Raw genomic sequence first — 461,373 nt, forward strand, 5'->3', positions numbered from 1 at the left:
AAGCAGGGAGTGGAGCGATGTTCACCGCTTTTTCTTCCAGAAATGGCATGGAAATCTGTCAAGATCACAATTTGCGCCACTGGTTATCACAGCATCGGAAGCGCAGCAACTGGCTGTTCAAACCCCCGGCATGCCTATGCCGCCTTCTCTTAGCGTATTGTTTTCAAAAATACCCGGGAAAATTGTACTGGATAATAACGGCGGGGCAACGGCGACCGCATTGATCGGCAGATTCAATGTCTTTACCGATCAGATACGCGATTGGTGTAATGAGATTTCATCGGCTGAAACAAGCACCAATCCGGATGTGATCTTTGCCGAACTGCACCAGTTGTCAGATGTGCATACAGACAATATCAATATGCGGCGTCCGGTTTACGATTATCAGATACCGATCAACGTTTACCCGGAACATCATGATCAGCATGTGTTGATGCCGGGCGACCTGGCGCTTTCACTGGTGAACGGGGAGCTCATCCTGGAATCACTCAGCGAAAAAAAGCGTGTTGTTCCAAGGTTACCAACCGCTTTCAACTACCATCAAAATCAACTGGCGCTGTTCAGGTTCCTGGGTGACCTGCAATTTGAGGGCATCCGGGCAAACCTGAGCTTTGACCTGATGCGTTTATTTCCTGATCTGCCGTTTTATCCCAGAGTAGAATTTAACAGGACGATCATCAGTGTCGCGAGATGGGTCGTGAGCGAGGCTGAGGTCGCTGTACTGACCAATGAACCGCTTTCACTGGGCCGGCTACATCAGTTCAGACAGCATAGGGGCATGCCCCTGGTGGTCACGATAGGCATCAGCGATCAGCAACTGGTTTTCGATTTGGCCAACGATGAGGAAGCGTATTTTTTTCTGCGATCGCTTAAAAGAAAACAAGTGGTCATCGTGCGCGAACATTTGGACTGCGATCGTTCGGTATTGGTGGGAAAACAGCGGAGTGCGGCGCAGTTTGTTGCGGTCATGACGAACAATAACGCGACTTATCAGCGGTATGACACTGAATCCAGATCCCTTCAGCCAAACCTTCAGCGACAGTTCATTCCGGGATCGGAATGGATCTATTTCAAGATTTATGGAACGATGGAATCGGCTAACGGGGTGTTATCGCAGGTGATTTATCCTTTCATCAAAACACATGCTGCGTTACTTAATCAATGGTTTTTTATCCGTTACCATGATCATTCCGGCACACATCTTCGATTGCGGTTTCACACAGACATCGCTCAGGTTGCAGCATTGACCGTCGCTTTTACGAACTGTTTAGCCGACAACGAAGCGAAACACCTGATCAAAAAGGTTGTACAGGATACCTACGAGCGGGAGATCGAACGCTACAGCGAATCGCTGATGGAACTTTCCGAATCTTGTTTCCATGCTCAAAGTGATCTTTATTTGAACTGGCTGATTTCCGGCAAGCTGCAGCTCCATGAATCCAGCGAACTGATCATTTTCGGCTGGGTTTTCCGGATGGCGGGCGCTTTCTATGGGGGTAGTCAACTTGATCTTTTCTTACGGCTTCAAGCACAGCGCTTGTTCCGGGCTTTGGCCGGAAGTAAGCAGCTCAAAATTGAGTTGGATCAAAAACACCGCTTGTTAAACAAAGCGCTAAAAATACAGCTAGCGGAAATCAATGAACGACACAGAGACTCAGCGTCCGACTTTTTGAAAGATCGTGTTGATCGAATGGCGGGTGCTTCGAGCGAATGGCCCATAGAAAGAAGAATGATATTTCTGGCGGATCATATCCATATGCTCGTCAACCGCGCATACGCTACCCGTCAGCTTGAACATGAATTGATGATCTATCACTGCCTGGCAAAACATGTTCGTTCAGAAGCCGCCAGGAAAGTGGTCAGTCAGCGTGGGACCGCCTGCTGATGACCGCTTGTTCGCTCATCAGCTTAACAATTAACGGCCTGAACGTTACGCCGATCGGGATGTTCTGACCGGTCGTCATCTTGACGTGATCGGGTTCAACGGTGCGGAGATAATCACTGTTGATCACATACGAACGATGAACTTTGACAAAGGTAGTGGGCGGCAGGCTGTCCATCAGTTCACCAATGGTCAGGTAGGTCATGATGGTCTCCGTTTTGCAATGGATCTGAACGTAGTTGACAGCCGCGTTAATATAGATGATGTCACTCAAAAGAATCTTGTGAAATTTATGCTTTGCATCACCCTTAACAATGATCGATGAGTCTGCCGGCGTCGGTCCCGTAAAATGGCTCCGCTTAACTTTTTCTATCGCCTGAAGGAAGCGCGCATAGGAGATGGGTTTTAACAAGTAATCCACGGCGGAAAGCTCGAAAGCATCGAAGCTAAACTCTTTGAACGCCGTAATGAAGATGATGGCAATCTCTTTTTTTAACGAACACGCGATCTCGAGCCCCGAAATTTGCGGCATGTCGACATCGATCAGCAAAATATCCGGCGGGGCTTGTTCGAGCTTAGCGATGGCCTGCATCGGATTGGTATCGCTTCCAGCCAGCCGCAGGCCGCTGGTTTGTTTCACATAGGATTGCAGGGCCTTGACGGCGAATGGTTCATCATCGAGTATGAAAACGCTACGGGTCATAGTTGTATGGTTAATCTGGTTTCAAAGTGATCGCCATTGGAATCGGTGATCAGTAAAAAGCGGTCTTGATAAAAGTGTTCCAACCGGTGTCGCAGGTTGATCAGCCCCGTCGATTTTAAACGGGCAAAAGGGGAGGACCGCTTACACGCGTTCTTTGAAAAAAAGCTCAATTCACCGCTCGCTGAGAGCTTAATATCAATACAAGCTTTGCTGATGGATTGGTCGCCATGCTTATAGATATTCTCGACTAAGGTGATCAGCACCAAAGGTATCATTTGAAACTCGCCTATGGGTCCGGAAACGCTCAGCACCACCTGGTTTGGTATTCCCGACCGGATATCGTGGATTTTAATCAGGTTCCGTAGCTGTTCGATCTCATCAGATACCGCGACTTTCCGCTCAGGCGAACCGCTCTCCAATGAGAACCTGAGCGTATCTGTCAAAAGGATGATCATCTCAGCGCTCTTTCTGGAACGCCGGTGGATTGTCGTATGGATAAAATTCAAAACGTTGAAAAGAAGATGCGGATTAACCTGCTGACGAAGCAAGGCGTTTTCAGCGATAGCCAGTTTCGATTCAAGGAGCAAGGCCTTTTTTTCCGCCTCAAGACCTGCGATTTCCGATGCAGTCATTTTTCGTTCGTAATCCGACAGGCTGGAAGCGGCCCAGAACAAGGTTGCCAGCCCCATAAAAAACACGATGCGGTAAATGTTCAGTGCCATCAATTCGATGAAATCTTGGCCGGCCCAATGCGGGTCGCTCGTCAGTAACTGATCTACCAAACTTTTGAGCATCAAGAAAAAGACGATTTCAACCAGGACATATACCGTCAAGCGCAGGGGCTGCTGCAGATCGCCGTGAAAAGCGTTCAGCAAACTGACATGGGTATAGAACAAACCGATATTAATTAGGTAATAAAGGACTGTTTTGCCAATATCCAGCTGCTGATGAGCAGCAAAAACAATGCTTTGTTCGTACAACAATAAAGCTGCCCACCACCACAAATGCCTAAGCCGAAAGGTGCTTAAGCCTGTTAATGATGATCGTCTTCGTACAGACATTTTCATTGCTGTAATAATTACCGGTATTGGCGTAAAACTTTTCTGATAGAATAGATTATACAGTAAAATAGTAAAAAAAAGTCATGCAAAATTCAAAGATCAAACTTCCCGAAAAAAAAGCCAACATCAGGTTCACTTTTAAAGCCGGTATGCCACTCATCGCAACATCAACCCGATCACAAGGCGATCCGACAAACACCTGTACCACTATTTTGACCACAACGCACTTTATGTAAGTTAGTCAAAATTTGTCATGAGCGCCAAACTTTTGGACAATGCGGAATTTTTTGAAATGATCATCGATGAGCTATCGATGAATACCTCATCCGAAAGTTCCCTCGCAAAAATCAGCGCTTCAGCGGCAAGGATCCAACATAACTGGATCCTTGCTTTTGCTTCAAATGTTTCCGATCAATTACTTACACGATATTTTACTTCGCAGCTAAGATCATTAAGTAAGTTAGGGTCCTGCATGACCTCCTTGTTGGATTATCCCTCCCTTGATCGTTTATCAGATACATTTATACGGGGCTATTTCTCTTGCGTAGAACCGGGTGCTTTACTCGACGATTGGCTGCTCGCCAAGTTGACAGCACCCTTAACAGATCAGACGCAGCAAGTAAGGGAAATGGTGGCTAACGAATTAGCATCCGGACCGGTCAGTGAATTTTTAAGCCGATATGTTGACGAATGCAGCGGAAAAACTAAGCTTCCTATTACTGTCGGCCAGTTTCGTTATTTTCAAATTGTCATCTTTCGACTCTATCATGAGTTTAACAGCGGCTCCGTTATTGCTGATCGCCTGACCGACCTCTTCATTGCCCTCGAATTTAATCAATTTGAGATTTTTATTGATGCACAAGAGCTCATCCAACGAAGGCTGTCTGCCTTATCCGGTGATGATTGGTCTTCAGAGATCGGTAAACTGGAAAGTTTTTACCGGTTTCAATCGAAAGGAGATGTACCCAGGTATGATCCCCGCTGGCCTCCTTTATCGGCAATGATCGCCGAATGGCTGGCAGAAGAAATTGCAAAAGCCAAAGCTTGTGCTGAAAGTGCAAGAAAAGTATTAAAAGGGAACGTCTTAAAACTGCAATTGAAACTGTCGCTGGCACAATTGGCATTACTCGTCAGGTTACTGCACAAATCCGACGTTTTCGGCGGCATACAGATCAATAGTATTTTTCGATTTTTCTGCCGGCATTTTTCGACAAAGCGACAAGCGGAAATCTCCGAAAGGGGGTTCAGCAAGGAATATTACGCGAAGGATATGGTTACCGCGGTCGAAATCCGGGCATTGCTGACCAAAATGATCAAGCAGATCAATACGGATTATTTCCCGGCAATGGCTGTAATTTGTGCAGCAATTTTTCCTTGCTGAGCAAGTTGATCAATTCCGTAAACCAGGTATAATCGAAACCCGGCTTCTCCTGCAAGACTGCCGGAGCGGTGTCAATGATCTCCTGCAGACTTCGAAAATTCATCTGCAAGCATTTTCCTTTGAAAGCGCTTGAAGCGTCAAGTTGCTCAATCGCGCAATGCAGTATATGTACTTCGATATTGGTCATCACCGATAGGGTAAATATAATTTAAATCGATCATATATGAGCGATTTTTTTGCAATATAATGCGGCCAGTCAAACGCTCCCGACTTATTCCCGGCCGATCTTTTTAGCGTCCAAGCACAGCGAACCGGCTTTTGAAAGATCATGGGGAATCTTACGAGAAGATCAACCTAAAATAGCTCATATATGAGCGGAATAATTTTTTTGGTTTACTTGATTTTCGGTTTGATGAACGACCGGGCCAAGGAGATCAATAAAATATTTGGTATTCAGTTGCGGGACGCCCGTAGGGAAAAGGGTTTAACGCAGCATGAATTGTGGTTGCTGTCGGACATTGCCACCTCTCAGATCGGCAAGATTGAAAGAGGAGTTGCAAACCCAACTTTAGCTACCATGGTCGCATTGGCCGATGCGCTTAAGGTACCCGTCGGCGAACTCATGTCTCCAAAGGCTTAATCCAGTTGATCATCGTCGCTTAATTCCAAGAGGCTAAACCGCGTTGCCAGAATAGCTTGCTGACGCTCACGCAAATTTCCCGCCTGCTTACCTGTCGACTCGGGATTTTACACCATGGAGTAACATTCGATTATTATGGATACAGCATAAACAAATTTCAATGACCAGTGAGTTGTCGACATCCAGGCAAATTAATGATGCCCGGGTCGCGCTTTGCAGCATAGGAGGGTCTTCATTGCGTTCTATCTTAGAATGCCCTCAAACGAAATATCGATGTTCTCCGGCGTTAGAACGGAAAAGCGCCTGGAGTCTTACCTCATAGCGATACTGCTGCTTTATTGCGTCATGACCAGTCCCCCGATCAGCTCAAAAGTCAATCACGCCAAACGCCCGTTTAAAAAGTCCAGGTGCAAGCGTGGAAGGGTTGATAGTGCATCATGACTGATCTACATGGGTTACTTCGACAAGATTCTAAAGACCATCCATACCGGCTTTACTTTTAAAGACAGCTAAGGAATTCTGATCGTTTTGAGCAAGCTTACGGTTTTTTTGGTAAATTGTTTCCGGAATCAGGTATGCAGCAACTTGTTGATTTGATACGGTCGAAGGTCTTTGTGACCGATGATGAACTCGCTGAAATTCTGGCCGGTTTTGAGCTTAAACCCTTGCGAAAAGGGCAATTGTTGCTGAAACGCGGTCAGACAGCTTCCTATTATTACTTCTTGAGCATAGGAGCACTGCGCTTTTATTATCATGATCAACTAGAGCTTACTGCCTGGATCGTGCAGCCCGGTGAGTTTTTTGCTGAAATTTCCAGTCTTAACCCAGGATTGCCCACCCGGTTCAATATCGAAGCGGTAACAGACACTGAACTATATTGTATCCATCAGGACCGTATGGATCTGCTGTATAAGCAATTCCCTGCCTGGCAGGAATTTGGCCGTAAGACCTGGGAAGGAATGGCCGTCCGGATGATCGATGAAATTATCAGCTTTCAGACCATGACCGTCGAGGAACGATACCGGTCCTTTCTGCAAAAGCCAGGTTTCATGCAGCTGATCTCCGTTAGGCAATTGGCTTCTTATCTGGGGATCACCCCGAATGCGCTAAGCCGTATCCGTAAAAATCTCCGTTAATCATTTATCTACCAAATGGTAGTTTCACCGGTGCTGCTGCTCCATAGTTTTGTAGGACAAATCTTATGAAACGATGAGCAATATTATTTTAATAGCCGGTGCTACAGGGGATCTGGGCGGCCGGCTGTCCAAACACCTGATTGGCAAAGGCGCTCAGGTACGGGCCCTGGTCAGAGAGGAAAGCGATCCCGTCAAAGTCGGGAATCTTCGGCAGTCCGGTGTGGAGGTCATCCCGCTCTGCTTCGCGGATGAATCCGGATTGATAGCAGCCTGTCAGGGCGTTTCCTGCGTGGTATCTGTACTTGCGGGCCTTCGTGAGGCGATCGTCACAGCGCAACAGCAATTGCTGGACGCAGCCGTGAAGGCGGGTGTTCCCCGGTTTATTCCCTCTGATTTTTGTACCGATTTCACACAGCTCATGCCGGGTGATAACAGGAATTTCGACCTGCGCATGGAGTTCAAGTCTATACTTGACAGCCGTCCGATCCGGGCTACTTCGGTATTCAATGGCGCTTTCACTTACGTTTTAAACCATGATATCCCGCTGCTGGACACCAGGACGAAAACCATCGCTGATTATGAGGGTAAAGCGGATTGGCGGATCGACTTTACCTCCATAGCAGACACAGCGGCTTTCACCGCATCGGCCGCACTGGACGATGATGCGCCGAGATTGCTGCGGATTGCAGGTTTTCAAGTCAGTCCCAATGAATTGGTCGCGCTCAGCGGGCGTGTTTTTGACCAACCATTTGCATTAAAAAGCCAGGGTTCTTTACCGGAATTCGCTGCCTATATCAAAAAAGTGCGCGCTGATCAACCACAAGGAGAAAGTCAGTTGTACCCGCAATGGCAACAGATGCAATATCTGTACAGCATGTTTGCAGCACATCATCATGCCGTCGACAACGACCGGTACCCTGATATCGACTGGCAAACAGCAGCAGGAACACTAGAAAAAATCAAAAACAAAAAAATAGCCTAATATGGAACAATCATTCAGTGATGCAGAACTCATCCGGTCATGGCCAGGCTTTTCCAGCCATCAGGTCGAGGTCAACGGGACAAAGCTGCACTATGTGCAAGGCGGCACAGGACCGGTATTGCTTTGCCTGCCAGGCTGGCCGCAAACCTGGTATTCCTATCGCTCCGTGGCGCTGCCACTGGCAGGTCAATACACAGTGATCGTTGTCGATATTCGTGGCATGGGGAGTTCAGCCACGCCACCTGCAGGTTACGATAAGAAAACCATGGCCACCGATATTTACCGGCTGATGGGCTTACTGGGTATCGGCCGGGCTAACGTATTGGGGCATGATATCGGCGGTATGGTGGCCGCCAGTCTGGCGCATAATTATCCAGATGTTGTAGAACGCCTGATCCTGGCGGACGGCCTGCATCCCAATGAAGGGACCATGCAAATGAAACTGATCCCGGACCCCGGAACCTTTGGTGATAAGATAGACCAGCAACAACCTTACACCTGGTGGATGAGCTTTAACCAGGTAAAGGACCTGCCTGAAAAACTACTGGAAGGTCGTTACCGCTTTCTACTTGACTGGCTTTTCGGCTATGTGATGGTAGACGATTCAAAAATGCCGGATTTTGAAAGGAATATTTATGCTTCCGTATACGATCAGCCGGAGCGCATCCGGGCGTCTAACGCCTGGTATCAGGCTTTTAATCAGGATATAGCGGATGCCCAGCATTATTCCAGGTTGCAGATGCCAGTTCTCGGTATCGCCAGCAACGTATCATATGGCTATTACCAATATGCATTGCCGGCCATAGCAGATGATCATCAGCTCGTTCACCTGGAAAGTACAGGTCACTACATGTTTGAAGAGAATCCTCTAGCAGTTTATGAAGCGATCATCGCCTTTTTAGCTCATGAGCATCACTAGCATCTTACAGCCTCCTTTTAAACACGACAGACTTTGCGGGCGGAAAGCTAAATCCTCCTGGAGGATTCCGGGGGGATTTGATGATTCGCGCAATGATATATCAATCACGGGCAATCAACTTTACCTCCCGGTGCTTTCCGTTACCAGACAATTTGAACCGCTCATCCGCGGGTATCACCAACGGGTTAAATAGCGATAGCCATCCGGCTTTGATGACGCAACAATGCGTACGATATGGCGAGGCGAAGCGCAAAAATTGGCTGCTATCCAAAATCAGCCGCTTGCATGAAGCGGTCAATGCGATTAATTAATAGTCAATATTGCTCAAATTTCATGCGACATCAACGGTCTGAAATTTTGACTTCAATCAACTACGCCTTTTTGCGCGTATCCTGCTCAAGGTCTCCGGCGTCATGCAAAGGTAAGAAGCAATGTGTCCCAGGTTCGCATATTGGAGGATAAGCGGATGTGTAGCCAGCAATAGGCGATAGCGTTCATACGGGTTTTTAGTCCTAAGCAAGATCAAGCGCTCTTCTGCCAGCATCAGGTACTTTTCAGCAACTAACCGTCCATGGTAATTAGATTCCGGGAACTCGGCATAAAGGGTCTGAACCTGCGTCCAGGTCATCAGGATGAGGTCTGAAGTTTGCAGCAATTCGATACTTTCCCTGGCAGGACATTGCTTGTAAAAGCTGGTGATGGATAACATCACATTTTTCTCATGCATGAACCAGGTGTTGTGTTCCCGGCCCTGCTCATCGGTATAGTAGCCCCGCGCTGCACCTTTGCAAATAAAATAAATGTTTTTTGCGGTCTCACCCTCTCTTAATAAAACCGTCTTTCTGGGCAGCGTGGTACTAATGGAGAACTCTCCGATTCGTCTCCACATCGCACCTGTTATCGGCGCAATGAACGTGAGCATTTGATAAAGATCGTCAAGCGCATCTGGATTGTTTAAATCGATCATTGTTTTTTGATTTAGGTCAACTAATAAATAACATTCACTGTGATAACTTAGCATAGTGAATGGTTTATTAGTTAACCCTTTGATCATGAATTTATTGTGTTAGAATTAGCAAGCTCCTGTAATCATGGTTTCCGATGCTTTATACTCTGTTGTCAATCAAGCCGCTTCTGTAGACCTATTGTCCGGTACAGACATCAATGAGCTTGAGGCCGAACGAATCAAGCGGATCGTATCGGCAGAAATTCAAAAATGCAAATTGAATACCCTTAACCAGTCCGCTGCCTGCATGGACATGCTTCCGACCGTCACGATCCTCACGGATCTGAGCAACACCGTTTTTCATTTTCTGATCGGGTTAGGACGCTTGAAAAGTTACAGCCGATTTCCGGTTTCACGCAGCCTATGTCTTTGGTTGATCGCTGAACTGGAGCAATGTATCGTTTTTTTTAGCGATACTATAGATGGGCGTGGAGAATACCGGCTGTCAGAATACACGTTTACTGCAAAAAAAATGGACCTGAAGCTGGCTTTTAAACGCCTGGAACCCGAGCTGCAGGCAAGCGGCACTGCCAACGCCTTAAGCGCCTTGATCTTTAAGGTATTGAAAGACGCTATATTTAGCAACAATCGGCTCACGGATGGCGCGGTCAAACAGCTCCAGAGCGCGATCTCTCAATTCCGTCCGTTTTTTCTGGAAGGGGAGGAGGCCCTGTTGGATTTTGTTGTATTGTTCAATTTTTCCGACCGGCTGATTTACACCTATTGGACACGTTATCTGGAACGGGAACTTGATACTTTCGAGGACTTGAATGACCGGCAAACCTATCTGCTCTCGCAGCGCAGGCGCCTGGAAAATCTGTTATTGAAAACGGGAAGAAAAGATCCCGTCAATACGCGTTCCCTCGGCGGTAGCCTCTTGAAGTACGTGGAAGAGCAATACCGGTTCCTGAATGATAACCTGAAGCTACGTATGAAATATCATACCCTGCTGAATGCGCAATCCAGCCATAAACGGTTCCTGATAGGTTTGCCTGTTGCTCAATATGCGCTGTTTATCAGGTTGCAGATGGAATCCGGGATCCTGAATAAAGACCATGTCGGCGCGATATTCTCTTTTTTCTCGGATCATTTTTATACGGTGAACGCCAAATTCATTTCAGCCGAAAGTTTACAAAAAAAATCCACAGACGTTGAATTTTCTACCGCACAAAAGATCAAAGGTCAGCTGATCGGCATGATCAACTGGTTGAATAAACATTATAACCTGTCCAATTTCAATTGATGTCCGGAGAACGTTTTTCAATGCTGTAGCTGTTGTCATGCCATGCAGCTGCTATAAAATCGCTTTTGCAAAGCAAGAGACTTGTTGTATGAACTGCGGTAGGTTTTGCCAATGGCAATAAATCATCAGCGTGCGCAGTGACGCAGGCGCTTGGTTCGTGGTGTAACAGATGTAGCCTCCAACTCCGCTCTTTGACGATTGATGATCAAAGTTTTTTACCACGGCAGTGATTACGGTCTTATCCGCCATTTCACTCACAATGTACTTATACAACCGCAAAGTATTGGAGTTACGGCTGCTTGATGAATGAGCACTCCGGTTTTATCCGTAATTTCGCCAGGATGGAAAATGCTTTGCTGGAACTGGCGCGCGCGTATATCGATTCGACGAATACCCTGGTGTTTTTGACCGGCAAAGCGGGGACGGGAAAGACGACATTTCTCAGGGAGGTCAGGCGATCTTCAACGAAAAAGCTTGCGGTCATCGCACCAACCGGCGTGGCAGCGATCAATGCAGGGGGAATGACGATACATTCCCTGTTCCAGTTGCCTTTTGGACCGTTACTTCCAAACCAGGCCGACGGCCCCGAAGCTAAGTACAATCCGGAAAAGCGGGAATTATTGCAAAGCCTGGAACTACTGATCATCGACGAGATCAGTATGGTGCGGCCCGATGTCCTCGACCAGATCGACCGGATACTCCGGAATATCAAAGGAAACCGGTTTGCTTTCGGCGGCGTGCAACTGCTAATGATCGGTGACCTGGCACAGCTAAGTCCGATCATCCGGGAGGATGAATGGCTTGTACTCCGCCCTTTTTACACAACGCCCTATTTTTTTAGCAGCCGGGTACTTCAAAACAATGCCTATGTCCGAATTGAATTGGATAAGGTTTATCGGCAAAGCGATCCGGTATTCGTGGGTATCCTGAATGCCATGCGGGATCAGGAAGTCGGTACCGCGGAACTCGAAGCGTTAAACGCACGCTACATTCCGGATTTTGTTTCAAAGTCAGACGAGCCGTATATCACGCTTAGTACCCATAACCGGATCGTACAGCAATTGAATGCTGAGCGACTTGAAGCGCTGCAAGGAGAGGAGTCGACCTATAAGGCTGCGATTAAAGGCGAATTTCCTGCAGATGCGTTTCCAACCGACACTATCCTCAGACTAAAGGTCGGCGCACAGGTCATGTTCGTTAAGAATGATAGTTCGCCCGAAAAAAGATATTACAATGGCAAGATCGGCAGGGTGACCCGGTTAGAGAACGACACGGTATATGTGCTTACACCAGACGGGCAGGAACTGGCGGTGCAGGCACTCGAATGGACCAACGTTAAGTACCAAATGAGCGGTGATGAGGTTAGCGAAGACAATGCGGGCAGTTTCGCACAGATCCCGCTTAAACACGCCTGGGCGATCACCATTCATAAAAGCCAGGGCCTCACCTTCGACAGGGCGATCATAGATGTCAGCGAAGCGTTCACGCATGGTCAGGCTTATGTGGCATTAAGCCGTTGCCGCTCACTCGAAGGACTGGTGCTGCGCAACCCGGTATCCTCACGAAACGTGATCTCAGATCCGGCCGTTAGGCGGTTTAATGAACAAGCGAAGCGTTATCAGCCGGATCAACAGACGCTCGAGCGGCATCGCGAGGCCTATCGGGTGTTCCTTCTGAGCGAGCTCTTTAACTTCAGCGCTTTCAGGGAACATTTACAAAAGTTTGAACATTTACTTCCTAATGCTGATGCAGAGTTATTAGTGGTCGCTGAAAAGATGGTAAAAGCATTGGCTAACTATTCTGACGAACGCATTCGCAAGGCGGCAAGCTACTTTAGGGAAAAACTGGAAGGTGCCACCAATTCTTTGTATCCGGCACTTAGTGACTTCGTCGGCACTTCAAAGGAACTGGCCGCGCGTGCTGACCAGCTTTTACAATGGATCGTCGATCGAAGCAGTCTGCTGGAAAACTTCCAAACAAATGTTTTTAGTGTAGAGGCCTTCCAGGAAAGCCAGCGCAAAAAGGTTAGACTGAGTAATTCCTTACTGAAAAAGCTGAATGCCAAACCGAACGAAGAATTGTTTGAACAGCTCTTGGAATGGCGGGATCGGACCGCACAAAGCGAAAATATACTTTCAAGCATGTTGTTCACGGAACAGACACTGGCTGCGGTGGCTGCAAAGCTGCCGCAAACATTGAAAAACCTAAGCGGCATAAAAGGGATAGGTCCGGAGAAAACAAACCGCTATGGTCGTGAAATCTTAACCTTGGTCAGGGCGTACGCGCATCAGAAAGGTGGTGGCGAAGAGCAGGTCACATTGTTTTAAATGTCATTGATATTACATGAGCTGCACATTGTTTACTTTTTAATCGCGAAAACTATTCCCATGACATTTCGATATGATCTTTATGTTAACTTTAGATCGAGCAGCTAAAGAATATGTGCTGAGCAAGACGTAAAAATAACATCGACAGGGTCAGGCCGGCTGTAGTAGCCGAGGACTGTAATTTAAAAGTGATGTCTCGCAAACGGAAAATATTTACAGGTTGCATTGGCAGATATCAGTAGTACTTCGATAAATAAAGGGGAGAATCATGAAAAAGTGATCGGACAGGCAAATCGACCTTAACGGGGGCACCATATACGCAAAAGTCGTCGGCTACGCTTAGTTCATTTCTAGAAATTATTAATGGATTTCATCATACATTCTAACAGGCCGAACGAATTGTCGTCTGAAGGGTTTATGATAAAGATTTACCACATGGCTTTAGAGCAAATCAACACTAAAGACTTTCAGTATGTTCCTAAATGTTAGATACCAGTGGAAAATATGTTGCCGGTAACTTATCGATCATCAACTAAATTCATCAGCCAAACGTCAATGGAAAATACAATTGAGAAACAACAAGCAACCACTAATTCTGAGGAGCAGCTCCGATCTTCGCTAAACTTTACCAATTCACCAATTGATAAATTAGCCGTACTGATCATTGAGGTGCTGGGGAGTATGACCTTTTTGATCAGTTGTATGGTCATGCTCACTGGGTGGATCTGCTGGAATGTTAAGCTGATACCCGGTTTAAAACCCTTTGACCCTTTTCCTTTTCCGACTTTGGAAATGGCCGTATCTATCTTCGCGATCATCCTGAGCATATCTGTTTTGATCAATCAAAACCGGCAGGGGCGCATCGAAAAGATCAGGCAGCAAGTTGAATTCGAGATTAATGTAAGAGCCGAACATGAAATTACCCGCCTGTTAGAGCTTGTTCACGAAATACATCAAAAAATGGGCTTAAGCACGGTCTCAGATCAGGAACTTGAAAGCATGAAGCAAAGAACCGATCTGGAAGAAATCAAGCGAACTGTCGATCAGTTGCAGTCAGATGCAGCGGCTGATCATGCTGAATGACGATATGCTGCTGGTCATGCGTGGTAAGACGGGACATCGATCAGGCAGGCCTATCCTTTTGTCTGCTCATTGCAGCGTATAATTAAGCCTTCTTTTGGGATCGGATCATGTCAATCATCAGCTTATTACGGTAATGAAATCCGGTTTAGCTTGTTTTTTTCCAAACTGGTCTCAGCTTGGAATTAAAAAAATTGGATGCAAATGACTCAAAACGAATGATGCTTATTTGACCGAGGAACTAAGGGGTTTAACAAAGTCGGGAGATCCCCCTCTCCCGACTGTAACACAATAAGGCCTTGCGCCTCTAAAATGAAAAGATACCGCTGTTCATTTTTATATGTGATATTTCAAGTAAGTATTTCAATGCTCAGCGGTCAAGCGTCCAACAATAACGCAGACATTTCAAACACCTGTACCGCTTGACCGGCAACCAAAAGAAAAATATTTTCATCACCTGATTGCGTTTGACCCTGCTCAAGTCTGTCTGCTTAGCGCCGCAATGACAGGCTCTTTTAACTGGTTTCAAAGTGTTCATCAGCGTTATCAACATAGATTTTTGCTTGGCTAAGCAAATTTAAGCAGAGAAGGGGAACTGAAAATGCTTAGTTTCCACTTGGATTATTTGGATACACAGTTGGTATAAGTAAGTTTCTAAGGCTTCACAAACAGCCAGCGGTTTTTTGAGAGGTTTAGGAGTCAGGATGTCCGCTGATCAGCTATTAAAGCGTTTTAAAAAATGCTCTTTTCTCGATCTGGCAAGGTTGAGGGCCTCGCCGTTTTCCATGATGATCACATTGTCACCGTGAACTACCCTGGATATTTTGGAAAGGTTGATCAGAAATGAATGATGCACGCGCTCAAAGCCGTAAGGGCACAATTTATTCTGCACGATCCTTAATGGTTTAGAAAACAATAGCCGCTTGCCATTGGTCAGCAAAATGTTGGTATACGAGCCTTCAGCAACGCAGTAGATGATCTCGTCAGGTGATAGGTAATCAATCCCGGTCCTGTTTGGAAAAGGAATCTTGCAAACGGATTTAGCTTGGTCAGCGGTCAACGTATTTCCATCTCTTCGGATTTTACCTGAATGATCATTCAAAGCTAACCTGCGTTTGACTCTGCCGATCGCCTCACGGAGATCTTCACTGTCAACCGGTTTTAGCAGATAATCGATCGCCTGTACCCTGAACGCCTGCGTAGCGAAATTTTCATAGGCTGTAGTGAAAATTACCTCAAAATCCAATGGCTTTGACAGCTGTTCCAACATCTCAAACCCATTCATATTTGGCATTTGGATATCCAGAAAAACGACTTCCGGCCGAATTTCAGCGATCATTTTCAATCCATGTTCGCCTGAATTGCAACTCCCTGTTAGAGCAACGTCCGGACAAAACATGGTCAGGTCGTGCTTCAAAGCGCTGACGCATTGCGGTTCATCATCAATGATTATGGCGCGGATCATAATAAGGGTGTAAATGTTAATATAACAGCGGTACCCAGACTTTTATCGTGCAAATCTTTTTTGTCCTGTACGGACATCTGCAAATGCCAGCTTCTGTTCGTTTGGTTAAAATAATAGATCCTGTCTTCGACCAGTTGCATACCCCGCGACTGATGTTCAGCGAAACGCTTTGAGCGGATCTGACCGGAGGCTGCTCTGCCTACGCCGTTATCATCGATAACGCACTTGACCACGCCATTTTCAACCCTCTCGAATGACAGCTTTACAGCGCCTCCTTTTTCAAGGGGCAGTACGCCATGCCATATGGCATTCTCAACCAGTGGCTGCAGCAGTAACGGCGGAATAGTGATCTTTAAATCGTCCAAAGCGAAATCTGTATGAATTTCATAATGTAATCTTTCGCCAAAGCGCAGACCTTCCATTTTTAAGTATAACCTGCAAGTCTGTAATTCATCATTCAGGCTGAGCTCCTGCGGTGAATTATTCAATTGGGCTCTGATCAGTTTAGAAAAAGCCGTAAGGTAAACGACGGCATCCTGGTTTTTCGATTCCTGTATGAGGGCTTTGATCGAATTTAAACAATTGAAAATGAAATGCGGGTTCATCTGTGCCCGAAGTGCTTGTTCTTCCAATGCTGCAAGTTTACTTGCGAAACGGTGCTTTTGTGCTTCCTGACGTCTCACATTTGCTACGCGGTAAGATAAAAGGGCGTAAATGACAGCCACAAGGGAAAACGCGCACAGTGTTTTGAACCACCAGGTCATCCAGAAAGGCGGCGTAATGCTTACGGGCAGATATTTGATATTGGTGCTCCAAGTTCCGCCGGAATTTGCTGCCTGTACTTTAAAAACATAATCGCCGGGGGCTAAACCGGTATAGGTAGCCATATTTTTTGCTCCGGCGTTAATCCATGTCCTGTCAAGTCCTATTAGCTGATAACGGTAGGTGATTTTTTCCGGTATGTTGTACTCAAGAGCGGAAAATTCGAAGGTTAGAAAATTTTGGCGATAATCAAGTGTCAGTTTGCTCACTGCATTGATGTCCGTTTGAAGCAGTCCGGTCTTACTGCCGTAATTTGCATCAAGGTTACTGACAGTCAGCCCGGTGAGTACCACCGGCGTGTTGAAGTTGTCCGACGCGAGATCGGATGGCTTGAAAATGGTATAACCGTCCGTACCGCCAAAAGCGAGTTCTTGTCCAGGTAGTTTAAAAAAATGAAAGCGATTGAATTCATCAACAGGAAGGCCGTCCACCGTAGAATAGCTCTTGATAGCGCCGTTTGAAGTGTTGTAAGAGAAAATCCCTTTATTGGTACTGCACCACAAAAGGCCTGATTGTTCCAGTATGGCGTAGATGGTGTTATTAGGTAAACCATCAACCGTTGTAAACCATCGGTAGCTAAAGTTGCGTTTGTTTAATCTTAGTAAACCACTACCTTGCGTACCTGCCCAAAGAAAATCGCTGTTATTTGGGTCATTGATCAGCACCGTCAGGCCGGAAACCGGAATATCCTGGAACCAATGCAGGATATTTTTTTGGAGATCGTACCGGAGCAATCCTTCGGAGGTCGCAGCAAAAAAGACCGATTCGCCGTCCATGACCATATTGTTGATCTCGGTTACCTCGTTACGCTTTGCCCAACCTAGCGTCGTGACAACGTTAGCTGTATGATTTAAGGTGTCTAAACGCAACAAATTACACCTGTGGTCTAATGCCCACAAGCTGCCCCTCGGGCTGACGGCTAATGCATTGATACGGTAATGAATGGTGTTATGATGATCAGCATAGCTCCATTGCGGAACAGTCATTTTACCGTTGCTGAAATGGAGTAAGTGAGGTCTTTGGGTTGTGTCAGCGCCGCCTTTTGCGATCCACATATCACTCTTGCCGTTCTCCGCCCACCGAAAAAAATAAGGATTGAGATTTTTTAGAAAAAATGAATCGATAGCGATATTATCCCGGTTAAGTTTTTTGATCAGGTCTGTCGCAAAATTTTCTCGGTAGGCAAGACCGGTAAACCTGGGTATGCGCAGATCTATTTGCCGTAGATTATAGCCATTCGTCCCAATCCATAGCACACCCGAACGATCAACCAGCATGCTGGTTGCGACCTCCCTTTTTGTTCTCGGCTCGTTCCAATCATGAAGTTCGTCGTTGACATCAAGATCGAATAAATGAACGTCGTATCCCAAAACGATAGAACCGTCCAGTCTTTGGGCAAGGATGGGTACCGTATATATCCGCAGCGGAGGAAGGGTTTTTGTCACAAATTTCCCCGTAGCTGATTTGTAGATGATTAATCGCTCCTGATCGATAATAACGATATCACCGTTTGGCCTGATCACTGGGGAATTGTCTTTCCAGCGGCGCAACGGGTCGAAAAGGTGCGGATGAACAAAACGATAAGGTATTAATTTCGTGAAATGGTCAGGCCCGTTCATGCTAACAATAGCCTGATCCGTAATCAGCAAGGCCTTGCCATTCTGAACAGCAATACCGGTAACCGGTCCGGTTGTTGTCCCGGTGATTTTGGCTAATCGGTCCTGGTCGATTAAATCGATCTCTTTATGTTGCCCATCGATACAAAAAACGCCGCCCGTCAGGTTAAGCATCCAGTATCTTCCCTTTGCATCCTGGACGGAACGGTCAATATTCCTGATTTTTCCGATGATTGATCCCAGGTAGCTTTCATGATCAGTATGGCTGATCTTTTGGGTGATCGTGTTTAGCAGATCTATATCACCGCTTTCATATCTGATCCAAAGCAGTTGAGAACGATCAAGCCAGATACCTGTGATCACATTTGATGCAAGGCTTGCCTTCTGGTTCGCCAGATGCCTGAAGACCTTAAATTGCCTACCGTCAAAGCGGGAGAGACCGTCACGTGTCGCAATCCAAATAAAACCTGCCTTGTCTTGGGTCAGGCCACTGATAAAAGACTGCGGAAGACCGTTAGAGACAGTCAGCCTCGATTTTTCAAACCCCATTTTTTGTGCAACGGCGCTTCCCGTAAATAAACCGCAGATAAGGCCTAATAGAAGAATCGAACGGTGCATAAGCAAAGATAGGTATTGCGCTTATGCTTATCGCCATCTTCATATGCAATATATGAACTGAAACCGACCAATCATGTATTAAACGGTGTCAGGCTTTCCAATCAAAGATTAACAATGATCGCAGCAATCAATTCGGAGTACAAATAAAACCAATTTTTAAACTGAACTATACCAAATGCAATAGCCTGATTGAAGATATATGCCTACTTTAAGTCATTGGTAACGTTGCTATGGCAATAAATTGGTAATGATCGCTGTGTAACGACAGCTTTCCATGATGTAGATGAATGATGGCCCGCGAAAGCCACAAGCCCAGGCCTGTACTTTTTGGCAGGCCGGAATTTGTATAGAATGCAGTACCGAGCTTGGCCACATCTACAGCGGTTTCTACAGTGTCGTTTGTAAAGATGATTTCGACCTTTTCGTCATCTATCTTGAGGTCCACGCGGATGCTTCCCCCTATAGGCGTATAGTACAGCGCATTTTGTAAGAGATTTTGCCATACCATATCCAGTTTTTCTGCATCGCCGCGGATAAAATAGGTAGCGGCATGCTTATCAAAATGCAAAGTCGGTCTAAGCTGTTTTTGAAGGAGCAACCCTTTGTTGCGTTCGAAAATACGCAACAGTTGCTCGCTGAGATCTACTTGCGTCAAATGTGATTTGAATTGGCCATACTGAATCTGGCTGGTTGCCAGAAATTGACTTACGATATCCTGAAGCCTTTTGATCTCCTGCAACTGGCTCAAAAGCAGCTGATGATGATCGGCAGCCGTCGGCTGTGTAAGATGGTACTCGGTCTGTGCCTGAAGTACCGCCAGGGGAGTTTTCAATTCATGTGAGGCTGCCGCAAAAAAAGCGGTTTGTTGCTGCTGTTCCTGTTTGATCCGAGCCAGCATCGCATTGAAAGTCTCACCGAGTTCCTGTAGTTCGTCCTCAGTCTGACTGACGGGTACGCGCTGGGTCAAATTGCTGAGGTCAATGCGTTTTGCTCCGTTGATAAGGGCTCTGATGGGTCCAAGCAACCATCCTGCAACCCAATAGCTGATAGCAGCGCTTAAAAATACACTCAATAAGGTGCTAGCGATCATCAGCCAGCGCAGGTAATTCAGCTTTTGATGCAGGTACTGGTTGGACACACCGAAAAGCAATTCAATCGTATTGTCTGCGTAATCTGTACGTTTGACATACACCACACGCAGGCCTAAGGTATCTGATACACCTGATCGATACGGCGGGACCACCTGTTGAATCAAACCTGGCGTATGGAACAAGGTCACCCTTTCTTTTCGGTGATCATGATAAAACGTTTGTATCGCTTCTCCACTATCCGGTAGCGCGATCAGCGTAGGATTGAATTCGGTTCTGCTTAAAATGGCGTTTGCCCTGCTGAACAGGTACCTGTTATAATTGCTCTTTAACAGGTCACTGAAAAAGTGGTAGGTGTATTGGCTGAACAGAACGCTCACTAGCGCGAACAGCACGCTAAAAGCTAGCGCAATCCTGAATCGTAATCCTTTATAGAAACGTAAACTCATCCTTGTAAAGATCAGGTCGATTTTAAGGTATACCCCCGGTTCACCACGGTTTGAATGTGTTGATGCGCAAAACCTTCGTTCAACTTTTTTCTTAGCTGATACAGGTGTACCTCAATCACGTTACTTCCCGGATCAAAGGTCATGTTCCAGATTTTTTCCAGCAGATAGCTTTTACTTAATACCTGATCCGCCTGGGTTGCCAATAATTCTAACAGTAAAAATTCCCGGTTGCTCAGTTCAATATTTTTGCCAGCTCTTTTCACCGTTCGTTTATGCACATCAATTTCGAGGTCCAGTAAGGTAAGCCGGCTATTTCCTGCAGCCAGCTTCTGCCGCTGCCACACCCGGACACGGGCCAGCAGCTCCGACATCTCAAAAGGTTTTTTCAGATAATCGTTAGCACCCAAGTCCAGCCCTGTGACAACATGTTCTGTATTGCTTAACGCGCTGATGATGGTTACCGGGACCTGATTATTGAAATTTCGGAGGTTTTTTAACACCTCAAAGCCGTTTTGTGAGGGCAGCATCAGATCAAGGATGACCAGATCATAAGCATTGATCATCGCACATGCTAAACCTGAGGTTCCGTCTGCTTGGTGATCTACCACAAACCCTGCTTCCGTGAGGGCCTTTTTGATAAACTCGGCTAGTTTCAATTCATCTTCAATCAACAGTATCTTCATTGTAGCAATTTGTGAATTTAAAGAAGTCCTCCGGCCTTAAGCGACATCGGGTGTTGTCGACCAAGACCGGAGTACCTGCACGTTGTTATCTTACTAAATAGGCCTGGCCGCCTAAGGCGATGGTTTGCGCTTTGAAGAAGTTCAGGTTCTCGCTGTACACCACTCCAGGGCGTTTGGGTTCGGCAAAACCGCTTACCGTCACTTTTTCACCGGTTTTGAGCTGGGCAGCGAGCTGCTGACCGACATGCGGTGGGAAATTGATGACCTCACCGGACGACAATACGAAACCATTGATGTCTTTATTCGGGTTGTATCGTAACGACTGTATTGTTGCATTTAAAACCCGTTGCTGCGGCGTTGACAATTCCCTGGGCGCTTGAGGAGGGTTGTCTGTGATCAAACGACCATTTACCTCCGCATTCACCAGTTGGAACTCCTGTTTGTTTTCAGGAGTGGTGCGGTAAAATCCGGTCACCTTTAACGGCTCGCCTGTTTGTTTACCCTTGATGAGCTGCTCACCCAAGTGGGGTGGAAATTTAACCAGCACTTCGCCGTTAGAAGTTTTGAGAAAAAATGCACTGTACTCGGCCCGGTCGTTTGCCACGGGCTTTACGAAACTGCCACTCAAAGCTGACAATTTCTGCAGCTCCATCGCTGGCGTCGGAACATCTTCTTTACCCGGACGGCGGGGAGGACGTGGCGGTTTGGGACGGTCTTTTAATTCGGCTGCGGCTTTTCCGGTTGATGGACCATCAGGCAACGCAGCAGTCTGGGCGTGCAGTACACCAGGTGCGGCTGCAAGAGCAGCGGCAACCCACATTTTAAATAATGGACAATTTTTCATTTGCTTTTTCTTTTATACTCCAAAATTGCGCTGCCAGGCTGAAAGGAAGCTGAAAATGAAATTAATTTTTCTTCATAATGTTGCCCATTATGCTGTTGTTTTCGGTCATCAATCCTATTTTCTGCACCTTTTCCAGTAGTTGTCGATCCTTTTTAAGAAGACCGCGTCCATGGGTATATTTTAAGGTCAAACCATTTTGTAACAAAAAAGTTATCAAATAAACACAGCGACGTTTTAAACGTGTCAACTAGGCAGTATGCAAAACACAAACCAGTTTTGGCTTTATCCCATTATCATTGCAGCAGGTCTTCTACAGGCCTGGGGCCCGCCCATGAATGGTGCACTACAGAAGTCGTTAAGCAATCCCTGGCTGGCCAGCGTTGTATCCTTTCTTCCCGTGATTTCGGTACTGGGCTGCGTGTTTTTATGCATGCCGAGGCCTATGCCTACAGGAGCGGGCTTGACGTCAATGCCCTGGTGGGCGCCATTAGGCGGATTGATTGGTGCAGTCGCTGTCGTGGTTGGTTTGATGTTTGTCAACAAGGTAGGAGCAGGGACACTGGCGGGGTTGACGATTTCAGCCAATTTGATCATGTCGTTATTTATTGACAAGTATGGCTGGTTTGGCGTGGAAGTTCATGCACTTAGTTGGGGTCGGATAGGCGGATGCCTCCTGATGATTACAGGTGTCTATTTGATATCCAAGTTCTAACACTTTCAGGGTTGAAGAAAATCGTGCAATTAAAGAGGTCAGCGTTGCAATCCCATCCAGTGGCTAAAGAACCCCATCACCACAAGCTTAACACTCCTTTACTCTTGATTTTTTGACATCAGGCCATGCAGTAGTCGGATTTGCAGTCGGACCAGGGAGACAGCGTCCCGAATCATATTGAAACTGTAGCGTTTTAACTAAATGAATCGTATTGCGTAGGATAACCTAATGTAATCATGATTAAAACAAAGCTATTTTTGAGAACGTCCATTATCGTAGCATTCTCAACGGCAGTAATCATAGGCTTTTTTCTGGTCAAACACTGCGAAGCAGTATCGATGAGCGCGCTTTTATGGATATTGGGCCTCTGTGTTTTCTTTCTGGCACTTCTATCAGGTTTTTTGTTCGCGTGTGATTTTTGGCGTTTGGACAGGAAGAAAAAGCACCATAGATGGGGATGAGGCTGTGGTCCGTTAAACTTGTATATCCGCGCGTCATTATTTGCTATTTCATCAAGCACCACAATAGAGACCGCCCAAAAGGGAAAATGTGCTCGGCAGCACGATATTTACTGAACAAATGCTGGCTGCGGTGGCAGCAAAATTGCCGCAAACACTCAAAAAACCTCAGCGGCATCAAAGGGATAGGTCCGGAGAAAACGAACCGCTACGGCGCAGCGATACTGACCATGATAAGATCTTACGAACATCAAAAGGGCGGTAATGATGAGCAAGTCACCTTGATTTGAGCCCCTGTGGACTATTTGAAGATAACCTTTTAAAAAAATGATCGGGGAATAGTTGTTTGGATAAGTTTCAGGGTTCTATCAAATAATACGGCGATAGGTTAAATATTACCATCAATCCCGAACAGGCAGGGCGTTTGAGCTGAATTGTTCCAATGATCTTAGCCCTTAAATTGCGCTCATCCCTTGGCTGCCGCGTTCCTGTACTTTATCTTTCAGGTCTTAAAGATATTGTGTTGCTTTGATCAATATAAGTTTAATGCGGAGGAATGCTCAAATATCGCTATACTGGAAATGCCAGCTGTTCGGCTGGTCAGCGGCGTCTTTGTACTGGGCTACTCAGGGAATACTGAATGGGCATTACATTCTATGGATAGGATTATTACAATTCTTGTCTGATGTTGCATTGTACATCCTGATGACACACCTTTACCACCGGTTTTCACTGCGGCATAAATGGCAAACGCTGAAGCTAAAACCGTTGATCATCAGGCTGGTTCCTGCGCTGCTTATATTGAGTCTCCTGTATGTAGTGGTCACCATATCCAAGATATACTGTTTTCGTTTGTTGCTTCCAGTTTACCATCCGGTAACCATCCATGATCTTTTAAGTGCCAACTGGTTGCCGATGTGGATGGCGGGCATAAGGCTAATGGCTATCTGGTTATTGGCTCACCATTTATATTATTACGGAAAGCGGGATTTAAACTTAGTTCAGGAGAACGCGCGGCTGGCCCTCGCGGCAAAAGAAGCGGAAATAAAGCTTGCGCTCATTACTAAAGACAGCCAAATGGATGCGTTACAGGCCCAACTCAACCCTCATTTCTTGTTTAACGCACTCAATACGATCAAAGCACTGGTTGTCGATGATCCTACTTCGGCCAGACGTGCTATCGACCTAATGTCTGATCTGTTACGATCCTCGCTTTATAACGGCGGAATGTCCTTGCATACCTTAGACGACGAGATCAGTTTGATAACAGATTACCTGGAGTTGGAGACGCTACGGTTAGAGGAACGCCTTCAGGTAGAAATCAACTGCCCAAATGAACTTTCAGGCACAACCATATTGCGTTATAGTATACAGGTTTTGGTCGAGAACGCAGTGAAGCATGGTATCAGCAATCAGCGTTCGGGTGGTTTACTTCGGGTTGGGATCAGCAAAGTTGATGACCAGATACGAATGATGGTTGAGAATCCAGGCACGCTGTCATCAACGAACGCTCAGGGGCTGGGTTTAAAAAACCTCAATGAGCGGTTATACTTACACTACCAGGGTAAAGCGAGGTTCCATATTAATGAAATCACCGGAACGGTAATCGCATCTATTTTTATTCCGACGGTATGAAGCAAATAAGGGTGGTAATCATAGATGACGAACGTAGCGGGAGGAGCGAACTCCGGCGGCTGGCTACTCGGTATCCTGACCTCGAGATCGTGGGCGAAGCCCGGGACGCGGAGGAAGCGCGGGAAACCCTGGCCAGGTTAATGCCGGACCTGATCTTTTTGGATATTCAGATGCCCGGAAAGTCCGGTTTTGAACTGCTGGAATCGCTGCAAAGCGTTCCACGGGTGATCTTCGTAACGGCATTCGATCAATATGCATTAAAAGCTTTTGAGGTGAGCGCGCTTGACTACCTGCTAAAGCCGGTACGCGAAGAACGTTTCGCGAAAGCCATTGAACAAGTACGGAAGCGATTGAGCGAGAACCAGGAACCAGCTGTTTTTGTTAAAGACAAGAGCCGGTATTATTTCCTTCCCTGGAAAATTGTCCACCTGGTTGAATCGCTTGACAATTATGCAAGACTGTATTTCGGCGACAGGAATGTGCTGATCAAAAGTTCGCTAAACCGGCTGGAAAAGCAGTTAGCGGGATACGGCTTTTTCCGTGCCAACCGTGCCCAACTCATTAACAAAAATTTTATTAAAGAGATCATTGCCATATCAGGCGGTCAGGCACAGATACTACTAAGGAATAACGAACCGATAGAATTTTCTGAAAGGCAATGGATCAACTTTAAAAAGACAAACACAGATAAATAACTAGATAGTCACCTTTTCGGAAAAGTAAAAAATGAACAGAATAATCTGCCTGGCATTGCTATGCCTTTTTTTTAGCCATATGGGCAACGCACAATCTTTTAAATGGACTGCTGTAGACAGCCACGACAGATTGCAAACGGACCAAGAGATCAGGCAATTGGCCGCCAAACTGTTGAAAGCTTACACCGATGACAACCGTAAAATTTATCTCGAAAACCTTTATCGCTTACAGTTGCTGGCGGGTCAATACGCAACTGCCATCAAGACGGCAAAGCAATGGCTTCCGCATTGGCAAGCCCAAAGCCCATACAAACCAGCGGTAAGCCTTGCATTTCAACTCTACGCGCGGGCTAAACACACACAAACGGCTAATACCGGCAGTTTTGCGGCGATCTATCAGAAGGAATTTGTGGATGCAATTTGTAAGCTGGATGACCGGACTGCTTTCCGCGAGTATGGCAGTTTTTCGAGTCCCGGAGTCCTGAATAATTTAAGATCAGCATTCGAAGATCGTTTAAGTGCCGCCAATAAGACCACTATGTTAATTCCGGCTGAGGCCCTTGCACTTTGTGTTGCCTATGCTGATCTGCGCTTGGCTGAGGAAACAGGACAGATCGCACAGGAGATGATCCTTGCCGATTGCCATAGACGATATGCAGTTACCCAACAACTGGTACCCATCCCTAGCGGCATACATCTTCATGTAGTGACCATCATAAAAAAAGGACAACACCAACCAAAGCCGGTGGCGATGCAGTATACCATCTATGCCGACAGTGTGCCCGGTGTGCGACTATTCGCACCGGCGGCTTATGGTTATGCAGGCGTAGTGGTTTATAGCCGTGGGAAAGGCTTGAGCCGGGACGAGATCGTTCCTTTTGAGCATGATGGTGAGGATGCCAACCAAATCATTACCTGGATAGCCAGGCAGGGCTGGTGTAACGGCAAAGTTGGTATGTTTGGCGGCAGTTATAACGGTTTCACACAATGGGCAGCAGCCAAATACCATAACCCTGCATTAAAAACCATTGTACCCTATGTGGCAGCGATCCCCGGCCTCGGCCTGCCCATGGAAAACAATGTGTTCATCAACGCCAACTACGGCTGGGCTTTTTACACCACCAACAACCGCTACCTGGATAAACGCACCTATAATGACCCAAGCCGCTGGCAGTCATTAAACCGCAACTGGTTCAACAGCGGCGCTGCCTACGACAAGATCGATAGCATAGACGGCACCCACAATCCGTGGCTGCACCGCTGGCTGCAGCACCCGGATTACGATAGCTACTGGCAGCAGCAAGTGCCTTATCAGCAGGATTTTGCTCAGATAAACATCCCGGTGCTGACCGTGGAGGGGTATTATGATGATGGTCAGATCTCCGGCCTTCATTATTACCAGGAACACTTAAAATACAACCGCAGCGCTAACCACTATCTGGTAATTGGCCCTTATGATCATTTCGGTACGCAAAACGGTGGTGTTCCGGTACTGCGTGATTATACGGTCGATCCGATCGCGTTGATCAGTACCCCTGAGATCACTTATCAGTGGCTGGATCACGTATTGAAGGGTAAAAAGCGACCGGCTATCCTTAAGAACAAAGTGAACTACGAAGTGATGGGTGCTAATAACTGGGCGCATTCCGGTTCGATCGCCATGATGGCTGGTAAAAAGCTACGGCTATATTTGACCGATAAGGTAATTGGGAAAGATTATCAACTTTCTGCGGCGCTGCCAGCCCATCCCTTCCAACTTATCGATACCATAGACCTCTTTAACCGCAACACCTGGTACGGCGATTATTACCCATCGCCCATCATTAAAAGCGAATTAAGCCGCAGCAATGGTTTATTCTTTATATCGGTGCCATTTAACAAACCAACACAAATTAATGGCCTGTTTACCGGTGAACTGAAAGCAATTATCAATAAAGCCGATATGGACCTAACCATTGTATTTTATGAAGTAACTCCCGAGGGTAAATATTTCCAGCTGTCTTACTTTCTGGGCCGTGCAAGTTATGCCCACGATATGGCGCACCGGCAATTATTGGTGGCCGGACAAGCCACCACAATACCCTTTGAACGTACCCGCCTAATCAGCCGGCAACTTCAAAAGGGAAGCCGTTTATTGGTGGTGGTCAACACCGATAAAAATCCCTTCGCACAGGTGAACTATGGAACAGGTGGTGATGTGACTAAAGAAACCAGTAGCGATGGCAAGGCGCCGCTAGTGATCAAGTGGCTAAACGGAAGCTATGTCGATGTACCTATCAAATTTTGATTGGACATTTTATGGATGATCAATACGAATGCAACCTGTTTTTAGCGTTATGGAAAACTACCTGTCCTTTGTGTTCCTGCTTTCGCACTCACTCTTGGCAAAAAACCTGTAAAAGCTTCAACCCTAAGCAAAGCATTACAGCAGAATTGAACCGCGATAATATGACTGAACTCCTGGACGAGATGGCCATAAAGCATCCCCACTTTTATCGTTATTTGCAGAAAACCGAAATCGATCAAGAATTTGCTCCAAAATGTCTTGTTCCTGGTTGAGTAGGGTAGATGAACAGCCATACTAGAACAAGTTTACTTGTTCTATTATAAAAAGGAATTCCAAACAATATGATCAGTAAATATAGCTTTATCGTTTACTACAGATCTTTGTACTGCAGCAATTCAAACCGGTTATTAAACGGATCGAAAAAAGAAAATCTGTCCATGCCCGGAATGGCAATATCCTCTTTGATCCTGACACCCTGCTCGATCAGGTATTTTCTGCAATCAGCAAGGTTTTTTACCCGGAACGCAGGATGGTGCTTGGAATTGTTGATCTCATTCTCCACACCTATATGAAACTGAATGTCCGCTACCTCATACCATAAACCACCATTTGGGATCAATGCCTCTGGTTTAATGATCTCTTTAAATCCAAGTATTTCTGTATAAAACCGGCGTGCCTAATCTTCCGCGCCAACGGGTATACATATTTGAATATGGTCCAATCGTTCAATCACTATCATAGTTAAAGTATTTACCATCTATCGATCATACGTAAATGACAGGCGAATAATTATCGCATATCATGAGAAAGTTGTCAAGCCAAAAGCAACTCAACCGGATGTTGCACGACCCATACGTTCAATACCTGCGTGAACACCTTTTTTTATCATGTCGCTGTAACCGGACGCCGGTAAAGCGTTCAGGTGATCAGCCGCCTTATGATAATTTTCCAATGCAACCATAAATTGGCCAAGATCCTCATGGCATTTGGCGATGTTTAGAAATAATGAGGGTAAAACTTCAGTCACTGAATCATCATTGATCTCTAATGCATAGCTTAAAGCCAATTGATCCCATCCTAGTTTTTCCTCAACAGCATCTTGATGACGTGCCAGGTAATGTGCAGCAGTAAATTTTTCGACGTTATTTGCGGCCATATTCCAAGCTTTTTGAAATATAGCTTTTGCTTCGGCCGGTTTAGCTTTTCCTTCCAGTTCCATACCTTGAGCACATAATTTTACAACTGGATTATCGGGGTCAAATTTCATGGGATAAAGTATTTAATTTTATTGTGCGTTAATGATATGCATCCACTATAACTGTTAAACACATACAGTGCATATTTTCGTATAAATAAAAAACCGATCCCGGCGACATGACAAAAACAACTGCATCATTTTCCATGAATTTAGTTCAAAAGATCAGGTCAATCTATTTATTATCCGAGCATGGTGAGCGAAAGCTGCTCGATTGTTTAAGGGAACGGCATATTGAAAAAAATTCTTTCTTGTTAAGCCCTGGTCAGGTTTGTAAGCATATATGGTTTATAGAACAGGGTTTTGCCCGGTCGGTGTGTTTCAACGATACAAAAGAAGTAAGCACAGGCTTTTATATTAAAGGTGATTTTGTAACCAATTTAAACAGTTTACGAAATGGAACACCATCCGAGTATGAAATTCAGGTAACCGAACCATCCATTGTGCTGAGTTTCGAAAAGCAAACGCTCATGGGCCTTTACGAGGCATCGCATGAAATCGCACGCTTTGGAAGAGGGGTGCTGGAACAATTATTGAATGATCAGGAAGAACATGCTAACCTGTTCAAGCTAAAAACGCCGGCAGAGCGGTATTCATTCCTGTTAAAAAACCGGCCATTTTTATTTCAAAAAGCTACGCTCACCCAGATAGCCTCCTACATCGGTGTTTCCAGGGAAACCTTGAGCCGTATAAGAGGCCATGTGTAATTAATTATGTGACAAATGCCGCATGATTTTGGTGTTGCATGATAGATCTTTGCTTTCTAGAAGTTATTGATAATATGAAAAGCAACAGCATATTGATACAGCATTTTATAAAAGATATATGGAATGAAAACCGTTTTGACTTATTAGCAGACTATATTCATGATGCTTTTATTGATCATTCACTGCCTGGTCATTTGCTGCCCAATGCAGAAGGTTTGACAACCTGGGTTTTAGCTACCGGTAAAGCCTTTAGACACCGGTCTGTAACCGAGGAACAGGTTACCGAAGGAGATAGGTCGATGATCAAATTCAGAATGGATCTTGAGCATATCGGTGTATGGCGAGATATTAAACCCCAAGGTGCACAATATCCGTAGTCGGTTATCGATATTTCCGAATTAAAGAAGGTAAGATCATTGAACACTGGGCGTTACTTGATGGGAATTCTATTGAAAATCAGCTCAAAGATTCTGAAACCGGCTGTAAGACCCAGGAATGAAAAATCGATCCAAATCTTCCGTTTCGAGTAATTATACATTATTTAGGCTGAAGAAAAGCCTGCAACTGTTGAATGTCCATATTCCTGATCTCCGCATATTCGCTTCTATGGAAGATGTCCAGTTTTTGTAAGATGGCCAAAAGCATATCTCTTTCGTCGGTAGCCAAGTTATGTACCAACAATTCAGACACCAATCCCAATTTTTTGAACATTGATTCTAAAAGCCTCTTTCCGTTCTCCGTTATCTTCAGTCGCTTGCTTCTTTTATCTAATCCATCATTGAATTGTACTGCCAGCTCATTAGCCAGTAACCTCCGGATAACCTCAGTCCCTGAAGTTTTCTCTTGGAAATTCTGATTGATGAGTTCGCTTTTGGTAATGCTGGTAATGTTGTAGAGCATAGCCAGGTAAGAAAGCTCTTCGAGGGTCTGTAAAGGTGTATTTTCAAAAGCTTTTTTTGAATAATTGCGGGCATGCCTGTTGAGCAACAATAATAACCTGCTGATGTTGTTCTCGACATTCTTTTTTTTGTCCAGGTTGATCACATCAGACTCCCTTTGTTCAGGCTTGATGCTGGGGTTGTCTTGCTGTGAAACGAGAGCGACCTCCTTTGCTTTGCTGCGATTTAGGTAATCCTGGAAATCCTGCATCGTCAGGTCTTTTTCAAACCCATGCTCGTTTTCCAGTTCCTCCACGAGATGAATTAATTGAACCAACAAATTATAGTGTTTCCTGTGCATGTATCAAAGCAAAGATCAAAGGTGTAATTATTTAGACCATATCGAAAATCTAAACTAAAAAATTACACTCAAATCCCGCAATATATACATTGCATCTTACGTTCACTGCTTGGATCCGATCATACAGCGACAAATGGATACTTCCTCTAAATACAGGGCTTGGATCGCCCCAAGCCCGCTATACCAGTTCCCTACAGCATACTGATGAGTTCTGAGATCCGGTTGGATATACCCACTTCATTATCATACCACGCCACAACCTTTACCAGTTTGCCTATTGCTTTTGTCATAGAGCCATCAACAATAGACGAATGCGAATTACCTAAAATATCGGATGATACAAAAGGTTCTTCGGTATATTGCATAATGCCTTTCAGTGACGAATCTGCATAACGTTTTAACACATCGTTGATCTCTGCTGGGGTCACTTCTTTTGTAAGGTTAATGGAAAGGTCTACAATAGAACCATCTATCACCGGCACCCGATAAGAATAGCCATCCAGTTTACCTTTCAAATTAGGCAGTACATCGCCAATGGCTTTTGCGGCACCTGTGGTGGTCGGGATGATGTTATAAGCTGCAGCGCGTGCACGGCGCAAATCCCTGTGCGGCGCATCCTGTAAGTTCTGATCGGCAGTAAAGGCGTGCACGGTGACCATATATCCCGATTCAATACCATATTCTTTATCCAGCACGTGCAAAACAGGCGCAATACTTCCCGTTGTACAGGATGCGGTAGAATAGATCTGGTCTTCACCTATCAATTCATTATTTACTCCATGGACAATGGTCTTAACACCACCGGTTGCCGGTGCGGTGATCAACACTTTTTTGGCTCCTGCACGGAGATGCGCTTCGGCTGATGTTTTATCGGTAAACCTTCCGGTGGATTCTATGACCGCATCAATTTCCAGTTGCCCCCATGGTAATTTCTCGGGATCCTTTTCACTCAGCAATTTGATGCGTTTACCATCTACCACGATATGATCCTGATCAATTGTTACCTCACCCGGAAAGCGGCTATGTGCGGTATCGTATTTCAAAAGGTGCACAAGTGTTTGTATGTCGGTCAGGTCATTGATGGCGATAACTTCTATGTCTGTTTTATCCTGTAAAGCGCGCAGGGTCATCCTTCCGATCCTGCCAAATCCATTAATGGCGATTTTCATATTATTGACGTTTGTATTAAAAAATAAGGGCATAGCTATTCCATGACGCCGAATTTTACTTGGCGTTCCGTTCAGTGCCCCATTAAATTAAATTGTATCAGCGGCCTCTTCGACCGCGTTCGAGAGCAATTCCTCTACATCCATATCCCGTAGAGAGGATCGGAATGCACGACGGTAATCTGAGGGCGTTGTATTCAGGTGCCTCAAAAATATCCTTCGCATAGAAACCAGGCCGCCTAAACCGCATAGTTCAGCTATCCTTTCCAGGGCCAGATCTGAATCCTCCAGGTATTTCCTTGCAGCTTCTACCCGCAGCTTCTCTATGAATTTGGCAGGTGGCATACCAGTCTCCCGGTGAAACACCCGTGTGAAGTTGCGTGTACTCATATTCAAATGATCAGCAACCTTGTTAATATCGAGTTTTTCTGAAAGATGGTCACCGATCCAGTCCTGTGTTTTCTGCCCGATATGTTCGCGCTCAAAGAGCGGTAACAGGCTGCCGAACTGGGATTGGAAACCCGGCCTGCTCAGATAAAACACTAATTTGCGAGCTACACTTATCGCAATATCCCGGTTGTGGTCCTCTTCTACCAGGGCTAAAGAAAGGTCAATTCCTGATGAAACACCTGCTGAAGTATAAATATGACCGTCTTTGGTAAAAAATGGGTTAGCATTAACTTTTACATCCGGATAGGCCCTCATCAACCGCTCGCTGGCCTGCCAGTGCGTAGTGGCCTTTCTGCCGCTTAACATGCCTGCCTTCGCCAGCACAAATGCTCCACCGCAAATGGAGGCAATCCGGCGTGTATTATGTTCATTCCTGGTTGTTAGCCATTGATACAAAGGTTCCAGACCCGGCTGACTGGCTTCTCTCGAATCGTTTCCAGCAATGATGAGCGTGTCGATGTATCCTTCAATCTCCCCCACAAAAAGCTCAAAGCTGATGGTCATTCCGGCTGTACTTTTCAATTGTTTGCTTGCCAGGGGGGATACTACCTTTACATCATAACCTCCGGAGTTCCCGCTATTGGCAACGTATTGATCAGCATTGGTGAACACGTCTGTTGGCCCGGTGACATTGAGCAACATACCGCTGGACATAGCAACAATGACGATCGACCTTTTATCCTCATGTGCAGCATCTTTATCCATAACTCAAATTTACGCTATGTTAAGTTTGGCTCAAAGGACATGTTTTATACAATTTAAGCCATGCAGATCTTTAGCTCATTGTTGATCGGGCGTCAGTGCTTTAACCAAGGCATAGCTGTCCTCTAAAAATCGATAGTAGACGATCAGTCCATCTTCGATCCGGAAATGTGCTGAGAATGGTGAGCTATAGTCTTTGCCGGTCGCAAGCATTGTGGATACGAACTTTCCTGTAACAACACCAAAATCCCCGTCCGTAATTAGGTGTTCAATTTCAAAGGCTTTCGATTCGATGTTGTCAAGTAACATATCAAAAAAATCTTTTACCTCTTCTGGAGTTGATCGATATCCCAGCCAGGGTGCTAAGGCTTGGTCGCCCGGTATGAGCCAGTCAATGTTTGTTGCGAATATACCGGCGATCATTTTGGTATTGCGAGAAGCTAAAGCGTTGTAAAAATCTTTAATGACCTCTTTTGTACTTGTTGTTCCTGTGTTGTATTCCATTATTACGCCGATTTATTCGTTAATAAATTCTATAAGATCTGAACACACTTTCTGCCAGGCACTGATCTGTATGCCGTGTGCTTCGTTCGGGTATGTTTTCAATCTCGAATTAGGTAACAGATCTCTGGAAGGTATTGCGGTAAGTTCCAACGGAGATGAGCGATCATCCTCGCCATGCTGCAATAATACAGGTATCGTTATCCTGGAAAGTGTCGTTCTCAGATCTGCGAAGAAAAGCAGTTGTTGTAATTCGATCGCGGTCTTAAGGGATGACGACGTGGTCAGGTTGACTGCCCAGTCGATCATCTCGGCAGAGATATCCGTGTGTTTACTTGTAAGATTAAAGAATTGTTCAGCCAGGCTCTTGACAAATGCCGGTTTGTCCTTTTTCATGGCGTCAATAGCAGCGTGAAGTAGATCCTCATCCATTCCTTCTTGATTGGTTCCATCCTTTCGCAGATAAGGTGTCGTTGTAGCGATCAGGCTGGCTTTCACAACGTCCTTGGGTTTATGCGTAGCCAGATAATGAGCAATGACCGCACAACCCATCGAATGACCTACGAGTACTACATCCTCCAGTCCTAAATTAGAAATTACTGAGCCAAGGTCATTTCCAAGCGTATCGAGATCATATCCGCTCCAGGGTTGGTCAGATTTTCCGCACCCGCGTATATCATAAGCAACACACCGGAAACCATTGTCGCATAATTCATTCATGAGGTATTCCCATGAATCCGAAGCCAGACACCAGCCGTGTACCAGTAAGATCGGTTTTCCTTTTCCCCAATCCTTGAAGTGTAAGCAGACATCGTCAGAAATTTTGATAAATGCCATATCGATTGTTTTTCGTGTCTGACAAAGGTGATTTGAAAAGCCTATCGGTAAATTGCTTATAAACGACAATTGCTTACCATTTTGCGACAAGCCTAATGTTTAGCAGATGGAGCCTTTATCTTTGTCAGAGAGATAGACATGAATAAAAACTTAAACGTGATCGCGGCAAGTATGATAGCTTACTTCGCTTACCGCGAATTATCTGACGATAGGCTTTGCCGATCGGCAGGGATCGACAAAGCCGGTATGCTCGAAGACGCTACGATGATCAGTGAAGAGCAGATAAGAAATCTTTGGGTGAATGCAGTAAAGCTGAGCAACGATCTGCTTTTTGGTCTTCATTTTGGTGAATCCTTGCAACTCTCCGCGCTCGGTATCGTTGGTGAATTGATCAAGACGTCTCGTGATGTAGGGGCAGCAATTACAGTCGCAGCAAACTTGATATCCACCATTACACCGCTATTCAGGATGGAGATGTGTTCAGATGAAATCCATTTCATTATCAAACTTCTTCCCACCGAAAGTTATGATCATAATGACCCGGTTTGCGGGCAGATCCGCGATTTCCTGACCGCATTTACGATCCATGAGCTCGATGGGTTGACCTTAAAAAAGATACGGCCAGTAAGTGTCATTTATCCAGCGGACAAATCTAATGTGCCGGAATACGAACGGGTCCTGCGGTGCAAACCGTCTATCGGTGATCATGTCGGGCTAACATTTGAGATCCAAGATTGGGATATGCCGATCATCACTTCGAATTACGAATTGCAACAGCTGCTATTGCAAAGCAATGCTACAGTTAAAGATCGCATGAGTAGTGAGGTTTCCTTTAAAAATAAGGTAACGAACTATATGCTCTCCAATGCATATTTAGGATTACCTTCTATCGAACAACTTTCTTCCAACTTTAATATCAGTAGTAGGACCCTGCAACGCAAACTCAGGGTTGAAAACAGCAATTTTCAGCAGATCACCGACAATGTGCTAAAACGTCTTGCCATTTCCTATCTAAAGGAAGGATCACATACATTAAAAGAAATTGCTTACATGCTAGGCTATAATGACCCAAGCGCCTTCTCAAGGGCTTTTAAAAAATGGACAGGCTTTCCGCCAGCGACCTATCAGTTAAATCAAGAGCATTGATCGACGACCAAACTCATTTTTGGCGTCCCTTTTATTTTCTTATTTTGCTACTAATCCTACATATCTAACACCGCAGTTAAGAGGGATTTCGAGAAAAACATTAGCAAAAACTATTGCGTAGTTAAATGGCTTCATTTATATTTGTAGCCAAATAGCTACATAAATGAATTTAAGACGGGATGTATTCCAGGCCATTGCTGACCCTACGAGAAGGGCGATACTGCTGATGCTGGCTTCACAGTCAATGACAGCGGGCGCTATTGCCTCCCAATTTGATTCGGCAAGGCCTACGGTATCAAAGCATTTGCAGATCCTTACGGAATGTGAGTTGTTACAGCAAAAGCAGAGTGGCCGGGAGATCAATTATCATATCAACGCCGAAAAAATGAAAGAGGTCGCGGCCTTCATTGAGCCGTTCCGGCAAATGTGGGATGCTCGGTTCAACAAATTGGAAACAGTGATGAAAAATTTTAAAACGAATAGCAATGGAAAAGAAAACGATAGTAAAAGCCGAAGCTGACAAACAGGAGATCGTTATCACGAGGGAATTCGATCTGCCGGTAGCATTATTATTTAAAGCATACAGTGATCCGGAACTCTTGGAGCAATGGATGGAAACGAAGGTGCTGAAGATGGAGAATAAGCGACATGGCTCTTATGCATTTGAGACATCACGCAACGGGCAAGTGGTCTTTCGTGCCAATGGAACCATCCACGAGTTTGTCCCTGATCAAAAGATAACACGGACATTCGAAATGGAAAATACGCCTTTTCCTGTGCAACTGGAATTTTTGAATTTTGAAAAATTAACGGAGCATACCAGTAAGTTGACCATGCACATGGTATTCAAGTCTGTTGCTTTCAGAGATCAGCTGATGCAAATGCCATTTGCACAGGGCATCAATTGGGCACATAACAGGTTACAGGAAATTATTAAAGGAGCAAAATGATAGAGGCAAAGAGAAATCCTGAAGTTGAATGGTTTTTTGATAAGCCGGGGAAGTGGCAGGAATGCTACCAGGCTTTGAGGGATATGGTGCTGCATTGTGGCCTGACGGAAGAACTTAAATGGGGTTGCCCGTGCTATACCCATCAAGGGGGTAACGTTGTTTTGATACACGGGTTTAAGGAATATTGCGCGCTGTTGTTCATGAAGGGGGCTTTGATGAGCGACCCGGAAGGGATTTTGGTACAGCAAACCGCAAATGTTCAGTCGGCCAGGCAACTGCGCTTTTGGGACCTTGAAGCTGTTACTAAAATCGAGACAGTGATCATAGATTACCTAAAAGAAGCCCTTAAAATTGAAAAAGCCGGTTTGAAAGTACCTAAGAAAACCACGTCACAATTTGAAATGCCCGAGGAATTTGAAACCGTTTTAACGGATAGCCCTGAGCTGAAACAAGCATTCTATAGTTTAACGCCGGGCAGACAGCGAGGTTATCTGTTGTATTTTTCGGGAGCCAAACAAGAAAAAACAAGGATAGATCGGATCAACAAATCTATCCCAAGGATCCTTGCCCATAAGGGCCTGGACGATTAGCCATTACCGGTTCTTATGAAAAATGATCTCCACGATCTCTTTAACATAAGAACGAAGTGAGGCCTCGTTGTTTAATTGCAGCCCGTTAAATGCGTTAAGATCTGCTGATGAGGCTGAAATAGATGCCAGGGATGCGTACAATAAAGACACTTTGAGTTTCAGTCGATCCGTGTCTTTCTCCAGGTTTAACTTTTCAGCTGTTTCAAGCATGGTCAGAAAGACCTTCTGATTAGTATCATTGGCCTGGTCGCTTCCCAGAGTATTCCAGACCCTGGTCCTGGCAAATTCCGGATACCTGATACATCCCTCATGTAAGAACACCACCAGATCGATCAGGGGGTTAATTCCTGAAAGTTTATCCATCGGGTGCGCCATTAACCAGTAATCAATATTCCTGGTCATGATCTTTTCAATGGCAGCATTATAAAGTATTTCCTTGGTGCTGAAATAATAATGAATGGCGGCAATGTTCACGCCGGCTGCTTTAGCGATCTCGCGTACCGTAACGTCTGCCATCGGTAAACGCATCAGCATATCCTTGGTCACTTGGATTATTTTTTCTTTGGAAGCTTTAGCCATTAGTTCAATGTTTTACGTCAATCATTGTAACAAATCTAACAAAATTAAGTCATTGTTTTAAACGGTGTTTAATTTTTGATTTTGTCATATGAAGAGTAAGAAAATATTGATCTCCGGTGCAAGTATTGCCGGGCCAACACTGGCCTGGTGGCTAAGCTATTATGGTTTTGATGTCACGATTGTTGAGCGTGCGCCAGAATTGCGGACGGGTGGTTATAAGATCGATCTACGCGGAGCGGCGGTCAAGGTCATTAAACGGATGGGACTTTATGAAAACATCAAGGATGAACAAGCCGGGATGACCGGAGCAGCCTTTGTTAACGACAAAGGAAAAATTTTAGCCCGTTTACCGGCAAACCTGATAGGCTTACGGCAAAATGATGATGTGGAACTGATGCGCGGGGATCTGTCCAGAATCATCTATGACGATACGGTCACCAAGTGTCGTTATCTGTTCAACGATTCAATAGCTACGATCAACGAGCAAGATGACCAGCTAACAGTAACGTTTAAAAATAGCCAATCCCAACTGTTTGACCTGGTGATCGGCGCTGATGGGATACATTCGCATGTGCGGTCATTGGCGTTCGGACCTGAATCAGCCTTTATGCGAAACCTTGGTGATTACTTCTTTGCCATTTACAGCGTGCCAAATTTCCTGAAACTTGATCGCAGCGAATTGTTTTACGCCAAGGCTGACCGTGTATGTAACCTTTACAGCACCCGGAATAGTGCCGATGCCAAAGCACTGTTTATCTTTCGTTCGCCTGGATTTGATTATGACTACAGGAATCAGACCTTGCAAAAAGATCGGCTCAAACAAACTTTCGCAGATATGGGTTGGGAAGTCCCCAAGGTGCTTGCTCAACTCGAGGGAGCACCCGACTTTTATTTAGATACCGTGCAACAAGTACACATGAAGGCTTGGTCATCCGGCAGGGTTGCGTTATTGGGTGATGCTGCCTGGGCGCCTTCCCTGGCTTCGGGGCAGGGAAGCAGTATGGCTATCGTGGGTGCTTACGTGTTGGCCGGTGAACTTTTTAAAGCGCAGGGAGATCATCAAACAGCTTATCCATGCTATGAAACGGCCATGCGTCCGTTCATTGAAAAGAACCAGTTATTAGGCAGGCATGTTAAGCAGATGGTACCCTCATCCAACTGGCGTTTGCGATTACAATTGATGATGCTCAAATTGATGCCTTACCTGCCGATGAGCAACCTGATCATTAAGAAGATGCTGGAAGAAGTGAGTGCTGCGGCTAACGGGATCATTGTTCCTGACTATAAGCTATCAGCATTGCCAAAACTAGATGACTCGAAGATTTGACACTTCCTACCGTCCTGAAAAATAGTTGTCTAAAGCGGACATGATGAAGTTGGATTTAGCTGCTGTATACAACTCCCTGTCGTTTTGATATTTTTCTGCTAACTGAGCTTTCAGATCAGCATATTCTTCAACCAATGCCGGATAGGCACGTAGAATATCCCTGAATCTTTTGAGTAAGTCGTATTTTCCCGATCCAGATAATAGCAAGTGAAGGTGTGCGTACCGATGCTCATCGACAACCTTAACGAAGGTTCTTCGATGATATCGTTCCGCATCTAATTCCGGCGGGATCAAATGCCAATCTTTTTTTTCCAATACCGACAAGATATCCTCAATAGCTGAAAAATCAGGTATAGGATAGGCCAGATCAATTATCGGCTTTGCAGCTAACCCCGGAACGGCAGTACTACCAACGTGGATCAAATGATGCGGGGCGAATGGGTGCAACCCGTTAAGTTCAGTTACTATCCGTTCATATCTGACTGGCCATTCGTTGCTATAAGGCTCGATGTTGACCGGTTCTGTTGCCCACTTAGGCCAATTTGCTGATTCGTTGTTCATGACCGCAATAGTTGAGCTGGTTAAATTATCCTCTCTAAACACCGGACCTTCGTTAGGTCTTTAGGAATTATGGCCTCCAATTTTTAAAACGCCTACCTTTCCACATTCGAGCGCTACAAAGATATCTTCATCACCGATGGCAAGTCCATGGGGTTCGGAATTTTCGGTCGGCAGGTCAAATTCAACGATATTTCCGTTTAGGTCAATGTTTGCGATCTTATTTGCACCCCATTGTGTAAACCAAAGTTTATTCCCTGTTCTATAGGCAATGGCATGAGGTTTGGCATTGGGTATAGCCAGTTCATATTCCGTAATGGTGTCGTCTGCGTTTACTCTTCCGACCTTATTTGCCAATAGTTCTACGAACCAAATTGAATTTGCCGGGCCCACGCAAATGCCAACGGGCCCTGATTTTTCTGTAGGTATGGGAAGGTGTTTGAATTTTCCCTGCTTGTCTAATTTTCCGATCGAATTGGCTTGGTTCAGCGTAAACCATAAATTCTCATTATCATCGATCGCTATAAAGCTGGGAAAAGAATTGTCAATTGGGATTGTATATTCCGAGTATTTAAGCTCGGAATCAAGTCTTCCGATTTTGTTGGCATTCATTTGTGTGAACCAAATGGCACCATCTTTCGGGTTATGCGCAATACCAAATATGCCACAATTCTCTTGCTTCAGGCTATATTCTTCAATGTTCCCATTGTAATCGATTTTGCCGAGCTTATTGCCTATGGTTTCCGTAAACCACAACGCATTAGCACCTTTCACAATGATCGAAAGCCCTGCGTTTTCGGTCAGCACAGGAAACTCAGAAATAGCTCCTAGAGTTGTTATTCTTCCGATCTTATTCCCTTTGTTTTGCGTGAACCAAAAGGCACCATCACCTCCAAAAGCAATACCGTATGGCGAACTATCTTTGGTTACATTAAATTCTTTTATCATGGTTGAGTAGTTGAGCTGTCAGATATCAGTAGGATCTTATTTTTTCGGGGACCTTACTTTTTCATTAAATTCCCATTTTCATCCAGTGCTTGAAAAACCGGTTCATTTTTTTCATTGATAAATAAGCGCAGTCTTGGGCGACCTTTTGTGTCGGTCAGGAATAGGCCTACCTCACCATTTTTATTCTTCCCGAGGAACATCCTTTGTGCGAGGTGACCCTCTGCTTTGTAACGTCTCAGTCCCTGAACGTAAGCATTGGTGTCTTTTAATTTTTTCAACGAATCAAAATAGCTGATCTGCCCGGACAGCGGAAGTTCATCACGGTCGTTCAACGTAAATCCGTAGCTTCTCGACGGCTTGCCGAGATGGTTCTCCTGATCATAACTTATGGTCAGGATCTGGTCGTTCTTATATTGATCCATCGTCATGAACATGGCCGCTTCTTTCTTATCGCCATTATAACCCAGTCCGCCACATTCATCTCCCTCATCATTAAAGAAAAGAAGCCCGGCAGGCCGGTCACGTTTCGGCAGGTCTTTATTATCCATACGCCCGGGATGCTGACGGGCACGGTTACTGAGTACCATACGCAGCGTGCCATCGGCTTCGACAATATTGATCCTTTCAGCGGTAAGCTCTTTACTTGGTTTGTTTCCTTTAAAGAAGCATACGCCAATCAGCGCGATCAGCAAAATGGTCACACTGCTACCATACCTTTTTAGCAGCTTAGCCTGCCGGGCCAATTCGTCAACAGCTATATTTTGCATACATCATTTTGTTTAATTTATGAGATAGATAATTTATTGACAGTAAATAAAAGAGTAAAGCGATATCAAGCGTTATCTTCCCAGATCACCTGTATGATCTGCCACTTCCCTTGTTGTTTCATAAACTGTAGCATTTTATTTCCGCTGCCCCTGTACTCGCTGCCTTGAAGCCTCCCGCTTTTTTCATATCTTGAAAAGCGCTGCGCGATGTTGCCGGTTATCCTGGTTTCTGCTTTTACCTCGCATTCGCTGAATCCGGTGAGTGTGCCGTCGGTTAAGATTTTTTTCCTGGGCTCGATGAATGACTTCAGATCATAGATCTCTGCGCCGTCGACCGTTTTCTTAACGATCTGCGCTTGCTGATGGCAAAGTTCGTTTATACGGTCAAATTGAGGGGCTTCTGCAATGTTGGTGAATAATGCAAAAAATGCTTGCGTCATTTTATCGATCTGGATTTGGTCAGCGTTTAACGCATATTGTCGCAGAATTTTATTATCTACCTCAATTGTCTTTTCAAAGATAAAATTCAGCTCCTCCAGTAATTTGATCGACCGGAGATTTGCTTCAGTGGTAATTGCTAGGATCTTTTCTGACAGCAAACGGTGAGGAAGTTCATGTACCACGGCCAGAGTAGCTTCTGCAGCGTAACCTTTGCCCGTGTAAGCTTCCAGGAAAGCAAAGCCGATATCATAATGATCCAGGTATTGCCGCTTGATCAAGGTGATGATACCGATCGGAGTTCCATCACCCTTTAATCTAACCGTCCAGTATTGCACATCAGGGTTAGCGATGATCTTCTCAATGTACGCAAGGGCATCAGTTGCTGACTTGACATTACGGTCACCGATAAAATTTAACCAGCCGGGCGAATCAACTAGTTCAAAGATGAAATTATAGTCGTTTACCTGTAATTCTGTTAAGTGAAGCCTTTCGCTGCTTACTTGAGAAATGCCATTGATCATAACTTTTGTATTAAATTCGACAACCGCCTCTTATTGCTTTAAAGATCGCGGTTTATAAATTAAAAATAACAGGTGATCAAACCTGATGACTCAGAATGTTGATCAATTTTCCAAACGGGTCACGGACATAGAACCGTCTTACACCCCAGGGTTCATCGGCCGGTCCGTATTCAATTTTGAAACCGGCGTCATGCATCAGGCGATAAGCGGTATCAACGTCACCTACTTCGATGGACAGATCAGGAACTTCCGTATTGGAACCACCCTGAGAGGCAAAGCTAACCTGAATATCCATTTTTTCATCACTGCCATAGGTGGCGATCCATCCATGGTCCATTAATAGATCCAACCCTAAAATTTCGCGGTAAAATACCTCTGCGGCAGCCGGATAAGGCGCTTTGATATTAGCAACAATGCGTTTGAACATCATTTTCTTCATCATATCTCGTTTTTAAAATACCTGCAATCTTTTTCGGCGGTTTAGTACATTAATTAATTCCCTTGACATTACTCCCTCCTAATTAGTGAAGTTATTTATATGAAAACCGCCTAAAAATAAGTACAATTTTGTAATAAAAATAAAATAGTACATATTTGTATAAATATAGGTTTGGTACAAATTATATCAACGACATGAATCCTAAAGATGGTATCAACAAGATAGTGATCACATAGATGGAAAATGAAAGAAAGATTTGACGTGTTATCTGCCATTTGCAGCCAGGCTACCACAAGGTTATACAGCACAAGTTTTTCGCTTGGCATCTATTTCCTCAAAAAAGAACTTAGGGGGCATATTTACGCAGTGTACGGTTTTGTTAGACTTGCTGATGAGATCGTCGACACTTTCCATGATTACCCTAAAGCTGAATTATTCAACGATTTTAAAATAGATTGTTTTTTGGCAATAGAAAGAGGGATAAGCCTTAATCCTGTTTTGAATTCGTTTCAACACGTAGTTAATCACTACCACATCGACCATGATCTGATCGTACAATTCCTGAAAAGTATGGAGATGGACCTCTCTGAACAGGTCTACAACATTGAAAAATACGAAAAGTATATCATGGGCTCGGCGCAGGCGGTTGGATTGATGTGTCTTCATATCTTTACCAACGGCGACCGGCAAGATTTTGAACGCTTGCGTTCTCCTGCTATGAAACTTGGGTCAGCCTTTCAAAAGGTGAATTTTCTGCGTGATGCCAAAGCAGACCATCAGGACCTAAGCCGTAATTACTTCCCGGGTGTGGATCTTAACGAGTTTTCCAATGAAAGCAAGGCCGTGATCGAGAAGGAGATCGAACAAGAATTTATTGAAGCACTCGAGGGGATCAAAAGCCTCCCGGATTCTTCGCGAAAAGGGGTTTACCTCGCCTATGTTTATTATCGTCAGCTGTTCCAAAAAATCTCAAAAGTCCCTGCGAAACAGGTCATGGCCGAGAGGATCCGGGTATCTGACCTGGAGAAAATCTGGTTGATGCTGGACGCACTCGTAAAATATCGACTTAATGTATTATGAAGCTATTGCTCGGTCTTCTTGTCATGATCCATGGTTATTATTTGCCGTTTCAGGTAAATGATCTGCCTGCGATCAGAAAGCTTGCTTTTGCATCTACGGCTGACAAAGAACAGGCGGCTCGGTTCGCTGCTTTAATGTCATCTGTAAATTCCGGAGATGCTCCCGTACTATATTGCTATAAAGGGGCGAGCGTGATAATTCAGGCTAAATATGCCTTCAATCCATTCGTTAAATATGAGCGGTTTAAGTCTGGAAAGGCGCTGATCGAACACGCGTTCGAACGCGACTCTACCGACCTGGAAATACGTTTGATCCGTTATTTGATACAGCGTAATCTTCCGGGGTTCCTGGGTTATCACTCAGATCTCAACAAAGATAAGTTGTTTATTCAAAAACACCTCGGCGATTGTCCTGACAATGAACTTAAAAGATTGATCCTAAGTTATCCATCACTCTCAGGAGCAAAGACCGGGGAGCAAAAGCAAAGTATACGTTGAAAGAAAGTGTGATTCTGGTCGATAACACCGGTCGTATGACAGGAACGATGGAGAAACTGGCGGCACATCGCGAAGGAGTCCTGCATCGTGCTTTTTCCATATTTATATTTAATAGCAAAGGGCAGCTGCTCTTACAGCAAAGGGCATTTGAAAAATATCACTCCGGCGGACTGTGGACAAATACGTGTTGCAGCCACCCCCGGCCCTACGAAGGAACAGCAGATGCAGCACATCGCCGCCTGATGGAGGAAATGGGGATGCGATGCGATTTGAAGGAACATTTCCAATTCACTTACCGCCATGAATTTTTGAACGGCCTCATAGAGTATGAATACGATCATGTTTTTATTGGACACAGTGATCAGATGCCTGTTCCGGATCCTATGGAAGTTGCCGATTATAAATATGTAGATCCTGGTGAACTTGCTTTGGCGCTTAACAATCATCCTGCAACTTATACACCCTGGCTAATTATCTGTTTCGTGCATGTTAACGAAATCGTAACGAAAGGATTCTGGAAAGATATCACCTAAGCATGTGGAATTGCACTGTTACCCATCACTTGCTTTCAGGCAACAAGGGTGTTAATCCGCGTAAGATGATCTTTTCGTTGCTATGCCTTCAATGTTTTCCTGTTCTGCTTTAATTAAAAATAATCTTATCACATGCTTCAATTTCCCTTTTATAAGATCTGCTTTTGCGCTCATCAGTAGATGGGCCGAATAGTTACACATAGCATGCAGAGAAGATACCCGGAAATAAGGTGTTCATGTGTGCGGTTGCTGTGGCTTCGCCGTCTTTCAATAAAAAGATATCTGATGAAAAAATTGATGATCATCGGATCGATAAATTAGGTATGATTTTCAAACATGTACGTTGTAAAACCGTTAAATCTTGATGGAAGCGTTCGCAGCTAAGGTAATAGCCATTTTGAAAGAACAGTGGGGTCATGCAGATCAGCTGTGCTCTTTGATGGGACAACCGGTCATAACCGTCGAATCCAAAAATGTAAGTGAAATTGTAAGCTTTGAAAACAGAGATCAAGGAATTGATCGAAGGTCGATTTCCTGATTGTGAAGGAAACATGATGATCATCATCAGAAGGGACGGAATGGACGATACAGGCTTTAGGGGTTGGAAACAAAAATGAACCTGAAGATAAGGGTACTTAAGTTTGTTAAGATATTCAGTTTCATACGTCTCTTTTTTGAGCAATAACGCGACCTTTCTTGCTACGAAAATGAATATATCATTACGCCTAATCATCAGCTCACAAAATAGCGCTGAAATAGCAAGGAGGGTGTATGACGAGTGATCAATTACCATTAGTGATGATGGGTAATGAACCATAATAATACCCGGGATCGCGACCACCATGATCAAGACGTTAACGAACGTTTCGGACGAGTATAGTAAAATAATAAAAAAGATTCAAAAAGCATAAAGTGCATGATTAGCATGGAAAAACACGGACTAATGATCGATATGGACGGCGTGATTTACGCCGGTGAGGAACTGATTAAGGGCGGTGACATCTTCGTACAGCGTCTGCTTCAAGAGAAGATCAATTTTACCTTTCTATCTAATAATAGTTCGCGCAGCCGCAGGGACGCAGTTGAAAAACTGCAGAAATTAGGGATCACCGGTGTGACCGAAGATCATATTTATACCAGCGCGATGGCGACGGCCACTTTCCTAAAAGAAGAGTTTCCAAACTGCAAAGCCTATGTTTTGGGAGAAGGCGGATTGTTGAAAAGCCTGGAGAATCACGGTATTCAACTGGTAGATCAGGATCCGGATTTTGTGATCCTCGGCGAAGGCGTTGAATTCGATCTGAAGATGGTGCGAACAGCTGTTGACATGATCCTGAACGGCGCTCGCTTCATTGCGACCAACAGGGACCCTTCTCCGAGAAAGGCCGGCTGGAATAACCTCGGTATTGCCGCTACTGCTGCCATGATCGAGGAAGGCTGCGGTCGCGAGGCCTTTGTCATCGGTAAACCCAGCCCTGTCATGATGCGATCTGCTGCTGCCTACATGGGCCTGCGTCCGGAACAAACGACCGTGATCGGTGATACCATGGAAACAGATATCATCGGCGGACTCTACATGGGATTTAAAACCATTCTTGTCCTGTCGGGCATTGCGGACCGGGAACAGGTCGATCGCTATGCCTATAAGCCAAATCTGGTGGTAGAAAGTGCTGATCAGATCGAGTTTCCTTTGAAATGGTGGACAATATGATAAGCCGGTTACCTGAATTTGCTGATATGCTGTCACCGCTGGATGACATGGCCAGGGAGGCGTTTAGCGCAAATATCCGGACGGTACATTATGATAAAGGCGACCATTTGTTAGCTTCGGGCCGGGTGTGTAGATATGTTTACTTCATTGAGGACGGATTGACCAAAACGTGTTTCGATAACGGGGACAAAGCATTCATTATGCGGTTCTTTACCGAGCATGCTATATTTACTGTGCTGGATAGCTACCTCCAGCAAACGCCGTCAACTTATGATATAATCGCACTGGAGCCAACGACCATCAGTTATATTAGCAAGGCAGCTATGGACGAGTTGTGTGGCAGGCATCATAGCATGGAGAGATTTTTTCGTTCCCTTGTATCAGCCGCATCGATCAACATGATGAAACGGATCAGTGAAATGCTGGAAGACGATGCTAAGCAACGTTACGATCGTTTCCTTAACGAGCAGGGGCGACTTTTAAAGCGGATCAGCCTGGCAGACCTGGCGGCATACCTCGGGATCACGCAGGTGTCGCTAAGTCGGATCAGGGCCATCCGGTAGTTTTTATCATATGATAAATAATACCCGGAGGGTTATTTACAGATTTGCCTATGCAAATATCAAAAGTTCAACCTTTCAGTCTGGTCATCGCAGCACTCTGTTGCGTAGTATTATCGATTATCGGCTATATCAAAATCGGCTTGCCACCGGTGATCGTTGTCGGCGGTTCTGCGATCCTCGCATTGTTCCTATGGTATTTTACCTATTTAAAACGTCCGGTAGAACCAGCGGTCATTCTGCCGCTATTCGTTTTCACGGTCGCCGGTTTGCAAATTCATATCATTGAAGAATACCTGAGCGGCTTCGGACCAGCCATGAGCCGGTTGTTCAATATTCCGTGGAGTGAAAGAAGCTTTTTGATGGTCTTTGCTTTGGTTGGACCTACCATCTATACGCTGACCACCTTGGGCTTGTATAAAAAGCTCCCACTCTCGGGATTCGTTGCCTGTTTCATCTTTATCGGCCCAGGTGTCGCAGAGTTTACGCACTTTATTTTTCCGCTCATTAGTCCTCATTTCGAGCCGGACAATATCCACTCGATCACGCGCACGATCGCGGGTATCCAGATCAATGCAATGCCAAACTATTACTATAAGACGACAGGTAAGTATTATTTTGCCGGGATGTATACCGCCATCCTGCCGATGATACCTGGTATTTATGCGATCTGCTGTTTGATCAGGGAAGCGCTGAAAAAAAGTAAAAGTGATAATGGGATTGTTGTATGACATAACGCCGGATTATTTGAGGATGCTCAGCTTTAAATAGCGCACCGGCAGTTTAGTTGACTGTTGTATATACTTGGTAATAAGCATGCACAAGAGCGGGATACCGCTTGACATGAATTATGGATACCAGACGAATTAGAAAAATTAAGCTGGTTATCTCAATTGCGTGAAACCTACGATCTGCCTGATCTTAGCATCGAGTACATCGATATTCTTCTTCATGTCGGTTAAGGGAGCAAAATAACTTTCCGTACTATCCATGTCGATCAGGTTCAACAAACCCTGAATGCTAGCCACAGGCCTCCGCAACTCATGGGACTGCACAAATGCGATTTCCTGTAACGTCTTCTGTTGAATTGCTGCGTCTTGCTGCTGTTTCATACGTGCTGAAATGTCATGACCATTGTAGGAAACACCAATGATTTTTCCTTCCCTATCAAACGCAGGTTGTATGTATACTTCCCACCAGTAAGACCTGTCAGCAAATTCCAGATGGCGGTCCATATGCGTATGATGTCCAAGCAAAGCCTCAGCGCAGGCCTTGGTTACCGCTTTACGATCAGCCGGATCGATCAGTTTCATGATATCGTAGCCTTCACTGATTTCTTCCCGGTGGTGTAAGGAGATGAAATCCTTCATTGTTTTACTAAAGGCAATCACGTTCAGTTCACGGTCAAGCAGTAAATGTGCGCAGGAACAACTATCGAAAAATGAGCTCATGATGCGCTCCTCTTGTTTGGCAATCAGAAATTGCTCCTGAAGCAGCTCAAGACTGGCATCAAACTCCAGTAATTGAATGACTTGTTCCGCCAACATTTGCAGCATCCGCTGTTGTTGAGCATCCAGTTGTGCTGGTACCTGACCGATTACGCAAAGGCTGCCCAGATTCAGCCCATCACTGGTCGTCAATGGCGTGCCGGCGTAAAAGCGTATATGCGGATTGCCGGTGACCAAAGGATTATCGGTAAATCGAGCATCGATAACGGCATCCGGCACCACCATCACGCCGTCCTGTTCAATCACGTGATTACAGAACGCCTGGCTGCGTGGTGTACTCCGGAAGTTGAACGACTGCTTAACAGGGATGTGCTGTGTGTCTTGACCGATCAGAGAGATCAATGCACTGGGTGTACCACAAATATCAGCTGCCATGGAAACAATCTCCTGAAGCTCATCCTCTTTAGTAATCTTCAATTTAAGAAAGCGGTTGACGGCGTGTAAACGCGCCAGTTCTGTTTGTGGCATATCGATTTGATCAAGAAACCAATATTTTTTCTTTGAGTTCTTTTACAGCAGCGATGAGCATTTCTGCTTCTTCCAATGTTGAAAATATGGGATCCGCCTTCGCTACATCCAATAAATGGACTACCGCTGCTCCGGGAATCGTTAACTCACTAAGCTCTATCTTCCTTATGTTGTGAAGGGCAGCTTGCTGCTTACGGACGAGTTCTTCCTGTTCCACACGACCCGTGATGTTTACGGCATTGAATGATACGCCAGTGATTGTACCTTCAAAGTCGTAGGCCGGTTCAAAGGTCATATACCAACAAATGCGCCCCAGACTGTAAGTCAGTGCTTTTTCAAGGTGAATCGTCTCGCCTGTTAAAGCACGATGAAAGGAGCGTTTGTATGCCTCTCTGAAGTCCACGTGGACCAGGTCCAAGATCAGATCACCCTCTTTTAAATGCTTACCCTGCGCGGCAAAGGTGATCTCATTTAGTGCCTTGTTGAAGGCAACGATACGCATCTCCCGATCAAGCAACAAATGGCAAGAACTGGAAGCGTCAAAAAATGATCGCAGGGTGATTCCCATATTTTTTGAACGGACAACTTCCTTCTTCAGCAATTGCACACTCGCATCAAACTCCAGTAAATGAATGATCTGTTTTGCTAGACCCTTCAACATCCTTTTCTGTATCGAATGAAGTTCTTTTGCTTGCCGGTCGTATACACAAAGGGTTCCAATTTTTTCTCCGTCACTGGTGGTGAGCGCGACGCCTGCATAAAACTTAATCTTCGGCGCTTGAGTCACAATAGGATTCGATAAAAAGTAAGGATGAATGCTGGCGTCTCCAACCATATATAGATCGTCCTGCCGCATAGCTTCTTTGCAGAATGAGCAATCATCATACAGGAAAGTAAGATCTGTACCAAAACGGTATCTCACATCCTGCAGTTCATTCGTCATGATGGTAATCATTGCGATCTGGCTATCGCATATCTCGGCAGCGTTTTTAACGATATGATTGAGCTCCGAATCCTTACTGATCTCCAGTTTTAGAAAACGGTTATCAGATTTTAAGCGCTCCAATTCTTTTAGTGGCATATGATTGTTTTGGATGTGTCTTATCAAAAGAGGGCAGAGCCAATTTAATGCCTTAAGAAAAACTTATTGCTTCGATCGATACACTCGCAGAGTTAATATACTGAATTTTCCGCAAATCAGATTTAGTTTGCGAAATTATTTCTGCTAACATGGAGCGTTGAATTGGCAAGCGACTTATTGCGCTGTGATCATTGTTGCATTGACTTCAGCTCTACGGGTGACGTACGCAAGTCTCCTTAAGAGGTAATACGAGCAGATCAAGCACAAGCGAACACTGCCAATGATCCGATTGATGTAGGCCAAAAGGATGGTGCCATCAGATTACCCTGTAGCAGAACCCGGTGATCAATGCATGGTATGGAAGCGAGCGACATGAGCGACAAAACGGTCGGCAGTCGGCACCACAAAAGAGACCGATCAACACGTCATGGCTTTTTTGTGCGAGATGGTGGAAAGGCACCTAGTTTCGGGATCTTTGATCGCCGAGTATTCTAAGGGTTTTGCAAATTTTTTTAATAATTTGATAATTAGTTATGTGTCCACTGCCCAATGAATTTGCTAAAAATTATCAATTACGCTTAGGTCTGATACCATGCAAGCTACAAATCCAGCGCCTTCTTGGTAAGTGGGTCAAAATGTATCAAGTAATTGGTTCCAAGTGTATTGCCATCAAAAGCGTCTCTACGGGTAATTTCCTCCATTGTGTAGGGTACATTAAACTCGAACCTGTCATGCATCAGATCGGCTAAGCCGGTAGCTTGGGTGGCATCTACTACAGGTTCAATGCGGTAGGGTATGGCGGAGTGCGGCAATTTAAGGACGACAGGAGAATAGCCCACGCCCAAAAACCTTCCGGTTGGGCGTCCTACGGAGTAGAACCGATCCCCGGTAGTCACATGCGAAATCGCTAAAGCGCTGGCACCAGCCGAATAGATGTTCTCGTTACCGATCATGACGATTTTCCCTTTAAACCGGATAGAAGAATCGGTGGGAACCAAAATCGAACTGTGCTGGGTATATTGATAGAAGTCAAACTTACTGAGGAAGGCTCTTCGTTCGCTAACCATACTGTCTTTTTGAATCTCCCGGTCTTTTAAATAATCAGCTGGCAAGTTACTTGGATTTGGGCCGTCCAAAGTAAGAGGATAGCCAATAGGCTTTTCCAATAGTGCTTGAAAGACTGTTTGCCAGACGACGTCATTGCCGCCACCGTTATCCCTTAAGTCTATAATTACCTTATCTATAGGTCTTTTCCCATCCCGGTAAGCTGCGATCTTACTTTGAAATTTGGGGATTAAAGCGTTATCCATACGGAATAGCTTAATGTATAACACTTTAACTTCTGACCAGTAATCTACCTGGTTACGGATTGTATCCCGGTTGGGGCGGGCAAATGTCAGCCTCTTTTCAGTGTCAAAGTGTACCGGGACGATTTCTTTGGCCGAATCTTCGAAGGTGATATCAATATAGCCATCCTGCACAGTCCGCTGGTTCTCCCAAAAGTTCTCTGCATAGAATTTTTTGCGTTTCAGGTCATAGCGCATCACCAGCTCACCGGTTAAGCTAGCGACAAAAGCATCCGGCTTTTGGCTGTTGACCTCTTTCACCCATGCCCCGGCGGGGATGGTCCGCCTGTTAGCCGTGATGCTTCTGGTGAGTAGATACTTACCATTTACATAAGCCAGAGGCAGGTAAAAGTGAAACTTAGCATATGGCCCCTGGAGAGCTGCCGGACGGTCCATCAGGCTCGTATGGTAATCCTGACAAGCGTTGAGCGCCTCGCTCACAATAAGCTCAAACGATGCTGTGCTTTGAGCTGTATCGATCTTGGTACGAATAATGCCCATTTCCTTTATAGCGTCATATTTCCAAAGGGCTTTTTTGATTGCAATATGTGGCGAAATAGCCTTAACCCTACTGGTCAGCGTATCAAAATCTTCGTACATCTGTTGACGGGTCAGTACACTTTGGCTTTTGGCAGAAAGCACGGAGAAACATAGGAGCAAAAAGACATGATATAATCGCCTCATGGTTAAATATGTGAAGTTCGCGCGATAAAAAAGGTAGCGTTTTTTACAGGACGCAATAAATCATCAAAAGTGACATGAAAGCGCCACGAAATTGTAATATTGAGCCATTGACTGCTTTTACGTTTTCACCAATACTCCACCCCGAAGCAAAAATACTAGTTTGCCATCGCTCAGTTTGCTGACAACTTGTTTAAAGCGTTCGCTTTTATCGGAGATAAGCCACATAAAGACCGGTGCAAAAGCAATGTCATAAATAAACAGATAGGCGATAAACCAAAGGTGATGCCAGCTGATATTGCCTTTGGGGTACATACCACTTGTAAAAACTGTGGGGTAGAATTGCCAAAAACTAGCGGTAAATCCTTGACTCAATCTTTCCATGTAAATCTGCGGCGGCACGATGAAGAGCATGCCTATCACTAGCGGAATGAATAACCGGGTAAAACGCAAGCCAATAAAGTTCCAGGCGCTGCGACGCTGCATCATATAAAAGCTCACCGTCCCGCTGATGAAAAACAGCAGCGGCATGCGCACCAGATGCATGCCCACGTTCAGTAAAAAGAGAAGTGTACTGCTTTGATGATCCTTGATATGCCATGAAAGGTGTGAGGCGTAGGGCATGCCCGAATGAAGTATAAGCACTCCGGCAATTGACAATATTCTTAACCAGTCCAGATAGCTTTGACGTTGTGTGGTTTTCATAATTTCTTTATTTTGTCTAAAGCAACCACAAATACACTGACCTAGGAACTTATTTTGACCAACGGTAATAAACTTTTGAGCAATGGTTGAAGTAGATATTAATATTTGAAGGAGTTATGGACCAACGGATTATGAATTTACGGATTGTACGTTTAAGATTTCAAAGTCCGGGAATCCAGCTTTCGTGTAGTTGGCAAAATACGCACTTAAAAAAAGGTGTTGAGGAAGATATAGCCCCGCTTTCAAATAGGGACGATTACGACGCCGTACGCTACGCGCTTTATCGGTGAAGACTATAAAGGCCAGACAGGTTTCAACTGTAAGACAAATCACTTGGAGATTTCTGTGTGACAACGTGTCTTGTCGCAAGCAAAATCAAATTGTCATTCACATACAGGCTAAGATTTCCTGATGTAATAACAAGCCACTCCTGCCAAGGCAGATAGAGCCACCAATGCATAGTTGTCAAGTGGACAGGCGACCATTGTGTAGTTAACCAAGAAACCATTAAGTCTATAATTTCCTGCATTGTTTGGATTTGTCCCGGTACCGTTTTGCCCACCATTGAATTCAGCCCAGCAAACAGTGCCAGGTGAAGTAGTGTTCGAAATATTACCCGGGTGCTGATTGGAAGCATTGGCACCCACGGGACAAGCTACGTTGTAATAAGTGCTGGTAAAGAATCTAACTGGATTACTTTGCGAACCGGGATATTGCTGGAAGTATATTCGATTTTCCGGCACACTTAAAGTGACCAAACAACCTGTGTCAGCGTATATCTTTGAAGCTGTTATTAGAAACAAAAAAACGGATATAGAGAACGATTTGGGGGAAAACCTCATGGTGTCAAAGGTACACTTATACTATTGCGCAATGTGTGTTAATCCATAGCTTCTAAGAATAAAAGTGAATTAATACTAAAGATTATCTAAAGCGTATAAGTCATTACCTTAGCGTTTGTCCGGATGTATAATTTCTTTTCCGCTTATCAATATCCATTTTAAATATAGGCTGATCTTTCAACGTTGGATTCTTTTGGCCTGTGCACCTGAAGTAAGTCGCGCTCCGTTTCAGTGTACATAATATTGGCGTCTTCATGTCCGTCCGTTAATCATTTATATTTAATTTATCTTAATTTAAATAAGTTACCTAAGTTGTTGTCGGAGGCAACATGCAATTCAATCCGCTGATATGATGGTCAGTTCCGAATGTAACGCATCAATCACGTTGTCATTTTGAACCTCTTGGTACGGAAATATTTGCTGTCGGCTGTGGACATTCAGCTTTAAAGATCGGAAGATCATTGGACACTTGGCATTGTTTGATAGTAATTCGTCAATAATCAACTGGAAAACTGATGGATCGGATGCAAGTCGTGGGATGCATTAGGGGTGAAATAATATGGAAAATCCGATGGCAGAATCAATGGTACGCGAGATTGCTAAAGCTGCGGGCGTTAACATTGCGGCCATTCACTATTATTTCAGTACCAAGGAGTACTTTACAATGCTGCCATTGAAAATATCGTGGCCAGGAATATAGCAGAATGGATAACAGCGCACCCAGTGGATGAACATTCAAATTTGAACTACCTGATCCATCTGTTGTTGTTCTTACATGAGGGATGTATCAATTACCCGGAATTTGCTTAAACCAGGATCTGGAATACCTTAGGAAATGGCCAAAGAAAATGATACTAATCAAAAGGTCTTCCTGACCATTCTTGAGGCAGCCTAAAAATCAAAGCTGGAGAACGATACAGCACAACTTAGACTTAAAGTGTCTTTATTGTATGCATCCCTCAAATCCATTTCCGGATCCGCCGCCGATCTCAATGCGTTCAAAGGAATGAAATTAGAGGAAACACGTTCACTCCATGGGTATGTAGAAGAGATCGCGAAGATCATATTTCACGAGAGCCGGTAGAGGTAAATATATATCTTTCAAGCCCTTATTGGCAAGTATCCTGGGAGTAGATTTGTTGATCCTATCGATTCGCGTTTTTTCTTGTTTGGCCCCTAAAAAAACGCAAATCAGGACTTGTTTTTTCACTATCGCGCATGACTTCGTTATCATTGGCGGGCTTAGATTGCATAGCTGAACCCACGGAGCTTGGACGCATGCAATTGTACAACTCAATAATTGTGGTCACCATTACACAAGACCTATTAAAACCAGAACAGTAGATCAGGTATTTTTACTTTTTTGATCTGCGTAAGGTTTATTGTATAATGAATTAGGCTTCAAGTAGATCACATTACGCTGAAAGTCAAGTACTGTATTGAATTTTTTTAAGATGTCACTTCCTAAATAATGCACGTTAGCTCCAGGAAGTGGTTTGCCTTGCGTCATGATCTGCGCGGGAACGTTTCTTAAAATGAATTTGCCGATCTTCAAGCATTCGAGATCAGCGGTGACAACAGGCAGTTCATTGCCTCGTGTTCCATGCATGATGACTTTTTTGATCACCGGCATCTTACTGACTGGGAATTTTGAAGTAGAAAGCGCATCATTATCCAGCATTACCGCCCTTTGATAACCTAAATCAAAAAAGAATAAGCTTTTGGTTTTTACACCACTTTGGGTGATCTCGCTTTCTATAAAAGGTTTATTTTTAATATAGGTAAGCTTAAATTTTTCATATTCCAAATCCTTGAGGATATGCTTCGGCATTCGGGAGTGAACGATCATTCTGTGGCTGTCGTAATCCAATTCTACGATCATGCCGTCAAATAGATTCCAGCCTAGCAGGCCATCTACTTCATTGCCCGCTAACGAGATGTCATACAGTTTACTATTATATGTATGATGCCCTAAGCGTATAGGGTATTCTTTGCTATACAACTGAGGTTGTGTTTTGACCTTGCGTTTAAGACTTTCTGCGATGATACACACTTCAGTAGCTCCACTATCGAAATTAAGCCGTAAAGAATCGGTTTCGTTAAGTACCACGGGGACATAATTTGTATTATACGTGTTGATAAAAAAAGGAATAGTATCATGAATGACCACTGAAGATTTGCTTAGATCCTTATATGTGGGACTTTCTATTCGGGTAATGCATGAGTCTTTTTCGTTCAGTACTACGATGAAGTCTATGTGTTGGCCAGGTGCCAGTTTAAAACTGATGGAATCTACATCTGTAACGAATTTAATCTGTACAGGTCGTGCCAACTTGCCCGTAGAATGTACATCCAGGTTTATTTTGGGGTTGATCCCCCAATTAGAAACGGCACCATTTTGCTCATAGATCCTGGCCTGCTTAGATGTCGCTTTGATCACAGGCAACTGATGCTGTGCTATAGAAACACACGAATACATGGTCATTGCCAAGGTAAATAGATATCTCATGAAATAAGTCTTAAAATGATAGGTTAGTCGAACGCGGATTCGACAACAACTCGCATTTTCAACTAAAGTATATATTCTATGGTGAAAGATGACATCTTACCATTATAAATTGTTTAGTTGTCATGGCAGTAACCTCATTCTAAAGCTGTAGTTCAAAAAAACGTTATCAAATAAACAGTAAGTACACAACCGAGATTGTGAACCGCTTGAAGTATCAGTTAGCTTAATTATAAAAAATCATTTGATCTGTGGTCCCTAAGAACCGTTTAAAAAAGTGGATAGATATAGCACGAGGGTAATTAACTCGGCTTAAGCAGTTCGGTGTCAAAAGCGTAAGCGGTCATTTAGGTTGGACGGCAAACCCTTAACACTTAAGTCAAGTGATTTTTAAATTCGTTAGGGGTCGTTGCTTTTATCTTACTGAACGTTTGGTAAAATGTGGTAAGGTTGTTAAACCCTGTTTGATAGGCAATTTGCTTTATTGGGTATCGACCTTGTTGAAGGAGATCGCACGCTAATTCTATCCGGATATTTTGGATATAATTAATTAACCCGATCCCGGTCTTAGATCGAAAATATCGTGAAAGGGACGATCTGTTCATGCCTACATAATTCGCTAATTGATCCAAAGTAATTATTGTATGGACATTAGCCCTAACATATTCCTGAATTCTTTTAATCCGAAAGGTAGCAGCAGACAGCGGAATAAGGGATGAACATAAATATGTGCGCTGTTCATCGCGAGCAAAGATATTGAGAATGTTAACCATATCCGTCACTTGAGCGTACCAGGGATTATTCTCCATCTCGCAAATCCTATCTTTGATTTGATTTGAAGAAGCAGCCGCTATTACGCCGTATTTTGCCTCGCCAAATAATTGACCAACTCTACGAAATTCAGGAATACTAGTAAAGCAATCTCCGCAAAAATGCTCTTTAAAAATGACTGCGTACAAGTTCATGTCCTGGTTTAGCACCTGCTGGAATTGGATTTTTTTCAGGCCATTAAGTAGGATGATCTGGCCTTGACTAAGTATTTTACTTTGCCCATGAACCTGAATAATAAGTTGACCCCTATGGACATAAAATAACTGAAATAGTCCTTCATGCAAAAGATTGTGATAAGGTTTAAGGGTATTTGTAATATGAAGTGATAGCAATGTACCGTTAAACAATGTATTTTACCTTTTTAAAATTGCTACTTGATTAATCAACTATTCCATTAACTGACACCAGAAAAATACCATTAAGTTGATAGTCGTTTGCATGATTCGGTATACAAGTAATTTCTTACGGCATAACCAGATATTTATTCGACAAGCTCCGACGTCCGTAGGAGAGGGGGAGGGTTGGGTCACGCCAATTCAACTAATGAATTTTCTACTGGTCAATAGGAAGCTCAACAAAAAAAGTCGTTCCACCCCCAGGAGTTGGTTCAAACCTTATGCTACCTTTCAGATCTTTAACAATTTGTTGGCAGATTGATAAACCTATGCCATAAGACTGTTCGCCGTTTGTCCCTGGCCTAACCAATTTTTCATGTAGGTCAAAGACCTCCCTGTAGTTTTTAAGTGGCATCCCGATGCCATGATCTTTTATAGCTACAAGCACCGATTGCGTTTTCCTGCTCGCTGTTAGAACGATCTCACTTCCCTCAGGACTGAATTTGGTTGCGTTGGAGATCAGATTGTTGAAAAGACGCCATAACTTATGCGTGTTGAAAGGGGCGGGAAAGCGAGTTGCTTCCAGCGTAATCTGCTGGTTTTTTTTAGCGGCTGTAACCTGCGCAAATTCCACCACTTGGTGGAGCAAATCAAATAATTCTCCTTCTTCACCTTCGTTGTGATCGCTTGCGATACGGCCGTTTAAAATCTCACTAATTAATTTGAGGCACCGTTCAGCAGACTGTTTCATCAGGTGTAAAGCATGCGGCTTGGTCGCCGGTGAAGCCTTTTTCAATAGCATGTCGACAGACATGTAAATTTCACTTATAGGATTCCTTAAATCGTGAGCGACAACACTCATCATCCGAAAATTCTCCGCTTGACTTAACTCAAGTTTATCTAAGGCTGACTGTAAAAACTGGTTTTGTAGTTCGATTTTTTCGTTGAACAATTTTAGTGAACGTGCATTTGACCTATAACGCTGAAGGTTTCTCCAAACCAATGTCAAAATCACAGACAACAAGAAAAGTATGGTGACGGTCAGAACGAGATAGGACGTTTTTAACTCATTCTCTTTTTCATTCAGTGCTAAGGCAGCCTTTTGAGCCTTTAGATTAAGCGAGCTTTCCAGATCAATGTTCTTAATAGTTTTATTTTCCCCGGAAATACTGTTGCGATAACTGTCATATTTTTTTAGCGCTATATAAGCTTGGCGGGTCAGACCTATTTTATCAAAATACAACCACCTCAGCTTAAAATAATTCAACCTGATGGTTTTTACTGTCCCGTCCTGCTGGGTCGATGAATTTAAAAATTGCCGAACGCTGTCCAGTTGCTTATGCGCCATTTTCGGTTCATCCAAAGCTAAATAAAGCTCACTCAATTTAAATCGCGCTGTTTGCGCATCCGCCAGTTCATAACCTGTCCGGTCATTAAGATAGATGCTTTTCTTTAAAAAATTTATCGCATCCCGGTGATTACCCTTTAAAGCCAGTAAACCACCCAAATTGCCATAAATTACGCCGATAGATCGTTGGATAGTCACTGTATCGTTAAATCCACTTTGCTTTTGTCCTTTAATGAAAAGAATTCCTTCTCTATAATATTTTTCCGCACTATCGAGCATACCGACCGATTGAAAGGCCAGCGCTGCAGCGTTGAGTGCAGCCTGATTAAATGAAAATGCTTCCGCCATGTCAATCCTTGATTTACAACTATTCTTTTCTTTAAGCGCTTCCAAAAAGTATCGTGCAGCTAAACGCCCTTTTTCCTGTTTATAAGCAACCAGTCCCATCCTGTAGGTAAGTCCACAGATATTGCAAACGTCCAGATATCTTTCAGCGAAAAGTTTTCCCCGGTAGTAAAAATCAGCAGATTCATTGTATTTCTCTGCTTGTAATAGAGCGTCGCCTTTCGAGTATAGAGCATTAGCAAATTCGACAGGATGGCTATAGCGTTGATTTTGCATCAGGTACAGCATGCTGTCTGCGTAATTACTGCTTATAGATGGGTGGCTGTCATAATATAAATAGTAATGCGCTTTAAAATTATATTTGTAGTACAGCAGTTCTGGCGTGTTCAGCTTCTTATTTCGATAGATGGAATCAAGATATTTGATTGACAAACCTGGATTTTGTGTGTTTAACCGCTTACCCGCGGAATCTACCCATGGTGGATTTTTAAGTGCATAGCTCACAGGTCGTGATGGTGCGTTGCAACTTAAAGACGTTACGATTACTATCAATATATATGTTGCACTACATAGTGCTGACTTTACCCTATTCATTCGCCCACTGATCGAAAAAATGCTGGAAAGCCCCTCTGAACTGTTCACCGACCGGAATTAGGGTATTGCTGATCCTGACAGATTTACGCGTGATAGCCTCAATTCTGCTATGGGCGACAATGTAAGAACGATGTATCCTTTTAAACAGGTGTTCAGGTAATTTTTCCTCGAGTTTTCTAAGTGTTGACAGGCATTTGACCGGTGTTTCGCTATTTACAAGATGGATTTTGACATAGTCGCCCGCGCTTTCCAAATAAGCTATTTCGCGGAGATTGATTCTGACTATCTCGAATTCGACCCGGACATATATCGCTTCTGCCTCTTTAGTTAGATTCTTAAGATTATTTTCGTAAGCGTTACTTAGTTCGATAAGTCGCTTTGCTTTTAAACAAACGTTTAGTAACTCGTCAAATTTGACCGGTTTCAACAAGTATCCGATTGCATCAACACGATGAGCTTGCAGGGCGAAGGTTTCGAAGCTTGTTGTATAAATCATTAGAGGCCGGTTTTTAACGTTAGCGTTGCCCGTGATAAGTTTGGCAAAATCAATACCGGACAACTCCGGCATATCAACATCAGAAAATATAAGATCGGGACTTAGAGTGTCACAAGCTTCCAGCGCTTTTATTGGGTTTTGATAACATCCTATGATTTCTAGAAAAGATATCTCCTTTAATAATAGTGTCAAATAATCGAGTGCTATATCACTATCGTCGATGATGATGCATTTTATTGTCATTGGAAAGGGGCATTAAGGTTGTGTACATGTTCCAATGTACTAAATATTGAAAAATATTTTCTCAGAAGTGTAATTTATTATCCTTGTCGTGATGTTGACTTTATTCGCATGACCAAAGATGGCAAGGGCGTTCTGTCGCTTGTTATTTTGGAAAAAAGCGATTCACGGTTTGTACTAAGACATCGATATCAAAGGGTTTCAAGAGGTAGTCCTTTAGTTGGAGATCTTTCACAACTTCCTGAACCCGGATATCTGCAGATATCATCAATATTGGAATCGATGCATATTTATCATGGCTAGTGAGCAAATAAGCTATTCTATCGCCGGAAAGATATGGCATCCTCAAATTCAAAATCAACAGATCCGGAATTGTTTTTTTAAGGAGTTCAAATAGCAGCAAGCTGTTGGATTCCGTAATCACATGGTAATCATGATCCATTAATATTACTTCGTAAATTTGTAAAATTTCCTCATCGTCTTCGCAAATCATTATGAGCGGCTTTTCCATACGTGATAATTCTAATCGTTCACCACTAAAATTATTGCAGAAGTGGGTGTCATCAAATGTAATCGACAGAAACCTCTGTTAAGCAGATTAAAAACGGCTATCAATCGTTAAATACCGATGACGGTATCGGCCGTTGCCTCGAGTATGACTTCCAGATGTTATCCATGTTGATTGAAATGCGATAAGTAGTCAAAAAATCTAAAAAAGCTGCCAAAAATCCTGTATGGTTATTATAGGAGTAAACCTAATTTTCCTTAAAACAATAATTATGAAAAAGAAAATTCAATGGAAATGTCGCTTACTTATTTTGGCGGCTATGGTGAGTGTTACCGCTTGCAAAAAGGGAGAAAAGACTGCAATCAAATCGGAGTCGCAACAAAACTTAGAAAACTCAAGCAAACGGCTGTTAACGTCGATGGCTACAAGTAACGGGGAACTTATCGCTTATAAGGCCTCGAAGCATGAAATCAGCGCGGGTTTCTACAGAGTTCAAGGACCGTGCTACGGTCCAGGCTTAAACGGCTCTGATTTCTCCGCGGTTCCCGATAGTTTAGACGTTTTAATCTTGTTTTGTTTTTCTGATTCTTCTCCCATAGCGTCTAAAACAGCCCAGTGGATCACGAATCTGCACGCCAAAGGCACGAAGGTTCTGGTAACAGGTAACCTAGATCTTATAAACGGAGCATCACATAACCAAGCTGGTTACCAGGCTACCGCTAAAAGCATCATGGATAACCTGATCAATAAATATGGCTTTGATGGCTACGACATTGATGTCGAAAGCAACCCTACGGGTACTCAGCTACAGGATATGGTCGGCGTATACACAGCGCTCTCAGCCTACCTTGGCCCAAAATCCGGGACAGGTAAGTTGTTAACATTCGATACCAATCAAGATGGCAATAATAATATGTTCCGTCAGGTATACGCTTTGGTCAGCTACGTGTGGCTACAAGCATATGGTAGAAGTGTTACGACATTACAATCGACCTGGAACACATTTTCGCCATATATTTCAGCCGATAAGTTCATTCCCGGTTTCTCATACTACGAAGAAAATGGTTATCCAAGTAATGTTTGGTATGATGTCAATTATCCTGTTAATGGAACAGGGAGAGCGTTTGATTTTGCGAAGTGGGAGCCAACCGGTAATAAAAAAGGAGGGGTCTTCGGGTACGCGATTGACAGGGATGCTTCCCTGACATCAGCTACAGATAACAAATTGTATGTCCCCAGTTATGTGGTAACTAATAAACTTATCCAGACGATGAATCCGCCTGTTTCGGGCACTACAGATATCATTTCCGGAAGCAGCTATGAAATGATAACTGCAGCGAATAACACCAGTGTTCTGGACGTTCCAGGCAGTGCTACGGCAGATGGTACCAAAGTGAATCTTTGGATAGCCAATAATCCGCTCAGTAACAATCAAAAATGGAGATTTACTTCAGTTGGAAGTGGTTATTACAAAATTCAACCTTTAAACGCAATCACCAAAGCACTAGACGTCGAAAGCTCAGGAACTGCGGATGGTACGAAAGTTCAGATCTATACCGATAATGGTACTAATGCTCAAAAGTGGTTAGTGAAAAATGTAGGGAATGGTTATTACACCCTTTCGCCGGCAAACGCACCATCATCATGTTTAGATGTTCCGGGCGGGAAAACAACAAATGGCACGGTACTGCAAATCTACACGGCAAATAGTACTGCATCGCAAAAATTCAAGCTCCTCAAGTTGTAATAGCTTTACTATTGTCCGGATACTTATCGCACTTCGTACCTTGGCCGCCGTCTGAAAATGGGTTTCCATCGAAGAATTTGAGCGAATATTTACTCAGCAGTAACTTTAGTAAGTAAATTAACTTTTGAGATTCTCCGCACTGAGCTTTTAGCGGGGTGAAGTTGGTTAAGCTCCCGCAAGGGAGCTTTTTTATTAACCCGTAATTTTACGCGTATCAGCGATGTATGAAATCAATGGGCCTGCTTCTATGTCCAAGATTTCACAAATCAAAAAGAATACTGATAACTGTAAATTGGTACGCCCGTTCTCAATTTTCGAATAAGCGTTTTGCGATACATTCAATTTGGCGGCAATGTCCTTCTGCGTCAAGCCTTGGTGACATCTAACCTCTTTTAACCTGCATAGCACTTGTGATAACTGCACAGAAGTTTTATCTTTCTCTTTCATCGGATTGCTTTGAATAAACTGATTTAAAAGTTGGTTACACCGACAAACGTATTGGCACTGCCAACCCAATTCTATTCATTCTGCGAACCATCGAACTTAGAGCAGACAAGCCGTCAGCCGGTATTACGAATCTGTCTATGATAAGTATGGGCAGGCTGGCAACCTGCTGATTCGTTTCTTTTAATCAGCGATCAACAACAGATTTTTTGAACAAAAAAGGGAAGAGATTGCACCTCTTCCCGTAATCGCGCCTTACAACGAAAGTTGCATTGCACTTCCCTTAAAAAAAATGTTATTTATATAGGTAGTTTAAGGCTATTTTATCATTCGCATTGAAAGACCTGTCAGCTCCATTGGAGCATGCCAGCATAAACGAGGCTGCGTCAGCGGTTGAGGGCGTTCCTGGAATTAAGATCGCGCCATAGGACGAGGTACCTTCATTACCACCTCCGTTGATTCCGCAACTATAGTTGCGGTTAAAATAATCTGTGTGACGAAATCCGATGCAATGCCCCATTTCGTGTTGTAGGACTGAGGTTATATATCCCTGATCAGGATTGCTGCCGTAAGCTTGTGCATTCGTATTCATAGCGATTTGGTTATAGGGGTTACCTGACGACGTTGGAAAACCCGAAGAACCCAAAGTGATGAAGCCTTGACTGTCAGGTCCTTGATTAAATCCAATAATCTGAACCTGCCCGCCCGTACTGACCCGCTGAAACTTCATCCTTAAATTTAGCGCATTGTAACGGCTTATCATTGCGTCTGTTGCTGCGACATAAACGGTTGGTAAATTGGATATAGAAACGGTTATTGTTCTTGGTAAATTACGAACGATGTTGGTTGTTCGGTATTGTTCTGATTCCGCGATTCTTAATGTTGGCGTAGCAGTCGTATCGTTAAAGTTCTGTTCCGTGAGAACAATGTCACCTTCAACCAGATAGCCGTTGGATACTTTTTTTACCTGATCCGTGCTGAAGCCTAGTTGACCTATCTTATTTAATACAGATGCTTCAATTTGAGGACTGCTTTCAGTAGTAGATTTCGCATCTTTTTTACAGCTGCTGAAGGTAATTAACCCCACAACTGTTCCAATCGCATAAAGCGTAAATAGTTTCGTTTTCATATGTGTTAGTTAAGTGTTAAATTTTGTTCGCACCGGCCGATATCACTAAAGTAATTTCCCGAGTGAATAAAATCGTAATCAGCGATAGAAAGTCGCTTTTAGCCGATTGAGAATTAATATGAATCGTTGAGCAGTATATCGAAACCGTACCCTGTTACGATTATCGTCACTGAACACACTCGAAGTCAATTATCTTTGAAGTGCCGATTGTTCTTATGGCGGGCCCATGTAAATGCTTCCTAGCACAATTTCAGGGAAAGTTAAACCGGTAATGCTGAAGAATTCACCCTTGCCAAAAGGAAAGATCAGATTTGAACCCATTAACTGGGCGGATATAACAAATAAAAATCGCCTCTTAAATGTTTAACGGCATTTCCACCGGTAGCATCAAATCTTTGTCAATGCGATCGTCCGCCGAAATCTACCGTCAGCTTTATCTTATTGCTGCTCCGAACCTTTTGAGGGCCTATAAAGCTGTTGAAATTTTGGATTCCGATCTATGCTTACCCTGTTTTACCACTCGTAGAGCTGGTAACGCAGCAGTTCAAACATCTGTGCTATATTCATTTAGTCTCGGAAACGCCTTCATCCCTGGAAACACACAGTACTGGCGCATCGAAAAAATGAGGATGATACTGTGCTTTGAAAAAATTAAAGTTCAACTTTTAGCTTGTCATTAGTCAGGCGCCCTAACATTGGTAATATATGGCCGTACAACAATGCTGGCAGACCGGCACAATTACGGTCTGTTCACATTTAATTGAATCAATGAAATTTTAATGCAACATTTCACTTAAAATAACGACCTGTAAATACCATACATCCAGATCATATGAAGTTAAGCTTTACTATTCTTACCATCCTGTTATTCAAGAATGCTACATTTAGCCAGAGCAGCCGGCAGCAGAAACAATTGGACAGCGTTTTCTCCATGATGAATCGCCAGAACCAGTTCAACGGAACTGTGCTGATTGCAGAGAAAGGAAAGGTGATCTATCATAAAGGCTTCGGTTATCGTGACACGAGTTCGGGATCAGTAAATAACAAGACGACCTCTTATGAATTGGCATCTTGCTCCAAGCAATTTACGGCCGCGGCAATCGTATTACTACACCGGGACGGCTTATTGAATTATGAGGACCGGTTGTCGAAACACATTCCTGAGCTGAGCTTCTGGCAAGAGGTCACGATTTATGATCTGCTACGTCATACCAGCGGGTTGCCGGAATACCTGATCGATATGCCCAAAAGCTGGGATCACCATAAGATCGCGACCAACGACGACCTGATCAAATTCTATGCGCAGCGTAAGGACACGCTGGAATTTAAACCAGGCAACAGACATCGCTATAATAATACTAATTATGCTTTGCTTGCCAGTATCATTGAACGGCTATCCGGTAAAAGCTATGCGGGTTATCTTCAAGAAAGAATATTTAAGCCATTACATTTAAACCAAACGTTCGTGTTCAACAGGCGGCTGCAACCCCGCAAGCTACCGAATCACGCGATCGGTTACGTCTGGGCAAAAAATTCTTTTGACCTAGTTTCCTCTGAAAATGCGCGGTATGGCGACAGCATGGTCTATTACTTGGATGGGATCGTCGGTAATGCAAAGGTAAATTCTACTGCAAGCGAAATGAACAAATGGTTGATCGCCCTGAATCGGAACACTCTTTTCACCAAAGACGAATTTGAACTGATGACGACGGTTAGCAAAACGACAGCAGGTAAGCAAATCCCTTATGGCTTCGGTCTTGATCTATCCAAGGGCACAGGAACATTCTCTTATGGACATACGGGCAGCTGGGACGGATACGCGACATTCATTTACCATAATGTGATCAAGGACCGCTCGATCATCACCTTGCAAAATTTTAAGATGGGCGCTTACCCATTTGATAATATCAACCAGATTCTGGACGGTAAACCATTGACGATAGAATACCGGCCAAAAATTCAGCTTTCGGATGACCAGATCAAAAGATTTGCAGGTGAATATGTAGATGAACAAAACAAGAACGAGGTGCAGGTCCTCACTTTCTTGGATGGCCATCTGGTCCACAATTCCAGCCGGGTGAGATGGGATATGCGTTTCTTTCCCGTCTCTGCCAGCGAGTTCCAGGCGATCAGACAAGGAGGCGCCGATGGGGTACTGAAGTTTACTGAACTGTCAAACGGTGATACCAGGTTGGAGATGCTGCAATACGGCGAAGTGATCGGCAGCGGGATAAAGAAAAAAACGGTTGAGTGATCAATTCCGTCATCGAGTATTAATGTTCCAGCGACCAATGTGTTGGACTCAGCAATTACAACGACCTTAAATTATTAGTGAAGTTGTAACACAAGCGATCGACAGGAGTCTATCACCCGATGCTCGGGCAAGTATGTTCCAGCCCAAAGTAAAATACAAACCCTAATGAAACAAATCACTACAACGCTTCTACTTTGGTAAAGCATAGATCCATTTATTCTATGGGATTTGAATAATTATTTCGGCCTGGGTTGGTCAAAAGGGGAACAGTTATAAAAGATATAAAGTAGGGCGCATCAAATGTTCTAAGTGCTGCGATGCCGTCAGCACAATCACATAAAGCCGTTTATCAGAGTTAGCAAATGTTTTAAAAGTCAAGTCGACGAGCTAATATTGATCTGAAAAGGAATAGCAAAGTTGTAGTAGAACGAACGTAAACTACGAGATGGCAAGCGCGGATCAACATTTTTGACAGGAAAGCCCTTTCAAAATGTCCTTAAAACGGCTGCAGTTATTGCAAAACTTCAGGGAGTCACTAAGCGATATTATTGCATTTTTGGTTGTTCATTACATCGTTCCATTATAATTTCGGATGTTTGGCTAGGGATCTTGCGGTTGTTAATTTGCAGACAAGGATGATCTGATAAAGGTTAAAGCAATGACACTATGTACAAACGGGGCGGGTGGTAAAGTAATGTGCTGCCGAAAGTCACCTTGGAATGATGAAAGATAAGCAATACAATTCCAGGATAAATACACAGCAAAGCTGTAGTGTGCGATCTATATTGACGCGAAATTAAATACTCTAATGAGTTTCTCTATGGGCACCTTAAAACTTTGCGACTTTATCCGAAATACTATATCAATCAATTTATGTAACTATTTAAATACTTGCCTACCAGATGATCATGAAAAAAAGCCATTATACTATCCGCATTTTTAAGCTACGTCTGCATGCATGCCATCTCCCAAATCATTTTACCCTTTGATCTCTACGCAGAAAAAAATATCCTGATTCGGGTACCGGCTTTTAACACAAAGGACTCCCTTACCTTATTTTTTGATACCGGCGCAGCAACGATGGTGCTGGATAACGCTGCAGCCGAGCGCTATCAGATCAAGGCAGATATGAAACAGGGCATATCGGGTGCAAGCGGTACCAAAATTTACCAGTATGCAACAGGAAGGACCTTGCAACTTACCTCGTCGGTTGCCATATTCCGTGTGAACTTTGTTCTGGATGATCTGTCCAGATTGAACGCGACCGTAGGTCGGAAATTTGATGGAATTATCGGCAACGACATTCTGAAGAACTACCTGACCGTGATCGATTTTACCAACCGGCGATTATTGTTATACTCATTCAACCAAAAGCTGGATACCAAGGGCTACACGGAGATTGGCTTCAATTTTTCCGACGGTCGACCTATACCCGAATTACCGGTCAGCATTAAGTTATTGAACGGAGACGATTTGTCCGGCAATGTGCTTTACGATAGCGGCGCAGGGCTGACACTCATGGTGAATATGCCTTTTCAGCAGAAAAATGATCTGATGCGCAAAGTGGGAAAGAGAGTTGAAAGCACACAGGATAATCTGAGCAATAAAAGCGTCACAACGTTGGCCGCTATCGGTGGTCTGAAGTTAGGGCCTTTTAATTTTAACCAAAAGCTACGGATAAACATTTCCACTGATCAGGCAGGTGTCAGTGCCTACGAAGGCTACTTGGGAATTTTAGGAGCTGAGATCATCAACCGTTTTGATCAGATCATTGATTATAATGCTAAACGGATCTACCTCAAACCAAATTATCTGAACAAAAAGAATTTCGTTACTACCGTGCCCCCGGTAAAGTTAAGTCTCAAAGATAACAAGGTCATTATCTCCAGTATCATCAAGGATTCGCCAGCTTACCGTAGCGGATTGCGCGAAGGGCAGACCATCGTTTCTATTAACGGCAGGTCAAACACCGATCTTCAATTTTATAAGGAAATGATGCTTAAAGAAAATGAAGAGCTTGAAGTGGCCTACCTTGATGCGAATGACCATATAAACAAATGTCGTTTTAAGATCGAAAAACTACTTTAATATGAACGTTTCATAGGCAGGATGCCAGATATCAGATAGCGATAGGCGCTCCATGTAATTTATAAGTAAACAAATTTAAAGCTCTTGTCTTATTCAATGAGCATGTTCTGCCTTTAATGAACCAATGAGAAACAAATTTAAACTCGCTGTCATCTCGATCATTTTACAAGCCACCTTGCAGGTTATCCGTGACCTTTATCCTGGGTTGAGGTATACCGGTGACGGTATTTACAGGTCACTAAGATATCTATTACCGATCTTAAATGTGTTAAGTGTTCTTGGCGTATTGCCGGTGTTGATCGCTTTATATAGAAACAGTGCGTTTGCCTTGCATGCCGACGGGTCGAACCCAAGCTCGATCAGCGATAGTAGGGATGAAGGCTTTATTCGTCATCTCGGTATCAGGGTACTGACGATCGTTAGCATCTGTGTCCTGTTCTTCCTTTTCGCAAATTTTGAGAGGGGTTTAAGCGGCGCCTATCTGGTCATCTATGGGATCATGCTGCTGTTAGGTATAGGCACGGTATTCCTGGTGATCGAAGCGGTGATCCTGTATAGAAAAAGGCGTAACTATAGCGCGTCAGGCAATATGATACTGGTGCTTATCATGCTATGCCTGCTGCTGGGGTTCGTTTAAACACATCAATACTTATGAGAAAAGCTACCTATATTTTCACGCTGGCACTACTGAGCCTTCATATGGTCAGTGCTTATGCACAGACCTGTCACCTCAGATCAGTGAACCAAACGAAACCTTTCGGCCTTCAACTGTATTATGGGACCGATGGAAAAGCCGCTTTTGTCCAGTACGATGGTCAAACGGGTATTATCCCATTGAAGTTGATTCGAGTAACTAAAGGTCCAACTGAATACTACCAGTGGGCCGAAATAGTGAAAGCTCAAAAAAATGGTACCTACCAGCTCACTGTGCAGCAAGGTAAGGTGAGCAATGCATTTTATGAGCGCGCGCGCGATAAGAGGCGATTTGATCTTGCGGAGGTCACGCCGAACACCGATGAAACGGTTGGAAAATTGCTGCTGCACGATATTTTGATCACTTATCCTGTTAATGCAGCGGAGAGTCGGTTCTGGTTGAATGACGCGGCGGGTAAAGGCAGCGTACACATTACCGGTTCGGTAGACGCGATTAATGCAATAAGGAAAAGCTATGTCATGGATGTGAATTTTGACGGTTATGATGATCTTGCATTCTCTATTCCCGATGCCGGGATGGGCGTTTATCAAACCTTCAACATCTGGCTATATGACCCGCGATCAAAAAGATTCAAGGCATTACAACCACCCAATGATAAGCGCAGCAAATGCGATTGCCTGTGTGACGTCACGCTTGATCAGCAAAAAAAATTGATCATCACCTCCTGCCGTGGTGGTGCGAGATGGTGGAAAGACAGCTACCGGATCACTGATGTTAACAGACTGATACGGGTAGACTCCAAAGAAATCAAGGGCAACGAGAAATTCTGATCTCCTCTGATTTTGAGAACGACGGCCGAAAGGGTCTGTAGACATTTTCCATCTATTTGGATGTTCAGCAGGATATTGCCCTGACGCAATGCTGCTATCCGTTCAAGAAAGTTTTCTTCACGTTAGTAATTTAACGGGCTAGCGCTACGATTACCAGCAATAATATGCTTGCCCATCCGAAACCATTGCCGATTGTCACCAAGATCGATTCAATAAATGTGGTGATCATAGCCATGCGGTAGTTGCTGAGTCGCTGTGAACGGCAGTTGCCCCGCAGCAGAACCTGCGCCTGCCGACGTAAGATCGGATCAGCAGGCGAGGGAAGATCAGGCCCATATCGCAGGAAGATGGATTTCCACACTGCGCAGCCATGTTAGGTGAATCAAGGATCTATAGCCTGCCTGAAATTAGGGTCGCTGTGCTTGCCTGTGGGAGTGTGCTGCAACAAGAGGTGGCACGTAAAGACGGAACTGTTGCCATCAAATACCTGTTCCTGGAATACTACATCACTTTGTACCAGTTTGTGACCGTACGCTCGATCTTCGAATCGGCACCTTTGGGCAGTTCCATCTAAGACTCCGCGGAGAAAAACTGATGTTCCGATTTTCGGAGATGATGTCTGCGTTATCTTCAGGCCGAAGAAGCAAATTTTACGGATGTTTAGATCCTTTGACCGTTCTCATTGTTTGTTAAATAGTATCGGCGGATTATTTTTGTATCATTCTGTAAAACCGATTGCTGATCATCGGTTAAAATTTCAAGGCTATATTGCAGAACCCAAGTGAAAACCTGATATGCCAGCGGATCAAATCATTCGGATCTCGGCAGAGGGAATGATAAAATAAAAGTAGTTCCCAAACCTGGTTCTGACGTGGCCGATAACAAAATATTATTTTGTATTGCAAAATCCTTAACCAGTTGTAACCCTAAACCTATTCCTCTTTCATTAGAAGTCCCACGACTGGAAATATGTTCTTCATTGCCTTTTATGATCTTGTTAAGGAAAGCTTGTTGCATACCAACGCCCTTGTCCGCTATTAAGAGATCGATAGATTGTTCACTGACCACAAAACTGATTGATATCGATCCTCCGGATGGCGTAAATTTTAGTGCATTCGAGACCAGGTTTTGAATGATTACCCTGAGCTGGTCAGCGTCGGCGTAGATCAGCGGAAGCTTCGGGCGTTCCATGTCTATTCTAATTTGCTTACTATGAGCAGCCGCCCTAAAGAAGCTGATCACTTTTTCGACCTTTAATGTTAAATCAATAGCAACCGGCTGTGTCACGACGCCTCTCAGCTGATTGGCTGCCCAGATCAAAAGGCTATCGAGCATCAAAGAAGCTTTACTGACCTGGTCTGACAGATCTTCAACGATATCAGGAAGTTCATCCGGAGTTAGGTCATTTTCTTTGAAAAGCATCAATGTCGTTTGCAGCGCCGAAAAGGGACTTCTCAGGTCATGACTTACAATCGATAATAGCCGGTCTTTATCACGATTCAATTGCTCAAGTCTGAAGTTATCCTCCTCAAAGGCTTTGTTTTTTCCGGCTTGAAGTGCCAGATCTTTGAGAAGTAATTGGTTCCTATATTTCGTTCTTTTATAAAAGAGAAACGCTAACAAAATACCTATTATGAGCATAAATACAACACCTATAGCCAGTAAGCGATCTATTGCTTTTTGCTGGTCAAGCATAAGAATCTTACTTCTTAGCGCAGCATTATCAGCAGCCTTCGATTTCAACTCAAGTGTACTGATCTGTTTTTCTTTTCCGGCATTGAATAAGCTATCGGTTATTTTCTTATAAAGCGATAATCGCTCATATGCGATCTTGTATTCGCCAATGGCAGAATATGCATGATGTGATAGATCAAGTGCCTGTGCGGCATCCCATTTAGCTTCCGTGCCAATTGCCAACCGGTAAGCCAGGTCAGCATAAGTTGCTGCAAATTTGAATTTTCGATTACTAAGGGCGATCTTCGCCAATCCGGTGTAAGCGAAACTGTTTTCCCAGTTATTTTGATAATCAGTATCGTGGATCACGCTTCGAAATATAGTAGCTGCACTGTCGCGTCTGCCTTGTCTGAAATAGAAGTCGGCAAGATGGTTATTACCCATCGCGACCAGGTTAGCAATTTTATTATCACGACTGATGTGTAGCGACGCTTTCATGATGGCTATTGCGCTGTCAAGTTTATTCAGGTCAGCGTAAACCATTCCAATATTGAGCAGATTAGCAGCTATCCGATTATTGTTTTTCAGTCTTTGATTAATTGATCTCGCATGACTGAATCGAATGAGGGCTTCAGTAGTCCGGTTTTGTGATAATTCAACCAACCCTATCAGGTTTTCTGCATCTGCAATAACACTTGAATCTCTGACCAAGACAGCTTTGTGTAATACTTTAAAAGCGGTGTTTAATGCAGGGGAGTAATTTCCTTTATTATAATCTAGTTTTGCTGATTGTAGCTGCTCTACAATATTCGGGGGAACAGATGTAGTTTGGCCATACATCCAGCTGGTACAGCCTGCCCAAATTGTTATTGATAGTATACATGTTCTAAAGAATAGTATGCACATATTCAAATTGTTCATTTCCAATAAATAAGCATACGATTAGAACTGATCGCTTAACCGCTGATAAAAACAAAGGTTGTGATAGAATGCAGATGCCAATTTAAATTAAATTATTTATTAAATAAGCGTTATATGCCCAAGTCTACAGTTTAAATGCGGTTAAAAACCGTCGAAATATACCGTTTGTTTTTTTCTACTAGTTTTATCTAAAAAAGATTTTATGAGTTAAAATTCATTTTTTAATTGCCACTAAATAATTAGAAATACATCCTAATCATTGAGAAGACTTCTGAAGTTTTTCCGGAAGAGTCCGTGACAGATTCTTTCCAAAACCGGGGGACAGATTTCGAGATATGGAATCAGCTTTCAAAAGTTAAGCCCGGGGATTTCATCACTACTGGCATTAAAGAACAGCCCATATTCACGGAAATATAACAAATAAAGCAGGTCTGTTGACTTGCTTTATTTGTTATATGGGCTGACCTACTTATTCTTTTATAAAATACATTCCCATTTCCGCACGGACAAAAATTGGGATACCGCCGCTATCAAGGGTTCCTTTGAACTTGCCGGGTATCGTTGCAGGTTCTTTTTCGCGCCGTAAGTTCACATGCTGTGGGGCTCACCTTGCGTGCAGGTGACATCGGCGCTGAGTTTAACATCTTCCTTGATATTAAGGCGTACATTACGAGAGGAAGAAAGGGACATATAATGCACGAACCTGCATACCTGACCCATTGATATTTTCCAGTCGATATTTAAAATTCGAATATCGCCGGCATTTAAAGAAAATTTCGTCAGCGCTAATGATCAAAGGGATATCGAAATGATCTTACACGAACTGGCGTTACTCTCAGCTCTTGCTCATTTCGTATCCCCGTTATATTATCTGTGCTTCGCGGGACTGGCGGTAATCGATCAGAATAAAACCACCTTTTTTCGTTACCCCACCACAAGGGCGACTTTGCGGGGTAAGCTATTATAGGTACGACGAGATCAAACAGATCCAAAACCAAATCAATCAAGAAAATGCACATTTTAGTTAAGCAGCTATTGATAATCTTTTGGTTTACGGCTACGCAAGAAAATTCCAAAGTCTTTCACGAACTTAGCTTGTGCTTTGTCACGTGTGTAACGCATGCATAACTTTACCGTCTTATAAGTATGATCCCGCAATTCCAACTGGTGTACCCGGTTTCACCTTTGCTTAAAGAACATATATATTGTTTTTATTCCCTTAAAAGCGATGCTGGCGATTTTCAAAGCAGACATTATTCATTCCCCCACACTTTCAACGCCGTGACAGTTTACCTTGGCGCAAGCATTTATTATGCTGGAGGGCAATTAAAGATAACAGGTGATGGATCGAAAGATATGGTTTGCGTGTTGCAAGGTAAACGTCAACGTCCCTTAATCGTGGATATGACAGGCATCCTATCAAGGGTTACCATTCTATTTAAACCTTTAGGGTTGAATCATTTTATAGATGAGGCGCTTGGAAACATCATCACCGCCGACCCTTGCCTGTTCAATGCCTGGACTATACCGACAGACTTATTCGACGAGAACCGTTCGGTACAAATGCAGCTCCTGGAAAATCTCCTTATTCGCTCTTATAGGCCATTTGCTCAAAGGGGCTTACAACAAGCACTTGAACTATTGGCGGATATCAGTGCCGATCGATCGATAGAAGAGGTTGCGGCCATAGCAGGGCTGTCACTCAGAACGTTCAACCGGTTATTTAAAAGACACCTTGGTGTTTCACCTGTTACCCATCAGCGCATCTCCCGCTTTCGATACTCGTTAGAAAATAAGCTTTTTGGTGAGCGATCTAAAAGCCTCAGTGATATTACGCATGAAAGCAATTTTTATGATCAGTCATATCTGATCAAATTCTACAAGCAGTTCACTGGTTCAAATCCAAGTGATCTGTTAACCAAATTGGCACAACTGGGAGACAGTAGGCTGGTCCTTGAATTTAAAACTTACGATCAGGCAAAATTTGGCTGAAAAATACTATCACGCCATTTGAATAAGCAGTTACTTAGTGTCATGATCAGATCACTACACTTCTGCTTTTTCTTCCTTGCGATCCTCGCTTCGAACGGGGTGATCGCACAAACTAAGCCGGCGAACCTATACGACTCTGCCAGGGTCTATTACGAAAAAAGGGACTTTAAAAAGGCCTACTATTTTTATGACACCTTTTATGCAGATCCACATCATGGTCAAAGTAATTATGATACTTTCTACGCCGCAGTAGCGGCCTGTCAATCAGGGCAGACTGAAAAAATCGCTTATTATTTACGGCGTTCGGCAGAGATCGGTTACGACCTTTCCTCATACGATACCTTTGCCAACGACCCGCTCGCAGCCTGTTTGCACAACCGCCCGGAATGGAAAGCTTTTATAGAACCGTTCAAGTTTAAGGCCGATTCGGCGATGAGGTCACTTAAAGAAATCACGGATATGTTAAATGACACGACCGTCCGGATAAACAGATCCCTACTTACAGACGAAGCTTATCTTGAGAAGCTGGCAGCTAAAAGCACACCGCAGCAGTTGCTCAAGCGCCTAAAAGACTTTAATGCTTTTCCGTCACCAAAACGTACCGGGTTTTGGACGCTCTATCATCTAAAAGCGGGCGACTCGTTGATTGTTCCGTTTTTGGTATATATTCCTAAAATCTACGACGCAAAAAAAGCCAGTTCCCTGTACGTTTTTATGCATGGAGGTGTTGGCGGACCTAAAAATTTCAGCAACCCGGCGTATGAGCCTCGCAGTCAAGCCGAATTTTTCAAACGTGCATTTGAGCAGAACGCGTTCATCATTTTTCCATTTGGTCGAAAAGGTTTTAACTGGCTTTACAACCAGGATGCGTTCGAGACCATCTTGAAAGAAATAAAACATGTGAAGATGCTTTATGATATTGATGATAATCGGGTTTATATTGGCGGGCATTCTGATGGTGGCCGGGGTGCCGTTTGGTTTGCTATGAATCAGGCAACGCCATTCGCTGCTTTTTATGGCATCTGTTATTTCCCATCAGTTTACACTGGTAATACCACGTTACGTAATCTGCATAACCGGCCACCATTCTACAGTATCAGCGCTACAAACGATCAGCTTTTTCCGCTCAGCATGGTCAACAATGTACTTGATCAGGATGTTCAGGCCGGTGGCAATTGGCACCGCCGTATAATCAAGGGCACGCATGGCCTGCCGTATGCTACGCCTGACAGTGTTTATTTTCTTTTCGATTCGCTGGCTAATAATCGCCGCGAACCCGCACCCAAAAAATTGGTTTGGGAAACTGATGACGTCAGGAATGGTAAGTACTATTGGGTAAGTATTGATGAGCTCGATACCGCTGCTTCACCTGCTGGTTGGCACACGCCCATCCAACCCATGATCACCAATAAAGAAGGCAAGACAGGTAGGGCCAATTTTATCAAGCACAAGAGCGGCGCCGTTCGGGCCATGGTAAGTGCGAACGTGATCGATCTGCAAACCTCATGCGTTGGGGAGCTTACCGTAGATATTTTTCCGGAACTGGTCGACCTTAGAAAACCGGTTACGATCCGAATTAACCAACAACAACGGTTTTATGGTCTTATCATGCCGGATAAAGCAAAGATGCTCGAAGGTTTCTTAAAGACAGGCGACCGCTCTCAACTCATTTTGAATTCATTCACTTTTAAACTTATTCCATGAAGCGCCTTGTTTTGATCCTCATCATGGTCTGCAGTCGGATTGTCTTTGCACAAACCCCGACGTATTTTAATTCGTCTGAGTTTGCAAAAGAAGTGCTGAAATATAAACCAATGATGCGGGCGGGCGTAACCGAAAAACGCTTTGCTTATGCACAACGGATACTTGAGGAGACGCGTTCATCGGTAAAAAATGATCCTACGCGGCTAAACGCTGCAGATCTGTGGAATATAACCACAGCATTTGTTGTTCTAAAAGAGCCAAGACAAAACATTGAACTGGCCTTTACTAGAGCCATACAAGCGGACCCCCGCGCTATTTGTGAGTATATTAAGTCTATAGGCAACAATGGGCTGGATACCCTGATCCCGGAAAAATATCTTGAATTTTATCGGTCCTGTCCGCAATTCACGGGATCAATTTCGGATGCAAATACAAAGGATGCCGAGGTATCAAGGCCGGGAGATGAAAGCTTAGTCAGCCTGTTAGAAGCCATTCGCTCGGATGATCAGCGTTATCGCCGTAGTAAAAATGTAGACTGGTCAAAGCAGCGCCCGCTGGATTTGAAGAATCAAAAACGCATTGATTCCCTTTATCAAGACAAGGGCACTTACATAGGGCGCAAGCTTGCCGGCAAAGATCATGAAACCATTATGTGGCTGGTCATTCAGCATTCAAACATTGAGATGATGCAAAGGTACCTTCCGGTTGTATGGTTAGCCGTCAAAGAAGCTCAATTAGATGAAGCACCGTTCACTATGCTTCTTGACCGGATCTGTACGATTAAATACGGCTACCAAATATTTGGAAGTCAGGCAGACGTCCCCGTGGCAAAAAAGGAGATCAGGGACAAAATAGTGGAGCAATATAAGGTGATCAAATAGTGAAGCCGCATGCTACCACGATCAATCCTTTTACCGATGACTTGGAACAGGAATATGCGGATGCCAAAGGCCTGCTAAGCGTAGCATGGATGAAGCGTATGGGTTGGGCAGAATGGTTATAATTTTCATCAACCGTTTTCGCCGCTAATTATTCAATCTTTATGCGTGCTAAGCACACCTTGTCAGACAAATGGCGATCTTGAATAAGATCGCCATTGCTGTTAAGCGGATCGTGGCTTCTTACAATTGCTGCCAGCCACCGTCCATAACTATTTCAGCGCCAACCATGAATGTGGAGTCATTACTTGCCAGAAACAAATAGCCGCCAGCCATTTCTTCGAGTGTGCCGCCACGCTTGATGGGCACGGTAGTGGCCAGGTTCGCCCGCAATGCTATTACTTGCTCGTCAGATAAACCTAAACGCTCGTGGATCGGCGTGTCAACATGCCCGGGCGACAATACATTCACCCTAATGCCTCTTGCTAATAGATCTGCAGAAAAGTTTCGCGCCAATGATCGAACCGCGGCTTTAGTGGCCGAATACGCAGAAGCACCCTCAAGGCCGGCTTCAGATGCGGCAGAACCGGTGATCACGATAGATGCACCGTCATTGAGGTAGGGCAACGCCTTTTGGATAGTAAAGAATGTCCCTTTGAAGTTGATATCCGAGATCTCGTCAAATAACTCTTCTGTATAGCCTGCTAAAGGCGAGCCCTTAAATACGCCGGCATTAACGATCAAAATATCTACTTTTCCTAATTGAGCACCAACCCGCTGGTAAGCTGTTTCCAAGGTAGACAGGTCACGAATATCCGCCCGGATAGCTACTGCATCATCACCGATTTCCTGAGCAGCTTGCTGTAGAGTTTTTTCATCACGACCGGTAATGGCCACCTTTGCGCCTTCTTTGGCAAATAATATTGCGGTCGCCAAACCGATACCACTGTTTCCCCCAGTAATAACAGCCACTTTGTTGTTTAATTTTCCCATTTGTTGTTTAATTATTTACCGGCTAAGTTGACCATTATCCTAAAAGCGAACAAAAAGTTAGGTACATACAATTTAGTTCGTGCTGTCTGTTTTCGTTATATTTGCATCATGAGAAAGGAAAACTCCACTAACCATATCAATGAGCAGGCGCTGGCTGCCCATTGCGGCGTAACGTTCGCAATGACGCTATTAACCGGAAGATGGAAGATCAATATCTTGTGGATGCTGAAGAACGGCGTAAACCGTTATGGCATGTTAAAGAGCAAGATAGCCGGGATCTCTGAAAAAATGCTAACCGAGCGTTTGAAGGAATTGGAGAAAGAAGGGTTGATCATTCGAAAAGATTTTCAGACCATTCCGCCTCATGTAGAATATCAGTTAAGTGCGGCCGGCCAGCTGTTAGCGCCTATCCTCGATGAACTATCTAATTGGGGGGACGAAGTTAGGTTACTTGTATCGCAAAGTTAGCACACGAAATACAATACAACCATTCGCCTGATAGCTAAAACGAATGGTTATATACGCTTAATCGCTGTTTGCTCAGTGATCTCTTATTTCCTACAAACCCGATTACTTCAGGAGCATTAACATGGAAGCGAGTTGTTTAGGCGCTGTTATCATCGCATCATGACCGGTTTTAAGCTCCATGTATTTCCAATCCTTACTGGCGCTAGTTTTGCCGGCAAAGGGTTTTATCGCACGTAGCTCAGGGTCCGTGCAGGCGATATAAATAAGCTGCTTATGGTTACCGAATGGATGGAGTAGCTTAAGCGGTTGTGCAAACGTTTTGAATGGTTGAGGCGTTAACCGCTCGTTCACCCACTTGATGTCCTGTTTATTTTTCACGCCGAAAAAGTCACTGGTAAAAAATGGGATGCTTAAACCCTGATCATGATCTTGGGCAGCTTTAATGAAGTAAGCTTTAATATCGTCGGGGCTAACGTCCAGCGCACTCTGCCCGTTCTCCACCAACATAGCATCCAGAAAAACCAGTTTCGATAGCCGTTCAGGAACTTTGTCTGCCACACCGGCGATCACTGCACCTGCGTAACTGTGACCAACTAAGATGACATTATGCAGGTCTTCGGCTGCCAGATAATTTACAATATCAGTAATATGGGTATCCAGATCGATATCTCGGTTCAAGGTATGCCGTCGTTCGGCTAACCCACTTAAGGTTGGTGTGTAAACGGTCTGGCCATGTGATCTTAATTGATCACTTACCCGCTGCCAGCACCACCCGCCGTGGAAAGCGCCGTGCACCAGTACATAAACTGGTGGCTGCTGGATAACTTGCCCGCTGACCCTTGTAAACGAAACCGTAAGGATTAACAGGATATAAAATGCTTTTGCTTTGACTATACTCAATTTCATACGTTTTAATTTTGAGCAAAATTCGTATCAAAGCAACCCATCAGCAATAACTCACCCGAAAGTGAGTGAACAGTAATAATTATGGCAAGCCCTTTAAAACCCGGAACATCCAATGCCTGCAATATCACTGCGCTTAGCTTAGCCGGCGAAGTGAATGACGTATTAAGGGATATCAGCCCAAGGTGGAAGATGCAGGTGTTGCATAAGATAGCGGCGGGTAATAAGCAATTCAGTTCACTCAAAACAGCATTTCCCTCACTTTCCGACCAGGTGTTGGGCAAAAGACTTCACGAACTGACTACCGAAGGCCTGATAGAAAAAATTGTTATTTGTGATAAGGCTCCAAAAAAAATCTACTACCATGTGAAAGATAAATGGATGGAGTTGCTAAAGATCATAGATGACCTACATAAGTGGGGAGTGAAATGGAGTTGATCATGCCACAATCTTTGAGCCGCCTAAAGAAGGGCATATCTTTATCTAAATAAAAATTCACCGCACCCATGGTAAACCTCATGATAGGTCACACGCAGGCGGAATGATTCGTACATATTAATACCGGATAATATTTTCTCGGTGATAATGATTTGGCTTTTCGTTGTAAATGATTACCTGACCTGTGACTGTCAACGTTTTGCCACCTGACTGCGTTCCCAAGGATTTCTGGACTGTTTTTTGAACGGAGTCGTAAACTTCTTATCTTCGTCACTGGAAAGTAACGGGCGTAGGTTCGAGACACCTATTCGAGACTTCCGGGAATATAACACTTCTCCATTTCATGCCATCATGCTTTGCACGGCATCGGATGTATTTTTTACGCTATGGAAAAACAACCAGCGCCTGACGACCGCATCAAACTTGGCACAAAAAATCTGCAGGCCTTTTTCGTGGATCACCTTAACCTGATCTATGCAGCCAAGCGGCATTTGGTCAGCAATCTGCCGGAAATCGCGGATGTGGTCCGGTATAACGATTTGCGCGATGGTATATTGGAAACCATCCTTGACGTTCAAAAGCAAATGGTCCGTTTGGAAACGATATTTGGATTACTGCATACAGATATGTCGTCAGAGCGCTGTACGGCAATGATGGGTATGGTCGAAGAAGCTTTCCAGTCAATGCGAAAATATAAGGGGCGTGACCATAGCCTCCGGGACCTGTCTGTCGCTAATTACATGCAGCAAATCGGAAGCGTGGAAATGGCTTCCTTCCAAATACTCGAAATGGCTTCTGTCAAAATCAAAAACAGCCAGATCAGGGATTTACTTAAAGAGAGCTATGCTGAAGCAAGGGCAGACCGTACGCTCATGTTGCTGATCGCTACCAAGTACATCGTTGCAAGTTAGAGATTGAACGTCCTTAGAAATGGTTGGAAGTCCTGCAAGGCATGCAGCATCCTCAAGGTGACTTACCTGTATTGCTCACAAAAGCGGAGTGATAGTGAATTATAAATGCATACTTTAACAGGCTATCAACCTTAAAACCGGGCACCCCGGTGTCGTTTCGTTCAACAAAGCCCGCTACTCATTTACAACTTCAGGTCATACACCTGAGCTGAATTTATGCACTTGTTCGATCAATTCGTCGATATCAAACGGCTTGGAAATGTAGTGGTCAGCGCTGCAATGTTTTTCATGACGGGTATGCCAGCCATGTGTAGCTGAAATGATGATGATCGGTGTCTTAAACGTCTCAGCGGAGCTTTTTAATGCTTTACAAATATCACGGCCATCCATATTGCCGATCATGACATCGAGCAGAATAATGTCCGGCACAAAGGAACTAACCAGTTCGCCAACATTACTGCCGTTGTCAGCTGTCAGTACATCAAAACCTGACGAATCAAGCACCATGCTGATGATCTCCAAAATATCAGGATCGTCATCGATGACCAGTACTTTTTTTCGCTTATGATGCATTTCCGCAAGCTACGGTTTATTGACCAAATTGTATGGGTTTACTTTGCAATTAATTTGTGTGTTCCCGTATGGTATGCTGTTCAGCAAGGAGGAGGCGTAACGATATTATCCGCCAATGATCTACCATGTAACCGGTTTTCTCGATGTAACCAGCGGTGGCTTCATTTTTTTTTACCTTATCCCGCTGTTCTAAAAGTGTTTGGAAATATTTTTGCTTGATCACAGGGCTAATCCAATAACAGATGAAACGGATCCTTGTAATTGACGATGATGAAGATTTGCTGGATATATTCAGCATTATATTCAGAGACGCGGGGTACAACGTTGTGGCTTCCAACCATGTTGACACCGCGGAGCACATCTGGGAGATCGGACCGGATCTGGTCGTACTGGATATCCGGATGAAAAATTCACCTGAAAGCGGCATCGTCATCTGTAAACGGATCAAAGAGAGATTTAGAAATGCTAACATACCCGTCGTACTCGTTTCCGCGGAACCCGATATCAGTCGGATAGCGTTTAACTGCGGCGCAGATGGCTACCTGAAAAAGCCTTTTGATATCCAGGCCCTGATGTCAGCGATCAGCAAGCTTATTTAAGCATGCAAAAGCCGATTTCTGGGCTTTATACATCGTCTGCCAGATGAGCCTTTTCATGAGGACCTTTTTGCCGGCGTAAGGATTGTAGCGAAGCAATAACAAGCAATTGCTATCGTACAGAAACACAGCTTACTTTTAAGAACCAGAAGAGATCTGTTGTAACCGTGATTTTGCTGCTGTGCTATCTATGATTGTTAATTAATGAATCAGCTTAAATTAAGTTCTTATTTGTAATTAGTCTAAATAAAATTATATTTGCAGCGTCGTTAAAAAAAGAGGCCGCACAGCGGGAACTGTGCGGCTCTTCCAGCGGGAACTGGATGTGCTCTTAAACTGTCATTTAAAAAGCAATGCAATTTATCAAAAAAATGCTACTGGCAATCTTTTGCGCCTGTAGTTTTTCAACCTACGCTCAAAATCTTACACAGCTTAAAGGCTACGTAAAAAATCATGCAGGCGAACCACTGCCGGGAGCAACCGTTAAAATTCTAAATGCTGATTTGGGCCGCCTCGCCGATGAATCCGGTTACTTTGTATTTGAGCGGATGAACCCCGGGCATTATGATGTCATCGTCACACTGATCGGTTATAAAAAAAGCGTTCAGTCGGTCAATTTAAAGGCAGGGCAGGCGCTTTCGCTAAAGGTTGAATTAGATAATCAGCCGACTGATATGCAAACGGTAACGGTGACCGGTAGAAGCGCGGTGAAGGAAAGCAATCGCCAGGCCTTTAATGTAACGGCTATTGATGCCAAAAAGCTTTATAACACCACCCTTAACCTTGCGGATGCGCTTGACCGGGTAGCTGGCGTGCGTGTTCGTGAGTCAGGCGGCGTAGGATCTAATTTTAATCTTTCACTGAATGGCTTTTCCGGTAATCATGTGCGTTACTTTATCGACGGCATACCGATGGAAAATTTCGGGACATCATTCCAGATCAACAATATTCCGATCAACATTGCTGAAAGGGTTGAAGTTTATAAGGGCGTTGTGCCGGTCTGGCTGGGTTCTGATGCCTTGGGCGGTGCCATCAATATCATTACCGGTGACCGTTATCGCAACTATATCGACCTTTCGTATTCTTACGGCTCATTCAATACACATCGCAGTGTGCTCAACGCAGCGGCCACCAGTAGGAGCGGACTGATCTTCCAACTCAATGCTTTTCGAAATTATTCCGATAATGATTATAAAGTAAGGGTAGATGCTGCTGACATCAATACCGGCGCCTATACCCCCAATGCCATTGTACGCCGGTTCCATGACCAGTATCATAACGAGACGGTCATCGCGAATGTCGGCGTCGTCGATAAAAGTTATGCGGATAAATTATTGTTCGGCATCACGCTGGGCAAGAATTACAAAGAGATACAGACCGGCGCGCGCATGGTGTCGGTATTCGGGGGCTGGCACCGCAAAGGAAGTATCATTATGCCAAGCCTCAAATATAAAAAGGTTAACCTCATCCGGGGACTCGATCTTACTGTCAATGCCAATTATAATCTGGGTACTGAACAGAATATCGACACGATGAACGTGCGATACGATTGGTTTGGCAACAGCAAGCCGAACGGAAATAACGGAGAGCGCTCAAGAAGTTTGTACAAATACAAGAACAATAACGGTATTGCAACCGCAGTGGCCAATTACCGTCTTACCGAAAACCAAAGCATCGCCCTGAGTGACGTATTCAACACATTTGACAGGAAAGGGTCCGACCCGCTCAACCCGGATATCGCCGCCACTGAACAGCCTAAGAAAACGCAGAAAAACGTTATCGGACTTGGTTATACCTATGACAATAAAGACAGGTACAGTATATCCGTATTTGGCAAGCATGTTTATCAGCACAACGTGACAGGTAGCACGGCAGCGGCATCAAACAATAAATTAGGTTATGGAATTGCTGCGACTTATTTCATTTCACCTGCGCTTCAACTTAAGACATCGTATGAACTGACTAACCGTATGCCTGAGGCGCAGGAAATCTTCGGCGATGTGGAAAACCAGGAAGGCAACCCAAATCTAAAACCGGAACAAAGCAATAATGTCAATCTAGGTGTGGCGTACAACTTTCAATTTAATTCAAAAAACAGGGTATTGATCAACGCCAACGCCATCTACAGGCATTCGGATAATTTTATTTATAACCGGCTGAACAATAACCAATCGAAATTGGTAGCCGATAACCGCGATGGCGTACGAACAATAGGGGGGGATGGAGAGATCAGGTATGCCTATGATAACTGGCTTACAGTGGGAACGACGGTGACCTATCAGTACCTCCAGAATCTGCAGAAGGTTGAGCCCGGCTATACCGGCATCAGCCCGCTTTACAAAGACCAGATGCCCAACATTCCTTACCTGTTTGGTAACAGCGATATCGCTGTCACTTTAAAAAATCTTGGTGGTGATGGCAATAACCTTAACCTGGGTTATAACCTTCTCTACGTCCATGCATTTTACCTGTACTGGCCAAGTTTGGGGAACGATAAGCTAAATATCCCGAAACAGCTCAGCCATGATATCAGCGCGGTTTACAGCCTGAAGAACGGCCGCTACAATGTTGGCCTGGAGGTTCGTAACCTGACCAATGCCTACTTGTACGACAACTTTAGCTTGCAAAAACCGGGAAGGGCTTTCTACCTCAACCTCAGGTACTTTATCAACAGAACAACCCGATAGCATACAATAAATCAACATCATATGAATTTCAGAACTACCTTTGCTGCACTTTCTATAGCGGCAACACTTGCCTCATGTTCAAAAAGTAAAGACAATCCTGCAACACCTTCGGATCCCGGAAATTTTATCGTGACCGTGACACCCGCTGCATCGACCGGCGTAGCGGATTATCTATTGACCTCAAGCTCGCTTGACCAGGGAACCATTTCCATAGCCGGTAACGGTATAGAGCAGGATGGCACTTACCGCTACTACGTGACGACCAACGGAAAATTTTTCAGTATGCTGTACGGTCAGGGTAATCCCGGCGCCGTGACAGCATACAACATCCAAAACGGCAAACTGAATAAACTGACCAATTTCCAGACGGAGACTGTACAGACGTTTGCACCTGTCAACGATGACTTATTGCTGTATAAAATGTCCCGAAACCTAGCGACACCAACAGCGAACTGGTATAAAGTGAATACCAACAATTTGTTAATCACCGCTGAGGGTACAACTAATACTTTGAATTTGGCTGGCAATGGAGAACTTGCCCACTTCAGCTGGCTCAAACAGGTAGGGAATAAAGTATATGCGCCGTATTTTACAATTAAGGACAGACTGTTCGCAACAGCATATCCTGACAGTGCCTGGGTAGCTATCATCAACTATGCAGACATGAAGGTCGAAAAAGTAATTAAAGACAGTCGCACAAGTTTCATCGGCAGGTACTTTACGCCTGGTCTGGAGGTGACAGAGAACAATGATATTTATACGTTCTCCTCCTCTGTTGCATCAAACGGGTCGGGTATCAGTTCTACAAAACCCTCAGCCATCACCCGTATCAAAGCAGGAACCACGGAATTTGATCAGTCTTATCTATTTAATTTTGAAACTGCCAGTGGCGGAATGAATATCACTAACTGGTTATACCTGGGGAATAACACCTTTTTATTAGGGGCCACAACCAAATCTGAGAAAGGTGCATATAATGATGGCAAACACCTGAGCATCGTGAACGTGTTGAACAAAACATTTACACCTGTTACGGGATTGCCTGAAACCAACCAAATTAAAAGCGTAACAGTCAATAATTATACGCCGAAGGACGGTAAAACTGGCTACATCGGCGTCAATCTTGCCGACGGAACCAGCTATGTATATAAGGTGGACGCTTCAACGCACACTGCTTCACGCGGGCTGAAGGTCGAAGGAGGTGCAATCACTGCTGTTCAACATTTACAATAGATAGTCGCTTTAGCTTGAAGGATTAGTGGTTATAATTCGCGTCATCCGGCAAAGCCCAGTCTGGATGGCGCGAATATCAATTTCACCATTCCGATATTTTTAATGTTTACAACATGGTTACCTTATCATTCCTGCTGCTTTTCACCGCTTTTGAAATGCTTTACTTATCTGCAAAGCAGAACCGTAAATGCATCAAACGCAGGTGGCAGCAAACAATAGCCGAAAGTCCTTTAGTTTCCAGGATAGCTGCATCAGCATTGATCATGCTCTCCATGGTCTCATTCGTGGTGGTATTCGGTACAGCAAGCGGTTGCATTGCTTGCGTCATCGGACTGATGTGTGCAGGGTGTCTGGTGGTGCTTTTACAGCCGTTCAATTACCTGCGCATGGTGCACATCGGCAGTCTCTTTTTTTTATTTTTTTTACTGGAAACGTTTGTTTAAAAATGCCTGCTAACCCAAAATACCTGACGAAATCCCCCTGGACAAGATTGTCAAGAATCCTGGCCGGCACGCTCGGCGGTTATACCGCGATGATCAGCTTCCACTTGCTATTAGCCAAGCTATTTCCGGCCGCAAAGGTGGTGGCCACGGCTTTTTTTACCGGTTATCTGATGTGGGCAGTACTCTTACTGATTGCTTTCATCACACCAAAGCCTTGGCAGGTATGGCTGGCCTACGCTGGCTTAACCCTTTTATGTTCGCTTCCGTACCTGATATCCTAACCGATCATGAACAACAGAAGATACAATATCTATTTCCATACCCACACGGTCAGTGGGATCATCATCTGCGCTTTGCTATACGTCATGTTCTTTGCCGGTTCATTCGCATTTTTTAAAGATGACCTATCCGCCTGGCAAAAGAACCGTTCCCATTTGGTAATGCCTGATGCATCAAGACTTGACTTTCAAAGTGCTATCGATACGCTCGCCTTAAAACACCAGATGAAAGGTCGCGATCTTGAGTTTTTCCTGCAGAAAGACGGTGAAAATGCCTACATATCCATGTTTGCATCACATGATACCACGATCAAGAAAAAGCTGGGCAAGACGAAATCAAACGTAAAGCGCAAGCGTGGTCGGAGGGGGCGTGGCGGTGATGATGATACAGATTACCTTGCTTATAATCTTGCCCGGAAACGCAGCGTTGATTATGAAGCAGGTTACGATATCGGTGAATTTCTTTACCGCCTGCATTTTTTTGCGCAGCTCAATGTTATTCCCCTGCGGCTGGGTACACCCTTCGGATATCTGCTGGCCGGAATCGTTTCTTTTATATTTCTGTTTGCGCTGATCACCGGTTTGATGCTGCATTGGGATAAGGTCGTCAGCAACTTTTTTACCTTTCGCCCATGGACAAAGTGGAAAACGGTCTGGACCGATATGCATACCGCGCTCGGGGTAATCGGTTTTCCCTTTCAGTTACTATATGCAATTACCGGGATCGTACTGATTGCCAATTTTTTCTTGCTGGCACCCTTCACAAAATATCGCTATCACGGTGATACACCAAAGATCTATCATGAGCTGGGTTATACTGACAGCACTCAATATCAATATGCTTATCAGCCGCTGGAAGCACCTTTAGATCTGAATCAATTGATTGAACGTGCAAGCCAAAAGTGGCCCGGATGCACGATCAACAAAATACAGATCAAAAATTACGGCGATGCCAATATGCACGTAATCATCGAAGCCAAACCTGCTGTAAGCGCGAGCTTTACCGGTGGCGGGAAGATCATCTACCGCGTCCGCGACCATCGCGTACGTTCTGAGGTTGCGCCTACTGGTCAGGTGGGTTATGTAAATCAGGTTAAAAATGCCATCTATCACTTGCATTTTGGCGACTTTGGTGGCAGGCCTGTGCGGGTCAGTTATTTCGCAATGGGGGCCATAGGATGCCTGGTGGTCATTTCTGGAGTTTTGATCTGGTTAGTGGCGCGTGACAAGAATAACGTTATGCCTCGAAAACGTGCCTTTAATTTATGGACAGCAAACATTTTCATGGCCATCTGCCTGAGCATGCTGCCGGTAACCGCTTTTACCATGACCTGCCTGATTTTTATGGATAAACCTACGCAACAGGATGTTTACCGACTGTACTTTTATGCCTGGCTTGTGCTTTCAGTTTACTTCATCGGGAGAAGGCAGCTCCGGATCACGAACCATCAAACGCTGATCTTATCGGCCGTTTTCTGTATGGCGGTGCCTGCAGCAGACGCTCTTAAACGCGGCAATTGGTTTTGGAGTACTTTCAGTGCCGGCGCGTCTGATATATTATTTGTCGATGTTTTGTTCTTTTGCTTGGCACTGGTCAATATCACCGTGTTGCTTAAAATGAGCGAACAGAAGGCCAAAAATGATCACATGCAAAAAACATTTAATTGATGTCGCCAAACCCTTCGCTTGCCAGCGGTAAAGTGAACCAAAAGGTACATCCATTTCCTGTCTGGCAATCTACCCCAATAGTACCCTGATGGCGTTCAATGATTTCTTTGCAAATGTATAGGCCTAATCCTAAACCGGATACCGATTGGTTGTCCTCATTAACCCGATAGTAACGCTCGAACAAATGTTTCAACTTTTCGGGCGGCAAACCAGCTCCATAGTCGGTAACCGCAACTTTGGCATGTAGGTTAGTAGCGGAAATGGTGACATCCACAAATGCTGCATCCGGGGCGTATTTCACGGCATTGGTCAGGAAGTTGGTGACGACCTGGTCGATCCGATGTTCATCTGCCGAAATGACAAGTTCTAGATCCCCGTTGATTCTGATCCGCTGCCTGTTCGCTATATTAATTGGATTGGCACAGGCGTTTACCAACTGTGAAATGATAAATGTTGTTTTATTGAGCTTGATCTCTTTTTGTTGCAGCCTGCCCACATCAAGCAGGTCATCGATCAACATGCTCACGCGCTCCGTACTTTTCCTGGACTGTAAGATCAGTTTAGGCAACATGGGATGGTCTGGTTTATCTTTGAACCGATCCATCAATTGCAGCGAAGCTTTCAGCGTAGTGATGGGTGTCTTCAATTCATGGCTGGCGATACTGATAAAATCGTCTTTGTGTTGCTGCATCAGTTTTTGCTCAGTAATATCAATGAAAGCGCCGACAAACCCTTTGAAGTTGTTCTGACTATCCAACTTGGGTTGCCCGCTTGCCAGATACCAGTTAAGCGTGCCCAGAGTATTTTTAAAACGAAAGGCCACTTCGAACCGCCGTTTTTGCTCTAGTGCTGAATAATAGGTATTCACGACAAGTGTTCTGTCTTGATCATCCACCACGCCAAGCCACCCGATGCCCAAACTGTCTTCTGCTGAAAGCCCGGTTGAGTCAATCCAGGTTTGATTGACGTAAGTGATATTGCCCTCCTGATCGGACATCCAAAGCGCTGTGGGTGCCGCAGAGGTGACGTCTCGCAGAAGCTGCTCACTGTCGGCGAGCGCACGTTTTGCCGACAGTTCGGGACGCAAGTCACGCATAATGGCGCCGATGGCCAATGGCTGGCCACTTGCCGGATCGTCGATCCTGACAGCATAGTTAAGAACCGGAAATAGCTCACCGGTTTGAAGATGTCTCAACCTCATTGTGCCAACCCATCTTCCTTCACGCAGGACGGTCGGCAAGACCGTCGTCTGAACAAATTCCAGGTCTTCCGGTGAATGTAGATTGACGATCGGGGTGACAGCCACTTCTTCGTCACTGGTGAATCCCAGAAGTACCTTGCCAGAATCATTGATATAACTGTTGGTGCCGCTTAGATCCAGTATTGACATCAGGTCAGTACTGTTATCGGCTAAAGTTTTCAATTTGCGCTCCGTATCCCTGGTCTGTTTTTGTTCCGTTACATCCATCAGGGTTCCGATCAACCTTACAGGTTTACCCGTAGCATCATGTACCACTTTGCCTTCAACTTTTACCCATCGGAGGTCGTGCGTATCATTCCTGTAGATCCGGGCTTCGTAGCATAAGCGGCCGGTCGAAAGTGCTTGCTGACGCGCCGTGGCGCGTATTGACAGATCGTCCGGATGGAACGATTCCACATAGGCTGGTAAATCTTGCACCTTTGTAAACCCGAATAGGCTGGCAAGTTGGGGTGAACTGATCAATTGATTGGTTTCGAGATCGATATCGTAGGTGCCTAATCGGATGGCTTCGGTGGCCAATCTTATCCGCTCTTCTGCTAATGTAAGTTCGCTAAGCGATCGTTCCAGGTGGTGCTGGGTGACCAGAAGCTCATCCGTTGTCACACGCAGTTCTTCGCTCCGGGCCTCCATTTTTTCATTCAGGGCCATGTACTCCTCATTCAGCGCAGTCAGTTCTTCATTATCCGTCGCCAGTGCTGCTACCGTATCTTCAAGTCCATTGAGCGCAAGCACCCTTTTGCTGGTGTCCGATGCCGTACTAACAACGCCGTATATCGTACCGTCCTTGTCACGGAGGGGTTTAAATGAGCAATCAAAGAAAATTTTCTTCAGCTCTCCGCTGACCATGATCATCGCTTCGCCATCCGGATTTCGATAGGTTTCGCCTGTATGATAGACCCGTCTCAGCAGCTCGAAAAACGCCTGACCCTGAATCTCCGGGATCGCATCCAGCAAATTGCTTCCGATGATGTCCGGCGGCTTATTCCAAATCATCAGCATTTGCTCATTAGCAGCAGTGATGGTATAATTTATCCCTGTGAAGACACAGGTACCAATGGGTAAAGTGTCAACCATGGTCTGAAGCGCGTATTTTGAAAGCATTGCGTCTTAGATCGATAGATTGTGAATTTATATCATTTAAAAAGCGGGAGCGTCACTGCCATTACTAAGAAGCATTCTTGGTCCTGATCGTCCTGCAGCTACTGCTGCTTCTTAAAGAGGATTGTCAAAACCCTGTTCAGTGGCGCGGAACCATCCAAGATATCCGAAATACGCTAAAAGCGATTTGCACCGGCATGCTCGCTCAGGGCTAATCAGGTCGCTAACTTTTTTGCTTACGTATGTACTTGGTCAAAATAACAATCATCTGACCGTCGATCTTGCCCTCAACCTGGCCCGCATCGTCTGCTACCAGGCGGATTTGTTTTACAACTGTGCCCATTTTTGCGGTCAGTTGGCTGCCTTTGACATCCAGCGAACGCGTTAGTACCACGGTATCTCCCGTCCGGAGCTCGTTTCCAAGACAATCGCGATGCAATGCCGCTACTGTTGTGTCTTCTGCTGCTGAACCGGCCTGTGCAATCTTCAGCAATTCATCTTCAAGATACAGTTGGTCCAAAAGATCCGCTGCCCATACCTCATTTTTCAGCTTGTTCAACGTTCGCCATGCAAGCACCTGTACACCCGGATCTTCACTCCACATTGCCTTTGATAAGAAATGCCAATAATGTTCGTCTGGCTCCTTTCTCGACAATTCGTTCACACAGCCCCCACATATGGCCAACTGATAAGCAGCTTTATCCGGAACGGGAACGGTAAAAATGGACATGGGTGCAGTTGTATCGCAAAGTTGGCAGGTTTGTGTATCTAATTTCTTGTTCATATGTATTGAAAATCAGGTCAGTTTATCAGGTAATTCATCAGGACAATTCCACAGACAATGCCGATGATCATCATCATATCTAGCAAGATCTCATTGCCGGCGAATCTTTTGTATTTGGTCTTGCGACAGCGTGGGCACCCGGCGGAACGCATTGCTTTGGTTTTCGGCGTTCGTCCGTGATTATTATCCGGGTTTATTCGCTGATCCATAGTTTTAGCATTTGCTTGAAAGACATTGCCACCAATTTGTAGGACGCAGGAATGATCTCCTGATCGGCCTGATAGGTGACAACCCGGGTACCGGCGGGACGGTGCTTCAGCGCATGATGGATATAGTTTGCATAATAATCGTAAAGGCTTCTTGATAATTCCACACGCTCGTCGATCGCATGCTGTTGATCGATGTTCTCGTAAAAGGCGTTATAGAAATAGAAATGGTCAAAACGGTTAAAGTCAACCTGTGTGACATTGACATGCTTGAAGTTGGCATTTTTCAATGCCAGGTATTGCAGTGCCCGATCCGCATATTCTACCAGTTCCTCCCTGTGTTCTGCGCCAAAAAAATGGCATTGAGGATGAAGCTCCGCTGCGGTCAGACAGAACTTGCCCGTACCGCTCCCAATGTCCAGTATGCGGCTGCCCGGCACCGCCAGGTAAGCAGCTGCTGCTCTTGCCACTTTGAGCGGAGTCCAGTGTCTCGATGATATTTGTTGCAGGTGCTTAGGATATAGACAGTCGAAACTGGCATCGTTTTGAAAAAAGCGGCCAACTGGCCCGGTATTGGTCAGAGCCCTTATCAAGCCACCTGCTTGATCGTTTCGTTGTTTGGGTAAGGCTGAAGAAGGGTAACTTTCTGTCATATGCAAAGGTGGCCAAAGCAGACCAGTAAATAGCTGCACTTAATCAGGAAAAAAACTGATAAAGATCAGGTTATAGAATTTTGTAAATTTGCACGATGAGCTTAAACGGCCTGTTTCCTATAGATCGCTGGAACTTTCACACCGAATCGGTGCTCGGCGTGCTTACGACCGAGGAGCATACGCTGTTGCTTTCCGGTCGCCAGGATCTGCAGTGTGGTAAAGGCGAGGTGATCTTCCGGGAAGGTACCGTCCCATCAGGGATTTTTTTGATTCGTAGCGGTAAGGTCAAAAAATATAAGTCTGGTCAGCATGGTCGGGAACAGATCATTTATGTAGCGGGTCCCGGCGAGTTGATTGGCTATCATGCAGTTCTCTCAGAAGATCGGTATCCGGATTCCGCAGCGGCCATGGAGGAAACGCAGGTCGCGTTTATTCCCAAGGAAAATTTTTTAGCGACACTTTCACGATCGCCACTATTCACCAAGCGCCTGCTTAAAGCAATCAGTCATGAGTTTTCCGTATTGGCCAACTCAATCTCTGTCATCGCACAACAAACCGGGCCTGAAAGATTGGCGATTGCTCTGATTGTGCTTAGGGAGAAATTTAAAAAAGAGAGATCACTGGATGAACCCCTGACCATTACGGTACCACGTGCGGACTTGGCAAGTATGGCTGGGATTGCTGAGGAAAATGTGATCCGCCTCCTCAAGGAGTTTAAGCAGGAAGGCATATTGGAGACTAATGCTCGAAAGATCTTGATCAAGGATCTGGACAGATTGATCAGACGGGCAAACTATTCTTGATGAAGATTTAGTATATGCCTTATAGGTGAGTGCAAGATCGCGCGCCTCATGCTACTACCATAGCATTCATGCAAAACCAGCTGGTAAAAATCACCAATCGCGAATACAAATCACTCCGCTAGCATCTACCTGTTTCGAAGCCGAAAAGCGACAAAAAATCCTTAATTAAAAATTTTAGTAAAGCATCTTTCCCGGTCAATCAATAAAATCAGGCTGGATTGATCCTGATCTTTTTCGCCACTTTCGATCCCGAGTTTTGTTGTTGATGCTCTGGGCGCAGGTCTTCGCCGATAGCGGCCTAAATTTATGATAGCGGCGCCGGCTAAAATGAGCAGCACTGCTATCGTGTTTTTAGTTTTTTGTGACATGGTTGCGTGATTTATTTATTGTGCCCTTTTGCGTTCTTCTTCACTCGCGGTAGAGCGGTTTCGCGAGGCGGTGATATTTTTGCCCAGACGATAAGAAAAACTCAGCGCTACTGTCCGGCTTTCAACATGATGAAAGAAACGGCTTTGCTGGTCTTGGTAATTGATGCTCACATAGTTGGTGTTCGTGTTAAAGATGTCGTTCACCGCCAGGCGCAATGATCCCTTTCCGTGCAGCATATTGGTTTTAACTCCGGCGTCTACCTGTCCGTTTGCACGGTTACGATAAATGCCCTGTATTCCGGGTCCATACCAGCCTGCGTTCAACTCAGCTTTAATACCCTGTTTAGCATTGATGGTGAAGGCCTGGTCCAGGTTGCCGGCGAAGGAGATCAGGTGGTAGTCAAAACTGCTGTTCAAATATGCTGACGCTTCATGCTGACGATAACCATCTGCAATAGCGTTGATCTCCCACCAGCCTGACGGACGAACTGCTGCGCTTAACCGTACCCCGGCTATTGCGCTTAAGCCAAGGTTGGCATGGGTTCCGTAATAGATCCTCGTCTGGTTATCCTGCATATTGATGTTAGTGAATACATCATGGGTTGAGGTGTAATAAGCCGTAACATGGTAGTCTTTATAAGTGTAGCTCAGTTCCAGATTGTGCACGAAAGCCGGCTGCAAGCCTGGATTACCTACATAGATGTTATACGGTGACAAGTAGCGCCGGGCGGGGTTTAAGCGGTTGTATTCAGGGCGCTCTATCCGGTAAGCGTAATTCAGCTGCAACTGCTGGTCGTCATTCAATTTGTATTGTGCGAACAGCGTAGGAAAAAGTTTCAGATAATGGCGTTCGTTGGTGGTATTCAACGTTACCGAGTAGCCTTTAGCCCGGGTATACTCTGCACGCAACCCGCCTTGCAAGGTCCAATTACCAATGGTGCCAGATAGGCTGGCATAAAGGGCAGCATTATTTTCACGATAAATGAATTGGTTGCCGTTTTGAGGTATGAGGGTTAACGCGTCGCCTGCACGATCATAATAGATAAAATTATTCCGGCTTTTTGTGCTGCTGTATTTTGCCCCGGTGGTGATATCCCAGCTTTTCCCTGCTTTAAAGGCGTAGTCTACTTTTCCGGAGTAAATATCAATTTTTTGCTGGCTTGGCGTAAAAATGTGAAAGCGGTTATCGGTCAGGCTGCCATCCGGCAGAAAAGACTGATTATCAGCATAAGCGTTTGAAGTTGTGCGGTAAGGCGAGTAATCTGCATCAATATTTAAACTGCTTTTTCCGCTGTCCAGTTTTAAATTATAATTAAGATTATAAGTATACTGACTGCCGCTTCCCGGCACAAGGTTGACGGTTCTTAAAGTGGAATCTAACACCTGCTGCTTGTTAGTAGCTTTAGTGAAGGTATTTCCTTCGGTTGTTCCGTTTCGGTTGTTACCGGTAATCAGCACGCCTAATACCTGGTTAGGAGAGATTTGATAGTCGGCGCCAAGGCGGTAATTATGGTTGTCTGACTGGTAGATGTTCCTGTTTACGCTGCTCCATAATGAATTGCCAAAATCGATAGCTGTATTATGGTCCTGAAAGGAATGCCGGTGTGTAAAACTGTAATTGCCGTAGACATTGAATTTCGACTTACGGTAGTTGAAAGTGGTACCCGCATTATAGCCCGGATAAATGCCCTGCAGCAAACCGCTGTTCAATGCCAGGTTAAAGCCTTCCTTTTTACCTTTTTTTGTTACAATGTTTATAACCGATGCACCTTCGGCATCGAAACGAGCCGGCGGGTTGGAATAGATCTCCACCCGTGCAACCTGATCCGAGGGCAGGCCCTGCAGGTAAGATGCTAAATCCTCTCCGGAGAGTTGGAGCGGTTTGCCGTCCATGTATATCTTGACCGTTTTGCGATTTGCCGTAACTTCGTTACTGGCATTCACCTGCACGCCGGGCGCCTTTACAAGCGCTTCCCAGGCGCTGCCGCCTGTAGCCAGTAGACTGTTCTCAACGTTAAAGCTAACGCGGTCAATTTGCCGTTCAATAACCGGGCGGCGATAAGCAACGGTCACCTCGCTCAGCTGTTTGCTGTCCGGCTGCATGGTAATCACGATGCTGTCTTTGGGTAATAAAAGGGTTAATGATGTGGGCTGATAACCTACCAAGCTGGCTTTAACGCTATAGCTTCCGGGCTCTTTATAAATCAAAGAGAATGTCCCTAAATCAGCAAACGCAGATGCAACTTGCTTTTGATCTTTAAGCAAAGTGACGGTCACGGCGTCGAGCGGATGTCCTGAAGCATCCACCACTTTACCGGGAATCTTTGTTTGTGCCTTTAAAAACCCAGGCAACAAGAGTATGAGTAGGAATAATAGGTTCGTTTTCATGTTGCAAACCTACCCCAAGCTTCGGTTAAGGCTCGTTAAGCAATGTTAAACAAGGTTAAATCGTATCTTGTACTTATGATAAACTACGAGCTAATCATCATTTTCGTGGTATGAAATGGTTATCTAAACGTTATGCCTACCCAATGGCAGGACTGGCTATCCTGGTTAGCGTAGGATTGCAGGCGGCCTGGCTGGTTCAATTATTTGATGCACAGCGAGAGCAGATAAAGCGCGACCTGGAGCAATCGGTGAGCCGTGCAGCCAGCATGAATGACTACCTGAGCGTGGTGCATGGCCATGAGAAGAGCCAGAACTTTCGAAATTTCTTTTTGTCGCCGGAATGGTTGCAGTTTAAGCAAGCGTTTACGAATATGCGCAAGCGGCATGTCAGCGGACGGTTTAGTTCCGACCTAAAAGATGACAGTACGATCATCGACATCAGTCTTAGGATCGCCAATAATCAGACTCAGCCGTCCAAGCGAAAAGTCATACGTTCTTATGACATCGGGGAAACCCAAGCATCGGTTGAGGCGGGTGACCGCCGGGACCTGATCAGAATGGACAGCCTGGTGAAAGTTGAATTTGATAAGAACCAATTAGATGTATCATTTTATCATGTACTTTATGACTATGACACCGGCAAGCCGGAATCCCATGCATTGTATAACAAATCGCAGCACGCAGATTACCGAAGCTTGTTGTATTCCTATAACATCAACTTTTTCTTTCATAATTACCAGCTTGTTGTCCCTTCAGTCAGCAAAGTTGTTCTTTACCGGATGCGTTATTACCTCATATCATCTTTTCTGATGCTTGCGCTTACAGCTTTGGCTTTTGTGTTCCTGTTTCGCCTGATAAGCAGTCAGCAGTTGTACACACGGGTAAGGCTGGCATTTACCGGGAACATGACCCACGAATTGAAGACACCGGTTTCTGTGATTGAAGCTGCCCTTGATGCCGTAAGCCGGTACCAGCTCTACCGGGACCCTGTTAAGCTGGAAAATTACCTGGAGATTAGCAGATCGGAGCTGCAGCGGTTAAATATGATGATTAATAAGGTGTTAAGCCTTGAACAATTAGACAACGGCGAGATCGTTCTGCGCAAAGAGCTTTACGACGTACAACAAGGCTTGGCCAGCATGGTTGCCGCCATGCAGTTAAGGAATGGTAATTCCAACGCAAAAATTTATTACCATCCCTCCGATGAGCCTTGTTTTGTAGATGGCGACCCGTTGCACCTGACAAACGTATTCTATAATCTCATTGACAACGGCTTAAAATACAGCGGCACAGACGCTTCAATAACAATTCATTGCAGTGCTGAGGAAGAAACTGTTTCGATCGTAATTGCAGACAACGGTCCCGGGATAGCGGCCATCTATCGCGAAAAGATCTTTGAACGCTTTTTCCGCGTTCCCGAAGAGGCAAGTACGCACAATGTAAAAGGATCAGGACTGGGCCTACATTATGTTAAACAAATTATAACCGTACACGGCGGCACCATCAGTGTACGCAGCGAAGACAATAAAGGCAGTCAGTTTATAATCGAATTACCGGCTTATCATGAAATATAAAGTACTTTACGCAGAAGATGAACCAACGCTGGCCCAAATCATCAGTGATGGGCTACAAAATAGCGGCTATGAAGTTATTTTTGCGGAGAACGGCCAGCTTGCTCTCGAAAAATACCGGGAATCGCCACCGGATATTTGTGTGCTCGATATCATGATGCCGCTGAAGGACGGCTATTCACTTGCCGAAGACATTCGTAAACAGGACAGTGGTATCCCGATCATCTTCTTGAGCGCTAAGTCGCTGCCAGAGGATGTTATTAAAGGATTTAAAAGCGGCGGTAACGATTATTTGCGCAAACCCTTTAATATGGGGGAGTTGCTCATTCGAATGGAAGCACTGCTTACCCGATTCGGCAACAGGACTATTGCCGACGAGCCGCTGACCGGACGTATAAAGTTCGGGAATTGTGAACTGGACACGGTTAGCCAGCAACTAATCACTCCAATATCGTCTTACACGCTATCTTTTAAGGAAACGGCTTTACTCAAGCTTTTACTGCAACACAAAAATAGCCTTGTGAAAAGATCGGTATTTTTACTTGAGATATGGGGAGATGATAGCTTTTACAACGCGCGGAGTATGGATGTATTTATGAGCCATATCCGCAGAATGCTGAAGGATGACCCTAACATACAATTGATGAGTATAAGGGGAGCCGGGTATAAATTGATATGTTGAGGTATATTGATCAAATCGGAGTTAGCTGTTTATAAATTTATTTACGCTAATAAGAGCGTTTAAGATCAATCGGTTTTGACGAGCTAGTGCTTTTAATACAATGAGGCTGTTGCGGTAGCAATGGTGTAGATAGCCTGATCAGAAGTCAGCGCTAGTGTTATCGCAATGGCAGCGTGACGGTGAATACTGTTCCACCTTCTGGCGGGCAGTAAAAAGTGATCTTTCCCCCATGTGCTTCGACGATTTCGCGGGAAAACGGCAATCCGATGCCATAAGATTTTTCTCCGGTGGTGCCGCTACGCTGCGCTGCCTTACTCTCGGAAAATATAAATGGTCGAATCTCTTCCGGTATACCAATGCCTTCGTCTTTAATGCTGATAACAGCCTCTTGATCCGATTGCTTGCAGTCCACCCAAATGGTAGCGCCTGAAGGGCTAAATTTAATCGCATTGACGAGTAGGTTATTAAATACCCGCCATATTTTGTGTTGATCTATATCTGTATGCAGCTCCTTTACGCTTGTTTTTTGGATCTTTTGATTTTTCTCTCCGGCTTTGAACCTGAGTAACGCAACGCTATGCCTAAGCAGGGCGGCCAAGTCACAATCCTGTTTATGCAAGGGCTGCGAATGGTGATCTGCCTTGTGATCAAGCATGTCGGCGATGATCAGGTTGACTTTCATGATGGATTCCTTGGCTAAGAGTAACATTTCCTGATCTTCAACGTCCCTTTCAGCGGTTAACATCATCGTTATGATGGTCGAAATAGCATGTATGGGGTTGCGGAGGTCATGCGCCAGCACGTCTGAAAAATGTAAGTTTTTCTGGTGACTGATTTCCAGTTGTTTCAATGCAATCTCCAACTCAGCTTTACGGGCATTCGTGCTTTTAATTTGCTTAGAAGCAATCCGCACATTGACCGCTAGCAGAATGGCGATAACAACAGCCATGAACGCAATGACCGATACCGCAGTAGCCCTCCATTGAATCCGGTTTTCCATAGCTTTCTTTTCCTGTTCGATCTCCATCAGTCGGAAAATGCCATACATATTGGCGCTTAACAGTTTCCGACGGGATTCCTGCAGCGAATCGCGGAGCAATGAGCGCGACCGCATATCTTGAAGCGCCGCCTGATATTGACCTGTAGCTTGTTCATAATCGGCTCTTGTCATTAAAAAATCAACCTTGCTTTGCGTATCTGCAAGAACAGGTGACCGCCCGGCGACTGACAACAGTCGTCCCGCCTGCTGCATATGTTTGGTCTTTAAGTATAATCTGGCCAGCTTTAGCTTGGTCATCAGCGCATCTTGCCGGTAATGTCCGGGCTGGTCATTGATTGCGATGTCATCCAGATAGGCGCGCTCAGCACGATCGAAGTTTGATTTTTGCAGCCAGGCATCACCCATGTTGCCAATGATGACACCTTTGGCCATGGCGAAAAATTGTTGTTTTGATGGAAAATCATGGACTCTGTCCTTAAGCAACTCCTGAGCACGACTGTAATAGCAAAGCGCGCTGTCCGGGCTTTTTAATTTGCTGTAACTACTCGCTAAATTGCTTAAGGCACCTTGCTTCTCGTACACGAAAGCAAACAGGTTTTTATCCGTTTTATCAAGTTCCTTCAAAACCTGATGGTAATGGGTTATGGCATCTTTAAAGTTCTCCTGTTTGTAGGAAATCTTTGCCTGACGCTCGAAATAATGCGCAAGAAATGTAAACATCTGCTTGCTTTCGTTTGCTTTGGGTAATTTACGCCTGCTCGCATAATAATATTGGAAAGCATAGCTGTAAAGACCTTGGGCAAACAGCACGTCCCCTTTTAACAAATATGCTTCGGCTGATACGATGCGGTCCTCGTCGGATAGACGGCCTAGCTCGACGGCGTGATGCATACTGTCCGCATAAAGATTGGCCTGTTCGTAATTTTTGGATTGCAACGCGGCTTGGGCTAAAAAGAAATAGATGCTGCTCATTTGCAGTCCTGTCAGCTCTGGCTTGGTTTTTCTGATGCTATCAATAAGCGCTAAAGCTTGCACCTCAGCTTCATGGTCTCTTAGTTCAGTTGCGCGGGCAATAACCGAGTCAATATTTTGCGCTTTTTTCCCGGCATTAGGATGCTCCGTACACGCCCAGCTGATGAGTAGCAGTAAGCCAAGCAATGGTCTAACTAGTGATAGTAAAGGTTCCTTCATAGCATTATCAAATTTGTTCAGTTACAGGCAGTAACTGTGAAAATGCCAGTTGCAGCATCAGCTCATTTCAGTGATAACTTGTAATGTAAGCTTTTGTGTTATTGCGATGAATATTTCTAACAAAATCAAAGTAAGATCATAATTTCGCTGAGGGGAAGTCGGTCGATGCAGCTATCGGTACCGCTAATTTAAACGTTTGGTTGAGGAGGTAGTGAGTGTTTTACATTTTTTACAACGTTAGATGTAAAACGGCATTTCCCTTATTCATACGCCGGGCAGCTTATACTGAATAATCCTTTCAAATGCATTAATACCGAAAGGAGTGGGCATAGGGAGCTCGTCAAAACAACTGCCATTCAGTATCGTTGCTTCCAAAAGCTAAAATGGAGAAGGTCAGGTTTTCAGCGATGGTGGCAACACGGGAGATCTTGACGAAATGCTTTTCCAAGGTAATCTTTATACAGATGTGGCATAAAAAGGATACCTTGAAGTTAAAAGAGTCCTTGTATCTGGAAGAGAAGTGGCATCTTTCGCAAATCAAGATAGATGGTAACAATATCGGGACGGTGACTAAAAACGAAAGTCACCCCCCGCATAATATCGGTGCTTATAGGTGTTACAAAAATGCAAAATTAGGCTATGCCTTATTTGCTAACGATGATAAAAAGCTTTATATCATCAAATAAATCGATCATATGAAAAGATCAATAACCGCCATGGTTTTGCTGACCTTGACAGCGCTGTATGGATGTCAATCAAAAATAGAAAAGCAACAAAAGGCAGTTAAGCCGGAACAGGCGTCAACGCATAAGGCTGCAGTACAAAAGAAAAAAAAGCAGCTTGCGCATACAACACAAATGACCTTTATAAAATATGCCGATGATGGTGATTATTTTCAACTCATAGCACATCGAGGCGACAGCACATTTAGTTTCATCGCTGAAACTGACATCAACGGGCGTTTGAACAGGGGCGACCAGATACAAATTTCATGGAAGGATGGCACTGTCACGATTCCTGGTGATGATGACGTGGAAACACCGGCGCGGTTGTTATTACATATCAAAAAAATAGGCAATGGCCCGGTTTCTATGTTTAGAATGGCATATGATAAAAAGCTTAAATATACCTGGCCCACTGACGAGAATTTTACTTCTTCATACCTGGACAAACTTTATCTGCTGATCGAATATTACCTGTCTAAAACGAGCAACTCTTTGTTGCAGCTTGCTATCAAAAATCAGGATCAGCTTACTTATTCAATAGAGTCAAAAGAACGTAACAGCCGGAATTATAGAGTAATTGGTATAGCTCCGATAGGTCCAAATGGTGCTAAGGTTGTTCAATGGCTTTACATTGATGACGAAGAGGATGATCAGATATATGAATACGATCTGGGGGAAGACAGATTGGTGCCATTTGAGTGATGAGCCGGCTAATAGCAATTAAATGTAGGAGATGATCTTGGCAAAAAGAAAACTCCTGCTTATGAAAAGTATATCTTGAAATACTCAATGGTAAACTTTTTTGCAGGACGCATTTTGTATCTTTTCGGACCAAAAAGTTTATCAATCAAATCACAGAGCACGAAATAATCCATTGGAAATGATGTAGAGAACTTTCAGGTATTGAAAGATGCGACTTCGGCATCCATTTATGGTGTCAGGGCTGCCAATGGCGTGATCATTATCACGGCCAAACGTGAAAAAGGCAAAGTTACCATATAAACGATGCTTATTACGGAACGCAGGTGACTAACAGTGGCAACTTATGGCAAACGCTCAATCCGCAGGAAATGGCTGATCTGAAACATCTTGCGCAGACCAATTCCGGAATCACGGATTTTACGGACGAAGAAGTTACTGTGGAGGTTTAGATATTGTTTGGCGTAAAAAAACATGTTCGGTATCTAATATTTGATTTTAGAAGTACTAGATGCTTTGATTTCCAAAGCTTAGCGATTTGTTGCGTGAGTTGATTTAGATTAATACATTTTCAGCATTTAAGGGCAAATTCTTTAGATTTCTCACGTCTTGAAAAATCAACAGGCCCTTTGAAAACGCCAGCTTGCCTCATGTTTTTAATCTGACGTCACAAATAATATCACTTTAAAAGTTTGCTAACATGGCTTTCGTCCGTTAGACCAAATTCCGCCGCGATCTGCTTTAAACTATAAGTGCCGGTATCTAACCTTTTTTTGATCAGGCTTTTTCGATAAAATGCAATATATTCCCTCAGCGTGATTCCGGCATTTCTTTTAAAATATGGGCCGATATAATCTGCGGTGGTATTGAACTGCGAAGCGATCACCTTTGATCTAAGCTTTGCGGGTGTGTAGATATGCTTATGTACGTAACAAAAAACCGCCTGCATGTCCCGGCTTCGACCGGCGGCCGCTTTTAATTCCGGCATATTACGCTGTAAAATTGCGGCTATCGTTAGCACCTGCAACCAGATCAATTGCTCATTGTGCAATTCATCCTGTTTTAAGGATAGGATGACCTGAATGATACCAGCTATCGTTATCCGGTCCACATCTGTTAGGTTAAATCCCGACAAATGTGTCTCCCTGCTTCTGATCAGATATTCGAGTTGCCTGAGACCGAATGCAGATCCGGCATTTACCTGGTGTACATAAACGTCGGTAAACTTAATAAAGACGAATTTGGTAGGTGTGCTTATGGAAAAAGAATGTACATCATCAGGTCCGATCAGAAAGATGTCGCCTTGACCGTAGATGAGTTCATTTCCCCCGATCTGATGCAACCCGGCTCCGTGGCGAATGTAGATCAGTTCATAATGGTTGTGCTGGTGAACCGGATGCGGCCATTCGCTAACTTCAAATGCCGAGATAATCAGCGGCTGAAACTGTTTGTATCGTTTCATGTCGGAAAGTTACTAATATATAGTGGTGTTTTACAAAAAGCTTAGGGCCAATCATATTGAATTTTGTTTCGTCAACCTGCTGGAAGGTGACTTAACAGATATACATTATGCAAAAAACAGCATTAGTGGTTGGCGCGAACGGCGTTATTGCCTCCAACCTGATCGAACATTTACTGATCCTGGGTGATTGGAAAGTTATCGGACTATCCAGGCGCGGTGGTAAGAACCGGGAGAACCTGACATACATTTCCGTCGACCTGCTCGACCCGGAAAAATGTCAAACCCGATTGAGCCACCTAAAGGAGGTGACGCATATCTTCTATGCGGCCTTTCAGGACCGCCCCACCTGGGCAGAATTAGTGCCACCCAATATGGCTATGCTGGTGAACGTGGTTGAGGCCGTAGAACCGGTCGCTGAGCATTTACAGCACATTAGTTTAATGCAGGGTTATAAAGTTTATGGCGCGCATTTGGGCCCGTTCAAGACCCCCGCTAAAGAAAGTGATGGAGGACATATGCCCCCGGAATTCAACGTTAATCAGCAGCAATTTTTAGAGAACCGTCAGCTGGGCAAATCATGGACATGGTCGGCCATCCGCCCATCGGTTGTAGCCGGAACCGCTTTAGGTAACCCGATGAACCTGGTGATCGTGATTGGTGTTTATGCTTCGATCTCAAAAGAGTTGGGATTGCCTTTTCGCTTTCCGGGAAAGCCGGGCGCTTACGACAAGTTACTTGAAATGACCGACGCCGGGCTATTAGCCGAAGCAACGGTTTGGGCGGCAACAAACGTGCAATGCGCTAATCAGGCGTTCAATATTACCAACGGTGACCTCTTTCGCTGGAACGATCTCTGGCCAAAGATCGCGGCTTATTTCGACCTGGAAACGGCACCGCCTCTGCCTATGTCCTTGCAAACCGTGATGGCCGATAAAGAACCATTATGGAGGCAGATACAACAGAAATATGGATTGAATAAACACAACTACCAGGAACTATCTTCCTGGGCATTCGGTGATGCCGTTTTTAGCTGGGATTATGACTTCTTTGGTGATGGGACCAAAGCCCGCCGACTGGGGTTCCATGAGTTTATCGATTCGGAGCAGATGTTTTATAATCTATTCGATGAGCTGAAGGCGAAGAAAATTATTCCATGATCCTTACCTGGCATCTACTTGGTCAGCACGACTGATATTTATAGATGAAGCCTTGCAATAAAGACTTCATCTATTATTGATCTAAAAGCACGCTTTTCGCCTTGCCAGCCGATCTTCTGTAGAAATTGCTCCCAGTTCAGCTTATCCGGATTAATCTGCCTGCTCTACGAGAGATTCAGGTCTTCGCGGAAGTACCCCTATTCACGGCGTATTCTGTTCTACCATTCCGGTTAGCTCCCTGACCAGATGCCCATTGAAACTGAATTCAGGAAAATGATGGAACAATTCGTTTTGGATTAAGCTGATCTATACTCGGCTTTGTTACGGGTAACCCGGTTGAATGTTTCCACCATCTCTTTCGGCGAGATGATATCCCCGGTGACCGGCAGCGACTGACCTGCATAAAGTTTAGGATCAGAAAGAATTTGAAGAACGGCCGGCCCGGTTGCAGTCAGCGGATCGACAAATGAAGCGCGGAAATCTTCAGGCAAATAAGTAGGAACAACCAACCTATCACGATCCATTTTAGGCGTGTAAAATTCCATCAGGTTGATACAAAAGAACGCCATAGTTTTAGCAGACGTGCGTAAATTGGGAAGCCCTCTTGGCAGCACTGCCTTTTATGAATCCCTGCGGGAGATGTTGTTTGTACAGAATTTTGTTGTGATCGTCAACGAATATTTTTCCCTGCTTATTCCAACGAATAATAGATTTCATAACACTTGTTGCTGCGTTGCGGCCATCACGAGTTCGGCTACATTCTTCACGCCAAATTTTTGAATCAAGTTTTTGCGATGCGTATCTACGGTAAGCGGACTAAGAAAAAGTTCCTGCCCAATGATCTGACTCGTTTTTCCTGCCGCAATCAGGGCCAGTATCTCTTTCTCCCGACGGGTAAGGCGTGGTGCACCTTGGAGTTCGTTTTTACTGGGCCTGCTAATGATCTCCATAACTTCCTTGCTATAACAGATATTTCCCTTTATCGCCTCGGCAATACAGTGGCGTAATTCCTCTATCGAACTATTCTTGAGTAGGTAGCCGCTTGCGCCATTTTGTATGGCCTGCATGATGATGCTGCGTTCGGTATGATTACTTAAAATGAGAATTCTGGTGTTTATCGATATTTGTTTTATTTGCTTACACAGCTCTATACCGCTGATATCAGGTAACGTTATATCCAACAGGATCAAGTCAAGCGGCTGATCTAATAGGTAAGCCAAAATGTCGGCGCCAGTACAAAAGCTCGAAGTAATTCGAAGGTTCTCTTCATTGGCTAGCAAAGTCTTTAACCCTTCAATCACAATCGGGTGATCATCGACTATAGCGGTTATCAGTTCAGGCATCTGCATGACTATTTAATTCAATATTTACGGTGGTCCCTTCGTTGATCACAGAACGAAGCTCAAACTTGCCTTTGAGATAACTTACGCGGTTTTTAAGGTTCGCCAAACCCATACCCTTACGATCTTTTAAAATTTTTGTATCGAAACCTGCGCCGTCATCCTCAACAGTAATAAAAAAGATTGAGTCGTTTTGGCTGCATTGTATCAACACATTGTTCGCATGAGCATGTTTAATTGCGTTGAAAAGTAATTCCTGAACGATTCGGTATATATTTAACTGAATATTTAGCGGAATGTCTTTTTCGATGTGGAAAGCTTGGAAATCGATATGTAAACCGTCGCGCATATAGAACTCACAAAGGTCTTTGAGTGCCACTTCCAATCCAAATTTCAGTAATGTTTCGGGTAACAGATTGCGGGCAATGCGCCGCAGTTCTGTTACAGATGTATCTAACTGTCCAATGATACGAAACAAGTCTTTATCCTGTGCAAACTCGTCCTTGGTACTGGTAAGGCCAGACAGCCCTATTTTTACACCAGCAAGCATGCCACCCAGGCCATCGTGCAGGTCACGTGCAACTCGTTCACGTTCATTCTCCTCGCCGTCTAGCATAGCCTTGGCAATGCGGAGTTGTTGCTTTTGTTCCAGCTCATGCAGTTGTTGCCTGTAATTGATTTCTTTTTGTACGGCGAGTTGACGATTGCTTCGGGCATTCAACAATACCGTCGTCAGAATGGCGAGCAAGCTTACGCACCCACTTCCTAAAAGCCAATTGAATAGCTTTTCATTTTTGCTTTTTAACTCAGTTTGGTGGTTCTTCGCTTGTAATTCAGCAATTCTTTTCTGACTCTTTGCAGTACGATATTTTGTTTCTAGTTCGTTGATCTTAACTTCCACTTGCTTGTTATGCATACTATCTGTTAATTGCTGGCGCCTGTTTTGCCAGTCGTAAGCATCATTATAGTTACCCATCATTTTATTGGTTTTGGCTAATTCGCCGTAAAGCATCAGTTTATCATTAGCGCTCGTGAGCATAGTGCCGTCTTCTATAATACTTAATAAAATTTTTTTGGCTTGGGCATATTCTTTCAGATTCAAATAAGCCTCATAACTACGAAACAAAAGCTGCTGCTGCATTTGCTTCTGATTATACCTGGTAGCCAACACCATACCTTTTGTGGCGCTGGAAATAGTTTCCTTGTAAGATCCAACGGTGGCATAATAAAGTGCTTCGTTATAATAATATAAGGTATAATTAAGCGAGCCTGGAAATGGTGCCAGCATAATTTTCGCTTTTTGAAGCAGCGTTTTCGCAATTCTTGGTTTGCCTGCATAACAATTAATGCTCACGCCATTTAAATAAGCAAAAAGAAGGTTTGTTGATTGATGGTCTTGTTTCTCCAATAAAACAATGGCTTTCTTATTGTAATCATCAGCCTTAGCAAATTGGTAATTATTCATCAATATGGTAGCGAGCTGGCTGAAATAAAAAGCAACCATAGTTTGATCACCCGCTTTTTCAGCATATGGGAGCACTTTCTGGATAGTAATGCCGGTAATGAACTCATACCCTTTACCGCGGTTCATGATCGCGTAGTTATACCAGGCCGCTGCCAGCTTACCGTAAGCCTGCGGCGTATGAAATGTAGCGAGTGCCTTTTGCGCTTTTACAAAAGCAGCGGATGCTTTGCCTTTGTCCCAGTTAAAATAATACTGCCCTTCATAGAAAGACGATAGAGCCTTTAAATAGGGCGAACCGCCTGCTAATTGCCTACCTCGCATTAAGAAAGTTTTACTTTTGGTCGTATCCTTAAATTTCCAATACTCAACCAGCATAAAACTGGCAAGCGCTTTACTACTGTCTGTTCTCCCGTATTTTAATACGGTTTCCAAACTGTCTACATGGTGTTTTTCATTTAGCGGCACCTGCTGCTGAGCACTTGCGTTAAGGGCAAAAAAAATAAGCAAATAGAAAAGGTATGATTTCATTAGGCGGCAATAATTTCAATTGAACGGCCGGAGCTTGCGCAATTCACAAATATCGACCTAAAAAATCATATAGACTGTGAAACACATACCCACAAACATAAAATACCTAAAAATCAGGAGAAAAAAACACACCATTCACGGGATTTTATATCAGCGCTCTCTGAGATAGTTTTGCGGTCTATCTATCATCTAAAATGAAAACTATGACAAAGACAGTTCTTAAAAACTTGTTAGTGGCCGTCACTTTATTCGGCTTTATTTCGGCTCTTACATCTTGTGGTAAAAAAGACGCCAATGAAAATCAGCCTTCAAATGGGGGACGTACCGCAAAATTTACAGTGACCGTAACCGGCGCACCAGAATCAGCCTATTTGTCCTTCGTAATGGTAGGTTTGACGAACAACCCTTCTGATGCGACAGTTTGGAAGGTAAATGGAACTGTACAAAATAACCAGAGTACGGTAAGCCTAGGTAAGAATAATTTCAGTGGGAATACTAGCACTTATGTAATCGAATCTGTAAAACCACTTACCAACATCAGTGCAGGTATTCAATGCCTAAGCCCGGGCAACGAAACCTACAAAGTGAGTTATAAGGCCGAGATCGACGGTGAGGTTAAGGAAGATATAAACGGTTTTACGGTTACCAAGTCAGCAGATCTTACCAAGGATTACACTTATTAACTAAGAAACAGCATTTATTCTAATCACATTATTACCAACTCAATCAACGATGAAAAAGATCATGTTCATTTGTGCAGGCCTGCTGTTATTTTGCGCAAGGTTTGCCAGCGCCCAGGCTATCCTAGACAAAATGGACCGCGCAACAGACAAGGCCGACCGGGCAGGCCACACTGCTGACCGCACCAAAAGTACCGGAGAAAAAATTCTTGGTTTCTTCGGGAAGAAAAAGGATGGTACAGCTACAGAAAAAACGACCTTAAAAATTGCAGGTGTTGATTTTTCTAAGCTCAAAGCTATCAACGAAAAGCTACAATCCGCGAAGGGCGTTCAAAGCACCAGAATGAAGTTTAAAGCATCCGGTTCGTCCATTATTCTTGAACACGCCGGTTCTACCTCAGAGATTCTCAAAGCCCTGCAAAAAGCCGCGCCCGATGTATTTGCGGAAAAGAATATCGACGGTATGGACGACGGTGAGATATCCGTGAAATTAAATTAAGCCTGATCCTTGTTTACTAATAATTTGATATCTGCGCGGGTAGACTGAGCTGCCCGCACAGGTATCAATGTTTACCCATGCTTTATGAAAAATAAGATGACAAAAAAATGTTTCACGACTGTAGCGATGCTCGCTTTAACATTTTTAGTATTGATATCATGCAAGAAAAATAGTGGAGGGGGAAATGGGGGACAGGAAATCTACCTATCCTGCAAAATAAACGGAACCTTGCATGAATTTAATTACCATGTTAATGCCAATGATAAACCTGCTACGGACACCGTGCACTTTGTAGTAATAGGTGGTTGGGAAAAGTCCGATATGGTTACCGGTTTTGGCATTGACATGCAAATAGACAAAGGCGCGAAAGAAGCAACTTACGCTTCCAATAGCGTAGCGGGTTTATTGCTTTCGGGGAAATATTATATCCAGCAAATGAAAGACGGGAAAATTGTGGGTACAACCATCTTCAACGGAGGTGACGTTGATGGCAGCAACTTTACCATGACCATTACCAGCTTAACCCAATGGGGTGTGAAAGGGACATTTTCGGGCAAGTTAAGGCTATTGACCGGAGATGAATACCTGACCGTAACTGATGGGAAATTCTCTGCCCCATATAATTGATTTAAAACATTTCAATAATACAGAAAATGACACGATACATTAAGATCTTAACCGCACTTACTTTTTCTGGCATCATACTTTTTAGCAGCGTAACGCAGGCACAGGATAAACCTTTTAATGAAGATTTCTCCACGTATGAAATTGGTGCGTCGCCTCGCAGTATCAAAACCAATGGCGTAGCGATAGTTGCGCACCCGCAAGGGCAAGAAGGGAAATGGCTTTCAGTTAAAGATCAGGCTACTTATAAACTTAATCGGTTAACTGGGTTTCCAGCAAGTTTTACGTTTGAATTTGATGTGCTGGCCATGGCTGAAAGCATTAAGGACATTGCTCCGGTTTGTTTCGGCTTTGTTAAAGATAATGCTGCAAGGGAACATCTGAGCAATGCTGGTGCCTTTATACAGCTACATTACAGAGATGCAGACGCCGTAAACATCGGCAATTATGAACTCAAGAAAGAAACCGGTACCACGTTTGACCTGTCATCTACTACAAACAGACCTTTACACGTAAAATTGGTTGTTAGCGGAACACAGATGGCCGTTTATCTCGATGATACAAAACTTGCTCAAACTGAGCTATTCGCTCCCAAAGCCGCCAAATACTTTTACTTTAGCGGCCCTTGGCAATTTGATAACGGCAGTAAATTATTCATAAGTAACTTAAAGACCACGCTATAGTTCCCTGATTTATAGATTTTGTACCTAAGACTAATTATTAAAATATGTGAAAGATTTTGTCCGTTTTGTGATTTCCTACATAGTCATCATTCAGTTGTATTTAAGTTACGCTGGAGCCAAACGGAACGAAATATTCGGAATGGACAAGACTTGTATCTATTTTCAGGATAGTAGGTAATCTGTCTTGCATCCATCCCTGCAGCCAACAAGTAAGATTGATATTTTAAAAAGAAATTTATTCATCTAAACAACTGCAGGCCGCTGTGCCTTCCGCTGCGATTAGTTCCGGAGAGTTTGTCGGTCTCGTGGCGGATAACCCCGATTGTAGGATCGAATAAAAGCTTATCATGGCAAAATTGTCAACGACCATAAGACATTGAATAAAGACTGCCTGAAATAAAAAAGATCAGTCCGGCAGTCGTGGAACGAAATTATTTGGACATCAAACAGGATATTAAGAATATTATTGAGCTGGAAATGGATCGCTTGCTAGGTGATCCGGCGCTTTCACACCTCATCATTCGTAAAAGATAAACAGATATTATGCAGTGTAATTTGTTCGGTCCTAAATAACAGCTTAGCTGTAGACCCAAGTGCGCCTGTTGCAAAGTGGCAGGAACATTGGTTTGACCATAAACAATTGGTTAACCGCATCTATCATGATAGCAGCGTCGTTGTTTATTATGACGATGACGTTAAGCCGAACATCACCTGGCCAAAAACCTACATGGCGCAGGCATGGAATTACACAAAGAACACATATGGAAGTTTTGGTAAAGATCCGCGGTTATATGTTGTTTTTCACGCAGGTAAATACTCTGGCGGGCATCCGTCAACTTATATGGACGCCAGCCATGATTATCATAACGTGACCGATTGCGGCTCTAACGATATAAACGCATGGACATCTGGTGCGGGTAATGATATAGACCTCACAACGCATGAAATCGGTCATATCGTTGAGGGAGCTTCTCAGGGCGTTCACGGCTCACCTGCATTTCCTATCTGGCACGATAGCAAATTCATGGAGATCTATCAATATGATCTGTATCTCGGTCTTGGCAGAAATGATGATGCTACCCGTTGGCACAATATGAAACTCCAAACCGCTGATGATTTCCCGCGGCCAGGTACCCATTGGTATAAGGATTGGTTTTACCCCATCTACAATGAACATGGAAAAACAAAAACTTTAACTAAGTTTTTTGATCTGCTGGCAGAATATTTCCCAAAAAAAACTTACAATAATGGAAGAGAAAGCTTCCCGGAGTATGCCAGAGACCTCAATTTTGGGGAATTTATTCATTTTTGGAGCGGCGCTGCGGGCACAGATTTAAAAGAGAAGGCCTGAAATTCATTCGGGGATAAGGACGAAAAGGGGAATGCATGGTTGCCGCAATTGCAACGCGCTAAAAAAAAATTTCAAGAGATCGTTTATTGAAGATCGTGAAGGCCCAGAGAACTACTCCGTGCGTAAATTGATAGTTGTTCCTTGATATACTCCCTTTGGTCAACACATTGTTTGTTGCCTGACCCTGGGTTGGTCTTGAAATCCAGAATTCGGTATTGTAATTTGGAAATTACTGCAATAAATTTGATAGCGACCAAATGTTATCACGAATCTACGCTGTGGCAGCATTTAATCGTATTTAAATATGTCAATACAAGCCTTAAAGCTGATTGTTAAATGGTCGTTAACCAATAGAGCGTATCGAACAGTGTTGCAATTTAGAGTGGGTTTACCTGGTGCATCCTTTTATTTCATTTTGCATCACACTACAATTTTACAGCCAGCGAGCCTATTGGTTATAGCAGATAGCGCACCCGATTTTGGCGGATAATTTATTTAGGCGTTGCCTAGGGATTTATAAGTGTATGTACACTAATTTGCAGAACGATCAACTACTTAACATTGAAATCAAAGATACCCATGAACATTTCCAGACCTAAATCGATCTTTATTTATCTAATTGTTTGCTTATTTATTTTAACAGCACGGTTTACGGCAATTGCACAGTCAGCGGGCCTTAATCATTTGATGTCACGAACCGATACCGCTTTTGTACCTAAAGAGATAGAGGATCCTGAATGTGTTGGTATTAACAAAGAATTGAATCATGCGACGCTGATGCCATACGCTTCGCTTGAGGAAGCGCTGGAGGGAAACAGGCGCGCATCATCTTACGCCCGCAGTCTGAATGGCATGTGGAAGTTCAACTGGGTGGACTGGCCACAAAAGCGTCCGGTTAATTTTTATCGAACTGACTATGATGTATCTGGCTGGCATGATATAAAAGTGCCATCTTGCTGGCAGGTTGAGGGATACGGAACGCCTTACTACAGTAATTACGATTACATCTTTCAGAAAGATTTCCCGCGGGTGATGAGCACGCCACCGGTAAGCTTTACTGCTTACCAGGAAAGAAATCCGGTTGGCAGCTATCGCCGTAACTTTGAGTTACCGGCAAATTGGAACGGCAGACGCGTATTTATTACGTTCGACGGTGTGGATGCAGGATTTTTTATCTGGGTTAACGGCAAAAAAGTTGGCTATAGTGTGAACAGCCGTAACGCAGCAGAATTCGATATTACAAAATATGTTAAACCGGGCAATAATATGGTTGCCGTAGAAGTTTATCGTTTCACCACCGGAAGCTACCTGGAAGACCAGGATATGTTTCGTTTGAGTGGCATCTTCAGAAACGTCACGCTGTGGAGCGCGCCTCAAGTCCATATACGCGATTATTTCATCAAAACCACATTTGATCCTCAATACCATAATGCGGTTTTACACGTCTCGGCTAAAGTAAAAAATTATACTGTGAGCGCTACAGGCGCCAGCCAGCTCAGTGTCGAGCTTTATGATGGTAATAACCCTATTGCCGGCATAACAACGCTGCGAGATATACCGGCACTTAAGCCGGGGGAAGAAGTTAATATCACTGCAGAAATACCGGTAAAGGCCCCGCAAAAATGGACGGCAGAGACACCTAAGCTCTACACAACAGTCCTCTCAGTTAAAGAAGGTAATGTCGTTAAAGAACGGCTTTCGGCAAGAACCGGTTTCAGGCAGATAGAGATAAAAGGGCGACTTTTTACGGTTAATGGCGTGCCGGTGAAATTAAAAGGTGTCAATCGTCACGAAAATTGGCCGGATAACGGACATGCTGTGACCGAAGAACAAATGGTTAAAGACATAATCCTCATTAAACAGGCTAATTGTAACCACGTGCGGACCTGTCATTATTCAGATGACCCGAGGTGGTACGAACTGTGCGACGAATACGGCATTTACCTGGTTGCGGAAGCCAACCTCGAAAGCCATGGGGCATGGGATGAGTTCAATGAAGAACCGAGGATCAAGGCTGCGCTTATTGAACGAAACCGCGCGAATGTAGAGAACTTCAAAAATCATCCGTCCGTTGTGATCTGGTCTTTGGGTAATGAGTGTGGGTCAGGCGGGTCTAACTTCAGGGCGATATTGGATGTCATTAGATCTATCGACAATACCAGGCCTACACATTACCAGGGCTTTGGTATTGGCGGCAACAACCCGGCAGATATCGATAGTGAAATGTATACGCAGTTGCCTGACGTTGAAAAGAACGCGAATGACGGTAAGCTTACCAAACCATTTTACCTTTGTGAGTATGCTCACGCCATGTTTAATTCCATGGGTTCGGTTGATCTGTATAATGACCTTTTCGACAAATATCCTTCGCTGATGGGTGGTGCCATATGGGAGTGGCAGGATCAGGGCATTTATAACAACCGCGACCCTAAGCATCCAATTACCGCTTATGGTGGCGGTTTCGGCGAGTATCCTAACGACCGATATTTCATCCACAAAGGCGTGGTTTTTTCAGACCGTTCGCTGAAGCCACACTATCCCGAATTAAAACATGCTTATCAATGGGTAACCATCACAGCGAAAGATGCGTTGAAAGGGGATTTTGTCATCAAAAACAGGTATCAGTTTACCAACCTTGACCAGTTCACCGGGAAGTGGTCACTTACCGAGGACGGAGATCAGGTTGCCACGGGTGTATTTATTACTGGTTCGATCGTTCCTGGAGCCGAAAGATTTGTTCACATACCCCTTAAGTTTAAAGCTAAGCCTGGGGCCGAATATTTTATACGCATTTCATTACACCTGAAAGAAAGGGAAATGTGGGCGCCTAAAAATTATGAGCTTGCGGAACAGCAGATAATGATTCCAAATAATAGCGCAGCCAAATCTGTCAGAGCGGTTGAAGGCGATCTCGTTATCAAAGAAGACGGCCAATTGTTAACCTTGAGAGGTAAGGGCTTCTTCATGGCGTTTGATCAATCACAGGGTACTTTTACACGGATAGAGGAAAAGGATAAAAATATATTAACAGATAATGGGGGACCTCGTTTACACCTTTGGCGTGCCCCTCACCAAATCGATGACATGTGGGCGTATCACGATTGGGAAAAGAAAGGAATAACAAAGCTGGACTGGAAGGTTAATAATGTAAGTTATAAACAGGAAAAAAGCGGTGTGGTCCGGATCAGTGCTGACCTTACCGGATATGGAAGGCAGGATTATAAAATCAGTCATAAAGTTACGTACATCATAACTGCGAACGGCCATATCCATGCAACCAACGAAATTACTTCCAGCGACTCAACATTTGCTCTTGCAAGAATGGGTGTCCGGATGCTTTTAGACCGGCAGCTAACACAGTTTGATTATTTTGGCCGGGGCCCCATGGAGAACTATGCTGATCGTAAACGCGGTGCGGATGTCAACCACTATTTTAGCTCAGTTGCAAAGCAAATGACACCTTACGAAAAGCCGATGGAATGCGGTAACCATGAAGATGTACGCTGGGCGAATCTGACATCAGCAAACGGACTAAAGCTAGGTGTTAAATCAGACAGCGCGTTAATGCAGGTTTCAGCACTACCTTACACGGACGAAGAGATGATGCCGGTTGAATATAAGATCGATCTGCCGGAAAGTAAAAGCACTGTATTGATCATCAGTCACAAAACGCTAGGCGTCGGTTCAAATGGTTGCGGACCACGTCCACTGGAGCAATACCGTGTATATGGAAAGAAGACAATATTTAGTTATGATATCAGTCTATAAGCGTAATGGATTTAATATAGGAAAGCAAAAGCCGCTATGTGTATAGCGGCTTTACAGCTCGGCAGCAAATGTTAATTGCGAAAGCTTTCCTGTTAATAGTGTCAGTTTTTCTGGGCTTAAGCAGTTATCGACTCTGGCTCTTCTGCTTTATCTTTTGTGACGCCTTGCATGCCCGGTTTTAAGATCACTTTGGTCCAACCGTTGTCGCGGGCATCAAAATGTTCGTAACCTGTAGGTGCTTCTTCTAAAGGAAGTTCGTGAGAAATGATGACGGAAGGTTTGGCTTTACCTGAAGATATCAAACCGCAAAGCTGACGGTTATAGGCTTTGACACTGGCCTGGCCTGTCGTAATACTTTGACCCTTCAACCAGAAATTGCCAAAGTCAAATTCCATGTGCCTTTTTTTGCAAGAGGATCTTCTGCCTTTGGATCCCGGGCAACGTAAACACCTACAACACCAATGGATCCTGTGAATTTAACGGCTTGCACCAGTTCGTTCATGGTAATATTATTCTGTTCGTGCCCGTGTTTATCGCAACACTGATAACCCACGCATTCACAACCGCTGTCAGCTCCAACGCCAGCAGTTAATTCCAATACCTGGTCAACTGCGGGTGCTTTTGAGAAGTCGATAGGTATTGCGCCCAAGTCTTCTGCTAGTTTTAACCTATCCGGATGGTCATCCACTACCATAATTTTGTTTGCTCCTTTTATGCCAGCTGAGATCGTTTCCATTAAATCCACCGGCCCGGCGCCATAGATGACCACATTGTCACCAGGTTTAATGCCCGCCAGCTGAGTTGCATGAAAGCCGGTAGGGAAGATATCAGATAACAGTACATAATCGTTTTTTTTCTCTTTTGCGTCTTCGGAAGCTTTAAGCAGTTAAAATCAGCAAATGGAACCCGCAGGTATCTGCCTGCACCCCGTTGTCGGAACCCATTCCGGCAAACCCATATGCGGCACCCGCAAACCCCGGGTTCATGGTCAGACAAAACGCGGTGAGCCCACGCTCACAGTTTTTACAAAGACCGCAACTAATATTATAAGGCGTACAAACCATGTCAACAACCTTGATGTTGACCACTGCGTTCCCTACTTCTCTAACTTCCCCGAGATTTTGTGTCCGAAAATGCATCCTTCTTCCATCCTGTTCAGCTACAGGAATGCTTTCCTGTTGTTGGCTATGATGAATGCCATGTGCATCCCCTTGGTTTTACTGATCATAAAAAACGTAAAATCGGCTCCGAAGTTCCAAGACCAGCTGTGGTGTCCGATCATTAAGCTTGATTACTTTAACGTTTTCCAGGTAGACTCAAAATTAAGAGACCGCTGTTATGCATAGCCGCGTTTATTTCTGAAATGCGGTTCAGGGGTATGTTATCAGTATATTTAAGATATGCCGACCATCTCTGGCATCCAGCATCAACAACCGGCAAAATGAGACCGGAATTGTAGACCACTATGCTAGCCGGCACTCCTATACCGGTGCGTGCAGTATGTAATATAATCACATAGCTTTTCCTCCAGTACGATTGACATCACATCATGGATACCAGGGTCAACATCTAAACTTAAATTATTTTTAGTTCGGAACGCATGTGTCGTGTATCTCAAATTGCTACCTTAAAAAGCTAGACACGTAGATAACTGGTGAATATAAGTGTAGAATAGTAGGATGGAACCCTTCACTAAGGTGAAGATAGAGTTGTTAATCACTTAAGACTTGGCATATAAATTCATGAAAGCGTAGCTTCGTATAAATCTATTTTCGATCCCAATCCGTGTAGTCTATTATGCCAAAAAAAAAGCTCGATAGGTTGCAGACCGTTAACCGGTCATTAAATACACAATTATGGTCGAAATCATAACAAATGAAATTAAAAAGTTCAATGTTCGAATACTTTCGCTTATGCTCCACGCACTCCTTGATACACGCTTATAACCAAACTGAATAATCATTTTTAAGGGCTTGACGAAGCCTTGCAAAGGCCAGCGTCATATGCCGTTCTACAGTTTTTTCGGAGATATTGAGCTGTTCAGCAATCTCTCTGTATTTTAAATGCTCATAACGGCTCATGCAAAAAACCATTTTACATTGTGGGGGCAGTTCGTTCACCGCGGATTTTATTCTTTCGCCAATCTCTTTGTCATGATACGCGAGCTCAAAATTTTCGGCCTGCAAATTAAGTAAGTTTTGACGGTGAAGATAATCTAAAAAAAGGTTTTTGGTTTGCTGATGCTTGAAATGATTTAAGCAGCGGTTGTGCACCATCTTGTATAGGTAAGACGTCAATGAGCAAGTGGTATCTAAATTATCTCTTTTTTCCCATAGCTTGGTAAAGGCTTCATCAGTGATCTCGCGGGCGGTTTCCAAATCGTTGACCATTCTGTTTGCGAAAAGTGTCAGCACACGGTAGTGGCTTTTGAATATCGATTCAAAAGCCTTATGATCGCCGGATTTCAATCTGTTGCTTAGGGAGTCTTGATCTTTTTGCATAGAAGAAACACCAATTTCGTAAGCCCAATATAATCATACAACGATGATAATTATCAATTTAAATAATAAAATCGCGTTAAAACTCATTTTTTCGAAATCATTTGACGTATAAAATTAAAAAAATCAAAATTAGATTGGGGGTAATTGCTTATTCGATTGTATTACGGGTACATGAACGACGATAATATTGATGATTTGCTCATCAGGTACATCACCAGGGAAGCTACGCCGGAAGAAATCGTTTTCTTGAGCAAATGGATCAACGCACATCCTGAGAACGAACAGCATTTCGCAAATCTTTACGAGCTTTGGCAAGACGCGTTGATTAATGATCAGACATCAATCAATACGGACGAAGCCTTTGAGGATTTCCGTAGCCGAAATTTCCAAGACCCCATCATCAGCAAAAAGAGATGGTTATATAGTGGAATCACGCTGGCTGCATTACTCATTATGACAGTCGGATTTTGGAAAATTTCAGATGACAAGCCCCACGCAGAAAGTGAAGTTCGTTTAACAGCATCAAAAGGGACCAGCAGAATATTTAAGCTGTCGGATGGAACTAAAATCTGGTTGAACGGCGGTTCTGCCTTGACAATTGCAAAAGGTTTCAATACGGTTAACCGTACGGTATGTCTTTCTGGCGAAGCATTTTTTGAGATTGGCGGAAAGGAAAGCAAACTGCCTTTTCTGGTTAAAACGAAAAAGTACGCGATCAGGGATATCGGCACGCAGTTTAATATCAAGGCGTATCCGGGTGACGACACTTTCGAAGCATCCGTAGTTCAGGGTGAGATATCGGTAGAAAATGGGTCAGCAAGAAATAATGAAAACAATCGCATCTATTTAAAAGCGCACCAAGTACTCAGCGCTTCGACTAATCTGGCTAAAGCAGGAGATTCTCTGGAAGAGCGCACAGACGATAATTTTCAAAAGATCCAAATCCTGCAAATTCAGCCTGATCAGCAAGCCAGATTCGTCGGATGGAAGGAAAATATCCTGGCATTTGATAGCAGTTCCCTCGAAGAAATTGCTAAGACGTTAGATCGTCGGTTTGGCACTGCTATAGCGATTAAGGATGAACGATTAAAGCAGATCCGGTATTCCGGCACCTTTAAAAATGCCAGGTCAGCCGCAGAAATACTCGATGTGATCAAGGAAAATACTGAAATAACTTATAATCAAACAGGTAACAATATAATGATAGGAGGTGCCGGTCTATGATCTAAGTATACAAAAACAGCCCGGAATGCGTCAACATTCCGGGTGTTGTTCATTCTTATAGCTAATACCCTAAAGCTTGGGGAAGCATCGTATTAACTAATTAAACAACACAAATTTATGATTATTTTTTACAGGAAGCCGCTTCCGGGGAATCCCGTTTGCCGTAAATTACTGACAATGATGAAACTTGTTTCCGTGTTGCTCCTCACGGGGCTGCTGCAAGTACACGCCAACGTATTTTCACAGAAATTATTTAACATCGATAAGGAACAGGTAACTATTTCTTCGGTGCTTAAACAAATCGAGCAGAGTAGTGAATATTCTGTCTTTTACAGGATCGATCAACTTGATAAAAACAGGCTTATAACTATCCATGCACAACATGCAAGTATCGAAGAACTGATGACACAAGTTTTGAAAGGCCAGGCACTAACGTATCATGTTATTGACCATCTCATCATCATCAAACCCAGCGGCGCGCCTACTGCACCGGTATTCGCGATCACAGGCACAGTTACAGATGAGCAGGGACAAACCTTGCCCGGTGTCACCGTGAAGCTCTCCGGTACAAACTTAGCTACTGTTACAGACGCGCAAGGGAAATATAGCTTGACCCTGCCGTCTAGTGAAGGTAACCTGGAATTCACCTTTATTGGTTTTGTTTCAAAGACTGTTGCTGTCAACGGCCAACAACGTATTGATGTCAGACTCAATGCCGAGTCAAAAGCACTGACGGAAGTAGTGGTGGTGGGTTATACAACGCAAAGGAAAAAAGATCTGACGGGAGCCGTTTCGGTTGTAGACGTTAAAAATCTCAATAAAACCGCTTCATCCTCCGTGAACACCCAGCTGCAGGGGCAGGCACCGGGTGTTACGGTGATCGGGTCCGGTCAACCTGGTGAAGAACCACAGGTCCGCATCCGAGGATTTAACACTTTTGGCAACAACACACCATTATACGTCGTCGATGGTATCCCAACGCAGGATGTCAGCACGCTTAATCCTAATGATGTAGAGAGCTTTCAGGTATTGAAAGATGCCAGTTCTGCATCGATTTATGGTGCCAGGGCTGCCAATGGCGTGATCATTATCACGACAAAACGTGGAAAAGGTAAAGTGACCATTCAATACGATGCTTATTACGGAACGCAGGTGCCTAAAAGCGGCAACGTATGGCAAACGCTCAATCCGCAGGAAATGGCTGACCTGAAGCATCTTGCGCAGACCAATTCGGGGATCACGGACTTTACGGACGAACAGTATAACCCTGACGGTCAATCAAGCAAGTATACGCTGCCCGATTACATCGTACCCGCGGGCGCGAAAAATGGCGATCCGGCAACGGATCCTTCTTTGTATTACGTAAATCCCAATTATACGTCCGGTGATGATTTCAATAATTTCAATCGTATTACCAAAGCCAATAAGGCAGGTACGGACTGGTACCACGAGATCTTTAAAAGTGCGCCTATAACGAGTCATAATATTGCTGTTGGAGCAGGTGGGGACAATGGCAGTTATTTATTTTCCGCCAACTATTATAACCAACAGGGTACCCTGATCGACACTTATCAAAAACGTTACACGATCCGTGCAAACAGTGCATTCAATTTTAATAAGCATATCAGGATAGGGGAAAACCTGGCCTACTCCGTTACTAAAAATCCGAAGGTCAGCGGCAACAATCCGGATGGCGTGATCACGATGGCTTTAAGGCAGCAACCGATCATTCCGGTTTATGATATCGCCGGTAATTATGCCGGTAGCTATGGCTCAGGGCTTGGAGATGCGAACAACCCGGTAGCCATCCAACAACGGTCGAAAGTAAATTCAGACGTGGGATACAGGTTGTTCGGAAATATCTACGCAGAAGTCGATTTTCTTCGTTCGTTCACGTTCCGTTCTTCCTTCGGTGGCGATATCGCCAACGGAAACTCTCATTACTTTAATTATCCTACTTACGAGAATAAGGAGAACACGCAAACCAACAGTTATGGTGAAGACTCCTACAGCAACTGGAACTACACCTGGACGAACACGCTGAGCTTTCATAAGGAAATCAGAAAACATGATATAAAAGTTGTAGCGGGCACAGAGGCATTTGAAGAATATGATAGCTATATAGGAGCCTCCAGGCAGAACTATTTTTCTTTTGACCCGGATTATGTCAATCTGAATACGGGATCTGCATCAGGAATCGGTAATTATGGCGCACGCAGTACATCTACGCTATTATCCGCTTTTGCACGCGTCGACTATAGTTATGCAGGTAAATACCTTTTCAACGCGACGATCCGAAGAGACGGTTCTTCCAAGTTTTCAAAAGAAAATCAATACGGTTACTTTCCCGCGGTCAGTGCCGCTTGGCGTCTATCGCAGGAAAATTTTCTGAAAAATGTGAGCTGGATTAGCGACCTTAAGATCCGCGGTGGGTGGGGTATCATGGGTAATCAATTGAACCTGACACAGGCCAATGCTTACTATACCTACGGATCAAGTATCGGTCAATCGTATTATCCGATAGGAGGGGGAACAACGATCGTACCCGGATTTTATCAGCAGCAAATCGGTAATCCTGATGCGAAATGGGAAAAAGATATTAACAGCAACATCGGATTTGATGCGACTTTGTTTGGAGGGGCATTGTCCGTGACTGCAGATTATTATCGTAAAGATATCAAAGACCTGCTGTTTAACCCGGAACAACTAGGGACAGTAGGAAACGGGACAGTCCCTTACGTCAACATAGCAAAGATGCGTACGGACGGCCTAGACGTTGCAGTAACAAGCAACACAAAAATCGGGTCAGAATTGACGCTCAATACCACGCTTTCCGTCACTACCTACAACAATAAAATTTCTAAGGTTTCCAATAGTTCCAGTTATTTTTATTCAGATATATCCAGACGTTTCGATGTTAATATGGTAAGGAACGAAGTTGGTCATCCCATCGGACAGTTTTATGGTTATAAAGTTGTGGGATTTTGGAATTCGCAGGACGAGATCGATGCCGCTAATGCAAAAGCAATGCAGGCTTCAGGCAACCCAGATGCCGTCTATCAGAATGACGTGAAGGCGGGACGCTTCCGTTACGCAGATATCAACGGCGACGGCGTGGTCAACGATGCCGACCGTACCTTTATCGGCGATCCCAATCCCGATTTTACAGCCGGTCTTAAGCTGGGGCTAACTTACAAAGCATTTGACTTCAATGTCTTGCTTTACGGGTCATTTGGTAATCAAATCTGGAACAACGTCAAATATTGGAGGGATTTTTATGCATCCTTTGAGACGGCCAAAAGCTATACTGCGCTATATGATTCCTGGACGCCGACAAATCATAATGCGAAAGCGCCCATTCAGGAGTTGGATGCATCAACCAGCAGCGGCTCAACACCAAATTCTTATTTCGTCGAAAACGGATCATACGTGCGGGCACGTAATGCTCAGCTTGGATACACTTTCACGAACCTGAAAAAAGCTGGTATACAAAAGCTGAGGGTATATGTTTCTGCAACCAATCTTTTCACCATCACCGGCTATAAAGGTACCGATCCTGAACTTAATGGCGGTGTGTTGAACTTCGGTATCGACGAGGGAACATACGCTACACCACGCACCTACCTGATAGGTGTAAATGTCTCATTATGATCAAAACTATAAAGTCATGAAATTTAAGATAAAGCTGCTTATCATATTAACAGGAACGTTAAGTCTGGGCGCCTGCAAAAAATATCTGGACAAACCACTGACCGGGGCGCTCGAAGGACCGCTGCTGGAAACAAAAGAGGGTGTTCGCGATCTGTTGATCGGCACCTATGCGGTGCTGGACGGCCAGCAGGGCGGCGATGCCGCCATCGGCGGCGGCGGTGCCTGGGAGGCCTCTCCGGACAATTGGATCTACGGAGGCGTGGCCGCCGGAGATGCTAATAAAGGCAGTGATCCTGGGGATCAAACGCCCATTGAGTCCATTCAGAAGTTTACAACCGACCCCACGAATGGTTTTTTGAACAGCAAGTGGAAGGCGGACTATGAAGGAATTTCCAGAGCTAATCTTGTGCTTAAGACCGTTGCCAAGGTAAACGGTTACGCGGCGGGACAAAAAGAGAACGTTATCGCTCAAGCCCGTTTCTTAAGGGCGCACTACTATTTTGACCTCAAGAAGATGTTCGACAAAGTGCCTTATATTGATGAAAATACAACTGATTTTAATCAACCCAACAATGCTGATATCTGGCCTAAAATAGAAGAAGATTTTACTTATGCTTATCAAAATCTGCTTGGTCAGCAGGAGGATGCAGGAAGAGCCAATAAATGGGCAGCGGGTGCGTATCTGGCCAAAACTTACTTATACGAACATAAATATGCAGAGGCGAAAACACTTTTCGAAACCATTGTAACGCAGGGTACAACAGCAAACGGCCAACCCTACAAGCTGAATGATAATTTCGAAGATAACTTCAGGGCAGCAACGAATAATAGCGCCGAATCCGTATTTGCTGTTCAGGCTGCTGCAAATGTGGATCCCAACGGGATATCCAACGCCAATAACGGTGACATGCTGAATTTTCCTTACGGCGATGGTAGTCCTTTTGGCTGCTGCGGATTTTATCAACCCTCAATTGATCTGGTTAACCATTTCAGAACCAATTCGGCCACAGGCCTTCCATACCTGGATGCTTACAACGATCACCCTGTGAAAACTGATATGGGCATTTCATCTTCGCAGGATTTTACGCCTGATCAGGGCACTATTGATCCAAGACTGGATTGGACAGCCGGCAGGAGGGGAATACCTTATCTGGATTGGGGTATCCATCCCGGAAATAACTGGGTGCGTAATCAGGCTTATGCGGGTCCTTATTCACCGATCAAGATGGTCTATGGACAAGCGGCGCAAGGGACAGAAGGTGATGGCCACTCCTGGGCTCCGGGATCAGGTATCAACAACAACATCATCCGATTTTCAGATGTTTTGCTGATGGATGCTGAAACGCAGGCACAGACCGGCAATCTCGTACGTGCCATGGAGCTCGTGAATATGGTAAGGGCAAGAGCTGCTAATCCTGCCGGATGGGTTTATCAATACAAAGACCCAGATAAACCTACTGCTGGATTTTCTGATGAACCAGCTGCGAACTATAAGGTTGGACTTTACGATATGAGCTATTTCGCTACGAAGGAAAGCGCTTTGAAAGCAATCTATTTTGAAAGAAAAATTGAGCTGGCACTGGAAGGACACCGCTTTTTTGACCTGGTTCGCTGGGGAATTGCCGCTCAGGAGATCAATACCTACCTGGCTTTCCAGGGTAAATTCACACAGGATGTTAGAGGTGGTAAGTTCACAGCCGGGAAAAACGAGATTTATCCTATTCCGCAACGACAGATTGACCTTTCAGGTGCAGGGGGCAGTCCCAAATTGATTCAGAATAAAAATTATTAGTTCCAATACAGTTAAAAGCTTGATTATGCAAACATTACTTGGTGTTTACCATTAAGTTTCAATAATCGTAATCTTAGTTAAGACAAGTTGCATTGTAATCTCGCTTAACTGGTTATGACGATGATCGACTATAATTTACGTTTTAGCTAACGCTAATCTTTGTGCAATGAAGCTTGTTCCGCGAGGGGACAAGCTTATTTGTATGAAGTGGGTAGCAGCGATGAGTATTCTTCAGGCAATTCATTCTAAAGAACAACTAGTGTAATGTGCAATAAGCCGATTATTGATAATGTTCAATTATCCTTTATTGATGGATTTTTTTTTAAAAGTATGTAACCCCCCTTGGTTCGGACTGGTATTTTACAGCCTTATTAATCAAAAATATAATCATTGTTGTAACGGAGGGAATGTTGGAAACTCGCCAGAGTTTTCAGTATCCCACCGTTTAGCCGTTTATAAAGGTCAGGCTTATGCCTCCTAATGCTTCATGCAGCCTGTTGTAATTGTAATCTTCCATCGATTCATCAGCTAATGCCTGTACCTCGTTAATCCTTTCAAACGGGTAAGCGTCCAGCATATTTTCACGGAAAGTTCTATTAAACCGTTCGATATATCCATTCTGCATAGGCCTCCTGGTTAGGCAAATTGTACAGCATTACCTTTGCTTTCACACCAATCTTTGAAGTTCTTGCTGTTAAACCCAGGCCCGTTATCTACCCGAATGCAGTTGGTTTGCCTTGCTCATGAATAGTTCGTTCCAGTATTTGAATTACCCAAATGGCTGGTATGGTATAAACTGCTTCCACAACAATAGCTTCCAGGATAAAATCATCGATTATATTAAGCGTACAGAACCTCCATTTATCAACCAGCACATCGCACATGAAGTCCATCGACCATGTATCTCCAGACTGCTCAGGCACGACTAATGGCACTTAGTATGCGCAGGCACACGCCTGCGCACCTACCGAACAAGACAGCCTGGGTCTGTTCGCAACCGCAAAATTTTATTGGAGTTACGCAGTGTTTTGCCTGTTTTAATCATCTTATTAAGTGAAATATTTGTATTACAACATAGCCTGTTACGATGACCTCCACGGTAGTAAAATTGATGCCTTAACCGCCTTTGAAAAATCCGCAAAACGAAGATATAGCAACTATACCAATACTATTGCCGATACCAACCTTGGAAAGCCTGCGCAGGGGAAATGCTATTGGTGGCGCTGCAACTCATTCTCGAACGTGGGATATTATATGCGGCGTTAATTTACTTGTCTGGTTGGTTTCGGTTTGTATCACGTTGGCTAGAAGGCCCCCGGTTTCTTATAGCCAAGCGTTAATAACGGCCTTGAAAGCAGTAAATGTGCTCTTTTTTACTATCTGGCTTTGCTCGTTATTATTGGCTAACTAAATTTGCGTTGTTAAATAACTATGAAAATAGCAATTATCACAGCAGGTAATGTTGGTAAATATTCCGGCGCAAATGGATTCGATGAATTGAAAGATTTAACTCCCTTTCTTATACAAAAAGGATTGGATATTAACGAAGAAATATGGGACAACTCGCAAGTCGATTGGTCGCAGTATGATTTGGCTATTTTAAAAACCCCTTGGGATTATACTTACAAGTTTGATCTGTTTAGGTTGTGGCTTAATAACTTGCAAAATCTTAAGGTAAAGTTGTTGAATGGATATGACACCGTGCGATGGAATTTTGATAAGAAATATTTAAAAGAAATTCAATTAAAGGGGTATTTAACAGTGCCGTCAGTTCACCTTGAAAAGAACTGGAACGGTGAAATTATGTCTTTATTTGATAGTCTTTCATCCGATGAAATTGTTATAAAACCCTGCATTAGTGCTGGGTCGAAAAATACGGTCAAATTCAATAGAATGACGGTGAAAGATAGCCTAACGGTTGTAGAAGACATCATCGCAGACGGCGACACTATAGTGCAGCCATTTATACAGGAGATAAATAACGGTGAACTATCGTTTGTGTTTTTTAACGGCCAGTATAGCCATACTGTTCTGAAAAAGCCAAAATCAGGAGATTTTAGAGTTCAGCAATTTTTAGGGGGGACAATTGAGCCATTTTGCCCCAATGAATATCTTATTAACACAGTATCCTCTTATGTAGCGGAATTTTCAGTTGATACATTTTATTCGCGGGTTGATGGCGTTATCATTGACGGAAAATTCGTGTTAATGGAGCTTGAGTTAATAGAGCCGTTTTTATACCTGGCATACGATGCTAACGCGCCGCAGAGATACTATGAGGCTTTGATGCAACAAATAGAAAAACATAGTTTTTAACTGCGAAAATCTTTCGGATTTACGTTGTTCCGGAAGCGAAAAGTCTTACAGCAATTTGAGGCTTCTCGTTTCACAGATTTGTGTTACGTATCAACGGTAGTCTCCGTCCAATGATAATATTATAGCTGTTAATCAGTGCAGCCAACGGTAATATATAAAAACGGCAGTTCATCGATTCTTCATCATCAGTCGATCAATTCTATTAGCTCTTATTTTTCTAACAAATGATTTTGGTTACAATAGATCGTATTTTGATAGGACATGAAGTAGATTTAATTTATAAAATAAAATAAATTATATTAATAAAAAATATAATTTTATATTCGCAATTAAAATTGATAATAAATTTTTCGTGAAAAAAGGGGAAGCGATATCCCTCGCGTGCACCGAGGTATAAGCGCAGCAAGATGCTCAATCCCATCATCTCAAAGAATTGCGAAATGCAGGAGCTTATATTGGAATAAATGGCAGCTGCTATTACAACGGAAAATTAAAAGTTGTTTGGTTTGTTGTACAATTGTTTAGTTGGTCTATGTAAACTGTTTCGTTAAATCGGTTTAGAAGCAGATCTACAGCCATGTCAAGTAGCTGTACTTTGGTGCTTCGTTTTCGAGTTTTGAATCCAGAAAGTAATGACATGTTTCGTTTTAACTCGGCGTTATGAAATATAATCTGTTCATTCAAATACTCGATGATTTCTTGTTCGTTTGCGGTTTCCATAACACAATGATTAGTTGTTAACCTTAATATTTAATGTAATGATAGTTTGTGATTTTCACTGCTGCAAATAATTTACATGAACGTATATTTTACATAGTTGAACTTTGTTATTCTATAAATTTTTTAAAAACCTGATTATTACCGAAGCATGGCCAAAATCACCGAAAAAGACATCGTAGAGCATTTAAAACAAAAGATTGCTTATCATTTGCAGGAAGCGAGGAGGATTGAATTGCTCCTAAATGCTTTTGCCAGTGGTGACATGGACGGTGGCTTTAACTTTGATAAACAATTTGGTTCGGATGATAAAAGCGATAAACAAAAAAAGGCAGGCGAAAAGGTTTTCAAGCCGCTTGAGCCGCCTGTTGAATTTAGCCAGAATCTGACCATTGTAAATAAAATTGCTTTTGCGCTTAACAAGATCGGGGAAGGTTACAATGATGAAATTGCCAAGGTAATAGCGGATCATGAGCCTGAAGGAGATGTTAAAAAGATATCCCAGCTCATATCTGGCGTCTTATCTACTTTAAAGGCCAGTAGATTAATAAATGCACGAAAGGATGGCCGTAAACACAAGTTTTCGTTGGTGAAATAAGCCATCATGTAGTAATAAAATTATAAATAATTTATTTTATATTTATTTAGTTTTTATGCTTTTATAGAAAGCTATGGTATTTGATTCTTATAATATTTCGACTTTTTAGAAAAGATCTACAGTTGCAGGATAGAATTGCTTCGCAGGAAGAGAGCATCCAGGTTAGGATAACTCAAAAATGATTGGTAGAGAGTAGTTATTTAGAGTGCTTGAAAGCCGATAAATCATTCCTGATTACATATTTAATGTAAAAAAGCCGTCGTATCGACACCGCATTAGTGCAAAACAGGAATGATAAATTTACAAACGATAATAAAATATATTTCAGAGTCTCAAGCAGTCACACATCGTATTGGTGGCTTGATGGTGGCAAAGGTGTCGATTTCAAAAAGCGGCTTTATAAAGTATCGGCTCTCAAAATAGAAGGTAAGCTGGATATATCGAGGACTGCATGCAAACTGTGCATTATATTTTCGGGCGTTACGAAATCTTACGGACCACCTTTCACCGTATTGATAATGATTACTGCTTGCGAATTGAGGATGCCACCGCTAAACGTTATCAATTATTATATGATGATATGCTCGATTTTGCCGGCGACAAGGAAACTTATATAAACAAACTGGTTAATTACGTTAATAATGATTTTGACTTTTTGCAGGTCCGTTGTTTTTAATCAGGTTGCTACGAACAAGCGATACCGAACATGTTTTATCAATGATCATCCACCACAGTATTTACGATGGATGGCCGATGGGGGTGCTTTCCAGGGATTTGATGTTCACTTATAATTGTTTATCAAACGGTCTGCTGCCATCGTTACAACCGCTGAAGCTTCAGTACAAAGACACTATGTACTTGAATTATTGCTATGAGAAGCAATACAGCGATATCCACCGGTATTATTGGAATAGTTCAAAGGCGTCTTCCCGCAAATGCTCCGTTTGCCTGGCGAGTAGATTTAAGCGGTCGTGCCGAACAAACCTGCGACAGTGATACTTTCCAGATTTCAGCAAAAGTCAAGAACAGGCTGGATGTGCTGCTCGGCAAATATCGTGTACCGGCATTCCTGACTTTACAAGCCATTTTTAACTGCTATATTTAGCATTTAACCGGACAATACGATATTGTTTCCGGCACTATCAGTTTTAATCGTGTTGATGTAGGGGATATGGAGCAACAACTAGGCCATTATGCACGTTTTCATTTGCTGCGGTCGGTATAGGTACTAACGATTAGTTTGCGATATTTTAGGGAAAGCCAAAAAAGGCTAATGCAGACGTATGTAATTATTAGGCGATGACCTTGCTATATACCTTTGAAGAAAATTTGCAATCGGATCAGTTCCTGAATGGTTACGCTTGGATATTCAACTTGTTTTATGGGGAGGAAACCGGTTATGGTGTAGGCGTAAATGAAGAAGACGAGGCTGCCACTTCGCTAATCATCAACTCGATGGCAGTTAACCAAGTAAGACAGTTGCTTAACATTGATATCGAATTTAAGTTTATCAACAAAAAAGACAAATTAGACTTAATAGTTGGTGATAAAACAGATAATTTCGATAAGCCGGTTGTTAAAAAATATCAAATGGCTTTGCTGAGCATCTTAAGTTTACGGTTTATAATAATTAGCAGTCGTCGTCATTACACTAATTGCACGGAAAGCCTTTGTGCAACAATATCCATGATAGATTTAGCATGATCGAATATAAAGAAGTGACGACCTTCAAACTTCTTTACAGTGAGTTTGCTGGTTGTTTCTTTTTGCCACTCTAACACCTGTTCATAGGTAACGCGCTCTTCACTGCCAAACATCGCCGTAATAGGAATATCAAATGGTGGTGTTTGCTTGTATACATATTCTTCGAGCGTTTGAAAATCTGCTCTAAGGATGGGTTCAAAAAAGCTCATCAGATCCTCATCATTAAGCACCTCGTCCGGACTGCCCCCCATCTCTTTAATCTGAGCCCGAAATTTATCTGAAGGTAGCTGATATCGCTTTGTTTCCCCATAAACTACAGCAGGACCGCCACGGCCGGTTAAAAACAAGTGAATAGGTTTTGGCAATCCCTCATCAATAATTTTTTTAGTTAGTAAATAACTGACTATAGTGCCCATGCTATGCCCGTAAAAGGCATAGGGGTGCTGAAGTTTGTCTTTTATAATATTAAAGCAATCGTTTACAACATCGTCAATCTGTTTAAGTAGTGGTTCTTTAAATCTAAGCCCTCTTCCTGGGTAATCTATCGGAGCAATAGTAATATTCCCATGGGCGGTACCGATAAAAATATTATAGGAGTATTTACTCCCTCCCGCAAACGGAAAACAAAATAGATTCACTTTCATACTATATTTTAGTGTCTTAAATATAACGGCAAATCTATTAAAATATAAATTTATTTTTTTATAATTTTTATTTTTTGTTTGAAATATCTCTATATTTGATTTGTAAATTTGCTGAAAAGCTTTCCTAGTATTGTGACTGGGTTCGACGAAGTCGTAAACGTTCTGTTAATGAGTCTTTTTAAATTTTAAATCTAACCAACATGTATGTTCCAAAAATTATAGAACTAAAAAAAGATCTTGAAAATCTAAAATTGGATGGCCTTGTAGCCGATTGGGAGATCCCCTTTGAAAACCTTTTGACAAGGTTAAGTGCGGCGATAGTGTTCGTCAGCCTTAATGCTTCGGCTTCAGAGCTGCTGTTTAAAGCTTTTGAAAAATTTGAAAATTTCAGCTACAGGATAAACAGCGAGAAAAAACTATCGGCTCTTGAATACCGGCTAACATTTAACCTGGAAGAGAAAGAGAAGAATGAATCGGTTGTTCCAGGTAACGCATTAGCAAGCCAAGTATGATAGGGGGGTAACATGTGTAGCACAGTTAAACTATATTATACGTGGAATAATCTAAAGCTGCCGCCTGATACAATGGAGCAATACCTGGATCAGCTACCTGAAGAGATGCGCCGCAAAATTTGCAGGTTTAAAAGATGGCAGGACGCACAGGCAAGTTTGTACGGCAAGCTGTTACTTAAATCAGCGCTGGAAGATGCTAAGCTGTCGCAAAGCCTGGCGGATATCACTTCGGGAATTTTCGGCAAGCCCGTGCTGCCCGGTGTAGGCTTCAATATTTCACATACCGATGGTCTGGTACTGTGTGCTTTCGCCTTTAATAATGAAATCGGCGTCGACACTGAAAAGAATTCGCCGATTGATGTTAGCGATTTCAAAACCCAGTTTTCTGACGATGAATGGCGCGAGATTACCTACGCGCCTGATCAGGTATCAAAGTTCTATAATTGCTGGACCGCCAAAGAGGCTGTGCTTAAAGCCTGTGGCAAAGGCTTAAGTTTGCCTATGTGCTCTGTTACCGGCCTGGATAATGTTTTTTACGTCGATGGCATTAATTGGTATTTGCGCTCTATAAACTTGTTCCCATTATATATTATTCAACTGGCATCGCAATTCCCGGTGAGGACTGTTTTGCCGGTGATGAAAGTATTTAACCAATGTACACATATAGCCTACAATCAAACAGAATAGCCTAGCAATCATATGCAAGGTTCGGATCAACGTTCATTACAAAATACATCGTATAGTAAAATTGAAACTGATATGGAAAACTGCTCTGAAAACAAAATCGCCCAAAACTGGTACGTAGCGTATACCTTTCCTAATTACGAAAAAAAGGTTGAAAAACTACTGTCACAAAAAAAGATCGATTGCTATTTGCCGCTTCAAAAGGTGATTAAACAATGGAGTGATCGTAAAAAACGGGTTGAGTGCCCGTTGTTCCCTAACTACATCTTCATTAACACTACCGCACATGAGCGTTTTGACGCATTAAATACCGAAGGTGTTTTGCGTTTTGTATCGTTTGGGGGGCAGCCCGCGGTTCTCTCTTCTACAGATATTGATGCTATCAGGAAAATTGCCTCTTACAGCGTGGATATTGAGTGCGAACATGGTTTCGAAAAAGGCGATTATGTAATAATAACCCAAGGTCCTTTCAGCGGCATGAAAGGTTACCTGTTTAGTAAACGCGGTCGCACTCGCTTTGGTTTCAAGATGGACGCCATTGATCAGCATATTTCAATAGAGATTTGCACTTCGATGATTGAGAAGATTGAGTTTCCTAATTAAAGGCATATATAATGTAAAATGAATAATATGAAAAAGATAAGTTTATTGCTGATGATGTTTGCGGGTGTCGCTTCAGTTTCAGCCCAAAGCAAAAAAATTAGCTATACACCATCCGCAACAGGGAGCATCGTTATTAATTTGAAAAATAGCGACATCACTATTATTGGTTATGGCGGTAAAGAAGTCTTGATAAGCTCGTTAAAAGACGGCAAGCCGGCCTCAGCCGAGCTGGACATCAAAGAAAAAAATGGATCGCTTTACCTGAAAAAAAACACAGAAGCCGAATACTCTTATAAAATATTGGTTCCGCAGCAAAGCAACATTAGTTATCAGGAAGAGTTTCGAGCGCCCAAGAAGCTGGAAATTTCAAATATAAAGGGTAACGTTTTTGTTAAAAGCTGGGTTTCCAAAATCGTTCTGCGAAATATTAGCGGGTCTGTCACCGCAAGAAGTGAGGCAGCCGACATCAATGTAGATTATGCATCGCTCCGTCAATTGGCTGTTGATTCATTGGTGTCGCCGGGAAGGCTCGTTTCTGTAAGCCTGCCTAAAAACACTGGTGCCAACCTAACCATGCAGGTTTCATCTGGCCTGGTAAAATCAGACTTTGACTTAGGGGCCGATAACAAAAAAGTGCTTGCCGAACCTGGTAAATCAAAACTTATAAAATTAAAACTCAAAAACGGCGGCGGCGAAATGTTTATATGGGCAAACGAGGTTGAGCTTCGTAGTAAATAACACCTCAAACAACTGCCTGAACTTGCCTCTCTGTTCTTTCCATCTCAGCTGCGTATCGGCACAGCTTACTTAAAGTTTGCTCAAAAAATCGTTAGACAGCTCAAGCTCCAACCATTAGCTGATGGCAGCGCTTGTTCTGTATCCAGGCTTTATTTTCTGAAAAATCAGCAATGAATACCAAACTAAATCAACATAGTACACTCCTTACGGCGCTGAGTAACAGCAAAAATAACAATAAAAGGGGGGTTACTTTTATACAAGGTTCAAACGCAGATAACACGTTATCTTACAGTGACCTTTATAATCGCTCGGTTGCATTTTTGGGGGTATTACAGGCCATCGGCTTAAAGCCCGGAGATGAATTGATTATTCAGCTGGATGATAATCAGCAATTTCTTATCGCTTTTTGGGGATCGCTGATGGGAAAAATCATTCCTGTGCCATTATCAATGGGCGGCCAAGACGATCATAAAAACAAACTGGTGCAGGTATGGAAACAAATGCATAACCCTTACCTTGTATGCGATGATGTACACTTAAAACGAATTGAAGAATATTGCGACGCGCAGGGCTTCATCGAAATTACCATCCAATTGTCAAGGCGGCATATCGGGATAGATAAATTGACCGATTTACAGTACCCGGCACTTCTGGAAAATATCATGCCTGATGATATTGCCTACATCCAATACTCGTCAGGCTCAACCGGCACGCCGAAAGGCGTTGTGCTTACACATAGCAATCTTTTAACAAACGTTACAGACATTGTTAGCAGGAGCGGTATCACGGCTGCCGATGCCATGTTAAGCTGGATGCCGCTTACCCATGATATGGGGTTGATATGCTTTCACTTTAGTGGCGTGCTTGCAGGCATAAATCAATATGTTATCCCCACAGCGCTTTTTATCCGCAATCCGATCTTGTGGATCGAGCGGGCCAGCCAGCATAAAGCTACCCTTTTATATTCGCCAAACTTTGGCTACCAGTATTTTTATACGGCGGCATCGGCTGTAAATAACGGGTTTGATTGGGACTTGTCGCGCGTTAGGTTAATCTACAACGGTGCCGAACCAATTTCTGTAGAAATATCTGAACAGTTCTTGAACTTTTTAGGTAAGTATGGTTTAAACTCAAATGTGATGTATCCGGGGTATGGTTTGGCCGAGGCATGTGTTGCGGTTACGCTTCCAACCCCAGGGGATAAACTCAACGTTCACAACATTAAAAGAGCCTCACTTAAAACAGGCGAGCAGGTTACTTACACCAATATTGCAGATGATTCTATCGGCTTTGTAGAAGTGGGGCATCCTATGGAACATTGTGCCGTAAGGATCTGTAACGATGAAAACCTGGTTTTAGGGGATGGGCACATCGGCAATATCCAAATTAAAGGAGGCAATGTAAGCACTGGCTATTACAGGCAAACCGAAAGAACAAACGGTATTATCCTGGCCGATGGTTGGCTATCCACCCAGGATGTCGGCTTTTTTAGCGATGGTAAACTGGTTATTACCGGCCGAAAGAAAAATATCATCATCATCAATGGTCAAAACTATTACCCGCACGATATCGAGATGGTAATTTATAAAGCCATAAATTCTGAGATTGGGAAAGTGGTAGTCTGTGGGTTAAGAAGCGTTAATCAGGCAAAAGAAAATCTGATTGTATTTATACTGCATAAGGGTACGGTTGAAAATTTTATTCCGATTGTAGCCAAAACCAAGGCCGCGATAGCTAAATCAATCGGTATAGTGGCCGATCTGGTTATACCCGTAAGGCGTATTCCAAAAACAACAAGTGGTAAAGTACAAAACTACAAACTACTTGAGCTTTATGCCGATGGCGAGTTTGACAAGCAAATAGCCGAGATTACGCACTACGCCCAACTGAATACACAGCTTGATGATGTTTTGGCACCAGGAGGTGATACCGTTATTACCGGCTTAATTAAGATTGTTAAAGAATTATCAGGAAACGCTGGCATTGTTGCGAATGATAATCTATTTGCCTTGGGGATAAACAGCTTGCAAGCCGTAAAGCTCACCCTGCAAATAGCCGATAAATTCAAGGTAGATATTTCACTTCAGGATATTTTCGATCATCCGGTTATCTGGCAGCTGGCTAACGTAATCGCGAACAAGCCCCAGGCTCAAAACTGGCATATCAGTAGAGCGCCCGAAAACGAATTTTACGATTTATCGTATGGCCAAAGTCACCTTTGGGCACTGCATGAGTTTTTAAACTTTGGGAGCGCATTAAATATTTCGGTGGCAAAAAATATTGCAGGGCGGATAGATAAAGCTGTTTTAAACCGTGCTTTAGAAACTATGGTTTCACGTCATGAAGTGCTTAGGACGGTATTTACCAATGTTGATGGCACACCGAAACAAAAGATCCTGAACAACGGGTACCACAAACCCGCTGTCAAATTTATCGAACTGCTTAATGAAAATAGCAGCGCCTCGACTATTAAGAAAATTATTGAAGCCGAAGGCGACATTATATTTTCACTGACTGAAGGTCCGCTTTTCAATCTTTCCATTGTTCAATATACCAAGGATGAGTATGTATTTATTTTTACTATTCACCACATCGTTGCCGACGGCTGGTCAGTAGTGAATTTTATCAACGAGTTATTTGTCATTTACCAGTCGTTTGTAAAAGGAACCAAGTTGGCTATGCCGGTTCATGCCTACCAACATAAAGATTATACATACTGGTGCAACCGGCAACTGGCCCAGGGCAAATGGGACGGAGCTTTGTCTTACTGGAAAAAGATCTTTAAAAATGATATAGTTCCGGTTGAACTTCCCTATAAAACCGGGGCTTTGTTAAACCGGTCGGTTAAGGGAGCCGAGTTTCAATACGAGTTTTCGCCAACTGTGGCGCAACAGATAGAAGAGATCTGCGGCCGCAAACAAGTTACTCCTTTTATGATGCTGCTTAGTGTTGTTAAGCTGCTGCTGCATAAATACAGTAATCAAACCGATATCACTATCGGGACTGATATTGCAGGCCGAAATACATTAGAACTGGAATCGCAGCTGGGCTATTTCCTCAACATGCTGCCGATCCGCACTGATCTTTCGGGCATCAGTACTTTCGACGATCTGCTAAAACAAGTTAAGGAGAATACAGTAAACGCCTACTTAAATCAGCATTATCCTGCTTTCAAAGCCATTTCATCGCTCAGGCCGGGTAAGGATGTAAACGATATTTATAACGTGCTGGTTATTTTTCAAAACTTTGATACCCACATAGACGCCGGCGGCGATCTAACGCTGACAGATTACCAATTAACCACAAATACCGCGTTAACAGATTTACATTTTGAATTTTTGGGTGAGCCCGGTAAACTAACGCTTAATTTAAAATATAATACTGATGCATTTGACGCCTGGCAGATCAGTAATCTTTTAAATCACTTTGCGCTGCTTGTGCAGATGGTATTAGATGCGCCGGACAATGCGCTAACTGCTTTCGATCCTTTTAGGCACGATAAACATAAGTTACTGGCATACAATCACGCCAGAGCTTACAGCGAAAAAAACGTAATCGATCTGCTAAGCCGGAGCCTGAACGTTAACCAATCCAGCATAGCTATTATCTGTGGAGATAGCCGGTTAACCTATCAGCAGCTCAATGAGCAGATTAACCAGGTAGCCGCGGCAATAAGCTCTTGTTTAAATGATGCCGAAAAAGCTGTAGTTGGTATTTCACTAGCTCGTTCCGAGAAACAGGTAATAACCCTGCTGGCCATATTGCGCGCCGGCTACACCTACGTATTTATTGATCCCGAATATCCGAAGGAGCGCATGGATTTTATTGCCGCTGACAGCGAGATCAAATTATTGATAACTGATTCGTTGCCAAACCATAATGCTGGGGCATCTGTTGTATTGTATAGAGATCTCTTAGTGTCATCAAAGGCTATCAAAAGGTCGGTTATAATTGAACGCGATGACCTTGCTTATATAATGTATACATCCGGATCTACCGGTGTGCCTAAAGGCGTAATGATAAGCCATGCGGCTTTGTACGATTATGTAAAAACTTTTAGCTATTACTTTGGCGTTGATCAGGACGATGTAATGATCCAGCAATCGTCGTTGGCGTTTGATGTATCTGTCGAGGAGATCTTCCCCGTGTTGTGTGCTGGCGGTAAACTGGTAATAAGCGATGGCGGAGGTCGCGATACTGAAGGGCTTATTGCTAATATTCAAAATCACCGGGCAACACTCCTGACCACAACGCCGCTGGTCATTGCCGAACTGAATAAACAGGCCGGGAAACTTTCGTCGTTACGGGTGCTCATAAGCGGGGGCGACCGGCTGAACCGAAATCACATAGACCGGCTTTTCAGTGTTACCCAGATTTACAATACTTACGGCCCTACAGAAACTACTGTTTGCGCTACCTACAATAAAATAGATAATCTTAACGAAACTGCCATCGTTGGTAGGCCGATACCCAACAGGCAGGTATATATTTTAAACGAAAACCAACAGCTTGTAGCCCCAGGTGTTAAGGGTGAAATTTATATCGGAGGCGCAGGCCTTGCACAGGGATATAAAAACCTGCAAGGCGAAACGAGTTCCAACTTCGTACCCTCGCCGTTTCACCCCTCCGAAAGGCTTTTCAGATCCGGTGATTACGGCCGTTGGCTGGAAAACGGTAAAATAGAAATTTTGGGCAGAAAAGATGATCAGATAAAAATTAATGGCTATCGTATTGAACTTTCCGAAGTTTTGCGGGCCTTACTGCAGGTTAACGGAGTTGCCGACGCATTTGTAACAACTAAAAATGATGAAAGCACTGGAAAGCAGTTAGTTGCCTGGTTTGTAACTGCCAGCGGGAGTTTACTTAACGCTGAATTGCTAAGAGCGAAGCTGAACAACATTTTGCCGATATATATGGTCCCTACATTTTTGATAGCAGTGGCTACTATACCTCAAACGGTAAACGGTAAAGTTGATTCAGGGGCATTACCAATGCCTTCCTGTATTCCTGACAAATTGCAGAGCTATGGGGTTGTCACAAAAATTGAACGGGATATTGCCGCAATTTGGGCAGATACACTTCAGTTTCACGGCAGTTTTAAAAATTATAATTTCTTCGAATCGGGTGGTAATTCCATTAAAGCCACCGTTTTGGCTGCTGCTTTGCAAAAGGCGTATGGCCTGAAAATTTCGTTTGCAGATATATTTGCCAATCCAACCATCGCCTCGCTTGCCAATTTAGTTACTTCGCGTGGTAAAGCTCAAACCAACATCCCGTGGGTAATTGAGGAAGCGGAATACTATGACCTATCTAACGGCCAGAAAAGGCTGTGGCTTTTGGATCAGTTTCAAAACAGCGGCAATGCTTATAGCTTGCAATTTGCCTTTAAATTTAAAGGTGATGTAGATTTTTTAGCTTTTGAAAAAAGCTTTAACTTGCTGATTGATAGACATGGAAGCCTTCGCACTATATTTAAATTGGTTAATAACGAGCCAAGGCAGTTTGTTTACGCGCCCGGCGTAATTAAGTATGTAAATGGTTATGATCATGTGTCTGACGAAGAAGGACATAGTGTTGACGAGATTGCAGAAAAGTTTTTCTCGTCGCCTTTTGATGTAACGAGTTGGCCCCTTTTCAGGGCCGGTTTTATTAAGCTTAATAGCCGTGAATGCGTATTCCTGTTGAAAATTCATCACATCATCGCCGATGGCTGGTCTGTTGAAGTGTTGGCACGTGAGCTGGCCCTGGCCTACAATCAGTTTAAATCCGCAAAGCCTTCGCAACTTGATCCTGTTCAATTTCAATATAAAGATTATGCCGCCTGGCAACAAAAAGAGTTTTTGAGCGAAGGATATGATCAGGCTAAAAGATATTGGTTAAACAAGTTTGAAGAAATACCGCAGCCGCTTGATCTGCCGGCAGATTATTCGCGCATCGGTTTAACTTCATTTGAAGGCGATAAGCTTTCTTTTAAACTGGACGCCGATCTCAAAAAACGATTGGCCGACCTAGGCGCCGATAGCGGTACCAGTTTGTTCGTTGTTTTGCTTAGTGTTGTTAAAGGCTTGTTTTACAGGTATACCGGTTCAACAGATATAACCATCGGAGTACCGGTGTCGGGACGCGGTCAGAATGAGTTTAAAGATATGGTAGGTTTTTTCCTGAATACCGTACCACTCAGGACAAGTTTCAGTGAAGACGACACGTTTTTAGCTTTACTCAATAACGTAAAGGAAACGGCTATCAACGGGTTCAAATACCAGGATTACCCCTATGATCAGATAGTGGAGGCACTTAATATTACTGGTAAAAATGTCGATCTGTTTAATGTGATGGTCGGCTTTCAGAATAAAGAGAACGGTGTTAAGTTATTCTCAAATCTGAATGGAATTGATGTTTCGCTGCATCCTCTCAATGCTACCACCAGTCAGTTTGATCTTTCTGTCGACTTTTTCGATACCACTGAGGGTATCTACGTCGAGATAGAGTTCAGCACCAATCTTTTTAAACGGTCGAGAATTGAGCGCCTTGCTCATCATATTGTTCGTTTTGCGGATGTAATTGCCAATCAGCCTGAAACAATTATTCAGCAGGTTGATTATCTTGGACAGGATGAGAAGTACCGTATTACAAGTCTTTTTAATCAAACCACAACAAATTGGAACGATGCCCGCACCTTTCAGCAAATATTTGAGGATGCAGTTGCACAAAATTCATCTGCTAATGCCGTTAAATACAATTCGAAAGTTTTAAACTATGCTGATCTTAACGCGCAGGCCAATCAGCTGGCGCATTACCTGCGCGGCAATTTTGGTGTAAGAGTAGCCGATAAAGTTGGGTTACTGGTTGAACGTTCTGAAATGATGCTTGTTTACGTAATGGGTATCATAAAGGCCGGTGCAGTATTCGTGCCGATAGATACCCAATTCCCGACAGAAAGGGTTAACGCCGTTGTTGAAGACAGCGGTTTGAAGGTACTCCTTACTGACCGCCCGATCAACTTCTCAAACGATATTAACTTTACCACAGTTATCAATCTTCGGGAAATAGCCAGCCAGGTTAAACTTTGTCTGGCCAGTAATCCGGAAAACTTGAACCAGGTAACGGACGCATTGTATATTATTTATACCTCGGGCTCAACAGGCAAACCCAAGGGCATGGCAATAGCCCATCATAATGTTACCAACGTTTACCACTCTTGGCGCGAAATTTACCAGCTTAATGCCGGCACAAAATTATTGCAGATTGCCAGTATTGCTTTCGATGTTTTTATCGGAGATTTGTGCCGTGCTTTATTAAACGGCGGCGAGATGGTTATCTGTCCTGCAGACATGCGTGTAGATCCCGAAGCTTTATATAATTTGATAACCAAACACGGTATCACTATACTCGAATCAACGCCATCGCTGATTATTCCGTTTACAAATTACATCATCGAAAACGGGCTTCAGCTCTCTATCCTGAAAGTGCTGATCTTAGGATCTGAAACCTGTTTATTGCAGGATTACCACAAACTATTAAAATACTTTGGCGATCAGTTAAGGATAATCAATAGCTATGGCACTACCGAGACAACCATCGACGCCAGCTATTTTGAGGAAAAGCATGAGGCCAATTTGCCCGAAACATCTACCACGCCAATTGGCAAGCCAATGCATAACATGCGATTTTATGTGCTTGATAGGCGCAAACAATTAGTGCCGGTTGGCGTTGATGGTGAGCTATATATCGGGGGCACCGGAGTAGGCATGGGTTATGTGAATCGCAACGATTTAAATGCCGAAAAATTTATTAGTCACCCGGTTGATCCCAATCGTCTTTATAAAACCGGTGATATGGCGCGCTGGCTTGAGGACGGCAACGTGCTTTATAAGGGACGAGGCGACTTCCAGGTTAAGATCCGGGGTCACCGGATCGAACTTGGCGAGATCGAGAACGTGCTGTTAGGTTACGCTGGGGTGCAGGATGTGCAGGTACTGGCTCGTGGCGACGATGAGGAGAGCTACCTTGTTGCGTATGTAATTATGGGCGAAGGTAGCAGTACGAAAGCGCTGCGTGCATGGCTTTTAAACCGGCTGCCGCATTACATGGTGCCGTCATATATAGTTTCGTTACCGGTATTCCCGACCACGCCGAGCGGTAAGGTAGACGTGAAATCGCTTCCGCTGCCTGAGCGGGGGAGCAGGGACGAGAACTATGCCGCTGCGGAGACCCCGCTTCAGGCGTCGCTGGTCAGGATCTGGCAGGAAGTGCTGGAGGCCGACTGCGTTGGCATCCGCGATAACTTCTTCGAAATAGGAGGCCACTCGCTCAAAGCCGTAAAAGTAGCCTCGGGCATTTACCGGGAATTGCATTTGCGTACAGAGCTACGGAACATTTTTACCTACCCGACAATCGAACAGTTATCGGGCTTATTGGAACAGGTGAGCCGGATAGGCTACCAAAATATACAACCGGTTGCATCCGCATCGAGCTACCCGCTGTCACACGCGCAGAAACGGCTGTGGTTGCTGGAGCAGTTGGGTAATGCCGGCACAGCTTACCACATGCCCTCGGGTTATTACTTCAACGGCGGTCTTGATCTTGAAGTGCTGGAAAAGGCGCTTGTTCGGCTGATCAGCCGCCACGAGATCCTGCGTACGCGCTTCATCACGGTTGATGGCGAACCACGGCAGCAGGTGCAGCCGGCGCCAGACTTTAAGATAACTTACCACGACCTGAAAAACACCCCGGAGACGCTAACGGCTATGCTTGAAGAACCGGAGGAGTTCGACCTGTCGTGTGGTCCGCTGCTAAGCTGCCGTGTATTGGAACTGGAAAAGGAACGGTATATCGTGCTGTTCAATATACACCATATTATCGGCGACGGCTGGTCGTCAGAAGTAATGATCCGGGAAGTACAGGAGCTGTATGAAGCCCAACAGTCAGGCAGGGAAGCGGATTTGCCGATCCTGCGGATCCAGTACCGGGATTATGCGCACTGGCAGCATGAACAGCTCTCTTCCGGGGTGCTGTCCGAATCCCGTGCATACTGGTATGAGCGGCTTTCGGGGCGATCAGAACCGTTGGACCTGGCGACAGACTACGCCCGTCCGGCAGAAAAGACCTATAATGGCCGTACGCATCGCATCATGATGCCACCAGCCTTATATGATCGGCTCAAACATGCTGGCCGGGAACACCAGGCCAGTATGTTCATGCTGCTGGTCAGCCTGCTGAACACGCTGCTGAGCCGCTATACCGGGCAGGAAGAAATAACGATAGGAATCCCTGTTGCCGGGCGGAATCACCCGGACTTGGAAAACCAGGTAGGATTTTATGTAAATACGCTGGGCATCCGGAGCCGATTGGATAAGCAAAGTAGCTTTACAGCGCTGACGGCACATGTAAAAGAACAGATGCTGGGAGCTTACAGCCACCAGGACTATCCTTTCGACCTATTGCTGGAAGAGCTGGATGTGGTGTGGGACCAAAGCCGCAGTCCTTTATTCGATGTAATGGCCGTGTTGCAGGAAACAGAAGTATCGGGCAAGCTGGAAGGGCTGAGGGGGCTTAAGGTAAGTAGCCTTGAAACCGCCGACAAGATCAGCAAGTTCGACCTGACATTCAGCTTTACGCCATCAGGAGAAACGCTGGAGCTGGCGATAGAGTATAATACGGATTTGTTCAGCGCGCCGCGCATCGGGCGGATGGCTGATCATTACCTGGCACTGGCGTATGCTGCGCTGTCCGATCCGGAGCAGCCGATAGGCCGTTTAAACTACTTGCCTGCCGCGGAGGCGGCAAAACTTTCGGCAGGTTACCATGACAAGATCAGTTATCCGGCAGACAAGACGTTGCAGGAACTTTTCGAAATGCAGGCGTTAGCCCGCCCGGAAGCGACAGCGCTGGTTTACGGGTCGACAAGACTGAGTTACGGCGAGTTAAACCGGAAGGCGAACCAGTTGGCCCATTACCTGCGCACGGAGTGCGGGGTAAGAGCAGATGAGCCGGTAGGGCTAAGGGTATCGCGTTCGGAATGGATGGTGATCGGGATGCTGGGGATCTTGAAGAGCGGAGGGGCGTATGTTCCGATAGACGTAGAATATCCGGCAGAACGGGTGAGCTATATCCAGGAAGACGCCTCGCTGAACATCATCCTGACAGATGAAGACACAGAGGAAGCAGCAAGCGGGCTTCACAATCTGAGGAATATCAGGCTGGAAAGCCAGCCTGCGGGCAACCCTGCACAGGTGAATATTCCATCGGACGCGGCCTATGTGATCTATACCTCGGGCTCGTCGGGGAAACCGAAGGGAGTAGTTGTAGAACACCGCAACGTGGTGAGCCTGCTGTTTGCCGAAGGTTTCGGGTTCAGTTTCGGTCAGGATGAAATATGGACGGTATTCCACTCGATGTGTTTTGACTTCTCGGTATGGGAGATCTACGGTGCGCTGCTGAACGGAGGTGTTCTGGTAGTGGTGCCGCGAGAGGCGACGCTGAACCTGAGCAGTTACATTGATTTACTGGAGCAGGAGGGCGTAACGGTACTGAACCAGGTACCTACAGTGTTCAAGAACCTGGTAGGAGAGCTATATCAGCGTGCGGAACTGCCGCAGCTTAAGCTGCGCTACGTATTGTTTGGCGGGGAGGCGCTCAACTTTGCCTCTCTGCGCGACTGGCAGCGGCATTATCCCAATGTACGACTCATCAACCTTTACGGTATTACCGAAACAACGGTTGTTGTTACCTACAAGGAAATTATACAGGCAGATATAGAACGGGGATTCTGCAACATCGGTGTTCCGCTTAGTTCGCTGCGGCTCTACCTTGCCGACAGCGACCAGCAGCTGGTAGCCGAAGGGGTAGCCGGCGAATTGCTGATAGGGGGTGCGGGCGTGGCACGCGGTTATCTGAACCGTCCGGAACTGACGCTGAGCCGGTTTATCGACAGTCCTTTCCGCCGTGGTGAGCGTTTATACCGTTCGGGCGACCTGGGTGTCCGCCAGGACAACGGCGATATCGTTTACAAGGGACGAGGCGACTTCCAGGTTAAGATCCGGGGTCACCGGATCGAACTTGGCGAGATCGAGAACGTGCTGTTAGGTTACGCTGGGGTGCAGGATGTGCAGGTACTGGCTCGTGGCGACGATGGGGAGAGCTACCTTGTTGCGTATGTAATTATGGGCGAAGGTAGCAGTACGAAAGCGCTGCGTGCATGGCTTTTAAACCGGCTGCCGCATTACATGGTGCCGTCATATATAGTTTCGTTACCGGTATTCCCGACCACGCCGAGCGGTAAGGTAGACGTGAAATCGCTTCCGCTGCCTGAGCGGGGGAGCAGGGACGAGAACTATGCCGCTGCGGAGACCCCGCTTCAGGCGTCGCTGGTCAGGATCTGGCAGGAAGTGCTGGAGGCCGACTGCGTTGGCATCCGCGATAACTTCTTCGAAATAGGAGGCCACTCGCTCAAAGCCGTAAAAGTAGCCTCGGGCATTTACCGGGAATTGCATTTGCGTACAGAGCTACGGAACATTTTTACCTACCCGACAATCGAACAGTTATCGGGCTTATTGGAACAGGTGAGCCGGATAGGCTACCAAAATATACAACCGGTTGCATCCGCATCGAGCTACCCGCTGTCACACGCGCAGAAACGGCTGTGGTTGCTGGAGCAGTTGGGTAATGCCGGCACAGCTTACCACATGCCCTCGGGTTATTACTTCAACGGCGGTCTTGATCTTGAAGTGCTGGAAAAGGCGCTTGTTCGGCTGATCAGCCGCCACGAGATCCTGCGTACGCGCTTCATCACGGTTGATGGCGAACCACGGCAGCAGGTGCAGCCGGCGCCAGACTTTAAGATAACTTACCACGACCTGAAAAACACCCCGGAGACGCTAACGGCTATGCTTGAAGAACCGGAGGAGTTCGACCTGTCGTGTGGTCCGCTGCTAAGCTGCCGTGTATTGGAACTGGAAAAGGAACGGTATATCGTGCTGTTCAATATACACCATATTATCGGCGACGGCTGGTCGTCAGAAGTAATGATCCGGGAAGTACAGGAGCTGTATGAAGCCCAACAGTCAGGCAGGGAAGCGGATTTGCCGATCCTGCGGATCCAGTACCGGGATTATGCGCACTGGCAGCATGAACAGCTCTCTTCCGGGGTGCTGTCCGAATCCCGTGCATACTGGTATGAGCGGCTTTCGGGGCGATCAGAACCGTTGGACCTGGCGACAGACTACGCCCGTCCGGCAGAAAAGACCTATAATGGCCGTACGCATCGCATCATGATGCCACCAGCCTTATATGATCGGCTCAAACATGCTGGCCGGGAACACCAGGCCAGTATGTTCATGCTGCTGGTCAGCCTGCTGAACACGCTGCTGAGCCGCTATACCGGGCAGGAAGAAATAACGATAGGAATCCCTGTTGCCGGGCGGAATCACCCGGACTTGGAAAACCAGGTAGGATTTTATGTAAATACGCTGGGCATCCGGAGCCGATTGGATAAGCAAAGTAGCTTTACAGCGCTGACGGCACATGTAAAAGAACAGATGCTGGGAGCTTACAGCCACCAGGACTATCCTTTCGACCTATTGCTGGAAGAGCTGGATGTGGTGTGGGACCAAAGCCGCAGTCCTTTATTCGATGTAATGGCCGTGTTGCAGGAAACAGAAGTATCGGGCAAGCTGGAAGGGCTGAGGGGGCTTAAGGTAAGTAGCCTTGAAACCGCCGACAAGATCAGCAAGTTCGACCTGACATTCAGCTTTACGCCATCAGGAGAAACGCTGGAGCTGGCGATAGAGTATAATACGGATTTGTTCAGCGCGCCGCGCATCGGGCGGATGGCTGATCATTACCTGGCACTGGCGTATGCTGCGCTGTCCGATCCGGAGCAGCCGATAGGCCGTTTAAACTACTTGCCTGCCGCGGAGGCGGCAAAACTTTCGGCAGGTTACCATGACAAGATCAGTTATCCGGCAGACAAGACGTTGCAGGAACTTTTCGAAATGCAGGCGTTAGCCCGCCCGGAAGCGACAGCGCTGGTTTACGGGTCGACAAGACTGAGTTACGGCGAGTTAAACCGGAAGGCGAACCAGTTGGCCCATTACCTGCGCACGGAGTGCGGGGTAAGAGCAGATGAGCCGGTAGGGCTAAGGGTATCGCGTTCGGAATGGATGGTGATCGGGATGCTGGGGATCTTGAAGAGCGGAGGGGCGTATGTTCCGATAGACGTAGAATATCCGGCAGAACGGGTGAGCTATATCCAGGAAGACGCCTCGCTGAACATCATCCTGACAGATGAAGACACAGAGGAAGCAGCAAGCGGGCTTCACAATCTGAGGAATATCAGGCTGGAAAGCCAGCCTGCGGGCAACCCTGCACAGGTGAATATTCCATCGGACGCGGCCTATGTGATCTATACCTCGGGCTCGTCGGGGAAACCGAAGGGAGTAGTTGTAGAACACCGCAACGTGGTGAGCCTGCTGTTTGCCGAAGGTTTCGGGTTCAGTTTCGGTCAGGATGAAATATGGACGGTATTCCACTCGATGTGTTTTGACTTCTCGGTATGGGAGATCTACGGTGCGCTGCTGAACGGAGGTGTTCTGGTAGTGGTGCCGCGAGAGGCGACGCTGAACCTGAGCAGTTACATTGATTTACTGGAGCAGGAGGGCGTAACGGTACTGAACCAGGTACCTACAGTGTTCAAGAACCTGGTAGGAGAGCTATATCAGCGTGCGGAACTGCCGCAGCTTAAGCTGCGCTACGTATTGTTTGGCGGGGAGGCGCTCAACTTTGCCTCTCTGCGCGACTGGCAGCGGCATTATCCCAATGTACGACTCATCAACCTTTACGGTATTACCGAAACAACGGTTGTTGTTACCTACAAGGAAATTATACAGGCAGATATAGAACGGGGATTCTGCAACATCGGTGTTCCGCTTAGTTCGCTGCGGCTCTACCTTGCCGACAGCGACCAGCAGCTGGTAGCCGAAGGGGTAGCCGGCGAATTGCTGATAGGGGGTGCGGGCGTGGCACGCGGTTATCTGAACCGTCCGGAACTGACGCTGAGCCGGTTTATCGACAGTCCTTTCCGCCGTGGTGAGCGTTTATACCGTTCGGGCGACCTGGGTGTCCGCCAGGACAACGGCGATATCGTTTACAAGGGACGAGGCGACTTCCAGGTTAAGATCCGGGGTCACCGGATCGAACTTGGCGAGATCGAGAACGTGCTGTTAGGTTACGCTGGGGTGCAGGATGTGCAGGTACTGGCTCGTGGCGACGATGGGGAGAGCTACCTTGTTGCGTATGTAATTATGGGCGAAGGTAGCAGTACGAAAGCGCTGCGTGCATGGCTTTTAAACCGGCTGCCGCATTACATGGTGCCGTCATATATAGTTTCGTTACCGGTATTCCCGACCACGCCGAGCGGTAAGGTAGACGTGAAATCGCTTCCGCTGCCTGAGCGGGGGAGCAGGGACGAGAACTATGCCGCTGCGGAGACCCCGCTTCAGGCGTCGCTGGTCAGGATCTGGCAGGAAGTGCTGGAGGCCGACTGCGTTGGCATCCGCGATAACTTCTTCGAAATAGGAGGCCACTCGCTCAAAGCCGTAAAATTAAACTCGCTCATTTACAGGGAACTTCAGGTAAAGCTGGATCTTAACTTGCTTTTCATTAATCCAACTATCGAGCAACAGGCAGATGTGATCGACAACTCTACTGAAACGAAATTTGAGCCGATACCTGTTATTGCCAACAGCGAATACTACGAGGCATCGCCTTCACAAAAAAGACTTTGGATTACTGATCATTATCAAGAAGACAAGCGGGCATATATTATTCCGTTAGCTAAAATTATAGAGGGCCCGTTTAATCACAATGCGTTTATAAAAGCGCTTCAGTATTTGCTTAACCGGCACGAATCGCTCCGTACTACGTTTTTATTGGCTGATGGTAAGGTAATCCAGAAAGTTCATCGGGCCGATAATTTCCACTTTAATTATCAATATGAAGATCTGACCGGCCGCGCTGACATCGATAAGGCCATTGAAAACTATAGTCAGCACGAACTAACTGAAGCATTCGACCTCGAAAAAGGTCCGCTGCTGAGGGCTCGGATTTGCCGTTTAGACGATGATCAGCATTTACTGCTATTATCAATGCACCATATCATTTGCGATGGCTGGTCAATCAGCATCATCAGCGATGAGCTATTTAAATTATACTACGCTTTTCATTTAAACTTAAAGCCTCAATTGCCGGAGCTTCGCATTCAGTATAGGGATTATGCCGCGTGGCACAACAGCAAACTGAACAGCAACGAAGTGGACGCAGTTAAAAACTATTGGCTTAAAAAGCTTGCCGGTAATATTGAACTGCTTGATCTACCCGCAGATCATCCGCGATCTGTTGTCAGGACAAACAATGGTCGCACCATCAGTATCGAATTTACCGATGATGAAAGAGATGCCCTGCGTCAGCTAACAAAACAACATCAGGTAAGCCTGTTTGTTACGGCGATGTCGGCCGTAAAGGTGCTGCTTTACAGGTATACATACCAGACCGATATTGTGGTAGGGTCGCCGGTTGCAGGTCGCGAGCATTCAGATCTTCATGATCAGGTTGGATTTTATGTAAATACCCTCGTTTTGCGCGATTTTATTTATGGTGACGACAATTTTCGCGGGGTAGTTAAGAAGGTAAATAAAACCTGTATAGACGGCTTTGCCAATCAATTGTATCCGTTTGAATTATTGGTTGATGATCTGCCGGTAAAAAGGAACGGCGGCAAGTCTTCGTTGTTTAACGTGATGGTTATGCTGCAAAATAACAAAGATGCGCAGGTGAGCTATGGCGATTTGAATATCAGGGATTATGAAAACCAGTTACACAACACCAGCAAGTTTGATATCCTTTTCAACTTTTATGAAAAGGAGGATGCTATCCGCCTGGAAATTGAATACAATAGCGATTACTTTTTCAGCGACAGGATTTTTCGATTGATTGATAATCTGAAAATGCTGATTAGAAGTATAACAGACAACCCGGAGCAGCCTATCGGCGAACTTTCCATTTTTGAGACAGACAAAACTGTTGTCGATTTTTTATAAGGTTTTTGCAGGTACTCACATAATCTTATATCACTATGAAATTTATGCCTAAATGTGTTTTAAATGCCGATGATGCTTATCCTGTTTTATATAAAAACACGCCTGCCATTCAGAAGCTCACCAGTGAATTAATACTTAGTTTTTCAGTGGTTTCGCCAGGTTTAGGCTTGCGGATTATAGCTGATGAGCCGTCCTTGTTGCTTGCCGGTTTGGAGGCGCTTAACGAGATCGGTATAAGCCAGGTTGATTGTGCTTTAACAGATTTTCACCAAAACGGTCATTCGTCCGGATATTTTACAGGGAGCTTGCTGCTAATGGATGCCGATAAACAGTTGGCCGCTTATAAAGCAAAAAAGACGGATGATGAACGCGATGGCGATGTGATAAAGTGTACAGATACCGGTTTAACACCCAGCATAGGGGTTTTAGAATGGGTTACCGTTAATTTTGCTTTGATAAACGACTATACTGTTTGGGTGCAAAATAACCTTGTTGTACAACACAACACCGCAATAAACGTTGCTTTTACAGCGGATCAAACAGGTCTGCTTGTAAAACTACTGCCATTTTACATGGCCGGGGCTACAATTTATACACATAAGGCCAACGTAAAAAACGTGATTGATTGCCTGGAACAGTCCGGCGCTGAAAAATTGATTGCTGATGTTGAAACGCTCAAAAGCCTGGCGAACGTGGGCACATGCAGATCGCAAGGTTCGTTGCGTGAAATAATCACTTTTGATGATAGCGGATATAAATTGAGCGACGATGTGGTGAGGCAATTATATGCCGGTCAGCAACAATTAATCAAGATTTTTAGTTTTTATGGATATTTGCAAAACAATCAGCCGCAATGTTACACAGTCATCACGGACGGAAGTTATGACTATTCGATAAAAAATATTGGCCGGTCTGTTTTTCCGGCACGAAATTTCATTCTGGACGATCGGCTCAAATTTGTTCCGCCTGATATCATCGGCACACTTTATCTGCTAAGCCAGGTATCCGGAACAGGCGAATGCATAACCATTTCCGGCAGGGAGTTTTGGCTTCAAAAAACAAATTGTAAGGCCCGCTATAACACCTCCAAAGAGATCGAAATTGTTGATAGCGATAGGAATTGCTATAGCATTAGTGGAAGTGTGATCACTTTGACAGATATCAGGACTGTGATTTCAGCAATTATACCCGCGAAGCGCTGTGCACTGATCAAAAATGTCCGTGATGGCATCGAGCAAATAATATGTTTTCATACTTGCAAGGCTGCGGAAGCGGAATTTGCCAAAGCGACGTTACCGCAGCATGTTGCACAGCGGATTGTATTTGTAAGGCTCGCCGAGCTGCCCGTGAATAAAGACGGAAGTGTAGATGAACAGGTGCTGAAGGATATCGAAATTTTGAGTAGAGATAACCGGATTGAGATAGAACGTATTCTAAACAAGAATTATGGCGACAGCAATTATCAAATTGAATACCGGGTACCTGACTTTTTAGAGACTGATTTTAATAAGTTTGTTGCTAAGCCAGTTGGTGATACCGGTAATTTATCAATGGCCGGTGTAGGTGACGCCATGGCAGCGCAAACAATAGAAGATAATATTCCAGCCATTTTAAACGGTGGCAAACTTTTTGAACGGCCGTTGGCCAATAATCTCGTCAGCTTGTTTTTAAATAACGCAAAAATTGCCGGCGACAAGGGGATCACCTACATCACTGCTGATAAGCAGGAAATTGCTAAAAGCTATAATGAACTTTTAAACGAAAGTTCACGCTACCTCACCGGTCTCAGAAGTTCTGGGTTGAAGGCAGGTGATCATGTCATCCTTCAAATTGATAATCAACACCAGTTTTTTTTGATTTTTTGGGCATGCATCACTGGTGGTATCATACCATTAGTGCTAAATCCGATAACTCATTATACCGAAGAAAATTCATCGGCCCGCAGGCTTCACCATGCCTGGGATATCCTCGGCCATCCTGTAATAATTGCGTCGGCAGCTGTACAGGATATGCTTAGGCAAATGAGCACCGCTTTTAAAATCGACTTAAGTATCTTACCTGTAACAGGTTTAGGCTCGCATACACCCGGGATTGTAGAGGACTTACCTTATAATCAAATTGCTTTTGCGCTGCTCACTTCGGGCAGTACAGGCAAGCCAAAGTGTATACCGGTAAGTCATAAATCAATCATTTCGCATATAGGCGGGATGCAGCCGTTACTTGGAATAGGGCATAACGACGTGGTACTGAATGTCTTGCCTATCGATCATATAACGCCGCTTGCAACTTTTCACGTAAGGGCGGCGGTATTGTGCGTGCCCCAGGTGCAAGTTAGTACCGCGGCTTTTTTGAACGATCCGTTTCTTTGGTTCGATTTGATAGAGCGCTACAAAGTTACACACGCATTTTCGCCCAATTTTGCCTACAAGCTTCTGGCTGATAAATTAAATGAAACAACCGAACGCAGCTTTAACCTATTGTCCATAAAATATTTTATGAACGGCGGCGAACTGGTAAGCCATTCTGTAGCGAAGGTTTTTCTTGAAAAGGTAAATAAATTCGGGGTCGATGCAAGTTGTTTTCAACCGCTGTACGGTATGACTGAGGCTACCGGTGCAATTACATCGTCAACTGGTTTTGCAGATGATTTTATATTTCACCTAAAACGCGGTACCCTCACTCAATCTCCTGTGCTTACAACTGCGGCTGATCCGGATGGCATTACCTACGTAAGTGTCGGTAGTGCAAATCCAGGTGTAAGCATCCGTATTGTTAATGAAGATAACGAGGTGGTTAACCAAGGAAGGATTGGGCGCATACAAGTTTCGGGCGATATCCTCACAACAGGATATATCAATAACGACTTAGCCAATGCAGCCAGCTTCTACGATGGCTGGCTGCAAACCGGTGATTATGGTTTTATAAAGGCCGGCAAACTGGTTATAACCGGTCGGGCCAAAGATATCATCGTTGTAAACGGAATAAATTACTATGTATCGGAGTTTGAACAGAATTTAAGGCTGATTGACGGAATTAATGTCGATTCAATTGCGGTTGCAGCTGTGCAGGATCCCGCAAAAGGGACAGAAAGTCTGGCTGTTTTCTTTTCGCCTTTAGATAAGCAATCAAATAATACAGATCATCTTATTAATACGATAAAGATTAAAATAGCGTCAGATTTCGGTATCGAGCCTACTTACATATTTGCTATGAAATCCGATGAGTTTCCGCGTACTGAAAGCGGTAAAATTAATCGTAGCGAACTAAGTAAGCGCTTGGAAGGATTAGGCGGTATAACAAGGAAATATGGCAGCGAAAAGTGTTTCTTAAGGCTACTGAGTGAACCGTCGCCAGGCAATCCCTCAGAGATCGTTTTAAACCATCTGCAAAAGTTCAGGGATAAAGTGTTGATTAGCACAGCAGATGATACCGAAGCAAACGTATTTGTAAGTATTGCCGATCTGCTTTCAGAAGAAACAATATTAGACGAAACCGAACAGAAGGTAAAAACTGTATGGCGGTCTGTACTCTTGAAAGACAAAATAGCTGTTAACGATAATTTTTTTGAATTGGGCGGCAACAGTTTAAAAGGCATTCAGATTATGTCGCGAATAGCGGACGAGCTGAAAGTCCGTATTGAATTTAAAGACTTGTTTGCACATGCAACCATTAAAGAACTGTCCCAGTTTATCAAAAGTTCGGCGGCCTGTGTGGATACAGTTATTCCCAAAGCCCCCAATTATCCATATTACAACCTGTCGCACGCTCAAAAAAGGTTGTGGATTGTAACCGAGCGGGATAAAAATGGCATAGCTTACAATATGCCGATGGGTTTTTATTTGAAAGGCAGCGTACATGTTGAACGATTGGAAAAAGCGTTTTTTACTTTGATAAAACGTCATGAATCGCTGCGGACAGCCTTTGTGAAAATTAATGGGGAACCAAAACAACAAATCAGCGCCGGCCATAACGGCTTTAAGCTTAACATTGTTGATTTGTGCGGGCGTCCTGATCAGGCTACAGAACTTATTAAACTGGCAAATCAACAGTTTACACACCGGTTTGACTTACAACGCGAATCGCTGCTTAAGGCGGCTATCGTGAAAACAGATCATGAACAATACACTTTATTGCTTACTATTCATCATATTGTTTCGGATGGTTGGTCACTGAAAGTACTCTTTAACGAGCTACTGGCGCTGTACAATTCCGGCGAGCTACAGGAACTGACCATTCAGCACAAAGATTATTCGGAGTGGCATAACGCTTTCCTGCAATCGCCGCGAATGGCGGAACACCGTAATTTCTGGCTTGAAAATTTGTCGGCTGATATTATTGATCCGATTTTCTCGGTTAACGCGAACTCCGCAAGAACCTACGCCGGCAATACGCTGAATTTTGCTGTCGAACCACAGCTTTCGCAAGCGATAAAAGATTTTACATCGCAGCAAAAAGTAACATTTTTTATATTCGTACAAGCTGTTATCAAAATATTACTTAATAAATACAGTGGGAATAAGCGCATCAGCATCGGGGCTCCAATAGCTGGCCGAAACAATAAGGAGCTTGAAGGTCAGATAGGATTTTACCTAAATAATATTGTGCTTGCAGATAACGTGGATGACGACCTTAATTTTGGCGAATTTATATCGCGGGTTAAGCAAACAAATATCGAGGCTTATAATCACCAGGAATATCCCTATGATAAGCTTGTAGAGGATTTAAGCCATTTGGTTGAAACAGACCGGAATCCGTTTTACGATGTAATGATTGTGATGGAAACTGAGGGCGTAAACCTGAAAGAAAATCATGTAGAGGATGCTCCTGCGGATGGCTTAACAATAACGCCTTATAGTTTCGATTACGCCATCAGTAAGCTCGACCTCACCTTCTTTTTTCATCTTGAACCGCAGATAGAATTCAGCATTGAGTACAGGACTGAATTGTTGGAACAAAAATTTATAGAAAAAATTGCGGCCGATTTTATTTCGCTCGCATCTGCGGCAGTTACCCGGCCGACAGCAATCATTGCCGATTTAAAAGTATTGCTAAACAGCAGCGCTCAAAACCACGAGCACGAGGAATTCCAGGAGACCGTGTCCCTTGCTCTCGACGAAGATTTTTAAGTACAACTCAACTTTTAATTACAAATATACCTGGCGCGCACAACGCATCAGTATTCACTCATAGCATTGTTTTTATGAACAAAAAGGTATTACATACGCTGATAGACGAGCACAGCCATCACCAGGGAGAAAGAATAGCGATCAAAGAAACCCTTGGGGGATTGAGTTATATCAAGCTAAGAGCTTATTCAAATGCGATCGGCCATGGGCTTGTTGGCCTTGGGCTGTTACCGGGCGAAGCTGCCGGGGTTTACCTGCCTGGTGGGATGGGTTATGTAAGCGCGATACTCGGGGTAAATAAAGCGGGGGGTATTTTTATGCCTTTGGAGCGTAAGTACCCTGATAACCGGTTGCGTTGGCTGCTGGAATACGTATCGCCGGGCCTGATCATTACAGATGCTGAAGGCGCCGAAAAGCTGAAGGCAATAACGCAGGAAGGCAGCTACCGGCTTGGCCGCTTGCTGGTGATCTCACTAAGTCCCTCTGAACTGCGGATGCGTGAATATGAAGCGAGTACAGGTTATTCGGCAGAACTGACATTGTGCACCGCTGATGTAGCCATAGACCTGACAGGTGAAGAAGGTAATTATTTATTGTACACCTCAGGGTCTACGGGTTACCCCAAAGTGATCGAGGGTTGCCATAAAAGCCTGAGTCATTTTATCCACTGGGAAGTGAAGGAATTTGGTCTGAATTCGGAAAGTCTTGTAAGCCAGCTGGTTCCGTTATCGTTCGATGTGAGCCTGCGGGATATTTTTGCGCCGCTGCTGAGTGGGGGCACCTTGTGCATTCCGGATGAAGGCCTCAAAGGCGATCCGGTTGGGTTGCTGAAATGGATAAGATCTGAGGGTATAACGCTGATCCACACGGTGCCATCGCTGCTGCGTTTGCTGACGCGTGAGCTGGAACTTAATCCGGGATTAAAAGCCGGGCTATCGACATTGCAACACCTGCTGCTCTCGGGCGAGGCGCTTTATGGCAAAGATGTGCTACACTGGCGCAAGGCGGCAGGAGGCGGGGTGGAGCTGGTAAACCTTTACGGGCCCACGGAAACCACGCTGGCTAAAGTGTACAACCGCATTGGCGACGACGCCGGCGATCCAGGCGCCGTTATTCCGCTCGGCAACCCCTTGCCTAATACTGCTGTACTTATTTTAGAAAGTAATCAGCTGTGCCAGATCGGTGCTATCGGGGAGATTTATATCAAGACACCTTTCCGGAGCCGGGGTTATTATAAAGATGCGTCTTTAACGGCCGGCAGCTTTATCCAGAACCCACTCCATAATGATTATGAAGATATTGTATACCGCACGGGCGACCTTGGCAAATACCTGGCCGACCGGAGCATCGCCTTTGTAGGCAGGCAGGACAGCCAGGTAAAGATCCGGGGTAACCGGGTAGAACTTTCAGAAACGGAGCGCGTGCTGCACGGCTACCCGGGCATCTCCCAGGCGGTGGTGATAGCCATCAAAGGCGCCGACGAAAGTGATGTGCTGGCGTGCTATTATGTAGCCACGGGAGCGATAGACGACGATGAATTGCGCAACTACCTGAAAGCGCACCTGCCCGATTACATGCATCCCTCTTATTTTTGCCAACTGGACGAGTTTCCGCTGAACCTGAACGGCAAGGTGAACCGCAAGGCGCTGCCCCGGCCGGAAGACCTGCTATATGAAAAGGTAGCCTACCAGGCGCCCTCGAACGCGTTAGAAGAACAGCTGGCGAATATCTGGTCATCACTGCTGGGACTGGGCAGGGTTGGCGTTAACAACTCGTTTTTCGATCTTGGGGGGCATAGCCTTACTGCAACGAAGGCCGTATCGCGCATCTTCAGTGAGGTAGGTACGGAACTGAGCCTGAAAGATTTTTTTGAACACCCTACCATCAGCCGGTTATCGGCATACCTTTCCGGCCGCAAGCAGGGTAGTTACCGGCAAATCAGCCCGCTGCCGCGTCAGGAGCACTATGCCCTGTCGCACGCGCAGAAACTGATCTGGGTGCTTGACCAGAGCACGGATGAGATGATAGCTTACAATATGCCGGCCTCGTGCCTGCTGAATGGCGAACTGGACAAGGACGCCTTTGTTAAAACATTCCAAACGATCATCTCCCGCCATGAGATTCTGCGGACCACGTTCCAGGTGGTTGCCGGCGAACCCCGGCAGCAGGTGCATGAAGAGATTGGCTTTAAACTGGAAGAAGAAGACATCAGCGCAAGCATCTGCCTAACAGGCAACCGCGAAAGCCTGATCAGGCACTACGCCGCCACGGAGTTTTCCAGGCCGTTCAACCTGCATGAGGGGCCGCTGCTGCGGGCAAAATTGTTAAAGCTGGATGCGCGGCAGCACCTGTTCCTTTTTACGATGCACCACATCATAAGCGACGGCTGGTCGATGGGTTTGCTGGTCAGGGAAATCCTGGAGCTATACCGTTCATACAGCCAGGGCGGGGATAACCTGTTGGAGCCGCTGAAGGTTCAATACAAGGATTATGCCGCCTGGCACAACAGCCAGCTGGAAAGCGGGGAGATGAAATCCCACGGCGATTACTGGCAACAGCAATTAGGTGGCGAACTGCCGCTGCTGAACCTGCCGCTTGATTACCCGCGGGGCAGCATCCGCAGCTATGAGGGCGACAAGCTGCGCTTTACACTGAGCAAGGAACAGTCAGACCGGATCAGACAGATTTGCAGCGAGCAGGAAGTAAGCTTGTTTATGTTCTTCACGGCTTTAATCAATGTATTACTGTACAGCTACAGCGGTCAGAATGATATTATTATAGGGAGCCCTATATCGGGCAGAAATCATGAAGATATTGAGAAAAACATTGGTATGTTTCTTAATAACCTTGTTTTCCGTAACTGGGTAAACGGATCGGACACGTTCAATGCATTCCTTCAGCAGGTAAAACAAACCGTGCTCGATGCTTACGGACATCAGCAGTACCCTTTTGCAATTCTGGTAGACGACCTGAATATCCTGCCTGCGGAAAATCGTAACCCTTTTTACGATGTACTGATCGTTGTAAATAATAACGGATTGAACGGTAGCGCCCAGGATTGGGAAGCTTTTGAAGAAGCATTAGGATTTGAGGCCATAAATACGGAAGAAGGAATAAGCAAACTTGATTTGAGTTTTTTTGCCAATGATGCCGATAATATCCTGATCACTACCGAATACAATACAGACCTGTTTAAAAAACAAACTGTACAGAATATTAACGAGGCGCTTGAAAAAATAATTGTGGCCGTTATCTCGGATTGCGACACCTTGCTAAGCGATCTGTCTGCATTATGCTCAGACGCCGATGACCTTCTTCTTAAATCAAACAATCTGCAAATATTACACGAAGATTTTTAAAGTAATTTTTACGATGAACAAAAAGGTATTACATACGCTGATAGACGAGCACAGCCATCACCAGGGAGAAAGAATAGCGATCAAAGAAACCCTTGGGGGATTGAGTTATATCAAGCTAAGAGCTTATTCAAATGCGATCGGCCATGGGCTTGTTGGCCTTGGGCTGTTACCGGGCGAAGCTGCCGGGGTTTACCTGCCTGGTGGGATGGGTTATGTAAGCGCGATACTCGGGGTAAATAAAGCGGGGGGTATTTTTATGCCTTTGGAGCGTAAGTACCCTGATAACCGGTTGCGTTGGCTGCTGGAATACGTATCGCCGGGCCTGATCATTACAGATGCTGAAGGCGCCGAAAAGCTGAAGGCAATAACGCAGGAAGGCAGCTACCGGCTTGGCCGCTTGCTGGTGATCTCACTAAGTCCCTCTGAACTGCGGATGCGTGAATATGAAGCGAGTACAGGTTATTCGGCAGAACTGACATTGTGCACCGCTGATGTAGCCATAGACCTGACAGGTGAAGAAGGTAATTATTTATTGTACACCTCAGGGTCTACGGGTTACCCCAAAGTGATCGAGGGTTGCCATAAAAGCCTGAGTCATTTTATCCACTGGGAAGTGAAGGAATTTGGTCTGAATTCGGAAAGTCTTGTAAGCCAGCTGGTTCCGTTATCGTTCGATGTGAGCCTGCGGGATATTTTTGCGCCGCTGCTGAGTGGGGGCACCTTGTGCATTCCGGATGAAGGCCTCAAAGGCGATCCGGTTGGGTTGCTGAAATGGATAAGATCTGAGGGTATAACGCTGATCCACACGGTGCCATCGCTGCTGCGTTTGCTGACGCGTGAGCTGGAACTTAATCCGGGATTAAAAGCCGGGCTATCGACATTGCAACACCTGCTGCTCTCGGGCGAGGCGCTTTATGGCAAAGATGTGCTACACTGGCGCAAGGCGGCAGGAGGCGGGGTGGAGCTGGTAAACCTTTACGGGCCCACGGAAACCACGCTGGCTAAAGTGTACAACCGCATTGGCGACGACGCCGGCGATCCAGGCGCCGTTATTCCGCTCGGCAACCCCTTGCCTAATACTGCTGTACTTATTTGTAATGATAACACACAAAGTAAGATCGGTGCTATCGGGGAGATTTATATCAAGACACCTTTCCGGAGCCGGGGTTATTATAAAGATGCGTCTTTAACGGCCGGCAGCTTTATCCAGAACCCACTCCATAATGATTATGAAGATATTGTATACCGCACGGGCGACCTTGGCAAATACCTGGCCGACCGGAGCATCGCCTTTGTAGGCAGGCAGGACAGCCAGGTAAAGATCCGGGGTAACCGGGTAGAACTTTCAGAAACGGAGCGCGTGCTGCACGGCTACCCGGGCATCTCCCAGGCGGTGGTGATAGCCATCAAAGGCGCCGACGAAAGTGATGTGCTGGCGTGCTATTATGTAGCCACGGGAGCGATAGACGACGATGAATTGCGCAACTACCTGAAAGCGCACCTGCCCGATTACATGCATCCCTCTTATTTTTGCCAACTGGACGAGTTTCCGCTGAACCTGAACGGCAAGGTGAACCGCAAGGCGCTGCCCCGGCCGGAAGACCTGCTATATGAAAAAAGGTAGCCTACCAGGCGCCCTCGAACGCGTTAGAAGAACAGCTGGCGAATATCTGGTCATCACTGCTGGGACTGGGCAGGGTTGGCGTTAACAACTCGTTTTTCGATCTTGGGGGCATAGCCTTACTGCAACGAAGGCCGTATCGCGCATCTTCAGTGAGGTAGGTACGGAACTGAGCCTGAAAGATTTTTTTTTTGAACACCCTACCATCAGCCGGTTATCGGCATACCTTTCCGGCCGCAAGCAGGGTAGTTACCGGCAAATCAGCCCGCTGCCGCGTCAGGAGCACTATGCCCTGTCGCACGCGCAGAAACTGATCTGGGTGCTTGACCAGAGCACGGATGAGATGATAGCTTACAATATGCCGGCCTCGTGCCTGCTGAATGGCGAACTGGACAAGGACGCCTTTGTTAAAAACATTCCAAACGATCATCTCCCGCCATGAGATTCTGCGGACCACGTTCCAGGTGGTTGCCGGCGAACCCCGGCAGCAGGTGCATGAAGAGATTGGCTTTAAACTGGAAGAAGAAGACATCAGCGCAAGCATCTGCCTAACAGGCAACCGCGAAAGCCTGATCAGGCACTACGCCGCCACGGAGTTTTCCAGGCCGTTCAACCTGCATGAGGGGCCGCTGCTGCGGGCAAAATTGTTAAAGCTGGATGCGCGGCAGCACCTGTTCCTTTTACGATGCACCACATCATAAGCGACGGCTGGTCGATGGGTTTGCTGGTCAGGGAAATCCTGGAGCTATACCGTTCATACAGCCAGGGCGGGGATAACCTGTTGGAGCCGCTGAAGGTTCAATACAAGGATTATGCCGCCTGGCACAACAGCCAGCTGGAAAGCGGGGAGATGAAATCCCACGGCGATTACTGGCAACAGCAATTAGGTGGCGAACTGCCGCTGCTGAACCTGCCGCTTGATTACCCGCGGGGCAGCATCCGCAGCTATGAGGGCGACAAGCTGCGCTTTACACTGAGCAAGGAACAGTCAGACCGGATCAGACAGATTTGCAGCGAGCAGGAAGTAAGCTTGTTTATGTTCTTCACGGCTTTAATCAATGTATTACTGTACAGCTACAGCGGTCAGAATGATATTATTGTAGGGACAACCATAGTTAACAGGAACGACACCGACCTGGAAACCGTTATCGGCATTTTCCTAAACAGTATAGCACTCAGGAATGTGCTTAACCGCAAAGATACCTTCGGCGAATGTTTATTCGGTGTTAAACAAACAGTGCTCGACGGCTTTAACGCGCAGGCCTATCCGATAGAACAAATCCTGATAGATCTGAAAGCAGAGAAGATTGAAAACCGCAACCCATTGTATGATGTACTGCTGGTTTTAAATAACGACGGCCTCGTCAATACCCACAACGAGGTTAATGAGCATTTAACCATCGGTGATGTTTCGGTTGACGAGGGTATAAGCAAGTTTGATCTGACTTTTTTTATCAACGAAAAAACAGAACTGGAAATCGCTATTGAATACAGTACGGCTTTATTTAATCACGCAACTATTGAGGGTATGGCAAATAAAACGCAGGCATTAATAACTGAAATTGTAAAAGATACAGACCAAACACTAAACGATATTTTATGGAAACTATCCGGCAAAACTTCCGTGCCGGCACTAATTGACGTTAAAGAACTGATCGGCGAAGAATTTTAAATTATAAAATGATGGACAAAAAAGTATTATTCTCGGTACTGGATACCGTGGGGCTACAGCATTCCGGCGCCATTGCCGTTGAAGAACCGGGACGCAAAACCACTTATCACGAACTCATTGGCAATTCAAACAGGATGGCCCGCTGCCTTATTGAAGAGCAAATAACAAAAGGGCAAGAAATAGGTGTCTTTTTAAATTGCAGTGCCAGCTATATAAGTACAGTACTTGGCATTAACAAAGCAGGTGGAATTTTTATGGCCCTCGATACGGAGTATCCTATCAAGCGGATGGAATATATCCTTAACCATGTTAAGCCCCGCATTGTGGTAACAAATGAAAATAATCTGCCATCGTTCCTGAATATTTTGACAGAACTTGGCATTGTTAATGGTGATAACGCGTTTGTCGAAAAAATCATAGTTGTAACAGAAAATGACACTATTTATAAGCAGTACGTTTTCAACCAGAGTGAATTTGCTTTCGCCGGTAGCATGCAATTTATCGACGAACCAGTGAAACCTATCGTCTCCGGCGACGATAGCATGTACCTCGTAAACACGTCGGGTTCAACCGGAAATCCTAAAATGATTGAAGGTCGACATAAAAGCCTGAGCCACTTTATACACTGGGAAGTAGGCGAGTTTAACTTGGATTCATCAACCCGGGGCTGCGTTTTAGCGCGACCATCGTTTGATCTTAACCTACGCGAAATGTTTGCACCGCTGCTGGCAGGCGGAACTTTATGTGTTCCGGCGCCAGATGTAAAAGCGCAACCGCTCAAGCTGCTGGAATGGTTAGGGCAGATGAAGATCAACTTGTTTCATCCCATACCGTCTATCTTCCGCCAACTTATGCGTGAGGTTAAGAATAATGAAACGTTAGGGGAAAGTATGCAATCGCTGCGAAATATATTGTTTGCAGGCGAAGCGCTTTTTGGAAGGGATTTAACCGACTGGCGTTCTATCGGTGGTAATAAAGCCGCCCTCGCAAATTTGTACGGCCCGTCTGAAACCACGCTGGCTAAAATTTGTAACCGTATTCATGAGGCGGAATATCAGCCTAATGAAATTATACCACTAGGTAAACCATTGCCAAATACATCAATACTAATCATCGCAGACGGTTTGTTATGCAGTGAAAACGTTATTGGCGAAATTCATATCAAAACGCCGTTCAGGTCTAAAGGTTATTACAAGGAACCGCAGATGACCGCCGAAAAATTTATTCAAAACCCTTTGCATAATGATTACGAGGACATTGTTTACCAAACCGGCGATCTTGCAAAATATACCGAAGATGGTCTTATCGTGTTTACCGGCAGGCAGGACAGCCAGGTGAAAATCCGCGGTAACCGCGTTGAATTACCGGAAATTGAAAAGGCGATAATGAGCTACGAAAATGTTAAACAAGCCATTGTTGTCGCAATTAAAAATCCCGAAGGCGATTATATCCTGGCTTGCTATTATACCGGCGACGCCTATTTCGAAAAGGAAGACCTGAGAAATTATCTCACTGCCTATCTGCCTGAGTATATGTTTCCGTCCTTTTATATCCATTTGCCAGAGTTTCCACTCAATCTGAATGGAAAGATTGACAAGCGTGCTTTGCCTAAACCCGAGGAGCTATTGTATGAGCAGTTGAAATTTGAAGAACCTCAAACTCCGCTTGAACAAAAACTGGCCATAATCTGGGCTGATGTACTTAACCTAAAAAAGATAGGCATCAATAATTTTTTTTACGAGCTTGGTGGTCACAGCTTAAGCGTAACCAAGGTTTTATCGCGTATTTATAAAGATCTTGGTATTGAGATCACCCTTAAGGAAATTTTTGATAATCCTACCATCAAGAAACTGGCTAACCTGTTATCAACCAAAAAAGTGACTGCTTTTAAACGGATAGAGAAGGTGCCGCAACAGGAATATTACGATTTATCGCATGCGCAAAAAGGGATTTGGTTTTTGGATCAGCAGGAAGAGCGATTGCTGGCTTATAACATCAATTCGACGTTTACACTTTATGGTAAACTTAATGTGGCCGCGTTTAAAAAGGCCGTGCACGAATTGGTTGTAAGGCATGAATCCCTGCGTACGACGTTTTCACTAACAGGCAATGGCCCGATGCAGAAAATTCATGAGGAGATTGATATTCCGTTTGTTTACCGCGATGTACTTACCCTCCCGCTGGATGAATATATCGAAACAGAATGTAATCACTACTTTAACCTGGAAGAGGGCCCTTTGTTAAGGTTAGTACTGACCAGGGTGGCAGAGGATGAGCACATGTTGTTATTTGGTATTCACCACATTATAGCAGATGGCTGGTCGGTAATGGTTTTGATTAATGAAGTAACCTGGCTGTATAACAAGATCAAAAATGGAAGCGCCGAACGCTTACTGCCACTGACGGTACAGTACAAGGATTATGCCGCCTGGTTAAACTCTAATTTAAGCGGTGATAAGGAAAAACAGCTGAAAGATTTTTGGGCGCAAAAATTATCAGGAAACTTATCGCTTGTACAGTTTCCAGCAGATCTGTCGCCGCAGGATAACCTTGGTTTTCGCGGGGATATACTGTCGTTTGACTTGGATGCCGCGTTAACCGAGCAGATCAGGAAATTAAATCAGCAGCATGGCACCACAGAGTTCATATCGTTTTTGACTTTCATCAATATCTTACTTAATAAATTTACAGGTAAATCCGATTTGATTGTAGGTTCGCCGGTTGCAGGTCGTGATCACTTCGATCTTGAAAACCAGATAGGTAATTACGTTAACGTACTGCCGGTGCGTACCTTAATCGATGCTGATGAAACGGTGCTGAGCTTGCTCAATAAGATAAGAAAAACAGTTTTTGAGGTATACGAACATCAGCTTTACCCTATCGACCTGATTACAGACCAGCTTGACCTAGCGGAACAAAAGAAAAACCTGGCTTTGTTTGACATTCTGGTGCAATCGCAAACCTTGGTGCCGGTAAATGATAATAAATTGAGTGAATTGCAGGTTAAACACCGTCCGCTGAGCAATCAAACCAGTAAGGTTGATCTTACATTCGATTTGTCGCCTGCGGTACTTAATAAAAGTATTGTAACGATTGAATATAGTACAGATCGATTTTCGCCGGCTGCCATTGAGAACATTAAAATTAATTTGCTTCACATCATCAGGTTGGCAATCGAGTCGCCAAACACGCCGCTCGCTGATATAAACCTACTTGAATCGGTTGATGAGGACAAGGAATCGGCAAGCTTTATGCAGGCCATGTTAACTGTTTAATTTCTATAAAATCTAACAGCTGAAATATTAGTTTTCGCCCTTAACGCCCAATATATAAGCTGCTTTTTAAAGTGCAATAGCGCCCTTAAATGAAATGTACAGAATTATTGCACTTTTTTGCCATAATTTGCTTTTAGATTTTTTTTTCTACAAAAAATTTAGCGTTCTATATTGAAATATAAAAGATATAAATTAAAATGAATTTATATTTTTTAATTGTTTATTAGCAATGTAAAGGATGAATATACGATTGTGAACGATCGAAATGTTTAATTTTATAAATAAGAGGGTAATTAAATTAAATGTTACCGAGCTGGCAAAGCTGAATAAAATGATAAGTGTTTTTATATTTTACTTTTTTGAATAAAAATAAAAATTATAAAATTTATTTTGATTTATATTTTTAGTTGTATTTTAGCCTTAGGAAATGATCTGACATTAATAAATGTTTAAATCAGTTCCTCTCAGGATGCTAAACAGTTGTCAAATTGTCCGGATGTGACAAAGCTGGCGAAGCCATATAAACACCGCCCAAACTCGCAGTAAATCATCATCACCCAACGGAGCGAGATGATTCGACGTTTAAACAGGACATTAGTGAGCGCTGCGCAAATAAGCTGAGAAATTGCCCGCTTGGTTATTTTGCAACAAGGTACACAGTATGGCGGTCAAAATTCAGCATAACGGGCGTACCATTTACAATGAGACATTTGGATATAAATGATACGATACTCGTGAGCCTAGGCAAAACACCATCTTTCACGTTGCCTCACTCAGTAAGGTAATTTTTGCTTTGGTGGTGCTAAAGTTGGCCGAGCAAAGTATTATTAGTTTAGATGAGCGTTTGCCGCTATGTCCGGCGAGAATGGAGCTGAAGTTGGCGACAACGCCTGGTACGAAGATATGAGCCGCATTGAAGGGTATGAATACTTCAGGCTGGTTACTGCCACGATGTGCCCGATGCATACTTCAGGCTTGCCTTAGCGGAGATTGATGGAGCCTGATAAACAATTGAAATTTAAGTTTAAACCGGGCTCGAAATTCTTTTACTCGTGCGAGGCTATGTTGCTTCAGCAATATTTAAAAAGGCAACCGGTAAAAGCTTTGAGCAATTGGCTGCCGAACTTGTTTTTTATCCCACAAGAACGAACTTGAGCAGCTTTATTTGGCAGGATTATACCGACGATAATATTGCAGCGCCCATATAGCCGACAATGTGATCACCAAAAAACAAAGAAAAATTAAAGCGTTAGGCGCCCGATTTTTAAAAAACAACCGTTGACGATTTTTGCGCGTTCGAGGCTGCTCTATTAGCTGGACGCTTACTTAAGACCGCATCGATTAACGAAATCTTTGGCCCCACATGGCGATAAACACATTTGCGTCGGCCAGCGACCTGCAATATGCACTAGAGCTGCAAACCGTAAATACAACTTATGGCCGGGCATATTTTGAAGAAAGACATGAGATGACGGATGGCAGAGTTTCACCTCGCTATACCCGTTACAAGAGCTATTGCTGGTTATATGTTCAAACAGCAAAAATGCCGAAAGTATTTATGCAGAGATTTCAAACGTAACTCTTGCCGATAATTTTACACCACATTACTGGGACGTTTATGTGAACACTCTCAACACAATCTGATCTGTACCGCCTGTTTGCGCTGTACGATATTTTTAATAAAGAAACTTACTTAATTAATATGAAAGTTGTATTTGATGAACAGGCGTTCCCTTTTGTAATAACTTTTGAAGGTACCCCCCATGTAGAAGAGATTGCCCAATGGTATAACAATAACAGCAATTTCATTGACCGTGTTTTGTACGATAAGGGTGCTATCCTAATTAAAGGTACCAATGTGGATACTGTTTCAAAGTTTGAGCAGTTAACCGGTTCTATAGCAGGTAAGTTCAGGGACTATGTTGATGGTAACTACCCTCGCCGTAACTTGCAGGGGCATGTTTACATTTCAACTGAATACGATCAGAAATTTGATATTACACTGCATAATGAGTTATCGTATTCGGAGAAATGGCCTTCTAGGTTATTTTTTGGCTGTATCATATCTCCAGGGGAAGGCGGCGAAACGCCGCTGGCCGATAGTCGCAAAATTTATAACCGGATGAATGCGGATTTGCTTGAAGAGTTTGAACGAAAACAGGTTAGGTACGTACGCAATCTGCACAACGGCGAGGGCATGGGCCCGTCGTGGCAACAAACCTTTTATACTGAAGACTTGAAAGAAGTTGAGCGCCACTGCAATGCGATGTCAATCGATTATAAATGGAAAAAAGACGGCGCAATAAAGTTGACCCACGTTAGACCTGCAACAAGGATACACCCGTTAACCGGCGAAAAGGTTTGGTTCAATCAGGTTGACCAATATCATCCATCTCATTTCAGAAAGGAACTTTACGAGGTGCTGTTACTGATGGCTGATGGCGTGGAAGAGGATCTGCCGCTATACGCCTCGTTCGGCGACGGTACAAAAATTCCCGACTCAACCATAAAAGAGGTTATCGATACTATCGATAAAGAGGTGATTTTACGCCCTTGGGAAAAGGCCGATATCGTGGTGGTTGAAAATATGCTGGTTGCTCACGGCAGAAAAGCTTATAAGGGCGATAGGCAAATAGTAGTATCAATGGCAAGTTAAAAATTTACAATCATCTTATCAATGTGCGGAATAACAGGTATTTATAAATTCAATCCCGACGCAAAAGCCGACGTCAATATATTGGAAACAATGGCCGAAGGGATAGCTCACCGCGGCCCGGACGATGCTGCCTACGTGGTACTTGACAACCTTGGGCTTGGTTTTAAAAGGTTGAGTATTATCGATCTGGCCCACGGCCAGCAGCCTTTTTATAATCGTGACGAGTCCGTTGTAACGATTTGTAACGGCGAGATATACAATTATAAGGAACTTAGAAAAGAATTAATTGACAAGGGCTATCACTTTAAAACGCATTGCGATGTTGAAGTGATAGTTCATATGTACGACGAATACGGGATAGATTTCATCAACCGGTTGAACGGCCAGTTCGCTTTTTGCATTTTTGACAAGGCAAAAAAGGAGTTATTTTTAGCACGCGACCAATTTGGAATCTGTCCTGTTTTTTACACAATTGCCGATAACTCGCTGATCTTTGGTTCTGAAATCAAGGCTATCATCAGGCATCCATGCGTGAAACGGGAAGTTAATTTAACAGCTCTCGACCAGCTTTTCTCCTTCCCCGGCATTGTAAGCCCTACTACCTTCTTTAAAAACATTATCAGCATAAAACCTGGTCATTTTTTAAGGGTAAAGGATGGCAACCTGTCTGATCACCAATATTGGGATTTGAACTACCCGATTGATTCTGCGGTATGCCATTGCAAACCGGAATCCTATTATATAGATCAAATTGAAGATCTGTTAATCAATTCGGTTAAATATCGCCTTAACGCCGATGTACCTGTTGGCTTTTACTTGAGCGGCGGCCTGGATTCATCCCTGGTTGGTGCGGTGATGAAAAAGGTAAATCCGGATTCTCAGTATAAATCATTTTCAATCGGATACCCGCGCGTGGAAGACAGCGAGCACGACGAACGTAAATATCAGCGTTTGATGGCACGGAACCTCGATTCTATTCACAACGAAATCGAATTTGACTGGCTGAAAGTGGCCGATTTACTTAAAGACGCCATTTACCATTCTGAAGGCGCTTTAAAAGAAAGCTATAATACCTGTTCGCTTGCGTTATCGAAAGCTGTTAGAAACAGTAATGTTAAGGTAATCTTGTCGGGCGAGGGATCTGACGAATTTTTTGGCGGTTATGTAGGTTATAAGTTTGACGTGCAGCGCAGGATGCAAAATACTGACAAAACGTTGGAGGAAATGCTGGAAGATCAGCAGCGCAAAAAACTTTGGGGTGACCCGAACTTCTTTTACGAAATTAATCACGTTGAATTTAAAGATACCACCAGAGCCTTGTATTCAGATAAATTAAACAAGGTTTATAATGATTTTGAATGCCTTGGTCGGCTTGAAATTGATAAATCAAAACTTAATGGGCGTCATCCGTTCCATAAACGCTCATATCTTGACCTTAAGCTTCGCCTTTCAGATCACCTGATCTCTGATCATGCCGACAGGGTAAATTATGCCAACTCGGTTGAGGGCCGCTATCCGTTTCTGGATATCAACCTGATTGAATTTGTGAAGACAATTCATCCCGAAATAAAATTAAAAGGGTTGGTTGAAAAGTACATCCTTAAAGAAGTAGGCAAGCGCTATATTCCGTCAGATATTACTGATCGTCAAAAATTTAGCTGGATTGCGCCAGGCAGTCACCAATTGCTGAACAACAATATCGAATGGGTTAATGATATGTTATCATACGATCGCATCAAAAGACAAGGGTATTTTAACCCCGATACTATTGAGCGCTTGAAGAAACGTTACAGCGCACCCAATTTTAAACTGAACCTGCCTTACGACAGTGATCTGCTAATGATTGTGCTGACATTCAACATATTTCTTGAGGTATTTGACATGCCTGATTTTGCTTAATGGAAAAGTTAGGTATCATCAGCGGGATGGGTTCTCAGGCGGGGGCCTGGCTGTTTCAGCGTATTATCGACCTTTCAAGCGCCACAACTGATCAGGAGTATCCTGAAATTATCATACATAACAATTCCGGCATACCTGATCGTACCGAAGCTATTTTAGGGCGTGGTTCTTCGCCTGTTGCTGAAATTTTAAAATCGGTTAAATTATTGAACGATTGTGGTGTGGATAGGATTGTAATGGCTTGTATGACTGCCTATTTCTTTCATAAAGATGTTGCAATATATTCAAATGCAACCTTTATTCATCCGCTTGATATCCTGAAGGAGGAACTTGCCGACAATTATCTATATAAAAAAAACGTAAAAACGATAGGCCTTATCGGGTCGTCGGGGCTCTTAATATCGCGGTTGTTTGATGATTTTTTTGAGCCCCTGGGTTATAAGGTTATCTCTATAAACCCTCAGGAGCAGGAGCAGTATTTCAATTACCCCGTATACCAATGCGCCAAATTAGGGATAGTGAGCAACCATATAAAGAATAGATTTAGCTACCAGGTAAAGGTACTGCTTGACCGCGGCGCCGACGTGGTTGTAGGTGCATGCTCAGAAGTTCCGCTGCTTTTAGATAAGGAGGCTTGTGGGGGCGGGGCTATAGATCTGTTCGAACTTCTTGCAAAATCAATAACAGATAATTATCATAAACTTAGATATGCAACATAAATACAGGCTGTTGATTGGTGGTATAGGCGACGATGCGCACTCGGTTGGTATCAGGCTTCTTGAGCTGGGATTTATTGAAGCAGAATTCCATGTAAAAAATATCGGGATACGTAATTCAATAGATCGTTTTTTTGAGGAGGCGAGGCATGCAGATGTGATCATGATATCAAACAAGAACGGCCACGCCGAACTGTATCTGCATGATTTTGCTGCAAAGCTTTCGGCATTTCAACTATCTGATAATAGCACTAAGCTTTGGTATCTGGGCGGAAGCCTTTCTGTAAGTGAATCTGATTTTCATATCAAGAAAAAGTTTATCAATATGGGGTTTACCGGTGTGTATCCGCGGCCCATAAGCTTTGCACAGGTTTTAGAAAATATTACCCAGGACCTTTATCGTTTTGAAATATCAAAAAAGCAGGTCGGCCAGCAGCATACGGAAACCGCCGGGCATGTTAAAATGGATTTTAACATTGTAAACCGGCAGCTAACCCGTGAGGAGTTAGATCAGCAACGCGCTGATGTGCTTACAGAATGGCCAACGGGTAAAGACGTTGTTGGCATTGGTTACAAGGTTAACCCGGTTAATACGCTTGATTACCGTTTGTGGAAAAACAAACTTGCCAATGGTTCGCCGCTGTTTCAGCCGCGAACAGGAGTGGCTGATATTGAACAGCAAATTTCAAAACTAAAATTCTTAGAACAGGAGGGTAGCGATATCAGTTCGGTTCAGCTTGATGCCGCATCCCGTTCAGGGATGTATGATAAAGCCCGTTTGGGTGTTGAAATGAGCATTGAGCGTAAAACATCGCAGCTTAACGGATTCCCTATTCCCATTTATGGGGTAAAAGAGGTGAATAGGCTGGTGACATCGGTTAACAGTCCGTTTCAGCTCCGGGGCGGCGGACCCGACCATCGCTTTACTTATGAAGTTGCATTAAATGCGGGTATAACTGCTGTTGAAGGGGGCTTTTTATGCTATTGCCTGCCTTATGATAAATTAACCAGTCCTTCAACATCGTTAAAATACTGGCAATATATTGACAGATTATGCACGCTTTATGCAGATTGGCATGGAATTCATATTAACCGTGAGTACTTTGGAGTACTTACTGCAACCCTGATAGAACCTTCGCTTGCTATAGTAATCAATATTGTGCAGGCCATTGCCAGCGCTCAGCAAGGTGTTAAGAGTATTTCAGTTGGTTATGCCGAACAGGGTAACCGTGTGCAGGACATTGCCGCCATACAAATGATGGACAAACTGGTAAATCATTATTTAAACAAAGAGAAATTTCGTTGTAAAGTTACCACGGTGTTTCATCAGTTTATGGCAGCTTTTCCGGCCGATTATGAGAAGGCTGAACAGCTTATCTTTCAGTCGGCAATCACGGCTACCTTGGCATCGGCAACTAAGGTTATGGTCAAAACAGCTGCCGAGGCCATCAAAATCCCCGACAGGTTTGACAACGCCAAGGCCGTTAAGTTATGTAAACAGGCAACGCTGCTTGCCAACATAAATACGGTGAACCAAAACCAGCTCGATGTTGAAAAAAGCGTCATCAGGCGCGAAGTTTCCCAACTGATGAATGTTATTATCGAACTGGGAAATGGACAAATTGTACTCGGGGCGTTAAAGGCTGTTGATCAGGGAATTATTGATATCCCATGGTCGCCAAATATTTATAACAAAAATAAGGTGATCAACGTGAGGGATGTAAATGGTGCAGTGAGGTTCTATGATTTTGGCAATATGCCTTTTGATAGCACTATCAAGGATTTTCACGCCAACCACGTAATGGTTAGAAAGAATATGGAGCGCGACTCCAGCATTTTTTCATTACTCGAAAAAGATTTGAGCCGCATCTGGAAAAACGACTACAAACAATGGCCGCTCGACGGCACGTACGTGACTGCTTAATAAGACATTCTTTTGTCCCCTCTGGGTAAATTAAACTACTTAAATTATTATTCAAAAAAACCAGGATGAAGGCTTCAATTATTCATACGATTTTTGAACAACAGGCACAAATAAACCCGAACAATGTTGCCGTGCAAGAAGAAAGATCAAGCATTACTTATGCAAATCTGAATGCGAAGGCCGATGCGCTTGCAAATTTTTTAGTAAACGCAGGCATCTGCAAGGATAAGGTTGTAGGGGTGTATATGGAATCAGGAATAAACCTCGTTACTGTGATACTTGCCAACTTCAAATCAGGCAGTATTTACATGCCGCTAAACAGGAGTTTTGGCAAAAGGCGCCTTACAGAGATATTTGAACAGAGCCAATGCGGTGCGGCCGTTACCAACTCGACTTTATTTAATGATTTTAATGACGTTCTGAAAAACATCCCCAATAGCATTACCACTCTTGTAAATATTACAGAAAATGGCTTTGAACTTTATCGGAAAAACGAGGAGGACGACATTTTTGCACTATGCCAACCGCAAATTAATGTGGACGATAAAAAGTTTAATCCTGGCCTTGATGACAGCAATTATATTTTTTCAACATCGGGTACTACCGGTGCTGGTAAACTTATTTTAGGCAGCCACAAGGGCTTAGCTAATTTTATTAACTGGGAAACAAAGGAATTTAATATTGATTGTACATTTCGTGTAAGCCAGTTAACAAGCATAACTTTTGACGCGTCGCTGAGAGATATTTTTAGTGCATTAACCACCGGCGGCACAGTATTTATTCCAACCGAAGAGGTTAGGCTCAATATGGCGGCTCTGATCAGCTGGCTTGAAAAAAACAAAATCAATTTGATCCATTGCGTGCCATCGTTATTCAGGCTTTTAACCAGAGAGCTTTCGTTGATCGCAAATATAGGCACAAAAAAACTTCCCGATTTAAAATATATCATCATGGCGGGCGAGCAACTTTACAACAAGGATGTACAAAGTTGGTACGATGCCGTGGGCCTACACGTGGAACTGGTTACCATGTATGGCACAACCGAAACAACACTCGCTAAAACCTTCCATCGTATTGGCGAAGTAACGGGTAGCGCCTCGCAGCCGCTGCACGTTGGTAAACCAATTGATGAGGCATTTATAATCATTATTAATAATAACCAGCTTTGCCGCATTGGCGAAATTGGCGAAGTGTTTATCAAATCGCCCCATATTACCCAGGGTTATTATAACAATTCGGAGTTGACCAATATCGTTTTTGTTCAGAATCCGCTTAACCCGCGAGCAGATATCATTTACAAAACAGGTGATATCGGCAAATATCTCAAAGATCGCAGCGTAGAGATCATCGGCCGTATTGACGATCAGATTAAGATCAATGGCGTTCGCATCGAACCTAAAGAAATAGAACAAGCCATTTTAAGTATCGATGGTGTGGAGGAAACCATCATTGTACCTTTTAAAAACATGGACGGTCAGTACGAGCTTATCTGCTACTACATAGGCAAGCCACTGGATGATAATCAAATTAAATCAAGCCTGGAAAAGGATTTACCTTACAACCTAATTCCGACATTTTTTGAACGACTGGATAATTTTCCACTTACAATTAACGGTAAGATCGATAAAAAGGCGCTCCCCAAGCCTGATGGCCTGATCAATAAACAGTTTGTTTACGAGGCCCCGGTAACACAAATGGAAAAGGAACTGGAAGCTATTTGGGAAGATGTGCTTGGAATTAAAAATATAGGTCGCAAGGTGTCTTTCTATGATGTAGGCGGGAATTCGCTGAAATCTTTACTGATGATATCGCGCATTTTTAAGCAGTATGACCTGTTGGTTAAGCTGGATGTAATCATCAATAATAAAACTGTCGAAGCAATTGCCCGTCACCTCACCAACGCACAAAAGCAAAAATATGTGGCCATACCGCAATTAGCTACAAAAAAATACTATGATCTGTCGAGTTCGCAAAAAAGGGCCTGGATACTTCACAACTCTGAAAAGGAAAAAGCGCTTTACAACGTAAGCAGCGCTTATGTGTTCAGCGGAAATTTAAACTTTGAGCTATTACAAACAGCTTTTCAAGCCATTGTTAAAAGACATGAAATGCTGCGAACTTCTTTTGTGGTGGTTAACGGGACACCTCAGCAAACTGTAGACGATTTTGACGCAGACCTGCATAGAATTAAATTCATCGATCTGCGCAATATAGTTAACAGCGAACGGGAAGCGCTGGAAATTATGGCTACGGAATCGAACCATATCTTTGACCTGGAAAAAGGGGAGGTATTCACAACCGCCTGCATACAACTTACAAATAACAGGTATTATGTAAGTTTCAATATTCACCACATTGCGTCTGATGCATGGTCGATGGAAATCATCGCCGGGGAGTTGTTTAAGATTTACAACGCGCTGGCAAATAACCAGCCGGTCGAATTAAGTCCGCTTAAAATTCAATACAAGGATTATGCAGGTTGGCAGAATAAACAGCTGGCCGATTCAGGCAACGATGGCAACCGAAAATTCTGGACGGACCAATTTAGAACCACATCGCCAAGACTTGATTTGCAGGGAGCCAATACACGTCCGCATTACAGAGCCTTCGAGGCCGATTTGACGGCAATCAATGTTAATAAACAAAATTTAGCGCAGATACAACAAGTAAGCAAAGCCGCCGACACAACTTTGTTTATGACATTTGTTGCACTGTTAAATCTGGTACTTTCTAAACAATCCGGGCAGAACGATATAACCATAGGTTCGCCGGTTGCCGGGCGCGAACATCCTGATCTGGAAAATCAGGTGGGTTTTTATGTAAATACTGTAGCTATACGAAGCGTGTTTAACAGGCAACAAAGCTTTAACACTTTGTTAGACGATGTGCGGGCTTGCTTCATACAAATACTCAAACATCAAACTTATCCTTTTGATCAACTTCTTGAGGATATTGACGTTAAAACGGAACCTGGCCGCAACCCGCTATTTGATATAGGCTTTACCTATATAAAAGAAAATGAACTTAACCTGCAGGCCGGTGGTTTGAAGGATATCGAGATCAGCAATATTAGCAGTGGCTTCAACCTGGTAAAGGCCGATATATGGTTCAAGATCATGGATAATGCGGAAGATTTTATCCTTGATATCGCTTACAATAAACAACTTTTCAATACAGTCACCATCAATAAAATTAAAGCCGACTTCGAATACCTTTTCGAAAATATCGCAGCAATCGGAGAGCTGTCGCTGGACGAGATCATCGTCAGGATGAATGATAATGAACATAAACTTGGAAAACAAAGGGAGCAGCTTGCTAAGAAAAAGAACCTCGAGTCGCTTAAGTTTATTGTAAAGGGCGTTCCAGCCAAATAAGGTTTATCAACTAAAAGTTTAAAGGAAATGAACGAACAGGTAATTGCACAGTTCCCATTATCAAACTCACAACGGTTGTATTGGGGGAGCAATTTTCGAGGCTATTGTTATTGCCAGGCGATTGTTAACGGCATCCTGGATAAAAGCAACTTGCTTAAGAGTGTTCAAAAAGTAGTACTTCGCCATAGCATACTCAGAACAACCTATGTCATGCTTCCTGACTTTGAACTGCCCGTACAAAACATTGATGAAGATGCATCCTTTACTTTTTTAGATCATACCGATACCGACATTACAAAAACGGCTATTACCGAAAGCGTTGAGCAGGTAAAAACTGCGCTTGTAGGGTTTAAACCTGATGCCGGTAAGCCGCTCTTTATATCATTACATGGTTGTGGAGAAAATGCCCAATTGCTCACTATAGCATTACCCGCAATAGCAACTGATAGTTTGTCGCTGCAAAATATTGCCAGGGAGATATTGATCAGCTGCAGCAATTCGGAAGACAACAATGATAACGAAAACATCCAGTACTATCATTTTTCTGAATGGCACGCTAACTTATTAGATGTCGGCAGTGAGGAGGCCGAAAGTTTTTGGGGATCTGACGCCGTTAAAGTTAGCGATATTTCCCAATCCGCATTCGCTTGTCGTAATAGGGGAGTTAATAACGCGCTTACCGATATCAAAAATGCTGGTTTTGAAATAACCGCAGAACAGCTGCCGCAACTGAGAATACTGGCCGCCGAGCTGGATACAGATCTGCAAACCATACTCCTGGCTTGCTACGGAATTATGCTTCAGCAACAAACCCGACAGGAAAAACTGAGTGTAGGCTATATCAATAACCGGCGCTGGTACGACGAGCTTAATGATGTAATCGGGCCGGTTGCACAAACCTTGCCGTTGCTTATCAAAGGCACCGAAAATGATTCGTTCCAGAGCATTTTGGCTAATGTTAAAGCCGATCTGGAAACTTTAACCGGTTTTGACGAATATTTTAAAAGCGCAGTTACAAACTGTAAAAGTACCTATTTAAATTACCAGTTTGAATATAATACAATCGATCCGGGCGAAGATGTTGTAAATGATTTTTCCATTACCCAGTTGATTAATATAAGCAGCGCCTTTGATTTAAAACTTAGCTGCTTGGAAAATGGCAATGTTCTTAGGGTCAACTTTAGTTATAACGCAAATGCGTTTAACGAAAGCGCTGTTGAAATTATGGTAAACCAAGTCACTGATTTGGCCGCCAAAATTATTGAAAATAACCATTGCCCCGTAACCGAACTTTTTAACGCAAGTCTGCAGGAACTGAGCCTTATGGTGAACGTTTTCAATAGCGATAAGTGCAGCTTGCCTTTTGTTAATGTCCGGGATGCATTTGAAAAAAATGCGCGGCAATTTCCGAAAAAAATAGCGCTCAGATATGAAGGCATTGATTTAACATTCGACGAATTAAACCGGATCGCCAACCAGTTTGCCCACTTTTTGATTGCTAATTACGGCGTTACTAATGGTGATAAAATTGGATTGCTGATGCCGCGTTCGCATCACCAAATCATTGCCATGCTGGGCATCATAAAAGCGGGCTGCGTTTATGTGCCTGTGGATGTTACCTGCCCGGTGTTAAGGGTTAAGTTGATGATGGATCGGTCGGAAGCAAAAGCTCTGGTTGTTGCCAGGGAACTGCCCGTTGCCACTGTACCGCAAATTGTTTACCACGACTCGAATATTTCGCTCGGCGCTTATAACGATGCTAATCTCAATGTTAATATAAAAGGTAACGACCCCGTTTACATCATTTATACATCGGGTTCAACAGGTGAGCCGAAGCCTGTTCTGATCTCGCACGAGGCCATTTTTAATTATGCTCACTGGTTTTTCAGAAAAAGCGGATCGGAAACCAACTGGAGTAGCCTGTTGACATCCACAATTGCCTTTGATGTTAGCTACACCGTATTATGGCCGAGCCTGCTATTTGGCCAAACGCTTTGTATTTTGAAAGAGAGTGAATACTTTGAGTCGGCTGAAGTAATTAGCAAACTAATAGAATACCAGGTTGATTACATTAAAATAACCGCTTCCGGTTTAAATGTGATTGTTAACGATACGGACTTTGACGAAAAGTGTAGCGAGTTTAATCTTAAACTCATCGTTATTGGTGCCGAGCCCGTCAGAACAGAGGATGTAGATTGTTTTCATAAAACCAGGCCTGGGATTAATATCATGTATCATTATGGCCCAACAGAGACCACTGTTGGCACTATTGCCAAACTGATGGACTTTAATGATTTTCAAAAATTTAAAAATAAGATTGTACTGGGGCATCCGATTACTAACAGTGAGATCTATATCCTTAACGACCGACGAAACCCAGTGCCAATTGGTTTTACAGGCGAAATTGCAATCGCTGGTAAAGGCCTGGCGTCGGGGTATTTTAACGCTCCGGATATTACCGAATCACGTTTTATACAGCATCCGGTTAACGATAAAGAGAAAATATATCTTACCGGCGACCTGGGACGTTGCATGCCCGATGGCAGTATCGAGTTTCTGGGCCGCAAGGATAGTCAGCTGAAAATAAGAGGCTACCGGATTGAACCTGGCGAGATTGAAAGTAATCTTAAATCGCACCCGGATATAAAGAATGTAATAGTACTTGCTCATAAAAATAACAGCGGCGATATTCAACTAATAGCCTACCTGTTATCAGATCAGCGGCAGACGAATGAACATATGAACACATATCTCTCGGCCCTGCTGCCATCGTATATGCTGCCTGATACATATATATGGCTTGCCGCATTACCTTTGCTTCCAAACGGAAAAGTAAATCGCCGGGCGCTGGTGCAACTTGCCCTTGAGGAACCTTCCGATACCTCGTACGTGGCACCAAAAACTGTACTCGAGAAAAAAATGGCAATACTTTGGATGGATATTCTGCAAAAAGCCCGCGTAGGGTTGTACGACGATTTCTTTAAACTCGGCGGCCAATCGCTAAAGGCGACGCAGCTGGTTTCGCGCATTTTTAAAAACTTCGGCTTCCGTGTTAAATTGGCCGATGTTTTCGAAAACGCTACAATAGCAAGCCTCATTGAAGTATTTACCAGAACCGGACAGATAAAATTTGAGGCTATCCCTTCTATAGGGCAGGCAGATGCTTACGTTGTATCGCATGCTCAAAAACGTTTGTGGTTTCTTGACCAGTTTGGTGAAAACCAGAGTGCCTATAATGTAAGCTACAGTTACTGGTTAAAAGGCAATGTTGATATCGATGCGCTTAACCGCGCTTTTGAAGTGGTGCTTAAACGCCATGAAACATTACGAACAAACTTTGTTGTGGTTGATGGCGAACCCAAACAAAAGATATCCGCCTTCAGCGATTTCAGGTTTAAATTAAGCTATGAAGATTTAACCAAAAGCGTTGATGCAGTGGCCAAAGCCGAATCGTTAGCTAAAGAATATCTCCAATATACTTTTGCGCTGGATAGCGAGCCATTAATCAAAGCCGGGTTGCTGCAGGTTGCAGATAACCGCTACGCATTTTTATTAACCATGCATCATATTATCTCCGATGGGTGGTCGATGCGGGTATTGATGAATGAACTGATGGCTGCTTACCATGCCAATTGCTCAACAGTTGAACTGACCGATCCGTTTGATGCGCTAAAACTGCAATATAAAGATTACGCGGCCTGGCATAACACAATAATTGCCGGCGACGACGAAAAATACTGGCGCAAAAAACTCGCCAATACACCGGCCCTGGTAAAACTTCCGTACGACAAATCGGCAGCCAGCGCTGCCGACATCAATGATCCTTATACCATAGTTGAGCTGGATGCCGCCCAGGTAGTTGCCTTGCGCAAACTTGCGGCCAGGCATAACACATCGCTTTCAAACATCGTTTTAACGGCCTACAGCTTGCTTATCAATAAAGTAAGCGGACAATACGATTTCCTGATAGGTGTTGGTCATGCTAATAGAAATCACTCGGATCTGGAATCGCTGATCGGCTTTTTTGTTAACCTCATATCGATAAGAGTTGTGCTGGATGATGATCAAACGATTGACGAAATCATTGACGGGGTTACCAAAAACAGCATTGAAGCTTATGATCACTCTAATTATCCGATAGATCTGCTGGTTGAGCACTTCTGTAAAGAGCGCTATTCAAGCAGGCAACCACTTTTTAACGTGATGTACGATTTTAAAAGTTTTGCAGATTTGACTATCGATAACGAAGGTTTTATCGATAGTGATGTGCTTGAAATTACCGATATGCCGCAATTAAAAAATATAGCCAAATTTGATCTCACTTTGTTTGCAGCAGAGGCGGGCGATATTCTTCGATACTTTTTTGAATACGATGCCAGGGTTTTCTCCAAAGCAACCATCAACAATTTCTATAAAATATTTGCCGGCCTGCTACAGCTTATAAGCGCACCTGAACCGGTATCACAAACCGAACAAACCGCGATGGCCTGAAAAGGTTTTGCATCTGATGTACCAGTCTTAACCGCAAATAGCCCAAAAAATACTTTAATGAAGCTTTCAGGTATAAACCTTAATACACTATCGCTTGAGAATGATATTCTTTCGATGTACGAGTCAATCAACAATACAACGAAAGAATATCCGAGGGATAAAAGTATTCCAGATATTTTTCGTGAAATAGCTCAAAACTATCCAAACAAAACAGCCGTTGTTGCGCCCGGAAACCAGATCACTTTCAAACAGCTTGATGAGCAGTCAAACAAGGTTGCCAACTGGCTGATTGCACGCGGTGCCCGGCGCGACGATGTGGTAGCCATATACTTTGAACGCTCTGTTGAAATGATAACAGGCATAATCGGGATACTAAAAGCTGGTGCTGCTTATTTACCTTTAAACGTTGAATATCCATTGGAGCGTAACCGGTTTATGCTAACCAAATCAAACGTAAGCGTGCTTATTGGCAGCCAGTTGTTTATGCGCCAAATAAATCAGCTGCAATGGCTTTGTCCGCAGTTAACATCGGTTTTGTGTACCGACACCGCCGAGTATGCCGCGGTAATGGAAGAAGCTAATCCGCTGATGAAGAAGGAACTCTGGGAATACGTAGGGGACACCGCCGATGATGACATTGCCGGCGGGGGATGGACGAACAGCTACAACGGCGAGAAATTCAGCCGTAAGGAGATGGACGAATATGCCGAAAATGCTTACCTGAAACTTAAGTCTTACATTGATAAATCAAAAAGGATCCTGGAAATTGGTTGCGCATCAGGCATTACCATGTACAAATTGGCACCTGAAGTTCAGTTTTATTATGGAACAGACCTTTCTGAATCCATTACCAAATATAACGAACAACGATGCGCAGCTGAGGGAATTGGCAATATCAAATTAAAAAGTCTCGGCGCTGATGATATTGATACGCTCGACGAGAAAGATTTTGATGTGATCATCATCAACAGCGTTATCCAGGCATTTAACGGGGTAAATTACCTGCGCCGGATTATCAAAAAGGCTTGCGATTTGTTGAGTGATAAAGGTATTATCTTTTTTGGCGACGTGATGGACCTTGACACCCGCGACCACTTGATAGATTCTGTAAAAAAATATAAAAAATACCATCCTCAGGCTAATGCAAAAATTGATTTCTCGAACGAACTTTTTGTTGCCAGGACCTTTTTTAATGATTGTCGCTATGATATTCAGGGGGTAACGGCAGCAATTTCGTCGAGCAAAATATTTACGGTATCTAATGAACTTACCGATTTTCGCTATGATGTAATCCTGAAAGTTGACAAAAAAAATTGGATAGCGCCGACTTCGAAGAAAAAATTCCAGTTTGATAATTCACAACTCACCGGCTATCCGGATACCGATCCAAAAGTTAAAATAAGCCCTAACCAACTGTCGAACGTAATGTTTACTTCGGGATCAACCGGCACGCCTAAGGGCGTTATGATTGAGCACCATAATGTTATACGCTTGGTATATGCCGATTTTCTGAGCGTTACCGCAAACGACTGCTGGTTACAAACTGCAGAAATATCCTTCGATCCGTCAGTCATGGAAATATTCGGAACGCTGCTTAAGGGTGCCACCCTGTGTATCGCTCCTAAAAATATTGTGCTGGATAGTGCCGAACTGGACAGGTATATGCAAGAAAACAACGTCACTATTTTACAATTGGTATCGGCCCTTTTTCACAAGCTGTCCGAGCAGAATAACTTGCTGTTCAGGAATGTCAGAAAGCTTATTATCGGTGGTGAGGTATTATCACCCGACCACCTGAGGGCTGTTAAAGAAGCGACACCTCATCTTACCATTATAAACGCTTACGGACCTACGGAAAACTGCGTTGTATCAACTGCATTTGAAGTCGACGGAAACTATCAAATAATTCCTGTTGGCAAACCCATTTCAAACTCAGGAATTTACATTTTTAACGACCGTTTTGAACTACAGGCCATGGGCCTTGTTGGCGAACTTTATCTGGCCGGCGATGGCCTAGCCCGTGGTTATATTAATGCCGCCGAACTAAACGAGGGAAAGTTTATACTCAACCCTAATAATCCATCAGAACGTATTTACCGAACAGGCGATCTTGCCCGTATCAATTCAGAGCTAAACCTTGAATTTATAGGACGTAAGGATACGCAGGTGAAAATTAACGGACATCGTGTCGAATTGTCGGAAATTGAATCAGCTATAAAGGATGTGTTACAGGTAAAACAAGTTGTGCTGGCTACCAGGGGCAAAAACAATGCCTTGTGTGCTTATTTGCAAACAGATCCGCTCAGCATTACCGAAACTGTTCAGCAAACGCTGGCGCTCAGGCTACCGGAGCACATGGTCCCGAGGTGTTTTATAGCGGTAAGCGAGTTTCCCATTACCACAAACGGCAAAATTAATATAGCTGCTCTGCCTGAGCCACAGGAAGCTTTCGCCGAAGAAGTGGTAATAGTCAAGCCCCAAAACGGGATCGAAAGCAAACTGGTAGACATTTTTAAAGAAGTATTAGGACGCAATGAGGTTGGCACGGATCAAAATTTTTTCAATATAGGCGGTCACTCGCTTTTGGCAACACAGATGCTTTCGCGCATCAATAAGGAATTTAACACAAATGTGAGGCTAAAAAGCGTTTTCAACGCGCCAACAATTAAACAGCTTGCGACTGAGATCGTTAGAGCCGGCCACGAGTTATTCAAAAACATCGAACCACTCGAACCGGCTGAAAGCTACGACCTGTCGCACGCCCAGCAGCGCCTGTGGGTGTTGAATCATATCCCGGCTTATCAAACTGCATACAATATGCACGAGGTGAGTCGTTTTAATGGCCCGCTAAATGTTTCTGCCTTGAAGCAGGCCTTTGAAAAGCTGGTTAACCGCCACGAAATATTAAGAACGGTGTTTCTGGACACCGCCGGATCGCCTAAGCAAATAATCATACCTACCGATAGTTATGAGTATGATTTTACCAAGATTGAACTGTCCAATGAAACCAACCCGGAGCAAAGTGCGCTAAATATGGTAAGCAGCCACGCTGCAACACCTTTTGATCTTGAAAAAGGCCCTCTCATTAAGGCCAGGCTAATCCACCTTGGTAACAACAGCCACGTATTTGGTCTATTCATGCACCACATTGTAGGCGATGGTTGGTCGATGAACATCATCCTCCAGGAGTTGCTTAATAATTACAACGCTGTAACGAATGGAGAGGCTGTGACACAGCCCGCGCTAAAAATCCAATACAAAGATTATGCGGCATGGCAAAATAGCTTAATTGGTAGTCCGGTCAATCAGCAGCTTAAACAATATTGGCGTGGTCAGTTTGCCGGCCATGTCCCTGAGCTTAACCTGCCGCTTGATTTTCCGCGTGCCGAGATAATTGACACCCGTGCCGATAAGATTTTCTTTTCGCTGCCGGAGCCTACTGCGCAGGCTTTAAAAAAACTTGTAAATCAGGAAAACGGCACGCTCTACATGGTCTTAACAGCCCTGATCAGCGTATGTCTTTACAAATATTCCGGTCAGAAAGATCTTGTAATTGGCAGCCCGGTTGCTGGCCGTAATCATAATGACATTGAAAGCCAGGTTGGCCTTTACATTAATACGCTGGCCTTGAGATTAAGAATTAAAAACGACGATACCTTTGAAAGTTACCTTTCGACAGTTAAAGAAACAACCCTTAACGCTTACGAGCATCAGCTATATCCTTTTGATGCGCTGATAGAAGACCTCAACATCAAACGTGAAATTAACCGCTCGCCGCTTTTTGATGTTGGCTTTACGTGGCAAAATATCGATCAGCCGGGTGCCTCGACGGCAGCAAGCTTGCCCGGCGATTTGAACATCACTCCATTCCAGTACAACTACCGCAGTGTTAAATCGGATTTGTGGATTCATGGTTGGGAGGAGGATGATATCGTGGCGCTCTCTCTATCCTACAACCTCAGCCTCTTCCGCAGGGAAACGATCATCAAAATGATAGACGACATTAAGGCCATCGCTGCGGTTTTCGCCAATAATCCGACAATACAGATAGCTAAACAGATTGAAAATATGCTGGAAAAAGAAAAAGAGGTTAAAGTGGAAAATCAAAGCAAATTAAGAGACAATCGTTTTGAGAAATTCATGAACGTTGCCCGCAAGCCGCTAACGGCAGATAAACCGCTGATTAACAAATCGTATTTTCCAGGCCATGATAAATATCCGGTGGTGATAAAACCGGCTATGGAAGGCTTGATCCTGTATAAATGGGTTGTTAATAATAAAAAATCCATTCAGGAAACGTTGCTGGATAGCGGAGCGGTATTGTTCCGTGATTTTAATATCGCCGATATCGAAGCTTTTCAACAACTGACCACAGCGCTTAGCGAAAACTTGATGACTTACAAAGATCAGTCATCGCCACGCACTTTGCTTGCTGATAAAACTTACACATCTACTGATCATCCTGCTGACCAGGTAATCAATATGCATAATGAGTTATCCTACTCTCATGACTGGCCGATGCAGATTCTTTTTTACTGTCTTAAACCGGCAACAACCGAAGGCGAAACGCCAATTTCCGATAGTAGAAAAGTTTTGGCAAATCTATCGATTCAAACTAAAGAACAATTTGCAGCCAAAGGCATACGATATACCCGCACCATGATTAAAGGCTTTGGCTTATCATGGCAAAAGGTTTATCAAACCGAAAGCAAAGTAGAGGCCGAACGATATTTTGAAGAAAACGGGATCAACTTTGAGTGGCTGGAAAATGATTCGCTCAGGGTTAGCTGGGAGCGCCCGGCCATTCGCCGGCACCCGGTTACTAATGAGGAGATATGGTTCAACCACGGATTTTTCTTTAATGGCAAAAACCTCGACGAAAGCATTCACGAAGCTGTAGGTAGCGAAAGTATGCTGCCGTTCAATACCTACTATGGTGATGGTACACCGATAAAGCCGGAGGTGATTAAAGAAATTGGAGAGGCGTATGAAAAGGCCAAAGTACTTTTTAAATGGAAGCAGGGAGACGTGCTTTTGCTGGATAACATGCTTGTATCACACGGACGCAACAGTTTCACAGGCGAAAGGAAGATCCTTGTTGCAATGACCAATCCACACAGCAGCAGCGCGGCTGAAAAAAAATAAGCTCATGGAAACTTCAACTAGTGGCTATAACCTTTCGTCTCTGCAAAAACAATCGTGGGAGAATTACCAGAGAGGCTATACCTGTAATAACCTTTTAACTATTGATATTAGCGGCGAAATAAATAATGACGCGTTACGGAGAGCTTTACAAGGCATCGTTAATCGGCATGAAATATTCCGCACCTCGTACATTGAACAGCCCCATCTAAGTTACCCGTTGCAGGTGGTTAATGACGAGGCTACCGTTTTGTTTGATTATGAGGATACCGCGGCGTGCCCTTCTGTTAATCAATGTGGTGCCGCAGCCTGTGCGGCAAAAAAAATTCAGCAAACTGTAGCCACACAAAAGTTCGATTTGAGGGCAGGTGCATCACTGGGTGCAAAACTGGTTAAACTGGCACCACAACGATATATACTGGTACTTTCGGTTTCGCCTTTAGCCGGCGATGTGGAAACACTGCTTAATGTTTACAGTGAACTGTCCATCAATTATAACAATATATACGGCAGTGATGAAGAAGCGTTTCAATATATCCAGTTCTCCGAGTGGCAAAACGATATCATCGAGGATGAAGACGTTGAAGCGATTGACTACTGGAAACAAAAACAGGATGCCTTTGCCCCCAATAATGCTTTGCCTATCGAGACATTTAACCCGGAATTATTAGATAAGCCAGCTGGTGTTCTAAACGCAGATATTCCTGCTGGTATCACAGGAAAACTTTACAGCTATACGAAAGAACGGAATATAACGCCAGGCGATTTCCTTTCCATGTGTTGGTCTGTATTGCTTTGGCATCATTTAGATAAACCCGAAGCCTTAACTATTGGAATAGCAGAGAGCAGCCGAAATTTCGAGGCTTTCAGAAGCATCAACGGGTTAATGACGAAAACGTTGCCGCTGCAATTGAAAATTAGCCACGGTGTCACTGCGGACAGCCTCATCAGCGAAATCAAAGCTCAGGTTAAAGAGAATCGTTTATACAGCGACAACCTGGGCGTTCATAACCAGCAAAAAATAAATTATCGTTTTTTATTTGAGTATTATCAGTCCGGTAAAGCAGTTTACCAGGCACCGGCTGATGTGCGTTTTAAAGTAAGCGCCATATATTCTGGCTTGCCGGATGCGCAGTTAAAGCTGTCGGTAATTGATTATGATAATGAACTTGATATTCAGATCAACTATTCTGCCGCAAATTTTACCGCCCATGCTGTTCAACTGCTCAGTAATCAGCTTTTAAATATAGTTGACGCTGTGCTTACGCAGCCTGTACAAGGTCTTGGTCAGCTGTTCAAAGTATCGCAAAAGGAGAAAGAAAGCATCTTTAACAAATTCAATAATACAACGGCTGCATTTCCTGCCGAGCCTTACATTAAACTTTTTGAAGCCCAGGCGAAAAAAACTCCATTTAAACTGGCCGTTGAATTTAACAGCGAACGGTTAACCTACGCCGCGCTTGACCGCAAGGCAAACCAGGTTGCGGCATTTTTAACGGTGAATTATAACGTGGCCGGGAAAATAGTTGCCGTGTGTCAAAAAAGGTCTGCTGATTTGATCGTCCACCTTTTGGGCATTATGAAAGCGGGAGCCGCATTTTTACCTATCGAAAGTACCAGCCCGGCAGAACGTGTGAGTTTCCTGTTGTCAGATAGCCAGGCCGTTTTGTGCATTGCTGATGAATTACTTAAAATTGAGCATAACATTCCGGTTGTGGTAAGCAGAGAAATCAGCACCAGTATCAAAAATAAAAGCAGCGAACCCTTAGATCTGTCAATCAACCCGGCAGATACGCTTTATGTAATTTATACCTCGGGTTCTACAGGTGCTCCAAAGGGTACGTTAATATCCAACAGATCGTTCGTAAATTATATTTCGTGGTTTGTAACTAGCTATGCTATAACCGAAAAAGACAGTACCTTACTATTCTCGTCGATTGCCTTCGACCTTAGTTATACCAGTCTTTGGTCGGCATTGGTTAGCGGTGCATCGCTGCATATCATGGAAGAAGGCGTGATTTTAGAGCCCAACAAATTTATCGCGACGCTAATTGATAACCAGATTACTTATATCAAGCTAACGCCATCGCATTTTAACCTGATCACCGATGACCCGACTGCCGACAACAGCATCCCCGCCGCTGCACTGAGGCTGATCGTAATCGGCGGCGAAAAGATCAGGGTGAAAGACGTTCAAAAATACATTTCCTTAAAACGGTCGACACAGTTTGTAAACCATTACGGACCTACTGAAACCACCGTGGGTGTGGTTGCAACTACTATTGATACTCAATGTTTTGAAAAGTTTATTCAAACCCCTGTTATCGGTCGCCCGGTTTCAAACAATAAAGTTTTTATTCTTTTAACAGGCAACGAGTTGGCGCCAATAGGCATTACCGGCGAACTATGTGTATCCGGTAGCGGACTTGCCAAAGGATACCTGAACCGGGGTGACCTGGAGTCCGAAAAGTTTATCGACAATCCGTTCGAACCGGGAACGCGGCTTTACAAAACTGGCGATTTGGCCAGGTGGCTTCCCGACGGAGCTATCCAGCTTTTAGGACGTAACGACAGCCAGATAAAAATACGAGGCTACCGGGTTGAGCTTGGTGAAATTGAAAAGTCACTAAATGAAGAAGATAGTATTCAAAACGCGGTAGTGTTACCATTTTGTGACCGAGCCGAAGATATGTATCTGAAAGCCTTTTTACTGAAGAGCAAGGCGAAGGTTGACATTGCCGCGATTAAAGAAAAATTAAGCAAAAGTTTACCGGAATATATGGTGCCGTCGCAATTTATTGCTCTGGATACTTTCCCGCTTTTTGCTAATGGAAAAATAAACAGAAAAGAGTTTTACAATATAAAAGCAATGGAAATTGAAAGAGAACTTAATTTTGAAATGCCTGCAAATGCTACTGAGCAGTTTGTAGCAGCTATCTGGCAACAAATACTGGTAAAGGACGAGGTTAGCACCAACGAAAACTTTTTTAACATCGGCGGCAACTCGCTGAAATTGGTTAAGGTTTTTAGGGCGCTATCCAAAGCTTATCCCAACAACCTAACGCTTGCCGATTTGTTTAAATACACTACCATCAAAGCGGTGAGTAGTTACCTCGACTCGGTTGACAAACTGGCAAAAAGTGCCTCTGACACTGAAATCGAAAATTTAGAGAGTTTCGATTTCTGATCGTAGGTCTCATTTATCTTCATTTGTCGGGCTTTGCCTGCTTATTATTCATCTACATACTTTCCCAAGTATAAATACACTTAAAATCAGTATGTCAGCAAAAAAAACAGATGTAGCTATCATCGGGATGGCAGGATTTTTTCCGGATGCCAGTAGCACCGATGAGTTTTTTGATAACCTAAGCCAGGGTGTGGACAGTGTAAATGTTCCGCCTCGCTCAAGGTTGGTTTACTGCGGTATAGACCCGGATAAAGATTATAAAGAGGCGGGGCACCTGAACCGCATTGACCAGTTTGATCACCTGTTTTTCTCGATCTCAAAAAAAGAGGCCGAGTTTATGGAGCCAACACAGCGTATCTCTTTGCAGTTGGCCTGTCACGCCATTGAAAATGCCGGTTACAATATCGAAAATTTTAAGGGAAGCAATACAGGCATCTTTATCGGCTCAAATCACACTTATGGTACAGGTTATCTGCATGCCATAAATGAAACCTATAAGCATAAGGATCCAACCATACATACGGGTACTTTAACATCGATGGTATTTGGCCGGATTGCTTATGAATTAAAACTAACGGGGCCGGCCATAATGGTGGATACGGGTTGCTCATCATCATTAGTAGCTATGAGCCAGGCGGTTGAAAAATTGATGAGCGGCGAAATAGACTACGCCTTGGTAGGCGCCTTAAACCTTAAAGCCGGTTTCTTTGAAAAAGGCGAAGGCTCAGGTCATTTGCAAGCATCATCACCAACTGGTAAGAGCCGCGCATTTGATGCCGATGCCGATGGAATTGGCGTAGGCGAAGGCGGTGGCATGGTATTGCTTAAACGCAACGACAACGCCATTAAGGATAATAATAATATTATAGCCGTGGTTAAAGGCATTGCTGTAAACCAGGATGGCGGTCGTTCAAACAGCATTACAGCTCCAAGCCCAATAGCGCAGACAGAGGTTATTGTTAAGGCATGGGAAAATGCAGGCATAAACCCTGATAGCCTGCAATATATTGAAACACACGGAGCTGGGACCCGTTTAGGAGATGTGATTGAATTTCAGGCGCTTACTGATGCCTTTAATAAGTATACTGATAAAAAGCAATTTTGCGCCATCAGCGCGGTAAAAAGCAATATTGGCCATTTGGGTAACGCGGCTGGCATAGCAGGTTTGATCAAGGCAGCCCTATCTTTACAACATAAAGTTTTACTGCCATCGCTGCATTTTCACACCCCTAATCCTTATATCGATTTTGACAACAGCAGTGCGTTTGTAAACACGGCGCTAACGCCATGGCCTGTCGTGGCGGGACAGCCACGTCGCTGCGGCGTTAGCAGTTTCGGGCTAAGCGGCACTAACTCGCACATGGTGCTTGAAGAGGCCCCTGCCAAGAGTGTTTCAGGTAGTTATGAGCAAGCCGGCTCATGGTTCCTGAAAGTTTCGGCAAAATCGCCCTCGGCATTAAAAAATTACATAGCCAATATCATTGATTACCTAACTACTTCTGGTGATCGCTTTGCCGATGCGCTTTACACCTTAAACAGCGGGCGCGCTGATTATAATTACCGCACCAGTTTTACCGCGACGGACAGCATTGAACTTATTGAAAAATTACGCAAGGCAGCGCAAGATGAGCTTGGAGTTTTGCCGCTGAAAGGCAAAAGTAAAAATGCCGTGCTGTTGTTTCCAAACGTATTGATTGATAATGCTTTGGTAAACAAACTATTAGACAAGAATGCGATAATCAAAAAGACATTTGCCGATGTTGCGGGTTTTTGCGGCTTAAACCACCCTAACCCATACCAGCAAACGCTTGCCGTGCAGTACGGCCTATATCTCCAATTTAAATCCTATGGTTTCCCGGTATCAAAAGTTATGGGTACAGGCCTTGGCAGCATCATAACCAAAGTGATCACCGGGGGTATTGACCTGGAAGCAGGTACGAAACTCCTGGCCGATTATGAAACTACATCTACCTTATTTAAAGAAGAAATTTTTATTAACACAATTAAAGAAATTATGATCAAGCAAGATACGCTTTTTGTCGAGATGGGCGCAAAGAGCATTTTTACTGATAAGCTTGTATTCATGCAACATGAATTTCCTGATTTAGTTGCCGCACAATTTGCCGAAACTACCGAAGCCTCTCTGCTTGATAGCTTTTCTTTACTTTATAATTTAGGTCTGCGCGTTGAATGGGACAAATATTATGAAAATACAGATCGCCGAATCGTGCAGGCACCGGCCTATCCGTTTGATAAGATCAGATGCTGGTATGTTGAGCCCTTTAGGCAAATAGTAGATGGAATAAACGAATATTGTTATCAGCCAGACTGGATCAGGACTAAAATGCTTCAGAAAAAATATCAGGCGAATAACGAATTGTTCCTGATCTTTTGCGACAGGGAAGGTTTACATGAGGAGCTAGTTGAAGCCCTGGGCAGCGATAACACCTGTATTACCGTAGAATATGGAAGCGATTTTGTTGAAAAAACCGCACTCAGGTACCAGTTAAATCCACACGACAAAGATAGTTTCTTTAAACTGCTGGACCGTTTAAAGGAAAACGGCCAGCAAATCGACGGTATTTTTTTTCTCAGCAATTATGTTTCGCCGTATTTGTTATCCGGTAAAAACTATAATAATCATTTAAAAAATCAATTCTTACCATTTTACTATTTATTGCAGGCGTTTAGTGGTTATCTGAAAAAGCCTGGTTTTAAATTGGTAGTGCCAACGTCAAACGCCCACCGGGTTGCCGGCGCCGACGTGCCCCTCATACCTTTCAATACTATGTTAACCAGTTTGATGAAAGGTGTAATTACCGAATACCCTACCCTTCAGCTTACCAATATAGATGTAAACTTCAGTGAAAATACCAACTCGGAGGTTGCCTCGATCATTCTGGCCGAGATTGGCAATAATGATCTGCTTAGGTTTGCCGCTATTCGCAACAACAATCGTTTTTTACCGGTTTTAAGTCAGGCTCAGTTTGATGCAGCTGCATTACAGCAAAGTTTTAAATTAAATGAAAACGGTGTTTATGTAATAACAGGCGGGGCATCAGGAATAGGCCTTGAAACCTGTAAAATGTTTGCCGAGCAGGGCGCTTGCACTCTTGTTATCATCGGCCGTACAGCTATTGACGAAAACAGCAGCGACCAGCAAACACATGAAAAAATAGCCGCTATTAAGCTGCTGATTCAAAATGGTGCCACCGTTGACTATCACAGTGCGGACGTTAGCAACTACGAGCAGATGACACGAATTATCAGCGGTGTCACCGAAAAATATGGTAAGATTGATGGAGTGGTACATGCTGCAGGTATCGGAAGCAGCGGAGTATCTATTGAAGACAGGGAAGTTGCCGATGTGCTGGCTACTCTTAATGCCAAACTTGGGGGAACGATTATACTTGATGAGCTCACAAAGGCCTCTAATCCTGCATTTTTCCTGATGTTTTCGTCGATAGCTTCTTTGGTTCCCGCAAAGAATTGCGCTGATTATACTGCTGCAAATGCATTCGAAGATGCCTTTGCTTATAAAATGCAACTGGTGAATAAAAATTTTGTGGCCATCAATTGGTCGGACTGGAAAGAGACGGGTTTGCAGTACCGTAAAAACCAAAATCGCAGCGATGAGGAAATTTCTATGCGCAATGCGGTTGTGCAAAGCCTTTCAAATAAAGAGGGGATAGCCGCCATTAAATGTGCGCTTATACTGAACCGACCTCAACTTGTGGTTGCCAAAACAAACCTGAGTTTGTTCAAGTCGAACCCATACTTTTTGCTGGGCGATAATGTGATAAAAAATACTGATGCCGAAAATAAGCAGGATGCTGTTGAATCTGCTTTAGCAGCCGTGCCGGCAGATACTGTTGAAAACGAGGTGGCGAATATGGCAAGTGCGCCGGTTGCAACGGGAGATGAAGTTACCGAAACCGAGCTTCAGATGAAGGAGGTTTGGTATGAGGTACTTAAACTCGATGAAATAGCCCTTGATGATGATTTTTACGAAATAGGTGGGCATTCATTGAATATAGTTCAATTGCTCAATTTGATAAAAGCCAGGTTTGGTGTAGAGATTGGGATTGAGGAGATGCTATATAACGGTACTATCAGGCAACTGGTAACAAGGGTTAACGAACTTTTACTCAGCGGCGCGCCAACGTACGAAACCATCGAACCTGTAACGCAAAGGGATTTTTACGATATCTCGCACGCACAAAAAAGATTTTGGCTGCTTAACCAACTGGATGGTAAGGAAGCGTATAATGTGCCGTTGGCATTTTTAATAAAAGGTGATCTGGATGCCAAAATATTGCAGCAGGCATTCAACCTGCTGCTGGAACGTCACGAAAGCCTGCGCACAAGTTTTGAACTGGTAAGCGGCCAGCCAATGCAAAAAGTAAATAATGCCGCATCAATAAACTTTGCTATAAAGCATGTGGATGTTAGCGATGAGAAAGACGACGGCGCCCTAATAAGCCAAATCGTAGAAAACGAAGTAAGCCTCCCGTTCGACCTTAATGATGCGCCGTTATTGAGGGCTTTATTGATTAAAGTTGGTGCCGCCGAGCATGTATTCTGCCTCACAATGCACCACATTGTTACCGATGCCCGTTCCATCGCTATTTTAAAAGAGGAGATATTGCAATCGTACAAAATACTTAGCAACGCAGAAGCATTAGCTTTTGCGCCGCTCAGAGTTCAGTATAAAGATTTTGTAGCATGGCAAAACAAACAGCTAAGCGGAGAACGGTTTGATCAGCACAGAAAATATTGGTTAAACCGATTAAGCGGCTGCAAAACCAGGGTAGATCTACCTGTTGATTACCCTAGCCGATCAGCATCTTCCGACGCAAAACGCGTTTCATTTATGTTAGATGAGAACGATGTTAGCCAACTGCGCAAACTTGCAGAGCGTAACTCAACAACCATTTTTATTGTTGCGTTAAGCTTGTTCAAACTGCTGCTTGCAAAATATACCAATGCCGGCGACATTGTAGTAGCCACACCGGTAAGCGGTCGGGATGATGCTGATCTGGACAATCAGATAGGTATTTATCTCAATACCTTGCTATTGCGTTCGGTTGTGGACCAGGAGGAAACCTTTAACAGCTTTGTCCGCAAATCGCGCCATAATATTGGTAAAGATTTTGAACATCAAATATTTCCATTTGATTTGCTGGCCGAATATTTACAAGGTCAACAGCATGCTAACGGAGCGCTTTTTAACGTGGGCTTTACCTGGAATGTTAAAAATCATTCTACAAAAATGGATACTGACGATACCTGGACCATTGAAGATTTTCCGATAGGCTTTGTTAAAGCCAAAACAGATTTGTGGATGCTGGTTAGCGAATTGGGTAGCCTGGTAAGTTGCACTTTTGTTTACCGCACAGCGCTGTTCAAACATGAATCTGTTGAGCTGCTTAAAGAAAAATTCCTGTTTTTACTTAAACAGGTTATCACCGGCCACGATAAGGCAATGAGTCAACTGGATATTAAATTGCCAACCGAACAATTGCTTGAAGAGCGAAAATTAGACATCAGCTTTAACTTTTAAACGCCCAGCCTTTTACTTATGAACAATAACAGGCATCTGCAAAAGCTTATTAACGATTATTGGCTTAATAAGCTGCAGCACGCAGAAAAGTATGCCGTTGTGGCAGCAGAAACCCGGTTTGAGCAGATTGAAAAAGTGATCAGCAGTGCATACTTGCAGGATTTATTTGCCCTGGCAAATAACAATGAAATGGCTGAATTCATTGTGCTGATAGTAGCCTATGGGGTGTTGCTTGAGAAATTTTTGCCTGCGGAAAATCGCATTATAGCATTGCCGGGTTTCAAAGGCGTTGATCGCCGGGATAACCACGTATTGTTTTTTGAGCTTAGTGCACATGCAACGGATACTTTTAAAACGCTTTTACAACACGCAAAGCTGGAGGTTGGTAAGATTATTAACCACGCAGATTTTGATTACAGCGAATTGGCCGGAGAGTTTATCAACCGGGATATAGATGAAAACGATATATTTAGCTTTGCTTTCTGTTACGATAGCGTTCATACCGGCAACGGTAAGGTAAGCAGGTCGGCATTTCATTTATCGGTCCAAAAAAGCCCTGCAGGCGATCTAAATTTAAGCCTGGCTTATAATGCGGGCATAGTTGATCCATTTATCGCCTCACAAATTCTTAATTACTATGAAAAGTTCATTACAGGCGTTAGGAGCAATCTTGATACAGCTTTTGAAGATATCACCCTGCTGAGCCACGTTGAGCAGGATACGTTAATTAGTTCACTCGCGTTTAAGGAAAATGAACAGTCGCTCGTGGCGTTATTTAACGCGCAGGTTCAAAACAGTCCTGATGGCATTGCGCTAAAGGCCGGAAACATAACCTACACTTATCAGCAGTTAGATGAGATAACCGATAGGCTCGCATCGTATTTACTGAGCGATCATGATGTAAAACCTGATCAGCTGATAACCATCGTTGTATCTAAAACCGAATGGGCAATTATCGGCATACTCGGGATCTTAAAATCGGGAGCGGCATTTGTCCCGATCGAGCCATCGCAGCCGAAAGAAAGGATCAATCACATTATTCAGGATTGCGGCACCAATATATTAATGCTCGAAAGCGAGCAGATGTTTGATTACGATTGGTTTACAGGCAGTATCATTGTAACCGATATCCAGGCAGACACATTGCCTTTTGCTAAACCCGCTCCGCTTACAGTTGCAGATACGGAAGCGCTTGCTTACGTTATCTACACATCAGGTACTACCGGTATGCCTAAAGGCGTAATGATTAACCGAAGTTCGGTTGTGAACTACGCATCATCCTTAATCAAAAAATTTGATCTGGGTACTCATGACGGTTCAGTTATGCTGGCCTCGCTGGCGTTTGATTTGGGTTATACCAGCTTCTGGGGCACCCTGCTTGCCGGCGGAACTCTGCATCTGCTGCCCTTTGACTACGCTACCAAACCCGACGAAACTTTATATTATCTAATTGATAACCAGATAAGATTTATTAAAACAACGCCTTCTTTTTTTTATATGCTTACCCATGTACCGGGTTTCAGGCAAACAGCGCCTTCGCTGTCGCTTAGGTTGGTGTTACTTGGCGGCGAAGCGATCAGGAAAGATGACATCGAATGGTATCGCTTAGCGAATAACCAAACTGAATTTGCTAACCATTATGGCCCGACAGAGGCCACCATTGGTTGTGTATTTAACCTGTTGGGCGAAGATGATATTTGCGATCCTTATACCAATCAACCCATAATAGGTCAGCCTATTGATAATAGCCAGGTGCTTATTGTTGATGAAAAGGGCCGAATGGTTGCGCCGGGAGTAACTGGCGAGCTTTGGGTAACCGGCAATCCACTGGCAAGGGGGTACCTAAACGCTACAGATCAAAACAACACTAAGTTTTTATGGTATCCAGGATTTAATGGATTGCGGGTGTACAAAACCGGCGATTACGGTAAGCTAAACAAAGAAAATAAAATTGTTTTTTGCGGACGTAAAGATAGCCAGGTAAAAATAAGAGGTTATCGAGTCGAACTTTCCGAAATCCGATCTAAAGTGTTGGCAACAGCAGGCGTAACAGATGCTGTTATTGTGTATGATGTTTCGGGCGCCGCGGGCAAGCTGATTGCCTACTATCAAAGTGAAATATACATCGCTGCCGACAAGTTCATTGCTGCAATGCAGCAAAACTTGCCAACATATATGCTGCCCGAATATTTTGTGAAGATCGCCTACGTGCCGCTTACCGCAAACGGTAAGTTGGATCTGAAGAAACTACCGCTGCCTGAAAACACGTCTGACCTCAATGACCGCAACATCCTTCCGCGAAATGAAACTGAAGAGGTTATACTGAAAGCATGGATAGAGGTACTTAACAAGCAACCGATCGGTGTTAATGTAAATTTCTTTGACATTGGCGGTAACTCGTTGCTGCTGGTTAAGGTTAGCACCATTTTGAGTGAGTTTTTTCCTGACCTCACCATTGTAGATTTATTTAACTACACGAGCATCGAAAAACTGGCCGCATTTCTCACTAATAAAAAGGAATACGGTGTAGTAGAGGTAAAGGGGCAAACTATAACTTTTCCCGAAAATTACCTTAACCGAGGTTATAAATTTCGCACCAATAATATGCTATTAAAAGTGCCGGTTATAGGGCAGTCATACCATGAAATAGCGCAGGCCGCACAGTTGGAAAATGTTGATGTGACCGATATTTTAATCGGGATGTTTGCTTACGTGCTTTTTGAAATTTGCGGGCAAAAAGATATTGTGCTTCACACCGTAAAAAACAACGAACAATTTTATTTCGATTACTTACAAGTTGATTTTAACGCGATAAATGACCCGCAAACTTTATTTGCAGAAATTTCTCGACAGCAGAAAGCGATTAACGCCACCGTACCATTTAAACAAATTGATGAGATCAATTTCGCCGACAGAAAAGACAACCAGCTGGTGGTTTTTGTTTACGAAAAAGACGTACTTCCGCTAATGGATACGTTTCTGCATGGCTTTGACATCAAATTCGAAATAGATAGAACATCAGTTGGCTCTATTCAATGCCAGTTTGATTACGGCGTTGCACTCAACCCGGGTGCAATGGACAAACTGGTGACTCAATATTTCGAAAACCTATCCGCTATGCTGAAACTGGAGGCATAAATAGGGCTCGGAAAACCAATTTAAAGTTATGAAAAAGAGTGTCTTTTTGTTTCCCGGTCAGGGAGCGCAATATGGCGGTATGGCGGGAAAGGAATTTTTAAATACTCCTCAAAGCATAAGAATCTTTAATAAGGCGAGCGCTATACTTGGCTACGACCTACGAAAAATTTGTGAAGAGGCTGACGAGAACCAACTGAGAGACACACTAATCACTCAGCCAGCCGTGTTTGTGACCAGCTACATACACTTTGAACACGTAAAATATTTACTGCCGACAGCCCAGTTTATGGCAGGTCATAGCTTGGGGGAATACACGGCCTTAGTTTGCGCTAATGCTATAAGTTTTGAAGATGCGCTTCGCCTCGTTCAAAAACGGGCTGAGCTTATGAAGAACGCGACTGTCAGCGGCACCATGGCAGCCGTCAATAAAGTTGATCCGCGGTTTGTGGCCTGCATTTGCGCGGAGGTTTCGGCCCCGGGGGCACAGGTTAGCATCGGCGCGTATAATTCAAATGATCAAACCGTTATAACCGGCAATCATCAGGGTGTAAAATTGGTGTCAAACCGCTGCCTGGCTCTCAATGGTGTAGTAACACCGTTAAAAGTAAGTTCACCGTTTCACAGCCAGTTAATGAAAGTCGCCGCGGATTCTTTCAGGGACGATCTGCATTCGGTTAATTTTCAAAAGCCAACATGTAAAGTGATTTCCAACACTACCGGGTTGCCTTTTAATGAAGCGAACGATATCGTCGATAATCTTACAGCACAGTTAACTAACCCTATTCAATGGGTACAAACAGTCAACTATCTGCGAAAGAATGGGGTTTGTTTTTTTACGGAGATTGGCCCTGGAAAAACTTTAAAAAATTTATTAAGAGGCACACCAGGTTTAATCGCATCGTCCACAGATAATCAAAAGGATCTGAATGCGCTTGCAGATGTTTTGAAAACCAGTGTAGCATCGGTTGCAACATTGATTACCACATGTTTAGGAATAGCTATGAGTATCAGAAATAATAATAATGATATACAAGAGTATCAGGTTGGTATGGTAGAACCATATCGCTCTATCAAAAAACTGCAATGGAAACTGGAGCAGGAGGGCGCTTACCCCTCACCGCAGGATATCCGCGAAGCCGTAGATAACTTTTGCAAAATACTCCGAACAAAGAAAATAGGAGAGACCGAAGAAAAATACTGGCTGGAAACTCTGTTTGCCGAAACTGGCACGCTTAACCTTATGCCCGACTACGCCGAAATGCTTCGATAAAATCACATAAAGCTTTCAGAAAAACTAACGCAAAAACACTTATCAAATGAGTTTAAATATAGTAGGTATATCAGCATTATACCATGACTCCGCATGTTGTATTTTAACAGATGGTGTGCTTAGAGCCGCTGCCCAGGAAGAACGTTTTACCCGTATTAAGCATGATCCGGCTATGCCATATAAAGCATTTATGTTTTGTTTGGAACAGGCCGGCCTTTCAATCACCGATATTGATTGCGTAGCTTATTACGAAAGCCCGCAGAAAAAACTTTCGCGGCAATTGTGGAGCGGTCATTACAATGGCTCTGAGGAGTTATCACGTCGGCTTGACCCAGCCCGTCCTGAGCGTGAAATTCGCGAAGTTTTAGGTTTTGAAGGACTGGTTAAATTTTATGATCACCACCAATCGCACGCTGCCAGTTCATTTTATTACTCTGGTTTTGATTCGTCGGCAATTCTCACGGTAGATGGTGTAGGTGAGTGGGCTACTACCGGCTACGGTATGGGCAATGGTGCTAAACTTAATATGTTTGAAGAGGTGTACTTTCCTCATTCTATCGGTTTGTTGTACAGTACTATCACCAACTACCTGGGTTTCGAAATTAACGAGGGCGAGTATAAAGTAATGGGCCTTGCTCCTTATGGAAATGCCACTTATGCCGATCAAATCAGGAAACTGATTACCATGGATGAGAAAGGCCAGTTCCGCCTGGAAATGGAGTATTACGATTTCATTGGCGGCAACAAAATGTATTCTGAAAAACTTTGCGAACTATTTGGGAAGGCTGCCCGCGAGCCCGAATCAAAAATGGGCAAGTTTCATTGCGATGTGGCTAAAAGTTTGCAATTAGTACTTGAAGAGGTATTATTGCAAAAAGCTCAATACCTGCACAGTGTTACAGGCAGCGAAAATCTTTGTATGGCTGGTGGTGTTGCACTCAACTGCGTTGCTAACGGTAATATCTTAAGAAAAGGCCCTTTTAAACAAATGTTCGTTCAGCCGGCCTCTAGCGATTCTGGTTGTGCGTTAGGTGCCGCTGCGCTGGCTCATGTTGAGCTTACCGGCGAGCGCCCGCAAAAAGAAAAATTACAGCATGTATATCTTGGCCCGTCATTTGGTTCGAAAGAAATAGCTAACCTGCTGGATGCAACATCATTTATCAATAACGATTTCCGCGACGACGACGAAGGCCTGCTTAAAGAAGTAGCACGCCTGCTTGCCGATGGAAAAGTAATCGGCTGGTTTCACGGTCGTGAAGAATTTGGTCCAAGGTCGCTTGGCGCCCGATCTATCCTGGCCGACCCGCGCAGGACCGATATGCGCGACCGTATTAATGCCATGGTTAAAAAACGTGAGGCTTTCAGGCCATTCGCTCCCGCTGTACTTGAGGAACACGCAGGCTTGCACTTTGACCTGAACCACCCTTCGCCGTTTATGCTTGAAACCTGCCAGGTAAATTCAACTATTGATTTGCCCGCTATCACCCACGTTGACGGCTCGGCCAGGGTGCAAACCGTAAGCGCGCAAACCAACCCGAGGTTTCATAAACTGCTAACCTATTTTAATGAAATTACAGGTTGCCCTATTTTGCTGAACACATCGTTCAACGTTAGAGGCGAGCCTATCGTAAACTCGCCGGAAGATGCGCTTAAATGCTTTATCACTACCGACATCGACAGCCTGATCCTTGAAGATTTCATCATCAGCCGGAAGAATAACGATTTGGATTTGCTGGCCTGGATGATTGGCTTGCAAGGCAAAACCAGCGGTATTGTACACGATGTTTACACATTTATTTAACGAATCTGAGCAATGGATGTGATCATGATGTCATCTTCGGCGCCGGCTGAGCCTCATGCAGAGGAAGCCGGTCCTTTCGTTCCCGGTCAATCAGTTGGTATCTGGAAAAGCGAAGACATAAACGGGCAACGCCGCTTTGTGCGCGAATCAAAAAACAAAATCGCGTCGTTGTGGGCATCTGTGCCGGTGATACCACCAAAAAGCGAACGTAAACGAGTAGTTTTGCTGGGCGAGTCTGTAGCCAGGGGCTATTTGTTCGATCCCCATTTTAACCCCGCGCTGTGTTTGCAGCAAATTGTCAATAAATCAAATTTTATAGATGCGGAAATTGTGGACCTAGCCCGCGTTTCAATCGAAATGCCAGAGCTTACCCAGTTAACCCGCGATTGCCTTGCGCTTAAACCGGATGTCATCGTGGTATTTGCCGGCAACAATTGGTTTGCATCCTATCTTAACATTTCATCAAGTAATGAGTTGGCAGAGATTAATGCGCTGATCAATGAGCATAGCAAGGCAGATGTAGCCGGGGTTAGATTTTTAAATAACGATGTTTTTAACGCCATAAGGCAAAATGTTGAAGACAAACTGGCCACGTTAGCTGCTGAATATATCACTTTACTCAGCGAAATTGCTAGGGCAAACCAAATACCTGTGATCGTTGTAATTCCGGAGTTTAATTTGCTCGATTGGAAAAGCACTGAAATGGAGCGTATCCTGTTCCGGCTTTCAGCTGAGGATCTGGATAAATGGCTTAACGCAAAATGGCAGGCAGAGCAGGCTATTGAAAGGGCCGACAATGAAGCGCTTAAAGCAGCCGCTAATGTCATGATTGCAACAGATGGTTCGCACCCGTTAGGTTACGAGTTGCTTGCTCAGTATTACCTCAACAATAACGACAATGCGGGCGCAAGGCTGAATCTTGAAAAAGCACGCGACACTTCTCTGTTCTGCCGTTCGAGCGGGCAGGCGCGGATTTACAAGGTAATACAAAACAAAATTATTGCTACTGCTGCCGAGACTAACCTGGCCGTTATCAACCTGGTTGATTTTTTCGACCGCCACTTTGAGGGCCAATTGCCTGGCCGGAACATCTTTTTAGATTATTGCCACCTCAATGATGCTGGTATCATCCTCACAATGAAGCAAGTTGCCAAAAAACTTTTAACAGCGTTAAATATAAAGGCCGACGAAAACCTTATTGACGAGCTTGAGATAGATGTTGACAGCGATGTAAAAGCTATTGCCTATTTGTGCGCTGCGGTGCATAACGCGCACTACGGTCAGGGCGACGAAATTATCGGCTATCTCGTTCGCGAGGCCAATGAATGTTCGCATATTTCACGGGACATCTTCAAAAAATATGCGGATTTTAGCAGTCGAAAAATTGATACCGTGTTATGCAAAAGTCACCAGGATTTGATAGAAGGTGAGCTGATTACTCAGTATGAACGCGGAAGCGGTTTTATTAGTAAGCGGGGCAAAAAGTTGCTCGATTTATCGTTGGTTGATGCCATGATAGCTACGCTGAAAGATGCTGCCATTGATATCGGTGAGGAAATTACGGATCTACGCATGTCCGAGCACAGCCCGGCAAGTGGTCCTGTTGACCTGTTAACGCCTTTTTACAATACCACATCGTACGATACCTACTTTGGAAAAGAGAAACCTTACTATGTTGCCCGCGGCACTACATCTGATTTTTGCCTGCTGGCGGATAGTTATAATAGCTTAAACCTCAAAATAACCTATCGCATGCCCGAAACATTGGCGGCCGGCCAGGCGGTACAAGTGCTTGTGAACGGAAACCCGCTCAGAATTTTGGCTGTAACCAATAGTTGGCATACGGTTGATTTTGAAGTTCCGGCAAGCATGTTGGTTAAGGGGGTTAATTCAATAAAGCTTATTTGGCCACACCATGGCATCGTCGGTTTGACGGCAAATGTATTAAGTAGCCAGGAGCAATCAATAGATAAATTAACTGCAATATTTGGCGAGCTGCACATGTTCAAAGCTATACAAGCGCCATTAAAATAATTGGATGCCAGATTTTTTGGCCTTGAATCAATTTATTACTCATTAATCTTTACATAATGTCAGTTCTAACAACAAAAAAGGAAATTGCCGATCGGCTGGCAGAGCTAATTTGCCAGGGCAGTGATGATATGGCCACTATGAATAAACTGGCCGATGAGATATCAGTTTCGCTCAAGCCGGAGCAATTAACATCCTCAATGGTTTTAGAGGACGACCTGAATGCCGGATTCGATAACGTTGGCATCTGGAAACGGAGCGTTAAGCAGGACGGCGTTTACTTTATGCGTGACGATCAATGCAAAGACGACTGGGCTTATTGGGCACAAAGTCCGCTGATTCCGCCCAAAAGCAACAAAAAAAGGATAGCATTTCTGGGCGAGTCCGTTGCCCGCGGCTATTTGTTTGACCCTTACTATACCCCCGCGCAGGTACTTGAAAAAGTGCTGGACGACTCGGGTTTCATTGATGCCGAGGTGATAGACCTCGCCCGTACCAACCTTGATTTGAACAACCTGAAACTGCTTACCGCCGAATGTTTGGAGCTTGCACCTGAAGGCATCGTGGTTTTTGCGGGTAATAACTGGTTCTATTCTGTTAAACGTGGTCTCGGCAAAGCTGATATCCTCGAAATGGGCCGGAAGCTGGAGAAAGACGGCCTTGCCGGTTTGAAAAACTTTTTACAGGAACGATTTGAAAAGGAGATCATCAAGTATCTTGAGCAGCTTTCGGTTGTAGTTAACGAACGCAAGGTTCCGGTTTGGTTCATTATTCCCGAGTTTAACCTTCTCGATTGGAAATGCAGCAATAACGAAAGGATCCTTACAGCGCTGAGTAACGAAAAACTAAACGAATTTGTAGAAATTCGTGACAAAGCTGAGGCGGCGCTTAAAGCTAAAAATTATGTTTTGGCCGAAACTCTAGGCCGCGATCTGATCGATATCGATCTTTCGCATCCGGCCGGCTATGAAATTGTAGCCGAAAGTATCCTTGCCGTGGGCGAACGCGTTGACCAGGCGAGGGAATACCTAGAATCGGCACGCGATACATCCATCTTCAGCCGTGCTTACAGTAAGCCGCGTATGTTTAATGTAGTTCGCAAAACACTGCTAGCTAACGCCGAAGCGTATGGTATCAAATTGATTGACCTGCCCGAGGTTTTTAAAGAAGCAAAAGACGGCAATTTAGCCGGACGTGAATTGTTTCTTGATTATTGTCACCTTTCTGAGGAAGGTATCCAGATAGCTATGGCTGCAACGGCGCAATCGCTTATCGATACTTTTAAAGGCATTAGAATTAATCGCGAACTGCTGGGAGCCGACAAATACGTTGCCGACGCCGATGTGCGAGCCATTGCTTATCTGTGCGCCGCAGTTCACTGCGCTCACTATGGTCAATCGCACAATGTGCTCAATTACCTGTGCGATACAGCAGCTGAAGCATCGACGGTTGCAGTTGATATCATGAGTAACTTTATTGATTTCTCAAGCCGCAGAACTACAAATACACTTTGCCGCAGTCACGAAAAACTGGTTGAAAATGAGTACATCACCCAATATGGCGGCGGCGTTGGGTTCTTAAACAAAAGAGATCAGAAAATAATGGACCTGCTACTAGTAGATGCAATGACCGAGTCATTGCAGAAAGTAGGCGTTGATGTTGTGGAACAGGTTAACACTTTACGACGAACCGAACATGGAGTAAACGATAACAACCTTGAGCTTACCCAGTCATTCTACAGTTCATCGGCTTACGATATTTATCCTGGTAGAACGCCGGGTTATTATCAATCCAGGGATGTAGAGTCGCAGTTTTACTTGATAGCAAATACTAACGATAGTATTGATCTCAAACTTTCATACCGTACGCCGCGAAGAAATGGAGCTTCCGATAAAGTTAAGATATACGCAAACCATGTTTTGCTTACCGAACTGTCAACCACCGAAAACTGGAGCACAGTAAAGCTCAATGTTACCCCCGATCATTTGCTCGACGGCCTCAACATTATCAAGATCAACTGGTCTACAAATTTTGGATTTAAAGCAAATACCAAAGAGCTTGATCTTTGCGAAGATTACATCCTGAACAAGTTGTTCAATGTATATGGTGAGATCAGTTCTTTCAGCGCAAAAATTAAATAGTAACCTGAATATTGTGATGATTGGCATAATTGGCATATCTACGTATTTCCCTCAAAAAACCATAAGTGTAAAGCAGCTTATAGCCAGCGAAAACCTAGACGAGCAGCAACGAGCTTATTTTGAAAGCGTAGGGATTGATACCATACAGCATGCCGATGAGCAGGAGTCGTATGATTTGGCAAAGAATGCAGCGCTAAAAGTAATTGCTGATTACCAGGTTAAACCCACCGATATCAACCTGGTTGTTCATGTTCAAACCCGCTTGCCACAGTATCTGATGAGTTCATCATCGGGCAGGTTGCAGTTTGAAGTTGGCGCTAAAAATGCCAACGCGATGTCGATTTCAGATTTAGGCTGCACCGATATGTCTATGGCGGTAAAAATTGCAGCCGACCATCTGAAAGCCAATGCCGATGCCAGATATATCCTGATCTGCTATGGTAACCGCCAGTACGCCCCGAGCCGTTTCCGGTTTCCTATAACAATTAACGGAGACGGCGGTGTGGCGCTTCTCATAGGCAGAACAGCCCGGAATCAAATTCTCGATGTAAACATCAAAACTTCAGGCAGTTATTGGGACCTTTTTAAGGTTGACTATTTGGGCAAAGCATTTTCTGATTATCGCGAAGAATGCAGCAGCTTTCGCAAATATGGTTTTGAGCTGGCTATTGAAAGTAAACTTAAGATAAGTGAACTGAATGATGCTACCTTAAACCGTCAGGAGCTGAGTAAGGCGGATATTAGTCACTACATGTTGCAAAACTTGTCGGCCAGATCGTTTGAGTTTTACGAAACTACTTTCGATTTAAAATTTGCCGGTGTTTGCCGGGAAAACCTGAACAAATATGGCCATCTCGGCCCGGCCGATATTATGGTTAATTACCAGGCTGGTTTGGATAACGGCACTTTCCGAAGCGGCGATAAAGTTTTGATCATGAATAATAGCCCGGTAGCTTCATGGAGCAATATCCTGTTGCAGGCATAAATCTTCACATAAAATTATTGATTGATATGAACGCACAAAAAAATCAAGTGTTAGAAAACCTAAAAAAAGTTATTGCCGGCGTTTATGAGGTCCAAAGCAGTGCTGTAGACGTTTATGAGACTTTTTTGGAAATGGGATTGGATTCGATTTCCATTATCCAGGTAAAACAACTTGTAAAAAATCAATATAAGCTTGATGTACCGGTAGATAGGCTGTTTAACGATATTGATAACCTCGATAAGCTATCGGATTATATAGAAGAGCATTTACTCGATGCGCCCCTACAGGTGCAGCAAGTTACGCGTGAGTCACAATTGTCTGTCGGTAGTCCAGTACAGGCAAAGCCGAAGGCTATCAAAATCAGCCCGGCTCAAAAAACTCTAACTGCTAATGCGCAATTAGATATTCAGGCCATCATTAATGCGCAATTGCAGGTGATGCAAAAGCAAATTGAAATCCTGGCTACTTTAAGTCAATAACATTCCTGTGTATTACTGCTCTGGCAGATTTGCATCCAATCATTACCCACAAAATAATTGATTATGGCCATGGAAAAAAACTTTTTCAAACCGCGTCAGGCAGCCAATACCTCAACTGCACAATCATTTAACATCGAAAAGATATCAACCTCAGATATCGCTGTTATCGGTATGGCCGGGGTGATGCCTGATTCAGGTGACCTGGGCGAATTTTGGAAAAAAGTAGCTGGCGGTACCGATTGTGTAGTTGATTTTCCGGTAGATCGTGCGGCTGAAGCAGTGAAATATCTGAAATGGAAAACTTTGATTCAGGATGACACCGAAGTGAAATTTAAACGCAAAGGCTATTTGCGCGAGGTTGACAAATTTGATTATCGCTTTTTTAACTTCACTGCCAAGGAGGGCGAAATGATGAATCCGGCCCAGCGCATTTTCCTTGAGGTTGCTTATCACTCCATAGAGCATGCCGGTTATTCGTGCCTAAAACTTAAGAGCAGTAATATCGGAATCTATCTGGGATACACAGGCGGATCAAAAGATTACCTGAATTTTGTAAGCGAGGCTGAACCGGAATTTGCCGCCATGGCTTATCCTGCTAATATGCCATCGATTATTGCCAGCCGGTTATCTTACCTGTTTGATTTTAAAGGACCTTCTATTTTATTTGATACGGCCTGCTCATCGTCTATGGTGGCGTTTTACAGTGCCTGCCAGTCGCTCCGCAACGGAGATTGTGACATGGCCATTGCAGGGGGGATTAACCTGAGCTGGATGCCGGTTGAAGAAGGTACTGCCGGTTTGGGCATCCTTTCGGCATCCTCAAAAACCAAAACATTCGATTATACATCCGATGGTACGGTTGGCGGCGAAGGCTGCGCTGCCGTATTGCTTAAACCGCTTAACAAGGCGCTGCGGGACAATGATAATATTTTAGCGGTTGTAAAAGGCGTGGCCTGCAACCAAGACGGTAATTCAATAGGCATTACCGCTCCAAACGCGCTGGCCCAGGCAGACGTAATTGAAAAAGCCTGGAAAGACGGTAACATACAGCCCGAAAGCATCGGTTACATTGAAGCACACGGAACCGCGACAGCTCTGGGAGACCCTATTGAAATCGAAGGAATTACACATGCTTTTAAAAAGTATACTGATAGAAGGCAGTTTTGCGCTATCGGTTCCGTAAAATCCAACATCGGTCATCTTAACTCGGCTGCAGGTATCGCCGGGATTATAAAAGCCATACTGAGTTTGAAAAATCAGCAAATTCCGCCGTCGCTGCACTTTGAACGTCCAAATGATAAAATCAATTTCGAAGAATCGCCGGTTTTTGTTAACACACGGCTGATTAACTGGTTGGCAGGTGATACACCCAGAAGATGTGGCGTAAGTTCGTTTGGCATGAGCGGCACTAATAGCCATGTTATATTGGAGGAAGCGCCAGAAATTTCACTTAAAATTAACCCGGAGATCCCTCTTTTATTTGCCTTATCTGCGCGCAACAAAGGGGTTTTGTTAAACCTTGTTAAAGCTTACAGCAAATATATAGAACAGCTACCGCCGGAAACCCAATTAGCCAATATTTGCTTTACCGCTACCGCCGGCCGCGATCACCATGAACATCGCATTGTTTTCCAGACAAGCAGCCTGACAGATTTTCATCAAAAAATTAAAGAGCTGGAGGCGTCCGATGATTGGTATACGCTTGCTGCAAAAGGTATTTTATACAACAGCCTGGAAAAAAACAAGGAATTCCAAACTCATAATCGGCAAAACAACAATAGGCTGAACGCCATAAACGCCGGCAACGCAAACCACTCCACCCGCGATCAGCAGCAGGCCCTGTTTGCCATCCGTTACCTGAATGGAGAACCTGTTGACTGGGCCGAATTGTACCAGGGCATAGCCGTTAGGCGGGTTGAAATTCCTCTTTATCCATTTGAGCGTAAACGCTGCTGGGTAACCTGTCCTGATGCTGAAAATAACTTCCCGGTTGATAAGAACGATTATGCAGCGAAAAGCCAGCCTGTAGAAACCACCTCAAATATAACGTGTAGTCCACAGCCTCAAAAAAATGATAATATGACTTTGCTTGAAATCTTAAATGTGCAATTACAGGTGATGTCGCGGCAACTTGAAATGGTAGCCGCCACAACTGCTGTAAATGCAGACAAACCTGCTCCTCATGACGGGATTACGGTGAATGAAGTTATTCCGGCAGTTGTTGGTGAACCAGTGGCTACCCCGGTTTCAGTAAAACCAGGCATCGCTTATCAGCAGGCCATGCAGCCGCGTGAAGAAGGCTTATCGCAGGGGCAGAAACAATATGTTCAGCAATTAATTAAATCATTCAATGCAAAAACAAGCACCTCAAAGCAGCTTATTCAGCAGCAACGGGTAAATTATGCAAACAACCGGTTGGTTGCCGGCTACACCAACACCTACAAGGAAATGATGTATCCCATCCTGATTGACGAGGCGAAAGGGGCGCATATCACCGACGTGGATGGAAATAAGTATATCGATTTTTGCATGGGGTTTGGCGTGTACCTGCTTGGTTACACTCATCCAGAAGTGTCTAAGGCCGTAGCCCAACAATTAGATAAAGGTGTTTACCTGGGTCCAATGTCGCCGCTTGCCGGCGAGGTGGCGCAATTGGTGTGCGAAATGACAGGTGTTGATCGCGTTGCCTTTTATAACTCAGGTACTGAGGCAGTCATGCTTGCCTTGCGGTTAGCACGTGCGGCTACTTCTAAAACTAAAATTGTAATGTTTTCGGGCTCCTACCATGGCACCTATGATGGTGTTTTGGCACAGCCTGATAAATTTTCGAAAGAACATAAGGCGGTTCCCAAGTCTACCGGCATCGCGCAATCTGTTTTAGATGAGGTGATCCTGTTAGACTACGGCACCCCTGAATCGCTGGAAATTATTAAGAAACACGCGCATGAGCTGGCGGCTGTCTTGGTAGAACCTGTTCAGAGCCGCCGCCCGGAATTTCAACCTAAAGAATATTTACTTGAGCTTAGGGCAATTACCGAAGAACTTAAAGTACCGCTGATTTTTGATGAAATCATTACCGGTTTTCGGATCCACCCGGGTGGTGCGCAGGCTTGGTTCGGCATCAAGGCCGACCTGGTTACTTATGGAAAGATTCCGGGAGGAGGCCTGCCGATAGGTATTATTGGCGGCAAAGCCGAATTTATGCATGGCGTTGATGGCGGAATGTGGCAGTTTGGCGATGATTCACAGCCCAAATTTGATCACCGTAAGACTTTTGTGGCCGGTACGTTTTGCCATCACCCTTTAAGTATGGCTGCCGCTAAAGCGGCGTTACTGCACCTGAAAACAAACGGCGGTGCTTTACAACATGATCTGAATTGCAAAACAGCCGCCATGGCGGCCGAACTCAATGCCTTTTTTAAGCAGGAAAAGTTTAATGTTAAAATTGTGAATTTTGGTTCGCTATTCCAGGTTCGTACCAATTACGATCTTTCCCTTATTGTTTACCACTTTTTAAACAACGGTATTTACGCTTGGGAAGGTATGACTTTTTTTATATCTACCGCCCACACCGAGGCAGATATCACTTACCTGATAAAGGCTTTCAAAGATACGTTGCGATTACTGCGGTATGAAGGTTTCATACCTACTCCTGATAACCCCGATGAAATTAACATTGCCCAAACCGACCGCAACCTCCCCCTAACCGAAGAGCAACGTCGTCTTTGGTTTGCCGCCAAAGCAGATAAGGCCGCGTCTGTCGCTTTCCATTCAGTAAGAGTTATTGCGGTTGATGAAAAACTTAATGAAAAGGCCTTTTCAAAGGCAATAGATAGGTTGATCAATCGCCATGAAATACTCAGGACCATTCGGATTGATGGCGATCAGCTATACATTAATGATGCGTTTAAATACCAGGTAGGTTACTTAAATGTAGCAGGCGAGGCGCAGTCCAGTCAAAGGGTTGAAGAGATTAAACACCAGGTGTTTGATTTTGATAATGGACCTTTTTTTCGCATAAAGGTTATTAAGCGAAATGATGACCAATTTTCAGTTATCGTAGTCGTACACCATATTATTGCCGACGGATGGTCGATAAACATAATCCTCGAAGAGATTGCTGCCTTGTATGAGGCTTATAGTAAAAATGAGGAACCTGCCCTTGCTTTGCCGGTTAATTTTGGTGACTACATCAATTGGACTGATAATGTCTATAATTCAGCCAAAAGCGGTGATTCCAGAACTTACTGGATCAAACAATTATCCAATGATGTGCCGAAAGTAAATATCCCGGAAGAGGTTGTAAAAACCGAATCGGCTTTTAAGGGTTGCAGCTACGTGTTTAAGATGAGTGAGGAACTGACTACCCAACTGACAGCACTTGCCAAGAAAGAAAAATGCACTCTTTTTATGGTGACACTTTCGCTCTATATCCTGTTCCTCAACAAAATATCAGGTTCTAAAAAGCAGTTGTTGGGCATCCCGTCGTCAGGCCAGCTGAATATGGAAGCTGATAGCCTGGTGGGGTGCTGTGTACAGATGCTGCCGCTGTATAGTGACATTGATACATCGCAATCGTTCAGCGATTTCCTTGCCGATGTAAGGAACAAGTGGCTGGATCTTTATAAGCACCGTAACTTCCCGTATCCTAATTTAACCAGGGACGGGCTAAGCGATACGCCTGCAATTAACTTTGCTTTCAATATGGATGCTCCACTGAGCATCCGCATAGACGACCAGAGTGGCGACGGGCGTGATAGGATTTATAAAAAAGAAGGCGAAACCAATAAATACAAGCTGTTTCTTAATGTGATTAAAATGGCCGACAGGTTAAAATTCACCTTTCAGTTTAACAGCAGCATTTTTGATGAGGAATTAATGACGCAATGGATTCAGGGTTTTGAAAATATAACCGAAAAAGCCGTGGCTGATCCAAAAGCAAGCCTTGCCGATTTCTATCCTGTCATTACGGAAGTATACTCTATATCAGCTTTTAAAAATGCTACCAGAGTATTAAATAAAAACGTCAATACCTTTTGGAATAACAGGAATGATGAAGTTGTAAATAGCCCGGTATGGATTCATAACGGCGTGGTGATCTCGCTGAATCAGCTTAGACAAAAGGTTTGCAATGTTGCCCACAATATCAAAAACCGGATACCAAATGAAAACGGCATTGTTGGCATAGCATTGAGTAATTTTGAGGAAATGATTTGCTGTGTTCTGGGGCTGAAACAGGCAGGGTTGAATTATAGATTTTTCTCATCAGGCGAAATTGAAGATAATGACAGCCAGCTCACAGATGAGGTCATTACAGCGATTGTAACCCATGTTGCATCGCAGGGGGCAAAAATAAAAGGCGTTAACAGCATCGACTATAAAAAACTTATTGCCAATAATTTTTTCAGGTTAGATTGCCGAAGGTTTGAGCCTTTAAATGCCACCATGCTTGAGGATAAAGCAACCTACTACCAAGACCTGGTTAAAGCGTTCAAACTATCTAAAATAGGTTGCCTGCGTTTAATATCGCAGGGCCTGGCGCCTGACCTTTTGTGCGACATTGCCTTGTTAGCGCTGTTTACCGGGAAAAAAGTTGATATCTACACGGATGTTGAAAGTGCCATTAAAAACAACTTCGATACCAAATCATGCGCCTGGGTGCTTCACAAAGATATTTTTAGCCAGTGGCTCAAAACCAGCAACCGGCACCTGGCCAACAACCTGCTGGTAATCGGTGAATCGCCTTTGCTTGGCGAGCATGTCAGGCAATGGGCGGGTTTGAGCGGTAAGTTTAACTTGCATTATGCATACTATTCGAATGCCATCGGACGACTGGTAACCGGTTTCAAAGTTACTGCCAGCCAGCAAAACCAACCTGTGCTTAGCATCGGCGAATTATTAAGCACTGCCGGGTTTAACATATTAGACGATAACCTGAAACCGGTAATGACGGGTGTTTTTGGGATCTTGTACAAAATCGAAGCCGAAAATAATATTTTCACTCCTGTTGTTTATAACTGCCGTAGCCGCAAAAACCGGTCGCTTGAGATCAACTATGCCGCCGGTGACAATTCAGGCAAAATTGTACGTCATGCGATTCTTAAAGATTTGATCAGTACCGGCGATCACGTTGATGATGTTTTCTTTATGGGCGAGGACAGCAGTTTTACCGCTTACGTAAGTTTTATCAATGATAAAAACTCGAATTTGTATAATCTTCAGAAGCATCTTAAAAGCTATTTTAAGCCCGAATATTTGCCTGCGCGTATCATAAACACTAAAGATAAATTACCCGATACCCCACAAACTGCCGCAGTTGAAATTGCAGACGAATTTGAACAAAAACTGCTTACTATATTTCGCGCTGTTTTAAATAATAACGGCGTAGATATCAATGATGATTTTTTTGAATACGGTGGCAACAGTTTGCGTGCAATACAGGTTGCGTCGCGTATTTACCAGGCCCTGCATGTGCGGGTGCAACTGAGAAAAATATTTAACAACCCTACGGTTAAAACCTTGGCCGATAACATCCGGAACGATGAAAAAAGGGTGTATCATAATATCGTGCCAGTTGCCATCGGCAAAAACTACGAGTTATCGCACGCGCAAAAGCGAATGTGGATCCTCGATCAGGTTGAAAAAGGCCAGGTTGCTTACCTAATTACGAAAAGCTTAATTATCGATGGCGACTTTAACAGCAAGGCATTTGAGCGTGCTGTCGAAGAATTGTTTAAACGACATGAAAGCTTACGTACAAACTTTATTACTATCGGCGGTGAGCCCGTCCAGCAAATCAACCCCTATACCGCGGAGCGCTACACCATAGACCTTACTGATCTCACTAAATTGACCGATAAGGAGGAGGCTTTAAAACAGATTATCGATACGGAAACAAAAAGCCCAATGAATTTATCGGCTGATGCTTTGTTCCGTGTTAAAGTCGTACAGTTGACAACTAAAAAAATTGTCTTGCTGATGACTATTCACCACATCATCGCCGATGGCTGGTCCATGGAAATCCTGATCAATGACCTGACTGTGTTTTACAACGCCTTTAAGAACAACGAACCTAACCCGCTGCCATCACTTGCTATTCAATACAAGGATTTTGTGGACTGGCAAAATAATCGCTTCGAAGAAGCCGAATTGCAAAACAATCGTGCCTATTGGCTTAGCCGTTTTGAAAAAGGTATACCCGTATTGGACTTACCTACAGATTTTCCACGTCCGGCTAAACGGAGGTTAGTGGGCGGAAGGGTACCCTTTACCTGGAATAAGGACTTATCGGCAAAAATATTCGCTATCAGCAGATCTTTCCATACCAGTATATTTACAACCCTGCTAACGTTTACCAAACTGTTGCTGCATAAGTATTCAGGCCAAACGGATATCATTATCGGCTCAACCACTGCCGGTCGTGAGCATCCGGAGTTGGAGAAACAAATAGGCTTGTTTGCCAACACGCTGATGTTCAAAACAGAATTTGATGCTGGCGATTCATTCAGTGAGTTTTTACTGAATGTTAAAAACGTAACTTTTGATGCTTACGAACACCAAAATTATCCTTTTAACAAAATCGTCGAGGATTTGAATGTCCCGCGTGATACCAGCCGCTCGCCGCTGTTTGATGTAATGATAGAGCTTGATGATGTAGATATCGAGTTTACCACAGGAGGAGATGTTGAGGAACTGCAGCTTGCCTATTACGAACCGGAAACTGCAGCATCAAAATATGATTTAACTTTCAGGTTTAATGCCGGTGATACCGTTTTTGGCTGCGTGGAGTTCAGTTCGGATCTGTTTAACAGGGATACCGTTGAACGATTAATAGCCGGCTTTGCCCAATTGGTTGAGGAGGTTGATGCCGATATTAACAAGCCAATAGCTACTCTCGGAATGCTTTCGCCAAAGGACAAGCAACAATTGCTGAGCGGTTTCAATAACACTGCAGCAGCGGTAGACTGGAACAATTCGGTACAGCAGCGCTTTGAAAACACCGCCAAAATTTTTGCCGGGCAAACTGCCATTCAATTTGGCAATGTTCAACTTAGTTATCAGCAGCTTAACGACCGGGCGAACGCTTTGGCTGCCCATCTGCAAAATCAGTATAATATTGGTGTAGGGGATAAGGTTGCCATTATAGCCGAACGTTCGGAATTGATACCGGTGGCGTTGATGGGCATCCTTAAATCGGGCGCGGCGTTTGTACCGGTTGATCCGGAAACACCTGAAGAACGCAGAAATTATATCTTAAATAATGCCGGTATCCGCCTGGTGTTAACCGATACGAACTTTATGTTTCAATTTGCAGATAACGATCATTTACAGTTATTTGTAATGGATATTGAGTTGGATGGCCTGCCGTCAATTATCGGCGATGTACCTGAAGCGGGCTCGTCCGATAACATTGCCTACCTGATTTACACATCCGGATCAACCGGCATGCCAAAAGGGGTAGAAGTAAGACGTCGCAACCTGCTAAACTACCTGAACTGGGCTAACCATTATTACTGCAACAACAAGTCAGGTAAAACATTTGCTTATTTTACATCGCTCGCCTTTGATTTAACTATCACAAGCATTTTTACTACACTGCTACGCGGTGATAAAATAGCGGTGAGTAACAAAAAGAATGTTTCCGAAACGCTCAAAGATATTTTCTCCACCACTTCGGATGTTGACCTGGTTAAGCTTACCCCCTCGCACATCCGCTTGCTGGGCACACTTGGCCTAAATGAAACCAAGGTATCGCAGGTAATTGTGGGCGGAGAGGCGCTTACTAGGGAGCAGATCCTTATTCTGCGTAATCTAAACAACAATATCAAAATTTACAATGAATATGGTCCAACGGAAGCCACCGTGGGATGCATCACTAAAGAGATAGGCTTTGCCAACAAACCTGTTTTGATAGGCAAGCCTATTGATAATACCCAAATTTATATCCTTGATGAACAGCTCAGGCTGGCTCCGCAAGGTGTGCCTGGCGAGATATACATCGGCGGCGCAAGCGTTGCCCGTGGATATGCAGGAGATGAGGAACTTACTAAGCAACGCTTTATCTCTAATCCCTTTAACGCTAACGAGGTGATTTACAAAACCGGCGATATAGGTAGATGGAACACCGCCGGCGAAATTGAATACCTGGGCAGAAACGATGACCAAGTTAAAATTAACGGCCACCGTATAGAGCTGCGGGAGGTTGAATCGATACTGCTGGGTTTTGAATTGATAGCGCAAGCCATTATTGAGCCGGTAAGAGACCCCGAAGGCTCCTTGTTACTGGCTGCCTATTATGTTAGCACGGCCAATTTAACCATTAGTGATTTGCTGAAGCATTTGCAGCAGCGCTTGCCTCAATACATGCTGCCATCGTTCTTTATTGCGATTGACAGCATTCCTGTCACGGCCAATGGAAAGGTTGACAAAAAAGCACTGCCCAACCCGTTTACAGATCGCAACCATCCGCTACGCACGTACGTTGCACCGGTAACCAACAATCAAAAGAAGCTGATCAAAATTTGGGAACGCGTTTTAGGAATTAATGGAATAGGTATCCGGGACAACTTTTTTGAACTGGGAGGCCACTCATTAAAGGCTACGCAGATCCTTTCGGATATATTCAAGGAGTTTGCCGTGAATCTGCAGCTGGATGAGATATTCAACAATACAACGATTGAGAAACTGGTTCAATGCCTGGATACTACTGAACAGACTTTGTATTATGATATTGCGCCAGTAGAAGAGCGTAGCTATTACGAACCATCTTACGGCCAGGAACGAATTTGGGTGCTTAACCTTTTAGAAGATAATCAAACGGCTTATGTAATACCTGATGCCTTTGTGTTTGACGGCGCCTTGGACGTTGATGCTTTCAGTAAAGCATTTAAAGTGCTTGTTCAGCGTCACGAAAGTTTAAGAACCTCATTTGCACTCTTTGAGGGCGAACCCAAACAATGCATCCACCCGGCAGAAGATTTTACCTTCACGATTGAATACACCGATCTGATTAACAACTCCGCCGCCTGGGAAATTATCGGCAATGAAGTTCTGCGCGAACGTAACCAGCCATTTGATCTGGAAAAGGGCCCGCTGATCCGTGCCCGTTTGTTTCGTATGCAACCACAAAAACATGTGTTTTTACTTACGCTGCACCATATCGTCTCAGACGGATGGTCATTCGAAGTTTTGGTTAGCGAAGTTTCGAAACTTTACGACGCTTTTGCGCAGGGATATGAAAATCCTTTACAACCGCTTAAAATTCAGTATAAGGATTATGCCAACTGGTACCAGCAACAACTTTCGGGGCAGCGCCTTGATGAGCACCGCAACTTTTGGCTCAAATACCTCGATGGTTATGCTGAAACGCTCGAAATACCTGCCGACTACCATCGCAAACCACAAAGAACCTACAATGGTGGCACGGTAAAATTTGCACTCGATCAACAATTGACAGAGAAAATCAAGAAGTTTGGGCAACAGCATTCGGCAAGCGCATTCATGACGCTGTCGGCCGTAATTAACATCCTTATCTACCGGCACACCCGTGCTAAAGATGTAGCTATAGGTTTCCCGATAGCCGGTCGCGGGCACGCCGATCTTGAAAATCAGATAGGGCTGTACCTGAATACACTTGCATTAAGGGTGCAATTTGAGAAAGAAGATACCATAGATATGTTGATTGAAAAAGTTAAACGTTCAACGCTTGATGTTTATAAATATCAGCTTTATTCGTTCAACCGCATCATCAGCGACCTTGATATAGAACGCAAGCCAAACCGGTCGCCGATATTTGATATTGGGATCACCTGGCAAAATCAAATGGAGATGAACATTTCGGCCCAAACCGATTTTAAAGGATTGAAAATAAGCCAACTTGAAGAGGAATGCACCATTGCCAAACACGATTTGTGGTTTTACGGATCTGAACTGAATGAGTGTTTCGGTTTCAGGCTTCGTTATAATACCGATCTCTACAAAAAGGAAACGATTGAACGTGTGCGCAATGATTTTGTCAAGATTTGCGAAATAATGACCGAAGACCCGGGAATAAGCATTGCCGATATAGTTTCTGAGCTTACCTGCAACAATAACCTTATCGAAGCTATTACGGCGATAAATAGTAACCTGTCTGAAGACTTCTGACCAATATTAACCTTTTAAAAGTTATGAAATCATCTGAATTTACCGGCGCGCCGTTAAAAATAACGACGCGCGAACTTCCGCTGACCGTTCAGTTTGACGAAACTATTCAGCCCGAAGAATTGATTGTTTGGCTGAATAATAACCGCGTATCATTAGAAGATCAGCTACTTCAATATGGTGCCGTCAGGCTTAAAAATACAGCCATCAGCAGCGTGCATGATTTTGATCGCCTTATCGCCGCTATCAGTATTGGCGAGCCGATGGCCTACGTGGATGGGTTTTCACCACGCACCAAGCTAACGTCGAATACCTACACCTCAACCGAATATGATGCCGATTTCAATATCACACTGCATAACGAGTTGTCGTATTCTGCAAAATGGCCGTCGAAGCTTATTTTTTGCTGTATCACCCCCTGCGAAACCGGAGGCGAAACTACCATTGCCGACTGTCGTAAGATACTTACCAGTTTCAATACCGAGTTATTGGCAGAGTTGAGGGAAAAAGGTGTTCGCTATGTACGCAATCTCCATAGTGGTGAGGGCGCAGGACCATCGTGGCAACAAACTTATGAAACCGACAGCCGCCACTACGTTGAACAATTTTGCCGCGATAGCGATATCCGTTTTGACTGGAAGGATGATGGTGGGATCAGGCTGGTACAGCATCGCCCGGCGGTGATTAGACACCCGTTAACAAACGAGGAAGTTTGGTTTAACCAGGTTGACCAGTTTCACCCTTCGCACATGGATGAAGAAATTTACGAAGCGTTGATGATGATGTACGAAAATGAAATGGATTTGCCTATGTATGGCTCGTTTGGCGATGGCAGTTCAATTAGCACAGAGAAAATCCAGGCGATAAGAAAAACGGTAGACAGCAACATCGTAAAAAATAGATGGGAAAAAGGAGATCTGCTGATTGTTGACAATGTTTTGGTTTGTCATGGTCGTAGCTCCTACACCGGCAACCGCAAAATACTGGTCTCAATGACCTGAAGAATCTTAGTATAAACTTATAGTAAACGTTTGAATATCCCTATGGAACCTGAAAAGTACACCGTGAGCGGTTACGACGCTACCCGTGCTTCTAACTATGACGATGAATCCAAATTAGACAAAGGCAATCGCGAACTGCACAGGCAATATTTGTATGATGTATTGTTGTTTAACAACAAAACGCCAGGATCATTTCTGGAATTAGGTTGCGGAACCGCCTACTTTACCGATGTTTTTTATGAATTGTACCCTAACGTAAAAGGTGTTCTTGTGGATGGCTCAAAGGAAATGCTTGACATAGCAGCCGAGAAATTTACTGATCCGGGCACCAGGGCGACGTTTAAGCACTATCTGTTTGAGTACCTTGACTGGGACGACATCGGAACAGGTTTCGATATCATATTTTCATCCATCGCCATCCACCACTTGAACGATAAAGAGAAGTGGGATTTGTTCCACCAGATTTACAACAACCTGGCTCCGGGGGGGATTTTTATCCTGTACGACGTTTTTCGGCACCCTAACCCCAAAAGCTTTGAAATATTGGAGTACCTGGCCTGTATGGATAGCCGGCGCAAGCTGGTGGAAGATATTGGTATTGACCTGGACTTAGAAGAGTTAAAAATAGAAAACATTATCAGCAACGACCGGAGAATTAAATTGGCCGAAGGTGATAAGGAAGCCAGCCTAGAACATCAGCTGCTCCATCTTAACAAAGCCGGCTTTGCAGACATAACCACTTTCCTGCAGGACGCCCGTTTTGCGGGCACCATCGCTTTCAAAAATTAAAACCTTTATCCGGTTTTCACACCGGTATCATATTACGAAAAATCAAAATAGTCCTTTTAATCATCATAAGGTATGAACAAGCAATTAGTACACTCAAGATTTGAAGATATTGCTTCCAGATTTGGAAATAAGATAGCTATTGAATCGCCCGGGCAATCTATTAACTATACCGATTTGAATGCGGCGGCCAATAAAATTAGCCATGCTCTAACTGAAAATGGCTTTAGTATAGGAAAAATAGCTGGCGCGTACTTTGATAGTAGCATTGAATATGTTGCAAGTTTATTGGGTATAAATAAGGCAGGCGGCGCTTTTATGCCGCTCGAACCTGATTTTCCGGTTAAAAGATTAGTGAACATTCTAAATGATACAGCTCCGCAGGTGCTCATCGCCCATCCGCAGCAGTTAACAAGCCTGCTGAATGTGATTGCCGATACCGAACTGAAGATTGTAATTGAGCGCGTGCTTACTGTTAATTATGAGAACGAGGAACTGCTGATTAACGTTTATGACGAAAAGGGCCGATTGCTTGAGGCGTTTGATTTTTCGGAAGATGACTTAAATATCGAACTCGACGGCAACCAAACCAACTATATTATTTACACATCAGGTTCTACAGGTACACCCAAAATCATTGAAGGATGCCATAAAGGCCTAAGCCATTTTGTAAGCTGGCAAATAACCGAATTCGATCTTAACGATGCAGTTAAGATCAGCCAATTGGCTCCTTTGTCTTTTGACGTTAGCTTCCGCGATATTTTTGTGCCGTTATTAGCCGGCGGTACGCTTTGCATCCCGGATAAAACTGCGCGTTTTCAACCACCTGCGCTGTTAAAATGGCTTATTTCATCGGGTATTACGCTAATACATTGTGTGCCAACCTTGTTCAGGTTATTAACAGATGAAGTTTTGGCTATCGGTAAAACCGATATAGCCCTTGGCGAGCTCAAATATATTCTGCTTGCAGGCGAGCCTTTATTTGGCCGCGATGTTGAAAACTGGCGTAACGCTGCTGGTTGCGGTGCCGAGCTGGTCAATATTTACGGACCGTCTGAAACAACGCTGGCTAAAATGTTTTACCGTGTTAAAGATCAAAGCATCAAAGCAGCGTCTGTGGTGCCGCTGGGCAAAGCCATCTCAAATACGGCGATCATCATTTTAAACGACGGCAAGCTTTGCCAGGTTGGCGAGCCAGGACGAATCTACATTAAAACACCTTTCAGAACAAAAGGCTACTATAATAACCCAGGGCTTACACGCGAACGTTTTATTCAAAATCCGCTGCATAACGACTTTGAGGATATTATTTATGATGCCGGCGATCTTGGCAAGTATCTGGACGATATGAATGTTGCTTTCCTTGGCCGAACAGATAACCAGGTTAAGGTGAGGGGCAACCGTGTAGAACTTGTCGAGGTTGAGAAAGTTCTAATATCCTATGAAGGTATCAGCGCCGTAGCCGTGGTTGTAGCAAACAACGAAAATGCCGATGACGCTATGCTGGCCTGCTACTATACCGGTAAAAAGATCGATGATACCAGTATTAAAAACTACTTGTCAAACTACCTGTCGCAATATATGCATCCATCGTGCTACGTGCACATGGATTCATTCCCGCTAAACAGTAGTGGCAAGGTTGATAGAAAGGCCTTGCCTGCCCCGGTTATTACCGTAAAAAACGGCTACGAAGCGCCTGTAAACGATGTGGAACGCAAATTGGAGGAGATATGGAAAGGGGTGCTTAAAGTGCCGCAGGTTAGCCGCGACGAATCGTTTTTTACCATCGGCGGCTCGTCTTTAAAAGGTATCAAAATTATCTCTAAAATTTATAAAGAGCTTAATGTGCTAATTAAGCTTCCGGATTTGTTTGTGAGCCCTACCATTAAACAACTGGCAGAGATCATAAGAAAAACCAATGAAAAACCTTACAACGAGATCCCTGCGTTGGCCAAAAAGGACTATTATGATTTATCGCACGCACAGCGCAGGCTTTGGATTCTTAGTCATTTTGAGGAGCAGCATTTGGCTTACAATATGCTGTACGCTTATAAATTTAAAGGTAACCTGGAAGTTAATGCGCTTGAAAGTTCATTGAAAACCATTGTTGACAGGCACGAGATATTCCGTACCGTTTTTGAAGAGGTTGATGATGAACCAAAACAACGTGTAATTTCAACAGCCGATTTTGATTATGAGTTAAATCGCGAGGATTTGCGTTTGCTGAATGATCCGGAAGCGAAGGCAAGACAAATTGCCGAAGATGAATTTAAAAGACCGTTCAGTTTGCAATTCGGCCCGCTCTTCCGTACAACTTTGCTGTACATGCCTAATAACGACTATGTGTTCATCTTCTCAATGCACCACATCATCAGTGATGGCTGGTCTGTAAATGTTTGGATGAAAGAGCTTGTTCAATTATACGAGGCTTACACTAAAAAGCAGCAGAGCCCGCTGAAACCGCTTCGTATTCAATATAAGGATTATGCCGCATGGCAAAACAACCTGCTTGCCGAAAAAAAGCAATCGGAATATCAGGCATACTGGCTAAAACAATTTGCCAACCCCGCCCCGGCCTTGGATTTACCCTCAGATTTGCTGCGCCCAGCTGTTAAAACGCACAACGGAAGGCATTTTTCATGCCGCGTTGGAAGTGATGTATTGACGCCGTTAAGACAGCTCTGCAATAAAAACGAAGCCACTTTGTTTATGACTCTCCTGGCGACCTTTAAGGTGTTGTATTTCAAACTAACCGGTCAGGATGATATTACTATCGGCACGCCTATTACAAGCCGGGAACACGTGGATTTGGAAGACCAGATTGGGGTATTTGTAAACACGCTTGCGTTCCGTACCCAGTTTAATGGCAATGACAGCTTTAACCAGGTGGTGCAGAAAGTTAAAAGTGTTACAAGCGAAGGCTATAAATATCAGAATTATCCGTTTGATTACCTCATAGATCAGCTACAGCTTACCCGCGACATGTCACGTTCGCCGCTTTTTGATACTATGGTGGTATTGCACGATAACAAAACCGCTGGTGGATACTCTATCAATGATTTGAGCGGACTTGAGGTTGGCAGTTTTTATGTTAAGCCTGAAACAACAAAGTTTGATATCAACTTTAATATCACCGAATGGGATGACTACCTGAGTATCAACGCTGAGTATAATCGTGATGTATATTCTGAAGCGGCCATGACCAATATTTTCAGAATTTACCTGAATCTGCTTGAACAGATAGTGCAGAACGTAAATAAACCTATAAAACAACTGCCGGTGGTAGATATCGAGATGGCCGGCGCCATTATGGCCGTGAACCCACCAACCCGCAGGTTTGCAGGCAACTTTAACCTGGCTGAATTGTTTGAATTGCAGGTCTGCATGACACCTGATAACATTGCCGCCCGCGATTTTGAAAATTCCCTTACCTATGTTGAGTTGAATGAGCAGGCAAACGCGCTGGCCTATAATCTCATCAATAAGCAGGGAGTGGCTGTTGGCGATACTGTGGCGCTGTTGCAGGACCGCTCTTTTAATTATATCATATCCGCATTAGCAGTGCTCAAGGCTGGCGCTGCATTCGTTCCGGTAGATATTAATTATCCCGTCGAAAAAATTTCCGCTTTGCTTGACGACCTGAAGCCCAAAACGATACTTTCGTTATCCGTTTATGCCAATACCGTGAGTGGCTATGACATAGTTTATGTTGATGAAATAGAGAAAGCTACGGCCCTGGGCAATCCGGTAAGAAAGATAAATATTGAATCTTTAGCTTACATTATTTACACATCAGGTTCAACCGGTATCCCAAAAGGTGTTGCCGTACCGCATTCAAGCTTTACAAACTACATTAAATGGGCAAACCAGTATTATTTTAATAATGAGCGAGGTTACAGTTTTGCCTTTAATACCTCTGTGTCATTTGATTTAACGATCACAAGCTTGTTTACCACGCTGTTGCGTGGCGACACAATTGTGGTTTACGATGGTGAAATGGATGTAAACGACACTTTGCAGGCTATCTTCAATCCAGGATCGGGTGTAGATGCCGTCAAACTTACCCCATCGCATATCAGCGTCTTGCAAAACTTAGATTTGCCGCACACCGATGTAAGTATTGTAATTGTAGGCGGCGAGGCCTTCCACGTAGAACAGGCATTGCAATTACAAATGCTGAACCCTGAAATTAGGATATTTAACGAGTATGGCCCTACGGAAACTACTGTTGGCTGCACGGTTAAAGAGGTAACCAATACCAACGAAAGGATAACCATTGGTACCCCGATTGCCAATACGGATATCTACATTCTTAACGATGACGGCCAAATATTGCCACCAGGCGCAAGGGGCGAGCTCTTCATCGCCGGGGCCGGTGTGGCTCGCGGTTATTACAAAAACGATCTGCTCACGGTAACCAAATTTGTGGATAACCCTTTTAACCACAATTACAGCAAGATGTACGCCAGCGGCGACGTGGGTTTCCTGAACTTTAAAGGCGAGTTTGAGCTGGCTGGTCGTAGAGATCGCCAGGTAAAAATACACGGACATCGTATCGAGTTGGAGGAAATTGAGAGAGCACTGCTTAAATTAGATAACATCAGTGAAGCTTTTGTTACTGTTTTCAAGGATGAAGAGGGCGAGGACAACATGATCGCCTATCATGTTTCATCGGTAGCATTAAATGCTCTCGAAATCCGCCTGGCGCTTAAACAGCGTTTGCCTCAGTACATGATACCGCTTTATTATCATGCTATCGATTCGTTCCAGCTTACGGCTAACGGAAAGGTTGATGCCAAGGCCCTTCCTAACAGTTTTATAACAAAAGCACAGGTTTCCAAACCTTACGTGGCGCCATCAAACAGCACAGAGAAAGCGCTTGCCAGCATCTGGGCATCGGTACTTAACCAGGAAAATGTTGGTTTGGACGACGACTTTTTTGAACTCGGCGGCCACTCGTTAAACGCTACGCGGATCATTAGCCGCATTTCGAAAGAGCTCGGCTTAAGGCTCTCCCTTAAAACTATCTTCACCCACCCTACCATCCGCACGCTTGCATTACAGGTTGGCATATCTGAGTGGCTACACGAACAAACGCAAGACCAGGTTGCTGAAGTATCTGCCGACACAGAAGAAGTTTACATTATCTGATCGTTATAAATTTACACTTACACACTCTTTTAAAATCTGCTGATATGGAACAGTTGATGTATTTAAAACCTAATGTGGTTATCGAACCCTTGTTTGCCAGATGGTACGCTTGGCCTCATTTGATCTCGCCGGCTACGGCTGCTATGAATGTAGTTGGCAGGCATTTAAAAATTATGGGCTCGTATATACAGGCCCCTATGGTGCATGCAGCCGCGGTTAAAAACCCTAAACTGCTGGGTGGCCCTTTTATGGACATTCCGGTTGCAAGACTTAATGAAGTTAAAGCATTAAAAGAAAACACGCTCCGGGATCAGCAGGACCTGATCGAATTTGCGTCTGCAGTTAATGAACTTGAAAAAATGCTCAAGTCATGTTCGGGTTATTCGCTCGAACCGCTTTATGAAAAGGTGCCCGAGATACTAAAAGGTTATGTCGAATTGGTTTATGATTTAAATAATCATCCATCGTTTAGGTTCTTTGAGCATCTGCTTTATAAAAGTACATATTACAAAGCTGGGGCGCAAAGCTTATCGCTATGGGTTACCAATAATGATGAGCGCCCGTTTGTGTTAAGCACCCCTCGTCTTAATGAACCTGATGTTTTGCATTTGCCCATACCGTTTAATCATTCGTTTATTGACGAGTTAAGCCGCATGCGTCGCACGCCTCAAACACTTGAATACATCAGGGGATTAGTTAATATCGATGCAGAGCAGGAACAATTGTTCAATAGCTTATTTACTGAAAACGCACCGCCGGCGTACAGATCATACCAGGGCGGTAAATTGCGAATGAGGTATTTTGGTCATGCCTGTATACTGGTTGAGACCAGCGAGATCAGCATCCTGATAGATCCGCTGATCAGCTATTACGGTTATCAGCACGATGTAAGCCGTTTCTCGGATATGGATTTACCTGATGTTATCGATTACGTGCTCATTACGCATAACCATCAGGATCACATTCTTTTTGAAACCCTGCTGCCGCTGCGTCATAAAATTAAGAACCTGGTTATCCCTAAAAGCACCAGCGGATCATTACAGGACCCTAACCTGCGCCTGATGTTTAAAAATATCGGCTTTAAAAATGTTATCGAAATTGAAGAGATGGATCCCTTGGTTTTTGATGATTGCGAAATTACAGGTATTCCGTTCATTGGCGAACATAGTGATCTGAATATTCAGTCAAAAGTTTGCCACCACGTACGGATAGGCGAAGTATCTATCCTGTTTGTAGCGGATTCATGTAACGTATCTCCGCAGCTTTATGAACACGTGCATCGCGAAATTGGCGATGTAGATGTTATTTTTCTTGGTATGGAGTGCGATGGCGCGCCGCTTACCTGGCTATACGGCCCGCTGCTGTCTGAAGATCTTCCGCGCGATAAAGATAACTCGCGCAGGCTGGCCGGTTCAAACTACAAACGCGGAATGGACATTGTGGATGTATTTAACCCTAAAGAGGTTTACGTATACGCAATGGGGCAGGAGCCGTGGCTGGAGTTTATAAGCAGTATCAAATATACACCAGAATCAAACCCTATCGTAGCCTCAAATAAACTGGTTGAAGAGTGCCTGAAACGCAGCATCGTATCTGAGAGGCTTTATGGCGAAAAGGAGCTACTATATAATTATGAGCTGCAGCCATGGTCGGAAGAAGTTGCATAGATTGTTTTAATTCAATATTTGAAAAAGGAATTGAAATTATGAAACCCAATCAAGCAATTCTGGAAAGGCTGAATGCCATCACGGACAAGCTCAGCTTGCTTGCTTCTCTTAAGGAGGAGGAGATGAGAAGACCGATCAGCGATCGCGATTATAAATACCTGCATTTTATCTGGAAAGAGGAGTGCGTGTACAATTTTGCGAAAAATCAGTTTTATTGGTTACTCGATTTAAAGCAATCCTAATGATGTGGCGTAAAAGCATTAATCTTATTACCTGGGGTGGCCTTGGAGACGCGCTTCTTGCCACTCCGGCCCTAAAAGCTTTAAAAGAAAAATATCCCGAAAAAAAGATCAGGGTTTTTGCGCATAAACGTCATTTTGAGATTTTGCGCAACAATCCTTACATCGATAGCCTTTTGGGTACTTCATTTAAAAGCGCACCGGTGTACTGGTTGCTCAGCAGGCTTGCCCTCATTAAAATTAAAAGCCTTAACTATAGTTTTTCATACCCGGCAGAAAACGAATCCAGGAAGGCCGCTGAAATTATAGGCGATTTGCTTGGCGTTGTGCTCAAGGATAAAAGGATGAATATGTACCTTACAGATGGCGAGTTGCTTAGAGGTAAGATTGCGATATCGGGCTTTAACAACCCAATTGTAATTAATCCGAACGCTGTTTGTTTTACTTATAAAGAATGGAGTTATGAAAAATGGGAAGAACTGATTGGAAAGCTGCCCAACTACACCTTCATACAACTGGGAAAAAAAAATGAGCGCTTGCTAAAAGGTGCCGTAAACTTAACCGGGCTGCCGCTTAGGGATTCGGTTGCTATCGTAAAAAGTTCATTGTGCTACGTCGGTGTCGATTCATTTTTGGCCCATGCGGCAGCATCCGTTTGCACCCCGTCGGTTGTGTTGTTTGGTCCGTCTTCGCCGGTAGTTTTCGGGAACGAGGGTAATATTAATATTCAAAAAGAATTGCCCTGCTCGCCTTGTATCGATATGCTCATCGGTTCAAGATGTCCTTACAAGGGCGAGTGTATGCGTCAGATAACAGTTCAGGAAGTAAAAGGCGCGATTTTAAAGCAGCTGAATAAAACAGGACTAGCCGCAAGTTTCTCGATGGAAATGTCTGACGAGTTTTAAATAAATATTCACGCAAACCTGAATAGTATGAGCACAATCGTATTCGCCATTGCCGATTCAATCAGCCACTATAACGCCTCGTATAAAATTGCCAATGCCCTACGCAACGCCGGCCATCGTATTATATACATCGGCGACAGCAAGAAACGGCAAAAAGAAGTTGAAAGTCAGGGATACCAGTTTGAAACCATTTATGGAGAATTCTTCAACAGTTTTGAAAAAACTGGCAAAAAGGGATTGGTAAACCGCGTTAAAAACTTTTATCATCATTTTAAAAATCTACAGCGTTATAAAAAAGCGCTGATGGAAGGCACTGAAATAGCAGCCATTATTCAAAAGTTTAATCCAGAGGCGTTCATTATCGATGTTTTTCATGTAATACATGCCATTAGCTTGCGTCGTTTCGGGGTTAAAACCATTATGTTGCAAACTTATGTGGCCACAGATCAGGACGCGCTGGTGCCCCCGCTTAACTCGGATTTTATTCCGGGCGATGACGATAAAAGCCGGAAACGTGTTAAGCAATTATGGTCGCGTCTTTTGCTGCGCCGTGCTTTTTTCAACCTCGTTTACCAGGTTACTTTTGCCGGTTTAGATAAAAATAGCATGGTGCACGCTGTTATTAATGCAACAGGCTATCCTGAAAAGGCTATCAATTTCAAACGATCATTCCATCCCGGCTTAACCGATATCCCGGAATTAATATTAAGCGCAACTGAATTTGATTTTAAGCGCCAGAGGAAATTAAATCAGCATTACGTTGGCCCGATGGTTGAAATGAACCGCCGCGATGTATTGTACGACGAACGATATCTGGAGGTGTTGCTCGAAAAAGAGCTCTCCTATTCAGAGGAGCGAAATGCACGGCCGCTTATATATTGTTCGCTTGGTACGCTTAATCTTAACTGGTACAGCAAGCCCGAAGAATTTTTCAGCATGGTGATCGATGCATTTAAAAGTCGCCCGGATTATGAGGTTTATATAGCAGTAGGTTCAGATATCAAGCCCTCGGTGTTTAAGCGGGTGCCTGAAAATGTTAAGTTGTTCCAATTTGTGCCGCAAATAGATATTCTTGAACATGCCAGCGTTATGATTACCCACGGTGGCATTAATTCCATAAATGAATGTATCCTATCGGGTGTGCCGATGATTGTTTATCCTTTAAGTAAACAGGTTGATCAGCCAGGCAACGCGGCCCGCGTTGTTTTTCACGGAATGGGTATCCGGGGTGATATTCGCAAAGAAACACGCGAAGGATTGCTCGAAAAAGTAGATAAAATACTTGCCGGAGACGTTTATAAACAGCGTGTTAACAGGATGCGTGAAACGTATGCTTCCTACGGCGATGTAAGTAAGGCGGTTAGTGTAATAGAAAACTACCTCGCAGCAGAACTGGCTATAGCGTAGTACCAGGCTTTTAATCAAAATCAACTTAAAACTTTAGTTATGCGTTCACAATTTACTCGGGTGGGTGTTATTGGAGCTGGTACTATGGGTATCAGCGTTACCACTGATCTCCTGCTGCACGGCATCGAAACCGTTTTGATCGATGTTTCGGATGATTTACTATCTAAAGCGCGTGCCGAAATTATCAAAGCGCTGCGTTTTGCCCCCATGCTGCTAAAACGCAATATCGAGGTTACCACTGATGATGTATTCGATAAAATTTTGTTTACAACTGATATCCGTATAGTTGCCGATTGCGACTTCATTATTGAAAATGTGTCAGAAGTATGGAGCATCAAACAGCAAGTATACCGAGATTTAGATGCCGTTTGCTCTCCCGATGTTTGTTTCGGGATGAATACCTCGTGCACTGCCATCACCCAGGCCGGCAGTTTACTCAAAGATCCTTCGAGGCTTGTTGGCGTACATTTTATGAACCCGGTATACCTGAAAAAGACCGTTGAGGTTATTAAAGGCTTCCACACCTCGGATGGTACGTTGCAAACACTCGAAGCACTGTTAAACCAGTTGGGTAAACAATCCATCGTTGTGAATGATCTGCCTGGATTTGTATCAAATCGTATTTCACACCTGTTTATGAACGAAGCGATATACGTAGTTCAGGACCAGGTGGCGCAGCCGCAGCAGGTTGATGCTATTTTTAAAAAGTGCTACGGACATACTATGGGCCCCTTGGAAACTGCCGATCTGATTGGTTTAGATACCGTGATGCATTCTATCGACGTACTTTACGAAAGCTACCAGGATTCAAAATTCAGGTGCTGCCCTTTGCTCCGCAAAATGGTTCAGGCTGGCAATCTGGGCAGAAAATCGGGCCGCGGCTTTTATGAATATTCAGCAATGTAACAATCATCAATTATATCATTATGGAAGATTTAAGGATTGAAAATCCCCCTGCCAAAGCGCGGATCAGGGAGTTTATTAAGAAAAACATCGGCTCGGCCAGTATCAGCGACGATCAGGATTTGTTCGACTCAGGTATCGTAAATTCGCTCTTTTCTATACAACTGGTGACATTCGTAGAAAAAAACTTCAATATCACTGTAACCGTTGACGATCTCGATATAGAAAATTTCAAATCGGTTAACGCTGTTTTCGATTTTTTACAGGTCAAAACTTCAGGCAATGTTTGAGTCACTTTCATTTGTTCACCAGGAACGTTACGAAAATTTCAAACGGTTCGTTTCAACTCATGTTGAGCCCTTTGCCGACGAATGGGACCGGAACCAGCACATGCCGGCAGACATCATCCGAAAAATTGCCGCCGAAGGTTATTTTGGTGCTATTGTGCTACCAAAATACGGCGGACAGGGTTGGGATAATCTAAGCTATGGTTTACTGAATGAAGCGTTCGGTTTTGGCAGCTCGTCATTAACCGTGCTTTTTACAGTACAGAATATGGTAGGTAGCAGTATACTGCGCTGGGGTACCGAAGCCCAGCACAGGAGCTGGCTTGAACCCATGGCCCAGGGCGATATCATTGCGGCCTTCGCACTTACCGAGCCTGAAACCGGCAGCGATCTACAATCCATCACCGTTAACCTTGAAGACCGTAGCAGTCATTTAGTGCTAAATGGTACTAAAAGGTGGATAACATTCGCCGCCACTGCTGACGTTATTTTGGTGTTTGGCAAATTGAATAATAAGCCTGTAGCCTGTATTGTTGAGAGGGATATGCCCGGGGTAACCATTACACCTATCAAAGATATGATGGGTTTCAGGGCCTGCCATTTAGCGCAACTTGATTTTGAAAATGTGGAGATCCCGGTTGAAAACGTAATTGGCAGGGCCGGTTACGGACTTAGCCATGTGGCTCCGGTTGGTTTGCATTGCGGGCGCTTAAGCACGGCATTTTCATCGGCCGGGTTAATCAGGGCCTGCCTTGAGGCAAGTGTAAAGCGCGCGGGCAGTCGAGTTGTTTCAGGAACCGCACTTAATAATTATTCGTCCATCCGGTCTATTATCGTGCAAATGGGGCTTGACTATGATACCAGCATGCTATGGTGCCTTGAAGCGGCAAAAGCCGAGGATAACCGGATGTGTAACGCCGCTGAAACAACTATTGGCGCCAAGTATGTAGCATCACAAAATGCTATGAAGGCCGCTGCAAACGCTATTCAGATAGGCGGCGCTTATGGCTGTCATGAGGCTTCATCCTCAACCGGCAGATTTTACCGTGATGCCAAGATCATGGAAATCATCGAAGGCACCAGCCAGGTATTGCAAAATGTACTGGGTACACACTATATAACCAGCTATCAGCCCGCTGCGAAAAAAGCAGGGCTTGAATATGCATATTGATACCTTTTGTATGAAAAAGCCTGTAAATGAAATGCATAGTTCTGCGGCCGGATTTAGAAAAACAGTGCTTGACGAATGGAATAACACACAGCAGTCTTTTGATGAACATGTCACTATTCAGAAGCTTTTTGAACGGCAGGTAACCTTAACGCCTGATAATAAGGCTGTTTTTTTTGGCGATGAGGTTGTAACTTATCAAGAGCTTAACAACAAGGCAAACAAGCTAGCCTTGCGATTACATGTAGCAGGTATCAAACCTGAAACAATCGTGGGGATTGTTTGCGAACGCTCCTTAGAAATGATGTTTGGCATATTAGGAATAATTAAAGCCGGAGGTGCTTATCTGCCGCTTTCGCCCAATGATCCGTCCGAAAGGCTGAACATCATTATCCAAGACAGCGCCTTGCCAGTGCTGCTTATGCAAAGGAAATTTGCAGGAAAACTTGACTTCGACGGTTTAATAATCTATCTCGACGATTTTGCCGCCGATGACGGCATGCTGGTAGGTAATCTGCCTATTGTAAACAAAAGCACAGATTTGCTTTATGTTATCTATACTTCAGGATCAACCGGGATGCCCAAAGGGGTAATGATCGAACACAGGTCGCTGGTGAACCGCTTAACCTGGATGCAGCAGGCTTATCCCTTAACCGCTGATGATATTATCCTGCAAAAAACGCCCTATAACTTTGACGTCTCTGTTTGGGAGTTGTTTTGGTGGATGCTAACCGGTGCGGCAGTTTGCTTACTGATGCCAAATGGTGAGAAAAATCCGATAGCCATTATTAATACAGTTAATGACAAAAAAATAAGCGTGATGCATTTTGTTCCGTCGATGCTCGGAGTTTTTATCGACTATATCCGCGGAAAGGATACCATTGCAGCGCTATCTTCACTCAGGTTGATTTTCACCAGTGGTGAGGCACTATTGCCGGCACATGTGGAAGGTTTTTACAAGGAGCTTAATTCAATGAATGGTAAACGGCTTATTAACCTTTACGGGCCAACCGAGGCCACTGTGGATGTAACTCATCACGAATGTACTGAAGGTGATAATCTGAGGAGCGTCACCATCGGCAAACCCATCAGCAATACCCGTATCTACATTGTTGACGGGCAGAACGAACTGATTGGCGCAAATGATGAAGGCCAGTTGCTAATTGCCGGAACAGGTGTAGCCAGGGGCTATCTAAACCGTGTGGAACTAACCGCTGAAAAGTTTATTGACGACATTTTTCACGGAGCCGGCAAGCTTTACAAAAGTGGAGATTTGGCCAGTTGGGGGCCGGATGGCAATATCAATTTCATCGGCCGGATGGATCACCAGGTTAAAATACGCGGGCTAAGGATTGAGCTTGGCGAAATTGAGGCTGTATTAATTAAACATCCGTTGGTTAAAGAAAGCCTGTTGCACGTTTGGCGTTATTCAGAAAGTGTAATTATAATTGCTGCTTACTACGTAGCAAGCATCGATATCGAACAGGTTGAACTGAAGGCCTTTATGAAAAAATGTCTCCCCGAATATATGGTTCCGAGTTGTTTTATCAGGGTAGATGCTTTTCCGCTGAGCGTTAACGGCAAAATAGATCGTAAGGCCTTGCCCGATCCGTTGGTAGCAACCTTGTAGATTTATCCCGAGGCATCAGTATTGACAATTGAAGCAGGAAAACTGCCTGCATATCTACTTACCGATTTTTATTAAAGTTTATGAAAACCGAGCAAGAAATAGTTGCGTGGCTTCAGCAGCATTTATCTGCTATTTTAAATGGCGTGCCAGGCCAGGTTGATATTAACGTGCGTTTTAAAGATTACGGTCTTGAGTCGAGATCCGCGCTGCTTTTAACCCAAAAATTATCTGAATGGCTGGGACAATCGTTGGAACAAACACTCGTTTGGGACTATCCAACCATAGCTGAACTGGCGGCCTATATAGTAAATCCGCAAGGCGTTAAACGGGAAAAACGTACCAATGCCGCTAACACCAATTATCACGAACCGGTTGCAGTTGTAGGTATTGCCTGCAGGTTTCCGGGCGCTAATGATAAAAACGCGTACTGGGATATGTTGAAAAACGGCTTGAGTGGTATACGCGAAGTGCCGTCTGATCGCTGGAATATAGACGAATATCTTGATGAAAACCCGCTCATAAAAGGAAAGATGAACACCAAATGGGGCGGTTTTATTGAACAGGTAGATAAATTTGATCCGGAGTTTTTTGGTATTTCGCCCAGGGAAGCCAATCAGATGGATCCGCAGCAAAGACTAATGCTGGAGCTAACTTGGGAAGCCGTGGAGGATGCGGGCACTAATCCAACAGATTTGAAGGGCAGCGACACAGGGGTTTTCTACAGTGCCATCTGGAACGATTACCTGATACTGAACAGCCGTGAAGGTGTTGAAAATATTGAACAGCACACCGCGACCGGGATGCACCATAGTGTGATTCCTAACAGAGTGTCGTATTTTCTTGGTTTAGAGGGTCCGAGCCTGGCTGTTGATACGGCGTGTTCTTCATCACTGGTAAGCGTACACCTGGCTATGCAAAGTTTACGAAGCAATGAATGTTCCATTGCTTTTGCTGGCGGGGTTAACCTGATCATCGCTCCAGATACGACCATCGGTATGACCAAATTCGGTGCAATGGCACCAGACGGACAGTCGAAAGCTTTCGACGCAAGAGCCAACGGGTATGTAAGAGGCGAGGGCGCAGGAGTGTTGGTATTGAAACCGCTATCAAAGGCTTTGGCCGACGGCGACAGGATTTACGCCCAGTTGCTGGGTAGCGCCGTTAATAACGACGGCTTTAGCAATGGCCTTACCGCCCCCAATCCGCGGGCGCAGGAAAAAATGCTGGAAGATGCTTATCATAACGCCGGTGTTGATATTAACCATGTTCATTACGTAGAAGCACACGGAACAGGTACCATCCTTGGCGATCCTATTGAGGCAAAAGCCATTGGTAATATTTTGTGTTCTGACAGGAGCAGTGAAAATTGTTTGGTGCTTGGTTCAGTAAAAACCAATATCGGCCATCTCGAAGGTGCGGCGGGTATTGCAGGCCTGATCAAGGTTATTCTGTCAGTTCAGCATAAACAAATACCCCCGAATTTGAATTTTGAGGCACCAAATCCAAATATTGATTTTGATCAGTTTCACCTCAAAGTACCTCAGCGCCTCATGACTTGGCCGGAAGACGGCAATGCTGCTCTTGCTGGTGTGAGTTCTTTTGGTTTTGGTGGTACAAACTGCCATGTAGTCGTTGCCGAAGCAGTGCCTCCACGTTTTTACGCCCTGCCGTTTTCGGCTGATTCCAGCTGCCAGTTAAAACAACAGATTAGTGTTTTGCTTGATGAGATCGCAAATGATGGCGGTGTTGAGTTGTCGAAAATCGTGCAGGAAATTGATCATGACCTTAATGCGGCGACTAGGGCGGTGTTTGTTGCCAATTCTGTGGCTGGTCTTGCCAAACAACTCCGTGAGTATCTCGATACTGCTGATGGGGAAAAGCAGCAAGCGCCTGCTGCGATGGGTAATTTACCGGTAGTGTTTATTTGTTCCGGACAAGGATCGCAATGGATGGGAATGGCTAAGAGCTTGCTGCTGCATGAGCCGGTTTTCGCGCATAAAATAAAAGAGATCGACAAATTGTTTGTCCCACTGGCCGGGTGGTCACTTCACGAGTATTTGCTTAATTCGCAAAATGAGCGAAACACCGCCGAAATGAAGCAGTTTGTTATCCAGCCGGCGATATTTGCTGTACAGGTTTCACTTGCTGCATTATTATCTGAGTGGGGTATTGAAGCCGATGGGGTAATGGGGCATAGTATGGGCGAGGTATCGGCTGCATATATCGCCGGAATTCTAACACTTAATGACGCAGTTAAAACAATATACACCCGCAGCAGTCTTTTAACCCAACTTGAAGGTCGCGGTAAAATGGCTGTTGTTGAAATGACTGCCGACGAGTTGGAGCGGGCGATTGAGCCATATGGGGCGTCTGTAACCGTTGCGGGTTACAATAGCTACCGCAACAATATTATAGCCGGCGATCCATCGGCTGTACAAGGGTTTGTGGCGGAGGTTCAAAAAAACCGTTATGTCAAATTGGTTAACGTTGAGGTGGCATCGCATTGCTACCAAATGGATGAAATAACCGATGATTTGATCAATACACTCCAAGATATCAGTCCACTGCCCGGAACTATTCCGTTAATGTCTACAGTGGCAGCTTCATACCTGGATCATCAACAATTTACTGCAGGCTATTGGGCAGATAATGTAAGGCAGCCGGTTAAATTTTATCAGTCGGTTGTAGCGCTTACAAAAAGAGGGGCCTACCAATGGGTTGAACTGAGCGCCCATCCTATCTTAACAAGAGCTGTTGAGGAAATCCTTGCTGAAACAGATAGTAAACAATTTGTTACCGGCACGCTGGAACGTAAAGAGGATGATCACCGGTCGCTACTGGAAAATATAGCCAAACTATATTTAAATGGTAAAAATGTAAACTGGAACAAAGTAAATCAAACAGATGCCGATGACAACAACGCTGCCTGGAGTATTCTGCCGCTTTCCGCACATTCGCCGGCTGCTTTGGCACAGCTTACAAAATCAGTGCGGCAAAACATATTAAAAGACCGAATAAAGCTAAATAACCTGGTAAGCAGTTCAATCAAGGTTAGAACACAGCACCGTTTCCGTACCGCCGTTGCATTTGAAAGCAAAAAAGATCTGTTGGCAAAGCTGTCTAACTTAGCTGTTACAGCTACTACAAGAACTAAATCGTCAAAAGTTGCATTTGTGTTTTCTGGTCAGGGAAACCAATGGTTTGGTATGGCCAGGGAACTTTACAATTCCAATCGTTATTTCAGGGAAAATATTCAAAACTGCGATAATATTTACCGCCGTATCGCCCCAGCCGGCAAATCCATTGCAGACGCGCTTACAAACTCCGCGAGTTTTGATAAGGACAGTACCGAATGTATGCAGCCCGTGATATTCGCAATGCAATTTGCGCTGGCCCGTTTATGGCAGCAGTGGGGGCTTGAACCCGCAGCCGTAGTAGGCCACAGCATGGGCGAAGTTGCAGCTGCCTGCATAGCCGGCGGCATTACGCTTGAAAATGCAATAACCATCATATGCAACCGTGGCCGTCTGATGCAAAAAAGCTGCGGACTTGGGGCGATGGTGTTGATTAACGATACTATAGAAAATATCCATTATGCGCTGGTTGGCTCCGGCCTGAAAAACAGTGTTTTTATATCTGCCAATAATAGCCCGACAAGCTATATGGTATCGGGCGGAACAGAACCATTGGCCGAATTTTGCCGATACCTTGATATTCAAAATATCTCTTACCGCGCTTTTTCAGACCGTTATGCCTTCCATAGTCCATTGATGGAACCATTTGCGGCAGAATTAGAGGGACATACTTACAACCACACCGAACCGCTTACCTGCTCTGTCCCATTTTACTCCACTGTAACGGGAGAACGTTATACCGATAGTTTTACGCCTGGGTATTGGGCTAATAATATGAAAATGGCGGTAAGGTTTGAATCGGCAATTAAAGCTCTTATTGCCTGCGGTGTCACCACTTTTGTGGAAATTGGACCGCATAACGTACTACAAGCAGCTGTGCTGGAAAACGCGCGCGAAACAGATATCACTTTTATCCCTTCTCTTAAACGTGACAAGCACAGTTATGGAAGTATGTACGAAGGTTTGGCGGTATTGTATGGCAAAGGCTTCCCTGTTAATTGGGCCTCTGCCGTCCGCGTATCCGGGCATCAGGCTGATTTACCGGAATATCCGTTTCAGCGCAAACGTTACTGGCTTAACAATGGGCAACAACAGGAAACACAAGCCATCGGAAACAGCCTGCAAAGCGCAATAAATGGGCGCAGCATTCTGCATAACGTACAATTAGCACCGCAGAATGATTTAAGCCAACAGTTGCCCGTAAAGGGGCAGTTCTGGTTGTTGTTTTCGCAAAATTATTACGAAGTGACACGTTTGATCAGCTGGTTTAAACAAAACGACATTCGTTACCTGCACATTATCACCACAGCCGCCGAAACTGAGGTTGAAAATTACGCGGCCGCTTTGCAGCAAAATAGATCAAAAGTAAACGGGGCGCTGTTCTTTTACCAATCAGCTAACGCGAATGATTTTCTGACCGATGCGCAGCTCCCGGCCAATGACATTCATAATATCACAGGGCTGTTAAAAGCCATCAAACAGGAAGATATTAAAGTGCCGCGTTTTTACTTTGTATTCCGCAACGATGACAACCAACCTACACCGGATAAACAGCCGCATGAAGCGGCTTTATGGAAGCTAACGCGTACGCTGGCCTCTGAATTTCCGCTTACTAATTTTAAAAACATCCGGATTGGAAATACCGATGGCGACATAGAAAACCTTTTCGCAGAAATTGCCTCGCCAGATGCTGAAGATACCGTGGTTTATCAGGAAGGCAAACGCTTATCTGAGCGCTTAACCCCACACTTGATTGATAGCGAAACCATCGCCACTATTAAGTGCGACCCGAATAAAGTATATTTAGTAACCGGTGGTATGGGCGGCTTAGGTCTGCAGCTCGCAAATTTCCTGGTAAAACGGGGCGCCCGGCACCTGCTGCTGGTCAGCAAAAGCGGCTATCTGAGCAACTTTGATGATTATAATAAGCTGATACGTACGGGCGCGCACGTTAAAGTAAGCAAAGCCGACGTAGCCTCGCTGCCCGAAATGGAACTGCTGCTTGCCGGGATGGAACGCCCTTTAGGCGGTATTATCCATGCAGCGGGTAGGGTGGTAAGTAAGGCCTTCGTTGAGCAGCGGCCAGAAGAGACAAATGAAGTACTGCTGCCGAAAATAGCCGGAACGCTGAATCTGCATCAGTTAACCAAACACCTGCCGCTTCAGTTTTTTATCTGCCTGTCGTCGGTATCTACGGCAATAGGTTCGGCGAGGTTGGGAAGTTATGTGGCAGCCAATGCTTTTCTTGATGGATTTAGCCATTATCGCCGCAGAAATGGATTGCCTTGTACCACCATAAACCTTGGCCCGGTTGCAGAAGTAGGCATGGTTGTCAACAAGACCGATGTTTTTGATACCAATGTGCTCAATAAGATAGGCCTGCGGCTGATCAACACGGGACAGGTATTTGCAGCGCTGGAGTATATGCTGTTCCACAATATCAGCCATCTCATTGTCGCGGATATCGATTACGAAAAACTCAAGGAGGTTATCGGTTCGGCCACCTCTTTGCTTAATTCGTTTACCCCAGATCAACCAGCCATCTCCAATGCGCTCGCTAATGGAGAAGACGGAACCGAAACGGACCATATAGCTTATTTAACAGTACAACTTCAGCGATCGCTGGAAATGGTTATGGATATAGCCGATCATGATGTTTCAAAAAATATGTTCGACTCTGGTTTGGATTCGCTTATGGTTATTGGGCTTATAAGGCAAATTCAAATCAGGCTGTCGGTAAAAATAGATCCCGTTCTTATTTACACCAACTCGTCTATCGACAAACTGGCCGATGCGCTTCACTTGGCAATTAATGCCGGCGACGCAGTGCTTGCTGAGCAAAACAAATGTTAAACCCTAAAATTTATTGTCGTGAATATTTATCAGGTTTTTAAAAGCAAATCAACAACCTTTTATTGTATGCTTATTTTATTAGGCGCAGTAAACAGTATTATGTATAGCGGCTTATTGATCCTTATCAACAACTCAATTACCAAACATTCCCTTTTCACTAGTGCTAAATATAATCTGGCCACCTATTTTCTGATAATAAGCCTGTCTTTTATATGCAGCAAGATTTTTCAAACGTATATCGTAAAACTATCCAGTCAGGTACTGTTCAAATTCGAAACCGGTGTCCTTGAAAAACTGAGGTATGCCGAATATGAGTCGTTTGAAAAATTAGGTGTCGAAACAATTTACACAGCTATTGGCGATACCAGGGTGCTTAGCCGAATCCCGGAAACATTTATCAATGTATTTAATGCCATGATTACAGCTATATGTTGCCTTGGTTACATGTTTTACGTATCGTTGCTGGGCGGCTGCTTTGTGTTAACTATGATGTTGGGCCTGCTGATTATCTATCTGCGCCGTAATAAACGCATAGAAGGGCAGCTCAACGAACTAAGGGACTTGCAAAATAATTACTACAAGTACCTAAATGATCTGCTGAATGGTTTTAAAGAGCTTAAACTGGGTATTAAACGCAACGAAAACTTATTTGATAATTACCTGATCAATAATAAAATTGCCGAGCGCGATCTGGGGGTTATTACGTCAGTCAAATACCTCAATAATGAGTTGCTGGGAAGTTACAGTTGGTATATTGTACTCGGGCTTATTATGTATATTTTACCAATGGTGGTAAATCTCAATATCAACCAAACCTCAACTTTCATTATTACCATATTATATCTTATCGGTCCGGTTGCAACCATTATTACTACCGTTCCCTTTTACACGCGGGTTAAAATAGCGCTAGAGCGACTTAATAAATATGAGGTTGATATCAGCGCGAAAATAAAAACCAGGGTTGCTTATGATGAAGCTTATGATATCAATGAGCCACTTAACGACCTGGTTTTTGATAACGTAGTTTACCAGTACGTGGATGAAAAACAACAACCGTTGTTTACTGTCGGTCCGATAAACCTGCAAATTAACAGGGGCGAGGTGCTTTTTATAGTAGGTGGAAACGGAAGCGGAAAAAGTACTTTCATCAATTTGCTTACCGGTTTGTACAAACCAATAAGCGGTTGTTTACAGTTCAATAACATACCAGTTCAACCGCTAAATTATCCTTATTACAGTAACAAAATTTCGGCAATTTTTACCAATAACTATTTATTCAACGAAAATTACGACGAACATAATTTAAACGATGAAAATCCATCCCTGCAATATTATATCGATAAAATGCAGCTGAATAACGTGATCAGGTTTGGCGATGGTAATAATAAGATAGATCACAAACTTTCCAAAGGTCAGCAGAAGCGTGTGGCCATGATATATGCCCTGATGGAAGACCGCGATATCCTTGTGCTGGATGAATGGGCCGCTGAACAGGACCCATCTTTCCGCGCCTACTTTTACGAGGTTATCATCAGCGAGATAAAGGCTGCCGGTAAAACCATTGTTGCCGTTACGCACGACGATGCCTACTTCCATTGCGCAGACCGCGTTATAAAATTTGATTACGGCAAAATAACAGTGCCGGTGCTTGTGGGCGCCGGGCATTCAAACTAAGCGAGCTGCACACGCAGTACTACCTATCATCTTATCGCTGAAAAACTTAATAAATAGAATTATGCAAGCTGCTAAATTAAATGAGGTTGTCGGGATTATCAAATCCATCAGGGAGGGCGGAATCAGAGTCTTTTATTCTGACGATCAGTTAAAAATATCGTCAAAAAAAGGTGTTAAAGTTCCGCAGGAGCTATTAAAGCAGATCCGTGATTACAAGACCGAAATTATTGAAGTTTTGCAGCAGGGAAATGAGCCAGACCTGTTCAACCCGGAATATAATGAGTGGTTTGATGAAAAATCACTGAATGAAATAGTTTGGGCCGAGGGAACCAGGGCTTTCCCAGTTATGCATCAACAGGAGAAAGAATATCTCCGATTCCTGTTTATCGGCGATTATGGCTTTAATCTTACTCTGAAAATACGTTTCGAACATTTTGACAGACAGGTTATAGAAAAAGTTTTTGAAACGATATTCGACAGGCACGAGAGCTTAAGAACAACATTTATTGACAACGATGGCGTTTTTAAACAAGTGATAAATCATGACGCCTTTGATAATAGCAGGATAAAATACGTGAACATGGTGAAGGATGCCGGCCGTGAATCGGCGCTGCAAAATCTAATTGCTGACTTGTCCAAACATCCGTTCAACTTTGAAAAGCAATCACTGGTTACCATAAACATTGTGCATTACCAGGAAGGTGTTTATTACCTGCTATTTACCCTGCATCATGTTATTTCAGACGAAACAACGTTAAACATTCTGCGCTCTGAACTGGAAACACTTTATGAAGCATATCTGAATGATGAGCCTAACCCGCTGACTGATGTGGCTATTCAGTACAAGGAATATGCAAAATGGGTCAATGATTTTTTGAACAGCGAAAAAGGAAAAAAGTCCAAAAATTTCTATCGCGAAAAAATTCTCAAAAGTCTTATTGAAAGTGGGATCAGGATAGGTGGCGAGGTTTCCTATAAAAAACAGTTGGAAGCTGATTTGCAGGAACGGTTAAAAACGGAAAACCTTTTGCTGCCAATCAGCAAAGCTTACGGGCTAATTGTTAACCTGATTGTTGAGCCCGGGGCCGCTTATAAAACACTACTTAACGGCAACGAGTTCGCAGTGCTGAAAAAAATCGCTGCCCAATATAATGTCAGCAGTTTTACGCTGCTCGTAACGTTAATGTCGATCCTGTTTTACAAAATTAAGAAAGATAAAAGCCTGCGAATCTACATTCCTTACACAACCCGCATTTTTGAGCAATTTCAAACCATAGTGGGATGGTTAGTGGGCGAGATTATTTTGTGTGTGGATATTAAGGCCGATAAAACGCTGTTTGAGATGGTGGAGTTGGTTAATAAGCAAATAACCGAATTCGCCCACCACCGCTTCTATCCGCATGAAAAGATAATGAGCGATCTGGATATCCCGCTGAATATTCTGGCACCTTATCACATCAATTTTATTAAAGAAGATCATCTCGTTAAGCCATTTGTTCCGGAACATTCTGTATTACAGCACGGCGCACACTTTGATTTACGCTGCGCCGTAACTGAATACACCGATGCCATCGAATTTTACATAGAATACAAATCCAGGGAGTTTTCTGCGCGAAATATCGAGGCGATGTTCAAAGAGCTGCTTGTTCTTTTAAAATCCTGAAGGTCGTGTCGGCGAGATGTAACCAGTGCCCGCTACTATTAATTATCATAAAAATCCTTAAAGCAATAATTTCATGAAAATTGTACAGTCGTTTTGGTCAAAGCCTCAGGCTGTTGCCTTACTCAACGGATGGGAGTCAAGGTTACACGGAGGCTGGTATGATGATAAATATCATCACATGAGTTGGGCGCTTAGTTGTTTGCAACTCCGCCGGTTTTACAAAGATGTGGAGCTGGTAACTGACGAAGCAGGAAAAAAACTGCTTATTGATCAGCTTAACCTGCCCTATACTAAAGTTACCGTAGTGCTTGATAACATAAATGATTATCATCCCGATTTATGGGCGCTTGGCAAGCTTTATAGCTACAATATTCAGGAAGAGCCGTTTTTGCACATAGACGGCGATATCTATATTTGGAAACCCTTTGAACCGGCGTTACTAAGGAGTGGGTTAATTGCCCAGCACCTGGAAAAAGGACACAGCTATTATGTAAAGGTAATGAAGATGGTTGACGAACACATCCCTTATCTACCGGAAACCCTTATCAACTACCGTAAAAACAATCCGGCCATCAATGCCTTTAATACGGGGCTTTTTGGTGGCTGTGATGTTGAATTTATCCGGAAATATTCTGAGCGCGCCATACAGTTTGTAAATGATAATATCGATTATTTAAATCGTATTTCAATCGGGCCGTTCAATACCATTTATGAGCAGGTGCTTTTTCTGTGCATGGCAAATGAGCATCATAAACCGGTACACCTTTTTACCAGTACCATCGGAGAAAAAAATGTGAACGACGAAATTAACAGTTTGGCAAACTTTAGAAAAGCCCCTGCAGGCGTTCCTTACATTCATTTGTTTGGTTGTAATAAGAAAAAGATTATGTATTGCCGCGAAGTGGCTTACAAATTAAAAGAAAACCACCCGGCCTATTATGAAATGATAATGGACATGACCGCCGTTTTTGCTTAACGGCTGCTTAACAGCCCAGGCTCAATCAGGACACTAACCTACTTTAACACAGATTCTAATACCCATTAATGCCAATTACTAAACCACTATGAATATGAAAAATATAAGATTTTTTCGCAAGCCATTGGCTGTGATGTTTGTCTTGAGTTTTACAAAGCTTGCCATTGCATGTGGTAATCCTGCTGATAACTTAAACACGGCACCTGCAGAGCTAACCAGTACCTTAGTTGATACAAAGCTTGAGGTAAAGTTCGATTTTCAGAAACATTACTTAATCGGAGCCGAATGGATTACCCTGAAAGCGCTTCGTCGCACAGACTCGGCATTTATAGATGCTAAGGGGATGGATATTGTTTCGGTAATGCTACTTAAGGCCAATAAAAAACTGACGCTTCAGTACAAATATGATGGCAGCAAAATCCGGATAGCTTTAGGCAAAAAGCTGGCATTAAATGAGCTTTATAGGCTGCACATTAAGTATGTCGCGAAGCCTGACGAATTGAAGCTGCCGCAGCAAAGGCGAATCTCAGAAACAAAGGGCCTATATTTTATCAACACACGCGGTGAGGAAAAAAACACGCCGGTTGAAATCTGGACGCAGGGTGAACCTGAAGCGTCATCGATCTGGTTCCCAACTATTGACAGGCCCGATCAAAAAACAACCGCGCAAATTTCCATTACAGTTCCGGCCAGGTACACCACCTTGTCAAACGGTGCGCTGATCAGCAAAGTAGCCGCACCTGGTAACATGCGTACCGACACCTGGAAAATGTCAAAACCGCATTCGCCGTATCTATTTATGATGGCCGTAGGAGAGTTTGATGTATACAGGGAAAAAGATACCAAGCCAGAGATTAGCTATTACATGGAGAAAAAATACTCGCCTTATGCGCGCAGTTTGTTTAGTAAAACACCGGAGATGATTGCTTATTACAGCAAAGTGCTTGGGGTGCCGTTTCCGTGGAACAAATATAGCCAGGTTGTGGTACGCAATTACACATCGGGTGCTATGGAAAATACAACTGCCACACTGATAGGTGAATTTGCACAAAAAACAAGCGCCGAAATTAAGGATGAGGGTTACGATGATCGCGAAAGCACCATTGCTCACGAGTTATTTCACCAATGGTTTGGCGACCTGGTTACTTGTAAAGACTGGAACAATGTCACTGTAAATGAATCTTTGGCGACGTGGGCAGAATCTTTATGGGCCGAGCATAAATATGGCCGTGAGTGTGGTGAGGCCGAATTGTTCAAGGATAGTAAAATTTACCTCGGGGGCGATAACGTAACCAAAAAAGCTCTTGTGCGAACAAGCTATAAAAACTCGCAGGAGGTTTTTGATGAGGTTTCGTATCAAAAAGGTGCCTGTGTTTTGGCCATGCTCCGTAATTACTTAACTGATAAGATTTTTTTTAAAGGTTTAAATATCTACCTGCTTAAACACGCATATAATTCGGCCTCGGCTCTTGACCTTCAGCGGGCGTTTGAACAGGCCTCGGCTCAAAAACTTGACTGGTTTTTCAATCAATGGTATAACAGGCCCGGCCACCCGGTTTTAGATATCACCTATAAATGGGATCAGGCCGCTAAAAAGCAAAAAGTTATATTAAAACAAACGCAGGAAGGCGAGGCATTTAAATTTCCGCTGCATGTTGATGTATATCTAAATAAACAACGTAAGCGCTTTAACCTATGGATGAACAGCAAAGCCGATTCGCTCGAATTCAATTTAGCCGCAGAACCCGAGTTGGTGAATGTTGACGGCGACAGGGTGCTGCTGGCTGATTTAAATGACCATAAAACGCTTAAGCAGTATATAGCCCAGTATAACGAGGGCATAAAGCTTGCCGACAGGGCCGATGCCATCGACAAATTAAGCGCTATGCAGGATAGCACCGGTGCCAAAGAACTTATGCTGAGCGCACTTACCGACAGGAACGCCGAGCTGCGGGCTATGGTTATCATGAAACTCGATCTGACCAAGACTTTACTAAAGCCGGAGGCTGAAGTGGCTTTAAGAAATGTGATCTTACATGATAATACTCCGTTTGTAAAAGCCGGAGCTATCCGAAAAATATCGTCTTTAAAGGATAAAGCAAACTATGCGGTTTTTGTAAAGGCGCTTAACAGTAACTCCTACGCCATAAAAGGCGCGGCGTTGTTAGCGCTCGCCGATCTTGACCCGGCCAGGGCAATTAAACTTGCAAAACCACTGGAAGCAGATAATAAAGGTGAATTAACAATGGCTATCGTGCGTACGTATTTTTCTTATGGCAATGAAGAGCAACTTGAATTTGTGACCAAAGTATTTGACGAAAGCAGCCTTGACACAAGGTTTGATATTGCAAAGGGCTGTACTATTCTCCTCTCCAGGGTTAACAACAGCTCGTTGGTCTTTTCAAATATCGATAAGATCAAATTGCTGGCTATTGAATTCAAAAAATTTGGTGTTGATAAATATGCCATCAAATGGCTTGACGAATTGATCAGAAAAAAACAGATAATGGCCGATAGCGAGAAGGGATTAGTTAAAGAACAACTGATTGCGCAGATCAACTTCATCAATAAATCAATTGATGAAGTTAGAAGTGCAAAAGCAGATAATTGATTTGTAATGCACTAATAAATACTTAAACAAAGTATTTTTTGACCATAAAGCACCGTGTTATGAACAGTATTGAAAAATTTCAGCTTTCGGTGATCATCCCGACTTATAACCGCAGCGATTTATTATCGTACACGTTGCAATCGTTGGCACAGCAAACATCTCGCATGAACTTTTTGAGGTCATCGTTTGCGACGATGGTTCCACAGATGAAACGGAGTTGGTAGTGCAAAACTTTTCGGAAAATTTGACACGCAAAGGATAAGAAGCAGCGCCATAACGAGAGGTATGAAAACTGTGTGCGTTTTTATATTAAGTCCGGTGCGCCAGCAATCAAAGTGTTCCTTGACAACTTCCTGGCAGAGGAATTGCTTGACATAAACGTGCTCTTAATGCAGCCTGCCGAGCTTAAGCTTGTTCCGTGCTAATAATTTTATAGGGCTGATGCAGCGTTTAGTTCTGCGTTAGCCCTGTATCGTTTACATAGGAAATGCAGGTGTTGATGTAATTTATTTTAGGGCTTTGTTAAAGCGTTGTACTTTTAAACAATGATAAAACATTGCACAATGAAGAACATAACACAAAAAAAGGTCTCCGGGGTATTTACTATCAATGAGCTGAATACCTTATGTCGCAGATACATCTGCACAGGTCTCATTGTTAGTTTGACATTGCTTGCAGGCGATGTTGCATACGGTAAAGATAGAGCGAGGATGGCGTGCCGTAGGTTGCCTAATCCCGTACGGTTATTAAAAGGTGAGTCGCGCATTATTGCCGGAGCGGTTTTGGATGCCCAAAACAAATCGCCCATCGGTTTTGCCACGGTTGAAATTATGCGACGCGCCGATAATAAGATAATTGCCCAGGCGAGCACCGATACCAGCGGCCGCTATCACATAACGGTAGAGAATATCGAGCTGATCTTGAGGGTGCGTTTGGTAGGTTATCAGCCTTTTAGTATGTCAATAGATCCGGGGAACAGCGCTGTTGATATCCCGGCAATTTACCTGCGGGCAGATAAGCATCAGCTTAATGAAGTTACAGTGTCGGCAAGTGTGCCGCTGGTACGTCAGCAGGTAGACCGTTTGAGTTATAACGTTCAGTCTGATCCTGAAAGTAAAATCAACAGTGTAATGGATATGCTGCGCAAGGTGCCGTTGCTTTCTGTTGATGCAGATGATAACGTAAAGTTAAAAGGTAGTTCGAGCTACAAAATTTTGATTGACGGTAAGGAATCGTCGCTGGTAGCCAGTAACCCCAAGGATGTTTTTCGCAGCATGTCTGCCAGTAATATCCTCAGGATCGAGGTAATTACCACTCCGCCAGCCAAATACAGCAGCGAAGGTCTGGCCGGTATCATCAATATCATCACCATTAAAAAAACCAATGATGGCTATAACGGCAACGTCGGGGTTAGCTACAAGTATCCAAATGGCCCGCGCGGAAATGGCGCAATAAGCTATAAATCGGGTAAGTTCGGATTAAGCGCTTATGGCGGTGCATCGGAGTATAACACCCCTCAAACCAATTTTTCCATCACCCAGAATGGTTTTGTCGACCCCGTAACCAGGGTATCGCAGCATGGTTCTGCCCAAACGCACAGCAATCTGGAATATGTTTCAACGCAACTTAGTTTCGAGGCTGATTCGCTGAACCTGTTTACCGCCAGTATGGGCTACAACCATAACCATAACCATAAAGAAGCCGGCGCAAGCATCTTCCAGTCGATAAACGCTGCCAATCAGTCGTACGATTTAAGGAATGATGGCCGCGGCCGTGGCGAAGGTTATGATCTGGGATTAGACTACCAGCTGGGTTTTAAGCGTTCTAAAGCTCAGCTGCTGATATTGTCCTACAAATTCAGCCATAATAGTAACAACCTTTTTAATGCGCTCACTACTTTTAACGCGGTCAACTACAACAGTCCTGATTACAACCAAGCCAATAATTCAGGCGTTAACGAGCATACCATCCAGGCCGACTATACGCACCCCGTACGAAAATTAACGATTGATTTTGGTGTTAAAGCCATCCTGCGAAAAAACTTCAGCGATTACGAGGTATCAGATCGTGACTCAGTTTTGGGGATATTTATTCTTAATCCCGGTGCAAGCAATCAATTCACCTACCAGCAAAACATCTATGCTATTTACAACTCCTATTTGCTTAATTTAAAGAAATGGACGTTTCAATTAGGCTTGAGGGGTGAGCGTACCAACGTAAACGCTGATTTTTCAAACTCACCTGCTAAAATTCCAAATTATGATAACTTTATCCCTTCATTCTCGGTCCAAAATAAAATTTCCGGCTCATCAAGTATCAACTTCGGCTATACTGAGCGTATTCTGCGCCCGGGCATTACACAGCTTAACCCATTCGTAGACCGGCAGAACCCCTTGTTTATCACCGTTGGTAATCCTAATCTCAAGGCTGAGTTAAACCATATAATCAACCTGAGTTACGGCGTTTACAAAGCGTATTCAATTAATTTTGGCTTGAGCTATACCTTTTCAAACAACAGTATTCAATACATCAGCCATCTTGGCGATGACGGCGTAACCCGTAGCACTTTTGAAAATCTTGGCAAAAATAAAAACCTCGAAGCCGATGTTAACGCAAATTGGCAAATAGGTAACCGCGTAAATATAAATTTAAACGGACAGTTAAGCCGCGTATGGTTAACAGGTGCGGTTGACTCGGCACTTTATAGCCGCAGTGCGTTTGTTGGTAATGCCAATGTTTATGTAGGTTACAAATTTGGCCATGATTGGCGCTCAGGTTTCAACTTCATGTACTTTAGCCCTGCTATAACGCTTCAGGGAACCAGTAGCCCTTACTATTACTCGTCTATAAGCTTATCAAAAAATATCACTAAAAATTTTAATATTTCAGGTTCAATTAGTAACCCGTATCAGCGTTACCTGAGCTATGATAACAAAACTGTCGACCCGCGTTTTGTGCAGATGACAACCAACCAGATTGTTTACCGCAGGTTTAATATCGGCGTTAACTACAAGTTTGGGAAACTTAAGGACGGCTCTATCAAAAGGAATAAAAAAGGCATTGATAACAACGATATCAAAATAGTACCAAGTTCGCTTCCCGGTAATTAAACGGTGATTTAAACTTATAAGAAATAGTTGCTTATTTAAGGTGGCACAAAATTGTTACAATTTTGGAGCTGCCTTTTTTTTTTAATTTTTCAGCAGGTTGAAACAATTGTGAGCGAACTTTTGTTTAAGTGCTCTTATTTTAGTTTGCTTAATAACTAATTAAAGGTACCTTTAACTAAGATAGTTAACGCATATATTCCAATAGCTTAAATTGTGGTACTATGACATCTTATCGCTTTTTTCCAAGTTTGGTTGTACGTAATCCTGCTATGCCTTTTAACGGTTATTCGGTAATGCAGGTTAAAGATCATCTAAAACTTCCTTTTTTTAAAAACGCCATTTTCCTGGCAAGTAAAACATTTTACCGGGAATTAGAAAAGAAAGGGTTTGACTATGATTTGCTAACGAAGAAGGAGAAAGGTACACTCATCAAGTATGTCAACCGGATGAGTCATCGCCCTACACCGTTTGGTTTGTTTTCGTCATTTTCCGTTCTCGAATGGGACAGGCAGGATAAGATTGTTCTCGAGGACCGGAAAGTTCATTTTAAATACGACTTTAAAAAGATAATACAGGTTACAGACCATATCTCTCTTTACGATCAGGAAAAATGCACTTACGTTATCAATCACTCCATGTATAAGGTTGGCGAGGTGTACCGTTATCTTACCCGCGTTGCCAACGAAGATGAAAAGTGTTTCAATTTCTCCATTTGCGCTATCGAAGCAAATTTGTTTTTAGAGCAAATTATAAGCCATTGCCAGGTTAAGCGGAGCTTTGATAAAATTGTTAATTTCATATCGGATAATGAAGACATAGAACCGGATTATGCCAAGAACATCATTGGCCGTCTGATTGATTTGCAGGTTTTGTTAAATAACCAGATGCCTAATATTACCGGCAGCGCATACGAAGATTATTTGAAAGATCAGGGTTTACTTGATGGTACGGCCTGCGTGAATATTGAACAGGGATCGGGCTTCATCACATCTCTAAACGAACCAACAGGGAACGATCTGCTCCTCAAAAATGTTGTAGACAATACCCACGACTATTATGTAAACCTTGAACGAAATACCGTTGCAAACAGTTTGAGCGATGAGTACCAGGTTAAACTTGAAGAGGGGCTGAAGTGTTTAATCAGGCTTTCGTCTGTTAACCAGCCAAATACCAGATTATCGAGTTTTGTCAAAGCTTTCAGGAAAAAGTTTGATGCACAGGTAGTTCCGTTGCTCTACTGTCTTGATCCGGAAACTGGTGTTGGTTATGATGACCTTGCCGAATCCGGCCGGGATAAAACGTTGCTCGATGATATAGTATGGCAAGAAAACGTCAGTCAGCAAAAACGTGGGACATGGTCTGAGCTGCATAGTTTTTTTCTTGAAAAAGGACAGCTAGGATCTATGAGCACTTTGGTGATTAACATTACCGACGATGATCTGAACAAATTAACCAACAATTCTGAGGAGGTGAATTTGCCGCCCACCACATCGCTCATATTCAGAATAGTAAATGACCGGCTGATAATTGAAAGCGCTGGTAGTGTTACCGGAACTGCGCTGATAGGTCGTTTCACCCGTTTTAATGCAAAAATTGCCGACCTGGCGCGCCAAATAGCACAGGCGGAACAGCGCTATAACAGCGATGTGCTGTTTGCAGATATTGCACATATTTGTAATTACCACACCGCCAATATCAACAGTCGCTTAAATATTTATAGTCACGAAATTCCGGTACTAACCAGTTCGGTAGTTGAAGACGATTCACAGATCCATTTGGACGATCTTTGGGTTTCCGTGAATAGTGGCCAGCTAATTCTGCAATCAAAAAAGCATAAAAAGCGGGTCATACCACGGTTGAGTTCTGCTTTTAATCATAACCGCAACAACCTTACGGTATTCCGTTTTTTATGCGATGTTCAGTACGATCAAATCAGCTCAAACTGGCAGCTGGATTTGAGTGAGCTTTTTCCGGGCCTTACTTATTATCCAAGAATTGAGTATAAAAGTGTAATAATTGCGTTAGCGGAATGGCACCTTAAAAAAAACGAGCTCAGTTTTATAAATACCGCATCAAAAACCGAGTGTCTGAAAAATTTCAACAAGTTCAGATCGGTTTACAACCTTCCGGATGTTGTAGCACTCACCGTACACGATCATCAGCTTGTTTTTGACCTGAACATTAACGAGGACGTATTTTTCTTTATCGAGACCGTAAAAGCCGAAAATTCCTTTGTTGTGCGCGAGTTTTTAATGCCCGATACCGATGGTGCTATTGTTAAAGACACCGAGGGAAAGCCCTATATAAGTCAATTTGTGGCATCGCTGTATCATTGGGATCAGATTTATCAGCCTTTAACCACCAGTATAACTGAAACACCGGTAAAAAGCCGCAATATGATGCCAGGAGGCGAGTGGTTATATTTTAAACTCTACTGCCATACCGCAAGGGCCAACGAAATTATTGTAGAGCATTTATTACCTGTTATAAACGCTTTGCTTGACGAGGAAAAAATTAATCAGTGGTTTTTTGTGCGGTATCTCGATCCGGATTTTCACTTACGTCTGCGAGTTAAATGCAATGGGAATAATGAGGGTGCAATTTTTGCACAGATCACTAAGGTGTTAAACCAACTTGTTGGCGTTAACGCCATGAGTAACTACCAGGTTAGCATTTATGAGCGCGAAATTGAACGCTATAGTGCCGGCCTGATAGAGTATTTTGAGGATATATTTTATCACAGCAGCCAGTATGTTTGCGATTACCTCAATCAAACGCTTATTGATGGGCTTGATCTGGATTATGATATTTTCGCCTTCATCAGTACACAGAACATTATTCGTGTTTTTAATTTAGATGGTGATGAACTGATTGCCTTTCTAAGCCAGGTATGCGATAATTTTTCGAAGGAGTTTAAAATTGAGGAAAGCCAGAAACACCGCCTTGATACTAAGTTCCGTTCGTTCCGCAAAAGGCTCGACGATTTGTTGCACACTCCGGGCGATGATCTGAACCTGCTTTGCTATGGCGTGGCGAATACAAGTCTCGTTGGTTCCATCCAGCAACTGCTTGCCGTTATATGGGCGGAGCGATCCGATTTGAAACTGAAATGGCTGGCAGATATCGTCCACATGCACCTGAACCGGATTTTTGTTGAAGACTCACGCAGGCAGGAATACATTATATACTTCCTGTTATTTAAATATGAGAAAGCCGCGCTTGCGCGTAAGCAAAAAAATAACTTGAAACGGCCGCCTATGCCAACGTCAGATTTATCTCAAGCTGATACTCCGTTTCTGAATCGTTAATTGAAATATTGTGCTTTTGCGGGTAATAAATGTCCAGCCTTGTTTTGGCGTTTTCTATACCGATGCCCCAACCCTTGTTAACGTTATACTTGCGTTTCTTATTACGGTAATGCATGTAAAGTTGGTTATCATCGCACCTGATGGTGACTATCGCAGGCATATCCGGATCGGTAAGGTCGCCATGTTTGTAGATATTCTCAATAAACGTGAGCAATAAAAGGGGGATGATTTTTTCGTCATCGAAATCGCCGTTTACCCGCATTTTAAGATTTAATTCCTTATTAAACCGCAGCTGGTTAAGCTTCACAAGGTTATAAATATGATCAATTTCCTTTTTCAGGCTTACCTTTCCGTCTTCGCCTATGTCAGATAATGAGTAACGCATTATTTCGGCTAAAAGCAGTATTGCATAGGCATTATCTTCCGATATTTTCCGTACAGAGTTGTAAATAAAATTTAAAGTGTTAAAAAGTAAATGCGGATTAAGCTGCGATTGCAAATAAGCCGTTTTCGCTTTCATCAGATTTTTTTCCAACTCTGCCTGTATTTTCTCCTGGAGCAATTTTTCCGTATTTAATTCGTCCACCATTTTCTTTTGTTCGCTTAACGATAGCGAAAACCAGTAAGCCAGGCTTATACCGGTGAAATATAAAGCCCTGTAAAACTCCTGGATAATAGTTAGCCTGATGTGCAGCATATCCTTTTTCAGATCGTCATCAAACCTGGAAAAAAAATGCACGATAATGAAGTGTATAATTATGTAGGCCGATATTTCCGCAGCTATAATGATTGTCATTTTGATAATACGATATCGCTTTGGACGTACATAATTAAGAAAATAGGTGTTGAGGTAAACCAGCCCGATATTGAGAGCATAGTGTATAGCATAATCATACCATTTGCCCAACCTGGCTACCATGGATAAGTACGACAGTTCGTAAGCAATAAAGATTACCCAAACCGCTATGTGTAGGTAAAGTTTTCCAGAAGTCAGAAATCTATAGATTTGCATAGTAGAAGATTATAAAAAAACTTGTCGTTCATCTACAGCATAACGTTGTTGAAGTAATAGATTTTGATACCATCGTGCCCGCTCTTAAATTTATTAAAAAAAAGCAATGAAAACTTTAAACAAAAACACTTACGATTTTAAAGCAAAAAACCTTTTTACTTTTAAAAAGGCTTCCTCTTCGGATTCTTCTGCCTACGGATATGACACAACTACAATATCTGTAACAACCACTACTAAAATAAGTGTAATGCTTAAATAATTATAAACCTATAAACAGCCTTTTATTAAAACTCGTAATAAAAACACTTATAATTTAAAATCGAAGAGCCTTTTCACCTTTAAAAAAGCTTCTTCTGCTTCGGGCTTTTTTGCATATGACTACAATACTACTACAATATCTGTAACAACAACTACCATAAAATGAATATAATACATAAATAATTATAAACCGTAAAAACAGGTCTTTAAAAGAAAATTTCAAGGACAGCGCGAGCCATTTCAAGACTCCAAGCTGTTTGAAAAAATGTCACGCTCAAAATTGGTAAACCACCCTGTGACAAATCAGTACCAACAGCATCAACTATCCTAATATTCAGCGATCTTTAGTTAGTGCAAATGGGCATCAGTTAATTTTTGCACATTGTTATGTTACCTTATTGGTATTTATTTGTTAAAACACAATATTCTCACCTTATGAGTTGTATTGAATGGGTTTAAATTTTAAATTTGGTTAGCATCATACCTAACAACTGCAACAACTGTGGATTGATGCTATAGCCAAATTATAAATTTATACGATTACCACCATGTTGACCTGTTACATTGTTGATGATGAATATCATGCCATCGAATCTCTGACCGATATTATCTTAAATACCCCTGGTCTCGAATTATTAGGCAGTACAGATAAGCCTTTATCGGCCCTGGAAGTCATCAATTCACAACAAGCGCCAGACCTTACGTTTGTGGATATCGATATGCCCCAAATTTCAGGTATCGAATTTGCGGGATTAATTAATATGTATTCGACAGTGATATTTACCACTGCTTATCCTAATTTTTCGCTTGAGGCCTACGATAAGCAAGGGTTCGACTACTTGCTAAAGCCGATTACTTACGAGCGTTTTTTGAAATGCATCAATCGGTATAAGGCTATAAAGAGTACAGCTAACGCTAGTAACGTCCTTGCATCTAATGATGATTACTTTTATATCAAAAGCGAGGTTAAGGGTAAGCTTGTCAGAGTGAATTACGATAGTATTACCTACATCGAGGCAGCGTTGAACTATGTAATTATTCACATGGACGACGACAAGAACCACATGACTTATCTTACTATGGGCGAAATAAGTTCACAATTACCGCAAGACAGGTTTATCAGGGTTCACAAATCGTTTATAGTTAATCGCGACAAGATCAAGGCGGTCGGTGGTAATAACATTTTTATGGACGAACATTTGATCCTAACACTCGGCAAAGCCTATCGAGATGAGTTTTATGATAACCTTAACAAAAAAGTTATCAAAACAAAACGGGGTTAGTGACTTTTGGCCGCGCTAATTTCCAGAGTCTTAAATTGTATTAATAACAAATTAGCGTTATCGACCGGCTGGCGTGACATCCGAAGGAAAATTAAACATTGCCTACAGGATACTGAACAACGAAGTCAACTGGCACAATCAAAACAAATATAAATACGACTATATACTTATTGAAAGTTCAGGGATTTCTTAATCGCTCCCAGTTGCTCAAACTTTTGATTTTATTGATGACAATCAGGTATGGCGTTTGGCAATTGCGCTCGTTTGGATACATTGGTTACTGTCGTCGACGCTTTTAATTTTTTTCTGGATTACGCTAGTCTCGAAAAGTTGCTTAATCGAGATCTTACCGAGGATCAAAATGATAGTCGGACGATTGTTAATCTATTAACTGAACAGATCGAATTTGCAGATGTCATTATTTTAAACAAAACAGATTTGGTCACATCTGCTGACGTGGAATTTATTGAAAGTTTGCTCAAACAATTAAAACCAGCGGCGAAAATTTATCGAACCAGCTTCGGATGTATCGATAATGTGTCAATATTAAATACAGGGCTTTTGATTACCCTACATCATCATCTTCGGCAGGCTGGATAAGAGAATTAAATGGTATACATACATCAGAAAGCAAAGGATTTGGAATAGCTTCTTTTTGTTTTCCGCAGCGTTGTCCCGTTTCATCCATATCGTTTTTGGGATTATTTAAATGTGCACTATCCGCAAAATGTAAATAGGGCAAAGGGATTATTTTTGGCTCGCTTCATCTCCAAATGAGGCGATTAACTTTTCGCAAGCTGGGGGATCCTTAAGACTGGAATCAGCGGGAGTTGGTGGGCATCAATGCCTTATAAGAAACGTGCTACATTTAGCGACTTTATGGAGAATCAAGTTGAAATAGAATCAAGATGGTCGACTCAATGGGAGGATGGTGTAAATGAAATTGTATTTATCGGTCAAAACTTGAATGAAGCGGAAATGATTCAAGAATTAAACAGTTGTTTACTTTCTGATTCAGAAATATTGGACTTTAAGCAAAATAGATTATTCCAAAATCCTTTCGAAAGCCTGCTGTAAGCAAAACCATTGGATGAAAAGTATCGAGAACGTACATATCAGTCGAAAGGCATAAAATCAACAACTTGGATTTAAGATCATACTTAAAAGCTCAATAGGTACCATTGATGATTTGATAAGCGATTACGCATAAATCAGAATATTTCAGCGAATCATAGGAATACATAATCCTATGATTCGCTGAATTAAAATCATTTGCCGATTATCAATGCTAAAGAAAAAATTTACAATTTTTATTTTTAAGGCTATTGATAATCCATTAATTGAAATTAAGGTCGGTTTACCTTCGCCACGTTCGGTTCTACCACTTGAAATAAAGGGATTTCAACTAAATGGCAAGTTCCTCTTATGACAGATCAATACAGTTTTTAAGTTCTCTTACCTTCAAGCCGAAGGCTTTAATAAGTTCAACTTCTTTGTTATGTATCACAATATCAAAAAATGAATTATAAAGGGGATTTTTATTCACACGTGTATGCGTTATTTATGTCAAAAATAGTTTTAACCATTAAATCAAAGCATTTGTCGCCATGTACTACTAAGTGGGTGATTTTAATCTTTTAGAGTATCAATACTCTAATAAATGCTTTTCCGGCTATTGAATTTGCTGAATTGATTTGCGAATGGATAGTCGAAGGATAAGACTAATAAGATAGTTATGGATCGGCCGGGAGTCCTTTAGTTTATAAAATATGGCTTAATGCGAACAAGTTGAACTCTTCAAATTTACATTTTCCGACAAGCAGTTGTTTTCTTTTAACGAAGCTTTTAAACTTCCTCCTTCAATATGTTAATTACCGCCGCCTGTATCTCATCTATTATAGACCAGTCCTTTGATAAATATAGATCGGTCACACTATTTTCATTGTCAATATGATTTAATGCCAATGCAACGTCATCGACTGAAAAGCGACATTTATTTCTAGCAATATCGGCAAACGCATGTCGGGCGTCATAAAATTCCAAATTAGAAATACCCAGGGTTTTTCCGATTGAACGCATGCCGTAAGCCAGCGCTTGGTCCAAAGTATTATGTGTACCATATCTTTCCGACAGTTTTTCGGCGTACTTCAAGAATAAAGGTCTTGCTTCAGGTATTAATTTTATACTAATAAACGCTTCATCTGTCCTGCGTGATGCCGTTTTGGATCGAGAATATTCTACTCGTTCGGGTAAATCTTTGGTCCTTTGAATTTTATAAAGGTCGACCGCATTCATCCCACATAAATAGAAACTTAGCATAAATAGATCTTTGGCAAGCTCGACTCTCGATCCAGGCTTAGACATAATATTGCCGATTGCAACCACCATTGATCTAGTTAGTTTCATTTTTCTACGTGGCTTGTATCTGATGATCTTGAACTTTTTAAATGGATAGTGTTTAATGATAGTGATTCCAAGATCCTCATCATTGTAATGGTCTTTTACATTATTGAAGAGTATTCTCAAATCTCGGAAATGACAATGAATACCATTGTTGGTCAATCCAGGCTCTTTAATTTTAATTAGCTTTTCAAATTGATTTTTACGGAAAAGGACACGAGGTTTTCTTAAAAAGATTTCGTATTTACTAAGCATTTTAGCTGTAATCGCGGATATAGGGACATGCTCAGATTGAAAATAATCAATCAAGCTATTAAGTACAGTTGTCATGTTTCCAGCACTTGACATTCTCTTTAAATCCTTTAATTCGTTCACTTTTGACCTGCCGTACGATATTACATCGATTTCTTCCGGCGTTAAACTCTTTGGGTCATTGAATTTTTGATATTTAAGTCTTTCTGCAAGTTGCCAAACATCTAAGTGGCCGGCCTTTGAACCAATTTCATTTAGCCCATTTCTATACGATTCTACCTCCTCTAAAACTTTATTAAGTATGAATCGATCTTTAATTTCAAAAGACTTACTTATTTGTTTACTCGTGACAAAATACACTGTATCCATGTAAATGGATTTTCGTTTGTGAGTAAGCCGGATTTTAACATTCCATGTCTTGTCTTCTTTCTGGTGATGCGGTAAAATGATTTGCTTAATAGTTGCCATATCGGATCTAATTAGCGACGCAATGTTTTACAAAGCGAGATTTTGTAAAACATTTGTAAAACATTTACGTCAAATTCAACAAAAAAACCTGTTTAACTTGTCTTGACCGATTCAAAACGATATGGAAATGGGAGAGGCTAAAAATGCCTCTGAGCTATAAAAAAAGCCCTTTTTTTAATAAAAAAGAGCTTTTGAAATTCTGTGACCCCGGAGAGATTCGAACTCTCGACCCAATGATTAAGAGTCATTTGCTCTACCAGCTGAGCTACGGAGTCGTGATTATAGTAAATGGATCGCAAATATACTATCTGCTAACTAAATTTGCGTTAATTAAATAGGTTTATTCTCAATATTCAGCTAACACGTTAAAGCCCAGCCCAACTATCCCTTCTTTTTCCCATGTACCCTGGCTTGTTTCGCGGGCTATGATGGCGCCGCTAAATAAACTTGCCGAGAACCAGATATTTTCAGCGCGGCTTTCCGTTACCCATTCCAGGCTTACAAAGAATTTGTCGTCAACAACAATATTATAAGGATTAAGGTCAGCGGTAATCATATCCTGTCCTTTTTTGATAGTCACAAATATGTTTTGATTTTGCAATAGTTGATCAGGCAGTCCGTTTTTTATCGTGTAGAAGTTCAACCGCATCGTTACCGAATCCGTCATTAGCGTTGACGACAGCGAAGCATTAAACTGCTTTAAGTAAGTGGGGGACTTCTTGATCTTAATAATAGTGCCTATCTCGTTACCGGGCCGGCCGGTATTGAAACTGGCATTAGTATTTTTAGAGCGGGTTGTATTGCCTAATATCACCTGCTTCCATTTATGGTTGCTTACCTTTACTTCGTTTAACTGCATTGTTGCGGGCTGTAAAACAAAGTTTTTATCCCGCATATTTATGGCATCTGCTATTTTAAAAGTTAGCGGCACATAGCCCACCATTGATAGTCGTAGCGTATCGTTAGGATGATCGGAGAGATTTAGATTGAACGATCCATCTTTGCCGGTAACCGTACCTATGCTTTTCCCCATTACGCCAACATTAACGTATTGGAGCGGAGCCTGCGTTTTCCCGTCGATAACTTTACCTGTAAGCTCCTGCGCTTTAGCAAAAAATGCCGGTACGATAAGTAATACAATTAACAGTATACGTTTCATACCGGCATAGACTATGTTAATGCCACATTAGTTACACTGCGGCATACATTTCCTCACGTTGCTTTTGTACAGCCTCGCTGGTGATGTATTCGTCATAAGTCATTAACTTATCAATTATACCTGCCGGTGTTATTTCTATAATGCGGTTAGCAACGGTTTGCACCAATTCATGATCTCGGGATGTGAAGATGATGTTACCACGGAAATCTTTCATACCGTTGTTTAGCGCGGTGATAGATTCCAGGTCGAGGTGGTTGGTAGGTTCATCCAACAAAAGCATGTTTGCGCTTTGCAGCATCATGCGGCTGAACATACAACGCATTTTTTCACCACCCGATAAAACGCTGGCTTTTTTTAATACCTCTTCGCCACTGAACAGCATACGGCCTAAAAAGCCGCGGATAAACTGGTCATCTTTTTCGCCCGGTGAGTACTCGCGCAACCAGTCGATAAGGTTATCATCTTTACCTTTAAAGTATTCGGCAGTATCTGTCGGTATATCAGCGATGTTTACTGTAACACCCCATTTAAAGTTACCTGTGTAATCAGTATCACGGCCGGTTAAAACATCATAAAAAGCAGTTGTGGCTAAGCTGTTTTCAGATAGCACGGCTATCTTATCGCCTTTGGCTGCCATAAAGCTGATGTTAGAGAACAGCACTTCGCCATTTAGCGTTTTGCCTAAATTTTCCGTTTGTAATACCTGGTCGCCAATTTCGCGGCCCTGGTTATTAAAGATAATACCGGGGTATTTACGGTTTGATGGTTGTATCTCGTCAAGGTTTATCTTGTCCAAAGCCTTCTTACGGCTGGTGGCTTGTTTAGATTTTGAAGCATTCGCGCTAAAGCGGCGGATGAATTCCTGTAGCTCCTTAACCTTATCTTCAGCCTTTTTGTTCTGCTCCGCACGTTGCTTTAACGCCAACTGGCTCGATTCGTACCAGAACGAATAGTTACCGGTGTAGATGGTCATCTTACCAAAGTCAATATCTACCACGTGGGTACACACGGTATCCAAAAAGTGCCTGTCGTGAGATACCACCAGTACAATCGCCTCATACGATGCAAGGAAATCCTCTAACCAGGTAATCGTATTAATGTCAAGGTCGTTGGTAGGCTCATCCAGTATCAGGATATCCGGTTTGCCAAATAGCGCTTGTGCTAACAGTACGCGAACCTTTTGTGTATTATCAAGGTCTTTAACCTGTTTATAGTGATTGTCTTCTTTAATGCCCAGGTTGCTCAATAGGGTAGCAGCGTTGTTCTCGGCGTTCCAGCCGTCCATCTCGGCAAAAAGATTTTCCAGTTCGCCTGCTCGTTCGCCGTCAGCATCGTTAAAATCTTCTTTCAGATAGATGGCATCTTTTTCTTTCATTACGGCGTACATTTCCTTATGGCCCATCATCACCGTCTCAATAACCGTAAAGTCGTCAAAAGCGTAATGGTTTTGGCTTAATACGGCCATACGCTCGCCGGGGGTGAAACTTACCGAACCGCTGGTAGGATCTACCTCCCCAGAAAGTATTTTAAGGAACGTTGATTTGCCTGCACCATTTGCACCAATAATACCATAGCAGTTGCCTTGGGTAAATTTAAGGTTTACATCCTCAAACAGAATGCGTTTACCGAAACGAAGAGATAAATTTGATACCGTGATCATGCTGCGTTACAATTTGCCGCAAAGTTACGGTAAATTGTTTATTTAATTAAGTGCGCTAAATGATTTTGAGGTTATAGAAACTGATGGGAATTTAATCTACACGCATTACACAAGGTTGAGTATAAGCTTCTACGTTTTTTTTAATTTTTATTTAAAAAAGTTTGTTTGATTACGAAAAAACGTATATTTATGGAAACGGTATAACTATTGAACAGGTTAATCCGTAAAACAATTGAGTCACTTAAAAACCCCCCTTTATTATTATGGCTATTGTAGTAACCAGTCTGTTCATCGTAAATGCGTTAGTGGCGGCCAATCACATTAAAAACGGCAGCAGAAACGAAATTTAATCCCTTACGGCTAACTTAGTAACCGAACTAAGTTAGCCGTTTCTTCTTCAGCTAACTTCTTTAAAGGCCCGCTTGCCAGCATCTTCATCATCATGTTAAGATCAGCTGTAATGACGAAATTTACCTCTGTTGCATTCCCGGCAGAATTTAACTCCCACTTTAAGTCGAGATCGAAAGGCGGTTTTTCCGCAGGTACTATCCGTATCAAAGTATAAGCTACGCGCTCTTCAATTTTTAACGATAATTTGGTTATGTTTTGAACATTGAAACTGGCAACATCTACGGTAGATTCCCAATCGGTAATGCTATCGGGCATTAGTTGCCTGTGGTTGTTCATGTCTGCTAAAAAAGCATAAACAATATCGGCAGATTTACTAATTGTAACTGCACTTTCAAATACGCTCATAATTATAGATAGTTATTGTCCCCAGGTGGATGGTTCTTCGCGCCATTTTTTAAGCATATCTACATCGGCTGATGAAATATATTGCTTCTCTTCAGCGTATTTTATCAAAGCGTTATAGTTTGATAAGGTAAAGTACGGGCATTTGGCATTTTTAAAATTCTCGTCAGCAACGTCAAATCCGTAGCTGAATATTGCAGCAAGTCCGGCAACGGTGTAACCAGCTTCCCGCAAAGCATCAACTGCTTGCAAACTGCTTTTACCTGTGGAGATAAGATCTTCTATCACCACCACGCGCTGACCAGGGGTTATCTCACCTTCAATAAGGTTGCCACGGCCATGTTCTTTAGCTTTTGCCCGCACGTAAATAAATGGTAAGCCTAACTCTTGTGCAACCAATGCGCCTTGTGGTATACCGGCAGTTGCCACACCAGCAATAGCATCAACAGAACCGAAAACCTCTTGTATGGCCGAAGATATTTTCTGCCTGATGTAGGTACGTATGGTTGGATAAGATAGGGTTACCCTGTTATCGCAGTAGATGGGTGATTTCCAGCCCGAAGCCCATGTAAAAGGATTAGTAGGTTGTAATTTTATTGCTTTAATTTGCAGCAAAAATTCGGCGACCTGCTGTTGGGTCTCGCTATTGGTAAACATGGCTCAAAAATACAGAATTTATATTAACGAAAAAGTGGTTTTGCTTACTGCTAAAACACCTGATCCGGGTTTAGGTTATCAAGCAATTGATGCTGAGCACTTTGATCTTAAAATAGTTTATCACTGGGCTTTGAAGCAGAAAAATACCCTTTTTTACGTGCTTTGCACTGATGCAAAAGCTTTCTTAAAGCAAATTATTAAAAGCAATTTCTTAATTGAGGCAGCGGGTGGCCTGGTTACCAATAAACATGGCGAACACCTGTTTATTTACCGTAATGATAAATGGGACCTGCCGAAAGGTAAAATAGAAAAGAAAGAGAAAACGAAGATTGCTGCCGTGCGCGAGGTTGAAGAGGAGTGTGGCATCAAAGTAAACAAGCTCGAGGAAAAGATCTGTAAAACCTACCACACTTACATCTATAAGAATGAAGTGGTGCTGAAGAAAACCCATTGGTTTAAGATGCGCTACAAGGGCAAAGAAAAACTTGTTCCACAAATTGAAGAGGGCATCACTGATGTTCGATGGTTTTCTGATAGAGAAGTGCCGGCCATTACCAATAACACATTCCCATCAATAATTGATGTATTGGTGAAAGAAAAGCTTATTGCAGAAAAGGTATAGCCTCTTTAGGTATAAACTGCGAAACATCACCGTTGTAACGGATGATCTCGCGTACGATGCTTGAGCTGATTGATGAGTAACCTGGCTTGCTTACAATGAATATACTTTCAATTTCCGGCTCAAGTGCATGGTTCATTTGCGCGATAGCCTTTTCATATTCAAAATCGCTTACGGTGCGTATTCCGCGTATCATGTAATCAGCGTTTATACTTCGGCAAAAATCAACGGTAAGCCCTTCGTAGGCAATGATATGGATGCGATCGTCATAAGCAAAAACAGCCCTCAGCATTTCTTCGCGTTTACTAACGGGCAATAAGCCTTGCTTGCTGCTGTTTACCCCAACACCTATATAAAATTTGTCAAAAAGGTTTACCGACCGTTTAACAATGTCAACGTGCGCTTTGGTAACAGGGTCAAACGAACCCGGGAACAGGGCTATTTTCATATCAGTAGCTTTTGCTTATCAAAAGTAGAGAAATATTGTAATCAATAATGTGAATGAATAAAATTCCTCCCTTGGGAGAGGTACGATGGATTCTGTGGTAGCAGGTAGGGATGATCATCGCTTTTGGAAACTCCTCTATATACCCTCCCAAGCAAGGGAATCTAACGTGCCTATACTTTCAGCTTAACAATCCGTTTATCTGTGCATATTGTAGCAGCATTATCGTCTTCGCATCTTTTATCTCACCGGTTTTCACCATCTCAAGCGCTTTGCTAAACTCAAGCTCTAACACCTCTATACTCTCGGTTTCATCTGCCAAACCGCCGCCATCACTTACTTTCATGTCTTTGCTGTACTCGGCTACAAAAAAGTAAAGTATCTCAGTGACCGAGCCGGGCGACATGTACGCCTCAAACACTTTTTGCAACTGTGTTATCTTGTAACCGGTCTCTTCTTCGGTTTCCTTACGAATGCAATCTTTAGGGTTATGCTCGTCCAATAAGCCAGCGCAGGCTTCAATGAGGTAACCATCCTCGTTACCATTCAAATAAGTAGGGAGCCTAAACTGTTTGGTTAAGATCACCGTGCCTTCTGCTCTGTTGTACAAAAGTATTACTGCACCATTGCCACGGTCATAAGCTTCGCGTTGCTGGGCTTGCCACTCGCCATCCCTGCCTAAAAGTTCGTAAGTTGCCTTGCGTAAAGTGTACCAATTGTCTGATAGCACGGTGGTCTGCAGGTTTCTTACGTGGTTATTGCTCATCAGTAGGATGCTTAAAAAATGAGAAAGAGGAGTGTCCGTATTTTCTTTGTTCTACAAATGCCGGATGATTGGCCAGGTTTTGCATGCTTTGGTGTTCCACTATCAGTAAGCCATCGGGTTTTAAAAGGTTGCGATCAAAAACTATTTTTGAAATGGTAGGGATCTTATCCAGGTCGTAAGGCGGGTCGGCAAATATGAGGTCATATTGCTCGGTTTCCATTGCCAGGTATTTAAAAACATCAGCCTTAAAGGTTTCTATCTGCGTAAGCCCATGCTGGCGCGCAGCGTCTTTTAAATAACCTACGCAGTGCATACTTCTATCTACTGATGTGACTTTCTCAGCATATCGCGAAGCAAATTCCATAGAGATGTTGCCAGTGCCGCTAAAAAGATCAAGTACAGTAATGCCTTCAAATTCTATTTGATTTTGCAGGATGTTGAAGAGCGCCTCTTTAGCAAGATCAGTAGTGGGGCGTACCGGTAAATTTTTTGGTGGATTAAGCCGCAGGCCTTTCAGTTTACCTCCAATTATACGCATAGCAACAGGGCGGCTATACTTAACAACTTTTGCGATTGTACATCGTAAGGCGCGTCCAGTATGGTGATGCTGCTTAGCCTTACCTGTCCGAAAAAGTCTTTCAGGTAATTAAAATAACCGTCGGTGTCGTTTATTTCACCGCTTAGCACAAGGCGCATGTCTTTTGGCTCAAGCTGTAATTCTTTTGCAACAAGGGCGCAAAAGTAGGCCAGCTCTTCGTGGTTTTTTATACTGAAGGTATTGTGGAAGCGTAGTTTGTTGTACTTGTAATTTACTATCGATACTTTATCATGCCCGATGTTCAAGTACAAATTACTGCTTGTTGGGTAGTCGTTAGGTATGGCTTTAATAAAGCCGGCATCTTTATGAAAAACATATTGGTTATCCAGGTCTTTCACAGCATAAGTTAACGTTTCGTCAGCCTTATAAATGATTACGTTATCATCATCCAGCAGTTGTGAGAAAACCTTTTCGTTGTCTTTTACATCCAGCAAGCGTGCTATATCGTTAACCCTGCCCGGTTCGTAAAGCGATTTTGGTAGCAACGTAGCAGCTTCAGCATCAAGGCCAATGAGTACGTCTTTGTAATTAGCAGTCAGTATATCGCGCAGTTGATCAGGATCACGCAGCTCGTCTGTGTTAAAATTTTCGCCCCAGGCTAATAGCTGTTTGCCATGCACAATGGCATAACTAAAACTGTTCACTTCAACTTGTAGGAGCAGGGTATAGCTATGCGCCTGGTTAAGGCTAAGATCGTTGCTGGTGTAAAGGGTTTTATTCTCGCTCATGCAGTTAAAGCAAAAGTAATATTTTTTATCAATTACCTACATTAACATAGTTATTGGCATTTTTGTGCCATGGACGGTACCGAACACATCAGCAAAAGCTTTCCGCACCAGCCTACGGCACAGCAGCAGGAGCTTTTTTACAAGCTGCATCATTTTTTGGCGACCGACGATGGCGACGAATGCTTCATTTTGCGCGGCTATGCAGGTACGGGCAAAACCACTATTGTTGGTGCTTTAGTAAAAGCTTTGCCCAAATATAATTTCCGCTCGGTTTTGCTGGCACCAACAGGCCGGGCAGCCAAAGTGATAACCAACTACAGCGGCCGTAAAGCATTTACCATTCACAAACGTATTTACAGGAAAAAGTCAGCCTTAAACGTTGACGAGGCTTTTGCACTGGCAGAGAATATGAGCGCCAATACGTTGTTTATTGTTGATGAGGCCTCCATGATATCTAATGAACACAATAGCGGTAATCGCGAGACGCTATTGCGCGATCTGGTGAATTATGTTTATAACACCAAAAATTGCAAATTGATACTAGTTGGCGATACCGCCCAGTTGCCGCCGGTTGGTACAATAGACAGCCCTGCGCTGGATTTTAAATTGATGAAAGATTCCTTCGGGTTAGAAGTGCATACTTATGAACTTACCGATGTACTTCGTCAGCAAAAGGAATCGGGCATACTACATAATGTAACCAACGTGCGTAACATCATCAGGCAGGGTAAGGAAGTGATGCCGCGCATTGTTACCAGAGGCTACAAAGATGTTTACCGCATGCGTGGTGATATGCTGGAGGAAGGGCTTAATTATGCTTATAACAAATATGGTAACGATGATACGCTGATCATTTGCCGGAGTAATAAAAATGCTAACTTATATAATAAACAGATCCGGGGCCGCATACTTTACCGCGAAGAAGAACTCACCGGCGGCGACCAGCTGATGATCGTACGTAACAACTATTTCTGGCTAAAAGATCAGGAAGACAGCAGCACGGGATTTATTGCCAACGGCGATATAGCCCGGGTAAAAAAAGTGCGACGCTTTGAGGAGATGTATGGTTTTCGCTTTGCAGATGTGCAATTGGAGTTTATTGATTATGCTGAAGACCCCATATTAGATTGCAAGGTGCTTTTAGATACCCTTTACTCAGAAGCCCCGGCACTGTTGGCTGATGATCAACGCCGCTTTTACGAGGAGGCTATGAAAGACTATGACCATATTCCTAACAAGCGCGACAAACACAATGAGTTAAAATTAAACCCTTATTACAACGCCCTGCAGGTGAAATTTGGTTACGCCATTACCTGCCACAAAGCGCAAGGCGGTCAATGGGGTGCCGTTTTCGTAGATCAGGGCTATCTTACCGAAGAAATGGTGAATACGGATTTTCTCCGATGGTTCTATACGGCCTGCACGCGTGCAACTGATGAATTATACCTGATGAATTTTAATGAGAAGTTCTTTGATCAGAATTTACAGGATTAAAGAATTATCAGAATAACACGAATAAGCATTCTGTAATCCTGAAATATTTGATTGGAATTTACGGGATTTACAAATTGTCAGAATAAAGTGGAGTAATTTCTAATCATTCTGTAAATTTAAATTCTGTTAATTCTGATTCAGACTTTCCGGTAGCGTTATTGTAAACAAACTACCTTCGCCTTCTTTGCTTTGTACAATTATGGTTCCGTTGTGGCTGTTTACAATATCGCGCACAATGCTCAATCCAATACCGGTTGATTGCTCGCCGCGCAAGCCGGTACGACCTGCGCCCGAAAAACGTTCAAATATTTTTGGGAGCATATCTTTAGGTATACCCGTTCCATAATCCTTAACCTGGATAACAAGATTTCGCTTATCGCGGTTAAGATGTACCTCCACCTTGTCGCTATCTTTAGAGAATTTTAGTGCGTTGCTGATCAGGTTATCCACCACACGAGGAAATTTCTCATGGTTCAACATTGCAAAGGCAGATTTTACGTTGCTTATCAATACCACATTCTCTTTACCGCCCTGCTGTACCTTCCAGGTGGTTACAATGTCCTGCAAGCATTTATTAAGATCAGTGCGTTGCAGTTTATCTGTGGATAGCCCCGCATTCTCGTTGCGGGCAGCATCCAGCAGGTCGTCAATGATAGTACGCGCCTTTACGCACGATTCGCGCATCATGTTCAGGTTATCTTCAGTATCCTCGTCAATATCATCAAGCGCCATCATCATGGTTAACGATTCAACGGCAGCGATAGGGTTACGCAGGTCATGCGCAACTGTGCCCAAAACCTGATTTTTAAAGGCATTAGCTTTTTCTATCTGTGTTTTTTGCTCGCGGATCTCCACTATCTGGCCATAGTAGCTTGCTTTGTAGCTAAAGAAGTAGCGCGATGTAAGGTAAAATCCGGCTAACAAAATGGCCGAGATCATTTGGTTGTAAACCATTTCGGTTGGGCTCACCTGTGCGTGGTAGCACATAATGGTAAACAGTAACTCAATGCCTATTAGTAAAACAATGGTTTCATAATACTCAAAGGTGAAGAGCATACTCACAACACTTAAAGCAATAAGGTAAAGGGTCAAACTGTTGCTCGGGTCAGATGTAGAAATAAAACTCGAGTACATTCCGCAGAGAACAATATAGATAGCGAAGACGAAAACAAAGAGTTCCATAAAACTTGTGCTCCGTTTGGTTTTGCGCATTTGTAAAACCAGTAAGTGCGCAAACAGGTAAAAAAAAGGCGTTATCCCAATAAATAGCCAATTTATAAAGTTAAACTCCGGGAAATTCTGTGCTTTGGTAAGGCTCTCTGGAAACAAGTGATATAGTATCCTGATGATAACATTGAGCGATAGGAAAATGAAGCTGGCCGTACGTACGCTTTGCAAATTTTGATACGTGTAATAATTGCGATAGGGTTCGCGATACTTAGGGGCAAGCTTGGCAAAAAAATGTGTTTCCAAAGTTAATAGTCAGGGGTTTGCCAAAGTTATTAAAATGCAGGTTCCATAACAAATAGGTTTGATCGAAATAGTCAGTCGGGTTGACAATTTGTCTTACTAATTTTAAATTAAATGTCAAATATTCAGGTTGTGGTTAGTAAACCTGCAATGGCAATAAATTTGATTATAACTTATCACTATGAATTTTAACAACTTTACCATAAAAGCCCAGGAAGCGGTACAAAAAGCTTCTGAAATTGCAGCCGGCAACCAGCAACAAGCTATTGAGCCGGCCCATTTGCTTAAGGGTTTGCTTTTGGTTGATGAAAACGTTATCACCTACCTGTTAAAAAAACTTAATGTAAACCTTAACAGGCTTAACGAAACCCTTGACGAGCAAATAGCGTCGTTCCCTAAAGTGAGCGGCAGTAACATATACCTGTCGGCAAATGCAAACAGTGCCTTACAGAAAGCGCAATCTTACTTGAAAGAATTTAAGGATGAGTTCGTATCTGTTGAACATATTTTACTTGGCATTTTATCCGGCAGTGATAAAGCAGCCGGTGCCTTAAAAGATGCCGGCGTAAATGAAAAAGATCTTAAAAAAGCAATCGTAAGCCTTCGCGGTGATAACAAGGTAACCGACCAGAACGCAGAAGCTACTTATAATGCTTTAAATAAATATGCCCGTAACCTTAACGAGTATGCCGAAAGTGGCAAGCTGGACCCGGTTATTGGCCGTGATGAAGAGATTCGACGTGTGATACAGATCCTGTCGCGCAGAACAAAGAATAACCCTATACTGGTGGGTGAGCCCGGCGTTGGTAAAACTGCTATTGCCGAAGGTATTGCCTTCCGTATCATTAAAGGTGACGTACCTGAGAGTTTGAAAAGCAAAACAGTGTACTCTTTAGATATGGGTGCATTGGTAGCGGGTGCCAAATATAAAGGTGAGTTTGAAGAGCGCCTTAAAGCGGTTATCAAAGAAGTTGTGCAAAGCGACGGCGATATTATCTTGTTTATCGACGAGATACATACCCTTGTTGGTGCCGGTGGCGGCGAAGGTGCTATGGACGCCGCAAACATTCTTAAACCTGCACTGGCAAGAGGGGAGTTACGTTCGATAGGTGCAACCACACTTAACGAGTATCAGAAATACATTGAGAAAGATAAAGCGCTTGAACGCCGTTTTCAAAAGGTGATGGTTGATGAGCCGGATACGGCTGACGCCATATCAATTTTGCGCGGACTGAAAGAGCGTTATGAGGCACATCACAAGGTGCGTATCAAAGACGAAGCTATCATAGCTGCAGTTGAAATGTCGCAGCGCTACATATCAGACCGTTTTTTGCCGGATAAGGCTATCGACTTGATGGACGAGGCTGCTTCAAAATTGCGTTTAGAAATGGATTCGGTACCTGAAGCGGTTGATGAACTGGAGCGCCGTATTATGCAACTGGAGATAGAACGCGAGGCGATCAAACGTGAGAAAGATGATCATAAGGTAAAAGAATTAAGCGAAGAGATCGCTAACCTTTCCTCACAACGCGATTCGTTACGTGCCAAGTGGCAGGGCGAAAAAGATATTGTTGACGGTATAAACCAAAAGGTTGAGCAGATAGAAAACTACAAGTTGGAAGCCGAACAGGCAGAACGTGCAGGTGATTATGGTAAAGTAGCCGAATTGCGCTACGGTACCATTGTACAGGCGCAAAAAGAAGTTGAGGAACTTAAAGCCGCCTTGCAGGAAAACCAGGACCATAGCCGCATGCTAAAAGAGGAAGTTACTGCTGATGACATTGCGGGTGTGGTATCACGCTGGACAGGTATCCCGGTTAGCAAAATGGTACAAAGCGAGCGCGAAAAGTTGTTAAGTCTGGAAGATGAGCTTCACAAACGCGTGGCAGGGCAGGAAGAAGCTATTGAGGCCATCAGCGATGCTATCCGCCGCAGCCGTGCCGGTTTGCAAGATAAACGCAAGCCAATTGGTTCATTTATCTTCCTTGGTACTACCGGCGTTGGTAAAACAGAATTGGCCAAGGCTTTGGCAGAGTACCTGTTTAACGACGAGAACTCAATGGTGCGCATAGATATGAGTGAGTACCAGGAACGCCATGCCGTATCAAGGTTGATAGGTGCGCCTCCGGGCTATGTAGGCTATGATGAAGGCGGACAATTAACTGAAGCGGTTCGCCGTAAACCATACAGCGTTGTGCTGTTGGATGAAATTGAAAAAGCGCACCCTGATGTGTTCAACATCTTACTTCAGGTTTTAGATGATGGCCATTTAACAGATAATAAAGGCCGGGTGGTGAACTTTAAGAACACCATCATCATCATGACCTCTAACATTGGTTCAAATATTATCCAGGAAAACTTCCAGGATTTTGAGGACAGCGATAAAGAGGCAGTGATAGCAAAAACCAAGAACGAATTATTTAACCTGTTAAGGCAAACTATCCGTCCGGAGTTTTTAAACAGGATAGACGAGATCATCATGTTTACACCACTAAGCCGCGATGAGATCACCGATATTGTTAAGCTGCAATTTAAACAAGTACAACAAACATTGGCTGAGATGGGTGTAAGTATCGAAGCCTCAGACGAGGCTTTAGATTGGCTGGCCCAGTTAGGTTATGATCCGCAATTTGGTGCACGCCCGCTTAAACGCGTGATACAAAAACGGATACTGAACGAACTATCAAAACAGATCCTTGCCGGCAAGGTGGATAGGGACAGTAAGATAAAGCTGGATATGTTTGATAACAACTTTGTGTTTATGAATGCCAATGAAGGATAAGTGCTGAGCGATAGCAGACCGGACGTTACATGGCTATGTGATCGATTGATAAATTTGCCGGTCTGCCATTCATAAACACAATTTAAAGAAAGAGCTGCCTTAGGGCGGCTTTTTTTGTTTATCTATGAAATGGGTCAAATAAGTTAATAATAACTTAATCTTTAAGAAATCACTTTATGCAACTTAAGCAGGAGCTTTAAACGTATAATTAAACATTTACTAATTAAACTCCTTTTATGAAACATTTCGACAAAATTACAATTAATGCGCTGGCATTAATGACCGCCGGCTTTATGGCCGCGGGATGCCAAAAAGCTACTGAGCAGGCAGGTATTAAAGCTGCAACAACACAAGAAGCCGCAGCCCGAACTTTGAAGGTTGAAGCTGTATCACTTACCCAGGGATTCGAGGTTGGTTCTACCAGCCCTAAAACAGCTTATGACGTATCGCCCACAGGTTCTTCATCAGGCGATAATGTAACGCTATCGGGTAATACCTGGAATTTATATGACGCATTGATAGGTAACCTTTCAGCCGATCAACGAAATGGCTCATGGTCTGCCCGTATCCGTAACACGGGTAAGATCACCATGCTTTATGATGTTACCACCGGTATCAGCAGTGTAACCGTAAAAAGTGCTACTTACAGCGGTGATGCAGCCAGTACATGGGGCTTGTTCTACTCAACCAATGGCGGCAGTTCATGGACACAGGCGGGCTCTGCGGTAACCACAACTTCAACGCTGCAAACGCAAACTTTCACTTTTTCAGTGAGCGGCACCGCACGTATTGAAATACGTAAATTAAGTGGCGGCAGCAGCCGCATCAATATTGATGATATAACCATTAATGATAATGGCAGCACAGGTGGCGGCGGTGGTACAGTTATCACCGGTAAGAAATTCCTGTTTGATGCCAGCCATTTGGAAAATGCAGGCAGTGCAGACTGGCAGATAGATGCCGATGGTACTGAAAATGTTGCCTCATACACCGGCGGCACAACCGTTGAGTTAAAAGCACAGCGTTATCCAACGCCTTCATACACAGGTATTACCTCATCAACGTCAGAAACTTACTGGACTGGTGGTATGTCTGCATGGGCAGTAGAACTGGTAAAAAAAGGCGAACTGGTAGAAACACTTCCGGTAGGTACAGCAATAACCTACGGTAATTCGTCAAATCCACAGGATCTAAGCAATTACGATGTTTACGTGGTTGTTGAGCCTAATCGTTTATTTAGTGCGTCTGAAAAAACAGCCATTATGAATTTCGTATCAAATGGCGGTGGCTTGGTCATGGTAGCAGACCATACCGCTGCTACAACTGCCGGTACCGATGCTAACGGCTACAATCCATCAGACCGCGATGGAGATGGCTATGATTCTCCACGTGTTTGGAACGACCTGATGACCAATAACGGCATTAACAATAACAACCCATTTGGCTTCACTGTGAACTATGTTGACATCAGCGAAAAACCATCAAGCAACGTTTACACGGGTACCAATGCTAACGCAGCGAAAGTATTAAACGGTGCTGCGGGTACTGCTTCAAAGCTGGCCTTTTACAACGGTTCTACAGCAACGCTTACACCATCTAACAATGCCAATGTGCAAGGCCTCTTCTGGAGAACAAGTTCAACAAATGGTGGTAACACAGGTGTAATGGCTTTGCTGTCAACATACGGTAGCGGTCGTATATTCTTTATCGGCGATAGCTCACCATCTGATGATGGTACCGGCGATCCTAACGATAATTTATTTAACGGCTGGTCTGGCGATTCACCTTCGGGTTTCACTTCGCATCCGGCGTTGCATCTAAACGCTTCGCTATGGGCTGCAAAGGCACAATAAAATACACAAGTTTCTGAAGTGTAGCAGGGTAGCGCAATACACCCTGCTATTTTATTTGATCAATAATCTTGTTACGATAAATAACACTGCCGGCTGAAACAACCATGATGTTTTTTGAGTTAATAATATTACATCATTATCACATAAACGCTACTATCATGAAAAATTTCGAAACATTAGTGGATGCCACTAACGACCTTACTAAAAGAGGTTATACGCAAAATTTAAGCCTTGAAGGCGATACTATCGACGACAAGTCTCAAGATATACACATGACCGCCGACGATTTTGAGATAGATGAGTTCTATCGTTTTGAAGGCCAAAGCAACCCGGACGATATGTCTATTGTTTACGGCATCAGTTCCGCTAAATACGGCATCAAAGGTATCCTGGTTAATGCTTATGGTACCTACGCTAACGATAGTTCATCGGCCATAGCAGCCAAGCTGCACCACCAACAGGTGAGTACTAACCTGCATGGTTCAGACAGACCGTCGAATAACTAAAGTTTTTTTAAGTCAAAATTCAAAAGTAAAAAGTCAAAATTTAGGCTTCATAAATTGCGAAGCGTTTTAAATTTTGACTTTTTACTTTTGAATTAAAGCTAAAAGCTTTTTTCCTCTCGCCTGAATTGCTGCCGTCCCGTCGCGCATTAAAAATTGCAGTTGGTTAGCTAATTCCTCTTTTATCCAATCATATCGTATACGTAGATTAAACAAAACATCCGCGGCAGTAGCTTTAACCGCCACTTTCACATTGGGATTTATTAACCAGTCGAAGCATTTTTCTACCACCGGTTCTAAATTTATGGCTTCCAATTGCTCGCGTATGTTAACAGGAGCGATATCACGGGTAAGCAACATCAGCACTCGTGCAAAGTGTCTTTCGCAACTTGGGTTTGTAACATCTGGCACTCGCGACATAATGTAGCCAATATTGGCAGCATACTTTTCCGGCTGTAAGTGAAAAACGCTATCCAGCAGCCAACATGCCCTAAAGCCTATCTGCTGATTATGATGGAAGGTAACATCAACCAATTGGTTGATGTCGAAATTCTCCTCCATAACCTTATTAGAAAGATTTTCTATGAATTTCGCTCCGCGAATATTGGAAAGTTCTTTAATAAGTGACTCTTTGGTTAACATCTAAATAACATTAACAAAAACTTTATTTACCCTATCAAACTTACTTAAATATAAACCAAAAAATTATGCCGGTTAAGGGTAAGCACAGGAGAAACACACACAGGTGGTCGGCAAAGGTTACCGCTACCAGTGATGCACTTGATCTGAAGGAGGATATCTTTAAAACCAAAGATCCTGAGAAGATCGCTGAATCATTAAAAGACTCTGCTGAGGAGAGCCATAAGCGAAAAGCTTCACCTTTTCAGAGTGCCATGTCAATGCTTAACTTTTATATTAACCGAGCGGGTAAAAACCTTACCAAATCGCAGAAGCGCCCGCTGGAGCAGGCGAAAAATAAATTGCGTAAATTATACGGTAGGCCCAATAAGTAATAACTCAACTGAAAAACTTACATAGTATGTATAGTACCGCTTACTAAAAATTATACATTTGCTAACCACTATTTAATATACATGGTTAAATTCAATCGCTTTACACTTGATAATGGCCTGCGCGTTATTGTCCATGAAGATCATACAACCCCAATGGCGGTGCTTAACATCCTATATGATGTAGGTGCCCGCGACGAAGATGCTGAACGCACCGGTTTCGCCCACTTATTTGAGCATTTGATGTTCGGCGGATCTGTAAATATTCCAAATTATGATGGTCCGTTGCAACGCGTAGGGGGCGAGAATAATGCCTTTACCAGCAACGATATTACCAACTATTATATCACCCTGCCATCAGCAAACATTGAAACCGCGTTTTGGCTGGAGAGCGACCGTATGCTTAGTCTTGCCTTTAGCGAAAAGAGTCTTGAGGTGCAGCGCAACGTGGTGATAGAAGAGTTTAAGCAACGTTACCTTAACCAGCCTTACGGCGATGTTTGGTTAAAACTTCGCCCGCTGGTTTATAAAACACATGCTTATCGTTGGGCAACTATCGGGCAAACCATTAAACACATTGAGGATGCCAGGATAGAAGATGTAAAGGCATTCTTTAAAAAGCATTACAATCCGCAGAATGCTATAATGGTTGTAGGTGGAGATGTAACTACTGAGCAGGTAAAAGAATTGGCCGACAAATGGTTTGGTAATATCCCTGCAGGTGAAAAGTACGTACGTAACCTGCCTCAGGAACCTGCACAGCACGAAGCCCGCCGCGAAACTACAACCGGCAAAGTGCCGCTTAATGATATTTACATTGCCTTCCAGATGTGTAGCCGGGCAGATGCCGCTTATTATCCGGCAGAATTGATCTCGGACATTCTTTCCCGCGGAAATTCGTCGCGCTTATACAAAAGCTTGATAAAAGAGAAACAATTATTCAGCGAGGTGCATGCTTACATTACGGGCAGTATTGATAAAGGCATGTTTGTGTTACAAGGCAAGCCGCTACAAGGTGTAAGTATGGAGGATGCGGAAGCCGCGCTTTGGGCCGAACTGGAAAAGATAAAGACGGAAGATGTGCCATTGGATGAGTTGACCAAGGTGCAGAACAAAACCGAATCTACCATGGTGTTCTCAGAAATGTCTTTATTGGATAAGGCCATGAACCTGGCTTATTACGAGTTGTTAGGCGATGCCAACGAATTTAACTACGAAACCGCTAAGTTTTTAGCTGTAACGCCATCGCAGATAAAAGAACAGGCGTTAAATATCTTCCGTAAGGAAAACTCATCAACGCTGATCTACCTTGCAGAACAGGGGAACAGCGTAAACGAACCCGAACTATCCGAAGCCGAAAATTGATCTTAAGAGCGGCCCGTAAAGGCTGCATAAATGTTACTAAATGACTGGACTTGACAGAATAACACCGCCACAATTTAATGGCGTTGAAAATATAAACCTTATTCACCCGGAGCGTAAAGAACTTGATAACGGCGCCAAAATGTTCATCTTCAATTCAGGAGAGCAGGAACTGGTACGTATCGAGTTTATTTTCAGCAATCTGCGTTTTGATCCAGCTAAGCCGCTTTTGAATGTGGCTGTGAACACCATGCTTAATGATGGCACCACTACCATGACTGCTGCACAAATTGCCGATAAGATAGACTTTTACGGCGCGTTCCTGCAGTTTGATTATGGTTCTGATAGTTCACAGGTTACGCTTTACACCCTTACCAAACATCTTAATGCCACATTACCAGTGGTTAAAGAAGTAATAACCGATTCAATTTTCCCGGAAAAGGAATTGGCTACTTACAAACGTAACCAGCAACAAAAATTACAGGTAAGCTTGCAGAAGAATGATTTTGTTGCCCGCCGCTTATTCAACCAGGCTATTTTTGGAAATACCATTTACGGTATTGCTGCACAGGCAGAGGATTTTCAGTCACTCAACAGGGAGGATATGCTGCAACATTTTAAGCAGATGTATCAGCCAGGTAATTGCACCATCATTATAGCCGGGAAGGCAGGTGCGGAGGTAATTGCCGCCGTAACCAATACCTTTGAGGACGACTGGAATAATCAAACATCAAAAGGCGACACCACGCAGCCCGAAGTAAAATCGGCAAGTGAGCATTTTATCTACAAAGAAAAAGCTGACGCTTTGCAATCTGCCATACGGGTAGGTACACCTTTTGTAAAAAGGTCTCACCCTGATTTTGCAGGGTTACAAGTATTGAATACAGTTTTAGGGGGATATTTTGGATCACGGTTGATGAGCAATATCCGAGAGGATAAGGGCTACACTTACGGTATCGGATCTGGGATGGCATCGTTTAAAAATGCCGGTTCATTCTTCATTGCCTCCGAGGTTGGGGCAGATGTTTGCAAAGCTGCGCTGACAGAAGTAGAGAAGGAGATCAATCTTTTAAAAACAGAGTTGATCCCGGACGAAGAACTTTCGCTTGTCCGCAACTTTATGCTGGGTTCGTTATTAGGCAGCCTGGAAAACGTAATGTCACATGCAGATAAGTTCAAGAACATTTATTTTTCCGGCCTGGATTACGATTACTATGACCGCTACGCTGAAACTGTAAAGAATATAACCGCCGACGAGTTAAAAGCTTTGGCTAACAAGTATTACGATTTTGAAAACTTCTATAAAGTTGTGGTAGGCAAATATTAGGGGCTACGCAGATTTCAGATGTGCAGGTGTGCAATTGAATGTCATAAACGTTTAATTTTCCACCAACAATCTGCACATTTGAAATCTGCATATCAAATGTATTTGCATATCTGCACATCTGAACGTATCTTTGCCCGGCAAATAATAACTCCAATATAATTATTTGCTATGCAGTTAGACCCATCTAAATTTGTCGCCGAAGGATTAACTTACGACGACGTCTTGTTACTCCCCGCATACTCTGAAGTTTTACCACGCGAAGTTGACACGAGTTCTTTTTTAACTAAAAAGATCCGCTTAAATATCCCAATTATTTCAGCTGCGATGGATACGGTTACCGAGGCTGGTTTGGCTATTGCCATTGCGCAGGCGGGCGGTATAGGCATGCTGCATAAAAACATGACCATAGAAGCACAAGCTGATGAGGTACGCAAGGTAAAGCGTTCTGAAAGCGGGATGATACAGGAACCTGTAACACTATCAGAAGAGGCCTTATTGTCTGATGCAGTGAATATCATGCGCGAGTACGGCATAGGTGGTATCCCGGTCGTTTCAGCAGATAGTAAACTAAAAGGTATCATTACTAACCGCGATCTTCGTTTCCAGAAAGACCTTACCGTACCTGTGAGCCAGGTAATGACCAAAAATAATTTGATCATAGCTCCGGAAGGTACAACTCTTGAGGATGCAGCTGCTATTCTGCAGGATAATAAGATTGAAAAACTGCCAGTTGTTAATAAAGACGGTAAGCTGGTTGGTTTAATTACTTATAAGGACATCCAAAAAGTTAAAATATTCCCTAACGCTTGTAAGGACGAGTTTGGTCGTTTGCGTGTTGGCGCCGCCGTTGGTGTTGCTGCCGATAACATTGACCGTGTTACTGCCCTTGTAAAAGCAGGTGTTGATGTAATTACCGTAGATACAGCTCATGGCCATTCAAAAGGAGTTATTGATATGGTTAAGGCGGTTAAAAAACTTTATCCTGATCTGCAGGTCATAGCAGGTAACATAGCAACCGGCGATGCAGCCAAAGCCCTTGCCGAAGCTGGAGCCGATGCCGTTAAGGTAGGTATTGGTCCCGGTTCTATCTGTACTACCCGCATTATTGCAGGTGTAGGCGTACCACAATTATACGCCGTTTATGAATGTGCTAAAGCCCTTGAAGGTACCGGCATCCCGGTTATTGCTGATGGTGGAATCAAACAAACCGGTGATATGGTTAAAGCCATAGCTGCGGGTGCAAGTACCATTATGGCAGGTTCGTTGTTTGCAGGTGTTGAAGAATCGCCGGGTGAAACCATTATTTACGAAGGCCGTAAATTTAAATCGTACCGGGGTATGGGTTCTATCGAGGCAATGGCCAAAGGTTCAAAAGACCGTTATTTCCAGGACGAGACTGATGTGGTCACCAAACTGGTACCGGAGGGTATTGTAGGTAGGGTGCCGTTCAAAGGCAACATGGCCGAGGTTGTTTATCAATACATTGGTGGCCTGCGTGCAGGTATGCACTATTGCGGCGCTGCAACTATCGAGGATCTGCAAAAAGCCCGTTTTGTTCGTATCACTGCTGCCGGCATGCGCGAAAGCCATCCGCACGATATCACGATAACTAAAGAAGCACCGAATTATACCTCAAGATAAGGTATTAGAGGTTGGAGATTAGAGATTAGATTTGTGAAATTCTAAACTCTGATCTCCAAATTCTAAATACAAAAGCCCTAATCTCCGATCAACTAATCTCTAATCAACTAAATGCATAGCATTACTATTTTCTGCGGTGCCAATTACAACGGCGATCCTCAACTTAAGCAAGCTATAGAAACCCTGGCTGACGTTTTTGTAGCAAAGAACATCAAATTGGTTTATGGTGGCGGCAAAGTAGGGGTAATGGGCTTAATTGCTGATGCGATGCTTAGCAGAGGTGGTGAAGTGATTGGTGTTATCCCGCAGTTTTTGATGGATAAGGAAGTCGGGCATATGGGAATCACAGAACTGCATGTGGTTGATAATATGCATCAGCGAAAGCAGATGATGAATGATCTTTGCGACGGCATCATCATGCTGCCGGGAGGTTTTGGTACGCTCGAAGAATTTTTTGAAGTGCTTACCTGGCTGCAGCTGGGCTTACACAACAACCCGGTAGGGGTGCTTAACATTAGCGGTTTCTACGACAATCTGCTGAAGCAAATGGATGTGATGGTTGAGCAGCGGTTTTTGAAACCGGCCAACCGCAAACTGGTACTTACGTCTGCCGACCCTGTAGAACTGGTAAGCCTTATGGAAAATATCGAACTCAAACCCGATGAGGTTTGGTTTAAAGATAAAGATCTGACGTAGATGAACTTTGGATTACTGAATTATAGATGATTCGATAATTCAGTAATTAAATAACTCAACAATTAAATACTTGCTGGTCTAACATACATTCTTATTCTATGAGTGGGGCTGATGGTTACAATGCCGCTGGTTATTTCTTTGTTAGATAATACGATATACATCTCTACCTCAGTTCCGTTTTTGGTAAAAACATCTTTCCTTTTAAACTTTCCTGCTTCAATTAACGAGGTGTCATCAAGTGAGCCTGTGGTTTGTGGCTTGCCATAAGTGTCGCCCACTTGCTTAAGCAGCTCTTTGTATTTGGTAATGTAGTTATTGAGCACAGATATAGGCTGCGTAGTTGAATGATGATCGGATGTGAAATTGCTGTCATCCCACTCATACATTACGTTATTGATGGTCGAATCTTTCGCGTTAGGGAAATAGTAAACCCATAAATTAGGCACCGTAGCTTCCTGGCGCTCAAACACTACAGGATCTGCAATACCCGGCGGGTTCATATAAGTAGATGATGGCGTAACAAGTTTACTGTTAGATGCTATTTCGCGGTTGCGTATCTCGCTTATATGTTTGTCTTTAAAATCGAAAATAAGTTGTGCAACTGCAGTTTCGCAGCAAATAGCTATAAATAAAAGTATGGCAACAGCCTTTCTTAAATACTTCATAATAAAATAGGTACAGAGCGAAATTGGAGCCGCCCTAATTGGTTATTGCTAAAGTAAGTAAATTAGCCGAATTAACTGCCAATTGTTTAACTTACACTATGAAATACTACCTTTTGGTTGTGATATTGTTTTCACAGATCAGCGTTTTCGCACAAAATTCAAATCAGTTACATCAAAAAGCAAATCTTATTGATACCCATAATGATGCTATATCAAATGAACTGATAACAGGAGTTGATCTGGGCAAACTGCAGCCCAACGGCAACTTTGACCTGGTTCGTGCTAAGCGTGGCGGCTTAAGGGGTCAGGTATTCTCTATATGGTGCGGCGACCAGTACGGCAACGGTACAGCTTTTAGGTTTGCTAACAGGGAGATAGATTCGCTCGACGCTTTAATTAAACGCTATCCCGCCAAGATAAAACTGGTGCGCACAGCTGCTGATCTGCAACAGACCGTACGGCAAGGTAAGCTTGCAGCGATGATAGGCGTGGAGGGTGGTCACATGATAGAAGACAGGCTGGATTATATCGATAGCCTTGCAAAGCGTGGCATGATCTATCTGACCCTTACCTGGAATAACAGCACCTCATGGGCTACATCTGCCCGGGATGAAGTGTTGCACGGCGACACTTTGAAACATAAGGGACTTACCGATTTTGGCAAGCAGGTAGTGAAAAAGCTGAACAAGCTTGGCGTAATGATAGACCTTTCTCATCCTGGTGAGCAAACATTTAATGATGTAATGTCCCTTACAACAAAACCCGTTATTGCATCGCATAGCTGCGCTTACGCACTGGCTCCCCATCGTCGTAATTTAAAGGACTACCAATTAAAGGCAATAGCCAAAAATGGTGGTGTTGTCTTTATCAATTTTTATAGCGGCTTTTTAGATAGCACTTACGATGCCAGGCACGAGCTTTACCTGGCAAAGCATAAACCGCAACTGGATTCGCTTATAAAAATTTATAACGATTATGACCTTGCCAGCATTCGCTTAAATGCTATCAATAAAGCAGAGGCCGATCAGCTTAGGCCGCCTTTGAGCCTGCTTATTAAACACATCGATTACATGGTGAAGTTAATCGGTGCGGACCATGTTGGCATAGGATCTGATTTTGATGGTGCAGAGTCTTATCCGTTAGGGTTAGACAGTGTTACCGATTACCCGAAGCTTACTGCAGAGTTGATCAAACTTGGTTATAGCAAACAGGATGTAGATCAGATATTAGGAGGTAATTTCATTAGGGTACTAAAAGCAAATAAGGGTAGCTAAAGCATTATCAACAACCACCGTTTAACGTTAATAAGTTTTACGGCGTACTGACTGTGCTTTTTTTAGTTTTTGTTAACTTCGCATCTCAATACAAAGAAATAAATGTCACAAGATACTGAACACGTAAAATGTTTGATCATTGGCTCGGGCCCTGCTGGGTACACTGCAGCTATTTATGCATCGCGCGCCGATCTTAAGCCGGTAATGTATACCGGTATGCTGGCTGGCGGGCAGCTTACCCAAACCACCGAGGTAGAAAACTTCCCGGGCTATCCCGATGGCGTTTTAGGCCCGGAGATGATGGAAGATTTCCGTAAGCAGGCTGAGCGCTTGGGTACTGACATCCGCTTCGGGTACGTTAGCGCTGTTGATTTTTCATCTTTACCACACAAGGTTACTGTTGATGAAAGCAAAACCATTTTAGCTGATACGGTTATTATTTCTACCGGTGCATCTGCAAAATGGTTGGGTTTGGAGTCTGAGCAAAAATACAGTGGCTTTGGTGTTTCGGCTTGCGCGGTGTGCGATGGTTTTTTCTTTAAAGGGCAGGACGTAGCCATAGTTGGCGCGGGAGACACTGCGGCAGAGGAAGCTACTTACCTGGCTAAAATGTGCCGCAAGGTTTACATGATCGTTCGTCGCGAAGAGTTTCGTGCATCAAAAGCGATGGTTCACCGCGTGTTGAATACGCCGAATATAGAAGTACTTTACAATACCGAGACCATTGAGATAATGGGAGACGGAACCGCAGTAAACGCAGTTAAAGTTTGCAATAACCAAACACAGCAAGAAACCATTTTGGATGTTACCGGCTTTTTTGTGGCTATCGGTCATAAACCTAATACAGATATTTTCCGCGGAACTATCAATATGGATGAGACCGGTTACATCATAACCCGTCCCGGCTCAACAGAAACAAATATTGAGGGCGTATTTTGCTGTGGCGATGCACAGGATCATATCTATCGCCAGGCAGTAACTGCCGCAGGTACAGGTTGTATGGCCGCCATTGATGCAGAGCGTTACCTGGCTGCTAAAGAGCATGTTGTAACGGCGTAGTTAGTGATTAGAGATTGGTGATCAGAGATTAGGTTGGAAAAAAAATCTAAATACTAATCTCTAAATCCTAAATAGGCAGGGAATTAACCACTAAACACCAAACTCTGATTTCTCTTCCTAAAAAACTTTAAAAAGGCTGGTTCTTAATAACGAACCGGCTTTTTTGTTTCTATTCAGGTAATTTTTGTGTGATATTGACGCATTATTTTCAAATAATGTTAAATTCACAGCTCATTTATTCACCTGAAGTAATACATCATGCATAAAAAGCTAACTGCTTTATTGTTCTCCTGCCTCTTGATATCGTCTGTTAAAGTTAACGCCCAGGATACCGATCCTTATGCGGGTATCATCCCGGCACCGGTATCTGTCAAAAAAGCTCCTGGTGAGTTTGTTCTTAGTCAGGAAACTATGATACAGGCAGATACTCCTGACAATAAAGCAGTTCAGTTTTTTTCAAAATACATGGCCGATAACATGGCCTACAACAAGCAGGCGGCCGCGCGAAACGCACGTGTAAGCACTACAAGTATTGTTTTTACTGCGGCAGGTACAGAGAATTTGCCCGCTGAAGGTTACCGCTTAACCATTACACCAAACCAGGTTACTGTTGCAGGTAAAGGTGCAGGCCTTTTTTATGGTGTGCAAACGCTTATTCAATTGATGCCGCTTGAACATGGCGGAACTGCCAAACTACCTGCTGTAACCATTGAAGATTATCCCCGTTTTGGCTACCGTGGAATGATGTTAGATGTGTGCCGCCACTTTTTTAATGTGGAGTTTGTGAAGCGTTACATCGATCTGATGGCGGCTTATAAACTCAATCGTTTCCACTGGCATTTAACAGACGACCAGGGATGGCGTATCGAGATCAAAAAATATCCGAGGCTAACATCAGTAGGAAGCTTTAGGAAAGAAAGCGTGATAGGTAATTACAAAGACCGCCAGCCGCTGCAGTATGATGGCGTGCCGGTATCAGGTTATTATACGCAGGATCAGATCCGTGATGTGGTAAAATATGCAGCCGACCGTTATATTACAGTGGTGCCTGAGATTGAAATGCCCGGCCATGCCCTGGCAGCGCTTGCCGCTTACCCGGAACTAAGCTGTAACCCAAATTTGAAATATGAGGTGAGTGGTAAATGGGGCGTGTTTAATAATATCTTTTGTCCGTCAGAAAAAACGTTTGGCTTTTTACAGGATGTGTTGACCGAGGTGATGGAACTGTTCCCGAGCAAATATATCCACATTGGTGGCGACGAAGCACCGAAAGAAGTTTGGAAGCAATCTAAATTTTGCCAGGACCTTATCAAACGCCTCAACCTGAAAAACGAACATGGTCTGCAAAGCTACTTTGTGCAGCGTATGGAAAAGTTTGTAAACAGTAAAGGCCGCAGCATCATTGGTTGGGACGAGATATTGGAAGGCGGCTTAGCGCCTAACGCAACCGTAATGAGTTGGAGAGGCGAGGAGGGTGGTATTGAGGCTGCCAAACAAAACCACGATGTGATCATGACGCCGAGCAGTCAGGGTTTATATTTCGACCATACTCAGGGTAAACTTAACCAGGAGCCGGTTGGCATTGGTGGCAACGCACCTATTCAGAAAACTTATGCTTATAACCCGACGCCGGCAGCACTAACGCCTGACCAGCAAAAGTATATCAAAGGCGTGCAAGCCAACTTATGGACGGAGTATATTACAACCGAAAATAAGGTGGAATATATGGTGCTGCCGCGCATGTTGGCACTGTCTGAAGTTGCCTGGAGCCCGTTGGCTAATAAAAACTTTAAGGACTTCTACGAAACCCGCCTGCCCGATCATTTGGCATGGTTCGACAAGAATGGCTATAACTTCCGTGTACCACCGGCCATCGGCGCGGCTGATACGGTAATGATAGCGCCAACTATGACTGTGAATCTTAAATCGCCGGTTAAGGGTGCCAAAATTTATTACACCATTGACGGTTACACACCCCGCGAAACGGAATTACTTTACACCGGCCCGATAACATATCAGGTGCCGTTGAACGAATATCGCGATCTGAAAACTATTGTGGTAACTCCGGCTGGCCGCCGTAGCAGCATTACTGCCGCCAAGGTATTTAACAAGCGCCCGCTTCCACCTGTTGCTTACAACGGCAATACGCCTGGTATGAAATATCAGGTATCTGAAGGTACTTATATCAATACCACCCAGATAAACCCGGCGGCTGTAATTGATACCGGTGTAGCAAAAAGCTTTAGCACCGCACTAAGTGCCTTCAAAAAATCGTTTGACAAGTATGGCGTAATATTTACCGGTTACCTGCGAACAGATGTTGATGGCGTTTACAGTTTTTCAACAGCATCATCAAACGGTTCGATATTGATGGTAGATGAGATACCTATTGTTGATAATGATGGTCGCACAGGTTTAATTGAGCAGCAGGGTGCTATTCCGTTGCAGAGAGGTTACCACAAAATCACTATTAAGTATGTGGATGCCAATACATCGGGCAGTGGCTTACGTGTTTACATGACCATACCCGGTAAGCCTAAAGGTGAAATTTCGCCGGATATGATGTATAATTAATAGCCGAAATAATGTTAAAAGGTAGATACTCACTTGTAGTTGCTGCTTTGGCGTTACTTGCCGCATGCAGTAGTAATGATAAAAAGCCGGTTAAGGCCAGCGCACCTCCCAAGCCCGCTTTGATGGCGCCCTTCAGGTATCATAAGGCAATAGAGGTATCGCCGGGGCAAACTTATGATGTGGTAAGCTGGGGCCGGGGCTCAACCGATGCCGGTGCGTTTGCTATACTCCATTCAGATTCTGCAGCTATCAAATACACAACCACCACCGGCGACCTCGACGGCAGCATTACCGACGTTTTTAACGCCGATATGGACAACGACGGCAATCCCGAGATATTGATACAGGCTAAAGCAAAAGATACGGTAAGCTACGCACGCATCTACGCTTTTGAATTTAATAACAGCGGTGCCAATAAGTTAGATTTTCCTAAGCTCACCAACTCGCAGCGTAGGGGCTATCGCGGAGGTGATAATTTCTATATCAAGGAAGGTAAGCTGATCCGAGAGTTTCCTATTTATAGTAGTAACGATTCTTTAGCCAAAACTACAGGCGCAACCCGCCAGTTAGAATATAGCCTGCGCAGCAATAGCTTTTCGGTTAAACAGTTAAGTAAAGACTCGACAGATGTTGTGCCAACTGCTGTTCAACAAACAAAAAAATCAGATCAGACTTCAAAGCAATCGGTATCAAGATCGAGCAAGAAAAAACGTTCTGAAAGCCGCAGGGGGAGAAGAAGGCGTAATTAAGAGCTTAAATGCTTAGCGGCAGGAGATTCCTTGCTAACAGAGATCAAAATTGCTCAAGCGTGAACGACACTCAATGGTAAGCACATAATAAGAGCTAATTGAAGCTTAAGTAAACCCTTGCCCATATCAAATTATTAGCACCTCTGCCTATTAATTTGCACATTTGCTTAATGCGCTTTTTGTATCCTGCCTTTTTATTTGCATTGCTGTCGCTGGTTATACCGGTAGCAATCCATTTATTCAATTTTAGGCGGTACAAAAAGGTGTACTTTAGTAATGTACAGTTTTTAAAAGAAGTGCAGCTGCAACAGGCCAGCAGGCGTAACCTGCGTGAGCGGCTGATCTTAGCATCACGTTTATTGGCATTGCTTTTCCTCGTTTTTGCTTTTGCAAGGCCATACTTTCCGGGAAGGGATGCAGCCCTGGTGGGTAAACAGCAAGCCATCAGCATATTTGTAGACAATAGCTACAGTATGCAGGCAATCAATAGAGAAGGCTCGCTGCTCGATCAAGCCAAGCAACGCGCCAAACAGATAGCGGCGGCCTATTCTATCAATGATAGGTTCCAGATAATCACCCAGGATTTTGAAGGCAAGCACCAGCGACTGCTCAGTCGCAGCGAGTTTAATGATGCTGCTGATGCTGTAAAGCCAAGCGCTCAAAGCCGCACATTTGCGCAGGTGGTAGCAAAGCAGCAAGGCCTCTTAAATCTTTACGGTAGTGACGCAAAAAGAATCTTTATTGTCTCTGATTTTCAGAAGAATATGGCCGAAGCAGATAAACAGATCACTTCAAATATCCCTGTTGATCTGGTAGAGCTTAAGCCGACATCAATGCCCAACGTTGCGGTTGATACCGCCTGGTTGCTCAGCGCGACCCATCGCCCCGGTGAGGGTGAAAAAATGGTTGTAAGGCTCCATAACTATGCTGATAAGGCTGCCGAAAAAGTTCCGTTGAAACTCACTGTAAACGGTATACAAAAAGCCATTGGCAGTTTTACCATCAAGGCACGATCGTCGCAAACAGACACACTTTCGTTTTCAGGTTTACAGAAAGGCTGGCAACGCGGTGAGATAGAGTTGCAGGATAACCCCATCACCTTTGATAACCAATTTTACTTTTCATTCAAGGTGAGTGATGAGTTGCGGATATTGTTGATAAACGGCGGTATGCCAAATAAATACCTAACCGCAGTTTTTGGGAGTGACAGTTTTTTTAAACTAACCCAGGTAGGGGATGGCAATGTCGATTACGCACAGCTCAGTAGTTATCCTTTGGTTGTGCTCAGCGATATAAAGTCAATATCTGCCGGTTTGGTTCAGCAATTGCAAAACTACGTGCGTAAAGGCGGCTCACTGATTGTTTTTCCGTCTGCAGATGCCGATATAAATAGCTACCGGTCGCTTTTGCAACCTATTGGTGCCAGCTATACCGATAAATTGGTAAATGAGCCTACCAAGGTCGTAAGTATCGATCTGCAAAGTGCAGTTTTCAAAAGCATCTTTGAAGCCTTGCCTCAAAACCCAGACCTGCCAAAGGTTAGCAAATACTATCAATTAGTAGCTGGTGCGAAGCGAGCTGAACATTTGATGAAATTACAAACAGGAACTGACCTCTTAGCGCAAACAACCGTTAGCAAGGGCAAGGTAACTGTTGCTGCTGTTCCACTAAGCGAAGATTTTAGCAGCTTGCCTGTACATGCGCTGTTTGTGCCGGTAATGCTGCATGCTGCCTTGCTAAGCGGCCATGATATGCCACTTTTTTACACCATTGGCAGCAATGAGGTCATGGAGACCGTTCCTTTACAATCAACAGAAAAATCGCTACTTAGGCTGGTAAAAGGTAGGGATATCATTATCCCGGATGTGCGCCAGCAAGAGGGAAGCACTATATTATTTGCGCCATCAGAACTGCTTTCGCCTGGCATTTTCGAGTTAAGGAAGCAGGATAGCCTTGCCGCTGTACTGGCGTTCAACGATAACAGGAGCGAATCTGACTTGAGTTATTTTTCGCCGCAGGAACTTGAACAAATGTTTCCGGCAAAGACGGAACTGCTTAACGGCAATAAACTCAATGCAAATAATATCGGCAGTGCTGCAAATTCGGGGCTGCAATTATGGAAACTTTGTATAATTTTGGCGCTGATATTTTTAGCTATTGAGATATTACTGGTACGATACTTTAAAGTATCAAAAAGCCAAATCGCGGAGCTGGAAAATATTAACTAACCTCACCATAAAACAGCGATAATGAATTTACTCATTAAATCCGCCACTGTTGTTGATCCCGCTTCGCCTTTTCATAACCAGGTTACCGATATTTTGATCAGAAACGGGAAAATTGAAAAGATAGGTTCATCGCTTAGTGATGATAACGCCGAGGTTTTTGAAGCTGCAAACGGCTATGTTTCTCCGGGTTTTTTTGATCTGAATTGTAACGTGGGTGAATTGGGATTAGAAACCAAAGAAGATCTGCAAACCGGTACAGCCGCAGCCGCTGCCGGAGGATTTACAGGTTTGGCGTTGATGCCTAACACTCAGCCCCCCGTACATTCAAAGGCCGAAGTCGAGTACCTGCTTAACCGCGCAAAGGGTAAGCTGGTGGATATTTATCCTTTGGGTACAATATCGCACAAACGGGAAGGTAAGGATATGGCCGAGATGTATGATATGTTCCAGAGCGGCGCCAAGGCCTTTACAGATGGTAATCGCCCTGTGCAGGATGCCGGTTTAATGGAGCGTGCAATGTTATACGTACAAAATTTTGGTGCTAAAGTAATCTCTTATCCCGAGGATACCTCTATCGCGGGTAAGGCAAAAGTTAATGAAGGTGTGGTAAGCACCATGTTAGGTATGAAGGGTATACCCGCACTTGCGGAGGAATTGATGATTGCCCGCGACCTATACCTTGCGGAAGATACTGGTTCTGCGATCCATTTTACTACCATATCTACTGCACATGCCGTAGACCTGATACGCCAGGCCAAACAAAAGGGTGTTAATGTTACCTGCGATGTTGCGGTGCATAACCTTGTTTTAACCGACGAGGCTTTAATGGGCTTTGATAGCCAGTATAAAGTTAAACCACCGTTGCGTACGCAGGCAGACGTAAATGCACTTATTGCCGGCCTGAAAGATGGCACCATTGATGCCGTTGTAACCCAGCATACCCCGCACGAGATAGAATTTAAAGATGTTGAGTTTGAAGTAGCCGAATTTGGCGTTATTGCTTTGCAAACAGCTTTGCCTTTGCTTTTAAAAGCCGGTTTGAGTGCAGGACTTATCGCAGAAAAACTTGCCGTAAACCCGCGCCAAATATTAAATGTTGATGCGGCCACTGTAACAGAGGGTGCCAATGCCAATCTAACCGTTTTTAACGTTGATACAGAGTGGGAGTACAGCCGCGCGTCAAATCTGTCTAAAAGTTTTAACTCACCATTTTTAGGTCAGAACTTAAAGGGTAAAGTGTTGTTAAGCATTAACAACAATCAAATAGCAAAATTTTAAAACCTCCAACAAATGACCGATCAAAAAGTGAGCAATGCCATAAACGCTGCATTGCAGGCATTTACCAAGTATAGCGATACCAATGCAGTTGCATTAAAACCTGATTTTGAAGCTGTTTTTTCTCCTGATGCAGACTTTATGACCAAGGTTGACCTGCTTGACAATCTATTCAACGATAACCCGCAGGTAGAAGAACTCAGGGAAGTGTTCTTTGATCTGCTGATGATCAACTTCTTTAGTGAAGATGTTAAAAAGCTTGAGGACGATTATCTGGAGACCCCGGAATGGGAGGACATTGAAGAGCAAACCCTTGACAGGGGCACGGAACTACTTAACCTGTTACTGTACTTGAACGAATGCTCAGACGAAGGCCTTGAGCCGGAATTGGAAGATTACCTGAAAGAGTTTTTATTGGTTGATGAAGACGAGTTTCAGGATGAGCACCGTATTTATGAACCGGTAATAGCACACCAGATATTGGTTGAAAGCCCGGTAAGCGAAGTGAACAAGATAGCTGCCACTGTTCCTGATGATTCTGAAGTAAAAGAATTGTTTTACCCGATGATAACCTTCTTTCAAAATCCTGAACCAAACGAGGAGGAAAAACAAGAGATAGCTGACAATGCCGTTAACCAGCCGTTTGATATGGCAGTTTTAGAAATATTGGTTAGCTTTAATAATTAAACCCTAACTAAATGGAGCTGGATTTAAACCAAAAAATAAAGAGAAACGCCGTGCCCTTTGGGCTAACCTTGGGAGTTATATCTACTGTATTAGGTATACTTTCATTTTATGTGTTGTTAGCTTTACGAGAGCAAATGCTATTGATGATAACTATTCCTTTTATTTTTGGCATTCTTATTCCGTTGATATTGCTTATAATATTTGTTTCAAAGCTACGGGCAAAAATTGGAGGCTTCTGGAATTACAGGCAAGCTGTAACCGGAATATTTATCATGGTTATAATTTCGTTTGGCATTCAGTATCTTTTGAAAGATATCTTATTCGCAACTATTATTGAGCCTCAAATGGTAGAAAAAACGCAAATTGCAATGACTGCAGCTGTTACAGCCACTTTGGAAAAAAGCGGTGCGAAACAGGAAGAGATCGATAAAAAGATTGACGACATGCAAAAGAACTTTGAATTGCAGAAAGAGAATACTATCGGCAAACGTATTCAGAGTATTGTAATAAGTATCATACTTTTATTTGCTGTCTCATTAATCTTTGCAGCTTTCTTTAAGAAGGAGGGTCATAGCTATGATCCCGGTTTGGATCCAACAGTTTAACAGCATAATGACTTTGAAAAGCCGCTTATTAAGCGGCTTTTTTGCTGTTAAGAAAAGTTGCGATTCAGATTATTACTTAAGTACAGCGCTAATTCAATCTTTGCTGGTTTAACTACGTCGCAACTGTTTTGATTGATTTTGAAGTAAAGAGAAAAATTAGAAGTCACATAGTCATCTCTATTGATAAAGAATAATAGAAACGCCGTTTTTTCGCTCTGTTTGCATTAATCTTGTTATTTTAGATGCTCTTGATCAATAAATGGAAAATCATTCTACAGAGATAAAGCGGTCTATAAGCCAAACCATAGATTTCTACAAAATTTATAGGGTATTTTTAAGCCGCTGGTATTGGATATTGTTTTGTGTAATGTTTGCTGTCGGCATTGCAAAGTTGCGCCTTTTGTATACAAAACCTATTTATATGAGCTCCGGCTCGTTAAAATTACAAGATGCTGCACAAGGCGTTAACACAAGCGCCGCATCTCCATCGCAAACATTTAGTTATACGGATAAGATACAGGCCGAGAGTTATACAATACGGTCAAACCAGGTTATCCTGGATGCCATATCTAAACTGAATTATAAAATTTCTTACTACATAGTTGGGCGTATTAACCTTACCGAACTCTATCCGAATATCCCTTTTAAAATTGAGATCATTCGTCAGGATTCTTCTAACTTTAGTAGGGAACAATACCAGGTTGAGGATGTAGACGGCTCATCGTTTACCTTAAGTAACCCTAATAATTTAAAGAAGGACGGCAAAAAATATCGCTATGGAGAAGTGTTATCTATGGGGAATATGGAGTTTAAGATAGTAACTCCGATACCTGATAGAGGAACGTACCGTTTTAATTTTAATGCTAAAGAAGATTTTGTTGGCCGCATTTTAGGTGGTTTAAATGTTAGTGAGGCGGCAAAGTTTACAAACGTAATGAGTTTATCTCAAACAGATGGCAATGCAACTTTTGCAGCTGATCTGCTGAATGAGATAATGAAATCATACATAAAGTATGATCTGATACAGCGAAGGATGTCTGCCAATCAAACTGCCGAGTTCATCGATAACCAAATGGCGTTTATTGACCAGGCTACCAGCAAATCCGGTAATAGTTTAGCCAGTTACAAATCAAGCAACAATATTACTGATATCAATAGTGCATCAGCTGATGTGGTTGCGAAGCTATCTGATTATGAAAAGCAAAAGGCGGTGCTTAAGCTCCAATTGCTTGGTATAGAGAGACTTGCTCAACAGTTGGTTTCCAATTATAATAAGGCTGATATCAACCTTGATCTTGAAGGAGATTTTGACCCTATGCTAACCGGCCTAATAACGCAGTTAAATAAGTTATTCGCCAACCGGGAAGACATGTCAGCACAGTACAACGGTAATTCTGCGCCGATGAAATCTTTGGATAATCAGATCACAAAGATCAAAGATGCGATCAAGAATAATGTTTTCTCGCTAAAGAACAGGAAGGTCGCCGAGTTGGAATATATTGATAAACAAATAGCTACTATTAATGAAAGCATTAAACGAATACCCAAAAAGGAGCAGCAATTTGTTAAACTGAATGCAAATTTTGAGGTAAACAATAAGGTACGGTCGTTTTTATCGGAAAAGAAATTAGAGGCCGAGATGAACGCTGCAGCTGTTGTACCAAGTGCGTCAATTGTAAACCCTGCTTACGTTAACAACTTTTCCATAGCGGCAGATTCTGGCAGGACCTACACTTACGCTATTTTATTGGGCTTAGGAGCTGGTATCGGCTTAATATTATTGGTGAGGTTTTTAAATCCGTACATCTATGATAAAGAGACTGTTGAAGCGCTAACCCAAACACCGATCATTGGGGTGATAAGAGAGTTTCCATCCTATATCGATAAAAGTAATACCCAAGCGCTTTCTCTGGCAAAACCCAAGTCCGTATTTGCCGAATCGGTGAGATCTGTACGTACAAATCTCAGCTTTATGGCAAGTCATAAGCAAAGTAAAATTATTTGCATTACATCTGAGATATCAGGTGAGGGAAAGTCGTTTGTAACTATAAACCTGGCAAGTACCTTGGCGTTGATTGATAAAAAGATATTATTGATAGCGGGAGATTTAAGACGCTCAAGGCTGCATCACGCTTTTGGAATAGAAAATAAAAAGGGCTTAAGTACTTATTTGTCTGACCAAAACACACTTGAAGAAATTACCGTTCATGATAAGACGCATAAGATAGATTTTATTCCTTCGGGGCCTGTTCCCCCCAATCCATCGGAATTACTGCACACCAAGAAGATGAAAGATCTGCTCGTTCAGCTTACAGCATCTTATGATTACATATTGGTAGATACGGCACCGGTTGGGCTCGTTTCTGACGCCATACCGCTTATCAGAGAATCAGACATTAATCTTTTCATTATCAGATCGGGTACATCGCAACTCAGGGCTGCCAACATCCCGGAAAGACTATCGAGAGAGTACGGTTTAAGCAACATGGCAATTATTCTCAATGCTTTTGGTAACGACGCTTTGCATTCCAATTATTATACAACAGATTACAGCAAAGGCAGCGGCAACGAAACATACTATTATTCTGACTACTCGGGTTACGCGTCATCAGGATATTATGATGAAGATCCAAAAAAATGGTGGCAATTCTGGAAAAGCGGCAAAAATGACTGATCATATTAATTGGAGTTTAAGATCATGATCAAAAACAGTCCGTTTCGTTATCTCGTCTTATATGTTCCGTATATTATATCGTTTCTATTCAGATCAGATGCACATGTATCGTATTTGATTGCCTGGCTGGGTTCTTTTTTAATTTTCTTTATCTCGTACAACGGATTTCTAAAACCGTTACCAACAGATATGCCGCCATTGCAGCAATTGACGCGGCCCATTTTTTTAATGCAGATAATATTTGCAGGGTACATGAGTTGTACATCTATTTTTTATTACGTTAGTTTATTGGGTTACAAGTACTTTGACTACATCGGTAAAGACTTCGGGATAGATGGATCGGTTTATGATACCATTGCCCAATGCCAGCGTTACTATGTATTAGGGCATGCGGCACTGGTGCACGGTATTTTTATGGCTGTTAAATATCCGGTGGAGAAACGGTATACAGCCTATGCGCCATCAATCAGCAATTTGCTATTGGGTATGGCGGTTATCTCTCTTCCCTTAGGTTTGTTTTTTGCAAAAGTTAATTTTTTAAGTCAATTCAGCGTTCAGTTCACAGGGTTAAGTTTTGTTGCAGGTACGGTTGGTTTGGCGTTCTCTATTCGCGAAAAGAAAAAAGGTAATTACTATTTCGCACTTGCTTTATTTATCATCAACCTTATAAGCACCTTATCATCTGGTTTTAAAGAACCGGTGATCATTAGCGTGTTACTGCTTGGCATTTATCTTTTACCGATTTTTGGTAAAAAGATAATTCCAATTTTTACGGTTTTGTTATTAGCACTTTTTTTTATACTTCCAACGTTTATAGGGAATTTCAGGAAAATGGCAGGCAGTGGGGTCGACTTGGTAACTGCGCGCGACGAAAGTATAAATGCCGTACTCCAAAGCGGGCGCGAAGGCTTGCTGGAAGATAATTGGGCTTTTTTAACAGATAGAATATCTGAAATTAAAATGTTTACCCAATACGTTAGCAACACGCCATACTTTACACCATTTTATAAATTCAAAATAACTACAGATGCTGCGAAAATGGTGATCCCCAGGTTTTTGTGGCCCGATAAACCAAATGTAGAAACCCTGGTGATGGACCGTGTATACCGTGCACAGGTAACAAGCGTTAACTCTGCTGTATCTGCTAAACCGGCCTACATAGTTGACTGTTATCTTTCTTATGGAGCTATAGGTGTTTGGATCGGCTTGTTCCTTTACGGCTTTACGGCCCAGAAAATATCTCAAAAGGCCGAACAATTATTTGGCGGATACTTTCTGGGTTCTGCAGTAATTTTTGCAGGACTGTTTCAGATATTCTGGAGAGGTAACTGCCTTGAGTTTATGTTCAATAGCGTTTTCTGGAGTTATGTGACTATGTTGATCATCTTTAGATTTTTCCGTGCCCGAAATATTTTAGAGATAGGTACGCATTAAGTTGAAGGGATTTTTGATTGCTATTCGTTAAAAAAGCCTTCGTTATAATTTACGATCTTCTTTCCGGATAGGCACATCATTTATACTGGCGTATCGTTTTTGCATAAGGCCATTTTGGTCAAATTCCCAGTTCTCGTTGCCGTAAGCACGAAACCAATTACCTTCATTATTTTGATACTCGTATTCAAAACGTACCGCGATCCTGTTATCTGTATAAGCCCAAAGTTCTTTCTTTAGTTTATACTGATGCTCATTTTCCCACTTTGTGGTCAAGAATTTTACGATTGCTTCCCGGCCGTTTAAAAAGATTGACCTGTTGCGCCACTCGCTATCTAATGTATAAGCTTTAGATACCTTTTCAGGGTCCTGCGTATTCCAGGCATCTTCTGCCATTTGCACTTTTTATACTGCCGTTTCATAGGTAAAAGGCGGCAGTGGGAATTTTTGTTCCATGGTTGTTAATGATTAATGTTATTCCATCAAAGGTAATGCAGCACTTTATTAACCTATGGCATTTTTTACGGTGTTTGCGGTGTGTTTCATAGAATTTGATATCAGAGCTTGTTGATAGCACAGCAAGGTTGGAAGCTTGCCAATCGAAAATGACGTAAATCTGAAACAAGTGTTTCAGATTTACCTACCTTTGTATCGCAATGGCCAGGAATGTAGAATTTGACGAAGCAGCAGCTATACAGAAAGCGATGGAAGTTTTCTGGAAGAAAGGCTATAACGCTACTTCTCTGCGCGACCTGACCGATGCCATGAAGATCAATAGCAGCAGTTTGTACAACACCATTGGGGATAAGCAGGAGTTATTTGTTCGATGTGTACAACACTACACTTACATCAGGAAAGAGGATTGGGACAAACGCTTGGCAAGTGAAAGATCTCCTTTAGCTATTTTAATAGACTACATTCACGAAGCTGTGAATATCATCATTAATGGTGAAGACAGTTGCATGGCTGTGAAAAGCGCATTTGAGGTAGCAACAAATGATGAACGAGTGAAGAAAATATTGGCGGCAGATGACCAGCGGTCTTATCAATTTTTACACGACCTTATTAAAAAGGCGATGGATAAAGGCGAGATAAGGGATTACGAAGACCCGGCTTTACTCGCCGATTATTTCAACAGCACTTGGACCGGCTGGTACGAATCCTTCATCCTTCACGGCGACCCCATAAAAATCAAACGCATGGCAGAATATTTTATTAAACAATTAACTAAATAAATTTTTTTATTCATTTCTGAAACAATTGTTTCAGAATATTAAACAGCAAAAAGATGGAATTACAGGATTTGAAAGGAAAACGAGCGTTAGTTACAGGTGGTACTAAAGGTATCGGAAAGGCAATTGCAGATGAGTTAGCAGCGGCAGGTGCCACAATTATAGTCAGCGCCAGAACAAAACCTGATGATACAACTCATCACTTTATATCGGCCGACCTTACCAAGGCAGATCAGGTATCGGCTCTTGCAAAAGAGATAGCAGATACGTTTGGCGGCATCGACATTTTGATCAACAACGTTGGCGGGCTTACTACTCCCGGCGGTGGCCATAGCACCCTTACTGATGAGCTTTGGCAGCAGGAACTGGACCTGAACCTTATATCGGCCATCAGGCTCGACAGGATCTTACTGCCGCAAATGATCGAGAAAAAAAGCGGCGTTATCATTCACATTTCATCTGTAGCCGGCAAACAAGCATTGTGGAATTTAAATATGGCTTATGCAGTATCTAAAGCCGCGCTTAACAGTTACAGTAAAGCCTTATCTACCGAGCTTGCCGATAAGGGGGTTCGAGTGCTTACGGTTGCACCCGGGCCTGTTAGAACAGAACCGATGGTGAAATTTATAAACGATTATGCAACTTCTGCGGGTGTAACTCCGGAAGAAGGTATGAAACAACTGATGGCACAAACCGGTGGTATCCCGATGGGCCGAATGGCCGAGCCGGAAGAAGTTGCACATCTCGTACACTTCCTGGTGTCTCCGTCTGCAGCTTATCTTACAGGAACCATTTACGCAATTGACGGCGGTTCGTTACCGGTGATCAATTAAAGTTTGTTAGGAAGATAAAAAGTAAAGCAGCCCTTGAATCAACGATTTAAGGGCTTTATTTTTTTAGAGAAAACTAAGATTAAATTTTCACTTCATTCCTTGTTACATCATCAAATTAGAAAAGTATTAGATATTGCAACAATGGTGCAATTGTGTGTGCCAACTTGATACTTTTACCAACGTTTTGAAACTGCGGAAAGTAAACACCATTTGCATTGCAATTCTACTCGCCTGGGCGTTTCTTGCCGGGCAGATAACCGTTTCGTTTCATCATCACCATCCTGTAAAGCAAGAAAGAGCTTCTAAAGACCATTCTGGCCCGGAGAAATCAAGGTGCAGTATTTGCCAGTTCAATTTCCATCCGCCGCTTCCTGCGGCATCTGCTTGTCAAACGGTAATTCTTGACGTTAAACATTACAGTTACCTTGTTAGCAATTTAGCAGTTAGCTATCATACAACAGTTCATATTCTGTGTGGAAGGGCGCCGCCTGTTTCGGCTTGACGTTTATCAGATAATTAAATTTCAAACCCATACTTCATAAATATGAAAACCAAAATACTTTTCAGCTTTTTGCTGTTGATGCTGCCTGCATTTTTGTTCGCTTCATCTGTTATCACACAACTCGATGGAAAGGTAACAGATGCTAAAACAGGCGAAGCCATACCGGGCGCAGTTATCCGTATCCCTGACCTAAAGATAGTCACTATAAGTGATAAGAACGGCGTTTACCACTTTAATAATCTTCCCAGGGGGACTTATCTCGTTCAGGTGAGTTCGCTTGGATACAGGGCCATTGCCGAAAGCGTAAACCTATCGGTTGCAAGTAACCATAATTTCCAGTTGCAGGCCTCAGCGGTAGAAGTAAACGAGGTTGTTATCACAGGTGTTAGCAAAGCCACCGAGATCAAACGTAACCCGGTACCTATGGTTGCTATTGGCAAAAGTTTCCTTGATCAGCGCGCTGCCTCCAACAATGTGATCGATGAAATTGCCAATTTACCCGGCATTAGCGCAGTTACAACCGGGCCTAATATATCGAAGCCCTTTATACATGGCCTCGGCTACAATCGTGTGGTAACCCTGCAAGATGGCATAAGACAAGAAGGCCAGCAATGGGGCGACGAGCACGGTATAGAAGTCGACCAAAACACAATAGATCGCGTAGAGATCATCAAAGGCCCGGCCAGCCTAACATACGGATCAGATGCGATAGGTGGTGTAGTGAATTTGCTGACACCTCAGCCCGTAGCTGAAGGTACTATTAAAGGTGCCGTTACTAATAGCTACGGAACTAACAATGGCTTGTGGAACAATTCCGTCAATCTGTTTGGTAATAACAAAGGTTTGGTATGGGGAACGGTACTATCCAGTAAAGTGGCGAAAGATTACCAGAACCCACACGACGGAAGGGTATATGCGACCGGATTTAAAGAAAAAGACGTACACCTGATGCTGGGTGTCAACAAATCCTGGGGTTATTCTTATTTCCACGCCACCTTGTTTGACGATCAACAGGACATTCCGGATGGCAGCCGTGACTCTATCACCCGGAAATTTACCAAACAAATAACAGATGCAGATACTTACCGGCCTATTGTTTCCGATAAAGAGCTCAATTCCTACGATATACCTGTACTGCATCAGCGTGTGCAGCTTTACCGTGTTTACAATAACAGCAATTTTGTTATCGGTCCCGGAAACCTGATCGTAAACCTGGGTTATCAATACAGTCATCGCAGGGAATATACACACCCGCAGGATGCAGATGTCCCGGGTTTAAACCTGCAGTTGAACAGCTACACCTATGATGTAAAATACAATTACCCTTTAGGAAACGGCTATGATGCTACTTTGGGTGTTAATGGCATGTACCAGGACAACAAGCTGGGGAGCAATAGCACTGATTTTCCTATCCCGGCTTATCACCAATTCGATATTGGGCCATTCCTGGTAGTGCGGAAAACTTTTGGCAAATTAGATTTAGCCGGCGGCGTACGTTATGACAGCCGGTCATTTACCGGCCAGGCAGCTTACATAGATACAACCAAAGCTTATTTCCCGCAACTTTATACGGGTGCAAACCCCACAAATGCTAACAACGTTACCCAGCAATTTTCTGCGCTAAGCAAAACTTTTTCTGGTGCTACCGGTAGCTTCGGTGCAACATATAATTTTTCTCATGCTTTCGCAGTAAAAGCAAACATAGCCCGTGGTTTCCGTGCGCCAAGCATAGCCGAACTTTCTGCGAATGGTCCAGACCCTGGCTCACAGATATATCATATCGGTAACAGCGATTTCAAACCGGAATTCAGCCTTCAGGAAGATTTTGGAGCATTTTTGACACTGCCTTACGTATCTGCAAGCATGGAAATTTACAACAACCGGATATCTAATTACATATTTCAGGAGCAGGAACTGAATGCAGACGGAAGCCCGGTAATTACCCAGGGATACAACACTTTTACTTACGTACAAACCAAAGCAAAGATCCAAGGCGCTGAATTTAATTTGGACATTCACCCGGTATCCTGGTTGCATTTCGCAAACGCTTTGACACTTACTTATGGGCAAAATTTAGGTAATGGATCTCCTGTTCCCGACAGTTTGAAATACCTGCCATTCATTCCGCCATTGCATACTCATTCAGAGCTTAGGGGAAGTTTTTCAAAAGGGTATAAGTCATTCCGCAACCTGTTTGCTTTTGTGGGTTTTGATCATTTTAATGCACAGGATCGTTTTTTCGCGGCATACGGTACAGAAACATATACGGCAGGGTACAACCTGTTAAGTGCCGGTTTGGGAGGAAGCCTGTATAACACAAAAGGCAGAAACGTGATGAGTTTGTTTGTTGAAGGTACCAACCTCGCCAATGTAAGTTATCAATCTAACATGAGCAGACTGAAATATTTTGACAATGCCGCTGTGCCGGCAGGCGTGCAGCCGGGTATTTTCAACATGGGCCGAAACATCACTTTTAAGTTGGTTATCCCTATTGATTTTAAATAGAATTTTTATCGGGTAAAGCTTGGTCACCTTCAACGGTGATCCAGGCTTTATTGTTATTATGAACCTGGAGAATGGCTCAGCGGAGACCTGGTCGTAAAAGAAGGTTGTACAAGACCAAGCGTATCAAGTTTGATTCATCAGACCTTGCGGTGAGCAAACGGATGGCGGCAAGATGGATAAGGAGACAGAAACAGAAAAAAGTAAACCAAGTACGTAGCAGGTTTACATATTTATCAAATGCTTTTCTGATAGCAACTGCTTTGATATTAATTCTTGTAGTGATTAATCATTGTTTCAGAAACTTATTGATAGTATAATGTTCATTAAAAGACTTTGAAATTTAAAGGTGTTCAATCAGTGGCGAATCACTGATACAAGTGCATATCATTTATAATTTGATTCCGTAACCTAAGTTAACAAAAAAAAACAGCAGGCTTGCAGACAACGAGATTGCAATGAGCCAGAAAGGATAATTAATAAAAAAGCCCTTAAATCATCGATTTAAGGGCTTTTAACATGTAGAAACGTTCTACTCAGTGCGCCCACCTGGGCTATGCACGTATCTCTGTTATCCATTGATTTTCAATCACTTACGACAGGTACAGCAAGCACTGGGTGCTGCTTTAGGAGGTTACCTATCTGACTATTCAAAAGTAGCAAAAAATCAGCTGTTTACAAAGTGAAAGAAATTATGGTCCCTGGTTCGAGCCTAACCAGGCGCATAATACTTTTGAAAATCCGTCTTAATAGAAAACCCCACTTAAAAAGCGGGGCTTGAATTTTATTTCCATATAATCTGTAGAGCCGTGTTTGTATTTAAGCTTCCGATGCGACTTCTTTAGATAATTCTTTGAAAAGATCTTTAACACGTTTAGAGGGATGAGGAAAATAGCTCAAAAACATAGTCTCATAGATCGCAAAATAGTCCATTTTTTTTATTGGCATGGTTGTACCTGAAACGCTGATGAAAATATTATGATTGATAATAACTTGTTAGCGGTAATTTTTTTTGCGTTAATGAACCTTCGTCGCTTGTGTTTTTACCTTATTTGCCCATCGTTCATAAATAGGGTACCAAACATGGTCACCATTAGAACCATTACAAAGCACTATTAATCCACTTTTTGTGGGTAAATGCAAAAACATTGCAGCGCTCCAACCTACATTTTCACCTGTGTGTCCAATAGTTCGAAAATTGTCATAATTCAAGAACCGATACCCAAGACCACTTTCTCCTTCATTAGATGATGGTAAAACTGGTTGTTCCATTAATTGTATCGTTTCTGGTCTCAAAACACTGTTCAATTGCCGGGAATTAGTTATAATGGATAGTTCCGCGAAGTGAGCTAGGTCCGAGACAGTTGTTTGTAATCCTGCTGCTGCTTGTTCTGTAAATATTCTATTTTTTATCGGATTACCAGAAGTGTCATAAGCGGTAGCAGAACTTGCCATCATTGCTTTTGTCCATTCATAGTTTGTATGCATTAATCCTAAAGGTTTAAAAATATTTTTTTTCATGTAATCTGCAAATCTCTCTTTTGTCTTTTCTTCAAGAAGTAATTGTGCAAGAGTGTACCCCCCTCCGGAATAGTCCCATTTTGTTCCCGGCTCATTTATAAGTCTTACTCTCTCACCGTTTCTTTTTGTTTTCCCATTAAGAGATTCCTCTAGACTTAGCAACTGTGTTCCCTGCTCAAAGCCCCCATAGCCATGTACAGAAAGCCCTGCTGTATGACTTAATATGCGTCGTAGTGTGACTTTTGACACATCATAGGGAGATGAAGGCAATGTCCAACGGGTTAAAGATCGATTAACTGGATCATCTAATTTTAAAAGGCCTTTTTCCGTCAATTGCATAAATCCCCATGCAGATAACACTTTGGATATTGAACCAATGTTGAAAATTGTATGAGTGGTTACAGGTTTTTTGCTTGCCATATCAGCATATCCGATACATTGTATCCATGCAATTTTTCCGTTTTGAATAACAGCAACTGCCACTCCAGGAACCTTATTCTTTTGGGTGAGTTCCAAGCCAAGTATATGAACTTCGTCATAAAGCGAGTCTGCTTTTTCATGCACACTGTTTTCTTTGATTGTCATTTTCGTTGTTGAGCAAGAAAAAAAAATTGCAATAAACCCTATCCGTAAGAGTTTGGATCTAGTAAGGACCATTTGTATACTTTCTTTCATTTATATTTTAATACTTTATAGTGTCATTAAGTATGATGTTAGAAGTAACGATATTTTTCTGAATTCACAAAATTTCAAAAAAATGATCATAGTAAATTCCGCACAAAGAGTTTGGACGACCTCGCAGGCGGTTTATTACTGATGGTGGTTTTTACAATTATTCAGGTGGTTATAGCTGAAGTTAATATAGCTGGGCGTGATCATTGGATTGCTGGAGTTTTGTTTGCCTTTATTATTGACTATTCAGTCAGAAGAAAGCTCCTTGGCGCCGTTCGATAATTCGTTAAAAGCGCCAGGTTCGATACCTATACCATTGTAATGTATCGCTAGTTCAATAAAAGGAAATTCTGATCAGCAGGCGCCAAGTTCTTTACAAGGCACTTACGGGTGATCGCGCTAACTGGCGTTCAGATGCCGTAGCGCCAAATGTTTCTCCAAGAATTCACAACTTAACTCTTTGCCTCATCATCTTGATCCCCCAAAGCCCAAAACGGACGGATCGAAACTTCGACCTTGTTTACCTGTTTACTTTTCATGGCTAAAAACGTTAAGGATCTATCCGGCTTTGTGCGGGTGCGCGGCGCCCGCGAACATAATCTGAAGAATGTGAACCTGGATATTCCCCGTGACGCCCTGATCGTTTTCACGGGTATCTCCGGCTCCGGCAAATCCTCTCTAGCATTCGGGACATTGTATGCAGAAGCGCAAAGACGCTACCTGGAATCAGTATCGCCTTATGCCCGCCGGTTGTTCAACCAGATGGCCATCCCGGAAGTGGATGAGATCGAAGGCTTGCCACCTGCGGTCGCCCTGCAGCAGCAGCGGGGCGCGGCCAGTACCCGCTCTTCGGTGGGCAGCGTCACGACCCTGTCCAATTTATTGCGCATGCTTTATTCCCGGGCGGGCGATTACCCACCGGGCCAAGCCATTATTTACGCGGAATCCTTTTCACCGAATACACCTGAAGGTGCCTGTAAGGAATGCCATGGCCTGGGCCGGGTCTACGAGATCACGGAAAAAACGATGGTGCCGGACGACACCCTGACCATCCGGGAAAAAGCGATCGCCGCCTGGCCATCGGCCTGGCAGGGCCAGAACCAGCGGGATATCCTGACCACCCTGGGTTATGATATTGACGTCCCCTGGAAAGATCTGCCCAAAAAAGACCGGGACTGGATCCTGTTCACCGAAGAACAGCCAGTCGTCCCGGTCTATTCGGGGCATACCCACCAAGAAATTCAGCGCTTGATCAAAAACAAGCGCCAGCCGGATTACATGGGCACCTTTACGGGCGCGCGGAGGTACGTCAGGCACACGTTCGCCAATACGCAAAGCGCACTCATGAAAAAAAGAGTCGCGCAATACATGATCAGCAGCGAATGCCCCTTATGCCATGGTAAGCGCCTGCGACAGGAATCCTTGTCCGTCAAATTCGCCGGTTATGATATCGCTGAAATATCCCGGCTGCCATTAAATAAACTTGCAACAATATTTGAACCCTACGCCAGCGGTGAAGCCAAAGCCTTGAGACAACTGGAGGAAAAATACCCGGAAAAGGTAGTGGTAGCTAAACGCATCGCTGAAGATTTTTTGGCCCGCGTTCAGGTCATGCTTGACCTGGGCTTAGGTTACCTGACCATCGAAAGAAGCACCCCGACATTATCTCCGGGAGAACTACAGCGGCTGCGGTTGGCCACCCAGGTACGCTCCAATCTTTTCGGTGTAGTTTATGTGCTGGACGAGCCATCGGCAGGCCTGCACCCGGCCGATACCGAGGCCCTGCTAAGCGCATTGGATAAATTAAAAGCATCCGGTAATTCCTTATTCGTCGTTGAGCACGAGATCGATGTGATCCGGCATGCCGACTGGATCGTGGATGTCGGCCCGGCAGCAGGTGAAAAAGGCGGTCATGTTTTATACAGCGGCTTACCTGAAGGTCTTCGAGACGTAAACGGATCACTTACACGGCGCTATATCTATGACGATAGGCCTAACAGGCACAAAACCACCAACGACCGCAGGAAAGCCAAAGCATGGCTAAAACTGGAAAGCGTCAGCAGGAACAATTTAAAGAATCTCGATGTCGCTTTCCCCTTAGGCGTTCTAACCAGCGTGACAGGTGTATCCGGTTCCGGGAAAAGCAGTTTGGTGAGCCAGGTACTGGTAGAATTGGTGGCTCAGCATTTGGGCTTGCAGTTGGAGATCCCCGGCGATAGTGTGGCGGATCCGCTGGAAGACACACCGGTACAAACGCTGGACGGTCAGATCACCATTGGTATGCAAAACATCAAAAGACTGGTGGTGGTCGATCAGAAGCCGATCGGGCGTACACCGCGGTCCAACCTGGCCACTTATACAGGCCTGTTCGATCACGTCCGTAAGTTGTTTGCTGCCACGGCCATGGCCAAAGCGCGCAAGTTCGATGCCGGCCGCTTTTCGTTCAATGTCGTCAAAGGGCGCTGCCCGCATTGTGAAGGGGAGGGGATGGTCATGGTCGAACTGCTGTTCCTGCCAAGTGTCTACACGCCTTGCCCGACCTGCGGCGGCACCCGCTATAATCCAAAAACATTAGAAGTTACCTACAAGGACAAAAACATCGCAGAAGTGCTGGGCCTGACCGTAGATGAGGCGGCCGACTTCTTTGACGAAGAACCGGCGATCAGCCGTGCCCTGGAGGTCGTACAGGAAGTTGGCCTGGGTTACCTGCGACTGGGGCAGCCCGCGACCGAACTTTCGGGCGGTGAAGCGCAGCGCATCAAACTGGCTACGGAACTGCAACGTGCCCAAAATGGTCAAACGCTGTATGTGCTGGACGAACCCACCACGGGGCTGCACCCTTCAGATGTGGAACGCTTATTATTACAGCTGAACCGCCTGGTGGATGCCGGCAATACGGTCATTCTGGTCGAGCATGACATGGAAGTGATCGCGGCCAGCGACTGGGTGATCGATATCGGGCCCGGCGCAGGTGAATCAGGCGGCCGGATCGTAGCTGAAGGCGAGCCGGCAGCGATCGTCAAAAACAAAGAGAGCCGTACCGCACCCTATCTGGCCAAGCACGTATGAAGTGGATATTCCGACTTTATCAATTTGATAGCGGCAGTTATGTTTAAAAAACGTATATCGATAATTATGAGTAGCGAGTTTTAATGGGCTTAATGGCGTACCAAGAATATAGCGAGACTGAATCTATAAAGGTTAAATTTTTATATTGAAGTAAAATAATTAGTGCAATTTAGAGCAACGATATAGGGAAATGATTAACAAATCAATTATCTCCCATAGATCTTCAAATCCACAGCGGCTGCTCAAAGCTATATATGCTTTCCAACATTTTGCCTTTTAATGGGTAACACAACCGGGTAGAGCCTGGTCAGGCGCATAATTCAGTTCAAATCATGAATCGTTGGCTGCTTAATGCTAAAAAGATAGATTTATATCGATGTATCATCTATAGCTAAACATATGAAAATCGAAACCCTGCTGTATGATACCTTTGATGTTAAAGGCGTTTTAAAGAACTTATTTTGTCGCCTACTTTTCAGCGCCTAAAAAAAATATTTACCAGAGCGGCGCTATTTATTTGGTTAACTAGATATTGCTTTTCATTCGTCCCCTGAACTTCTTAGGCTTTATTCCATGATGTGTTTCAAATAGCCGTGTGAAATGACTGAGGTTCGAGAATCCCAAACGATAACCTACTTCTGAAACAGCTAATTTTTCCTCTTTCAATAAATAAGCTGCTTCCTTCATTCTAACACTTTGATAATAGTTATAAATACTATTCCCAAAAATCTGTTTGAACAACCGCTTCAATTTAGATTCACTCATTCCAGATAGTTTTACAAGTTCAGTAAGTATTGGTGGCGTATCAATGTTGGAAAGAATCTTATCTTTTACCTCATACACCTTTTTCACATCAGCTACATTAAGGTTTTGTAAAGCTGTATCCTGTCTTTTCAGCAATTCAACGAATAGTAAATAGATAAGTTCCTCTGCTTTGATCTTATAATACAGATTTTGTAATTCTTTCGCAGGATCGGCAGTGACAATTTCATCAGCAACATCCTGTATTTGTGGCGATATAAGTTCCTCAAACAGAAAGGACTGATCGCTGGAGGTAATAGTTTCTAAAAGACCATTGTCGGTTTTCAGATCAAGCAGTTCTTTTAAATAGTCCTTATGAACAGTGATTACTATTGAATTAATTTTCTTATTGGCCGGAAAAAACTCGTAATTAAACCCCGCGGTACTTACTTGCAATGATGGCAGTGATCTGCCCAGCACGGATGGCTGCAAAGGTTTGTTTTTCATATCAGCTTTTGCGTAATAGACATTGTGGAAAGCGATCATCACAAAATTGGCTTCTTCTTCGCTTAGCCCTCTGTCCAATACAAAACCCTCTATCAATTCATACTGCCTAACCAATAGTCTTAATTTGGGACTAATTACATATCCTTTGATATAACCAGTACCCATATCATCAGGAATACGTGTCAACTTATTTTCAGGTGTTGCCCTGAGAACTTTCCCGTGCAGTATCAAATCCTTCTCTTTATAAATTGATTTCACTATTTGAACGATTTCGACTATTATTTAGCTAAATGTAGCTATTTTATTTTGTTTCGTTCAGATACTTTTATCCTATTAAGCTCAATAATTGCATAAAAAGACATAAATGGAAAATGGCATACTATACGATCTAAGAACTATCCCCTTGAACATCCTGATCTGCGGTGGTGGGATTGCAGGCCCGGCATTAGCCTTTTGGCTTGCAAAAAGTGGTCATCGGGTAACCATAGTTGAACGGTTCCCTGCTCTCAGGGCTACAGGGGCACAGGTCGATTTGCGTGGGCAAGGAATTGAGGCTGTCAAACGTATGGGACTTCTTGATAAAGTTAAAAAGCATCTTGTCGATGAAGCCGGTGTTTCATTTGTAAATGCTCAAGGCAAGGTACAAGCTACCATTATGGCGAACACTTCCGGACAGGGTGCACAATCACTTACCTCTGAATATGAGATAATGCGTGGCGATATGGTGAGAATTCTTTATGATGCAACAAAAGATGATGTGAAGTATATTTTTGGCAAGACCGTCGAACACTTTGAGCAAGATGAAAAGCAAGTCCACGTTACATTTTCAGATGCGACCTCCGACACCTTTGACATTTTGGTTGGTGCCGATGGCCAAAGTTCTTATACCCGAAAAGCGATAATGCCCGCCAACGCTGCAGAGCCATATCTCAAATTGGGGATACATATGGCCTACTGGTTCATTCCAAGAATTGAGACAGACACCAACATTCGTGATACTTATATTGCCCCCGGTGGCAGAACGATCATGCGAAGAAGCCATAACGCCAATGAAACGCAAGTTTACTTTGTTCTTCGGGAAAATTCTTATGAGGCGTCTGCGATCCACAGAATGTCAATTGGACAACAAAAACAATTTTGGATCGGGAAATTCCAAGATGCAGGTTGGCAGACAGACCGATTCATAGAAGGTATGAAAACCGCCGAATATTTTTTCTCACAAGAGGTCGTGCAAGTTAAGAGCGACACCTGGTATAAAGGTCGTGTAGTGCTTATGGGCGATGCGGCGCATTGTGCATCGCCGTATAGTGGAATGGGCGTGTCAGGAAGCCTCGTGGGTGCTTATGTATTGGCAGGCGAAATCAACAATCATCCTGAAGATCTATCATTAGCGTTTGAAAATTACGAAAAGACGCTACGACCATTTGTAAATGAAATTCAGAATATAAAACCCTTTCTTTTACGTTTAGGAATGCCCAAAACACAAATGGGTATAGATCTTTTTTATGCTGTCACAAGATTTGCCTTGTTTCTGCGCATTCCAAAACTCATCGCTACTCTTTTACCTGAAGATAGGGATGGCGGCTGGGAACTACCTCAATATCCAGAGCAATAAATATGACGACACAAAAATGCCCTTAGATCTATCGAAGGGTATCAATTAACTGTATATATTTTTTAGGCTTGTTGCCAATGTGCTTTTCAAACACCTTCGTAAAATGACCAAGGTTCTCGAAACCCATTTGATAGCCTGCTTCAGAGACCGACAGTTTCTCCTCACTTAAAAGACGTGCAGCTTCTTTCATCCGCAGATGTTGATAATAATCATAAATGCCCATGCCGAACACTTGTTTGAATATTTTACGTAGTTTGAATTCGTTCATACCAGCAATTTGCTTTAATTCCGCTATCGCACTGTGATTGCTCAACGAGGAGACAATCTTATCCCTGACATCGTAAACAGCCTGGATCTCCTTCGCGTTCAATTTCAAAGTTCTACCGCTCTCGCGCTTTTTTAAACTTTCAAACAGGTAGAAAAGCAATTCCATCGCTTTCATCTTATAATAAAAACTTTTTAAGTTACCCGGCTCTTCCTTTTTCACAATATCGTTTACAGTACGTAAAATATCATCGGTCATCAATTCTTCTATCCAGAAACTGTTAGCACTATCAAACAAATAAGCAAAGTATTCAGACTCTTCCTTTAAAAAATTCCTTAAGTATTGGGCACTGATGCTGATGGAAACATGTGATACCTGTGTGTTTTTTTTGAATTGCAACGTTTGGCTTATCGCATAGGGAAAGATGCGTACATATGGTGGCTCCATGGGGCCATTCGTTTTATGATTTCCCTTTCCTGTGTCTCCGCTGTCTTCAAAGATATTGTGAAATATAATACCGATCCCGTCGATGAGATCGGATTGCCCGGTCACCCGGGTGAAATCTTCCTTTACAACAAATGACCCGAAGTGCATGGCCATATCAGGCAAAAAAGTTAAACCTTTAAAGAAGTTGACCTGAAAATTCTGCAAAACATTTTCTATGATTAACCCCAACTTGTTGGTGAAGTGCTGCATATCGCTGTCGACATGTTCATTTTTACTCTTCATTTTTTCGACTAAAAATAGTAGTTTATCGAATATTTTACTCGTAAAACTACGATTAGTTTTGTGCTAATAAATTAAATACACAGCAATTAAATCGAAGGTGATGAAAAAACAAGTATTGATATCGGGTGCCAGCTTTGCAGGACTGACGCTGGCCTACTGGTTAAATAAAGTTGGTTACGGGGTTACTATAGTGGAATTGGGAAATGATCTCAGGACAGGCGGTTCACCCATAGACGTTCGTGGTGAAGCTTTAGATATAGCCAGGGAAATGGGTATCTACGACCAGATCAAGGCCAATGAATTTGTTCATACGGACGAGATAGTAGATGCTAAGGATCAAACATTAGTTCGGTTTGCCATCAATACCTTGCCGGAGTACCTGGGTGACATTGAGATCCACCGTGGTGACCTGGTCAAAATTATCTACGACATTATTCCAAAAGATGAAGTAGAGATCATCTTTAATAATAGCATAGCTGCTTTGACCCAGCACGAAGATCATGTGGCAGTGTCCTTTGAAAAAGGCGGGGATAAAACATATGACCTGGTGTTCGGTGCCGACGGCACGCACTCTGTCGTGCGAAAACTGGTATTCGGTCCGGAGGACGACTTCAAAAAGTTTTTGGGTGTTTACTTTGCATTTGCAGCAGCAGATCATATTCAGACAGGCAGGACCAAATCTACCGGCATAGTCTACCGTGAGTTGGGCAAACAGGCCGTGATCTTTCAATTTAAAGACGCAGCAAATGCCATTCTTGTCTTTCGGGCGCCTAAATTAACATGGAACCACCGCGACCGCGAACAGCCGAGGCAGATCCTGAAAGATCATTTTGGTGCCAATACGAATTGGAAACTTCCGGAAATTTTAGATGCTATGCTGGTTGCTGATGATCTGTATTTTGATGAGGCCTGTCAGATCAAGATGTCGTCCTGGACAAAAGGTCGGGTAGGTCTCATAGGGGATGCCGCCTATGCGCCAAGCTTTTTTACGGGTATGGGTACCAGCCTGGCTATGCAAGGCGCAAAGCTATTGACGAAAGAGCTACAAATTAATAAAGATCACCAAATTGCTTTTGAAAAATACAACATAGGCTTCAGACCTTTTGTGGAAAGCGTACAGGCAAGAGTTGACGCTTCGCTTAAAGTCCAGTTACCTGAAACTGAAGAAGACTTACAAGCTTCTTTTGCGGCATGGAGCAATGACCAGTAAGCGTTATAACACAAACCTGACCCCGGTAAATGTGTCAGCCCGGCGAGCTACCCACATAACAAAAACCGACGAGTTTCCACTCGCCGGTTTTTTAATAAAGCATCAGAAATGCCGCCCCTAAAGGCATATATGTCTTAGTATTTTCGTTAAATCTAATGAACTTTCAATCCTTAAAATTTTATCACAATCGTTCAGGTCGCAATTTCATTGGGTTCGTGGAAGTCCGTCTAAGTATGGCTGCAATGATTGAATGTCAATTTCCGTGGTTACAGAGGTTTTAAATACGTAGATCACTTTTCTTACTTTTGTTATTGCGGGCTTTCAAATTTAATAATTGACCAGACCAGACCTGGAAACGATCAGAAAAAGCACCAGGAATACGAGCAGAAATGATAGCGATAAACCGAAATATCTGATCGTACCCCTGATGCTGACCTTTCGCTTGAAAAGTACCATCGTTTTGAACACCCATGAGGCAATGAAAGCGATCAAGGCGAAGACAAAGTTCATAATAACAATACCGAAGGTCATATAGACGGCCAGTGCTGCGGGCTCAATGACCACCCCGGACAAAAGTCCATAAAAAGCACCAGACAGAAAACTCATCAGCGCGGTCCAGAGCGCATACCTTGTTCCGGATCTGAAACTTCGCGTAAAAACGGTTTTCAGTGATGGCGGTTCAATCATCGCGGAGGTCTGATAATCTTTCTTTAATTTGAGTGGGCGCAGTTTATCTGCGCTTTGTTTTCGGTATCGTGGCCACCATATGATAACGCCTGTAATGAATAATACCAAGGGCGACAGTCCGGCCAGCAAAGCAAGGATCTTCGTCGGCAAGCCACCAAAGCTACCATAATGCACCGGCTTTAACCAATTGATATAAGCTTTGCCTATAGGCTGAAAATCTCGGGTGCTGTTAAAAACCACTTGACCTGAATATTGATCTATCATGAGTATATCGGTTTTGACCGGATATATTTTTCCCGGATTGACCACTTCCAGCGTATACGTCCCAACTCGTTTGGCCGGAAATGAGATGTCTTTGATCTGGCCATTGGGCATAACTGATCCGGCGATCCTTAGCAGTTGATCTAGCGATAAAGGTGTCGCACCCGCTTTAACAGTCGACTTAGCATTGATCAGTTTACCTAAAACGCCGATCCGCTCACCGCCGGTCATGATCAATGCCGGTGCGGCGATGATCCCGATATTCAGGCTGAACCCGGTCAGGCAAAGCATAATAACAAAAGGCGCTGTATAAAAGCCGATCACATTATGCCAGTCGTAATTCTGCCTTTTGAAACTTGCGTCGAATTTCACGGTCAATACCGATCTGAACTGTTTCCATTTAGCCGGTATCCAAAGTCTAAGTCCAGAGATCGTAATGATCAATAAGACCAGCGTCGACACACCTGCAAGTAGCCTGCCCGGCAGATCTAACAGCAGGCTCATATGCAGGCGCATGACGACCTGCATCAATGAGCTTTGAAAATTACGCTTCCCGGTCAGTTCTCCGTTGAATGGATTCAAGTATAATTCGGTTACTCCGTCTGCATTTTTGTTTTGACGAACAGAAATGCGATAAGGCAGATTAAGATTGGTAACGTCGCTGTTGCCAATTGCTGTCACCTGATATTCCGGGTATCTCACTTTCATGATCTCCGCAACTTCGGCAAAATTTAAGCGGTGAGACCGTGCTGCAACCCTGAAAAGTTCAGGGTTCAGCGCACGGTCGATCTCATCCTGAAAAACAAGGATACTGCCTGTAACGCCAATGAGCGCGACGATCGCACCGGCAATGACGCCAAGATAGGTATGCCACTTGCCGAACCACCTTTTCTGATGTTTCGCCCATTGCCAGGCTGATCCCTTTTTCTTCATGATGTTGTGTTCCAAAGTAAGCGTGGTCTCCGGGATCAATAGGTTAATTTGCTGACAGCGGTCACAACGGTAAGGCCTTTTACTTCGGCCCCCTTGGTAGCTGTTTTTGTGCTTAAATTGACTTTGTAAATGTTGGTTACTCCTGTATCACCCGTTACCGGCAACAGTACATTGGCCTTATCCTTCTCCACATAGAATGCCGTACTCAGTAAACCCAGATTATAGCTAGGTGAACCGCTTACCCATTCCACGGTCTTCTTATCGACGTCGAGTAAAGCAAGTTTCACTTTGCCGGCAGATTTACCTTGCTCGGCATACATTTCCGCCAGGAACAGGTTACCGGAAACATAGGTCATGCGTGCGACCTTGTAACCGCCGCTGGCAGTTTCCAGGTTAAAGAAGTAAGTAGCATCAAATTCGGTCGATCCTTTTTTGATCTTCAAAGCGGCTGACGGTTTGGTCGAGCCTGCTACAGCCGTCGAGAAGGAATAAACATCGCCGCTTTCGGTCTGAGCAACACCGTACATGCCAAAGTAGGCACCTATATAACTCGTCCTGTCATCCTTGATGATCTTTTCGAGTGTTAAACCTGGATAGGAAAAGACCGCGATCCATGAATTATCCAGAAACTTTGTACCGAAACCATCATCGGCTGTACCCTTGATGCTCATGAATGGCGCAAATACTTTGTCACCTACCTGGAACAAGCCGGTAAAGTACGCCATCTCACCGGTTCCGCTCAGCATGTTTGCCGTATTGATACTTGCCGTGGACTTGATCTGCGGATTTACTGCGTCCAGTACAGTAAACGTGGCTGTCGGGCTATTGATATCCCTTGGTACCGCGCAGGTAATAATAGCGTCCTTATTGAATGTACCAAAAACATTGGCTGTGGTCACATTGACCGTATTGCCTTTTACCAATTTTCCATCCGCCCCCAATTTATAAGGTATCACAGGACCCTGACCAGCCAAGCCGTAGGCAATGGAGAACATCGTGTTGTTTTGTATCAAACCGCTTCCCAGGTCCATTTCGACACCGTTGCCGGTCGTACTTACCGTACCGGCGGAGAGGTCATCGGCGGTGAGGACATAGCTGCTGCCGGACGTTGCGCCCGTGATCGCCATACCCGATAGGACATATTTTTCTTTGTTCGTCCCACCCGGTCCCGGGTCCGGGGTGTTGTTCTTGTCTTTTTTACAGCCTGCGGCCATCGTCATAAGGACGGCTGCGGTCAAAAGGATCGATCCTGATCTGTTCATGTGCTTTGATTTAAAATGTATATAAATGATGGTTACTCGTGTTTACGGGAGATAAAATACCTGAGCTTAATGTACCAGGCCCTGCCGGGCTTCTGGAGGCTGAAGTTGTCGAAGATGTCTGCATTGAACAGGTTCCGGCATTCCAGGCCGAGATTGTATTTGCCGTCCTTCAGGGTCATGAGCGCGCTCAGGTCGTGTTGCACCTGTCCGGGAATGATCGGTTTACTGCCTGCTTCACCCTGGCTTGGCCAATTCAGATAGTATTGGTGGACGTAAGTCAGGTTATAGCCGAGATTTAATCCGCTGTTGGCACCTCCGATACCTTTGATGTGGTACTGAGCCGCCAGATTTCCAAAGAGATATGGCATGTTCGGCACCCTGTCATTGTAAGTATCACTTAGTTGGTCTGTACCGGGAATGTACCGTGTCTGGTTACGGATATTCTGCCAGGTCATATTTCCGGTGACCGTAAATAGTTCGCCGCAGGCATAACGGATAGTGCCGTCGACACCATAGGTGGTTACATCCTGCTGGTTCAGCATCTGTGCCATGGCCACACCTCGCGAGGAGGTCAGGCTCGGACGGATGAAATCTTTGGAATTGCGATAAATGAAGTTGGATGCTATACTGACCGTGTTCCGGCCAAAACGTGGCAAACGTTGATCGATACCAAAATTAAAATTGTCCGAACGTTCAGGCTTCAGGGTGAAATTGGAGAGCAGGTCAGCCGTCGGGTTGCCGAAGATCTCATTATTGTCCGGTAGACGGTATGCCTTTTCGTACGAAGCTTTGATCTGCAGTCCGGTCCTGATGATCCAGGCCAGCGCGGTACCGTAGCCAGACCTGCTGATCAGGCGACGGTCTTCTGCATATACCGGAGGTGTGCCATACGGAGCGTCGGTAGGAACATTATTGATATAAGCTACTGTGGTCTGGCGATAGTTCTTTAGAAAAACGGAAAGGTTGAACCGGTCATTCGCGTCGAAACGGTAGCCCGCACCAATAATGTTTTTATAACTCTTCCTTGGCAGCTTGTTCAATTCATTGTTCAGATCGAGTTCATCTTTACCCTTCCGGTCGAAACCCGACCAGGTATCATTCAGGACGACCGAATGTTTGTCGCTGATCCTATAACTTAGCAGGCTGCTGGCCTGTGAGGTATTATTCCGGAATTTGTAGAGGGTGCGGTTCAGTTCGCCGCCGACCGCAGCTGGGTCAGTAGACTTGTTCCGGAATTCCCCGAGCCAGTTGTACTGGCGGAAGGCCGTATCGATGGATTGTTCGGTCCCGAAGTTGTAGTTCGCGCTGACATTCAGGCTCAATCCCTTCAGGAACAGGTCATTTTTCAAATATTTAAAGGTCGGCATGATCGTGTTTCCCTTACGCTTACGCGCGCCATAAACATCGAACATCCGGTTACCGGTCTGAATGTCAGCGTCATTCTGTCCAAGTGTTATTCCGAACAATAGTTTATCTGCATAAAGTTTACCCGTCACACCCGTGTTTAGGATGAGGGTTTCATTATGGTAACGGTCGTGGAAACGACGGACGCGCCGGGTCGTATAGACACCTGTCACCAGGTCCGCCACATCTGCGTTGACCCAATAATCGTTATCTGAATAGTTCTGAAATGCGTTCAGTTGTACGGTAAAACCCGACTTTCCGGTAAATCCGGCGTTGACAGCCGATCTGTACGTATTGAAGGACCCGTAACTGTAGGAAACATCCAGGTAATCTTTCTTATTTGGGTTGGTAACGATATTAATGGCACCGCCAAGTGCATCAGCCCCCAGCCATACCGGAACGACACCTTTGTAGACCTCGATCCTTTCCGCGAGGTTGACGGGGATATTATTAGTTTGTAGCGAAGAACCGAAATTATCCATCGGGACACCGTCCAGAAAGAATTTCACCTGGTTACCCGTGAATCCATTCAGCGAAAAATTAAAGCTGGACCCCAGGCCGCCGCTTTCTCTTACTCTTACCCCGGAAACCTGATTCAAAGCCTGGTTCAGATCATAGGTCGTATTGTGAAGCTTTTTTGAATCGATAGCCGTCACGTTGTACCCCTGACGGGTAACTGCTGCTGCCAGCACGCCGGTGACCTGCACTTCCGACAGTTCTTTCGTGTCCTTTTCAAGAATGACCGCGATCTCTTTTGTTCCCGTGCCGCTGATCCTGAATTTAATGGTAGCGGTATGATAACCGACCAGTGAACAGGTAGCGGTGTAGTCACCCAAAGCGAGCCGGTCCAAACGGAAGGTACCATCCGATGCACTCAGCACGGTCCTATCTCCGGGATAGGTACGAACGGTGATCCCTTCTAACGGCTGATGATCAATGTTGATCGCTTTCCCATACAGTGATCCTGTACGGCTTTGCTGCGCAGCTGACGCCAGCGGCAGGCTCAGCAGTAACCATAAAAATGAATAGCTTCTTGTGGATATAAATGTGTTGCTCAATGATGTAGTTTTAGATGAATAGCTGGTCTTATTTATAATCATTATAAATAAGTATCTTTGCTCGGCAAATGTAGGATGGCCATCCAGATCGTCCCGAAGTATTAATGCAGTGAAAAGAAGAATTACGATAAGCGGAATGACCTTGATGGACGCGATCCAGAGTGGATGCCTGAGTACCCGCAGGAGCGGCAACGTCATGATCAACCGCTACCGCATCAATGAAATGGGCATCTCCGCAGATGTACTGGAGATCTTCTTTTCGGACATCGTTATCCGGTATTCCGTGGCTTCTCTGCCATTCGATCTTGCTGTTAATGCGGATGGCGTGGAACCGACCGTTCAGATGCATTTTGGGCTTTCCGGTCACGAGCAGAGTTATCTTAACGGACAAGTAAGCCTGAGTATACTGGAAGGACAACACAATCTTTTTTTTGTGAATGCCGGCTCAGAAGAACTGCTCGTGATGGAACGCAACCGGCGCTTCATTACTTTTGAGGTTAATTTCAGGCCTGATCATTTCCACGGATTGCTGAAGGCCACCTATATGCCCTTCCAGCACTTCGCCGAGGCGATGGCAGAGCAGCGAAGCGTCCTTTTAGGCAGGCAAAGCCTGCCGGTGACCTTCGAAATGCGGCGTGTCATTGAAAATATCATCAAGTGCGACCTGCCGGATCATTTGCTGGAATTCTACCTGCAGTCAAAAGTAAATGAACTCTTTGCCCTGCAGTTACAGCAGTTCGGTGGCGGTCCCGGCCTGATCAGTTCCGTCAGGCTGCACGCGAGCGATGTGGAAATACTGACCACGATCAAGCGGGATATGGATTCCACATTGGTACTTCCGCACTCGCTCGAAGGTCTGGCCTACATCCATGGCATTAACACCGATAAACTAAAGAAAGGATTCAAACAGTTGTTCGGTCATACGGTGTTCGGCTATCTGCGTCACGTGAGACTTGAACAGGCCAGACTATATCTCCTCCAAAAGGACAGAACGATCGCAGAGATCGCCGCGCTTTCCGGTTATAAGAACCCACAGCATTTCAGCAAGGTCTATAAAGCGCATTATGGCGTTTTGCCAAGGGAAACGACCGGTCAATGAGTTGGCAGCTGACATACCAATGAATCAAGCACCGATAAATAGTCCAGTAAGTCCCGCGAAAAATCCAGCTATATTCCCGCAATAGTATGTACATTGCGGTCCTCAGAGATGGCTAAGAACAAAAGCAATATTCCGGTTTATCACCTGCACGAACGCGCAGTGCGGAGCTTCCAGCTATTTGATCTCGTCAGTCCCACAGATGTTTCCCATTGGGATCAGGCGCACCGTGATGACAATTATTTGTTTTTGTTTCAGCGTACCGGGTCGACCAGAATGATGGTGGACTTTAAAGAGGTAACGGTCGATGGCTGTGCCATCTATTGTATTCTGCCCGGACAAGTGCATTACGGCATTGATACGACCGGGCTTTCTGCTTGCGTACTAGCTGCGGATCCGTCCATCGTTCCTGAAAATTACCGGAATGCATTCGCGGAATTTGCTTTTGGCAACGTGCCGGTCATCGTATCCGAAGAAAAAGCGGTGCTGCTTCAATCGAGTTTGAACCTGCTTGGAAAGATCGACCTCCATTTTGAAGACCTTCGGGAAGATCGGACTCCGGATCATATGCTGGACGTATGCATTAGCCTGTTCGCGGGGATCTGCCAGGCCAGTAAAGGGCCCGGTCCCGCTTCAACACTCCGGCCACAATTGATCACCCGGCAGTTCCGAAGCCTGCTGCTGTTGCGTTTCCGGGAGATGAAAAGTCCGTCCGAGTACGCGGCGGCGCTGAACGTATCTGCCTCTTATCTGAATGAAGTGGTCAAGAACACCACCGGTTTCCCGCTAAGCTACTGGATCCATCAGGAGATCATACTGGAGGCTAAGCGTCAACTCTTCTACACCGACACTACGGTCAAGGAACTCTCACACCTGCTCGGCTATACCGACACCACTTATTTTATCCGCCTCTTCGGCAAAACGACCGGCATGTCACCGCTGGAGTTTCGCAGCAAATACCGCAAATAGTCCATACATTCAGACAATTGGTTCATTGTTTCGACGTGCCCTCATTTCTTCCTTTGTCCTATTCAAAATCATCAGACAATGGAAGAAGAAATATCCCCAAAAAAGAAGAACAATAAACCCAAACTGTTGCTTGGTGCGGCTGTTCTGATCGGCCTGGCCTGCTATGGCATTAGTATCTATTACAACAGCCGCCAGTATGAGTCGACCGACAATGCGCAACTGGACAGTGATGTGCTGCCCATCAGGGCCGGTATCAGCGGTTACCTGTCGGACATACGCTTCAAGGACAACCAGGAGGTCAGGAAGGGCGATACGCTCCTGGTGTTCAGTACGACCGAACTGAAGGCCGAAGTGGCCCGTATCTCAGCTGAACTATCGAGTGCCGAACTCAACGTCGCTATTTCCGAAGGTACCGCGCAGGCCAGCCTTCAGAACGCACAAGCCGCACGCTATGATACGGAGTCGGATGCACATGCAATCCAGGCCGCGAAAGCCACTTATGAGCGCTCTCTCAGCGATCTTGAGCGCGCCGGAAAACTGCTGGAGATCAAAGCCATCACCCAGACCGCTTATGGGCAGTTGCAAACACAGGCTGATGTCAATAAAGCCGCTTACCTGAAAACGCAGGCGCTGCGCCGGTCGTCGACAGGCAATGTGACCCAACTGAACACGCGAGCGGTGACGCAGGGCAAACAGGTCGGCGTTGCCCGAAACCTCATCAGGGAAAAGCAGGCAGAATTGGACGCCGCCAGGGAACGGCTGACCCATGCCTTTGTGATCGCACCGTTCGATGGGATCGTTACCAAAAGGAACGTGCAATCCGGCCAATATATCACGGCCGGTCAGTCGCTATGCGCGTTGATCAACCACAAAGACATCTGGGTGACCGCCAATTTCAAGGAAACGCAGTTGGATAAGCTCAAACCAGGACAGCCGGTGAGCATCTCTGTTGATGCGTTCGAAGGCGCGAAACTGACCGGCAGGATCGAATCGCTAAGCGGCGCGACCGGCGCCCGGTTCGCCCTGCTGCCTCCTGACAACGCCACCGGTAACTTCATCAAGATCGCGCAGCGTTTTCCGGTCAGGATCCGGTTAGACCGGAATCCCGGCGATGGAAAACTCTATCCTGGCTTGAGCGCATTTGTCAAAGTAAAGGTCAATTAACATGGCAACGGAACAACAATATCCGACCGGTGCCGCCAAATGGATCCTGGTGCTGACCTGCGTGACCTGTGCGGTAATGGAGCTGATAGACAGTACGATCGTGAATGTCTCCCTGCGGGAGATCAGCGGTAACATCGGCGCGACCGTTACCGAGATCGGCTGGGTTTCCACCGCTTACGGGATAGGTAATGTGATCATCATCCCATTATCGGGGATGCTCGCCAGTTTGTTCGGCCGCAGGTCGTACTTCACGGCTTCCGTGCTCATCTTCACCGTTACCTCTTTATTGTGCGGTCTTTCTGGCAGTTTGTGGATGCTGGTCGGCTGGCGTTTCATCCAGGGCATGGCGGGTGGCGGCCTGCTGGCAACGGCCATGTCGATCGTCTTGGGTGCTTTCCCTCCGGAGCAGGCCAAAACAGGCTTCCTGATCTTTGCGCTAGGTGTCCTGCTCGGGCCGGTGTTCGGCCCGGTCTTAGGCGGCGTGATCACCGATTCCCTGTCCTGGCACTGGATATTCTTTGTCAACGTGCCCATCGGGATCATCGGCGGCATGCTTTCCTGGCAGTACATCACTGATCTCAAGGACGCTGTAAAACCTAAGAAAATAGACTGGGCAGGCATTGTTTTCATTGCCATGGCTCTGGGTTCCTTACAATACGTACTGGAGGAAGGCTCGATCCACGACTGGTTCGACAGCACGGAGATCCGTACTTTCTTTACGATCTCGATCGTATCCTTTATCGCCTTTATCTGGCGGGAATTGAGCACAGATCATCCGGCGGTCAACCTGCGATTGTACACAAATTTCAACCTGATCATGGGTAATGTCATCGGACTGGCTTACGGTATCATGGCCAACGGTACACTATTTATCTTTCCGCTGCTGGCCCAGATCTCTCTGGGCTGGACCGCTACCAAGACCGGTGCGTTCCTCATTTCGGGCGGGCTGACCGGTGCTGCAGGCATGATCCTGGGTAAGAAACTCTTTGAAAAGACCAGCGTCAAAGTACCGATGATCACCGGACTGGTGCTCGTGATCGTTTCACTGCTCCCGCTGGGCTTTTTATCCCCTGATGCATCAGGGGATGATCTTTTCTGGCCCTTTATTATCCGCAACATCGGTGTCGCCTTTATCGCCCCGAACATGATCGGTATCGCCGTAGGTACGCTGCGCGGCGAGGAACTTGCACAGGCATCGGGGCTTTCCACCATGACCAGGCAACTGGGCGGTGCGATCGGTGTCGCGCTGATCAGTATCTATACCACCCGGAATGCCGCACTCGTCCGCGGCAACCTCGTCGGCCACATTTCTGCTTACAGCGACGCGACTGAGGAACGGCTGGGGCAACTCACCCAAAGCTTTTCCGCTTCTGGTTACGCTACGGATGATGCAGAACGCGCAGCGCATCAGATCATCGATGCCGGCATCACCGGCCAGCAGACCCTGCTGGCTTATAACCACGGGTTCATCACCTTCGCCATCTTGTTCGCGATCTGTATCCCGCTCATCCTGATGATCAGGACACCCAAGAAAAGTGAACAGGACCCGGCAGACGCACATTAAATTCTAAAACCAATGAAACAGATCATTCCCATTATATTACTAATCCTAACGGCATCCCTGTGCGAAGCGCAGCAAACAGCCGATACCTTGAAATTATCACGGACCGAAGCGATCAGGATCGGCCTGCAGAACCGCTACGATGTAAAAGCCAATGCTTATGATGCCCGGATCGCCGGATCGCAGATCGCGCAGGCGAAAAATAAATGGCTGCCTGAGATCAATGGGGACGGACAGGTCAGGTACAGCCCACAGTTGCAGAATTCTGTAATCCCCGGCGGCGTACTGCCGGGCTTTAACGAGCCCACGCTGCTGCCGCTGACCGTAAAGAATCAGACGGTCTTAGGCCTCAGCCTTTCACAACCCATTTACGACGCGAACCTGATCAACGATGTCCGGATCGCTAAGAACCGATCGCTGCAGCAACAAGAGAAGAACCGTGCGGCTGAGATCGAGATCATGCTGACCATCAGCCGCAGTTACCTCGATGTCCAGTTGCGGGGATTGCAAAGACGCGTGGCCGCCAATATCGCGGAACGTAACAGCGAATATGAAAAGATCGCCGAAGGAATGCTCAAAGCCGGGTCCCTGATCGAGAATCAGTATTTGCGCGCGAAGCTCGACAGGGAAAATGCGGAGCAATTGTTAAAGCAGGCCGAACAAAGCTATGCGCTCAGCTTGCTGCAACTACATTACCATTTGAACGTGCCGGAAAGCACGAACCTGAAGCTGACCGATCCCCTTGAACTGACCGGTGCCAGCGATCCCGACGCAAGTCAGCCGAGTGGAACACGTTCAGAGATCCGTTTGCTGGAACTGGCCGGGCAGGAATATGAACTGAACCTCCGGAAAGCCAGGCAGGCTTTGCTGCCCGCACTCTCTTTCGGCGCAAACTATTCACAGCAATTTCTTTCGGATGACTTCCGGTACGGCACGGGCCGATGGTGGAGCCCATTCAGTTACCTGTCCCTGAACCTGCATATTCCGATCTCGGCCCATTATAAGAACAGGGCTCTGTCTAGCGAATACCGGGAGCGGATCGGCCAGAACACTATGCTGCTGGCACAGAAGAAGGCCGATATCGATTATGAGGTACAGCAGGCGAAGATCGCGCTGCGAAACGCCGTTTCGAACATGAAAAATGCCGGGGATAGTTATCAATTATCAAAAACCATTTTCCAAAACCAGCAGCAGCAGTACCGGCTCGGCGCATTTGAGTACAGTTCATTGCTCGACACAGAGAAAAGCCTGAATGAGACCGAACGGGTCTACATACAGAGCGCTTACGACCTGATGCTGGCACGACTGCAGTTACAGAAAGCGACCAATAATTTTAATGTCAACAAATAGCTTATGCCTAACGTCCCAAAATGGGTAGCGGACCAAATGGAGAATCTGCTATCCTCCAAGTACCTGGATGTCGAAGTGACCGGCACCATCAAATATAGCGAAGAATTGAAGAAGGTCACCTTCAGCGCCGATCTGCAGCATATCGATTACCATCCCGGGTCGTCGATCATCTTCCGGGCCAGCGACCGTGAACTGCGGCATTACACGCCATACAATTTCGCCGAGGCCGCAGGAACATTCGAAGTGATGTTCCATTTGCATGGCAAAGGCCCTGGCAGCGATCTTGCCTCCAGGCTATTACCCGGTGACCGGCTTAAGATCTCCGCGCCAGGAGGCAAGAAACTATATGAGCCCAAAGCTGATTATCACTATTTCTTCGGCGATGAGACCAGCCTTAGCTTCTATTTTGCGCTGATGGAAGAGATCCACACGAACGGTCAGTTATGCCGTGGCGTCTTGGAACTAAATGAAAGCAATCTGAATATTCCTGAAGATCTCGGTTTCGATGTCAAGACCGTCAGCCGTTCGCCGGAAAATCCGGCCAGCACAGCGATCGCTGTCCTGCAGGCGGACCTGGCAGCGATCCCCGGCCTATTGAGACAAGCCGTCTTTTACCTGACCGGAAATGTGGCTTCGGTACAGGCGTTCCGGAAAGTGTTGCGATCATTGGGTGTCGCTTCCAAAAGTATCAAGCTACAAGGTTATTGGGCAGAAGGTAGTGTGGGCTTATAGTTTGATAGCCAAATGTTCAGCGCGTCCATAACCAGATAACGATCATGAAAGACAAAGAACAAACCAAGCGAAAGTTGATCAATGCCGTAGCCCACGTCATCCGGAACGAGGGTCATTCCGGTTTAGGCGTTAATAAGATCGCCCGGCTGGCGGGTACGGATAAGAAACTGATCTACCGTTATTTTGGCAGCTTTGAGCGATTATTGGAAGCTTACGTGATGGAAACCGATTACTGGATGCGCTTTGCCGACCATTTGCATGAACTTAAAGTGCCGGAAGGAATGGAAGATGTGAAAAGCTTACTTGGAGATATCCTCAAGAACCAATTCCTCTATTTTTACGAGCATAAAGAAATGCAGCAGTTGATCTTATGGGAACTGACCGTTAGCAGCAACCTGATGCGTAGTGTACACCGTGCCCGGGAGGCGAAAGGACAAGAACTTTTACAGATGGCCGATCAATATCTGAAAAATGACCAGTTGAACTTCCGGGCCGTAGCCGCCTTGCTTGTGGGCGGCATCTACTACATGATCTTGCATACCCGGCATAATGGTGCCGTCTTCTCTGATATCGACCTGTCTGAGCCAAACGGCCGTCAGCACATAATAAACGCTATAGAAACGATTTTGACAATGGTCTTCGAAGGTTAAACGATAAGCTCGGGTCAAGATCACCCCGAATGGTATGCTTATCCATCGACAGGGTTCAAGTTCAAACTGCTAACATGATACATCAACTGCTTTGTTGTGGGCGTTTCAAAACGCTTTATAGATAAATTGAAAAGAAATTCATTTTCTTATATAATCGTATTCGAGATGCCCTGATTTATTGGTGTTATAATCGCCCTATTAAATTACAAACCTTCATTCGAGTAGTCTCAGGCGAGGATCAAAGGAATTTCTAAAGAAGAGTCCAACGTTATTTTCTTTTCCCAATGATCAAAGTGTCTACGACAAATGAATTATTATGGTATCGCCTGGTCACCAATGATCGGACCCCCGCAATGTACTTGATATTCTTTTTTGGCTCATCTTTGTAAAACAGGTAATATCCACCTTCGGCATACAAAGGAAGCTTGAAATACTGGATGGTTAAGGGATCAAGGACCAGTACGCTATCAACAGGCAATTCCTGAGGGTAATAAGTGTATTGTACCTGTTGCAAGTGTCGTGATACATTCATCCGGATGTCCTTGGTGTTTTTACTGAAATAGTCATTTGCGGGCGCTGGGCTCATTACGAAACAACTACCCAAGCAAGCAGCAATAGGAAATAAGAAAATAAGTTTTTTCATGTTATTGGTAAGTCATTTACACGTCTTAAGATAGGATTTTTTTCTTTCTGTAGCGGAACGACTGGTGTTTCCGTATTAGTATATATTCCAGTTGACGTGGCTGATAATTATTTATTTTTAAACCCTTAATTTATGAAGCTTCTGACAAGGCCTTTACTCGTTTTTTTATTAGCTGGCCCGATCTTGTCGTTCGGATGCCGAAAATCGGATGAGGATAAGGTGCGCGTGGATAGTCATACAACCTATTCTGGAATGGTGATCACGAAGTCGTGCCCGTCTTATGCATTTATTAAAATCACGAATGCCAATATTGGCGAAAACTGGGAGTATGATAATAAAACCTATGATCACGTTATTGCGATAGCCAATTGCCCGACATCGGTGAGCCTTGGCGCATCGATATCGTTCAGTATCGATACCCAATCGAACTACCAGGACTGCCTCGCATTAACGCCCTGTACTCAGGTAATATTCATCGCTAAGATGCCATCAGGTATCTATTGCGCCAAGGATCTGAAAACACAATAAGATATTCCCTTGCTTTGCACATTTTTTTAGCAGCCCGTAAATCGCAACTGCGTTCAACTCGCGGACATTAGGTTAAATAATGAATGCGAGTGTATAGTTCAACTATTTTTGGATGCTTTTACGCAACAGGTCGATGACCCTGCCGCAAACTATTTTTACCTGATCGAACGAACTCGACTTTGCTTACGTAGAGCTCATGAAACGAAGTGCTTATTTCTCACCGCCAGCACATTATCCGTCCAATGATGAACTGGCGTATCCCGGGAACAAGATCCGTCAAACGGTCATTGCGAATGCGGGCTATGATCAGATCACTGCTGAAGCGGAATTAAAAAAGGAATAGCCAAAGCGGTCTCCTTCGGGACACTCTTTCTGGCCAATCCCGACCTACCAAAACGATTCGAACTGGACGCCGCACCGAATCAGCCGGACCGCACAACGATGTTCGGTGGCGGTAAAGAGGCTACATCGACCACCCTTTTCTCGACGAAGACCAATAGCATATCTAATGCGTGATATGTTGCTCAGATCGTAGTTTGCAGGGGTGGTGCGGGACAGTGGAAAAAAGGCTATAGGATCACTTGATCTTCAGCGCTAAGCCATCAGTTGAAAGAAGTTCTGAATTCAAGGGGCGTGACGCCGGTCCTTGTCTTGAAAAGTTTGCTGAACGATTGCGAATGCTCGAAACCTAACGCATAAGCGATCTCCCTGATGGAAAGATCGGTTGTAGAAAGTTCTTCCTTGGCTTTGGCGATCAGTTTTTCATGAATGTGTTGCTGTGTATTCTGGCCAGTGAGCGTTCTGAGCAAACTGCCTAAGTAACTTGAGGATAGGTTAAGTTGATCCGCAACATATTGAACGGACGGCAAACCCAACGCGATCAGATCTGCGTTGTTGAAGTAATTCGTGAGTATCTTATCCAACCGCTCCAGGATCTGATGACCGGATCTTTCCCTTGTAATGAACTGCCTGGCATAAAATCGCTCCGCATAATTAAGCAGCGTTTCGATATGGGAGACAATGATCTGTTTACTGAATTTATCGATATTAGCCTGGTACTCTTGTTGAATGTTGTGGATGATGCCGTTGATGATCAATTCCTCTCTTTCCGAAAGGAACAGCGCTTCATTAACATAATAGCTGAAAAGATCTAGTTGCCTGATCTTTTTGCCAAGGGAGGTATTCCATAAAAGATCCGGATGAAATAGCAATAGCCAACCTGATTGAACGGGTGTTTGCGCCTCATCGGCGTACAAACCAAATACCTGGCCGGGGCCCATAAAAAGCATCAAACCGCTATCAAAATCATACTCCTGTTGGCCGTATCGCAGTTTGATGTGGGAGCTTCGCTTGATACAAACGGAATAAAAATCCATAACAGCGCCGGTCACCAAATACTCCACTGAAGCCTGCGCCAGGTCTACCAGGCTTACCAATGGATGCAAAGGGGGCGAAAAATGCCGGAGCCGATGATAATCGCTCAGGGTTTTGATGCGCTGGTTCGGTGTCATGTTCGTTCTAGGTTTATCGACGACAAACTTTCAGGAAGTTTAGCCAATTCAACAGCAAATTCGGTTGGCGGGATGATCGAATGCCTCGCATTGGCAAGATAAGAAAAGCGTAACAAAGAAATGGCGAAAGCAAGCTTTTCATCACTGCTGATCTGATAGGTGACCGCTGCATCCGGAACGTACAGGTGTTTTTGAACCAGACCTGTCTTTAACAAGGCTAAGGTAAGTGACTTTCCGAGCATGATATCCAATGTGCCGTCAGGGTGCAGGTGTCCGAATTCTTTTCCCCGGATCAAAAATGCTCTCGCGCCAAAATCAGCATTCCTGGCACTCGTCCCTGCCCATCGCAAAATTATATTTTCGACCCTGGTCGTGATACTTGGTCCCATATTAAACCTCTCCAATATTCAAATAAATGAAATTTAATAAACTACTTCTGCAGCCGACCTGTTGACATACATTTCCCAGAATTTGCCAGCCAGGATCTGGGGTGAATGGGTTTGGCTGTCCCGCTCTATCGCATTATTAATGGTCAGGGTTCCCACATAGATCAGCTCTTTCTTGAGCAACTCATATAGTTGGATAGCCAGATTCCTCAGTGCCGCTTTGCATATGGACAGCGAGCCGACCTGCACGTTCGGATGGGTCGCGAGACCACCGCCGGTGATCAATACCGTCCCTTTACTTGCTGTGAGTGGGGCCTGTAAAGCCTTAACACAAAGCAGGACGTTGGCAACGGACATACTCAGGTCAGCTACGAGGTCTTCGGGCTTTTCATCGGTGATGGCCCTGAATTTCATTGCGGCAGCGTTATACAGCAGCACATCCACACCACCAAGTTGTTCAGCTAACCGGGTGACCGCGTGTTCCAATTCTGTTGCGTTATACGCATCTGCAACCTGGTAAGATGCCTGAACACCCTTTTGCCGGAATACGGCGACCTGTGCTTTCAGGTATACTTCATTTCTGCTGATCAGTCCGACCGAAAAATCATTTTGGGTAAATTTTTCGGTAACCGCAGCACTCAGATTTGGACCTGCCCCGACAATAATGATGCGCTTACTCATATTTTTTAATAATGATTTGACAACACAAAATTGCTGGAATGATGGTGATCAGTTGTGATCATAATGACTGTTGTTGTAGCCAAAATGAAAGGAGCCTCCTATTTTTTGTTGAAAGGAAAGCCGGGAACATCATACCTGCTGCCAAAATGCGCCCTCCATGACGCGGGGGCTCCATATTTGCGCTCACGCTACGCAATAAACCGCTGATGTTATTCAGATCACAGCTGATGAATGGCTTTTTTATAGGTAAGGTGAAAATCGTGCTCCCAGTTTTTTCCGTCGACGGACTTCTCCCAATTTCCCGAAATGAGGTCTCGGTCTTCGTTGACCTCACCAGTAAAGCGTTGCATAAACTGAGGGCCATTACGCCAAAGCTTCCATATATTGTTGTCAAAACGCATTTCATATACCCGTGAAGATCGTTGATCATCCATGTATAAGACGGTATAGTTCTCCGCATCTTTATCCTGACCGATAAACCATATCGCCCACGGCGTTCCGCTATTTTTTTTACCTTGCCGAAATATCAAGAATTCACCTTCTTCAAACCATTCAAAGGACGCGCTTGCCTTTATAGTTTCCTCGGCATCCGGTAAGAAGGATGCATTTGATATTTCCATTTCCCATGTGCCAATAAATTGCTCGAACTTTAGCAATGTCGGGTTTAGATCGTTTTTCATCTGATAATACATTGATGTATGTATACAAAGAACGGAACTTCTGTAAAGTCCAGTGAGGTGCAAACGCGACTATCTCAGGGCGTATTACGACTTCCGGGAAGCGATCAAAGATCTAATTGTCTTACTTATGCGAACAGGAATAGTGTATTTTGCCGTGACCCGCTCCATTCTAAATTTCATCTTATGTACTGAGCAAAGAAAGTGGTTAACGCGTCCTGCAGTGTGGAAGCGAGATGTAGTGACAGCTATAGGATCAATGAAGAGAATATATTGGTTCGAATAACTTCAACCGCTATCTTGAGTAAATAATTTGTAAAACGAGTCTACTATCAGATCATTATCCAAGAAGAACGAATCATTATTAAGGTTTGCTGATGATATTTCAATTTCAAAAACATTTTCCGCAGTTGAACGCCTATTGGGATCGTTATCTGCCCTTACAAAAGCGTTTGGAAATACCTGCAAGAACTAAGCTGCTTGAGGAAGGAACGGTGTCGAACCAAGCTATTTATGTTGAAAAAGGTAGTCTCCGAACATATTTCAATAATAACGGAACAGAGATCACGGTACAATTCTTTTTCGAAGAGGAAGGATTGAGTTCATTGGATAGTTTTATCAATAACTCACCAACCCCTTATACCATCGAAACGATAGAGCCCTCTGTCGTTTATCTTCTTTCCAGAAAACATGTTTTGCAACTCATGGAAGAACTGACCCATGAAAAAGATTTCCTGACAATGTTCATGAAGATCACCGCACGCAGGCTGACACACTATTCAGGTGAATTCATTTCGTTCATCAGGGATACACCCGAACAACGTTACCAGCGTTTGTTGAATGAACGTCCACATATCATTCAGCGGGTCAGCCAGCACTATATCGCATCTTATCTGGGTGTAAGTACCGTTCATTTAAGCCGCATCAAAAGCAAATTGGCTAAGGGAAATCCGCATTTTTGAACTTGATAACATATGTTATCGTCGTAAACTTTCTAACGCTGCAATTTTGTCCCATTAATAATTAATGACATGAAAGCAGCAGTAATTTATGAAAAGGGAGATCTGCCACAATACGCAGAATTTCCCACCCCGCAACCTCAAAGTGAAAACGAAATATTAGTCAATGTCAAGGCTGTCGCCATTAAGCATTTTGACAAGGGTGTAGCCAGTGGTACGCATTATTCAAGTGTGAAACAGCAAGAAGGCGGCAAAGTAATTGGCGGAGATGGTGTTTGCATGCTGGCAGATGGAACCCGTGTTTATGCCATCGGGGTAAGTGGGATGGCGGCAGAACAAGCTATTATTGAGAAGGGGCGTTATGTAGAAGTGCCCGATGCCGTCGACGATGCCACTGCCGCGGCGTTGCCTAACGCGGTATTCGGTGCAGCGATGGGTTTGAGGTTCAAAGCGAACATAAGCCCGGGAGACGTTGTGCTGATCAACGGCTCGACCGGTTTCACCGGAAGGGTCGCCGTACAGATCGCCAAATACTACGGTGCCGGTAAGATCATCGTTACCGGCCGGGATCAACGGTCGCTAAGTGAGCTCCTTGAATTTGGTGCCGACCAGGCCGTTTCGGTTTTGCTGGATGACGCGCAGTTTAAAAGCGAGATACAAAGCATCCACCAGGAAAGGCCGATCAGTATCGTGATCGACTATCTATGGGGACGAACAGCGGAACTTATCCTGTCCGCACTAAAAGGTGATGGCGGTTTCACATCCCCCACACATTATGTATCTGTTGGTACGATGTCAGGCGATGCTATTAACCTATCAGCGGCAGTTCTACGCAGCACCGACATTCAGTTAACAGGATCCGGGCTTGGCTCCTGGAGCAGGGAACAAGTAAAAGAGTTGTTCTCGTCGATCCTTCCGGAAATATTCTCCCTGGCTGCCGCCGGGAAATTGGTGGTGCAAACGGTGCAGGTTCCGATCACCGAGATCAGCAGTTTATGGGATATAGATATAGCTGGCGGGAAACGGCTGGTCATAACCATATAGTCCGCTGTCCATGAAAAATATCAGGATCCTGTATTGGCTGTCCACGCTGATCTTTAGCTTTTGGATGTTGTTAAATGCGAAAGCTTATCTTACCAATGAGGAGGCAAAAGTGCTTTGCAGGCATTTCGGCTTCCCGGATTACTTCCGTGTTGAACTTGCCCTAGCCAAAGCGCTTGGCGCGATCGTGTTGCTGATCCCATCGATCAAGGGTGCTTTAAAGGAATGGGTATATGCAGGCTTTACGTTCACAGTGATCTCAGGTTCGATTGCACATGTAGCCTCCGGCGACCCGTTGACTTACCTGTTATCCGCATTTATCGCTTTGTTTATTCTATTTATCTCGTACCACAGTTACCATCAATGGGCTGATCAAAATGCTTGATGAAATATCTTAGGCCGATCCTTTAACTTCTCAGCACTTGATCCTGCATTATTCGACCCAAACTTCCTGCCAAGTACAAATATTTACAATTTGATCGTCATAAGCCCAATTGGAGTAACGTCTTGAAGATCAGCAGGCAACAAATGATCGACGGTAGTGTTCCTCAAAGGAACATCATCTATGAAATTCATCACCAATACGGATTCTGAAGGGATCGAAACTACCCCTAATTTTTAACACGATTCTGCTCAGTTTCCGCTCCGTTAGCTTCATGTTTCCGCTCGCCTGAAACAGTTTTACCAAACCGGTAACTCAAAGACAATACGGCCGTGCGTGTATCGCCAATATTCACGTAATTAGCTTTGGTATAAGCAAGATTGTTGATGGTCCCGCTGTTCACATAAGAGCGCAATGCGTCATTGATAACGAACCTGATCCTAGCGCTGGTTGACAACTTTTTTATAACGACTAAGTTCACTCGTTTTTGAACACCTGTAACGAACTGAACATTGGTTACGCGGCTCTGATAATAACCATCGGCCTGGATCGTCCAGTTTTTTCCTGTTTTAAAAACTAAGATCGGCTTCAAATAATAAAAGGTTCCTTTGGTGTCCAATGGGCCGGTGTAAAAATCACTCACCGTATGGATATTGGTCAACTCTCCATACAAATGAATATTTAACCAAGAAAGCGGATCAAGATTCGCATCGACAGATATGGATCTAACGGTAGATCGTCCAACATTTCCAGGACGGCTAAAGTAAGTTCCCTTTAGTATCTCGATAGTTTCGTTGATCTGATCATAAGCACGGCTGTAGGACAATGTCGTCGTTAACCAGCTCTTGTAAGTATGTGACAGTTCCAGTGCATTGGTGAAAGCAGGCCGGAGAAAAGGATTACCGGTATAATAGGTGAATTTGTCAAGCGGTGCTAGAAAAGGATTCAGATCCTGGTAGTAAGGGCGTTCGATCCTTCTCCCATAATCGAGGCTGAGGACATGTATATTTGCCGTGTCTAATTTATACTGGAAGTATATCGTTGGAAACAGGTTGGTATAGGTTCGTTTAAAGGTCGAATCAGCTTTTTGGATATTGCCTAGCTGATGTCCGTTGGAGAAAGTATTCTCCATCCTGAGACCGGCCTGCACGGACAGCCGTCTAAACTCCCTGTTTGCATTCACATACGCTGCATTAATATTTTCGCGATACTGAAAATGGTTGGTCTTGCCATAGTCAGGTGCGCTGACCTGGTTGGACGTGTAAAAATAATCAGCTACATTGTCGGTGTATGTATAACTGCTTTTTAGGCCTGCTGATAATTCCACTCCGTTTTTTAAAGGGTGTACATAATCGGTTTTAGCAGCGTAGATCTTGATGTCGGTGGGTAAATTACCGTCCAGCAAATAAGTGTTGGTCAGTGTACCTGCTGGGTTGTAACTAAAATTATTGAAGGACTGGTTTGTTATACTGTTGTAGTTAATGTAATCGAGATCTGCCGTCCACTGCCTTCCCGTTTCCGTATAAGTGTGCCTGTAATTAAAATTAATGCCTGCGTTCTTGAAAAGTACCTTTTGATGATTATCTGCGAAGACCGTAGAATCCAGTATGTTCTTAGGATCGGTAAATATACTGGTGACGGGTATGGTTTGCCCGGATGGGCTGTATAAACCCGTGATCCCTATACCCAAGGTCGTTTTACCTGATAAGTAATAGTCTGCGGTTATCTTTGCCCCATAACTTTGTCCCGTGCGTCTTGTGTAAGAATTTTGGGAGAAATTAGAAACAGGCGCTCCGCTGGCATCCGAAAAGTACCGGTAAATGTCCAGGTCGTTGTAATTGTTAGTAACAGCATAGGTGGCATTTGCAAACACATTAAGTTTATTGTTCCGGTAAGTAAGGTTCGCGCTATTATTGCTCCTTGCATATCCGCCCTGAACATAACTGAGGTTTGCACCGCCATTTATGCCCTTAACCTTGTTCTTCTTGGTGCGGATATTAATGATGCCGCCATTGCCCTCCGCATCATACCTTGCTGGCGGATTGGTCATTAATTCGATCTGATCTATCGTTGAAGACGGCAGCGACCGGAGGTAGTTCTCCAGTTCTGTACCGGAAAGATAGGTAGGTTTATCATCAATGAAAACAGTAGCACCTTTACCCTTCAGCGTGATCCCACCACTCGGATCTACAATAACTCCCGGCGCCTTTTCTAAAGCTTCCATCACCGTTCCACCTGCGTTGCTGGCCAAGGCATCAACATTGACAATGACACGATCAACCTTTTGTTCTACTAATGGTTTGCGGCCCGATATGATCACCTCTTTTAGCGCTTGTTGATCGCGCTGCAAAATGATAGGCGGGTAATTGGTTGTTTTAAAAACGGGTATCATCACTTGATATATCTTGGAGCCGATCATTGTCGCATGTAACTGATAATTGCCTACAGGGAGATTATCGAACCGGAAATGACCGGACGAATCCGTGATCATCGAGCGTTTGGACGTTAAAGACCCTTGAGGTATCAAATTGATCGTGACGCCTGCAAGGGGCAACTGCTGCTGATCCTGCAATTGCCCGCTAAGAGAAACGGGATTTTGAGCTTTGACAGTAAGTGTAAAGATGACCAGCCACGCTATTGACAGACCGGTAATTTGTAGTTTCATGATGATAAGTGGTTAGCTAGATGATTATTGGTCCATTTCGTCAGCAGGCTGGTCGGTGCGGCTGATCTGCTGCTGTATGTCTTTCCCGAGCTTGACAAAGGATCTGACCAAAGCGCCGGAAGCCTTGTCCTTGTCCAACTCGATCGTAAGCCGTTTTGCGGTTAATGTTATAGTGTATACATCATCAAGCTTCCAGGTACTGTTTGTTTCTGACAACTTGCCAGGAGCGCCCACTAAATTATCGACTAATTTTTTGATCGGACCTTCTTTACTGCTATCAAAGTTTGCATGCATCGAGTAGTCATGATCACTATTGCTGATACTGACCGAAGAGGTTTTAGTGGTGGTTTTACTTTGACTGAAACTGGTGACGGCAGCGCAGATAAATACTGCGATTAAAATGATCTTTTTCATATTCTGATTTTTTTGTTGATACGAAAGTGAGAAAGACCAGACCGAACTACGGTTAACGGAAGGTTAATGAAGCGTTAATGGTGCCTGAAAGAAAGACGGTATCGGAATGGAGACGGTATATTTGAGGAAGGATGAAAAGAAATTATAAAACCGGTATACTGGCAGCAGCCTGCGTCTTAACGATACTTACACTTTGCTTTATCCAGTATCATTTGGTGAGAAACACTTACCGGTTGACGAAAGACCTTTATTATACGGAGGTAAAGCGAAATATGTCCAGTATTATCAACCAGCCTCCCATGCAGAATATTCAGGATTCGCTACAGGAAAAACTTGCAAAGCTATGCGGCCCTTATCTGACCAAGCGGATGAACAAACGCGAATTTTTAAATACGTTCGAAAATAGGACGCGGGAGATCAATAAAGCTGCTTTACTTGATCTTAGCGCTCAATTAAAAAATAAACCTGGATTGGGAAATGTTGGGTATTCATTGCGCTACGATGAGATCATTCTCGAAAACAATGGCAAGATAGATACACTGCTAGCCGCATCCGGTCACCCTTTAACGGTTATAGGGAAAACGATCCCTAGTAACAACGCTATTTTTCTCAACCGCGATATTACTGTTAAACGTACAGATAAAAGATCAACGACCGGTAAAGATGTAACAAATCATCTGAGCTTTAAATTGATCATCAAAGAATCAGCTTATCTCAATATATCAGGTTGGGAAAAGGAGGTTTTCTACCGGATGTCTGGTGTATTCATGATGGCATCCGGCCTGATCATAGCGGTGATCGTTTTGTTTTATATCACGTTTCGCGCCCTGATTCGGCAGAGAAAGATAGCGGAAATAAAAACAGATTTTGCCAATAACATTACCCACGAATTGCAAACGCCGCTGAGCTCAGTGAGTTTAGTATTAAAAAGTATCAAACGGGCAGACGTGCAGTCTAAACCGGCTTTGATGAATGAGCTGATCTGCTCCCTTGACCGGCAATACCAAAAGATCCAGCAATTGGTCGATCACGTGCTTGAAAGCACGATCGTGCAGGAAGGGAAGATCCAAACTGAAGAGGTTGATATTACCCGGTATCTCCAGGAGTATGCGCATGACCTGCAGATCGATCAGCATTTACTGGAGGTTGATATTTCCCCTTCCTCACAATTGATCAAAACGAATAAAACCGTCATTCTTAGTATTCTTAATGTTCTGGTCGACAATGCAGCGAAATATAGCGACGCAGGACGATCAATTTTGCTGAAGACGTTTATGAATAACGGTTATTTCTGTATTCAGGTGGTCGATCATGGTAACGGCATTCAGCCTTTACATCAGGATCAAATTTTTGACAAATTCCACCGGGTCCCCGAAGCTGACAGGTATACCGTCAGGGGATTGGGACTTGGGTTGTATCTGGCCAGGCGATCGGCTGCCAGCATAAGCGGAGAACTATCCTTAGCGCATTCTGATCATACAGGGTCCACATTTGAATTAAAACTACCTTTATGAGCATCAAAGTATTGATCGTAGAAGATGACGTTGATCTGGGTAATCTGTTAAAACAGTACCTAGAACTAAATAATTTTACAGCTTCCAGGGTTTTTAACGGTATAGAAGCCCGGCTGGAGCTTCAAAGATCTTCATATGATATACTGATCGTTGATGTAATGATGCCCAGTGAGGACGGCTTTTCACTTGCAGAAAAATTGACTGCCTTTTATCCGGGTTTGCCGTTCTTGTTCGTTACTGCCCGAAAGGCAAAAGAAGATGTGATGAAAGGTCTGCGTTTAGGTGCAGACGATTACATCGTGAAGCCATTTGACGCTGATGAACTGGTGCAACGTGTGCGCAATATATTAAAGCGTGTTCAAAGCAAAATAGCGGAACCGGAGGAAATGCTCCAGATCGGGATATACACGTTCGACGTTAAAAACTTAACTTTAAAGTCCGCACAAACCCAGCGCATTCTTACTGAGAAGGAGGCAAGTTTACTGCACTATTTGTGTACACATCCCAACCGGCTGATCAAAAGGAACGATATTTTAAATCACCTGTGGCAAAGTTCAGATTTCTTTGTTGGTAGAAGCATGGATGTTTTCATCAGCCGCCTCCGTAAATATCTTTCGAAAGATCCATCTATTGAGATCGAAAGTATAAGAGGTGTTGGATTCTTATTTAAAATATCCGCTTGATGATCAGTAGCAATTATATAAACACTGATGGATAAAGTTCTCTCCGCTTAATGCGTTCTGCGGCACCTCTTACCGAAAAGTTTTCAAATCGTTCCAACTGACCGATCGCTTCCAGTTCCTGACCATACCCACAATAGCGGAGTTTAGCAATTACTGCATGATCGTCAAGTTGAAGATCGTCACGACCAATCAGATCAGCGGCGATCGCTTTCTTCAGGACCTCTGCCATGCGCTGGTTCGCAAATAGGTATTCCGGTTTCTTGAAATATTCCTCGTTCAGCTTTTGATATTGCCTGCTGATCCACCTTGCAGCTGCTTCATTGACCACGGTCAGACGACCGCCTTCCACGACAAGTTGGGACAAAAAGTGGTTGATATCCGGCTGGCTGATCATCCCTGCATGGTACAGGTCCCTCATGGTATAGTCTACGCGGTCAGCGCAGAGATCCGGCAAAGGCTGTTCCAGTAGGGTATACTGGTCAAAGTGCTTCAGCACCTGGTCATAACCATGTTCGGCCAATATCAAAGGGATGGCTGACCTGCTGATCACTTCCCCGAAAATTTGTTCGTGATAATCTTCATCGGCATGACCAAACACCTGATCAGCTACATGGGAAAAGGCCGTGTGAGAGATGTCGTGTAATAAAGCTGCGATCTGTTCTTCTGTGCTGCCACCGAAATGACGGACGAGCCAGCACACCCCTAAAGAGTGTTCATAGCGGGTGTGTTTTTGGGAAGGATCTACCAGGAATATCGCTCCGCCCTGGTGAACACCTTTTAGCCGCTGCATCGGCGCGGACAGGATCAGTGCTTCCAGTACGCCGCTGACTTCCCAATCCCCATATATCATATCTTTCAGTACCAGCATACAAATTTCATTTATTGACCCTGAAGGTCAGGTTAATTCTCGGGCCCATTGGCCTGGTCGATTTAGCGATGCGGTGCTCCCAGTTCTCCTGTAACCCCGCTTTCATTAGTAGGAACGATCCGTGTTCTAACCTGACCGAGTAATGCTCTTTGTGATCGGTTTTATTACGAATATCAAAGCTACGCACTTGACCGAACGAAACGGAGGCAATTATCGGGTTTTTACCCAAGATCTCTTCTTTGTCGCTATGACAGGCTACAGAATCGCTTCCGTCCCGGTAATAATTCAATAATACACTGTTGAACGCTACACCAGCAAGCGGTTCGATCAACTGTTTGATCATCAGCAATTCCGGCGTCCAGGGTAAGGTTCCTGCGATCTTTTCTGTATCGCCGTACCAGCAGGTCAGCCGCGGTGTCAGATACGCCTTATCCCAAAGCTTTTGGGTCGTTTGCTTCCAGGGTACTTCCGCAATGAATTTTTGCAGGAAACGATTTCCTGCTTCGATGCTGAACAAACCCGGGGTGTACTCCAAAAAGTTTGTTGGCAATCCTTTACTTTGTCCTGCCTCAGGAAAAAAACACAACTGCTCCACCTGCTTATCCTTTCCTATGTGCTTTGGCCTTTGGGTATTGATCCGTTTCATACCAGGCGGTCTCCGGACGATCAGCCGGGAAACCGTACGCCGCCCGATAAGCCTTACGATCTTTTGAAAAATCCCACCAGCGCTTGGATCCGTCTTTATGCTCAATGTAATGAACCAGCAACCGGTAGGAATCTTCCACACAGGGGTCCGCCCAGCAACAGCAGTGCTTTTCATAAGCATCAAACAACTCCACAGCTTCTTTCCCACGCAATTGCTCAATTGAAAAGTACCCTTGTAAGATCAGTTCTTTCGCAAAACCAACGCCAAGCGAGGGAATACTTTGAAATTCATGAAGTGCATGTAGCTCTTTGGCGCGCTCCGGGCTGGCCTGTAAGATGGACGCGATCTCATCAATGGCATACCCGCTTAGGATCTTCAGGCTTATTTTCTGTTCCCTTAAATGTTGTTTTTCGGCAACTGTCAGCGCAAGGTCGATGTTATTTTTCATACAGGTCTCTGATCAGTTCATTCATCTCTTTTTGGTTGCCATTGATAAACCCGGCCACTTCTTCCTGCTCCGCTATGGTCAGTACAGTACCGTCATAGATCCAGTTCTCATCCGCATCGAAAAGTATGCGACCCATAGCACGTTCCTGTAAAACATCATATAGCCGGTGGCCTTCACCCGTATCCGGGAAAACGCGAACCCACCTTTCCGTTTCGGTTTTCGCTGTTTTAGGCTTTTGCTCGAACAACTTACTTTTCATTAAAGCAAAAGTGACAAAAAATTTGGAACAAAAAGTCAAATTTTACTAAAAAAATTAGCATTGTTCCTTCTGCAGATCAGTCAGGAAATACACTAGGCATTAATTTCTGGTATCATGATCTATTTCGAGTGGTGCATTTGAACTTCCGCTTATCGTGCACATGCCGTAGGATCTTGAAAGGCAGTTCGCAAAAGTCTCACGGAGATAATCGGCGATCCGCGGTACTATACACGGCATGTGGACACCGCAGACCACGCAAGTTGATCACTGCGGCGGGGCTAAATGAACCAAGATCGATAATCAGATGATCACGATAGGAGTTAGTATCAAAGCTATTGATTAGGCAATAGCAGAAATGGTGGCAGCTTGAATGAATTCAATTAAATGAGGTCCTGAATTCTAGTGGTGATTGACTTGTCTTGGCCTTGAATAATTTGCTGAAAGAGGGTAAATGTTCAAAGCCCAAACCGTAGGCGATCTCGCTAACCGATAATTCTGTGGTCGACAATTTTTCTTTAGCCTTTTCGATCAGCTTTTCGTGAATATGCTGTTGTGTATTTTGTCCGGTAAGCACTTTGAGCAGGCTGCTCAGGTATTTGGATGAAACATTCAGCTCATTTGCCAGATAAGTTACCGTAGGGACTCCTTTTACAAGCAGATCATCGCTGTTGAAGTATTCAGAAAGCAGATCTTCTACCCGCTGTAATATCTGGTGATTCGATCGCTCCCGGGTAATGAACTGCCGGTGGTAGAAGCGATCAGCATAGTTCAGTAGCGCCTCGATATGGGAAATAATAATGCTTTTGCTGAATCGGTCTATATTAGCCCGGTACTCTTCAAAGATGCTTTGAATAATGCTGTTGATCGTAGCTTCTTCCTTTTCTGAAAGGAATAAAGACTCATTTAAGGAGTAGTCCCAAAAGTCATATTGACGAATGGTTTTGGCTAACCCCGAATTCCATAAAAGATCAGGATGGATGTAGATCACCCATCCTGATCTTTCTGTCTTTTTACTTTTATCGTTCACATCTATGTTTAATACCTGTTTAGGGGACATGAAAGACATAATGCCTTCGTTAAGATCAAAGGGACGCTGCCCATATTGCATTTTAAAATTGATCATTCGTTTTACGGCAATAGCATAAAAATCCATCACCATATTCGTCGGCTCCAGTACCTCCCGGTGCGGAACGGTCGCCACATCCACGACACTGATGAGCGGATGCAGCGGCGCTGCTATGCCTATGAAATGATGGAACTCTGTTATCGTTTTAAAACGCTTCATGCAAATGGTGTCATTCTTTGATATTTAAAACCAGCCTGCCGCGCACATGCCAGGTCGCGATCTGGCGCTGAGCTTCAGCAACTTCTTCCAAAGGGAACACTTGATCGATCAAAACCTGTACTTTACCGGCATCGATCAATTCGGCGATCTGTGTCAGCCATTCCTGTCTTGGCTCGTTGGCCGCTAAAGCAACCTTTATTTTCCTCAATTCAGCCGCTTCCATCATTTCATCATTGAACGGGAGATCGGTATTAACGCTAACAAATGTACCGCCTTCTTTTAATATGCTAACGGCTTTTACTCGCTCACTGTTGTCCCGGATCGGAGAAGCTTCGAGTACTACATCCAGATCATGCAGCAATTCTGTGAATTGTTGCGTTTTATAATCTATTACTTCATCTGCACCCAATTCTTTTACGTATCCTATATTATTTGTGGATGCCATGCCGATCACATATGCGCCTTTTGCTTTCGCGAACTGGACCGCAAAACTACCCACACCACCTGAGGCGCCCTGGATAAGAATGCGCTCTCCAGGTTTCAGATCGCCATGTCCGAAAATACCCGTCCAGGCGGTCAGCGCAGCTAATGGCACACCGGCCGCCTGCCTGAAGTCAAGGCTTTGGGGTTTTATGGCGAACTGGCTTGCCTTGCCTACGCAATACTCTGCATAACTTCCGTCACCTGGAAAATTAGGAACACCATAAACCTGATCACCAGTTTTCAGGGACGTTACTTCACTGCCTGTTTGGGTAACGATCCCGGCTGCATCCCAGCCTAAGGTCATAGGTAGTTTTAAAAAAGAACGAAGGCTCTCATTTTCGCCCTGCCTGATCGCCGCATCTACAGGATTTACCCCACTTGCATATACTTCCACCAAAACCTCATCAGGTGCGGGAACCGGGCGTTCAACATCTTCGATCTTCATGACCTCTGGTCCACCGTATTTGTTGATCCTTACTGCTTTCATCGTATGTTAATTTGTGACCCAAAGATCAGCACTTACCATGACCAGCTTTTAGCCTAAATACGCTTTTCGTTAGTCATAATTCCATGCTCAACCTATCACCCGCAGGCGCCAAGTCGTTACCAGGCCACTTACCGGTGAACAAGCTTTAACACTTTGAAAAGTTTGCGGTCGATCTAGTATACAGCTTGTTATGTCTATGCTTGCTGCTTTTTATAAAGACCTATGTTAATGATCTGCATTATAACCGAACATTATGGCGCTTAAAATTAACCGGAAATGAAATACGCTGATGTATTACGTTCCTACGGGGTATCACCAATCTCTTCATTGATCGGGCGCTTGTAAGGGTCCGTGACCTTTTTACCTGGATACGTCATGTAAGGCTCTGTTTCCTAATATGGTCTGTTATCAAAGCGCCCCGTGTTTTGCAACTGATCTGATCCGGTCACCGGCAAAACACGGGGCGAAAAGGGCTCCGCAACGCGGAGCCGCCGGGCAATTTTGCGATCACCCGGCAGTCCGTCAGCAGCTATGCAAACAGAAGTTCTACGGCAGGTTTGAATTTTGGGTCTTCATGCTTGTCCTGTTCCACGTACTGCAATAATGCGTGTACGGCAAACAAGGCCATGAACCCGCCGAACAACTGGTCAGCAAATACCGGCGCACTTTTGCGCAGGTCTTTCGGGTATTTGGCGATGACCTTTTGCGTTTCCCTCGCCAGTTCGAACCACATGCCCACTCCGAGCATCGGGTCTTTCCATTCGGCAGCGATGCGTTCCTCATCGCTCAAAACCTTTTCGGCGAACCCTGCGAGATACCCCAAAAATTGGGGCATCTCGTTACTTAATAAACTATGCAAAAGCCTTGCTTTCTGCACGTTGTTCAATAATTTCAATGGCTGCATGAATCAATTCTTAATGAAGTTCAACGCATCCGCACCCTGACGGGCGAAGTTCCCGCAAAGGTCAAAGGCGACCTGCGCCCTTTGTTTGGCGGTTCCGTCCATGATCGACCTGAATTTTGCATCCCCATCTTTGAAGTTGCGCACGTTTTGATAATACCCGGTTACAGCATTGTACGCCCCGAACAAAGTACCTGCGGTCGTTTCCGTTTGCTGTGTCGGGTTACCCATGGCATAGGCAAAGGCATTGTCCACGATATTGGTATAGGTGGTCGATAGCTTATCGGTCAAACCCAATTCGAGGTTGGACAACACTTCCTTGTTCGGCGCCATGGCTACCTGTATCAGCTTTTTCACCTGCGCATCCGTGATGCGCACCCTCGACCAATGATTGAACAGTTGCTCCAGTTCCTGCGCCATAACATCGGAAATACCCATGAGCGTATGCGCCTGTTTCAAACGGTCATTAGCCGATGCCGTATGCCTGATCTTAATGCCGCCTGACCGGTTTTTTATCGCTGCATTCAGCGTATTATTGCACACGATACGGGTAGGGGTGAAGGCTGCCGTTATCGAACCGAATCCGTCATGCGAAGTGGTCAAAAACAGATACTGTTCGATCAGATCCGTTTTACCGACCTTGATGTATTCCGGTAATTTAGCGGTAATAAAAATGCGTTCACCCTTGCCCAATGCGCCTGCGGTCTCATATTTAATACCGCTGCCACCGCCGACAATGGCATCAAAGAACTGGAACGCATCGGCATTCTGTACCACTGCATAATCCTTACCGACCACGCCCAAAACCGCATCGTTATCCGTGCGCACGGTCGCAAAGTAGTCGGGAACATCCACGGACGGGAACGCCAGATCGGTATCGACGTTATCCAGTCCCAAAGCTGCGCCGTTGGTGAACAACGGGCGTTTCTCCACGCTGTAATCCAATCCCGCAAACTTGATCGCTTCCGCACTGGTCGGGTAGTCCTCGACGATCTGCCCCAAGCCGTGCCACGCCTTTTCCTTTACACTAAAAAAACTGTGTTTCGCTGTCTGCTCGTTATATGAAATGTTGTGTGCCATGATCTTAAATTTTTAATGTTTACTGATCGCTTAATTCTTTTATGCCGCTTGGTTCTTCCTGCTGCCTTTGCCTTTACCACTTGCCTTGCGGGATGCACCCAGCAAAGTGATCTCGTTGGTGTGAAAGTTCAGGCTTGCCATCGGTTCCCCGTCACGGCTGACCCACGGCCGGGCGCTGATATGGCCGAATAGCTGCACCAATAAACCCTTGGTGAGATAAGGCGCTACCGCATCCGAACGCCAGTAAGCGCAATCAATAAAGGTGGTGTCCTCGCGCTGCTCACCACCTGATATATACCTGCGGTTCACCGCCACCCTGAAATTGGTTACTGTTCTGTCCCCTTCAATGTTCCTTACGGCAGCATCTGCTACCAATCTTCCTGTAATTTCCATGACCTTTAAATTTTAGTCGTTAAAAAATGAAATGAACTATTTGCTTTTCCCTTTACCTGCGCGACCCTCCCGGATAGCTATTTTTCAAAAGAAAAAACGGTAAAAAAGAAAGTCAAAAGAGCGGTCGTAAAGGCGGAGCGGTAGAACTATAAGTCCCGGAGGGTGTACGGAACAAGGAGGAGTACATTATGCGTTCGTACGGAACGGCTGACCGAGATTGACGCCGCTTTTGTCCGTTTTCTTTGGAAATAGCGTAAGTGGCTACTTACTCGAAGCAATCCCTAAACGTGTCCGGCAAGTACGGAGGATACGTTCTTGCACTAAAGACCAGCGGCTTTTGCAGCACAGCCAAAATGCCGGACGGAGCCTGCGAACCTTTTGACAAAACCATTGTTAGGGACAGATGCAACAAGAGAATACGACCCAAACCCATAAGACCAAATACAGTGATAGCGAACTTAATGAGTTCAGAGAACTGATCACCGAAAAAATAAAGATAGCACGTGAAGAATTAACGGACCTGGCCGGCACCCTCAGCGCTTCCAATTCCAATGGCGACGATGCGGCAATCGCCGGAAAAACCCTGGAGGACGGTTCCGCTACGATGGAGAAAGAGCAAACCAACCAACTGGCAGCGCGTCAAAAGAAATTCATAGAGCAACTGGAAGCCGCCCTGATGCGCATTGATAACAAAACCTACGGCATCTGCCGAACGACCGGCAAACTGATCCCAAAGGAACGTCTTCGCGCCGTGCCGCATACCACACAAACCATGGAAGCCAAACTAAAGCAAGGCTAATAAAAAGCTTGCTAATTTCATCTTGACGGTACACTTGCTGAAAGCATGCAAACAAGACTTTATCACTTACATTATCCAAGGTAATGAATTTTTAAATGGCTGAATTTCTTATAAGAAGTAAAATACAGTCATACAACTGTTTCTAATTGATTAAGAAAGATTCTTTTGAAGGTTTACAATTATTCTGAACCTAGTCAATCGCTGAGAGCTGCAATCAATTCCAAAATATTGAATTGGAATAATAGAAATCGATTATTGCATTTATATTTCTGCGATGACAAATGCAAAGGAAGAATGGTCACTGTGACTTATACTTATGTGCCATTTGTTGATCCCCATTTCCGAGGCTATGGATTTTACCTCAGCTTCAAGTAGTACAACAGGCTGTCCTGCTGTAGTTTGTAAGATCTCAAGCTGTGTTAGCGCAATGCCATCTCTCATACCCGTACCGAGGCATTTAAGTATAGCTTCTTTAGCGGCAAAACGGCCCGAAAAAAATCTGTCGGTATTTTGACCTTGGGCAAGAGCTATTTCGTTTTCGGTAAATAGTCGTTTTTGAACATGCAAATTAGTTGACCAACTAAGTCGTTTGGTCATCGCATGTTCAACTATATCGCATCCAATCCCGATAATCATTTTAATTCTGTATAGGCGACTTTGGTTGTGACGCTGACAACGGTGAGTAAGTTATCGCTTTGTTGAAGGCATCAAATTCTACAGAACCGCCACCGTTAACCATTAATAATCTAAATATCTCATATGATTTTAGAATAGCGTCCTCCCATTCTTTCGCTGATCTAACCTTGACCTCAAAATCTTCGGTCATTTCTTTGATTATCCGTAAAGTTGTTTTAGAAACCGCGGATGCCCCCTCGAAATATTTTTTTCGTTTGGCCTCATTGAATACGATCATAGATATCGCCTCTTCAGTAATAGTCGCGCGCGCGCCATCCTCCACTTCGTCTATCACGTAATCACTTTTTCGCTTTCTTTTCATCATCGCTCGTGCACAAGGAGACCATCCTAAAATCGCAGCAAATGAATAATGGAATATGTCATGGAAGCGGTAATAGTCACTCGTCTTTGAATTATCGTTGATGATATCGCCTAATTGAGTATCGTCTAACGAAACTTTGGTAAGCCATTTTTCACCCAATAAAATAGACTCAAAATTTATAATGAAATTTTTGGGTAATTGCTCTGAAACTTTAAAGTTTGAGTCAAATCCAATCTTATTGATATCACTATTACTTTGTACCTTCATTTTTTCTCCTTACCGAAAGCGTTAAACTGTCTATTTTTTTATTCAACATTGAGATACTGTCTTTCATTTCCATTATGGCTGAATCTGCAACTATCTCGGTGGCCTTTTGTTTATAACCATATTCGACTGCATCTTTAAGTTTACTTGAATCAGTGTAGACTTTTACCAATAGTGCTACCATGCCCGCAAAAATCGCTAAGACAACCCATTCTATCTTAGTTTTTAAATGTTTGTTATCTTCGATCCTCTTACTTAGCACATTTGGCGATGCCAATTCACCTTGGCTTAAGGCCTTAACAGGACCGTCGGGTATCCTTTTTTGTTTTTCATGTGAACCTTTATAGTCCTGGTAATCTTGATCTATATCAGCAAACCATATCGGAAAGTATGCAGTTCCGTTGCTAAGTCTAATATTAGAAGGTCCGGCATTATAGACCGAAAATAACAGATTTCCTTCGAATCCAGGATCAACATGAAAACCTGAAACATTGATCAATCCCTCGAACTTAATCCCAGCCTTAATAGATATAAAGGCAATTTTATTATTGGGAATTTTAACATATTCTTTGGTAAGCAATAAGGCGAATTGACCAGGTCTGATCTCTATCATTTCATTTTCCAACAACTGCTTTACTGATCGCTTTTCCGAATCAGTAAGAAACACTTCCGCGCCCAGAGATAACTCATAAGCCCCATTTTTGACCCTTGTGGGGTCAAACGGTTTAATGACCTCTAATTCGCCGTTTAATAACGTTTGAAGGTTGTCGTTTCCGATGAATGACATTATTGGGTTATTTTAATTTATAAATATTCGATTTCATAGTTAGCCTATCAAATTTAGGTAATTGAAATATTGATATTATAATATAGTTTTCAAATTTTCAACATTTTGAACCTTGACTACCCTGTCATTTATACCCCATTTTGGTGGAAAGAAGAAGTCTATATCAGAAAAATTGGGCTTAAACATTTGCTTAATCTTGATACGCTCGCTGTCACCTTTTATATCCGGATGCTTCACCCTTGCATATTTATCAACCTCGCAAAATAGATTTTGACAATCAATTAATTGCAACGGGCGGCCCCATAAACTTTTAAATGTTAAGCCTAAGCGATCAAATTCTTTTTCTTGCCGGTCTGTGACCAACTTAATAATTTCGATGTAACTAAGTCCCGCCGTATGCGAAAAACATTTACTTATACCACCTTTAGCGCCCGGACCAGGTACAACGAACTCCGATTCTGAAAAATTTAAGATCGGCGAATAATTGATGTCAATTAGCAACTGATAAGCAAGAAAATCCCCGAACCCTGGAAATCCTTTTAAGATCTCAAAAGCTTTTTGCATAGTCTTTGTTTCCATTAACTGTTCATCGGTCTCATTTCCCAAAATCAGCTCAATCAGCTTAAGGTGATTGCTGTGTTTTCTTTCAAAGCCGAAACGAGATTGACCTGATGGCATTATGTAGGCCGCCGAATAAATCCTTCGACCGCTGGCAATCGTTTGATGTAACACACGATCAAAATGTTTAAAATTATAATTTTCAATTGTTAACGGACCAAAATGTTTTTTTAACAATTCCCATGTCTCTATTTTATTAAATAGCTTAAAGAGGATTATCCTAAACAGAATTTCCTTTGGTGATTCCGGCAAATCCTTGTTATAGATAACTTCTTTGATCAAATACTGACTAACCCGGTCGGCTGCACGGTAGGCATTTGTAAATTTATACTGATTTAAGATAGGGTCAACTGACCAAGGAAACGCCCGATTTTCAACACGATTAAAAAAAGCCTCTTGTCTAAGAGCTGCAAATTTCCAGTAACTGTCATATACCTCCGTTGTTTTTGCTGGAGACAACGGAATGTGAATGACTAGATTTGATATAGTACTATTAGATCCTTGATTTCTCAAAATAATTTCTCCTGGTGATATTTCGATTTTTTAGTCGGCAAAGTTAGATTTATATAAAAAATTTTGCATCTAACTTTTCCAACAATTTTTTTGCTTCAGTCTTACTAATATTTTGACTTTCTAGCGCTTCAGCACCAATGAAACAATTAAATCGTTCAAACCTCAAGCCAGCTTCTTTCGCAACAAATTTTCCAAGGTTGATCAATCCCAACCAATTACCATAGCTACGTTTATAAAAAAACTGTATTGCATAGAAACTATTTAAAATCAGACCACCATCCTTGGTCTTGACAAACGTTACATGTTGGAGACAAGGGAAACCCTGCATCGCGCTGTTAGTATGATCAATAAACGGGTCAAATATTGCGGCCTGTAATTTTGATCTACGTGGCGACTTTTCGTCGATCAGAGCCCTTATGATGATCTCCAATTGATTTTTTGAGCTATGACCTTCACCGAAAGCGATCAAGCGTGAAAAATATGTTCCGTTCCGATTGGAAGAATCCAACTTTTTAATTTTAGGCAGATTTTTTTTATAAATGGCATAAAGCCTGTTTCGATCATAACCGGCTAATTCATATAAGGATTGCGGAAAAATTGTTTCCGAAACCGTTTGAATATTAGGCATTCTTTTTTTACGATCCGAACTCTCGTTTTTCTCTTTTAGGTTTGATACAATTTCGGCTTTAATGTCCTCAGATTCATCAAACGCAGTCAGTGTCAAAACTAAGGGGCTTAATTCGCCGTTTGGACTTTTGACAAGTAATCTTAATATCTGATGCCAGGCACCAGATAAATTATTATGTTCTATTACGATTGGCGTACTGCTCATAGTTATCTTAAATTAATCTTCTAAATGGCGGTACTCCGCTAAACCATTGTATCCCGCATTTTGTATCCTAATAAAAAAGCCTTTGGTACCCGCTACCGCACGAATTACCCCCGGTTTTACAGCAATGAAAACATCGCCAACATTTGCTTTTTTTAACTTGCTCAGATGGTCTCCCTCGATGACCGTGTTCTCCGGTAAAAAAATATAACCGCCTGTTTCTAAATCAACTACTGCAACTTCAGCGTTTTCGTCAATAATCTTAAAATGACTTTTCACTGCATTTGGGCCTATCAATTCTTTCAACATCTCGCCGGGTGCCTTTTTTTGCAGGCCTGTCGCTTTAAGATCGTTTATAAGACCATTTACTCTGCAATGAGTAATCAATGTCCTATACCCAGTACCGAAGATAGAAGCAATCGTAAAAAATTGAATTGGTGTAGCGTTACGTATGTTCCAGCCACGTTTTTTAAAAGCAGCCTCAATACCCGCGACCGGCATAAGAAGGGCCCCGGCAAACGTATCCACAAGGTATTCGTCATCGTCATATACGGCTTTACTTGCACCTTCATCTGTCAAGCCATCTATGCGCGTACCGTGCCCAAAAACATGATGGCCAAGTTCATGTCCGCATGTATAGACGCGTCTTGCAAACGGTCTTAAACTTGATATTAGAATATCTGGATTAGCTACATCCTCTCTAACAACATACATGCCCTCCATACTTACTGGGACAAAACGGACCACGACACCCAAGGTCTCGCAAGCATCGAAGATGTTCACGGGCTCAAACATGTTTAGTTTAAGCTTCGCCCTGATCTGTCCAGCTTTTTTAATCGCTTGCATTTGTAACGCTCTCATATCGATTCGGTTATTTTTTGGGCAGCATTTTTATAATATCGATAACCTTGTCTCGATCTTCAGGCTTCAATTTATTTAGTTCCCTTGCCGCAAATAGTACATGTTCATTCATTTTAAGGTCTTTGTCTTCATCTTCAAGTAATAGCCAAGATTTGTCCACTTTATACAAGGCCGCAAATTGGATGATTTCCTCCGCAGTGACTTTTCGTTTACCTGATTCAATCTCTGAGATCGAAGGCCGTGGGATATTTAGTTTGGTAGCGGCTTGTGCCTGTGACAGCCCAGAAATTATCCGTGCATCTTTTATACGATTACCTATTTTTTCCCTTTCAGTTACTAAGTTGTTTTGCATGGTTTCGCTATTTTTTGCAGTTTTTCAGCCGCTTCTCTAATATTTAATTCTCTAATTCCGTCGCTATCTCGAAAAATATAGCAGGTCGGCGGTATTTCGACCTGTAGTATCTCCTCCAAAAATCCTGAAACAGTCACCAATACATTGCTACTAAGCCCAATCATTCCCGGCTTACTGTCTTTATCGATTTTTGCTTCAGGATCTATGGTAGGCAAGTCCTTTAACTTTTCGATCTCCTCAAGAATCGCATCTTCAATGGCTTGAACATCTATATTTACCATAACGTCGGATATTTAAGACAAATGTTGTAAGAATATCCGACATGTGCAAATTTATTTTTTTATATTTAATTTTTATCAAAGGCAATTTCATCAGGTGATTTATAGATTCGGGACGTTCGAGTTTGGATTCAGCGCGGATATTCTCACATCAGAAAGGGCCTTTACTAACTGATCTTAAATTTATTATGTTCCCAGAAAGCGTGGGCCGTGACGTAGTCATCCAAAATCTTTAAATATTACGATGTATTTAATATTTCTTACAAGCCCTCTGTAGATATAATATATTGTTGGATAAATAGCTTCTATTACTTACTTGGATAATGTGTAAAATATTCTTCGAACGTTTTGGAAGGAAATTAGATCCACAAGTATTTTTTACCTCGGTGAATAACTGAATTTTCACGATTGATCAAGGTTAAAGGCTTCTATCACGTATAGTAAAGTCAAGATAATGATGCGGTAATATTTTAATATTCAGCGCACTTTATTTGAGTGAAAGGGGAAATCAAGTGCAAGCGTTAATGACGGCCGCAGCATCCTGCGTAGCAGATATAGTGAACGACATGGGCTGAAGGCAACGCACTAATTATTTTTTTATGATATTAGTCCTTAGATAACCCTTATCGCATATGAGTTTCTATGATGACCCGATTATTGATGATAATGCCAAGAGAAGCCAGGAATCTGTGCATTTTGTCAAGGGGATATTCAGCGAAAAAAATGGATTCGCTTATCGGGAAGAAAATCCCGATCTCGGTGTTGACCTGGATGTCGAATTGATTGTTGGTGGTCAGGGAGCTTCCTCCAAAAAGTTTCCGGTGCAGATCAAAAGTGCGGTCGCATTTCGAAAGATCCGAAGCGAGGAGAAATCCTATATCTCTTTTAATTTTAAGACCTCCCGTTTGGGTTACCTGGCCAAACGGCCCCCGGCTTACGGGATCATCGCGTTATATGATGAAACAGAACAGCAATGCTATTTCGACTATGTAGATGAAGTGGTACGCCGGTTAGATGATCATCCGTCACGCGAAGGCTGGCGCGAGCAGGATAGTGTAAATATCCTTGTCCCGCTGCAATCCCTCGATAAGAACGTATTGCCGTTGCTACATGAAAAGTTTTTAAAGCGTCATCAGAACAGCGATATGCTCATCAAAGAACATGGGCAAAAATTCAACATCACTTTTTTAGGGCCGAATGCGGATCGATCCGAGGTCACTTTAAATCAGAAAGACCCCGAACAGGTCGCCGCTTTTCTGGAAACCTACGGTAACTTTCTTTACAATGAAGCAGAGTATGCCATTTTAGTTCACTTGCTGGGGCTGGTCAACCGTAGCCGGCTCATTAATTCATCAATGCTGGTATTTCTGGCAACGATCACTTATACCCGAACGGGCAACCTTATCGATGCGAATTACTACCTGCGTAAAGCACGTAAAATGCCGGAGTTGATGCAAGGTGAAAGCAAAGCACTGATAGAATACTCCGCCTCGCGGGTAGAATTTATGAAAGGCAACATCGATCATGACTATTTTCTGAACGAGTTCCGGACCAATGCAGACCAGACAGAAAACTATTACAATAAGCTTCATCTAAAGATCAATATGCTGTTCTTTGAACTCATCAAAGGCATGGAAAACGGTAAGTTAGCCGACGATATTGAAAAACAGGTAACATCGCTCGGCCAGGAGATCGAAGCCGCTGATGTTGCTGAAGATGAAAAACAAATACTACGCTGCCACCATGCCGACAGTCAATTCCATTTCGCTGTACGTGCTGAAGCCGCATTATATCGCGAGGTCAGTTTCAAAGAAGCGATGGGTTGTCCCATGCCCGTCGCAGAGATACAGCGACGGGGCTTAGACCTTCACCAGCTGATTGAAGGTGCTTAAAAAGCCGTTGAGGATGCCTACTCGTATGCCGTAGTCAATCAGATCCCTATATTATTGGCTTCCGCCGCTTTTCATATAGGGCAGCATTTTTTGGCCAGGCGCGTCAATCTACTGATGGCTACCGGCCTGAAGAAGATATCCCAGGATAAAGCGGCTTTTGTTGCCTTATTTGAACGCAATCAATATTACAGCCTGGTAGCCTATAACGCGTTCCGGGACCTCAACATGTTCCAGAATGCCCATGAAAGTTTATGTAACGCTTATGATATCCAGCAGTTGTGTAGCTTGCTGGCAGAAAGATCACCAGGCCTCCAAACAAGCGAAGAGCTGTTGAGTATCATCAATCGGATCGAGGAAAGCTTTGATCTGCCGCCCTTTAAATCCCGGGTAGATGCATGGGCAAGCAAACCCATGATATAGATCACTGCAATGACGCATTTGCCAGAACAAGAAGGATTACCCGTACATCGCTTAGCTGCCTGTTTTAAAAGCACGGTGTTAACTTATAAGTTTTACTGGTTTCTGGGCATTTTGAACTGCGTGGAGCAGGGCGAGATCAAGATCGATAAACAACATCTGTTCGCGGAAATGATTGGCCATGCCTGGTTCACTGTCAACTACTTTCACGTATCGCTGGGTAAACAAGATAAGATCCAACAGGCGATCGAAGTATTAAGAGAGATCGAGCCCTTGACGATCGATACCTCACGAAGCGCGGTGGTAAACCAGTTGAATACCAGCACGCATCCGGTAACCTATAAAACGTTGCGTCATTTCAATGCCGAAGTCCCACACCGTTTTCTTAGTCCATGGTTCTCAGCAAGCGATCGACGAGGGGCGGAGGCGGCCTCTCAGTCGTTCACTAATGAATGTCCATATGCCCTTTATAACGACCATATTGAGATTAATCCCCGATGGGTAAATTACCTGCAACGCAATGTAAAGATGCTTCGCGATTTTTGTTACTGGAACCTGGCTATTTACCTGCAGTCGAGGAACCCGAATGTACCGGATATCCCCTAATAAACTCATCAAGCTTCCCGTTAGAAAGGCTTTGAACGAACAGCGCAAGTTCTGGGATATCGTGATTGGCGAATTAGGCAGTGTAGACTGTATATACACCAACAAAAAACTAATTATCGGCGACTACGCTGTGGAACACTTCCTACCTTATGCGTTTGTATCGCATGATCTGATGTGGAACCTTATCCCGGCAGATCGGTCTTTTAATAATTCTAAAAGTGACAAATTGCCGCCATTAGAGTATTATTTTGAGCCTTACTTTAAATTGCAGACATCCGCTTTAGAAATAATCAAATTTAAAGCCCCCAAGCATAGGTTTTTAGAAGACTTTCTAACCATTGTGCCCGACATTACACTCTTTGACCATCAACGGGTATACGAACAAATACAGCCGATGGTGACGATCGCCAGAAACAACGGCTTTGAGTTCTTAAATATTAAGTAAGATTTTCATCGGTGACGCATTGATGAACGGAGATTATAGTTTCTTAGAGCAATGCACTGATCAAAAAATTAAAGTTGGAAAGCGGAGATGATTCAGGTAACGAATTAGTTCTATAGCCTCTAATGTTCCTCATGGAGGCCTTGATCAATTTAAAATATACTCCTATCAACTCTTTAGTATAAGAAATGCTATCATTCATAAATAGACCATAATCAATTGTGTTCAATGACCTTAATTTTCCAATATTTTTTTAATACTCATCCTCCATGTCTAATGGTCACATATCATATTTACGCGCTCCGAACAAGTAATCATCAATATGGATTGGAAATAGAACATCCTCTCATATGTCCTCTTAATTTTTTCCCTCAAGAAATTCAATTGGCACGCTTTCCTTCGCTTTGTACTTGGAAAGTGCAAACTGATATAGCACAATTGATCTAAGTATTAAAGGCGCACACAAATCTCTTATATAGAAGCCGTAGCCTTATAATGATGCCGTAAAGACCCGGATAACTCTTGACCAATTATTGATCCAACTCCCTTTGGCATTATCCTTACGCATCAGCACTTTTAGGTTGTGTCCTTTGAATGAGGTCAAAAAAGTATCCAGGCGGTTTGTTTTAGTTCCGTTAAGGTATGGGCTCGTGCAGACAAAAAGGTTATCACCTGGAAAATTATCTTTAATAAGATCTGTCAGCGGCTTTAGGGCAATGACGTCCATATCTAAAATATTGGCAAAAAGATGGATAGTAGTACCCTCAAGGCCGTTGAGATCATCCGGCCTGACACCGTCTATCAATTTATTGATCGTTACTAGTCGAACAGTGTCGTTAAATTTCAGCGTGTGGAGACTGCCCCTTTCGATTGCGATTTTCGAGGGTTCGATCAATAAAATGTTGTGTATATCTAGTTCGATGCCTTTGTTTGCGAGGTGGTCTAACAACACCATTGTAGCAGTGCCTTGCCCGCAGCCCCAGTCGATGATGCTTACAGGACCGCTGACGCCGGTCAGATCAATGCTTGCAAAAGCGCTGTTTAGTTTTGCAGCGTGCATTTTACCCATTGCTACCATGTAGGCAAACAACTCACGTTCATCGTCAAGAATTTTTGTGCCCCGTTGCAATCCATCGTAGAACCGTTTCCCTTCAGGATTACGTTGGTGTTTATCAACCGATATTTCACGTATGGCCATGAATTCGGCATCCACTTCCTTCAATTGCTCGCTGTAGTCAGTATGCTCTTCGACAAGCATCCCCTCGGAAACGCTGATTACCGGTAACGTTCGTTCGAGATAGGTGTCCAGAAGGGAACGGATATGGGTGGAAGCTGCAACCATATCGTCGAGATCCGTCTCGAGTACGCTATAGATCAGTGGACAGTTGAGAAATGATGATTCGTTATCGCGTAATGAAGCACCGATAGCGGTCCGGATAGCGGCCGGAGCCGCGGGATTGAATTCGCCGCAGTTATCGATAAGTTGCAGATAATAATTGACGATAGTGAAGAGCACGTTATCCGCTGAATCTTCTTCTTCTATGTAAGCCAATTCGAGGAGTTCGAAGATTCCGGGATACAGCCTAACGTACCGATCTGCATCCTTTGGAATTTCAAGGTAAAGAGAGACAGCCTTTAATCGATGTCCGATATCAAAAGGCGATCGTTCAATATGCGTGTACAGTAGCCGGAAAACCGCAATCTCACCCAACTGTTCCGCTTTCTCCATCAGCATCACTAAAAACGCCAGGTTGCTCGCAGTTTGGGGTAAACCCTCCAGTAAGTTTAAATTTAATAGCACAAGCTGCCGGATACCTTGTTGGATGGAGGCGAGCTCTACATGGGGCAGTCGATTGAACCAATCAATGATCTCCTCGGCATTATGTGCCAGAAATTGGTCGAGGGTACTGGCATTGCCGGTTGCACCCATGAGGCGGTCGAAAAGCGTCATTTCACAGTAAGGTTTGATGACTTCGAATAAGAGTGATCAATTCAGAAAAGCCTTCTTGTGTCGGCTTGATATCTTGATAAGCTTTTGCCGGTACCTTTTTGGATCTGGCAAGTGCCTTCAAGGCTTTAAATTCCAATTGTTCCAGGCCGTCTGTTTGTATACTGGTGGTAATAGAAGATTGAACCTGCGCTTTCACTAAATGTGCCTCTAGTTCTTTTTCTTTAGCTTTAAGGATCTGTTGCAGCTCATCAATATAACGGTCTTTTTCATTAAGTGTTTTCATTGCTCCCTGCGCCGCTTTTCGGACTATCCTTTCTAACAAATCGTGCAAACCAGGATACGATTGCTGCAAGTCGTCGAGCAATTCGCCCTCCAGGTCCTGTTTTTTTTTTACTACGACAGGTGTATCCAGAATCCAAAAAGAAACAGAAGCTTTCGGTTGATCAGGTGTAGGGATATTTTGTGCGATAGCGTCAATATAATCGTAATTCCCACTTTCCTTCTGCGCGCAAAAAGTATATTGATATATGCTTTCGATGCTATAATAATCCAACTGTGATTGCAATTTGAATTTCACAGGCAATTCTTTTCCGTTGTAGGAATTGCGCAGTCCGCTGTAACGTGTATTTAAGCCAAAAATCAGGGCGATTTCCTCTGCCTTCTCCTCGTCGATCGAACTGCTACCTAAAACGCCAGAGATCAAATCCTGTAGGTTTTTTGGTTTATTGCTGCCATAGGTCGCCAGCAGCGCCAGCAAATAAAGATTTGGCACGCGGGTTAATTTGTTAAGCTCAATCATTCCGTATTTTTTTTCCAGACTTACTTTGGCTTTACGTGCTGCGGCCTCGACGACTGAAACAGATACTTCATCAAAAAGCATCGGCTGTATATCCGACCACTGTGATTTCTTATTGGAAAAGACTGCAGTCAGTTGGTCGTTAAAAGTCGCTTGCTTTTGGTTTACCGCTTTTAATAATTGTGATTTGATCGTAGCATTGAAATGTGATAGAACCGCAAAATAATCCTTGGGAAAATTCTCCGGCTTCCTTGCGGCCGCTTTTAAAAATGCAAGACCACCAAGAAGAATATCAAACCGCTTAGCTTTTTCAGTCAGGTCCTGCATGGGAACGCTTGTTTCACTAATTAGACTTGGGACGGCGAACCGATTTAAAGCGTCAGTTTTCGTGTCGATGTTAATCAGATGATCTGGCAGAAATGCTGTTGCACTATTAATATTCCATTGCGTTGTTTCAGCTTGTTTAAAATCTTTGAAATAAACTGCCGCAACTCTTGAGATAGGTATTGCTCCGCTATAAAGGAAAACAGATAGACTGTCGTTAACAGGCGTCATAGCTATTTGCTCTTCGTGGGTGCAAACCACTTCAATAATACAATCTGTAGCCGTGCTCCATTTATCGACTGTTAATATAAGACCGTTCTTTAACTGGTCTTGCGGATCTCGCGGCTTGTTCTCGTAATAACGGGCAGGCAGGATAATAGCCTTCCCGAAATAATGCGGGAGGCTGCCTGTGCTGACCGGAAGGTAATATCGCTGTATTTCATTCATAGAATATCAAGTTCATAAGTGGTGCTGCTGATATCGGAAGGTTTCTTCGCAGCTATGAGAAATAAATTTGTTCGGGCTCTCGTCAACGCAACATAATAATGGCTTTCCGTTGCCGCATATTTCGTTTTGATATAATCCCGCATATGTTCGAATTGCGGCATGATGACGGTATCAAATTCCACGCCTTTGGCCGAAGCATAAGTCGTAACGTGCACATTTTCTATAAGCGGAAGAACGTGGATAAGGTGATGGTATTTCGTACATTCGAAATGAGGACTGATCAATTCGTAGGTCGCTTCCACATCATTAGGGAACGGCACAAGAACCCCGATATTATGGTTTTCGGAATGAAAGCGGCCAATCAAGTCGATGATGGCATCACTTTGTTTCCGACTACTCCACCCGGTGACCAGTATGCGTGGTTTAATGTTGGTTGTTCTTTTCGTCCTGGCAGTATTCATGGTATTCAGAGGAATTATCTTGTTCGGCAAAGCCGCCAGGACAAATCGCAGGATCTCGTACGAGTTCCGGAAATTTTCGTCCAGCGGATAAGATTTAGTGCCGGGGAAAAGTGTTTTAAGGTCTTCTTGTGTCGTTGCCTGGCCGGGATAGATGCTTTGCTGGTCATCAGCGCCATAGGAAATTGCTTTCGCGTACCGCTTTACCTGCAGGTAAACATCTTCCGATAGATCCTGGGCCTCATCAATAATAATCTCCTCATATCGTTTTGCTTCGTGCTGTAACCAATATTGTGTTTTGGCTATATTATCGGCTGCATCGTCATTAATTGTTCGTGCTGCCCCGGCAAGGTAGGCGACCAGCGGCATTGTATAGGTCAACAACAGGCTTTCTTTGGCACCGGTATCGTAATTACGAATATGGCGCCAAAGGGACGTGATACTTTTACCGGTACCAGGTCCGCCATAAACGGAAACTGAACCCGGATCGTTCAGCACTGCTTGCTGCGCTATCGTCAACTGACGAATATCAGGGAGTTCGAAATAATAAGGCATTTAGGTATTTTTAATATAACGAAAAGTCAGATTGATCCGGTCATTTACCGGTTTGCTGGTTTTGGGCAACTGATGTTGCCAAAAATGTTGCAGCTGCCCCTGCATGATCAGGGCGCTGCCGTGGGTTAAATCGATATCAATCTTTTCTTTCGTGTATTTGTGACGAAGTTGGAAGGTCCTTGTGGCACCGAAGTTAACAGACCCTATGACCGGGTCTTTTCCTAGTTCAGGCTCCGCGTCGGTATGCCAGGAGATAGAATCATTCCCACTACGGTAAAGGTTAAGCAATACGCTGTTGAAGGAGGTCTTTGTAAGCGCCTGAAGCCGATCTCGGATCTCCAGCAACTCGGGCAGCCAGGGTAAGGGTTGCAATGTGATCCCGGAAAAAGAATACGGTTTATCCGTTTCGCCGTACCAGGCGGTGAGTCGGGGAAACAGGATGGTCTTGCCATACATCTTCATTGATTCTTGCTTCCACTCGGCCTGCTCCATCAGGACGCGAAAGTAACGGTCACTTTCCACCATGGTATAAAATTCGGGCAAGAAACGATATTCCCCGTTGGCAATTTTAACTATTCGGTCCGGCGGGCCGGATTGGCTGGCACTTCCTGCAGAATTTCCGAATAGGTCGAATTGGCTCATAAACAAAAATAATAATAAAAATGAGGATTGTCTAAATTGAGTATATCGCAACAATATTGGCAAAATAGGACTTCCGTCAATCGGTATGCTGATAATAATTGCCAATAAAATCGTAGTTTTAATTTTTAACCTGACCATTCATGAGAAATATTATCCAGGTCCGTCTTCAAAACTTCAAACGATTTGATGAATTCGTTATTGATTTCAAACCGGATGTGAACGTACTCATCGGTGATAATGAAACCGGAAAGAGTTCTATTTTGCTCGCGATCGACCTGGTATTAAGTGGGAGTCGTACCAAAGTAGAAAATATAGGATTGCAAAGCTTGTTCAACAGTGAAGCGGTGGCTACTTTTCTTAGTGGTAAGAAATTGGTCGGTGATCTGCCGGAGCTGATCGTCGATGTTTACCTTACAGAACAGGAAAATTATGAATTGAACGGTAAGGTTAATTTGCGGGAGGTCAGCTGCGACGGTATGCGAATGGTCTGCAAGCCGGACCCTGACTATGGGCAAGAGATTTTATCCGTATTGCGGCAGGAACGCCCCAATTTTCCGTTTGAATTTTACCAAGTCCACTTTCAAACGTTCGACGGCCGGGCCTATTCAAGCCACCGTAACTATGTCAACCATGTATTTATTGATAATTCTCAGATCAATAACGAGTACGCGATGCGTGAATATATCCGCTCGGTTTATCGCATTAATGCTAGCGGATCGGAGAAAAATTTGCATCAGAATGAGTATCGACGGTACAAGTCCGACTTCAAAAGCAACGTCTTAAAAGATATAAATAAACGATTGCCGGATTTTGCGTTTGCTGTTAAGAGTGGTATCAAGGATTCACTTGAGACAGATCTTACGCTAATGGAGGGAGATATTTCCATCGATAATAAAGGCAAAGGTCGCCAGTGCTTTATCAAAACCAAATTTGCGCTCGGCAGAGCCAATGAAAAAATGGATATCGTACTTCTGGAGGAACCGGAAAATCATTTGAGCCATCATCATATGAAGTTGTTGATTGATATGATCCGGGCGGCAAAACAGATCCAATTGTTCATCACAACCCACAACACCTTGGTTAGCACGCGCCTCGACCTTCGCAGATCAATCCTCATTCATGTCAACAGTAAACAGCCAATGCTTTTGGAGCATTTACGGGAAGAAACCGCCAAATTCTTTATCAAGGCTCCGGACAATAATGTGGTTGAATACATTTTATCGCAGAAAGTTATCCTGGTGGAAGGAGATGCCGAATATATGCTGATGTCGGAGTTCTACGAAGAGGTCACCAAAAGCACCCTAGACGCCGACCTGGTGCATGTCATTTCGGTCGGTGGTATCAGCTTTAAGCGTTATCTAGACGTGGCTAAAATATTAGGGATAAAAACTGCGGTCATCCGGGATAATGACGGTGATTATGATACGCACTGCGTTGATAATTATTCGGAATACCCAGATCCCTACCTAAGGATTTTTGGTGAAAAGGATAACACACTGCGTACGTTCGAGTATATATTGTACACCATGAACAAAAGCATCTGCGATGAACTTTTTAGTACGAAAAGGAAAAAACTCACGGTGCTTGAATACATGCTTTGCCAGAAATCCGAGACGGCATATCAGCTGATCGAACAAAAGCCGGGACAGATCAAGACGCCGGGTTATATTAAAGAGGCGATCGAATGGCTAAGACTTTGATGCTCGCGGTCGCCGGTTCCGGTAAAACAACACTTTTGGTCGACCGCTTGTGTGCAGATCGGCGCACGTTGATCCTGACCTATACCAACACAAACGAGCGAAATCTGCGATCCGCAATAATTAAGCGATTCGGTTATCACCCGAAAAATATCAGCTTATTTACCTACTACACATTCCTGTACTCATTTTGTTACCGGCCATTACTTTCTTTAAAAATGGGCTCGGCAGGTATCAACTGGCTACCGAACCCGGACCGTTTCGCCAAGGGCGACGATCAGCTTGTCGACCGCTACGGAAGGCTTTATAGCAACCGGATTGCGTTGACGCTCAAACGCAAGAATGTTTTATCAGAGGTGAAAACCAGACTGGAACGGTATTTTGACCAGATCTTCATCGACGAAGTGCAGGATTTTGCAGGCAATGATTTTAATTTTTTAGATACGCTGGTAAGTGCAAGTCTCGAACAACTCTTCGTGGGTGACTTTTTCCAGCACACCTACGATACCAGCCGGGACGGTAATGTTAATGGGACGTTGCATGATGATCTTCAAAGATATGTCGCGCGATTTGAGTCCCTAGGACTTAGGCTTGATAAGAAAACCCTAAGTAAAAGCCATCGCTGTAATCCGGAGATCTGTGCATTTGTAGAAGAACAGTTGGGCATCACGATCGGTTCTCACCGATCCGGAGGTAGCAGTATTATTCACATTAGCTCTGCTGCTGACGCGGCAGTTCTGTTCCGCGACAATTCTGTAGTAAAGCTTTTCTACCAAGCGCATTACCACTACGATTGTTATTCAAAAAATTGGGGTGAATCAAAAGGTGAAGACCGGTATCAAGATGTATGTGTAGTGATGAACGGAAAGACCTGGAAGTCTTTCCAAGATGGAGAACTTAAAGGACTTCCTTCGCAAACCCGAAGTAAACTCTATGTTGCCCTAACCAGGACAAAAGGCAATCTCTATCTGTTGCCGGAAAGCTTGCTGAAGCAGTTCAAGAAAAAGTGACCCCGTTAAATAGCCTTCCTATTTCATCTTTTGGGTTGCGTGGCCTGGTGAATCACTTCTTTCTTCCAGTCCAGCAATGTTTCCAAAATTTTCCATTCGCCATCATCCATTTCATTTTTAATGACATTTTTTTACTCGTCATATTTTCTGGTTAAAGTCAATATCATCCAGATCGATCTCAGTGAGGCGCCCATCCCAGTAAGTTGATTATCCTTAGATCTGCATTCCAAGTTCTTAATAATTATAGACAAAGGCAACGCCATAATGATTGGAAATTTCGATGAAACGCTTGGTACTTGGCACCCATTTAATTTGATTACCTCATCGAACTGCCATCATCCCAAGACGTCTCAAAAAAACCCCGCCGTGATCAGGCTTTCCGAGCCCGGACAATTGATGTGCCCTTCTTCCACTCGCGGTGAATCATTTCGTGGACAAGCTTGCGGATCTCATCGATCGCTCCCCATCACCATTAAAATTTACATTGTTCTAGCACCAGTTCCGGTGCATCAATTCCTTGTTTAAGTTCGTTAAGGAATAACTGAACATTATCATTCATTACACGTGAGAAAAAAATAATATAGAAGTGCAAATTTTGAAAAAGCGTTAGTATAAAAGCGATAGGGATCGCAGCGGCATCCTGCGCAGCAGATACAGCGAAGAGCCGGGGCCGAAGGCATCGCCAGCATGTTTTAAATCACTTTTTAGGTAATGTTAAGTCCTTGCAAACAAATGCTAAAATCTCAGACGGATCTATTTCCAAAGCCAAGGCGATCAAATACATTTCATCAACCCGCAGTTGTGATTTTAAGTTGATGGATAATTGACTTAAACGATAAGTTGATATGCCAGTTTTACGGGCTACATCCGCCTTATTCACTGATTTCTTAGCTAAGAATAATCCCAATCTCGTTAAAGTTTCTTTCTGCAAAACTGTTTTTTTTTCTAAAAATATCTCACAACATTCTCAGGATGTAAAAAAAATCTATATGAGTGTTTTAATTTTATATTTGTAGATATATTCTCTATATTTATAAATAATTGGATAATAAAAATGTATAGCTTTTAAAAGAACACATACATTTGCGGACTTTCTTGAATGCAGTTCGCACTTTGAGTCTTGCTTGTGAAACCTGAGAAATTTCAATGGAACAAGGCGATAAGTGGTATGCGTCCATGCCTTAGGCGTGGCGCCCGCTTATTCGTTCCCGGGCTTCTCAGGGCCTCACAAGCGATAGGTTGGGTGTCACGCCTAATGTATTTCCTATCTGTACAGACTCCTTTGTTTTGGCTTTTTTAAAGATCAATGCTCATGGAAGAACAGAATTTCAATCAAAAACCATCCTTCACCACCCTGACGGACATCATGGACCGTTTCCAAACGGTTCCCTATGCCCAGTTCCAGCAGGAGCTGCAAAGCTGGTTCGAGCAAAACCTGGCCAAACAAAAAGATCTGACCCAGGAAGAACTGCACCAGGACCCCGACCTGCAGCAACTGCTTGCGCTGGTCGCCAAGATCTACCACCAGGCAGAAGTGAACCAAACCCTTTCCGACAACCAGATCACTCAAAGCGATGACTAAAAACACACTTTGGGTATTGCTCATCTGCCCGCCCGAATGACCTACCGATAACGGCAGGCCTGCGATCAGTTAATAGTTAAGCTCCTGCGGGCCGCCGTTATCGCGCATCCCATTTCCTTAACAGATCCTTTCAAAATCTTAAATGATCCCATGAAAAAAACGATACTCACGAGTGTCCTGGCCGCGCTTTGCCTTTACTTACCGGCCCAGGCACAAACCCGATCCAAGCCAATGTACCTGCATCCCGGCGACCAGATGCCGGAACTGCGCCTGCAGAACCTTATGAACACTAAAGCCAAAACGATCGACCTGGCCCAGTTAAAAGGCAAGGTCGTCCTGCTGGACCTCTGGAACACCTGGTGTTCCGCCTGCATCGAAGGCTTTACGGAACTCGACTCCCTGCAAAGGGCCTATCCCGATCAACTACAGGTCATCCTGGTCAACCCCTCGGGGCAGGACAGCCGCAAAGCCATCCAAGTGGTCATCGACCGGACCAAAGCCTGGTCAAAGAACGGTTTTAAACTCCCGATCGTCATGGCCGATACCACGGTCAAGCGATACTTCAAGTTCCGCTCGGTACCCCATACCATCTGGATAGGCAAGGACGGCAAGATCCTGGCGATCACCGGCAAGGAAGAGGTCACCCCGCAGCACATCGCTAAAGTGATCGCAGGCGAACGTATCCATGTTAAAGAAAAGACCGACTGACGCCATGAAACCTATCTCATTGATCTATATCATAACGATCCTGCTCAGCGCGATCAGTTACCAGGCCAGTGCACAAGATCCCTATACGATCTACGGCGAAGTACGCTCGACGGACGGCAAACCCCTGCCAGGTGTTCGCCTGGAATCCATGAAACGCCACAGCACCACCGCAACGGACGGCGAAGGCCATTTCCGCTTTCTATTCTTCCCGCCATCGGACACCATCAAGGCGACCCATGTCGGCTACAAGACCACCTATACCATCATCCGATCGAACAGCAGCATCCCCGTCAAGATCACCCTAGCCGATACGGTCACTCAATTGCAGGAAGTGGTGATCAGTACCGGCTACCAGGACATTCCCAAGGAACGGGCGACCGGTTCGTTCAATAAGGTGGACCGGCAACTGCTCGACCAGCGGGTCAGCCCCGATATACTCAGCCGGCTGGACGGCGTGACCAGCGGATTATTGTTCGATAACCACGACACCCAGCAGCGCACGATCCAAATCAGGGGCCTGAGCACGCTGAACTATGATGCCGCCGCACCACTGATCGTGTTGGATAACTTCCCATATGCGGGTGACATCAACAACATCAACCCCAATGATATCGAAAGCGTGACGGTGCTGAAAGACGCTGCTGCCGCCTCGATCTGGGGCGCTAGGGCGGGCAACGGCGTGATCGTCATCACGACGAAAAAGGCCAAAGCCGGGCAGCCGCTGCGCGTCAGTTTCACCGCGAACACCAGCCTGTCGCCAAAACCCGACCTGATGAGGGCGAATCAGCTCAGCCCCGCAGAAGCGGTCGACCTGCAGCGCTACCTGTTCCAGCAAGGCTACTACGACGCCTCCCTGAACGACCCCTCGTTCCCGGGCGTGCCACCTGTGGCCGAAGTGCTGAACCGCGCCCGAAACGGTGAACTGACGACAGCGCAGGCCGATGCCCAACTGGCAGCATTCCGTCAGCAGGACGTCCGGCAGGACATGCTGCGTTACCTTTACCGGCCCGCCGTGGCCCAGCAATATTACCTGAACCTGACCGGTGCGGGTTCCAATAACCGCTACCTGCTTTCGGCGGGCTATGACCGCAACAATAGCACGCTCCGCGGTAACAACAATGACCGGCTGACGCTGCGCTATAACCAGCAGGTGAACCTGACGGCCAGGTGGCAACTGCAAAGCGATATGATCCTGACTCGGAGCAAGGGCGCGGCGAACAGTCCCGGCGACTACACTGGCTTTAAAGGCTATAACAATACCCTGGCGCCCTATGCCCGGCTGGTCAACCCCGACGGCAGCCCGGCGGTGGTCGACCTGTACCACAGCGGCGCCTTCACCGACACGGCAGGCAAGGGCAAACTACTGGACTGGAAGTATCGGCCGCTGCAGGAACTGGCCAATAATGACAATACCAGCAAAGCCATGGACATCCTGGTCAACCTGGGCAGCAGTTACCGGATCGCGCCCTGGCTGAGCGCCGACCTGAAATACCAATACCAGTATGCCCGTAACGATGCCAGGCAACTGGCGAATCTGAATGCCTATGCCACCCGGGACCTGATCAACACCTACACGCAGTTCAACGGCGATCAGTTGACCTATGCCGTTCCAAAAAAAGCGATTCTGACGACCACCGAGGGCCGGAACCAGCAGCAAGCCTTCCGGGGCCAACTCAGCGCGGATCACCGCTGGCAAGCGCATTATATCTCGGCTATCGCCGGAGCCGAGGTACGGGAGACCCGGCAGAACACCACCTACCAGACCACCTATGGCTATGATGAGAACACGCTAACGCTAAGCCCGGTCGACTATGCGAATCTGTACCCGACCTACGCCGGTATCAATGGTGATGCCTATATTTTCAATGGCAACCGCTTTACGCAATATGTCAACCGCTTCGTATCGGTCTTCACGAACGCGTCCTATACCTACAAGGACCGTTACACCATATCCGGCAGCGCGCGGCGGGATGCCTCGAACCTGTTCGGGGTGGCGACCAACCAGCGCTGGGTGCCGCTCTGGTCAGCGGGCCTGCTCTGGCGTGTCGACCAGGAGCCGTTCTATCACGTCAACTGGCTGCCGCAATTGAACCTGCGCATGACCTATGGGTCCAGCGGTAACCTGTCGCCCAATGAGTCGGCACTGACGCGGATCAGCTATGCTAATGCTTCCCGTTCGCCTGTCAACCTGCCGTCCGTAGGCGTCGCTGCACCACCCAACCCGCACCTGCGCTGGGAGCAGGTCAAGACCTTCAATGCCGGTGTCGACCTCGGCCTGTTCCAACGCCGGATCAGCGGTTCCGTAGAATACTACACCAAGCATTCGACCGACCTGATCAATGGCGTGGAGATCGATCCAACGACCGGGTTCTCCAATGCCAACCAGAACTCGGCGGCCATCTTCACCAAGGGCATGGACGTCGTGCTGAATACGCTGAACATCGACCGGGCGGTCAAATGGCGTTCGATGATCCTGTTCAACTATGTGAGTTACAAGGTCACCAAAAACCTCAGTTCGCCACCTGCGGAGGGCTATGTGAGCGACGGTACGTTCATCTTCCCGGAACTCGGCCAAAACCCATATACCGTCGCCAGCTACCGCTGGGCGGGGCTCGACCCGGAGACCGGCGACCCGCAGGGCTACGTGAACGGGCAGGTCAGCAAGGACTATGCCGCCATTGCCACCAACCCGATCGATCAGCAAGTGATCAGCGGCCCCGCGGTACCGCCATTCTTTGGCTCCTTCCGGAACACGCTGGACTGGAAACGCTTTTCGATGGCTGTAACGCTGGGCTATCGCTTCGGTTATTATTTCCGCAAGCCGACCACCAACTTCAGCACACTGGTCCAGAACGGTGTCGGTTACCAGGATTTTGGGCAGCGCTGGCAACAGCCGGGCGATGAGGCGCATACGAACGTGCCTTCGTTCAGTTATCCAGGCGACGCCCTGCGTGACCAGTTCTACCGTTTTGCGGAGATCAATGTCGACCGGGCCGATAACATCAAGCTGAACGACCTGTATTTGAGTTATACGATACCGCTCACCAAGCAACGAACCGGTTTTTCCTCCATACAATTTTATCTGTATGCGAACCAATTGAACCTGATGCTCTGGAAGGCCAATAGGGTAGGGGTAGACCCGGACTTTATCTATGGCATCCGCACCCCGGCCACTTATTCTGCCGGTATGAAGATCAACCTTTAATGCTGAACCCATGAAACACACGAAAAAGAAAATAAGTCCCAAACTCCTATATCCATGCGTAATGGTCAGTCTGCTGACCTGCTTTACCCTCAATTCCTGCAAAAAGTACCTGGAAGCCAAGCCGGACCAGAGCATCGCCACGCCGTCCACGCCGGAGGACCTGGAAGGTATCCTGAACAATTATAATTTTATCAATGCGCGGTATCCTTTGGCCGGAGAGATCGCTTCGGACAATTACTACCTGAAGCCCGGCGACTATAATGCCTTGTTGGAATACCAGCGGAATTTCTACACCTGGCAGAAATATGGCAAGCTGCTCGGCACTGACTATATGGCGCCCTATAATGCGATCGAATACGCCAACGTGATCCTGGACGCATTGCCGAAGATCAGCATCACGGACGAAAGCCGTAAACAGCGGATCGAAGGCAGTGCGCTGTATATCCGGGCCGCTTATCACTACGCGCTGGCCCAATTGTTCTGCGGCGTTTATCGTCCAACAAGTGCCGACAAAGATCTCGGTATCGCCGTCCGGCTGACCGCTGACATTGCCGACAAACCGGTCCGTACGACGGTGGCCAAGACCTATGCCGCGATCATCGCCGACCTGCAAAAAGCCATTCCGGAATTGCCGCCGCTGGCCGATACCAAATTCCACGTCAGCCGCTGCGCCGCCTACGGCCTGCTGGCCAGGGTGTACCTGAGCATGAGCGATGCGACCAACGCCGGCAAGTATGCGGATGCTGCGCTGGCGATCTATTCTACACTGATCGATCTGAATAAAGTGAATGCGAACGCGACCGTTCCTTTTCCGCAGTTCAATGATGAAGTGATCTATGATGCCCGGGTAGGTGCGTCCGGAGCGTTGCAACAGTCGCGAGCCAGGATAGATACCGTGCTTTATGCAGGTTATGCCGCCAATGACCTGCGTAAGGCCGTTTACTACAAGAACAATACGGATGGCAGTAAAGCTTTTAAAGGGACCTACAGCGGACAGGCCAATGGGGCCTTATTCACCGGGATCGCTACAGATGAACTTTACCTAATCAGCGCGGAGGCGAAGGCCAGGACATCGGATGTTGACGGCGCATTGCAGCGCCTGAACGCGCTGCTGAGCAAAAGATGGAAAGCGGGAACCTTCACACCGGTGACCGGCACTGATGCCACGCAGGTATTGACCAGTATACTGGAAGAACGGCGGAAGGAACTGCCGTTCCGTACACTGCGCTGGACCGACCTGCGGCGGCTGAACGAAGAGCCGGCAAGGGCGACAACGCTTTACCGGAACATCAGCGGGACCCTTTATACCTTAAAGCCGGGCGATCTTCGTTACGTCTTCCAGATCGATGAAGATGCGGTCAGGCTAAGCGGGCTGGAACAGAACCCATAAAAAAGGGGGCTGAAAAGCCCCCTTGATCTTAATTCTTCATGTCGATGTTCGGATCGGCAGGCGAATGCGCCTGCTGCGATGACCACAGGTTGGCTTTCTCTGCATTGAACTCCGAGGCGACCGGTGTCTGTCCGACCGCACGGCTGGTCGATAAGGTCACCCCGCAAACGTCCTGGGCACCACTGCAAGGGTTCGCGGCAGTCGCCACGTAGTTATTGATGTTCTGGATGTCAGCTTGTGAAGCAGAACCGGTATAAGCATAAAAATTACTGTTCACTTTTTTAGCGGTGAATGCGCTGGTGCCGAAGGCCAAAGCGATGGCCAGAGCAGGTAATACTAACTTTTTCATGGTTAAATTTTAAAAAATCTATAGAATGTAAAACGAAATTCACCCGTGGTCACAGGGACGGGAATGGCCTGCCTTGCTGCCGCCTGGCAACAGCTTTGGTCAGTTCATCGATGTGAAAGCCGGATCCTCCTTTCTCTGTTCTCCAGTATTATAGCGAGGATGGTCAACAGCAAAACAATGATATTGAAGATCAGGTGAGCGGTCCAGCCCATACCCGCAAACACGCCGCCGCAACTGCAGGGTAAGTGGGGAAAGAAGCCAAATACCGCCAGGGCCACGTAAGTGGTAAAGAGCGCCATCAATACCGCGGAAGCATATAAGCCCGTGATCCGCGTGGGCCGGAACAGCAAGCAGGCTGCCGTCAGCAACTCTGCTGCGGGCAGGCCGGGCACGAGGACGGGCAGTAACACTTTCGGCAATGCCTGACGGCCCATACTGACCCGGTAGTCCGTATAGCTGAGCAGCTTACTGACCGCAGTATAAATGAACAGCAGCACCAGCAGGGAGATGATTGTTTCGGGAATTATTGATCTTTTCATGCTACCTAAAGGTAGCTGCCAGGAAAAACGCGGCTGGTCAAACAGATCACCAGATCATAGGAATAAAGTCACCGGTTGATGTGATATCAAGATCGGTCAGCAAAGACCCTGGCAAAGCACTAAGCCGACAGTTGCCCGGACAAATGCGGGAACTGCGTTTTGAAAACGTCCTCGCGATACAGAACGACCAGGATCTCAACGTGGTCCCTGGTGTAGCGTGTATTCAAACGTTCAGCGATCAATAGCTGCCCTTCGGTCAACTCCTGAAAGGCCTCGACCACCCGGAGATCCTCGAAAAATTCCCCGATCTCAAGATCGACCGCATCCCCGGTGTTGGGAACATGTGAAGGGTCTTCCAGGATAATGTTCCGGTTACCCTGATATTCCGGGTAGAACAGTTGCTGATCAAATTCAAAGCGAAGTATCGTTTTCATAAGCATTGATCTTTATAAAGTTAGCGATCGAAACGGTCATAGACAAATCGCTTCCTGAAAGTCGGGGCAGCTGCTTTAAGTGCTGTTGTCACGGCTTTTAACGGTCCTTCCTGCTGATCAGCCTGCTCAGGTTCTCGCGGGTCATATTCAGGTATGAAGCGATCAGCCGAACGGATGCGCGGCGGAACAGTTCCGGTTTCCACCTGCGCAGTTCCCGGTAACGCGTTTCGGCGTTCATCGCCAGCAACCGGTTTTTCTGCAGATCTTCATGGTATTGGTGGCGGATCAGTTGCTGGACCAGTTCCACGCTCTCCGGGTATGCCTCGTGCAACTGATGAAGCACCTTGTAGGTTAGTGACCACACGACCGAGGGTTCCAGCACCTCCAGGTAATGATCCACTGCTTCGTTCCAGTAACCCTGGTTGGACCAGACGATCTCGTTCTGTATATAAAAATTCAGCGTATGTTCCTTTCCTGCAGCATCCGGGTAATAGGTCCGGACGAAACCAGTCTCAATGAACCAGCACCTGTTCTCCGTATGACCGGCGGCATGGATGACCTGGTGCGGCCGGTAGCTCTCCCTGACCAACAGTTCATCCAAAGCCGCCTTCAACGACCCGGAAAGCGGGGTCATGGCCGACAGGAACTCCATAAAGGGTGCTGTGTTTTTCATCGTCGAATCATTATTGGCCTGCGTGGTTCCGGCAGGCGTTCGCCAGGACCGCAGCGGGGTTTACGGCCGTTAGATCGGATATAACCAGCAAATAAAACCGATATATTCATACCAAGTGGTGACATGGTCACAGAATCAAGAATAAATTAATTTTTGCACGATGTCACCACTTTGAACCTTTTTTCACTTTAGGTTTGATCATTTAGACCTTATTATGGAACTTAACTTTACAGCAACGATCTTACCTGACCCGGCAGCGATCCCGATCAGTACCTATTTACGCAGATCGGCGATCAGCCGGTTTCCGCATCCTGCTAACACCATTGTCAACCTGTACCATCGGCTTCAAAACTTCAGGAACCTATGAGAACTATTGCAGAACGATTCCAGGCGGCGATGGAGAGCCAACTGGCCGAGGTGACCTTGAACGGGTCTACGCCGACCGAGCAGTACCGCAGTTCGATCATGATCTGTAAGAAGGCCATGACCAAACTCAAACGGTATATATCCACCTATGCCTTCGCGGACACGGCTGAAGAGATCCATTTTTTCAAAGAGGTCAAGCCACTGTTCTACAGCAAATACATTTACTTTATCAATGTCTATAATTACCTGATGCAATTGCCCGCGGGCGGTGAGGATGCGCTGCGCAGCTATATCAATTTCCAACTAACGGACCTGCAACGTTTTTTCGACAGCAACAAAGCTTTCTACCAGTATTACCGCTCGGGCAGCACGCAGATGGATGCCGTATATTTCACACGCGGTGGCTTTGACGTGCAAATGGAACTAGAGGATTTTGAAGAGGATGAACAGTACTCGACCAGCCATGACTACAAATTGTCTAAGATCATCGCCAATGAAAAGTTCCAGGACTATCTCAACCTGGAACTGGCCAGGATCGGTAACTGTGACCTGCACCAATCACCCCATCAGCAATTATTCCCCTTTGAGCATCCGCAGTGGACGGCCAGCCAGACGGATGCTGTCGAACTTTTATATAGCATTAAAACCTCCGGTGCCGTTAATCATGGTAACATCGACATCAGCGAACTGGTCGGCATCTTTGAATTCGTTTTTCAAACGGAACTGCATGAGACCTACCACAAACTGCTTGACATCAGCCGCCGGAAAAAAGACACGTTCATCTTTCTGAACCGGCTCCGGAACAGCTTTGAGCATTTTATCAATGATAAACTTGCCTGATGGAACAGGCCCACCAGATCCCAAGATCCTGTATTACGGTCTTTAGCGATCCATAATGATCTAACTATCAGTAAATCAGACACCACTTGTGAATGCGTTGTCAGATCAGCAGCAGCGGGGTGCTGACCTTTGTTTTGCCCGGCCGGCATGCAGCCACCGGTTAAAACAGAACGCTATGTTGAATACGATCTCCTGGCAGCAATACCTGACCGCTGTCCTGCTCCTCAGCACCGCCTGGTACCTTTATGTAGGCCTGCGGTATTACCGGACCGAGTTGTCCGCCTTATTTAAGATCAAACCGGGCAGCCGGACAGCGGTACCGCCGGTCGCCAGTAAACTCAACGTTGTCATGGGTGCCGTAAAGCCCGACCCGGATACCGGGCTGTATCCGCCGGAGACCCTGATCTTTTCAGCCGGTGCGCCGGACGACATCAGCGACCAGACCATGCCCCGCGGGCCCGGCGACGACCTGCTGGATGAAGCGAAGGCCCTGACCGACGCCTTCAGCCATAATGACGACAAAGCGGAATTCCTTTCCCTTTTACGCCTGCTCATTTCCAAATACGAGGTCTTCGGCGATGAGTTCAGTTTGCCCGCCGTTGCGGCCGAACTTCACGCATATGCGGCCGGTCGCCTAGCCTTTACCCTGGAAGAAAGCGAATGGTCATTCACCTCTCAAAGCTCAGATCATGAAGAAGTTATTTAAGATCCTATACACAGTGATATCGCTGGTAAGCACCGGGCTATGCGCTTTTGCGCAGGATGGTAATGCCGGTATCAATGAAGCGACCAATCAGGTCAAAAGCTATTTCGCCACCGGAACGAACCTGATGTATGCCATCGGTGCGATCATTGGCCTGGTCGGCGCGATCAAGGTCTATAAAAAATGGAATGACGGTGAACATGATACAGGGAAAGTAGCATCGAGTTGGTTCGGCAGCTGTATTTTCCTGGTCGTGGTCGCTACGGTCCTCAAATCATTTTTCGGCGTATGAGCTACCGCATCAATAAAAGCATTAACTCCCCGATCGAATTCAAAGGGCTTAAGGCGCAATACATCGGCTACCTCGGCGGAGGCCTTGTCGCACTGCTGGTCATGTTCGCAGTGCTTTACCTCATCGGCCTGGCCATTTACCTGTGCCTGCTGATCATCGGCGGACTGGGAAGTGCCTTATTTTATAAGGTATTCAAACTGAGCCACCGCTATGGCGAACATGGACTGATGAAATACCAGGCTAAACGTTACCTGCCAACCTATTTAAAATTTAAGACCAGGAGGCTTTTCCATGAAAAACGCTGAACACCTATTTCCGATCTATAAAGTGGAGCATGATACGATGGTGTCCATGCAGGGCGAGTTGAGTATCGCCTACGAGGTGCGCCTGCCGGAACTCTTCACCCTTTCCAATGACGAGTACCTGGCGTTCCACCAGACCTGGGTCAAAGCCATCAAACTGCTGCCTAAGAACAGTATCTTTCATAAGCAGGACTGGTTCGTGCGTGCCAATTACCAGGCGACATTCAGTGACCGTACCTTTTTGAGTCATGCCAGCGAACGCTTTTTCCATGAGCGCCCGTACCTGGCGCATCACTGCCACGTGATCCTGACCAAACGGCCGGAAAATTACCGCGTGGTCAACAGCGCGGCGAGCAGCCTGCTGCGCAAGCGGCTAACCCCGGCGCAAAGTACGGACAACGAGTTGTTCAGGGATTTTGCCGACAGCGCCGGTCAATTCAAACGGGTACTGGAGGACAGCGGTCTGCTAAACCTGCGCCGGTTGACCGATGATGAACTGGCCGGTACGCTGGTGACGCCGGGTATCCTGGAGCGGTATTGCTTTTTGCTGGACAAGGACGATGAACCGGAGTTGAAGGATATTCACTTGAAGGACGAGATCCGCATCGGGAATAAACGCTGCCAGTTATATACGCTGGCCGAGGCGGAGCATTTGCCGGCCCTGTGCGGACCGAGGATCACCTACGATCAGTACAGCACCGATAAAACGAAATTCAGTACCGGCTTTGCCAGCCCGCTGGGGGCTTTGCTGAACTGCGATCATATCTATAACCAATATTTATTCATTGAAGACAGTGCCAAGACCTTGAAAAAACTGGAAGCCAAGAAGCTGCGCCTGCAATCCCTTTCGGCATACTCACGTGAGAACGCGATCGGCCGTGATGCCACCCAGGAGTTCCTGCACGAAGCGATCAGCCAGCAACGGCTTCCGGTCAAGGCACATTTCAACATCCTGGCCTGGACCGATGATAAAGATGAGGTCAAGGATATCAAGAACAAGGTCAGCTCCGCACTGGCCCAACTGGATGCGCAGCCCAAACAGGAAACGGATGGCGCGCCGCAGATCTGGTGGGCAGGCCTGCCCGGCAACAGCGGTGATTTCCCGATGAATGACACTTTCGATACGTTCGCTGAACAGGCCGCCTGTTTCTTCAACCTCGAAACCAATTACCGCAGCAGTTTGTCTCCCTGCGGCATCCGCCTGGGTGACCGGCTTTCCGGCAAGCCATTGCATGTGGACCTGAGCGATGAGCCAATGAAGAACGGAATCACGACCAACCGTAATAAATTTATCCTTGGCCCTTCCGGCAGCGGTAAATCTTTCTTTACTAATCATCTGTTGCGCAGCTATTACGAACAAGGTGCCCATATCGTCCTGGTGGATGTCGGTCACAGCTATGAAGGGCTTTGCGAATTTGTGGACGGGTATTATTTCACTTACGCCGAGGACAATCCCATCAGCTTTAATCCATTTTATGTCGGTGAAGGCGATTCGCTGGATACCGAAAAACGGGAAAGCATCAAGGCAATGATCCTGGCCTTATGGAAGAAAGAAGATGAAGGCGTGCAGCGCTCAGAGTACATCGCGATCTCCGATGCCCTGTATCATTATTACGAAAGCCAGCCGGAACTTGCCTGCTTCAACTCCTTTTACGAATTTTTAAAAGGGCCGTTCTACGACACCATGAAGCAAAGTAAGGTCAAAGATCAGCATTTTGATATCGATAACCTGTTGTTCGTGCTGCGCCCATACTATAAAGGCGGGGAATATGATTACCTGCTGAACGCCACGGAGAACCTCGACCTGCTGCACCGCCGGTTCATCGTGTTCGAATTGGATAACATCAAGGACCATCCTATATTATTTCCAGTGGTGACCCTGATCATCATGGAGACCTTCGTCTCCAAAATGCGAAAACTACCAAAGGAGACCCGCAAGATGATCCTGATCGAAGAAGCCTGGAAAGCCATTGCCCGTGAAGGGATGGCGGAATACATCAAATACCTGTTCAAAACGGTAAGGAAGTATTTTGGGGAAGCGCTGGTCGTTACGCAGGATATCGAGGACATCATCAGTTCGCCGGTGGTCAAACAGGCGATCATCAACAATAGCGACTGTAAGATCTTGCTCGATCAGCGAAAATACCAGAACGACTTCCCGAAGATCCAGCAACTGCTCGGTATCACGGACAAAGAAACGGCGCTGATCATGAGCATGAACCGGGCCAATGACGAGCGGTACCGCTACAAGGAAGTATTCATCTCGCTGAACGGCCAATTGTCGAGGGTCTACCGTACGGAGGTCAGCCGGGAAGAATACTGGACCTACACCACGGAATCGGTTGAAAAAGCAAAGGTCAAAGCTTATAAAAAGAAATATGGCGATATCCGCAAAGGGATCGCGGTCATCGTCCAGGAAGAAAAACCAGATCAAAACAACGCAGCATGAAAAAGATAAGAATTGTATGTATTGCATGCCTGACAGCCGCCGTTATTACCGGCTGCGGAAAAGAGAATAACGATGGGATATACGTCGCTAAATGGAAGAATGAATTCTCAACCGCAGATGACACCATCATCATTAGAAATGGTATTGTAACTAAACGCACCGGATATCGGAAGATCAGGAATGGTCAGCTAAAGCCCAAAGAATGGAGCGTCGAAAGATGGATCTTCAATGACCCTAATTCTCCAATAATCGAAATTGGAATTAATCAAATCAGTATTGGATCTACCATCTATAAACTTATAAGATAATGAAAAAGTCTATTATCATATCAGTGTTCATTTTGCTTGGTTATAATACACATTCGCACGCACAGATCCCGGTCGTTGAAGCGGTCAAACTGGTCGTTAAAAAAGTGATCAAAGCCATTGATCTGAAAGTGCAGCGCATGCAAAACAAGACCATCTGGTTACAAAACGCGCAAAAGACACTGGAGAACGAACTTTCAAAGTTCCGCTTAGATGAAATCACCAATTGGTCTGAAAAACAGCGATCGCTTTACGATCAATACTATCAGGAACTGTGGAAGGTCAAATCCACCATCGCTTACTACCAGCGCATCAAGAACCTAACTGTAAAACAGATCGCTATGGTCGGTGAATATCAACGGGCATGGCGCCTTTTTCAGTCGGATAAACATTTCCGAGCTGAAGAACTCCTGGAAATGCAGCGGGTATACCTGGGCATTTTGGATGCCAGTGCTAAGAACATTGATCAGATCATGCTGGTCGTCGATCCGGGAAGAACGCAGATGACCGATCAGCAAAGATTGGAGGTGATCGATCGGGCCGGTGACCAGTTAGAGGAAACTTACGGTGATCTCAAGCTATATAATAATCAGAACATGATCCTCAGTTTGCAGCGCAGTAAAGACCTGAATGAGATCAAAACTGTCAAAAACTATTATGGCATCCGTTGATCAGATCTTCAAAAAAGCGTCCGCTCTTCGCAAGCTGACCAAGGCTCTACTTGCTTTCACCTTAGCTACAGTGGCTATGGGACAAGTTGCGAAAGCACAAACCTTTGCTGAATGGTTAAGCCAAAAGAAAACACAGCGCAAATACCTGCTGCAACAGATCGCAGCTTTGCAGGTTTATAGCAGCTACCTTCAAAAAGGTTACAGTATCGCCAAGGGGGGACTCGGTTCGATCGGCGGCTATGTAGGCCAGGAGTTTAGCTTGCACAGTAGCTATTACAGTTACCTAAAGCATGTAAGCGGACCGGTGAAAAACGACCCGCGCGTCCGTGACATCCTCGGCCGGCAGCAGGACATACTCCGGCTGGTCAAACAGGTAAACGGTCAGGACGGATTAACTGTCGAGGAGGCCAAATATGTGGACCAGGTCGGCCAAGCCTTACTGAAAAATTGTGATGCTCAACTGGTTCAACTGCAGAGTATTTTGACGGATCAAAAAACAACGATGGGCGATGAAGAACGTATCCGCCAGCTCGGTCGGCTTCATCAGGACATGGAGGATAACTACCGGTTCGTTGCCGCCTTCCAATCACAATTAATCCTGTATCTGCGCAGCAAAGAACAGGAAAGTAGAAATATCAACACTTTAAACGAATTGTATGCAACTCATTAAAGCGATCAGAGCCGTTTCCGCAACGTTGGCTGTCATTACGGTTTTCGTAACACCAACACAAGCTCAAAGTACCGAACTTCAACAACTGCTGTTAAATATCGAAAAGTTGACGCAGTTCAAAGCAATTCTAACCGACATGAAGAAAGGCTATCAGATATACCAGCAGGGTTATGGTACGATCTCCAACCTTTCAAAAGGCAATTTCAACTTGCACAACATTTACCTGTCCGGGCTGATGGCCGTAAACCCGGCAGTACGCAATGATCCCAGGGTCAGGCAGATCATCGGACAGCAAAATAGCATCTCCTCGGAGTATAAACGATATGCGAGCCTGTTTCGGGAAAGCGGCAAATTCAGCGCCGATGAACTGCGCTATATCATGACGGTATACGATCAAGTGGTCAGGCGGAGCGATATAAATATTGATGACCTGACCCGTGTAACTACCGCGAATCAATTGCGGATGTCGGATGACGATCGCTTACGGGCGATCGAACGCATCTATAACGGCAGTTCCGACCAGTTGCAGTTCCTGCGGTATTTCAACCGTCAAGCCGTGATCCTGATTTTGCAGCGCAGCAAAGACCTGAACGATACCCGATCGCTAAAACATTTGTACGGGCTCAACTAAAACGAACGATCATGAAGAAAAAGCTGTTAACAGAAGCCGGCTTGGCACTGGCAGGAATCCTTTTGCCCTTATTTTCCCGGGCTGATGGCCTGGCGGACAATATCCATGGGCTGCAAGGGGTGTTAGACAATGTGTATGTAGAGATGCTTCCGATGTGCAGTCAACTGATCGGTGTTGCTCGCGGTATCGCTGGGTTCGGCGCGCTGTGGTACATCGCTGCAAGGGTTTGGCGTCATTTAGCCAGCGCCGAGCCTGTAGACTTTTACCCGCTGTTGCGACCCTTTGCCATTGGCCTGGCCATACTGTTATTCCCAACGGTCATCGCAGTGATCAATGGCATTATGAGTCCTGTCGTAACAGCCACCGGTGGTATGGTCAAAAACTCGGATGCTGCCATAGCCAAACTACTAGCTCAAAAACAAGCGGCGATTGAAAAAACAGAAAATTGGCAAATGTATGTTGGTGATGATGGAGATGGTGATAGGAACAAATGGTACAAATACACTCATCCTGATGACAAAGAAGGAAATAATGACAAACTATTAAAAGGTCTTGGCAACGACGTCAAATTCGCCATGGATAAAGCCAGCTATAGGTTCCGCAACAGTGTCAAACAATGGATGTCAGAAGTTTTACAGGTGATCTACGAGGCAGCTGCGCTTTGCATCAACACCATCCGGACCTTTTATCTGGTCGTGCTAGCTATACTGGGACCATTGGTATTTGGTCTCTCCGTATACGACGGCTTCCAACATACGCTGACTACCTGGTTGGCGAGATACCTCAATGTTTTCCTTTGGCTACCGGTCGCCAATATTTTCGGCAGCATCATTGGCAAAGTGCAGGAAAACATGCTCAAACTTGACATCAGCCAGGTCAACCAGGCGGGTGACACCTTTTTCAGTTCTACAGATACCGCCTATCTGATATTCCTGCTGATCGGTATCGTCGGTTATTTCACGGTTCCTGCCGTGGCCGGTTACATCATCAACCCGGGTGGTGGCAATGGCCTTCTCAATAAGGTAACCAATCTGACCGCACTCAGCATGAACTCGGTCAGTTCAACTTCGTACGCAGCGGGTGTAGCCGCGGGTGAGCGCATGGCTGAAGGCGCTAAAAACATCGCCAATGCGCCTGTTCATATGGCTGAAGGCTACCGTTCGGCAGGCTCTAATGATGTCCAATCAGAAAAACTAAATGGCAACCCTAAAAATTAAAGCTTATGTTCACTCATCTCAGAAATATCGAAACCGCTTTTCAGCAGAACAAACGGATCGTTGCACTGGTCATCCTGTGCAGCTCACTGATATCCTTAGCGGCCATGTATTTTGCTTTTTCGGCCTATCAAAAAGCCAACGCTCATGTTTATGTGCTGGCCAACGGCAAAGCTTTGGAAGCCATAGCGGCAGACCGCAAAGACAATATTCCCGTTGAGGCGCGGGACCACATCAAGATGTTCCACCATTATTTCTTCACGCTTGATCCTGACGAAAAGGTGATCGAAAGCAACATCGGTAAAGCGCTGTACCTGGCGGACGAGAGCGCCCGCAGTCAGTACAATAATTTAAAGGAGAAAAGTTATTACAACAATCTCATCTCCGGCAATATCAGCCAGAGCATAGCGGTTGACAGTATCCAACTGATTATGGACAAGTATCCATATGCCTTTAAATGTTATGCTACAGAAAAACTGATCCGGTCAACGTCGACGATATACAAATTACTGATCACCCAAGGGTATTTAAGAAATGTTGGCCGATCAGATAATAATCCGCACGGGTTCCTGATCGAACGATGGGAGACCCTTGCTAATCGGGATACCATTTTTAACAAATAGCTATGCTAAAAGAGATCATCGACCGATTTAGCCGCTGGTATAACAGCCTGGGCGGTGACCGGCCCGTTTATTATTTTTTCGCCTTTTGCTTCCTGTTCCTGATGCTGCTTTGGTTAGGCATCCATTACGTGAAGTTTGAAAGCTACGATAACCAAAACGTCCTACCGGCAAATATCGGCAAGCCTTCCGGGCTGCCGCCAACAGAACCATCAACTCCTAAAAAACACTGATATGGAAAAGCAACGAAAATTCCTGCTGGTATTACCCTTGCTGGTATTACCATTTATGACGATGGCCTTTTGGGCCTTAGGCGGAGGAAAGACCCAAAACACGTTAAAAACGGTTGTGCGAGGACTGGATACCGATCTACCTGAAGCACAGTTCAAAAGCAAAGAAAAGACTGATAAGATGGCCGTCTACCAGGCCTCGCAACGCGACGCCGCTACTGACGGTCTGAGTCCCGAATTCCTGAATTCGGTTGGCTTTGACAGAACACCTGCCCAAAGGGCCGATACGGTGTCGCTGGCGGATGATCCGGCTGAACGAATCCAAGCCAAACTGAACCGATTGAACGAACAACTAAGCCAACCTCAGCCCGTTCAGCAACCTGCTTCCCGAGACGATGAAACGGAACCGGCCCGCGTGAGGCAATTAAAAAAGATGATGCGCAATATGAACAGCGCTAGTAGCGCTCCTGACCCGGAAATGCAGCAGTTGAACCGTATGCTGGATAAGATCCAGGCGATACAGGACCCGGCATCTGTACGGCCCAAAGTAGCGACAAAGGAATCATCACGACCATTTAGAGCCATCCCGGCAATGATCGATGGTAAACAAAAGGTCGCCAATGGCGCATCGGTCAAACTTAAACTGACGGATACCGCGACGATCAGAAATCAGCTATTACCAAAAGGTCAGGAGATCTTTGGTTCCTGTCAGATCATCAATCAGCGCCTATTGCTGACCATTCAGAATATTCGCCTTGAAAAGCAGATCATCCCGGTGAACCTCACTGTCTTCAGCCTGGATGGTATGCCGGGGATACCGGCGCCGGAAGCTGAACTTTCCGATGCGGCAGGTGGCGGAGCGGATGACATTGTTCAAAGCATGCAGATCCTGAGTATGGATCAGTCCATTGGTGCGCAGGCTGCAGCAGGCGGTATCAATGCGGCCAAAGGTTTATTCAGTAAAAAGATCAAGAAGATCAAAGTCAAATTGAAGGATGAACAACCAGTTCTTTTAAAGATCAATCGTTAATTAAATCAAGTAATATGAACACAGAAAATTTAAGTTATCTGCAAAAGCAATTGCTGAACCTGGGGTTCGGTGAAAAACTCAATCAAGAACTGAAGAAAAATATCGAAGCCGGCAAAAAGGAATTCACTTTGCTGACGGACCAGGAGTACAATAAACAGCAGGTCGATTATACGCTGTATTATAAAGCCGGTGACAACAATGAGATGTATTTCTTTAATAAGTACGATGCGGCTTTAAGAGATAAGGAAATGCAGCAAACCTTCTACATCAATAAAGGCAGCGGTATCACTGCAAAAGAAGCCTACAATCTTATGGAAGGCCGGGCGGTGTATAAGCAACTGGAGAACCTGGAAGGCGAAAAATATCATGCCTGGGTCGTGATCGACAAAGAGAACAGGACGGAGAATGGCAACTTCAAGTTAAGGCCATTCACAGAGGGCTGGAACTATAAACCGGAACGTGCCATTGACAAACTGGACATTGTCGGTATTGGTGAAGAAGGCGCACGTGAAAAATTAATGAGGTCGCTGGAAAAAGGGAACCGCCACCAGGTAACAGCCATGAAAGATGGCAAAGAAGTAAAACTATACCTGGAGGCCAACCCGGCTGAACACCGTGTTAATCTGACCAACTGGAAAGGCGAAGCGCAACAACTGGAGCATTACAAGAAATCGGAAGTAAAGAACGAGGTCAAGAAAGGTCAAAAACAAACGCAGAGCGAGGAGGCTGCGCCAGCAAAAAAGCCCCGCAAGGGCGCTAGGCAAAGCGTATAAATAAAATTTCTTATTATTGCGCCTCAAGCCGATCCTTCGGCTTATTGTGATAAGGTTTAGGTTGAAAGTCCCGTGCAGCGAGTGTTGCGGGACTTTTATTTTTTTCCTGAATTCGCTAACACTTAAATTCGCAGCCCTTATGAAAGACAATTTACAGCAGATCAAAGCAGACGTCAAGCGACTCCATACCCAGGGAGTGAACCTACTCAATGCGATCAGGAATGAACAATTCCCGCAGCAGATGGAGAAACATTTCACCGAGGTATTAAAGAAGGACTATCAGGAATTTAAAAAAGGGCTGCCGGTCTTTAAGTCCGCATATCAAACCTGGTATAGCGAAGCTGTTGCGCTGGTCAAAATCCTTCTGCCTTTAAGACATAACGATTTTGTACGCTTGTACGAAAAACCTAAGGGCCGCAAAGATGTCACGAAAGAGAACTATGTGATCGAAGACTATCTGAGCGATATAATCGTCACTGCTGGATTTGATAAAAAGATCGTGGCGGGCCCGGAGGCGGCTATACCCGCGTTCGAACAACAATATAATATCATCGGAGCGATCATGCAATCGATCGACAGTACATTACTGGATATCCTCCGTGAGGTCCAAGCCGGCCTGCTCGACGCAGAACTGGACAAAGCCGCCATCCTCGCAAAACAAAAGCACTACCGCGCAGCCGGCGCTATCTGTGGCCTGGTGCTGGAGAAACATTTGGAACAGGTATGTGATCGCCGACAGTTAAAGGTCAACCGAAGAACCCTGGCTGACCTGAATGAACTCTTAAAAAAGAATGAGGTCATTGATTTTCCTGACTATAGGCACACCGGCTTGTTGGCTGAACTTTATCAATTATGCGTTCAGAATAAAAAATGAGAGCCTCAACAGGCAGAGGTTGAAGATTTGATCAACGGAGTAGATAAAATTATCAAGATCTTGTTTTAGGACAATTAAATAGTGACTACCCCACATGAGTGCTCTGTATATAATCAATCCATTGATAGAGCCTGACTGCATGTCATTGAACCATTGCGCTAAACTAATACCTTGCCCACTTGAAGTCACTCCACTTGTATACATTTTTTCTTACCCTGGAATTGCGCTTCTACACGGACCTCAAATCCCAGTTTAAGCTAAAATTCTTTTGGCCTTGATCGATCGGTAACTGGAATGGAAATGATCTCAATTGATTTCATGATAACGATAAGTGTTTTTGATTAAAAAATTCAAAGTCTTAGTTCTTGATAGAAGTTTTTTCTATTAGCTCTTTAAGCGTCAGCTCAAAGCGCTGCCTGATCCTTTTTCTCCAGCTATTCCCCATAAAGATGCTTGAAAGGACATTGCCAAAACCTTTAAAACCTTTATGTTCCAATATTACCTCAGTGCCATCTTCCCTTGGAATAATAGTCCAGCATAAAATAGTATCAAGCTTGATCACACCAGGCGCAGGACAGCCTTTCCACGTATACACCAGCCTTTTAAGAGGTAGGACCTCTAAGACCTCGCAGTATATGATCCCATCAAAATCCATTTTAGGTAAAGGCTTTGTGAAAAAGTTGAACTGATGACCTACAACAGGTTTAAAATCATTTTTCACAAGCCAGGTGTCTAACAGCGATGGGTCCGTCAAACATTCCCATACTTTTTCAACCGAATAAGGGAAATACCATTTAATCTTAATGTTTCGTTCCATTTTCTTTCAATGCTAGAAGTTCTTCCAAATTTTGAAGTTTATTGTGCCAGAACTTTTCAAAATAATTTAACCACTCTTGGATCGCTTGAAATCCTGCTTTATTTAGACTGCAGTAACGTTCACGTCCGATGTCGTCAATAGAGACAAAACCTGAATGAGCGAGTACTTTAATATGTTTAGAGATTGCAGGCCGGCTGATATCAAAATTTTCAGCAAGTTCTGTGATCGTATATTTAGACTGGCTCAGCAACATCAGTATCTCACGTCTATTAGGATCACCAATGGCATGAAAAAGGGCAGCGTGAGAACTATCATTAATTTGCATACGCGTAACTGTAGGGTTACGCAAATATTTGTTTTGTTTTGTGATCAACGTCAGTAACGGTCAACGACCTTCGCTCGAACCCATTTCTAAAATGTGCTTACTCAGTCATTTAAATGGAAGTAAAACCCAGATGCTTGATCTAATGTCCATTTTATTGAATGATCAAATAGATAATGATCACGACCATATATTAGAATTTAAGAGGGCAAAATCTGTATTCATCTTGAAGTTGATTATCTATTTTTCAATAAACGTTGGAAGTGAATTTCGATAAATTCACTTTGATCGTAGGGTTATAAAAAATACACTATTAACTAATTTATTATATAATAAGTAAGAACCAAAGTCATATTTGAGCACGTATATGGTCGTGCAAATATCCAGTGAAACCATATACATGCCATTTATAGACCACGTATTACAACAACCTTCCTATGGTTGGAAAGATGAGAACGGCAATCTAGTGAGGCCGGGAGCTAAGCCATTGTTGTCTGAGTTTTTTGGTCGACTGAATGTTTTTCGCAGCCGGAAGAATTGGTTGCCTTTATTAAGTTGGATCAAAGTGCTCTTTCTATCAGCGTTCTTTATTATATATGTATCTAACTATTTAAGCTGGAAGACCGCATTAGTCGCCTTTATATATGGAATGATCATAATGGGTACTCATGGCACGATCTGGCACCATCGTTACTGTACGCATGGTGCCTATACTTTCCGAAATAATTTTTGGCGGTTTATTACGCAGAATTTAACTATTAATGTTATTCCCGAGGAGATATATGCGATCTCGCATCATGTACATCATGCTCGTTCTGATCAGCCAGGTGATCCCTACAATGCGCAAGGCGGGTTTCTATATTGTTTTTTGGCAGATGTGAACCATCAGCCGATAGCTAAGAACCTATGTAGAAATGATTATCATCGTGTTTGTTCCCTGATGAGACACACAGGTATCTCAGGCAATTCATATGAACGATATCAGTATTGGGGCAGTTATGCTCATCCAGCAAATGCGTTGCTTTCCTGGGCACTGAACTGGTCGTTCTGGTATCTCGCCTTTTACCTGATCGGAGGTCATGCATTGGCTTGCTGCCTGTTCGGTGCGGCTGGAGTCTGGGCCGTTGGAGTAAGGACCTTCAACTATGAAGGGCATGGTAAAGGGCAACCTAAGCAGCGGGAAGGGATAGATCATAATCACAAAGACCGCTCTATTAATCAGTTATGGCCTGGACTGGTCGCAGGAGAATGGCACAATAACCATCATCTTTATCCAAAAAGTGCACGGAGCGGATTCAAGCCGCATCAGATCGATCTGGCTTGGTATTACATCAAGTTGATGAGTATGCTCGGCGTTGTCCGTCATTACAAGGATTACAAAAAACAATTTTATAAAGATCATTACCTGCCTTATCAGACAGATAAGCGAACCCTAAAATACCAGAAATAGGTTTGCGATATAGGAGTTTAATATCAAACAATATTTGAGATGAATGAGTATTCTTTATAAATCGTATAGCTATGTCAAACACTCCTATAACTACGAATATTATCATCAATGGACTTTCGCAAACCTGTCTGCTAAAAGAAAAGTCAAATAACGGTAACGGGCAGATGTTATTCAGATATGTCAATCAGCACTCTGGAAACGAGTATCTGTTGGTTAAAGAAGGGAATGATTGGAGAACACTCAACGAAACCATCTCTTCGACCGAGATCTTTCAGCAACTCTGTGAATTTAGTGACAATTTATAGTGTAAGGGTGATCTCTAACACTGTCGTTTTACAGTGCTATTATTTAGATCCCTTTGTAGATAGAGCTTTTGTTTATGAGGCTGATGCTAGTTGCTGGATGTCTTTGATATAAATGGAGCGTAATTTGTTTACTCCGGAACGGCAACAGGTCTTGACGCTGCCTAACGGCATACCCAATGCTTCCGCAACTTCCGTATGTTTATAGCCTTTCAAATAGATCAGTTCCAATACGTTTTGCTCTCGGGGAACGAGTTTATGTAACAATGAAAGCGCATAACGGTAGTCCATAGATCGATCTATCACATCTTGCACGGCAAATTCGGATGAGTGTTCCTCTATATCAACTATTAAACCCTGTTGTCGATAGCTTTTGGTTCGAAGGCTATCAATAGCCATTCGACGGGCAACGTTAACTATCCAGGTATACAACCGTCCCTTGACGGGATCATATTTTTCGAAGTTGGTCCAAATTCTAATAAAAGTTTCCTGCAGTATATCCTCGGCAAGTACAGTTTCCTGTACTATGCGTAATATGGCTTTATGAAGGGAGCTGGAATACATGTCATAAAGAACCTGGGCCCCCAATTCTTTTTTTTCCTGAATTGCCAATATTAAAGATCCCTCATCCAATTTTATCTTACGCCTGCTCATAAATGCCTTTTTGAAGTAGATAACTCCTTTACTTACGAGATTGTGTGTTCTTTAGATCACTGCGGCATTTTATGGGATGATTTCATTCGATCATGCGGTCGATTAATTTTTGAGACCTGTAAATAATGAAAAGCCATTCAGACTATCCACTGATAATGTCCTAATATTTAATACCTAGAAGGAAATAGTAGGTTAATACCTTAACTGAACAGAAGTATATAAGCTGCCTTAATAAAAGTTTCATGCCCTATGATGAATTGTATTTATAACAACGTGCTGCGCTAATTCAAAGAAGATCAAGAAGCATTTATCAAGGTGATGAATGTCTTGTTCCGTTTACCCATGATCATGCTATCTATCTTACGATATCATAATGGAAGTTCAAACCAAAATTCGCTACCCTTGCCTTGCTCGCTATTTACACCGATATTTCCCCCATGAAGTTCAATGATCTGTTTGCAAATAAATAGACCGATACCGAATCCTTTAGTGAATTTCATAGCCTCATTTTCCACACGGTAGAAGCGGTCAAACACATGAGCCTGATCTTGATCTGCTATCCCCATCCCTTCATCCTGAACGCAAACTTTTACTGTACCCTGCTCGCTTACACAAGATACATTGATCACACTGCCCTCAGGTGAATACTTGACCGCGTTATTGATAAAATTGATCAGTACCTGTTCGATCTTGTCCTCATCGGCTTCAACCGGGGTATGTTCCACCGGATGGAAGACGACCTGATGCGAAGTAATTGTGGCAAGCGACTCTTCTTCCGCCTGCTTGACCAGGTCGGCCATGTCAAATCTTTTCTTGTTGAGCTGGAGTTTGCCTTCCTGCATACGAGCTACATCCAGGAAGCCTGCGATCAGTCCTCTCATCCGTTCGACCTGGCGTTGCGCCTTATCAAGGATCTGGACGGTGCTAATATCTTCAGCCTTCCGCGCTTTCAGTTTTAACATCTGAACGTAGCCATTCATGGAGGTCAGTGGTGAGCGGAGCTCGTGACTGACCACGCCGATAAAGTCCAGGCGGCGTTGTTCATCCAGCTTGCGGTCGGTGATATCCTGGATAGTTCCTGAAAAATGAGCTGGCGAAGAACTGTTTGCGGCATACAAACGTCCGCTGGCACTGACCCAGCGTTGAATGCCATCATGGTAGCCAATGATCGGGTATTCCAGGTTGTAACTTTCACCCTTAGTGATGGCGGCCTCTACTGCTTCTATCACGCGTGCACGGTGATCATCTGCGATCTGATCTACGGCAGCCTCATACGGCATTTGTTCGTCAGGATGATAACCGAATAGTTCTTTCAACCGCGGTGATGGTTTGAATTCCCTGGTGTCTGCGTTGATGTACCAGGTACCCAGATCTGCAGACGCGACCGCCAGGCGAAGCTGCTCCTCGGCTTGTTCAACGGATCTGTGTGCCAATACCTGCGTTGTTATCTCATTGGCTACCTCAAGCACACCGGTTACTTGATCTCCCTCCACCAGCGGCGTATAGCTTACATTAAAATAAGCTTTTTCCGATCGTCCGTTTCGATTCAACGTCACCGGCAACTGTTCACCTGTATAAGGTTTACCTGTACGGTATACTTCGTAAAGAATATCTACTACAGCCTGTCCTTTGATCTCCGGAAGCCCCTCTAACAAAGGCTTACCTATGATCGATCGGTCTTTTCCTAGGACAGTCAGCATGTTCTCGTTCACCAATTCGAATATCATGTCCTCGCCACGGAAAACAAGTATGGATGTAGGCGCCTGCTCCACCAGGCGACGAAAGCGGCTTTCGCTCTCTGTCAGCTTATCCAGGAACCTCCGGCGTTGGGTCACGTTCATAAAGGTCGCAACACCGCCATTAAGCTGACCATCAGCGTCGTAAAGAGGTGCAGCATTAATGGAAATATAAAAACGTTCGGCATCAGGCGGCTGAACCCCGATCTCCATGTCATACACTGGCCTTTGAGCGGCCATCATCACCGCCATCGGATGTTCATCATCAGGTAGTAGTGTGCCGTCCAGGCGTAGGTTCTGCCAGCGGGCATCGCCATACGTGCGCTTGGTGATCTCATCCTGCTTTAGGCCTAAGATCCGCTGCGCCATCGGATTGACAAAAACGATGTCGCCTGCATTGTTGATAATGCCCATCCCCTCGGCCATCGTATTAATGATACTTTGCAGGCGGGATTCGCTTTCCTTAAGCTGTTTCGATAGGATCTGTCCTTCAGCAAGAGCGTTCTCCAACTCTTTGCGGGCCATGACCTGCTCGGTGACCTCGACCGCCATATCAACGATCCCGGTGATATGACCGTTCTCGATCAGCGGCGTATAAGAAAAATTGAAGTAACCGGTCTCGATCTGCCCGTTACGCTTTAATTGAACAGGCGTGTCATATCCATATACCGGCTCGCCGGTACGGTAAATGTCATACAGCATGTTACAGGCTGGCTGACCTTCCAGTTCCGGTATGGCGACCAGTAAGGGTTTTCCGATGATGTCAGCTTGCTGATCCAGCAATTGCAGCATGGGGGCATTCGCGGCATCGATGAGCAGTTCCGGTCCTCTGAAGATAATGATCGCCGCGGGCGATTGGTCGATAACTGTGCGGTATTTGAATTCGCTTTCATCTGCTTTGACCTGAAGGTCTTGAGCGTTCCGGTGTGCCTCGTCCAGGTCGGTATGGGTTTGTTTTAGTCCAGCCTGTGTTTGATGCAGCTCCGCATTGATACTATCGATCGTACCGCTCGCTGATACTAGCCGTTCTTGCGAGCGTAGAAGTTCTTCATTGAGCGAGTTTAGCTGATCTTTTGATCTGTGATTGTATACACGTTCGCTAACATCATGTGCCGTATGCAACAAGCAAAATGTTTCTCCCGCATCATTTCTGATCGCCCGGTATTCGAAATCAAAATAAGAGGTGGTGAGTACGTCATCGATCACCAGGTCTGCCGGTGTATCGGTAGCTATATAGTTGTCACCTGAACGCCAAACGCCCTTCAATAGGTCGGTAAATGGCTGACCTGCGACGTCTCCCAAGGCTTCTTCGAAAGTCTTGCCGACAACATCGCGGCCTTTACCCCAAATTTGCAGCATCGCAGCATTGACAAAGCCGATATGAAGATCTTCACTGGTATAGATAGCTGTTGGGTAGTTGGTGCCCGACAGCACGGCCAACAGTTGCTCGTTACTGACAAGAGGCGGTAAAGCTTTGCTCATTAGGGGAAATTAGGCTACAAAGATAAGGATATAAATTATTTAATTAATTAGAGAAAATATTGCAGGTCTTTGAACAGATACGCAATAAAGATATATTTTTATAAGCTATTTTTCGAGCCATCTTTGAGCGGATGACTTTCAGATAGAATAGCAGAGCAGTTCGTTGTTTTGCACGATGTTTGTTACTGAAAAATGTTTATAACCATTGTAAGATACTGGATCTTTAAAAGAAATGTTTGAGAATAGCCGAGCCACGCGAGAGGGCGAACGACTTGAAGCCCTGAAAGCCTACCATATTTTAGATACCGCCAGTGAACAGGACTTTGATGAACTGGCCGAACTGGCATCAACGATCTGCCAGACACCCATAGCCATTCTTGGATTTCTAGACGGCGAACGACATTGGTTCAAAGCCAAAAAAGGAACGGAACTTACAGCGTCACCACAGAACATGTCTTTCTGTGTACATACGATAGCAACAAGTGAGGATATACTGGTTGTGGAAGATGCGAAAAAAGACCCACGTTTCGCAAGTAATCCTGCAGCGAAGGCACTTGATCTACAATTTTACGCTGGTGTACCCTTGACCAATAATGAGGGTCATGCGCTCGGCACCCTTTGCGTTTTCGATCATACTAGCCGGCAACTAAGTGATGCACAGCGAACCGCGTTGAAACTATTAGGAAGACAAGCGGTCGATAAACTGGAGCTGCGCCGGAAGATATTCGATCTGGAAGCTGCTAAGAACGAGATCCTGGAACTTAACAAACAAATGGCGGATCAAAGCGACGAATTGCAGACCTTTAACGAAGAAACGGCAGCGATCAACGAAGAGTTAGCTACTATCAACGAAGAGTTACGCAGTACGAACGAAGAACTGCTTTCCACGCAAGAGCAACTGTTGTCCAGTCAGCAACGGTTACAACTCATCACCGATAACATCACGCAACTGGTATGGATGGCGGAGCCCACCGGGGAGATATATTGGTACAATGAACGTTGGTATGCCTATACCGGTACTACGCCAGAAGAAATGGCCGGCTGGGGGTGGCAGCGTGTCCACCATCAGGATCATGTGGTCAAGGTAACTGAAAAATATAAAACATGCATGGCTGATGGCGTGCTATGGGAGGACACATTCCCTCTACGAAGTGCTGAAGGTGAATATCGCTGGTTCTTGTCCAGAGCGGTGCCTTTCAAAGATGAAACAGGTAAGATATTGCATTGGTTCGGGACCAATACCGATGTGACCGCGCAGCGCGAGGACGAGCAGCGAAAGAACGACTTTATCAGCATGGTCAGTCATGAATTAAAAACGCCGTTAACGTCCACTATGGCCTACGTTCAGGTAGCGCAGTCAAAACTGAACAAACAAGGAGATCGGTCAACGGCTCATATGATGGACCGGTCCCTTAAACAGTTGTCTAAAATGACCATTATGATCAATGGCTTTCTCAACGTGGCCAAGTTGGAATCCGGTCAAATGCATATTCAGCCGTCTGATTTTGACCTTCGGGAACTATTGATCGAGTTACAAGAGGAACAGTTAAGTCTAAGCCCGAGTCATGTATTTAAATTCATGCTTCCAGAGTCCGTTATCATTTCCGCGGATCGTGATAAGATCGGACAAGTAGTAACTAATCTGATCAGCAATGCGGTGAAGTACTCACCGCTTGGAAGTACAGTGCAGGTCAGCTGTGATATATATGCATCAAAGGTCAGGATAAATGTTAACGATCAGGGCATGGGTATCCCGCTAAGCGAGCAACCTTTTCTCTTTGACCGTTTTTATCGAATGCAGGGGGAGCACCTTAAGTACATTTCCGGATTTGGGATCGGCCTTTATCTGTGTAAAGAGATCGTTGAACGGCACCATGGTGCAATAGGCGTAAATAGTACACTCGGTTCAGGTAGTGTCTTTTGGTTCGAATTGCCCAAACTGCCATCTGATCAGCAATACCTTTCGGTTTTATAAACAAGCCGACTCTTGTCCAAACTTAACCAGCCCTTGCTTAGTAAAGATGAACGTGTTGGATCTTAACCGAAACTTCTTGAGCATGATAATACAGCCTAGTTCTAATGAATGAAACAAAAAATTTATTGTCTTTTCAAATGAACCCGCCCCCTGTTTTCACCATAATGACAAGCGATCAGAAAACAGGTGGCGTCCTCAAATGGTCGGGCGATAGCCCGCCGTCCGGCAATTTTTTAAAACGAGGGGGAATTGCTCCCCCTCGTTAGCTTTAATTGTAAATCAAAACTTCACTGCCTTGCATTGCAAAATCACGGCATAGATCAAAGGCGGTTTATGCCCGCTGTTTAGCCTTGCCGTCCATAATAGACTTAAATTTTCCTTCTACGCTTTTAAAAATGCCTACATTCTGAAAATAGCCCGCAACGGCATTGTAAGCGACAAACACCGTTCCTGCGGCGGTCTCGATTTGCTGTGTCAGGCTGCCTAAAGCGTACTCATAAACGCTGTCTACGATTTCGGTGTAAGGGGTAGAAAGCTGATTAAGTTTTCCTTCGGCTAAATTCTGCAACACTTCCTTATTTGGTGCCATATCAATTTGTATCAGCTTCTTCACTTCGGTATCGGTTATGCGCATTTTTGCCCATTGGTTAAACAAGCCTTCCATTTCCCGGCTTAAGTCTCTGCTAATGCCCATGAGGGTATGCGCCTGTTTCAAACGTTCTGCTGCTGATAATAAAAACCCGTTCGCCGTTTACTAATGCGCCTGCGATATTAGAGAAGTCAGCCTGTCTAGGATTGCAAAGGCTTCCTTTTAGTGGAAAAGATATAGAAAAAAGCCTGGCCGGAGGGACAGCCCAAAAGTTTTCAACTTATACGCTTGTATAATGTCTCGCTGTTTACCCATAAAATTTTACATGACAATTCTAAGTTGTAAACAGCGCAGCTACGGTCTGCATCGTCAGAAACATTTTCCCGGAGTTCAGTTTAACAAAGTTATATCTTAAGTAAAAGGCTTCCACATTGGTGTCAAGCGGATCGACGATCACAGCCATCGATTCGACATGCGTCAAAGAGACGTCGTAGCACTTCTTTAACGCATCGATCAAAAGGTATTCGCCGAGGCGTTGCCTTTTATAGTTTTGATCCAACGCGAGCCTTCCTAATAATATAGCAGGGAGGTTATGGTAAGAAGGCGGCATTTTCTTTCGCACTCGTTCCGGCACCAGCTCGTTTGGATGCTCGTACTTGATAGCTATAGTAGCCGATGATGCGGTCACCATCCAGCATGACAGACACAGTACTCAAACGCCTTTTGATATCCTGGCTTGCCTGTTTGTGGAGGTAATTATCCAGCATTTCTACGCCGCAGGTAAAATCTTTTTTGTTAAGTCCTGAATGCAGTGGTTCAATCGGATAACTCATTAAATTTCTGTTGACTGATCATTTGACTCACGGTAGCGCTCAGTAGCCTCTTGTAACTGTTTGCCAGGTTTCGGCGGGTTCATGATCGCGTCAAAAAAAACATTCCTGTCCCTTTCTGTAGCCAGAACTGCGTCATGTTGTCCACAATAAATTTTGCTTTTTCCTGAACAGTAGCTACCACAAAATCGGTATCCTACGGTAACCACCCAATTTAGCTTCCCGTTCAAATAATGTTTTCTGATCTGTTGTCAGTTTGGCGTCGAATCTTGTCTTTTTAGCTTTGATCACTCGTTACCTAATTATCACCTATTAAATCAAATATTCGGAAAATTCCGTACAAATAAACAGAGCTTTGTAATAATCAATCCAAATACATTCACAGCAATAACGTAATTAACATTCACGATTAGCTATTAACGAGAAGGTGGCCGCTTCTTATTTTAGCGGGACAATAGTTGAACAGGGGTATTCCTTAAACTGTTTCTTTGTGTTTCTAATTAATTAAATAATTTTAATAGAAGTGTTGTCGTGCATAATATGTCTATTAAGAATTGATATGAACACCACATTAAAGACATCCTACAACTTATCACTGCTTTCCATATTGATAGGCCTTTCTGCCATCATTGGCTGGTATTTTCATTTGTCAACCCTGTATACTTTCTTATCGCATGGTGCTTCCATGAAGTTCAACACGGCATTTACGATATTACTTCTGGGCGTTTCCATCGCACTAGGTGTTCGTAATAAACCAGCGATCGCAGGTATTATCGGAACATTCATCATTGTATTTTGCTTAATGACGCTTGCAGAGTACCTTTATGAAACCGACCTGCATATTGATCAACTACTGGTCATTGATGACCTGACCGATTCTCAAAATGAGCCTCCGGGCCGGATGTCATTGTTTACCACCATATCTATCTTTGTTATTACGCTTGGAATGGGATTAACGCAATTGAAAAAATACTTCATTGCACAGATCGTTACTGCCATAGGTTTACTGGTCACATACATCTCCTTCGTTGGCGTATTGTTTAACATCAGCGGACTTTTCTCATTTGGTCCATATTCAGCGATCGCATTGCCAACCGCCCTAAGTCTGATCAGTGCCTCAGCAGCTGTTCTGTTAAGTTCAGCAGATAAAGGTTGGCTTAGCGAAATGGCAACAAAACACTCAGCGGCAATAACTACCCGTTATTCCCTGCTTTATTTTTTCCTGTCGTTGCCTATATTCATCGGGTTGTTTTTATTAATGCTTACTAAAGCTCAATTACCGGCCGAACTTGCTATCGTTGTGCTGATCGTTGGCTTTGCTACACTGACCTTGCCGTTTGCTTTTATCTTACTTAGAAAGCTGAACAGGTCGGATGAAAAGTCATTAGGGCTTACAGAAGAATTGAAAATACGCAGTCAGCAATTGTATGATAATAACGAAGAACTGTCACGGAAGAATAGAGAGTTGGATAGTTTGATCCATATCATCAGTCATGATCTTAAAACACCCATTGCAGCCTTAAAAGGCTCATTAAGTATTCTGGAAAGAAAACTTGCAGGACAATTGCAGGAAAAGGACCTGCAACTATTGGCTATTCCCCAACGATCGGTCAAGCGTTTGAACGAAACGATCGTTCATTTAAATGAACTTATTAAAAACCAGGAAGTTGAAAGCGGTAATTTCGAAGATGTTGACTTATGCCTGTTAGTAAATGAGGTCATTTTAGAACTGCACAATTTCATTCAGGAAACCGGTGCAGCCATCAACATAGATATCGTAGATTGTGAGGTAAGTTTTGACCGAATTCACCTGCATAGTATCATGCAAAATCTGATCACCAATGCCCTTAAATTCCGACATCCCTTACGGCCGCCAGTGATCGAAGTATCCGCGAAAAAGATCAAAGGTGGCATCGAGATCAAAGTGGCTGATAACGGGCTGGGTATCCCTGAACAGCAAAAGGAACATCTGTTCAGTAAATACATGCGTTTTCATGAACAAATAGAAGGAACAGGCGTTGGCTTGCATTTGATCAAGCAGATAATCGAGGATCATGGCGGTTCTATAGACGCTGTAAGCGAAGAAGGCCAGGGTACTATTTTTACTGTTACCTTGCGTTCAAAATAAACTTTCTTCATCTGATCCCTACTAGTCGACGTACTCGCTTTAATTGCATAGTCAATGTGGTCTTCTGGCTGCGCAGGTTATTCACAAAAATTTTTTCAGTTTAAAGCTAATACTAAGAAACCACATCATGTGATTTAACATTCGTTGATAATGATTTTTATGTCTGCCTTGATACGCTGGTAGTTCAGTATGATCTCCTGCATGCTGCTGCTTCGGACGGCTGGCAACTCAGTATAAGATCGTTCTTCTTGCGCAATGGTCTTATGATCGTTCTGTACCTCATTGTGAAATATTTTCAGGTCAATCTTGTTAGTTGGGTCATCAGCAATCATGCCCACAAATTGACCAGATGAAAGCGTTGCAATTTTCGAGGCTGGTATAGCATAGTCCAACTGGGTAGAGCGGCTGATCGAAGTGTCGGAACTATTGATGGACATGCTTTCCTTTTCCTGATTGATCTTGCCAAACCGCTCCGAAAGCTGTCTGGCGGTATCACCGGTTACTTGGCCACAAATGATATTGCCCACGATATTCATGATGACTTCGGCCTGCTCACGTCCATAGTCTTTTTTAAGCTGACTATAATCTTGTACCGCCAAGGTAACAGCCACTTTATTGGAACGCGCGGTAGCAATTAGGTTATCTATGCCATTAAAATAGATGGTCGGGAACTCATCGAATATTAAACTGCACTTCTGTTGATGTTTACGATTGACCAGCTTATTAATACGATTCACATAGAGGGACAGTACCGCACCATACGTTTGAGACTTCTGCGGGTTATTAGCTAAACAAACTACTTTCGGATCAGCAGGATTGTTAATGTCCAGGGAAAAATCATTGCCGCTTAATACATAATACAATTGGGGTGATGATAACCTGGCCAAACTGATCTTAGCACTGGCGATCTGACCTTCCAATTGCTCAAAAGCTTCATTTCGCCAGGCGGAAATAAATGGATTGATAAGCACTTCTATTTCCGGTTCATTGCTCAATACAGAATACAGCTCCTTGTAATCGACCAGTGACAGTTCGATCACATGAGGTAAAGTACAATATTTTCCGCCTTCATATTTCTTCAGGAACCAGATCAGCGCAGTGACAAAGTTGATCGGTGATTCGACAAAGAAATCTCCTTGCTTTTTGATCCATTCCCGGTTGAGGCCGAGCATGATGGTACGCGCCGCCTCCATGGCATCAGTTATATCCAGCATGGTTTCCGGTTCCAGCGGATTGCTTCGGTGCATGATATTCTCAAAATTGATCACGTAAAACGAACGCCCGCCATGTTTACGTAATTCGTTATAAGCGATCTTACTAAGGTCATCGTATTTGAAATCATAAATGAGCATACTGAATCCTTTGCGGATATGCTGGCTAATGATATGCCGGATGACAAAATAGGATTTACCGGCACCGGGGCTACCGCCAACCAGCGTGCCTCTAAATGGATTGATAATGTTGATCCAGCTATCCCGTTCTTTGCCTTTCAACTGATATTTGGCCGGAAGGTTAATGGAATATTCGTTTTCCAGCAGCCGTTCTTCCTGCGGGAACGTCTCGTTCTCTTTGTTAAAAATATCCGTTCCTGATTTGAGTTTGAGCATCCGAAATAACATAGCTGCGCCGGTCATAAACAGCAGATAGCCTAATGCGGTAAGCCCTATGTAAAGGCCCGGTAAGGCATTTAATAAATTACTTATAAGATAGAGGAACAGGCCTGTACTACAATAGGTAGCAATGGTTTTTGGCCTGATCTTTTCATCTTTCTTGCCTTTACTTCCTAATAGGGAAACGGTCAGTAGTAATAATGCAGATAGCTTAGCCACCCACAGGCTTTTAAAAATGCCCATCTTAGACATGGGTAATAAAACCTGGTCAATGATCTTATGTGTCAGATGTAGCCGTTCAAATGTACCGTAGCAACTCAGGTAAAAATGAATGATCAATATGACGATGCTCAGTAAGCGCGTGAAGTCAATGATCTTGCGCAGCGCTTGTTCGTTTTCTCCGGTTTGCATAATTATAGTTTTTGTCCTTTCCGTTTTTTCTTCTTGAATTTGTTGAGCGCAGCCATATCCTGTTGTTCCGTGGCAAAAAGCGTATCCAACAGCTCATCATTGCCATTGTGGATATCTTGCTGTGGTTCAAACTCATTTTGCTGCACTTTTGGGGATATCTTTGGTTCAGGTAAAAATGATGATGCCAATTGATTGGCGCTGTAGGCCTTGCCTAAGTCGCTGCCATTGAACACCGCTTTATTTTTCTGGTCTATGAAAGTTACCCCGTAAATGCGGCCATTATCATTTTGCCGCAGCACAACTTCTATATCCTTTTCCCATAATGCTTCTTGAAAGCTGCGTTTGGTATGTGGCGTAGCTATAACGGCATTTAAAGCTTCGATGAGATCAGATTTATAGGGCTTGCGTAAATGTTCATTCAGTTTGAATTTCGCTTCCAGATTTTTCAAAGTAGGTTTGCCATAGATCGTACTGGCCTTCAATGGGACACCGGTCTTGTTGCCTTGCTTATCTGTTGCCCAATAAAGCAACCCATCCCGTGAGTACATCCTCGAACTCTTTGCACCCCGGTCAGCCTGGATGTTATAACGCTGTAACACGGCATTCAATTCACCAATTGTCGTGTACTTATATGACCTGGTGACGTAACTCAGGATATTGGTGATCGACCGCTTCGTTTCCGCTTTGCCGTAATCGGCAGCATCGATCATCGCCTTTAGGTCGGGCTTCTGCGTTTGTTGTTCTTCTGCTTTAACCAAACCATATTGGACCTCAATAGCTTTTCGTGTTTTCTCTGATTCGTTTTGCCCGAGGTAATGCAGGCTGATCCGGTTACCATCAGCCCTAATGTTAGTGCTTACAATATGAATGTGCGGATGTCCTGCATCATCATGCCGGTAAATCAGGTAGGGTTGACTTTCAAAACCGATGCCTTTCATATAGTCCGCAGTGATGGCCTGCAGTTTTTCATCCGGCAAGTTTTCACCATTGGCGAAATTCAGCGAGATGTGCACCGTATTGGTTTTCGTTCGCTCATTCCGCGCCGCCAGATCAGTCAGCCGAAAGAGCTTATCATGGAAATTCAGCTGATCCATATCTTTGGAATATCGGACAGCACCAATGAGCTTCGCCGTCCCACGGCTGACCTTACGCTCATTGTAATTCAATGCACCGATCAGGCTTTTACCGCTTTTAATTTTTGCGACCATATCTCTGAATAGTTGTTCATCTGATCCCTGATCTGCTGGATGGCTGGTTCCAGTTTTCCATTAACGACACTCAATAAATTCATCCAAAGCCTGGCATCAGCCTGACCATGCGCCGCATTGATACAGCGCATAGCCTGGTTTAAATTGTTCCCGATCGCATTGAGTTCCTGACGCAGGTTGACCATTTCTTCCAACAGATCATCCATCGATTTATCTCTATAAAATACAGTGACAGGTTTCCCAAGCAGTACGCTTCGAACATATTCACTCAACTTTCGGAACCGGGTTTTCTTGAACCTGTTATTGATCTGATCATATTCCGCCTGCTTAAATCGGGTCAGCAGGACTCGGGTTAATTTATCTGCATCTGTTCCCATCATCATTATTTTAAAAAGCCGACTTCGGAGGCTTTTGCCAGAACCGCGGCCGACTCAGAAGGCAGGGGCAAGATCCGTTTGTATTACAAACGTACATCTTGCTGACAGCTGCGAAGCTGGCTGTCTATGCCTGCTGTTAGTGTATTGATCATTGATTCAAGTAAAGTTCCAATGCCCTGATATTGATGTCCTGCAACGACAGGTCATGCTCAAGGCCATAGGCTTTCACTCGTTTTAAAAGCGCTTTAGGAATACGATTATTGAATTGTACCCCGGGTACTTTATTAACGGCTTCCTTCACAGGTTGAACTGTCTGGATCGGCGTTTTAGGCGGTTCTTTTTTTAATTTATCGGCCAGGCCGCCCAGCTTCTTTTTGTAATCTTCCATATGGCTATCATGCTAGTTTGTTAGCATCACAAGCTATCATGCTAGTTCGCTATCATTGGATGTTAGCTTGATAGCATGCGATCTTGCTAGCTTGTTAGCTAAATAAAAAGCTAGTTTGCTATCATTTCTACGATCTCCTCCGCCAGTGCCATCAACTCGGCCTTGGCTTTCGGATCACCGCCTTTTAATATGCCACCGGTAATGGACGAGCGTGCGATGCTTACGCGATCATGGACCCGGCTTTTTAGTAGCGGTGATCCCATGTTTTCAAGCAGCTCGCTAATATCATTGGTCAACCCGGACCTGGGCTTTACCATATTCAATACGATACCAGCCTTAGCCTGCGCTTCCTGGATCAGTGCCAGTGTAGACCTGATCGCCATCACATCGAAAAAACCTGCCTTTGTCGGTACGAGGATAAGATCAGAATGCCTGAACATCTCGGGCAGGCGATTGGATAAATATGGCGGCGTATCTACGATAATAAGGTCGAACGCCAGTTGCTGAATATCTTTAAACTGATCGGAACCCACGATGGTCAATTCCGGAAAATCTTCCCGAAGATGATATAAACTACCTTGTAAGTCTGTATCAACCAGCGCTACCGACAATTGATCCTGGAAGGTGAGCGCCAGGTTAATGGCTAATGTGCTTTTGCCAACGCCACCTTTTTGGTGGGCGAGTGTGATGATCTTTGCCATAATATTTTATTGAATTTGAGACGAGCGGAGATTCTCGCGAAGCCTCCGGCGCAGTTTCTGTTCTTGTTCGTAATTAAAGATCCATTCGTTCGCCAGCAACTTCCAGTTGCGGTATGGCGTACCTTTAGGACTATGCCAATCGGCTTGTTCATAGTGCTGATAAAATGTTGTGCCCTGCCCGGCCAGACCGCGCTGATCGAAATAGATATCAACCAATATCTTTTGGGGCGGCATCTCGGTGCCAAATCCTTTTTGAATGACCGGTTCAGGCTTGCTAAGCTCGTTAGGCATCCGCCTGGCTTTTCGTTTTGGTGCTTGAAATAACATAAGTAAAAATTATGGCCAGGCACTGCGCACCAGCCCTGGCCTGTAAAATTTAAAGACTCTTATGAACTGACATCATGAAAGTGATATCGTCATAATCGTAGTAGATCGAACCGCCGATCTTCGTAAATGGCAGGACCTTGCTGTCGCGCAGGGATTGCAAAAAGCCATGCGAGATGCCTAACAGCTTTTTGACCTCCGCAGACTTCAGCCAACGTTTGCCGGGCTGGCCGGTGGTGCATTCCTTGATGATGCGCTTTACATCCTGGATCAGATCGTTTTTAAAATCCTCCAGGTCGCCAAGGGTCAATATTTGGTTACGTGTGGGAACGGCTCCATGCGATCGTGATCTTTCATTAATTCCTTTTTCCATATCCTGAAAATTAAATGAGCATCAAAGATCAGATCGAAAAAAACAACTATTTGACAACCTTGGGGCAGGTTGCATCATTTACAAGCTTGTATGTATTGGAATAGATTGTTTTGAACTAAAAAAGTCTTTGTAATTGACATGAGTTGCAAAAGTGGCTACACTGTTCCGGGATTTGGATAAGTTGTGGACTCTTGGGCATTATACTTTTGGGTATTAAAACTTATTATGATAGCAGCAAAAGGATATGCGGCGCAGACGGCGGAAAGCCCACTGGCGCCCTGGCAATTTGAAAGGCGGGAGATCGGCGCCCATGATGTACAGATCGAAATATTGTTTTGTGGCGTGTGCCACACGGATATACACCTTACCCGGAATGAATGGTTCCCCGGCATTTTCCCGATGGTACCCGGTCATGAGATCGTAGGCCGGATCAGCGCGGTCGGTCCGCACGTTAAGAAGTTTACGATCGGAGATCTTGGTGGTGTCGGTGTTATGGTGGATTCCTGCCGGGAATGCGAGGATTGCAGGAACGGCCAGGAACAGTTCTGTACGATAGCCCCGGTGCAAACGTACAATAACCTGGACCACGACGGCTTACCGGCCTATGGCGGTTATTCTGATACCATTGTGGTCAGTGAAGATTTTGTACACCATATATCAGAAAAACTTGACCTGGCGGCCGTTGCACCATTATTGTGCGCGGGCATTACCACTTACTCACCGCTGAAGAAATGGAATGTAGGCAAAGGTCACAAACTCGCCGTTGTCGGTTTAGGCGGCTTAGGGCATATGGGCGTAAAGTTTGGGCGGGCATTGGGTGCTGACGTGACCGTGATCAGCACATCGCCCGGTAAGGAAGCAGCGGCCAGGGAACTAGGCGCACATCACTTCGTGATCTCCAAAGACGAAGCACAAATGAAAGCGGCCTTTAAAAGCTTTGACTTCGTATTAGATACCGTGGCCGGCAACAGCGACATGAACCCTTATTTAAATACGCTGAAGACCAATGGCGTATACATCAATGTAGGCCTTCCGTCAAAGCCCTGGGAGGTAAGTGCGTTCTCATTGGCAGTGGGCAATAAAGTAATTGCCGGCTCCGGTGCCGGAGGTTTGCCTGAGACCCAGCAAATGCTGGATTTTTGCGCGGAACATAACATTGTATCCGACATCGAACTGATCGATATCAGGGATATTCATACCGCATACGACCGCATGCAGAAAGGCGATGTAAAATACCGGTTTGTCATTGATATGAAAACCTTGTAATTTTAACAGAATGGAACAGCCGTATCTCATCAATTCCATATCCGAGCAGCACCGGCTGCTCGGATTGCCAAAGCCCAAGCATCCTTTGATCAGTGTGTTCCGGCATGAAAACACTGGTTATGACGATCTGATAAGCTTGCGGCATTTCACGCTGAATTTTTATTGTATCTCCATAAAAAAAGATTACGACGGTAAATTGAAGTACGGGCAGCGGCATTATGATTTTGATGAGGGTATGATGGCCTTTATTTCGCCTAATCAGTTGCTGATGAAACTGGATGCTGGTTCCAAGCCTCCGGGCGGCATGACCCTGATGTTCCATCCTGATTTTATTGCGAATACTTCACTAGCCGCAAGGATCCGGAACTTTCATTTCTTTTCCTATGAGCTCAACGAGGCTTTGCATTTATCAGAAAGTGAGGAAGCCGTAATTGAAGGGTTATTTGATAACATTGAACGCGAGTATCAAACCGGTATCGACAGTTTTAGCCGAGATGTCATGATCGCTCAGATCGAGTTGCTGCTGCAATACAGCAGCCGTTTTTACGCCCGACAATTTATTACGCGCAAGGTAGCGAACGATGAGATCCTGATCCGGCTGGAAAATTTACTGGATGAGCATTTCAGCGAACCAAAAGGTTTACTCTTGGTTCAGCAGATCGCAGGTGAATTGAATTTGTCCGCCGACTATTTAAGCGATATGTTACGCACGATCACTGGTCAGACCGCACAGCAGCATATCCATGCCAAACTGATAGAGAAAGCTAAGGAACTATTGACCACAACTAACCTGCAGGTGAGTGAGATCGCATATCAATTAGGTTTTGAGCATCCACAATCGTTCAATAAATTATTTAAAAGTAAAACGAATATGTCCCCGGTGGCATTCAGAACCAGTTTTAATTGAATGCAGCGGTGAAGCGATCCACCTGGTCATTGTAAGTTTTGAAAAAACAATGAACAGATCATCTCACTATGAGTGATCAGTTAAAATCATCAAGGGACCAAATTGGTCCCCTGATGATAACACGATCAAAATTCGAATGTTAGCTGAAACCGGCCACCTAAACCTTTTTCAATAATGAGACGCAGGATGGAAACCGGAACTTTCCCAACATCGTTTTCTACCATGGAGATACGATATTTGGGTATACCACATTTATCGGCTAGTTGCTGCCGGGACATCTGTTGCGTTGATCGTGCCTCCCGGATCTGAGCGGCTATTGGATCTGTTTTTAATTTGTTCTTCATACAATTACTTTTTAAAGGATCTGACGACCTGGAAAAACTCATTGATAATATCAATGCTGACCTTAATGGCGACCTCGCTTTTGATGATCCCGGAAACCATGAGCACGCCTGCTTCAGTAAATAACATCGGTATTTCACCATCGCCAATTGTGATCGGAGACCCGACTTGTTTTTGTAGTGATCGCCATTCTGCTGCAGTTGGTCGGAACAAGAAATCAGGCGGGAACCGCTGCTCATTTCTGCTTACTCGCTGTCTCAATATTTTCAGACTTACCTGAAACAGGGCCGCTACATCCGCATCGATCATTACCTTCTGTCCCCTTAGCCAATATACCTGGTTAAGGGGCTGTTGATCTTGTGTGCTCATAATAATTGTTTTTGAAGTTCTTCCTTGGTGGGCAAATAGAGTTTATACTCACGGCTGAAGATCTGTTCGTTGTTGAGCGGTAGCGTATACTCGACTACTGCCTGATTATCCTCTTTACAAAGGATGATCCCCAGTGTGGGCTTCTCATGAGGTCGTTTGACCTTACGGTCGTAGTAATTGACATACATTTGCATTTGCCCAATGTCCTGATGCGTGAGTTTGCCTATCTTGAGGTCGATGAGGACAAAGCAATCCAAAAGGCGATTGTAAAAAACTAAGTCCACCCAGAAATGGTCGCCTTCCAGGGTGATACGACGCTGCCTGCCTTCAAACAGGAAACCTTTACCTAATTCGAGCATGAAGTGCTCTAGTTTGTCAATGATAGCGGTTTCAAGGTCGTTCTCAGAATAACTGCTATCTTCTTTAAGGCTCAAAAACTCCAATACAAAAGGCGTCTTTAACGCATCGATAACAGGTTCAGTAATGGTACCCTTAGCCATATCATCCTTGAGGCGTTTCTTATCCCCGCTTAAGACGAGGCGCTCATAGCAGGAAGAATTGATCTGACGTTGAAGTTCTCTGACAGACCAATTATTAGTATTGGCTTCGAGTTCATAGAACTTCCGTTCGTTGATGTCCTTGATCTTCATCAGCCGGACGTAATGCGTCCAGCTCAATCCAAACTCAGCTGCCAAATTCCGAATCAGTGATTCGGAATTTGCAAAGCCAGCCTCTGATATCCGGATCAGTGATCCGGAATTTCGGTATTCGTGGTAAAATGAACGCATCAGATCCAGATTATCCGGGGAATAGCCCCGGCCAAAACGGCCAGTCAAATGTTCGCTAAGTTTCGCTATAGTAGCTGCTCCATAAGTAGCATAGGTTTGCCCGTCTTGTTCATCTTCGACGATCATTCGTCCGATCTGAAAATGGGTCGCGACCATCATCAGGTTGATATGCCTGACGACCCTGACCTGTGCTTTTTCGATCAGTTCCTCGACCGACAGAAAAAGCTTATCGTTACTCGTTGGTTTCATTAGCTAACTTTTTTAAGGTGGGTATTCGGTTGTCCTTTTCGACCGGCCTTACGCTTTGGCGCTTCCGGTTCCAGTTTTTCACGCAACACACTCATATCCTCACTGATCTTTTTGAGCAGCACCCTGGCATAAATTTGAGTGGTAGCGATCTTGGTATGGCCCATCATTTTGCTCACAGTTTCGATAGGCACATTATTGGCCAGGGTGATGGTGGTGGCGAAAGTATGCCGGGCTACACCGAAAGTGAGTTTCTTTTTGATACCGACGATCTTTGCGATCTCTTTCAGATAAACGTTTACCTTTTGATTGGTGATGGTGGGGAATATTTTATTTAAAGTGACTGACCTCGGATTGTCCTTATATTTATTCATAATTGCCAGGGCTGGCGCAAGGATCGGAAGGTTCGTTGCCTCGTGGCTTTTCTGCCGGAATAGTTTCAGCCATTTTTCGCCGTCCTCACCGCGAACAACATTGCCTTCATGTAAATTCATCAGGTCAATAAAAGACAGGCCGGTATAGCAAGCGAACAGGAAATAGTCCCGTATAGCTTCCAATGTATCAGAGGCCAGTTCGTACTGTTCAAGAACATTAAGCTCGTTGGTTGACAGAAACGCCGTTTCGACCTTTTTGTAGCGGAACTTGTAATTTTTGAAAGGATCCTTACTGATCCATTGCAACTTAAAAGCCAGCGTGGTCATTTTCCTAAGCCGGATCAAATGTTTCATAACGCCGTTATTATTCAATGGCTGAAAATGGTCTGCCGGTTTGTGATTGCGCAGATAGGTCTCGAAATCGATAATGAACTTATAATCGATCTCATGGATGCGAATGTCGGTAGTATTACGCTTCTCCCGGAGAAACTTTTCGAGATAGCGCCTGGTTACCGCGTAGTGCTTCAAAGTACTCCAGGTCAGCGCAGCCGATGCTGTTTCGTAATGGTAGTCCATGAGTTTGCTAAGCGAATAGGTTTCTTCCGTTTCCTCACCTAGAAACATGGCTTTCAATAATTGCGGTGTAACTTCTTTGCCAGCGATCTGTAATTGCTGATAGTAAGTGGTGATCGTGAATTTGACCTGCTCCAGATAGGCATTGGTTTCTTTTGCTTCCGGCACTTTGACCTTCAGGCCACCTTTGCCCTTGTCCCAGTGCTCTGCCTTTACATAATGCTTTAAGGCAAAATGGATGCGGTCCTTGTTGATCGTGATACAGGCGTAAACATTGGTTACCCCGTCCTTGATCTTGTCATTTTTGATGGTGAAATGCACACCAAACGACTGCGATGTTCTCATCTTTTAACAGTTTTAAGTGAATAAATAATGAATAATTGCCCGAAACCGTTCTTTTTCGGGGAGCAGGAAAGGGTGCAGGAATAAGATATTTTCAGTTCTTTTGAGTGCTTTTCAGACTTTTTAAAACGACTTAAATAACTGATATACAAATTTTTAACTCTTAAATGCTCCCCGAATGTAAAAACTAATTCTGGGGTGCCGGATTGGGTTCCTAAAGGCCGTATTCGTAAGGATTGAAAAGGACTGCTAAAAAGCAAAAAACCCTCTAAATCAACGATTTAGAGGGTTTTTAAATTGGCAAAAAAGCCAAATCGTGCGCCCACCTGGGCTCGAACCAGGGACCAAAAGATTATGAGTCTTCTACTCTAACCGACTGAGCTATAGGCGCTGAAAATATTCGCTATTTTCGAGGCGCAATATTAAACATTTGATAGCAATTCACCAAAGCAGGGCCATGTTTTTTTCAAAGTTTTTATTTGCTCAACTTTCATCGTTCTTAACAATCTCACATTCAACGCCATTGTTTAGAAAGCTTCGCCCAAGTTTAGCATGATTGCCCTGTAACCCTGACTAAATCCATAATCAATACCCACGTTAGTGTTGGCTCCTTTATTAAACTTAACGCGAAGCCCGGTACCGGCGGCCGGATGCCAGGATGTGAACAGACTTTTAGAGCCGCTTACGGTATTAATGTTGCTAAATAACACAAAGCCTAACAAGCCGTTTCTGGTGATGTCCCTTCTATACTCGGTCTCAAAATACAGCAGCGTTCTGCCTCGATACCTGTTTTGGTCTATTCCGCGTGCCGAACGGTTGTACGGGTCCCATCCAATACTCGGCAAATCGAGATATGGCGTTTTGCTTGAAAATGCTTTCCATAAGTAAGACCAAAACGCCAGGGTATTCTGCTGGTTTGGATTACCGGGATTCATAGACACATATTTGCGAACATCGATATATATTGATGTCCAGTTTTCCTGGCTACCTAAAAATTTGGGATTAACCCGATACACAATATTGGCATATGCTCCCGGCAAGGGGTTAATGGAGTTGTTACGCGTATCATAGAGCAAATTCAAGGTGACACCCGATGAAAAGGAGTTTCCATTTACGCCATAATTATAACTCGTAAATTCCTTCAGGTCGACATTTGGGTCTTCGCTTCTAACGTTTATTCTATAATCCATGTTATAACCTACACCAGCAAACAAGTAGGGCTTTATTTGTTTTAAAACGCTTTGGTAAAACCGGATGTACTTATAATCAACCAAAGTTCGATCCAGGTAGCCGTTTTTGCTACCTAAACCCCAGGTATACTGCGGGTAAACCAGGAACCGTGTATCTCCTTGTATGGTCCATTCATTATTTGGAAGCCAAACACTTGTGCGCAGCGGCAAACCAAATCTGCCCCTAAAATTTAGGTAAGGTGTAAACGTTGCGCTCGATATGTTGGTGGTTTGTCTTGGCCCAAGGTATATACCTGCGGTTGTACTGGTTATAAGGGCTTTGCCTGTACCACCCGGTACCTGCCCGCCAAAAGGCAATATTGAAAAATAAACAGTTTTATCTTCAGAAAAACGGGGCTTCGTTGCCTTGGGTTTGAATATCGACCGGTAAATGTCTATCAAATCCGTTTGTTTTGATGTATCCCTAACGGTATTGTTGCTCGGTATTATTGTAGTTGCATTCTGCCCATGGCTGGCAGCGGTAAGCAAGCATAGAAACGCAGCGGCAAGTAGTTTATACATACAATAAATTCAGCATTTTTGGTATCACGTAATCTAATTCAGATCAGTATCAAATGATATATACCTCTGTTTACGCAACAATGTGTGGTAACGCTACTTATACACTACCATCGTGCCAAAAATTAATACTAAGCATTAAAAGAAATAATCAGAAAGCAATATAATTGCAACAACAAACAAGCCAGCATGCAAAATATCAAAAACATTATATTTGATTACGGTAATGTGATCTTTTCCATCGACTTTAAACGCAGTCAGGAAGCTTTTAAACAGTTGGGAATTCGAAATTATGAAGAGTTTTTTGGTCACCGGCAGCAGGACCAGATATTTGATAAGTTTGATAGGGGCGAAGTGAATGCCGATGAATTTCGCGCTTATGTGAAACAAAGGATTGGCAATAATGATGTAACTGACCAGCAGATCACAGACGCCTGGAACAGTTTATTGATAGGCATAGCGCCCGGTAATCATGACTTATTGCTGAAATTGAAAGAAAAATACCGCACGTTTCTGTTAAGCAACATTAACGATATCCACTACAATTACATCATGGATTATCTTAAAACCGACTTTGGTTTTGAAGACAACGAGCACCTGTTTGAAAAAACTTACTACTCGCACCTTATTGGAAAACGTAAGCCGGAGATTGCCATTTTTAAACAGGTACTTGAAGAAAATAACCTTAAAGCAGAAGAAACTTTATTTATAGATGACTCTCCGCAACATTTAGAAACGGCCAAAACATTAGGCATACAAACCTTTTTGATGACCGCACCGGATACTATACAGCAGTTTGCAAATAGAGAACTTCTGATTAATGCTTAAAGATATGCATTCTCTACTCGTTGAGCAATATAGGCTTGTACGCTCATCACGAGAAGCTTTATTCAATTATACTGAAAGCATTGCCGTAGGTGATCTTAACAGGCAACTACCGTCATTTAATAACGAAAGCATGAGCAGCATTCTGGCACATGTTGCTACCACTTATTTAAGCTGGTTAGTCACCTTTGCACAACAGCAGGAAGTTGACTATTTTAACTTCGAAGACTGTAAAGATATAACCGTGACAAGAGCCACGTTTGGACATGTGGACGGAGTAGTAACCGGATTTCTGGAAAGCTTTAAGCAATCGTTGAACTTGTCGCTTACACTTGAGAAAAGGCAGGGAGTTATACTTAACCTTTCACCGTTAGAGCTTTTTACCCATGTTATTACGCACGAATTTCATCATAAAGGCCAGCTGGTTAATATGAGCAGACAGTTGGGATATATTCCGGTTGACACCGATGTCATACGTACTTGATCAGGCAGCGCTCCGGCGTTTACGCTCTTTACTTATCAAGCTTAGCTCTCTACTCATTTGCCCGGCAATAGCAGTGTTCTCCTGCGCACGGCGGAACAGATAAGGCAAAACTGCCTTAACAGGCCCATACGGTACATACTTGGCTACGTTGTAGTTAGCATTGGCAAGGTTAAAGCTCAGGTTATCACTCATGCCCAAAAGCTGTGAAAAATAAACGTGCGGATTTTTATGTTCTATCTTTTTCTCATTTAACAAGTCGGCTAATAAACGGCAGCTTTCCTCATTATGGGTGCCTGCAACAAAGGCAATGTTGTTCACGTTGTCGGCACAATAAATTATGGCATCGTTGTAATCTCGGTCGGTAGCTTCCTTGTTAGGTTGGATAGGAGAGGCGTAACCTTTTTCTTCAGCACGTTTACGCTCTTTCTCCATGTAAGCACCGCGTACAATTTTGGCACCAAGGATAAAGCCTTCAAGTTCTGCTACGGCATGGTCTGCAATAAGAGAAGCCAGCTTGTCATGGCGATACAGTTGGTAGGTATTGTAAACAATATTAGTTTCCTTGTTGAAGAAACGCATCATATTCAGCGCCAGGTGGTCTATTGTTTTTTGGATCCAGCTTTCCTCCGCATCTATCATCACCGGCACACCTTCAGAATGTGCCATCTCGCAAATGGCCAAAACCCTGTCTTGCGCGGTTTGCCATTCCAGTTGCTCATCTACACTCAGTTTCAAACCGGCGTCAAGCTTCTCCAGTAGCGCAAATCGGGCAACACCGGTAACCTTGAAAACAGTAAGCGGTATGCTTTTGCTTTTTGCTGCAGTAAGTATGGTGCGGATTATCTCATCACGGGTACTGTCAAAAACCTGTTCGCTATCTTCGCCCTCTACAGAATAATCTAATATAGTGCCCACGCCGCCTGCTGCCAGGTTTGAGGTGGTTTTTGAACATTCTTCAATAGTTTCGCCGCCGCAGAAATGTTTAAATATTGTTGCTTTTATAAGCCCTTTGATAGGCAAGCCAATCTTCATGGCAAAATTGGTAATAGGCGGGCCTATTTTTACCAGTAAGTTAACGTTGATAACCTTAAATAGCCAGTAAGCACGGTCAAGATCGGCATTTGTTGAGTGGCGGAAAGCGATCTCGGTATTTTCGAAGGACAGTTTTTCGTTCATTTATTGTACGGCGTTCGGGGATAAAATATCATAGTGCCCAACAAACCTGGTGATTATTTCACTAAGTATGGGCATTATCTATAAACTCTCAACCGGTTGCAAAATTATAAAATGATAACTCATTATTGTACGAATAGTTTAATTTTGCCAGCCATGATTGAATTTAAGGTAGAGGGCGATTATATCCCAATGATACAGCTGCTTAAAGCGGCTAACCTGGTGCAAACCGGCGGCGAGGCACAGATAGTTGTTGCTGAAGGCGAAGTGAAGTACAACGGACAGGTTGATTATCGCAAACGCCTTAAAGTTAAAGCCGGTGACGTAGTTGAATTTCGTGGCCAGCAAATAAAAGTGATTTAAGATTTGCCCATGCAAACCATCCAAAGCGACAGCTATCCTATATTTTTTGAGAACAGCATACAAGAACTGGTGAATTTTGTGGAACAAGGTAATTATTCGCGTTGCTTTATCCTCACAGATGAAAATACCGGAGAGTATTGTCTTCCGGCCGTACAAACAGCCCTTGCTCATCTCGATAAAACTGATATCATAGAAGTTAACGCCGGCGAAGAAAGCAAGAACATTGATTTTTGCGCCGGTATCTGGAAAATGCTGATCGATTTCGGTGCCGACCGTAAGGCTCTAATGATAAATGTTGGCGGTGGCGTAGTTACCGACATGGGGGGCTTTGTTGCCTCAACGTATAAACGGGGGATCGACTTTGTGCAGGTGCCAACATCACTACTTGCCCAGGTAGATGCATCTGTTGGCGGCAAAACCGGCGTAGATCTTGATGGTGTAAAGAATATTATCGGCACATTTACCCAACCAAAAGCGGTATTTATAAATATTGATTTCTTGCAGACCATGCCGCCAAGGCAGATATTATCCGGCCTTGCCGAAATGCTGAAACATGGTTTGATAGTTGACCAGGCTTATTGGGACAGCCTAAAAACAAGCGACCTTAGCTTACCATCTGTTGATTTGGTGCATCGTTCGGTAGAGATCAAGAACGAAGTAGTAATTGAAGACCCTCATGAAAAAGGCATCCGCAAAGCGTTAAACCTTGGGCATACCATTGGTCATGCGGTAGAGACATGGTCGTTATTTCATAATGAGGATCACCTCACTCATGGCGAGGCCATCGCTATCGGCATGATCTGCGAAGCATGGCTTTCCAACAAAAAGATAGGCTTGCCTGATGATGAACTTGCGGAGATCACGAGCGTGTTAATGAAGCTTTATCCAAAGTATGATCTGCAGGAAGATAGCTTTGATACGCTGCTTCAGCACATGCAAAACGATAAAAAGAACGAGAACGGCAATATCAACTTTACTTTATTGACACGTATTGGACAATACAGTATTGACAATGTATGCACACCTGCCGAAATTTGCGATAGCTTAAGGTATTACGCAGCATTGTAAATGTCGTCTTTAGATTCACGTTCAGAAGCAGTTATCGTACTGGTAAGTTTACTTATCCTGCTTACGCTAACAGAGATGTGGTTCAGCTACCGCGAAAACCGCAAATATTATGAAAAGCGCGATACGCTGACGAACGTCTATTTAACCTCACTTGCTTTTATCCTTAACCTTGCCGTTAACGGAAGTACATTTTTCCTGTTGCACTTGGCATGGCAGTTTCGCCTGTTTGAGATACACAACGCTTTTTGGTATTGGTTTGTATTGGTAATAACGCAAGATTTTCTGTACTGGGTTTTGCACTACACAGGCCACTACTGCAGGCTGTTTTGGGCCATGCACGTAACGCACCATTCGTCTGAGCATTTTAACTTTACCACGGGTTTTCGCTCAACTGTTTTTGAGCCATTATACCGTACATTTTTTTATTTACCGCTGGCGCTGATGGGTTTTAACGCTGTGGATATCCTGTACGCTTACCTGGTTACCCAGCTGTACGGCAATATGGTGCACACCCAGTATAAAGTGCCTTTGCCTAAATGGTACGGATGGATATTTGTAACGCCTGCGCATCACCGTGTTCATCACGCATCAAACATCCCTTACCTGGATAAGAACATGGGCATGGTGCTCATCATCTGGGATAGGTTATTCGGAACCTTCCATGATGAAGATGCTGATGAACCTGTAAAGTATGGCCTTACCCATCAACCCGATGACATGGGCCCGGTAAACGTAATTTTCCATGAGTGGAAGGCTCTTATAGCAGATGTTAATAAAGCGCCGGGCTTAGGCAACAAGCTTAAGTACCTGTTTAACCCACCCGGCTGGAGCCATGATGGCAGCACCCAAACTGCGAGAGTTTTGCAGAAAGAGTACAAAAAGGTGTCGTAAGCGATTCATATGCTTAATTAATATTTAAGCAATTTATTTCTGTAAAACGGTTCACTCTAAGTTTTTAAAATTTAACGGCAGTTACCATGTCCATAGCGTTATAATTCCACGAAATTGCGCCCTTTCGCGGCCCTGTTTTTTTTCATCATGGTATTGTATTGAATAAGTTATTGATACATAGGTTTTTATTAAAAATTAACTAATAGAAGTCGCTTTGTAATTTTTTTTACTTTTGTTGAAACCATATTAGTCTCTGGCCACTGCCTCTGATATCCTATGACAAAAAAAATTCTTATTTTGCTATTCACCGTTGGGGTATTGATCTTTTCGGTTAATGCCACATCAGCCCAGGGCTCACTGCAAAACATTTCTTCAATTAATCCCAGCGAGTTGTCAGATCAGCAGGTAGGGCAGTTACTTCAACAAGCTGCCGGTGCGGGTTTAAGTGATTCTCAAATTTTGCAGCAGGCGCAATCGCGTGGTATGTCTTCATCGCAAGTGTTGCAATTGCAAACCCGTATAACCACATACAGGCAAAAAAATGGTAATGCCAGCAGTTCAATGCAGGATACAACCGGTTTTTCGCAGCGCAAATTAAATTATACGCCAGATACCATTGATACTACCACCACCAATAAAGGCGAGTTATTTGAAAATCTAAAGCCAAAAATATTTGGCGCGGATATTTTCAGAAATAAAAACAGTTCGTTTCAGCCAAATCTTAAAATAGCTACCCCGGTAAATTACGTTGTTGGCCCCGGCGACCAATTAGTAGTTAACGTTTATGGAAACTCTTTGGTAAATTGGAAACTGGGGGTGTCACCTGAGGGGAACATTAATATTCCTGGCGTAGGAGTGCTAAACGTATCCGGTAAAACCATAGAGCAAGCTACAGAAGCTATTAAAGGCAGACTAAAAGCCAGCAATTATGCCATTGGCAGGGGTACCAATGTAAAAATTTCACTGGGCGATATCAGAAGCATTAACGTGATATTGGTAGGCCAATTGGTTAAACCAGGTACATACACTTTATCATCACTTTCTACCGTTTTTAACGCGCTATATACAGCCGGCGGGCCAAATGATAACGGTAGTTTAAGGCAGATACAGATAATACGTGATAACCGCGTGATAAGAACGCTTGATGTTTATGATTTTTTAACTAAAGGGGATCAGAAGAATAACATTACACTTAGAGACCAGGATATCATCAGGGTGCCTACGTACCGTACCAGGGTAGAAATGTCCGGAGCGGTAAAGATACCTGCATTGTTTGAGGTGTTACCTGGCGAAACGCTTGATAACGTAATAAATTTTGCCGGCGGTTTTACTGATAGTGCTTATACCGGTCGTATAAAAGTTTTACAGGTTGCAGACCAACAGCGTAAAATTACTGATGTGATAGAAGCTGATTTTAAAAATTACGTTCCGTTGCGTGGAGACAAATATATTGTTGAAACCATATTGCGCAGGTTTGAGAACCGTGTGGTTATAAACGGAGCTGTTTTTAGACCAGGTGAATATGAATTGCAAAACGGCTTAACCCTCCAACAATTAATAGCTAAGGCAAGTGGTTTGAGAGAAGATGCTTTTACTGAGCGCGGAACCATCATCAGGCTAAAACCGGATAATACGACCGAGGCTATCAGTTTTAATGTAAGAGACGTAGTTAATGGTAAGTCTAACATTGCGTTACAGCGCGAGGACGTTGTTACCATATCGTCAATATTCGATCTGAGGGATAAATACATCGTTACTATAGCAGGTAACGTAAGAAGTCCACGCACAATACCTTATGCTGAGGGACTGCGCGTAGAAGACGTTATTGTAAAAGCCGGTGGATTTGCCGAAGGTGCCAGCCCAAATAGGATAGAAGTTGCACGCCGTGTATCGGATTCAGATCCGTTATCTAAAAATACCCCTGTAGCTAAGGTGTTTACTATTGATGTTGATAACCAGCTTAAGTTATCAGATGCAAATTTTGAACTTAAGCCCTTTGATGTTATCTCGGTTTACAGCCTGCCGGGTTACGAAAAACAGAAACTTGTGAAGGTTGAGGGAGAGGTATTATACCCGGGCCCTTATGTTATCAAAAATAAGAACGAACGTATATCAGACCTTGTTAAACGGGCAGGTGGTATTACGGCTTCAGCTGATGTTGAGGGTGGCTCACTAAAACGCGACAACTATGCAATATTAGGCGTGGATAAAAGTAAAACGGATACCACCGCTATAGCCTTGGAACGCCAGCAGCAAAACAATCGCTTAAAAAGGACTTATCGGGATTCTTCTAACCTGGCAGACACACAGCTGAGGAACAATTTTGTAGGTATCGAGTTAGACAAAATTCTAAAAAAACCTGGAAACAAAGGTGACCTTATATTGGAAGATGGCGACGTGTTGCGCATCCCTAAGCAACAGCAGGTAGTTCGTGTTAATGGTCAGGTTTTATATCCAAGTGCCGTATTGTACGAGCGTTCTAAATCATTTAACGATTTTGTTTCTAACGCCGGTGGTTATGCACCAAGGAGTTTGCGAAGCGGAGCTTACGTGATATATCCTAATGGTACAGTGAGGGGGACGCGTAAGTTCCTGTTCTTTAATATACATCCGCCCGTCAAGGCCGGCAGTGAGATCTATGTTCCGAAAAAGCCTGAAAGCAGAGGAAATGGTCTGCAAAATGTATTGGCGTTTAGTACAGGTTTAGCTTCATTAGGCGCCATCATATTGGGGATACTTACTTTGAAGAAATAGAAGTACTAAAAAAGATTTTAGTTAAATACAAAAGCGCTGACAAATTTTTGTCAGCGCTTTTTTGCTTAAAAAGTGTTCACAGTGTTCAAGGTGTTCACGTGCGTGAACGTGAACGCCTGAAGTTTAAAGCCAGTCTACTTGAGTTTGTAGGCATCTACGGCATTTCCAAAAAACGTTGGGATGTAAAGCGTTCGGGTATTTGCATCATAGCCAATGTCTGCTGTGCTGCGTTTCTTTTGGCGTGTGTCCAAAAGTACTTCTTTAGCACCTTTTGCATTGATATAATAAACTACGCCGCCCCAGCCGGATACGATGAATTCATTTGGTTTTACCATTACTATGCCATCGGCACCGCCTTCAATACCGGTAGCTATTACAGTCGTCTTTTTATCAGCATCTGCTTTAATGAAGGTGCCATCTGCAAGTATGTAAAGGCTGCTGCCTACTGATAACAATCCGTTAACTCCTTTTTGGTTCTCCATATAAAGGGACACCTTACCGTTGGCAATGCGGTGTATTTTACCGGTTTGTGTATCACTTACATACACAATGCCTTTTGCATCAACTGTAATATCGTTAAGCATTTTGGAGCCTTCAATAGGTATGCGCTTTACAATGCTTCCTTTGGTTACATCTATAACTGCTACCGCATTAAGCTCTGCTGCGTAAAGCATGTTTTTATAAAGGCCTAAACCTTTAATTGCATTTAAGCCCTTTACCCATTCAAGTGCCTTGATATTACCATTCATATCCAGTTTGCTTACAAAGCCGGTGTTGGGCGTTTTAATATCGCCGATATTGGAAACATACAGGGTTTTACTCCTGGCATCTACCAAAACCGATTCTGGGGTTTTAAGGGTAGTATAAGACTGCCAAATTTCGCTGAGGGAATGTTGTGCAGATGCGCTTGCCGATAACACGGTAAGTAACGCTAATAATGTTTTCTTCATAAGTATTTAGATTAAATTTTAAAGAAAGCTGATTTCTATAAAATTAGCATAATAGATTTACTATCGCTTTTGATAAACAAAAAAATGGGAGCGGGATAGATCCCTATTTGGATGAATACCTATAATATCGGTAATAATAAGCCGTTATAGCTTTTCATACTTTATCATAGTTACAATTAATAAGGTCTCTAATTTCTTGATGAAATTTAAACTATTTTTAGCGCTGCTGCTTTTATCGGCATCAAATTGCTTTGCCCAAAATTGGGATGCGAAGCTGTTGGCATCAATTAACCCTAATGGTGGTGAAAGCGGCACCTGGCGTTTTGTTACCAATAGCGCTATCCCTATCTCTGTTGCTACACCATTTGCAATGTTCGCTGTGGGTAGCCTTAATCATGATGATAACCTTAAGAAAAATGCCCTGCATACAGGGTTTGCTTTACTTGCAAACGGCCTCGTGACGAGCGGCATCAAAAACACCATCCAGCGGCAACGGCCTTTTCTTTCAAACCCGGGATATATCCATTTACAAGGGCAAACCTCCGGGTATTCATTTCCGTCAGGCCATACTTCAACTACGTTTTCTTTGGCAACCTCGCTTAGTTTGTCATACCCCAAATGGTATGTTATCGCGCCATCGTATACGTTTGCCGCAGCAACAGCTTACTCCAGGATGTATCGTGGGGCACATTATCCCGGTGATGTTCTGGGTGGTATAATAGTGGGATCGGGTACGGCTTATTTGAGCTGGAAGCTACAGAAATGGTTTTACCGGAGCAACCGTATTTATGCGAAAAGTTTACAGGATAGATAGCTACTTTTTAGTCGAAGGTTTATATTCAAACCGCAAAATATTACCGCTTTCCAGTTCGTCTCCTTCATTTGATATGTAGAGGTTACCTTTGCTATCGAATGCAATGCCCTCGGGCTGTAGAAATCTTGAGGTAAGCAGTTTGTAAGAACCTTTTGCAACAAATTTTTTATCGGTCACCAACAGCATGTTATTGTTGGCTGATAAAATAAACCAGTCGCCGGTTATTGGATTTTTAGCCAGTGCAGATGGCTTAAACTTGTCCTCATCACCATTTTTTTTCGTCAGCTTTTCCATGGTGATGCTAAACGTTCCGGATTGAACTAAACTATCCGGGTTTGCGGCGCTAAGGATATATCCGCCATCCAATTCGCCGGCTTTTTTGTCGCCGCAATCTTTGCACAGTACGTAAATCTTCTTGTCCGCCTGATCGGCGTACAGGCCTTCATACTCTGCCTTGGGCAACAGTTTTTTAAACTCTTTGACGTTGGTTTGCTCTTCCAGATTGATATTTGCAATGGGAAAGCTATATAGCGTGCCGCTGCTTTTAAGGACGATAACGTTATCGTTTATAATAGTAACGTCCTCGTAATCTCCCTGTTTGCTAAAATGTGTGTAGGCTACTTTACTGTCTCCCGGATGAAAATGGTAAACCCTGCCGTCTTCATCTTCAATAGCATAAACGGTATTGGGGTTGTTATTATGAAAAGCAATCCCCGAGATCTCGAGCAAGCCTTCGCGCATTCTGAACTTCTTAGGATTATTAAAATCGTACCCGGATGGGCTTTCAACCTTCTCGCTTTTAAGTTTATTGCCGCAACCACCAACAGTTAACGCAATTAGAAGAATAGAGACGATAGAAGTGATAAACTTTAAACGCATAGCGTATTTAGCCTGATGATAAATTTAATGTTTAAGGTTAAGAACAGCGGTTAGTACAAACGCCAATACCGAGCCTACCAAACCAAACATAAATATATTGTAAGAGTATCTTAGCAAGCGGTATTTATGACCTAAAACAACGCCTTGTGCATAAATGTCGGTTATAAGGCTATCATATAAATACTCTGTATCATCCATTACTTTACGCATGCCGGTACGGTAGTTATCCAAACTCATGCTGTAAAAATTACCGAAGAACAACAGGTTCACTTTACGTTCATCTATATCGCGCTGCGTGTATTTCCCATCGGGGATGGATGGCCTTGTTGCAAGGATGGCAAAGATCATTGCCGATAAGCTTATCAGGATGATAATGATGGTAGGTATCACAAAGTAGGGATAGTCTTCCAATCTGCGTAGTAACAAACTAATGATAGCAGAAAGTATGATAGAATTAACCGTTATCATGATATTGGCCTTGTTATCTGCAAGGTCGCTCAAACGCTGGTGATTGGTAGAGCTGATCCTGAACATGGTTTGCACGCCCTTATCTTGCTTCTCTTCCTGTTTGGCTTTCTCTTTTTTAGGTGCGCTTACTTTGTTCTTCTTTTCCTTTTTAGCTTCTTTTTTGGCTTCTTTAGGATTTTCTATACTCCATTCGTTCTCCTTTTTTACCAGTGCCAGTAAGTTGCGTTGTTTTTCTGCCTCAAGTAATAGCTGGCAATAGTCGGTATGGTATTGGTGTTGCTCTATCAGCCTGATGGTTTTCTGGCGCCAATCGTGCTTGCTGATGTCTTTGCCGTGTATTTCGATGACCTCACGGCGCATGGCTTTTGATTTTTCCTGAAAATCTGCTGAACCGAAATGGAAAAGATCCGCGTCGCAAATGATCTGTTCTAAAAAGCTTTGGGGCTGCTGCGGCATTTTGGTTGCCATAATGCATTTAACCACCTGCTCTATAACCTGCGGGTCAATTTCAATAGAACTCAAGTATTCTTTTGCAAGCCCGGCGCTGTGTTGTTCATGCTCATCCAAACTTTCCAGGTAGCCGGTATCATGAAACCATGCGGCAGCAATAATTGTAAAAAAGTCGGTATCGTTAAGTTGGTAGTGGTTGGCAATTTGCGTAGCAGCAGCTGCCACATCTTCGGTATGCTGCTGGTTGTGGTAAACCAGTTTCTTGTTTTGATGCGTCGCAAAATAATTAAGCACATGCTGTTTAACCTGGTCCAGCTGGGTTTGGTAGCTCATTTAGTAAAAGTAAATAACAAATAAACATTAAAAGGGCCAATTGTTTTGGCAGTACCCTCCATATGGTTAAATTACTTGCCCTGCGGATACCGGTCTGCTACCAGGTTTAGCTTCACACCAAACTCCAGCCAGGCTTTTAAACCGGCAAGCACCAAAGTAAACCCACCTAATGAGTCCATAGCAGCTTTCATTTGCTCATCGTTAGACCCCGTGAAACCAGAATTAACAACTTGTATCAGAGTTGCCGTATCAGTTAAATTATTAAAGGTAAAATCAACCTGTGTTGGGTTCTGGTTGCCCCATTCCAACAATATGCGTTTGTTGCGCTCAAAAGTCAAAACCTTCACCTTGGTGGTTACCTGGTACATTTCCCATGTCCACTCAACTTCTGCACCGTCCTGCAGCTTGCCGGTGCTGTGGGTAAACCAAAACTGTGTGGTATGTTTAGGATCGGCAAGGGCGTCAAAAACGCGATTAATGGGCCGCCTTATCAGCATAGCAGTTTCGGCAACCGGGGCTTTGGCTGCAGTTTGTTTCTTCATGAACGTAAATTTAGGTTTAATTTACTGATATCAAAACGATTGTGATGCACGCGAAATAAATTGTAATGTCGCATTTGCACCGCTAAGTTGTCCTAACTACACGTGGTTAGTAACATTGCAGGTTTTAATTTTGTATAACTGAACGTAAACATTAAATTAGTAATACACCAAACCTGATTAATAATGAAAAAAGTAAAAATTGCTTATTGGATATTCACTATCCTGCTTGTGTTAATGATGGGCTTCTCGGCCGTGATGAGCTTTAACCGCACACCTGAAAGCGATAAGATGATGGCGCATATCGGCATCGTGCCACAAATGATGGTGTTTCTTGCAGTATTTAAAATATTAGGCATACTCGCAATCTTAACTCCCGGATTACCGAAATTAAAAGAGTGGGCCTACGCAGGCTTTACATTTGACATATTAGGAGCGATTTATCTTTTCATTGTGGCCGGCGACCCTGTGCAGGCCTGGGCACCTATATTGGTTGCGCTGGTGCTGATATTTGGTTCGTATATTTTTTGGCGTAAGAAAACAGATCTGTTGCAACGGAAATCTTATTGATCCTTCAAATCATGAAATTATGTACCGCATTGGCCATGATGATTTTCATGACATTAAATACCCAAGCCCAAAGTTCAAAACCTATGAAAAAAACATCAGGCCATGCGCAGGTAAACGGCATAAATATGTATTATGAGGTGTACGGCAAAGGCCATATGCCGCTGGTTTTGATACACGGCGGCGGCTCAACTATCCAGACCGTATTTAGCAACATACTGCCATACTTCGCGGCAACGCATAAAATAATAGCGGTTGAGCTGCAGGCTCATGGCCGAACTACAGACCGCGATACGCCGGAATCTTTTAAACAAGACGCTTCTGATGTTGCTGGTTTACTCAAATATCTGAAAGTAAATAAAGCTAACTTACTTGGCTTTAGCGATGGCGGTTGCACCACCTTGCAACTGGCAATTGATAACCCGCAGTTGATCAATAGGATGATCGTTGTATCATCAAACTACAGCAGGGCAGGGATGATACCAGGCTTTTTTGAAGGTATGCAAAACATGACTTTCGATGATATGCCACAGCCTTTAAAAGATGGTTTTTTGGCAGTAAATAACGACAAAGCCAAATTGTTAAATATGTATGAGAAGGATAGAGCAAGGCGCATAGCTTTTGAAGATTTTAAAGAAAGCGACATCAAAGCCATCAAAATACCTACGCTTTTTATGTTTGGTGATAAAGATGTTATCACCCTGGATGAAGCGCTAAGACTTAAAAGTATGGTGAATGGTTCGCATTTGATCGTTTTGCCGGGTATGCACGGTACATTACTGGGCGATGTTTGCACGGTGAAGGAGGGAAGCAAGCAGCCGGAGATTACAGCAACGCTGGTTAATGAATTCTTGAATTAAAAATAAAGCCGTACATCATCGCGATGTACGGCTTTCTATCATTAAAACACGAGTATAAAAGAAACTATCTTATCTCCAGCCACCGCCAAGGGCACGGTACAGATTTACTTCGCTTATAAAAATATCTCTTTTAATATTGGCTAACTCAAGCTCTGCTGTCAGCACATCGCGCTGTGCGGTGATCACTTCCAGGTAATTGGCACGACCAACCAGGTAAAGGTCATTCGCTACACTTACCGCATTTTTTAGCGCACTTACTTCAAGTTTCTTCTGATCGAAATACTTGCTGTAGTTTTCCATGCCCTTCAAATTATTGATCACTTCCTGGTAGCCATTCAAAACAGTTTTCTGGTAGTTGAATAGTGCCGCTTTGCCTTCGGCTATCCTTGATGCATATTCGGCTTTTAAACGACCGCGGTTAAGCACAGGTGCAGTAACATCTGCTAACAAACCATAAACTGCTGAACCCGGATTGAAAAGCAGTGCACCTTTAAAGGCATTGTAGCCCGTGTACGGCGATAAATTCAAGGACGGGAAAAAGGCAGCCCGTGCACTTTTAATATCGGCATTAAGGGCGGCCAATTGCAGTTCTGCCTGTTTTACATCCGGACGGTTAAGCAGCATTTGCGTGGGTATACCGGTCTTTAGTTTCTCGGGCATCGTTAAGGTCAACAGCGAGGTGTCGCGCTCAATGGTTCCATTGAATGACCCAGTGAGCAAACGTAATTGATTCTCCGTTTCGATGATCTGCTGTGTGGTGCTAAATTGTAAACCACGTGTGTGGCTTAATTGTGCCTGAAACTGTTGTACGGCCAGCTCTGTAGCCCTGCCACCTAACTTTTGTATCTTAACTATCTCAAGTGCATTTTCCTGCAGCTTAATGTTCTTGTTGATTACATTCTGTTCCACCTCAAGCGTTAAAAGCTGGTAGTAAGCAGTAGCTATCTGGCCGGTTAACTCAGTGGTTAATAAACGGTAAGCGCTTCGCGATGCAAGAAAACGCGCCAGGGCAGCATTTTTCTGATTCTTTAACTTTCCCCAAAGGTCAACTTCCCATGATGCCCTAAAGCCCACGAACAGGTCGGCAGTAGGGTTGGGTATACGCTGTTTATCATTAATGTTTGGCGAAAGGTTGGTATCGTAATTGCCAACGCCGTTCATGGTATAATCACCGTAACGCTCCAAACCCGCGCGCGCATTAAAGTTGACCGTAGGCAGTAATAGCGATTTGTTAAACTTAACATTTGCCGCAGCCATATCAATGCGCTGCAAAGCCGACTGCAGATCGGGGTTTGCCCTTAAAGCAGTGTCTATCAGTTTTAGCAAACGGGCATCCTTAAAAAAGTTTGCAGCAGGCAGGTAACCTGCGCTAAGGGTATCGGTACTACCATCAAACGTTGCCGGTAAGGGCTGATTTGTTTTTGGCTCGATAGGTTTAAAGGTTTTACACCCTGCTGCCACAATCAGCAGCAGGAGTAAAACCGATTTGTATATAGTTGATTGTTTGACGTGCATTTTAATTTACATTTTCAGGAACTTCAACAATTTGGTGGGCTGTTGCAGGTGCTTTCTTTTTCTTTTGGCCGATGGATGCGAATATCACATAAAGGCCGGGGATAAGGATAAGTCCGAAGATGGTACCGAAGAGCATACCCCCGGCGGCGGCCGTACCTATGGAGCGGTTCCCCAAAGCACCCGCTCCGCTGGCAATACAAAGCGGTATCAAACCCGCAACAAAAGCCAGTGATGTCATCAGGATAGGGCGCAGACGTGACACGGCACCTTCTACAGCAGCCTGCAGTACTGTTAAACCCTCGCGCTGGCGTTGAACGGCAAACTCAATGATAAGGATGGCGTTCTTGCCCAGCAAACCGATGAGCATTACCAATGCTACCTGTGCATAAATATTATTCTCGAGCCCTAAAATCTTGAGGAAGAAAAATGCCCCGAAGATACCTGTAGGTAAGGAAAGAATAACAGGAATTGGCAACAGGAAACTCTCGTATTGTGCCGATAACAGCAGGTATACGAATATCAAACAGATGATAAAGATATAAATCACCTGGCTACCGGACAGGATCTGTTCCCTCGTCATGCCCGACCATTCAAAGGTGTAACCCTTAGGCAGGCTTTTATCGGCAACTGCTTTAATAGTGCTGATGGCGTCGCCGCTACTGTAACCCGGCGCAGCATCGCCCGTTACCATGGCAGATGTGTACATGTTATACCGCGTTAGCTGCTCGGGGCCAAAAACACGTTTCATGCTGATGAAGGTTGAGAAGGGCACCATTTCGCCATGCTTATTCTTAATCATCAGTTGCAGCACGTCCTCAGGCTTGGTACGAAACTCAGGCGAGGCTTGCACCATCACTTTATAGAGCTGCCCGAAACGGATGAAGTTTGAGGCATAGAAACTACCCATCAGCGTTTGCAGGGTCGACATTGCTTCGTCAATAGTAATACCTTTCTTGGCGGCCATCACCTGGTCAACCGATATCATGTACTGCGGGAAGTTGGCATCAAAGCTACTAAAGGCACCATCTACCTGTTCAGTGGCGTTCAAGTCGGCAAGGAACTTATTGGTTACTGCCGCTGTTTTTTGCAGATCGCCTGTACCGGTTTTATCCAGTACCCGTATCTCAAAACCACTGGAGTTACCAAAACCCGGTACGGTTGGCGGCGGGAAGAACTGGATTGATGCATCCGTTAAAAACCTGGTTTTTTGCGTTAACTCATCGGTAATTTTAGCAATAGATTTGTCGCGCTCTTCCCATGGTTTCAGGTTGATCATCACCATACCGTACGAAGCACCTGCAACACTGTTTACCAAACTATAACCGGCAAGCGTAGATACCGATTCAATCTCGGGGATATGTTTGCTTTGCTCTTGTATGGCCGACATAATCTGCTCTGTACGTTCAACGGTTGCACCTGGCGGTGTAGTGATATTGGCGTAGATAACTCCCTGGTCCTCCGTAGGTATGAAACCTGTTGGCAAAATGGCACTAAGGCCCCACGTAGCAGTCAGGAAAAATAGCAGCATGGCAACCGTAACTATTCTACGGCCGGCAATACGTGTAATAAGGCCCGAGTATTTATTTTGAACGCCATCATAACGTTTATTAAAGCCTGTAAAGAACCTGCCGAGTAATCCTTTTGATGGTTTGCTGGCATCATGCGGTTTTAACATGATAGCGCAAAGGGCAGGGGTAAGGGTTACCGCATTAACACCCGATATAACGATAGATATAGCCAGCGTTAGCGAGAACTGCCGGTAGAATACACCAACCGGCCCGGTCATAAACGCCACAGGCACAAACACTGCCGACATAACCAGTGTTATGGCGACGATGGCACCACTGATGCTTTTCATGGCACTCAGTGTAGCATCCATCGGCGATAGGTGTTCTTCGGCCATTTTTACGTGCACGGCCTCAACCACAACAATGGCGTTATCTACCACTATACCTATGGCCAGCACGAGTGCAAACAGCGTAAGCAGGTTTATGGAGAAGCCCAGCATCTGCATAAAGAACAGCGTACCTATCAAAGCCACCGGTACTGCCAAGGCTGGTATCAGCGTAGAACGGAAATCCTGCAGAAAGAGGTAAACCACAATAAACACCAGTATGAATGCCTCTACCAATGTGCGCAATACCTCGTGGATAGATGCATCAAGGAAGCGGGAAACGTCATAATTCACGTTATACTCCATACCTGAAGGAAACTGTGTTTCCTTCAACTCGGCCATACGGCTTTTGATATTGTTGATCACCTCGCGGGCGTTAGAGCCGGGGCGTTGTTTGATCATGATAGATGCGGAAGGCCGGCCATCGGTCTTGGAGATCATCCCGTAGGTTAAAGCACCAAATTCAACATCGGCAACCTGGTACAGCTTAAGCACAGTGCCGCTGCTATCTGCTTTCAATACGATGTTTTTGTACTGGTCCGGCTCAAAAAACTTACCGGGATAGCGTAACGTGTATTGCAGCAGCTGCGGCGATTTATCAGAGCTTTGCCCGGTTGAGCCCGGCGCAGCCTCTACGTTTTGGGCACGGATAGCGGCAATCACTTCGTCGGTAGAGATATGATAAGCCGACATGCGATCGGGCTTAAGCCAAACACGCATTGCGTACTCTTTGGCACCCATGATCTCGGCACGGCCGACACCATCAATCCTTTTTAGCTCCTGCAGTACGTTTATATCTGCAAAATTGTATATGAACTTCTCGTCAAGCGTACTGTCCTTACTCATTACGTTAAGGTACATCAGCATACTGTTCACCTCTTTTTCGGTAGTTACCCCGGCTTTAATAACTTCTTCGGGCAACTCATCGATAATGGTGGAGACACGGTTCTGTACGTTCACAGCAGCCTGATCGGGATCAATACCTACGTTAAAGAAGATCTCAATGACGGTTAAGCCATTATTACTACATACGGTAGACATATAGGTCATACCGGGCACACCGTTAATGGCGCGCTCAAGCGGGGTAGCTACGGCCTTGGCACAAACCTCGGCGTTGGCACCGGTATAATTTGCCGTTACCGTTACAGATGGCGGCACAATGTCCGGGAATTGGGTTACCGGCAACTGTATCAGCGCCAGCACACCCAACAGGGTTATAATAAGGGATATGACCAGTGATAACACCGGTCGTTTTATGAATACTTCAAACATGTTTACTATTGCTAATAATTACATCAAAAAATTAAAGACTTACTTGTCTTGCGTTTTCATGGCAAGCAGGTTTTTTGGCGGCGCAACCGGTTTAATGATCATGCCGTCGCGTGCATTTTGGGCACCTTCAAGCAGTACGCGTTCGCCGGGTTTAAGGCCATCTTTTACCACGTAATAACTTGCTAAACGGGTGATGGGCTTAAATGCCTGCATGTGTAATTTATTAGCACCGTCTACCGTGTAAACGTAGCTTTTGTCCTGTATATCAAATACGGCTTGCTGCGGCAGCAAAATCACGCTATCCATCTCTGTAGTGATGTAAAGCTTTGCTGATGCGCCGTGTCTAAGCAGTTTATTGGGATTAGGGAAACGCGCGCGGAAATCTATTGAACCAGTGCTTTGCTCTATCTGACCTTCAACTGTTTCTATTTTGCCGGGATGGCCATATTTGCTACCATCAGATAAAACAAGTTTTACATCCTCATCATCTTTACTGGTTGCGTTATGGCGCGCGCGTTCATAGCGCAGGTATTCATTTTCAGGAAAACTGAAATAAGCGAACACCTGTGTGATATCGCTGATGTTGGTAAGCAAAGCGCCTTCCTCCATCAAACTACCGGCCTTAAGCGGGATACGGTCTATGATACCATCAAAAGGTGCACGCAGGCTGGTATAAGCAATGTGGTTGTTGGCGCTTTGCACGGCACTGCGGGCTTCTTCGATGGTGGCCCTATCCGCATTGAGTTTTGCTTCGGCAACGTCTAATTCTGATTTGGAGATAACGTTTTTGTTAACCAGCATTTTGATGCGTTCCATCTCTACCTCGGTAGCACGGGCGGCAGCTTGGGCGTTGCTTAGGGCAGCCTTAGCCTTGCTGAGCATCACGCGGAACTCTTCATCGTTTATTTTGAACAGAAGCTGGCCCTTTTTTACGGCCATACCTTCGTCTACAAATATCTTCTCTAAAAACCCTTTAACGCGAGTACGTACCTCTACGTTTTTAATGGCCTGTATATCGGCTACGTAACCGGTTTGCAAAACGGTGTCTGTTTGTTTAAGGGTGTAAACCGGGAAGCTTGGTGCTTCATCTTTCTTTTTGTCGCTGGCATTACCGCCTGCGCATCCGTATATAAATATTGTTAAAGCCGCCAGCATGGCATATACCGGCGCATATATCTTTCTCATTGATGTGGGTGCTGTAAATTAATTTAAAGCGGCTTGCGCCGCCAAAACGTAAAAAACTACTTATGCAGTTTAGGTGAAGTTTTTACAGCCAGATCAAAAAGGACTTAAACGGAAGAGGTGCTGGTATTGGGCAAGGGAAAAGGTGCGGTGTAAGAAAAAGCTTAAATTGTTTATGCGGATATGCTGCACAAAATTGGCACAGGCAAAAATTTCGGCAACAGGCAGGTTGGCAATAAAGTGAAACTCGTTACCTGATGTGTACCGGCTGCGGACATTTATTTTATGCTGCTCCTGGTCTTCTTTTTTGCATTTGCCGGGGTAGCTGATTAGAAATGCCAGTAACGTATCGTCGTTAAAGCATTCGCTTATACTGCATTCATCCCCAAAATCGTGATTTTCAAACGGATTTGTTGGATGAAAGCACACCAAAGCATTGATGAGCCATGCACAAAGTAAATATGTGGTCCACTTTTTTAGCATTGTTCAGAGCATCCTTAACAGAAACCGGCAGATTTGGTTTCAAACAACGCGAAGTTACTAATTTATAGTGTGAATTGTACACACATACCAGTTATTTTGGTAAATGTTACAATGCAAACAGCTTCATGACGCTTTGTTTTTGATTGGAATTGTGAACCAGAATGTTGAACCAATGTTTGCATTGCTTTCCACGCCGATTTCTCCTTTGTGGCGTTTGATGATCTCAGCAGAGATATAAAGCCCCAAACCTAAGCCAGATACGTGACTTGATGACTCCTGTACACGGTAGAACCTATCGAACAGGAAATCCTTTTTATCATCAGGTATGCCTATACCAAAATCAGTTACACTCACTTTGAAGTTTTTATCATCAATGTCACATGTAATGGTAACCTTATCAGCCTTTGGCGAGTACTTTATAGCGTTGGTTAAAAAGTTGGTTACTACCTGCTCAAGGCGCACCTTATCTGCATGCACCCGCATTTCACAGTCGGCTTTAAATTCTATTCTGTGAGTTGAGTTTTGTGCATAAACTTCTTCCATGCATTCTTTTACCATAGCAGCTGCATCAAAGTCGTCATAGTTCAACACCATTTTGCCTTCTTGTATCTTTGTTACATCAAGCAGGTCATCAACGAGGGTGGTAAGCTTACCGGTTTGTTTGTTAGCCTTATCAATGAATGATGCAAGCGTGGCGTCTTTACCTTCGGCTTTGTCTATCATGCGTTTAAGGATCTGTAATGACCCCTTTATGCTGGTAATAGGCGTTTTAAGCTCATGGCTGGCAATGCTCATAAACTCGTCCTTCTTCTGCATCAGTTCTTCTGCTGCCTGGCGGCCTTTTATTAGGTCCGTAACATCAAAACCGAAGAACGCGATACCATCTACGCCGCCATCTTCTGCAAACACAGGGGCGTAAATAAAGTCGAACCAGCAATCTTTCTTTTCGCCGGTTTTGTGATCAAAGCGGTACACATGAAAAGCGTTTTTTACAACTGTCTTCCCTGTTTTAAATACGTGACGCTCTACTTTGAAAAGTTCCGAATCTTTCAGTTCCGGATGAACATCTAAACTTTTGCGGCCCAAGTAGCTTTTTTGCCCATCAAATTTTTCAAAGGCTTTATTTACAAATTCGTAAATAAGATCGGGGCCGCGTTTAATGGTAATGAGGGCAGGGGCATTGGTGAAAATGCTGTAGAACTCGTCCTGCTGCTTTTTAACCAGCTGCAGCAGCTCTTTTCTGCGGCTCTCTGCCTGTTTCTGTTTGGTTATATCAATGATATAACTTACAGAGTTTATCGGGCTATCGTCTTGCCTTAACACAGCTGAGCCCATTAGCACCCACAAACGATCGCCATTGTGTTTTCGGTACTGTTTTTCAAATGGCGGCACAACGCCATGTTGCTTTAATTGTTCAACCGCCCAAACGCTTATTTCGTGATACTCTTCGGGTGTGATTTCTTTCCAGTTCAGCGGGTCGGCTTCAACTTCCTCGCGGGTATAGCCTAACATATTCAAGAAAGCATCGTTGGTTTCAATGATGCGGCCATCCATGTTAGAGAACACCATACCTATCATATTACTCTCAAATACCTTTCTGAATTTGCTTTCGCTTTCATCCAGACGTTTTTCGGTTTCAATAAGTCGGCTAATATCGATTATCGATCCTACTAAACGGTAAGGCGTTTTAAATTCATCTTCAAGTATGCTGCAACGATCTAAAATGGTGGCGTATTTTCCATCTGCTTTTAAAAAACGGTATTCTGCCGTCCACTGGTCCTGGTGGTTATTTATAGCGCTGTAAATGCTTTTTTGCACACGTTCCCGGTCTTCCGGATGAATCTTCTCAAACCAGTTATTTACGTCGGCTATCTCATCGGTAATTTCATAACCAAACATGGTCGCGAAATTTTCACTGCGCCACATGGTGTTATTAACCAGGCTCCAATCCCAAATGGTATCGTTGGTGGCCTTTGATACCAGCTTAAAGCGCTCTTCACTTTCGGTAAGTTCGCGCGTGCGGTCAAGCACACGCTGCTCAAGCTCGTTGTTCAGGTTTCGCAGGCCTTCACGGGCCGTTATCAACTCGTTATAATTGTGCTTAAGTTTTTGCTCGCCCTGTTTGCGCTCGGTAATGTTAGTTAAGCTGATCACAAAACCATCATTCATTTTACCTAAAACCGCCTGGAACCACCTATCATCTGCTGTTTTAAGCTCTGTCTCAATAGGTTTGCCGCCAGTAGCTATTTTTACGTACTGATCAAAACTTACCAGGTTACCCAGGTCAGGGAATTCTTTTATTGACGGATGGCGCTCCATGCTGGCTCCATCCTTTTTAAGGATATCAAGTGCAGCGTTATTGTAAGCTATGCAATTAAAATCAACAGCCTTACCAATTTGGTTATGCACCTGCCTGAAGGCCAGTATGGCAGCAGAGCTCGCATTAAATACACCGTTGATAATGTTATTAAGCTCGGTGATAACCGATATATCAACAAAAGAGATCACTACACCATCAGCGCTTTTATCCTTTTTTAGGTAAGGCATAATGCGCATCAGGTTGTTTTTGCCGTTAAGCAATTCTATTTCCTTTTCAATTACCTGGCCGCTGGCAAGTACGGTGTGGATATCATTGGTGAGGTTATCGTATTTGATATTGCTTGATATGTGGTTGATAGGGCGGCCGATATCCGCCTCTATCAGGTTCACCATTTTTACGGCAGCAGGGTTAAACTTACGGATGCGCAAGTTGGCATCAATAAAGATCTGGCCTATATCGGTGCTCCTAAAGTAGTTATCAAGGTCCTCATTCAGCTCAAGCAGCTCGCGGATCTTTAGCTGATGCTCAGTATTAAGCGTGTGCAACTCCTCGTTAAGCGATTGCAACTCTTCGTTTCCTGATTGCAGTTCTTCATTGGCAGACAATAACTCCTCATTGCTTGATTGCAATTCCTCGTTAGTGGTCTCCATTTCCTCAACGGCCATTTGCAGGTTAACACGGGTTTCGCTAAGCTCAGCCTCCATCTCCATCAGATACTCGCTCTGATGCTCGCCTGCAACCGGCGGCAGCTCAATACCGTCTTTTGGCTGATGTTCTGTTTTAGCCTCGGTGAACATCAGCAAGGTGTAACCGTTTGGTGATCGCGTATCAGGCGGCTTAACGGTTATCTGTAATAATATATCTTCTTTGCCGCGTTTAATACGCACACGGTTAACGTGCGTTTTTTTATTCTCTTTCCACGCTTTGCGGATAGCCGTGTTTAGCACCACTGATACCTCCCGGCTAAGCATGTTCAATATATTCAGATCAAGCTTTTTATTTGGCAGGGTAAGGAACTGGTTAAAGTTGCCAATGGTTTCCTTAACGGTGTACGTTTTGTCTATAAAAATACCTACCGTGCCGAACTCTTCTAATATCAGATCACGAAATTCCTCATCCAGCGAGCGTGATGTTTCACCATTTTGAAAAGGCAGCTTTTTATCCGCATACCGCAAGTTTGGGGTTACGGATGTGTAGGTGTGATGTAAACCGTAGTTGATAGTGCCGGTTTTCTGGTAGATCTTCCATTTGCCACTTATTTCTGTTAAGCCTTCCTTTAAGCTTGCGGCATTTTCGCTCGAACCTAAAAATAAATAGCCGTTCCTGTTAAGAGAATAGTGGAAAGTTGATAACACCTTTTGCTGTAACAACGTGTTCATGTAAATGAGCATGTTACGGCACGTCACCAGATCGTTTTTAATAAACGGTGGCGATTTTATGACGTTGTGTTTGGCAAAAACAATTTGCCTGCGTATAGATGGAAGAACAGAATAGCCTTTATTTTCTTTAATAAAATACTTTTTCAGTAAAACCGGTGGTATCTCTTTAGCGATTGTTAACGGATACCTGTTGCGTGATGCGATCTCTATGCTTGATTCATCTACGTCTGTGGCAAATATCTTCAGCTCTAATTTTTTGCCGGTTTTCTGCAACTCCTCATTAAACAGGATGGCTATAGAGTATGCTTCTTCACCGGTACTACAGGCGCACACCCATATTTTAAGCATTTCTCCGTCAACTTTACCGTCAACCAGTTTAGGGATGATATCCTTAGCAAGAATATCAAATGCAGGCTGATCGCGAAAGAACTTGGTTACGTTGATCAAAAAGTCTTTAGCAAGCAGTTTTACCTCTGAAGGTTTCTCATGCAGCAGGGTAACATAGTCTTTTAATTCCTTTACATTCACCGCAGCCATGCGCCTGTCAATCCGCCTCAAGATTGTTGGCGTTTTATACAGGTTAAAATCCTGGCCACTACCGTTATGCACCAGTTTAAATATCTCGTTCATTACGGCATCATCCGGGTGCGTCTCTTCTAACGGCGGTTTGTGATTTTGGCTTACATAGTTATAAACCTCGGTATGCATGGTATCGGGTGCCAATATGTAATCGGCATTGCCTGATGTGATGGCGCTGTTAGGCATACCATCAAACTTGGCTGTTGCTGGGTCTTGTACGATAACCATGCCGCCGCATTCTTTTACCGCTTCAATACCTTTTGTACCGTCTGTACCGGTGCCGGATAGAATGATAGCGATAGCCTTGTCTTTTTGATCCTTAGCAAGTGTGAACAAGAAGGTATCAATAGCGGTATTAGGCGATTTATCGGCAATTTTATCTGCCAGGCGCAGCCTGCCGCCGCGTATGGTCATTAATTTTTTTGTAGGTATGATGTATACGCAATCGCGCTGCAGGGTGGTGTTATCTTCTGCTTCATACACCTTCATGTGGGTGTGTTTTGAAACTAACTCGACCAGTAAACTTTTATAATCCGGTGATAAGTGTTGTATTACAACAAATGTAAAACCGGAATTTGGCGGCATGTGGTCAAAAAACTCATGAATAGCCTCAAGCCCACCGGCAGAAGCGCCGATAGCAATTATATAATGCTCCAGTATTTTATCCTCCGGAAATTTCACCCTGCTATCTTTCAATTTTAAGACTATGCGTTATGCGTTGTAAATTCATATACGAAACTTCTCATATTCTCAGCTATGCCAATTTCTTCTTTTTTCCATGGCTCAGAGGTATTATGAACCGTTTCTTGCCAAAGCTTAAACGAATTTCTTGGATGGTAGTTTTTGCCATCTGGCTCAAAATTTATGGCTTTGTTAGGGTTGCCACCCCATTTTATGGTTTGTTTAACCTCGGGCCTAAAGGCAACGATGTAGTCGCCTGTGGCGCTGTTAACAGGTATAGCCAATGCGCCGCTTGCTATATCAGCAAAGGGCAGGGCTTCGTCATAAACGGATGAGAGATGATCGCTTACAAAAAGTTTATTTACGTTTTTGCTCTGCAGCCATAGTACCATATTCTCCAAAAAGTCATTATCAGGCGTATTGCCGGCTTTGTAAAGTTTACCTTTAATAGATGCAGCTACGCCACCGGCGTTAAGCACATCCATCAGGTTAAGTTCGGTATCATTCAGTAATCCTGCAAGCAGGTCACCTTCGGCATAAACCTGGGCAATAAGATTTGTTTGTTTCTTTTGCAGGTCTGCCTCAAACTCGAAATTCTCCTTATATAATATTGTAGTTATCTTATTTGATACTACTGATGATATCAACTCGCAAACGCTGCATAGTTCAAAACTAAGGTAGCGCGGCGTTAAATGGTGGCAGGCAATGAGCCCCCAAAGTTGCCCGTTGTGTATCACCCTGAACGACATACTTGCCTGTACATTCATGTTTTTCAGATACTCCAGGTGAACGGCAGCCACACCGCGCAGGTTGCAATCGCTCAGATCAATAAATGTATTTGTTTTTGGGTTGATAACAGGGTATAGGCGTACCGGTTTAAAATCCCTGTCTGGTATTAAGCGGTAAGCATTTTTAAGATAAAGCTGCCTTGCCTGCTTTGGCACATCTGATGCCGGAAAGGTATGGCCCATGTAATTTTCCAGCCCCTCATCCTGCACCTTGTCCTCGGCAATAACGGTGCCGTTCCAGTCAGGATCAAAGTGGTACATCATAATGCCATCAAACCCGGTTAGCTTGCGTAGTTCAGTTACGGCTACCTGGCTTACATTCTCTATGGTATCGGCCTGCTCAATGGCGGCCATAGCGTATTTTACTTCTTCAAAAACATTGGCGAAACTCCGTTCGGCAGCTACGGAAGGTTTTTCCAGCTCTAAAATAATATAACCGGGTTTAAAATGAACCAATGCCTGTACCTTGGTGCCACCTATAACAAATGTTGCAGGTACTTTATCTTTAACAGTATCCCCAAAACGCTCCTGTAATTTAACGATTGCAGTTGTATCGGCATAGGTTGCAAGTGGCGTGTTGACCACATCGGACGCAGGCTTATCAAGCAGCTCGGATATGTTTTCGCTTGCTTGTATCACATCAAGCGACTCGCTGTCAACAACCAGCAGGTAACCGTAGGATTGTATTACGTTGATATGATTAAGGGGAAGGCTTCCGCAGAAATCCGAATCGTAATTCTTTTTTTTGTCCATCACAAAATTTAATCGAGTGCAGCTATCTGTTTAAATAAAATAGCGTAAAGGATACCGTTATGGGCTAATGCCGAAAACAAAAATAACGCTGAGATGTAAGTATAAACAGATGTGTGGCTAAGGTATTATTTAATTATAAATAAAACAAAATGCATAAGCACAACTTACGAGAGTATATTAACTCTTAACATAAAAATTAACTTCGTGACGAAAGTTATTCATCTCATAATCTGCTTTTAACATTACCCTTAAACTAAGCGGGTAAGTTTGTGTTATAACATAAAACCAATGGAAATGGGCTATTCATCACTTGATCTTATAATGCTGCTGATAGCCGGGCTGGTTATCTGGGCAGCCTCGCGCGTGCCGGTAAAAAAAGACGAGTCGCACCGCCGTACAATGCGCAGCAGGCTTAAAGAAAAACACCAGCACTCCCATTCTTTATAATATCTGCTGAAAGGGACTTTTTTTGAATAAGATAAGGGTAGCGTTTTTTGCCGAAATATTGGCAGAAGATTTTGACGGGGCCGTGCGCACCATGTATCAAATTATCAGCAGGATAGATACATCTCGCTTTGAATATTTATTTATCTACGGAGCCGGGCCCGACCAAATAGGCGATTTCCAAACATTTAGAGTACCGCATATTAAAGTGCCTTTGAACACCAGGTATTCGTTAACCTTGCCCGGCCGGGTTAAATCTTTGTTAAGCGAAAAGCTTAAGGCATTTGCCCCGCAGGTGATCCATATTTCCACCCCATCATATCTTGGTAGTTTTGCGCTTGAATATGCACAGGACAATAAACTCCCGGTGCTGAGTATTTACCATACGCACTTTATATCGTACGTTAATTACTATTTCAAGTTAACACCTTTTCTGATCAAACCGCTTAAGGATCACATTGCCAGGGGATACCGGAAATTTTATAATCGGTGCGACAAGGTCTACGTACCATCAACCAGTATACAACAGGAATTAACCAGTATCGGTCTCCGGTATAGTAATATGCAGTTGTGGAAACGCGGGATAGACACTCAGCTTTTTAATCCCTTGAAGCGTGATAAACGTGTTATAGAGCGATTAACTGGAAATAGAAACCCAACCATAGTGTTTGCGAGCAGGCTTGTTTGGGAGAAAAACCTGGAAACGCTGATCGCTATTTACGAGAAATTTAAACAGCGCAACAACCAAGTCAATTTTTTGGTGGTAGGTGATGGTGTTGCCCGTAAAGACTGCGAAAAGAGAATGAAAGGTGCTTTCTTCACTGGTAAGGTCGACCATATTTATCTGGCATCGCTTTATGCATCTGCAGATGTTTTTCTATTTCCCTCAATTTCAGAAACCTATGGTAACGTGGTGGCCGAAGCGATGGCATCCGGGTTACCTTGTGTAATAGCAGACGGCGGCGGATCAAAAGATTTTGTTGAGCATGGCAAAGACGGTTTTAGATGCAGGCCCTTTGATGCAGATGATTACGTTGAAAAGCTGGAAACACTACTCAATAATAAACCACTTGCCCATCATTTTGCCACAGAATGCATCAAGCACATGAACGAGCTAAGTTGGGATGCACTGGCCCAAACCTATTTCGATGATGTAACCGCACTTGCAGAGAGAACCGCTCCCGCCGAAATTGTACCTCCGTTAAAACCACATGCGCAGTTGATCACATCACTTTTATCTGTGCGTCTGTAAAGCGCTGCAGCAAATCTGCCAACAGCTTGCTTTTAAAGGCCGGTTCTATATATACACTGGTAACCCATATCAATATTTTAATTTCTACAGCATCAGCAGTAATATTATTTATCAGGATCTCGGGCGGCAGGTTTTTAACAGTGTGGTCTGTTTGATCTATCAGGTCTTCTAAAATTTTAGAAAGCGCGTTCAGATCAGTCGCTATATTTACCTTAAATATCATCTCTGATTTTACGTAGGATGCACCCTGTGTCCAGTTAACGAGGCGATTGGAGAGCAGGTCGCCGTTTGGGATGATCACCTGGGAGCCGTATTGCGTCAACATCTTGCTTGAGCGTATGCCAATGTCCTGGATCTTGCCTTTTTTGTCGGCTATTTCAATAAAGTCACCAATTTCAAAAGGCTTTTCAAATACCAGTATTACGCCGGACACAAAGTTGTTGACGATGTTCTGCATGCCCAAACCTATACCCACACTAAGCGCACCTAACACTACCGTTAACCTATCCATAGGTATGCCCGACGCTGTAAAGGCAAGTAATAAACCAAGCATTACGATCACCAGCCTGAACAGCGTGAGCTTAGAGCTCTTATGTTCTACCTGGTTATTGGCATATCCGATGGACTTTTCCCCAAACAGAACGCCGATATTTTTTTGCAGGATGTTGGATATGTAAATGATCACCACAAAGAACAGCACATTGCCCAGCGTAAATTTAAGTGTACCGAAAACCCTTTCTTTTACTAACACCTGGTGAACGAAACTGAACACCCCCCCGGCAACATTAAGATTGATGAAGAAAACCAGCAACCACAGTATCACTGCAATAACGGATAACATTCGCTGAAAGGATTGCCGTGTTTTAGCAACATCCAGCCTTGAGAACAAACCGCCGTTGGAAGAGCTGATCTTTATCTGCAGTTCCAGGGCATCAGTTAGTATCTGGATGAAAATAGCCAGCCCTATAACCTGGGTTAAGCCAACTATTGCTGTCACAGAATCAATTTTCGCCAGGCTTATCCGGCCAAAAACATTCAGAAAAATAGCTATAATATTCAGGTAGAAGAAAACATAAAGTACAGGCTTGATAAACCCTTTTTTAAAGTTAATCTCTTTTAATTTTTGATAAAATTTATAACCTATGTATAGTGAGGCAATGTTAACGGCAATTAATAACAAGCGCACAAAGATGGCATGGTGTACAGTGGCCGTTACAGCCATTACCAGTATATACAGCCCAACAATGTAAAGCCACCGCCTCAGTTGCTTTGCGGGCAGCTTTTTCCAGAAATCAATGGTGAGCAGGATAAGCAAGGCAAAGGAAATGATCTCGATATAAAGCGACGGTGAATCGGGCTCAAAAAGCGGGGTGATGATGAGCATCACAATAAGCGCCGGGATCACCGGTACGGCACTGATGTATTTAAACTCCAGTGCGCCAAGGGTTTCCCGCACATCCGGTTTATTTGCTTTGCGATAGTTAAGAAACACCCACAAGAAAAATGCAACCCCAAACAGTATTACCAGGATGCGGTTATCCCAGGTAGAATTGATAAAGTAACCAAGTATTTTATTTTGCCCTCTGATGGATGACGAGAGCAGTTCTCCCAAATCTTCGCCTTTGTTTTCTACCGGTGCCGACCAAATATAGGGCGACTCTTTTCTTAAAGCACTTCTGCCTGATGTTCTCATGCGGTCGCTGATATCAACCTGCAATTCTGTAAGCTCAAGATTAGTTGCTGATACCTCGGCAAGTAACTTGCTCGTGGTGTCGAGGTTAGCAGTGGTAAGTTTGCCCGCATTTTGCAACCTCAGCTTGATATCCAGGAGCTGGCTTTTATATAGATTTTTGGCAGTAGTGTCATCAGCTTTTATCATCAAAACCGAATCCTGACTCAAATGCACTATCTCTTTTGACATGCGCTGCAGGTCGTTGCTTTCTTTAGATAGCTTGTCTTGTATGTCCTGCAGGTTTTCTTGCGATGTTTTTAATATCAGCTGGTAATTACTCAGAATTTTTGGCTCGATAATTCGCTCCTTGGTATCAAGGTCTTCTTTTATTGGTTGAACGTTTTGCCGTATGTCTTTAAGCGTTTGCCTGGCGGTTAAGGTATTGTAACCATCTTTGTTAGCTGCGTTTATTTCTGTGATAGCAGCCTGTGCACGTTGCATCCTGAAAAGCAAGGTATCAGGCAGGGTTTGCCCCGAATCGCTTTTTAAAGTTGGTACCTGGGCAAAAGCGATATTTATTGAGACGATATTAAGCAGTAATAGAACCGCTGTTTTAATGAAAATGCCGTTGAATTTCATTCCTGAGATATTTAACCCTAATGGAAAGGGCTCAAAACAAATTATAGCTTATAACACCTTTTAGTTGTGATTTTGTTTCAGAAAATCAGGAATAGCCCTATTGGCTATCAAAGTGTCAGTTTGGATTACGTAATAATTTTTTAGTGAAACTGCCAATCGTAAGTCCTTGCACAAGGATGGAAAAGACAACAATTATGTAGGTGATAAGCACAAACTCTTCGCGATACATCTGTGGCCCTAAAGAAAGGGCCAACGCCACAGAAAGTCCTCCCCGCAAACCGCCCCAGGTTAAAATAGTTACAGCATTACGTTCAAATTTGATCTTCAATTTAAGAAGATTGATGGGTACAAATACTGCCAGCCATCTGGCAAATAATACTGTGATGATACTGATGGCTCCGATGATCAAAATGGTAGTGTTTATCTTGATGATGAGCATCTCAAGACCTATCAGCAGGAAAAGAATAGCATTTAAGATCTCGTCGATGAGTTCCCAAAATTTGCCCAGATAATCCCGACTGATTTTTGACATAGCCTGGCGTTTAACTTTATTGCCTATAAGTAAGCCTGCAACTACCATTGCTAAAGGGCCTGATACATGTAGCAAACCTGCCAAAAGATACCCGCCCATTACTATGGCCACAGTTACCAGTACTTCTACTTTGTAATCATCAATAGGTTTTAGCGCGTAGTAACCGGTATAGCCCAACAGCGCACCAAACAAAATGCCGCCCACGGCTTCCTGTAAAAAAAGTTTTGCAACTGATAAGGCATCGATGGTTGAGCCGGTGCCTGCGGCATCCAGTAAAGTCACAAATATTACTACTGCTATGCCATCGTTAAATAACGATTCGCCTGAAATTTTTAATTCAAGAGAGGATGGGATCTTTGCTTCTTTGAGTATAGCTAAAACAGCTATCGGATCGGTAGGTGATATAACCGAACCAAATAGCAAGCAATAAATAAAAGGGATGTGGATATTGAAAAGTGAGAACAGATAGAACGTAGTTATACCAACAACTGCCGTAGAAATTACGGTACCTATTGTTGATAGTGCTAAAACAGGCCAACGTTCTTTTCTTAATTGATCAGTATCTATGTGTATTGCCCCTGCAAAAAGTAAAAAACTCAGCATAAATTTGAGCAATACGTCCCTAAAGTTGATAGACTCGACCAGGAGGAGGGCTTTATCCGGGAGAAAAGGATGGTAATTACCCCAAACGGCTAAGATGATAGAGCAACATAGCGACATTACCATAATGCCAATAGTAGGAGGCCATTTAATAATGCGATTGTTGATATATGCAAATAGTGCTGCCAGTACAACGGTAATAGAAATGATCTCGCTGATACCCATATCCCGCTAACTTAATAAATTCGTTTGAATAATGGTAGACAGACGGATTTGGAACCCGGAAGTTTGGGATGTTTTATCTCAAAGGAATTAGCTGGAATCAAATGTGATAGTGGCCTACTTTCTATTTAGCAGGTATTCAAAATCAAATATCGGTTCGTATCCTAACATTTTCCGTGCTTTATTTATCACGTAAACTCTGTCAATACTATTGGGTAGTTCCCACCCTTTTGACCGGTAAATTTCTGCAGCATGGGGGTAAAGCCTCAAAATAGCGTCAGCCGGGTTTGTTTTAAGTACTTGCAGATCTGCTTTTGTAAACGGGCTTGTGCTTGCAATATTGAAAATTTCAAATTCTTTAAAGTCTTTGTGTAAAGCCAGGTATAGCGCTTCAGCTCCATCTCGTTCGTCAAGTCCGCGATACAAGCGATGATTAGCTTCCAGGTTAGGTGCTTCGGGCAAAAAACGACCAACGCGATAAACCGAGGTTTGAAGTTTCTCTTTATAAAAGAAATCTTTGCAAAGTTGTTCAGCAGCTTGTTTGGTAATGTCGTAAATATCGCGCGGCTGTTCGGTAAGTGATTCATCAACCCACACCGCCTTATATGGATCAACCATTGCCGTACCGTAGATTGATGTGGTACTAATATACAAAAAGCGTCTTACGCCTTGTTTTACCGCTGCATTAAGCAAGTTGAGCGTGCCGTGGATATTGGTATCGATAAATTCTTCGCGCGGGTAGTTCAGGTCGCAATGTTTCCCATGAATAGCAGCCGTATGTATTATGGCATTAACTCCATAACATGCTTCATCTACACCAGCTTTATTTTTAATGTCTAAAATTATGTCAGTCGTTGGCGAAACTACAAGGTCAGCACCAACAGCATTTAAACCTGCAGACCGGAGCCTTTGCATCACTGCCCCCCCTAACTTACCTGCCGAACCGGTCACCAATATCTTCATATCTTTTCGCTTGCCATTATCAGTTTAATTTTCCGCTCACAACGTCATCGTAAACTACCTTGGCAATGCGTGCTATAACTGCTTCGCGCGTATCGGTATCGGCCTTTGCATTACTTACAAACACTACCAGTATAAATTGCTTGCCGTTTGGTAAGGTGATTATGCCGCCGTCATTGGTAGCAGGGGAGATCCCGGTCCGGGTATCCGTAGCCGAAGTGCCGGTGCGATGGGCAACAACGGTGTTCGCCGGCAAAAGTCCTTTTATCCGTTTCTTGCCTACCTCCGTTTTTTCCATCGTTTTAATAATGTATTCGGTGCTGTTTGCAGAGAGGGCTTCGCCATTTCTCACAGTTCTAAATAGCTTTGCCATGTCAGTCACCGTGCAAACATCAGTAAATTGCGCCTGCCAATCATTCTTCATTTCCATCTCGGTTGCTCTTATCCTGAAAGAAGTGCCACCTAACTGATGCATGTACTGTTCTACTTCCGCTTTGCTGCAAACCCTATTTAGCAGAATATCGCATGCATCGTTGTCGCTCCAGATCAGCATGTAATCGAGCAGTTCGCGTATGGTTACGTCAACGTTGCCGTCTGGGTGCTTATCGCGCAGCGGACTGTAATTTTCGGGCAGATCGGCTTTGGTGAGACGAAGTTTATCTTCGAGCTTAATACTGCCTTTATCAACCTTATGCAAAACCGCAACCGCGATAGGGAATTTAAAGGTACTCTGCATCACCAGGGGCTTATCACCATTAATGGAAAATGATCTTCCGGTTTGCAGGTCGATCATGCTTACGCCAATTTCGCCTTTTGCATCTTTAGCTATTTCATTGATCTTATTTTTAAGTGGGGTTTGCGCTATGGCAAAGGTGAAACATGCTAAAAAGAACTGAAGCAATAATACTTTTCGCATAGAATAAATTTTTGTCGATAGATTAATGATGCAGATCCGCACTGTGATTAGGATCTTTCTTTTGAAAACTCCAAACCAGGTAAAATAGTGCAGGCAGTATAAATAAACTCCCGGCCAGTAGCGCTATACCCAAAGCCTGTATGGTTTTATCAGCCCCGCGATGAACTAATAACGACAAATAAGTGCCGTTTTTAAGGATAACAATGTTTGGGTAGTGCTTGTAAGTGGTGGTCAACAAGATCATGGTCATCTGGAAACCGGCCAGCACACGTATGATGTAACGCTTACCTTTACTTATTAGGTACCATAAAAGGATAAGCGACAGCGTTGCCAAACCAACAGCAGCAATACCGATGAAATTACCAAACACCCACTGCACCAGCGGGATATTTTCCTTAATGGATGCCGCAAACACAACCGCGCCTGATACAACCGCGGCCACATTCATGATGCGGGCTTTGCGGATGAAACTGCGGCGCTCAGCATCGTCGCGGGCTTCGCCTATAAGGTAAATTGCCGCTAAAAATCCGCATAAAGATGTGGTAAAAAAGCCAATGGTAACAGAGAACCAATTGAACCAGCTGAAAATATAGGCATCCCTAAAATTGTTGGCCTGCGGATCTACCCGGCCGGATACGGTGCTCCCCGCAATAATTCCCAAAAATAACGGCGTAATAAAGCTGGAGTACACAAATATCTTGTTGTAAACCTTCTGCATGTTATCATTAACGGCATCATAATTACGAAAGGTTAATGCTGTGCCACGAGCTATGATCCCCATCAGCATGATGGTTAACGGGATATGTAAATAGGTTGACATGGTAGCGTAGATGGTAGGAAAACCCACAAACAATATCACAATGGCGATGATAAGCCACATGTGGTTTGCCTCCCAAATTGGGCCGATGGCATTGTACATAATTCGCCTGGTCCGCGATTTATTTGGGGTGGAGGTAAACAACTCAATTATACCTGCACCAAAATCGGCACCACCCATAACCAGGTATAGCAGCAGCGAAACCCACAGAAAAATAATTACTACGTAGATCATAAGCTCTTATTTGGCATGCACAGGTTTGGGTTTAACATCATAAATAACAGGCACCATTTTAATTTGCCTGTACAAAAGAAATATCACAGCAATGCTTAACGATACATAAACCGCCGTAAACAAATAGAACGAATAATGTATGCCAGGCATTGGTGTAACTGCATCTGCGGTGCGCATTACGCCTTGTATTATCCAGGGTTGGCGGCCAACTTCTGTTACCGTCCACCCGGCTTCAACGGCTATGAAGCCAATAGGGGTAGCTAAGATAAATAGTTTAAGAAACCACCCTGCGGTTAGCCATAACCGCTTTTTCCAAATGGCAATGAGGTAAAGTACACCCAGCGCCATCATGGCCATACCCAATGCCACCATTAATTGGAAAGCGTAGTGGGTAACAGCAATAGGGGGCTGGTCCTGTTTAGGTATCTGGTCGAGCCCTTTAACCGGTGTTTTGAAATTATCATAAACCAGAAAGCTAAGCATGCCGGGCAACTCAACTGCGTAATTTACTTTTTGATTTTTCACATCAGGTATTCCACCGATGATCAACGGGGAGTAGGGGTCAGTTTTAAAGTGCGCCTCCATGGCGGCCAGCTTTGCAGGTTGGCGTTTGGCAACCATCTTAGCAGATATATCACCGCTTAGGGGCTGTAGTATGGCAGCCAGTACACCAAATATCGCTGCAATTTTAAACGAACGCAGATGAAAGTCAACATTGCGCTTGCGGAATACCATTAACGCATGTACGCCCGCAACAGCAAAACCGGTTGCTGCAAATGCGGCTATACACATGTGTAAGGCCTGTGAAAACCATGCAGGATTAAACATTGCCTTTATTGGGTCGATATTGGTATACTGGCCATTTACAAAATCGAACCCAGTAGGGCTGTTCATCCAACTGTTGGCCGCTACTACCAATATACCTGATGCTAATCCGCTGATACCTACTACCACGCCTGTAACCCAATGGAACCAGCGATTAAAACGATTCCATCCGTACAGGAAAAAGCCCAGTGCAATTGCCTCGATAAAAAATGCTGTACCTTCAAGCGAAAATGGCATACCGAAGATGGGGCCGGCGTGCTTCATAAAGGTTGGCCAAAGCAGTCCCAGTTCAAAGGATAACACCGTGCCGGATACAGCACCGGTGGCAAAGAAAATGGCTACACCTTTGCTCCAGGCCTTGGTAACATTTTGGTACACTTGCTCGCCGGTGCGCAGCCACAAAAAGTGTGACACTGCCATAAAGAATGGCATCACCATGCCAATGCATGAAAATATGATGTGGAAACCAAGTGAAAGCGCCATTTGCGAACGCGCGGCCATAAAATTATCCATACCGCAAGTTTAAGTACTATAATCTGTTTGCGGATATAATGCGCAGACTTTTAGTAATTTAGAACGAATAATAATTAAGAAAAGAGATGAGCCCGAATTGGATAATTAGAGATTTATGCTTATAAAATAAGCATGCCGGCGTTCACGGTGTTCACAAGTGTTCATGGCGTGAACGTGAACGCTCTTTCATCTTCATGGGTTAGATGAATTATTTATCCGACGGGTTTTTCTTCCCTGCCAGCAACATCTCCACCATCTTAACTATGCGGTTTGCACGTGTTTGTTCCTGTTTCGCGCTTAATATCCATAGTACGTATTCTTTGCGGTGCGACCAGGCCAGTTGCTCGTAATAAGCCATTGCGGCCGGTTCTGCCGCCAAAGCTTCCTGCAGGTAGGGTGGAAGAGTTATCTGCTTTTTCTCTACATCGATAAATTCTGAGTAGTCATTTTCTTTACGAATGGATGCAGCGCTGCCCTCTGAATGCTTCACCAGGTGTTCCGGGCGAAAGCGAAGCGATGTCCATGCATTGTTAATAGCAGCCGAAGCTACCGGCCGCAGACCAAAAGGTTTAGTCACTTCCCAACCGCTCATCATCTCCAAGTCGGTTTCAATACCCGAGGTTTTCTTTGGGTAGATCACCCAGAACGTGGTGTCATCTTTTAAAGAAGGTTTTAAATGCTTTAAAACTTCGCTCAGTTCTGCACCGGTTTTAACAAATACCTGAATGCCGCTAACCGGTTTGCCTACCGCGAAGGTTAACTCAACACCATCAGGTAGGGGTTCAAGCGTAGCCAAGTAATCGTCAGGTGCGTTCAATATCAGCCAGGTTTGGCCGGCTTTCATTTGCAGTTTTTTGGCAAGCGGACTGCTTTGGGTCATGGTTAGTTATAATGGTTGATAGCCTAAGCAAGTTAAGTAAAACTTTGCGCAATCAGATAAGTTGCAAATATGAACTATGAGCTATGAACTATGAACTATAAACTATCTTCACGTAAAAATCCCACAACACAATACCGGCTGATACCACAATATTAAAAGAGTGTTTTGTGCCAAATTGAGGGATCTCAATACAAGCATCGATCTGCTGCATCACTTCATCGCTTACGCCGTTAACCTCGTTGCCGAATATAAGCGCGTACTTTTTCCCAGGCTCGGGGGTGAAGGTATTGAGCATAGTACTGTTCTCAGCTTGCTCAATGGCGATAATGGTGTAACCCTCTGTGCGTAAGTGTTCAACGGCCTGTACAGGTGTTTCAAAATACTGCCAGTTAACTGAGTTGGTTGCGCCCAGGGCAGTTTTCTCTATCTCCCGATGTGGCGGCTGAGCCGTAATACCGCAAAGACAGATCTGGTTGACCGCGAAACCATCTGACGTGCGGAAGATAGAGCCAATGTTGTGCATGCTGCGCACATTATCAAGCACTACAGCTACAGGAAGTTTATCCTGGGCTTTAAATTCTTCTACTGAAGCACGATTAAGTTCGTCAAGTTTTAGTTTGCGCATTATAAAGTCTAAAGCCGCAAATTTACGATTTTACAGCTTCATTCAACCTACCTACGCCGTTGCCGATAAGTGAACTGTAAACGGCAGGTGCATAACCTATCTTATTTGTGTAGTAAGCAATAACCTCTTTGCTAAATTGCTCAAAGGCGCTGCCCTTAACCAATGCAATGGCGCAGCCGCCAAAGCCTGCGCCGGTCATACGCGCACCGGCCACGTCGGGGTTGGTTTTTGCGTACTCAACCACAGTATCCAGTTCCTTGCCGCTTACTTCGTACAGGTCGCGCAGCGAATCGTGAGAGGCATACATCAACCTGCCAAATTCTGCCAGGTCGTTATCATTCAATGCTTCTGCTGCCAGTTTAACACGGTCGTTCTCTTCAACCACGTGTTGTGCACGTTTTAATACGGTCTCATCTTCTATCAGGTTCTTGCACTTGTTAAAGGTTTCTGTATCAATATCGCACAAATAAGTAATATCTAACTGCTGCTGCAATGCTTTAAGCGCTGTTTGGCATTCCTGTACGCGTTCGTTGTATTTTGATTCGGCCAGCTTGCGGGGTTTATTGGTGTTGATGATAGCCAATACATAATCTCCCAGGTTGCTGTCTACAGCTTCGTAATCCAATGAGTTGCAATCCAGTTTCAGTGCTTTGTTTTCTTCACCAAATGCAACAGCAAACTGATCCATAATACCGCAGCTAACGCCGATAAATTTGTTCTCAACCGCTTGAGAAAGCTTAACCAACTCCAGTCGCGAGTAACCGGCGTTGAAAAGTTGATTAAGGGCAAATGCGGTCACAACCTCGATGGACGCAGACGACGATAGTCCTGAGCCAATAGGGATATCGCCGTAAAATAACATATCCAGCCCTTGTAATTGCTTGCCGTTTTTTTGAAAATGATCAATAACGCCAATAGGATAGTTATACCAAGTTTCGCCGTTTTTTTGGTAAGAGCTCTGCAAAGGCACTTCTGCATGCTCGTCAAAATTCAAACTTTTGAATCTGAAGACGTTATCATTATTAGGTGTAACCAACAAGTAAGTGCCAAAAGTGATAGCACATGGCATTACCAAACCACCATTGTAATCAATGTGTTCGCCGATAAGGTTTACGCGGCCGGGACAAAAAAAAGTATCGGCTGCTTGCTTGCCATAAAGTTCTGTAAACGCTTCTTGAAGTTGACCTTTCATAATTGGTTATCGGTGATCAGGAAACAAATATTGTAAAAAAGACAGTTATTGTTACATCCTGTTCAAAATAAATTTACAACACAATTTTGGTGGTGCTAAACATCGTTCAGTTTTCTTTGTTGCTTTAGTAAATAACGATATCATGAACCAATACCTGGTAACAGCATACGATTATACCGACGAAGGCGCCCTTGAACGCCGCATGAATGTACGCCAACATCACCTGGATAGCGCAAAAGAACTGAAAGCCACTGGCAATTTTATATTGGGCGGTGCTATGCTTGATGACGACGGCAAGATGATAGGATCAGTACTGGTGATGCAATTTGAAAGCGAGGAACAATTAGAAGCATGGAAACAGGGAGAGCCTTACATTACCCAAAAGGTTTGGGAAACAGTAGACGTAAAACCATTTAAGGTTGCGCCGATATGATCTTAAATAAAAGATTCGTATTCCCAATACCCTTGCACATTTCTGATATAACGTGCTGTGTACTCTTTACCCTCCGTCCTGAATTGGAATGAGAAGTGCTGTGCAGTAGGGTCTGATGGAAGAAATTGCTCTACAATGCTATCAGCTACAAATTTTACCTTTTCGTTTTCTGATGGTTCAAGGGGTTCTTTTTTTAAAGCTTCTCTATAATCCGAAAAGTTAGCGTAAAGCAGCTTATCGCCTGCATTTTGACGTGCGGCATTAAATGCAGCCCCTTCTGTGGCATCTCGATATTCTTCCATTGCTTTCAATAATCCGTCAGCAGATATCTCAGGAAGGCCGTCAGCATCCGTAGTATAATATTTGGCGAGTATTTCTTCTTTACTTTTCACACCGTAAAAATAGCAGAAAAATAAAAAAGGATGCCGTGTATGGCATCCTTCAAAATTATAGTTTGTTAACCTACCGGAGGCGCAATGCCATCCAATTGGTCTATGTCGTCAGCATCCAAGTTTATCTCTGCCGATTTCATGTTTTCTTCGAGATGGCCTACGCTTGATGTGCCTGGTATCAACAAAATGTTTTTTGAGTGCTGCAGCAACCAGTTCAAGGCAACCTGGTGCGCAGTAGCGCCGTGTTTTTCGGCTACTTTTTGCAAAATCTCCTGGCTGGCAACATTACCTGCATTAAGCGGGAACCATGGTATAAAGGCTATATCATTATCCTCGCAATAGTTTAATACACCTTCCCATTTGCGGTTATCAACGCTGTACATATTCTGCACTGATACTACTTCAAAAAATTCCTGGGCATGTTTAATATCATCAACACTAACTTCAGATAAACCGATATGGACAATTTTACCCTCTTGCTGTGCTTGCTTTAAAAACCCGAAAGTTTCTTCGGCAGGCACCTTAGGGTCTATCCTGTGTAACTGATACAGATCTATGCGATCAAGTTTCAATCGTTTCAGGCTTCCCTCTAATGCTTCCTTCAAATGTTTTGGGCTTGCGTCAACCGGCCACTGGTCAGGCCCGGTGCGGAGCAGTCCACCTTTTGTGCCTATCACTAAGCCGGCAGAGTATGGGTACAAAGCTTCGGCTATTAATTCTTCAGATACATGCGGGCCATAGCTGTCTGCGGTATCTATGAAATTTACGCCTAACTCAACTGCACGCTTTAATACACGTATGGCTTCGTCTTTATCTTGCGGCGGGCCCCAAATGCCTTTGCCTGTAATACGCATAGCGCCATAGCCCAAACGGTTAATGGTAAGCTCACCGCCTATTGTGAAATTTGGTGAAATATTATTTGTTACGTTACTCATAAATTGATCTTTAAGATTTATAAGAATAACGCCTGCTGTGTGCTATTGTTCGCCAAAAAGCTCACACCATTGTCATAAACTTTGGTGTGATAAATTGTTGATAGCCACTATCTCCAAATGCCGATTATAGCGCCCATTACGGTAAGCGTAACCACGCTATAACCGCCGTTTATAAAAATGAGGCGCCAGCTTTTAAGTTCAAACAAACTATGGATCGCAACTGCACTGAATGTCCAGATGCCGGCGAGGAAGCTCGCGGTTGCGCCCCAGCTTACATCGGTTTTAGCATCAGCAAGAAACATGGCTAGGTTAAATGCCATGAGTAACGAAAAGAATGCTGTAAAGCCAAATATTTTGGCCTTGTTTCCTTGCTGTATAGCATCAGTTGTTAAACCGTTGTCGGCCATCCAGGCTTTACCGAAAACTGAAGGAGCATACCAGATACCACCAATAGCAAACCCCGATAATGCTGCTACCAATACCGCAGGTAAATTAAGTTGTGATAAATTCATATTAATCAGGTTTAATTGCCTGAATATACGAAGATGCTATTAATTCAAAAACAACTACTTAACCGTGTAACGATATATATAACGGCCTAAGTTACCATCCGCATCAAAACCCTCTATGGTAGCACGGTAGGTGCCGCGCCCATCTGCATTGAAGAAGTCAACAGAAGTGGTACCAGTTACCTTATCGGTCCTAACTTTTGGGCTCCAGTAAATTGTACTGCGCAGGTCTCCGCCGAAGGCACCTTGTTTTAAGGCATCATACTTGGGCGAATAAAACTCTTTGGCCACTGCATAACCAAAGCCATTGTAGGTAAGCACATTTCCTTTCGGGATCATATCCTGTAATTGTTGTAAAGTTATCCGCTCACCCTTTGGTTTCTTTTTCGTGATGATAGATATGATACCATCTGATTGATATGTTCTGTTTATTGAACTTACGCCATCACTTTTAAATACGTCTATCACTTCAACATCACGCCCTGCAATGCTGTTCAAATATCCATAATCAACAACTTTACCATCTACAAACACCTGTATGGGTAACTTATTGGAGTTGGAGATATTTTTGGAGAAATATAGGTTGTTATCTTCCGCCGTAACGCCCAAAAGATTTGCCGGGAGACACACGTAGAGATTTGGACAATCTTGAAATCTCTCGCCTGTGAGGCTTTGGTCTGACATGGCCGGCAGTCCGCTAAGCATGCTATAATCCTTATAGCTCGGCTTTTTTACCATTGGCCTTGCCTTAATCGTTACTTCCTTTAAAGTGTGCGTGTTATCATACTGCCGTTTGCTGTTGACAAGTAATGTCTTAAAGGCACTGTCGATATTCATTATTTCGTCAAGATTGTAAATATTCTTGGTTGCAGGCTGGTATGGGTCACCGTTAACGCTGATCACCAAATTACGGCTGTTAACATTGCCACGTGCGTTTAAAACTATCTCGGCCGAATCAGCAAAGTCAAGTTTAGAAACTTTGAAGTTGCCCTCCATATCGGTCATAGTTTCTGTAAAAAATCTTTTTGATGGTATCTGCAACCTCAAATTACCTCTCGAAATTGGCATGCCTGTATTGTTTCTAAGCATACCGGTTATCTCTAATCCGTTTTGTTCTGGCTGCAAAACTATTTGAGGTACTTTATTAAGGATAACATTACGATAAGATATACGGCGATATCCTTGTGTAAGCATCAATACGTCAAGATCTGCAGCTGCATTGGCATTTTTTGTAAGAAAATAATAATTAGGTTTCTCAACATTGCCCTTAAGTTCTGATGTAAGTAATAGATCTGATAAAATAGTGGTTTCGTTGTCCTCATCATACGGAACTTTTGTTTCGTCAATTACCGAGATAGAGAAATCGCCTGCTACGGGAGCGGCTCCTTTTTTGGCGGCAACCTGCAGATGGACTTTTTGACGGGCACCATAGGTTTTCTTATCAGAGTTTAAGGCAATATTTAGTGCATCGTTCCGCTGTACAAATATCACGCGCTCTGCGAGTATAACGCCTCGCTCGCTCATTAAACTGAATTGGATTACTCCGGTAGGAAATTTATCACGTGGAATTGATGAAGTAAAGGTTTCTTGTGTGAGGGCGGTTTGAGCGGCAAAATAAACTGCACCGCCATTTTGTGCCAACACATAATACATTTTTCCCTGGTTAGCTGCAAAGTAAGTTTGGTTAGCCGTTAGTTTGATATTAACGTTATTTGGGTCAAAATTATTTACAGCCAAGCTTATACCAGACGGTTTAATGCGCGGCATATCATAAGAAGCCGTTGAACCGTCTGAGAAAGTAATATTAGCCTTATAGGTTTTGCCATCCTGCGGTGTAAGGATAAAAACGCCCATACCAGCGTGCTGAGATTGAAGCTGAGCCACGGTTGCACCTGTATTATCTATTACTACACCTTTGATATTTGTGCCCAAGCCATTGGCATTGATAGCTTTGAAAGCTATTTTTGATTCTACCCCCAGTGTTAATTCACCACCTTCAGGGAAAAATTGGACATCATGCTGTTCCGCAGCACCCTGTAATGGAAACCGATCAAGCTTTTCCTTTTTACCTGGGGTTTCCAAATTAGCAATTAGCGTGGCTTTTTGAAGGTTGGTATTGGCCGCTTCGCTAAGCGGCACTGTAATGTTTCCATTGGCATCTGTTGTGGCTTTTCCTTTTGCAACTTCATCTCCATTGGCATTTGCTATGCTCCAGTTTACACGCCTGTTAGCCAAACCGGCCCCACCGGTTTCTTTGTAGGCTATTACTGCAATCGGTTTACCGGTATTTTTAAACGTAATACCTGTGTTAATGCCTTCAATTATAGAGTTGCCGATAGTGATATTTTTATTAAAATAGTAGTCGGGATCATAATTGCGCATGTATTGCGTGTATCCTCTTAGGTGATAATTTCCCTGGCGATAGGTTTCTGCCGGAAGAAAGATGTTACCATGGGCAGTACCGTTAACAACCGGCATTTTAAGAACTTTAATTATCGAATCCTTATCATTTGCTATATCAACATAAACAATATTGCTTAACACAGTAGGCTGGTGCTTGTCAATGGTAACATAAGCTTTAAACCAAATGGTGTCGCCTGCCGTGTAATAGGGCTTATCTAAATGCAGGTAAACCTTTTCAAAAGGAAAGGCATTGATATATTGAGAGGTTTTTGTAACAATAGTTTTAATACCAATGGTATCCCGTTGAGCAAAAACGGTTGAAACTGAAAACAAACACGAAAACAAAAACAGCGTAAATTTCTTAGGGTTCATATCTCAGAATGATCAGAATGATATAGCACGGCTAATATAAACATTTAGCCTAAGCCATGGCTTCTACAAGCGGGCTTTTAACATTTCATTAACTCTATCAGCAACAAAAAATTTTACATTTGAAGCTAAATGTTTAAATAAATCACTGTAAAAATTAAGCTACAATGGGCCAGGAGATAGAGAGAAAGTTTTTAGTAGATCATGATAAATGGAATGCCCTAAAAAAGCCGGAAGGTAATATCTACAAGCAAGGGTACATTTTAAATGAAGATACACGTACCGTACGTATAAGAGTTACAAATAATACAGCATACATTACGCTGAAGGGAGCGGCCGATGGTATTAGCAGAAGTGAATTTGAATACGAGATACCAAAACTACAGGGCTCAGAGATACTTGCTGAATTTGCAACGTCATCAGTAGAGAAAACCAGGTACAATATTTCTTACAAGGGGCATCTGTGGGAGGTTGACGTTTTTGAAGGAAGTAACAAAGGATTGATTGTTGCAGAGATCGAATTGAAAACTGAGGATGAGAGCTTTGAAAATCCTGATTGGGTAACAGAAGAGGTAAGTTATGACAGCCGTTATACCAATGCAATGCTATCTGTAAAGCCTTACAGCAGGTGGTAACAAAAAAGGCCTGCAAAACTGCAGGCCTTTTTTCTAATGTTATTATTATTTACCAGCCAGAGCCTTTTTTAGCGTTACCATTTTTGATATGCTCTTCTGCCGCAGCTTTACCCATAATTGCTGCCATTTTGTTTCCTTCAGCATCTTTACCAGTAGCAATATATCTGCCTGATTTTACATCAATAACCGGATCGATCATTGGAACATTCTTGGTTTTTGTTTTAACTGAATAGGCGGTAATTCCACCTTCTTTTTTTGCTGCCATGTTTAAGTTTTTTGTTTTCTGTAAGTAATGTATTAATTCCGTTTGTGCTAATACTGGCTTAAAAAGCCTGTTGCAAGCCATAACGTGGGCAATATATATATAAATGTGCAACTAACAAATTTAAAAGCCACAATCGCAATCTATAACCGCTATTGCCAGTATAATGTTACACAATTAACAACATTTACTCCCCAATGTTGTTTAGCTGTAAACAAAAACTGAGATCAACAATGAAACCTTATTTTTTAGTATGCGCGCTTGCATTAGCCTCCTGCGCTGGAAATGGAGAAAAGAAATCTGACACGACGGCTAATGTTAGTGGCGACACTACCGCAAAATCTGAAATGAAAGCACCTGCGCAAAAGATGGATTATTGCTTTATCCGTACAGAGGGTACAAGTAACCAGGATACCACCGCTGTACATTTATTATTAAAAGGCGATAAAGTGACCGGTGAAATGAAGTGGTTACCAAAGGAAAAGGATAGCCGAAAGGGAACCTTGAATGGAACATTAACGGGTAACGAGATAAAAGCGGTTTGGAGCTTTATGCAGGAAGGTATGAAAGACTCTATGAATGTAGCTTTTAAACTATCAGGACAGGAACTGGCGCAAAAGCCATTTAAAGTTAATGCTGCAGATGGTAGACAGATTACCGATGATGCCGCCGGATATACTTTAACATACAAATTGGATAATTGTAGCCAGTTCAAAACTGCCGGTAAACCGGCTATGTAAATTATTTGGCCTCGCGCCTTCTGACGCCTCGTTGATTTTTAACGGGGCATTTTTGTATATAATGATTGCACGAAATTAATCGGCAGTTGCGATATCTGATTTTGGCGAAGCGGCTGTGGCGTTAACCTTCAGGTTGTTGATCTCCTGTTTAGTATTTACAGGTGCAGATGTGTTATCACTTTTGGTTGATAAAGAATAAGCGGTAACTCCTGTACTTAGAAGTAATGCTGCAGCAATGATAAACTTTTTCATAGTTAAATTTTTTTGGCTTAATAATTAGTCAGCAGTACCTATGTCTTTTTTAGTGTCTGCGGTGCCAATGTCTTTTTTTGTGTCAGCGGTACCGATATCTTTCTTGGTGTCAGCAGTGCCTATGTCTTTTTTGGTATCAGCTGTACCGATGTCTTTTTTAGTGCCTGTTGCTGCGTTTGCTACTGATAAGCTTGTTGATAATACTACTGCTGCTGCTATGATGAACTTTTTCATGATCGTTTTATATTTTGAATGTTTTTATCTGTGTGTTAATTGATGTCTCTGGTTGGAATAAGGCCTTGTGGGATGATTAGTCAGCGGTGTCAATGTCTTTTTTAGTGTCAGCGGTGCCAATGTCTTTTTTAGTGTCAGCTGTACCGATGTCTTTTTTGGTGTCAGCAGTGCCAATGTCTTTTTTGGTATCAGCTGTACCGATGTCTTTTTTAGTGCCTGTTGCTGCGTTTGCTACTGATAAGCTTGTTGATAATACTACTGCTGCTGCTATGATGAACTTTTTCATGATCGTTTTATATTTTGAATGTTTTTATCTGTGTGTTAATTGATGTCTCTGGTTGGAATAAGGCTTGGGGATAATTAGTCAGCAGTGCCGATATCTTTTTTCGTATCAGCGGTGCCGATATCTTTCTTGGTGTCAGCTGTACCGATATCTTTTTTAGTGTCCGCAGTGCCAATGTCTTTTTTGGTATCAGCTGTACCGATGTCTTTTTTAGTGCCTGTTGCTGCATTTGCTACTGAAAAACCTGTTGATAATACTACTGCTGCTGCTATGATGAACTTTTTCATGATCGTTTTATATTTTGAATGTTTTATCTGTGTGTTAATTGATGTCTCTGGTTGGAATAAGGCCTTGGGGGATGATTAGTCAGCAGTGCCGATATCTTTTTTGGTGTCAGCGGTGCCAATGTCTTTTTTGGTGTCAGCGGTACCGATATCTTTCTTGGTATCTGCAGTGCCAATATCTTTTTTGATATCAGCTGTACCGATGTCTTTTTTAGTGCCGGTTGCGTTTGCTACTGATAAGCTTGTTGATAATACTACTGCTGCTGCTATGATGAACTTTTTCATGATCGTTTTATGTTTTAATGTTTTTATATCTGTTGACTGTTATTGGCTGGTGTAATTAGTCGGCGGTGCCGATATCTTTTTTAGTCATTTTAGTTACCTGGTCCGCATTAGTAGCTACAGGTGTACTTTCTTCTTTTTGCGGCAATGATGGGGTGGTAAGTGTAGTATCACGGTGCATAAATGCTCTTGCTGATACGATGCCAGTTGATAAGATGATGGCTGCTGCTATGATTGACTTTTTCATGTTTGTAAATTTTAAAAGCTTCTTTTTATAGGGGTATTAATAATTTCGTTTAACCGTAGTGAATGGATCAGTAATTAGTCGGCAGTACCGATGTCTTTCATGTTAGGAGAGGTGCTGCGTTCGTAACGTGCTGTTACTTTAATATCTGCCCGTTTTGTGCATGATGGTAATACACCTAATGTTAACACGATGGCTACTGCTGCTATAATGATCTTTTTCATGATGATTTTTTCTAAAGTTTTGTTGTAGATATTGATTTAAGTTGCTGATCAGTCGGCAGTGCCTACTTCTTTTCTGAAAGCTGATGTTGGCTGCTCAATTTTAGCGGTGTTTTGCACCTTGTTGTCATCGTGTTTTGTGGTTGATGCCAACAAGCCGCTTGTTACTAAAACCACTATTGCTACTGCTGTAAACTTTTTCATATCTCGTTTATCTATTTACTTTTTTAACAAAATTTAATCTGCTGTGCCTATATCTTTTCTAATGCCAATGGTTGCTTTCAGCAAAACATCCATGCTTGTACGCACGCTTGTTTGCTTGATGCAGGATGATAGAAACATGCCGCACAACAGTAGGATATATCCAAGCAAAGTTTTTTTCATTTTGTTATTGATTAACATTTTAAATTATCTAACTTGCTAATTAATCTTTTTTCAATTTGCCTAACTACACCCTTTTGTGTACTGATGTAACTGTAGGTTGATAAAGTTTACTATAGGGCATATTATTTTCAATTACGTAATAATACGCCAATATCAGTATAACTTATTAACAATCAATAAATTAACAACACAAATATAGATATGTTTTTTAATTCTCAAGCAATTGTGAAAAAAAAATTCTTAACCTTTTTTTCACTAATTTTAGCACTTAAATAAAGTGCGATTTATTTCATAACTTACACCCAATTATTACCGTATAGAGGGCTGATGAAAAGAACCTTTTCTCTTCTTGTTTTTTTTCTGATCACGTTTGTTATTTATGCGAAGGGTAATGATGATATCACGCAAAAAGATACCACTGAAATAATAAAGCTTAACAGGCAGGCATACGCTAATCGCCTCACAAGTCCTGAGCAAACGATAAGCGATGCAAGTAAGGCGCTGGATATGGCGGTTAAGCTTGATTATAAAGCCGGTATAGGCGAAGCTTACCGTGTGCGCGGTATTGGTTATTATTATCTTAACCAGGCAACCGCTGCTATCAACGACTATCTGAACGCGCTTAGCACATTTGAGAAAGCAAAGGATCTGCGCTCACAAGCTAAGGTTAACAACAACATAGGAAACCTTTACCTTGATAATAATCTTACCAAGGCTTTGGAGTATTTCAAAAAATCACTAACTATAACAGAGCGTTTAAACGATAGCAGTTTAACTGCTTCGTTATATATGAACATCGGCAACGTATATTACCGTAAGAACAGTTTTAACCAGGCTCTTAACTACTACGATAAAAGCAACGCCTTATTTGCAAGCCTGGGCGATAGTGCAAACCTGGTACAATGCCTGCAAAACCGCGGTGTTATCTATTATCATTTAAATGACTACGATAAAGCCGAAAAGCTTTTATTAGCAGCCAATAAAGCTGCCAAGGCTCAGGATCTAAACAAACCTGTTGCAAGCACCAATCTTACCTTGGCATCTCTTTATATAGCGCAAGGCAAGTTTGATGAAGCAGAGCGTATAGTGCACGAAGGAGAGGCTTATGCCGCCGCATTAAAGGACGAAAAGCTGACCAACGATTATAATTACACCATTTACCAGTTGGAGTTTAAAAAAAAGAATTACGAGAAAGCCTTACGCTATCTTCAAACGATATTCAGGCAGGATAGCTCTATACACATATCAAACGAATCGACACAGATAAACCTGATACAGGAGCAATTTAAGCAGGAAGCTAAACAGCGCGATACGGAGCTTTTGCTGGTAAATCAACAGAACGACCGGATAAAATTTTGGGCAGTTACAGTAGTGGCTGGTCTGCTACTGGTTGTTATTGGTTTGTTGGTGAGCAATGTTAAGCGTAAAGCAGCAACCAACGCCCAGCTTACCGGGCTTAACGAAGAGGTATCCCGTCAAAAAGATAACCTGGATAGGGTGAATCATCACTTGGAAGAAATTATTGACGAGCGTACAAAAGATCTGCAGGTTAAAAACAAAAAATTGTCCGATTACTCATCTTACCTGTCGCACCAGATACGTGGGCCAATCGCCACACTACGTGGTTTGATGAATTTGGAAAAAGAAGGCCTTGTTGATGAAAAAGAATGTATCAACATGATGGATAAATGCGTCTCAGACATCGATCAAAAGATCATTGAGATGAGCGAAATGCTTAATGAAGGGCCAAGGACGATAGTCTAATATATTGTTTTAATTCACCGCCGGATAAGTACTATGTATCTGAGCGTCCATCAAACCAAGATAAACGCAATATCTTGATATCATCTGTAAAATAAGAAGCTGCCTGTGGCGTTTGTAGCCTTCAGTTTCAAACGCTATAGTCTGGCTACCTGCAGTTACAAAAAATCTCACCTCACCATCCTGTTGCTTTGCACGGGACTTAAATAAATCGAACACCTTAACCTTTAAGCTGCTGCGACGGTCATGAATGGTGCCCTTACGGTGGCTATCGGCATTTGATATTGATATCATGTAATTACACATATAGTACAATTTATAGATGTACAATGTTATTACAACAATAAAACCAAAGGTGAGCGATAACAGAGTTTAAGTACTGATAAAACAAAAAATCGGTAACAGAGTAGTGTTTTTTGTCGCTTTACGTAATAAATTAAGGTTGACTTAATAATATTACGTAAAGCGTAAATTTTCTACATCTATTACCGAACTGAAAAACAGGATACCTGTTTTGTTTTTTGAACAGTAGGGGCGTAATTAAATATAGCAGGGGTGTCTTTATTTAAATACTCACGCCGTTTTTGCTCAATAATTCTTCATAAAGCAATATCACTTTGCGTTGCAGGCTGGCAATCTCAGTTTCGCGGTCAAGAAGTTTCTTTTGAACAATGTTAAGGCTTTGATCTTGCACCGGGGCTTCTTCTATATGATCAAGCGATAACAGGTTCACAACACTTACCTCAAAGATGTTAGCGATCTGCTCCAAACGCGAAAGGTTGATATCGGTAACACCGGTCTCGATCTTTGAGAATGCGGGGATTGATATTCCTAAACGGTTTGCTACATCTTCCTGACTCCAACCATGCTCATGGCGTAACGCTCTGATATTCTTGCCAGCTGATTTGTTGGTCTTTTTCTTAATAGTCTCGCTCATCATGTACATAATAGTTAATTAAGGGAATAAGGATATTAACCATTAACCAATATGGATGCCAATAGCGAAAAGTGCCTCTATTGTGTCAGATTAACGTTTAGTTAACGATGAGTTATTTTTGATGTAGAATTTGTTCCCCAAATATTGGGTATTTTAAGCGCGATTACTCACTTACTATGCTCAATTTTGCGAACTTTAACAACAGCTGTTTTTGCCCTATTTCTTTAAAAAATATGGTAGCTTTTACATCTGGTTTATTACCTTCCAGGCTTATCACTTTACCAAAGCCAAAGCGCTCATGCTCTACTTGCATCCCCACCTGAAGGTTAGCGGTGTCAGCTGGTTTAAACCCTGCCGATGGCACGTGTGCTTTTGCCAATATCGAGGTTGTTTTAACCGGCGGTGCGGTAGCCGGTTTTGGTTTAGAAAATGTATCGGCGGGCTTCCTGCTCCAAGCGCTGCGCTCATCTCCAAAAGAGGCTGATGGAGTTGGGGCGGGTTTAGCAGAAAAATCCAGCTCAAGATACTTGGCATCTATCTCATCCAAAAAACGGCTTGGCTCGCAGTTAATAAGCGTGCCAAACTTAAATCGGGATGTTGCGTAGCTGATGGTTAATTTATACTCGGCGCGGGTGATGGCAACGTAAAATAAACGGCGCTCTTCTTCAAGGTCACTACGCGAATTGAGGGACATTTGCGACGGGAAAAGGTTCTCTTCAAGCCCAACAATGTGCACCTGAGGGAATTCTAGCCCCTTAGAAGAATGGATGGTCATTAATGAAACGGTATCGGCATCCTTATTCTTATCATTATCGTCGTTAGTTAAAAGCGCCACATCCTGCATAAAAATCTCAAGGCCTTTTTCTTCAATATCTTCCCGCTCGGAGAACTCCTTGATACCGTTTAGTAACTCTTGTATGTTTTCGTAGCGATTAAGGCCCTCAACAGATTTATCGTCGTAAAGATCTTTAAGTAAGCCCGAGTGTTGCGCAATATGTAAGGCGGCATCATAGGCGCTCAAAGTTTTAGTTATAACCTGGAAACTCTGGATCATGGTGGCAAAGGCCATTAACGATGCCGGCGCTTTTTCAACATAACGCGGTGCCTGCAAGATCACCTCAAAAGGCGTAAGCTGATTTCTGTCGGCGGCAACAATAATGCGGTCTACAGTAGTATCGCCAATGCCTCGTTTAGGGTAGTTGATAACTCTTTTAAGCGCTTCTTCGTCGTTTGGATTAAAGGTAAGTCTGAAATAAGCAATGAGATCCTTTATCTCCTTGCGCTGATAGAAAGACATGCCGCCGTATATCTTATACGGAATATTGAGCTTCCTCAAAGCCTCCTCCATGGAGCGCGACTGCGCATTGGTACGGTATAAAATGGCGAAAGCCTTCCATTTTAAACCATTGGTGCTGCGTTGCTGCATAATGGCTTCAGCTACCATTTTGCCTTCTTCATTGTCGCTGAAGGCACGCATTACTTTTATCTTATCACCACTGTCCTTTTCAGAAAAGACGTTCTTTTTAAGCTGATCTTTATTGTTGGCTATGATGCTGTTAGCAACGTTCACAATATTTTGTGTAGAGCGATAGTTCTGCTCCAGCTTAAACACTTTCAGATCAGGGTAATCCTTCTCAAAGTTGAGGATATTTTGAATGTTTGCCCCGCGGAAGGCGTAAATACTCTGTGCATCATCTCCCACCACACACAAGTTTTCGCTTACGGCTGCTAAACGCTTTACTATAAGGTACTGCGAAAAGTTGGTGTCCTGATACTCGTCAACCATCAGGTATTTAAATTTATGCTGATACTTGTTCAGCACATCCGGGTGGTTCTTAAGCAGTTCATTAGTTTTAAATAGCAGGTCATCAAAATCCATTGCGCCTGCGCGGAAACAGCGTTGGGCATACGTTTCGTAGATCTTACCCAACATTCCGCGGCCGCTACTAAAATCATCAGCCTGGATCTGGTCGTTATTTTGATATTCCTGCCAGCCTACCAGGTTATTTTTGGCAGCCGAAATACGGTTATAGACAAAGTTTTGGTTGTACAGCTTATCATCCAGCTGCATTTCTTTTAAGATGGCACGGATAACACTCTTGCTGTCGTCAGTATCGTAAATGGTGAAGTTATTTGGATAACCGATCTTATCAGCTTCTACACGTAGTATCTTGGCAAATACAGAGTGGAAGGTGCCCATCCAAATATTCTTTGCCTCGGGGCCAACTATATGGTTAATACGCTCGCGCATTTCCTTGGCGGCCTTATTGGTAAATGTTAGTACCAATATGTTAAACGAATCAACACCGCTGCGAATAAGGTGAGCCACACGATAGGTGATAACGCGCGTTTTGCCCGATCCTGCGCCGGCAATGATCATTACCGGGCCTTTAATTTGTAAAACGGCAGCTTTTTGTTCGGGATTTAACCCCTGTAGATAATCCAAATCCAGTTCCTCTTTTCTGTGTCTGCGAAATTAACACTTTGGCAGGGAAAGCTAACAAAATTGGTAAGGCAAATTTTCAACGATGGGTTGTTTTGTCAACTGTCGGTAGCAGGTGGTTATTCATGGCCTGATAAATTATCCAGCCGAAAGGTATGAGCCAAATTATATCGTTCCAAACGTTTACCCAAAAGAAGACAGGCGCAAGCTTACCCTGCCATATATAATAAACAGAGCCTAAAGGTCCCAGTAGTTTACCAATAAAGCCTACCAATATCAGCGGCCAATATACCTGCGGGTCGCGCCCCGCAAAGTAGTAGGCCACACCATAAACGCCAACCAGCATCCCAACGCATTGTAAAATAATGATGAGAAAATCAGTAGGCGGGTTGCCAAACAGGATGATCTCCGGCTTAAGCGATATCGCCGCTCCACAGAAAATATTGTACGCTGCCGCAAGATACATGATGATTTTGGCGGTTTTAAGTTTGGTGTACATAATGAATAAATTTGTATGCAAATAGAAATATAACTATTGAACTTTCAAAAATAAATGAAAGTAAATTCCGATTTTCATATTAAATTTTTGTAATATTTCCAACTATACTTGCGGCTGATTGTAGTTAATTAAACCATCCACCGCTAATGAATCGCCTTGCCAACGCTACTTCGCCATATCTTTTGCAGCACGCCAATAACCCGGTCGACTGGTATCCGTGGGGGCCTGAGGCTTTGCAAAAAGCCAGAGATGAGAACAAACTGATACTGGTGAGCATTGGCTACTCGGCATGCCACTGGTGCCACGTAATGGAGCACGAAAGCTTTGAGGACGAAGGCGTGGCCGCGCTGATGAACGAGTACTTTGTATGTATAAAGGTTGACCGTGAAGAGCGCCCGGATATCGACCAGATCTACATGAGCGCCGTGCAATTGATGAGCGGCAGGGGAGGGTGGCCGCTCAATTGTATATGCCTGCCGGATCAGCGGCCTATCTATGGCGGTACTTATTTTCGCAAAAACGACTGGGCATCACTACTGTTGAACCTTGCCGATTTTTTTAAAACCAAGCCCGAAGAAGCGGAAGATTACGCTGTGCGACTAACCGAGGGCATCAAACAGTACGAATCTGTGCCATTTATTGAGCAAACAGCCGAGTATGGTAAAGATATGCTGGAGCCCATCATGGCCAACTGGCGAAGGTATATTGACCCGGTTGAAGGTGGCTTTGGCGGTGCACCAAAATTCCCGATGCCGGCCAACTGGATCTTCCTGATGCGGTATGCACATCTGATGAAAGATAGCGGTATTGCAGAAAACGTTAAACTTACCCTAAAAAAAATGGCTCATGGTGGCATCTATGACCACATCGGCGGCGGCTTTGCACGTTACGCTGTGGATGGTGTTTGGCACGTGCCACATTTCGAGAAAATGCTGTATGATAATGGCCAGTTGCTGAGCCTTTATGCCGAAGCGTACACCTGGAACGCTAATCCGCTTTATGCTGAAATCACTGATGAGATCATCGGTTTTGTAAAACGCGAACTCACATCATCACAAAACGGTTTTTACTCGGCGCTTGATGCTGACAGCGAAGGCAAAGAAGGTAAGTTCTATATTTTTACTCAGAACGAATTAGCTGAAATTTTAGGCGATGATGCGCCGGTATTTAATTCATACTACCACGTAACTGAAGAAGGTAACTGGGAAGAGGAGCAAAGCAATGTGTTCTTCCGTAAGGAAGATGAAGAAGCCATTGCAGCACAATTTGACATTACCACCGAGGAGTTACACACCCGTTTAAATGCAGCCAAACAAAAAGTATTTGACGCCCGCAGCAAACGCGTACGGCCGGGTTTGGATAACAAGATCCTGGCATCATGGAACGGTTTGATGTTAAAAGGCCTGTGCGATGCTTACCGCGCTTTTGCCAAACCAGAGTATTTGGAGCTGGCGTTACAGAATGCTGACTTCATTGCTAAGAATCTTATTTTCGGCGCAAAAATCAGTCGCGTTTACAATCCCCAGACTACCGAAGGTGTTGCATTTCTTGATGACAATGCAAATGTTGCTGACGCCTTTATTGCGTTATATGAAGTAACGTTTAATGAGAATTGGATCATCCAGGCCCAGAAGCTTACAGATTATGCTTTACAACATTTTTACAATGCAGAAGGCGGCATATTCTTTTACACTGCTGACAATGACGAACAGCTTATAGCCCGTAAATCAGAGATAATGGATGGCGTTATACCGGCATCAAATTCGGTAATGGCGCGTAATCTTAAAAAACTCGGGTTGCTGTTTGATAACGAAGGCTACCTTGAAGTTTCAGCGCAAATGCTGCGCAACATTGTGCCTCATCTGGCTAAGTATGGCACCGCTTACCCTAACTGGACGATCCTTTTACTTGATGAGATTTTCGGTCTTAATGAGGTTGCCATAACCGGCCCGGATCATGAGAATATACGCAGACAATTTGAACAGCAATACATACCAAATAAGGTTATGCTGGGCGGCCAAACTGGCACACTTCCGCTGTTAGATGGCCGGCTTGGTGACACCACAAGAATATTTGTCTGTAAAGACAGAACTTGCGGTTTGCCTGCCAACACTGTGGCTGATGCATTAAAACAAATAGCCGGCTAATTAGTATTTATAATAAATAGGCGGGTTAAAAAAAAATTAGCACCTTGCCGCAAAATTATCAATAAATGAAAATTCAACCACAACACGTAGTGTCACTAACATACGATCTGTATGTAAATAAAGAGGACGGTGAAGAAGGACTTGTAGAAAGCGCAACACAGGAACAGCCGCTTACATTTTTATTTGGCGCAGGCCAGATGATCCCCAAATTTGAAGAAAATTTAAGTACGCTATCAACCGGTGACACTTATGATTTCCATATATCAGCACAGGATGGTTACGGCGAGTACGACCAGGAAGCTGTGGCAAACCTGCCAAAAGAAATGTTTGAGGGCCAGGGTGCAGATCTACCGCAAGTAGGCGAAGTATTGCCTTTGCAGGATAACAACGGCAACCGTTTTCAAGGCCAGGTAGTATCGATCACAGAAGATTCGGTAATTGTTGACCTTAACCACCCAATGGCAGGCCAGGAACTGCATTTTAAAGGCGAGATCATCAACGTTCGCCCGGCAACACCGGAAGAACTTTCGCACGGCCATGCACACGGCCCGAATGGTCATCACGATCACTAAAAATTAAACAGAAACGGCGCCTAAAAGGCGCCGTTTCTGTTATTTAGCAAAATCAAGCGTGCCGTTACTATTGAGCACGCATTCGATCATTATCCGGCATGACACAGCTTCACCTTCATAGCTGGCAGGTACAAATACCAGGTCATCAGGATTAGGTAATTTCAAATTCATGCGTATATCATCGATCGACGTTTGCAGCGGTGCGTAGATCAAATGCACTGTGTAATCCGCCAATCTGCCGCCGGGGCTTACTAATAGTTCAACCACCACGTTTACATTAGAATAATCTAAATCGGTAGATGAATATCTCTTTGGCATTTTAAACAATGACACATAAGGCAGATATCCATAATATACGCCGCCTATACGCAACGGTTTATTTACCCTTGGGTTGGCCACTTTAACAGTATCAAATGTCCGGTCTACAAAATAATGGATGTTGGAAGTAGTATCTTCCTGCGCTTCGTAAACAAACTGGTTCTTATCAAAATTGTAGCTCTGCACAACTGTGCCTCTGTTATTATAAAACTGCCATAATCCCACCCGCTTATTATCCTTATAAGCACCGTTAGCCAAAGCAATCTTCTTTTTGTAAAGAGCCTGGTACATGCCCTGGCGGGTATGCCCGTCGCCTGATACATGATATACTTCTGAAACGTTGTTAGTAAGCCGTTTTGTGACCTTCGTGGTTTCCTGTGCTGAAACCCTGAGCGAAAAAGCTGTAAATAATAAACAGATAAATTTTAGATAACGCATTTAGGCTATATTTATTTAATTAACCGCGCAGAACGTATTTATGTTCTTTAGCGGTGCGGTAAATTTATAAGCTTCTTTAAATATTTGGTGGCAGAAATCAATTTTGTTCGACGGTTACCGATCAATCTCTGTTTCGTCCGCGACGCCCGCCACCAAAACTACCCCGGCCGCCTTGTCTGCCTGCAAATTTTTGCAATCGCATGGTGAAAGATAACATAAAATATCTGCCTAAACGATTGCTCCTAGTATCGATGATCTGGTTGCCTGATACCACCCTCAATACGCCCGTGTTTTGGTTAAACAGGTCAAAAGCCTGGAAACGCAAAGCGGCCAAGTGATTTTTAAGGAACTGATACTCCACATATGTACTAAGCAGGGTAGGGTTTGCTTTAACTGTAGCGCTGAACCCTTTGTTGATGGTTTGTGTTAAATTGTAGCCTAATACAAAATTATTAAAGAAATAGTTACGCCCGTCAAGACCCAATGTCCAGGTTTTAGCGTCGGTATTAATTGATGAGGGTAAACTGTACCTTGTGGAGTTGATGCTGTAGTTTCCGCTTACCTCGGTATCCATCAGGCTGTCAATATCTATCCGAAGCTTTGCCCCCTGATTAAAGACCCAATTCTTACCCTCATTACGCTGGCCTTCAATAAAATTAATATTGTTATTAAAACTTGCTCCACCGTTTAATGTAGCGGTAAATTTCCTGTTGGCAAACGGTTTTGAGAATGAATAATTACCATTTGCACTGTAGTAACCGCCGGTATTTAAGTAGCGCGTCTCTTGTACAAAACGCGTGGTATCAATACCAGTACCTGTTATAGGCTGTGTGTTGGTCACTATCTTGTTTTGTGTTTTGTTGAACGAGAGATTAGCGAATAAAGCATCACCGCTTGCTATATCAAATTGATTATATCGCAACGCGATGTTGTTGCTAAACTCCGGCTTAAGGTTGGGGTTACCGTAAACCCGGTTCTGCGGATTGGAAAAATCGGGCTGCAGTTGCAATTGTGTAAAACTTGGCTGGTTGTTACTTCCGGAGTAGTTTATGGAAAGCGTGTGGTTACGTTTGAAATTGTAAATAAACCTTGCGGTGGGTATCAAATTAA

At 44.0% G+C, this 461,373-nt stretch carries 379 protein-coding genes, 2 tRNA genes and 6 pseudogenes (2 of these 387 only partly in view); 216 read left to right on the forward strand and 171 right to left on the reverse strand.

Annotation, left to right across the window (positions count from 1 at the left end):
- Positions 1-1,885 carry the 3' portion of a lantibiotic dehydratase gene (locus INP83_RS11570; protein WP_219124117.1) on the forward strand. It extends 1,133 nt beyond the left edge of the window, so only the last 1,885 of its 3,018 coding nucleotides appear in the window; the start codon falls outside the window, past its left edge; the stop codon is at positions 1,883-1,885.
- Here the strand turns inward: INP83_RS11570 and INP83_RS11575 are convergent.
- A complete protein-coding gene (locus tag INP83_RS11575) occupies positions 1,860-2,585 on the reverse strand; it encodes a LytTR family DNA-binding domain-containing protein (RefSeq protein WP_219124118.1) in 726 nt (241 codons plus the stop codon). The two genes, INP83_RS11570 and INP83_RS11575, sit on opposite strands and share 26 nt — an antisense overlap.
- Positions 2,582-3,652, reverse strand: coding sequence for a sensor histidine kinase (locus INP83_RS11580; RefSeq protein ID WP_219124120.1), 1,071 nt, complete (start codon positions 3,650-3,652; stop codon positions 2,582-2,584). Before INP83_RS11580 ends, INP83_RS11575 begins: the two co-directional genes overlap by 4 nt.
- Before the next feature lie 77 nt (positions 3,653-3,729).
- Between INP83_RS11580 and INP83_RS11585 the strand changes: the two genes are divergently transcribed.
- Both INP83_RS11585 and INP83_RS11590 read left to right on the forward strand, forming a co-directional pair.
- Complete coding sequence (locus INP83_RS11585; RefSeq protein ID WP_219124121.1) at positions 3,730-3,882, forward strand: hypothetical protein; 153 nt, start codon at positions 3,730-3,732, stop codon at positions 3,880-3,882.
- Between the two features lie 17 nt (positions 3,883-3,899).
- Complete coding sequence (locus INP83_RS11590) at positions 3,900-5,027, forward strand: hypothetical protein (protein ID WP_219124122.1); 1,128 nt, start codon at positions 3,900-3,902, stop codon at positions 5,025-5,027.
- Here INP83_RS11590 and INP83_RS11595 read toward each other — a convergent pair.
- The gene (locus INP83_RS11595) at positions 4,969-5,214 is read right to left on the reverse strand and encodes a hypothetical protein (RefSeq protein WP_219124123.1); all 246 of its coding nucleotides are present in this window, start codon (positions 5,212-5,214) and stop codon (positions 4,969-4,971) included. The genes INP83_RS11590 and INP83_RS11595 overlap by 59 nt on opposite strands.
- Positions 5,215-5,397: 183 nt before the next feature.
- Here INP83_RS11595 and INP83_RS11600 point away from each other — a divergent pair, with 183 nt between their 5' ends.
- The 4 genes from INP83_RS11600 (at position 5,398) to INP83_RS11615 (ending at position 8,704) form a co-directional block, all read left to right on the forward strand.
- Positions 5,398-5,667, forward strand: coding sequence for a helix-turn-helix domain-containing protein (locus INP83_RS11600; protein ID WP_219124124.1), 270 nt, complete (start codon positions 5,398-5,400; stop codon positions 5,665-5,667).
- A 575-nt stretch (positions 5,668-6,242) separates the two neighbouring features.
- Positions 6,243-6,803 (forward strand): Crp/Fnr family transcriptional regulator, encoded by a 561-nt coding sequence (locus tag INP83_RS11605; protein WP_219124125.1) that lies wholly within the window; start codon positions 6,243-6,245, stop codon positions 6,801-6,803.
- 73 nt (positions 6,804-6,876) lie between these two features.
- Positions 6,877-7,785 (forward strand): NmrA family NAD(P)-binding protein, encoded by a 909-nt coding sequence (locus tag INP83_RS11610; RefSeq protein ID WP_219124126.1) that lies wholly within the window; start codon positions 6,877-6,879, stop codon positions 7,783-7,785.
- A gap of 94 nt (positions 7,786-7,879) precedes the next feature.
- Positions 7,880-8,704 (forward strand): alpha/beta fold hydrolase, encoded by an 825-nt coding sequence (locus tag INP83_RS11615; protein ID WP_255563132.1) that lies wholly within the window; start codon positions 7,880-7,882, stop codon positions 8,702-8,704.
- 367 nt (positions 8,705-9,071) lie between these two features.
- On the opposite strand, the gene INP83_RS11620 is transcribed toward INP83_RS11615, so the two are convergent.
- The gene (locus tag INP83_RS11620) at positions 9,072-9,671 is read right to left on the reverse strand and encodes a Crp/Fnr family transcriptional regulator (protein ID WP_219124129.1); all 600 of its coding nucleotides are present in this window, start codon (positions 9,669-9,671) and stop codon (positions 9,072-9,074) included.
- 124 nt (positions 9,672-9,795) lie between these two features.
- Here INP83_RS11620 and INP83_RS11625 point away from each other — a divergent pair, with 124 nt between their 5' ends.
- From INP83_RS11625 to INP83_RS11635, 3 genes are all read left to right on the forward strand, one after another.
- Positions 9,796-10,953: a hypothetical protein gene (locus INP83_RS11625; RefSeq protein WP_219124130.1), complete on the forward strand. Its 1,158-nt coding sequence runs from the start codon at positions 9,796-9,798 to the stop codon at positions 10,951-10,953.
- Between the two features lie 302 nt (positions 10,954-11,255).
- Positions 11,256-13,280: an HRDC domain-containing protein gene (locus INP83_RS11630; protein WP_219124131.1), complete on the forward strand. Its 2,025-nt coding sequence runs from the start codon at positions 11,256-11,258 to the stop codon at positions 13,278-13,280.
- A gap of 555 nt (positions 13,281-13,835) precedes the next feature.
- Positions 13,836-14,363 carry a DUF1003 domain-containing protein gene (locus INP83_RS11635; RefSeq protein ID WP_219124132.1) on the forward strand — a complete coding sequence of 176 codons (528 nt, stop codon included), beginning with the start codon at positions 13,836-13,838 and terminating at the stop codon, positions 14,361-14,363.
- A 712-nt stretch (positions 14,364-15,075) separates the two neighbouring features.
- Here INP83_RS11635 and INP83_RS11640 read toward each other — a convergent pair.
- The 5 genes from INP83_RS11640 to INP83_RS11660 all read right to left on the reverse strand — a co-directional run bounded on the left by INP83_RS11640 (position 15,076) and on the right by INP83_RS11660 (position 21,945).
- Complete coding sequence (locus INP83_RS11640; protein WP_219124133.1) at positions 15,076-15,825, reverse strand: LytTR family DNA-binding domain-containing protein; 750 nt, start codon at positions 15,823-15,825, stop codon at positions 15,076-15,078.
- Positions 15,822-18,881, reverse strand: a complete 3,060-nt coding sequence (locus tag INP83_RS11645; RefSeq protein ID WP_219124134.1) for a sensor histidine kinase — start codon at positions 18,879-18,881, stop codon at positions 15,822-15,824. The genes INP83_RS11640 and INP83_RS11645 overlap by 4 nt, the downstream gene beginning before the upstream one ends.
- A 208-nt stretch (positions 18,882-19,089) precedes the next feature.
- On the reverse strand, positions 19,090-20,418 hold the full coding sequence (locus INP83_RS11650) for a HAMP domain-containing protein (RefSeq protein ID WP_219124135.1): 1,329 nt from the start codon (positions 20,416-20,418) through the stop codon (positions 19,090-19,092).
- Positions 20,419-20,429: 11 nt separating this feature from the next.
- Positions 20,430-21,101, reverse strand: coding sequence for a response regulator transcription factor (locus INP83_RS11655; protein ID WP_219124137.1), 672 nt, complete (start codon positions 21,099-21,101; stop codon positions 20,430-20,432).
- 85 nt (positions 21,102-21,186) lie between these two features.
- On the reverse strand, positions 21,187-21,945 hold the full coding sequence (locus tag INP83_RS11660) for a hypothetical protein (RefSeq protein WP_219124138.1): 759 nt from the start codon (positions 21,943-21,945) through the stop codon (positions 21,187-21,189).
- A 256-nt stretch (positions 21,946-22,201) separates the two neighbouring features.
- Here INP83_RS11660 and INP83_RS11665 point away from each other — a divergent pair, with 256 nt between their 5' ends.
- From INP83_RS11665 to INP83_RS11685, 5 genes are all read left to right on the forward strand, one after another.
- Entirely contained in the window at positions 22,202-22,657 is a 456-nt protein-coding gene (locus INP83_RS11665) for a DMT family transporter (RefSeq protein ID WP_219124140.1), read from the forward strand.
- A 1,004-nt stretch (positions 22,658-23,661) separates the two neighbouring features.
- Positions 23,662-24,750 (forward strand): sensor histidine kinase, encoded by a 1,089-nt coding sequence (locus INP83_RS11670; RefSeq protein WP_219124142.1) that lies wholly within the window; start codon positions 23,662-23,664, stop codon positions 24,748-24,750.
- Positions 24,747-25,445, forward strand: a complete 699-nt coding sequence (locus INP83_RS11675) for a LytTR family DNA-binding domain-containing protein (protein WP_219124144.1) — start codon at positions 24,747-24,749, stop codon at positions 25,443-25,445. Before INP83_RS11670 ends, INP83_RS11675 begins: the two co-directional genes overlap by 4 nt.
- A gap of 31 nt (positions 25,446-25,476) precedes the next feature.
- Positions 25,477-27,732: a CocE/NonD family hydrolase gene (locus tag INP83_RS11680; protein ID WP_219124146.1), complete on the forward strand. Its 2,256-nt coding sequence runs from the start codon at positions 25,477-25,479 to the stop codon at positions 27,730-27,732.
- Between the two features lie 11 nt (positions 27,733-27,743).
- Complete coding sequence (locus INP83_RS11685; RefSeq protein ID WP_219124148.1) at positions 27,744-28,004, forward strand: hypothetical protein; 261 nt, start codon at positions 27,744-27,746, stop codon at positions 28,002-28,004.
- A gap of 98 nt (positions 28,005-28,102) precedes the next feature.
- On the opposite strand, the pseudogene INP83_RS11690 reads toward INP83_RS11685, so the two are convergent.
- Positions 28,103-28,393: pseudogene (locus tag INP83_RS11690) on the reverse strand (hypothetical protein); the annotation flags it as partial.
- Positions 28,394-28,561: 168 nt separating this feature from the next.
- Positions 28,562-28,999: a hypothetical protein gene (locus INP83_RS11695; RefSeq protein WP_219124150.1), complete on the reverse strand. Its 438-nt coding sequence runs from the start codon at positions 28,997-28,999 to the stop codon at positions 28,562-28,564.
- Between the two features lie 134 nt (positions 29,000-29,133).
- Here INP83_RS11695 and INP83_RS11700 point away from each other — a divergent pair, with 134 nt between their 5' ends.
- Positions 29,134-29,694, forward strand: a complete 561-nt coding sequence (locus INP83_RS11700; protein WP_219124152.1) for a Crp/Fnr family transcriptional regulator — start codon at positions 29,134-29,136, stop codon at positions 29,692-29,694.
- 74 nt (positions 29,695-29,768) lie between these two features.
- Complete coding sequence (locus INP83_RS11705; protein ID WP_219124154.1) at positions 29,769-30,071, forward strand: ester cyclase; 303 nt, start codon at positions 29,769-29,771, stop codon at positions 30,069-30,071.
- A 160-nt stretch (positions 30,072-30,231) separates the two neighbouring features.
- On the opposite strand, the gene INP83_RS11710 is transcribed toward INP83_RS11705, so the two are convergent.
- From INP83_RS11710 to INP83_RS11730, 5 genes are all read right to left on the reverse strand, one after another.
- Positions 30,232-30,933, reverse strand: coding sequence for a MarR family winged helix-turn-helix transcriptional regulator (locus INP83_RS11710; protein WP_219124156.1), 702 nt, complete (start codon positions 30,931-30,933; stop codon positions 30,232-30,234).
- Between the two features lie 191 nt (positions 30,934-31,124).
- Positions 31,125-32,102 (reverse strand): type I glyceraldehyde-3-phosphate dehydrogenase, encoded by a 978-nt coding sequence (gene gap, locus INP83_RS11715; RefSeq protein WP_219124158.1) that lies wholly within the window; start codon positions 32,100-32,102, stop codon positions 31,125-31,127.
- 87 nt (positions 32,103-32,189) lie between these two features.
- Positions 32,190-33,254, reverse strand: coding sequence for a GlxA family transcriptional regulator (locus tag INP83_RS11720; RefSeq protein ID WP_370630566.1), 1,065 nt, complete (start codon positions 33,252-33,254; stop codon positions 32,190-32,192).
- A 75-nt stretch (positions 33,255-33,329) separates the two neighbouring features.
- Positions 33,330-33,755: a nuclear transport factor 2 family protein gene (locus INP83_RS11725; protein WP_219124162.1), complete on the reverse strand. Its 426-nt coding sequence runs from the start codon at positions 33,753-33,755 to the stop codon at positions 33,330-33,332.
- Positions 33,756-33,767: 12 nt separating this feature from the next.
- Positions 33,768-34,589: an alpha/beta fold hydrolase gene (locus INP83_RS11730; protein WP_219124163.1), complete on the reverse strand. Its 822-nt coding sequence runs from the start codon at positions 34,587-34,589 to the stop codon at positions 33,768-33,770.
- Between the two features lie 138 nt (positions 34,590-34,727).
- On the opposite strand from INP83_RS11730, the gene INP83_RS11735 reads away from it, so the two are divergent.
- The 4 genes from INP83_RS11735 (at position 34,728) to INP83_RS11750 (ending at position 37,275) form a co-directional block, all read left to right on the forward strand.
- Complete coding sequence (locus INP83_RS11735; RefSeq protein WP_219124165.1) at positions 34,728-35,735, forward strand: AraC family transcriptional regulator; 1,008 nt, start codon at positions 34,728-34,730, stop codon at positions 35,733-35,735.
- 163 nt (positions 35,736-35,898) lie between these two features.
- Entirely contained in the window at positions 35,899-36,255 is a 357-nt protein-coding gene (locus INP83_RS11740; protein WP_219124167.1) for a helix-turn-helix transcriptional regulator, read from the forward strand.
- Positions 36,221-36,685: an SRPBCC domain-containing protein gene (locus tag INP83_RS11745; protein WP_219124169.1), complete on the forward strand. Its 465-nt coding sequence runs from the start codon at positions 36,221-36,223 to the stop codon at positions 36,683-36,685. The genes INP83_RS11740 and INP83_RS11745 overlap by 35 nt, the downstream gene beginning before the upstream one ends.
- Positions 36,682-37,275, forward strand: a complete 594-nt coding sequence (locus INP83_RS11750) for a YdeI family protein (RefSeq protein ID WP_370630567.1) — start codon at positions 36,682-36,684, stop codon at positions 37,273-37,275. The genes INP83_RS11745 and INP83_RS11750 overlap by 4 nt, the downstream gene beginning before the upstream one ends.
- A 3-nt stretch (positions 37,276-37,278) precedes the next feature.
- Here the strand turns inward: INP83_RS11750 and INP83_RS11755 are convergent, their stop codons facing one another.
- Positions 37,279-37,854, reverse strand: a complete 576-nt coding sequence (locus INP83_RS11755; protein ID WP_219124170.1) for a TetR/AcrR family transcriptional regulator — start codon at positions 37,852-37,854, stop codon at positions 37,279-37,281.
- A gap of 88 nt (positions 37,855-37,942) precedes the next feature.
- On the opposite strand from INP83_RS11755, the gene INP83_RS11760 reads away from it, so the two are divergent.
- Positions 37,943-39,181 carry an FAD-dependent monooxygenase gene (locus INP83_RS11760; protein ID WP_219124172.1) on the forward strand — a complete coding sequence of 413 codons (1,239 nt, stop codon included), beginning with the start codon at positions 37,943-37,945 and terminating at the stop codon, positions 39,179-39,181.
- A 6-nt stretch (positions 39,182-39,187) separates the two neighbouring features.
- On the opposite strand, the gene INP83_RS11765 is transcribed toward INP83_RS11760, so the two are convergent.
- The 5 genes from INP83_RS11765 to INP83_RS11785 all read right to left on the reverse strand — a co-directional run bounded on the left by INP83_RS11765 (position 39,188) and on the right by INP83_RS11785 (position 42,858).
- Positions 39,188-39,742: a GrpB family protein gene (locus INP83_RS11765; protein ID WP_219124173.1), complete on the reverse strand. Its 555-nt coding sequence runs from the start codon at positions 39,740-39,742 to the stop codon at positions 39,188-39,190.
- Positions 39,743-39,802: 60 nt separating this feature from the next.
- Positions 39,803-40,687 carry a hypothetical protein gene (locus tag INP83_RS11770; protein ID WP_219124175.1) on the reverse strand — a complete coding sequence of 295 codons (885 nt, stop codon included), beginning with the start codon at positions 40,685-40,687 and terminating at the stop codon, positions 39,803-39,805.
- Positions 40,688-40,740: 53 nt separating this feature from the next.
- Positions 40,741-41,454 carry a hypothetical protein gene (locus INP83_RS11775; RefSeq protein WP_219124177.1) on the reverse strand — a complete coding sequence of 238 codons (714 nt, stop codon included), beginning with the start codon at positions 41,452-41,454 and terminating at the stop codon, positions 40,741-40,743.
- A gap of 65 nt (positions 41,455-41,519) precedes the next feature.
- On the reverse strand, positions 41,520-42,416 hold the full coding sequence (locus tag INP83_RS11780) for a GNAT family N-acetyltransferase (RefSeq protein ID WP_219124179.1): 897 nt from the start codon (positions 42,414-42,416) through the stop codon (positions 41,520-41,522).
- A gap of 76 nt (positions 42,417-42,492) precedes the next feature.
- A complete protein-coding gene (locus tag INP83_RS11785) occupies positions 42,493-42,858 on the reverse strand; it encodes a VOC family protein (RefSeq protein ID WP_255563134.1) in 366 nt (121 codons plus the stop codon).
- A 240-nt stretch (positions 42,859-43,098) separates the two neighbouring features.
- Here INP83_RS11785 and INP83_RS11790 point away from each other — a divergent pair, with 240 nt between their 5' ends.
- The 7 genes from INP83_RS11790 to INP83_RS11815 all read left to right on the forward strand — a co-directional run bounded on the left by INP83_RS11790 (position 43,099) and on the right by INP83_RS11815 (position 47,967).
- Positions 43,099-43,935 (forward strand): squalene/phytoene synthase family protein, encoded by an 837-nt coding sequence (locus INP83_RS11790; protein WP_219124181.1) that lies wholly within the window; start codon positions 43,099-43,101, stop codon positions 43,933-43,935.
- Positions 43,932-44,432 (forward strand): hypothetical protein, encoded by a 501-nt coding sequence (locus INP83_RS11795; RefSeq protein WP_219124183.1) that lies wholly within the window; start codon positions 43,932-43,934, stop codon positions 44,430-44,432. Before INP83_RS11790 ends, INP83_RS11795 begins: the two co-directional genes overlap by 4 nt.
- The gene (gene idi / locus INP83_RS11800) at positions 44,429-44,965 is read left to right on the forward strand and encodes an isopentenyl-diphosphate Delta-isomerase (protein WP_219124185.1); all 537 of its coding nucleotides are present in this window, start codon (positions 44,429-44,431) and stop codon (positions 44,963-44,965) included. The genes INP83_RS11795 and idi overlap by 4 nt, the downstream gene beginning before the upstream one ends.
- Before the next feature lie 494 nt (positions 44,966-45,459).
- A complete protein-coding gene (locus INP83_RS21190) occupies positions 45,460-45,582 on the forward strand; it encodes a hypothetical protein (protein ID WP_255563135.1) in 123 nt (40 codons plus the stop codon).
- A gap of 308 nt (positions 45,583-45,890) precedes the next feature.
- Positions 45,891-46,676, forward strand: a complete 786-nt coding sequence (locus INP83_RS11805; RefSeq protein ID WP_219124187.1) for an HAD-IIA family hydrolase — start codon at positions 45,891-45,893, stop codon at positions 46,674-46,676.
- Positions 46,673-47,239, forward strand: coding sequence for a Crp/Fnr family transcriptional regulator (locus INP83_RS11810; RefSeq protein ID WP_219124188.1), 567 nt, complete (start codon positions 46,673-46,675; stop codon positions 47,237-47,239). The genes INP83_RS11805 and INP83_RS11810 overlap by 4 nt, the downstream gene beginning before the upstream one ends.
- A gap of 50 nt (positions 47,240-47,289) precedes the next feature.
- The gene (locus INP83_RS11815; protein WP_219124190.1) at positions 47,290-47,967 is read left to right on the forward strand and encodes a hypothetical protein; all 678 of its coding nucleotides are present in this window, start codon (positions 47,290-47,292) and stop codon (positions 47,965-47,967) included.
- Between the two features lie 153 nt (positions 47,968-48,120).
- On the opposite strand, the gene INP83_RS11820 is transcribed toward INP83_RS11815, so the two are convergent.
- From INP83_RS11820 to INP83_RS11835, 4 genes are all read right to left on the reverse strand, one after another.
- On the reverse strand, positions 48,121-49,212 hold the full coding sequence (locus INP83_RS11820) for a GAF domain-containing protein (protein ID WP_219124192.1): 1,092 nt from the start codon (positions 49,210-49,212) through the stop codon (positions 48,121-48,123).
- A 10-nt stretch (positions 49,213-49,222) separates the two neighbouring features.
- Positions 49,223-50,293, reverse strand: coding sequence for a GAF domain-containing protein (locus INP83_RS11825; protein ID WP_219124194.1), 1,071 nt, complete (start codon positions 50,291-50,293; stop codon positions 49,223-49,225).
- Positions 50,294-50,892: 599 nt separating this feature from the next.
- Positions 50,893-52,299: a S41 family peptidase gene (locus INP83_RS11830; RefSeq protein WP_219124196.1), complete on the reverse strand. Its 1,407-nt coding sequence runs from the start codon at positions 52,297-52,299 to the stop codon at positions 50,893-50,895.
- Between the two features lie 141 nt (positions 52,300-52,440).
- Entirely contained in the window at positions 52,441-53,025 is a 585-nt protein-coding gene (locus INP83_RS11835) for an acyltransferase family protein (protein WP_219124198.1), read from the reverse strand.
- 1,401 nt (positions 53,026-54,426) lie between these two features.
- Here INP83_RS11835 and INP83_RS11840 point away from each other — a divergent pair.
- The gene (locus INP83_RS11840) at positions 54,427-54,567 is read left to right on the forward strand and encodes a TetR family transcriptional regulator (RefSeq protein WP_219124200.1); all 141 of its coding nucleotides are present in this window, start codon (positions 54,427-54,429) and stop codon (positions 54,565-54,567) included.
- A 645-nt stretch (positions 54,568-55,212) separates the two neighbouring features.
- Here INP83_RS11840 and INP83_RS11845 read toward each other — a convergent pair.
- From INP83_RS11845 to INP83_RS11865, 5 genes are all read right to left on the reverse strand, one after another.
- Positions 55,213-56,376 (reverse strand): hypothetical protein, encoded by a 1,164-nt coding sequence (locus INP83_RS11845; protein WP_219124202.1) that lies wholly within the window; start codon positions 56,374-56,376, stop codon positions 55,213-55,215.
- A gap of 371 nt (positions 56,377-56,747) precedes the next feature.
- Positions 56,748-57,551, reverse strand: coding sequence for a helix-turn-helix transcriptional regulator (locus INP83_RS11850; RefSeq protein ID WP_219124205.1), 804 nt, complete (start codon positions 57,549-57,551; stop codon positions 56,748-56,750).
- A 205-nt stretch (positions 57,552-57,756) separates the two neighbouring features.
- Positions 57,757-59,736, reverse strand: a complete 1,980-nt coding sequence (locus INP83_RS11855; protein ID WP_219124206.1) for a HAMP domain-containing sensor histidine kinase — start codon at positions 59,734-59,736, stop codon at positions 57,757-57,759.
- Between the two features lie 82 nt (positions 59,737-59,818).
- Positions 59,819-60,565 carry a LytTR family DNA-binding domain-containing protein gene (locus tag INP83_RS11860; protein ID WP_219124208.1) on the reverse strand — a complete coding sequence of 249 codons (747 nt, stop codon included), beginning with the start codon at positions 60,563-60,565 and terminating at the stop codon, positions 59,819-59,821.
- A gap of 142 nt (positions 60,566-60,707) precedes the next feature.
- Complete coding sequence (locus INP83_RS11865; RefSeq protein WP_219124210.1) at positions 60,708-61,073, reverse strand: PleD family two-component system response regulator; 366 nt, start codon at positions 61,071-61,073, stop codon at positions 60,708-60,710.
- A gap of 268 nt (positions 61,074-61,341) precedes the next feature.
- Between INP83_RS11865 and INP83_RS11870 the strand changes: the two genes are divergently transcribed.
- The gene (locus INP83_RS11870; protein WP_219124212.1) at positions 61,342-62,817 is read left to right on the forward strand and encodes an RICIN domain-containing protein; all 1,476 of its coding nucleotides are present in this window, start codon (positions 61,342-61,344) and stop codon (positions 62,815-62,817) included.
- A gap of 192 nt (positions 62,818-63,009) precedes the next feature.
- Here the strand turns inward: INP83_RS11870 and INP83_RS11875 are convergent, their stop codons facing one another.
- Positions 63,010-63,264 (reverse strand): helix-turn-helix domain-containing protein, encoded by a 255-nt coding sequence (locus tag INP83_RS11875; protein WP_219124214.1) that lies wholly within the window; start codon positions 63,262-63,264, stop codon positions 63,010-63,012.
- A gap of 292 nt (positions 63,265-63,556) precedes the next feature.
- The gene (locus INP83_RS11880; protein ID WP_219124216.1) at positions 63,557-64,390 is read right to left on the reverse strand and encodes a M57 family metalloprotease; all 834 of its coding nucleotides are present in this window, start codon (positions 64,388-64,390) and stop codon (positions 63,557-63,559) included.
- A gap of 832 nt (positions 64,391-65,222) precedes the next feature.
- Here INP83_RS11880 and INP83_RS11885 point away from each other — a divergent pair.
- The 4 genes from INP83_RS11885 to INP83_RS11900 all read left to right on the forward strand — a co-directional run bounded on the left by INP83_RS11885 (position 65,223) and on the right by INP83_RS11900 (position 70,217).
- On the forward strand, positions 65,223-66,644 hold the full coding sequence (locus INP83_RS11885) for a serine hydrolase (RefSeq protein ID WP_219124218.1): 1,422 nt from the start codon (positions 65,223-65,225) through the stop codon (positions 66,642-66,644).
- 954 nt (positions 66,645-67,598) lie between these two features.
- Positions 67,599-68,732 carry an aspartyl protease family protein gene (locus INP83_RS11890; protein WP_219124219.1) on the forward strand — a complete coding sequence of 378 codons (1,134 nt, stop codon included), beginning with the start codon at positions 67,599-67,601 and terminating at the stop codon, positions 68,730-68,732.
- Between the two features lie 124 nt (positions 68,733-68,856).
- The gene (locus tag INP83_RS11895; protein WP_219124220.1) at positions 68,857-69,369 is read left to right on the forward strand and encodes a hypothetical protein; all 513 of its coding nucleotides are present in this window, start codon (positions 68,857-68,859) and stop codon (positions 69,367-69,369) included.
- Between the two features lie 14 nt (positions 69,370-69,383).
- Positions 69,384-70,217: a hypothetical protein gene (locus tag INP83_RS11900; protein WP_219124221.1), complete on the forward strand. Its 834-nt coding sequence runs from the start codon at positions 69,384-69,386 to the stop codon at positions 70,215-70,217.
- A 225-nt stretch (positions 70,218-70,442) separates the two neighbouring features.
- Here the strand turns inward: INP83_RS11900 and INP83_RS11905 are convergent, their stop codons facing one another.
- The gene (locus INP83_RS11905) at positions 70,443-70,589 is read right to left on the reverse strand and encodes a hypothetical protein (protein ID WP_219124222.1); all 147 of its coding nucleotides are present in this window, start codon (positions 70,587-70,589) and stop codon (positions 70,443-70,445) included.
- On the opposite strand from INP83_RS11905, the gene INP83_RS11910 reads away from it, so the two are divergent.
- Positions 70,588-70,791 (forward strand): hypothetical protein, encoded by a 204-nt coding sequence (locus INP83_RS11910; RefSeq protein WP_219124223.1) that lies wholly within the window; start codon positions 70,588-70,590, stop codon positions 70,789-70,791. The two genes, INP83_RS11905 and INP83_RS11910, sit on opposite strands and share 2 nt — an antisense overlap.
- Before the next feature lie 236 nt (positions 70,792-71,027).
- On the opposite strand, the gene INP83_RS11915 is transcribed toward INP83_RS11910, so the two are convergent.
- Complete coding sequence (locus INP83_RS11915) at positions 71,028-72,731, reverse strand: tetratricopeptide repeat-containing sensor histidine kinase (RefSeq protein ID WP_219124224.1); 1,704 nt, start codon at positions 72,729-72,731, stop codon at positions 71,028-71,030.
- 1,227 nt (positions 72,732-73,958) lie between these two features.
- Here INP83_RS11915 and INP83_RS11920 point away from each other — a divergent pair.
- The 4 genes from INP83_RS11920 to INP83_RS21195 are packed head-to-tail and all read left to right on the forward strand — an operon-like array spanning position 73,959 to position 77,511.
- Complete coding sequence (locus INP83_RS11920) at positions 73,959-74,804, forward strand: AraC family transcriptional regulator (protein ID WP_219124225.1); 846 nt, start codon at positions 73,959-73,961, stop codon at positions 74,802-74,804.
- A gap of 42 nt (positions 74,805-74,846) precedes the next feature.
- Positions 74,847-76,508, forward strand: a complete 1,662-nt coding sequence (locus tag INP83_RS11925) for a hypothetical protein (RefSeq protein ID WP_219124226.1) — start codon at positions 74,847-74,849, stop codon at positions 76,506-76,508.
- Positions 76,505-77,389, forward strand: coding sequence for a hypothetical protein (locus tag INP83_RS11930; protein WP_219124227.1), 885 nt, complete (start codon positions 76,505-76,507; stop codon positions 77,387-77,389). Before INP83_RS11925 ends, INP83_RS11930 begins: the two co-directional genes overlap by 4 nt.
- Positions 77,389-77,511, forward strand: a complete 123-nt coding sequence (locus INP83_RS21195; RefSeq protein ID WP_255563136.1) for a hypothetical protein — start codon at positions 77,389-77,391, stop codon at positions 77,509-77,511. Before INP83_RS11930 ends, INP83_RS21195 begins: the two co-directional genes overlap by 1 nt.
- Before the next feature lie 118 nt (positions 77,512-77,629).
- Here INP83_RS21195 and INP83_RS11935 read toward each other — a convergent pair whose 3' ends face one another.
- Complete coding sequence (locus INP83_RS11935) at positions 77,630-78,379, reverse strand: SDR family oxidoreductase (RefSeq protein ID WP_219124229.1); 750 nt, start codon at positions 78,377-78,379, stop codon at positions 77,630-77,632.
- A gap of 108 nt (positions 78,380-78,487) precedes the next feature.
- Here INP83_RS11935 and INP83_RS11940 point away from each other — a divergent pair, with 108 nt between their 5' ends.
- A complete protein-coding gene (locus tag INP83_RS11940; protein WP_219124231.1) occupies positions 78,488-78,847 on the forward strand; it encodes a helix-turn-helix domain-containing protein in 360 nt (119 codons plus the stop codon).
- Positions 78,848-78,949: 102 nt separating this feature from the next.
- Here the strand turns inward: INP83_RS11940 and INP83_RS11945 are convergent, their stop codons facing one another.
- Complete coding sequence (locus INP83_RS11945; protein WP_219124233.1) at positions 78,950-79,753, reverse strand: alpha/beta hydrolase; 804 nt, start codon at positions 79,751-79,753, stop codon at positions 78,950-78,952.
- 81 nt (positions 79,754-79,834) lie between these two features.
- Here INP83_RS11945 and INP83_RS11950 point away from each other — a divergent pair, with 81 nt between their 5' ends.
- A complete protein-coding gene (locus INP83_RS11950) occupies positions 79,835-80,188 on the forward strand; it encodes a helix-turn-helix domain-containing protein (protein WP_219124235.1) in 354 nt (117 codons plus the stop codon).
- A 386-nt stretch (positions 80,189-80,574) separates the two neighbouring features.
- Positions 80,575-81,099, forward strand: a complete 525-nt coding sequence (locus INP83_RS11955) for a DUF892 family protein (protein ID WP_219124237.1) — start codon at positions 80,575-80,577, stop codon at positions 81,097-81,099.
- Positions 81,100-81,294: 195 nt separating this feature from the next.
- Here the strand turns inward: INP83_RS11955 and INP83_RS11960 are convergent, their stop codons facing one another.
- Entirely contained in the window at positions 81,295-81,672 is a 378-nt protein-coding gene (locus tag INP83_RS11960; RefSeq protein WP_219124239.1) for a PleD family two-component system response regulator, read from the reverse strand.
- Between the two features lie 49 nt (positions 81,673-81,721).
- Complete coding sequence (locus INP83_RS11965; RefSeq protein ID WP_219124241.1) at positions 81,722-81,895, reverse strand: hypothetical protein; 174 nt, start codon at positions 81,893-81,895, stop codon at positions 81,722-81,724.
- Positions 81,896-81,914: 19 nt separating this feature from the next.
- On the opposite strand from INP83_RS11965, the gene INP83_RS11970 reads away from it, so the two are divergent.
- From INP83_RS11970 to INP83_RS11995, 6 genes are all read left to right on the forward strand, one after another.
- The gene (locus INP83_RS11970; RefSeq protein ID WP_219124243.1) at positions 81,915-82,271 is read left to right on the forward strand and encodes a PleD family two-component system response regulator; all 357 of its coding nucleotides are present in this window, start codon (positions 81,915-81,917) and stop codon (positions 82,269-82,271) included.
- A 350-nt stretch (positions 82,272-82,621) separates the two neighbouring features.
- Entirely contained in the window at positions 82,622-84,955 is a 2,334-nt protein-coding gene (locus tag INP83_RS11975; RefSeq protein ID WP_219124244.1) for a TonB-dependent receptor, read from the forward strand.
- A gap of 21 nt (positions 84,956-84,976) precedes the next feature.
- Complete coding sequence (locus INP83_RS11980) at positions 84,977-86,188, forward strand: DUF4374 domain-containing protein (protein ID WP_219124246.1); 1,212 nt, start codon at positions 84,977-84,979, stop codon at positions 86,186-86,188.
- Between the two features lie 113 nt (positions 86,189-86,301).
- A complete protein-coding gene (locus INP83_RS11985; RefSeq protein ID WP_219124248.1) occupies positions 86,302-86,631 on the forward strand; it encodes a hypothetical protein in 330 nt (109 codons plus the stop codon).
- A gap of 2 nt (positions 86,632-86,633) precedes the next feature.
- Positions 86,634-86,912, forward strand: a complete 279-nt coding sequence (locus INP83_RS11990; RefSeq protein ID WP_219124250.1) for a hypothetical protein — start codon at positions 86,634-86,636, stop codon at positions 86,910-86,912.
- 6 nt (positions 86,913-86,918) lie between these two features.
- Positions 86,919-88,577, forward strand: a complete 1,659-nt coding sequence (locus INP83_RS11995) for a PepSY domain-containing protein (RefSeq protein WP_219124252.1) — start codon at positions 86,919-86,921, stop codon at positions 88,575-88,577.
- Here the strand turns inward: INP83_RS11995 and INP83_RS12000 are convergent.
- From INP83_RS12000 to INP83_RS12010, 3 genes are all read right to left on the reverse strand, one after another.
- A complete protein-coding gene (locus INP83_RS12000) occupies positions 88,570-90,939 on the reverse strand; it encodes a PAS domain S-box protein (protein ID WP_219124253.1) in 2,370 nt (789 codons plus the stop codon). The genes INP83_RS11995 and INP83_RS12000 overlap by 8 nt on opposite strands.
- Before the next feature lie 220 nt (positions 90,940-91,159).
- On the reverse strand, positions 91,160-91,720 hold the full coding sequence (locus INP83_RS12005) for an alkylphosphonate utilization protein (protein ID WP_219124255.1): 561 nt from the start codon (positions 91,718-91,720) through the stop codon (positions 91,160-91,162).
- Positions 91,721-91,913: 193 nt separating this feature from the next.
- Entirely contained in the window at positions 91,914-92,579 is a 666-nt protein-coding gene (locus INP83_RS12010) for a class I SAM-dependent methyltransferase (RefSeq protein ID WP_219124257.1), read from the reverse strand.
- Between the two features lie 95 nt (positions 92,580-92,674).
- Between INP83_RS12010 and INP83_RS12015 the strand changes: the two genes are divergently transcribed.
- Entirely contained in the window at positions 92,675-93,382 is a 708-nt protein-coding gene (locus INP83_RS12015; protein WP_219124259.1) for a Crp/Fnr family transcriptional regulator, read from the forward strand.
- A gap of 161 nt (positions 93,383-93,543) precedes the next feature.
- Here the strand turns inward: INP83_RS12015 and INP83_RS12020 are convergent, their stop codons facing one another.
- Positions 93,544-93,750, reverse strand: a complete 207-nt coding sequence (locus tag INP83_RS12020; RefSeq protein ID WP_219124260.1) for a hypothetical protein — start codon at positions 93,748-93,750, stop codon at positions 93,544-93,546.
- Between the two features lie 15 nt (positions 93,751-93,765).
- Positions 93,766-96,138 (reverse strand): outer membrane beta-barrel family protein, encoded by a 2,373-nt coding sequence (locus INP83_RS12025; protein ID WP_219124261.1) that lies wholly within the window; start codon positions 96,136-96,138, stop codon positions 93,766-93,768.
- 110 nt (positions 96,139-96,248) lie between these two features.
- On the opposite strand from INP83_RS12025, the gene INP83_RS12030 reads away from it, so the two are divergent.
- Both INP83_RS12030 and INP83_RS12035 read left to right on the forward strand, forming a co-directional pair.
- The gene (locus INP83_RS12030) at positions 96,249-97,712 is read left to right on the forward strand and encodes a cell wall metabolism sensor histidine kinase WalK (RefSeq protein WP_219124262.1); all 1,464 of its coding nucleotides are present in this window, start codon (positions 96,249-96,251) and stop codon (positions 97,710-97,712) included.
- On the forward strand, positions 97,702-98,391 hold the full coding sequence (locus INP83_RS12035) for a response regulator transcription factor (protein WP_219124263.1): 690 nt from the start codon (positions 97,702-97,704) through the stop codon (positions 98,389-98,391). The genes INP83_RS12030 and INP83_RS12035 overlap by 11 nt, the downstream gene beginning before the upstream one ends.
- A gap of 157 nt (positions 98,392-98,548) precedes the next feature.
- Here INP83_RS12035 and INP83_RS12040 read toward each other — a convergent pair whose 3' ends face one another.
- Positions 98,549-100,582 (reverse strand): HAMP domain-containing sensor histidine kinase, encoded by a 2,034-nt coding sequence (locus INP83_RS12040; RefSeq protein WP_219124264.1) that lies wholly within the window; start codon positions 100,580-100,582, stop codon positions 98,549-98,551.
- Between the two features lie 464 nt (positions 100,583-101,046).
- Here INP83_RS12040 and INP83_RS12045 point away from each other — a divergent pair, with 464 nt between their 5' ends.
- From INP83_RS12045 to INP83_RS21200, 4 genes and pseudogenes are all read left to right on the forward strand, one after another.
- On the forward strand, positions 101,047-101,268 hold the full coding sequence (locus INP83_RS12045) for a hypothetical protein (RefSeq protein ID WP_219124265.1): 222 nt from the start codon (positions 101,047-101,049) through the stop codon (positions 101,266-101,268).
- Between the two features lie 9 nt (positions 101,269-101,277).
- Entirely contained in the window at positions 101,278-102,009 is a 732-nt protein-coding gene (locus INP83_RS12050; protein WP_219124267.1) for a hypothetical protein, read from the forward strand.
- Positions 102,010-102,186: 177 nt separating this feature from the next.
- Positions 102,187-102,291: pseudogene (locus INP83_RS21375) on the forward strand (hypothetical protein); the annotation flags it as partial.
- A 41-nt stretch (positions 102,292-102,332) separates the two neighbouring features.
- Entirely contained in the window at positions 102,333-102,458 is a 126-nt protein-coding gene (locus INP83_RS21200; RefSeq protein WP_255563137.1) for a hypothetical protein, read from the forward strand.
- A gap of 227 nt (positions 102,459-102,685) precedes the next feature.
- Here INP83_RS21200 and INP83_RS12060 read toward each other — a convergent pair whose 3' ends face one another.
- Positions 102,686-103,468 carry an AraC family transcriptional regulator gene (locus INP83_RS12060; RefSeq protein WP_219124270.1) on the reverse strand — a complete coding sequence of 261 codons (783 nt, stop codon included), beginning with the start codon at positions 103,466-103,468 and terminating at the stop codon, positions 102,686-102,688.
- Between the two features lie 107 nt (positions 103,469-103,575).
- Here INP83_RS12060 and INP83_RS12065 point away from each other — a divergent pair, with 107 nt between their 5' ends.
- Positions 103,576-104,625: an SDR family oxidoreductase gene (locus INP83_RS12065; protein WP_219124272.1), complete on the forward strand. Its 1,050-nt coding sequence runs from the start codon at positions 103,576-103,578 to the stop codon at positions 104,623-104,625.
- Positions 104,626-104,921: 296 nt separating this feature from the next.
- On the opposite strand, the gene INP83_RS12070 is transcribed toward INP83_RS12065, so the two are convergent.
- From INP83_RS12070 to INP83_RS12080, 3 genes are all read right to left on the reverse strand, one after another.
- Positions 104,922-105,194, reverse strand: a complete 273-nt coding sequence (locus INP83_RS12070; protein ID WP_219124274.1) for an NmrA family NAD(P)-binding protein — start codon at positions 105,192-105,194, stop codon at positions 104,922-104,924.
- Between the two features lie 144 nt (positions 105,195-105,338).
- Entirely contained in the window at positions 105,339-105,974 is a 636-nt protein-coding gene (locus INP83_RS12075) for a response regulator transcription factor (RefSeq protein ID WP_219124276.1), read from the reverse strand.
- Positions 105,961-107,958, reverse strand: a complete 1,998-nt coding sequence (locus tag INP83_RS12080; protein WP_219124278.1) for a sensor histidine kinase — start codon at positions 107,956-107,958, stop codon at positions 105,961-105,963. Before INP83_RS12080 ends, INP83_RS12075 begins: the two co-directional genes overlap by 14 nt.
- Before the next feature lie 203 nt (positions 107,959-108,161).
- Between INP83_RS12080 and INP83_RS12085 the strand changes: the two genes are divergently transcribed.
- From INP83_RS12085 to INP83_RS12110, 6 genes are all read left to right on the forward strand, one after another.
- Positions 108,162-108,641, forward strand: a complete 480-nt coding sequence (locus tag INP83_RS12085; protein WP_219124280.1) for a hypothetical protein — start codon at positions 108,162-108,164, stop codon at positions 108,639-108,641.
- 49 nt (positions 108,642-108,690) lie between these two features.
- On the forward strand, positions 108,691-109,137 hold the full coding sequence (locus INP83_RS12090; protein ID WP_219124282.1) for a hypothetical protein: 447 nt from the start codon (positions 108,691-108,693) through the stop codon (positions 109,135-109,137).
- 84 nt (positions 109,138-109,221) lie between these two features.
- A complete protein-coding gene (locus tag INP83_RS12095) occupies positions 109,222-109,764 on the forward strand; it encodes a hypothetical protein (RefSeq protein ID WP_219124284.1) in 543 nt (180 codons plus the stop codon).
- A 26-nt stretch (positions 109,765-109,790) separates the two neighbouring features.
- Positions 109,791-110,444 (forward strand): hypothetical protein, encoded by a 654-nt coding sequence (locus INP83_RS12100; protein ID WP_219124285.1) that lies wholly within the window; start codon positions 109,791-109,793, stop codon positions 110,442-110,444.
- Positions 110,445-110,937: 493 nt separating this feature from the next.
- Positions 110,938-111,795, forward strand: a complete 858-nt coding sequence (locus INP83_RS12105; RefSeq protein ID WP_219124286.1) for a hypothetical protein — start codon at positions 110,938-110,940, stop codon at positions 111,793-111,795.
- Between the two features lie 687 nt (positions 111,796-112,482).
- Positions 112,483-115,563, forward strand: a complete 3,081-nt coding sequence (locus INP83_RS12110; RefSeq protein ID WP_219124287.1) for a glycoside hydrolase family 2 TIM barrel-domain containing protein — start codon at positions 112,483-112,485, stop codon at positions 115,561-115,563.
- A gap of 116 nt (positions 115,564-115,679) precedes the next feature.
- Here the strand turns inward: INP83_RS12110 and INP83_RS12115 are convergent, their stop codons facing one another.
- The 5 genes from INP83_RS12115 to INP83_RS12130 form a co-directional block, all read right to left on the reverse strand.
- Positions 115,680-115,958 (reverse strand): hypothetical protein, encoded by a 279-nt coding sequence (locus tag INP83_RS12115; RefSeq protein ID WP_219124288.1) that lies wholly within the window; start codon positions 115,956-115,958, stop codon positions 115,680-115,682.
- Positions 115,928-116,299: a zinc-binding dehydrogenase gene (locus INP83_RS12120; RefSeq protein WP_219124289.1), complete on the reverse strand. Its 372-nt coding sequence runs from the start codon at positions 116,297-116,299 to the stop codon at positions 115,928-115,930. Before INP83_RS12120 ends, INP83_RS12115 begins: the two co-directional genes overlap by 31 nt.
- A 142-nt stretch (positions 116,300-116,441) precedes the next feature.
- The gene (locus INP83_RS21380) at positions 116,442-116,702 is read right to left on the reverse strand and encodes an alcohol dehydrogenase catalytic domain-containing protein (RefSeq protein WP_370630569.1); all 261 of its coding nucleotides are present in this window, start codon (positions 116,700-116,702) and stop codon (positions 116,442-116,444) included.
- Positions 116,703-116,722: 20 nt separating this feature from the next.
- Positions 116,723-116,845 carry a hypothetical protein gene (locus INP83_RS21205; RefSeq protein ID WP_255563138.1) on the reverse strand — a complete coding sequence of 41 codons (123 nt, stop codon included), beginning with the start codon at positions 116,843-116,845 and terminating at the stop codon, positions 116,723-116,725.
- 658 nt (positions 116,846-117,503) lie between these two features.
- Complete coding sequence (locus INP83_RS12130) at positions 117,504-118,064, reverse strand: RNA polymerase sigma-70 factor (protein ID WP_219124291.1); 561 nt, start codon at positions 118,062-118,064, stop codon at positions 117,504-117,506.
- A gap of 171 nt (positions 118,065-118,235) precedes the next feature.
- Here INP83_RS12130 and INP83_RS12135 point away from each other — a divergent pair, with 171 nt between their 5' ends.
- The 3 genes from INP83_RS12135 (at position 118,236) to INP83_RS12145 (ending at position 124,731) form a co-directional block, all read left to right on the forward strand.
- Complete coding sequence (locus tag INP83_RS12135) at positions 118,236-119,288, forward strand: FecR family protein (RefSeq protein ID WP_219124292.1); 1,053 nt, start codon at positions 118,236-118,238, stop codon at positions 119,286-119,288.
- Between the two features lie 402 nt (positions 119,289-119,690).
- The gene (locus INP83_RS12140) at positions 119,691-122,939 is read left to right on the forward strand and encodes a TonB-dependent receptor (protein ID WP_255563312.1); all 3,249 of its coding nucleotides are present in this window, start codon (positions 119,691-119,693) and stop codon (positions 122,937-122,939) included.
- A gap of 16 nt (positions 122,940-122,955) precedes the next feature.
- Complete coding sequence (locus tag INP83_RS12145) at positions 122,956-124,731, forward strand: RagB/SusD family nutrient uptake outer membrane protein (protein WP_219124294.1); 1,776 nt, start codon at positions 122,956-122,958, stop codon at positions 124,729-124,731.
- A 445-nt stretch (positions 124,732-125,176) separates the two neighbouring features.
- On the opposite strand, the gene INP83_RS12150 is transcribed toward INP83_RS12145, so the two are convergent.
- Together INP83_RS12150 and INP83_RS12155 are read right to left on the reverse strand one after the other, a co-directional pair.
- On the reverse strand, positions 125,177-125,356 hold the full coding sequence (locus INP83_RS12150; protein WP_219124296.1) for an integrase core domain-containing protein: 180 nt from the start codon (positions 125,354-125,356) through the stop codon (positions 125,177-125,179).
- Between the two features lie 88 nt (positions 125,357-125,444).
- Positions 125,445-125,654, reverse strand: a complete 210-nt coding sequence (locus INP83_RS12155; RefSeq protein ID WP_219124297.1) for a hypothetical protein — start codon at positions 125,652-125,654, stop codon at positions 125,445-125,447.
- 130 nt (positions 125,655-125,784) lie between these two features.
- On the opposite strand from INP83_RS12155, the gene INP83_RS12160 reads away from it, so the two are divergent.
- From INP83_RS12160 to INP83_RS12185, 6 genes are all read left to right on the forward strand, one after another.
- Complete coding sequence (locus INP83_RS12160) at positions 125,785-125,997, forward strand: hypothetical protein (RefSeq protein ID WP_219124299.1); 213 nt, start codon at positions 125,785-125,787, stop codon at positions 125,995-125,997.
- A 165-nt stretch (positions 125,998-126,162) separates the two neighbouring features.
- A complete protein-coding gene (locus INP83_RS12165; RefSeq protein ID WP_219124301.1) occupies positions 126,163-127,047 on the forward strand; it encodes a RimK family alpha-L-glutamate ligase in 885 nt (294 codons plus the stop codon).
- Between the two features lie 868 nt (positions 127,048-127,915).
- Entirely contained in the window at positions 127,916-128,362 is a 447-nt protein-coding gene (locus tag INP83_RS12170) for a hypothetical protein (RefSeq protein ID WP_219124303.1), read from the forward strand.
- 451 nt (positions 128,363-128,813) lie between these two features.
- Positions 128,814-129,038 carry a hypothetical protein gene (locus INP83_RS12175; protein WP_219124305.1) on the forward strand — a complete coding sequence of 75 codons (225 nt, stop codon included), beginning with the start codon at positions 128,814-128,816 and terminating at the stop codon, positions 129,036-129,038.
- Positions 129,039-129,043: 5 nt separating this feature from the next.
- Positions 129,044-129,358 carry a condensation domain-containing protein gene (locus tag INP83_RS21385; RefSeq protein WP_219124307.1) on the forward strand — a complete coding sequence of 105 codons (315 nt, stop codon included), beginning with the start codon at positions 129,044-129,046 and terminating at the stop codon, positions 129,356-129,358.
- A 303-nt stretch (positions 129,359-129,661) separates the two neighbouring features.
- On the forward strand, positions 129,662-130,066 hold the full coding sequence (locus tag INP83_RS12185; protein ID WP_219124309.1) for a hypothetical protein: 405 nt from the start codon (positions 129,662-129,664) through the stop codon (positions 130,064-130,066).
- Here INP83_RS12185 and INP83_RS12190 read toward each other — a convergent pair.
- Entirely contained in the window at positions 130,009-130,710 is a 702-nt protein-coding gene (locus INP83_RS12190) for a thioesterase II family protein (protein WP_219124311.1), read from the reverse strand. The two genes, INP83_RS12185 and INP83_RS12190, sit on opposite strands and share 58 nt — an antisense overlap.
- A 200-nt stretch (positions 130,711-130,910) precedes the next feature.
- Between INP83_RS12190 and INP83_RS12195 the strand changes: the two genes are divergently transcribed.
- The 50 genes and pseudogenes from INP83_RS12195 to INP83_RS12440 all read left to right on the forward strand — a co-directional run bounded on the left by INP83_RS12195 (position 130,911) and on the right by INP83_RS12440 (position 250,806).
- Positions 130,911-131,222 carry a hypothetical protein gene (locus INP83_RS12195; protein ID WP_219124312.1) on the forward strand — a complete coding sequence of 104 codons (312 nt, stop codon included), beginning with the start codon at positions 130,911-130,913 and terminating at the stop codon, positions 131,220-131,222.
- A gap of 12 nt (positions 131,223-131,234) precedes the next feature.
- Positions 131,235-131,909, forward strand: a complete 675-nt coding sequence (locus INP83_RS12200) for a 4'-phosphopantetheinyl transferase superfamily protein (protein WP_219124317.1) — start codon at positions 131,235-131,237, stop codon at positions 131,907-131,909.
- Between the two features lie 72 nt (positions 131,910-131,981).
- Complete coding sequence (locus tag INP83_RS12205) at positions 131,982-132,509, forward strand: UpxY family transcription antiterminator (protein WP_219124319.1); 528 nt, start codon at positions 131,982-131,984, stop codon at positions 132,507-132,509.
- A gap of 27 nt (positions 132,510-132,536) precedes the next feature.
- Positions 132,537-133,247, forward strand: a complete 711-nt coding sequence (locus tag INP83_RS12210; protein WP_219124321.1) for a hypothetical protein — start codon at positions 132,537-132,539, stop codon at positions 133,245-133,247.
- 170 nt (positions 133,248-133,417) lie between these two features.
- The gene (locus INP83_RS12215) at positions 133,418-149,341 is read left to right on the forward strand and encodes a non-ribosomal peptide synthetase (RefSeq protein ID WP_219124323.1); all 15,924 of its coding nucleotides are present in this window, start codon (positions 133,418-133,420) and stop codon (positions 149,339-149,341) included.
- 35 nt (positions 149,342-149,376) lie between these two features.
- Complete coding sequence (locus INP83_RS12220) at positions 149,377-154,467, forward strand: condensation domain-containing protein (protein WP_219124325.1); 5,091 nt, start codon at positions 149,377-149,379, stop codon at positions 154,465-154,467.
- Positions 154,468-154,541: 74 nt separating this feature from the next.
- On the forward strand, positions 154,542-157,826 hold the full coding sequence (locus INP83_RS12225; RefSeq protein WP_219124327.1) for a non-ribosomal peptide synthetase: 3,285 nt from the start codon (positions 154,542-154,544) through the stop codon (positions 157,824-157,826).
- 13 nt (positions 157,827-157,839) lie between these two features.
- The gene (locus INP83_RS12230) at positions 157,840-159,450 is read left to right on the forward strand and encodes an amino acid adenylation domain-containing protein (protein ID WP_219124329.1); all 1,611 of its coding nucleotides are present in this window, start codon (positions 157,840-157,842) and stop codon (positions 159,448-159,450) included.
- A gap of 118 nt (positions 159,451-159,568) precedes the next feature.
- Positions 159,569-159,889 (forward strand): annotated as a pseudogene (locus INP83_RS21390) (hypothetical protein); the annotation flags it as partial.
- Positions 159,828-161,119, forward strand: a pseudogene (locus tag INP83_RS12245) (condensation domain-containing protein). The pseudogenes INP83_RS21390 and INP83_RS12245, both read left to right, overlap by 62 nt.
- 8 nt (positions 161,120-161,127) lie before the next feature.
- Positions 161,128-164,394 carry a non-ribosomal peptide synthetase gene (locus INP83_RS12250; protein WP_219124336.1) on the forward strand — a complete coding sequence of 1,089 codons (3,267 nt, stop codon included), beginning with the start codon at positions 161,128-161,130 and terminating at the stop codon, positions 164,392-164,394.
- A gap of 745 nt (positions 164,395-165,139) precedes the next feature.
- Positions 165,140-165,301 (forward strand): annotated as a pseudogene (locus tag INP83_RS21395) (serine hydrolase); the annotation flags it as partial.
- Complete coding sequence (locus INP83_RS21215) at positions 165,247-165,378, forward strand: hypothetical protein (RefSeq protein ID WP_255563140.1); 132 nt, start codon at positions 165,247-165,249, stop codon at positions 165,376-165,378. The pseudogene INP83_RS21395 and the gene INP83_RS21215, both read left to right, overlap by 55 nt.
- A gap of 379 nt (positions 165,379-165,757) precedes the next feature.
- Positions 165,758-165,973, forward strand: coding sequence for a hypothetical protein (locus tag INP83_RS12260; RefSeq protein WP_219124338.1), 216 nt, complete (start codon positions 165,758-165,760; stop codon positions 165,971-165,973).
- Between the two features lie 123 nt (positions 165,974-166,096).
- Positions 166,097-167,050, forward strand: a complete 954-nt coding sequence (locus INP83_RS12265) for a TauD/TfdA family dioxygenase (protein ID WP_219124340.1) — start codon at positions 166,097-166,099, stop codon at positions 167,048-167,050.
- Positions 167,051-167,071: 21 nt separating this feature from the next.
- A complete protein-coding gene (asnB, locus tag INP83_RS12270; protein ID WP_219124341.1) occupies positions 167,072-168,949 on the forward strand; it encodes an asparagine synthase (glutamine-hydrolyzing) in 1,878 nt (625 codons plus the stop codon).
- The gene (locus tag INP83_RS12275; protein WP_219124342.1) at positions 168,949-169,668 is read left to right on the forward strand and encodes an aspartate/glutamate racemase family protein; all 720 of its coding nucleotides are present in this window, start codon (positions 168,949-168,951) and stop codon (positions 169,666-169,668) included. The genes asnB and INP83_RS12275 overlap by 1 nt, the downstream gene beginning before the upstream one ends.
- Complete coding sequence (locus tag INP83_RS12280; RefSeq protein WP_219124343.1) at positions 169,658-171,589, forward strand: methylaspartate mutase subunit E; 1,932 nt, start codon at positions 169,658-169,660, stop codon at positions 171,587-171,589. The genes INP83_RS12275 and INP83_RS12280 overlap by 11 nt, the downstream gene beginning before the upstream one ends.
- 65 nt (positions 171,590-171,654) lie before the next feature.
- Complete coding sequence (locus INP83_RS12285; protein ID WP_219124344.1) at positions 171,655-174,963, forward strand: condensation domain-containing protein; 3,309 nt, start codon at positions 171,655-171,657, stop codon at positions 174,961-174,963.
- A 27-nt stretch (positions 174,964-174,990) separates the two neighbouring features.
- Positions 174,991-179,454, forward strand: coding sequence for a non-ribosomal peptide synthetase (locus tag INP83_RS12290; RefSeq protein WP_219124345.1), 4,464 nt, complete (start codon positions 174,991-174,993; stop codon positions 179,452-179,454).
- Between the two features lie 57 nt (positions 179,455-179,511).
- Positions 179,512-184,599, forward strand: a complete 5,088-nt coding sequence (locus tag INP83_RS12295; RefSeq protein WP_219124347.1) for a condensation domain-containing protein — start codon at positions 179,512-179,514, stop codon at positions 184,597-184,599.
- Positions 184,600-184,603: 4 nt separating this feature from the next.
- Positions 184,604-187,783, forward strand: a complete 3,180-nt coding sequence (locus tag INP83_RS12300) for an amino acid adenylation domain-containing protein (RefSeq protein WP_219124349.1) — start codon at positions 184,604-184,606, stop codon at positions 187,781-187,783.
- 91 nt (positions 187,784-187,874) lie between these two features.
- Complete coding sequence (locus INP83_RS12305) at positions 187,875-193,346, forward strand: SDR family NAD(P)-dependent oxidoreductase (RefSeq protein WP_219124351.1); 5,472 nt, start codon at positions 187,875-187,877, stop codon at positions 193,344-193,346.
- An 18-nt stretch (positions 193,347-193,364) separates the two neighbouring features.
- Positions 193,365-196,484 carry an amino acid adenylation domain-containing protein gene (locus tag INP83_RS12310; protein WP_219124353.1) on the forward strand — a complete coding sequence of 1,040 codons (3,120 nt, stop codon included), beginning with the start codon at positions 193,365-193,367 and terminating at the stop codon, positions 196,482-196,484.
- A gap of 28 nt (positions 196,485-196,512) precedes the next feature.
- Positions 196,513-197,754 (forward strand): ACP S-malonyltransferase, encoded by a 1,242-nt coding sequence (locus INP83_RS12315; protein ID WP_219124355.1) that lies wholly within the window; start codon positions 196,513-196,515, stop codon positions 197,752-197,754.
- Positions 197,755-197,800: 46 nt separating this feature from the next.
- Entirely contained in the window at positions 197,801-199,555 is a 1,755-nt protein-coding gene (locus tag INP83_RS12320; protein ID WP_219124357.1) for a carbamoyltransferase N-terminal domain-containing protein, read from the forward strand.
- 12 nt (positions 199,556-199,567) lie between these two features.
- Complete coding sequence (locus tag INP83_RS12325; RefSeq protein WP_219124359.1) at positions 199,568-201,589, forward strand: hypothetical protein; 2,022 nt, start codon at positions 199,568-199,570, stop codon at positions 201,587-201,589.
- A 56-nt stretch (positions 201,590-201,645) separates the two neighbouring features.
- On the forward strand, positions 201,646-203,727 hold the full coding sequence (locus INP83_RS12330; protein WP_219124361.1) for a hypothetical protein: 2,082 nt from the start codon (positions 201,646-201,648) through the stop codon (positions 203,725-203,727).
- A gap of 16 nt (positions 203,728-203,743) precedes the next feature.
- A complete protein-coding gene (locus tag INP83_RS12335; protein ID WP_219124363.1) occupies positions 203,744-204,712 on the forward strand; it encodes a hypothetical protein in 969 nt (322 codons plus the stop codon).
- Positions 204,713-204,738: 26 nt separating this feature from the next.
- Positions 204,739-205,191: an acyl carrier protein gene (locus INP83_RS12340; RefSeq protein ID WP_219124365.1), complete on the forward strand. Its 453-nt coding sequence runs from the start codon at positions 204,739-204,741 to the stop codon at positions 205,189-205,191.
- 63 nt (positions 205,192-205,254) lie between these two features.
- A complete protein-coding gene (locus INP83_RS12345) occupies positions 205,255-216,336 on the forward strand; it encodes a non-ribosomal peptide synthetase (protein ID WP_219124367.1) in 11,082 nt (3,693 codons plus the stop codon).
- Between the two features lie 23 nt (positions 216,337-216,359).
- Positions 216,360-217,334 (forward strand): TauD/TfdA family dioxygenase, encoded by a 975-nt coding sequence (locus INP83_RS12350; protein ID WP_219124369.1) that lies wholly within the window; start codon positions 216,360-216,362, stop codon positions 217,332-217,334.
- A 42-nt stretch (positions 217,335-217,376) separates the two neighbouring features.
- Positions 217,377-218,123, forward strand: a complete 747-nt coding sequence (locus INP83_RS12355) for a class I SAM-dependent methyltransferase (protein ID WP_219124371.1) — start codon at positions 217,377-217,379, stop codon at positions 218,121-218,123.
- A gap of 72 nt (positions 218,124-218,195) precedes the next feature.
- The gene (locus INP83_RS12360) at positions 218,196-223,271 is read left to right on the forward strand and encodes a non-ribosomal peptide synthetase (protein WP_219124374.1); all 5,076 of its coding nucleotides are present in this window, start codon (positions 218,196-218,198) and stop codon (positions 223,269-223,271) included.
- A gap of 44 nt (positions 223,272-223,315) precedes the next feature.
- Positions 223,316-224,938, forward strand: a complete 1,623-nt coding sequence (locus tag INP83_RS12365) for an MBL fold metallo-hydrolase (RefSeq protein ID WP_219124375.1) — start codon at positions 223,316-223,318, stop codon at positions 224,936-224,938.
- Positions 224,939-224,976: 38 nt separating this feature from the next.
- Positions 224,977-225,180, forward strand: a complete 204-nt coding sequence (locus INP83_RS12370) for a hypothetical protein (protein ID WP_219124377.1) — start codon at positions 224,977-224,979, stop codon at positions 225,178-225,180.
- Positions 225,180-226,082 (forward strand): glycosyltransferase family 9 protein, encoded by a 903-nt coding sequence (locus tag INP83_RS12375; protein ID WP_219124379.1) that lies wholly within the window; start codon positions 225,180-225,182, stop codon positions 226,080-226,082. Before INP83_RS12370 ends, INP83_RS12375 begins: the two co-directional genes overlap by 1 nt.
- A gap of 27 nt (positions 226,083-226,109) precedes the next feature.
- Positions 226,110-227,489, forward strand: a complete 1,380-nt coding sequence (locus INP83_RS12380; protein ID WP_219124381.1) for a glycosyltransferase — start codon at positions 226,110-226,112, stop codon at positions 227,487-227,489.
- A 39-nt stretch (positions 227,490-227,528) separates the two neighbouring features.
- The gene (locus tag INP83_RS12385; protein ID WP_219124383.1) at positions 227,529-228,395 is read left to right on the forward strand and encodes a 3-hydroxyacyl-CoA dehydrogenase family protein; all 867 of its coding nucleotides are present in this window, start codon (positions 227,529-227,531) and stop codon (positions 228,393-228,395) included.
- A gap of 20 nt (positions 228,396-228,415) precedes the next feature.
- Positions 228,416-228,682 (forward strand): acyl carrier protein, encoded by a 267-nt coding sequence (locus INP83_RS12390; protein WP_219124385.1) that lies wholly within the window; start codon positions 228,416-228,418, stop codon positions 228,680-228,682.
- Entirely contained in the window at positions 228,675-229,850 is a 1,176-nt protein-coding gene (locus tag INP83_RS12395; RefSeq protein WP_219124387.1) for an acyl-CoA dehydrogenase family protein, read from the forward strand. The genes INP83_RS12390 and INP83_RS12395 overlap by 8 nt, the downstream gene beginning before the upstream one ends.
- 10 nt (positions 229,851-229,860) lie before the next feature.
- Positions 229,861-231,477 (forward strand): amino acid adenylation domain-containing protein, encoded by a 1,617-nt coding sequence (locus INP83_RS12400; RefSeq protein WP_219124388.1) that lies wholly within the window; start codon positions 229,861-229,863, stop codon positions 231,475-231,477.
- A gap of 80 nt (positions 231,478-231,557) precedes the next feature.
- Complete coding sequence (locus INP83_RS12405) at positions 231,558-237,464, forward strand: type I polyketide synthase (protein WP_219124389.1); 5,907 nt, start codon at positions 231,558-231,560, stop codon at positions 237,462-237,464.
- Positions 237,465-237,482: 18 nt separating this feature from the next.
- A complete protein-coding gene (locus tag INP83_RS12410; protein ID WP_219124390.1) occupies positions 237,483-239,138 on the forward strand; it encodes a cyclic peptide export ABC transporter in 1,656 nt (551 codons plus the stop codon).
- Positions 239,139-239,199: 61 nt separating this feature from the next.
- On the forward strand, positions 239,200-240,801 hold the full coding sequence (locus INP83_RS12415; RefSeq protein ID WP_219124391.1) for a condensation domain-containing protein: 1,602 nt from the start codon (positions 239,200-239,202) through the stop codon (positions 240,799-240,801).
- Positions 240,802-240,874: 73 nt separating this feature from the next.
- Complete coding sequence (locus tag INP83_RS12420) at positions 240,875-241,777, forward strand: DUF6734 family protein (RefSeq protein WP_219124392.1); 903 nt, start codon at positions 240,875-240,877, stop codon at positions 241,775-241,777.
- 94 nt (positions 241,778-241,871) lie between these two features.
- Positions 241,872-244,388 (forward strand): M1 family metallopeptidase, encoded by a 2,517-nt coding sequence (locus INP83_RS12425; RefSeq protein WP_219124393.1) that lies wholly within the window; start codon positions 241,872-241,874, stop codon positions 244,386-244,388.
- Positions 244,389-244,545: 157 nt separating this feature from the next.
- Positions 244,546-244,650: a glycosyltransferase gene (locus INP83_RS21400; protein WP_370630619.1), complete on the forward strand. Its 105-nt coding sequence runs from the start codon at positions 244,546-244,548 to the stop codon at positions 244,648-244,650.
- Between the two features lie 301 nt (positions 244,651-244,951).
- Positions 244,952-247,498: an outer membrane beta-barrel family protein gene (locus tag INP83_RS12435; RefSeq protein WP_219124394.1), complete on the forward strand. Its 2,547-nt coding sequence runs from the start codon at positions 244,952-244,954 to the stop codon at positions 247,496-247,498.
- 221 nt (positions 247,499-247,719) lie between these two features.
- Positions 247,720-250,806: a lantibiotic dehydratase gene (locus tag INP83_RS12440; protein ID WP_219124396.1), complete on the forward strand. Its 3,087-nt coding sequence runs from the start codon at positions 247,720-247,722 to the stop codon at positions 250,804-250,806.
- On the opposite strand, the gene INP83_RS12445 is transcribed toward INP83_RS12440, so the two are convergent.
- Positions 250,754-251,818, reverse strand: coding sequence for a sensor histidine kinase (locus INP83_RS12445; RefSeq protein WP_219124398.1), 1,065 nt, complete (start codon positions 251,816-251,818; stop codon positions 250,754-250,756). The genes INP83_RS12440 and INP83_RS12445 overlap by 53 nt on opposite strands.
- Positions 251,819-251,924: 106 nt before the next feature.
- Here INP83_RS12445 and INP83_RS12450 point away from each other — a divergent pair, with 106 nt between their 5' ends.
- The 3 genes from INP83_RS12450 (at position 251,925) to INP83_RS21405 (ending at position 253,959) form a co-directional block, all read left to right on the forward strand.
- Positions 251,925-252,077: a hypothetical protein gene (locus INP83_RS12450; RefSeq protein WP_219124400.1), complete on the forward strand. Its 153-nt coding sequence runs from the start codon at positions 251,925-251,927 to the stop codon at positions 252,075-252,077.
- A 547-nt stretch (positions 252,078-252,624) separates the two neighbouring features.
- Positions 252,625-253,359: a LytTR family DNA-binding domain-containing protein gene (locus INP83_RS12455; RefSeq protein ID WP_219124402.1), complete on the forward strand. Its 735-nt coding sequence runs from the start codon at positions 252,625-252,627 to the stop codon at positions 253,357-253,359.
- A 240-nt stretch (positions 253,360-253,599) separates the two neighbouring features.
- The gene (locus INP83_RS21405) at positions 253,600-253,959 is read left to right on the forward strand and encodes a GTP-binding protein (protein WP_219124404.1); all 360 of its coding nucleotides are present in this window, start codon (positions 253,600-253,602) and stop codon (positions 253,957-253,959) included.
- Here INP83_RS21405 and INP83_RS21220 read toward each other — a convergent pair.
- Positions 253,925-254,047 carry a hypothetical protein gene (locus INP83_RS21220; protein WP_255563141.1) on the reverse strand — a complete coding sequence of 41 codons (123 nt, stop codon included), beginning with the start codon at positions 254,045-254,047 and terminating at the stop codon, positions 253,925-253,927. The two genes, INP83_RS21405 and INP83_RS21220, sit on opposite strands and share 35 nt — an antisense overlap.
- A 23-nt stretch (positions 254,048-254,070) precedes the next feature.
- Here INP83_RS21220 and INP83_RS21225 point away from each other — a divergent pair.
- Positions 254,071-254,436: pseudogene (locus INP83_RS21225) on the forward strand (GTP-binding protein).
- A 768-nt stretch (positions 254,437-255,204) separates the two neighbouring features.
- Here INP83_RS21225 and INP83_RS12475 read toward each other — a convergent pair.
- The 6 genes from INP83_RS12475 to pyrE form a co-directional block, all read right to left on the reverse strand.
- Positions 255,205-256,479, reverse strand: coding sequence for a site-specific integrase (locus INP83_RS12475; RefSeq protein WP_219124408.1), 1,275 nt, complete (start codon positions 256,477-256,479; stop codon positions 255,205-255,207).
- Between the two features lie 202 nt (positions 256,480-256,681).
- Positions 256,682-256,754: transfer RNA gene (locus tag INP83_RS12480), tRNA-Lys, on the reverse strand.
- 71 nt (positions 256,755-256,825) lie between these two features.
- Positions 256,826-257,638: a carboxypeptidase-like regulatory domain-containing protein gene (locus tag INP83_RS12485; protein WP_219124410.1), complete on the reverse strand. Its 813-nt coding sequence runs from the start codon at positions 257,636-257,638 to the stop codon at positions 256,826-256,828.
- 31 nt (positions 257,639-257,669) lie between these two features.
- The gene (locus tag INP83_RS12490; RefSeq protein WP_219124412.1) at positions 257,670-259,298 is read right to left on the reverse strand and encodes an ABC-F family ATP-binding cassette domain-containing protein; all 1,629 of its coding nucleotides are present in this window, start codon (positions 259,296-259,298) and stop codon (positions 257,670-257,672) included.
- 360 nt (positions 259,299-259,658) lie between these two features.
- Positions 259,659-260,054, reverse strand: coding sequence for an SRPBCC family protein (locus INP83_RS12495; protein ID WP_219124414.1), 396 nt, complete (start codon positions 260,052-260,054; stop codon positions 259,659-259,661).
- A gap of 12 nt (positions 260,055-260,066) precedes the next feature.
- The gene (gene pyrE / locus INP83_RS12500; protein ID WP_219124415.1) at positions 260,067-260,708 is read right to left on the reverse strand and encodes an orotate phosphoribosyltransferase; all 642 of its coding nucleotides are present in this window, start codon (positions 260,706-260,708) and stop codon (positions 260,067-260,069) included.
- Between pyrE and INP83_RS12505 the strand changes: the two genes are divergently transcribed.
- Positions 260,707-261,330: an NUDIX hydrolase gene (locus INP83_RS12505; protein ID WP_219124417.1), complete on the forward strand. Its 624-nt coding sequence runs from the start codon at positions 260,707-260,709 to the stop codon at positions 261,328-261,330. The two genes, pyrE and INP83_RS12505, sit on opposite strands and share 2 nt — an antisense overlap.
- On the opposite strand, the gene coaD is transcribed toward INP83_RS12505, so the two are convergent.
- The 4 genes from coaD to INP83_RS12525 all read right to left on the reverse strand — a co-directional run bounded on the left by coaD (position 261,311) and on the right by INP83_RS12525 (position 263,864).
- Positions 261,311-261,775, reverse strand: coding sequence for a pantetheine-phosphate adenylyltransferase (gene coaD, locus INP83_RS12510; protein WP_219124419.1), 465 nt, complete (start codon positions 261,773-261,775; stop codon positions 261,311-261,313). The genes INP83_RS12505 and coaD overlap by 20 nt on opposite strands.
- A 178-nt stretch (positions 261,776-261,953) precedes the next feature.
- Positions 261,954-262,538, reverse strand: coding sequence for a GDP-mannose pyrophosphatase NudK (gene nudK / locus INP83_RS12515; RefSeq protein WP_219124421.1), 585 nt, complete (start codon positions 262,536-262,538; stop codon positions 261,954-261,956).
- A complete protein-coding gene (gene rsmD, locus INP83_RS12520; RefSeq protein WP_219124423.1) occupies positions 262,528-263,076 on the reverse strand; it encodes a 16S rRNA (guanine(966)-N(2))-methyltransferase RsmD in 549 nt (182 codons plus the stop codon). Before rsmD ends, nudK begins: the two co-directional genes overlap by 11 nt.
- Positions 263,067-263,864: a DUF3822 family protein gene (locus tag INP83_RS12525; RefSeq protein WP_219124424.1), complete on the reverse strand. Its 798-nt coding sequence runs from the start codon at positions 263,862-263,864 to the stop codon at positions 263,067-263,069. Before INP83_RS12525 ends, rsmD begins: the two co-directional genes overlap by 10 nt.
- Positions 263,865-263,933: 69 nt before the next feature.
- On the opposite strand from INP83_RS12525, the gene INP83_RS12530 reads away from it, so the two are divergent.
- Positions 263,934-265,358, forward strand: a complete 1,425-nt coding sequence (locus tag INP83_RS12530; RefSeq protein WP_219124426.1) for an ATP-dependent RecD-like DNA helicase — start codon at positions 263,934-263,936, stop codon at positions 265,356-265,358.
- A 126-nt stretch (positions 265,359-265,484) separates the two neighbouring features.
- Here INP83_RS12530 and INP83_RS12535 read toward each other — a convergent pair whose 3' ends face one another.
- Positions 265,485-266,831: a sensor histidine kinase KdpD gene (locus INP83_RS12535; protein ID WP_219124428.1), complete on the reverse strand. Its 1,347-nt coding sequence runs from the start codon at positions 266,829-266,831 to the stop codon at positions 265,485-265,487.
- A gap of 178 nt (positions 266,832-267,009) precedes the next feature.
- Here INP83_RS12535 and clpB point away from each other — a divergent pair, with 178 nt between their 5' ends.
- From clpB to INP83_RS12550, 3 genes are all read left to right on the forward strand, one after another.
- Positions 267,010-269,610: an ATP-dependent chaperone ClpB gene (clpB, locus tag INP83_RS12540; RefSeq protein ID WP_219124430.1), complete on the forward strand. Its 2,601-nt coding sequence runs from the start codon at positions 267,010-267,012 to the stop codon at positions 269,608-269,610.
- A gap of 236 nt (positions 269,611-269,846) precedes the next feature.
- Positions 269,847-271,463, forward strand: a complete 1,617-nt coding sequence (locus tag INP83_RS12545; protein WP_219124432.1) for a hypothetical protein — start codon at positions 269,847-269,849, stop codon at positions 271,461-271,463.
- Between the two features lie 158 nt (positions 271,464-271,621).
- Positions 271,622-271,969 carry a phosphoribosylpyrophosphate synthetase gene (locus tag INP83_RS12550; protein WP_146271890.1) on the forward strand — a complete coding sequence of 116 codons (348 nt, stop codon included), beginning with the start codon at positions 271,622-271,624 and terminating at the stop codon, positions 271,967-271,969.
- An 81-nt stretch (positions 271,970-272,050) separates the two neighbouring features.
- Here the strand turns inward: INP83_RS12550 and INP83_RS12555 are convergent, their stop codons facing one another.
- Complete coding sequence (locus INP83_RS12555; protein WP_219124434.1) at positions 272,051-272,608, reverse strand: hypothetical protein; 558 nt, start codon at positions 272,606-272,608, stop codon at positions 272,051-272,053.
- Positions 272,609-272,673: 65 nt separating this feature from the next.
- Here INP83_RS12555 and INP83_RS12560 point away from each other — a divergent pair, with 65 nt between their 5' ends.
- The 5 genes from INP83_RS12560 to INP83_RS12580 all read left to right on the forward strand — a co-directional run bounded on the left by INP83_RS12560 (position 272,674) and on the right by INP83_RS12580 (position 278,002).
- Complete coding sequence (locus INP83_RS12560; RefSeq protein ID WP_255563142.1) at positions 272,674-272,979, forward strand: DUF3175 domain-containing protein; 306 nt, start codon at positions 272,674-272,676, stop codon at positions 272,977-272,979.
- Between the two features lie 81 nt (positions 272,980-273,060).
- Complete coding sequence (locus tag INP83_RS12565; protein WP_219124436.1) at positions 273,061-274,341, forward strand: pitrilysin family protein; 1,281 nt, start codon at positions 273,061-273,063, stop codon at positions 274,339-274,341.
- 40 nt (positions 274,342-274,381) lie between these two features.
- Positions 274,382-275,665 (forward strand): pitrilysin family protein, encoded by a 1,284-nt coding sequence (locus INP83_RS12570; RefSeq protein WP_219124438.1) that lies wholly within the window; start codon positions 274,382-274,384, stop codon positions 275,663-275,665.
- A 168-nt stretch (positions 275,666-275,833) separates the two neighbouring features.
- Positions 275,834-277,306: an IMP dehydrogenase gene (gene guaB, locus INP83_RS12575; RefSeq protein WP_146271900.1), complete on the forward strand. Its 1,473-nt coding sequence runs from the start codon at positions 275,834-275,836 to the stop codon at positions 277,304-277,306.
- 111 nt (positions 277,307-277,417) lie between these two features.
- Positions 277,418-278,002: a TIGR00730 family Rossman fold protein gene (locus INP83_RS12580; protein ID WP_146271902.1), complete on the forward strand. Its 585-nt coding sequence runs from the start codon at positions 277,418-277,420 to the stop codon at positions 278,000-278,002.
- 62 nt (positions 278,003-278,064) lie between these two features.
- Here the strand turns inward: INP83_RS12580 and INP83_RS12585 are convergent, their stop codons facing one another.
- On the reverse strand, positions 278,065-278,667 hold the full coding sequence (locus tag INP83_RS12585) for a hypothetical protein (protein ID WP_219124440.1): 603 nt from the start codon (positions 278,665-278,667) through the stop codon (positions 278,065-278,067).
- A gap of 98 nt (positions 278,668-278,765) precedes the next feature.
- Here INP83_RS12585 and INP83_RS12590 point away from each other — a divergent pair, with 98 nt between their 5' ends.
- From INP83_RS12590 to INP83_RS12635, 10 genes are all read left to right on the forward strand, one after another.
- The gene (locus INP83_RS12590; protein ID WP_146271906.1) at positions 278,766-279,941 is read left to right on the forward strand and encodes a dipeptidase; all 1,176 of its coding nucleotides are present in this window, start codon (positions 278,766-278,768) and stop codon (positions 279,939-279,941) included.
- Positions 279,942-280,043: 102 nt separating this feature from the next.
- Positions 280,044-281,000: a thioredoxin-disulfide reductase gene (gene trxB, locus INP83_RS12595; protein WP_219124442.1), complete on the forward strand. Its 957-nt coding sequence runs from the start codon at positions 280,044-280,046 to the stop codon at positions 280,998-281,000.
- Positions 281,001-281,258: 258 nt separating this feature from the next.
- Positions 281,259-283,574, forward strand: coding sequence for a family 20 glycosylhydrolase (locus INP83_RS12600; RefSeq protein ID WP_146271910.1), 2,316 nt, complete (start codon positions 281,259-281,261; stop codon positions 283,572-283,574).
- A gap of 11 nt (positions 283,575-283,585) precedes the next feature.
- Entirely contained in the window at positions 283,586-284,323 is a 738-nt protein-coding gene (locus INP83_RS12605; protein ID WP_146271912.1) for a hypothetical protein, read from the forward strand.
- 170 nt (positions 284,324-284,493) lie between these two features.
- On the forward strand, positions 284,494-286,551 hold the full coding sequence (locus tag INP83_RS12610) for a BatA domain-containing protein (RefSeq protein ID WP_219124444.1): 2,058 nt from the start codon (positions 284,494-284,496) through the stop codon (positions 286,549-286,551).
- Positions 286,552-286,572: 21 nt separating this feature from the next.
- Entirely contained in the window at positions 286,573-287,829 is a 1,257-nt protein-coding gene (locus INP83_RS12615) for a dihydroorotase family protein (RefSeq protein WP_219124446.1), read from the forward strand.
- 12 nt (positions 287,830-287,841) lie between these two features.
- Positions 287,842-288,513 carry a hypothetical protein gene (locus tag INP83_RS12620; RefSeq protein WP_219124448.1) on the forward strand — a complete coding sequence of 224 codons (672 nt, stop codon included), beginning with the start codon at positions 287,842-287,844 and terminating at the stop codon, positions 288,511-288,513.
- Between the two features lie 11 nt (positions 288,514-288,524).
- Positions 288,525-289,118, forward strand: coding sequence for a DUF4199 domain-containing protein (locus INP83_RS12625; protein WP_219124450.1), 594 nt, complete (start codon positions 288,525-288,527; stop codon positions 289,116-289,118).
- Between the two features lie 259 nt (positions 289,119-289,377).
- Complete coding sequence (locus INP83_RS12630; RefSeq protein WP_219124452.1) at positions 289,378-291,792, forward strand: polysaccharide biosynthesis tyrosine autokinase; 2,415 nt, start codon at positions 289,378-289,380, stop codon at positions 291,790-291,792.
- Between the two features lie 24 nt (positions 291,793-291,816).
- Positions 291,817-293,226: an exosortase Y-associated Wzy-like protein gene (locus INP83_RS12635; RefSeq protein WP_219124454.1), complete on the forward strand. Its 1,410-nt coding sequence runs from the start codon at positions 291,817-291,819 to the stop codon at positions 293,224-293,226.
- A gap of 42 nt (positions 293,227-293,268) precedes the next feature.
- Here the strand turns inward: INP83_RS12635 and INP83_RS12640 are convergent, their stop codons facing one another.
- Positions 293,269-293,619, reverse strand: coding sequence for a nuclear transport factor 2 family protein (locus INP83_RS12640; RefSeq protein ID WP_255563143.1), 351 nt, complete (start codon positions 293,617-293,619; stop codon positions 293,269-293,271).
- Between the two features lie 260 nt (positions 293,620-293,879).
- Between INP83_RS12640 and INP83_RS12645 the strand changes: the two genes are divergently transcribed.
- The 3 genes from INP83_RS12645 to INP83_RS12655 all read left to right on the forward strand — a co-directional run bounded on the left by INP83_RS12645 (position 293,880) and on the right by INP83_RS12655 (position 298,295).
- The gene (locus INP83_RS12645; RefSeq protein WP_219124455.1) at positions 293,880-294,458 is read left to right on the forward strand and encodes a TetR/AcrR family transcriptional regulator; all 579 of its coding nucleotides are present in this window, start codon (positions 293,880-293,882) and stop codon (positions 294,456-294,458) included.
- 53 nt (positions 294,459-294,511) lie between these two features.
- Positions 294,512-295,288, forward strand: a complete 777-nt coding sequence (locus tag INP83_RS12650) for an SDR family oxidoreductase (RefSeq protein ID WP_219124457.1) — start codon at positions 294,512-294,514, stop codon at positions 295,286-295,288.
- 544 nt (positions 295,289-295,832) lie between these two features.
- Positions 295,833-298,295 (forward strand): TonB-dependent receptor, encoded by a 2,463-nt coding sequence (locus tag INP83_RS12655; protein ID WP_219124459.1) that lies wholly within the window; start codon positions 295,833-295,835, stop codon positions 298,293-298,295.
- 1,014 nt (positions 298,296-299,309) lie between these two features.
- On the opposite strand, the gene INP83_RS12660 is transcribed toward INP83_RS12655, so the two are convergent.
- Positions 299,310-300,398, reverse strand: coding sequence for a serine hydrolase (locus tag INP83_RS12660; protein WP_219124461.1), 1,089 nt, complete (start codon positions 300,396-300,398; stop codon positions 299,310-299,312).
- Positions 300,399-300,599: 201 nt separating this feature from the next.
- Between INP83_RS12660 and INP83_RS12665 the strand changes: the two genes are divergently transcribed.
- Together INP83_RS12665 and uvrA are read left to right on the forward strand one after the other, a co-directional pair.
- Positions 300,600-300,767: a hypothetical protein gene (locus tag INP83_RS12665; RefSeq protein WP_219124463.1), complete on the forward strand. Its 168-nt coding sequence runs from the start codon at positions 300,600-300,602 to the stop codon at positions 300,765-300,767.
- 255 nt (positions 300,768-301,022) lie between these two features.
- On the forward strand, positions 301,023-303,554 hold the full coding sequence (gene uvrA, locus INP83_RS12670) for an excinuclease ABC subunit UvrA (protein ID WP_219124465.1): 2,532 nt from the start codon (positions 301,023-301,025) through the stop codon (positions 303,552-303,554).
- 525 nt (positions 303,555-304,079) lie between these two features.
- Here uvrA and INP83_RS12675 read toward each other — a convergent pair.
- Entirely contained in the window at positions 304,080-305,060 is a 981-nt protein-coding gene (locus INP83_RS12675; RefSeq protein WP_219124467.1) for an AraC family transcriptional regulator, read from the reverse strand.
- Positions 305,061-305,166: 106 nt separating this feature from the next.
- On the opposite strand from INP83_RS12675, the gene INP83_RS12680 reads away from it, so the two are divergent.
- A complete protein-coding gene (locus tag INP83_RS12680) occupies positions 305,167-306,417 on the forward strand; it encodes an FAD-dependent monooxygenase (protein WP_219124468.1) in 1,251 nt (416 codons plus the stop codon).
- Between the two features lie 28 nt (positions 306,418-306,445).
- Here the strand turns inward: INP83_RS12680 and INP83_RS12685 are convergent, their stop codons facing one another.
- Entirely contained in the window at positions 306,446-307,411 is a 966-nt protein-coding gene (locus tag INP83_RS12685; RefSeq protein ID WP_255563144.1) for an AraC family transcriptional regulator, read from the reverse strand.
- Positions 307,412-307,511: 100 nt separating this feature from the next.
- On the opposite strand from INP83_RS12685, the gene INP83_RS12690 reads away from it, so the two are divergent.
- Positions 307,512-308,621 (forward strand): FAD-dependent monooxygenase, encoded by a 1,110-nt coding sequence (locus tag INP83_RS12690; RefSeq protein ID WP_219124469.1) that lies wholly within the window; start codon positions 307,512-307,514, stop codon positions 308,619-308,621.
- 327 nt (positions 308,622-308,948) lie between these two features.
- Here the strand turns inward: INP83_RS12690 and INP83_RS12695 are convergent, their stop codons facing one another.
- Genes INP83_RS12695 through INP83_RS12705 form a run of 3 tightly spaced genes read right to left on the reverse strand, consistent with a single transcriptional unit; the run spans position 308,949 to position 314,226 of the window.
- Positions 308,949-310,502 carry a PepSY domain-containing protein gene (locus tag INP83_RS12695; RefSeq protein ID WP_219124470.1) on the reverse strand — a complete coding sequence of 518 codons (1,554 nt, stop codon included), beginning with the start codon at positions 310,500-310,502 and terminating at the stop codon, positions 308,949-308,951.
- 35 nt (positions 310,503-310,537) lie between these two features.
- Positions 310,538-311,764 (reverse strand): DUF4374 domain-containing protein, encoded by a 1,227-nt coding sequence (locus INP83_RS12700; protein ID WP_219124471.1) that lies wholly within the window; start codon positions 311,762-311,764, stop codon positions 310,538-310,540.
- A gap of 32 nt (positions 311,765-311,796) precedes the next feature.
- Positions 311,797-314,226 carry a TonB-dependent receptor plug domain-containing protein gene (locus INP83_RS12705; RefSeq protein ID WP_219124472.1) on the reverse strand — a complete coding sequence of 810 codons (2,430 nt, stop codon included), beginning with the start codon at positions 314,224-314,226 and terminating at the stop codon, positions 311,797-311,799.
- 145 nt (positions 314,227-314,371) lie between these two features.
- Here INP83_RS12705 and INP83_RS12710 point away from each other — a divergent pair, with 145 nt between their 5' ends.
- The 7 genes from INP83_RS12710 (at position 314,372) to INP83_RS12740 (ending at position 321,748) form a co-directional block, all read left to right on the forward strand.
- Entirely contained in the window at positions 314,372-315,325 is a 954-nt protein-coding gene (locus tag INP83_RS12710) for a helix-turn-helix transcriptional regulator (RefSeq protein ID WP_219124473.1), read from the forward strand.
- A 108-nt stretch (positions 315,326-315,433) separates the two neighbouring features.
- Positions 315,434-316,291, forward strand: coding sequence for an AraC family transcriptional regulator (locus INP83_RS12715; RefSeq protein WP_219124474.1), 858 nt, complete (start codon positions 315,434-315,436; stop codon positions 316,289-316,291).
- A 78-nt stretch (positions 316,292-316,369) separates the two neighbouring features.
- On the forward strand, positions 316,370-317,455 hold the full coding sequence (locus INP83_RS12720) for an HlyD family secretion protein (RefSeq protein WP_219124476.1): 1,086 nt from the start codon (positions 316,370-316,372) through the stop codon (positions 317,453-317,455).
- 1 nt (position 317,456) lies between these two features.
- Positions 317,457-319,019, forward strand: coding sequence for a DHA2 family efflux MFS transporter permease subunit (locus INP83_RS12725; RefSeq protein WP_219124477.1), 1,563 nt, complete (start codon positions 317,457-317,459; stop codon positions 319,017-319,019).
- Between the two features lie 12 nt (positions 319,020-319,031).
- Positions 319,032-320,366, forward strand: a complete 1,335-nt coding sequence (locus tag INP83_RS12730) for a TolC family protein (protein WP_219124479.1) — start codon at positions 319,032-319,034, stop codon at positions 320,364-320,366.
- 36 nt (positions 320,367-320,402) lie between these two features.
- A complete protein-coding gene (locus tag INP83_RS12735; RefSeq protein WP_219124481.1) occupies positions 320,403-321,098 on the forward strand; it encodes a siderophore-interacting protein in 696 nt (231 codons plus the stop codon).
- 44 nt (positions 321,099-321,142) lie between these two features.
- Positions 321,143-321,748, forward strand: a complete 606-nt coding sequence (locus tag INP83_RS12740) for a TetR/AcrR family transcriptional regulator (RefSeq protein ID WP_219124482.1) — start codon at positions 321,143-321,145, stop codon at positions 321,746-321,748.
- A gap of 268 nt (positions 321,749-322,016) precedes the next feature.
- Here the strand turns inward: INP83_RS12740 and INP83_RS12745 are convergent, their stop codons facing one another.
- Positions 322,017-322,391 carry a hypothetical protein gene (locus INP83_RS12745; protein ID WP_219124484.1) on the reverse strand — a complete coding sequence of 125 codons (375 nt, stop codon included), beginning with the start codon at positions 322,389-322,391 and terminating at the stop codon, positions 322,017-322,019.
- 132 nt (positions 322,392-322,523) lie between these two features.
- Here INP83_RS12745 and INP83_RS12750 point away from each other — a divergent pair, with 132 nt between their 5' ends.
- Entirely contained in the window at positions 322,524-322,919 is a 396-nt protein-coding gene (locus tag INP83_RS12750) for a hypothetical protein (RefSeq protein WP_219124486.1), read from the forward strand.
- A gap of 196 nt (positions 322,920-323,115) precedes the next feature.
- Positions 323,116-323,262, forward strand: coding sequence for a hypothetical protein (locus INP83_RS12755; RefSeq protein WP_219124488.1), 147 nt, complete (start codon positions 323,116-323,118; stop codon positions 323,260-323,262).
- 259 nt (positions 323,263-323,521) lie between these two features.
- Here the strand turns inward: INP83_RS12755 and INP83_RS12760 are convergent, their stop codons facing one another.
- The 4 genes from INP83_RS12760 to INP83_RS12775 all read right to left on the reverse strand — a co-directional run bounded on the left by INP83_RS12760 (position 323,522) and on the right by INP83_RS12775 (position 326,177).
- A complete protein-coding gene (locus INP83_RS12760) occupies positions 323,522-324,430 on the reverse strand; it encodes an AraC family transcriptional regulator (protein WP_219124489.1) in 909 nt (302 codons plus the stop codon).
- Positions 324,427-324,819, reverse strand: a complete 393-nt coding sequence (locus INP83_RS12765) for a luciferase family protein (protein WP_219124490.1) — start codon at positions 324,817-324,819, stop codon at positions 324,427-324,429. Before INP83_RS12765 ends, INP83_RS12760 begins: the two co-directional genes overlap by 4 nt.
- Before the next feature lie 33 nt (positions 324,820-324,852).
- Positions 324,853-325,497, reverse strand: coding sequence for an SDR family NAD(P)-dependent oxidoreductase (locus INP83_RS12770; RefSeq protein ID WP_219124491.1), 645 nt, complete (start codon positions 325,495-325,497; stop codon positions 324,853-324,855).
- A gap of 218 nt (positions 325,498-325,715) precedes the next feature.
- Positions 325,716-326,177, reverse strand: coding sequence for a hypothetical protein (locus INP83_RS12775; protein ID WP_219124492.1), 462 nt, complete (start codon positions 326,175-326,177; stop codon positions 325,716-325,718).
- A gap of 374 nt (positions 326,178-326,551) precedes the next feature.
- Here INP83_RS12775 and INP83_RS12780 point away from each other — a divergent pair, with 374 nt between their 5' ends.
- From INP83_RS12780 to INP83_RS12790, 3 genes are all read left to right on the forward strand, one after another.
- Positions 326,552-327,136, forward strand: a complete 585-nt coding sequence (locus INP83_RS12780; protein WP_219124493.1) for a Crp/Fnr family transcriptional regulator — start codon at positions 326,552-326,554, stop codon at positions 327,134-327,136.
- A 69-nt stretch (positions 327,137-327,205) separates the two neighbouring features.
- Positions 327,206-328,177, forward strand: a complete 972-nt coding sequence (locus tag INP83_RS12785; RefSeq protein ID WP_219124494.1) for a zinc-binding alcohol dehydrogenase family protein — start codon at positions 327,206-327,208, stop codon at positions 328,175-328,177.
- 10 nt (positions 328,178-328,187) lie between these two features.
- On the forward strand, positions 328,188-328,559 hold the full coding sequence (locus tag INP83_RS12790; RefSeq protein ID WP_255563145.1) for a DoxX family protein: 372 nt from the start codon (positions 328,188-328,190) through the stop codon (positions 328,557-328,559).
- 226 nt (positions 328,560-328,785) lie between these two features.
- Here the strand turns inward: INP83_RS12790 and INP83_RS12795 are convergent, their stop codons facing one another.
- Positions 328,786-331,221 (reverse strand): outer membrane beta-barrel protein, encoded by a 2,436-nt coding sequence (locus tag INP83_RS12795; protein ID WP_219124495.1) that lies wholly within the window; start codon positions 331,219-331,221, stop codon positions 328,786-328,788.
- Between the two features lie 24 nt (positions 331,222-331,245).
- Positions 331,246-331,635: a hypothetical protein gene (locus INP83_RS12800; protein WP_219124497.1), complete on the reverse strand. Its 390-nt coding sequence runs from the start codon at positions 331,633-331,635 to the stop codon at positions 331,246-331,248.
- A gap of 131 nt (positions 331,636-331,766) precedes the next feature.
- Between INP83_RS12800 and INP83_RS12805 the strand changes: the two genes are divergently transcribed.
- Together INP83_RS12805 and INP83_RS12810 are read left to right on the forward strand one after the other, a co-directional pair.
- Entirely contained in the window at positions 331,767-333,149 is a 1,383-nt protein-coding gene (locus tag INP83_RS12805) for a sensor histidine kinase KdpD (RefSeq protein ID WP_219124499.1), read from the forward strand.
- A complete protein-coding gene (locus INP83_RS12810; protein ID WP_219124501.1) occupies positions 333,146-333,832 on the forward strand; it encodes a response regulator transcription factor in 687 nt (228 codons plus the stop codon). The genes INP83_RS12805 and INP83_RS12810 overlap by 4 nt, the downstream gene beginning before the upstream one ends.
- Positions 333,833-333,845: 13 nt before the next feature.
- Here the strand turns inward: INP83_RS12810 and INP83_RS12815 are convergent, their stop codons facing one another.
- The 9 genes from INP83_RS12815 to INP83_RS12855 form a co-directional block, all read right to left on the reverse strand.
- Positions 333,846-334,700, reverse strand: a complete 855-nt coding sequence (locus tag INP83_RS12815; protein ID WP_219124503.1) for an HD domain-containing protein — start codon at positions 334,698-334,700, stop codon at positions 333,846-333,848.
- Between the two features lie 7 nt (positions 334,701-334,707).
- Complete coding sequence (locus INP83_RS12820; protein ID WP_255563146.1) at positions 334,708-335,346, reverse strand: alpha-ketoglutarate-dependent dioxygenase AlkB; 639 nt, start codon at positions 335,344-335,346, stop codon at positions 334,708-334,710.
- Positions 335,300-335,794, reverse strand: coding sequence for a helix-hairpin-helix domain-containing protein (locus INP83_RS12825; RefSeq protein ID WP_219124505.1), 495 nt, complete (start codon positions 335,792-335,794; stop codon positions 335,300-335,302). The genes INP83_RS12820 and INP83_RS12825 overlap by 47 nt, the downstream gene beginning before the upstream one ends.
- The gene (locus tag INP83_RS12830; protein ID WP_219124507.1) at positions 335,784-336,053 is read right to left on the reverse strand and encodes a hypothetical protein; all 270 of its coding nucleotides are present in this window, start codon (positions 336,051-336,053) and stop codon (positions 335,784-335,786) included. The genes INP83_RS12825 and INP83_RS12830 overlap by 11 nt, the downstream gene beginning before the upstream one ends.
- 376 nt (positions 336,054-336,429) lie before the next feature.
- The gene (locus INP83_RS12835; protein WP_219124509.1) at positions 336,430-337,338 is read right to left on the reverse strand and encodes an AraC family transcriptional regulator; all 909 of its coding nucleotides are present in this window, start codon (positions 337,336-337,338) and stop codon (positions 336,430-336,432) included.
- 10 nt (positions 337,339-337,348) lie between these two features.
- Positions 337,349-338,308, reverse strand: coding sequence for an NADP-dependent oxidoreductase (locus INP83_RS12840; RefSeq protein WP_219124511.1), 960 nt, complete (start codon positions 338,306-338,308; stop codon positions 337,349-337,351).
- A gap of 529 nt (positions 338,309-338,837) precedes the next feature.
- Positions 338,838-339,212 (reverse strand): hypothetical protein, encoded by a 375-nt coding sequence (locus INP83_RS12845; RefSeq protein WP_219124513.1) that lies wholly within the window; start codon positions 339,210-339,212, stop codon positions 338,838-338,840.
- A gap of 3 nt (positions 339,213-339,215) precedes the next feature.
- Positions 339,216-340,289, reverse strand: a complete 1,074-nt coding sequence (locus INP83_RS12850) for a DUF932 domain-containing protein (protein WP_219124515.1) — start codon at positions 340,287-340,289, stop codon at positions 339,216-339,218.
- 39 nt (positions 340,290-340,328) lie between these two features.
- Complete coding sequence (locus tag INP83_RS12855; protein WP_219124516.1) at positions 340,329-340,682, reverse strand: single-stranded DNA-binding protein; 354 nt, start codon at positions 340,680-340,682, stop codon at positions 340,329-340,331.
- Between the two features lie 403 nt (positions 340,683-341,085).
- Between INP83_RS12855 and INP83_RS12860 the strand changes: the two genes are divergently transcribed.
- The gene (locus tag INP83_RS12860; protein WP_219124518.1) at positions 341,086-341,481 is read left to right on the forward strand and encodes a TraR/DksA C4-type zinc finger protein; all 396 of its coding nucleotides are present in this window, start codon (positions 341,086-341,088) and stop codon (positions 341,479-341,481) included.
- 261 nt (positions 341,482-341,742) lie between these two features.
- Here INP83_RS12860 and acpS read toward each other — a convergent pair whose 3' ends face one another.
- The 8 genes from acpS to INP83_RS12900 form a co-directional block, all read right to left on the reverse strand.
- Positions 341,743-342,117 carry a holo-ACP synthase gene (gene acpS / locus INP83_RS12865; RefSeq protein WP_219124520.1) on the reverse strand — a complete coding sequence of 125 codons (375 nt, stop codon included), beginning with the start codon at positions 342,115-342,117 and terminating at the stop codon, positions 341,743-341,745.
- Position 342,118: 1 nt separating this feature from the next.
- Entirely contained in the window at positions 342,119-342,745 is a 627-nt protein-coding gene (locus INP83_RS12870) for a hypothetical protein (protein WP_219124522.1), read from the reverse strand.
- Complete coding sequence (locus tag INP83_RS12875) at positions 342,729-343,529, reverse strand: hypothetical protein (protein WP_219124524.1); 801 nt, start codon at positions 343,527-343,529, stop codon at positions 342,729-342,731. Before INP83_RS12875 ends, INP83_RS12870 begins: the two co-directional genes overlap by 17 nt.
- Before the next feature lie 75 nt (positions 343,530-343,604).
- The gene (locus INP83_RS12880; protein WP_219124526.1) at positions 343,605-344,660 is read right to left on the reverse strand and encodes a nucleotide kinase domain-containing protein; all 1,056 of its coding nucleotides are present in this window, start codon (positions 344,658-344,660) and stop codon (positions 343,605-343,607) included.
- Between the two features lie 49 nt (positions 344,661-344,709).
- Positions 344,710-345,492, reverse strand: coding sequence for a hypothetical protein (locus INP83_RS12885; protein WP_219124528.1), 783 nt, complete (start codon positions 345,490-345,492; stop codon positions 344,710-344,712).
- Between the two features lie 12 nt (positions 345,493-345,504).
- Positions 345,505-346,350, reverse strand: a complete 846-nt coding sequence (locus tag INP83_RS12890; RefSeq protein ID WP_219124530.1) for an ImmA/IrrE family metallo-endopeptidase — start codon at positions 346,348-346,350, stop codon at positions 345,505-345,507.
- Between the two features lie 10 nt (positions 346,351-346,360).
- Positions 346,361-346,702: a helix-turn-helix domain-containing protein gene (locus tag INP83_RS12895; protein ID WP_219124531.1), complete on the reverse strand. Its 342-nt coding sequence runs from the start codon at positions 346,700-346,702 to the stop codon at positions 346,361-346,363.
- A complete protein-coding gene (locus INP83_RS12900; RefSeq protein ID WP_219124533.1) occupies positions 346,687-346,983 on the reverse strand; it encodes a hypothetical protein in 297 nt (98 codons plus the stop codon). Before INP83_RS12900 ends, INP83_RS12895 begins: the two co-directional genes overlap by 16 nt.
- Before the next feature lie 629 nt (positions 346,984-347,612).
- On the opposite strand from INP83_RS12900, the gene INP83_RS12905 reads away from it, so the two are divergent.
- From INP83_RS12905 to INP83_RS21235, 4 genes are all read left to right on the forward strand, one after another.
- Entirely contained in the window at positions 347,613-348,872 is a 1,260-nt protein-coding gene (locus INP83_RS12905) for a DUF4365 domain-containing protein (RefSeq protein WP_219124535.1), read from the forward strand.
- A gap of 114 nt (positions 348,873-348,986) precedes the next feature.
- Complete coding sequence (locus INP83_RS12910; RefSeq protein WP_219124537.1) at positions 348,987-349,292, forward strand: hypothetical protein; 306 nt, start codon at positions 348,987-348,989, stop codon at positions 349,290-349,292.
- 9 nt (positions 349,293-349,301) lie between these two features.
- Complete coding sequence (locus tag INP83_RS21230) at positions 349,302-349,895, forward strand: hypothetical protein (protein WP_255563147.1); 594 nt, start codon at positions 349,302-349,304, stop codon at positions 349,893-349,895.
- The gene (locus tag INP83_RS21235; protein ID WP_255563148.1) at positions 349,876-350,340 is read left to right on the forward strand and encodes an HNH endonuclease domain-containing protein; all 465 of its coding nucleotides are present in this window, start codon (positions 349,876-349,878) and stop codon (positions 350,338-350,340) included. The genes INP83_RS21230 and INP83_RS21235 overlap by 20 nt, the downstream gene beginning before the upstream one ends.
- 487 nt (positions 350,341-350,827) lie before the next feature.
- On the opposite strand, the gene INP83_RS12920 is transcribed toward INP83_RS21235, so the two are convergent.
- Genes INP83_RS12920 through INP83_RS12935 form a run of 4 tightly spaced genes read right to left on the reverse strand, consistent with a single transcriptional unit; the run spans position 350,828 to position 355,510 of the window.
- Positions 350,828-352,288 carry a hypothetical protein gene (locus INP83_RS12920; protein WP_219124539.1) on the reverse strand — a complete coding sequence of 487 codons (1,461 nt, stop codon included), beginning with the start codon at positions 352,286-352,288 and terminating at the stop codon, positions 350,828-350,830.
- A 1-nt stretch (position 352,289) separates the two neighbouring features.
- Entirely contained in the window at positions 352,290-353,855 is a 1,566-nt protein-coding gene (locus tag INP83_RS12925) for a hypothetical protein (RefSeq protein ID WP_219124541.1), read from the reverse strand.
- Positions 353,852-354,868: a DNA/RNA helicase domain-containing protein gene (locus INP83_RS12930; protein ID WP_219124543.1), complete on the reverse strand. Its 1,017-nt coding sequence runs from the start codon at positions 354,866-354,868 to the stop codon at positions 353,852-353,854. The genes INP83_RS12925 and INP83_RS12930 overlap by 4 nt, the downstream gene beginning before the upstream one ends.
- Complete coding sequence (locus tag INP83_RS12935) at positions 354,869-355,510, reverse strand: alpha-ketoglutarate-dependent dioxygenase AlkB (protein ID WP_219124545.1); 642 nt, start codon at positions 355,508-355,510, stop codon at positions 354,869-354,871. It abuts the gene before it with no gap.
- A 140-nt stretch (positions 355,511-355,650) separates the two neighbouring features.
- Between INP83_RS12935 and INP83_RS12940 the strand changes: the two genes are divergently transcribed.
- Entirely contained in the window at positions 355,651-357,210 is a 1,560-nt protein-coding gene (locus INP83_RS12940) for an ATP-dependent endonuclease (RefSeq protein WP_219124547.1), read from the forward strand.
- On the forward strand, positions 357,195-358,217 hold the full coding sequence (locus INP83_RS12945) for an AAA family ATPase (protein WP_219124549.1): 1,023 nt from the start codon (positions 357,195-357,197) through the stop codon (positions 358,215-358,217). The genes INP83_RS12940 and INP83_RS12945 overlap by 16 nt, the downstream gene beginning before the upstream one ends.
- A 697-nt stretch (positions 358,218-358,914) precedes the next feature.
- On the opposite strand, the gene INP83_RS12950 is transcribed toward INP83_RS12945, so the two are convergent.
- Positions 358,915-359,148: a helix-turn-helix transcriptional regulator gene (locus INP83_RS12950; RefSeq protein ID WP_219124551.1), complete on the reverse strand. Its 234-nt coding sequence runs from the start codon at positions 359,146-359,148 to the stop codon at positions 358,915-358,917.
- A 381-nt stretch (positions 359,149-359,529) separates the two neighbouring features.
- Here INP83_RS12950 and INP83_RS12955 point away from each other — a divergent pair, with 381 nt between their 5' ends.
- The 4 genes from INP83_RS12955 to INP83_RS12970 all read left to right on the forward strand — a co-directional run bounded on the left by INP83_RS12955 (position 359,530) and on the right by INP83_RS12970 (position 365,102).
- The gene (locus INP83_RS12955; protein WP_219124553.1) at positions 359,530-359,799 is read left to right on the forward strand and encodes a hypothetical protein; all 270 of its coding nucleotides are present in this window, start codon (positions 359,530-359,532) and stop codon (positions 359,797-359,799) included.
- Between the two features lie 150 nt (positions 359,800-359,949).
- On the forward strand, positions 359,950-360,507 hold the full coding sequence (locus INP83_RS12960) for a TlpA disulfide reductase family protein (protein WP_219124555.1): 558 nt from the start codon (positions 359,950-359,952) through the stop codon (positions 360,505-360,507).
- Between the two features lie 4 nt (positions 360,508-360,511).
- Positions 360,512-363,712: a SusC/RagA family TonB-linked outer membrane protein gene (locus INP83_RS12965; protein WP_219124557.1), complete on the forward strand. Its 3,201-nt coding sequence runs from the start codon at positions 360,512-360,514 to the stop codon at positions 363,710-363,712.
- A 61-nt stretch (positions 363,713-363,773) separates the two neighbouring features.
- On the forward strand, positions 363,774-365,102 hold the full coding sequence (locus INP83_RS12970) for a RagB/SusD family nutrient uptake outer membrane protein (RefSeq protein WP_219124558.1): 1,329 nt from the start codon (positions 363,774-363,776) through the stop codon (positions 365,100-365,102).
- A 28-nt stretch (positions 365,103-365,130) separates the two neighbouring features.
- On the opposite strand, the gene INP83_RS12975 is transcribed toward INP83_RS12970, so the two are convergent.
- The 4 genes from INP83_RS12975 to INP83_RS12990 all read right to left on the reverse strand — a co-directional run bounded on the left by INP83_RS12975 (position 365,131) and on the right by INP83_RS12990 (position 367,097).
- Entirely contained in the window at positions 365,131-365,451 is a 321-nt protein-coding gene (locus INP83_RS12975) for a DUF6520 family protein (protein WP_219124559.1), read from the reverse strand.
- A gap of 104 nt (positions 365,452-365,555) precedes the next feature.
- Complete coding sequence (locus tag INP83_RS12980; protein ID WP_219124561.1) at positions 365,556-365,990, reverse strand: MauE/DoxX family redox-associated membrane protein; 435 nt, start codon at positions 365,988-365,990, stop codon at positions 365,556-365,558.
- A gap of 119 nt (positions 365,991-366,109) precedes the next feature.
- Complete coding sequence (locus INP83_RS12985) at positions 366,110-366,424, reverse strand: hypothetical protein (RefSeq protein ID WP_219124562.1); 315 nt, start codon at positions 366,422-366,424, stop codon at positions 366,110-366,112.
- 97 nt (positions 366,425-366,521) lie between these two features.
- On the reverse strand, positions 366,522-367,097 hold the full coding sequence (locus tag INP83_RS12990) for a Crp/Fnr family transcriptional regulator (protein WP_219124564.1): 576 nt from the start codon (positions 367,095-367,097) through the stop codon (positions 366,522-366,524).
- A gap of 214 nt (positions 367,098-367,311) precedes the next feature.
- Here INP83_RS12990 and INP83_RS12995 point away from each other — a divergent pair, with 214 nt between their 5' ends.
- From INP83_RS12995 to INP83_RS13070, 16 genes are all read left to right on the forward strand, one after another.
- Entirely contained in the window at positions 367,312-367,464 is a 153-nt protein-coding gene (locus tag INP83_RS12995) for a hypothetical protein (RefSeq protein ID WP_219124566.1), read from the forward strand.
- 50 nt (positions 367,465-367,514) lie between these two features.
- Entirely contained in the window at positions 367,515-368,303 is a 789-nt protein-coding gene (locus INP83_RS13000; RefSeq protein WP_219124567.1) for an RteC domain-containing protein, read from the forward strand.
- A gap of 175 nt (positions 368,304-368,478) precedes the next feature.
- Positions 368,479-369,009 carry a hypothetical protein gene (locus INP83_RS13005; protein WP_219124568.1) on the forward strand — a complete coding sequence of 177 codons (531 nt, stop codon included), beginning with the start codon at positions 368,479-368,481 and terminating at the stop codon, positions 369,007-369,009.
- Positions 368,993-369,298, forward strand: coding sequence for a DUF4134 domain-containing protein (locus tag INP83_RS13010; RefSeq protein WP_219124569.1), 306 nt, complete (start codon positions 368,993-368,995; stop codon positions 369,296-369,298). The genes INP83_RS13005 and INP83_RS13010 overlap by 17 nt, the downstream gene beginning before the upstream one ends.
- Positions 369,295-369,603 carry a DUF4133 domain-containing protein gene (locus tag INP83_RS13015; RefSeq protein ID WP_219124570.1) on the forward strand — a complete coding sequence of 103 codons (309 nt, stop codon included), beginning with the start codon at positions 369,295-369,297 and terminating at the stop codon, positions 369,601-369,603. Before INP83_RS13010 ends, INP83_RS13015 begins: the two co-directional genes overlap by 4 nt.
- Entirely contained in the window at positions 369,590-372,049 is a 2,460-nt protein-coding gene (locus tag INP83_RS13020; RefSeq protein WP_219124571.1) for a TraG family conjugative transposon ATPase, read from the forward strand. Before INP83_RS13015 ends, INP83_RS13020 begins: the two co-directional genes overlap by 14 nt.
- Positions 372,046-372,357, forward strand: a complete 312-nt coding sequence (locus INP83_RS13025; RefSeq protein WP_219124572.1) for a hypothetical protein — start codon at positions 372,046-372,048, stop codon at positions 372,355-372,357. Before INP83_RS13020 ends, INP83_RS13025 begins: the two co-directional genes overlap by 4 nt.
- Positions 372,357-373,025 carry a conjugal transfer protein TraI gene (locus INP83_RS13030; RefSeq protein ID WP_219124573.1) on the forward strand — a complete coding sequence of 223 codons (669 nt, stop codon included), beginning with the start codon at positions 372,357-372,359 and terminating at the stop codon, positions 373,023-373,025. The genes INP83_RS13025 and INP83_RS13030 overlap by 1 nt, the downstream gene beginning before the upstream one ends.
- The gene (locus tag INP83_RS13035; protein WP_219124574.1) at positions 373,012-373,695 is read left to right on the forward strand and encodes a hypothetical protein; all 684 of its coding nucleotides are present in this window, start codon (positions 373,012-373,014) and stop codon (positions 373,693-373,695) included. The genes INP83_RS13030 and INP83_RS13035 overlap by 14 nt, the downstream gene beginning before the upstream one ends.
- Positions 373,682-374,326: a TerB family tellurite resistance protein gene (locus INP83_RS13040; RefSeq protein ID WP_255563149.1), complete on the forward strand. Its 645-nt coding sequence runs from the start codon at positions 373,682-373,684 to the stop codon at positions 374,324-374,326. The genes INP83_RS13035 and INP83_RS13040 overlap by 14 nt, the downstream gene beginning before the upstream one ends.
- Before the next feature lie 11 nt (positions 374,327-374,337).
- Positions 374,338-375,543, forward strand: coding sequence for a conjugative transposon protein TraJ (traJ, locus tag INP83_RS13045; protein WP_219124575.1), 1,206 nt, complete (start codon positions 374,338-374,340; stop codon positions 375,541-375,543).
- Positions 375,544-375,548: 5 nt separating this feature from the next.
- Positions 375,549-376,163 (forward strand): conjugative transposon protein TraK, encoded by a 615-nt coding sequence (gene traK, locus INP83_RS13050; RefSeq protein WP_219124577.1) that lies wholly within the window; start codon positions 375,549-375,551, stop codon positions 376,161-376,163.
- A 2-nt stretch (positions 376,164-376,165) separates the two neighbouring features.
- On the forward strand, positions 376,166-376,393 hold the full coding sequence (locus INP83_RS13055; protein WP_219124579.1) for a hypothetical protein: 228 nt from the start codon (positions 376,166-376,168) through the stop codon (positions 376,391-376,393).
- 1 nt (position 376,394) lies between these two features.
- Positions 376,395-377,420, forward strand: coding sequence for a conjugative transposon protein TraM (traM, locus tag INP83_RS13060; RefSeq protein ID WP_255563150.1), 1,026 nt, complete (start codon positions 376,395-376,397; stop codon positions 377,418-377,420).
- 14 nt (positions 377,421-377,434) lie between these two features.
- Positions 377,435-378,193, forward strand: coding sequence for a hypothetical protein (locus INP83_RS13065; RefSeq protein ID WP_219124581.1), 759 nt, complete (start codon positions 377,435-377,437; stop codon positions 378,191-378,193).
- A 139-nt stretch (positions 378,194-378,332) separates the two neighbouring features.
- The gene (locus INP83_RS13070; protein WP_219124583.1) at positions 378,333-379,067 is read left to right on the forward strand and encodes a hypothetical protein; all 735 of its coding nucleotides are present in this window, start codon (positions 378,333-378,335) and stop codon (positions 379,065-379,067) included.
- A 358-nt stretch (positions 379,068-379,425) separates the two neighbouring features.
- Here the strand turns inward: INP83_RS13070 and INP83_RS13075 are convergent, their stop codons facing one another.
- Both INP83_RS13075 and INP83_RS13080 read right to left on the reverse strand, forming a co-directional pair.
- Positions 379,426-379,884 (reverse strand): SRPBCC domain-containing protein, encoded by a 459-nt coding sequence (locus INP83_RS13075; RefSeq protein ID WP_219124585.1) that lies wholly within the window; start codon positions 379,882-379,884, stop codon positions 379,426-379,428.
- Positions 379,868-380,209, reverse strand: coding sequence for a helix-turn-helix transcriptional regulator (locus INP83_RS13080; RefSeq protein ID WP_219124587.1), 342 nt, complete (start codon positions 380,207-380,209; stop codon positions 379,868-379,870). Before INP83_RS13080 ends, INP83_RS13075 begins: the two co-directional genes overlap by 17 nt.
- A 397-nt stretch (positions 380,210-380,606) precedes the next feature.
- On the opposite strand from INP83_RS13080, the gene INP83_RS13085 reads away from it, so the two are divergent.
- On the forward strand, positions 380,607-381,656 hold the full coding sequence (locus tag INP83_RS13085) for a fatty acid desaturase (protein ID WP_219124588.1): 1,050 nt from the start codon (positions 380,607-380,609) through the stop codon (positions 381,654-381,656).
- 377 nt (positions 381,657-382,033) lie between these two features.
- Here the strand turns inward: INP83_RS13085 and INP83_RS13090 are convergent, their stop codons facing one another.
- Both INP83_RS13090 and INP83_RS13095 read right to left on the reverse strand, forming a co-directional pair.
- Positions 382,034-382,612, reverse strand: a complete 579-nt coding sequence (locus INP83_RS13090; RefSeq protein ID WP_219124589.1) for an RNA polymerase sigma factor — start codon at positions 382,610-382,612, stop codon at positions 382,034-382,036.
- Between the two features lie 368 nt (positions 382,613-382,980).
- Positions 382,981-385,830, reverse strand: coding sequence for a PAS domain S-box protein (locus INP83_RS13095; RefSeq protein ID WP_219124590.1), 2,850 nt, complete (start codon positions 385,828-385,830; stop codon positions 382,981-382,983).
- A gap of 232 nt (positions 385,831-386,062) precedes the next feature.
- On the opposite strand from INP83_RS13095, the gene INP83_RS13100 reads away from it, so the two are divergent.
- A complete protein-coding gene (locus tag INP83_RS13100; protein WP_219124591.1) occupies positions 386,063-387,805 on the forward strand; it encodes an ATP-binding protein in 1,743 nt (580 codons plus the stop codon).
- Between the two features lie 331 nt (positions 387,806-388,136).
- On the opposite strand, the gene INP83_RS13105 is transcribed toward INP83_RS13100, so the two are convergent.
- Together INP83_RS13105 and INP83_RS13110 are read right to left on the reverse strand one after the other, a co-directional pair.
- Entirely contained in the window at positions 388,137-388,520 is a 384-nt protein-coding gene (locus INP83_RS13105; RefSeq protein ID WP_255563151.1) for a DUF932 domain-containing protein, read from the reverse strand.
- Between the two features lie 464 nt (positions 388,521-388,984).
- On the reverse strand, positions 388,985-389,227 hold the full coding sequence (locus tag INP83_RS13110; protein WP_219124593.1) for a hypothetical protein: 243 nt from the start codon (positions 389,225-389,227) through the stop codon (positions 388,985-388,987).
- Positions 389,228-389,783: 556 nt separating this feature from the next.
- On the opposite strand from INP83_RS13110, the gene INP83_RS13115 reads away from it, so the two are divergent.
- Entirely contained in the window at positions 389,784-391,352 is a 1,569-nt protein-coding gene (locus INP83_RS13115) for an ATP-binding protein (RefSeq protein WP_219124594.1), read from the forward strand.
- Positions 391,353-391,486: 134 nt separating this feature from the next.
- Here INP83_RS13115 and mobC read toward each other — a convergent pair whose 3' ends face one another.
- The 7 genes from mobC to INP83_RS13150 form a co-directional block, all read right to left on the reverse strand.
- A complete protein-coding gene (mobC, locus tag INP83_RS13120; protein ID WP_219124595.1) occupies positions 391,487-393,373 on the reverse strand; it encodes a conjugal transfer protein MobC in 1,887 nt (628 codons plus the stop codon).
- A 2-nt stretch (positions 393,374-393,375) separates the two neighbouring features.
- Positions 393,376-394,581, reverse strand: a complete 1,206-nt coding sequence (locus INP83_RS13125) for a relaxase/mobilization nuclease domain-containing protein (protein ID WP_219124596.1) — start codon at positions 394,579-394,581, stop codon at positions 393,376-393,378.
- The gene (locus tag INP83_RS13130; protein WP_219124597.1) at positions 394,548-394,964 is read right to left on the reverse strand and encodes a hypothetical protein; all 417 of its coding nucleotides are present in this window, start codon (positions 394,962-394,964) and stop codon (positions 394,548-394,550) included. Before INP83_RS13130 ends, INP83_RS13125 begins: the two co-directional genes overlap by 34 nt.
- A gap of 142 nt (positions 394,965-395,106) precedes the next feature.
- On the reverse strand, positions 395,107-395,346 hold the full coding sequence (locus INP83_RS13135) for a hypothetical protein (RefSeq protein ID WP_219124598.1): 240 nt from the start codon (positions 395,344-395,346) through the stop codon (positions 395,107-395,109).
- A 110-nt stretch (positions 395,347-395,456) separates the two neighbouring features.
- The gene (locus INP83_RS13140; protein ID WP_219124599.1) at positions 395,457-396,047 is read right to left on the reverse strand and encodes a ParA family protein; all 591 of its coding nucleotides are present in this window, start codon (positions 396,045-396,047) and stop codon (positions 395,457-395,459) included.
- A gap of 6 nt (positions 396,048-396,053) precedes the next feature.
- Positions 396,054-396,374, reverse strand: a complete 321-nt coding sequence (locus tag INP83_RS13145) for a hypothetical protein (protein ID WP_219124600.1) — start codon at positions 396,372-396,374, stop codon at positions 396,054-396,056.
- A gap of 49 nt (positions 396,375-396,423) precedes the next feature.
- Positions 396,424-396,744: a helix-turn-helix domain-containing protein gene (locus tag INP83_RS13150; protein ID WP_219124601.1), complete on the reverse strand. Its 321-nt coding sequence runs from the start codon at positions 396,742-396,744 to the stop codon at positions 396,424-396,426.
- Between the two features lie 225 nt (positions 396,745-396,969).
- Here INP83_RS13150 and INP83_RS13155 point away from each other — a divergent pair, with 225 nt between their 5' ends.
- Both INP83_RS13155 and INP83_RS13160 read left to right on the forward strand, forming a co-directional pair.
- Positions 396,970-398,010, forward strand: coding sequence for an NAD(P)-dependent alcohol dehydrogenase (locus INP83_RS13155; RefSeq protein WP_219124602.1), 1,041 nt, complete (start codon positions 396,970-396,972; stop codon positions 398,008-398,010).
- 10 nt (positions 398,011-398,020) lie between these two features.
- Positions 398,021-398,917, forward strand: a complete 897-nt coding sequence (locus INP83_RS13160; RefSeq protein ID WP_219124603.1) for an AraC family transcriptional regulator — start codon at positions 398,021-398,023, stop codon at positions 398,915-398,917.
- Positions 398,918-399,042: 125 nt separating this feature from the next.
- On the opposite strand, the gene INP83_RS13165 is transcribed toward INP83_RS13160, so the two are convergent.
- From INP83_RS13165 to INP83_RS13190, 6 genes are all read right to left on the reverse strand, one after another.
- A complete protein-coding gene (locus INP83_RS13165) occupies positions 399,043-399,261 on the reverse strand; it encodes a helix-turn-helix domain-containing protein (RefSeq protein WP_219124604.1) in 219 nt (72 codons plus the stop codon).
- 4 nt (positions 399,262-399,265) lie between these two features.
- Complete coding sequence (locus INP83_RS13170; RefSeq protein WP_219124605.1) at positions 399,266-399,628, reverse strand: ORF6N domain-containing protein; 363 nt, start codon at positions 399,626-399,628, stop codon at positions 399,266-399,268.
- The gene (locus INP83_RS13175) at positions 399,625-400,665 is read right to left on the reverse strand and encodes a YhcG family protein (protein ID WP_219124606.1); all 1,041 of its coding nucleotides are present in this window, start codon (positions 400,663-400,665) and stop codon (positions 399,625-399,627) included. The genes INP83_RS13170 and INP83_RS13175 overlap by 4 nt, the downstream gene beginning before the upstream one ends.
- Positions 400,665-401,954 carry a site-specific integrase gene (locus INP83_RS13180; protein WP_219124607.1) on the reverse strand — a complete coding sequence of 430 codons (1,290 nt, stop codon included), beginning with the start codon at positions 401,952-401,954 and terminating at the stop codon, positions 400,665-400,667. Before INP83_RS13180 ends, INP83_RS13175 begins: the two co-directional genes overlap by 1 nt.
- Before the next feature lie 314 nt (positions 401,955-402,268).
- Positions 402,269-402,342: transfer RNA gene (locus INP83_RS13185), tRNA-Ile, on the reverse strand.
- 136 nt (positions 402,343-402,478) lie between these two features.
- Entirely contained in the window at positions 402,479-403,702 is a 1,224-nt protein-coding gene (locus tag INP83_RS13190; RefSeq protein WP_219124608.1) for a BamA/TamA family outer membrane protein, read from the reverse strand.
- A 186-nt stretch (positions 403,703-403,888) separates the two neighbouring features.
- Between INP83_RS13190 and INP83_RS13195 the strand changes: the two genes are divergently transcribed.
- Positions 403,889-404,527: an HAD family phosphatase gene (locus INP83_RS13195; RefSeq protein ID WP_219124609.1), complete on the forward strand. Its 639-nt coding sequence runs from the start codon at positions 403,889-403,891 to the stop codon at positions 404,525-404,527.
- Positions 404,528-404,531: 4 nt separating this feature from the next.
- Entirely contained in the window at positions 404,532-405,008 is a 477-nt protein-coding gene (locus INP83_RS13200) for a DinB family protein (protein WP_219124610.1), read from the forward strand.
- On the opposite strand, the gene INP83_RS13205 is transcribed toward INP83_RS13200, so the two are convergent.
- Positions 405,009-406,184, reverse strand: a complete 1,176-nt coding sequence (locus INP83_RS13205; protein ID WP_219124611.1) for a proline dehydrogenase family protein — start codon at positions 406,182-406,184, stop codon at positions 405,009-405,011.
- A gap of 153 nt (positions 406,185-406,337) precedes the next feature.
- Here INP83_RS13205 and INP83_RS13210 point away from each other — a divergent pair, with 153 nt between their 5' ends.
- The 4 genes from INP83_RS13210 to INP83_RS13225 all read left to right on the forward strand — a co-directional run bounded on the left by INP83_RS13210 (position 406,338) and on the right by INP83_RS13225 (position 411,257).
- Positions 406,338-406,544: an RNA-binding S4 domain-containing protein gene (locus tag INP83_RS13210; protein WP_146272045.1), complete on the forward strand. Its 207-nt coding sequence runs from the start codon at positions 406,338-406,340 to the stop codon at positions 406,542-406,544.
- A gap of 9 nt (positions 406,545-406,553) precedes the next feature.
- Positions 406,554-407,612 carry a 3-dehydroquinate synthase gene (gene aroB / locus INP83_RS13215; protein WP_219124612.1) on the forward strand — a complete coding sequence of 353 codons (1,059 nt, stop codon included), beginning with the start codon at positions 406,554-406,556 and terminating at the stop codon, positions 407,610-407,612.
- Complete coding sequence (locus INP83_RS13220; protein ID WP_219124613.1) at positions 407,613-408,503, forward strand: sterol desaturase family protein; 891 nt, start codon at positions 407,613-407,615, stop codon at positions 408,501-408,503.
- A gap of 276 nt (positions 408,504-408,779) precedes the next feature.
- Positions 408,780-411,257: an SLBB domain-containing protein gene (locus INP83_RS13225; protein ID WP_219124614.1), complete on the forward strand. Its 2,478-nt coding sequence runs from the start codon at positions 408,780-408,782 to the stop codon at positions 411,255-411,257.
- A gap of 134 nt (positions 411,258-411,391) precedes the next feature.
- Here INP83_RS13225 and INP83_RS13230 read toward each other — a convergent pair whose 3' ends face one another.
- Positions 411,392-412,207, reverse strand: coding sequence for an SMP-30/gluconolactonase/LRE family protein (locus INP83_RS13230; RefSeq protein WP_219124615.1), 816 nt, complete (start codon positions 412,205-412,207; stop codon positions 411,392-411,394).
- A gap of 199 nt (positions 412,208-412,406) precedes the next feature.
- On the opposite strand from INP83_RS13230, the gene INP83_RS13235 reads away from it, so the two are divergent.
- Entirely contained in the window at positions 412,407-413,021 is a 615-nt protein-coding gene (locus INP83_RS13235; RefSeq protein ID WP_219124616.1) for a phosphatase PAP2 family protein, read from the forward strand.
- Here INP83_RS13235 and INP83_RS13240 read toward each other — a convergent pair whose 3' ends face one another.
- From INP83_RS13240 to INP83_RS13250, 3 genes are all read right to left on the reverse strand, one after another.
- Positions 413,022-413,900 carry an SdiA-regulated domain-containing protein gene (locus tag INP83_RS13240; protein ID WP_219124617.1) on the reverse strand — a complete coding sequence of 293 codons (879 nt, stop codon included), beginning with the start codon at positions 413,898-413,900 and terminating at the stop codon, positions 413,022-413,024. It abuts the gene before it with no gap.
- A 24-nt stretch (positions 413,901-413,924) separates the two neighbouring features.
- Entirely contained in the window at positions 413,925-415,151 is a 1,227-nt protein-coding gene (locus tag INP83_RS13245) for a Pycsar system effector family protein (protein WP_219124618.1), read from the reverse strand.
- A 71-nt stretch (positions 415,152-415,222) separates the two neighbouring features.
- On the reverse strand, positions 415,223-415,693 hold the full coding sequence (locus INP83_RS13250; protein WP_146272060.1) for an SRPBCC family protein: 471 nt from the start codon (positions 415,691-415,693) through the stop codon (positions 415,223-415,225).
- Positions 415,694-415,876: 183 nt separating this feature from the next.
- Here INP83_RS13250 and INP83_RS13255 point away from each other — a divergent pair, with 183 nt between their 5' ends.
- On the forward strand, positions 415,877-416,260 hold the full coding sequence (locus tag INP83_RS13255; RefSeq protein WP_146272062.1) for a DoxX family protein: 384 nt from the start codon (positions 415,877-415,879) through the stop codon (positions 416,258-416,260).
- A gap of 83 nt (positions 416,261-416,343) precedes the next feature.
- Positions 416,344-417,117: an alpha/beta fold hydrolase gene (locus tag INP83_RS13260; RefSeq protein ID WP_219124619.1), complete on the forward strand. Its 774-nt coding sequence runs from the start codon at positions 416,344-416,346 to the stop codon at positions 417,115-417,117.
- Between the two features lie 69 nt (positions 417,118-417,186).
- Here the strand turns inward: INP83_RS13260 and INP83_RS21240 are convergent, their stop codons facing one another.
- The 6 genes from INP83_RS21240 to INP83_RS13285 form a co-directional block, all read right to left on the reverse strand.
- Complete coding sequence (locus INP83_RS21240; protein WP_255563152.1) at positions 417,187-418,632, reverse strand: efflux transporter outer membrane subunit; 1,446 nt, start codon at positions 418,630-418,632, stop codon at positions 417,187-417,189.
- 1 nt (position 418,633) lies between these two features.
- On the reverse strand, positions 418,634-421,798 hold the full coding sequence (locus INP83_RS13265; RefSeq protein ID WP_255563153.1) for an efflux RND transporter permease subunit: 3,165 nt from the start codon (positions 421,796-421,798) through the stop codon (positions 418,634-418,636).
- Positions 421,799-421,837: 39 nt separating this feature from the next.
- Positions 421,838-422,983 carry an efflux RND transporter periplasmic adaptor subunit gene (locus INP83_RS13270; RefSeq protein WP_219124620.1) on the reverse strand — a complete coding sequence of 382 codons (1,146 nt, stop codon included), beginning with the start codon at positions 422,981-422,983 and terminating at the stop codon, positions 421,838-421,840.
- 93 nt (positions 422,984-423,076) lie between these two features.
- Complete coding sequence (locus INP83_RS13275) at positions 423,077-423,463, reverse strand: hypothetical protein (RefSeq protein WP_219124621.1); 387 nt, start codon at positions 423,461-423,463, stop codon at positions 423,077-423,079.
- A 123-nt stretch (positions 423,464-423,586) separates the two neighbouring features.
- On the reverse strand, positions 423,587-428,437 hold the full coding sequence (locus tag INP83_RS13280; protein WP_219124622.1) for a chemotaxis protein CheB: 4,851 nt from the start codon (positions 428,435-428,437) through the stop codon (positions 423,587-423,589).
- Positions 428,438-428,445: 8 nt separating this feature from the next.
- On the reverse strand, positions 428,446-429,963 hold the full coding sequence (locus tag INP83_RS13285; protein WP_219124623.1) for a GAF domain-containing protein: 1,518 nt from the start codon (positions 429,961-429,963) through the stop codon (positions 428,446-428,448).
- Positions 429,964-430,251: 288 nt separating this feature from the next.
- Between INP83_RS13285 and INP83_RS13290 the strand changes: the two genes are divergently transcribed.
- Positions 430,252-430,410, forward strand: coding sequence for a hypothetical protein (locus INP83_RS13290; protein ID WP_186458764.1), 159 nt, complete (start codon positions 430,252-430,254; stop codon positions 430,408-430,410).
- Between the two features lie 22 nt (positions 430,411-430,432).
- The gene (locus INP83_RS13295; RefSeq protein ID WP_255563154.1) at positions 430,433-431,659 is read left to right on the forward strand and encodes a glycosyltransferase family 1 protein; all 1,227 of its coding nucleotides are present in this window, start codon (positions 430,433-430,435) and stop codon (positions 431,657-431,659) included.
- On the opposite strand, the gene INP83_RS13300 is transcribed toward INP83_RS13295, so the two are convergent.
- From INP83_RS13300 to INP83_RS13340, 9 genes are all read right to left on the reverse strand, one after another.
- Positions 431,631-433,970: a mechanosensitive ion channel family protein gene (locus INP83_RS13300; RefSeq protein ID WP_219124624.1), complete on the reverse strand. Its 2,340-nt coding sequence runs from the start codon at positions 433,968-433,970 to the stop codon at positions 431,631-431,633. The two genes, INP83_RS13295 and INP83_RS13300, sit on opposite strands and share 29 nt — an antisense overlap.
- Before the next feature lie 115 nt (positions 433,971-434,085).
- Complete coding sequence (locus tag INP83_RS13305) at positions 434,086-435,327, reverse strand: sodium:proton antiporter (protein WP_219124625.1); 1,242 nt, start codon at positions 435,325-435,327, stop codon at positions 434,086-434,088.
- Positions 435,328-435,441: 114 nt separating this feature from the next.
- A complete protein-coding gene (locus INP83_RS13310) occupies positions 435,442-436,287 on the reverse strand; it encodes an NAD(P)-dependent oxidoreductase (RefSeq protein WP_219124626.1) in 846 nt (281 codons plus the stop codon).
- 19 nt (positions 436,288-436,306) lie between these two features.
- Positions 436,307-437,200, reverse strand: a complete 894-nt coding sequence (bla, locus tag INP83_RS13315) for a class A beta-lactamase (protein ID WP_219124627.1) — start codon at positions 437,198-437,200, stop codon at positions 436,307-436,309.
- 22 nt (positions 437,201-437,222) lie between these two features.
- Positions 437,223-438,251 (reverse strand): cytochrome d ubiquinol oxidase subunit II, encoded by a 1,029-nt coding sequence (locus tag INP83_RS13320; protein ID WP_219124628.1) that lies wholly within the window; start codon positions 438,249-438,251, stop codon positions 437,223-437,225.
- 6 nt (positions 438,252-438,257) lie between these two features.
- Positions 438,258-439,589 carry a cytochrome ubiquinol oxidase subunit I gene (locus INP83_RS13325; RefSeq protein WP_219124629.1) on the reverse strand — a complete coding sequence of 444 codons (1,332 nt, stop codon included), beginning with the start codon at positions 439,587-439,589 and terminating at the stop codon, positions 438,258-438,260.
- Positions 439,590-439,797: 208 nt separating this feature from the next.
- Positions 439,798-440,469, reverse strand: coding sequence for a YdeI family protein (locus tag INP83_RS13330; protein WP_219124630.1), 672 nt, complete (start codon positions 440,467-440,469; stop codon positions 439,798-439,800).
- An 88-nt stretch (positions 440,470-440,557) separates the two neighbouring features.
- On the reverse strand, positions 440,558-441,094 hold the full coding sequence (locus INP83_RS13335; RefSeq protein WP_219124631.1) for an RNA methyltransferase: 537 nt from the start codon (positions 441,092-441,094) through the stop codon (positions 440,558-440,560).
- A 22-nt stretch (positions 441,095-441,116) separates the two neighbouring features.
- Positions 441,117-442,286, reverse strand: coding sequence for a galactokinase (locus tag INP83_RS13340; protein ID WP_219124632.1), 1,170 nt, complete (start codon positions 442,284-442,286; stop codon positions 441,117-441,119).
- A gap of 142 nt (positions 442,287-442,428) precedes the next feature.
- On the opposite strand from INP83_RS13340, the gene INP83_RS13345 reads away from it, so the two are divergent.
- Positions 442,429-442,719: a YciI family protein gene (locus INP83_RS13345; protein ID WP_146272092.1), complete on the forward strand. Its 291-nt coding sequence runs from the start codon at positions 442,429-442,431 to the stop codon at positions 442,717-442,719.
- Between the two features lie 2 nt (positions 442,720-442,721).
- On the opposite strand, the gene INP83_RS13350 is transcribed toward INP83_RS13345, so the two are convergent.
- The 4 genes from INP83_RS13350 to INP83_RS13365 all read right to left on the reverse strand — a co-directional run bounded on the left by INP83_RS13350 (position 442,722) and on the right by INP83_RS13365 (position 447,330).
- Positions 442,722-443,111 (reverse strand): hypothetical protein, encoded by a 390-nt coding sequence (locus tag INP83_RS13350; RefSeq protein ID WP_219124633.1) that lies wholly within the window; start codon positions 443,109-443,111, stop codon positions 442,722-442,724.
- Positions 443,112-443,176: 65 nt separating this feature from the next.
- Positions 443,177-444,046, reverse strand: coding sequence for an aldo/keto reductase (locus tag INP83_RS13355; protein ID WP_219124634.1), 870 nt, complete (start codon positions 444,044-444,046; stop codon positions 443,177-443,179).
- A 107-nt stretch (positions 444,047-444,153) separates the two neighbouring features.
- Complete coding sequence (locus INP83_RS13360) at positions 444,154-444,558, reverse strand: DUF1761 domain-containing protein (protein WP_219124635.1); 405 nt, start codon at positions 444,556-444,558, stop codon at positions 444,154-444,156.
- Between the two features lie 54 nt (positions 444,559-444,612).
- Positions 444,613-447,330 carry a carboxypeptidase regulatory-like domain-containing protein gene (locus INP83_RS13365; protein ID WP_219124636.1) on the reverse strand — a complete coding sequence of 906 codons (2,718 nt, stop codon included), beginning with the start codon at positions 447,328-447,330 and terminating at the stop codon, positions 444,613-444,615.
- A 164-nt stretch (positions 447,331-447,494) separates the two neighbouring features.
- On the opposite strand from INP83_RS13365, the gene INP83_RS13370 reads away from it, so the two are divergent.
- Positions 447,495-447,962: a CYTH domain-containing protein gene (locus tag INP83_RS13370; protein WP_219124637.1), complete on the forward strand. Its 468-nt coding sequence runs from the start codon at positions 447,495-447,497 to the stop codon at positions 447,960-447,962.
- A 49-nt stretch (positions 447,963-448,011) separates the two neighbouring features.
- On the opposite strand, the gene INP83_RS13375 is transcribed toward INP83_RS13370, so the two are convergent.
- Positions 448,012-448,227, reverse strand: coding sequence for a hypothetical protein (locus tag INP83_RS13375; protein WP_146272098.1), 216 nt, complete (start codon positions 448,225-448,227; stop codon positions 448,012-448,014).
- Positions 448,228-448,457: 230 nt separating this feature from the next.
- Here INP83_RS13375 and INP83_RS13380 point away from each other — a divergent pair, with 230 nt between their 5' ends.
- On the forward strand, positions 448,458-448,964 hold the full coding sequence (locus tag INP83_RS13380; protein ID WP_219124638.1) for a hypothetical protein: 507 nt from the start codon (positions 448,458-448,460) through the stop codon (positions 448,962-448,964).
- 75 nt (positions 448,965-449,039) lie between these two features.
- Here the strand turns inward: INP83_RS13380 and INP83_RS13385 are convergent, their stop codons facing one another.
- The 9 genes from INP83_RS13385 to INP83_RS13425 form a co-directional block, all read right to left on the reverse strand.
- Positions 449,040-449,216, reverse strand: coding sequence for a hypothetical protein (locus INP83_RS13385; protein WP_186458766.1), 177 nt, complete (start codon positions 449,214-449,216; stop codon positions 449,040-449,042).
- Between the two features lie 24 nt (positions 449,217-449,240).
- Positions 449,241-449,450: a hypothetical protein gene (locus tag INP83_RS13390; protein WP_146272100.1), complete on the reverse strand. Its 210-nt coding sequence runs from the start codon at positions 449,448-449,450 to the stop codon at positions 449,241-449,243.
- Positions 449,451-449,526: 76 nt separating this feature from the next.
- A complete protein-coding gene (locus INP83_RS13395) occupies positions 449,527-449,736 on the reverse strand; it encodes a hypothetical protein (RefSeq protein WP_219124639.1) in 210 nt (69 codons plus the stop codon).
- A 74-nt stretch (positions 449,737-449,810) separates the two neighbouring features.
- Positions 449,811-450,020, reverse strand: coding sequence for a hypothetical protein (locus tag INP83_RS13400; RefSeq protein ID WP_219124640.1), 210 nt, complete (start codon positions 450,018-450,020; stop codon positions 449,811-449,813).
- Positions 450,021-450,095: 75 nt separating this feature from the next.
- Entirely contained in the window at positions 450,096-450,302 is a 207-nt protein-coding gene (locus INP83_RS13405) for a hypothetical protein (protein WP_219124641.1), read from the reverse strand.
- A gap of 55 nt (positions 450,303-450,357) precedes the next feature.
- Positions 450,358-450,546 carry a hypothetical protein gene (locus INP83_RS13410; RefSeq protein WP_219124642.1) on the reverse strand — a complete coding sequence of 63 codons (189 nt, stop codon included), beginning with the start codon at positions 450,544-450,546 and terminating at the stop codon, positions 450,358-450,360.
- Between the two features lie 74 nt (positions 450,547-450,620).
- Positions 450,621-450,767 carry a hypothetical protein gene (locus tag INP83_RS13415; RefSeq protein ID WP_219124643.1) on the reverse strand — a complete coding sequence of 49 codons (147 nt, stop codon included), beginning with the start codon at positions 450,765-450,767 and terminating at the stop codon, positions 450,621-450,623.
- Between the two features lie 48 nt (positions 450,768-450,815).
- Positions 450,816-450,968 carry a hypothetical protein gene (locus INP83_RS13420; protein ID WP_186458768.1) on the reverse strand — a complete coding sequence of 51 codons (153 nt, stop codon included), beginning with the start codon at positions 450,966-450,968 and terminating at the stop codon, positions 450,816-450,818.
- Positions 450,969-451,001: 33 nt separating this feature from the next.
- Entirely contained in the window at positions 451,002-451,148 is a 147-nt protein-coding gene (locus tag INP83_RS13425; protein ID WP_219124644.1) for a hypothetical protein, read from the reverse strand.
- Positions 451,149-451,475: 327 nt separating this feature from the next.
- On the opposite strand from INP83_RS13425, the gene INP83_RS13430 reads away from it, so the two are divergent.
- Positions 451,476-452,912 (forward strand): tetratricopeptide repeat protein, encoded by a 1,437-nt coding sequence (locus tag INP83_RS13430; protein ID WP_219124645.1) that lies wholly within the window; start codon positions 451,476-451,478, stop codon positions 452,910-452,912.
- A gap of 9 nt (positions 452,913-452,921) precedes the next feature.
- Here INP83_RS13430 and INP83_RS13435 read toward each other — a convergent pair whose 3' ends face one another.
- The 4 genes from INP83_RS13435 to INP83_RS13450 all read right to left on the reverse strand — a co-directional run bounded on the left by INP83_RS13435 (position 452,922) and on the right by INP83_RS13450 (position 456,788).
- Positions 452,922-453,203: a hypothetical protein gene (locus INP83_RS13435; protein WP_146272105.1), complete on the reverse strand. Its 282-nt coding sequence runs from the start codon at positions 453,201-453,203 to the stop codon at positions 452,922-452,924.
- Positions 453,204-453,474: 271 nt separating this feature from the next.
- Positions 453,475-453,846: a helix-turn-helix domain-containing protein gene (locus INP83_RS13440; protein ID WP_146272106.1), complete on the reverse strand. Its 372-nt coding sequence runs from the start codon at positions 453,844-453,846 to the stop codon at positions 453,475-453,477.
- Positions 453,847-454,009: 163 nt separating this feature from the next.
- Complete coding sequence (locus INP83_RS13445; protein ID WP_219124646.1) at positions 454,010-456,292, reverse strand: ATP-dependent helicase; 2,283 nt, start codon at positions 456,290-456,292, stop codon at positions 454,010-454,012.
- A gap of 76 nt (positions 456,293-456,368) precedes the next feature.
- Entirely contained in the window at positions 456,369-456,788 is a 420-nt protein-coding gene (locus INP83_RS13450) for a hypothetical protein (RefSeq protein WP_219124647.1), read from the reverse strand.
- Positions 456,789-456,934: 146 nt separating this feature from the next.
- Between INP83_RS13450 and INP83_RS13455 the strand changes: the two genes are divergently transcribed.
- Both INP83_RS13455 and INP83_RS13460 read left to right on the forward strand, forming a co-directional pair.
- On the forward strand, positions 456,935-458,935 hold the full coding sequence (locus tag INP83_RS13455) for a thioredoxin domain-containing protein (protein ID WP_219124648.1): 2,001 nt from the start codon (positions 456,935-456,937) through the stop codon (positions 458,933-458,935).
- A 65-nt stretch (positions 458,936-459,000) separates the two neighbouring features.
- Positions 459,001-459,507, forward strand: coding sequence for a peptidylprolyl isomerase (locus INP83_RS13460; RefSeq protein WP_219124649.1), 507 nt, complete (start codon positions 459,001-459,003; stop codon positions 459,505-459,507).
- Between the two features lie 39 nt (positions 459,508-459,546).
- On the opposite strand, the gene INP83_RS13465 is transcribed toward INP83_RS13460, so the two are convergent.
- Together INP83_RS13465 and INP83_RS13470 are read right to left on the reverse strand one after the other, a co-directional pair.
- A complete protein-coding gene (locus tag INP83_RS13465) occupies positions 459,547-460,263 on the reverse strand; it encodes a hypothetical protein (RefSeq protein ID WP_219124650.1) in 717 nt (238 codons plus the stop codon).
- 121 nt (positions 460,264-460,384) lie between these two features.
- Positions 460,385-461,373, reverse strand: partial view of an outer membrane beta-barrel protein gene (locus tag INP83_RS13470; protein WP_370630620.1) — the final stretch only. It continues 1,210 nt past the right edge of the window; 989 of the gene's 2,199 nt are visible here — the last part of the coding sequence; its start codon lies off the right edge, out of view; the stop codon is at positions 460,385-460,387.

This window comes from Mucilaginibacter sp. 21P (genome assembly GCF_019331605.1).
In the GTDB taxonomy this organism is placed as follows: Bacteria; Bacteroidota; Bacteroidia; order Sphingobacteriales; family Sphingobacteriaceae; genus Mucilaginibacter; species Mucilaginibacter achroorhodeus.

Excerpts from the sequence above, each read along its gene's own strand:
- INP83_RS12290 (WP_219124345.1), top strand. The coding sequence starts at position 174,991 with ATGAACGAACAGGTAATTGCACAGTTCCCATTATCAAACTCACAACGG.
- INP83_RS13430 (WP_219124645.1), top strand. The coding sequence starts at position 451,476 with ATGAAAAGAACCTTTTCTCTTCTTGTTTTTTTTCTGATCACGTTTGTT.
- INP83_RS12030 (WP_219124262.1), top strand. The coding sequence starts at position 96,249 with ATGAAATGGTTATCTAAACGTTATGCCTACCCAATGGCAGGACTGGCT.
- INP83_RS12045 (WP_219124265.1), top strand. The coding sequence starts at position 101,047 with ATGTGGCATAAAAAGGATACCTTGAAGTTAAAAGAGTCCTTGTATCTG.
- INP83_RS13395 (WP_219124639.1), bottom strand. The coding sequence starts at position 449,736 with ATGAAAAAGTTCATCATAGCAGCAGCAGTAGTATTATCAACAAGCTTA.
- INP83_RS12930 (WP_219124543.1), bottom strand. The coding sequence starts at position 354,868 with ATGCCTTATTATTTCGAACTCCCTGATATTCGTCAGTTGACGATAGCG.
- trxB (WP_219124442.1), top strand. The coding sequence starts at position 280,044 with ATGTCACAAGATACTGAACACGTAAAATGTTTGATCATTGGCTCGGGC.
- INP83_RS12680 (WP_219124468.1), top strand. The coding sequence starts at position 305,167 with ATGGAAAATGGCATACTATACGATCTAAGAACTATCCCCTTGAACATC.
- INP83_RS12970 (WP_219124558.1), top strand. The coding sequence starts at position 363,774 with ATGGTCAGTCTGCTGACCTGCTTTACCCTCAATTCCTGCAAAAAGTAC.
- aroB (WP_219124612.1), top strand. The coding sequence starts at position 406,554 with ATGCAAACCATCCAAAGCGACAGCTATCCTATATTTTTTGAGAACAGC.
- INP83_RS11665 (WP_219124140.1), top strand. The coding sequence starts at position 22,202 with ATGCAAAACACAAACCAGTTTTGGCTTTATCCCATTATCATTGCAGCA.
- INP83_RS11620 (WP_219124129.1), bottom strand. The coding sequence starts at position 9,671 with ATGATCGATTTAAACAATCCAGATGCGCTTGACGATCTTTATCAAATG.
- INP83_RS12110 (WP_219124287.1), top strand. The coding sequence starts at position 112,483 with ATGTCACGAACCGATACCGCTTTTGTACCTAAAGAGATAGAGGATCCT.
- INP83_RS12250 (WP_219124336.1), top strand. The coding sequence starts at position 161,128 with ATGATGGACAAAAAAGTATTATTCTCGGTACTGGATACCGTGGGGCTA.
- INP83_RS13180 (WP_219124607.1), bottom strand. The coding sequence starts at position 401,954 with ATGAGAACATCGCAGTCGTTTGGTGTGCATTTCACCATCAAAAATGAC.
- INP83_RS12885 (WP_219124528.1), bottom strand. The coding sequence starts at position 345,492 with ATGAGCAGTACGCCAATCGTAATAGAACATAATAATTTATCTGGTGCC.
- INP83_RS12935 (WP_219124545.1), bottom strand. The coding sequence starts at position 355,510 with ATGAGCCAATTCGACCTATTCGGAAATTCTGCAGGAAGTGCCAGCCAA.
- INP83_RS11845 (WP_219124202.1), bottom strand. The coding sequence starts at position 56,376 with ATGAGATATCTATTTACCTTGGCAATGACCATGTATTCGTGTGTTTCT.
- INP83_RS11580 (WP_219124120.1), bottom strand. The coding sequence starts at position 3,652 with ATGAAAATGTCTGTACGAAGACGATCATCATTAACAGGCTTAAGCACC.
- INP83_RS11765 (WP_219124173.1), bottom strand. The coding sequence starts at position 39,742 with ATGAACAACGAATCAGCAAATTGGCCTAAGTGGGCAACAGAACCGGTC.
- INP83_RS11860 (WP_219124208.1), bottom strand. The coding sequence starts at position 60,565 with ATGACAATAAAATGCATCATCATCGACGATAGTGATATAGCACTCGAT.
- INP83_RS12605 (WP_146271912.1), top strand. The coding sequence starts at position 283,586 with ATGTTAAAAGGTAGATACTCACTTGTAGTTGCTGCTTTGGCGTTACTT.
- INP83_RS12360 (WP_219124374.1), top strand. The coding sequence starts at position 218,196 with ATGAACAAGCAATTAGTACACTCAAGATTTGAAGATATTGCTTCCAGA.
- INP83_RS12955 (WP_219124553.1), top strand. The coding sequence starts at position 359,530 with ATGGAAGAACAGAATTTCAATCAAAAACCATCCTTCACCACCCTGACG.
- INP83_RS11930 (WP_219124227.1), top strand. The coding sequence starts at position 76,505 with ATGAAGCGCCTTGTTTTGATCCTCATCATGGTCTGCAGTCGGATTGTC.
- INP83_RS12065 (WP_219124272.1), top strand. The coding sequence starts at position 103,576 with ATGCAAAAAACAGCATTAGTGGTTGGCGCGAACGGCGTTATTGCCTCC.
- INP83_RS12220 (WP_219124325.1), top strand. The coding sequence starts at position 149,377 with ATGAAATTTATGCCTAAATGTGTTTTAAATGCCGATGATGCTTATCCT.
- INP83_RS11935 (WP_219124229.1), bottom strand. The coding sequence starts at position 78,379 with ATGGGAAAATTAAACAACAAAGTGGCTGTTATTACTGGGGGAAACAGT.
- INP83_RS12545 (WP_219124432.1), top strand. The coding sequence starts at position 269,847 with ATGAAACATTTCGACAAAATTACAATTAATGCGCTGGCATTAATGACC.
- INP83_RS13150 (WP_219124601.1), bottom strand. The coding sequence starts at position 396,744 with ATGGAAAAAGGAATTAATGAAAGATCACGATCGCATGGAGCCGTTCCC.
- INP83_RS11740 (WP_219124167.1), top strand. The coding sequence starts at position 35,899 with ATGAATTTAAGACGGGATGTATTCCAGGCCATTGCTGACCCTACGAGA.
- INP83_RS12990 (WP_219124564.1), bottom strand. The coding sequence starts at position 367,097 with ATGAAAAACACAGCACCCTTTATGGAGTTCCTGTCGGCCATGACCCCG.
- INP83_RS12730 (WP_219124479.1), top strand. The coding sequence starts at position 319,032 with ATGAAACAGATCATTCCCATTATATTACTAATCCTAACGGCATCCCTG.
- INP83_RS13220 (WP_219124613.1), top strand. The coding sequence starts at position 407,613 with ATGTCGTCTTTAGATTCACGTTCAGAAGCAGTTATCGTACTGGTAAGT.
- INP83_RS13115 (WP_219124594.1), top strand. The coding sequence starts at position 389,784 with ATGAACACCACATTAAAGACATCCTACAACTTATCACTGCTTTCCATA.
- INP83_RS13100 (WP_219124591.1), top strand. The coding sequence starts at position 386,063 with ATGTTTGAGAATAGCCGAGCCACGCGAGAGGGCGAACGACTTGAAGCC.
- INP83_RS13450 (WP_219124647.1), bottom strand. The coding sequence starts at position 456,788 with ATGTACACCAAACTTAAAACCGCCAAAATCATCATGTATCTTGCGGCA.
- INP83_RS13290 (WP_186458764.1), top strand. The coding sequence starts at position 430,252 with ATGGAAATGGGCTATTCATCACTTGATCTTATAATGCTGCTGATAGCC.
- INP83_RS12900 (WP_219124533.1), bottom strand. The coding sequence starts at position 346,983 with ATGGTAAATATAGATGTTCAAGCCATTGAAGATGCGATTCTTGAGGAG.
- INP83_RS12750 (WP_219124486.1), top strand. The coding sequence starts at position 322,524 with ATGAAGCTTCTGACAAGGCCTTTACTCGTTTTTTTATTAGCTGGCCCG.
- INP83_RS12455 (WP_219124402.1), top strand. The coding sequence starts at position 252,625 with ATGTTGACCTGTTACATTGTTGATGATGAATATCATGCCATCGAATCT.
- INP83_RS12475 (WP_219124408.1), bottom strand. The coding sequence starts at position 256,479 with ATGGCAACTATTAAGCAAATCATTTTACCGCATCACCAGAAAGAAGAC.
- INP83_RS12725 (WP_219124477.1), top strand. The coding sequence starts at position 317,457 with ATGGCAACGGAACAACAATATCCGACCGGTGCCGCCAAATGGATCCTG.
- INP83_RS12185 (WP_219124309.1), top strand. The coding sequence starts at position 129,662 with ATGACCTTGCTATATACCTTTGAAGAAAATTTGCAATCGGATCAGTTC.
- INP83_RS12190 (WP_219124311.1), bottom strand. The coding sequence starts at position 130,710 with ATGAAAGTGAATCTATTTTGTTTTCCGTTTGCGGGAGGGAGTAAATAC.
- INP83_RS12345 (WP_219124367.1), top strand. The coding sequence starts at position 205,255 with ATGGCCATGGAAAAAAACTTTTTCAAACCGCGTCAGGCAGCCAATACC.
- INP83_RS13155 (WP_219124602.1), top strand. The coding sequence starts at position 396,970 with ATGATAGCAGCAAAAGGATATGCGGCGCAGACGGCGGAAAGCCCACTG.
- INP83_RS12365 (WP_219124375.1), top strand. The coding sequence starts at position 223,316 with ATGGAACAGTTGATGTATTTAAAACCTAATGTGGTTATCGAACCCTTG.
- INP83_RS11960 (WP_219124239.1), bottom strand. The coding sequence starts at position 81,672 with ATGCATCATAAGCGAAAAAAAGTACTGGTCATCGATGACGATCCTGAT.
- INP83_RS12660 (WP_219124461.1), bottom strand. The coding sequence starts at position 300,398 with ATGACAATCAAAGAAAACAGTGTGCATGAAAAAGCAGACTCGCTTTAT.
- traM (WP_255563150.1), top strand. The coding sequence starts at position 376,395 with ATGGAAAAGCAACGAAAATTCCTGCTGGTATTACCCTTGCTGGTATTA.
- INP83_RS11810 (WP_219124188.1), top strand. The coding sequence starts at position 46,673 with ATGATAAGCCGGTTACCTGAATTTGCTGATATGCTGTCACCGCTGGAT.
- INP83_RS13230 (WP_219124615.1), bottom strand. The coding sequence starts at position 412,207 with ATGAAGAAAACATTATTAGCGTTACTTACCGTGTTATCGGCAAGCGCA.
- INP83_RS13070 (WP_219124583.1), top strand. The coding sequence starts at position 378,333 with ATGAAAGACAATTTACAGCAGATCAAAGCAGACGTCAAGCGACTCCAT.
- INP83_RS12415 (WP_219124391.1), top strand. The coding sequence starts at position 239,200 with ATGCAAGCTGCTAAATTAAATGAGGTTGTCGGGATTATCAAATCCATC.
- INP83_RS13010 (WP_219124569.1), top strand. The coding sequence starts at position 368,993 with ATGAAGAAGTTATTTAAGATCCTATACACAGTGATATCGCTGGTAAGC.
- INP83_RS12610 (WP_219124444.1), top strand. The coding sequence starts at position 284,494 with ATGCGCTTTTTGTATCCTGCCTTTTTATTTGCATTGCTGTCGCTGGTT.
- INP83_RS12755 (WP_219124488.1), top strand. The coding sequence starts at position 323,116 with ATGAAACGAAGTGCTTATTTCTCACCGCCAGCACATTATCCGTCCAAT.
- asnB (WP_219124341.1), top strand. The coding sequence starts at position 167,072 with ATGTGCGGAATAACAGGTATTTATAAATTCAATCCCGACGCAAAAGCC.
- INP83_RS12615 (WP_219124446.1), top strand. The coding sequence starts at position 286,573 with ATGAATTTACTCATTAAATCCGCCACTGTTGTTGATCCCGCTTCGCCT.
- INP83_RS13165 (WP_219124604.1), bottom strand. The coding sequence starts at position 399,261 with ATGAAGAACAAATTAAAAACAGATCCAATAGCCGCTCAGATCCGGGAG.
- INP83_RS12215 (WP_219124323.1), top strand. The coding sequence starts at position 133,418 with ATGAATACCAAACTAAATCAACATAGTACACTCCTTACGGCGCTGAGT.
- INP83_RS11640 (WP_219124133.1), bottom strand. The coding sequence starts at position 15,825 with ATGATCCGCGCCATAATCATTGATGATGAACCGCAATGCGTCAGCGCT.
- INP83_RS12785 (WP_219124494.1), top strand. The coding sequence starts at position 327,206 with ATGAAAGCAGCAGTAATTTATGAAAAGGGAGATCTGCCACAATACGCA.
- INP83_RS12070 (WP_219124274.1), bottom strand. The coding sequence starts at position 105,194 with ATGGCGTTCTTTTGTATCAACCTGATGGAATTTTACACGCCTAAAATG.
- INP83_RS11840 (WP_219124200.1), top strand. The coding sequence starts at position 54,427 with ATGGAAAATCCGATGGCAGAATCAATGGTACGCGAGATTGCTAAAGCT.
- traK (WP_219124577.1), top strand. The coding sequence starts at position 375,549 with ATGTTCACTCATCTCAGAAATATCGAAACCGCTTTTCAGCAGAACAAA.
- INP83_RS11950 (WP_219124235.1), top strand. The coding sequence starts at position 79,835 with ATGGCAAGCCCTTTAAAACCCGGAACATCCAATGCCTGCAATATCACT.
- INP83_RS12060 (WP_219124270.1), bottom strand. The coding sequence starts at position 103,468 with ATGAAACGATACAAACAGTTTCAGCCGCTGATTATCTCGGCATTTGAA.
- INP83_RS11910 (WP_219124223.1), top strand. The coding sequence starts at position 70,588 with ATGTTAGGTGAATCAAGGATCTATAGCCTGCCTGAAATTAGGGTCGCT.
- INP83_RS13110 (WP_219124593.1), bottom strand. The coding sequence starts at position 389,227 with ATGAGTTATCCGATTGAACCACTGCATTCAGGACTTAACAAAAAAGAT.
- INP83_RS12720 (WP_219124476.1), top strand. The coding sequence starts at position 316,370 with ATGGAAGAAGAAATATCCCCAAAAAAGAAGAACAATAAACCCAAACTG.
- INP83_RS21240 (WP_255563152.1), bottom strand. The coding sequence starts at position 418,632 with ATGCACGTCAAACAATCAACTATATACAAATCGGTTTTACTCCTGCTG.
- INP83_RS11755 (WP_219124170.1), bottom strand. The coding sequence starts at position 37,854 with ATGGCTAAAGCTTCCAAAGAAAAAATAATCCAAGTGACCAAGGATATG.
- INP83_RS13200 (WP_219124610.1), top strand. The coding sequence starts at position 404,532 with ATGCATTCTCTACTCGTTGAGCAATATAGGCTTGTACGCTCATCACGA.
- INP83_RS13075 (WP_219124585.1), bottom strand. The coding sequence starts at position 379,884 with ATGGAACGAAACATTAAGATTAAATGGTATTTCCCTTATTCGGTTGAA.
- INP83_RS13125 (WP_219124596.1), bottom strand. The coding sequence starts at position 394,581 with ATGGTCGCAAAAATTAAAAGCGGTAAAAGCCTGATCGGTGCATTGAAT.
- INP83_RS12285 (WP_219124344.1), top strand. The coding sequence starts at position 171,655 with ATGAAGGCTTCAATTATTCATACGATTTTTGAACAACAGGCACAAATA.
- INP83_RS12335 (WP_219124363.1), top strand. The coding sequence starts at position 203,744 with ATGATTGGCATAATTGGCATATCTACGTATTTCCCTCAAAAAACCATA.
- INP83_RS11980 (WP_219124246.1), top strand. The coding sequence starts at position 84,977 with ATGAATTTCAGAACTACCTTTGCTGCACTTTCTATAGCGGCAACACTT.
- INP83_RS11700 (WP_219124152.1), top strand. The coding sequence starts at position 29,134 with ATGAATTTAGTTCAAAAGATCAGGTCAATCTATTTATTATCCGAGCAT.
- INP83_RS13365 (WP_219124636.1), bottom strand. The coding sequence starts at position 447,330 with ATGAACCCTAAGAAATTTACGCTGTTTTTGTTTTCGTGTTTGTTTTCA.
- INP83_RS12170 (WP_219124303.1), top strand. The coding sequence starts at position 127,916 with ATGGCCAAAATCACCGAAAAAGACATCGTAGAGCATTTAAAACAAAAG.
- INP83_RS21215 (WP_255563140.1), top strand. The coding sequence starts at position 165,247 with ATGTCCGGCGAGAATGGAGCTGAAGTTGGCGACAACGCCTGGTACGAA.
- INP83_RS11900 (WP_219124221.1), top strand. The coding sequence starts at position 69,384 with ATGAGAAAAGCTACCTATATTTTCACGCTGGCACTACTGAGCCTTCAT.
- uvrA (WP_219124465.1), top strand. The coding sequence starts at position 301,023 with ATGGCTAAAAACGTTAAGGATCTATCCGGCTTTGTGCGGGTGCGCGGC.
- INP83_RS12450 (WP_219124400.1), top strand. The coding sequence starts at position 251,925 with ATGAAAACTTTAAACAAAAACACTTACGATTTTAAAGCAAAAAACCTT.
- INP83_RS12140 (WP_255563312.1), top strand. The coding sequence starts at position 119,691 with ATGACACAAGTTTTGAAAGGCCAGGCACTAACGTATCATGTTATTGAC.
- bla (WP_219124627.1), bottom strand. The coding sequence starts at position 437,200 with ATGCGAAAAGTATTATTGCTTCAGTTCTTTTTAGCATGTTTCACCTTT.
- INP83_RS11835 (WP_219124198.1), bottom strand. The coding sequence starts at position 53,025 with ATGAAAACCACACAACGTCAAAGCTATCTGGACTGGTTAAGAATATTG.
- INP83_RS11890 (WP_219124219.1), top strand. The coding sequence starts at position 67,599 with ATGCATGCCATCTCCCAAATCATTTTACCCTTTGATCTCTACGCAGAA.
- INP83_RS13320 (WP_219124628.1), bottom strand. The coding sequence starts at position 438,251 with ATGATCTACGTAGTAATTATTTTTCTGTGGGTTTCGCTGCTGCTATAC.
- traJ (WP_219124575.1), top strand. The coding sequence starts at position 374,338 with ATGAAGAAAAAGCTGTTAACAGAAGCCGGCTTGGCACTGGCAGGAATC.
- INP83_RS13400 (WP_219124640.1), bottom strand. The coding sequence starts at position 450,020 with ATGAAAAAGTTCATCATAGCAGCAGCAGTAGTATTATCAACAGGTTTT.
- INP83_RS12570 (WP_219124438.1), top strand. The coding sequence starts at position 274,382 with ATGACTGGACTTGACAGAATAACACCGCCACAATTTAATGGCGTTGAA.
- INP83_RS13325 (WP_219124629.1), bottom strand. The coding sequence starts at position 439,589 with ATGGATAATTTTATGGCCGCGCGTTCGCAAATGGCGCTTTCACTTGGT.
- INP83_RS12080 (WP_219124278.1), bottom strand. The coding sequence starts at position 107,958 with ATGAAATCATACCTTTTCTATTTGCTTATTTTTTTTGCCCTTAACGCA.
- INP83_RS13270 (WP_219124620.1), bottom strand. The coding sequence starts at position 422,983 with ATGAGAAAGATATATGCGCCGGTATATGCCATGCTGGCGGCTTTAACA.
- INP83_RS11725 (WP_219124162.1), bottom strand. The coding sequence starts at position 33,755 with ATGGAATACAACACAGGAACAACAAGTACAAAAGAGGTCATTAAAGAT.
- INP83_RS12355 (WP_219124371.1), top strand. The coding sequence starts at position 217,377 with ATGGAACCTGAAAAGTACACCGTGAGCGGTTACGACGCTACCCGTGCT.
- INP83_RS12765 (WP_219124490.1), bottom strand. The coding sequence starts at position 324,819 with ATGGGACCAAGTATCACGACCAGGGTCGAAAATATAATTTTGCGATGG.
- INP83_RS13370 (WP_219124637.1), top strand. The coding sequence starts at position 447,495 with ATGGGCCAGGAGATAGAGAGAAAGTTTTTAGTAGATCATGATAAATGG.
- mobC (WP_219124595.1), bottom strand. The coding sequence starts at position 393,373 with ATGCAAACCGGAGAAAACGAACAAGCGCTGCGCAAGATCATTGACTTC.
- INP83_RS12265 (WP_219124340.1), top strand. The coding sequence starts at position 166,097 with ATGAAAGTTGTATTTGATGAACAGGCGTTCCCTTTTGTAATAACTTTT.
- INP83_RS13135 (WP_219124598.1), bottom strand. The coding sequence starts at position 395,346 with ATGGAAGATTACAAAAAGAAGCTGGGCGGCCTGGCCGATAAATTAAAA.
- INP83_RS11595 (WP_219124123.1), bottom strand. The coding sequence starts at position 5,214 with ATGACCAATATCGAAGTACATATACTGCATTGCGCGATTGAGCAACTT.
- INP83_RS13335 (WP_219124631.1), bottom strand. The coding sequence starts at position 441,094 with ATGCGCAAACTAAAACTTGACGAACTTAATCGTGCTTCAGTAGAAGAA.
- INP83_RS12350 (WP_219124369.1), top strand. The coding sequence starts at position 216,360 with ATGAAATCATCTGAATTTACCGGCGCGCCGTTAAAAATAACGACGCGC.
- INP83_RS12925 (WP_219124541.1), bottom strand. The coding sequence starts at position 353,855 with ATGAATGAAATACAGCGATATTACCTTCCGGTCAGCACAGGCAGCCTC.
- INP83_RS11905 (WP_219124222.1), bottom strand. The coding sequence starts at position 70,589 with ATGGCTGCGCAGTGTGGAAATCCATCTTCCTGCGATATGGGCCTGATC.
- INP83_RS13390 (WP_146272100.1), bottom strand. The coding sequence starts at position 449,450 with ATGAAAAAGTTCATCATAGCAGCAGCAGTAGTATTATCAACAAGCTTA.
- INP83_RS12405 (WP_219124389.1), top strand. The coding sequence starts at position 231,558 with ATGAAAACCGAGCAAGAAATAGTTGCGTGGCTTCAGCAGCATTTATCT.
- INP83_RS11895 (WP_219124220.1), top strand. The coding sequence starts at position 68,857 with ATGAGAAACAAATTTAAACTCGCTGTCATCTCGATCATTTTACAAGCC.
- INP83_RS13130 (WP_219124597.1), bottom strand. The coding sequence starts at position 394,964 with ATGATGATGGGAACAGATGCAGATAAATTAACCCGAGTCCTGCTGACC.
- INP83_RS12320 (WP_219124357.1), top strand. The coding sequence starts at position 197,801 with ATGAGTTTAAATATAGTAGGTATATCAGCATTATACCATGACTCCGCA.
- INP83_RS11955 (WP_219124237.1), top strand. The coding sequence starts at position 80,575 with ATGGAAAAACAACCAGCGCCTGACGACCGCATCAAACTTGGCACAAAA.
- INP83_RS12690 (WP_219124469.1), top strand. The coding sequence starts at position 307,512 with ATGAAAAAACAAGTATTGATATCGGGTGCCAGCTTTGCAGGACTGACG.
- INP83_RS13265 (WP_255563153.1), bottom strand. The coding sequence starts at position 421,798 with ATGTTTGAAGTATTCATAAAACGACCGGTGTTATCACTGGTCATATCC.
- INP83_RS11635 (WP_219124132.1), top strand. The coding sequence starts at position 13,836 with ATGGAAAATACAATTGAGAAACAACAAGCAACCACTAATTCTGAGGAG.
- INP83_RS12490 (WP_219124412.1), bottom strand. The coding sequence starts at position 259,298 with ATGATCACGGTATCAAATTTATCTCTTCGTTTCGGTAAACGCATTCTG.
- INP83_RS11790 (WP_219124181.1), top strand. The coding sequence starts at position 43,099 with ATGAAAGAAAGATTTGACGTGTTATCTGCCATTTGCAGCCAGGCTACC.
- INP83_RS12090 (WP_219124282.1), top strand. The coding sequence starts at position 108,691 with ATGAAAAAGATCATGTTCATTTGTGCAGGCCTGCTGTTATTTTGCGCA.
- acpS (WP_219124520.1), bottom strand. The coding sequence starts at position 342,117 with ATGATTATCGGGATTGGATGCGATATAGTTGAACATGCGATGACCAAA.
- INP83_RS11610 (WP_219124126.1), top strand. The coding sequence starts at position 6,877 with ATGAGCAATATTATTTTAATAGCCGGTGCTACAGGGGATCTGGGCGGC.
- INP83_RS13205 (WP_219124611.1), bottom strand. The coding sequence starts at position 406,184 with ATGAACGAAAAACTGTCCTTCGAAAATACCGAGATCGCTTTCCGCCAC.
- INP83_RS12770 (WP_219124491.1), bottom strand. The coding sequence starts at position 325,497 with ATGAGTAAGCGCATCATTATTGTCGGGGCAGGTCCAAATCTGAGTGCT.
- INP83_RS12370 (WP_219124377.1), top strand. The coding sequence starts at position 224,977 with ATGAAACCCAATCAAGCAATTCTGGAAAGGCTGAATGCCATCACGGAC.
- INP83_RS12390 (WP_219124385.1), top strand. The coding sequence starts at position 228,416 with ATGGAAGATTTAAGGATTGAAAATCCCCCTGCCAAAGCGCGGATCAGG.
- INP83_RS12890 (WP_219124530.1), bottom strand. The coding sequence starts at position 346,350 with ATGAGAGCGTTACAAATGCAAGCGATTAAAAAAGCTGGACAGATCAGG.
- INP83_RS13040 (WP_255563149.1), top strand. The coding sequence starts at position 373,682 with ATGCAACTCATTAAAGCGATCAGAGCCGTTTCCGCAACGTTGGCTGTC.
- INP83_RS11940 (WP_219124231.1), top strand. The coding sequence starts at position 78,488 with ATGAGAAAGGAAAACTCCACTAACCATATCAATGAGCAGGCGCTGGCT.
- INP83_RS12330 (WP_219124361.1), top strand. The coding sequence starts at position 201,646 with ATGTCAGTTCTAACAACAAAAAAGGAAATTGCCGATCGGCTGGCAGAG.
- INP83_RS12845 (WP_219124513.1), bottom strand. The coding sequence starts at position 339,212 with ATGCAGCCATTGAAATTATTGAACAACGTGCAGAAAGCAAGGCTTTTG.
- INP83_RS13025 (WP_219124572.1), top strand. The coding sequence starts at position 372,046 with ATGAAAAAGATAAGAATTGTATGTATTGCATGCCTGACAGCCGCCGTT.
- INP83_RS13360 (WP_219124635.1), bottom strand. The coding sequence starts at position 444,558 with ATGAATTTATCACAACTTAATTTACCTGCGGTATTGGTAGCAGCATTA.
- INP83_RS12420 (WP_219124392.1), top strand. The coding sequence starts at position 240,875 with ATGAAAATTGTACAGTCGTTTTGGTCAAAGCCTCAGGCTGTTGCCTTA.
- INP83_RS11675 (WP_219124144.1), top strand. The coding sequence starts at position 24,747 with ATGAAGCAAATAAGGGTGGTAATCATAGATGACGAACGTAGCGGGAGG.
- INP83_RS12635 (WP_219124454.1), top strand. The coding sequence starts at position 291,817 with ATGATCAAAAACAGTCCGTTTCGTTATCTCGTCTTATATGTTCCGTAT.
- INP83_RS13375 (WP_146272098.1), bottom strand. The coding sequence starts at position 448,227 with ATGGCAGCAAAAAAAGAAGGTGGAATTACCGCCTATTCAGTTAAAACA.
- INP83_RS11655 (WP_219124137.1), bottom strand. The coding sequence starts at position 21,101 with ATGAAGATACTGTTGATTGAAGATGAATTGAAACTAGCCGAGTTTATC.
- INP83_RS12225 (WP_219124327.1), top strand. The coding sequence starts at position 154,542 with ATGAACAAAAAGGTATTACATACGCTGATAGACGAGCACAGCCATCAC.
- INP83_RS13435 (WP_146272105.1), bottom strand. The coding sequence starts at position 453,203 with ATGATATCAATATCAAATGCCGATAGCCACCGTAAGGGCACCATTCAT.
- INP83_RS12985 (WP_219124562.1), bottom strand. The coding sequence starts at position 366,424 with ATGAAAACGATACTTCGCTTTGAATTTGATCAGCAACTGTTCTACCCG.
- INP83_RS12740 (WP_219124482.1), top strand. The coding sequence starts at position 321,143 with ATGAAAGACAAAGAACAAACCAAGCGAAAGTTGATCAATGCCGTAGCC.
- INP83_RS12205 (WP_219124319.1), top strand. The coding sequence starts at position 131,982 with ATGGAAAACTGCTCTGAAAACAAAATCGCCCAAAACTGGTACGTAGCG.
- INP83_RS11885 (WP_219124218.1), top strand. The coding sequence starts at position 65,223 with ATGAAGTTAAGCTTTACTATTCTTACCATCCTGTTATTCAAGAATGCT.
- INP83_RS12650 (WP_219124457.1), top strand. The coding sequence starts at position 294,512 with ATGGAATTACAGGATTTGAAAGGAAAACGAGCGTTAGTTACAGGTGGT.
- INP83_RS12040 (WP_219124264.1), bottom strand. The coding sequence starts at position 100,582 with ATGAAGGAACCTTTACTATCACTAGTTAGACCATTGCTTGGCTTACTG.
- INP83_RS11985 (WP_219124248.1), top strand. The coding sequence starts at position 86,302 with ATGGTTACCTTATCATTCCTGCTGCTTTTCACCGCTTTTGAAATGCTT.
- INP83_RS11645 (WP_219124134.1), bottom strand. The coding sequence starts at position 18,881 with ATGCACCGTTCGATTCTTCTATTAGGCCTTATCTGCGGTTTATTTACG.
- INP83_RS11660 (WP_219124138.1), bottom strand. The coding sequence starts at position 21,945 with ATGAAAAATTGTCCATTATTTAAAATGTGGGTTGCCGCTGCTCTTGCA.
- INP83_RS13255 (WP_146272062.1), top strand. The coding sequence starts at position 415,877 with ATGAAAAAAGTAAAAATTGCTTATTGGATATTCACTATCCTGCTTGTG.
- INP83_RS12075 (WP_219124276.1), bottom strand. The coding sequence starts at position 105,974 with ATGCAGATGCCTGAACTGATAACCGCTATAGTCGATGATCACCCGATT.
- INP83_RS12590 (WP_146271906.1), top strand. The coding sequence starts at position 278,766 with ATGAAATACTACCTTTTGGTTGTGATATTGTTTTCACAGATCAGCGTT.
- INP83_RS11925 (WP_219124226.1), top strand. The coding sequence starts at position 74,847 with ATGATCAGATCACTACACTTCTGCTTTTTCTTCCTTGCGATCCTCGCT.
- INP83_RS12565 (WP_219124436.1), top strand. The coding sequence starts at position 273,061 with ATGGTTAAATTCAATCGCTTTACACTTGATAATGGCCTGCGCGTTATT.
- INP83_RS13330 (WP_219124630.1), bottom strand. The coding sequence starts at position 440,469 with ATGACCCAAAGCAGTCCGCTTGCCAAAAAACTGCAAATGAAAGCCGGC.
- INP83_RS12860 (WP_219124518.1), top strand. The coding sequence starts at position 341,086 with ATGCAACAAGAGAATACGACCCAAACCCATAAGACCAAATACAGTGAT.
- INP83_RS12870 (WP_219124522.1), bottom strand. The coding sequence starts at position 342,745 with ATGAAGGTACAAAGTAATAGTGATATCAATAAGATTGGATTTGACTCA.
- INP83_RS12495 (WP_219124414.1), bottom strand. The coding sequence starts at position 260,054 with ATGAGCGTATTTGAAAGTGCAGTTACAATTAGTAAATCTGCCGATATT.
- INP83_RS12645 (WP_219124455.1), top strand. The coding sequence starts at position 293,880 with ATGGCCAGGAATGTAGAATTTGACGAAGCAGCAGCTATACAGAAAGCG.
- INP83_RS21405 (WP_219124404.1), top strand. The coding sequence starts at position 253,600 with ATGGCGTTTGGCAATTGCGCTCGTTTGGATACATTGGTTACTGTCGTC.
- INP83_RS11970 (WP_219124243.1), top strand. The coding sequence starts at position 81,915 with ATGAAACGGATCCTTGTAATTGACGATGATGAAGATTTGCTGGATATA.
- INP83_RS11710 (WP_219124156.1), bottom strand. The coding sequence starts at position 30,933 with ATGCACAGGAAACACTATAATTTGTTGGTTCAATTAATTCATCTCGTG.
- INP83_RS12300 (WP_219124349.1), top strand. The coding sequence starts at position 184,604 with ATGGAAACTTCAACTAGTGGCTATAACCTTTCGTCTCTGCAAAAACAA.
- INP83_RS13085 (WP_219124588.1), top strand. The coding sequence starts at position 380,607 with ATGCCATTTATAGACCACGTATTACAACAACCTTCCTATGGTTGGAAA.
- INP83_RS13285 (WP_219124623.1), bottom strand. The coding sequence starts at position 429,963 with ATGGACAAAAAAAAGAATTACGATTCGGATTTCTGCGGAAGCCTTCCC.
- INP83_RS12000 (WP_219124253.1), bottom strand. The coding sequence starts at position 90,939 with ATGCTTTCAAAATACGCGCTTCAGACCATGGTTGACACTTTACCCATT.
- INP83_RS13455 (WP_219124648.1), top strand. The coding sequence starts at position 456,935 with ATGAATCGCCTTGCCAACGCTACTTCGCCATATCTTTTGCAGCACGCC.
- INP83_RS12440 (WP_219124396.1), top strand. The coding sequence starts at position 247,720 with ATGACATCTTATCGCTTTTTTCCAAGTTTGGTTGTACGTAATCCTGCT.
- INP83_RS12800 (WP_219124497.1), bottom strand. The coding sequence starts at position 331,635 with ATGAAAAAGATCATTTTAATCGCAGTATTTATCTGCGCTGCCGTCACC.
- INP83_RS12175 (WP_219124305.1), top strand. The coding sequence starts at position 128,814 with ATGCAAACTGTGCATTATATTTTCGGGCGTTACGAAATCTTACGGACC.
- INP83_RS12760 (WP_219124489.1), bottom strand. The coding sequence starts at position 324,430 with ATGACACCGAACCAGCGCATCAAAACCCTGAGCGATTATCATCGGCTC.
- clpB (WP_219124430.1), top strand. The coding sequence starts at position 267,010 with ATGAATTTTAACAACTTTACCATAAAAGCCCAGGAAGCGGTACAAAAA.
- INP83_RS12945 (WP_219124549.1), top strand. The coding sequence starts at position 357,195 with ATGGCTAAGACTTTGATGCTCGCGGTCGCCGGTTCCGGTAAAACAACA.
- INP83_RS12735 (WP_219124481.1), top strand. The coding sequence starts at position 320,403 with ATGGAGAATCTGCTATCCTCCAAGTACCTGGATGTCGAAGTGACCGGC.
- INP83_RS13345 (WP_146272092.1), top strand. The coding sequence starts at position 442,429 with ATGAACCAATACCTGGTAACAGCATACGATTATACCGACGAAGGCGCC.
- INP83_RS11705 (WP_219124154.1), top strand. The coding sequence starts at position 29,769 with ATGAAAAGCAACAGCATATTGATACAGCATTTTATAAAAGATATATGG.
- INP83_RS13420 (WP_186458768.1), bottom strand. The coding sequence starts at position 450,968 with ATGAAAAAGTTTACAGCAGTAGCAATAGTGGTTTTAGTAACAAGCGGC.
- INP83_RS12230 (WP_219124329.1), top strand. The coding sequence starts at position 157,840 with ATGAACAAAAAGGTATTACATACGCTGATAGACGAGCACAGCCATCAC.
- INP83_RS13095 (WP_219124590.1), bottom strand. The coding sequence starts at position 385,830 with ATGAGCAAAGCTTTACCGCCTCTTGTCAGTAACGAGCAACTGTTGGCC.
- INP83_RS13260 (WP_219124619.1), top strand. The coding sequence starts at position 416,344 with ATGAAAAAAACATCAGGCCATGCGCAGGTAAACGGCATAAATATGTAT.
- INP83_RS11730 (WP_219124163.1), bottom strand. The coding sequence starts at position 34,589 with ATGGCATTTATCAAAATTTCTGACGATGTCTGCTTACACTTCAAGGAT.
- INP83_RS12020 (WP_219124260.1), bottom strand. The coding sequence starts at position 93,750 with ATGTCACAAAAAACTAAAAACACGATAGCAGTGCTGCTCATTTTAGCC.
- INP83_RS12655 (WP_219124459.1), top strand. The coding sequence starts at position 295,833 with ATGAAAACCAAAATACTTTTCAGCTTTTTGCTGTTGATGCTGCCTGCA.
- INP83_RS11990 (WP_219124250.1), top strand. The coding sequence starts at position 86,634 with ATGCCTGCTAACCCAAAATACCTGACGAAATCCCCCTGGACAAGATTG.
- INP83_RS12100 (WP_219124285.1), top strand. The coding sequence starts at position 109,791 with ATGACACGATACATTAAGATCTTAACCGCACTTACTTTTTCTGGCATC.
- INP83_RS13245 (WP_219124618.1), bottom strand. The coding sequence starts at position 415,151 with ATGAGCTACCAAACCCAGCTGGACCAGGTTAAACAGCATGTGCTTAAT.
- INP83_RS12895 (WP_219124531.1), bottom strand. The coding sequence starts at position 346,702 with ATGCAAAACAACTTAGTAACTGAAAGGGAAAAAATAGGTAATCGTATA.
- rsmD (WP_219124423.1), bottom strand. The coding sequence starts at position 263,076 with ATGCGTATAATTGGAGGTAAACTGAAAGGCCTGCGGCTTAATCCACCA.
- INP83_RS11695 (WP_219124150.1), bottom strand. The coding sequence starts at position 28,999 with ATGAAATTTGACCCCGATAATCCAGTTGTAAAATTATGTGCTCAAGGT.
- INP83_RS12015 (WP_219124259.1), top strand. The coding sequence starts at position 92,675 with ATGAGCTTAAACGGCCTGTTTCCTATAGATCGCTGGAACTTTCACACC.
- INP83_RS11650 (WP_219124135.1), bottom strand. The coding sequence starts at position 20,418 with ATGAGTTTACGTTTCTATAAAGGATTACGATTCAGGATTGCGCTAGCT.
- guaB (WP_146271900.1), top strand. The coding sequence starts at position 275,834 with ATGCAGTTAGACCCATCTAAATTTGTCGCCGAAGGATTAACTTACGAC.
- INP83_RS12580 (WP_146271902.1), top strand. The coding sequence starts at position 277,418 with ATGCATAGCATTACTATTTTCTGCGGTGCCAATTACAACGGCGATCCT.
- INP83_RS12940 (WP_219124547.1), top strand. The coding sequence starts at position 355,651 with ATGAGAAATATTATCCAGGTCCGTCTTCAAAACTTCAAACGATTTGAT.
- INP83_RS13415 (WP_219124643.1), bottom strand. The coding sequence starts at position 450,767 with ATGAAAAAGATCATTATAGCAGCAGTAGCCATCGTGTTAACATTAGGT.
- INP83_RS12315 (WP_219124355.1), top strand. The coding sequence starts at position 196,513 with ATGAAAAAGAGTGTCTTTTTGTTTCCCGGTCAGGGAGCGCAATATGGC.
- INP83_RS11720 (WP_370630566.1), bottom strand. The coding sequence starts at position 33,254 with ATGGATAAAGATGCTGCACATGAGGATAAAAGGTCGATCGTCATTGTT.
- INP83_RS11920 (WP_219124225.1), top strand. The coding sequence starts at position 73,959 with ATGATCCCGCAATTCCAACTGGTGTACCCGGTTTCACCTTTGCTTAAA.
- pyrE (WP_219124415.1), bottom strand. The coding sequence starts at position 260,708 with ATGTTTACCAATAGCGAGACCCAACAGCAGGTCGCCGAATTTTTGCTG.
- INP83_RS13160 (WP_219124603.1), top strand. The coding sequence starts at position 398,021 with ATGGAACAGCCGTATCTCATCAATTCCATATCCGAGCAGCACCGGCTG.
- INP83_RS12910 (WP_219124537.1), top strand. The coding sequence starts at position 348,987 with ATGGCTACCGGCCTGAAGAAGATATCCCAGGATAAAGCGGCTTTTGTT.
- INP83_RS12530 (WP_219124426.1), top strand. The coding sequence starts at position 263,934 with ATGGACGGTACCGAACACATCAGCAAAAGCTTTCCGCACCAGCCTACG.
- INP83_RS13145 (WP_219124600.1), bottom strand. The coding sequence starts at position 396,374 with ATGTTATTTCAAGCACCAAAACGAAAAGCCAGGCGGATGCCTAACGAG.
- INP83_RS13140 (WP_219124599.1), bottom strand. The coding sequence starts at position 396,047 with ATGGCAAAGATCATCACACTCGCCCACCAAAAAGGTGGCGTTGGCAAA.
- INP83_RS13240 (WP_219124617.1), bottom strand. The coding sequence starts at position 413,900 with ATGCGTTTAAAGTTTATCACTTCTATCGTCTCTATTCTTCTAATTGCG.
- INP83_RS12385 (WP_219124383.1), top strand. The coding sequence starts at position 227,529 with ATGCGTTCACAATTTACTCGGGTGGGTGTTATTGGAGCTGGTACTATG.
- INP83_RS12805 (WP_219124499.1), top strand. The coding sequence starts at position 331,767 with ATGAAAAGAAATTATAAAACCGGTATACTGGCAGCAGCCTGCGTCTTA.
- INP83_RS13340 (WP_219124632.1), bottom strand. The coding sequence starts at position 442,286 with ATGAAAGGTCAACTTCAAGAAGCGTTTACAGAACTTTATGGCAAGCAA.
- INP83_RS11875 (WP_219124214.1), bottom strand. The coding sequence starts at position 63,264 with ATGAAAGAGAAAGATAAAACTTCTGTGCAGTTATCACAAGTGCTATGC.
- INP83_RS11735 (WP_219124165.1), top strand. The coding sequence starts at position 34,728 with ATGAATAAAAACTTAAACGTGATCGCGGCAAGTATGATAGCTTACTTC.
- INP83_RS12165 (WP_219124301.1), top strand. The coding sequence starts at position 126,163 with ATGAAAATAGCAATTATCACAGCAGGTAATGTTGGTAAATATTCCGGC.
- INP83_RS12150 (WP_219124296.1), bottom strand. The coding sequence starts at position 125,356 with ATGCAGAATGGATATATCGAACGGTTTAATAGAACTTTCCGTGAAAAT.
- INP83_RS12685 (WP_255563144.1), bottom strand. The coding sequence starts at position 307,411 with ATGAAGAGTAAAAATGAACATGTCGACAGCGATATGCAGCACTTCACC.
- INP83_RS13310 (WP_219124626.1), bottom strand. The coding sequence starts at position 436,287 with ATGAAGATATTGGTGACCGGTTCGGCAGGTAAGTTAGGGGGGGCAGTG.
- INP83_RS12715 (WP_219124474.1), top strand. The coding sequence starts at position 315,434 with ATGGCTAAGAACAAAAGCAATATTCCGGTTTATCACCTGCACGAACGC.
- INP83_RS11585 (WP_219124121.1), top strand. The coding sequence starts at position 3,730 with ATGCAAAATTCAAAGATCAAACTTCCCGAAAAAAAAGCCAACATCAGG.
- INP83_RS11825 (WP_219124194.1), bottom strand. The coding sequence starts at position 50,293 with ATGCCACTAAAAGAATTGGAGCGCTTAAAATCTGATAACCGTTTTCTA.
- INP83_RS12260 (WP_219124338.1), top strand. The coding sequence starts at position 165,758 with ATGGCGATAAACACATTTGCGTCGGCCAGCGACCTGCAATATGCACTA.
- INP83_RS12775 (WP_219124492.1), bottom strand. The coding sequence starts at position 326,177 with ATGAAAAACGATCTAAACCCGACATTGCTAAAGTTCGAGCAATTTATT.
- INP83_RS13300 (WP_219124624.1), bottom strand. The coding sequence starts at position 433,970 with ATGAAATTCAACGGCATTTTCATTAAAACAGCGGTTCTATTACTGCTT.
- INP83_RS11995 (WP_219124252.1), top strand. The coding sequence starts at position 86,919 with ATGAACAACAGAAGATACAATATCTATTTCCATACCCACACGGTCAGT.
- INP83_RS12550 (WP_146271890.1), top strand. The coding sequence starts at position 271,622 with ATGAAAAATTTCGAAACATTAGTGGATGCCACTAACGACCTTACTAAA.
- INP83_RS13080 (WP_219124587.1), bottom strand. The coding sequence starts at position 380,209 with ATGCAAATTAATGATAGTTCTCACGCTGCCCTTTTTCATGCCATTGGT.
- INP83_RS12340 (WP_219124365.1), top strand. The coding sequence starts at position 204,739 with ATGAACGCACAAAAAAATCAAGTGTTAGAAAACCTAAAAAAAGTTATT.
- INP83_RS13460 (WP_219124649.1), top strand. The coding sequence starts at position 459,001 with ATGAAAATTCAACCACAACACGTAGTGTCACTAACATACGATCTGTAT.
- INP83_RS11775 (WP_219124177.1), bottom strand. The coding sequence starts at position 41,454 with ATGCAAAATATAGCTGTTGACGAATTGGCCCGGCAGGCTAAGCTGCTA.
- INP83_RS13385 (WP_186458766.1), bottom strand. The coding sequence starts at position 449,216 with ATGAAAAAGTTTATCATTGCTGCAGCATTACTTCTAAGTACAGGAGTT.
- INP83_RS11945 (WP_219124233.1), bottom strand. The coding sequence starts at position 79,753 with ATGAAATTGAGTATAGTCAAAGCAAAAGCATTTTATATCCTGTTAATC.
- INP83_RS11865 (WP_219124210.1), bottom strand. The coding sequence starts at position 61,073 with ATGGAAAAGCCGCTCATAATGATTTGCGAAGACGATGAGGAAATTTTA.
- INP83_RS12200 (WP_219124317.1), top strand. The coding sequence starts at position 131,235 with ATGTGTAGCACAGTTAAACTATATTATACGTGGAATAATCTAAAGCTG.
- INP83_RS12815 (WP_219124503.1), bottom strand. The coding sequence starts at position 334,700 with ATGCTGGTACTGAAAGATATGATATATGGGGATTGGGAAGTCAGCGGC.
- INP83_RS12295 (WP_219124347.1), top strand. The coding sequence starts at position 179,512 with ATGAAGCTTTCAGGTATAAACCTTAATACACTATCGCTTGAGAATGAT.
- INP83_RS12050 (WP_219124267.1), top strand. The coding sequence starts at position 101,278 with ATGAAAAGATCAATAACCGCCATGGTTTTGCTGACCTTGACAGCGCTG.
- INP83_RS12630 (WP_219124452.1), top strand. The coding sequence starts at position 289,378 with ATGGAAAATCATTCTACAGAGATAAAGCGGTCTATAAGCCAAACCATA.
- INP83_RS11605 (WP_219124125.1), top strand. The coding sequence starts at position 6,243 with ATGCAGCAACTTGTTGATTTGATACGGTCGAAGGTCTTTGTGACCGAT.
- INP83_RS12505 (WP_219124417.1), top strand. The coding sequence starts at position 260,707 with ATGGCTCAAAAATACAGAATTTATATTAACGAAAAAGTGGTTTTGCTT.
- INP83_RS11760 (WP_219124172.1), top strand. The coding sequence starts at position 37,943 with ATGAAGAGTAAGAAAATATTGATCTCCGGTGCAAGTATTGCCGGGCCA.
- INP83_RS12975 (WP_219124559.1), bottom strand. The coding sequence starts at position 365,451 with ATGAAAAAGTTAGTATTACCTGCTCTGGCCATCGCTTTGGCCTTCGGC.
- INP83_RS12700 (WP_219124471.1), bottom strand. The coding sequence starts at position 311,764 with ATGAACAGATCAGGATCGATCCTTTTGACCGCAGCCGTCCTTATGACG.
- INP83_RS12835 (WP_219124509.1), bottom strand. The coding sequence starts at position 337,338 with ATGAAGCGTTTTAAAACGATAACAGAGTTCCATCATTTCATAGGCATA.
- INP83_RS12585 (WP_219124440.1), bottom strand. The coding sequence starts at position 278,667 with ATGAAGTATTTAAGAAAGGCTGTTGCCATACTTTTATTTATAGCTATT.
- INP83_RS11590 (WP_219124122.1), top strand. The coding sequence starts at position 3,900 with ATGAGCGCCAAACTTTTGGACAATGCGGAATTTTTTGAAATGATCATC.
- INP83_RS12780 (WP_219124493.1), top strand. The coding sequence starts at position 326,552 with ATGATATTTCAATTTCAAAAACATTTTCCGCAGTTGAACGCCTATTGG.
- INP83_RS12525 (WP_219124424.1), bottom strand. The coding sequence starts at position 263,864 with ATGAGCGAGAATAAAACCCTTTACACCAGCAACGATCTTAGCCTTAAC.
- INP83_RS12875 (WP_219124524.1), bottom strand. The coding sequence starts at position 343,529 with ATGTCATTCATCGGAAACGACAACCTTCAAACGTTATTAAACGGCGAA.
- INP83_RS13465 (WP_219124650.1), bottom strand. The coding sequence starts at position 460,263 with ATGCGTTATCTAAAATTTATCTGTTTATTATTTACAGCTTTTTCGCTC.
- INP83_RS11975 (WP_219124244.1), top strand. The coding sequence starts at position 82,622 with ATGCAATTTATCAAAAAAATGCTACTGGCAATCTTTTGCGCCTGTAGT.
- INP83_RS11630 (WP_219124131.1), top strand. The coding sequence starts at position 11,256 with ATGAATGAGCACTCCGGTTTTATCCGTAATTTCGCCAGGATGGAAAAT.
- INP83_RS12085 (WP_219124280.1), top strand. The coding sequence starts at position 108,162 with ATGACAAAGACAGTTCTTAAAAACTTGTTAGTGGCCGTCACTTTATTC.
- INP83_RS12380 (WP_219124381.1), top strand. The coding sequence starts at position 226,110 with ATGAGCACAATCGTATTCGCCATTGCCGATTCAATCAGCCACTATAAC.
- INP83_RS11915 (WP_219124224.1), bottom strand. The coding sequence starts at position 72,731 with ATGTATGGCCAAACTACATCTGTTCCCCCGAATATTGTAGAGCAGCTA.
- INP83_RS21220 (WP_255563141.1), bottom strand. The coding sequence starts at position 254,047 with ATGGATGAAACGGGACAACGCTGCGGAAAACAAAAAGAAGCTATTCCA.
- INP83_RS13210 (WP_146272045.1), top strand. The coding sequence starts at position 406,338 with ATGATTGAATTTAAGGTAGAGGGCGATTATATCCCAATGATACAGCTG.
- INP83_RS11820 (WP_219124192.1), bottom strand. The coding sequence starts at position 49,212 with ATGCCACAAACAGAACTGGCGCGTTTACACGCCGTCAACCGCTTTCTT.
- INP83_RS12960 (WP_219124555.1), top strand. The coding sequence starts at position 359,950 with ATGAAAAAAACGATACTCACGAGTGTCCTGGCCGCGCTTTGCCTTTAC.
- INP83_RS12920 (WP_219124539.1), bottom strand. The coding sequence starts at position 352,288 with ATGACGCTTTTCGACCGCCTCATGGGTGCAACCGGCAATGCCAGTACC.
- INP83_RS11770 (WP_219124175.1), bottom strand. The coding sequence starts at position 40,687 with ATGATAAAAGAATTTAATGTAACCAAAGATAGTTCGCCATACGGTATT.
- INP83_RS13440 (WP_146272106.1), bottom strand. The coding sequence starts at position 453,846 with ATGAGCGAGACTATTAAGAAAAAGACCAACAAATCAGCTGGCAAGAAT.
- INP83_RS11670 (WP_219124142.1), top strand. The coding sequence starts at position 23,662 with ATGCGGAGGAATGCTCAAATATCGCTATACTGGAAATGCCAGCTGTTC.
- INP83_RS13170 (WP_219124605.1), bottom strand. The coding sequence starts at position 399,628 with ATGAGCACACAAGATCAACAGCCCCTTAACCAGGTATATTGGCTAAGG.
- INP83_RS12485 (WP_219124410.1), bottom strand. The coding sequence starts at position 257,638 with ATGAAACGTATACTGTTAATTGTATTACTTATCGTACCGGCATTTTTT.
- INP83_RS11795 (WP_219124183.1), top strand. The coding sequence starts at position 43,932 with ATGAAGCTATTGCTCGGTCTTCTTGTCATGATCCATGGTTATTATTTG.
- INP83_RS12130 (WP_219124291.1), bottom strand. The coding sequence starts at position 118,064 with ATGCAAAAAGATCAAGACTCCCTAAGCAACAGATTGAAATCCGGCGAT.
- INP83_RS13405 (WP_219124641.1), bottom strand. The coding sequence starts at position 450,302 with ATGAAAAAGTTCATCATAGCAGCAGCAGTAGTATTATCAACAAGCTTA.
- INP83_RS12850 (WP_219124515.1), bottom strand. The coding sequence starts at position 340,289 with ATGGCACACAACATTTCATATAACGAGCAGACAGCGAAACACAGTTTT.
- INP83_RS12905 (WP_219124535.1), top strand. The coding sequence starts at position 347,613 with ATGAGTTTCTATGATGACCCGATTATTGATGATAATGCCAAGAGAAGC.
- INP83_RS12280 (WP_219124343.1), top strand. The coding sequence starts at position 169,658 with ATGCAACATAAATACAGGCTGTTGATTGGTGGTATAGGCGACGATGCG.
- INP83_RS12425 (WP_219124393.1), top strand. The coding sequence starts at position 241,872 with ATGAAAAATATAAGATTTTTTCGCAAGCCATTGGCTGTGATGTTTGTC.
- INP83_RS12855 (WP_219124516.1), bottom strand. The coding sequence starts at position 340,682 with ATGGAAATTACAGGAAGATTGGTAGCAGATGCTGCCGTAAGGAACATT.
- INP83_RS12325 (WP_219124359.1), top strand. The coding sequence starts at position 199,568 with ATGGATGTGATCATGATGTCATCTTCGGCGCCGGCTGAGCCTCATGCA.
- INP83_RS12795 (WP_219124495.1), bottom strand. The coding sequence starts at position 331,221 with ATGAAACTACAAATTACCGGTCTGTCAATAGCGTGGCTGGTCATCTTT.
- INP83_RS13020 (WP_219124571.1), top strand. The coding sequence starts at position 369,590 with ATGAAAAACGCTGAACACCTATTTCCGATCTATAAAGTGGAGCATGAT.
- INP83_RS12600 (WP_146271910.1), top strand. The coding sequence starts at position 281,259 with ATGCATAAAAAGCTAACTGCTTTATTGTTCTCCTGCCTCTTGATATCG.
- INP83_RS12790 (WP_255563145.1), top strand. The coding sequence starts at position 328,188 with ATGAAAAATATCAGGATCCTGTATTGGCTGTCCACGCTGATCTTTAGC.
- INP83_RS12745 (WP_219124484.1), bottom strand. The coding sequence starts at position 322,391 with ATGAAAAAACTTATTTTCTTATTTCCTATTGCTGCTTGCTTGGGTAGT.
- INP83_RS12195 (WP_219124312.1), top strand. The coding sequence starts at position 130,911 with ATGTATGTTCCAAAAATTATAGAACTAAAAAAAGATCTTGAAAATCTA.
- INP83_RS11785 (WP_255563134.1), bottom strand. The coding sequence starts at position 42,858 with ATGATGAAGAAAATGATGTTCAAACGCATTGTTGCTAATATCAAAGCG.
- coaD (WP_219124419.1), bottom strand. The coding sequence starts at position 261,775 with ATGAAAATAGCCCTGTTCCCGGGTTCGTTTGACCCTGTTACCAAAGCG.
- INP83_RS13225 (WP_219124614.1), top strand. The coding sequence starts at position 408,780 with ATGACAAAAAAAATTCTTATTTTGCTATTCACCGTTGGGGTATTGATC.
- INP83_RS12825 (WP_219124505.1), bottom strand. The coding sequence starts at position 335,794 with ATGAAAAATAACATCGACCTTGCGCTGACAGTTGCCGAAAAACAACAT.
- INP83_RS12095 (WP_219124284.1), top strand. The coding sequence starts at position 109,222 with ATGAAAAATAAGATGACAAAAAAATGTTTCACGACTGTAGCGATGCTC.
- INP83_RS11575 (WP_219124118.1), bottom strand. The coding sequence starts at position 2,585 with ATGACCCGTAGCGTTTTCATACTCGATGATGAACCATTCGCCGTCAAG.
- INP83_RS21205 (WP_255563138.1), bottom strand. The coding sequence starts at position 116,845 with ATGATCGGACACCACAGCTGGTCTTGGAACTTCGGAGCCGATTTTACG.
- INP83_RS12135 (WP_219124292.1), top strand. The coding sequence starts at position 118,236 with ATGAACGACGATAATATTGATGATTTGCTCATCAGGTACATCACCAGG.
- INP83_RS12810 (WP_219124501.1), top strand. The coding sequence starts at position 333,146 with ATGAGCATCAAAGTATTGATCGTAGAAGATGACGTTGATCTGGGTAAT.
- INP83_RS13195 (WP_219124609.1), top strand. The coding sequence starts at position 403,889 with ATGCAAAATATCAAAAACATTATATTTGATTACGGTAATGTGATCTTT.
- INP83_RS11880 (WP_219124216.1), bottom strand. The coding sequence starts at position 64,390 with ATGAAAACGAAACTATTTACGCTTTATGCGATTGGAACAGTTGTGGGG.
- INP83_RS12275 (WP_219124342.1), top strand. The coding sequence starts at position 168,949 with ATGGAAAAGTTAGGTATCATCAGCGGGATGGGTTCTCAGGCGGGGGCC.
- INP83_RS11815 (WP_219124190.1), top strand. The coding sequence starts at position 47,290 with ATGCAAATATCAAAAGTTCAACCTTTCAGTCTGGTCATCGCAGCACTC.
- INP83_RS12400 (WP_219124388.1), top strand. The coding sequence starts at position 229,861 with ATGAAAAAGCCTGTAAATGAAATGCATAGTTCTGCGGCCGGATTTAGA.
- gap (WP_219124158.1), bottom strand. The coding sequence starts at position 32,102 with ATGAAAATCGCCATTAATGGATTTGGCAGGATCGGAAGGATGACCCTG.
- INP83_RS13355 (WP_219124634.1), bottom strand. The coding sequence starts at position 444,046 with ATGAGTAACGTAACAAATAATATTTCACCAAATTTCACAATAGGCGGT.
- INP83_RS21235 (WP_255563148.1), top strand. The coding sequence starts at position 349,876 with ATGTACCGGATATCCCCTAATAAACTCATCAAGCTTCCCGTTAGAAAG.
- INP83_RS12445 (WP_219124398.1), bottom strand. The coding sequence starts at position 251,818 with ATGCAAATCTATAGATTTCTGACTTCTGGAAAACTTTACCTACACATA.
- INP83_RS13035 (WP_219124574.1), top strand. The coding sequence starts at position 373,012 with ATGGCATCCGTTGATCAGATCTTCAAAAAAGCGTCCGCTCTTCGCAAG.
- INP83_RS11600 (WP_219124124.1), top strand. The coding sequence starts at position 5,398 with ATGAGCGGAATAATTTTTTTGGTTTACTTGATTTTCGGTTTGATGAAC.
- INP83_RS13250 (WP_146272060.1), bottom strand. The coding sequence starts at position 415,693 with ATGAAGAAACAAACTGCAGCCAAAGCCCCGGTTGCCGAAACTGCTATG.
- INP83_RS12310 (WP_219124353.1), top strand. The coding sequence starts at position 193,365 with ATGAACAATAACAGGCATCTGCAAAAGCTTATTAACGATTATTGGCTT.
- INP83_RS11780 (WP_219124179.1), bottom strand. The coding sequence starts at position 42,416 with ATGATCAATGGCATTTCTCAAGTAAGCAGCGAAAGGCTTCACTTAACA.
- INP83_RS13235 (WP_219124616.1), top strand. The coding sequence starts at position 412,407 with ATGAAATTTAAACTATTTTTAGCGCTGCTGCTTTTATCGGCATCAAAT.
- INP83_RS13175 (WP_219124606.1), bottom strand. The coding sequence starts at position 400,665 with ATGAAACCAACGAGTAACGATAAGCTTTTTCTGTCGGTCGAGGAACTG.
- INP83_RS13380 (WP_219124638.1), top strand. The coding sequence starts at position 448,458 with ATGAAACCTTATTTTTTAGTATGCGCGCTTGCATTAGCCTCCTGCGCT.
- INP83_RS12025 (WP_219124261.1), bottom strand. The coding sequence starts at position 96,138 with ATGAAAACGAACCTATTATTCCTACTCATACTCTTGTTGCCTGGGTTT.
- INP83_RS11750 (WP_370630567.1), top strand. The coding sequence starts at position 36,682 with ATGATAGAGGCAAAGAGAAATCCTGAAGTTGAATGGTTTTTTGATAAG.
- INP83_RS11745 (WP_219124169.1), top strand. The coding sequence starts at position 36,221 with ATGGAAAAGAAAACGATAGTAAAAGCCGAAGCTGACAAACAGGAGATC.
- INP83_RS12010 (WP_219124257.1), bottom strand. The coding sequence starts at position 92,579 with ATGACAGAAAGTTACCCTTCTTCAGCCTTACCCAAACAACGAAACGAT.
- INP83_RS12640 (WP_255563143.1), bottom strand. The coding sequence starts at position 293,619 with ATGGCAGAAGATGCCTGGAATACGCAGGACCCTGAAAAGGTATCTAAA.
- INP83_RS12695 (WP_219124470.1), bottom strand. The coding sequence starts at position 310,502 with ATGAAGAAAAAGGGATCAGCCTGGCAATGGGCGAAACATCAGAAAAGG.
- INP83_RS12035 (WP_219124263.1), top strand. The coding sequence starts at position 97,702 with ATGAAATATAAAGTACTTTACGCAGAAGATGAACCAACGCTGGCCCAA.
- INP83_RS12120 (WP_219124289.1), bottom strand. The coding sequence starts at position 116,299 with ATGGAAACGATCTCAGCTGGCATAAAAGGAGCAAACAAAATTATGGTA.
- INP83_RS11680 (WP_219124146.1), top strand. The coding sequence starts at position 25,477 with ATGAACAGAATAATCTGCCTGGCATTGCTATGCCTTTTTTTTAGCCAT.
- INP83_RS12625 (WP_219124450.1), top strand. The coding sequence starts at position 288,525 with ATGGAGCTGGATTTAAACCAAAAAATAAAGAGAAACGCCGTGCCCTTT.
- INP83_RS12145 (WP_219124294.1), top strand. The coding sequence starts at position 122,956 with ATGAAATTTAAGATAAAGCTGCTTATCATATTAACAGGAACGTTAAGT.
- INP83_RS12435 (WP_219124394.1), top strand. The coding sequence starts at position 244,952 with ATGAAGAACATAACACAAAAAAAGGTCTCCGGGGTATTTACTATCAAT.
- nudK (WP_219124421.1), bottom strand. The coding sequence starts at position 262,538 with ATGAGCAATAACCACGTAAGAAACCTGCAGACCACCGTGCTATCAGAC.
- INP83_RS13190 (WP_219124608.1), bottom strand. The coding sequence starts at position 403,702 with ATGTATAAACTACTTGCCGCTGCGTTTCTATGCTTGCTTACCGCTGCC.
- INP83_RS12710 (WP_219124473.1), top strand. The coding sequence starts at position 314,372 with ATGGACGCGATCCAGAGTGGATGCCTGAGTACCCGCAGGAGCGGCAAC.
- INP83_RS12115 (WP_219124288.1), bottom strand. The coding sequence starts at position 115,958 with ATGGAATTTGACTTTGGCAATTTCTGGTTGAAGGGTCAAAGTATTACG.
- INP83_RS13305 (WP_219124625.1), bottom strand. The coding sequence starts at position 435,327 with ATGGGTATCAGCGAGATCATTTCTATTACCGTTGTACTGGCAGCACTA.
- INP83_RS12395 (WP_219124387.1), top strand. The coding sequence starts at position 228,675 with ATGTTTGAGTCACTTTCATTTGTTCACCAGGAACGTTACGAAAATTTC.
- INP83_RS13410 (WP_219124642.1), bottom strand. The coding sequence starts at position 450,546 with ATGAAAAAGTCAATCATAGCAGCAGCCATCATCTTATCAACTGGCATC.
- INP83_RS12620 (WP_219124448.1), top strand. The coding sequence starts at position 287,842 with ATGACCGATCAAAAAGTGAGCAATGCCATAAACGCTGCATTGCAGGCA.
- INP83_RS12995 (WP_219124566.1), top strand. The coding sequence starts at position 367,312 with ATGGAACTTAACTTTACAGCAACGATCTTACCTGACCCGGCAGCGATC.
- INP83_RS11805 (WP_219124187.1), top strand. The coding sequence starts at position 45,891 with ATGGAAAAACACGGACTAATGATCGATATGGACGGCGTGATTTACGCC.
- INP83_RS13055 (WP_219124579.1), top strand. The coding sequence starts at position 376,166 with ATGCTAAAAGAGATCATCGACCGATTTAGCCGCTGGTATAACAGCCTG.
- INP83_RS12980 (WP_219124561.1), bottom strand. The coding sequence starts at position 365,990 with ATGAAAAGATCAATAATTCCCGAAACAATCATCTCCCTGCTGGTGCTG.
- INP83_RS12305 (WP_219124351.1), top strand. The coding sequence starts at position 187,875 with ATGTCAGCAAAAAAAACAGATGTAGCTATCATCGGGATGGCAGGATTT.
- INP83_RS12005 (WP_219124255.1), bottom strand. The coding sequence starts at position 91,720 with ATGAACAAGAAATTAGATACACAAACCTGCCAACTTTGCGATACAACT.
- INP83_RS12965 (WP_219124557.1), top strand. The coding sequence starts at position 360,512 with ATGAAACCTATCTCATTGATCTATATCATAACGATCCTGCTCAGCGCG.
- INP83_RS21230 (WP_255563147.1), top strand. The coding sequence starts at position 349,302 with ATGACGCATTTGCCAGAACAAGAAGGATTACCCGTACATCGCTTAGCT.
- INP83_RS21380 (WP_370630569.1), bottom strand. The coding sequence starts at position 116,702 with ATGCATTTTCGGACACAAAATCTCGGGGAAGTTAGAGAAGTAGGGAAC.
- INP83_RS13275 (WP_219124621.1), bottom strand. The coding sequence starts at position 423,463 with ATGCTAAAAAAGTGGACCACATATTTACTTTGTGCATGGCTCATCAAT.
- INP83_RS13090 (WP_219124589.1), bottom strand. The coding sequence starts at position 382,612 with ATGAGCAGGCGTAAGATAAAATTGGATGAGGGATCTTTAATATTGGCA.
- INP83_RS13015 (WP_219124570.1), top strand. The coding sequence starts at position 369,295 with ATGAGCTACCGCATCAATAAAAGCATTAACTCCCCGATCGAATTCAAA.
- INP83_RS12820 (WP_255563146.1), bottom strand. The coding sequence starts at position 335,346 with ATGAAACGGATCAATACCCAAAGGCCAAAGCACATAGGAAAGGATAAG.
- INP83_RS11685 (WP_219124148.1), top strand. The coding sequence starts at position 27,744 with ATGGATGATCAATACGAATGCAACCTGTTTTTAGCGTTATGGAAAACT.
- INP83_RS12830 (WP_219124507.1), bottom strand. The coding sequence starts at position 336,053 with ATGAAAAGTAAGTTGTTCGAGCAAAAGCCTAAAACAGCGAAAACCGAA.
- INP83_RS12210 (WP_219124321.1), top strand. The coding sequence starts at position 132,537 with ATGAAAAAGATAAGTTTATTGCTGATGATGTTTGCGGGTGTCGCTTCA.
- INP83_RS13065 (WP_219124581.1), top strand. The coding sequence starts at position 377,435 with ATGAACACAGAAAATTTAAGTTATCTGCAAAAGCAATTGCTGAACCTG.
- INP83_RS11625 (WP_219124130.1), top strand. The coding sequence starts at position 9,796 with ATGGTTTCCGATGCTTTATACTCTGTTGTCAATCAAGCCGCTTCTGTA.
- INP83_RS13425 (WP_219124644.1), bottom strand. The coding sequence starts at position 451,148 with ATGAAAAAAACTTTGCTTGGATATATCCTACTGTTGTGCGGCATGTTT.
- INP83_RS12560 (WP_255563142.1), top strand. The coding sequence starts at position 272,674 with ATGCCGGTTAAGGGTAAGCACAGGAGAAACACACACAGGTGGTCGGCA.
- INP83_RS11870 (WP_219124212.1), top strand. The coding sequence starts at position 61,342 with ATGAAAAAGAAAATTCAATGGAAATGTCGCTTACTTATTTTGGCGGCT.
- INP83_RS12840 (WP_219124511.1), bottom strand. The coding sequence starts at position 338,308 with ATGAAAGCAGTAAGGATCAACAAATACGGTGGACCAGAGGTCATGAAG.
- INP83_RS13005 (WP_219124568.1), top strand. The coding sequence starts at position 368,479 with ATGTTGAATACGATCTCCTGGCAGCAATACCTGACCGCTGTCCTGCTC.
- INP83_RS12555 (WP_219124434.1), bottom strand. The coding sequence starts at position 272,608 with ATGTTAACCAAAGAGTCACTTATTAAAGAACTTTCCAATATTCGCGGA.
- INP83_RS13030 (WP_219124573.1), top strand. The coding sequence starts at position 372,357 with ATGAAAAAGTCTATTATCATATCAGTGTTCATTTTGCTTGGTTATAAT.
- INP83_RS12375 (WP_219124379.1), top strand. The coding sequence starts at position 225,180 with ATGATGTGGCGTAAAAGCATTAATCTTATTACCTGGGGTGGCCTTGGA.